346 protein-coding genes, 1 rRNA gene, 1 other RNA gene, 3 pseudogenes and 2 riboswitches are annotated in these 329,422 nt (G+C 37.7%); of the genes and pseudogenes, 70 read left to right on the plus strand and 281 right to left on the minus strand.

Going from position 1 to position 329,422, the window contains the following annotated elements; genetic code table 11:
* The 3 genes from DZB84_RS10470 to DZB84_RS10480 all read right to left on the minus strand — a co-directional run.
* A 16S ribosomal RNA gene (locus DZB84_RS10470) occupies positions 1–88 on the minus strand; the annotation flags it as partial.
* Positions 89–470: 382 nt separating this feature from the next.
* Entirely contained in the window at positions 471–1,025 is a 555-nt protein-coding gene (locus tag DZB84_RS10475) for a nitroreductase family protein (protein WP_116352211.1), read from the minus strand.
* 618 nt (positions 1,026–1,643) lie between these two features.
* Positions 1,644–3,377 (minus strand): ABC transporter ATP-binding protein, encoded by a 1,734-nt coding sequence (locus tag DZB84_RS10480; protein WP_116352212.1) that lies wholly within the window; start codon positions 3,375–3,377, stop codon positions 1,644–1,646.
* Between the two features lie 267 nt (positions 3,378–3,644).
* On the opposite strand from DZB84_RS10480, the gene DZB84_RS10485 reads away from it, so the two are divergent.
* Complete coding sequence (locus DZB84_RS10485; protein WP_116352213.1) at positions 3,645–4,112, plus strand: hypothetical protein; 468 nt, start codon at positions 3,645–3,647, stop codon at positions 4,110–4,112.
* A 47-nt stretch (positions 4,113–4,159) separates the two neighbouring features.
* Here the strand turns inward: DZB84_RS10485 and DZB84_RS10490 are convergent, their stop codons facing one another.
* The gene (locus tag DZB84_RS10490) at positions 4,160–5,068 is read right to left on the minus strand and encodes an AEC family transporter (RefSeq protein ID WP_116352214.1); all 909 of its coding nucleotides are present in this window, start codon (positions 5,066–5,068) and stop codon (positions 4,160–4,162) included.
* Between the two features lie 259 nt (positions 5,069–5,327).
* Between DZB84_RS10490 and DZB84_RS10495 the strand changes: the two genes are divergently transcribed.
* Positions 5,328–6,044, plus strand: coding sequence for an SGNH/GDSL hydrolase family protein (locus tag DZB84_RS10495; protein WP_116352215.1), 717 nt, complete (start codon positions 5,328–5,330; stop codon positions 6,042–6,044).
* A gap of 514 nt (positions 6,045–6,558) precedes the next feature.
* Here the strand turns inward: DZB84_RS10495 and DZB84_RS10500 are convergent.
* The gene (locus tag DZB84_RS10500; protein WP_116352216.1) at positions 6,559–7,317 is read right to left on the minus strand and encodes an SDR family oxidoreductase; all 759 of its coding nucleotides are present in this window, start codon (positions 7,315–7,317) and stop codon (positions 6,559–6,561) included.
* Positions 7,318–7,504: 187 nt separating this feature from the next.
* On the opposite strand from DZB84_RS10500, the gene DZB84_RS10505 reads away from it, so the two are divergent.
* Entirely contained in the window at positions 7,505–8,110 is a 606-nt protein-coding gene (locus tag DZB84_RS10505; RefSeq protein ID WP_116352217.1) for a TetR/AcrR family transcriptional regulator, read from the plus strand.
* A gap of 43 nt (positions 8,111–8,153) precedes the next feature.
* Here DZB84_RS10505 and DZB84_RS10510 read toward each other — a convergent pair whose 3' ends face one another.
* The 3 genes from DZB84_RS10510 to DZB84_RS10520 all read right to left on the minus strand — a co-directional run bounded on the left by DZB84_RS10510 (position 8,154) and on the right by DZB84_RS10520 (position 11,965).
* Entirely contained in the window at positions 8,154–8,948 is a 795-nt protein-coding gene (locus DZB84_RS10510) for a pentapeptide repeat-containing protein (protein ID WP_116352218.1), read from the minus strand.
* 178 nt (positions 8,949–9,126) lie between these two features.
* Entirely contained in the window at positions 9,127–10,293 is a 1,167-nt protein-coding gene (locus DZB84_RS10515) for a translocation protein TolB (protein WP_411266261.1), read from the minus strand.
* A 181-nt stretch (positions 10,294–10,474) separates the two neighbouring features.
* Positions 10,475–11,965: a YcdB/YcdC domain-containing protein gene (locus DZB84_RS10520; RefSeq protein WP_116352220.1), complete on the minus strand. Its 1,491-nt coding sequence runs from the start codon at positions 11,963–11,965 to the stop codon at positions 10,475–10,477.
* A gap of 183 nt (positions 11,966–12,148) precedes the next feature.
* On the opposite strand from DZB84_RS10520, the gene DZB84_RS10525 reads away from it, so the two are divergent.
* Together DZB84_RS10525 and DZB84_RS10530 are read left to right on the plus strand one after the other, a co-directional pair.
* Positions 12,149–12,838 carry a thermonuclease family protein gene (locus tag DZB84_RS10525; RefSeq protein ID WP_116352221.1) on the plus strand — a complete coding sequence of 230 codons (690 nt, stop codon included), beginning with the start codon at positions 12,149–12,151 and terminating at the stop codon, positions 12,836–12,838.
* A gap of 132 nt (positions 12,839–12,970) precedes the next feature.
* Complete coding sequence (locus DZB84_RS10530; RefSeq protein ID WP_223254431.1) at positions 12,971–13,264, plus strand: EthD family reductase; 294 nt, start codon at positions 12,971–12,973, stop codon at positions 13,262–13,264.
* Positions 13,265–13,436: 172 nt separating this feature from the next.
* Here the strand turns inward: DZB84_RS10530 and DZB84_RS10535 are convergent, their stop codons facing one another.
* Both DZB84_RS10535 and DZB84_RS10540 read right to left on the minus strand, forming a co-directional pair.
* The gene (locus DZB84_RS10535) at positions 13,437–14,096 is read right to left on the minus strand and encodes a CoA transferase subunit B (RefSeq protein WP_116352223.1); all 660 of its coding nucleotides are present in this window, start codon (positions 14,094–14,096) and stop codon (positions 13,437–13,439) included.
* 13 nt (positions 14,097–14,109) lie between these two features.
* Positions 14,110–14,799, minus strand: coding sequence for a CoA transferase subunit A (locus tag DZB84_RS10540; RefSeq protein WP_116352224.1), 690 nt, complete (start codon positions 14,797–14,799; stop codon positions 14,110–14,112).
* Between the two features lie 164 nt (positions 14,800–14,963).
* On the opposite strand from DZB84_RS10540, the gene DZB84_RS10545 reads away from it, so the two are divergent.
* The gene (locus DZB84_RS10545; protein ID WP_116352225.1) at positions 14,964–15,854 is read left to right on the plus strand and encodes a LysR family transcriptional regulator; all 891 of its coding nucleotides are present in this window, start codon (positions 14,964–14,966) and stop codon (positions 15,852–15,854) included.
* Between the two features lie 77 nt (positions 15,855–15,931).
* Here DZB84_RS10545 and DZB84_RS10550 read toward each other — a convergent pair whose 3' ends face one another.
* Positions 15,932–17,710 carry an adenine deaminase C-terminal domain-containing protein gene (locus tag DZB84_RS10550; RefSeq protein WP_116352226.1) on the minus strand — a complete coding sequence of 593 codons (1,779 nt, stop codon included), beginning with the start codon at positions 17,708–17,710 and terminating at the stop codon, positions 15,932–15,934.
* Between the two features lie 286 nt (positions 17,711–17,996).
* Positions 17,997–18,392 (minus strand): VOC family protein, encoded by a 396-nt coding sequence (locus DZB84_RS10555; protein WP_116352227.1) that lies wholly within the window; start codon positions 18,390–18,392, stop codon positions 17,997–17,999.
* A 183-nt stretch (positions 18,393–18,575) separates the two neighbouring features.
* Here DZB84_RS10555 and DZB84_RS10560 point away from each other — a divergent pair, with 183 nt between their 5' ends.
* Positions 18,576–18,971 carry a nuclear transport factor 2 family protein gene (locus tag DZB84_RS10560; RefSeq protein ID WP_116352228.1) on the plus strand — a complete coding sequence of 132 codons (396 nt, stop codon included), beginning with the start codon at positions 18,576–18,578 and terminating at the stop codon, positions 18,969–18,971.
* 32 nt (positions 18,972–19,003) lie between these two features.
* On the opposite strand, the gene DZB84_RS10565 is transcribed toward DZB84_RS10560, so the two are convergent.
* Entirely contained in the window at positions 19,004–20,290 is a 1,287-nt protein-coding gene (locus DZB84_RS10565) for an NCS2 family permease (RefSeq protein WP_116352229.1), read from the minus strand.
* Positions 20,291–20,406: 116 nt separating this feature from the next.
* Between DZB84_RS10565 and DZB84_RS10570 the strand changes: the two genes are divergently transcribed.
* A complete protein-coding gene (locus DZB84_RS10570; RefSeq protein ID WP_116352230.1) occupies positions 20,407–21,273 on the plus strand; it encodes a LysR family transcriptional regulator in 867 nt (288 codons plus the stop codon).
* Between the two features lie 675 nt (positions 21,274–21,948).
* Here DZB84_RS10570 and cspD (DZB84_RS10575) read toward each other — a convergent pair.
* The 3 genes and pseudogenes from cspD (DZB84_RS10575) to msrA form a co-directional block, all read right to left on the minus strand.
* Positions 21,949–22,149: a cold-shock protein CspD gene (cspD, locus tag DZB84_RS10575; protein WP_077618477.1), complete on the minus strand. Its 201-nt coding sequence runs from the start codon at positions 22,147–22,149 to the stop codon at positions 21,949–21,951.
* 252 nt (positions 22,150–22,401) lie between these two features.
* Positions 22,402–22,848, minus strand: a complete 447-nt coding sequence (msrB, locus tag DZB84_RS25270; protein WP_223254432.1) for a peptide-methionine (R)-S-oxide reductase MsrB — start codon at positions 22,846–22,848, stop codon at positions 22,402–22,404.
* Positions 22,825–23,364: pseudogene (gene msrA, locus DZB84_RS25275) on the minus strand (peptide-methionine (S)-S-oxide reductase MsrA); the annotation flags it as partial. The gene msrB and the pseudogene msrA, both read right to left, overlap by 24 nt.
* 118 nt (positions 23,365–23,482) lie before the next feature.
* Between msrA and DZB84_RS10585 the strand changes: the two are divergent.
* Positions 23,483–23,728, plus strand: coding sequence for a DNA alkylation repair protein (locus DZB84_RS10585; RefSeq protein ID WP_116352232.1), 246 nt, complete (start codon positions 23,483–23,485; stop codon positions 23,726–23,728).
* 114 nt (positions 23,729–23,842) lie between these two features.
* Here DZB84_RS10585 and DZB84_RS10590 read toward each other — a convergent pair whose 3' ends face one another.
* A complete protein-coding gene (locus DZB84_RS10590; protein WP_116352233.1) occupies positions 23,843–24,856 on the minus strand; it encodes an acyltransferase family protein in 1,014 nt (337 codons plus the stop codon).
* 220 nt (positions 24,857–25,076) lie between these two features.
* On the opposite strand from DZB84_RS10590, the gene DZB84_RS10595 reads away from it, so the two are divergent.
* Together DZB84_RS10595 and DZB84_RS10600 are read left to right on the plus strand one after the other, a co-directional pair.
* Positions 25,077–25,334: a CGCGG family putative rSAM-modified RiPP protein gene (locus DZB84_RS10595; RefSeq protein WP_116352234.1), complete on the plus strand. Its 258-nt coding sequence runs from the start codon at positions 25,077–25,079 to the stop codon at positions 25,332–25,334.
* Positions 25,309–25,599 (plus strand): hypothetical protein, encoded by a 291-nt coding sequence (locus DZB84_RS10600; RefSeq protein WP_116352235.1) that lies wholly within the window; start codon positions 25,309–25,311, stop codon positions 25,597–25,599. The genes DZB84_RS10595 and DZB84_RS10600 overlap by 26 nt, the downstream gene beginning before the upstream one ends.
* A 35-nt stretch (positions 25,600–25,634) precedes the next feature.
* On the opposite strand, the gene DZB84_RS10605 is transcribed toward DZB84_RS10600, so the two are convergent.
* From DZB84_RS10605 to DZB84_RS10615, 3 genes are read right to left on the minus strand one after another with little or no spacing between them, the layout of a single operon-like run.
* Entirely contained in the window at positions 25,635–26,015 is a 381-nt protein-coding gene (locus tag DZB84_RS10605; protein WP_116352236.1) for a hypothetical protein, read from the minus strand.
* Entirely contained in the window at positions 26,012–26,464 is a 453-nt protein-coding gene (locus DZB84_RS10610) for a hypothetical protein (RefSeq protein WP_116352237.1), read from the minus strand. Before DZB84_RS10610 ends, DZB84_RS10605 begins: the two co-directional genes overlap by 4 nt.
* A gap of 43 nt (positions 26,465–26,507) precedes the next feature.
* Positions 26,508–26,774: a hypothetical protein gene (locus DZB84_RS10615; RefSeq protein ID WP_116352238.1), complete on the minus strand. Its 267-nt coding sequence runs from the start codon at positions 26,772–26,774 to the stop codon at positions 26,508–26,510.
* Positions 26,775–26,962: 188 nt separating this feature from the next.
* On the opposite strand from DZB84_RS10615, the gene DZB84_RS10620 reads away from it, so the two are divergent.
* From DZB84_RS10620 to DZB84_RS10630, 3 genes are all read left to right on the plus strand, one after another.
* Positions 26,963–28,171, plus strand: a complete 1,209-nt coding sequence (locus tag DZB84_RS10620) for an MFS transporter (RefSeq protein ID WP_116352239.1) — start codon at positions 26,963–26,965, stop codon at positions 28,169–28,171.
* A 154-nt stretch (positions 28,172–28,325) separates the two neighbouring features.
* On the plus strand, positions 28,326–28,610 hold the full coding sequence (locus DZB84_RS10625) for a phage holin family protein (RefSeq protein WP_189655218.1): 285 nt from the start codon (positions 28,326–28,328) through the stop codon (positions 28,608–28,610).
* A 698-nt stretch (positions 28,611–29,308) separates the two neighbouring features.
* Positions 29,309–30,289 (plus strand): glycoside hydrolase domain-containing protein, encoded by a 981-nt coding sequence (locus DZB84_RS10630; protein ID WP_116352241.1) that lies wholly within the window; start codon positions 29,309–29,311, stop codon positions 30,287–30,289.
* A 54-nt stretch (positions 30,290–30,343) separates the two neighbouring features.
* Here DZB84_RS10630 and DZB84_RS10635 read toward each other — a convergent pair whose 3' ends face one another.
* Positions 30,344–31,039 carry an AIM24 family protein gene (locus DZB84_RS10635; RefSeq protein WP_116352242.1) on the minus strand — a complete coding sequence of 232 codons (696 nt, stop codon included), beginning with the start codon at positions 31,037–31,039 and terminating at the stop codon, positions 30,344–30,346.
* Between the two features lie 177 nt (positions 31,040–31,216).
* Between DZB84_RS10635 and DZB84_RS10640 the strand changes: the two genes are divergently transcribed.
* The gene (locus DZB84_RS10640; RefSeq protein WP_116352243.1) at positions 31,217–31,525 is read left to right on the plus strand and encodes a PadR family transcriptional regulator; all 309 of its coding nucleotides are present in this window, start codon (positions 31,217–31,219) and stop codon (positions 31,523–31,525) included.
* 17 nt (positions 31,526–31,542) lie between these two features.
* Positions 31,543–32,709, plus strand: a complete 1,167-nt coding sequence (locus DZB84_RS10645; protein ID WP_116352244.1) for a chromate transporter — start codon at positions 31,543–31,545, stop codon at positions 32,707–32,709.
* 338 nt (positions 32,710–33,047) lie between these two features.
* On the opposite strand, the gene DZB84_RS10650 is transcribed toward DZB84_RS10645, so the two are convergent.
* Positions 33,048–33,791: an AAA family ATPase gene (locus DZB84_RS10650; protein ID WP_116352245.1), complete on the minus strand. Its 744-nt coding sequence runs from the start codon at positions 33,789–33,791 to the stop codon at positions 33,048–33,050.
* 151 nt (positions 33,792–33,942) lie between these two features.
* Between DZB84_RS10650 and DZB84_RS10655 the strand changes: the two genes are divergently transcribed.
* Positions 33,943–34,464 (plus strand): HD domain-containing protein, encoded by a 522-nt coding sequence (locus tag DZB84_RS10655; RefSeq protein ID WP_116352246.1) that lies wholly within the window; start codon positions 33,943–33,945, stop codon positions 34,462–34,464.
* Positions 34,465–34,503: 39 nt separating this feature from the next.
* Here DZB84_RS10655 and DZB84_RS10660 read toward each other — a convergent pair whose 3' ends face one another.
* From DZB84_RS10660 to DZB84_RS10690, 7 genes are all read right to left on the minus strand, one after another.
* Positions 34,504–35,442 (minus strand): magnesium transporter CorA family protein, encoded by a 939-nt coding sequence (locus tag DZB84_RS10660; protein ID WP_116352247.1) that lies wholly within the window; start codon positions 35,440–35,442, stop codon positions 34,504–34,506.
* Positions 35,443–35,745: 303 nt separating this feature from the next.
* A complete protein-coding gene (locus DZB84_RS10665) occupies positions 35,746–36,990 on the minus strand; it encodes an aminopeptidase (RefSeq protein ID WP_116352248.1) in 1,245 nt (414 codons plus the stop codon).
* 91 nt (positions 36,991–37,081) lie between these two features.
* A complete protein-coding gene (locus tag DZB84_RS10670) occupies positions 37,082–38,020 on the minus strand; it encodes a phosphotransferase (RefSeq protein WP_116352249.1) in 939 nt (312 codons plus the stop codon).
* A gap of 103 nt (positions 38,021–38,123) precedes the next feature.
* Positions 38,124–38,705: a YpmS family protein gene (locus tag DZB84_RS10675; RefSeq protein ID WP_116352250.1), complete on the minus strand. Its 582-nt coding sequence runs from the start codon at positions 38,703–38,705 to the stop codon at positions 38,124–38,126.
* Positions 38,706–38,729: 24 nt separating this feature from the next.
* Entirely contained in the window at positions 38,730–39,512 is a 783-nt protein-coding gene (locus tag DZB84_RS10680) for a GDSL-type esterase/lipase family protein (RefSeq protein ID WP_116352251.1), read from the minus strand.
* 177 nt (positions 39,513–39,689) lie between these two features.
* Positions 39,690–40,535, minus strand: coding sequence for a metallophosphoesterase (locus DZB84_RS10685; RefSeq protein ID WP_116352252.1), 846 nt, complete (start codon positions 40,533–40,535; stop codon positions 39,690–39,692).
* Positions 40,536–40,607: 72 nt separating this feature from the next.
* The gene (locus tag DZB84_RS10690) at positions 40,608–41,159 is read right to left on the minus strand and encodes a YkoP family protein (RefSeq protein ID WP_116352253.1); all 552 of its coding nucleotides are present in this window, start codon (positions 41,157–41,159) and stop codon (positions 40,608–40,610) included.
* A gap of 142 nt (positions 41,160–41,301) precedes the next feature.
* Between DZB84_RS10690 and DZB84_RS24900 the strand changes: the two genes are divergently transcribed.
* On the plus strand, positions 41,302–41,451 hold the full coding sequence (locus DZB84_RS24900; protein ID WP_189655219.1) for a hypothetical protein: 150 nt from the start codon (positions 41,302–41,304) through the stop codon (positions 41,449–41,451).
* A gap of 804 nt (positions 41,452–42,255) precedes the next feature.
* Here the strand turns inward: DZB84_RS24900 and DZB84_RS10700 are convergent.
* Positions 42,256–42,825, minus strand: a complete 570-nt coding sequence (locus DZB84_RS10700) for an SCO family protein (protein ID WP_189655220.1) — start codon at positions 42,823–42,825, stop codon at positions 42,256–42,258.
* Positions 42,826–43,022: 197 nt separating this feature from the next.
* Between DZB84_RS10700 and DZB84_RS10705 the strand changes: the two genes are divergently transcribed.
* Positions 43,023–43,643: a YitT family protein gene (locus DZB84_RS10705; protein ID WP_116352255.1), complete on the plus strand. Its 621-nt coding sequence runs from the start codon at positions 43,023–43,025 to the stop codon at positions 43,641–43,643.
* Positions 43,644–43,674: 31 nt separating this feature from the next.
* Here DZB84_RS10705 and cysC read toward each other — a convergent pair whose 3' ends face one another.
* Genes cysC through DZB84_RS10730 form a run of 5 tightly spaced genes read right to left on the minus strand, consistent with a single transcriptional unit; the run spans position 43,675 to position 47,444 of the window.
* Positions 43,675–44,274, minus strand: a complete 600-nt coding sequence (gene cysC / locus DZB84_RS10710; RefSeq protein ID WP_116352256.1) for an adenylyl-sulfate kinase — start codon at positions 44,272–44,274, stop codon at positions 43,675–43,677.
* Positions 44,275–44,284: 10 nt separating this feature from the next.
* Positions 44,285–45,433 (minus strand): sulfate adenylyltransferase, encoded by a 1,149-nt coding sequence (gene sat / locus DZB84_RS10715; protein ID WP_116352257.1) that lies wholly within the window; start codon positions 45,431–45,433, stop codon positions 44,285–44,287.
* Positions 45,420–46,151 carry a phosphoadenylyl-sulfate reductase gene (locus tag DZB84_RS10720; protein ID WP_116352258.1) on the minus strand — a complete coding sequence of 244 codons (732 nt, stop codon included), beginning with the start codon at positions 46,149–46,151 and terminating at the stop codon, positions 45,420–45,422. Before DZB84_RS10720 ends, sat begins: the two co-directional genes overlap by 14 nt.
* Positions 46,132–46,692, minus strand: a complete 561-nt coding sequence (locus DZB84_RS10725; RefSeq protein WP_116352259.1) for a histidine phosphatase family protein — start codon at positions 46,690–46,692, stop codon at positions 46,132–46,134. Before DZB84_RS10725 ends, DZB84_RS10720 begins: the two co-directional genes overlap by 20 nt.
* The gene (locus DZB84_RS10730; RefSeq protein ID WP_116352260.1) at positions 46,677–47,444 is read right to left on the minus strand and encodes a phosphosulfolactate synthase; all 768 of its coding nucleotides are present in this window, start codon (positions 47,442–47,444) and stop codon (positions 46,677–46,679) included. Before DZB84_RS10730 ends, DZB84_RS10725 begins: the two co-directional genes overlap by 16 nt.
* A gap of 268 nt (positions 47,445–47,712) precedes the next feature.
* Between DZB84_RS10730 and DZB84_RS10735 the strand changes: the two genes are divergently transcribed.
* From DZB84_RS10735 to DZB84_RS10745, 3 genes are all read left to right on the plus strand, one after another.
* Positions 47,713–48,936 (plus strand): MFS transporter, encoded by a 1,224-nt coding sequence (locus DZB84_RS10735; RefSeq protein ID WP_223254434.1) that lies wholly within the window; start codon positions 47,713–47,715, stop codon positions 48,934–48,936.
* Positions 48,937–48,951: 15 nt separating this feature from the next.
* Positions 48,952–49,239 carry a hypothetical protein gene (locus DZB84_RS10740; RefSeq protein ID WP_116352262.1) on the plus strand — a complete coding sequence of 96 codons (288 nt, stop codon included), beginning with the start codon at positions 48,952–48,954 and terminating at the stop codon, positions 49,237–49,239.
* A gap of 141 nt (positions 49,240–49,380) precedes the next feature.
* Positions 49,381–49,860 carry a PCYCGC motif-containing (lipo)protein gene (locus tag DZB84_RS10745; protein WP_116352263.1) on the plus strand — a complete coding sequence of 160 codons (480 nt, stop codon included), beginning with the start codon at positions 49,381–49,383 and terminating at the stop codon, positions 49,858–49,860.
* A 416-nt stretch (positions 49,861–50,276) separates the two neighbouring features.
* On the opposite strand, the gene DZB84_RS10750 is transcribed toward DZB84_RS10745, so the two are convergent.
* From DZB84_RS10750 to ilvA, 3 genes are all read right to left on the minus strand, one after another.
* Positions 50,277–51,119 carry a DegV family protein gene (locus DZB84_RS10750; protein ID WP_116352264.1) on the minus strand — a complete coding sequence of 281 codons (843 nt, stop codon included), beginning with the start codon at positions 51,117–51,119 and terminating at the stop codon, positions 50,277–50,279.
* Positions 51,120–51,251: 132 nt separating this feature from the next.
* Positions 51,252–51,503, minus strand: coding sequence for a DUF2535 family protein (locus DZB84_RS10755; RefSeq protein ID WP_116352265.1), 252 nt, complete (start codon positions 51,501–51,503; stop codon positions 51,252–51,254).
* An 86-nt stretch (positions 51,504–51,589) separates the two neighbouring features.
* Positions 51,590–52,861, minus strand: a complete 1,272-nt coding sequence (gene ilvA / locus DZB84_RS10760) for a threonine ammonia-lyase IlvA (RefSeq protein WP_116352266.1) — start codon at positions 52,859–52,861, stop codon at positions 51,590–51,592.
* 227 nt (positions 52,862–53,088) lie between these two features.
* On the opposite strand from ilvA, the gene trhA reads away from it, so the two are divergent.
* A complete protein-coding gene (gene trhA / locus DZB84_RS10765) occupies positions 53,089–53,742 on the plus strand; it encodes a PAQR family membrane homeostasis protein TrhA (protein ID WP_116352267.1) in 654 nt (217 codons plus the stop codon).
* Positions 53,743–53,759: 17 nt separating this feature from the next.
* On the opposite strand, the gene DZB84_RS10770 is transcribed toward trhA, so the two are convergent.
* From DZB84_RS10770 to DZB84_RS10805, 8 genes are all read right to left on the minus strand, one after another.
* Positions 53,760–54,254, minus strand: coding sequence for a dihydrofolate reductase (locus tag DZB84_RS10770; protein WP_116352268.1), 495 nt, complete (start codon positions 54,252–54,254; stop codon positions 53,760–53,762).
* 68 nt (positions 54,255–54,322) lie between these two features.
* On the minus strand, positions 54,323–55,279 hold the full coding sequence (locus DZB84_RS10775) for a thymidylate synthase (protein WP_116352269.1): 957 nt from the start codon (positions 55,277–55,279) through the stop codon (positions 54,323–54,325).
* Positions 55,280–55,336: 57 nt separating this feature from the next.
* A complete protein-coding gene (locus tag DZB84_RS10780; RefSeq protein ID WP_116352270.1) occupies positions 55,337–56,053 on the minus strand; it encodes an anthrax toxin lethal factor-related metalloendopeptidase in 717 nt (238 codons plus the stop codon).
* Positions 56,054–56,246: 193 nt separating this feature from the next.
* A complete protein-coding gene (locus DZB84_RS10785; protein WP_116352271.1) occupies positions 56,247–56,840 on the minus strand; it encodes a YpjP family protein in 594 nt (197 codons plus the stop codon).
* A 334-nt stretch (positions 56,841–57,174) separates the two neighbouring features.
* On the minus strand, positions 57,175–57,306 hold the full coding sequence (locus DZB84_RS10790) for a YuzL family protein (protein WP_116352272.1): 132 nt from the start codon (positions 57,304–57,306) through the stop codon (positions 57,175–57,177).
* 46 nt (positions 57,307–57,352) lie between these two features.
* Positions 57,353–58,135: a class I SAM-dependent methyltransferase gene (locus DZB84_RS10795; RefSeq protein ID WP_116352273.1), complete on the minus strand. Its 783-nt coding sequence runs from the start codon at positions 58,133–58,135 to the stop codon at positions 57,353–57,355.
* 70 nt (positions 58,136–58,205) lie between these two features.
* On the minus strand, positions 58,206–58,640 hold the full coding sequence (locus tag DZB84_RS10800) for a BrxA/BrxB family bacilliredoxin (RefSeq protein ID WP_116352274.1): 435 nt from the start codon (positions 58,638–58,640) through the stop codon (positions 58,206–58,208).
* Positions 58,641–58,755: 115 nt separating this feature from the next.
* Positions 58,756–59,880: a conserved virulence factor C family protein gene (locus DZB84_RS10805; RefSeq protein ID WP_116352538.1), complete on the minus strand. Its 1,125-nt coding sequence runs from the start codon at positions 59,878–59,880 to the stop codon at positions 58,756–58,758.
* A gap of 413 nt (positions 59,881–60,293) precedes the next feature.
* Here DZB84_RS10805 and DZB84_RS10810 point away from each other — a divergent pair, with 413 nt between their 5' ends.
* On the plus strand, positions 60,294–61,325 hold the full coding sequence (locus DZB84_RS10810) for a C40 family peptidase (RefSeq protein WP_116352275.1): 1,032 nt from the start codon (positions 60,294–60,296) through the stop codon (positions 61,323–61,325).
* A 36-nt stretch (positions 61,326–61,361) separates the two neighbouring features.
* Here the strand turns inward: DZB84_RS10810 and DZB84_RS10815 are convergent, their stop codons facing one another.
* Together DZB84_RS10815 and DZB84_RS10820 are read right to left on the minus strand one after the other, a co-directional pair.
* A complete protein-coding gene (locus DZB84_RS10815) occupies positions 61,362–63,248 on the minus strand; it encodes an ABC-F family ATP-binding cassette domain-containing protein (protein ID WP_116352276.1) in 1,887 nt (628 codons plus the stop codon).
* Entirely contained in the window at positions 63,245–63,892 is a 648-nt protein-coding gene (locus DZB84_RS10820) for an HD domain-containing protein (protein WP_116352277.1), read from the minus strand. Before DZB84_RS10820 ends, DZB84_RS10815 begins: the two co-directional genes overlap by 4 nt.
* A gap of 138 nt (positions 63,893–64,030) precedes the next feature.
* Between DZB84_RS10820 and DZB84_RS10825 the strand changes: the two genes are divergently transcribed.
* Positions 64,031–64,276 carry a hypothetical protein gene (locus DZB84_RS10825; RefSeq protein ID WP_116352278.1) on the plus strand — a complete coding sequence of 82 codons (246 nt, stop codon included), beginning with the start codon at positions 64,031–64,033 and terminating at the stop codon, positions 64,274–64,276.
* 2 nt (positions 64,277–64,278) lie between these two features.
* Here the strand turns inward: DZB84_RS10825 and DZB84_RS10830 are convergent, their stop codons facing one another.
* From DZB84_RS10830 to DZB84_RS10840, 3 genes are all read right to left on the minus strand, one after another.
* Complete coding sequence (locus tag DZB84_RS10830; RefSeq protein WP_116352279.1) at positions 64,279–65,124, minus strand: DegV family protein; 846 nt, start codon at positions 65,122–65,124, stop codon at positions 64,279–64,281.
* Positions 65,125–65,251: 127 nt separating this feature from the next.
* Positions 65,252–65,761 (minus strand): hypothetical protein, encoded by a 510-nt coding sequence (locus tag DZB84_RS10835; RefSeq protein WP_142759838.1) that lies wholly within the window; start codon positions 65,759–65,761, stop codon positions 65,252–65,254.
* Between the two features lie 100 nt (positions 65,762–65,861).
* Entirely contained in the window at positions 65,862–67,550 is a 1,689-nt protein-coding gene (locus tag DZB84_RS10840; RefSeq protein WP_116352281.1) for a formate--tetrahydrofolate ligase, read from the minus strand.
* A gap of 200 nt (positions 67,551–67,750) precedes the next feature.
* Here DZB84_RS10840 and metA point away from each other — a divergent pair, with 200 nt between their 5' ends.
* A complete protein-coding gene (metA, locus tag DZB84_RS10845) occupies positions 67,751–68,656 on the plus strand; it encodes a homoserine O-acetyltransferase MetA (RefSeq protein WP_116352282.1) in 906 nt (301 codons plus the stop codon).
* 32 nt (positions 68,657–68,688) lie between these two features.
* Here metA and DZB84_RS10850 read toward each other — a convergent pair whose 3' ends face one another.
* The 7 genes from DZB84_RS10850 to DZB84_RS10880 form a co-directional block, all read right to left on the minus strand.
* The gene (locus DZB84_RS10850; RefSeq protein ID WP_116352283.1) at positions 68,689–69,369 is read right to left on the minus strand and encodes a class I SAM-dependent methyltransferase; all 681 of its coding nucleotides are present in this window, start codon (positions 69,367–69,369) and stop codon (positions 68,689–68,691) included.
* 72 nt (positions 69,370–69,441) lie between these two features.
* On the minus strand, positions 69,442–70,503 hold the full coding sequence (locus DZB84_RS10855; RefSeq protein ID WP_116352284.1) for an SDR family oxidoreductase: 1,062 nt from the start codon (positions 70,501–70,503) through the stop codon (positions 69,442–69,444).
* Between the two features lie 51 nt (positions 70,504–70,554).
* Positions 70,555–70,917 carry an SCP2 sterol-binding domain-containing protein gene (locus DZB84_RS10860; protein ID WP_116352285.1) on the minus strand — a complete coding sequence of 121 codons (363 nt, stop codon included), beginning with the start codon at positions 70,915–70,917 and terminating at the stop codon, positions 70,555–70,557.
* 80 nt (positions 70,918–70,997) lie between these two features.
* Positions 70,998–71,609 (minus strand): TetR/AcrR family transcriptional regulator, encoded by a 612-nt coding sequence (locus tag DZB84_RS10865; protein WP_116352286.1) that lies wholly within the window; start codon positions 71,607–71,609, stop codon positions 70,998–71,000.
* A gap of 123 nt (positions 71,610–71,732) precedes the next feature.
* Positions 71,733–73,913: a DNA topoisomerase III gene (locus DZB84_RS10870; RefSeq protein WP_116352287.1), complete on the minus strand. Its 2,181-nt coding sequence runs from the start codon at positions 73,911–73,913 to the stop codon at positions 71,733–71,735.
* A 123-nt stretch (positions 73,914–74,036) separates the two neighbouring features.
* A complete protein-coding gene (locus tag DZB84_RS10875; RefSeq protein WP_116352288.1) occupies positions 74,037–74,318 on the minus strand; it encodes a hypothetical protein in 282 nt (93 codons plus the stop codon).
* 15 nt (positions 74,319–74,333) lie between these two features.
* A complete protein-coding gene (locus DZB84_RS10880) occupies positions 74,334–75,287 on the minus strand; it encodes an HD-GYP domain-containing protein (protein ID WP_116352289.1) in 954 nt (317 codons plus the stop codon).
* 326 nt (positions 75,288–75,613) lie between these two features.
* On the opposite strand from DZB84_RS10880, the gene cspD (DZB84_RS10885) reads away from it, so the two are divergent.
* Positions 75,614–75,814: a cold-shock protein CspD gene (cspD, locus tag DZB84_RS10885; RefSeq protein WP_010283969.1), complete on the plus strand. Its 201-nt coding sequence runs from the start codon at positions 75,614–75,616 to the stop codon at positions 75,812–75,814.
* 94 nt (positions 75,815–75,908) lie between these two features.
* Here cspD (DZB84_RS10885) and DZB84_RS10890 read toward each other — a convergent pair whose 3' ends face one another.
* Positions 75,909–76,085, minus strand: coding sequence for a zinc-finger domain-containing protein (locus tag DZB84_RS10890; RefSeq protein WP_116352290.1), 177 nt, complete (start codon positions 76,083–76,085; stop codon positions 75,909–75,911).
* A gap of 107 nt (positions 76,086–76,192) precedes the next feature.
* Positions 76,193–76,852, minus strand: coding sequence for a ribonuclease H family protein (locus tag DZB84_RS10895; RefSeq protein ID WP_116352291.1), 660 nt, complete (start codon positions 76,850–76,852; stop codon positions 76,193–76,195).
* 187 nt (positions 76,853–77,039) lie between these two features.
* Between DZB84_RS10895 and DZB84_RS10900 the strand changes: the two genes are divergently transcribed.
* A complete protein-coding gene (locus tag DZB84_RS10900) occupies positions 77,040–77,723 on the plus strand; it encodes a queuosine precursor transporter (RefSeq protein WP_116352292.1) in 684 nt (227 codons plus the stop codon).
* Between the two features lie 103 nt (positions 77,724–77,826).
* Positions 77,827–78,219: a reverse transcriptase-like protein gene (locus DZB84_RS10905; RefSeq protein ID WP_116352293.1), complete on the plus strand. Its 393-nt coding sequence runs from the start codon at positions 77,827–77,829 to the stop codon at positions 78,217–78,219.
* 33 nt (positions 78,220–78,252) lie between these two features.
* On the opposite strand, the gene DZB84_RS10910 is transcribed toward DZB84_RS10905, so the two are convergent.
* Positions 78,253–78,531 carry a DUF6123 family protein gene (locus DZB84_RS10910; protein ID WP_116352294.1) on the minus strand — a complete coding sequence of 93 codons (279 nt, stop codon included), beginning with the start codon at positions 78,529–78,531 and terminating at the stop codon, positions 78,253–78,255.
* A 70-nt stretch (positions 78,532–78,601) separates the two neighbouring features.
* A complete protein-coding gene (locus tag DZB84_RS10915) occupies positions 78,602–79,063 on the minus strand; it encodes a divergent PAP2 family protein (protein WP_116352295.1) in 462 nt (153 codons plus the stop codon).
* Positions 79,064–79,163: 100 nt separating this feature from the next.
* Between DZB84_RS10915 and sspL the strand changes: the two genes are divergently transcribed.
* Positions 79,164–79,301: a small, acid-soluble spore protein L gene (sspL, locus tag DZB84_RS10920; RefSeq protein WP_116352296.1), complete on the plus strand. Its 138-nt coding sequence runs from the start codon at positions 79,164–79,166 to the stop codon at positions 79,299–79,301.
* A gap of 202 nt (positions 79,302–79,503) precedes the next feature.
* Here the strand turns inward: sspL and DZB84_RS10925 are convergent, their stop codons facing one another.
* The 6 genes from DZB84_RS10925 to DZB84_RS10955 form a co-directional block, all read right to left on the minus strand.
* Positions 79,504–80,367, minus strand: a complete 864-nt coding sequence (locus DZB84_RS10925) for a 5'-3' exonuclease (RefSeq protein WP_116352297.1) — start codon at positions 80,365–80,367, stop codon at positions 79,504–79,506.
* Between the two features lie 296 nt (positions 80,368–80,663).
* A complete protein-coding gene (locus DZB84_RS10930) occupies positions 80,664–80,921 on the minus strand; it encodes a YpbS family protein (RefSeq protein ID WP_116352298.1) in 258 nt (85 codons plus the stop codon).
* Positions 80,922–81,121: 200 nt separating this feature from the next.
* The gene (locus tag DZB84_RS10940; protein ID WP_189655221.1) at positions 81,122–84,802 is read right to left on the minus strand and encodes a dynamin family protein; all 3,681 of its coding nucleotides are present in this window, start codon (positions 84,800–84,802) and stop codon (positions 81,122–81,124) included.
* A 325-nt stretch (positions 84,803–85,127) separates the two neighbouring features.
* The gene (locus DZB84_RS10945) at positions 85,128–85,700 is read right to left on the minus strand and encodes an isoprenylcysteine carboxyl methyltransferase family protein (protein ID WP_116352301.1); all 573 of its coding nucleotides are present in this window, start codon (positions 85,698–85,700) and stop codon (positions 85,128–85,130) included.
* Between the two features lies 1 nt (position 85,701).
* On the minus strand, positions 85,702–86,790 hold the full coding sequence (locus DZB84_RS10950; protein WP_116352302.1) for a type III polyketide synthase: 1,089 nt from the start codon (positions 86,788–86,790) through the stop codon (positions 85,702–85,704).
* A 247-nt stretch (positions 86,791–87,037) separates the two neighbouring features.
* A complete protein-coding gene (locus DZB84_RS10955; protein WP_116352303.1) occupies positions 87,038–88,117 on the minus strand; it encodes a PRK06851 family protein in 1,080 nt (359 codons plus the stop codon).
* Between the two features lie 549 nt (positions 88,118–88,666).
* Here DZB84_RS10955 and DZB84_RS10960 point away from each other — a divergent pair.
* From DZB84_RS10960 to DZB84_RS10970, 3 genes are all read left to right on the plus strand, one after another.
* On the plus strand, positions 88,667–88,822 hold the full coding sequence (locus tag DZB84_RS10960; RefSeq protein ID WP_116352304.1) for a cytochrome c oxidase subunit 2A: 156 nt from the start codon (positions 88,667–88,669) through the stop codon (positions 88,820–88,822).
* 109 nt (positions 88,823–88,931) lie between these two features.
* Complete coding sequence (locus DZB84_RS10965; protein ID WP_116352305.1) at positions 88,932–89,402, plus strand: cytochrome c oxidase subunit II; 471 nt, start codon at positions 88,932–88,934, stop codon at positions 89,400–89,402.
* On the plus strand, positions 89,402–91,054 hold the full coding sequence (locus DZB84_RS10970; protein ID WP_116352306.1) for a b(o/a)3-type cytochrome-c oxidase subunit 1: 1,653 nt from the start codon (positions 89,402–89,404) through the stop codon (positions 91,052–91,054). The genes DZB84_RS10965 and DZB84_RS10970 overlap by 1 nt, the downstream gene beginning before the upstream one ends.
* 41 nt (positions 91,055–91,095) lie before the next feature.
* On the opposite strand, the gene DZB84_RS10975 is transcribed toward DZB84_RS10970, so the two are convergent.
* From DZB84_RS10975 to DZB84_RS11030, 12 genes are all read right to left on the minus strand, one after another.
* Positions 91,096–92,613 carry a carboxypeptidase M32 gene (locus tag DZB84_RS10975; RefSeq protein ID WP_116352307.1) on the minus strand — a complete coding sequence of 506 codons (1,518 nt, stop codon included), beginning with the start codon at positions 92,611–92,613 and terminating at the stop codon, positions 91,096–91,098.
* Positions 92,614–92,629: 16 nt separating this feature from the next.
* A complete protein-coding gene (locus DZB84_RS10980; RefSeq protein ID WP_116352308.1) occupies positions 92,630–94,561 on the minus strand; it encodes an ATP-dependent DNA helicase in 1,932 nt (643 codons plus the stop codon).
* A gap of 116 nt (positions 94,562–94,677) precedes the next feature.
* A complete protein-coding gene (locus tag DZB84_RS10985; RefSeq protein ID WP_116352309.1) occupies positions 94,678–94,863 on the minus strand; it encodes a hypothetical protein in 186 nt (61 codons plus the stop codon).
* A gap of 91 nt (positions 94,864–94,954) precedes the next feature.
* Positions 94,955–96,097 carry a THUMP domain-containing class I SAM-dependent RNA methyltransferase gene (locus DZB84_RS10990; RefSeq protein ID WP_116352310.1) on the minus strand — a complete coding sequence of 381 codons (1,143 nt, stop codon included), beginning with the start codon at positions 96,095–96,097 and terminating at the stop codon, positions 94,955–94,957.
* A gap of 170 nt (positions 96,098–96,267) precedes the next feature.
* Positions 96,268–96,662, minus strand: an RNA gene (gene rnpB / locus DZB84_RS10995) — RNase P RNA component class B.
* 155 nt (positions 96,663–96,817) lie between these two features.
* Positions 96,818–97,117, minus strand: a complete 300-nt coding sequence (gene gpsB / locus DZB84_RS11000; protein ID WP_116352311.1) for a cell division regulator GpsB — start codon at positions 97,115–97,117, stop codon at positions 96,818–96,820.
* Positions 97,118–97,211: 94 nt separating this feature from the next.
* Positions 97,212–97,769 (minus strand): SLOG family protein, encoded by a 558-nt coding sequence (locus tag DZB84_RS11005; RefSeq protein WP_116352539.1) that lies wholly within the window; start codon positions 97,767–97,769, stop codon positions 97,212–97,214.
* 132 nt (positions 97,770–97,901) lie between these two features.
* Positions 97,902–98,138, minus strand: a complete 237-nt coding sequence (locus tag DZB84_RS11010; protein WP_116352312.1) for a spore coat protein — start codon at positions 98,136–98,138, stop codon at positions 97,902–97,904.
* 352 nt (positions 98,139–98,490) lie between these two features.
* Complete coding sequence (locus DZB84_RS11015; protein ID WP_116352313.1) at positions 98,491–99,753, minus strand: ribonuclease H-like domain-containing protein; 1,263 nt, start codon at positions 99,751–99,753, stop codon at positions 98,491–98,493.
* Between the two features lie 15 nt (positions 99,754–99,768).
* The gene (locus DZB84_RS11020; protein ID WP_116352314.1) at positions 99,769–102,054 is read right to left on the minus strand and encodes a DEAD/DEAH box helicase; all 2,286 of its coding nucleotides are present in this window, start codon (positions 102,052–102,054) and stop codon (positions 99,769–99,771) included.
* Between the two features lie 135 nt (positions 102,055–102,189).
* Positions 102,190–103,650 carry a protein adenylyltransferase SelO gene (locus DZB84_RS11025; protein WP_116352315.1) on the minus strand — a complete coding sequence of 487 codons (1,461 nt, stop codon included), beginning with the start codon at positions 103,648–103,650 and terminating at the stop codon, positions 102,190–102,192.
* A 25-nt stretch (positions 103,651–103,675) separates the two neighbouring features.
* Positions 103,676–104,548: a TetR/AcrR family transcriptional regulator gene (locus DZB84_RS11030; RefSeq protein ID WP_116352540.1), complete on the minus strand. Its 873-nt coding sequence runs from the start codon at positions 104,546–104,548 to the stop codon at positions 103,676–103,678.
* Positions 104,549–104,704: 156 nt separating this feature from the next.
* Between DZB84_RS11030 and DZB84_RS11035 the strand changes: the two genes are divergently transcribed.
* A complete protein-coding gene (locus DZB84_RS11035) occupies positions 104,705–106,210 on the plus strand; it encodes an MDR family MFS transporter (protein ID WP_116352316.1) in 1,506 nt (501 codons plus the stop codon).
* 113 nt (positions 106,211–106,323) lie between these two features.
* Here DZB84_RS11035 and DZB84_RS11040 read toward each other — a convergent pair whose 3' ends face one another.
* The 7 genes from DZB84_RS11040 to DZB84_RS11070 all read right to left on the minus strand — a co-directional run bounded on the left by DZB84_RS11040 (position 106,324) and on the right by DZB84_RS11070 (position 112,758).
* Positions 106,324–106,524 (minus strand): cold-shock protein, encoded by a 201-nt coding sequence (locus DZB84_RS11040; RefSeq protein ID WP_116352317.1) that lies wholly within the window; start codon positions 106,522–106,524, stop codon positions 106,324–106,326.
* A 144-nt stretch (positions 106,525–106,668) separates the two neighbouring features.
* On the minus strand, positions 106,669–106,875 hold the full coding sequence (locus tag DZB84_RS11045) for a cold-shock protein (protein ID WP_116352318.1): 207 nt from the start codon (positions 106,873–106,875) through the stop codon (positions 106,669–106,671).
* Between the two features lie 212 nt (positions 106,876–107,087).
* Positions 107,088–108,047 carry an ABC transporter ATP-binding protein gene (locus DZB84_RS11050; RefSeq protein ID WP_116352319.1) on the minus strand — a complete coding sequence of 320 codons (960 nt, stop codon included), beginning with the start codon at positions 108,045–108,047 and terminating at the stop codon, positions 107,088–107,090.
* A gap of 15 nt (positions 108,048–108,062) precedes the next feature.
* Positions 108,063–109,061: an ABC transporter ATP-binding protein gene (locus DZB84_RS11055; RefSeq protein ID WP_116352320.1), complete on the minus strand. Its 999-nt coding sequence runs from the start codon at positions 109,059–109,061 to the stop codon at positions 108,063–108,065.
* 24 nt (positions 109,062–109,085) lie between these two features.
* Positions 109,086–110,015, minus strand: a complete 930-nt coding sequence (locus DZB84_RS11060) for an ABC transporter permease (protein WP_116352321.1) — start codon at positions 110,013–110,015, stop codon at positions 109,086–109,088.
* On the minus strand, positions 110,012–110,941 hold the full coding sequence (locus DZB84_RS11065) for an ABC transporter permease (protein ID WP_116352322.1): 930 nt from the start codon (positions 110,939–110,941) through the stop codon (positions 110,012–110,014). Before DZB84_RS11065 ends, DZB84_RS11060 begins: the two co-directional genes overlap by 4 nt.
* Positions 110,942–111,072: 131 nt before the next feature.
* Complete coding sequence (locus DZB84_RS11070; protein ID WP_116352323.1) at positions 111,073–112,758, minus strand: peptide ABC transporter substrate-binding protein; 1,686 nt, start codon at positions 112,756–112,758, stop codon at positions 111,073–111,075.
* A 255-nt stretch (positions 112,759–113,013) separates the two neighbouring features.
* On the opposite strand from DZB84_RS11070, the gene DZB84_RS11075 reads away from it, so the two are divergent.
* From DZB84_RS11075 to DZB84_RS24905, 5 genes are all read left to right on the plus strand, one after another.
* Positions 113,014–113,709 carry a Crp/Fnr family transcriptional regulator gene (locus tag DZB84_RS11075; protein WP_116352324.1) on the plus strand — a complete coding sequence of 232 codons (696 nt, stop codon included), beginning with the start codon at positions 113,014–113,016 and terminating at the stop codon, positions 113,707–113,709.
* 113 nt (positions 113,710–113,822) lie between these two features.
* Positions 113,823–114,302, plus strand: a complete 480-nt coding sequence (locus tag DZB84_RS11080) for an Hsp20/alpha crystallin family protein (RefSeq protein ID WP_116352325.1) — start codon at positions 113,823–113,825, stop codon at positions 114,300–114,302.
* Positions 114,303–114,368: 66 nt separating this feature from the next.
* On the plus strand, positions 114,369–114,566 hold the full coding sequence (locus DZB84_RS11085) for a hypothetical protein (RefSeq protein ID WP_189655222.1): 198 nt from the start codon (positions 114,369–114,371) through the stop codon (positions 114,564–114,566).
* 21 nt (positions 114,567–114,587) lie between these two features.
* Complete coding sequence (locus DZB84_RS11090; RefSeq protein ID WP_116352326.1) at positions 114,588–114,836, plus strand: sporulation protein; 249 nt, start codon at positions 114,588–114,590, stop codon at positions 114,834–114,836.
* Between the two features lie 14 nt (positions 114,837–114,850).
* The gene (locus DZB84_RS24905) at positions 114,851–114,994 is read left to right on the plus strand and encodes a hypothetical protein (protein WP_189655223.1); all 144 of its coding nucleotides are present in this window, start codon (positions 114,851–114,853) and stop codon (positions 114,992–114,994) included.
* 50 nt (positions 114,995–115,044) lie between these two features.
* On the opposite strand, the gene DZB84_RS11095 is transcribed toward DZB84_RS24905, so the two are convergent.
* From DZB84_RS11095 to DZB84_RS11110, 4 genes are all read right to left on the minus strand, one after another.
* The gene (locus DZB84_RS11095) at positions 115,045–115,440 is read right to left on the minus strand and encodes a YppG family protein (RefSeq protein ID WP_116352327.1); all 396 of its coding nucleotides are present in this window, start codon (positions 115,438–115,440) and stop codon (positions 115,045–115,047) included.
* Between the two features lie 114 nt (positions 115,441–115,554).
* Positions 115,555–115,920 carry a YppE family protein gene (locus DZB84_RS11100; protein ID WP_116352328.1) on the minus strand — a complete coding sequence of 122 codons (366 nt, stop codon included), beginning with the start codon at positions 115,918–115,920 and terminating at the stop codon, positions 115,555–115,557.
* A 29-nt stretch (positions 115,921–115,949) separates the two neighbouring features.
* On the minus strand, positions 115,950–116,210 hold the full coding sequence (locus tag DZB84_RS11105) for a hypothetical protein (protein WP_116352329.1): 261 nt from the start codon (positions 116,208–116,210) through the stop codon (positions 115,950–115,952).
* A gap of 331 nt (positions 116,211–116,541) precedes the next feature.
* On the minus strand, positions 116,542–117,561 hold the full coding sequence (locus tag DZB84_RS11110) for a DUF2515 domain-containing protein (RefSeq protein ID WP_116352330.1): 1,020 nt from the start codon (positions 117,559–117,561) through the stop codon (positions 116,542–116,544).
* Between the two features lie 188 nt (positions 117,562–117,749).
* Between DZB84_RS11110 and recU the strand changes: the two genes are divergently transcribed.
* Together recU and DZB84_RS11120 are read left to right on the plus strand one after the other, a co-directional pair.
* Entirely contained in the window at positions 117,750–118,361 is a 612-nt protein-coding gene (gene recU / locus DZB84_RS11115) for a Holliday junction resolvase RecU (protein ID WP_116352331.1), read from the plus strand.
* A gap of 81 nt (positions 118,362–118,442) precedes the next feature.
* The gene (locus DZB84_RS11120; RefSeq protein ID WP_223254425.1) at positions 118,443–120,977 is read left to right on the plus strand and encodes a PBP1A family penicillin-binding protein; all 2,535 of its coding nucleotides are present in this window, start codon (positions 118,443–118,445) and stop codon (positions 120,975–120,977) included.
* 33 nt (positions 120,978–121,010) lie between these two features.
* Here DZB84_RS11120 and DZB84_RS11125 read toward each other — a convergent pair whose 3' ends face one another.
* The 17 genes from DZB84_RS11125 to DZB84_RS11205 all read right to left on the minus strand — a co-directional run bounded on the left by DZB84_RS11125 (position 121,011) and on the right by DZB84_RS11205 (position 137,080).
* Positions 121,011–121,364 (minus strand): YpoC family protein, encoded by a 354-nt coding sequence (locus DZB84_RS11125; RefSeq protein ID WP_116352332.1) that lies wholly within the window; start codon positions 121,362–121,364, stop codon positions 121,011–121,013.
* Positions 121,357–122,016, minus strand: a complete 660-nt coding sequence (nth, locus tag DZB84_RS11130; RefSeq protein WP_116352333.1) for an endonuclease III — start codon at positions 122,014–122,016, stop codon at positions 121,357–121,359. The genes DZB84_RS11125 and nth overlap by 8 nt, the downstream gene beginning before the upstream one ends.
* Positions 122,017–122,041: 25 nt before the next feature.
* Positions 122,042–122,752: a DnaD domain-containing protein gene (locus DZB84_RS11135; RefSeq protein ID WP_116352334.1), complete on the minus strand. Its 711-nt coding sequence runs from the start codon at positions 122,750–122,752 to the stop codon at positions 122,042–122,044.
* Between the two features lie 134 nt (positions 122,753–122,886).
* On the minus strand, positions 122,887–124,179 hold the full coding sequence (gene asnS / locus DZB84_RS11140) for an asparagine--tRNA ligase (RefSeq protein ID WP_116352335.1): 1,293 nt from the start codon (positions 124,177–124,179) through the stop codon (positions 122,887–122,889).
* A gap of 152 nt (positions 124,180–124,331) precedes the next feature.
* Positions 124,332–125,513 (minus strand): pyridoxal phosphate-dependent aminotransferase, encoded by a 1,182-nt coding sequence (locus tag DZB84_RS11145; protein WP_116352336.1) that lies wholly within the window; start codon positions 125,511–125,513, stop codon positions 124,332–124,334.
* Positions 125,514–125,532: 19 nt separating this feature from the next.
* Entirely contained in the window at positions 125,533–126,006 is a 474-nt protein-coding gene (locus DZB84_RS11150; protein ID WP_116352337.1) for a cell wall elongation regulator TseB-like domain-containing protein, read from the minus strand.
* A gap of 15 nt (positions 126,007–126,021) precedes the next feature.
* Positions 126,022–126,192, minus strand: a complete 171-nt coding sequence (locus DZB84_RS11155) for a YpmA family protein (protein WP_116352338.1) — start codon at positions 126,190–126,192, stop codon at positions 126,022–126,024.
* Between the two features lie 401 nt (positions 126,193–126,593).
* Positions 126,594–129,362, minus strand: coding sequence for an ATP-dependent DNA helicase DinG (dinG, locus tag DZB84_RS11160; RefSeq protein WP_116352339.1), 2,769 nt, complete (start codon positions 129,360–129,362; stop codon positions 126,594–126,596).
* A gap of 51 nt (positions 129,363–129,413) precedes the next feature.
* On the minus strand, positions 129,414–129,797 hold the full coding sequence (gene panD / locus DZB84_RS11165) for an aspartate 1-decarboxylase (RefSeq protein WP_116352340.1): 384 nt from the start codon (positions 129,795–129,797) through the stop codon (positions 129,414–129,416).
* Between the two features lie 53 nt (positions 129,798–129,850).
* The gene (panC, locus tag DZB84_RS11170) at positions 129,851–130,696 is read right to left on the minus strand and encodes a pantoate--beta-alanine ligase (RefSeq protein ID WP_116352341.1); all 846 of its coding nucleotides are present in this window, start codon (positions 130,694–130,696) and stop codon (positions 129,851–129,853) included.
* A gap of 2 nt (positions 130,697–130,698) precedes the next feature.
* Complete coding sequence (gene panB / locus DZB84_RS11175) at positions 130,699–131,532, minus strand: 3-methyl-2-oxobutanoate hydroxymethyltransferase (RefSeq protein WP_116352342.1); 834 nt, start codon at positions 131,530–131,532, stop codon at positions 130,699–130,701.
* A 600-nt stretch (positions 131,533–132,132) separates the two neighbouring features.
* Positions 132,133–133,113 carry a biotin--[acetyl-CoA-carboxylase] ligase gene (locus DZB84_RS11180; protein ID WP_116352343.1) on the minus strand — a complete coding sequence of 327 codons (981 nt, stop codon included), beginning with the start codon at positions 133,111–133,113 and terminating at the stop codon, positions 132,133–132,135.
* Entirely contained in the window at positions 133,098–134,282 is a 1,185-nt protein-coding gene (locus tag DZB84_RS11185; protein WP_116352344.1) for a CCA tRNA nucleotidyltransferase, read from the minus strand. Before DZB84_RS11185 ends, DZB84_RS11180 begins: the two co-directional genes overlap by 16 nt.
* Before the next feature lie 15 nt (positions 134,283–134,297).
* A complete protein-coding gene (gene bshA, locus DZB84_RS11190) occupies positions 134,298–135,431 on the minus strand; it encodes an N-acetyl-alpha-D-glucosaminyl L-malate synthase BshA (protein ID WP_116352345.1) in 1,134 nt (377 codons plus the stop codon).
* 61 nt (positions 135,432–135,492) lie between these two features.
* Entirely contained in the window at positions 135,493–135,912 is a 420-nt protein-coding gene (gene mgsA, locus DZB84_RS11195; protein WP_116352346.1) for a methylglyoxal synthase, read from the minus strand.
* 14 nt (positions 135,913–135,926) lie between these two features.
* Positions 135,927–136,727, minus strand: coding sequence for a 4-hydroxy-tetrahydrodipicolinate reductase (dapB, locus tag DZB84_RS11200; RefSeq protein ID WP_116352347.1), 801 nt, complete (start codon positions 136,725–136,727; stop codon positions 135,927–135,929).
* A gap of 17 nt (positions 136,728–136,744) precedes the next feature.
* A complete protein-coding gene (locus DZB84_RS11205; protein ID WP_116352348.1) occupies positions 136,745–137,080 on the minus strand; it encodes a nucleotide pyrophosphohydrolase in 336 nt (111 codons plus the stop codon).
* A 147-nt stretch (positions 137,081–137,227) separates the two neighbouring features.
* Between DZB84_RS11205 and DZB84_RS11210 the strand changes: the two genes are divergently transcribed.
* On the plus strand, positions 137,228–138,094 hold the full coding sequence (locus tag DZB84_RS11210; RefSeq protein WP_116352349.1) for a YitT family protein: 867 nt from the start codon (positions 137,228–137,230) through the stop codon (positions 138,092–138,094).
* Positions 138,095–138,210: 116 nt separating this feature from the next.
* Here the strand turns inward: DZB84_RS11210 and DZB84_RS11215 are convergent, their stop codons facing one another.
* The 38 genes from DZB84_RS11215 to DZB84_RS11400 form a co-directional block, all read right to left on the minus strand.
* Positions 138,211–138,885, minus strand: coding sequence for a zinc metallopeptidase (locus DZB84_RS11215; RefSeq protein WP_116352350.1), 675 nt, complete (start codon positions 138,883–138,885; stop codon positions 138,211–138,213).
* Positions 138,886–138,995: 110 nt separating this feature from the next.
* Positions 138,996–139,796 carry a sporulation protein YpjB gene (gene ypjB / locus DZB84_RS11220; RefSeq protein WP_116352351.1) on the minus strand — a complete coding sequence of 267 codons (801 nt, stop codon included), beginning with the start codon at positions 139,794–139,796 and terminating at the stop codon, positions 138,996–138,998.
* 63 nt (positions 139,797–139,859) lie between these two features.
* Positions 139,860–140,450, minus strand: a complete 591-nt coding sequence (gene lhaT, locus DZB84_RS11225) for a lipoprotein heptaprenylglyceryl N-acetyltransferase LhaT (protein WP_116352352.1) — start codon at positions 140,448–140,450, stop codon at positions 139,860–139,862.
* Between the two features lie 114 nt (positions 140,451–140,564).
* Positions 140,565–141,332, minus strand: coding sequence for a menaquinol-cytochrome c reductase cytochrome b/c subunit (locus DZB84_RS11230; RefSeq protein ID WP_116352353.1), 768 nt, complete (start codon positions 141,330–141,332; stop codon positions 140,565–140,567).
* 149 nt (positions 141,333–141,481) lie between these two features.
* On the minus strand, positions 141,482–142,156 hold the full coding sequence (gene qcrB / locus DZB84_RS11235; RefSeq protein WP_116352354.1) for a menaquinol-cytochrome c reductase cytochrome b subunit: 675 nt from the start codon (positions 142,154–142,156) through the stop codon (positions 141,482–141,484).
* 3 nt (positions 142,157–142,159) lie between these two features.
* The gene (locus DZB84_RS11240; RefSeq protein ID WP_116352355.1) at positions 142,160–142,675 is read right to left on the minus strand and encodes a QcrA and Rieske domain-containing protein; all 516 of its coding nucleotides are present in this window, start codon (positions 142,673–142,675) and stop codon (positions 142,160–142,162) included.
* 192 nt (positions 142,676–142,867) lie between these two features.
* Positions 142,868–143,326, minus strand: a complete 459-nt coding sequence (locus DZB84_RS11245) for a YpiF family protein (RefSeq protein WP_116352543.1) — start codon at positions 143,324–143,326, stop codon at positions 142,868–142,870.
* Between the two features lie 153 nt (positions 143,327–143,479).
* On the minus strand, positions 143,480–144,016 hold the full coding sequence (locus DZB84_RS11250; protein WP_116352356.1) for a ReoY family proteolytic degradation factor: 537 nt from the start codon (positions 144,014–144,016) through the stop codon (positions 143,480–143,482).
* A gap of 263 nt (positions 144,017–144,279) precedes the next feature.
* Positions 144,280–145,533, minus strand: coding sequence for a tetratricopeptide repeat protein (locus DZB84_RS11255; protein ID WP_116352357.1), 1,254 nt, complete (start codon positions 145,531–145,533; stop codon positions 144,280–144,282).
* Positions 145,534–145,553: 20 nt separating this feature from the next.
* Positions 145,554–146,492, minus strand: coding sequence for a hypothetical protein (locus tag DZB84_RS11260; RefSeq protein ID WP_116352358.1), 939 nt, complete (start codon positions 146,490–146,492; stop codon positions 145,554–145,556).
* 133 nt (positions 146,493–146,625) lie between these two features.
* Positions 146,626–147,924, minus strand: a complete 1,299-nt coding sequence (aroA, locus tag DZB84_RS11265) for a 3-phosphoshikimate 1-carboxyvinyltransferase (protein WP_223254426.1) — start codon at positions 147,922–147,924, stop codon at positions 146,626–146,628.
* A gap of 27 nt (positions 147,925–147,951) precedes the next feature.
* The gene (locus DZB84_RS11270) at positions 147,952–149,064 is read right to left on the minus strand and encodes a prephenate dehydrogenase (RefSeq protein WP_116352360.1); all 1,113 of its coding nucleotides are present in this window, start codon (positions 149,062–149,064) and stop codon (positions 147,952–147,954) included.
* A gap of 59 nt (positions 149,065–149,123) precedes the next feature.
* Entirely contained in the window at positions 149,124–150,221 is a 1,098-nt protein-coding gene (hisC, locus tag DZB84_RS11275) for a histidinol-phosphate transaminase (RefSeq protein WP_116352361.1), read from the minus strand.
* A gap of 191 nt (positions 150,222–150,412) precedes the next feature.
* A complete protein-coding gene (gene trpA, locus DZB84_RS11280) occupies positions 150,413–151,237 on the minus strand; it encodes a tryptophan synthase subunit alpha (RefSeq protein ID WP_116352362.1) in 825 nt (274 codons plus the stop codon).
* Entirely contained in the window at positions 151,200–152,432 is a 1,233-nt protein-coding gene (trpB, locus tag DZB84_RS11285; RefSeq protein ID WP_116352363.1) for a tryptophan synthase subunit beta, read from the minus strand. Before trpB ends, trpA begins: the two co-directional genes overlap by 38 nt.
* Positions 152,416–153,069: a phosphoribosylanthranilate isomerase gene (locus tag DZB84_RS11290; protein WP_116352364.1), complete on the minus strand. Its 654-nt coding sequence runs from the start codon at positions 153,067–153,069 to the stop codon at positions 152,416–152,418. Before DZB84_RS11290 ends, trpB begins: the two co-directional genes overlap by 17 nt.
* Positions 153,050–153,829, minus strand: coding sequence for an indole-3-glycerol phosphate synthase TrpC (trpC, locus tag DZB84_RS11295; protein WP_116352365.1), 780 nt, complete (start codon positions 153,827–153,829; stop codon positions 153,050–153,052). The genes DZB84_RS11290 and trpC overlap by 20 nt, the downstream gene beginning before the upstream one ends.
* Positions 153,819–154,844: an anthranilate phosphoribosyltransferase gene (trpD, locus tag DZB84_RS11300; protein WP_116352366.1), complete on the minus strand. Its 1,026-nt coding sequence runs from the start codon at positions 154,842–154,844 to the stop codon at positions 153,819–153,821. The genes trpC and trpD overlap by 11 nt, the downstream gene beginning before the upstream one ends.
* Entirely contained in the window at positions 154,837–156,354 is a 1,518-nt protein-coding gene (gene trpE, locus DZB84_RS11305; RefSeq protein WP_116352367.1) for an anthranilate synthase component I, read from the minus strand. The genes trpD and trpE overlap by 8 nt, the downstream gene beginning before the upstream one ends.
* A gap of 596 nt (positions 156,355–156,950) precedes the next feature.
* Positions 156,951–157,328 carry a chorismate mutase gene (aroH, locus tag DZB84_RS11310; protein WP_116352368.1) on the minus strand — a complete coding sequence of 126 codons (378 nt, stop codon included), beginning with the start codon at positions 157,326–157,328 and terminating at the stop codon, positions 156,951–156,953.
* Between the two features lie 32 nt (positions 157,329–157,360).
* Complete coding sequence (aroB, locus tag DZB84_RS11315) at positions 157,361–158,440, minus strand: 3-dehydroquinate synthase (protein WP_116352369.1); 1,080 nt, start codon at positions 158,438–158,440, stop codon at positions 157,361–157,363.
* Positions 158,440–159,612, minus strand: coding sequence for a chorismate synthase (gene aroC / locus DZB84_RS11320; protein ID WP_116352370.1), 1,173 nt, complete (start codon positions 159,610–159,612; stop codon positions 158,440–158,442). Before aroC ends, aroB begins: the two co-directional genes overlap by 1 nt.
* 485 nt (positions 159,613–160,097) lie before the next feature.
* On the minus strand, positions 160,098–160,877 hold the full coding sequence (locus tag DZB84_RS11325; RefSeq protein ID WP_116352371.1) for a CheR family methyltransferase: 780 nt from the start codon (positions 160,875–160,877) through the stop codon (positions 160,098–160,100).
* Positions 160,878–160,957: 80 nt separating this feature from the next.
* Positions 160,958–161,404 (minus strand): nucleoside-diphosphate kinase, encoded by a 447-nt coding sequence (gene ndk, locus DZB84_RS11330; RefSeq protein ID WP_116352372.1) that lies wholly within the window; start codon positions 161,402–161,404, stop codon positions 160,958–160,960.
* 94 nt (positions 161,405–161,498) lie between these two features.
* On the minus strand, positions 161,499–162,461 hold the full coding sequence (gene hepT / locus DZB84_RS11335; protein ID WP_116352373.1) for a heptaprenyl diphosphate synthase component II: 963 nt from the start codon (positions 162,459–162,461) through the stop codon (positions 161,499–161,501).
* A 33-nt stretch (positions 162,462–162,494) separates the two neighbouring features.
* Entirely contained in the window at positions 162,495–163,205 is a 711-nt protein-coding gene (locus DZB84_RS11340) for a demethylmenaquinone methyltransferase (RefSeq protein ID WP_116352374.1), read from the minus strand.
* Positions 163,206–163,207: 2 nt separating this feature from the next.
* The gene (locus DZB84_RS11345; protein WP_116352375.1) at positions 163,208–164,020 is read right to left on the minus strand and encodes a heptaprenyl diphosphate synthase component 1; all 813 of its coding nucleotides are present in this window, start codon (positions 164,018–164,020) and stop codon (positions 163,208–163,210) included.
* 146 nt (positions 164,021–164,166) lie between these two features.
* Positions 164,167–164,397 (minus strand): trp RNA-binding attenuation protein MtrB, encoded by a 231-nt coding sequence (gene mtrB / locus DZB84_RS11350; protein ID WP_116352376.1) that lies wholly within the window; start codon positions 164,395–164,397, stop codon positions 164,167–164,169.
* 173 nt (positions 164,398–164,570) lie between these two features.
* A complete protein-coding gene (gene folE / locus DZB84_RS11355) occupies positions 164,571–165,137 on the minus strand; it encodes a GTP cyclohydrolase I FolE (protein WP_116352377.1) in 567 nt (188 codons plus the stop codon).
* A gap of 123 nt (positions 165,138–165,260) precedes the next feature.
* A complete protein-coding gene (locus DZB84_RS11360) occupies positions 165,261–165,533 on the minus strand; it encodes an HU family DNA-binding protein (protein WP_057997427.1) in 273 nt (90 codons plus the stop codon).
* 424 nt (positions 165,534–165,957) lie between these two features.
* Positions 165,958–167,436 carry a stage IV sporulation protein A gene (gene spoIVA / locus DZB84_RS11365; RefSeq protein ID WP_116352378.1) on the minus strand — a complete coding sequence of 493 codons (1,479 nt, stop codon included), beginning with the start codon at positions 167,434–167,436 and terminating at the stop codon, positions 165,958–165,960.
* 257 nt (positions 167,437–167,693) lie between these two features.
* Positions 167,694–168,413, minus strand: coding sequence for a hypothetical protein (locus DZB84_RS11370; RefSeq protein ID WP_116352379.1), 720 nt, complete (start codon positions 168,411–168,413; stop codon positions 167,694–167,696).
* Positions 168,414–168,440: 27 nt separating this feature from the next.
* Positions 168,441–168,641, minus strand: a complete 201-nt coding sequence (locus tag DZB84_RS11375) for a DUF2768 domain-containing protein (RefSeq protein WP_116352380.1) — start codon at positions 168,639–168,641, stop codon at positions 168,441–168,443.
* Between the two features lie 365 nt (positions 168,642–169,006).
* On the minus strand, positions 169,007–170,044 hold the full coding sequence (locus DZB84_RS11380; RefSeq protein ID WP_116352381.1) for an NAD(P)H-dependent glycerol-3-phosphate dehydrogenase: 1,038 nt from the start codon (positions 170,042–170,044) through the stop codon (positions 169,007–169,009).
* A gap of 15 nt (positions 170,045–170,059) precedes the next feature.
* Positions 170,060–171,370 (minus strand): ribosome biogenesis GTPase Der, encoded by a 1,311-nt coding sequence (gene der, locus DZB84_RS11385; protein ID WP_116352382.1) that lies wholly within the window; start codon positions 171,368–171,370, stop codon positions 170,060–170,062.
* A gap of 150 nt (positions 171,371–171,520) precedes the next feature.
* Positions 171,521–171,712, minus strand: a complete 192-nt coding sequence (locus tag DZB84_RS11390; protein WP_116352383.1) for a capping complex subunit for YIEGIA — start codon at positions 171,710–171,712, stop codon at positions 171,521–171,523.
* Positions 171,709–172,605: a YIEGIA family protein gene (locus DZB84_RS11395; protein WP_116352384.1), complete on the minus strand. Its 897-nt coding sequence runs from the start codon at positions 172,603–172,605 to the stop codon at positions 171,709–171,711. The genes DZB84_RS11390 and DZB84_RS11395 overlap by 4 nt, the downstream gene beginning before the upstream one ends.
* Before the next feature lies 1 nt (position 172,606).
* Positions 172,607–173,206, minus strand: a complete 600-nt coding sequence (locus DZB84_RS11400; protein WP_116352385.1) for a YphA family membrane protein — start codon at positions 173,204–173,206, stop codon at positions 172,607–172,609.
* Between the two features lie 183 nt (positions 173,207–173,389).
* On the opposite strand from DZB84_RS11400, the gene DZB84_RS11405 reads away from it, so the two are divergent.
* The gene (locus DZB84_RS11405) at positions 173,390–173,533 is read left to right on the plus strand and encodes a YpzI family protein (RefSeq protein WP_116352386.1); all 144 of its coding nucleotides are present in this window, start codon (positions 173,390–173,392) and stop codon (positions 173,531–173,533) included.
* 42 nt (positions 173,534–173,575) lie between these two features.
* On the opposite strand, the gene rpsA is transcribed toward DZB84_RS11405, so the two are convergent.
* The 8 genes from rpsA to prsW all read right to left on the minus strand — a co-directional run bounded on the left by rpsA (position 173,576) and on the right by prsW (position 180,586).
* Positions 173,576–174,712 carry a 30S ribosomal protein S1 gene (gene rpsA, locus DZB84_RS11410; protein ID WP_116352387.1) on the minus strand — a complete coding sequence of 379 codons (1,137 nt, stop codon included), beginning with the start codon at positions 174,710–174,712 and terminating at the stop codon, positions 173,576–173,578.
* A gap of 117 nt (positions 174,713–174,829) precedes the next feature.
* Positions 174,830–175,411 (minus strand): lysophospholipid acyltransferase family protein, encoded by a 582-nt coding sequence (locus DZB84_RS11415; protein WP_116352388.1) that lies wholly within the window; start codon positions 175,409–175,411, stop codon positions 174,830–174,832.
* Positions 175,412–175,416: 5 nt separating this feature from the next.
* Entirely contained in the window at positions 175,417–176,088 is a 672-nt protein-coding gene (gene cmk, locus DZB84_RS11420) for a (d)CMP kinase (protein ID WP_116352389.1), read from the minus strand.
* Positions 176,089–176,240: 152 nt separating this feature from the next.
* Complete coding sequence (locus DZB84_RS11425; RefSeq protein WP_116352390.1) at positions 176,241–176,423, minus strand: YpfB family protein; 183 nt, start codon at positions 176,421–176,423, stop codon at positions 176,241–176,243.
* A gap of 76 nt (positions 176,424–176,499) precedes the next feature.
* Entirely contained in the window at positions 176,500–177,177 is a 678-nt protein-coding gene (locus DZB84_RS11430) for a flagellar brake protein (RefSeq protein WP_116352391.1), read from the minus strand.
* A 162-nt stretch (positions 177,178–177,339) separates the two neighbouring features.
* Positions 177,340–178,695, minus strand: a complete 1,356-nt coding sequence (gene ypeB, locus DZB84_RS11435) for a germination protein YpeB (RefSeq protein ID WP_116352392.1) — start codon at positions 178,693–178,695, stop codon at positions 177,340–177,342.
* An 18-nt stretch (positions 178,696–178,713) separates the two neighbouring features.
* Positions 178,714–179,754, minus strand: coding sequence for a spore cortex-lytic enzyme (sleB, locus tag DZB84_RS11440; RefSeq protein WP_223254435.1), 1,041 nt, complete (start codon positions 179,752–179,754; stop codon positions 178,714–178,716).
* A gap of 196 nt (positions 179,755–179,950) precedes the next feature.
* The gene (gene prsW, locus DZB84_RS11445) at positions 179,951–180,586 is read right to left on the minus strand and encodes a glutamic-type intramembrane protease PrsW (protein WP_116352394.1); all 636 of its coding nucleotides are present in this window, start codon (positions 180,584–180,586) and stop codon (positions 179,951–179,953) included.
* A 140-nt stretch (positions 180,587–180,726) separates the two neighbouring features.
* Here prsW and DZB84_RS11450 point away from each other — a divergent pair, with 140 nt between their 5' ends.
* Positions 180,727–181,698, plus strand: coding sequence for an asparaginase (locus tag DZB84_RS11450; RefSeq protein WP_116352395.1), 972 nt, complete (start codon positions 180,727–180,729; stop codon positions 181,696–181,698).
* 301 nt (positions 181,699–181,999) lie between these two features.
* Here DZB84_RS11450 and DZB84_RS11455 read toward each other — a convergent pair whose 3' ends face one another.
* The 4 genes from DZB84_RS11455 to DZB84_RS11470 form a co-directional block, all read right to left on the minus strand.
* On the minus strand, positions 182,000–182,965 hold the full coding sequence (locus tag DZB84_RS11455) for a YpdA family putative bacillithiol disulfide reductase (protein WP_116352396.1): 966 nt from the start codon (positions 182,963–182,965) through the stop codon (positions 182,000–182,002).
* A gap of 196 nt (positions 182,966–183,161) precedes the next feature.
* The gene (locus DZB84_RS11460) at positions 183,162–184,394 is read right to left on the minus strand and encodes a Glu/Leu/Phe/Val family dehydrogenase (RefSeq protein ID WP_411266262.1); all 1,233 of its coding nucleotides are present in this window, start codon (positions 184,392–184,394) and stop codon (positions 183,162–183,164) included.
* A gap of 378 nt (positions 184,395–184,772) precedes the next feature.
* Positions 184,773–185,363: a genetic competence negative regulator gene (locus tag DZB84_RS11465; protein WP_116352398.1), complete on the minus strand. Its 591-nt coding sequence runs from the start codon at positions 185,361–185,363 to the stop codon at positions 184,773–184,775.
* Between the two features lie 110 nt (positions 185,364–185,473).
* Positions 185,474–186,247, minus strand: coding sequence for a metallophosphoesterase (locus DZB84_RS11470; protein WP_116352399.1), 774 nt, complete (start codon positions 186,245–186,247; stop codon positions 185,474–185,476).
* Positions 186,248–186,468: 221 nt separating this feature from the next.
* On the opposite strand from DZB84_RS11470, the gene DZB84_RS11475 reads away from it, so the two are divergent.
* From DZB84_RS11475 to cotJC, 3 genes are read left to right on the plus strand one after another with little or no spacing between them, the layout of a single operon-like run.
* Entirely contained in the window at positions 186,469–186,699 is a 231-nt protein-coding gene (locus DZB84_RS11475) for a spore coat associated protein CotJA (protein WP_116352400.1), read from the plus strand.
* Positions 186,696–186,965 carry a spore coat protein CotJB gene (locus DZB84_RS11480; RefSeq protein ID WP_116352401.1) on the plus strand — a complete coding sequence of 90 codons (270 nt, stop codon included), beginning with the start codon at positions 186,696–186,698 and terminating at the stop codon, positions 186,963–186,965. The genes DZB84_RS11475 and DZB84_RS11480 overlap by 4 nt, the downstream gene beginning before the upstream one ends.
* A gap of 39 nt (positions 186,966–187,004) precedes the next feature.
* Positions 187,005–187,574 carry a spore coat protein CotJC gene (gene cotJC, locus DZB84_RS11485; protein ID WP_116352402.1) on the plus strand — a complete coding sequence of 190 codons (570 nt, stop codon included), beginning with the start codon at positions 187,005–187,007 and terminating at the stop codon, positions 187,572–187,574.
* A 290-nt stretch (positions 187,575–187,864) separates the two neighbouring features.
* Here the strand turns inward: cotJC and DZB84_RS11490 are convergent, their stop codons facing one another.
* Genes DZB84_RS11490 through DZB84_RS11505 form a run of 4 tightly spaced genes read right to left on the minus strand, consistent with a single transcriptional unit; the run spans position 187,865 to position 191,720 of the window.
* Positions 187,865–188,530 (minus strand): LysM peptidoglycan-binding domain-containing protein, encoded by a 666-nt coding sequence (locus DZB84_RS11490; RefSeq protein ID WP_116352403.1) that lies wholly within the window; start codon positions 188,528–188,530, stop codon positions 187,865–187,867.
* Between the two features lie 17 nt (positions 188,531–188,547).
* Complete coding sequence (locus DZB84_RS11495) at positions 188,548–189,132, minus strand: CPBP family intramembrane glutamic endopeptidase (protein ID WP_116352404.1); 585 nt, start codon at positions 189,130–189,132, stop codon at positions 188,548–188,550.
* Between the two features lie 6 nt (positions 189,133–189,138).
* Complete coding sequence (locus tag DZB84_RS11500; RefSeq protein WP_116352405.1) at positions 189,139–190,650, minus strand: RecQ family ATP-dependent DNA helicase; 1,512 nt, start codon at positions 190,648–190,650, stop codon at positions 189,139–189,141.
* Positions 190,647–191,720, minus strand: a complete 1,074-nt coding sequence (locus tag DZB84_RS11505) for a YpbB family protein (protein WP_189655224.1) — start codon at positions 191,718–191,720, stop codon at positions 190,647–190,649. The genes DZB84_RS11500 and DZB84_RS11505 overlap by 4 nt, the downstream gene beginning before the upstream one ends.
* A gap of 294 nt (positions 191,721–192,014) precedes the next feature.
* Between DZB84_RS11505 and DZB84_RS11510 the strand changes: the two genes are divergently transcribed.
* On the plus strand, positions 192,015–192,263 hold the full coding sequence (locus DZB84_RS11510; protein WP_116352407.1) for a 4Fe-4S domain-containing protein: 249 nt from the start codon (positions 192,015–192,017) through the stop codon (positions 192,261–192,263).
* An 84-nt stretch (positions 192,264–192,347) separates the two neighbouring features.
* On the opposite strand, the gene DZB84_RS11515 is transcribed toward DZB84_RS11510, so the two are convergent.
* The 16 genes from DZB84_RS11515 to DZB84_RS11590 all read right to left on the minus strand — a co-directional run bounded on the left by DZB84_RS11515 (position 192,348) and on the right by DZB84_RS11590 (position 207,799).
* Positions 192,348–193,160 (minus strand): histidinol-phosphatase, encoded by an 813-nt coding sequence (locus tag DZB84_RS11515; RefSeq protein ID WP_116352408.1) that lies wholly within the window; start codon positions 193,158–193,160, stop codon positions 192,348–192,350.
* A 74-nt stretch (positions 193,161–193,234) separates the two neighbouring features.
* Positions 193,235–193,933 carry a peptidoglycan DD-metalloendopeptidase family protein gene (locus DZB84_RS25555; RefSeq protein ID WP_116352409.1) on the minus strand — a complete coding sequence of 233 codons (699 nt, stop codon included), beginning with the start codon at positions 193,931–193,933 and terminating at the stop codon, positions 193,235–193,237.
* Positions 193,934–194,073: 140 nt separating this feature from the next.
* Complete coding sequence (locus tag DZB84_RS11525) at positions 194,074–195,303, minus strand: hypothetical protein (protein ID WP_116352410.1); 1,230 nt, start codon at positions 195,301–195,303, stop codon at positions 194,074–194,076.
* On the minus strand, positions 195,275–195,826 hold the full coding sequence (gene sigX, locus DZB84_RS11530; protein ID WP_116352411.1) for an RNA polymerase sigma factor SigX: 552 nt from the start codon (positions 195,824–195,826) through the stop codon (positions 195,275–195,277). The genes DZB84_RS11525 and sigX overlap by 29 nt, the downstream gene beginning before the upstream one ends.
* 111 nt (positions 195,827–195,937) lie before the next feature.
* Positions 195,938–196,450: an ECF transporter S component gene (locus DZB84_RS11535; protein ID WP_223254427.1), complete on the minus strand. Its 513-nt coding sequence runs from the start codon at positions 196,448–196,450 to the stop codon at positions 195,938–195,940.
* Positions 196,441–196,860 (minus strand): DUF4430 domain-containing protein, encoded by a 420-nt coding sequence (locus DZB84_RS11540; protein ID WP_116352413.1) that lies wholly within the window; start codon positions 196,858–196,860, stop codon positions 196,441–196,443. The genes DZB84_RS11535 and DZB84_RS11540 overlap by 10 nt, the downstream gene beginning before the upstream one ends.
* A gap of 156 nt (positions 196,861–197,016) precedes the next feature.
* A riboswitch (cobalamin riboswitch) is annotated at positions 197,017–197,239 on the minus strand.
* A gap of 179 nt (positions 197,240–197,418) precedes the next feature.
* On the minus strand, positions 197,419–199,203 hold the full coding sequence (locus DZB84_RS11545) for an ATP-binding protein (RefSeq protein ID WP_116352414.1): 1,785 nt from the start codon (positions 199,201–199,203) through the stop codon (positions 197,419–197,421).
* Positions 199,200–199,916 carry a response regulator transcription factor gene (locus DZB84_RS11550; protein WP_116352415.1) on the minus strand — a complete coding sequence of 239 codons (717 nt, stop codon included), beginning with the start codon at positions 199,914–199,916 and terminating at the stop codon, positions 199,200–199,202. Before DZB84_RS11550 ends, DZB84_RS11545 begins: the two co-directional genes overlap by 4 nt.
* Positions 199,917–200,104: 188 nt before the next feature.
* Complete coding sequence (gene ccsB, locus DZB84_RS11555) at positions 200,105–201,277, minus strand: c-type cytochrome biogenesis protein CcsB (RefSeq protein ID WP_116352416.1); 1,173 nt, start codon at positions 201,275–201,277, stop codon at positions 200,105–200,107.
* 2 nt (positions 201,278–201,279) lie between these two features.
* Positions 201,280–202,941 (minus strand): cytochrome c biogenesis protein ResB, encoded by a 1,662-nt coding sequence (gene resB, locus DZB84_RS11560; protein WP_116352417.1) that lies wholly within the window; start codon positions 202,939–202,941, stop codon positions 201,280–201,282.
* A gap of 13 nt (positions 202,942–202,954) precedes the next feature.
* Complete coding sequence (gene resA, locus DZB84_RS11565) at positions 202,955–203,485, minus strand: thiol-disulfide oxidoreductase ResA (RefSeq protein WP_116352418.1); 531 nt, start codon at positions 203,483–203,485, stop codon at positions 202,955–202,957.
* Between the two features lie 131 nt (positions 203,486–203,616).
* Positions 203,617–204,351: a 23S rRNA pseudouridine(2605) synthase RluB gene (gene rluB, locus DZB84_RS11570; RefSeq protein ID WP_116352419.1), complete on the minus strand. Its 735-nt coding sequence runs from the start codon at positions 204,349–204,351 to the stop codon at positions 203,617–203,619.
* Between the two features lie 129 nt (positions 204,352–204,480).
* On the minus strand, positions 204,481–205,014 hold the full coding sequence (locus DZB84_RS11575) for a spore maturation protein (protein WP_116352420.1): 534 nt from the start codon (positions 205,012–205,014) through the stop codon (positions 204,481–204,483).
* Positions 205,011–205,610: a nucleoside recognition domain-containing protein gene (locus DZB84_RS11580; RefSeq protein ID WP_116352421.1), complete on the minus strand. Its 600-nt coding sequence runs from the start codon at positions 205,608–205,610 to the stop codon at positions 205,011–205,013. Before DZB84_RS11580 ends, DZB84_RS11575 begins: the two co-directional genes overlap by 4 nt.
* Positions 205,611–205,612: 2 nt before the next feature.
* Positions 205,613–206,758, minus strand: a complete 1,146-nt coding sequence (locus DZB84_RS11585) for a D-alanyl-D-alanine carboxypeptidase family protein (RefSeq protein ID WP_116352422.1) — start codon at positions 206,756–206,758, stop codon at positions 205,613–205,615.
* A gap of 165 nt (positions 206,759–206,923) precedes the next feature.
* Entirely contained in the window at positions 206,924–207,799 is an 876-nt protein-coding gene (locus DZB84_RS11590; protein WP_116352423.1) for a superoxide dismutase, read from the minus strand.
* Between the two features lie 210 nt (positions 207,800–208,009).
* Here DZB84_RS11590 and DZB84_RS11595 point away from each other — a divergent pair, with 210 nt between their 5' ends.
* The gene (locus DZB84_RS11595) at positions 208,010–208,822 is read left to right on the plus strand and encodes a DUF2935 domain-containing protein (RefSeq protein WP_116352424.1); all 813 of its coding nucleotides are present in this window, start codon (positions 208,010–208,012) and stop codon (positions 208,820–208,822) included.
* A gap of 44 nt (positions 208,823–208,866) precedes the next feature.
* Here the strand turns inward: DZB84_RS11595 and DZB84_RS11600 are convergent, their stop codons facing one another.
* The 3 genes from DZB84_RS11600 to DZB84_RS11610 all read right to left on the minus strand — a co-directional run bounded on the left by DZB84_RS11600 (position 208,867) and on the right by DZB84_RS11610 (position 210,712).
* Positions 208,867–209,283 (minus strand): hypothetical protein, encoded by a 417-nt coding sequence (locus tag DZB84_RS11600; RefSeq protein WP_116352425.1) that lies wholly within the window; start codon positions 209,281–209,283, stop codon positions 208,867–208,869.
* A 74-nt stretch (positions 209,284–209,357) separates the two neighbouring features.
* The gene (gene scpB / locus DZB84_RS11605; protein WP_116352426.1) at positions 209,358–209,948 is read right to left on the minus strand and encodes an SMC-Scp complex subunit ScpB; all 591 of its coding nucleotides are present in this window, start codon (positions 209,946–209,948) and stop codon (positions 209,358–209,360) included.
* Between the two features lie 2 nt (positions 209,949–209,950).
* On the minus strand, positions 209,951–210,712 hold the full coding sequence (locus DZB84_RS11610; RefSeq protein WP_116352427.1) for a segregation/condensation protein A: 762 nt from the start codon (positions 210,710–210,712) through the stop codon (positions 209,951–209,953).
* 216 nt (positions 210,713–210,928) lie between these two features.
* On the opposite strand from DZB84_RS11610, the gene DZB84_RS11615 reads away from it, so the two are divergent.
* Positions 210,929–211,018: a YjcZ family sporulation protein gene (locus DZB84_RS11615; RefSeq protein ID WP_116352428.1), complete on the plus strand. Its 90-nt coding sequence runs from the start codon at positions 210,929–210,931 to the stop codon at positions 211,016–211,018.
* 125 nt (positions 211,019–211,143) lie between these two features.
* The gene (locus DZB84_RS11620) at positions 211,144–211,674 is read left to right on the plus strand and encodes a DUF309 domain-containing protein (protein ID WP_116352429.1); all 531 of its coding nucleotides are present in this window, start codon (positions 211,144–211,146) and stop codon (positions 211,672–211,674) included.
* 11 nt (positions 211,675–211,685) lie between these two features.
* On the opposite strand, the gene DZB84_RS11625 is transcribed toward DZB84_RS11620, so the two are convergent.
* The 6 genes from DZB84_RS11625 to DZB84_RS11650 all read right to left on the minus strand — a co-directional run bounded on the left by DZB84_RS11625 (position 211,686) and on the right by DZB84_RS11650 (position 216,757).
* Positions 211,686–212,063, minus strand: a complete 378-nt coding sequence (locus DZB84_RS11625) for a GNAT family N-acetyltransferase (protein ID WP_116352430.1) — start codon at positions 212,061–212,063, stop codon at positions 211,686–211,688.
* Positions 212,064–212,241: 178 nt separating this feature from the next.
* Positions 212,242–212,709 carry a 6,7-dimethyl-8-ribityllumazine synthase gene (gene ribH / locus DZB84_RS11630; protein WP_116352431.1) on the minus strand — a complete coding sequence of 156 codons (468 nt, stop codon included), beginning with the start codon at positions 212,707–212,709 and terminating at the stop codon, positions 212,242–212,244.
* A gap of 37 nt (positions 212,710–212,746) precedes the next feature.
* The gene (locus DZB84_RS11635; protein WP_116352432.1) at positions 212,747–213,916 is read right to left on the minus strand and encodes a bifunctional 3,4-dihydroxy-2-butanone-4-phosphate synthase/GTP cyclohydrolase II; all 1,170 of its coding nucleotides are present in this window, start codon (positions 213,914–213,916) and stop codon (positions 212,747–212,749) included.
* 17 nt (positions 213,917–213,933) lie between these two features.
* Positions 213,934–214,590: a riboflavin synthase gene (ribE, locus tag DZB84_RS11640; protein ID WP_116352433.1), complete on the minus strand. Its 657-nt coding sequence runs from the start codon at positions 214,588–214,590 to the stop codon at positions 213,934–213,936.
* 10 nt (positions 214,591–214,600) lie between these two features.
* Positions 214,601–215,716 (minus strand): bifunctional diaminohydroxyphosphoribosylaminopyrimidine deaminase/5-amino-6-(5-phosphoribosylamino)uracil reductase RibD, encoded by a 1,116-nt coding sequence (ribD, locus tag DZB84_RS11645; RefSeq protein WP_116352544.1) that lies wholly within the window; start codon positions 215,714–215,716, stop codon positions 214,601–214,603.
* 155 nt (positions 215,717–215,871) lie between these two features.
* Positions 215,872–216,057, minus strand: a riboswitch (FMN riboswitch).
* A gap of 265 nt (positions 216,058–216,322) precedes the next feature.
* On the minus strand, positions 216,323–216,757 hold the full coding sequence (locus DZB84_RS11650; protein WP_116352434.1) for a peptidylprolyl isomerase: 435 nt from the start codon (positions 216,755–216,757) through the stop codon (positions 216,323–216,325).
* Positions 216,758–216,950: 193 nt separating this feature from the next.
* Between DZB84_RS11650 and DZB84_RS11655 the strand changes: the two genes are divergently transcribed.
* On the plus strand, positions 216,951–217,820 hold the full coding sequence (locus DZB84_RS11655) for a DUF1002 domain-containing protein (protein WP_116352435.1): 870 nt from the start codon (positions 216,951–216,953) through the stop codon (positions 217,818–217,820).
* Positions 217,821–217,871: 51 nt separating this feature from the next.
* Here the strand turns inward: DZB84_RS11655 and lysA are convergent, their stop codons facing one another.
* The 21 genes from lysA to DZB84_RS11760 form a co-directional block, all read right to left on the minus strand.
* Positions 217,872–219,191, minus strand: a complete 1,320-nt coding sequence (gene lysA, locus DZB84_RS11660) for a diaminopimelate decarboxylase (RefSeq protein ID WP_116352436.1) — start codon at positions 219,189–219,191, stop codon at positions 217,872–217,874.
* 172 nt (positions 219,192–219,363) lie between these two features.
* Positions 219,364–220,842, minus strand: coding sequence for a spore germination protein (locus DZB84_RS11665; protein ID WP_116352437.1), 1,479 nt, complete (start codon positions 220,840–220,842; stop codon positions 219,364–219,366).
* The gene (gene spoVAEA / locus DZB84_RS11670) at positions 220,796–221,404 is read right to left on the minus strand and encodes a stage V sporulation protein SpoVABEA (RefSeq protein WP_116352438.1); all 609 of its coding nucleotides are present in this window, start codon (positions 221,402–221,404) and stop codon (positions 220,796–220,798) included. Before spoVAEA ends, DZB84_RS11665 begins: the two co-directional genes overlap by 47 nt.
* Positions 221,405–221,409: 5 nt before the next feature.
* Positions 221,410–221,760, minus strand: coding sequence for a stage V sporulation protein AE (spoVAE, locus tag DZB84_RS11675; protein ID WP_116352439.1), 351 nt, complete (start codon positions 221,758–221,760; stop codon positions 221,410–221,412).
* A 3-nt stretch (positions 221,761–221,763) separates the two neighbouring features.
* Positions 221,764–222,780, minus strand: coding sequence for a stage V sporulation protein AD (gene spoVAD / locus DZB84_RS11680; protein WP_116352440.1), 1,017 nt, complete (start codon positions 222,778–222,780; stop codon positions 221,764–221,766).
* A gap of 18 nt (positions 222,781–222,798) precedes the next feature.
* Positions 222,799–223,260: a stage V sporulation protein AC gene (gene spoVAC, locus DZB84_RS11685; protein ID WP_116352441.1), complete on the minus strand. Its 462-nt coding sequence runs from the start codon at positions 223,258–223,260 to the stop codon at positions 222,799–222,801.
* 42 nt (positions 223,261–223,302) lie between these two features.
* Positions 223,303–223,722 carry a stage V sporulation protein AB gene (locus DZB84_RS11690; RefSeq protein WP_116352442.1) on the minus strand — a complete coding sequence of 140 codons (420 nt, stop codon included), beginning with the start codon at positions 223,720–223,722 and terminating at the stop codon, positions 223,303–223,305.
* Positions 223,712–224,332 (minus strand): stage V sporulation protein AA, encoded by a 621-nt coding sequence (locus DZB84_RS11695; RefSeq protein ID WP_116352443.1) that lies wholly within the window; start codon positions 224,330–224,332, stop codon positions 223,712–223,714. Before DZB84_RS11695 ends, DZB84_RS11690 begins: the two co-directional genes overlap by 11 nt.
* A 120-nt stretch (positions 224,333–224,452) precedes the next feature.
* Entirely contained in the window at positions 224,453–225,211 is a 759-nt protein-coding gene (gene sigF / locus DZB84_RS11700) for an RNA polymerase sporulation sigma factor SigF (protein WP_116352444.1), read from the minus strand.
* A 12-nt stretch (positions 225,212–225,223) separates the two neighbouring features.
* On the minus strand, positions 225,224–225,664 hold the full coding sequence (gene spoIIAB, locus DZB84_RS11705) for an anti-sigma F factor (protein WP_116352445.1): 441 nt from the start codon (positions 225,662–225,664) through the stop codon (positions 225,224–225,226).
* On the minus strand, positions 225,664–226,014 hold the full coding sequence (gene spoIIAA, locus DZB84_RS11710) for an anti-sigma F factor antagonist (RefSeq protein ID WP_116352446.1): 351 nt from the start codon (positions 226,012–226,014) through the stop codon (positions 225,664–225,666). The genes spoIIAB and spoIIAA overlap by 1 nt, the downstream gene beginning before the upstream one ends.
* Before the next feature lie 189 nt (positions 226,015–226,203).
* A complete protein-coding gene (locus DZB84_RS11715) occupies positions 226,204–227,367 on the minus strand; it encodes a D-alanyl-D-alanine carboxypeptidase family protein (protein WP_116352447.1) in 1,164 nt (387 codons plus the stop codon).
* Between the two features lie 128 nt (positions 227,368–227,495).
* Positions 227,496–228,797, minus strand: coding sequence for a pyrimidine-nucleoside phosphorylase (locus DZB84_RS11720; protein WP_116352448.1), 1,302 nt, complete (start codon positions 228,795–228,797; stop codon positions 227,496–227,498).
* A gap of 24 nt (positions 228,798–228,821) precedes the next feature.
* Positions 228,822–229,634 carry a purine-nucleoside phosphorylase gene (locus tag DZB84_RS11725; protein ID WP_116352449.1) on the minus strand — a complete coding sequence of 271 codons (813 nt, stop codon included), beginning with the start codon at positions 229,632–229,634 and terminating at the stop codon, positions 228,822–228,824.
* A gap of 2 nt (positions 229,635–229,636) precedes the next feature.
* Positions 229,637–230,830 carry a phosphopentomutase gene (gene deoB / locus DZB84_RS11730; RefSeq protein ID WP_116352450.1) on the minus strand — a complete coding sequence of 398 codons (1,194 nt, stop codon included), beginning with the start codon at positions 230,828–230,830 and terminating at the stop codon, positions 229,637–229,639.
* A gap of 217 nt (positions 230,831–231,047) precedes the next feature.
* Positions 231,048–231,938, minus strand: coding sequence for a site-specific tyrosine recombinase XerD (gene xerD / locus DZB84_RS11735; protein ID WP_116352451.1), 891 nt, complete (start codon positions 231,936–231,938; stop codon positions 231,048–231,050).
* Between the two features lie 6 nt (positions 231,939–231,944).
* Complete coding sequence (locus DZB84_RS11740; protein ID WP_116352452.1) at positions 231,945–232,172, minus strand: YqzK family protein; 228 nt, start codon at positions 232,170–232,172, stop codon at positions 231,945–231,947.
* 193 nt (positions 232,173–232,365) lie between these two features.
* Positions 232,366–232,836, minus strand: coding sequence for a ferric iron uptake transcriptional regulator (fur, locus tag DZB84_RS11745; protein WP_116352453.1), 471 nt, complete (start codon positions 232,834–232,836; stop codon positions 232,366–232,368).
* A 114-nt stretch (positions 232,837–232,950) separates the two neighbouring features.
* The gene (spoIIM, locus tag DZB84_RS11750) at positions 232,951–233,598 is read right to left on the minus strand and encodes a stage II sporulation protein M (protein WP_116352454.1); all 648 of its coding nucleotides are present in this window, start codon (positions 233,596–233,598) and stop codon (positions 232,951–232,953) included.
* Between the two features lie 120 nt (positions 233,599–233,718).
* The gene (locus tag DZB84_RS11755) at positions 233,719–234,888 is read right to left on the minus strand and encodes an endonuclease Q family protein (protein WP_116352455.1); all 1,170 of its coding nucleotides are present in this window, start codon (positions 234,886–234,888) and stop codon (positions 233,719–233,721) included.
* Between the two features lie 6 nt (positions 234,889–234,894).
* The gene (locus DZB84_RS11760) at positions 234,895–235,446 is read right to left on the minus strand and encodes an NUDIX hydrolase (RefSeq protein ID WP_116352456.1); all 552 of its coding nucleotides are present in this window, start codon (positions 235,444–235,446) and stop codon (positions 234,895–234,897) included.
* A 91-nt stretch (positions 235,447–235,537) separates the two neighbouring features.
* Here DZB84_RS11760 and mciZ point away from each other — a divergent pair, with 91 nt between their 5' ends.
* Together mciZ and DZB84_RS11770 are read left to right on the plus strand one after the other, a co-directional pair.
* Positions 235,538–235,681: a Z-ring formation inhibitor MciZ gene (mciZ, locus tag DZB84_RS11765; protein WP_116352457.1), complete on the plus strand. Its 144-nt coding sequence runs from the start codon at positions 235,538–235,540 to the stop codon at positions 235,679–235,681.
* A gap of 99 nt (positions 235,682–235,780) precedes the next feature.
* A complete protein-coding gene (locus DZB84_RS11770) occupies positions 235,781–236,704 on the plus strand; it encodes an aldo/keto reductase (protein ID WP_116352458.1) in 924 nt (307 codons plus the stop codon).
* Positions 236,705–236,744: 40 nt separating this feature from the next.
* On the opposite strand, the gene DZB84_RS11775 is transcribed toward DZB84_RS11770, so the two are convergent.
* The 4 genes from DZB84_RS11775 to DZB84_RS11790 all read right to left on the minus strand — a co-directional run bounded on the left by DZB84_RS11775 (position 236,745) and on the right by DZB84_RS11790 (position 239,641).
* Positions 236,745–236,993, minus strand: coding sequence for a YqkE family protein (locus DZB84_RS11775; RefSeq protein WP_116352459.1), 249 nt, complete (start codon positions 236,991–236,993; stop codon positions 236,745–236,747).
* 87 nt (positions 236,994–237,080) lie between these two features.
* On the minus strand, positions 237,081–237,737 hold the full coding sequence (locus DZB84_RS11780; RefSeq protein WP_116352460.1) for a CoA transferase subunit B: 657 nt from the start codon (positions 237,735–237,737) through the stop codon (positions 237,081–237,083).
* Positions 237,738–237,751: 14 nt separating this feature from the next.
* Positions 237,752–238,441 (minus strand): CoA transferase subunit A, encoded by a 690-nt coding sequence (locus DZB84_RS11785; protein ID WP_116352461.1) that lies wholly within the window; start codon positions 238,439–238,441, stop codon positions 237,752–237,754.
* Positions 238,442–238,453: 12 nt separating this feature from the next.
* Positions 238,454–239,641: an acetyl-CoA C-acetyltransferase gene (locus DZB84_RS11790; protein WP_116352462.1), complete on the minus strand. Its 1,188-nt coding sequence runs from the start codon at positions 239,639–239,641 to the stop codon at positions 238,454–238,456.
* Positions 239,642–239,807: 166 nt separating this feature from the next.
* Here DZB84_RS11790 and DZB84_RS11795 point away from each other — a divergent pair, with 166 nt between their 5' ends.
* Positions 239,808–240,701 (plus strand): hydroxymethylglutaryl-CoA lyase, encoded by an 894-nt coding sequence (locus tag DZB84_RS11795; protein ID WP_189655225.1) that lies wholly within the window; start codon positions 239,808–239,810, stop codon positions 240,699–240,701.
* 74 nt (positions 240,702–240,775) lie between these two features.
* Positions 240,776–240,904, plus strand: coding sequence for a hypothetical protein (locus tag DZB84_RS25445; RefSeq protein WP_262983972.1), 129 nt, complete (start codon positions 240,776–240,778; stop codon positions 240,902–240,904).
* Between the two features lie 48 nt (positions 240,905–240,952).
* Here the strand turns inward: DZB84_RS25445 and DZB84_RS11805 are convergent, their stop codons facing one another.
* On the minus strand, positions 240,953–244,012 hold the full coding sequence (locus tag DZB84_RS11805; RefSeq protein ID WP_116352465.1) for an efflux RND transporter permease subunit: 3,060 nt from the start codon (positions 244,010–244,012) through the stop codon (positions 240,953–240,955).
* Positions 244,013–244,228: 216 nt separating this feature from the next.
* Between DZB84_RS11805 and DZB84_RS11810 the strand changes: the two genes are divergently transcribed.
* Positions 244,229–245,137, plus strand: coding sequence for an alpha/beta hydrolase (locus DZB84_RS11810; RefSeq protein ID WP_116352545.1), 909 nt, complete (start codon positions 244,229–244,231; stop codon positions 245,135–245,137).
* 14 nt (positions 245,138–245,151) lie between these two features.
* Here the strand turns inward: DZB84_RS11810 and DZB84_RS11815 are convergent, their stop codons facing one another.
* Positions 245,152–245,394 (minus strand): DUF2552 family protein, encoded by a 243-nt coding sequence (locus DZB84_RS11815; protein ID WP_116352466.1) that lies wholly within the window; start codon positions 245,392–245,394, stop codon positions 245,152–245,154.
* Positions 245,378–245,722 (minus strand): iron-sulfur cluster biosynthesis family protein, encoded by a 345-nt coding sequence (locus DZB84_RS11820; RefSeq protein ID WP_116352467.1) that lies wholly within the window; start codon positions 245,720–245,722, stop codon positions 245,378–245,380. The genes DZB84_RS11815 and DZB84_RS11820 overlap by 17 nt, the downstream gene beginning before the upstream one ends.
* A 161-nt stretch (positions 245,723–245,883) precedes the next feature.
* Between DZB84_RS11820 and DZB84_RS11825 the strand changes: the two genes are divergently transcribed.
* Positions 245,884–246,087: a CDGSH iron-sulfur domain-containing protein gene (locus tag DZB84_RS11825; protein ID WP_116352468.1), complete on the plus strand. Its 204-nt coding sequence runs from the start codon at positions 245,884–245,886 to the stop codon at positions 246,085–246,087.
* Between the two features lie 326 nt (positions 246,088–246,413).
* The gene (locus DZB84_RS11830) at positions 246,414–248,207 is read left to right on the plus strand and encodes a dihydroorotate dehydrogenase (RefSeq protein WP_116352469.1); all 1,794 of its coding nucleotides are present in this window, start codon (positions 246,414–246,416) and stop codon (positions 248,205–248,207) included.
* Positions 248,208–248,229: 22 nt separating this feature from the next.
* Here DZB84_RS11830 and DZB84_RS11835 read toward each other — a convergent pair whose 3' ends face one another.
* The 7 genes from DZB84_RS11835 to DZB84_RS11865 all read right to left on the minus strand — a co-directional run bounded on the left by DZB84_RS11835 (position 248,230) and on the right by DZB84_RS11865 (position 254,210).
* Complete coding sequence (locus DZB84_RS11835) at positions 248,230–248,778, minus strand: GNAT family N-acetyltransferase (RefSeq protein ID WP_116352470.1); 549 nt, start codon at positions 248,776–248,778, stop codon at positions 248,230–248,232.
* 67 nt (positions 248,779–248,845) lie between these two features.
* A complete protein-coding gene (locus DZB84_RS11840; protein WP_116352471.1) occupies positions 248,846–249,178 on the minus strand; it encodes a YolD-like family protein in 333 nt (110 codons plus the stop codon).
* Positions 249,179–249,232: 54 nt separating this feature from the next.
* Positions 249,233–250,495, minus strand: a complete 1,263-nt coding sequence (locus tag DZB84_RS11845; RefSeq protein ID WP_116352472.1) for a Y-family DNA polymerase — start codon at positions 250,493–250,495, stop codon at positions 249,233–249,235.
* A gap of 201 nt (positions 250,496–250,696) precedes the next feature.
* Positions 250,697–251,197 carry a GNAT family N-acetyltransferase gene (locus DZB84_RS11850; protein WP_116352473.1) on the minus strand — a complete coding sequence of 167 codons (501 nt, stop codon included), beginning with the start codon at positions 251,195–251,197 and terminating at the stop codon, positions 250,697–250,699.
* 12 nt (positions 251,198–251,209) lie between these two features.
* Positions 251,210–252,250, minus strand: a complete 1,041-nt coding sequence (locus tag DZB84_RS11855) for a glutathione S-transferase family protein (RefSeq protein WP_116352474.1) — start codon at positions 252,248–252,250, stop codon at positions 251,210–251,212.
* 173 nt (positions 252,251–252,423) lie between these two features.
* Positions 252,424–253,218 carry an SDR family NAD(P)-dependent oxidoreductase gene (locus DZB84_RS11860; protein ID WP_116352475.1) on the minus strand — a complete coding sequence of 265 codons (795 nt, stop codon included), beginning with the start codon at positions 253,216–253,218 and terminating at the stop codon, positions 252,424–252,426.
* Positions 253,219–253,244: 26 nt separating this feature from the next.
* A complete protein-coding gene (locus DZB84_RS11865) occupies positions 253,245–254,210 on the minus strand; it encodes an MBL fold metallo-hydrolase (RefSeq protein ID WP_116352476.1) in 966 nt (321 codons plus the stop codon).
* A 639-nt stretch (positions 254,211–254,849) separates the two neighbouring features.
* Between DZB84_RS11865 and proI the strand changes: the two genes are divergently transcribed.
* From proI to namA, 5 genes are all read left to right on the plus strand, one after another.
* Positions 254,850–255,695: a pyrroline-5-carboxylate reductase ProI gene (gene proI, locus DZB84_RS11870; protein ID WP_116352477.1), complete on the plus strand. Its 846-nt coding sequence runs from the start codon at positions 254,850–254,852 to the stop codon at positions 255,693–255,695.
* Between the two features lie 129 nt (positions 255,696–255,824).
* Positions 255,825–257,024 (plus strand): MFS transporter, encoded by a 1,200-nt coding sequence (locus DZB84_RS11875; RefSeq protein ID WP_116352478.1) that lies wholly within the window; start codon positions 255,825–255,827, stop codon positions 257,022–257,024.
* 95 nt (positions 257,025–257,119) lie between these two features.
* Positions 257,120–258,259: a CAP domain-containing protein gene (locus tag DZB84_RS11880; protein WP_116352479.1), complete on the plus strand. Its 1,140-nt coding sequence runs from the start codon at positions 257,120–257,122 to the stop codon at positions 258,257–258,259.
* A gap of 56 nt (positions 258,260–258,315) precedes the next feature.
* Positions 258,316–259,128 (plus strand): hypothetical protein, encoded by an 813-nt coding sequence (locus DZB84_RS11885; protein WP_116352480.1) that lies wholly within the window; start codon positions 258,316–258,318, stop codon positions 259,126–259,128.
* 120 nt (positions 259,129–259,248) lie between these two features.
* Complete coding sequence (gene namA / locus DZB84_RS11890; protein WP_116352481.1) at positions 259,249–260,268, plus strand: NADPH dehydrogenase NamA; 1,020 nt, start codon at positions 259,249–259,251, stop codon at positions 260,266–260,268.
* Positions 260,269–260,317: 49 nt separating this feature from the next.
* Here namA and DZB84_RS11895 read toward each other — a convergent pair whose 3' ends face one another.
* From DZB84_RS11895 to rnz, 3 genes are read right to left on the minus strand one after another with little or no spacing between them, the layout of a single operon-like run.
* Positions 260,318–263,518 carry a DEAD/DEAH box helicase gene (locus tag DZB84_RS11895; RefSeq protein WP_116352482.1) on the minus strand — a complete coding sequence of 1,067 codons (3,201 nt, stop codon included), beginning with the start codon at positions 263,516–263,518 and terminating at the stop codon, positions 260,318–260,320.
* Between the two features lie 30 nt (positions 263,519–263,548).
* Complete coding sequence (gene nfsA / locus DZB84_RS11900; RefSeq protein ID WP_116352483.1) at positions 263,549–264,298, minus strand: oxygen-insensitive NADPH nitroreductase; 750 nt, start codon at positions 264,296–264,298, stop codon at positions 263,549–263,551.
* Between the two features lie 26 nt (positions 264,299–264,324).
* Positions 264,325–265,257, minus strand: coding sequence for a ribonuclease Z (gene rnz, locus DZB84_RS11905; protein WP_116352484.1), 933 nt, complete (start codon positions 265,255–265,257; stop codon positions 264,325–264,327).
* A 243-nt stretch (positions 265,258–265,500) separates the two neighbouring features.
* Here rnz and zwf point away from each other — a divergent pair, with 243 nt between their 5' ends.
* Complete coding sequence (zwf, locus tag DZB84_RS11910; RefSeq protein WP_116352485.1) at positions 265,501–266,988, plus strand: glucose-6-phosphate dehydrogenase; 1,488 nt, start codon at positions 265,501–265,503, stop codon at positions 266,986–266,988.
* A 75-nt stretch (positions 266,989–267,063) separates the two neighbouring features.
* Here the strand turns inward: zwf and DZB84_RS11915 are convergent, their stop codons facing one another.
* From DZB84_RS11915 to mce, 8 genes are all read right to left on the minus strand, one after another.
* On the minus strand, positions 267,064–268,389 hold the full coding sequence (locus DZB84_RS11915; RefSeq protein WP_223254429.1) for a 6-phospho-alpha-glucosidase: 1,326 nt from the start codon (positions 268,387–268,389) through the stop codon (positions 267,064–267,066).
* Positions 268,390–268,451: 62 nt separating this feature from the next.
* Positions 268,452–270,053, minus strand: a complete 1,602-nt coding sequence (locus DZB84_RS11920; RefSeq protein WP_116352487.1) for a PTS transporter subunit EIIC — start codon at positions 270,051–270,053, stop codon at positions 268,452–268,454.
* 119 nt (positions 270,054–270,172) lie between these two features.
* A complete protein-coding gene (locus DZB84_RS11925) occupies positions 270,173–270,946 on the minus strand; it encodes a MurR/RpiR family transcriptional regulator (RefSeq protein WP_116352488.1) in 774 nt (257 codons plus the stop codon).
* Between the two features lie 10 nt (positions 270,947–270,956).
* Positions 270,957–272,210: a DNA polymerase IV gene (locus tag DZB84_RS11930; protein WP_116352489.1), complete on the minus strand. Its 1,254-nt coding sequence runs from the start codon at positions 272,208–272,210 to the stop codon at positions 270,957–270,959.
* A gap of 59 nt (positions 272,211–272,269) precedes the next feature.
* Positions 272,270–272,734 (minus strand): chemotaxis protein CheW, encoded by a 465-nt coding sequence (locus tag DZB84_RS11935; RefSeq protein WP_116352490.1) that lies wholly within the window; start codon positions 272,732–272,734, stop codon positions 272,270–272,272.
* A gap of 126 nt (positions 272,735–272,860) precedes the next feature.
* Positions 272,861–273,979: a tripeptidase T gene (locus DZB84_RS11940; protein WP_116352491.1), complete on the minus strand. Its 1,119-nt coding sequence runs from the start codon at positions 273,977–273,979 to the stop codon at positions 272,861–272,863.
* Between the two features lie 74 nt (positions 273,980–274,053).
* Positions 274,054–275,604, minus strand: a complete 1,551-nt coding sequence (locus DZB84_RS11945) for an acyl-CoA carboxylase subunit beta (RefSeq protein WP_116352492.1) — start codon at positions 275,602–275,604, stop codon at positions 274,054–274,056.
* Entirely contained in the window at positions 275,604–276,023 is a 420-nt protein-coding gene (gene mce, locus DZB84_RS11950; RefSeq protein WP_116352493.1) for a methylmalonyl-CoA epimerase, read from the minus strand. Before mce ends, DZB84_RS11945 begins: the two co-directional genes overlap by 1 nt.
* 187 nt (positions 276,024–276,210) lie before the next feature.
* Here mce and prli42 point away from each other — a divergent pair, with 187 nt between their 5' ends.
* The gene (gene prli42, locus DZB84_RS24735; RefSeq protein WP_149917164.1) at positions 276,211–276,303 is read left to right on the plus strand and encodes a stressosome-associated protein Prli42; all 93 of its coding nucleotides are present in this window, start codon (positions 276,211–276,213) and stop codon (positions 276,301–276,303) included.
* A gap of 513 nt (positions 276,304–276,816) precedes the next feature.
* On the opposite strand, the gene DZB84_RS11960 is transcribed toward prli42, so the two are convergent.
* The 16 genes from DZB84_RS11960 to DZB84_RS12035 all read right to left on the minus strand — a co-directional run bounded on the left by DZB84_RS11960 (position 276,817) and on the right by DZB84_RS12035 (position 296,647).
* Complete coding sequence (locus tag DZB84_RS11960; protein WP_116352495.1) at positions 276,817–277,770, minus strand: aromatic acid exporter family protein; 954 nt, start codon at positions 277,768–277,770, stop codon at positions 276,817–276,819.
* A gap of 131 nt (positions 277,771–277,901) precedes the next feature.
* Positions 277,902–278,636, minus strand: coding sequence for an amino acid ABC transporter ATP-binding protein (locus DZB84_RS11965; protein WP_189655226.1), 735 nt, complete (start codon positions 278,634–278,636; stop codon positions 277,902–277,904).
* On the minus strand, positions 278,629–279,288 hold the full coding sequence (locus tag DZB84_RS11970) for an amino acid ABC transporter permease (protein ID WP_116352546.1): 660 nt from the start codon (positions 279,286–279,288) through the stop codon (positions 278,629–278,631). The genes DZB84_RS11965 and DZB84_RS11970 overlap by 8 nt, the downstream gene beginning before the upstream one ends.
* Before the next feature lie 36 nt (positions 279,289–279,324).
* On the minus strand, positions 279,325–280,110 hold the full coding sequence (locus tag DZB84_RS11975) for a transporter substrate-binding domain-containing protein (RefSeq protein ID WP_189655227.1): 786 nt from the start codon (positions 280,108–280,110) through the stop codon (positions 279,325–279,327).
* A 294-nt stretch (positions 280,111–280,404) separates the two neighbouring features.
* A complete protein-coding gene (locus DZB84_RS11980) occupies positions 280,405–280,842 on the minus strand; it encodes a BrxA/BrxB family bacilliredoxin (RefSeq protein ID WP_116352497.1) in 438 nt (145 codons plus the stop codon).
* A 186-nt stretch (positions 280,843–281,028) separates the two neighbouring features.
* Positions 281,029–282,132: a methylmalonyl Co-A mutase-associated GTPase MeaB gene (meaB, locus tag DZB84_RS11985; RefSeq protein WP_116352498.1), complete on the minus strand. Its 1,104-nt coding sequence runs from the start codon at positions 282,130–282,132 to the stop codon at positions 281,029–281,031.
* Complete coding sequence (gene scpA / locus DZB84_RS11990) at positions 282,125–284,284, minus strand: methylmalonyl-CoA mutase (protein ID WP_411266263.1); 2,160 nt, start codon at positions 284,282–284,284, stop codon at positions 282,125–282,127. The genes meaB and scpA overlap by 8 nt, the downstream gene beginning before the upstream one ends.
* Before the next feature lie 39 nt (positions 284,285–284,323).
* The gene (locus tag DZB84_RS11995; protein ID WP_223254430.1) at positions 284,324–286,222 is read right to left on the minus strand and encodes a methylmalonyl-CoA mutase family protein; all 1,899 of its coding nucleotides are present in this window, start codon (positions 286,220–286,222) and stop codon (positions 284,324–284,326) included.
* 449 nt (positions 286,223–286,671) lie between these two features.
* Complete coding sequence (locus DZB84_RS12000) at positions 286,672–287,955, minus strand: dihydrolipoamide acetyltransferase family protein (RefSeq protein WP_116352500.1); 1,284 nt, start codon at positions 287,953–287,955, stop codon at positions 286,672–286,674.
* A 28-nt stretch (positions 287,956–287,983) separates the two neighbouring features.
* Positions 287,984–288,967 carry an alpha-ketoacid dehydrogenase subunit beta gene (locus tag DZB84_RS12005; protein ID WP_116352501.1) on the minus strand — a complete coding sequence of 328 codons (984 nt, stop codon included), beginning with the start codon at positions 288,965–288,967 and terminating at the stop codon, positions 287,984–287,986.
* A 12-nt stretch (positions 288,968–288,979) separates the two neighbouring features.
* Positions 288,980–289,975 carry a thiamine pyrophosphate-dependent dehydrogenase E1 component subunit alpha gene (locus tag DZB84_RS12010; protein WP_116352502.1) on the minus strand — a complete coding sequence of 332 codons (996 nt, stop codon included), beginning with the start codon at positions 289,973–289,975 and terminating at the stop codon, positions 288,980–288,982.
* 79 nt (positions 289,976–290,054) lie between these two features.
* On the minus strand, positions 290,055–291,476 hold the full coding sequence (lpdA, locus tag DZB84_RS12015; protein ID WP_116352503.1) for a dihydrolipoyl dehydrogenase: 1,422 nt from the start codon (positions 291,474–291,476) through the stop codon (positions 290,055–290,057).
* Between the two features lie 15 nt (positions 291,477–291,491).
* Positions 291,492–292,601 carry a butyrate kinase gene (gene buk / locus DZB84_RS12020; RefSeq protein WP_116352504.1) on the minus strand — a complete coding sequence of 370 codons (1,110 nt, stop codon included), beginning with the start codon at positions 292,599–292,601 and terminating at the stop codon, positions 291,492–291,494.
* Positions 292,602–292,727: 126 nt separating this feature from the next.
* Positions 292,728–293,825 carry a branched-chain amino acid dehydrogenase gene (gene bcd / locus DZB84_RS12025; protein ID WP_116352505.1) on the minus strand — a complete coding sequence of 366 codons (1,098 nt, stop codon included), beginning with the start codon at positions 293,823–293,825 and terminating at the stop codon, positions 292,728–292,730.
* Positions 293,826–293,859: 34 nt separating this feature from the next.
* A complete protein-coding gene (gene yqiS / locus DZB84_RS12030; protein WP_116352506.1) occupies positions 293,860–294,765 on the minus strand; it encodes a phosphate butyryltransferase in 906 nt (301 codons plus the stop codon).
* A 160-nt stretch (positions 294,766–294,925) separates the two neighbouring features.
* Positions 294,926–296,647 carry a sigma-54 interaction domain-containing protein gene (locus tag DZB84_RS12035; RefSeq protein WP_116352549.1) on the minus strand — a complete coding sequence of 574 codons (1,722 nt, stop codon included), beginning with the start codon at positions 296,645–296,647 and terminating at the stop codon, positions 294,926–294,928.
* 176 nt (positions 296,648–296,823) lie between these two features.
* Between DZB84_RS12035 and DZB84_RS12040 the strand changes: the two genes are divergently transcribed.
* On the plus strand, positions 296,824–297,087 hold the full coding sequence (locus tag DZB84_RS12040; protein WP_116352507.1) for a DUF2627 domain-containing protein: 264 nt from the start codon (positions 296,824–296,826) through the stop codon (positions 297,085–297,087).
* Positions 297,088–297,568: 481 nt separating this feature from the next.
* Here DZB84_RS12040 and DZB84_RS12045 read toward each other — a convergent pair whose 3' ends face one another.
* From DZB84_RS12045 to DZB84_RS12175, 28 genes are all read right to left on the minus strand, one after another.
* Positions 297,569–298,297: a glycerophosphodiester phosphodiesterase gene (locus tag DZB84_RS12045; protein ID WP_116352550.1), complete on the minus strand. Its 729-nt coding sequence runs from the start codon at positions 298,295–298,297 to the stop codon at positions 297,569–297,571.
* Positions 298,227–298,583 carry a hypothetical protein gene (locus DZB84_RS24910; RefSeq protein WP_189655228.1) on the minus strand — a complete coding sequence of 119 codons (357 nt, stop codon included), beginning with the start codon at positions 298,581–298,583 and terminating at the stop codon, positions 298,227–298,229. The genes DZB84_RS12045 and DZB84_RS24910 overlap by 71 nt, the downstream gene beginning before the upstream one ends.
* A gap of 76 nt (positions 298,584–298,659) precedes the next feature.
* Positions 298,660–299,454, minus strand: a complete 795-nt coding sequence (gene spo0A, locus DZB84_RS12050; RefSeq protein ID WP_116352508.1) for a sporulation transcription factor Spo0A — start codon at positions 299,452–299,454, stop codon at positions 298,660–298,662.
* 286 nt (positions 299,455–299,740) lie between these two features.
* Positions 299,741–301,030 carry a SpoIVB peptidase gene (gene spoIVB / locus DZB84_RS12055; protein ID WP_116352509.1) on the minus strand — a complete coding sequence of 430 codons (1,290 nt, stop codon included), beginning with the start codon at positions 301,028–301,030 and terminating at the stop codon, positions 299,741–299,743.
* Between the two features lie 399 nt (positions 301,031–301,429).
* Positions 301,430–303,139, minus strand: coding sequence for a DNA repair protein RecN (gene recN, locus DZB84_RS12060; protein ID WP_116352510.1), 1,710 nt, complete (start codon positions 303,137–303,139; stop codon positions 301,430–301,432).
* Between the two features lie 30 nt (positions 303,140–303,169).
* A complete protein-coding gene (gene ahrC, locus DZB84_RS12065) occupies positions 303,170–303,619 on the minus strand; it encodes a transcriptional regulator AhrC/ArgR (RefSeq protein WP_116352511.1) in 450 nt (149 codons plus the stop codon).
* Between the two features lie 163 nt (positions 303,620–303,782).
* Positions 303,783–304,613 carry a TlyA family RNA methyltransferase gene (locus DZB84_RS12070; RefSeq protein ID WP_116352512.1) on the minus strand — a complete coding sequence of 277 codons (831 nt, stop codon included), beginning with the start codon at positions 304,611–304,613 and terminating at the stop codon, positions 303,783–303,785.
* A 2-nt stretch (positions 304,614–304,615) separates the two neighbouring features.
* Entirely contained in the window at positions 304,616–306,505 is a 1,890-nt protein-coding gene (gene dxs / locus DZB84_RS12075) for a 1-deoxy-D-xylulose-5-phosphate synthase (RefSeq protein ID WP_116352513.1), read from the minus strand.
* Positions 306,506–306,561: 56 nt separating this feature from the next.
* The gene (locus DZB84_RS12080) at positions 306,562–307,455 is read right to left on the minus strand and encodes a polyprenyl synthetase family protein (protein WP_116352514.1); all 894 of its coding nucleotides are present in this window, start codon (positions 307,453–307,455) and stop codon (positions 306,562–306,564) included.
* Between the two features lie 2 nt (positions 307,456–307,457).
* Positions 307,458–307,691, minus strand: coding sequence for an exodeoxyribonuclease VII small subunit (locus DZB84_RS12085; RefSeq protein ID WP_116352515.1), 234 nt, complete (start codon positions 307,689–307,691; stop codon positions 307,458–307,460).
* Positions 307,692–309,038, minus strand: a complete 1,347-nt coding sequence (gene xseA / locus DZB84_RS12090) for an exodeoxyribonuclease VII large subunit (protein ID WP_116352516.1) — start codon at positions 309,036–309,038, stop codon at positions 307,692–307,694.
* Between the two features lie 12 nt (positions 309,039–309,050).
* Complete coding sequence (folD, locus tag DZB84_RS12095; protein WP_116352517.1) at positions 309,051–309,917, minus strand: bifunctional methylenetetrahydrofolate dehydrogenase/methenyltetrahydrofolate cyclohydrolase FolD; 867 nt, start codon at positions 309,915–309,917, stop codon at positions 309,051–309,053.
* A gap of 68 nt (positions 309,918–309,985) precedes the next feature.
* Positions 309,986–310,378 (minus strand): transcription antitermination factor NusB, encoded by a 393-nt coding sequence (gene nusB / locus DZB84_RS12100; RefSeq protein WP_116352518.1) that lies wholly within the window; start codon positions 310,376–310,378, stop codon positions 309,986–309,988.
* 143 nt (positions 310,379–310,521) lie between these two features.
* Positions 310,522–310,932, minus strand: coding sequence for an Asp23/Gls24 family envelope stress response protein (locus tag DZB84_RS12105; protein ID WP_116352519.1), 411 nt, complete (start codon positions 310,930–310,932; stop codon positions 310,522–310,524).
* A 26-nt stretch (positions 310,933–310,958) separates the two neighbouring features.
* Positions 310,959–312,308 (minus strand): acetyl-CoA carboxylase biotin carboxylase subunit, encoded by a 1,350-nt coding sequence (gene accC / locus DZB84_RS12110; protein ID WP_116352520.1) that lies wholly within the window; start codon positions 312,306–312,308, stop codon positions 310,959–310,961.
* A gap of 94 nt (positions 312,309–312,402) precedes the next feature.
* Complete coding sequence (accB, locus tag DZB84_RS12115; protein WP_116352521.1) at positions 312,403–312,903, minus strand: acetyl-CoA carboxylase biotin carboxyl carrier protein; 501 nt, start codon at positions 312,901–312,903, stop codon at positions 312,403–312,405.
* Positions 312,904–313,148: 245 nt separating this feature from the next.
* Positions 313,149–313,745: a SpoIIIAH-like family protein gene (locus DZB84_RS12120; protein WP_116352522.1), complete on the minus strand. Its 597-nt coding sequence runs from the start codon at positions 313,743–313,745 to the stop codon at positions 313,149–313,151.
* Position 313,746: 1 nt separating this feature from the next.
* Entirely contained in the window at positions 313,747–314,418 is a 672-nt protein-coding gene (spoIIIAG, locus tag DZB84_RS12125; RefSeq protein ID WP_116352523.1) for a stage III sporulation protein AG, read from the minus strand.
* A complete protein-coding gene (gene spoIIIAF, locus DZB84_RS12130; protein WP_116352524.1) occupies positions 314,419–315,060 on the minus strand; it encodes a stage III sporulation protein AF in 642 nt (213 codons plus the stop codon).
* A gap of 50 nt (positions 315,061–315,110) precedes the next feature.
* Positions 315,111–316,307: a stage III sporulation protein AE gene (gene spoIIIAE / locus DZB84_RS12135; RefSeq protein WP_116352525.1), complete on the minus strand. Its 1,197-nt coding sequence runs from the start codon at positions 316,305–316,307 to the stop codon at positions 315,111–315,113.
* Positions 316,308–316,332: 25 nt separating this feature from the next.
* Positions 316,333–316,722, minus strand: coding sequence for a stage III sporulation protein AD (gene spoIIIAD / locus DZB84_RS12140; RefSeq protein WP_083849220.1), 390 nt, complete (start codon positions 316,720–316,722; stop codon positions 316,333–316,335).
* Positions 316,723–316,735: 13 nt separating this feature from the next.
* Positions 316,736–316,942 (minus strand): stage III sporulation protein AC, encoded by a 207-nt coding sequence (spoIIIAC, locus tag DZB84_RS12145; RefSeq protein ID WP_010284588.1) that lies wholly within the window; start codon positions 316,940–316,942, stop codon positions 316,736–316,738.
* A gap of 15 nt (positions 316,943–316,957) precedes the next feature.
* Positions 316,958–317,473: a stage III sporulation protein SpoIIIAB gene (gene spoIIIAB, locus DZB84_RS12150; RefSeq protein WP_116352526.1), complete on the minus strand. Its 516-nt coding sequence runs from the start codon at positions 317,471–317,473 to the stop codon at positions 316,958–316,960.
* Positions 317,474–318,397, minus strand: a complete 924-nt coding sequence (gene spoIIIAA / locus DZB84_RS12155) for a stage III sporulation protein AA (RefSeq protein WP_116352527.1) — start codon at positions 318,395–318,397, stop codon at positions 317,474–317,476. It lies immediately after the preceding gene.
* 76 nt (positions 318,398–318,473) lie between these two features.
* Entirely contained in the window at positions 318,474–318,755 is a 282-nt protein-coding gene (locus DZB84_RS12160; RefSeq protein ID WP_116352528.1) for a YqhV family protein, read from the minus strand.
* Between the two features lie 208 nt (positions 318,756–318,963).
* Complete coding sequence (efp, locus tag DZB84_RS12165; protein ID WP_116352529.1) at positions 318,964–319,521, minus strand: elongation factor P; 558 nt, start codon at positions 319,519–319,521, stop codon at positions 318,964–318,966.
* Positions 319,522–319,560: 39 nt separating this feature from the next.
* Positions 319,561–320,622, minus strand: a complete 1,062-nt coding sequence (locus DZB84_RS12170) for a M24 family metallopeptidase (protein ID WP_116352530.1) — start codon at positions 320,620–320,622, stop codon at positions 319,561–319,563.
* 93 nt (positions 320,623–320,715) lie between these two features.
* A complete protein-coding gene (locus DZB84_RS12175; RefSeq protein WP_116352531.1) occupies positions 320,716–321,237 on the minus strand; it encodes a YqhR family membrane protein in 522 nt (173 codons plus the stop codon).
* A gap of 296 nt (positions 321,238–321,533) precedes the next feature.
* On the opposite strand from DZB84_RS12175, the gene DZB84_RS12180 reads away from it, so the two are divergent.
* Entirely contained in the window at positions 321,534–321,941 is a 408-nt protein-coding gene (locus tag DZB84_RS12180) for an SA1362 family protein (RefSeq protein WP_116352532.1), read from the plus strand.
* A 57-nt stretch (positions 321,942–321,998) separates the two neighbouring features.
* Here DZB84_RS12180 and DZB84_RS12185 read toward each other — a convergent pair whose 3' ends face one another.
* The 4 genes and pseudogenes from DZB84_RS12185 to DZB84_RS12200 form a co-directional block, all read right to left on the minus strand.
* Positions 321,999–322,883: a patatin-like phospholipase family protein gene (locus tag DZB84_RS12185; protein WP_116352533.1), complete on the minus strand. Its 885-nt coding sequence runs from the start codon at positions 322,881–322,883 to the stop codon at positions 321,999–322,001.
* 166 nt (positions 322,884–323,049) lie between these two features.
* Positions 323,050–323,661, minus strand: a pseudogene (locus DZB84_RS12190) (vitamin B12-dependent ribonucleotide reductase); the annotation flags it as partial.
* Between the two features lie 379 nt (positions 323,662–324,040).
* A pseudogene (locus DZB84_RS12195) lies at positions 324,041–325,993 on the minus strand (vitamin B12-dependent ribonucleotide reductase); the annotation flags it as partial.
* A 340-nt stretch (positions 325,994–326,333) separates the two neighbouring features.
* A complete protein-coding gene (locus tag DZB84_RS12200) occupies positions 326,334–327,170 on the minus strand; it encodes a lipoate--protein ligase family protein (RefSeq protein ID WP_116352534.1) in 837 nt (278 codons plus the stop codon).
* A 154-nt stretch (positions 327,171–327,324) separates the two neighbouring features.
* Here DZB84_RS12200 and DZB84_RS12205 point away from each other — a divergent pair, with 154 nt between their 5' ends.
* Together DZB84_RS12205 and DZB84_RS12210 are read left to right on the plus strand one after the other, a co-directional pair.
* Positions 327,325–327,696, plus strand: a complete 372-nt coding sequence (locus DZB84_RS12205) for a rhodanese-like domain-containing protein (RefSeq protein WP_116352535.1) — start codon at positions 327,325–327,327, stop codon at positions 327,694–327,696.
* Positions 327,697–327,774: 78 nt separating this feature from the next.
* Positions 327,775–328,605: a hypothetical protein gene (locus DZB84_RS12210; RefSeq protein WP_116352536.1), complete on the plus strand. Its 831-nt coding sequence runs from the start codon at positions 327,775–327,777 to the stop codon at positions 328,603–328,605.
* Positions 328,606–329,422 lie beyond the last annotated feature (817 nt).

Genomic DNA, 329,422 nt, shown 5'->3' on the forward strand with positions numbered 1-329,422 from the left:
GGAGCAAGCTCCCTCAGATTCGCTCGACTTGCATGTATTAGGCACGCCGCCAGCGTTCATCCTGAGCCAGGATCAAACTCTCCAATAAGAGTATTGATTGCTCAATAAGTTTGTTACTTAGAATTAACGTTGACGCTTGTATTGTGTTCAGTTTTCAAAGAACTTTTGTTAATAACTCCTCGTAAGGAAGTTATACTAATATATCATTTCTAAATTCTAATGTCAATAGCTTTTTAAGTTTATCAATTTGTTTCAAATCGCAAACTCATCTTTACTATATTAACATAATGATTGATGTGTGTCAATCTCGTATTTCTCAAAACGAAATAACAAAATTTATAATAGCATCTCACCTCCATCTTATCAACGTCCAAATTATTCCATAACTATATTTATAACAGATACCTTTAAACTACTTTTTAACAAAGCATATTATTTGATGTGGTACTATCCGACTTTTAAAATAAAATCTATCCTATCCATTTTGTAAGTGGTTCGAATGACCTTCTCTTTCCTTCTGGTAAACTCCGTAATGGATAACCAAAGTAGAGGAAACCAAGAACTTCACCATTCTCGGATAGACCGAAAAATTCTTTCATTAATGGATCATAGGTTGGCTTTCCTGTTCGCCAGAATCCAGCGATTCCTAAGCTATGTGCTTCCAGTAACATATTTTGAATACAAGCGTATGTTGCACCATATTCTTCTATTTTTATTGTCTTTGGATTTTCACTTGGTTCAACAGCAACCGCAATAATCACAGGTGCCCGAAATGGTTTGGCTTGAATCTTTTCAAGCTTTTTCTCCTCAGTTTCACCATTCTTCTTGGCAATTTTAAGTAACACCTCACTTAGGTAGTTCCTTCCCTCTCCTTGAAAGACAAAAAAACGCCAAGGTTCAGTTCTAAAGTGACAGGGAGCCCACGTTCCTGCTTCTAAGATTTTTTCTATTTTTTCTATTTCCACTTCTACATCTTTCACTAGCCCAAAGCTTCGACGTGTCCTTATCGCTTCATGAACATCCATACAATCCCTCCTATAATAACTACTTATTAAAAGTCTATACATATAAAAGACTAAATAGTATACGAACATGTTTGAAAATACGTATAGCCATATTTTTTTCCTTTTTAATAGGTTTTGCTTATAAAGATGAGGAAATCGTAAATTAAAATAAATTATATAAAAAAAGCCACTACTCAATAAGTGGCTAATTTAGAAAAAGGTCTTAACAATGTCTTCTTGTTTATTACATTCTGTACAGATACACTCTATTTCTAGAGCATCCTCCCTAAATTTATGTGTAGTCTCCTTTTGGCATTTTGTACAATATCTTTGTTCTGCGCTCTCTTTCAATTAAAATCACTCCTTTGCTCAATAGAAAAATGTTTCATTTATTAGGATAAATATAGTTTGCCTAATTATTGATGAACCAAACAATCTTTTATAAAGAGACTGTTATATTTCGTATAAAGCTTTCATTTGTTAAAATTAAAAAACCCTCCTAAATGGAGGGAAGGAACTTACCAACTTGCATTTATTACGCTTAGTATTCGGATCTTTAACATAATTCCTTTGTAATCTCATTTGATAATATTGCTTTTCACTTTTTTATTTAAATCATTTATGAATTTATGGATCAATTTATGTCAGTTGCTGTTCAGCAAAACTTCTGTACAACTCATGCGCCTCAATCAATTCTTGGTGTGTTCCTTTTCCTGTCACCATCCCTTTTTCAATGAAAATGATTTGGTCGGCATCAACGATTGTCGATAATCGATGAGCAATAACAAAGGTGGTGCGTCCTTTCATGAGTCTTGATAGCGCCTCTTGAACAATGCTTTCGGACTGGCTATCAAGGCTTGCTGTCGCTTCGTCCATCATGAGAATTTTCGGATCACGAAGGAACGCCCTCGCGATTGCGATCCGCTGTCTCTGACCACCTGATAATTTGACTCCACGCTCGCCTACTTCTGTATCTAATCCATTTGAAAATGCACGAATAAATTCATCGGCATAGGCCATTTTTGCAACTTCCCATAGTCGGTCATCTGATATTTGTTCCGCATTTTTCAAGCCATAGCATAAATTTTCCCGTATGGTTCCCGCCATCATCGCACTTTCCTGGGAGACATAGCCAATTTGACTTCGCCATGATTCTAACGAAAGCTCGTGGATTGGTGTGTTCCCAATCCGAATTTCGCCTGAAGTAGGCTCGTAATACCGTTCCAGTAAACCAAACATCGTCGTTTTACCTCCACCACTTGGTCCAGCAAATGCGATCATTTGACCAGGCTTCGCTTCAAATGAAACATCGTGGATAACCGGTTCTTCTTCACTGTACGCGAAAGAAACATGTTCCACATGAATTGGTAAATTTGAAATGTCGATGTCTTTTCCTTTTTGCCCTTCCTCTAATGGAAGTTCAATGATATCAATAATTCGCTCTGTCGCACCTTTTGCTTTTTGAAGCTGAGTGAAGAACATTGCAAATGAAGTGATAGGAAAAATGATTTGAAACAGATATAGTAAGAATGCAACGAGAGATCCTGTTGTCATAGTCCCATTTGCGACACGGATTCCCCCATACCCGATGATGACCACAATAATAATCATGACAATTGTGTACATAATCGGACCGATTAGCGCGAAAATCCTCGCCTCTTTTAAACCATATGTAAGTAGATTTCGAACCCCGCTTATTCCTTTTTCTTCTTCAAAACCTTCAGCTGTTGATGATTTCATTAAGCGAATTTCACTAATGGTTTGTTGAATTTTACCTGAAAATGTCGCAGTTTCATCCTGTAGCCCTCGTGATATTTTCGCCATTTTTTGACCAAGTGGCATCATAATGATCATGGTGAGTGGTACTGAAATGAGCATAAGAAGCGTCATTTTCCAGTCCATGATGAGAAGAATAATAATTGCCCCAATAATCGAAATGACCCCGGTGATAAATTGCGGAAAATGTTGCGAGATTAAATCCTTTACAATGCCCGTATCATTTACGACTCGGCTCACAGATTCCCCGCTTTGTTGCTTATCAAAATAACTGACTGGCAAACGAATAAGTTTTTCCCACATTTTTTCACGAAGACGTGCTACAATGCGTTGCCCAACTGCAGCAAGCATGTAAGTCGATACCCCGTCAATAACAGCCTGTAAAATAAACACGGCTGCAATCACGGCAACAAGTATGGCATTAACGGAAATCCCCGAAAACCCATCAACGAGTTCCCGCGTTAATAACGGAATCGACAGTCCTACAAATGTCGTGATAATACTTCCGATTAACCCAACCGTTAAGGCTGTCTTTGGTATATTCGTCGATAAAATCAACCGAAAAAACGGCTTCAACCCATTATCTTTATTTTTCATTTGAAACTCCTCCATAAAAACTCTATCCCATACGTACGAACCAAATTTAAAAAAGTTACACAGTTGATACATTGTCCTATGGTTTCCTCTTTATATCATAACCTTTTAATCCTCATTTCTACTAATCGTTTATACATGCAGATACTGTTCTATTAAATCTTTTTGAATCAAGACATGCGACACCAAACTTGCCTATCTATCTGCCACCTAAAATCTATGCACCATTTTCCATAAACGCCCATAAAATGGTGTAAATGAGGTGTTCATATGAAAAGATGGGTTAAGATCCTGATTTTAGCGTACCTTTCCATTTTATTTTTCGGGAGTTTTTTAGCTGTAGGTGTATTGTGGATTGGTGTGTTTGAAGAAACATATCCCAAGTTAGCAGAAATTGAACCCTTTTTGTATTATTTTTTCGCTGGCGCCATTGGCGGATCGCTAAGGCATCTATATATGTTTTGTTCCCATTATATGAATGACCAATTTATTGATCCGAGGCACTGGATAATGTATATTTTCTTTCCGCTGTTTGCAACAGGAACGGCTGTCATCGCCGTTAACCTTATCCAAAGTGGTATTTTAATGATTGACTTCGCTGATAATATTGATGGTCCATATGCTCAAGTCAGTGTCGCTTTTTTTGTTGGATTTGGCTTTAATCGTTTCCTTAATAAACTAAATGAGATTTCAACAGGTATGTTTGATATGAAAAAACAAGCAAAAAAACAGGACTGAGTTGCACAAACTCAGTCCTTACATTTTGCCCAAAGTCAGGTCTTTTCTTAGATAAAATTCGCAAACACATATAAGATTACTATACTCACTAAAATTGTAATATTCGTTGCAGTAGCGATTAGTCGAATGCTTTCGTTACTGTATTTAAACTCAACCGCAAATGGAATTGACGATGAAGCCACTGGAAGTAACAGACCTAGTAAGATCGTGTAGCGAAACCTATCATCGTATGGAAGCAGAAATAATAATGTAATTCCAACAAGCAAGCCTACACCGTATCGGAATGTTAAAAATTTCAGCATCGGTTTTACAAATTGTTTTTCAAATTTGAAATTCAAGTAAAGACCCAATAATAGTAAGCTTAATGGCATATTTGCTGCTGAAATAGTACTTGCCACCTCAATCACCATATCTGGTAATTTAATGTGATTGAGATTTAAAATACTTGCAATCACGTAGGACATTAACGGGATAGATTTCAAAAGCTTTTTTCCAATCTCCAAAGGTTTTAAACTTAACCCTTCATTCGAAAAGTAGCTTCCCAAAATATAGGCGATCCCAAAGACAATGACAGAGGTTCCCACATCAAACATACTAAAATATGTCAATCCACTCATTCCCCAAATCGCGTAAACAAGCGGAAATGCGAACAAACCGACATTAAACCCAGATGACATCATTAAAAAAGAGCCCTTAAGCTCTCTTTCCTCATTTTTAAAAATAAGCAAGCCTAATAATGAAACAACAATCCCATAGATAAGTACAATAATTGGGATTAAAATGAGGTTTGTTTCGATTTCAACCCGATCGAACGTCACAAGCACAAGTGCTGGAAGCGTAATTTTAAAAATAATCTTTGATATTACCCCGCCATCCTCCTCTTTCAACACGTGAATCCGTTTCAAAATATACCCTAGTGCAATAATCATCATAATATAAAGAAATTCCTCATTCATACCTGCATGCTCCTCTAACTACCTAAAAATACTATACTAGTATACTGCATACTGGGTCAGAGGGACAGGTACCGCGACAGCAATACGATAATTTGGTCATATTGTTATCCAATAACCCTGTCTCTCGTTTAATAAGGTTAAGTATCTTTTTGGTAATAAAAACTTATTAAGAGTCTTTGCCTTAACACATTTACAAATAATTAGTGAAATTGTTATAATATAAATAGTTCTTAATTAAGAACAAAGAGGAGGAGATAAAGTGCTAAAGAAAATTTTATTTAGTCTGATTTTGTTTGCATTATTCCTTTCCATACCAGTCTCGGCTTTTGCGAAAGGACCTGTAAAAAAGAACATTGATTATGTAGCTTTAGGGGATTCATTAGCTGCTGGTACAACACCATATAATGAAATTGATAAAGGCTACGCCGAATTTTTAGTTGAGCGTTTTGAACAGTCCCAATACACAGTTGGTTTTAAAAATTTTGGTGTTCCCGGTTATACCTCAACAAATGTCTTACATGATATGACGAGGTTTGATGTTCAAACGAAAATTCGTGAAGCAGAATACGTAACCATTGATATCGGTGCGAATGATATTTTACGACTCTTGAATACTCCAGATAAAATTCCACAGGCATTAGAAGAAGTAAGTGCGAATTTGTTTGGTATCTTAGGTGCTATTGAACGATTAAATCCAAGTGCTAAAGTATATGTCATGGGCTATTACTTCCCATTCCCACATTTACCAGAAGAACAACAGCAAGCATTAATTCCTTTATTAGATCGACTAAATCAAGTAATCGAAAAGGTTGCTGTAATGAATAATGATACATTTATTCCGACAAGTAAAGCTATTGCCAAAGACTATGAAACTTTTCTTCCAAATCCAACGAATATCCACCTAAGTACCGAAGGATATCAAATCATCGCAAAAGAGTTTTGGAAAAAGATAGATAAGAGCAAGAATGACTACTAAATGTTAACATTCTTTCTTTTTAATTAGAGAGAGAGTCAACACTTTCGTCCGGCTCTCTCTCATTTAAAAGTCCAATCACAAAAACTTAAGAACACTACTCTTTCTTCTTCCCTCCATTATTATCTTACAAAAACTGTTTACCAACTACATAATAGACGACTTGTTTGTATTACCCATTGTTGAAATCGTTCTCTTACGACTTAAGATAGATTAAACACCCATCTTTTGGCGTTTGCTTTATCTATCTTTCATTAGAATAATAGAGGCCTTTCTTGGGAAAATAAAGGTAATATGCATTGATTTTAGGAGGGTGATAAAATGTTAAGGGATTCAAAAGTAGATGCAAAAGGACATATAAAACCTAACCAAAAAGATTCTAAAAAAATGGTGAAACATACTGCAGAAGTACATGAGAATAATAAAAAATAAATAGCAATCTCTGGGGACTGTACCTGTCCCCGTGTACCAAAAATGCTGGGTCCACTTTACGTTGACCCAAGCATTTTTTCATCTATTAATACGCCGTCCACCCAGCATCTCCAGTGATAACTGTTCCATTTACGAAGCTTGCGTCGTCTGTTGCTAAGAATAGAGCAATTTTGGCGATTTCTTCTGGTTTCCCATTACGTGGATTTATGGCCAAACCTGGCATAATGCGACCCATTCCAAAATCGCTTCGACCTGTCATTGATGCGCTGATGTTTGTTTCAACGCCCCCTGGTGCGATTGCGTTGCAACGAATACCACTTTGCGCATACATAAACCCAGTGTTTTTTGTGAATCCAACTACCGCATGCTTAGAAGCTGTGTAAGCAGCACCCGCTCTTGCACCTTGAAGTCCACCTGCAGAAGCTACGTTGATAATAACCCCAGCGTTTTTCTCTAAAAAGATTGGCAGCACTTTACGAGTTGCACGCATCACGCTAGTTGTATTAACCGCGAAAATTCTTTCCCAGTTTTGATCGATGATTTCCCCCGCTGGTTCAAAGTTGTCCATAATTCCTGCATTATTTACTAAAATATCTACTGTGCCATACGTATTCACAGCTGTATTAATTAAGTTTTGAATGTCTTCTTCTTTAGCCACATTCGTCATAACCGCAATAGCGTCTCCACCGATTGCCTTAATTTCTTCAACTGTTGCTTTTGCGGCCTCAATGTTGATATCGGAAACAACTACTTTCGCACCTTCTTTTGCATAAAGAATCGCAATTGCTTTCCCCATACCAGAAGCAGCACCCGTAACAACCGATACTTTATTCTCAAGTTTCATGTTCATTCCTCCAATTATGATAGAATGCATTTTAATAAACAGTTGTTTACTAATCAACAACTACCTCTAGTATAATTAGCTTAATAGAACGTTTTCAATCAGCAAATACAAGCTTAAACGTACATTAATGAACAAAAGCATATAAAATTGTACATTATATTAAAATATCATACATCGGAGGACAATTATGTCTATTAATAATAACTATCTTGATCGGAGAATTGTAAAGTCGAAGCGAGCCATGAAGGATGCACTTTTAACTTTAATGAATGAAAAGGATTTTAAGGACATTTCGATTTCAGATATTGTACGTGAGGCAGACCTAAATCGGGGTACATTTTATAAGCATTATCAATATAAAGAAGACATTCTGCATGAAATCATGGATGAGGTTATCGATGATTTGATTCAATCCTATCGAGAACCATACAAAGGTGTCGAAATTTTTGAGATTAAAAAGCTCACTACGTCAGCAGTGAAAATATTTGATCATGTCTATAAATACGCAAACTTTTATTCACATATCGTCAAAACTAGCACCTTAACAGGATTTCAGAATAAGTTCTGTTCCGTATTAAAGGAGCTCGCTTTATCTGATTTACATAACACACTCAACGATCCAAAAATTGATAGGGAAATTCATGCCAATTATCAAGCATATGCAATCTTAGGAATGGTAATTGAATGGATCAATAGCGGATTTAAGTACAGCCCCCACTTCATGGCAGAGCAACTCCTTGAGATTATTAGGTATAATCGGGCGGAATCAGTAGTGAAGCCAGTGATCAAATAGTAGCTGGGTCAAAGGGACAGGTACCTGTCCCCGCGTTCCACACTTATACCCAATGATCTGGTCTTTTTAAGTAGTCAGGTATTTTTGTATGAGCATTTCCTTTTGCTGAATTTAATTGTGATTGTGTTAGAAAAAGTGCACCTGTTAAGTTCGCATTGCTTAAGTCCACATCTCTGAGATCTGCCCCAATAAAATCCGCTTTTCTTAAATCTGCATGACTTAAATCAGCTGCAATCATCAGTGTTCCCCGAAAACTAAACCCTTGTAAATCTGCACCTTTTAGATTTGCTCCAACGTAATCTAGTCTCTTGTTTCTTTTTTTACGTTGGCCGTTGCGGTAAACCTCACTAGTTTTCAATAATAACTGATTAACCTTACTCCTATGTACACCCATATCTAATTCTAAAATTTCTTCAGGCGCTCTTTCTGTTAGTATCAACGTTTCTTTATACATGTCTTGAAGACTTGAATGAAATGAATGTGTTTCCTTAAGTCTGAGAGCTTGTTCAAGATACCAAAGCATTTCATGAAGCTGTTGAACGAGTGGAAATACCGCAAACATTTCGGTAGCATGCTCTGAATTATTTCTCCAATCATGCCCGTTATAGATCACCTGTGATACATGTTGTCCTGCTCCAAAACACTCATAGGAAACACATCCACGAAACCCTTTTTCCCTCAATTGATCATGTATCTTACAGCGATTATCGGAACATAAATTTCGGCAGGGCTCTCCACCGTCTTTACTAAATGGAAAATCTGCTGATTTCGCAAAAGGTAAAGCTACACAACATAGACCGAAACAATTCGTACAATCTGACATTAAATAATCATTCATTCTATCACACTTCCACATACAGATTCATTTATATCAAGTATAAATGAAAGGTGATTCATTGAATACAGTTAAATTGTTAGTTTTATCCAGTTTTAGTTTGGGTCAATGTACCTGTCCCCTTGTCCCATCGATAAAAGGGATTGGGTGTTTATAACACGAACTCCCTTTGTTAAGGATTTTACTTTTGCGAAAAAAAGGTTGGAGCAGAATCCACATTTTTAAGCCAGATTTGCTCTTGGCCATTTACACCATTTTTCACCCATACATCCCCTGTATTTTGTTCTGCCACCTTGCGAAACCAAGATAGGTAAGAGTCAACCACTTGAGGATTTTCATCAAGTTCGTTCTCCTTAGGAAAAGAAATTTGCTCCTGCTCTCCTGTTTTTATATTAATCGCATAAAGTGAAGTGAACATTGTTGGCACAGGTCCTTCTTTCCACTCCTTATTTTCTTTCGCACGATTCACTATCACCACATCTTTGGAGAACCATTCCAAATCAAGATCTACAAATCCTTTAGGCGTGTACTCCTTCTGCTGTTTCATAATGGGGATATCGGCAACTTTCATTTTTTTGTTCTCAACAAAAAATCTTCCTTCCCCTGAAATATAGGCTAATCGATCACTTGTTGGAGCCCACTTAAACCAATCATTAAACCCCAACATTTTTCCTACTGCCTGAAACTGTTCTCCTTTTGATGATAGGACACATAATGTGTTGCTATCCATGGACCAGGAAGCTGTAGGTATCAATAAAAAACTTACCCATTTTCCATCTGAACTCCATTTAAAATAATCAGCATCAATCCCAAACAATTCAGGTTCTTTCGTTTGAATCGTATATAAATGCTTCATTTTTTCTTTCGCAAGATTTGCATCTACTGGAATTCTAAAAAGTGGGATAGGGCTCCACCCTGTAGGAAGCAAATTAGATTGTGAAGAAACGATAAATTCTTTCCCATTAGGGAACCACTCAAAACCGCCAACTCCTAGTGAGACATTTTCAAATCCTTGCGGGCGACCATTTTTCATTTTGGTGACATTTAAAAGCCCGTGATCAGTGTAAGCCAGCTGATTTTTTATTGGGGACCATTTAAAATCAGATGTCACCACCCTTAAGTAAGGTTGGTAAATCTCGTTTTCCTTTGTATCGTAAATGTATAAATCCGATTTTTCTCCCTTTTCATCACCATCAATAAACCCAATAAAACGACCATCATATGACCACTTTGGAGAATACACGTACCGGTCCTTTGTGATTTGGATTTCTTGATTGCCTGTTTTGATCCACAACTGATGATCACGGATAAATGCAGCTGTTAGTGGAGCTTCTGCATTTGCTATCATTGAAAAATGACAAAAGATGAGAGTTAGTAGTATCAATAGTCGAATTCCCAAATTCAATCCCTCCTACTACTAGATTCACCAAGTTATGAGTAGGAATGCTAAGGGATTATCTGGGAACTAAAGGGGTGTGAAAAAACCAAAAAATGGACTGCTACTGCAGTCCATCTCCCACACTATCCAATTATTTTAAAAATGTCGCATCTCCCACATCAACATACATCGCCTTACCGGTAACCGCGTCAATAGCTCTGACACTCCCTACTGTATCAGGAAATTCTGGAACATAAGCAAGTGTATAAATGGACGTCCCCTCTTCATAGTATTCACGAATGAACATTAGCTCCATTTTCACATGCTTTTTATAGATATCTTTTGCTTCACTTTTAGAAATAACGGCTTTCGTAGGTAGCTTGGCATAGTGCTCATCTGGTGGAAGGTCTAAGCTCAAATGTGTTATTTTTCCCGAGTACTTCCCTACTGAAAGAAGTGACACATGCTGATCAACAAGAATTCCTTGATGCTGCAAATGGAAATAAAACGTGTAACTATCTTCTTGTTCTACAAAATCTTCTTCCCATTCATTTTCGTCAAAATTATCCTCATCAAATTCTTCGATGAATTCATGGTCTTCAAAATCTTCTTCTTCGAACTCATCGAAATTGTACTCCAAATCTTCATTCTCATATTCAGGAACCTCTAAGCGGAACCTTTCATGCGTGTCGGGAATAAGCTTGAACATAACGTCTAGCGCCCTCTCCCTTGCAGTTTTTAACCCCATTTCCACTCCATCATTTTTATGCTCCTCACCACTTAAAACCTCTAGAAGCAGATTTGTTTTTTCATCAAAACAAAGCTTCATAACATGGTCATCGGTATCTTCTATATTAAAGGAATATTCGGCAACCTTCTTAAGCGTAGACCAGATTTCAATACGCCTACCTTCCGCTACTTGTTTATCCAAAAGCTTGAATTCAGCCGTTACACCCACTAATTCATATATGGGTTGAATCGGAGTATCTCTTTTTTGGATTCCCGATTCCAGGTCATGTCCTTCATGAATACTCGACGTGTCAGAGCCATCAATAGGAATATCCATCACTTGTTCAATCACGCTATAAGCCAGATGGTACTGGTTATCTCCATTTTTATACACTTCCTGATCAAATTGCTGAATTTTCAACTCAAAGTCTAATCCTTCGATGTATGTTTCCAAAGCCTCCTCTTCCGAAACAACGAAATCCGTATAACGAACCTCGTATTCTTCGTCTGCACAATAAAAGCTTGAGATTTTTCCGGAAGTCGAAACGGACACTGTAAAACCCGTACTATGCAAAAACTTACCGTATTTTCCATCCCTTTTTTCATAGGTAATCATATACGGATTATCTAGATCCAAGATTCCCGAGAGTTCATATTCCTTCTGACCTGGATAGAAGGTATCAACGAATTTTTGCGCATTCGCTGCCATTTGTTCTTTTGAATGATTACCCTCAGGCGCATCTCCGATTAACGAAAACCCTAAAAGTTCCCCATTTTCATTTAATGAATAACTTCCGAATCGTTCATCTGTTCCTACTTCAAAAATGTCAAAACAATCTTCATCAAAATCCGAAGCTTTTTCATATGCTTTTACGGGTAAAAAAGGCTTTAACTTCTCAAAGACTTTGCTCATCATTGTCCCCCATAATTTTCATAATATTGATATTGTAGCATTTTCATAGCCTTTTAAAATATGTATTTTACATATTACTTCCAGCCTGTTACTATGGAATCATTTTTAACAAAATCACTTGAAATTATTGTGGGATTAAATATGATTGATTAGTACTATTGATAAGTTAGTAAAGGAGAAAAAATGAAGAATGTATTAAAAACAACATTGCTATTACTTTGTATCACATTTCTTTCAGCTTGTGCGGAATCCGTTGATGTAAAAGGAATTCAGGAACTGGCTGACAAAGTGGAACAAGCAAGCGAAATCGTTGGTTCCCAGGAACTAGAACAAATAAGTGATGCGGTTGGAAATGCTGCTGAATTCGCTGGAGAAATTGAAAACCTTACTGAGGTGCTCACACAGTTACCCGATGAGGTGAATGAAGATAAAATTGTAACCGCACAAATTGAATCTTGTTATGACGGTGATACTTGTAAAGCGTTTGTGAACGGACAAAAAGAATCACTTCGTTTTTTATTAGTAGATTCTAGCGAAATCAAAGGTGGGCCAATGCCGTATGCAGAAGAAGCCCGGGACTTTTTAAATGAATTGGTAAAAGGAAAAGAAATTGTTCTTGAGTTAGGCAAAGGCGATAGTCGCGATAAGTATGATCGCCTGCTCGTATATGGGTTCCTTCCCTCTGGTGAGAACATTCAGGAAATAATGCTTGAAGAAGGTCTACTAACAGTCAGGTACATCTACGAAGATCAAAAATATCTAGATGACTATAGGGCCGCAATGGAGCAAGCAAAAGCGTCCAAGACTGGGATTTGGTCAATTCCAGGATATGCGGGCTATGACCGACCGTATAATATGGATGCCATACAGTAAAGGATAAGGTTTCTCCCTTATCCTTTTTTGCATCATATAAATTCTTAATAAAGAACACCCAAAGAATAATCCCCTGAAAAAGGAATATATTTTACTAGAAATAGAACTTAAGGAGTGAATGATTTGGCGAAAATGATCATCATGTATGAGGAACCAAAGGACAAGGAGGCTTTTGACAAACATTATTATAATGTTCATGTTCCATTAGGTCGTAGAATCCCAAACATTATAAAAGATTCCGTTCATCGTGTAGTTGATTCTCAAAATACGGATTTAAACCTATATCTAATAACTGTTTTAGAGTTTGAGAATATAGAAAAACTAACTGAAGCCTTTTCAAGCCCAGAAGCAAGAGAAGCGGAAGCAGACGGTCCAAATCTATTCCAATACTTAAATAAGCCACCGATAATAACGATTGTGGAATAGCTATTTTAAAAATTATTGCCTCGTTCTGTAGCAAGTTTATGACCCACTTTATGTTGGGCTCACACGACAATTAGCGGACATAACCATTATTTAACCATATATAACTATTATTCTCTAATCTTTTGTACAGAAAAGCCTCCAAACCAAAATGTTTGGAGGTTTCACCTTCAAATCAATAAGCTTCAATCTTCACGTCTTCAGAAACATTCAATTCCGCTTCAGTTGATTCAACTACATCTTGAATATTATATCCTTTAGCCACCTCAACTAATTTCAACCCATTCTCCGTTACATCGATAACAGCTCTGTCCGTAATAATTCGATCGACTACATTTTGACCCGTGAGTGGAAGGCTACATTTTTTAAGAATCTTTGGCTGTCCATGCTTATTCACATGTTCCATGATGACAATCGTCTTTTTCGCACCGTGAACTAAATCCATCGCACCGCCCATACCTTTAATCATCTTTCCCGGAATCATCCAGTTGGCCAAATCACCATTCTCAGCTACTTCCATCCCGCCTAAAATGGCAATGTCGATATGTCCTCCGCGAATCATCGCAAAGGATTCGGCACTACTAAAAAAGCTTGCACCTGTCATCGCTGTGACTGTCTCTTTACCGGCATTAATCAAGTCGGGGTCGACCTCTTCTTTCGTAGGATATGGACCAATTCCCAATAAACCATTTTCCGATTGTAAAACCACATGTTTATTGTCAGAAATATAATTTGCTACCATCGTCGGCATTCCAATTCCCAGATTCACATAACTACCGTCTTGAATTTCCTGCTCTGCCCTTTGTGCAATTTGCACTCTCACGTTATTTGACATTGTTATACCTCCCTTAATCTCTAACAGTCAGACGTTCAATTCGCTTTTCATGCTTCCCTACAATCAGTCCTTGAACATAGATACTTGGTGTGTGAATTTCATTTGGATCCAGTTCGCCAACCTCAACAATTTCTTCTACCTCGGCAATGGTGACCTTCCCCGCAGCTGCCATCATAGGATTAAAGTTTTGTGCTGTTTTACGATAAACTAAATTTCCTAGTTTATCTGCTTTCCATGCCTTTACTAGACTAAAATCCGCTGTTAATCCTTCTTCCAGTAAATATTCTTTTCCGTTAAACTCTCTTGTTTCGCGTCCTTCTGCAATTGGAGTTCCTACTCCTGCTGGCGTGTAGAATGCAGGAATCCCCGCACCACCTGCACGAATTTTCTCCGCTAGAGATCCTTGTGGTACGAGTTGAACCTCTAATTCTCCGCTTAAAACCTGTCTTTCAAACTCTTTGTTTTCCCCTACATATGAGGAGATCATTTTTTTGATTTGCTTATTTTGCAGAAGGATCCCAAGCCCCCAATCATCCACTCCACAGTTATTGGAAATAACAGTTAAGTCTTTTACGTTTGTTTTACGAATGCCAAGTATTAGATTTTCTGGAATTCCAACAAGACCGAATCCACCTACCATCAGTGTCATTCCATCTTTGATACCGCTTACAGCTTCTTCAAAGCTAGTATAGATTGTTTTCATTTTCTACCCCTCCTGTTATATAAAAATGAGACAATTTGTCCTTTAGCTTTATTCGTTTCTAAATTTTCATTATCTTCTAAATAAAATTTTACAACAGTCCGATTTATCCGTAAAATGAATAATAAGAATAAACTTTATTACGAATTGGAATATAAGGAGGACCAATGGAATTAAAAGATTTACGCTACTTTATGGAAGTTGTCGATTACGGAAGTTTTACCAAAGCAGCGGTTAACACCTATATTTCGCAACCTACCCTGAGTAAATCCGTCAAAAAATTAGAAACGGATCTTAAGGTTGAACTATTCGAACGCTCAACCAGAAAACTGATATTAACGGATGCCGGTGAAATTGTGTATAAGCAAGCATCTAAAATCCTAGGTGCCACCCATGAACTTCATACCTTATTAGATGATTTAATGAACCTGCCAACTGGAAATATTAAAATAGGGATCCCTCCCTTAATTGGCACTCTTTTCTTTCCAACGATTGCACAAAAATTTGGCATGCAGCATTCTCAGGTATCGTTAGAATTAATCGAACTTGGAGCAAAACGGATTGAACATTTAGTCGATGAGGGGCAAGTTGATGTGGGCATTGTCGTAAACCCAACAGATCACAATAAATTTATGGTTCACCCATTCATCAAGGAAGAATTTACACTTTTCACTCATCCCACACATTTATTATCAAATGAGAAAACTGTTAAACTAGAACAACTTGAAAATGAATCTTTTATTCTCTTTAATCAAGAATTCGCCTTACATAACTTGATTATTCAACATTGTCAACACGCCGGATTTTCTCCTAAAATCGCTTATGTAAGTTCACAATGGGACTTGATTACTGAATTGGTTATTGCCCAACTCGGGATTACTCTTCTACCAAAATCCATTTATTCTAAAATGGATGACACTAAAATCAACATGATTCCACTTGAATCTCCTCCGATGTGGGAGCTCGTTGTCATTACTAAAAAAGACAGGTACCGATCCTTTGCGGTCAGGGCTTTACTGCAATTTCTTGGTGAGGAATTTCATGAGATTGGTTACTGAGGTTAAAAATTTTATTTTCAAAAAACAAAGAACCTACAACCATCACTATTTTAGTGTTTGTAGGTTCTTTATTAATACTACTTCGTTACTCCCAATCCAAAAGCTTCAGCCTTTAATAAAATCTCATCCCGCTTCACTTCATACAATCCATATGGAATTAAGCGTAATCCCGGTAAGAAATCGCAAGTTAGGAATAACAACGTGTACAGAATATCATGGAATGGGAAGCCTCGATCCTGTAAGGTTTTAAGTAGTTTATCATGATACTCTACAGCTTTTTCAAATGAAGGATTTGTTGTCATCATACCTGTAAGAGGAAGCGGAATTTCAAGGATGATTTCATCACCATCAACAATGACAATTCCCCCACCAATCTCATGAACCCTTGTAGCCGCTATTGCCATGGCTTGCGGGTTTCTTCCGACTGTTAACAATTCTGTCGTCGTATTATAGGTCGAGGCCATTCCATCGAGCGTCACAGCAAATCGTTCTAATACGGCCTTACTGACCCAATTTCCTCTACGATCAATTAATGCTGAATACATAAGTCCTTCATGACCAGACAGATCCGCAAATCCATTAACCGAAGAAATCATTGTATCCTTCCTCGAAGTGATTACATTACTTTTAAAATAGGAAACGGGTAATGGTTTATTATCATCTGGATGTGGATATAGATAGAGTTCTGGATTCTCTAGAACTGATTTCGGAAATTCAAAAGCTTCACGAACAACGTATTTTCTCCAATCTATCTCTGGCATCGATGCTAGTAATTGTCCATTCTTTGCCACGACTTCACCGCTTGCGATAACTCTTTCAGGTCGGAAGTCAACTAGATCCGGAAGTAAGAGAATATCTGCCTTTCTACCCGGAGCAATACCTCCGATATAATCCTCCAAGCGTAGATATGTCGCTGCATTAACTGTGACCATCTGAATCGCATCCATTACAGGCACACCGAGTTCAACCGCTTTGCGCACAAGTCCATCGACAAAGCCTTCCCTTTCAATGAAACCTGGATGTGGCCCATCTGTTGTCATCACGATTCGGCTTGTGTTGACATTTCCTTCTGTAATCATTTTAATGACTTCTTCAAGGTCAGGTCGAAGTGAACTGTTTCGCAATGTCGTCCACATGCCTAAGCGTAGTCGATCTAGTGCCTCTTTTGCTGTGATTGCTTCATGGCAAGCTGTCACACCAGACGCTACAATCGCGTTTAATTTTTCATAAGAACAACCTGATGTATGACCGTCAGATACTTTACCGATTTCTTTTACATAATCCATTGTATCAAGTAAAAAAGGATCACCATTATAAAGGAGCGGCCAACGGGTGACTTCTGCTGAGCCAACAATCTCTTCCATTGCAAGTAGTTCCTGAATATCCTGATGATTATACCAGTCACGTTCTCCAGGATAATCCGCCTGAGAAACAAGTCGAACAAGCCAGAGGAAATTTCCAGGTAACGATTTTAAATCAAGAACCATATCCTTGAAACCTTTAGCACCCATATGTAAATAGAAAAACAAATTATCATTAACTGATGTGGTTGTCCCCAGTGGCAACACCTTGCTCGTGATGCTGATTGGATTATAAACAACCCATGGGTGGGAATGCGCCTCGATAAACCCTGGTGATACATACTTTCCTTCCGCATGTATGACCTTAGTGTGTTCGCCAACCATCGCTTCACTTTCTCCAACATATGCAATACTATCCTTATACACAGCTACATTTAATTTTAAAAATTCGCCTGAATACACATTGATTACAGTCCCACCTTTAATATATAGATCGGCAGGTAAATTCCCTTTTGCTACTTCCACTAGCTCACTACGTTTTGCTCTTAGCCTCAAACCTCTCACTCCCCCTATTTAAAAACACACATTATGTTTTGTTAACCTTCGTTTATATAACATAATATTAATAAGAAGTGTTTGTACCTGTCAATCATATTGCTCGAATTTATAAAAAATTAAGTATATTCCTATAAAAAAAGAAGCCCGATAAATGCGAGCTTATCTACCGTCTTTCTTGTAACTTTGTAAATCGATATCTAGACGGGAATCATAATACAAATATAAGGCCTTTCACCCCTTGTAGGGACAAAAGACCTTATTATTCACTCAGAACTTTAAAACTTTATTTCGCATTCTCATCCGGCTGATGAATCCCAAAGATATTTCCCTCTGTATCCACAAAGTAACCCTGCCAAGCCATTCCAGGAAGCGCGTACTTTGGCATTGCTACCTTTCCACCACGCGCCATAATTTTTTGCTCAGTCGTATCGTAATCTTCTACACCCATTGTACAAGCATAGCCATTCAAAGGTTGATTCGCTTCTGGAGGAGGACTTTGACGTTGCATCAACGCTCCGTTTATACCAAGTTCATTTTCATCCCCCGTTACCGCTCCGAAATAAGGCATCCCGGCATAATCGCTCCAATCCTCAAACTTCCAACCAAATACTTCGCCATAAAACGTTTTTGCTCGTTCCATGTCATCTACATGAATTTCAAAATGAATTAATCTTCCCATCTTATCCACCAGCCCATCCACAAATTTTTCCACACTATGTAAATTCTACCTTAGTCTTGAAACACCTTTTTCATTATCGGAAAAAATAATAAATAATATTCAAAGTCATTTAGACTTTTAGATTCATTCAATTGACACATGCTCTTTTATACAGTAGACTTCGGAGAAAAAAGGATGGTACTAATGACAACAGATCAACAATCACTACACCCTTCACTCAAAGAAACAGCCATATCGTTTTTAAATCTAATCGTTTCAGGAAAAATCCGAGAAGCATATGAGAGATATGTACATGCTGATTTTTTCCACCACAATCCCTTTTTTCGTGGCGATGCAGAAAGTCTCATGCTTGCCATGGAAGAAAACAAAGTCCAAAACCCTCACAAAACTTCTGAGGTAAAGCTTGCCATACAAGAAGGTGATATGGTTACCGTATACTCCCATATAAGGCAAAATCCAGATGACCTTGGAGCAGCTGTTGTACATATTTTTCGTTTCAAAGACGACAAAGTTGTTGAATTATGGGATATTGGACAACCCATCCCAGAGAACTCACTGAATGAAAATGGGATGTTCTAAAAATGAAAGCAGCCCCCAAAGGACTGCTTTTTTTAATATATATACTGAATCACAAAATTACTAATAAATAAAAGTGCAATCATATAAAGTGCAGGATGAATTTCCTTTCCTTTTCCCATTAACAGCTTCATTACAGGATATAAAATAAAGCCGATCGCCATACCATCTGCAATGCTATATGTTAATGGAATCAGCACAATGATAAGAAGTGCTGGAAAACTCTCTGTAAAATCATCCATCGAAATGTTTACGATGTTTTGCAACATAAGAACGCCGATTAAGATTAAAATCGGTGAAACAGCGCTTGCCGGGACCATTTTAATAACCGGAATAAATAACATGGAAAGTAAGAACATAACCCCCGTTACGATGCTGGTTAGTCCAGTTCTTCCCCCAGCAGTGATTCCAGCAGCTGTTTCCACAGAAGCAACTGTGGGACTTGTTCCAAAGACTCCTGAAGATAAAACAGACACAGCAGTTGCTTGAAGAGACTTTTTACTACTTTCCGGTCGTTTTAGCATATTGGTATGTCCATGAATCAAACCAATGTTTTCAAAGACGAGCACCATTGCTAAAGAAATGGAAGTTAACCAGAAAACAAGATTCCCTGCTTCTGCCCATGATAATTGGCCAAAGACCCCCAAGTACTCATGAAAGTTTGGTGTTGAGAAGGAAATCCCTTCATACTTGGCTCCACCAAACAAAATCGATAACACCGATGTAATTAAAATACTTAATAACAGGTTTCCAGGTACATTTTTAATAAATAATAAGACTGTGATAATTAAACCAATAAAGGTGACGAGTACTGAAGGGCTACTTAAATCCCCTATAGCAAGTAACGTGTGCTCAGAGCTTGTAATAATCCCCGCATTGTCAAACCCGATTAAAATCAATAGTACTCCAATCCCAATCGTTATCGCTTCTTTTAAAGAATTGGGGATGGAGGAAGTAATTACCTTTGCCATCGGGGTAAAAGCAATCACCACAAAGATTAGTCCTGAAACGAAGACCATCGCCAGCGCTTCCTGCCAAGTGAATCCCCCAGATTGCACGATTGTATAAGTAAACATCGCATTTAGACCCATTCCAGGAATGAGGAGAATTGGAGTGTTACTCCATAACCCGATAATTACACATCCAAAAAAACTAGTTAAGATCGTTGCAATGATTCCTGCCTCCATCGGAATTCCCGCTGCTGCTAGAATCGTTGCATTGACAATAATAATATAAACTACCGTTATATACGAAATGAACCCTGCAGAGAATTCTTTTCCAATTGTAGTTCCATGTTGTTTTAAGTTAAAAAATCGTTCCATATTTTATCACCTTTCTATCCGTGAAAACGATTCTTATCATAACATGGACTTACACCATATGAAAAATATATAATTTATATAGAAACCATACTTTTTTCGTATAGAAGGAGAAATAAATGGACATAAAACAATTACGATATTTCATCGCCATAGCCGAAGAAAAAAATATAACAGCAGCGGCGAACCGGCTTCATATGTCACAACCCCCATTAAGTATGCAACTAAAACAGCTGGAAGAAGAGCTTGGTGTTAAATTGTTTGAGCGCAATGGCAAAAGCATGGAGTTAACCGACAAAGGCGATATTCTTTATCAACGCGCATTACATCTCGTGAACAGTGTTGAGGAAATTAAACATGAAATTCACGAAACAGAAGAAGGAACGAAAGGTGTGCTGGCTGTCGGAATTAACACACTATCTGTTTCAGGCTTTTCAGACATGCTTCAAGCCTTCCATAAAATATATCCGCTTGTGACATTGAAAGTCGTTCAGAATGACTCTTATTATCTAGCGGAAATGGTTAAATCACGTGCAATTGAAATGGCATTCGTACGCCTTCCGCTTGAGCATCGAGGTTTCATATATGAGCACCTTCTTAGCGAGCCATTTGTTTTTGTGAGTAAAACGAAAACAGACATGGTTTCGCTTGAATCAATCTCACAATTGCCACTCATTATTCCGAGTACTGAAGGTTTGGGGAGCTATAACATCATTCACGAAGCCTTCTCAAAACAAAAACTTCAATTTACGAGTATTGCAGAGTGCTCAGATATGCATGTATTAATGGAAATGGTTAAAGGCGGAATGGGAGCAACGATCGTGCCTAAATCCGTATTGGATGTGTATGGAGATGGAGATCTACATTCTGCTCCGATAAAAGATACAACGATGTATTCCTCATTAGGAATGATTTGGCTTGAGCATCACTATGTCTCAACTCCAGCTAAGAACTTTATTGAGTTGGTAAAAAAGGAATTATCTTAGTTATTAGACCAAAGATCGTATGATTAACCCTTATTCGTACCTTCAGTTATTTACATTACTACCAGTAAGGGTATGATTAGCCATTATTCATACCTTTAGTCATTTACATTACAACCTGTGAGGGTATGATTAGCCAGTATTCGTACCTTCAGACATTTCATTACAATCAGTGAGGGTATGATTAGCCATTATTCATACCTTCAGTCGTTTGCATTACTGCCTGTGAGGGGATGATTAGCCATTATTCGTACCTTCAGTCATTTACATTACAACTTGTGAGGGGATGATTAGACAGTATTCGTACCTTCAGTCACTTGCATTTCAACCAATGAGGGTATCAAACGAGGGAACATATCCGTCTTTCATCCCCCTCTATACCACCCCGCGCTATATATGCCCAAAATCTTTTTACCCCAGCATGTACCAGTAGAATACCCTTATGTTAGAAAACCAAATACTTTCCCGCCGTAGCCTACACCTCTACCTGTCTTACACCACATGATCAGATTTCCCCCATCGAACATATATCACTAAACCACTCATGAAACACATGCAAAAACTTCCTCTCATGCCCCCCTATCTGGTACACCGTTCCTGTTCTACCGGTCCAAAACCCAATAAAAAAACAGCCCCACAAGTGTAGGACTGTTTTTGAGTTCTTATTTATAGGTTAAATTATAATTTAACTACGTTAGATGCTTGAGGTCCACGGTTACCTTCAACGATTTCGAAAGAAACTTCTTGACCTTCTTCTAAAGTTTTGAAGCCATCGCCTTGGATTGCTGAGAAGTGTACGAAAACATCGTCTCCACCTTGTACTTCGATGAAACCGAATCCTTTTTCGCTGTTAAACCATTTTACTTTACCATTTTGCATGAAATATGCCTCCTAAAAATGAACACACAAACCATTTGTGCATCGAAAAATTTAACCATTGTACACTTACATAAATCTAAAACAAATTCACATATAACTTCAGAAGATAAGCCGAAATTAACGTTCTTTCTTTCTTTAAACTTATATAACGCAACAAAATGGTCTATTTCATCATAGCATTCTAGCTTACCAGAGTCAACCAACAATTATGAAAATAGTCATTTTTTCACAGTTGGTGTATTGACATGCTTTTTAATGAAAAAGTTTCGCGTATTCTCCGTAGCCTTCTTTTTCAAGATCCTCTTTTGGTATAAAACGTAGTGCTGCAGAGTTGATGCAATAACGCATACGAGTTGGACCAGGACCATCATAAAACAAATGACCTAAATGTGAGTCTGCTGTATTGCTTCTAACCTCGGTTCGAATCATACCATGAGATGTATCAAGCTCTTCTACGATTTCTTTTGCATCAATCGCCTTCGTAAAGCTTGGCCAGCCACAGCCTGCATCATATTGATCCAACGAACTGAACAATGGCTTGCCTGAAACAATATCGACATAAATGCCATCTTTAGCATTGTTCCAAAACTCATTTTGAAACGGCGGCTCTGTACCTTGTTCTTGTGTCACGTAGTACTGCATGTCTGTCAGATTTTTCTTCGCCTCTTCAAATTCCTTTGCAGCCCAATGCTTTCTAATAAATGTATCCCTTCCAGAGCCCTTGCGATAACGATTGTAATGTTCTGGTTTCTTCTTATAATAATCCTGATGATACTCTTCCGCACGGTAAAATTCCTTTGCAGGAAGAATTGGAGTTACGATCGGTTTTGAGAAAATCCCGCTTTCACCAAGCTTTTGTTTCGATTTTTCTGCAATTTTTTTCTGATCCTCTGTATGATAGAAAATCGCTGTGCGATAGGATTCTCCACGATCGTAAAATTGTCCCCCCGCATCAGTTGGGTCGATTTGCTGCCAAAAAAGTTCAACTAGCTTTTCATAAGGAAAGATGTCTGGATTATATGTAATTTGAACGGCTTCATAGTGTCCAGTTGTATCAGAACATACTTCTTCATACGTCGGGTTCTCTTTCGTTCCCCCTGTGTAACCTGAAACAACCTCAATAATTCCTGGCTGCGTATCAAACGGCTTAACCATACACCAGAAGCAGCCACCTGCAAAGGTTGCTTTTTCTACTTTTTCATGTGTATTTTCCATTTGCCCTCTTCCTTTCTCCTTTTTCTTGGTTTCATTATATCACTTCTAGCGCGTGTTCAAAAAAATACGCTCATATTTATTCCAGAAAAGGAAAAAGTAAAAAATAGGAGGTGCAAAAATGAGTAGTCCTTATTTATGTCCTAATTGTAAAACCAATCGTTCAAGATTTAATATTATTGAACAAGTGCCAAAGTCAGTTAAAATGGACCCGCAAAGTGGAGAAATTGTGGAAGAATACACCGCAAACCTTGACCCGTTCCATGTCCCATACCGCGGTCCAGAAATCAAAGTACAGTGCGGCGTATGCGGCCTCATCGAAGACGAACAATCCTTCGTTAAAAGAGCCCAAAACTATAAAGGATAAGTGACCACGGGTGCCACAGGGACGGTTCTTGTGGTTCCCCCAAAACACACAAAAGGGACCATTCCCTTGGGTTACCAGTATAAACTGGACCAAGAAAACCGTCCCTATGGTTCCTTAATACCCTTCCTGTTTTACTCTGAAGAATCGCTTGATAATGGAGATTCGGAGTTCGATGAGTGGCTGGGTAATTGCACGGATTGTTTTGGATGATAGTAGCAATGTTAATATTAGGGATGCGATCACCAATATTACAAAATTCCCCGTATCATTAATCACGTCAAGCCATTCGCTGTTTCGGAAATATTTAATCACAAAACCATGAAGTAGATAGACATACAATGTATGTGTTCCCCAGCTTGTGAAGAAATATTTATTTTTCGGTAATAAGGAGTAAAATGCAATTGTCATCACAATTGATATTGCATAAACTGCTAGTCTTATGAGCCCACCTAGATTTTCCTGTGAAAGTGTCTCATACGACTTTGACCCCAACAGCCAACCAGTATTGAAATCTGGAACAAAATAATATCCAATAAAAATCGCCAACAGGAGTATCGCTGATCCTACCTGGACCGCCGGACGTTTTAACGCAGTAAAATGCTCTTTTTTACAATAGAACCCTAATAAGAATAAAGGGAAAAAGACAAATGTCCGTGATAAACTTAAATAATTCTCCACAAATGGAAGATAACCTACTCCTACCCCAACAATAACCGCAAGTGCTAACGACCATTTCATCGGTAGCTTCGTATAGCCATAAAGCATCACATTCCAACAGAATAAACTAATGAGGAACCAAAGTGACCATTGCGGATTAAATGGCTCGAATAAGAGCGACTGCCCATTATATAGGAAGTAGTAATAAATCGTATAAATTAGCTGAAAAATTAAATACGGAATTAACAACTTTTTCGCTGTCTTTTTAATGTAGCCTTCCTTCTTAAATCCCTTTGCAAAATATCCCGATACCAAAATGAATGCAGGCATATGAAAGGAATAGACAAAGTGGTAAATTGTCATGATGATTTTATGATCATCTATAAAAGGCTGGATAAAATGTCCAAAGACAACAAGGAATATTAGGATAAACTTTGCGTTATCAAAATAATACTCTCGCTTAGTAGCCATCATAAAACCTCCATACTATTGTTATCGTATTATAGCATCGCAAGAAGGTATTTTATGCCGATGTCTTTGATTTGTAAATATCTTTTTAAAGACTAAGACCCGTTTGTAATTATACTGAAAAATCTTAACCAAATTGAAACAAACTGTAACAACTTTTCTCTGTGATTCATATCATCTTCTTTTGCCATAATCACCTTTATAATGAAGTTGAGGTGATGGTATGGCAAAGGATTGGTCGATAGATTTAGAACATGGGGATTATCAGCATAACCGAGCTCTAGTGATCGAGGATGGGCTAATGGCAATCGAGGAAACGGTAAGTGGCTGTTATGTCAATCTTGTCACTCCGGCAAGCTTTGGCAACCCGGTTCATTATCTTGCAGAAACGATAAGTCGTAAATTTGATTCTGATGTGACCTATAAATTCATTGATCAATGTGGGTGTGGTGGCTATGTTTTTCGCGTCTGGAAAAAATAAAGAATTGGTACAAAAACTATTAACCTATGGAAACCAACAGGTGGTCGTAAATTGGTACGAGGACGAGCAATTAATTGCTCGTGACGGGTTCTTTTTTTCTTATATACAAGTTGAGGATGGTTTACTGATTTTTATGAAAGACCAGATCATGAAACAAAAAGTCCCACTCGCAAACTATGAAACAATTGAAATACTCCCAGATTTTCGTGACTTTTTTCAGCTGACTAATAAAAGCGAGTCCCTTCAAATTTATTTTCCCCATTAAAAAAATACTCAGATCAGTCCGCTGAGTATTTCTTTTTATCCTTCTAGCATCTTTAAATAACAGATTTCTTCTTTCCCATCCACAATGGCAATATATACTGGTGTATCTGTTTCATATATTTTCGTTCCAACAGGTAGGATATTTGCTGTTCCGTCACTAAAACCATTTGTCTTATTTGACTGTTTTTTAATCTCACCCACCTGCTCCCCAATTGTATACTCAAGTTCTTGTATCCAATCAACATCCTGCCCATTTGAATATACAATCCCATCCAACATAAAAATATCTGCATACTCATTAACTAATAAATCCGCAGGAGTAGGATTCCCTATTGGGCTCCCGGGTGAACGATCATGACAAGCGCCAGTGAATAAGAGAATAATAAATAACAGTAAATAGATTCTTACAAATCTCATTTTGTTTCCTCCGCTTTTTTGCCTACCCCAACCACTGTCCAGGAACGGTCAATGTACTCAACGAGAAGTGTATACGAGTCCCTTACTCCTAATTCTTGCCCATTTTCCGGATCATATTTAAAACAAACAACCCCCACATAACGATGTTTATCTTTGTATAGTTCCTTCATTATTTCATAAGTTGCCTCTCCATTATCATAGGTCAACTCAAACTTACATTGTTGTACAAAACCCTTAAATTCATGCCAATTAATGGGTTCTCTTACACTTTCAAAAACTGAATCTGCCTTAATCGAATCCCACTGGCTTTCCTCAACTATGTACGAACTGCTTTCTTTGTCATTCCTTGCCTCTTCAAGTATTTGCTCAACAACATGATGAGGGTTCAAATATAAATTCTTTATATAAAAATACTGTCCGCCCGCGAACAAGCAAATCACAATAAACATTAAAATTAGTACTCTTATTGTCCTCTTCAAAATGGAGCCCACTCTATCCAAACCTTCTAAAATATGTTTTTGGTGCAAGGATGAAGGTGAACAATAATGTGAGTAAACTTGCAATAAAAAAACAGATTGAATATACCGGTATGATTTTTTCCGGTACACGATCATCAATTTCCAATCCTAAAAAATGAACCTCAATACCATCGCCATTCACATTTGTCCCAAGGGACCAGAGCTCTAATCCTTTCAAAAACAATGTAATAGTTAACGTGACAAATACAAACAAAATGAACGTACGAATAAGTTTGGTCATGCTTGCACCTCCCATCAATTAGGGTAACATATTTTTCCAAACCCAAAAAGACTACTTTTGTAATTTTCAGCCAATTATTCAATTAGAATATTTCTGAATCCGAAAGTTTCGATTATGAAAATAATCTCCAATTGTGATATTATTAGTCTACTAGTATATGAAGAATAGTTTAGGAGATGGAAAAAGATATGCCAACTTGGCAACGAAATTTATGGGTTCTCTGGATTGGTGTCTTTTTTACGGCTTCCGGTTTTTCGATGGTTATTCCATTTTTACCAATTTTTCTATTGGAAATCGGGGTGCACGACCACACCGAATTATGGTCAGGACTAATCTACGGGGCCGCCTTTTTTGCGGGTGCATTTGCGACTCCGTTTTGGGGAAGAATTGCCGACAAATACGGACGCAAACCAATGATCGTTCGGGCAGGATTTGCCCTTTTTCTTGTTTACACGTTAATGGCTTTTGTCACAAACGCGTATCAAATATTAGGTCTTCGATTAATGCAAGGCTTACTAAGTGGATTTATACCTGGCTCCATTGCCCTTGTAGGTACTAACACGCCAACGAAGAAGGTGGGTTATGCCCTATCGATGATTTCATCTGCGGCAGCAACAGGGATGATTCTAGGTCCTCTTTTAGGAGGAGGAATGGCAGAGCTTTGGGGTAATCGCTGGGCGTTTGCCAGTGCAGGAATCATAGTCCTACTGGCAACAATTTTAATTATCTTTTTCGTAAAAGAGGAAAATTTCAAAGCAAACAAGGAAAAAGGCTCTGTTATCAAAGACTTTCGCATTGCGATAAACAACCGCCCATTCTTGCTTGTATTAATTCTGACGCTTATGGTCAGCTGTTCTACGATGATTATCGATCCGATCTTGCCGTTATACATTGCTGATATCGCAAGCCACACAAACTATGCGACCTTACTTACTGGTTTTGTCATTTCCTTACCTGGTCTAGCAAGTGCACTTTTTGCACCTGTATGGGGTAAATGGGCGGATAAGGTTGGTTTCCACCGCGTTCTATTTATCGGACTTTTAGGGGCAGCAATCGGTACTTTAGCTCAAATCGTCTTTACCCAAATCTGGGGCTTTTCTTTCATACGCTTTGTCTATGGCGTATTCTTCTGTGCGGTCTTCCCTGCGTTAAACGGATTAGTCGTCAAATCAACACCAGAAGATTTCCGGGGCAGAGCATTCAGTTTAAACCAAACAGCAAACCAAATCGGCGGAATGATTGGTCCGCTATTAGGTGGTTTACTCGGAGGCTTATTTCCAACACAAATCCTATTCACCGTAACAGGCGCTTTGCTTCTAGTTGCAGTGGCGACAGCATACTTAAATGGTGATCAACGGAAACGCACGGTAAAACAACAGCTCCTTGCAAAGAAATAAATAGATGGACACGATTACGCTAGGCTATCAACCTAGCGTTTTTTGTGTGTTTAAGACTCATTCAACATTTTTCAGAAAGTTTAATTTCCTAATGACCAATCCCGTCTTTCACGAATATTTTATCCTAAAGAATTTGAATCTTGTAGGTGAAAAAATGGATCTCAACTTAAAATTATATATTCGTCAAGATGCGTTTATCTTAATTCCTGTTCTCTATTTCATTGGCCTCATTTTAAAAGAAACTCCCTTCATTCCAGAATGGACACATAGATGGATTCAGTTAAGCTTCGCAATTTTCGCCTGTCTTCTATACTATGGGTTTATTATCCAATCCGTTGTCCAGGCGATTCTTGTCACAGGAGCAACCATGATCTCCGAAGACCTTATCAAAAACACCATCCACGGTATCAACACAGCTATAAATAAAAAGGATGAATAACAGTCGAGTTCACATCGATATTTAGAGACATCCATGGAAAGAAAAGCCACCTCACTTAAATGGAGTTGACCAATTTACAAAGAACCTAAGGAATAAATTTAAACCGCGGTCACAGATGCCACGGTTTAAATTTTGTATGACCTGAATAATTGCCGTAGCATGTATTCCAAATTCTTTTCATAGATGGGTTTATGTTATGGGTTTTTCTATATTTATCCAACTCTTTTCATATATAGCGTTTATGTTATGAGTTTTTCCACCTTTATCCAAATCTCTTTTCATATATAGCGTTTATACTATAGGTTTTACCATCTTTATCCAAACCCCTTTTCAAATATAGTGTTTTTGTTATGGGTTTTTCCACCTTTATCCAGACCCCTTTTCATATATAACGTTTATGTTATGAGTTTTTCCACCTTTATCCAGACTCCTTTTCATATATAACGTTTATGTTATGAGTTTTTCCACCTTTATCCAGACCCCTTTTCATATATAACGTTTATGTTATGAGTTTTTCCACCTTTATCCAGATCCCTTTTAATATATCGCATTTATGACAAGACCTTTTCCATTTTTCGCAATACCTTTCATTGCCACGCTCCTGACTTTATAGGTTGATGAAACCATACCAGCCCAGACCCACACCCTACACATAAACCTTTCATATGATACAGGGAGTATCGAAGTGAGGTGATATAATGACAGAAAAAGTATTTAATTTGATTGTAGCTGCTGTCATCGGCTTCCTTTTATGCTGTGGGGTGTATTTCTATGTAACAGAGGACAAACCAAATCCTGCAACAACGACTCCTGCCACAGAATCACCACCGACTCCCCCTCTTGCAAACAAAGATCAAAATCAAAAGTCTCCAGCAGAAGAACAAAACCAAGATCAAAAACATGAGGAAGAAAAACAAAAAGAGCAGGAAAAACCACAACAAACAGAGCAAAATAATGAAAACAATAAACAAGAACAACAACAAGATCAAAACAAGAATGAAACGAAAAAACCTAGTGATAATCTGCCCGAAGTCGTATGGGGAATTGATTCAGCCAGTGAAACAACCAAGGATTTTTATGCTTGTGTAAAAGAAAACTTTGGTGACCCTATTGTGTTTGGTCGTTACATCGGTGGGCGTGATGGAATCTCAGTTGGCCTTACAGCTGAGCAAGTGAAAATCATACATGCTGAAGGAGATTTTATCCTACCAATCTACAATCATTTTAATGACGCTACCGGTTACGATAATGGTGTAGCACATGCAAAGGATGCACTTAAGCTAGCAGGTGAAATAGGCATCCCCGAGAATATCGCCATCTTTGCCGATATTGAACCGGACTATCCCGTAGATTCAGAGTTTATCAATGGCTGGTTTGATACAATCGTAGGTTCAAAATACAAATCTGGAATCTATGGAGTGTTTGACCCCGAACAAGCTTTGTTTAAAGCCTATCAAGAAGCTGGAAAAAGCAATGGTGCTATCCTCGAACAAAACTATATTTGGACAGCCGCACCGAGCGTAGGAGTTACGGCAGAATCAAAAGCACCAGAGTTTAACCCATCCGCCCCGGCAGGCTCACTCGCATGGGGTTGGCAATATGGTCTTGAATCAAAAAGCTGCAACATTGACACCAATCTATTCAAACGAGAACTCGTCGATGTGTTGTGGGGACCGTAGTTTGTAAACAAAATAGAAGCATGAGATTCTTTTCTCATGCTTCCACTATACTATTCAACTATTCGATTGCTGCATGTAAACCTCTTCATACGGCTGAACGATAACAAAGCCATCTCCTTCAAATCTCATTTGGATTGACTCCCCACTTCCACGTCCGACGAAGGTTTTAAATGAGATATCGGTTTGGAACTCTGGCTGAAGATTTCCTGACCATGCAACTGTTGCATTTGGGTCGGTGACAACCGGTTTCCCTGGGGTTACACGCAATGTGAGTGGCTCGTAATGAGTTGTAATTGCCAACATTCCACTTCCCTCACAACGAACATTAAACAATCCACCTGCCATCATTCCAGCAACTCGTTTCATTAACTTGATTTCGTGCTTTAAGGATGGTTCAAAGGCTAGAAGGTCATTTCCATTCACGTAAATTGCTTCATTTTGCAGCTGAAGGATGATGATTTTTTTCCCACTATCGGCCAGGTATAGCTTACCTTGCCCGTTTGCTTTCATCAGAGATGCCCCTTCTCCTGTCAATGCTTTTTTAAACATATTTCCTAGACCATGCTCAAGAATTCCCTCTCGTTCATACTTAATTTTTCCATTATACGCAACCATCGAACCTGCTTTTGCCCAAACCATGCCATTAAGATTTACCTCAAGCATTCTTGGAGTTTCTAATTCAAATAGACCTTCCCCTTTGTCCTCTTGCTCCGTATTTTTAATGAATTCCGCAATCGAATATTTATTCATTTCACCCACATCCTTTCGTTAGTTTGTTTTACGATTCAAATTGTAAAAAGGTTTCATTATGTAAAGCTTTTGTAAACATCCTCTATGTGACTTTAAAAAATCAAACTTGAATGCTATAATTCCGATATCGGTTTTCGATATTGGCTTTCTATATTAAGTTGATTGGTGGTACATAAAGTGGAAGAAAAGATATTACGAAAGCTCTTTCTTGGGTTCATTCAAATACATATTTTACATCATGCACAGGAGCACCCCATTTACGGTGCATGGATGCTCGAAGAATTGAGAGAGCACGGCTACAACATTAGCTCTGGAACGCTCTACCCAATACTCCACAGTATGGAATCAGATGGACTTTTAAGAAAAGAGGAAAAAAATGTAGAAGGAAAAATTAGAAAATATTATACAACCACTGAAAAAGGAAGTTCCATCCTTATCGAAGCTAGAAATAAAGCCTATGAGCTTTTTAAAGAAATTAAGGATTAATTTGAAAGGAGAATAGAATGAAAAATTTACTAGAGATTCTTTTCGTCTCAACTAGACTAGGATTAACATCCTTCGGAGGACCTGTTGCCCATTTAGGCTATTTCCACGAAGAATACATCCGCAGAAGAAAATGGATGGATGAAAAAACGTATGCGGACCTGGTTGCTTTGTGTCAGTTTCTACCCGGACCAGCAAGCAGTCAGGTGGGAATCGGCATAGGTGTCATGCGTGCCGGTGTACTCGGTGGTATTGTTTCGTTTCTTGGATTCACCCTACCATCCGTGATTGCGCTGATTGTTTTCGCCATCATTCTTCAAGGTTTAGATGTTGGAACTGCTGGCTGGATTCATGGTTTAAAATTAGTTGCTGTCGCCGTCGTGGCACATGCCATCCTTGGTATGGCGCAAAAGCTAACACCGGATTTACCCCGAAAGTCATTAGCTCTGTTTGCGCTAGTAGGAACACTATTATGGCAAACAGCCTTTACACAGGTAGGAGTAATTCTCATTGCGGCAATCCTAGGATTTGTCATATTTAAAAATCAAACAGACAACGAAACTACAAATCTACAGTTTCCAATATCTAAAGGGTTTGCTGCGATTTGTTTGACATTGTTTTTTGGTTTGCTGATTGTTTTACCGATTTTAAGGGAAGTTACTTCCTTGGAATGGATTGCGATGTTTGACAGTTTTTATCGTTCTGGCTCACTTGTTTTTGGTGGCGGTCATGTGGTTTTACCGTTATTGGAGCGTGAATTTGTACCAACAGGATGGCTTAGTGAAGAAGCATTTTTAGCCGGATATGGTGCAGCACAAGCTGTTCCGGGTCCACTCTTCACGTTTGCTGCTTATCTTGGTGCCGTGATGAATGGTTGGCAAGGTGGACTACTTGCAACAGTCGCTATTTTCCTTCCAGCGTTTTTACTTATTTTAGGAACACTCCCTTTCTGGGATTCTCTTCGACGCAATCCTAAAATTAAAGGGGCTTTAATGGGGGTAAACGCGGCAGTAGTTGGAATTTTGATCTCGGCCTTCTATCACCCAATATGGACCAGCACTGTATTTGCGCCTATTGATTTTGCATTTGCTGCCGTTTTGTTCAGCATGCTTGTCTATTGGAAGCTGCCACCTTGGATTGTGGTTGTAACAGGAGCCATCGGCGGAGCCATTATAGGTTTGTTCTAGACTACCAGTTTGGTAGTCTTTTTTTATACCTTTTCGTTGAAAAGTAATAGATGCAACCAAGAATAGCGTCTCACTCTTTGAAAATCGCAAAATGAGGGTACAAATAACACCTAATCTTACCCTCACTCTCCATAAATACCAAATTGACGGTACGAATATCGTCTAATCTTACCCTCACTTTCCTTAAATAGCAAAATGAGGGTACGAATAACGACTAATCGTACCCTCACTCTTCCATAAAACCAAATTGATGGTATGAATAATGCCTAACCATACCATCACCCCTTCAAAATTTGCATTCAAATGGAACGAAAATCCCCTAAATAACCTCTATCAACTTAATCTTCCTCATCCTCACGAAACAGCTCCTCCAAATACCGTTCCCGGCGATTTAAGAATCCCATCGTGATCTGATAATGCTCGGTCTCTTCATAGGCAATCTCCTCAATCGGAGATGCATCAAAATTGTAAATCTGAGCACCTGGGTACCCTAGTAAAATCGGTGAATGTGTCGCAATGATAAATTGCGCATCTCCCCTGCTCGCCAGTTCGTGTATCACTCGCAAAAATGCAAGCTGTCGTGCCGGAGATAACGCAGCCTCTGGCTCATCCAAAAGATAGAGACTTTGAGCGCCAAATCGGTTTAAAAATAAAGACAAAAATGACTCACCATGTGATTGCTCATGTAGCGACTTACCACCATACCCCTGATAGTTAAAAGTAGGATCTTCCTCGGCCAATTGGTCCAAGTATGACGCAAATTGAAAAAAGCTCTCTGCTCGTAAGAAGAAGCCTTGGTTAATTTTCGGCATCCATGAAAGCCGAATATAGTCACTTAATGCGGGCGCCGCATCTTCAAATGTATAAAAATTATTTCTTCCGCCACCTCCAGTATTAAACCCACACTGATGGGCGATTGCCTCAAGCAAAGTCGACTTACCAGACCCATTTTCACCCACAAAAAACGTCACGCGATTATGAAAATCGAGCTGGTCCAGGCCCCTAATACTTGGAATAGAAAAAGGATACTCACGTACATTATGCATTTTTTCCGCCAACACTTTCACACTATGTAAAAACAAGCTTAATCACCACACTATTCTGATACAACCATTTTAACACGCAAGTTCTAATCTTCCACCCATTTCCATCACATTTGGATTATTATATCTTGATAATATCTGGCAGACATGATAAAATTCTAAAAATTTACCAATAAAGGAGACCTGACAAATGAGATATGTTACATTAAAAGACATTTTTAATCATCGGATTGCTCAAAAGTACCTGTCTCGCTCAGGGAAGGCACACGCGATTGCTTGTGCGTATCATGCATTTAAAATGGCGAAGGAGCGAAATGTATCAGTCGATCTAGCAACAAAGGCTGCATTGCTTCATGATATGGGACACTACACGTGGTATAAAAACGGAAAATGGGATTACAGCATGTACAAGGAAAATGATATTCATGCGATTAAAGGTGCGGAGCGTGCTCATAAATTATTGATTCGTTTAGGTGAAAATCCAAAGTATGCCAAGGAGATTGCCTATGCGATCTTATTCCATACAGATTCCTATATCGAGGAAGGATTTATCAAGCGAACACCTCTGCAGGCCATCACAAAGCTTGCTGATGAAATGGATGAAGAAAAAGGCGGCCTCCATCATTATCGTCAAATTGAGGAGGACAAAGCGAAGAAAATGATTGCCAGATTAGACGAATTAGTAGAACAAGAAATGATAAATCAGCAATAAAAAGCGTTGATCCCACTACCTGGACCAACGCCACAAACCCTAGAAGAAACGTTTCTTCCAAAAGATATAAGCAGTAATACTTGATAAAATAAACGAAATCGTAATCGCAATTAAAAAGGAATATTGGTATTCCTGGAACGGAATCGATACGTTCATTCCGTAAAAGCTTGCGACCATTGTTGGCAACGATAGAATAATTGTAATCGAAGTTAAAAACTTCATGACAATATTTACATTGTTGGAGATCACCGATGCAAAGGCATCCATCATTCCACTTAAAATCGAGGTATGTGTTTCTGCCATTTCAATCGCCTGTTGATTTTCAATGATGACATCTTCAAGCAATTCCTGATCATCTTCATACATTTTCAAATAATTACTTTTCAACATTTTCTGCATGACAATATTATTCGATTTCAAGGAGGTTGTAAAATAGACTAAACTTTTTTCAAAGTTTAAGAGTGAAAAAAGCTCCTTGTTTTTCATCGATTGATGAAGTTCTTTCTCAATTAAATCCGTTTTCTTGCTTATTTGCTTTAAATATCTGAGATATAAGGTTGCCATCGTATAAAGAATTTGAAAAGCAAACCTTGTTCTTTTAAAGGTAAAAAAGTTTTTGATTTTCCCCTCGGAGAAACTATGAAAGATCGGATTATCCTTTAAACAAACCGTCACAAAACAATTTTTGGCTATAATGATTCCTAATGGAATGGTGTCATATATCGGGATCTCATTTTCATCCATGGAAACCGACGGAATGTTGACAATGATTAAAATGTTTTCCCCGTCTTTTTCAATCCTAGACCGCTCTTCTTCGTCCAATGGATCCTTGATAAATTCCACAGGTATTTCGAGTGTTGATGTGATTTCATTGATTTCTTTTTCAGTTGGAGCAATTAGGTTAATCCAGCAACCGTTTGTAATAGTCGTTGTTTCCTGTAACTTTCCCTGCTCATTGGATAGATAAATATTTAACATAAAATAACCTCCTCTTTTTCAACGAGGAAGTCAAAAATCTTCACCAGTTAAAGTTGAATTCTTATTTGTTTTCCAACTTACGAAAATTGGTTCATTAATGACCTCCCCTTTTTTCGACGCGGGATCAGGGTCGTTACACAAATGACTACTCATAAAAATTCAACTCCTTTTTCATTAGAATACCGTAATATTGTACTCGAAAAATCGGTGTTTGTAACTACTTGATTTTTCCCAACCAAAATTTCTCAAAAAAAAAGCCCAAGAAAAAGCTTTCGAAAGCCTTTCCTTGGACTCCATCTTTTCTTATATTGCCCAATCACCTTTACGAAAAACCGGCACAACAGTACCATCTTCTTTAATCCCGTCAATATCCATTTCACTTGAGCCAATCATGAAATCAACATGAACGGTTGAAACATTCAAGCCATGTTCTTTTAATTCAGCTTCATTCATCTTCGTGCCACCTTGTAGGTTCGTTGGATATGCCGCACCAATCGCAAGGTGATTTGACGCATTTTCATCAAATAAAGTATTGAAGAAGGTAATGCCTGATTGTGAAATTGGCGATGGGTCTGGCACTAACGCAACCTCGCCAAGACCTGTTCCACCTTCATTATCGAAAACCAATTTCTTCATGATCTCATCTCCGGTTTCTGCAGAGATGTCAACAATTTTGCCATCTTTAAAATGAACCTCAATCCCTTCGATTAATGTCCCAGCATAGCTTAATGGCTTTGTGCTGCGAACCACTCCGTCCATACGGCGTGTATCAGGTGCCGTGTACACTTCTTCAGTCGGCATATTTGCAATAAATTCTTCCTCATTTGGATTATAGCTTCTTGCACTTTCCCAAATATGATTCTTCGGTAAACCAAGTTTAAAATCTGTGCCTGGTGCTCTGTAATGAAGCATGTCAAACTGAATTTCATTTAATTTTGCTGCCTTTTCATTCAACATTTTTGTATGCTCTTCCCATGCTGCTACTGGGTCGTCCTCATACACTCGGCATGTTTTAAAAATTTGATCCCAAAGTGCATCCACCTGTTCCTCTGACGATGCTAGATTCGGAAATACTGTTGCAGCCCAGCCTGCCCCAGCTGCACCTGCAACAGTCCATTTTAAATCATTATTTTGTGTTGCAATACGTTGCACTTTGAAAGCTTTAGCAGCTTTGTTTTGAAATGCTGAAATTTTAGCAGGATCTACTCCACTTAAGAAGCCTGGATCACTCGACACAATCGATAGACGACAAACCTTGTGATTGAGAACATGATCCTCAGATTCTTGAATTTCGTACTCAGGTATATCTGTTAACACCTCTTCTGGCTGGTGTAAATAATGTTCTTTTGTAATTTCATCATCAGACCATTTTATAATGACTTTTTCTGCTCCTAATGAATAAGCTTCTTTTGTCACTAGACGAGCAAGTGGTGCTTGATCAACGGTAATCGTCACTTTTACCCAATCACCTTTTTGCACATTTAGTCCATTAGCTACCAAAAGCCTTGCATATTTTTGTAAATTTTCTTCGAAGTTTGGTAGAACCATTTTAATACCCCCAATAAAATATGTATGTTTCTATACTAGCATAACCCGTTTTAAAATTACTAATGATTCAATGAACTTTAACACTCATATATCACTTTCCAACCAAAGAACGATGCCCAAGAAAAAGCCTTAGCCATTGGGCTGGCCTATCAAAGCATTCACTTTTATTTTTACTGTGAGGTGTCAAGTATAAGTGCCAGCTAAGGGCACGCTGGACACATGCTAATTCATCCGAAATGCGCAAGGCTTTGTCTAATTCCGTTATGGATGCAAATTTTGTCCAAGGTTCTAGGTAGAAAGGGCGAAATTCATTCACCATTCCGAGCCATTCGGATTCATCATGGATTAGATCATCAAGCGCATGCCAGAATATTCGCGTACTAAAAAACGGATGGGAAACGGATGCATCCCCCCAATCAAAAAACACGATGTTGTCATTAACGATTCGTATATTGTTTGAATGGAGATCCCCGTGTTCAATTGAAGCTGGCAATATTGAGTCCATTTGATCACACATTGATTGAAGTTCAGGTTGAAGTGACATCACCTTCTTCGTTTCATCCTCTGTTAGACCTGTTCCACACATTTCTTTTAAATGCTGTTCAATTTCTTGTTTAAGAATAGGCATTCTACGATCAGGAACACCCATTTTGATTAGGCTTTCCACTTCTTCCATTTGAGAAATCTGTAACTCTGCATATTCTTGTATGGCTCGCCAATAGAGCTGTTTATCCTTTATATTTCGAAGGGGTTTTCCCTTCAAATCTTCCATCAGAAACCAGCCTTCTGATTCGTTTAATGCTACTATATGAGCCGTTTTACCCTGTAATCTCAAATCTAAATGCTTACTTACTACAGCTTCATGTTTAGTGGACAGTCCATTTTCCTTATAAAATAAAACTCCACGTTTTGTAGGAATTCGTACAACTAAACAAAAATCAGTATCTTTGACCTTTTCAACACTACCAGTGATTTCATAACCTGCATCTTTGGTTACAGTATGTAGCCATTTTTCTGAATGCCCTTTCATAAAAAGCACCCTCTTTACCTAAATTTATTCCTTATTAGTTTCTATAAAACATGTTCTACTCCTTTATTTATACTAAAAAAGAGCAAATCAATTATGATTTGCTCTAGTCCATTGGAACCTGCAACTTAAACCTTAACTCGTCCTTACTTAAATCAAAGGTATCGACTTCAACCTTCGTGTCGCTCTTCATTTTCATCTCAGACAAATAAACATAAATGTCTTGATTTTTTGCATCAATCTGAACCCACTCAGGTAGATTGTAATAGTCATTAATATAGCGTAGAACAAACGTAACCGGTAGGCTCACTTGACCAACAGTAAAAGCCTCCTGCTGTAAAAGTAAATCTCCGTTCTCAAGTACCTTAGGCTTAAAAGTCATAACCATATCAATCTCTTTACCAAAGACTTGAATCGTCCCGAGCAGCATGACCCTTTCTGTCAACAAGACCTTATAGTTTAGAGGATTATCCTTTGCCTCTTTTTTCAAAAAGTTATTAATAACCCTTGTTAGATCCTCTTTGTTTGTTTCGACGGATAGATTCACATAATCATTCGAAACCACTTTTTCCTTCGGGGTCACTTCTTTATTAGGTGTAAAAAGCAACCCGAAAAAAATGAGGACACATACCAGATTAATCGAAAGTAATGTTAGAAATAAGACCTTCCATTTATTTTTTATCTTCATCAAAGACCTCCTCTACGAAGGAAATCACTCTACCATGATTGCTTCAAAAATTCTTTCACTCATTAATTCATACCCTTTTGCGTTTGGATGAAACTCATCTTCTGCCAATAGATTATCACTCGTCTGGCTAAATACATCATCCACTTCTACAAATTTAGTATGTTCAAATTCAGTAAGAATGTTTTTACTACCTTCGTTCCAATTGTCAACAATCGTATTAATTTCAGTTGAAAGATCAATAAACCAACCGAACGGATTATAAAGCCCTACTAGTACAATTTCTGCATCACTATTATAATTTCGAATATTTTCAAGGACTTTATGGAGACGAACCTCATATTTTGCCTGTTCTTTTTGAAACACATTTAATGATAAATCAAAAAGATTTTCTTTTACAATTTTCATTATATCATTACCACCGATTGTAATGATAATAATGTCTGCATCGGCAATCCCTTCTTGAACTTCCTTATTCTGCAATCGATTAAGAAGATCTGTTGTTTTATGCCCTTTCACACCGAAATTCTCAAGCGTCACGGATTTCACTTCTTTTTCACCAAGTAGCTTTTCCTCTAGTAAGGAAGTATACCCCCCTTGCTTTGTCTCATCACCGACACCCTTTGTAAGAGAATCACCGATTGACGCAATTTGAAGATCCTTTGGGATAAAATCATCCGGAATTTCCTGCTTCGGAGTGAGTCCTGTATCATGGTCACTGGTGGCTATACCTGTTGTTGCCGGTATCCCCCCAGAACATCCACTCATCAATAAACTAGTGATAATAATGGCTAAAAATGGATTTCTCATCTTGGTCACCTACATTTCTCATTGTGACTATTGTCTACAAGTTTAGTATTATAGCATACGTAAAAAAACCTTTAACGATTACAGTTTCTGTGAAACTCTGTAATATTTATATTCGGCTTGAAAATTAAACCAAATCACAAAAAATGCTAAAAAGACGCCTACATGGACGTCTTTGCTTTAAACGGCTTGACTTGCACTTTCTTCTCCTAGTGTAAGCGTATGAATCGTAATTTCGGGATTGCTTCGCACACGAATATTAACGCCCGTTTGCCCTAGTCCTTCATTAATATAAAATGGTTTTCCATCATGGGAATGAAGACCTTTTATCATCTTCATTCTAACAAGTTTCCCCATTTTCACCAAGTGATAGGGCTTTGGATAACAGATTTGTCCACCATGAAAATGACCCGATAATAAATAATCAAAATGATAATCCTTCATATCTAGGACAAGGTTTGGATCATGGGTTAACACAAGATTATACCCAGCCTTTAACGAAGCATATGATTTTTCGAGGTTACTTAGGTTCGAACTAGAATCATCGATTCCAATGATATTCAAACGATGCCCTTGAATGACGAGTGTCTCATTTTCATTTTGAAATGTTTTAACTCCGTGTTCCTCTAAAAGCTGCTTTAATTCTTCAAAATTCTTTTTGCGTAAAAAATAATCATGATTACCAAACACTGCATATATTCCACGTGTAGGGGCTAGCTTATTTAATGCGTCAAGATATGGCACAAGCTTAGGTATACTACGTTTACGATCTAAAAAATCACCCGTAATCGCAATTAAATCAACTTTTTCAGCTTTAACTTTATTATATAATTCTTCGGGAGTAATTGATAGATTTTCAAGATGTAAGTCTGATAGATGAAGAACATGAATTTGTGTTGGATTCACAAAATCCTTTGTTGGCGTAACATTAATTTTATTTACATTTACATTGTATGTGTTTTTATTTGCTTTCCTAAAAAAATAGAAAACCATCATAATTATAATAAAAAAGATAAAAAATTTCATAAAAAAACACCACCTTTTCTCCTTCCATTATAAATACTAGAATTTGAAAAGTTAGTGGTAATGAATGGATACCTATCGATACAATTCAAAAAGTGTATGTTTAGACATAAATAAATACATGGGGTGTCTACGAATACTTTGCCCCGAAATAGTTGAGACAGCCATACAATACATCGGGAGAAACACAATCAACTTAAACCAGAGATAAATTTTATTTGAAATCGCAATTGATTCAAAACCCAATCGCCGGCTCCCCTTGTTTAATGCTGTAATGCCAACGAGACCCTTGATTTCATTTTTCTTGGGATGGTTATGGAGATAATCAGCAACCCCTGGCAATGCTTGCTTCACTTGTTTATAAATGAGTCTCGCCTTTGATGTTTCTCCTTTCATACCAAGGAGCTCCCTTAGTAGTATCACATTATGAAGGTGAATTTTGATTAATAAGTCGTTTTTCTTAATTTCCGTTCCATCTGCAAGAACACACGACCGACCTTTGTATTTTGTTACTTTCACCCGCAGTATCTCACTATCCTCTACATATGTAAGCCTTGTAAATGCATAATATAGTGGATCAAGAAAGGTCCAGATGGTAATCACACACAGCTTCATCCTAGCGAGCATCAGTGCATCCCCTTTTACAATTATTTCATTTTTCATTTTCTCTAATTGGCGTGAATTTTATTTTGGAAAAGTAAGGTAGGATGAGAGATTGGTTCTTTTTATAAACTATAATCAAAAAATAAAACGAAACGAGGTTATTCTCATGAAAAAAGAACGCGAAGATCAATCTGTTTCGAAACAAGAATTCCCGGAGCAAATCTCAAGTGGCTGCCATACCTTCACTAGCCATGAGCTATTCTGGAGAGAGCTTGAGACAATTGTGGTGGATGGGGTTGAATTAGCAGAGGATTGAGTTTGGGGATTTGCTGATTAAATCTGTTATGTATAGACTTTTGGGGAGTTTTGGAAAGGTTCATGATATAAATGCGGATTTTAATTGACTTTTGGATAATTTAGGAAAAAACCATGACATAAACTCAAGATATGCGTTGGCTTTTGGATAATTCAGGAAATAACCATATTATAAACTCAAGATATGCGTTGACTTTTGGATAATTCAGGAAAAAACCATGACATAAACTCAAGATATGTGTTGACTTTTGGATAATTCAGGAAATAACCATATTATAAACTCAAGATATGCGTTGACTTTTGGATAATTCAGGAAAAACCCATAACTTAAACTCTAGATATACGATGACTTTTGGATATTTTAGGAAATAACCATAGCATAAACCCTAGATATACGTTGACTTTCGGATAATTTAGGAAATAACCATAGCATAAACTCTAGATATACGTTGACTTTTGGATATTTTAGGAAATAACCATAGCATAAACCCTAGATATACGTTGACTTTTGGATAATTTAGGAAATAACCATATTATAAACTCAAGATATGCGTTGACTTTTGGATAATTCAGGAAAAACCCATAACTTAAACTCTAGATATACGTTGACTTTTGGATAATTTAGGAAATCCATAGCATAAACTCTAGATATACGTTGACTTTTGGATAATTCAGGAAAAGGCCCTAACATAAACGCAGGATATTAGTCCAATTTTGGATATTTCCGGAAAAAGCTACTGCATAAAAATAATAAAATTCCCCCAACCACGCAAAAAGGACTCCAACGAGGAGTCCTTTTTCCATCTTAAAGGATTGTCTTAATATCCTTTATAATTTCATCATACGGAGTGTCTGAAACCCCATCGTATTCTTTCAATACCGTACCATTTTGGTCAACTAAGTAAAATTTGATGACATGTAAAACTTGATCTTGACCTTCAGGTTTAGCAACTAACGCTTTAAAGCTGTCTTTTGCAAATACGGTAATCTCATCAATGCCATAGCCGGTTAACAAATGCCAGTTTGATAAATCATCACTGTAACCTTCTGCATATTCTTTTAGCATTTCAGGAGTATCCACTTCTGGGTCAACTGAAAAGGAAACGAATTCAACGTCTAGTCCCTCGTCTTTAACCATGCTTTGAAGCTTGGCCATATGAGCAGTCATTGGCGGACAAACGGTGTCACATTGTGTGAAAATCATATCCGCAATCCAAACTTTCCCCTCTAAATCCTTCAAGCTAAAGTCTTCGCCATTCTGATCCACATAAGTGAAATCGGAAACCTCATAATTTAATGCATTTGGAATTCCACTACCGCATGCAGCTAAAACAAAAATAAGTGCGATCACAATTAAAAATTTTATTTTTTTCACGTTTTCACCTACATTATCATTTTACCATTCAATAACTCATTTTAAAGAATATGTGACAAACTTACAACCAATATAGCTGTGAACAATTTTTGAACATATTGAATAGCGTGTCAACATAAAATGGACAAGGAGAGTGAGTTTCAGGAGGTTACGCTTATGAAATTCGATTATTGCTATCAGAAAGGTCATGTTAATCAATGCCTAAAGTTGTAATTACCTATATTTGTATTGTTTTTGGCGCATTTTTACAGGGGCTAGGTATGTCCTTATTCCTGTTTCCTCATAACATTCCTTCCGGTGGTGCCGCAGGGCTTGCGATTTTAATGAACCACTGGGTACAACTTCCATTAGGCTTGTCCCTTTGGATTGTCAATTTCTCCTTTTTAATATTAGCTTTAAAATATTTTGGATTTTCTTGGACTGTCAAAACAATGATAGCTGTTACGATCACATCTGTTACAGTGAGTTATGTATCAACCCTTGGCTCATTCCTTACCCCGTTTTTCTGGCTGGACCTTTTATGCGGCGCTGTGATTTTCGGAGTCGGAGTCGGGCTTTTGATAAGAAGTGGTTCATCAAGTGGAGGGATGGTCATCCCGACGTTAATGATTGCCAAATATAATGATTGGTCACCAGGCAAAGTTATGCTTTGGATGAACTTTTTTATTTTTTTATTAACGGCATCTGTCATTGATATTCGAATTGTCTTTTATGCCATTCTTTGTCAAACGGTATCAACGAATATCATTGATTTTATTTATCACCTTAGAGCCCCGACCTTTATCACAACAAACCAGCTAGGTTGGAGAAAAAAGTAAAAAGTAAGAAAGCTAGGTTCACTTTCTTACTTTAAAGAATTTCCTTTTGTTTTAAATAATGAATAATTGATTCAACTGATTGTGAGATGGTTAATTGGTCTGTTTCGATCACCAGTTCTGGATCGTCCGGTTCTTCATATGGAGAGCTTATTCCGGTAAAATCGGAGATCTCTCCTTTTCTTGCTTTTTTATATAAGCCCTTTGGGTCACGATTTTCACAAACAGATATTGGGCATTTCACATACACCTCAATAAATTCCCCTTCAGGAAACAATGCTCTCACCTGTTCGCGGTCTTCACGAAACGGTGAAATAAATGCTGTTGAGACGATTTGCCCACTGTCCACAAATAACTTGGAAACCTCACCAATGCGGCGAATATTTTCTTTACGATCTTCTTTGCTAAAACCAAGCCCTGCATTTAAGCCGTGTCGAATATTATCCCCGTCAAGGACATAACTTTGCACATTTTTTGAAAAAAGCATCTGGTCAAGGGCATTTGCTAATGATGATTTTCCAGAACCTGAAAGACCGGTAAACCAAATCACACAGCTTTTATGTTGATTTTGTTGTTGTCGATCTTGTTTCGTTACTGTTGATTGGTGCCATATAATATGTTGTTCTTCGCCCATAGTCCCCACCTTATATCTTCGAATATTGTTCAGCCATGCCTCGAATGAGTACCTCGACTACTTCTGGTCTGCTAAATTCCTTTGGTGGTTTTTTTCCCGCTTTCAGCATTTCTCGTACCTTTGTTCCTGATAGGATGACATGATCTTCCTTATTGTGCGGACAAGTCTTGGCGGACGCCATATTTCCACACTTTTTACAGAAAAAGCTATGCTCAAAAAATAATGGTTGAATTCCTAGTTCTTCTTCCGAAAAATGACTAAAAATATTTTGTGAATCATAGGTGCCATAATAATTTCCAACCCCTGCATGGTCACGTCCTACGATAAAATGTGTACAGCCATAGTTTTTCCGAACTAATGCATGAAAAATCGCTTCCCTTGGGCCTGCATACCGCATCGCAGCTGGAAATACAGATAGGAACACTCTGTTTTTCGGATAATATTTTTCTAGCAGAACCATGTAGCTTTCCATTCGAATATCACTCGGAATATCATCCTCTTTCGTTTCACCAACTAACGGGTTTAAAAACAATCCATCGACTACTTCTAAAGCAGATTTTTGAATATACTCATGTGCACGATGAACAGGATTCCTTGTTTGAAATCCGACTACCTTTTTCCAGCCTAAGTGCTCAAACACCGCTCTAGTTTCTATTGGATCCAAATAAAAGGTCTCGAACTTCTTTTTCTTTGGACGTTTGACAAGATGGATCGGACCGGCGATATAAACATTTGGTCTTTCATATAATTTATTGACGCCAGGGTGTTTGGTGTCCGTTGTCCGATATACCTTAAAAGCTTCCACTACTTTGTCTGGGATATATTTTTCTGTTACTTCGATAATTCCGTAAACTTCACTGTTTTGAACCAATCGAACCTTTTCACCGATTGCGATCTTCTTTGCTGTTGAATTGTCTACTGCTAATGTAATGGGAATAGACCACGGAAGCCCATTTGCAAGTCTCATCGACTGAAGAATGGATTCGTAGTCGGCTTTTCCTACAAAGCCTTCCAGCGGACTATAGGCTCCTACCGCAAGTAATTCCAAGTCACTTAACTCCATGTTGCTTAGTTCAATTTGTTTGTCGATTTCTTCATGGTTAATTGTTGGATTATAACGATTAACCAGTGTACCGCCATGCGGTTTACTTAATACCACTTTCAAAACCTCCATTTACATGTAATCCGCATTCTGTTTTATCGGAATTAGCCCATCTGCCTGAACGCATATCGCCATTTAGCGCTTGGTTCGTACAGGGTGCACAGCCAATGCTCGGATAATTTCTGTCGTGCAATTCATTATAGGGAAGGTTATTAAGCTTGATATAGGTCCAAACATCGTCCCACGTCCAGTGAATAAGCGGACATATCTTTATGTTTTTAAACTTTTCGTCCTTATTTAGATATTCTGTATTTTTTCGGGTTGGTCCCTGTTCACGACGCAAACCCGAAATCCAGGCCTTTGTACCAGCAAGCACCTCATTTAATGGTTCAATCTTTCGAATTTGACAGCATAAATTCGGATTCGTCTTCCATAGCTCATCACCGTATTTTCTAGCCTGTTCCGTTAGATTTAATTCCGGTTTCTTCATTTCTATATGGAGATTCGGATATTTTTCTTTTATTTTATCAATGAGTTCATATGTTTCTTTAAAATGGAGCCCTGTATCTAAAAAGACAATTCTTGCCGTTTTATTTACTTTTGATATGAGGTCAATTAAAACGATTCCCTCCGCCCCAAAACTACATGCGTACACAATATCTTCAGCTGAATATGTGCTATATGCCCACTTTAAAATGTCGTAATAGTCTTTGTTATTGTTCACAACTGCTGAAACGATTTCCTCATTCCAATTTTCATATGTGATGGCGCCCAATCTGGAGTTCCTCCTCTCCAACCTCGATTGTTAGCAACTGATTATTTTTTATCTCGAGTTGATTCATTTGATCGATGTTGCCAAATCTATGATAGGATAGGCAAGCTCGGATCCAGGACCCATGCCCAAATACTAAAATCGACTCGTAGTTCTTGTATTTCTCAATAAATGTGATGATACGTGTTTCTAAATCTGCAATCTTTTCCCCTAGCACAATTTCACGCGGGTTTGTATACCAATTATGTTTATGTGTTTCAATAAGTTGCTGTTTTTCTTTCCCCTCAAATTTCCCGAAATGAAGCTCATTCAACAATTGCTCAATCTCAAAATGGTTATACCCATAGGCTTTCGCGGTTTGTTGTGTTCGGAGTAGAGCACTGGTTAACACTAAGGAGTAAGGGTATTTTAATTGTTGTTTGTTTTTTTCGATTTCCTCTTTGTTAGCCTCACTAATTTCTAGTATTGGAATGTCACGAATACCTTGAAGAACCCCTTTCTCATTCCATTCGGTCGGAAGATGCCTGATTAAGGTAAGTTCCATGTTTTCTCCCCCATGAAAAAGGTTTCGCTTCGTAGTCCCATCCTTTGTGCTTCCAACACAAGTACATCATTAATTTTGACGTTACCAAGATTGACATTTGTACCAAATTGGTTGATGAAAAACATTTGCTGCTTAGGTGTTGGTGCTTCGAAAATAAGCTTATTGACGTCGATATTTTTTGAAATCTGATCAATTAACTCCGTGTTAACATTCCCTTTCGAGTTGTAGATACCAGCGGTACCTGAATCTCTTCCTTCCGTTATGACATATCTACAGCCCGCTGCTAGTAGCAAGTTAATTTCATGCTCCCATTCAGATAACGGCATTTCCTTGTCTTGATCCTTCGAACCCACTTCCGCAATCACATTAAAATGTTTTTTTAATTTTCTGATGAGTGAAAGCCTTTTATGAAGTGGGATATCCACTGTTCCGTTTGATACTTCAATCCATTCTATTCCAAGCTCTTGTAGGCATTCGGTATATTCTCCAAGCTTTTCCTGAACGTAGCATTTTTCAAATAGCGTTCCGCCACAATATGGGATGACCTTATATTTTTTATAAAGATTGATTTTTTCTTGTAGGTTTGGGGTTACATAAGCGGAGCCAATCCCGATTTTTGCGATATCTATATAAGCATGGTAATCACGTAAATACGCCTCTAACATGCCAATAGGCGTACCAAAATCAGCAATTGATGTAATTCCATAGCTTCGTTCTCCCTTTGTTCGCAATGGAACATCTAGAAAGTCCATAGGCATAAATCCTCCTTTATCAACAAGCACTAATTCATCCGTTTTAAACTCTATTTTGTTACATACACCCATCTTCTTACAGTTGCTATGTTATTCAAAAATAGGTAAATGGTGTATAGAATGGGCTTTTCTATTGCTCCTTTAACTGGAAACTACTTACTGAATAGGTATCATCACAAATTGAAAAAATAGTAAGGCATTAATTGATTTAAATTTCACACCGTATATAAGGAGATGCAAAAACTTGTCCAGCAAAAAAAATTCAGCAATGACAATTGTTGCGATTGGTTCAATTCCACTGATCCTTGTACTTGGTAATTCAATGCTCATCCCTGTCTTACCTCAAATGCAAAAAGAATTAGATATTAGTCAATTTCAGGTGAGTCTTGTCATTACTACTTTCTCAGTAGCAGCAGCGATTTCAATCCCATTGCTCGGTTATTTCTCAGATCGCTTTTCTAGAAAAGCCGTGATCATACCTGCACTCATTCTTTACGGTACAGGTGGACTACTCGCTGGGGCTGCATCCGCATGGTTTTCTAATCCATATTTTTGGATCATGGCTGGTCGGGTTATGCAGGGAATAGGAGCAGCAGGTACTGCACCTATCGCAATGGCACTTACAGGTGATTTATTTAAAGGTGGCAAACAAAGCCGCGTTTTAGGGCTAGTTGAAGCCTCAAATGGCTTTGGAAAAGTCATTTCGCCGATAATAGGGTCATTACTCGCCTTGTTATTTTGGTATGCGGCCTTTTTCGCTTTCCCAATCTTTTGTTTAATATCTGTGCTTCTCACGGTCTTTTTCGTGAAAGAAAAAAAACAAAAGAAAGAACCACCTCCACTCAAAAAATATGTTCACGGATTGTTTTCGGTATTTAAAAACGAAGGTAGATGGTTATTTACAGCCTATTTGGCTGGCGCAACTTGTTTATTCACCCTGTTTGGTATTCTCTTTTATTTATCTGATGTACTTGAGAAAACCTATAATACAGATGGAGTTCTTAAAGGAGCGATTTTAGCCATTCCCCTTTTATGTATGACGACAACTTCCTACATTACCGGGAGTAAAATCGGGAAAAAAATGCCATTAATGAAAAAGCTCATCATCATTGGGTTAGCGCTCATGACCGTTTCATTTGCACTGTTAGTGTTTTTTGAAAGCCTGATTCCGTTTATTGCAGTGTTGGCTATCAGTAGTATCGGAACCGGACTTGTACTGCCGTGTATTAATAGTTTTATCACCGGTTCAGTTTCAACTGAAAAGCGAGGTTTCGTTACCTCCCTTTATGGCTCAGTTCGATTTTTAGGAGTGGCAATTGGTCCGCCTATTTACGGTTGGTTAATGAACTGGTCACGTTCAGGAATGTTCTTAACTACCGCTTCATTGACACTTGTCGTTGGTCTGTTATGTATGATATTGATTCGGGTGAAAAAGAAAAAACCGAGCAAGGAAACAAATGATTCTGTGTTCAAAAAATTGCAGTTTACGTAAAAAGGAGGAATTGTCTTGCAAATATTTGTTTCCCCAGAGTTGATCAAGGAAGAATGCCAAATTTTAAATATCGTCAATCAAGATAAAAAGGCACTTGGCTATATTGCATTCTTCTTTGATGATAAAAAAATGTATGTCTATGGACATTGTGAGGAAATGGGTGTCAGTAAGGATTTCAAAGATACAATCACACCGTACATCCAAGGAATGGCTAAAGCAAAGCCGGACCTAGACATTCTCTCTTATATTTCAATTGGTGGAGAAAAACTGGATTTATCGGATGAAGAATCAGAAAGTGAGTAAGGATATCGGTTTCGATATCCTTTTTTGTTGTCTAATTCGTCGTGCTATGCATTTCTTATTTTGACAAAATGGTGAATTCATTATGTGTGAGGAAGGGATATGTTAAAATGAGCTTACAATGTAAATGAAAGGTTTGTTTTTATGAAAAAACTTGTTGTCTTTCTCATGCTTATTCTCGTGTTTGGATTATTTGGATGCTCCCAAAATGACGATGCTCATGATGCCAACGGCGAAGAACATGTTATAGGAGATATACGCGAGGAAACGGCTTCAATCGATGTGATGCCATCTTTTTTAGATGGTAAGTCAGAGGAAATGGTGACAATTTATAAAGCTGCTGCCATGCATCAGGATCTTTTAGAATCAATGCCTTGCTACTGTGGATGCGCTGACTCTGTAGGTCATCGAGATAATTATGATTGCTTTGTTCATGATAATAAAGGCGATGCGGTCGTTTGGGATGATCACGGCACTAAATGTATGGTATGTTTAGAAATCGCTGCTACAGCCGTATTAGAATATTCAAATGGTAAATCTCCAAGTGAAATTCGGGCAATGATTGATGAAACCTATAAAGAGGGTTACGCTAATCCAACACCTACTCCAATGCCGGAAATCTAAAAAATGACGTGTGAAAACTCACACGTCATTTTTTAGATTTTCGACAAATTATATTTGAGTGGAGCGTTGTAGTAAACGGCTCAAAGTTCCTTCAAAAAATCCTATGAGATTCTTCACTCAAAGACATTTCATCCAGTATCTTAGCATATTTTGTCCTTAAAGCGCTCTATCAGAGACATTTTGTTCGGTACCCCTAATCGATTTGTCCTTAAAGCGATCTCTCAAAGACATTTCGTTCGGTAACCTTGTACGTTTTGTACTTGACGCGATCTATCAAAGACATATAATTAATTGGTATAGTTTACATGTTTTGTCCTCGACAACAATCATATCAAAAATGTCTACAAGATCTATAGTCACTTTTCTCCTATTGAAAAAATACCCTGGAGTATCACTCCAAGGTACTAATAATCGATCTATTCTACATAATACATAAACCCAATTGCACCTGGCCCAGTGTGGGTGCTGATGACCGGTGTAGTTTCGACGATATCAACGTCAGTATATCCAGTTAGCTTTTTAATCGCATCCTTTAAATTGGTTGCAAGCTCCACTGCATCCACTTGAGCGATTGCCACACCTTTTATCGTTTTATTTCTAACATCCTCTACAAATTTTTCGCTTAAGTATTTCACGATTTTCGCATGGCTTCTTACCTTGGAGACTGGTGTATAGACTCCATCCTGCAAGGAAGCAATTGGTTTAATATTCAATAAAGAGCCAATTAATGCCTTGCCTTTGCCAATTCGGCCACCTTTTACAAGGTTTTCTAATGTGTCAACGGTTACAAACAGAGTAGAATTTTCTCTAATTTCCTCAACCCGTTTTACAATCTCCTCTTTCGAGTGTCCTGCCTTTGCCATTTTTGCAGCTTCAACAACCTGAAATGCTAAGGCTCTAGAGATATACATAGAATCAATCACAGTCACTTTCGATTCACTGATTCTAGCTGCATTCTCAGCAGACGTCACCGTCCCACTCATCCCACCTGTCATGTGGATGGAAATAATTTCACTCCCATCACTTCCTAATTGATCGTAAAGCTCTACGAAATGTCCAACCGCAGGCTGAGAGCTCTTTGGTAACTCAGCTGATTGCTTCATTTTTGTTAAAAATTCATGAGGAGTAATATCCACACGATCTAGAAACGTTACCCCATCAATCGTAATGGATAATGGGACAACGGAGATACCAAGTTCTCTTACTAGCTCCTCTGAAAGATCTGCTGTTGAATCTGTTACGATTTTCACTTTTGTCATACGTTCACTTCCTACTAGCATACATCTATTAGTAATAGCTTGTCCTTTTTTAACGGGTAAATTGCTCATATTTTATGTTTAAAAGCAAAAAAAGAGCCGATTTTATTGTTTTAAAATCAGCCCATTCTAAAACTATGCGTTATGTTTTAACATATCAAGTTGAAAAATACGTTCATAATCAGTCCATTTTAGAACCGTCTTCAAATATTCACGAAACGAATAGATTTGGTTTGGACTTGATTTTGTCATGATTTTCGATAAGAATACCTGTAAACGAAAATCGAGCATAAAGTGATACGTGTTGCCTTTCTCCAATACTGGAATTTCAATTACTTTAACCTTCTGTCCATAACAATTTTTGAACTCTAGGCTTTTGAATAGCAAACTATCAGTCCTTTTTCACCCGTTTCTTATATTATACATGAGAACAAGCCTTTCGTCTTTGTCTAAATATGTTAAAACATTGAATTTTAAATCAACAAATTAAATAAAGTATTTTCTTTGTTTAGTTCACGGAATGGAAACCCTTTTTTCATCATTCTGTTCAATAATGCGTCGTAGTCATCTTTTTGCTTAAGCTCGATCCCAACGAGTGCAGGACCATTTTCCTTATTATTTTTCTTCGTGTATTCAAATCGTGTAATGTCATCGGTTGGCCCTAATACATCAAGTAAGAACTCGCGTAATGCGCCTGCTCTTTGTGGGAAATTCACGATAAAATAGCATTGTAAGCCTTCATACAGCATTGAACGTTCTTTGATTTCCTGCATTCGGCTGATGTCATTATTTCCTCCACTAAGTACACACACTACGGTTTTACCTTTTAACTTATCTTTGTACAAATCTAGAGCCGCAAGTGATAATGCACCTGCAGGTTCCGCAACGATAGCATTTTCATTATATAAGTCCAAAATGGTTGTACAAACCTTCCCCTCAGGGACTACAACAATATCATCCACAAGCTCTTTACTGATTTCATATGTCTTTTCGCCAACTGTTTTTACTGCTGCACCATCAACGAATTTATCAATTTTCGCCAAGGTGGTGACCTCACCATTCGAAATCGAGGTCTTCATGCTTGCTGCACCTGCTGGCTCAACACCAATTACTTTTGTCTCTGGAGAAATGCTCTTCATATAGGTTGAGATACCGGAAATGAGTCCACCTCCACCAATCGCTGCAAACACATAATCTACAGGCTCAGCACAATCGTTTAAAATTTCAACCGCAACAGTTCCTTGACCTGCCATCACATCTGCATCATCAAATGGGTGGATAAACGTCCGATTTTCTCTTTCACTGCATGCCACTGCTTCTTCATAGGAATCATCAAATGTGTCACCAGTTAACACAATATCAACATACTCACGGCCAAAAGCTTCTACCTGAGAGACCTTTTGTCTTGGAGTTGTCGATGGCATAAAGATTTTGCCTTGTATTTTTAACGCAAAACAGGAAAAAGCCACCCCTTGTGCGTGGTTTCCAGCACTTGCACAAACGACTCCATTTTTAAGCTCATCTTCAGTTAAATTTTTAATACGATTATACGCTCCTCTGATTTTAAAAGAGCGAACAATTTGTAAATCCTCTCGTTTTATCAATAAGTTACATTCGTAACGTTCAGATAGTAATTCATTTCTTTGTAAAGGTGTATGGATTATAACATCCTTCAATGTTTGATTTGCTTTTATGATATCCTCTACATGGATTCCATCTAGTTTTTGTTTTACCTCGTGTGCCATGAGCCCCATATCCCCTTTCACGTATTTCCACAACAACACAGTGAAGTATTGAAGATTTAATTTGTTCATTATAACATGAATTAGCCTTTCTGTTGTAAAGTTTTCTAAATATTTTATTACTTTTTTAAAATGAAAACACTTCCATTTTTATTTTAAAGTATAATTTGTGTTATGGATTTGTTAGCAGTATGATGAGAAGAAGAAAAGTGAAGTATGAGGTGAATATTATGACATTTCGGCAAGAAACAGTTAAGGAAGAAATTGCAAATGCCATTACACATGGTCTTGGCGTTTTATTAAGCATACCAGCACTTGTATTGTTAATCGTATTTGCTGTGAAATATGGGGACGTCTGGCACGTAGTAAGCTTCTCAATCTTCGGGGCAACGATGTTTCTTCTTTATTTATTCTCAACCCTTTTACATAGCATCACACATTTAAAAGCCAAAAAGGTATTTGCAATCTTAGATCATTCAGCGATCTATTTATTGATTGCCGGAACCTATACACCTTTTGTTTTAGTTTCAATTGGAGGCTGGTTAGGCTGGACGATTTTTGGAATTGTGTGGGGTCTAGCTGTCATCGGTATCGTGTTTAAAGTCTTTTTTGTAGAAAAATTTATGATCCTTTCAACTGTTTGCTACGTCCTCATGGGCTGGTTGATCGTGATTGGCATTAAGCCATTGTATGAAAGTATTGGGTTTAACGGCTTTATGCTGTTGCTAACGGGTGGAATTCTTTACACGGTTGGCGCTGTGTTTTACGTTTGGAGAAAGCTGCCGTTTAACCATGCGATTTGGCATTTATTCGTGTTGGCGGGTAGTGCTGCGATGTTTTTCTCCGTGCTATTTTATGTTGTCGATGTACCGTTTATTTCATAAATAAAAATCCCGCAGATTTAGTTCTGCGGGATTTTTTCATATACCAAAAACGTATACTCATATGGGTTTTTTTCGTCTTTAATGCCTTTTTCCTTTGAAATGACCTGCCACTCTGCTTTATCGAATGCTGGAAAATAAGTGTCTCCTTCAAACTCCTCATCGATTACGGTTATGTATAGACGGTCTGAGTATGGAAGAATTTCTTTGAAAATCTCGGCCCCACCGATCACAAATAGCTCCTGTTCGGTTTCTTCACTCATTTTGACGATTTCATCAATGGAATGAATCACTTTACAGCCTTCTGCTTTGTAAGAAGTGTCACGAGTTACTATGATATTTTCTCGACCAGGTAGAGGTCGTCCAATTGAATCATACGTTTTTCTCCCCATGATGATAGGGTGACCCATCGTAACCCTTTTAAAATAAGCTAAATCGGCTGGTAATCTCCATGGAAGATCATTGTCTTTACCGATTAGTTGGTTTTTATCCATTGCTAGTAGTAATGAAATCATATTTATCATCCTCACTAAAAAAGATCCTAAGGTCGATTATACCTTAGGATCTTAGAAATAGAAATGCTTTAAACGGCAACTGGTGCCTTAATCGAAGGGTGTGGTTCATATCCCACAATTTCAAGGTCGTCCATTTCAAAGTCAAACACGGATTCTACAGCCGGATTTAATTTAAGAGTCGGAAACGGACGAGGTTCACGACTTAGCTGTAAGTTTACTTGCTCGATGTGATTAGTGTAAATATGGGCATCCCCAATCGTATGGATGAAATCCCCTACTTCTAATCCGCATTCAAAAGCAATTAAATGCGTTAAAAGTGCATAGCTCGCGATGTTGAAGGGAATTCCTAAAAATAAATCGCCAGATCGCTGATACAACTGGCAACTCAATTTCCCATCTGCCACATAAAACTGGAACAGGCTATGACAAGGTGGCAAAGCCATGAATTCCACATCACCAGGGTTGTAGCCAACAACAAGATGGCGTCTGCTATCTGGATTGTTTTTAATTTGGTTGATGACATTTTTCAACTGATCAATGGTCTCTCCACGTGAGGATTCCCACGCTCTCCACTGTTTCCCATAAACCGGGCCAAGCTCGCCGTATTTAGCAGCAAACTCATCATCCTCTAGAATTCGTCCTTTAAACTTGTCCATTTCACCCTGATACAACTCATTAAAATCTGGGTCCTTCTGGCTTCGAATACCGAAATCCGTCATGTCTGGTCCATCATATTCATCGCTCTCAACCCAATTTTTAAAAGCCCATTCATTCCAAATATTATTGTTGTTCTTTAGAAGATACCTAATATTCGTATCCCCTTTAATAAACCAAAGCAGTTCGCTCGCAATGAGCCGGAAAGGAACTCTTTTCGTTGTAAGTAAAGGAAAGCCCTCACTTAAGTTAAAACGCATTTGGTACCCAAACACAGAAACTGTCCCTGTCCCAGTACGGTCCATTTTTTTCGTACCATTTTCAAGCACATGCTTTAAGAGACCTAAATACGCATTTTCTCCATGTTTCAATAGATTCACTCCCTACTAAACTTCATGCTATTATCTTACTACAAATAAAAGCCTATTTCATTGCTGAGTTTCACCTAATTCGACAAAAAGTTCGTAAGTCATCGGTGCCGCTAGCTTCAATTGATTTCTTGACTGTTCAGATAGATAGTACATCGCGAAGGTTTCAGCGAAATATTCTTCGGGATAGTCACTAAAATAAGCACGATTCGGGAATAATTGGTTCACTTCGTTTTTCCAAATGGATAGAAATGTCGGATCCTCACTGATTGAATCTAACACAAAACTATCAATCGAATGGGCTAGCTCATGTAGCTCTAAATTGGTAGACCCATGACCTTTTCCTTTTTCACTATACCCAATCTTTGCGAGTACGACCTCAGAGCCACCAATTCCAGGTACATCGTCCCATGTTGGACCATTTTGACTATACCCACGGGGCTTTTTCCCCTTCAGATAAGCAGCAGTGGGCTCGTCCGTTAAAAAACCTGTAAAAAGCTTCAGGACAACGCCATCATCAACTAAACCTTGTAAAATAAATTCATCAATATGATTAACACGTTTAATCATTTTTGCTGCTGCAGCTTCATTAAACTTTGTCTCTGGTAATAAAATAATCTCTTTTAAGGAATCATAGTTTTTCAAATTAGATGTTTCCGTATATAGTGTCAGTGATTGATAATCTTTTAGTGGAATTCCATGAGGCGACGCTTCACCAGGATGATAAGTAAAGCCAACAAGAACGAATAGAAGTGTAAGAATACCTATTTTTTTCATAAGAATGCTCTCCCTAAAAATGTCAATAGATTCATAGATGCAAAAGTGCACTCTTCTATCAAATTGTAAAAATAGTATAACATATTTTAAATAATGGGTCTGCTAGATAAGGAGTGGAAACTTCTACTAAGAGGAAACAAAAAAGGCAGTCCAAAAGCTCGTAAATTCAGCCTTGAACTACCTTTTTCTTTTATTAACTTAGCCATTTCGGCGGAGTGTTTTTGTCCCAATAAATATCGCCTAACGCATGATGTGTTTGAAACCCATCATGATGTGTGTGGTAGTGGAAATTAAACCAATAGCCATCCTGTGGTGGATGATCTTTGCGCACATGGAAGCGAACAATATCCTTCCCACTTGTTTTATCAAAAATATGGAAGATCTTTTCCCCATTTCCGCCAGAAGGTTGCTCTGAAATTTCAAGTTGATCAAGCTGCTCTGTTGGGTACTGCTCTGCTAATAATTCAATGACACTTTCAATTTTAGGCAAAATTTCAAGACGAAATTCATCCTCAATAACAGGTCCGATTTTGCTTCCGAATTTCTCGAAAGACTTACTTTCTGCCTGTGTCATCGCGTACGTAACAAAGCTTCTACTTTCATATCCATAATTCGATTCAAACTCAGAATATAACTTTGATTCAGCATTTTGTTCATTTATCGCATTTAACTTACTTGGTTTATCCGCATCTGGTTGCTCCATTGTGAGAGCAGGTGGAGGCGCTACCAATCCAAGCGTTAAAATGGAAAATGAAACAACTAATGCTTTCCGCAACCATTTTTTCATAACCTAAACGCCCTTTCAACACATTTAACCATATGCCCATTTTAACACAATCTCAAAAAAAATTTTACTATGAAAATAACAAAATATAAAAAAATAAGGATAAATGCCCATACTATTTAAGCGACATTAGGAATTATTTAGAAAAAATAAAGTTCATAAAATCTTCATTATTTGATAAAATAGGGGTACTATACATATCTGAAAGGTGGAACTAAGTGAAATGGATTGGATTTTTGGTATCGCTAGCGTAGTAACATTAGTATATTTTATCTTTTGTTGTGTGGCTGATTAATAAAAACCCGCTTTCGAAGCGGGCTTTTTTTGTAGAAGTAGGTTACATATTCTTTTTCTTCTTCCTTGAAGAATCCATTGCCATTCTTCCTGTTTCTTGATTCGTTGTTCCTTGCCCTTCTACATTTGCTGAACTTAATCCAACTGTTGAAGGATCTTTTTTACGTTTTGCCATGATCATCACCTCCGTTATATAAAATCTCCAAAGGTGTAGCAAAATATCAGGAACCCTCTACATCAATGACACCAAAATGGAATTTTGCTGTCTTTCGCTTGAAAACAGTGAATCCATATCTCTCAAATTGCTCGCTTTTCCAGTGGTCCTTAAGTACCACTTTTTGTTTCGCGACTCGCTTTGCGGCTTCAATCGCTTTAGGAGTTAGAGTGGAATAAATTGCGAAATTGCGAAGTCCTTTGATCCCTTCCGATTCTTCAATAGATTCTTCAAACATTGGATCAAAATAGACGACATCAAAACTGTTTGTAGGACAGTTTGCTAAAAAACGTTCATATTTCACATGCTGCACATCAATCCGGGCCATCGCCTCATTCATCAATGAGTAACCGGTATCCCAGCTTTTCAAACCGCCTTTTAACAGATAATACAAATACTTGTTTCCTTCTAAAGACACAACTTTTCCAGACTTACCAACGACAAAGCTTGCCACAATACTGTCAGATCCCAAGCCTAGTGTACAATCTAAAATAGTGTTTCCATTCGCCAGACCTGAAGACTGAATAAATGGATCATGTTCTCCTTTTGCTATTCGCTTCATCCGAAACATTGCTGAATTCGGATGAAAGAATAGTGGTTCGGTTCCCTGCCAAGGATGAATTTCAATTCGATTTTTCCCAACAACAAGAATATCGTCTTCTGCTTGTTCTTGAAGTTTAAGGATCGATTGTTTATTTCTTTGAATATAAGGAACTGAAAGTTCAGCCGCAACATTTTTAGCCAATCTCACCATTTCATCATTCGTTCGTCCTGCAGTTGTTACAATCATATCAATCACCTATTTGCACAAAAAAAGATGTCATATTGACATCTTTTCATCAGACTTTTAAACACATCTTTTAGCAATGCTCATTTAATGCAGAAGTTATGTTTTCCATAATGCCTTCCATTGAATTTGTTTCAATTTCATGACGTGGAATGAAATGTACAACTTCCTTGCCTTTTAACAACGCCATTGATGGAGAAGATGGCTCATAGCCCTCAAAATACTCTCTCATCTTTGCAGTTGCATCTTTATCTTGACCAGCAAATACAGTTACAAGATGATCCGGCTTTTTCTCGTTATTTAGAATTGCTTGTGTTACAGCAGGTCTTGCAAGTCCAGCCGCACAACCACATACAGAGTTCACAACAACAAGTGTTGTACCTTCCGCTTTCTCCATGAAGTTTTCAACTTCTTCTTCTGATTGAAGCTCTTCAAAGCCCGCTACTACTAACTCCTGGCGCATCGGCTTTACGATTTGCTTCATATATTCATCATATGCCATTGACATATTGAATCCCTCCCTCTTATTTCATAAAACAAGCATACTATTTTGAACTTGCAAAATCAATTTTCAAACACCAACTAATCCCATTTCTTTAAATTAAAATGTACTCAATAACTTTTTATTTATTCCTGCTTTCCGTCATTTGCTTCCAAACGGAGCCCTTTGCTTCCTCGCCACCTTCGATTCTTTCGATGGCCAGCTTGATTTGCATTTTCACTTCAAATTCAGGATCGTTTTCCGCCGCTTTAAGTGCATCAAGTGCGGTTTCATCGCCAACCTCATATAAAAACATAGCAGCACGCCATCTTACAAGCTTACTTGGATCTTTCAAAGCCTCACACATCGGACCAATTGCAGCTGGGTCGCCGATATCTGATAAACAGTCTCCTGCTGTTCTTCTGACTGTAACGGACTTATCCTTTAATGCCTCATACAAATATGGTAATACGAGTGGCTTTTCAATCATACCTAAATAAACAGTTGCTAACCGACGGATTGACGGTTTTTCATCTTTTAAGGCTTTCGCAAGTACAGGAACATCATCTTCTTCCGGATCCATTTGCTCTAACCTTGCATAGCGGTTTGTCCAATCAGGATCATCCAACATCTCCAATGTTACCTTATAGGATTGACGTTTTTGGATAGTTGGTGCTGATGTTTGTTCCGAAATTTGCTTTACAATACGATCGAGTCGTTCTTTCGGATAGGCAGCCGCAAGCTCTTCAACAACTTCCTTTCCAATTTCATCATGATTGCCATAGCGCACGCCTTGTTCCTTCCATTCGCGTTCCAGCACAACGTTTCCTGAAACCTCTTGGGCATGTAACAAGCTTTCCCTGAACACGTCAGGTAATCCAAAACGGAACTCTTGTTCACCATCATGAAGCTTAACCTGCATTGGGAGTCCTTTATACATTTGTACAAAAACCTTTACTTCTCCAAAATGTTCATCAAGCTTCGGTCCTTCTTTTTCCCCTTCTGTCACATCTTCTCCAAACACTTTACGTACATTTGGTAAAAGCTCCTGCCAGTCATATCTTGCATTTCTTTCAACTGCTAAAAAGTCGGCAACATGATAAACACCTTTAATGCCTTCGATACCCATAATCTCTTTAATTAGTGGTGGTGCTTGATCTATGTTTTCCTTTTTATAATTATTGCTTTTTCCCTTTGGTAGTTCCTCGTCTAATATAATTTTCATTGTATTCGGACTAGGTGTTGGTTCAATTGATTTTATTTTCATATCTACCGCTCCTTCTCCTACGAAATCAACTACCGTAATTGTAGCACACGCAATTACCCATAATCCATTACGGGAGCTTATGATAGCCACAGTCCAGCTGCTAATTTGTAATGTTTCTGTAAAAAACCCTCTTACACCTTGAAACAACTGTGTTTTGTTACTAATCATACTTGTCTTATTTTAGCGCTTTTGTACTAAATATCTGAATTTTTGTCATAATAGCTTATTTACCGAAATATCTTAAAATTGTGCTCATGTATGAGCTGTTTTCGCTTTTGTTAGGATAAGGATTGAAATCGTAATACATCTTTTCCTTAGTTAAGGTACGCATCTCTTCCATAGCATTTTTATCCAACAAACTTTTCGAAAACTACATTATTTTTGCTTTTTGCAAACATCAAGGAGGTACTTCAATGAAAAAACGCTATGGAACCCGCGAAGCAATTGTCATAACGTCTCTTGCGGCTGGATTTTTCTTTGGCGCCCCACTTGCAGCAGATGCATCAGAAAAGCAAAACCTAGACCCTTTAATAGATAAAAACTATCAATTTGATACAAAACAGGAATTACGGTACGGTCACACCGGTTATCCAGTTCGCTTTCTTCAATTTGAGTTACATAAATTAAATTTTTACTATGAAACAATCGATGGTCACTATGGTGCATCAACTCAAGAAGCCGTTAAAAGATTTCAAGAATTATATGATTTAAAGACCGATGGAATTGCCGGAGAAACAACACTAGAAAAACTGAACGAAGTAATATTACAGCCAAAGCCAGCTTTCTACACAATTGGTGACGAGGGTCCTGCCGTAAAACAGCTACAAACCAAATTACAAAGACTGCGATTTTATAGCGGATTGATTGATGGCAAATTTGAATCAGTTACCGAGGCAAGTGTGAAGGCTTACCAAAAGAAGTTTAATTTAGAAACAAATGGGTTAGCAACCGAAGAAACGATTGACCATATCATGAAAAATAAAAATGTAAGGGGTCTCACCATCAAAAAAGCTACAGTTGTGACGGCTCAGCCAAGGTCAAACAATCCTGAAACCACTGAGGCACCAGCAGAACCAATTGAAGCTCCACCTGTAGATGCAAGTGTAATTTCAATAGCAATGAATTATATGGGGGTTCCTTATGTCTGGGGAGGCACTTCACCAAATGGCTTCGATTGCAGTGGCTTTTTACAATTTGTTTATGCTCAAAAAGGGGTAAACCTCTCACGAACAGTTCCAGGCATTTGGAGCCAGGGGGCAAGTGTGTCTGCACCTAGCGTTGGTGATATTGTCTTTTTTCAAACGTATAAGCCTGGCCCATCACATGCAGGCATTTACCTCGGAAACAATAAATTTATTCACGCAGATTCGACGGATGGTGTGAGTATTGATGATATGACGATTTCCTACTGGCAATCACGATACTTGGGCGCGAAACGACTATAAAGCAAAAAGGCCCGGTTTATGCCGGGCCCACTCTTCTTATTCACTTACCATTTCTGATAGTTCTGCCCATCTTTCCATTAACCGGTCAAGCACCTCAGATTCCTTCGCATGCTCATCCATTGCCTGCTGAGCTTTTTGGTAGTCACTTCCTGCTGCTTCAATTTCTTTCACCAGTGCAGCAACCTTCTCTTCTTGGGCTTCAATTTTCCCTTCAATCTCATCCCACTCAAGCTGATCCTTGTAGGAAAGCTTCTTTTTCTTTGGCTTCGGTGCCTCCTGTGATGATGCTTTTTCAACCTTTACTTTTTGTACAGCTTGAGCCGCTTCTACTGTATTTTTCTCAAGATAATCCGAGTAATCTCCAAAAAAGGTTGTAATCTTATGTCCCTCTCCAAAAACTAAGAGCTGGTCTGTTACCTTATCCAAGAAGTAGCGATCATGTGAGACCGTGATTACCACACCTGGGAACTCCTCCAAATAATCCTCTAGCACGGTTAATGTTTGAGTATCCAAATCATTTGTCGGCTCATCCAATAATAATACATTTGGTTCACCCATAATGATTTTCAACAAGTACAGCCGTCTTCTTTCTCCACCAGATAGCTTCCGAATGGGCGTACCATGAGTGTGCATAGGAAATAAGAAACGCTCTAGCATTTGAGCTGCTGAAATCATTTTTCCATCAAGGGTATGAATCATTTCAGCCGTTTCTTTGATATATTCAATCATTCGTTTATTAACATCCATATCCATGCTTTCCTGTGTATAATAAGCAAGTTTAACCGTTTGACCAATCTCAATCTCGCCTTCATCCACTGGAATTCTACCCGCAATGATATTTAATAATGTGGATTTCCCGCTTCCATTTCGACCCACAATTCCAATTCGGTCACCTGGCTTAACGAGCAAATTCACATCCTCCAAAATTTTCATCCCATTAAAGCTTTTTGACACATTTTTTAGCTCAATGACCTTTTTACCGAGCCTACTGCCGCCAACTGAAATATCCAGTGTTTCGGTATTCACTGTCTTTTTGCCATTCTCAATTTCTTCAAATCGTTGAATTCGTGCTTTTTGCTTGGTTGTTCTGGCCTTAGCCCCACGACGAATCCAAGCCAGCTCACGTCTGTATAAATTTTGACGCTTTAATTCAGAGGCCTGCTCCTGCTCCATCCGAAGCGCTTTTGCCTCTAAAAAGCTACTATAGTTCCCTGTATAGGTATAAAGATTACCCTCATCTAATTCGATAATTCGGTTTGTTACTCGGTCTAAAAAGTACCGATCATGGGTAACAACTAATAAAGCTCCATTGTATTTAGCTAGATAATCCTCAAGCCATTTAATCGTGTCGTAATCCAAATGGTTTGTCGGCTCATCTAGAATCAGTAAGTCCGGTACCTCAATTAAGCTTTGGGCTAGTGCCACACGCTTCTTTTGTCCCCCTGAAAGTTCCATTACATCTTGAGAAAAGTCCATTATACCTAGCTTTGATAAGACTGCCTTTGCGTTTGAATTGGCTTCCCACGCATTTGCTGCATCCATTTTTTGCTGGAGATCATATAGTCTTTCCTGATTCGTTGTGCTCATCGGTTCCTTTTCGATTCGAATCATCGCTTCTTCATATTCTTTTAATAACCGAAGGAGTGGTGTATTGCCTTGAAAGACTTGGTCGAGGACGGTATTTCCGATTGAAAATTCAGGCTGTTGCGGTAAATAGCTGATTGTGTATCCCTTCGAGTGGGTAATTTCCCCACGGTCCGCTTCTTCCACACCTGCAATGATTTTTAAAAGCGTTGATTTACCTGTTCCATTGACACCGATGATGCCAATTCGTTCATTATCTGTAATGCTAAAGGATATATCCTCGAACAATGTTTTTTCGGCATAGCTTTTTGATAAATTTTCAACGGTTAAAAGCCTCATAACTGTCCATTCCATTCTTTATAAAATTGATCAAGAAACGCAGTCATGAAATCATGACGTTCTTGGGCTGCTTCTTTTGCTGCATTCGTATTAAGAGTATCCTTTAATTTTAATAATTTCTCATAAAAATGATTGACTGCTGTTGATTTTCCATTTCGGTATTCTTCCTTTGTCATGACTTCCCGATATGGTAGATTAGGATCATAGATAAGATCACCGTGTGCTCCTGCGTACGCAAAGGTTCGCGCAATCCCTATTGCACCGATTGCGTCCAAACGATCAGCGTCCTGGACAACCTGTCCCTCAATGGTTTTCATTGGTGGCCGGTTGCCTCCCTTAAAGGACATAGTCGAAATAATTTCAATGATCTCTTCTTGTTCAGTTTCTGGTAGAGGTAAGGAAGTTAACCAATCACGAACCTTCCAGAGTCCTTCTTCCTCTGAATTATTTAATTTTTCGTCTGCCACATCATGTAATAATGCCGCCATTTCGACGATAAATACATTTGCTTGTTCTTTTTCTGCAAGTTGTATAGCAGCCTTTCTGACGCGTTCAATATGATACCAGTCATGGCCACTGCTATCATGCTGCAAAATATGTTTAACAAAAGTAATCGTTTTTTCAATCATTTGTTGTTGCTTCATTTTATCCTCCACCGACATCAATATCGTATCCATTGTATCATAAAATGCCCCCACTAATCTGTCGCGTACCTATAAACCTTTGCATAAAATAAAAAAGCTGGAGAAACTCCAACTTTAGATGAAAGGTGGTTAATATTTATGTATCATTCAAATAATAGATATCGGGAAATTGGAACTGCATGGTATGGACGTCATGTTGTATTGGTTTATTGTAATCCCGTTACCAATCAATTTTTACAGCTTTATAAGAGTCTTCATGCTCCAACAGAGCCGCCACATCCAAATTGCGCGGAAACAATCTCCCAATTTTTAAGCATTGGCTATAAAATTGCTGCCATTGCTACCCTGTCTCATAACGAGGTACAATACGTACTTGTCAAATAGAATTACTTATTCATCCAGCTGATTCCAATTGTATTTTCACCAGCATGGACCCCTATAGCTACTCCGAGTGGGTAAGCCTCGATTGAAATATGGTCTGGTGCAAATTCTCTTATCATTTCTTTCCATTCCTTTGTCTTGGAATCGTCCAAGCCGTATAAAATATAGATCTCATCCAATTGATCACGCTCGACTGCATCTTTTAGATAACCTACTATTTTACTCGTTGCCTTATTTTCAGAACGTACTTTTTCTTTAACTGACAGAGCCCCATCGATAATCTGTATGACCGGCTTTATTTGCAGCATACTGCCAAGAAAATATTGGGCTGTGTTCATTCGCCCACTTCGATGCAATTGCTCTAAGCTTCCGATGATCACATATGTTTCTAGTTTCTGAGCTAAATCGACAATAAGCTTTTCAACTTCCGCCGATGTCCCACCATTCTGTATAAGCTTCATGCCTTCTTTTATTAATTTTGTCATTGGATAGGTTAAAATTTTTGAATCGATTACCGTAACAGGGATATTTACTAATTCTGCTGCTTGTCTTGCAGACGAAACAGTCCCACTTAATTTTTCAGAGATATGAACAGAGATTATTTCATCATATTTATCTTCAAGACTATTATATAATTCCACAAAGCTTCCAATGGAAGGCTGTGATGTCTTTGGAATGGTCTTGGCCGTTTTTAGCCGTTCAAAAAACTGGGTCGGCGTAATCGTAACCCCATCAAGGTATTCTTCCTCATCAAAGAAGATGGTCATTGGGATGACGTATATATCCTCATGATTTGAAAGCTCTTCATCTAAAAATGCTGTACTATCAGTAACCCATGCGATTTTACCCATAAATTCGCCTCCTTGTAAATATGCTATAACTATTTTACTATATATCACAAAACAATATTATAGAAATGGGTAAATTATCTGAAAATTTAATCCTTTAGTCGTAGAAAAAAAAGGCATGATTCGCCCCTTATATGATCGCTTTATGAAGTTGATGAATGGAATCAATGATATAGTCAATCATCTCAAGTAAGTCATCAATTTGGTCTTCATGGATTAATCGGTGAAAAATAATTTTATTATTGACCGTATATTGATTTTTTGAACCATACATGAACGAAATTTCCTGTTGAATCTCTCTTGTTTCACCCCAGATGGTGGTAAGTACTTGTTGGGCCAAAGGACAAGCGTCCAATGACTCCAAATTAAAATTAAATCCTATTTCAAGGAGACATCCTGGGTTTCGATTCTTATTTCTAAGTTCAGCAACTAGATTATCAAGATCCATTGTCAAATCCATATAGGCTTGGATTTGGTCAATTGTTTTGTCTCTGAAGGCAATGTGATAGTGCCTGCCCATTTTTGCCAAATCGACCTGGTCTTGACGATCGATAATCACGATCTTTCCTTCTAAGTCTAAATCATAAAGGGCGCCTTCGATGACGACCTTTAAGTTTTCAAATACAGTTGGATCAAACATGTGCATACCTTCCTTTTTCGAAAAAAGCGGGACGAACCCTTGAAATAAAGACTTGGCTATTTTTCCAGCCGGCATTAGAGATTCGTCCCAAAGCAAAAAGTTAAAACAACCCGACTGCCTTTCCGTCTTCAGTCACACCCATGTTGAGGGCAGCTGGTTTTTTTGGAAGTCCTGGCATGGTCATGACATCACCGGTTAAAGCAACGATAAAGCCAGCCCCAATAGATGGTCGGAATTCACGGATAGTAATGGTGAAATCAGCTGGACGGCCTAGTAAGGTTGGGTCATCGGAAAGTGAATACTGAGTTTTCGCCATACAGATTGGGAGATTGCCCCAACCGAATTTCTCGAAATCGAGTATTTGCTTTTTCGCCTTAGAAGAAAACTCCACATCCTTCGCCCCATAAACCGTCTTTGCAATCGTTTTTACTTTATCTTCAATAGAAGAAGATAAATCATAGATCGGTGCAAAATGATTTTCTCCAGTTTCAATGACTTCAAGAACTTTCTTTGCAAGCTCAATTCCACCTTCTCCACCCTTTTCCCAAACCTCTGTAAGGGCAACTGGATATGAATGTTCCTCACACCACGTTTCAATTTTCTCTACTTCTTTTTCTGTATCTGTAACAAAGCGATTGATTGCGACTACAAACGGCAAACCAAAAGCTTGAACCGTCTCAATATGCTTTTGCAAGTTCTCTAAGCCCTTAGATAATGCCTCGACATTCTCTTCTTTGAGATTTTCCTTTGCAACACCACCGTGCATTTTCAAAGCGCGATTTGTCGCAACAATGACAACCGCCTCTGGCTTAATATCTGCATATCTTGCTTTAATGTCGAGAAACTTCTCAGCACCAAGGTCTGCACCAAATCCACCCTCTGTTAATACATAATCGGCTAATTTTGCCGCCATTTTAGTGGCAATAACGGAATTACAGCCGTGAGCGATATTGGCGAATGGTCCACCATGAATTAATGCAGGTGTATGTTCAAGTGTTTGAACTAAATTCGGTTTAATTGCATCCTTTAATAAAAGCGTAAGTGCCCCTTCTGCACCAAGGTCACTAGCTGTGACCGGTTGTTTATGTATATCATAGCCTACTACTATTTTAGATAACCTCTTCTTCAGATCCTGTAAGTCTGTTGCAAGGCAGAAAATAGCCATAATCTCAGATGCAACAGTAATATCAAATCCGTCCTCTCGGGGAACACCTTGCGTCGGACCGCCAAGCCCAACAATCACGTTACGTAAAGCACGGTCATTTAAATCTACAACTCGTTTCCAAGAAACACGTCTTACATCAATTTGAAGCTCATTTCCTTGGTGGATATGGTTATCAAGTAAGGCGGACAAAGTGTTATTTGCTGTCGTAATCGCGTGAAAATCACCGGTAAAATGAAGATTAATTTCCTCCATCGGAATTACCTGTGAATACCCACCACCTGTTGCTCCACCTTTAATTCCCATTGTTGGCCCGAGTGACGGTTCTCGCATTGCGATCATCGCATTTTTACCAAGCTTTGCAAGACCTTGTCCAAGTCCAACCGTAACTGTCGACTTCCCTTCACCAGCTGGCGTAGGATTAATTGATGTTACGAGAATGACTTTGCCATCCTTTTTCTTTTCTAGGCGCTTCATCACATCCAACGAAATTTTTGCTTTGTAATGACCATAGGGTTCCACTTCTTCATCAAGTAAATCAAGTTGCTGCACAATCTCCTTTATCGGCTTTAACTCAGCCTCTTGAGCAATTTCAATATCAGACTTATACTTCGTTGAAAATCCCATGTACATTACCCCCATGACTTATTCGTATAGTTCTTACCTTATCATCTCTATCTTACATTATTCAGTATGTAAGTATAAAGGAAAACCTCTATTTAATGGATTTCCTTTATTACGTAAAACGAATAAAGATATTTTAATTGATATTCATGTGTGAATTGTTGTAAAATTTCAATTATACGATAAATAGGGGGATGATAGGATTGCCAATTAATATACCTCAAGACCTTCCAGCGAAAGAAGTGTTGGAATCTGAAAATATATTTGTGATGGATGAAGACCGTGCTTATAGCCAAGATATTCGTCCACTTAATATAGTAATCTTAAACATTATGCCTGAAAAAGAACGAACAGAAACTCAGCTCCTTAGACTTCTAGGAAATTCTCCATTGCAGTTGAATATTACGCTTTTATTTCCAGAAACTCATGTCGCCAAAAACACTGGAAAAAATCATCTTGATAAATTTTACACATCATTTTCTAGCATCAAGCACAAAAAATTTGATGGAATGATCATTACAGGTGCCCCCATCGAGCACCTTTCTTTTGAGGATGTGAATTATTGGGAAGAACTCAAAGAAATCATGGAATGGACGAAAACAAATGTGACTTCGACCCTACATATTTGCTGGGGAGCACAAGCAGGACTTTTTTATCATTATGGGGTTAAGAAATATCCTCTACCTGAAAAATGTACAGGTGTATTTCACCACCGCTTGGTAAATAAGGATGTTAAACTTGTTCGTGGTTTTGATGATTTCTATTTTGTCCCACATTCCCGGTTTACAGAGGTTACACTTGAAGAAATAAAAAAAACAGAAGGATTAACCTTGTTGTCTGTTTCTGATGAGGCAGGAGTGTGTTTAGTTACCTCAAATGATGGCAAGCAAATTTTCCTAACAGGGCACCCTGAATATGATGTCAACACATTAAAAGAGGAATATGAACGCGACCTTGCAAAAGGAAAAGTAATTATCCCAGTTAATTATTTTCCTAATAATGATCCGGCCAATCCACCTATTCATAGCTGGAGATCGCATTCATACCTGCTATTTGCGAACTGGCTCAATTATTATGTTTATCAGGAAACACCATATGACTGGGAATAAAAAAGAGGTATCTCACGGTCGAGATACCTTTTTTAATTCTTCTTTAAAATAAACACCCACATAAATGATAACGCCTGTTTTAGCTCCCTTGGCAGCCCCTTTATCATCTCTTTGTTTACAGCATCTTTATAAACCGGTTGACCATCGACAACCGTCCAGCCATTTTCTGAAACCAATTGTTCAAATTCCCATGGCATCATCGTGTTTTGGATGACTTTTTTACCGTACAAGCGTGAATAAGCATGTTGCCGAGGACCTGCTGTTGGACCCAACAGCCCCGCACAAAAGATACCACCTGGTTTTGTCACTCGCTTGATTTCATTGATCGCCTGTAGTGGATCCTCAGTCCACTCAATTGAGTTAATGGCCATAACCCCTGAAAAAGTTTCATCCTCAAAAGGAAGTGCACTTAAATCGCCTTGTACAAATGAAAGACCCTTAGACGTGCTTCGTTTGTTTGCTTTTTCAATCATTTCAGTTGAAATGTCCGTACCTATCACCTGATAGCCACGCTCAGCAAGTAAAAATGACCCGAAACCGTCACCACAGCCCGCATCTAAGAGTAAAGTATCGTTCTGAAGGAATTGTGTAAAAAACGGATTAATCGTGGAACGGCTCCCCGAATTCCACATTGCTTGGCTTTGTTTGCTCCAAAAATCCGCACGATCATCCCATTGCTTTTCCGCCTCTTCATGCCATTTGAAATCAGTCATCCTATCCGCCCTCCCCAGTATCTACCAATCATTATAACAAAGAAAAACAATGAGACACCAGCCTCATTGTGATTACGTAATATGTATTTTTTTATCTTGATCAAGACGATGCTGCTTATAATACGTTACGATATTTCTTACATAATCTTTGAAATCAGGGCATGTCAATCCGCCTTTTTCAAGAACTTTTTTCGCTTCACTTGCGTCATACTGCGTTGGACATCTAAAATATTCAACCGCTTCCTTCTCTACCCCAAAGAATTTCCGCATAAAGGACAAAGAGAGTCCAAGTTCTACTAGTGTTGGAGAAATCGTCCATGTTGGCTTTTTACCCAGTAATTCCTCACAAATCATACGGTATAAATCTCGTGCTTGATGTGGGTTCGGATCTGTAAGATGAAAAGTTTTCCTTTCTGCTTCTTCTGCCTCTGATAAATAAACCGTAGCATTAATCAGGTAGTCGTACGGCACAACATTAAATAAGACATCCCCCTTCCCTAAGTGAGGAATTGGCATAAAGCGGATCCGGTCTAAAATCCGCATGATAAAATAAGGTCCATCGAATTTCGACGTCTCACCGGTTTCGGAGTTTCCTACCGTAATTCCAGGTCGAATAACGGTATAAGGAACATCCTTAAGCTCCTGAACAAGTACCTCTGCCTTGTATTTTGTTTCTTCATAATGATTTTTAAATTGCTGACCCATTTGAAGTTCAGTTTCTCTAATCAGGCCAGTACGGTTTCCCGATACATATGCCGTACTAAAATACACATATCTTTCCAAATGTTGTAATGATTGAACGAACTGATTAATATTTTTTGTCCCCTCGACATTTACTTTTTCCGCGATCAGTTGTGGTACAGCCAAATCATATATAGCAGCTAGATGAAAAACATGGGTTAATTTTTCACGGAGTAGATCACTATCCTCCTCTGAAAAACCAAGTGATTCTTCGGTGATATCCCCTAGTTTTACTTCAACCTTATCTAAACCTTTGATTCTCTCATTTGCTAATTCAAATTGGCTTGGATGAACCAATAATACAAAACGAGCACTTTCGTATTTTTGCATCAATGCATGTAGCAGTCTTGTTGCTAAAAAGCCCGGAAAACCAGTCATTAAAACATGCTTCATACTTTCACTCCTTTCCAAAATTAAGCCAGACGCACTACTAAAGGTAGATGCTTATAAATATTCTTTTAGATTATATTCGCGTAAAAGCCCCTCTAACTTTATGGCTTTGCCAATATCCCCTTTTATTTTTAGTTTTCCTGTCATGAAAGCTGCAGTCCCATTTAGCTTTCCTGCTAAAAATTTTCTAAAGTTTTCGAGCGATAAAACTAAGGTACAATTTGCACCCTCCACCTCTTCAGATACTTTCGCTTTACCCTCCGCTAATTGGAGTTGAAATGTCCCTTCTTCATCCCCAGTAATATTGAATTGATAAATAACATTCACGCCATCAATTGGACCTGGGTTTTGATTAATAACTTTTTCAATTTTTTCCATTAATTCTGGTAACCTAACATTTTCCATTTCATTTACCATACTGCTAACCTCCTCTAAAAACCTAGTAATATACGATTTGAAAAACGAGTACGCAATCGTATCCGCCATTCAAAAAAAGTCTAATCCTGCAATCCTAGATTTACGAACGCAGAAATAACAATGCGGTTGAGCAAACGAGAAATTTCTTCAAAATGAAGTTCTTCCTCTGTTGTTTCAAAAAAGAACTGCATAATAACCTCATTGATAGCCCCAACCATAGCCTGGGCAACAATTCTCATTTCTTTTTGGGTAACAGTTGTTGGGAGTTCCGTTTCTACAGTCTGTAAAATGATGGTAGCAAACACTTGGTGTGACCGTTGCCTAACTAATTCCACATTCCGAGATACGCCAACGGATTCCACTAGTAAAATTTGAGCCACATTTTTGTTTTCAAAGCAAATTTGGATATAGCAATTAATCCCTGCAAATGCCTTGTATGTCATTCTTTCTTCCTTTAAAATGGCATGCTTTACTTCCTCGGCCATTTCATCGCCCAGTTGTTCAAACAAGGCAACCATAAGATCCTCTTTACTTTTAAAATGCTGATAGAAGGTTGTCTTTGAAACTCTTGCCATTTCCACAATTTCAAGCACAGATGTCTTTTGGTACCCCGCTTCGGTAAAAAGCTTTAATCCCGCAAATAACATTTTTTCTCTTGCCTCAATTGGCATTTCTGTCACAAATAACAACATTCATCCATCCATTCTTGTACGTGTACGTATCCGTATTTCATTTTTATTGTATAATCAAGAGTATATAATTTCAAGAAAATTTAAAAACATTCAGTCGACATGAACTTATCGACTGAATATTCTTTAGTTCCCATTTGGCACTTTTGCCGGAAACTCAAATTCTATTTTCTGAGTTTGCTCATTCCATTTCAAATATGCATCAAAGGTTTTATTGTCCTTTTTAAAGCCTTTTATGAGATTTGTCTTATTCCCTGAAAGAAGCTTCCCCGCATTTGTGTTCGAAATCGTTTTCCCTAATATCTTCCCTGAAATAGTGAATTGGCATCCATTTGTTTTATAGTTTGCACAGCCATAAAATTTGCCTTTATTAATCACATTACCTCCACATTTCTTACAGGTTCCTACCACTGTTCCGATTTCTTTTTTCTTATATTTGCTTTTTGGAGAGCTCACGCTTTCCACATTCACATTGGAAAGGTCCCATTCTCCACTTTGTTCCTTCGCATCGTTGATAATCTTTTGAGAAAGCTTTTTTGTCTGAAGCATAAAGGATGCTGGTGAAGCTTGTCCTTGTCCTATTTCATGGAGGCGCTGTTCCCATTTTGCTGTCATTTCAGGAGACGCAAGGATTTTATCACCAATTACATCAATTAAAAGAATACCTTTTTCCGTTGCAAATACTTGGTTCTTCTCAACCTTAATGTAATTCCTGTCTTTAAGCATGGTGATAATGCCAGCACGTGTTGCTTCTGTGCCAAGTCCTTCCGTTTTAGCCAAAATCTTCTCCAATTCATCATTCTCAATATGCTTACCAGCCGTTTTCATCAGTGTAATGAGTTGCCCTTCGGTATATCGCTTTGGTGGTTGAGTTTTGCCCTCTTTTGTGTAACTTTTTTCAACCACACCAGATTCACCTTTTTCAAGTGGAGGCAGAATGACATCCTTGTCCTTTCCATCTTCTTCAAATAGGACTTTTCTCCAGCCCTCCTGGAGCATCACCTTTCCCTTTGTAATGAATTCAGCACGCTTGTCCACCAACGTTCTAACAGATGTATAGTTAAAAATGGCTGGCTGATAATGGGCAGCAATTAATCTCTTTACAATGAGGTCATAAATCTTCTTCTCATCGCCTGATAGCTTGTTAGGATCTGGGACCTGCTCCGTCGGAATTATGGCATAGTGATCTGTTACCTTCTTCTCATTCACATAGCGAAAATTATTATAAATAGATGTGATTGGAGTTGGAAAATAAGCTTGATAATCTTCTAGTTTTTGAAGCTTTGAAAAGATATCAGGAATGGTTTGAGCCTCTCCTTTTGTAATATAGCTCGAATCGGAACGCGGATACGAAATAATTCCTCTCGTATAAAGGCTTTGTGCCACATCTAATGTTTTCTTCGGCGAAAATTTAAATGCCTTGTTTGCAGTTGCTTGAAGGCTTGACAAATTAAACAATAGAGGTGGTTGATATTCCTTCTTTTCGATTTTCACTTCAGCTATTTCAGCAGACTTATTCCTACAAAATGCTGCAATTTTCTCTGCCATTTCCTTAGTAGAAACGCGTGACTCGTTATCCTTCATCCATTTTCCTTCAAATTGTTTGCCAGCGATTTGAAAGTCCGCAAAAACCTCCCAAAAAGCTTGAGACTTAAAGTTCGCAATTTCTTTTTCCCGTTTAACAATTAACGCCAACGTCGGAGTTTGAACTCTTCCAGCGGAAAATACGTCAGAAATTCCTTTTTGTTTTAACAATAAAGTATAAACTCTTGAAGCATTCATGCCGACAATCCAATCAGCACATGCACGTGCTTTTGCTTCATAGTAGAGATTTCTTGTATCCTGCTCTAACAAGAGATTTTGAAAACCTTCCTTCACTGCCTTTTCCGTTAAGGAAGAAATCCATAAACGCTTCAATGGCTTTGTTACCTTAGCCATCTCAATAATATTTCGTATAATCAATTCCCCTTCACGACCAGCGTCACCGGCATGAATGATTTCTGTAACTTCTGGTTTTCGGAGAAGATTTTTGATAATCGTAAATTGTTTTGATTTGGACCTCATGACCCGATATAAGAAATGGTCTGGAATGATAGGAAGGGTTTCAATTCGCCAGGTTTTCCACGCAGGATTATATTCTTCTGGGGGTAACAACTCGCAAATATGGCCTACTGCCCATGTAAAATAAGCCCCATTTGGAAATAGGGGATTGGGTGCAACCTCAATAAACCCTTGAGATTTCTTACTCCTGAAAGGAGCAGCAAGCTTCATCGCTTGATCAGGTTTTTCCGCGATTATCACTTTCATAATTATCCTCTTTTCAATAGTACTAATCATTTAATTGTATCAAAATTCAATTGTATAGTGGAATAAAGATTTTGTGGGAGAATATGGAGCTGGTATGAGGAAGATAACGAGCTAAAAAACCATTCATGATGGTTTTTTAGCTTCTCTTCTCTGCAAATACATTTGTGTTTGTTCGACAAGATGATGGATGGATATGACCGTTAATTCCCCGTGCTGTACAGTTCCTACAGCAAAGCGACCTTCATCATCCTCCACAATAAAAGAGGTTCCATGATCAGCGTCCAAAATTTTATCACAAATGGAAATGATTTTATTATACAAATCATCTTTATTGAGATTCATACTTTTTGTTTGTGAGGTAAACCGGATAATGAGTTCTTTACCATTATAATTGTATCGGAACATTTTAATAACCTCCATCTAATCTGCTAAAACGCGTTCGATTTGAATTGTTTTTTGAACAGATAAATCGATTATTGTATTGGATACCTCAACTAATGGATTTAATAAATCATATGGATTAATATACTTAATTTTTCCTATTTGACCATCTGTTAGCAATACATGATGACCAATTAATGCATTCATAATTTGCTGTAAAAATGGGACTAAAATGGTCGGATCAAGCTTACCGAACATATCGTCATTCATTTGTTTGATGACCTGATAGAATGGTGTTGCATCATGATAGACCCGATTTGATGACATAGCATGAAAGACATCTGCTACTGCTACAATTTTGGATAAATAACTGATTTTGGAACCCTTTAAGCCGAAAGGATATCCTTTCCCATCCTCCCTTTCATGGTGCTGGAGGGCAACTAGGCTTATTTCATGGCTAATTCCATCCGTGTTTTTTAAAATTTCATAGCCATACATCGTATGTTTTTTTACAATTTCATATTCAGCTTTCGTTAATTTACCCGGTTTATTTAAGATTTCGGTGGGGATTTTTGTTTTACCAATGTCGTGCAAGGTCGCTGCGATGGTGAGTGCTGATAAATCCTCATCGGATAATGAAAGCCATTTTCCTATTAACGTCGCAATGACACCCACTCCGATATTATGTCGATATGTATAATCGTCTGCAGATTGAAGCTGGTAAAACAAATAAAAAAATTGCGGAATTTCGGACGCAGTTTGGATAATTGGGATAACAGTCTGTTTAATTTCAGCAAGCGGTAGCTTCGTATGTCTTTTTACAAAATAAAAAATATCTTCTACCTGGTCAATCGCTTCCTCTAGCTTCCCGGTGATGATTGATACGGGTTGTTTAATTGAAAGTTCACCATTGTAACCGTTATCAAGACCATCAATAATACTATCAAATTCTTCAGGCTGAATAACAGTGATTTTTGTTTGATCGTTCTTCATTTTGTATGACTCCCCAACTAAAGCCTTGTTTCTATTATTATATCAAAAACTGGAAATACCACAATAATTATTTGAAAATACAAAAACATTAACCAACTTTTGTAAGCGCATATATATTTAGCAGAATTTTTTTCCAAGAATACGTAAAAACCCCTCTATTCCCTTGACTTAACACGATTTTGGTTGTATATTATAAGCATCATTTAGCTAGAAGTTTAGTATTTTTTTTATAATATTAGTATTGTTAAAGATACATAAATGAGTGGCTATCTGATAAAAATTTTCACGCTGCACGGTTGTGCCGAAGGTTTAGGAGGAAAAGCATAATGCAAAACGGTAAAGTTAAATGGTTTAACAACGAAAAGGGATTTGGCTTCATCGAAGTTGAAGGTGGAGACGATGTATTCGTACACTTCACAGCTATCCAAGGTGAAGGTTACAAATCTCTAGAAGAAGGTCAAGAAGTTTCATTTGAAGTAGTAGAAGGAAATCGCGGACCTCAAGCTGCTAACGTTGTAAAGCTATAATTCAATTCTTACATTTTATTTGAAGAATGTGAAACCAAGGCTGATTTTTTATCAGCCTTTTTTGGGGCTCTTTATCTGAAAGAGCCCTTCTTTATTATGATAATTTTTCCCCATACTCCTTCAGCTTTTGACCCACTGTACAATTTTTTATACAGAAATTTTGCGCATACCGTTTACCATATTCCTTCCGAAAATATTCTCTTACGAAACAATCTTGGCAATAAGTGTCAAGCATTTCACCAACTTCCAAAATAAGTTCTTTCCGTTTCATACCATTCAACTCCTATTTTAATCAGGTTCACTTCTGTTCATTTTAACAATCATCATTATCCTGCAGGTTTCACTTATTTTATGAGTATGACAGGTAGGCTTAATTACTTAACCTTTTATTTCAAATTTACTGGAAACGAACGTCCCTTCCAAAGCTTGTGTAGCAAGTCGATCTGCTTCTGTATTTTGCTTACGTCCAATTGGATGGTAATTAGGTTGAATCCCCATTTTTTTAATTTTCTCCTCAATTCGATCCAGCCACCTATTCAGGTTTTCCTCAAAGCATGGCCATTCTCCAGAAAGCTGGTTTAACACAACATGGGAATCCCCTTTAAAGGTCACTGTGGAATGGTGCACGCCTAATTCTTCTAATGTATTTAGCATCAACCAAAATGCAGCATATTCTGCTTCATTATTTGATTCCATCTCTTCAAACATTTCATTGACTCTAACACGATATGGTTTTTTGTTTTGTGTATAATAAATGGCAACGCCTAAACCGGCCTTACCAGATTGTATATCATATCCCCCATCAAAATAGGCTACAATATCCTGAGGTTCAGTTTCAATTTCTTTAATCAGCTTAATGAGTTCTTTCTTCGTCCATTTTGTTTGTCGCTCATCATAAAAAACAAGATCCTTCGTACGTCCTGTTCGCTCAAAGTCTTCTGCTAATCGTAATGCCTCTTCAGCAGAAACCTCATCAGACATCAAGGTGATGACTTGATTTTTTGGCGTTTTATATGTCCATTCTAGCTTAAGCTTCATTACGCTCATCCTCTCTTGTGGAACGTATCTTCATTTTTCCTAATTTTTAACTCATTATACACTTTTTCCATTTGCTAAGGTACTTCCAGTATCATTCATATCGTACTATAATAAAACTTTGGCCATTTAATGGCGTCCTTTCGCGGTTCGTGAACTCCCGCGTTATCAAAACTATAGGAGGAATACTATGTATAATGAAATACTGTGGTTTATTTTTGCGATTGTTAATTTTATTTTAGTCTTGGCGATTTACCGACTTTTTGGTAAATCTGGTTTATTTGTCTGGATTGGTTTTTCAACGGTTGCAGCTAATCTACAGGTTGTAAAAACGGTTGAGTTGTTTGGACTTACAGCTACACTCGGTAATATTATGTATGGAACAAGCTTCTTAATTACCGATATTTTAAATGAAAAATACGGTAAAGAAGAAGCGAAAAAAGGTGTGTGGCTTGGATTTTTTACACTGATTACCATGACTATTATCATGCAATTTGTGCTTGCTTTTGATCCACATAAAGTGGATTTTGCACAAGGCTCTTTGGAAACCCTTTTTGGACTGCTTCCACGGATTGCACTGGGAAGTCTCCTTGCATTTCTAATTAGTCAATATTCCGATGTTATTATTTACTCAAAAATTAAAGCACGGTTTCCAAAGGATAATCAACTTTGGATTCGAAATAACGGGAGTACAATGATTAGTCAGCTACTAGATACATTAATCTTCACAAGTATTGCGTTCATTGGAGTGTATCCATTTGACGTGTGGATCCAAATTTTCGTAACGACTTATTTTATTAAGTGGTTAGTGGCCTTAATAGATACACCTTTTATCTATATCGCTCGTACATTTCATAAAAATAAAGAAGCATAGTTTAAATAACAAGGATGTCTTGAGAGGCATTCTTTTTTCACGTATTCACAGTAATGCCGTTTTAGTGATACTATTTACTTATTCATTTATTTGGAGGCATCTTATGATTGAAGTGTATATCGATGGTGCAAGTGCTGGAGACCCCGGTCCATCTGGTGCCGGCATTTTTATTAAAGGAAATGGTGTTGTCGAAAAACATTCGATTCCACTTGGTATTATGACTAACCACGAAGCTGAGTATTACGCCTTACTTAAGGGGCTAGAAATTTGTATCCAAAATGACTACAAAGTCGTTTCCTTTCGAACGGATTCCCAGCTCGTTGACCGAGCGATTGAAAAGGAATATGTAAAAAATAAAAAATTTGTACCCTTGCTCGAAAAGGCATTACAATTATCAAAAGAATTAGATCTCTTTTTTCTAAAATGGATTCCAAGTGCACAAAATAAAGTTGCTGATGAGTTAGCAAGACAGGCTATCAGGAAAAACGAAACGTGAAGGAAACCCTTGGACTACATAGTTCCAAGGGTTTTATGACATAATATTTCGTTCTTCCACAAATTGATAGGCTTGTTTGCGATTTTGAATTTGATTTTCTTTCAACATCTCTAATAAGGAGATGAAAAAGCTACCGTCAAATTCCTTCTGTGCTTTTAATGTTATTTCAATTGCAACATTTACAATTTCATCCGTTGCTCCCGTATAATGCTGCCCAAATGAAATAAACCCCACTGCGTCTTCTCCAAGATTAAAGCCTTTTTGGGCTAAAAACTGCAAATATTCTTTCACACGATTTTCTAATTTAAACAATATTCTCCATCTCCAACAAAAAATACTGAATCTAATCTAATCTAATAGTACCGCATTTTTTGTCGAAATTCTACGACTTTTTTGTTAAAAAATGGGCTATTGTTCCTGTAATCATTCCAAAAATAGCACCGCCAATTACTTCTTCTGGCTGATGACCAAGTCTTTCCTTCAACTTTTTTTCCTTTTGGTCGTGGTAATGATGGTCCTTTTGACCTGCTAATCGTTCCAGTTCTTCGTCTAGTTCGTTCACTTTTATTGTTAGTTCACCAGATTGCCGGCGAATTCCTTGTGCATCATACATCACGATTAAACCAAATACCGTGGATAACGCAAAATCAATGGTGGGAATCCCTCTTTTTAATGCAATAAAGGTAGCTAATGACGAAACACCCGCTGAGTGTGAACTTGGCATTCCACCCGTTTCAAAAAAAGTGCCCCAATCCCATTTATTCGTTTTCACTTTCTTAATTGGTATTTTTAAAAACTGAGCAAGTCCAATTGTAAGTAATGCGGTCAAGATTCCTTTGTTCACGCTTCTCACCTCATGGTTAGTTTCCTAGTTCTCTCCCTTTTCTATACAAAGACATAATCCAAAATAGGATGGAAATAATACGAAATGGAGGTGACATGTCATGGCGAAAAAAGCAAACAACCGCGGAAAAGCTCCAAAAGGCGTGAATCCACAAGGTTATAATGAAGATACAGAATTCTCTATGGAACCAAAAAGCGAGCTAGAAAACAGAGCAAAGAAAAAAAATACAAAGATATAATGGTTTGCTGGGATGTCCTGTGGTGAGTTAATTACAGGGCATCCTTGTATGGAAATTGCCAAAAACAGTAAAACTCTATTAAAAACAGTGTTTCGGAAATAAAAACCGTATCTCCCGATTAAAAACAATATTTTTAAATTAACAACAGTAAATGTCTTTGACTCTCCTCTAAATAGAAAAAAGAGCACTCACACGAGTACCCTTAGCTTATAAATTGATCCAAGCCCTTAAATTCAAGCTCGGTAAACTTTTCATATACTTTTTCACGATCAATTTGGATTAATGCATCCTCAAGTGAGCAATTAATCGGAACTTCACAATGGATTCTCGCTAATTTTCGAGATAAATGAAGCATGTCCAAATCTTCTTTAATCTTGGTCTTTTGACCTTTTGTTAAAGTCTCAACATTTTCCAATATACCTTCAATGGTTTCAAATTGCTGGAGAAGTTTTAGTGCCGTTTTCTCACCGATTCCTCGAACACCAGGATAGTTATCGCTTGTATCACCCATTAAAGCTTTAAGATCTACCATTTGCTGCGGGCGGATACCTTTTTCCTCTAAAAAGTTTTCACTAGTGTATTCCGCGTAATTTCCGATTCCTTTTTTCATAATAAGAACTGTAATATTCTCATCAAGTAGCTGCAGAATGTCTTGGTCACCAGTCAGAATTATTACATCAGAGTCCTGGCTATATTGTTTAGCAAGCGTCCCGATGCAATCGTCGGCCTCATAACCAGTTAGCCCCACATTCGGAATGTCAAATGATTCAACTACATCTTTTACAAGATCAAATTGGGGAATCAACTCTTCTGGCGGCGCACCACGATTTCCTTTATATTCACTGTACATTTCAGTCCGAAATGTGGAGCTTCCCATATCCCAGCAGCAAATGACATGCGACGGCTTGTACGTATTGACTGCTGTCATCATATGTTTTACGAAACCATGAATACCATTAGTCGGAATTCCTTTACTATTTACCATAAAATAACCACTCATTGCAGTAGCGTAAAAAGATCGAAACAATAATGCCATTCCATCTATTAACATAATCTGATTTTTCATCAGCATATCCTCCCTGTTAAAAATCCTCATAAAAGTAAGTATACCATATATTCACCATGGATTTGTTTGTATCTTCCTTCCAAGCAAAGAAAAAGCCCTCTATGAATAGAGGACTTATTTTCCTTAATAACTCTTCATTTTTTCAGCTTCTATCTCAGCATAGGAAGGAAATTTACGCGGTGACGTTTCATTTTTTTCCGACCCTTTTTTCTCCATTGATTGCGGTCTTTCCTTTTTCAACATGCATATCCCCTTTATAAGAGCATTGTGGTTAGTATTAACCTAGAATGCATGTGTTATTTTCGGAACGCATATTCCTTCACCATATCAACTGTTACTAACTTTCGTAGTGGAACGATTCCTTTTTGAGCAAGTTTATTCATTTCGAGTGTCACTTGATTAATCTTATCTACAGTGAACTCTTTGTTTTGCTTCGCTAAAGCAACTGCCTCGTCGATAAACAGTTCTCTTCTTTGCTCAAGACCGACAAAGGTTTTCACGATTTCGTGCTGTGCATTTGAATGTTTTGTGATTGCTTCATGGACGTTTGACATTATTTCTCCTCCGATGTTTCTCTCTTCATTAGTTTTACAATATGGGGTTTAGGTTCCCAGCAATTAAATCGATATTCTGGTTTTGTATCATAGCCTAGGCGTACACATCTGTATGTCATTATATCATCTTTTCGTTCAGCAGCGAAATTCATACAGGTTGCACATGCATGATACTTTGATTTTGATTCAGTCAAAATCGATCACCCCATATGTTCTGTATAATAGCCTTTTAACGTTTTATGGACTTGTTCTAAACTTTCGATATCAATATCTTCAGATAAGATCTTTGTGACCCCATCAAAATATTCGTGAATTTCCATTAGAGCATTTTCTTGAAGTACTTGCAGCCCATTATTAAATTGTTGCTTGTAAAAGGCAACAAGATTTGCCTGATTTTCTTCAAGATAAGAACTTAAAGGCGCATCCAACAATACTTCAAGTTCATCCTGCATTTGCTTTTTCTCATTTTTCTCGAAAAATGATTTTGGATTTTTAAACAATCCAAGTGCCCTTTTATAACGAGAGAGTTCTTCATTCGCAAGACCATTTTTAAATTCTATCGATTCAAAATCGAGTTTAACGGCCTCTGAGATACTCATATTTGAATTGATTGATTTTATTTGTTCATTAAAACTACCAAGCTGCCCATGAAGTCGCTTTGAAATAAAGGATTCAATTCTTAATGAAGTGGCACGCATTTCTTGGGCCAAATCAAAACCGACTGATTCCAAAAATTCCATTAAACAAGATTGTAGGGCATTTTTTAAATCACGTCCATCCTCTCTAAGTGATGACGGATTAAACGCTTCCTTGAACATATCCGAAACACGAAGAAAGACTCTTTGCTTTATATAAAAAGTCAGTTCTTTTATCTCCTGCTCAACAACTCCAAATGCATCGTTGTAATCAACACTCGTAACAACAGTCTTCATTTTGGCATGCTGATCTTTCGCTTTCTCTAGCTTAGAACGCTTAATATCCTTGTCTTCCTTCGCGGACTGAATATACGAATTAATAATAGCTGTTGCACGCTGGATATCTACATATCCTTCATTCACGGCAACCTCTGTTAGTTCATCAATGACAAATGAATGAAAATCCGTTTCAAATCGTTCAATACCAGATGTTTGAAGGATACCCAGATCCTTATCACTAACTTCATTAAGCTTCTCAAGTAAAGCAGCTCGACTTGATACCGTATAAAGTCGCGGAAAACGAATGCCGTAACTCATAAGCTGTGACCCTACATACTCTTTTACATCTTCTAACTCATCAATCGTATTCGCCAGATCGGCTGCATTGATGACGAAGAACATTTTATCCATACTGAAGGTGTCCTTGACACGCCCAAGCTGAATTAAAAACTCACGGTCTGCTTTTGAAAAGGCATGGTTATAATATGTCACAAATAGAATTGCATCCGCATTTTTGATATATTCAAAAGCAACCCCAGTGTGGCGTGCGTTAATTGAATCAGCCCCTGGTGTATCTACCAATGTAATACCTTGCTGTGTTAATGGACAAGCATAGTAGAGCTCAATCCATTCCACAAAACATGCCTTTTCTTCCTTTGCAACATACTCATTAAAGCCATCCATGTCTGTAGTTAATATTTGATCTAAATGAACAGATATATGTTCAAAACCAGCAACTACCGCTTTTAAGAATGAAAAATGTGGTTTTTCTTTCGCATCAATTTTTTCGATATTACTTATTGATGAGTTGATCTTCTCTAAACTTTGATCTAGATTTTCAGCTTGTTCACCAAAAATGTGTAAGGAATGGTTGATATCGTCTAATAATTGTTTCGTTGATTTAATTTTAACTAGTACAGTCCCATGCTTGTGCTCTTCGGTTGGGAACGTAATTTTATTAATGGTTGCTGTCGTTGGATTTGGTGAAACGGGAAGCGCGTGTTTCCCCATTAATGCATTTGCAAATGACGACTTCCCAGCACTAAACGCACCAAATAATGCAACGGTAAAATGTTTATGCTTTAAACGATATGCCTTATCCTGAATGTCCTTCGCTAGAACCGAAAGACCGGTGATTGGCTTGATTAGTTCATGTGCTTTTTCTAAATGAAGAATCGCCTGGTCAGACGAACCTTTCTTTTCTCTTTGCTCTTGGTCCGGTTTATTTTCAACTTGGGACACTTCTTCCTTTCGATTCTTTAGCTCATGAAGGATTTCTTCCGTGGAGGAAACCTCTACATGTTCAATAAATCGTGAAAGTAAGTTTTCAACGGATTCAGAACTATTGACTGTAACTTTACCGTCTATGATGTTGTCAAGTAACGTTCGGGCCTCTATACGTTTCATTTCAAATTTCTTTAATGTTGCAAATGCCTCCGAATAAACCTCATATTGTTTTAATTCGTTTTTTAAATCCGTTTCATCTTTGGCAGTACCAGCCTTCAATTGTTCGAGAATATCGTGTAATAGTGTAACCGCTTTTTGTTTATATTTTCTTTTAATATAATTTCCAACATCATCTGTATAGGTTAATATATATTCTCCTGTTACACGTGCACCTGGTTTGACCAAATTTTTTAGCTCGTCGGGAGTCAACTCAGTTGCTAGCTCGTTGCCAGTTGGTTGTTTCGTAAGTCGTAAACGTTCAACATATCTCCCAACAAAGTCCTTCAAATGCCATTCTAATTGAGTGGACATTTTCTCTTTAACATCATGTAAGAAAGCTTGTAATCGCTCCTCACGTTCTTTTTCCGTTTTATTTTTGGAAAATAATAACCCCACTTTAAAATCCGCTTGAACAGATTCAACAAAGCGTTTGGCAAGATCACGCGTTTGGAAAGGCATAAGAATAGCATTTGATAAAATCGTTTCGATTTCTTCTATAAACTCAGTTTCAATTCTTTCGCGTTCCTTAGTAAAACAAGTTAATCGATGGTTCAATTCTTCAACTCGATTAGGAATCATATCCCGCTCAGCCGCTGATAATGAACGAAGCTTTTCTTTTGTATCTTCAAGTTCCACTGCATTTTGATCATCTAAAAATGCAATATGCTCAAGAATAATTTGTCTTGCTGAATGGAAAACACCTTCTAATAAAAGCTGATCTTTATTAGCCATTTTTTCATGAAGAAGCTGCTGAACCTGTTTGAACTGATTATGCTCGTGGTCGGGATCCTTTAAAGTTGTGAAAAAAATGTCTGAGTATGCCACATTCCAGTTTTGGAATGCCTCTTCTACCCCTTGTTTAAAGGATGCAAAAGGTAATTCAGTTTCTTTATGTTTATCGACTTGGTTGACAATTAAGTAAACTGTCTTATTTCGATCCGTCAATTCCTTTGTAAATTGGAAATTCAACTCGGAAAGAACATGATTATAGTCCATCACGTAAAAGAGTATATCTGCTAAATGTAATGCTGATTCTGTTGATATACGATGGGCATCATCGGTTGAGTCAATCCCTGGCGTATCCATGATGATGACTTGCTCTGGCAGTTTCTTAATGTCATGACTGATTTCAATCGATACAATTGCTTCTCCGTCTTTCGCATATGACTTGATTACGTCATAATCGTAGGGATGCGGGTATTCGATGATTTTTCCGTCACGATAATAGACGCGTGCATATTCACGCCCCTGCTTTACTTTTACAAGGTTTGCACTAGTCGGAATTGGGCTTGATGGTAATAAACTCTCCCCAATGAGTTCGTTAATCATGCTCGATTTCCCGGCTGAGAAATGACCAGAAAAACCAATCATATATTCACTGTTATTGAGTTTTTTTAGCAGGTGAATGATTTTTGAACTACTTTCTTGGTCATTGTTTTTTTCAAAGATATCATATAAGGAAGATAGTCGTTTTTCTAGGTCTTCCTTTGTAATCTGATTAGTTTGTTGTGTTTGAATCATTTTTAATCCCCTTATTGAGCGATGCATAATAGTGTATATATATGTATTTTACTCTACACTCTGGCTTTTGACAAAGCAGAATATTAAGAAACTATTTTTCAGCATAAAAAGAACCAGGTATTCACCTGGTCGCATGAATGGAATTATGATGTTTTTGTCGGCTTTGCTTCGGGTTTGCAACATGATGTAAGACGTGATACATGATAAACCCATATATTCCAATTGTTAGAGATACAAATAATGTAAGCATCTTTTCACCAGCTTTCAACTGATAGTGATAATTATTTTCATCTACAATTTAGTGTATCAACAGTTTTCTTTCTTTTCAATCTTTTTTTATTGGTTTCAAGACATTTGGAATAAGTCTGCTTCGGGTTATTCCTATCTGTTGATATTCCTCATGGACACTTAATGCTCGTTCTTCAACTGGAATGCGAATAGACATTATCACAAAGTTAAGTATCGAAAAGAGCATACCGGTAAAATATGCCTGAAATAACATCGGTATTAAAATAAACTCAAGGGCGACAATGATATAATTCGGGTGCTTGACATATTTATACGGACCCTTAGACTGGACCTGGCTTCCCTGCAAAATCATAATTTTCGTATTCCAAAACATCCCAAGAGAATGAAGCGCCCATACTCTTCCAAGCTGAGTTAATGCAAATAAGAAAAATAAAATCGGATACAACACCGATAATTCTTTTTCTCCATATACAACTTCAGCAATTAGAGATCCAAAAAATAAAACATGGATGAGGACAATGTATTTATAATGACCGTGACCAACCTCATACCCGCCCTGTGATAATATCCATTTTTCATTACGTTTCGCAATCCGCAGTTCAATCAGTCTCTGAGCAATTACTAGTCCAATAAAAATCCAAAATACCATTTTATTTCCTCCAATGTAACAGGACTAATTCAGAGCTAAACCCAGGTCCTAGCGCAGTAACTAGCCCATAATCTCCTTCTTTTCCCAGCTGTTTCTCCATAAACTCCTTTAAGACATAAAGCACTGTAACAGAAGACATATTCCCTTGCCTACGCAACACTTCTCTTGCAATGACAGTCATTGAACTCGGGATATCAAGGGATGCCTCATATGCATCCAAAACCTTCTTCCCACCTGGATGGGCAATAAAATGCTTTATTTCAGTTATATTAAGCTGATTACCATGTAAAAATTCGTCTACATTTCCCTTCAACCATGACTTCACAATGCTCGGAATATCTTTTGAAAAAATGACGTGTAGTCCCGAATTTTTAATATCCCAGCCCATTACATCCTCTGAATTTGCCATTAAGGTCGATCGGGAGGATACAAAGGACGGAAAAACAGCAGTTGCCCCATGATATTCCACCTCATCGCCGCCAATACAAACACATGCCGTGCCATCCGCAAATAATGAGGTGCCGATTAAATTGCTCTTTGAAAAATCATTTTTTTGAAAGGTTAAGCTGCAAAGCTCTACAGCAAGGACAAGTACTTTTGCTTTAGGATATGCTTTACAATAATCAAACGCCCTCGCTAAGCCAGATGCTCCTCCAGCACACCCAAGCCCCCAAATCGGAATTCGCTTCGTATGTGGCAGGAATTCCATCTTATTCATGATCCTCGCTTCAATACTTGGGGTTGAGATGCCTGAGCTTGAAATAAAAAAAATGGCTTCAATTTCTTCAGGATTTATCTTTTTCGCAAGTAACTGTTGATTTGATAAACAGTTGTGAATCGCTTCTGTTCCATATGTAATAGCCTTTTCAATATATGTATCATTTTTTTCCTCAAAGCTATGCTCTTTCCCATACCATTCCAATGATTCACTGAAATATCTCTCCTCAATTTCACTATTAGCAAATACCTTAATGAGCCGATCAATATCTGGAAAATGCTCATAAAAGAGGTCTCTAATAAATTCAGTTGTCTTCATTTGATCGATTTTATTTGGTGGATTGCATATACCTATCGAAATCACTTTAGGCATGGAACACACCCTTTCTCTATAGGTCATCTCTAGGTTACTTTTTCCAGTTTTAGAATAAGTATGCAATAACAAAAATAGGCGTAAAAAAAGCCTTCCCGGTTTACGGGAAAGCTCACGTTTCAAAGGAGTTGTTTTGTTGTTGTGCATTAATAGTATAACTCAAATTTTTCAAACATTCACTAGTAAAATTTTGGTTTACAATAGGCTTCAATCTAGGCTGTTTCGCAAACTTTGTTTGAGCCTTAATCTATAATAAAGTCTTGACGAGTTCCTCTCGTTTGTTGTCAATTGCTTCGAAATCCATTGCCGCTTTGTAGTATTCCTCAAGCTTGTCGTGAAGTCGTTTTGCTTCACTTAAAAAATTTGTACCAATTGTCATCTTATTTTTATATTCGAGGTTTAACTCTTCAATTTCCTGTTTGAACGTGTTTTCGATTTTTGGATCCATACATAATGCAAACATATCGACCACTTCATCTTGTTCGCGGAATGGGTCGATAACATGCGGAGCCGTCCCATCTACAATTGACACGCTTAGTTGTGGAATAATAATCATGTCAATGCTTTTCGGATCAAATGCACAGTGGAAATACTCCACCGATAAACCATGTTGTTCGGCATGCTTTCCTACCTTTTTCATCAATGTTGACTTCCCGCTTCCTGGTCTTCCTTTGATGATATAACGTTTTTCATATTCTTCTGTAATATTATCGATAAAATTCACTGCACCCTTTGGTGTTGCTGCTCCAAAAAATCGCTTCCGAATAGTCGGGTTTTCCTCCCCTTCAAAAGGCTTGCTAAAAATCGTATCAATTAAATTTTGAAGAACTGCATCCGCCTTTTTAAAACTCATGGAAGAGACATAAATATCCTCACGCTTTAAATGAACTTTCTTTGCTTCTGCAAACGTCTTATAAGCATTTTCAAAGTTCTTCGAGATATCATCCGTTAATTCGATGATTTCATTCTTATATTGCATTAAGTATTCATCATTACGGTGTTGACCAAGATCAATTACCTTTTCGACAACTCCGGGGTATCTAGGCTCAATAACATGTGGTGCCGTACCGTCTACAAATCCTAATTTTCGTTCTGGAATCACGATTCCATCTATAGAGTGATTGTCTGAAGAACAGTGTAAGTATTCAAGGTCATAGCCTTTATCCATGAATATAAGACCGATTTTTCTCATGAAGGTAGATTTACCTGTACCTGGTCCCCCTTTTAAAATATAAAGAGTTTCCAAGCCTTTCAATGCTTCATCATACAACGAGAAAAAACCTACACTAGAATTGGTACCTGCATAATAATTTTTTATTTTTGCCATATAAACTGCTTACCTCCTTGTAGACATTCGCCTATCTTTAGACTATGGCGAAGGAGCAATCTATGTGATTACAAATCTAAAATTTTTTCACTTTGTCACCAAAAAAGTTAGTTTAGCAATATAATGACTGTTTGATTACCAGGCAAAAAAATCACTATTCAAAAATAGTGATTATGTGGATTTCTGGTCGTTCTTCTGTACATTTATATTGATCTGAGTGATTACAGCATTCCCGCATTTGAAACATCTTTCTTTGTTATTTAGTAAAAGGGAATGACATCTTGAACAATAGTATCTAATCATTTGCACACATCCTTTTTCCTATAGAATATGTTTGCGTTTCCAAGACTGTTATTGCGTTTGTCACAAATTATTCAAATATCTTCCTGCCCGAATGTGATAAAAATCACTGTTTTACTAAGTTTTCACTATTAATATAGTGATTAGATTAGGAATGAACAATTTGTGAAAAGCTCAAAATCGTCTAGATTTTAACAAATTGTTTTGTATGATGAAAATGTAAAACGTTGCATAAGGGGGTCGTGATGAATGGCTATGACAGAGCTTACGAAGACAAACCAAAAAACTAAAATTGAAGATGAAAAAACTTCTTTAAAAGGGACATTGGCATCTGTATTATTACTGGGACTTTTCTTAATTTTATCTTGGCTAGCTGTCTTTTTCTTGTTCTTAGATCGAGTGTAATAACACTTTCTACTAAGAAAGCAAGGCAAGTCTTTCATTTGAGTGACTTGTACTATTTTATGAACAAAAATATAGAAAAAGAATGTGAAATTTGAAAGGGGAAGAAGCCATGCATTTGCATAAATATGAAAAAATATGGCTCATTTTTGGTATTGGAATCCTATTTGTATTTCTAGGAGTTGTTGGTGTTGGTGCGTTCGCAATGGGCCATCAACCAGCAAGTAGCATTAAAACAATTGATCCAGAAAAGGTTTCTGAAACAGCACCATTTGACAATCCTGGACTCGTTCATATTGAAGGAAACAAATATGAATTAAACCTTGTTGCTGAAGCATTTGCTTACACACCTAACACCATCCAAATTCCAAAAGATGCAGAGGTAACAATTAATGTAGCAACAAAAGATGTTGTTCACGGATTTGCAATTGCCGGTACAAACGTCAATATGATGGTTGAACCTGGATATGTGAGCAGCTATACACAAACATTTTCTAAAACAGGCGAATTTTTAGTGTTATGTAATGAATATTGTGGAGCTGGGCACCACTTAATGATGGCAAAAGTTGAGGTGACCGAATAATGTTAAATTCAAATGTCAAGGTAGACAAAAAAGATGCAAAACTAGCAATGGCACACTTTTATGTAGCCTTTATCGCTTTATTTTTAGGTGGAACTGCAGGATTACTTCAGACACTTGTACGTTCAGGTAAATTTACATTACCTGCAGGAATTGGCTATTATCAATTATTAACCGTTCACGGAGTATTATTAGCACTTGTACTTACAACTTTTTTTGCTATAGGTTTCTTATTTGCAAGTTTAAGTAAAACGGCTGGTACACTTTCTCCCAAAGTCCGACTATCAGGTTGGATTGGTTTTTGGGTGATGACAATCGGTACTGCGTCAACTGCGACCACCATCCTTATGGGTGAAGCATCCGTTCTTTATACATTCTATGCTCCATTACAAGCCCACCCTTTCTTCTATATTGGACTTGCGCTTGTTGTTGTTGGTAGCTGGATTAGTGGGTTTGCAATGTTTTCACACTTTGGTAAATGGAAAAAAGCAAATCCTGGTAAAGTCACTCCATTACTAAGCTACATGGCTGTCATGACAATGATTCTTTGGTTAGTTGCAACACTTGGAGTAGCTGCAACCGTTCTTATTCAATTTATTCCATGGTCATTTGGGTGGGTTGATAAAATTGATGTCTTAATTAGTAGAACATTATTCTGGTATTTTGGTCACCCGCTTGTATATTTCTGGTTATTACCAGCTTACATGGCATGGTACGTTGTGATCCCTAAAGTAATCGGAGGAAAAATTTTCTCTGATGCACTTGCAAGATTATCATTCATTTTGTTCCTACTATTCTCTATACCGGTTGGATTCCACCATCAGTTAACAGAACCTGGTATTGATCCAAACTGGAAGTACTTACAAGTTGTTTTAACATTCATGGTTGTTATTCCGTCATTAATGACTGCTTTCTCTATGTTTGCTTCATTCGAAATGTATGGAAGATCAAAAGGTGCAACAGGTTTATTTGGCTGGTTCAGAAAGCTTCCTTGGGGAGATGCTCGTTTCTTCGCACCATTCATGGGTATGTTAATCTTTATCCCTGCTGGTGCCGGCGGTATTATCAATGCAAGTCACCAGTTGAACCAAGTTATTCATAATACAATTTGGGTAACAGGACACTTTCACTTAACCGTTGCAACAACTGTTCTGTTAACATTCTTTGGAATCGCATATTGGCTCATTCCACACTTAACTGGACGTGTGATGACAAAGGCTATGAATAAACTTGCGATTATCCAAACAATTGTTTGGACAATTGGTATGGCATTCATGTCAACAGCTATGCACTTTGCTGGATTACTAGGAGCTCCTAGACGTTCTGCTTTCTCAACTTATGGAGGTTCAGCGCAAGCAGCAGAATGGGTTCCTTATCAAATAGCACAAGCAATTGGTGGCTCTATTCTCTTTATAGGTATCATCTTAGTCCTTGTTATTTTTGTTAATTTAGCCTTCTTTGCACCAAAAGGTGAAACAGAATTCCCTGTAGGTGAAGTGGCAGAAGAAGCAGAAAAAACACCTATGATTCTAGAAAACTGGAAGCTTTGGGTTGGTGTGTTAGCCGTATTAATCTTAATCGCTTATACCATTCCATTTGTTGATATGATTCAAAATGCACCACCTGGAGCTAAACCTTTCAAACATTTACTATAAGCAAAAAAGCTACGCAACTTAAGCTGCGTAGCTTTTTTATTCTACAATTTGTAAATTGCACGATATTTTTCTTCTAAGTACTGGATTAAATAGTTTGCGTTTAATCCCTCACCTGTCACGTCTTGGATGATTTCCAATGGTTTCTTAAGCTTTCCATATTGATGAATATGTTTTGTTAACCATTCTTTAATTGGAGTTAGGTTCCCCTCTTCTACCAGTTCATCAAAATTTGGGATATCCTTTAACATGGCATTCTTAAATTGAGCGGCATACATGTATCCAAGTGCATAAGACGGGAAATAGCCAAAGCTCCCACCTGCCCAGTGGACATCTTGTAAAACACCTTTTGCATCATTCTCAGGACGAATACCCAAATACTCTTCATATTTTGCATTCCAAATTTCTGGTAGATCCTTTACTTCAATCTCATCATTAAAAAGGCTTTTTTCAATTTCATAACGGACCATGATATGCAATGGATAGGTTAATTCATCCGCCTCGATTCGAATAAATGATGGCTTCGATTCATTGATTGCACGGTAAAAGTCTTCAACTGAAACTTGATCAAACTGACCGCTTGCATATTCTTTCAATAACTCAAAGTTATTTTTCCAAAGTGGTAGACTACGACCGACAATGTTTTCATAGAATAAGGACTGAGATTCATGGATTCCCATTGAAGTTCCTTCTGCAAGGTTTGTCCCAACCAAATCCGGAGAAATGTTTTGCTCATAAAGGGCATGCCCACCTTCATGAATGGTACCAAAAACAGCTGTTCTGAAGTCATTTTCCACATAATTTGTCGTTACACGTACATCCCCTGGATTTAATCCGGTTGCGAATGGGTGAACTGTTTCATCTAGGCGACCAGCCTCAAAGTCATAACCCATTTTCTTAAGAATCTGAAGGCTAAAGTCACGTTGCTTTTCCTTTGGAAATTCCTTAAATAAAAATGACGTTTCCGGCTTGTTTTGTGACTCGGTGACGGCTTTAACAAGTGGAACGATTTTTTCTCGTAATTGAGCAAATACTCGGTCCACTACCTCCACTGTTACGCCTGGTTCGTACATATCAAGCAATGTATTGTATTTGTTGCCCTCGTATCCCCAGTAGCCAATAAATTTTTTCGTAAATTTGACAAGTTTTTCTAAATACGGACGGAACATTTCAAAATCAGATTTTTCTTTCGCATCTTCCCAAACGGATTCTGCTTTTGATTGCAAGATGACATATTCACGGAATTCATCTGCTGGAATTTTTTTGTTTCGTTCAAAATCTTTTTTACATTCTTCCACGACTTTTTTCGTAATGTCACCAAGCTGTTTTTGTGCCTCTGGAGTCGTTAATTCTTTTAAATAGGTCTCCATTTCGGCAGAAGTTGACATAGCAAAAACCTCTGATGAAAGCATACCGATTACTTCCGATCGCTGCTCCACTCCCTTTTTCGGAGCACCTGTACGTAAATCCCAATACATAACCCCAATTGCCTCACTATAGCTTGTCATCTTCTTAACTAAATCAAGAAACGCTTGTTCAGTTTGTTGTAGTTGTTCTGACACTTTTCGTTCTCCCCCTCTATTTTGTATCAACCTTTGTCGGTAGAACATTTTTTATGTTGTCAATGACTAGGTTACTTGTATTATCTTCTACAAAAATACTGACAGTTCCTGCATCTTCACTTGAACGAATCAAGCGACCAATGCCTTGCCTTAGTCTTAATAACATATATGGAAGGTCGATCTTCTCAAATGGTGATTCGGCTCTTTTTCTTTTTGATTGAAAAACAGGATCATTTGGTGGGAATGGCAATGACCAAATGATGACATTTGATAAGGAAGGTCCAGGAATATCAAGCCCTTCCCATAAAGAAGTGGAACAAAGGATGCTGTGTTCATCATTTTGGAACGTGGACACAAGTCCACTGATTTCTTGATCCCCTTCAAATAGAATTAGATATTTTCCCGAGTTACAGTTCTCTTTAAACATTTGTAGCTCTTCCGTCGAATTAAATAACAGAAGTGTCCGACCCTCTGACTTTTCAATTTCATCCCAAGCAAAATCAAATTTTGAACGAAACAGATTCTCTCGAGTGTGAAACACAGGCATCTGAATCTTCATTTGATTTTCATAATCAAATGGTGATTCAACCGAAAACGATTGATAGTTCCTGATTCCTAAACTCTTGGCAATATAATCAAAGGATTTATTTTCAGATAAAGTAGCTGAAGAAAATACAAACGGAATGTTTTTCGAAAACACTTTTTCAGCTAAAATAGTTTCCACTGCTTGTGGCATAATGACTAATGTGTAGCTTTCACCATCTGCTTCTCCCCAACAAACAGCATTATTTTCTTCACCGAAAAGTTTTAATGAAAATTCCATTTGATCTAAATATTCATCGACTATATGTAATTCGTATTGATCAATCGTGTACGTCTCTGCCTCAAACACAAGATTATTGCCAATCTCAACAATCATCTGAAGAAGTTTATTTGAATTAGCCAGTAAATCGACATCCGGCTCTATATCCATGCGTGTAGACCCTTCAACTTCTTGACTATTCATTCGAAGAAGTCGATAAAACTGATCATTTTGCTCAATTGTATCTTCAATTAATTGAGCAAATTCTTCACGGACATCATTTTCTAATAACCTTGTTAACAAACCTTCTAAAGTCGTTTCCTGAACACGATAGGTTAATGCTTTTTGAGCAGAGAATTCTAGTAAATGACCTTCATCAAAGACAACACAGCTACTTTCTGGTAAAAAGGGAAGCTGCCCTTCTCTTTTTCTGGCTTCCATTGTCCACACATGCTCCATATAAAAATCATGAGAACAGATAATTAAATCAACAGCCTTACGATAATGGTCTCTAGATAACGTGAGACCACAACGATGGCGCAAATCACATGAAAAACAATCTTGAAAGTTATCCCATGCAACACTTTTCCATTCCTCATCCGTAAGCTCAGAATATGTTTTTCGATCCCCGTAATGATGGAATGTTTGCATAGTCGAATGACTATGAACAAAATCTGGTAACTCATTATAAATTTGTGAAATTTTCTCATTTGTCGTTCGACGTGTAGCACGATCTAACTTTTGCAGACAAAGATATTGATCCTGTGCCTTTGCAAGACGAACATCAATTTTCAAGTTTAATGCGTCAGCGATTTTTGCAATGTCTCCTTCAGGCTTCACAAGTTGTTCAATTAACGACTCATCTGCACATGAAATAATCGCTGGCTTTCTCATATATCTCGCATAACAAATGGCATACAACAGATAAACAATTGTTTTACCAGTACCTACACCGGCTTCTGCGAATACAATTGATTTTTCTTTAAATGCTTTTTCAAGCTGAAATGCCATATATATTTGCTCATCACGAAGATCAAAGCCTTTTTCCGGAAGGATGTCATAAAACACATCGCCAATCCATTCATTTAATTTATCAAAGAAATTTTCATTTCTGGATATTTGAAAGGGTAACCCTTCTCCAATCATCTGTAAAACCCCCAAAACCAAGGTATGCGCCAATTTTTAATTATCTACTAGTGTAGGAGCTAAGTCAACACGAAAACAAGAAAACCCGCCGCAGCGAGTTTTCTTGTGATATTCGTTCATTCACTTTTATATCGTAAAAAATCCACATCAATGGAAGTTGAATGAGACATTGCATGGAGTAGGTCATTTTTTGCTTGAACAATGGATTTAAGTGGATCCAGCTCTTCCCCTATCTCATTTTGAAGAGTGCGATATGTATCATTCAACGCATCTTGAATTTTTTTGAAATCTAGGTAGTTCATTACTCATTCACTCCTGGAAAATTTGTAGACACCAATAAAGTATATGACCTTTGGAGTTGAACTATTCATGAAATCCTAAATTGTAATGATATTAACGTTCTCTAGGCGGTCTCTTACCCCAATACTGATAGTAGTCGGTTCTAATAAATCCGTTAAACAGCTTACGCTTTTTCGTAGCTGGCTTCCCGTATAATTGTTCAAATTCAGGATGTGAGGTTAGCATATAGACTGACCATGTATCATAGGGACGAAGGGCTTCCCCCATACCACGATACATCTCTTCAACAGCCTTTTTTTCACCCAATCTTTCCCCATATGGAGGATTTCCAACGATTACGCCATACTCTTTAGTTGTTGTAAAATCCCGAACCTGCATTTGTTTAAACTGGATCAAATCTGAAAGACCTGCTTCCTCGGCATTATTCTTTGCTATTTGAATCATTCGGTGGTCAAGATCAAAGCCGCTAATATCAAGAGGCTGATCATACTTGGCTAAATCCTCTACCTCTTGGCGCGCTTCATTCCAACGCTTTTTACCGATCCACTCCCAATCCTCAGACACAAAATCACGGTTAAATCCAGGAGCAATATTTTGTCCGATTAAAGCAGCTTCTATTGGTATCGTTCCAGAACCACAAAACGGATCAACAAAAGGTCTTTCCGGCGTCCAGTTTGTCAGCATGACTAAAGTTGCAGCTAGTGTTTCTTTTAAAGGTGCCTCCCCTTGGTCGACCCGATACCCCCGTTTATGTAGTCCGACCCCTGAACAGTCGATTGTGAGTGTTGCGACGTCTTTAAGTAAGGCTACCTCTATTCGGAATAATGGACCGGTTTCCTCAAACCAGCCTGATGTTTTGCGGTAATGCTTCTTCAGGCTGTCAACAACTGCTTTTTTTACAATGCTTTGACAATCTGAAACACTAAAAAGCTTGGACTTTACTGACTTCCCGATAACCGGAAACTCTGCATTTTCTGGGATTAAATCTCCCCAATCAAGGGCCTTTGTCTTTTCGAATAACTCATCAAAGGTTGTTGCTTTAAATTCTCCAACTTTTAGCTTGATACGGTCTGCTGTTCTAAGCCAAAGATTACTACGGCAGATGGCTTGTTCATCAGCAACAAACGTAACCTTCCCGTTTTCAACCGTACATTCATAACCTAAATCTCGTACTTCTTTTGCAACAATTGATTCAATCCCCATTGCTGCTGTAGCAATAAGTGTTACTTTACCCATTCACGTTCACCCTAACTATGTACAATCATTTATATAGTAAAAGAATAAAGAATCTCAACTCGTAATGCAAGATTTGCAACTAAAATGGTTTTGTGTGCAAACAAAAAGCTCTTCATCATGAAGAGCTTTGCTTCTTTATTCATCATGTAAGTATCGTTTAATTAATAACGTTCTGTAAGCCATGTTTTGTTCCATCGTACTTCAATCGGTAAAACGAATACCTCGTACTCCGGTGGTAATCATCTATCTACAGACGATAAAGTGTCTGTCCTTCTCCTTGTTCATTTCCAAGAGAGAAAGTGCCCCTACCATAATTTGGGTTTCTCGCTCGTGGGGTTTACCTCGTTCCACTCTTGTAATTTCTTACAAGACTTCGTCACTGTGGCACTTTATAGGTAGTCAAACCATATCCAGATGGACTTAGGTTTTTTTCCTGCCGTTAGCAAAGATTAACTCCTCGCTACCCTAGCTTATCATTTCGCTAGGCACGAACACTACGGACATCTCAGCCCGTGCGAGCATGGACTTTCCTCTGCAGGTCTCCCTGCAGCGATTACCCGAACGTTATTAATGTGTGCAAAAAATAGTATAGTAAAAAAACATTACAATTGCAAGTGATAACGCATTGGTAATTTCTTCAACTTACACTTTTTGGGGGATTAAATACCCGTGAAAGCTGGATTTAAGCAACATAGTTTAAAAACGCCACATCATTGAGACTCAATCATACAGCTTACTACCAAATACATGTTTTTCAAGGTTTGATAATCGTTTTAGAATATCAAAATTAGTTGTACCCGTTTGCGCCTGTGGTTGTTTCTTATAGGACTCCTCTAGTTGACGCTTTAATCGAAGGTTTTCTTGTTGAAGTTCTTCAATTTCTTGATAAAAAGTTTCATAATCCTTAATGATCACATCTAAAAATTTATCAACTTCTTCTTGTTTATAGCCTTTCATGGCTGATTTAAATTCTTTTTCAAGTATCTGTGTTGTAGTTAATTTTATTTTATCAGATAACATTCGTTTCACCTCGATACACTTTCCCCATTATTCCTATATCTATTTTTTCAAAAATTTCACGTATTGTCAATTTAAATTGCAAAAGGAGAATTTTTCAATATTCATTATTAGCGTAATGTTCTTCTTCAACGATGACCTGGAGATCATAAGCGTTAATTGAAATTAGCTGATAATCATCATTTTCGCACTTTTTTTTCGCATCTGCATAAATATAACGCGGACTCCCATCCTTTTCCTCATCATATAGTATTATGAAAGCATCACTTTTGTCTAGAAAGAAAGCATTTTTCAATCGAAATTGTGATGGATTATCATATTTCCGGTTTGTAATGCTGTTTACGTAATCTGCTTGCGACAATATCATTTGGTAGTATTCTCTATTTGTTTCGTTCCACTTTTCATCTTGCTCCAGGAATGGAGTAATAACTGCAAGCTTGAGCTCTGGGTATTCCTCTTGAAGCTCAAATGTGATTTCGGCAGCCCAAAGTTCGACACCTAGTTGCCCACTAATGATGACCCATTCTAGTCCATCCTCAATTAAGGGGAGAAGCGCATTTTTAAGGGCTAGTTTGATATAGTGGATTCCAGGATGGTCTTGTCCAAAAATTCCAAGCTCAAACGGTTTATAGCCCGTAATTGCAACAACCTTTATCATGTCAAGACTCCTTTTTCTATTGATTTTAGCAGCAGATTTCCAACAATTATATGTAAAACAGGAACCATTACAGTTCCTGTTGTGTTTTTGTAAGTTTTATTTGTTACGTTTTTAAATTAAGATAATGGTTTACCGGCCAATAAATGGTCCAGGTGGCATTGCTCCACAATTGAAGTGTTGATTTGTTACTTCAGTCGCAACAGATTCTGTGTGTGGAAAATAATGCATATGTTGATACATATGATGATTAATATGTTGCGTATGTGAAGGATGAATGTGTGGAACAATTGTTTTACAGCAGTGGTGTTGAACACAGCATTTTGTTGGGTGTACAATAGGTTGCATTACATTTGTTGGACAATACATTTTATCTATCTCCTTTCCTTCATCTGTTCTTACAGTAATAGCCTATGAAAGAAAGTAGAGTCATGTACTAATCAAAACACCTATTTTTTAGTAGAAAATGGCATATGAGCCGTCTTTAATTCCGGTTAATATAAGGACAATTAATACTAAAACAAAAAAGTATAGAAATAAGATTTTCTTATACATTCTATTCTCGCTCCATCTAAAATAATATTTCCTTTACACAAAACACTATTTTACATGGTATTACATTGTTCTACAATGACAAATGAAGGAAGCATTCAAGTTTTCATGAAATCGACATAAAAAACGCGAAAAACCGCTAATTTTGCGCTTACCCGGGTAATATTTTTTAACTTTTCCGAAGTTTCCCTCTTATTCTAGAGATTCGCTTCTCAAACTCAGCCTCTATTTTCGCATTTTTTGTCTTATTATCTGAAATTCTTGATTCTTTCCATCTCAAATATCCACTATTAGCAAAGTCCCATGCAGTTTCAAAATCTTTATTATGATGCTCATAATATTTCGCAAGCTCTATACTCGCTGTAATCGCATCCTGATCCTCTCCATTTTCATATACTTCCATAAATAGCCTCATTGCTTCTTCAAGCTTTTTCTCCTTTTTTGAAAGAAAAGCTAGGGCAAGCTTTGCCTTCGTTTCTTTTTCAGAATCAACATCAACTACTTGTTGATACAATTCCTGTGCCTTACTGGTCTCCCCTAATGCCTCAAGCCACCTTGCGACCTCGTATTTATCAGAAGTATACTTGTTCTTTTCATTCAAAATCACAGCACCTGATAAATGAATATAGAGAGTCAATAACGATAAAATATCAATTTCATTGTGCCGCATGACGCCAAAGATTCCATCTGGCACCTGATTTTCCACAAAATCAAAATAAAGAATCGGTGCTAAATATCCCGGGACATCACCTTCACGTTTGATCTCAAGAATTTCCTTCTCAACATTAGACAGTCTGACAGAATCAAGTTTATCTTTCCAAAGCCTTCTAGCTGCATGATACAAATCAAAATGTCCAAAATCAGGTAAGTTAGGCAGTGCATCTCGAATTAATGTATGCCTTGTTTTCACCTGTGGCCAATCAAATGATTTCCCGTTATATGTGACTAGAGTTGTATAGTCAACACTTGAAAGAAAACTTTGGTATAGGGCAACCTCAGCTCCAGGATTGGGTAAAAAATGTTGAGTGAGAATAACTTTATCATTCTGAACCCTTGCATGTCCTAATAAGAAGATTGTATTGCCTGTTCCCCCACCTAAACCAGTTGTCTCCGTGTCAAAGAAAAACAAATCGGAGAGCTGATGCCCCTTTGCGGACAATGGGTGCTTTATTGAGGATGAATTCCACATGTCCATTACATCGTTTAATTTAGAGAACGAATATAAACCATGCTGATAATTCAAAGGAAATTCCACTTTCCGAACCATGCAGTATGTTCCATCAAAATAAAAGGGTTGTGCTCCAAATTCCTTCCATTTATCAAGAAAAGGAATCTCTTCCACAGAAACTGAAGATTCGACAATTTCCGATTTACCTTTATCTTCTTTTACAATATGATTTTTCAGTCGGTTTAATTTCCCTTTAATCGACATAATGAAACTCCTCTACTAAATTGCATACTTTCCCTGTTTCAGCTTTGAAATTAAGGTTAGTGCGTCCGTTTTTGCTTTATTCTGGACCACGTCTGTCCCAATGCATGAAGGACATCCTGATTCACAAGAACATTTTCGAATTAATTCTTCAGCTTCATTTAGAAGATTTTCCATCGCGTCATAGACTTTTTCACTTAAGCCAATTCCACCTGGATAACGGTCGTATAAAAAGATTGTTGGCTGCTCATTGTGTACGGCTTTCACCTGTGGAACAACATGTAAATCGGATGGGTCGCACATTGTCATAAGCGGAGCAACATGCCTTAACACATTCGAAACACCTATTAAGCCTTCCTCAATTCGCTCGTCACTCAATCCCTCTAACTGTGATTTTTTTAGACTTATCCATGTAGAGGATGTATGTAGTTCCTCTTCAGGGAGATGAATCGGTCCTGCCCCGATGTTCTCATGGGTTTCAAATTTTATTTTTTTAAATATAGTTGCCATTGCTTGAACAGATACATCTCCATAGCCAATTTCGATTGATTCATTTGAGCGTTCCTTATCTACTTCTAAAACCCGAAGATTTACAGCTAAATTTGCATCTGTAAAATAATCGACATCTACCTCTCTCACGAAAGCCTTCTTTTCTTCCCAATCTAACTTTTCAACCTGATATTGTACACCTTGATGCAAGTAAATCGCTTCATCATGAAGTAATGTCATTGCACTAAACCGATCCATTTCCCCAATCACTTTCACTGCCGCAACATCCGTTTGATCAATAATCACCACATTCTCTTGTGAAGCTGAGCGCAGGCTAATATTGTGGGCAGGGAAGGAATCATTCATCCAGTACCATTTATCCCCATTTTGATGAAGGACCCTCTCCTCTGTTAAAAATTCTAAAATATCTTCAAGATCCAGGTCACCAAATGTATCTCCCGCCTTAAATGGCAATTCATAAGCTGCACACTTAATATGATCAATTAAAATCACAAGATTATTAGGGTTAATTCGAGCTGTTTCTGGATTTCTACTAAAAAAGTATTCTGGGTTTTGAATCATATATTGATCAAGTGGATTGGAACTTGCAACCATGAAGATGACTGCTTCTCCTTGGCGCCGACCTGCTCGACCTGCCTGCTGCCATGCACTAGCGATTGTTCCGGGGTAGCCGGTCATAATACAAACCTGAAGTTGTCCAATGTCAACACCTAATTCAAGTGCATTTGTACTAACAACCCCGTAAATATCACCATTACGAAGGCCATGTTCAATCTCACGACGTTGTTTCGGCAAATACCCTCCACGATAACCCCGGATTGCTTTTGGTCCGAGCTTATGTTTCACGAGTTCCTGCAAATAGGTTAAAATAATTTCCACTCTCACCCTGCTTCGCGCAAAGACAATCGTCTGGATTTTATTTTGTAAAAATTCACTAGCTAGTTTTCTTACCTCAAGTGTCGCACTTCTACGAATATTAAGCGGTTTATTCACAATTGGTGGATTGTAAAAAACAAAATGCTTTCTACCTGTTGGTGCACCGTTGTTTTCGATTAATTCCATTTTGGTTCCGGTCAAATTTTCAGCAAGTTCCTTGGGGTTCGCAATTGTCGCTGATGTACACATAAAAATCGGGCTACTTCCATAAAACTCGCATATTCGCTTCAATCGTCTTATGACATTGGCAACATGACTTCCGAAAACACCTCGATATGTATGAAGCTCATCAATCACAACATATTTTAGATTTTCAAACAATGATACCCATTTTGTATGATGAGGTAGAATAGCCGAATGCAACATATCTGGGTTCGTAATGACAATATGGCCAGCTTTTCTTACCTTTTGACGGATGTTTGCAGGTGTGTCTCCATCATATGTATAGCTGTTAATCGCCACTCCCATTTCCTCAATGATTTCATTCAGTTCACTTTTTTGATCCTGAGCTAATGCTTTTGTAGGAAACAAATAGAGTGCACGTGCTTGATCATTTTCAACAATTGTTTGTAAGACGGGCAAATTGTAACAGAGTGTTTTTCCCGACGCTGTCGGGGTTACAGCAACGAAATTCTGCCCACTTTGTGTTGTTTCATAGGCAGAATGCTGATGGGTATATAACTGATGGATCCCCCTTTTATCCAACGCTTCTCTTAATCTATGATCAATAGATTCCGGTATGTCCATCGTTTTAGGTGGAGTAGCCTCAATCGTATGCCAATGGACGATGTTCTTTGCGTATTGTGGGTTTTCTTTTATAAAATCCATTAATTCATGGATATTTTTCCGAAACTTCATTAAAAATCACCTCAGATTTTCTACCTATATTGTACAGAATAAATGTTCGTTTTTGAAGTGATTTCACTTAAATATGCATTTGGTATTTTTAGTCTAAAAAAAAGCACACCCTTACAGGGCATGCTCAAAATTTCATTACGTTCCACAAAAAGTACGATATGGAGTATTTGATGGTTCCGGTAGTTTTGCGTATTCCATCTGCTCCTCAGTGTGTGCAAAAGGATCTTTTAGTACTTCTAAAAGTTTTTCCATGACACTGTAATCTCCATCTGCAGCCCTCTCAAGTGCTTCTTCAACTCGATAGTTTCTTGGTATGACTGCTGGATTTGATGTTAGCATTAAATCCTTTATTTCCTCTTCAGTTTGCTTCTGCCTTTTTTGTCTATTCTTCCACTTCTGCAGCCAATTTTTAAAACGGTCAGTGCTACAAATTGCAAGGCTATCGAGCTTATCGAAGGTTAAAGCAATAAACGTATTTGTATAATCTGCTTGGCTTTGGTCCATCCATTCTAGGAATTCATCAATAAGTTCCTTATCCTCTTCCTCTTGATTGAATAACCCAAGCTTTGCCCTCATTCCGTTTAGCCAATTTTCTCGATAAATTCCGTTGTATTTCGTTATTTCTTCCTGTGCTAATTGAAGTGCTTCTTCCTCATTTTCATGAAGTAAATGTAATAAGCTTTCAGCAAAGCGTGCAAGATTCCAACCCCCGATATATGGTTGGTTTCCATAGGCATAACGCCCTCCAGTGTCTATAGAACTAAACACCGTTTTTGGATCATATGTATCGATAAATGCACATGGTCCATAATCTATGGTTTCCCCGCTTATTGCCATATTATCTGTATTCATAACACCGTGTACAAAACCCACAAGTTGCCATTTCGCAATTAAGGCTGCTTGACGTTTAATCACTTCACGTAAAAATGCAAGATAACGGTGTTTCTCCCCCTTACTTTCAGGGTAATGACGTTCAATCGTATAATCCGCCAATTTCCGTAGTTCATCCTTTTTTCCAAGTCCTGCAATAAATTGAAATGTGCCTACCCGAATATGGCTTGATGCAACACGAGTTAGGATTGCACCGGGTAAAACTGTTTCCCGATAAATCGGCTCACCTGTCGTGACAACTGCTAAACTTCTAGTGGTTGGAATTCTTAAACCATGCATAGCTTCACTAATGATATACTCACGCAACATCGGGCCAATGGAGGCACGACCATCTCCACCTCGTGAATAGGGTGTACGACCTGCCCCCTTCAGCTGTATATCATAGCGAGCCCCATCCGGTGTAATCTGTTCACCTAGCAACACAGCACGACCGTCTCCTAGCATCGTAAAATGTCCAAATTGGTGACCAGCATAGGCCTGTGCAATAGGTATAGAACCATTAGGAGTTTGATTTCCAGCGAAGATTTCGACCCCTTCTTCAAGTAACCCCTGTACATCTAAACCGAGTGATTGAGCTAATTGTTTATTTAAGATAACGAGCTCCGGATCACGTACAGGTGTTGGAGTCGTCTTTGCAAATAATTCTGTTGGCAACTGTACGTAACTGTTATCAAAGTTCCAACCTAATTCTCTTTTCGTAATCATAAACACCCCTTTTCACTTCATAGTATTAATGCATTCTTATAAAATACCAAAGAAAATTGGTAAATGTATTTACTTGAGTTTCCATTTCTGTTTGTACAAAAGACTGCTGAAATGGTTTTATTAAGGGCTGCAACACACTCTTGCGAATACGGTCTCGCTGCAATTCTGACACAATCGTATCATAAAGATCTTGCTGGTCTGTTGTGAATGTGGCTTCCTTCTCTAAATTCTTTGCTAAATCTAAAAGCTCTTCAAGTGAAAGCACTTTTCGATCAATTCTCGCTTGTAAAAAACGGAGTGATGTGGGATCAAGCAAGGAACTTCCCTTTTCCTTCATTACTGGAATAATTGCTTCTAAATACGTCAACACAACTTCGACAATGCGATGAATCGATTGTTCACTATTCGTAATTTTGATTGTAAAGATGATATAATGCATCATTCCGTAAAAAAGAATAGAAAGTTCAAACCCATATTCCCGTACTTCTTCGCCATAGACTTCTACAAATCGCCCTGCTAACCATTCCAATTCATGAATACGATGATGCATCACCATTTTTTTAAGCTCAACTTCGTTTGAGTTTAATATCGATTCAAAAATAGTATTAAGATTCCGTTCCTTATTTAATTGAGTTAATATCGATATCTGATCTATTAATACTGCACGGTCTGTTTCATCCTTTCCAACCTGCATCTCCATTCGAATTTGGCTGGCATCATAACGCAATCCTTCTAATATTTCTGCAATACAATCATTTTTATTCGAAAAATAATTATAAAAGGTACCTTTTGAAATATTTGCATGTTCAATAATATCTTGTATTGATGTTTGTTGAAATCCTTTTTCAACAAATAATTTTAGAGCTACATCTGCTACACGTCGCCTACGGTTATTCATATGTCCTCCATCAATTCCCTTTATATTCCATGAAACCATTTTATTTTCTTTCACTAGAACATTATACCTTAAGTATAAAAATATTGCACAAATTGAACTTGTGGTATAAAATCATTCAAGTAACAATTCAACGTATGAAACCGAGGGGATAAATTTATGGATTCAACATTACAAGAAAAAAAGCCTCCTTATTTGATGTTAGCTTTACTTTTTGTTGGGGCATTTGTTTCATTTTTAAATAACTCATTATTAAATGTTGCTTTACCATCTATTATGGTTGATTTGCATATTGAAAATTACTCAACCGTACAATGGCTTGCAACAGGGTATATGCTTGTTAGCGGTGTGTTAATTCCAGCATCTGCTTATTTAATTACAAGGTTTTCGAACCGAAGCTTATTTATTACATCCATGCTCATTTTTACAATTGGGACTGCTATGGCTGCTTTCGCACCAAACTTTGGAGTTTTAATTGCCGGACGTATGGTTCAAGCAGCAGGCTCTTCCGTCATGGGTCCACTATTGATGAATATCATGCTGGTAAGTTTCCCACTTGAAAAACGTGGTACAGCAATGGGTGTTTTCGGTTTGGTTATGATTACGGCACCCGCAATTGGTCCAACTTTGTCAGGGTATATTGTCGAACATTATGATTGGCGCGTATTATTTGAAATGATCTTACCCCTTGCCGTAATTAGTTTAGTACTTGCAATTTGGAAATCTAAAAACGTGATGGAAATTAATAAAAATGCAACTATCGACCACCTTTCCGTTATCCTATCAACACTGGGTTTTGGTGGATTATTATACGGATTCAGTTCTGTAAGCAATGATGGATGGACGGATTCACTTGTTTTGACATCATTATTTATAGGTGGGATTTCGTTAATTTTATTTATTTTACGTCAATTAAGATTAGATAAACCAATTCTCGATTTAAGAGCCTATAAATACCCAATGTTTACACTAGCTTCTGTGATTGCCATTGTGAACGCGGTAGCGATGTTCTCTGGAATGATTCTAACTCCTGCATATGTACAAAGTGTTCGTGGAATATCGCCATTCGAATCTGGGTTAATGATGCTCCCTGGCGCCATTGTTATGGGAATTATGTCACCGATCACTGGTAAGTTATTTGATAAATTTGGTCCACGGGTTCTATCAATTTGTGGCCTTATCATTACAGCAGTATCCACCTATTTATTAACACAGTTACAGATTGATTCTTCATACTCCTACATCATTACAGCATACACTCTTCGTATGTTTGGAATGTCAATGGTCATGATGCCGATTATGACAAACGGTTTAAATCAGCTACCAGCACATCTATATCCACATGGGACTGCGATCAACAATACTGCTCAACAAGTTTCTGGCTCTATTGGAACTGCAGTTTTAGTAACGATTATGAATAGTGTTGCGACATCTGAAGGAGAAAGTTTAGTAGCAAATATGGATCCAACTACAATTACTGAAACAACACAAGCACTTATTGGTCAACAAGCATTACTTGCGGGAATCAATTATTCCTTCCTTGTGGCATTAGGTATTAATATTGTTGCTTTAGTTTTAGCATTATTTATTAAACGAGTAGATGTAAGTGGAAAAGGAATGCCAACGCTTGAAAAAGCAGCTCCAGTAAAGGCCACTACAAATTAATAAAATTCCCCCTGACTTTTTGCTCAGGGGGGTTTTTTCATGTCACTTCTTAACCATCACAAAAAAACAGATCCTAAAATAGAATCTGTTTTAATCGGTTTATATTTGGTTCATTACGCTTTTTGAACATTAGCAGCTTGTGGTCCTCTGCTACCTTCTTCGATATCAAAAGTAACTTCTTGACCTTCTTCTAATGTTTTGAACCCTTCACCTTGGATTGCTGAAAAGTGTACAAATACATCGTCTCCACCTTCAACTTCGATAAATCCAAAGCCTTTTTCACTGTTAAACCATTTTACTTTTCCTTGTGCCATTATGTTTCCTCCTATGTAATGCAACAAAAATATTGTTGCAAGGTAATGCATGAATTATTATGTCCATAGAAAAAACTTTTTATAACCAAAAAGTTGTTTCTATTTTTAAAAAAAGTTTAATGGAGGAAAACAAAAGTAATAATCTTATGCTAAAAAGCTTTTATTATGGTTATTTACAACCTGTAATAATCTTGTATTTGTTTCCATTTCAGAACCACACAATGGGCAGTTTGGTTCAGTAGTACTTTTAAAATTATCTCGTACCCATCCATTACATTCCTCAGATGTGCATTCCCACACCTTCGTTTCCTCAGTAACAATTTCTTCGACTGGTCTTCTTCCAAAAGCCATTCAAATCATCTCCTTTGTTTTGGTTGGCACGAAACGTTACAAAAAACATAATCGCTAAATAATAAAAAAACTTATTATAAAAAGTAGTTCTATGAGCGCATTTGAAGCGCTAGGTTTCCCTGAGAAACTCCTTATAATAAGTATTACTATATAATTTATCTCTTTAGGTAAATATTATACCACTTTCTGCCTATATTTGTAAAACCGACGTATTATTTATCATATAGATGGCACGCTGTGAAGTGAGCCGGCTTGACTTCCTGCCATTTTGGAACTTCAATTGCACAGCGTTCCATTGCATACTTACATCTTGTTCGAAACACACAACCTGATGGTGGAGATAATGGAGTAGGAACTTCTCCTTCCAGTACAATTCGCTCCCGTTTTACGGTTGGATCTGGGATTGGAACCGCGGATAGCAAAGCTTGTGTGTACGGGTGGAGTGGTTCATCATATAGGGATCCGCTATCAGAAAGTTCGACCATGTTTCCTAAGTACATCACAAGGATTCGGTCTGATATATATTTGACCATTGATAAATCATGGGCAATAAATAAATAGGTTAACTCCATTTTTTCCTGTAAGCTCTTTAATAGATTAACGATTTGAGCCTGAATGGATACATCTAAAGCCGAAATTGGTTCATCACAAACAATAAATTTTGGATGAACCGCCAATGCCCTTGCAATTCCTATTCGCTGCCTTTGGCCACCACTAAATTCATGCGGGAATCGATTGGCATGCTCTGAACGAAGTCCGACTAACTCTAAAAGTTCATGTACCCGTTCTTTTCTTTTTTTACCTTTAGCGAGATGATGAATATCAAGTGGCTCCCCAACAATATCCTCAATTTTCATCCTTGGATTTAATGAAGCATATGGATCTTGGAATATAATTTGCATATCCTTGCGTAATTCCTTCATTTGCCTTTGATTAAACTTATAAATATTTTTCCCTTCAAAAAGGACCTCACCTGCTGTAGGCTCCATTAAGCGTATAATGGTCTTTCCAGCAGTTGACTTTCCGCAGCCACTTTCACCTACCAATCCAACTGTTTCCCCTTTATTAATGATTAAATTTAAATCATCTACCGCCTTTAGCGGTTTCTTTTGAATCGGAAAGTATTTCTTTACATTTTTCACTTCGAGCAACTTTTGAGTTTTTACGGCCACTTTCAAACCTCCTCCTTAGACGAAATGCATCCGGTTTTGAGCCATCGGATGATTTAGCCAACAAGCGCTGTACTGCGTCGGGCTAACTCCCTCAAATTCCGGTTTATGTTCTGCACAAACTTTCATTGCCATCTCACATCTTGGATAAAATGAGCAGCCCTTTGGTGGGTCAAGTAAATCCGGAGGAGTACCAGTGATGGTTGAGAGTTTTTCATGCTTATCCATATCTAGACGTGGTACTGATTTTAACAATCCCTTCGTATAGGGATGAGTCGGTTTTGAGAAGATATCTTCAACACTACCTGTTTCCACGATTTCACCTGCGTACATGACAACAACCTTACTACACATTTCTGCTACCACACCAAGGTCATGCGTAATTAAAATAATGGAAGTATCTGTTTTCTCCTGCAGTTCCTTCATTAGCTGCAAAATTTGCGCCTGGATGGTAACGTCAAGTGCAGTAGTAGGTTCATCCGCTATTAAAAGTTTCGGCCTACAGGCAAGAGCTATTGCAATCATAACTCGCTGCCTCATCCCACCAGAAAATTCATGAGGATATTGATGAATGCGCTTCTCAGGTTGTGGAATTCCAACTAATTCAAGCATTTTTATCGCATACTCAAGCGCTTCCTTTTTTGTTATCTTCCTATGCCGAATAATGCCTTCCGCGATTTGAATCCCAATCTTTGTGGTAGGGTTTAACGATGTCATCGGATCCTGAAATATCATTCCTACCTCATTTCCTCTTATTTTTTCCATCGCTTTTTCTGATTTTTGGACAATATTTTCCCCATTTAACATGATCGAGCCTTTTTCAATTTTTGCTTGTGGGGATGGGAGAAGTCGCATGATTGATTTGGCGGTCACACTTTTTCCACAGCCAGATTCCCCCACAATGGCGATTGCTTCCCCTTTTTCCACTGAAAACGAAACACCTCTAACCGCCTTTACCTTCCCAGCACTTGTGTCAAATGAAACATGCAAATCATTAATATCTAATATATTTTCCATCTACTACTCATCCCTTTCGTCTATCTATTTCCGTAATTTCGGATCGAGTGCATCTCTTAATCCATCTCCGAACACATTAAAGGCAAACATTGTCAGCGAGATGAGAAACGCTGGGAAAAATAATTGATAGAAATTCCCGATTAATATACTACCTAATGCATCATTTGCCATCGTTCCCCAGCTTGCCTGTGGAGCTGGGATTCCAAGACCTAAAAAGCTAAGTGTCGCTTCTGCAAAAATCGCAGTTGGAACAGTTAATGTCACATTGACTAAAATCGGCCCCATCGTATTTGGTATCATATGTCTGCGTAAAATCCACGAGGTTTTTGCTCCCATTGCATTTGCGGCTTGAACATATTCGTATTCTTTCAGCTGGAGTACTTGCCCTCGTACTAGCCTTGCCATCGGAATCCAACCCGTTATGGACATCGCAATAATAATGGCCCAAATTCCTCTTTCAAGGACAATCATCACTAAAATAACCATTAATAAGTATGGGATGGCATAGAGCACTTCCGCAATTCTCATCATTATGTTATCGGTTCTACCTCCACGTATACCGGAAATGCCTCCGTAAATAATCCCCGCTACAAAATCAATGAGAGCTGCCATTAGCCCAATAAATAACGAAATCCTTGCACCATACCATGCACGTGTAAACAAATCTCTTCCAGATGCATCTGTCCCAAACCAATGCTCAGCATTCGGACGGAGATTCTTTTTTGTAAAATCCTGTTCATAATACGTGTATCCGTTTAAATAAGGTCCGATAATCGCCAGGATTCCAATAATGATAATGATGATGAGCCCAAGCATGGCTAATTTGTTTTCCTTGAGGCGATTCCACACATCTCTCCAGTAGGAAATACTAGGTCTAGCAATTTTTTCTGCTTCCGCGTATTTCTGATCAACAGGTGCAAACATGTCTTCTGTAAGATTTGGTTGATTTTTCATTTACTCTCCCCCGTTACTTTAATTCTTGGATCAATCCACGTATAGGCGATATCAACAATGAGAATAAAAAGAATGAGGATAGCAGAATAAAAAATCGTCGAACCGAGGATGACTGGATAATCTCGATTAAAAATACTCGTTACAAACATTTCTCCCATTCCTGGGATACCAAAGATTTTTTCAATAATAAAGCTTCCTGTTACAATATTGGCTATTAATATCCCAACAATTGTAACAACCGGCAAAATTGCATTTCGAATCGCATGCTTCAAAATAATTGCACCTTTTTTAAGTCCCTTGGCTTTTGCAGTTAAAATATAGTCCTGACTCATCACCTCTAGCATGCTTGACCTCATTAACCTCGCGATAAAGGCCATTGGCATCATCGCAAGTGAAAGAGTCGGCAGCACAGTATGGGACCAAGATTTCCAAGTTGCAACTGGGAACCAACGTAATTCAACTGCTAAGTAATTGATAAGAAACGTTGCCAAAATAAAGTTTGGTACAGAAATCCCTATAATTGCTAGAATCATCGAGGAATAATCAGGCCATCTATTACGATAAAGTGCTGCAATAATTCCAAAAAGCAATCCTAGTGGAATTGCAATCAATAAGGCTTGTGTTCCTAAATGCAAGGAAACAGGGAAACCATTCACGATCAAGTCATTCACTGTCAGGGTTGAAGATTTGTAAGAAGGTCCAAAATCAAACTGTAAAATGGAAAGTAAATAAAGACCATATTGTACGAGTAAAGGTTTGTCCAAATTATAATAGCTTTGAAGATTATTATAGACAGCCGCAGGCATTGTTCCTTCTTGGGCAAATGGGTTTCCAGGAATACTGTGCATTAAGATGAATGTTAGTGTGATAATCACCCAAAGGGTAACAACTGCAAGGACTATCCGTTTTCCAATATATTTAAGCATGTTATCCCCCTTTTTTAATGGATCGTCTACTACTAATGGCCATGTCCTATGGCAAACGTAGTCGTCAGCACATCATATGCAAGTAAAAATCGGGTATGCTGGATTCCAGCATACCTCGATTTCCTAGATACCTAGTTTTTGATATCTGCATAAATGAACTGTGGATAACTATTAATTGGTGTGAAGATGCCAGTCACATGTGGTTTTACAGTAAATGGTTTTGTATAGAAATAAACTGGGATAACCGGCATTTCATCCATTAAGATTTTTTCTGCATCATGCATGGCTTTCATTCGTTCTTCTTGATTCATTGTTGTTTTCGCTAAGTTCACTAGCTTATCGTATTCAGAATTTCCCCAGTTTGCATCATTATATGGTCCATCTGTTACCCATAGATCCATGAATGTCATCGGGTCTACATAGTCACCAACCCAACCCGCTCTGGAAATTTCATAATCTCCTGCTTTTTCCCGATCAAGTTTAACTTGGAACTCAACGTTTTCTAATGTAATTTCCACTCCAAGATTTTTTCGCCACATTTCTTGAACAGCCTCTGCTATCATCTTATGCCCGTCTGACGTGTTGTAAGTTAACGTTACAGCAGGAAACTTATCAAGACCTTCTTCAGCAAGTCCCTCTTCCATCAGCTTTTTCGCTTCTTCAATATTTGCTTCAAATAGTTCTCCTGTATTTTCTTGGTAATCGCCTGAAACATCAGGAATTCCTGGAGGTACTATTGAATATGCAGCTTTTTGACCACCTTGAGCCACATGCTCCACAATCGTTTCACGGTCAATTGCCATTGATAATGCTTTTCGCATCTTTACATTAGTAAATGGCTTTTTCTCTGTGTTTAAATTGTAGTAATAAACAGCAAGGTCCGTTCCAATTTCGAACTCAGGGTTTTTCTGATCCTTTAATTGACCAATGACATCCTGTGGTAACGGATATACTAAGTCCAATTCATCCGATTGGTACATTTGCCATGCTGTATTCTCATCATCAATAATGACAAAATGAACTTCATCTAGATTGATTTTGTCTTTATCATAATAGTTTTCGTTCTTTGCGAGCTTCATGCTTTCTTTATGCTTCCACTCAGTCAATTTAAATGCACCATTTGATACATACGTATCTGCTTCCTGGTACCATTCTGGATTTGCTTCCTGAACAGACTTATTAATTGGATAATACGTATAGAATGATGTTAAATCTAGGAAATAAGGAGTTGGTTGCGCAAGCTTAACTTCTAATGTTGTATCATCTACTGCTTTTACACCAACTGCTGCTTCAAGTGCAGCTAAATCCGCACCATCTTCTGCAGAGTTATATGCCTCCCCACCCTCTAAATAATAGAGTTGGTATGCATATGTAGACGCAGTTTCTGGGTTTAGTGCGTATTTCCAAGCATATTCAAAATCATGAGCGGTAACAGGGTCACCATTTGACCATTTAGCATCACTACGAAGCTTGAAAGTCCATGTGAGTCCATCCTCACTTGGCTCCCAGGATTCAGCCATTCCAGCTACGATTTCTCCTTCAGGCGTCTTTTTTGTTAATCCCTCAAATGCATGCTCAAGAATCCAAGAATCATGTGTTCCTTGTGCAGTACCAGGATGTAAAGAACCAGGCTCTTCATTATTATTAAGGCGAAGAATCTTTGGTCCTGATGCTTCCTGATCATTCTCTTTTCCTTCCTCACTAGGAGTTGATGGCTTTTCTGGTTCATTCGTTGTCGTTTCTCCACTAAAACAACCAGACAAAGCTAAAAAGATAGAAAGCAATAAGACCAATCCAAATGAAAGCTTCCTTTTCAAGCAATTGACCCCCTATACTATTTTTTGAAACCATTTTGATTTCTACATTAAATCTATAAATAAAAACGAGAAAATATTACATATGAAGTAAATTTCTTTTTTATTTAAGTGATAAGTACTAGTTTTCCTTTCATACTTTAATACAACGACCTTTTAGCCTGGTAAATTCTCTCGCCTGGGATCTGGTAATACTTTACCTGTAATCTAGTAGTTTGGTACACTTAGAGTACTAGTGATAATATGGAGTGAATACATATGAATCGGATTGAAATAACTGAGGTTTTACGAACGGTGCCACTTTTCAAAGAATTAACAAGCAATGAATTAAATGAGATCGTGAACATTGCCCAATACCGCCAATATAAAAAAGGGTCACATGTTTTTATGCAGGATGATCCTTTAGAGAATGTTTATTTTATCTATAAAGGAAAAGTAAAAATATACAAAAATGATATAAATGGGAAGGAACAAATTGTAACAGTCCAAAAGGATGGCGACATGTTCCCTCATGTAGGTTTCTTCCGAAAAGGGAATTATCCCGCTTATGCTCTTGTTATGGAGGATACACAAGCAGTGGTTATTTCCATCTCCCATTTTGAAAATGTTCTTTTACAGCATCCACAGGTTAGCATTAAGCTTTTCCGCGTAATGGGCGAGAAAATCGTAGATCTTCAAAATCGGCTGGAGGCTCAAATTTTAAATAATACTTATGAACAAATTATTAAATTAATTATGCGCCTTTGTAATACAGATGGAAAAGTGCTTTCAGATGGCAGGATCATGATGACCACACAATTCACGAATAAAGATTTAGCGAATATGATTGGAACCACCCGCGAAACAGTCAGCAGAACCTTAACAAAATTAAAGAAAAAAGATATTGTCGAAATTGATGAAAAAGGGAATATTATTGTTGATCCGGAAACCTTAGAAGATGAATTATTCTTATAAGACAGAACTGAGCCCAATTTACGCTCAGTTCTTTTTTCATGCCCAAAACAAAAACATTTTAAAAGGAAATGAATATAGTGTGAGTAGATAATCCGTCTAGGGAGGAGAAAAGTGTGAAAGACGAAAAGTCAGATAAACCAATCCGAAAATATGATAATGAGTCATTCGGTCCACTCATGAAATCAATGAATGAATTCTTTAACCAACAACCTATTAAACGTCTGTTAGGTACCCTTGATGATTTCTTTGAAAGGCCGTTTCCCTTTGCATCCATACCCGTGGAAATGTATGAAACAGATAAAGAACTTATTATTTCAGCAGAGATACCTGGAATTAAAAAAGAACAAATCGATATCGAGTATTCAGAAAGATATGTGACAATCACTGTAAATCATGTTGAAGAATTAGAAGAAACCAATGAAAAAAAGCAATATTATGTAAAAAAACATTCATTTAATAAAGCAAGTCGAACTGTCGCATTGCCATATCCGATTCATACAGATAATTTAAACGCTTCTTACGTAAATGGTGTCCTCAAAATTCGCATCCCAAAACAAAGAAGACGTAAAATAGTGATTGATGAGAGCATGTAAAATTACATGCTCTTTTTTACATACTTTCGATGGAAGATTAGCATCATATGGCTAGGAGGTGTAATTGTGGAGAAGAAGATAGGCAATCAAAATCTACCGGATTTTAAAGAACTGAATGACAGGTTTATTGCAGAGGCTAGTGATGAGCCCATACTTGTTATTAAAACGAATCTAGATCCAAAAAACGCAACCGATGAAAACCCTTATTATAAAGAATCTGAATCTGATGATGAGGAATTTTCCTCTTTTTTCGAAGAATCCTAAAGATGAAATGGTGATTAAATTATGGACAAAACGTTAGGCTATTTAATAGAATCGATTTCAAATTATGGTGATGAAAATAAAATAAGTCGTGCTATATTAACAAAATTGATAAATAACCAATACCGCTCAGAGGAAGCATTGGTTAGAGATTTAGATGAAGAAGAAATCGAATTTTTGAACAAGATCCTTCCGGATGAAATCAATTATGCCATGGATGAAAAAGATTTTACACGTGTTAATCAACTGAATGAAGTATATGAATTGCTTTAGAAAAGGTGGGGCAGATGGTAAAAGGATTTAGTACCAAGCAATATTCAAATACAGACGTAGAGGAAGTCAAACGTCTCAATGCGAATTCTGGGTTATCATATAATGAAGCATTACAGCTTTTAGCAAAACAATATAATGAACAAAAGAAAAAGCGATAAACTATGTAAAAAGAAAGCTGTAGTCCTTTTGACAGCTTTCTTTTTTACTTCTAAACCTTAAATGTTTTCGTTAACCCTTTTACAATTGAATTAACTTGGTTTATCGTTCCGACCATTTGACCTGCTGTGTCCATCATTTTGTTGATATCATAGGTGCCATCATCTTTCTTAAATTGAGTGAGGATGCTACCTCCCCCTTTTTTCTGCCCCTGTTCCATCCCAATTGGATACGGTGTTGGATAAGGCGTTTGGGGTGTTTGGTACCCAGATGAAGAAAATCCAGGATAACTGTTGATATTATAATGCATGTATGAAGGAGGATAATAAGGATTCCATTGGGATTGATTGCCTCCTCCATAAAACTGTTGATAGGTCGCCTGGTCATAAAATGGCCACGAATAACCATAAGGTCTTAAAGCTTTGTTCCTGCCAAAGGATTGATACATATGGAACAAACCTCCTGTGATGTTCTTTTTTATAGATTATGTAAAAGCAAGGTTAGGTGTTCATCCCCATAAAAAAAGATACCATTTAGCTAAGGGTATCTTTTAAAAAAATATTTATTTTGATGTTGCTGCCTTCTCAAGGATATTTTCAAGAACGTACTGGACTGATTCGTACATATTTTTAAAGCGTTTGACTTTAGTATCCTGATAAAAACTTTGGATAGAGATATGTTGGATGTTTTCATGGGTCGCATCAATCTGATTTGGGTGAAGGTTTTTAGGAAACTCTTTGTTAATCCAGGAAACCGCCAACTCTCTCCAATTGTCCGCCATTGCCATCGTATCATCGACAAAGGGCTTTACTTCTTTATAGAAATCTACCTCATATGATTCACTCTGTTTAATTTCCTCTAAACGTTTAAGGGATTGATCACAGAGATCCTTTAGCATTTTTGTTTTCGCGAGTAATTCTGTATACATTCTCTCACCTCAACATCTATCATACCGCTTTAATAGCTTAATGTTAAGTGATAGGAATGCTCCTTATCGGTTTCTGATACTCGCCCATCCTTTTGATGATGAAACTCATTACGTAATGATTTCATTTCATTTTCAAGCTGCTTCATTTGAAGAAAATTCCGGTTTCCTTCTTCATTTAAATGCTTCACTACCTCTGTCTGAATTTGCACATCAATTTTGTTTAACGTAGAAAGCAATTGATCAATACTTTCAAGAACATGCTTCTTTTTCGTAAGTTCATCCTTCAACATATCCACCCTCCTATACGGTCTCTTTTTAAGTAATTTCGATGTGGATTTTTTTACTCCTGCACGCTTGACAAAACTAGTTTGCATTCGTCAAAGAAAGCGGAAATCTCCGATCGTTTATCCCTGTTTTCGACAATGGATTCATACATTTTAAGAATGGTTTCCATGAAAGATGCTCACACTACCTGTAGGAGGTGAAGATTCCATGGCAAAGCAAGATAAAAAGAAAAATAAACAAGAACGTAATGAAGAGAAAGCACCTGGTTATGGAGACAAAAAACTTGAAGGACCTGACCGACCATCCACATAAATATACATACAAAGGCTGAAGAGTTCAGCCTTTGTTTTTTCGTAGTATTTCCTCTATTAAAATCCCCACTTGCATCTGCTTTTGCTTTCTTAAGTACCAATTTGTAAGCTCAATCTGCTCATCTAGCTCTACTTTGTCAAACCATTTCTCATACCTGTTTCCTCTATACCAATCAATCCTATTATCTTGTGTATGCCTGATAATCGGATAAGTGGTGCGTAAAAATGGAGTATTACGAAATCTTCTTTCCGAAACATATTGTTCATAATCAAATCTTGAGCCAGTATGATCTACCTTATTTGAAAATCTAAGAAAATGATCATAATAACTGTTATGAAATAACAAAGATGCAAGCTTTTTACCAAGTTCAATTCTTGCATCCAGCTTTGTGAATTGATGAACTGAAAAACCGTATAACCTTCCTTCAAGTGTTGGAAAAATAACAGAACTAAAGTGTAAAAGATCCTGCAGGTTATAAAAAAAACGTTGAAAAACCCTTTTCCTATAGTATGGATGCTCAATAACTGGTTTTTGGATGATATTTTGTTCATTAATGATTTGAGCAGTTACTAAACGGTTACCTTCTCGATGCCTCCAGTAATATTCCCATTCACTTTCAATAAATCGTGATACAGAAAATAATTTAAGCATGTGAAAGTAAGGCTTTCCTACTTGATTTGAATATTCGTATACTAAGAGCTGTGGATAGGCATCGGAGAAAATTAGCCAATTTGCTCGTTCATATGTACTAAACAGAATTTTTCGCTCTTTTTTACTAAGGATCTTTGGAAACCACTCCCCTTCAAGATCCGTCATATTCCAACCAGCATTTCGAGATACCTGACTTGCTAAGAAGGACCATCTTATCTCATTATGTCTTCGATAGAAGCTCGCGTAACTTTTGGTCCTCGAAATATTGTCAAGATTACCTTTCGCTGTCCTTGCATTTATTTTATAAAAAAGTTCTTTCTCTTCTATCGTTAATTGAATATCCCGATTCCTTCGTTCATTTACCATTTTTTCTATCTCTGCAATCTCGCTCATGCATACACACCTCTTACAGTTTAGTGTATCCCATCCTGAAGAGCCCCACGCCCCCAAAAGTATATTTTCAGGCGAATAGTATGGTATAGTGACAGTAATTCTATACGCCTGTACCCAACTGTTTAAATTTCGTTAAACTATTTAACAAACTTTTTTGGTATAATAGGTGTCTTAAGGGGGATGGGAGTATGGAATTTCGTTATCCAAATGGAAAAGTATATAAGCCCCAGCAGGTAAAAAATAAACCACACCTCAAGCAACGAATATATGGAAATCGTGGGATGACATTAGAAGAAGATTTAAATGAAACCAATCAATTTTATTTGGAACAGGAAATTGCGGTTGTCCATAAAAAACCAACACCTGTTCAAATCGTAAATGTGGATTATCCACAAAGAAGTGCTGCTGTCATCAAGGAAGCTTATTTTAAGCTAGCTTCTACTACGGACTACAATGGCATTTACAAAGGTCGTTATATTGATTTTGAAGCGAAGGAAACAAAAAATAAAACCTCCTTCCCGCTCCAAAATTTTCACGAGCACCAAATCAAGCATATGTCCGATTGTTTAAAACATGATGGAATTTGTTTTGTGATCTTACGTTTTACAACGCTAGATGAAATCTATTACCTAGAAGCAAAACACCTTTTGACCTTTTGGGAACGAAAAATGAAGGGTGGCAGAAAATCGATTACGAAAGACGAAATCGAAACGTTTGGTCATCATTTAACTATTGGCTATCGTCCAAGAATTGATTATATTAAGGTTATTGACAAGCTTTATTTTAACTTGGAAGAATAGCAAATACGCCAGGAATGAAACAAATCCTTCCTATCATACGTCATATAATAGGAAAGCATTTTGAAAGGCAGGAAACAAAGTATGTCTGAAAAATATCAATCACGTGAAGAGCGTCGACATGCAAATCAAAAGAAAAAAAAGCGAAAAAAGTCTAAGGGCTCGTTATTTAAACGAATTGTATTAATAATTCTATTAATTGGAATCATCGGTATGGTAGCTGGGGCTACCACATTTTTCGTGATGGCAAGTGGTGCTCCGGAATTGGATGAATCCCTCCTTAAGGATCCACTATCATCAAAGGTTTACGATATGAATGGAAATAAAATTTATGAATTCGGAGCAGAAAAACGGACTTATGTCCCTCTTAATCAAATTCCCGATGATTTAAAAAATGCTGTATTAGCAGTTGAAGATGCTCGATTCTATGAACACCATGGTTTAGACGTCATTCGTCTTGGTGGCGCAGTTGTCGCTAACCTAACCGAAGGATTTGGTGCAGAAGGTGCTAGTACAATTTCACAACAGGTAATTAAGAATTCCTTTTTCGTTGAAGGAGAGAAAAAGCTCACAAGAAAGGCACAGGAGCTATGGCTTGCATTCCAATTAGAACGCAAATATTCGAAAGACGAAATTCTTGAAATGTATTTAAACAAAATTTATTACGGTGTCGGTAACACATATGGTGTTGCAAAAGCAGCCGAATTATATTTTGGTAAGCCACTAGATGAACTTGAGCTTCATGAATCTGCTTTTATTGCAGGGCTTGGACAAAATCCTGGAATTTACAACCCATTCGTCCATCCTGAGGCTGCAGAGAAGCGAAGAAACATCGTTTTAAATCTAATGGTTAGGCATGAATTTATCACGAAAGAGAAAGCAGACGCTGCTAAGAAGGTTCCAATTGAATCATCAATTGTGGAATCAAAAGAACAATCACATCCTATCGATTCTTTCATGGATCAAGTAAAAAATGAGCTAAAAGAATATGGCGATATTGATGTGTATAATGCAGGAGTGAAAATTTACACAACATTTGACCCTGAGGCTCAAGCTCATGTTGATTCATTATTGGCAAATGAAAATCCTGATATTCAATTTCCAGATGATCAATTTCAAGCCGGAATTGCAATCGTAGATACAAAAACAGGTGAAATTAGAGCATTAGGTGGCGGAAGAAATCAAGCCCAAAATACTCGTGTTAACTTTGCTCTTGATAATTCAAACCAACCTGGTTCAACGATTAAGCCTATTTTGGACTATGGTCCTGCAATAGAGTATTTAAAATGGTCAACCTACCATCAAATTAAGGATGAGCCATACACCTATTCAGATAAAAGACCTATAAACAACTTCGACAGAAAATTTATGGGGCAAATTACAGCAAGAGTTGCTTTAGCTCATTCAAGGAATATCCCAGCACTCAAGGCATTTCAAGAGGTTGGTGTTACAAAGGCTACGGAATTTGCAAACAACCTTGGCATTACATTTGAAGAAAGAATTAATGAAGCATATTCAATCGGCGGTATGTTAGGAGGTATTTCCCCTCTTGAAATGGCTGGTGCCTATGCAACATTCGGTAACGAAGGGAACTTTATTAAACCACATGCGGTTACTAAAATTGTCTTCCCGGATAATCGAGAAGTTGTTCTTGCGCCTGAGCCAAAGACAGCAATGTCCGAAGCAACAGCCTTTATGATGACAGACATGCTAAAATCCGTTATGGACTTTGGTTCTGGTCGAAGATATGATGTTTCCGGATTGCAAATTGCCGGTAAAACGGGTACAACAAACTACACCTCAAAAGAGATGAAAGACTATAATATTCCTGCTGGTGGTGTTCCAGATATATGGTTTAGTGGTTACACACCAAGCTATACCGTTGCTATTTGGACAGGATATAGAAATAACCAAACAGCAGTCCTACCTGCTGAACAAAGCTTAGCGTTAAAATTATTTAGAGACATTATCACTAATCTGTCTGAAGGTAAAGAAGCAGAGGATTTCGTAATGCCGAAGACAGTGGTGAAGGTCGGTGTGGAAAAAGGATCTAATCCTGCAAAACTTCCAAGCGAATTTACGCCAAAAGATGAAATTGTGTATGAGTATTTCATTAAAGGTACAGAGCCGACTGAGGTGTCAGATAAATACGATAAGCTAAATCCACCATCAAACCTTAATGTGATGTATGACCAAGTTACAAATCAAATTAATTTAACATGGGCTTATGCAGAAGGTGAAATGGAAGGAAATAGCTTTGAGGTTAGTGTTTCAATTGACGAAGGTCCTGCAAAAGTTCTTACAACAACGAAAGAATTAACCTATACGGTTCCTGATGCGATCCCAGGGGCAATATACAAATTCAGTGTAGCCGTTGTGAATGATGAAAATCCTGAAAAACGCAGTGACCCAGCTTCCACAACGATAGAAGTTCCGGAACCGCCTGAAGAAGAAATCGAAATTCCACTACCTCCTGGTAATCCGGGAAATGGTAATGGTAACGGCAATGGTGGCGAAAACGGTGGCGATACTGGTGGCGAAAGTGAAGGTAACGGAGAAGGTGACGGTGGAGTTCCAATCTTCCCTCCACTACCACCAACTAACGGAGATAGAGAATAGGAACAAAAATAACGCACAGTTCATAACTGTGCGTTATTTTTTATACTTACGTATTTTCATTTTGGCATAAAGCTTTAATAATTCAAGATAAAGTTCATTTAATTGAACAAATGAATGATATTGATTCGGCTTTTTTAAAATAAATGAAAGACGCTCATCAAGATTAATTGGTTTATACTCCAAGCCAATAAGGTCATCTTGAAAGATTTCTTTATCTGGACGCCTCTTTCCATTCATTACGAATAAAAAGGTTAAAAAGGCATCAATCGCTTCATCCATTGGCACCTTTACTGCTGATTTATCTCTGTTGCGGAAAAGGCTAGTTAAATGTTCTTTTCGTGCATTCCACTTTTCTGTTATATCAGAGATGATTTTGTCATTATCCAATCTTTTCTTTCCCCTTCATACGCTTTTTGCCTTCTCGACAAACCTCAAGGAGCGGACAAATTTCACATTGGGGATTCTGTGCCTTACAATGGTATCTCCCGAAGAATATCATCCGATGATGGGTAGCAGACCATTCTTCCTTAGGAACCTTTTTCATTAACGTCTTTTCGACTTCTAGAACAGAGTCCTTCCATCTACAAAATCCCAGTCTTTTGCTGACTCTTTCCACATGTGTATCAACAGCAATCGCTGGAACACCAAATGCAACGGAGACAACAACATTAGCCGTCTTTCTACCGACTCCGGGGAATTTTGTTAATTCATCACGTTCTTGTGGAAGGATGCCACCATAGTCTTCTAGCAACATTTGACATAATTTACGGATGTTTTTTGCCTTGTTTCGATAGAGTCCGATAGACCGGATATCGTTTTGTAGTTCTTCTAAGGAAACCGCCAAATAATCCTCAGGGGTTTTGTATTTTTCAAACAGTGAGGCTGTTACTTTGTTTACCAATGCATCTGTACATTGGGCGGATAATGAAACAGCAATCACAAGTTCAAACGGATTCCTATGGTTTAACTCACAATGAGCATCTGGGAACATCTCCCCCATTGTGTCTAAACAAAATCGTATTTGTTGTTTGTTTAACATAAAATATCACCTTAACTTATATACATTAACTTTCTAACCAATTATAAAACGGGATTGTACGCTTATAATTTCCTTGCTGCGGTTGATCTGTTTGTTTTTGCTTTTGTTGATATTGTCGAAACTTTTGAGAATGGTTTTGGGCTTGTGTAATTGTACGGATGCCATTCTTTTTCCATTCAAATAGAATTCGATCAATATATCGGAAATTAAGCTTACCCGACATGACTGCTTCACGTAAGGCTGCTTTAATGATGGACGGATCGTGGTGGTCTTGGTCGAGCCACATCGCGAGTGATTCACATTCAAAAGGCGAAAGGGGTCGTCCAAATTCTTGTTCAAAAATGCTATACAAGTCCATTTCATGCTGTTTATCGAGTTCTTTTTCTTCGTTCACGTTTTGCTGAACTACATACTGAAGCATTTTCTCCCATAATGGTCGTATTGAGTATTTCTCATAGATGACACGATTCTCGTCATTTCCTTCATTTATTTCTAAATATCCTCGTTGTATAAGCTGACGTAGGATTTCCATGCACTTTTCTTCTGTAATTGTCATGCGGTTTGAGATTTCAATTGGTGTAGGAAAGAAATTTCCACTGTCCATAAAGGTTAATATATGGAATAGGACCATCATTTCCTCTTCATTTAACTGTAGATGTCGATACGAGGACATTAACATTTTCGGAATTGAAATACTGCCTTGTTCGAATAAATCAACTAATTTATCCATTTTCATGTACAAACACCTCTTCATAACCTAGTATAACATGAGACCTGAGAGTAGGGTTAAGAAAGAAATATTTGGTTTGGTTTATTTGTATAAAATAAATGGGACCTTCTTCTTTTGAAGGTCCCCTAAATGTTGTTTAATTATGGATATAGACGGTTTAGTAGACGTGGGAATGGGATGGTTTCACGTACATGTTCTACGCCACTAATCCATGCAACTGTTCTTTCTAGCCCTAATCCAAAGCCTGAATGTGGAACAGATCCATATTTACGTAATTCCAAATACCACTCATAAGCACCACTTGTTAAACCATGTGCTTCGAGCTGTTGTTTTAAAAGGTCGTAATCATGAATTCTCTCAGAACCACCAATGATTTCACCATAACCTTCAGGGGCAATTAAGTCCGCACATAAAACTACATCATCACGATCTGGTGCTGGCTGCATATAGAATGGCTTAATACCCTTCGGATAATTTGTAATAAACACTGGTTTGTCATAGCTTTCGGCAATAGCCGTTTCATGTGGAGCCCCAAAATCATCGCCCCACTTAATATCATCAAAGCCTTTTTCATGTAAAAACTCAATTGCCTCATCATAAGAAATGCGAGGGAATGGAGCTTTTATATTTTCAAGCTTGGATGTATCTCGACCTAAGGTTTTTAATTCTAACTGACAATTTTTTAAGACAGATTGCACAATATGAGAAACATATTCTTCTTGTACTTTTAGACTTTCTTCATGCTCAGTAAAAGCCATTTCAGGCTCAATCATCCAGAACTCAATTAAATGCCGTCTTGTTTTTGATTTTTCAGCACGGAATGTAGGTCCGAAAGAGAATACTTTCCCTAAAGCCATGGCTGCAGCTTCCATATAAAGCTGTCCACTTTGAGAAAGGTATGCATCTTCATCAAAGTATTTTGTAGCAAAAAGCTCAGTTGTTCCTTCAGGTGCACTTCCTGTTAAAATTGGTGGATCAACCTTTACAAATCCATGGTCATTGAAAAACTCATAAGTTGCACGAATGATTTCATTACGAATTTTCATAACCGCATGTTGTCTCTTTGAACGAAGCCATAAATGGCGATGGTCCATTAAGAATTCTGTCCCATGCTCTTTAGGTGTAATTGGATAATCCACAGCCTCATGAATTACTTCTACATTAGTGACTGTAAGCTCATAACCAAAAGGAGATCTTTCATCTTCTCTTACAACACCCGTTACATATAGAGAAGTTTCTTGAGTAATTGATTTTGCTTTCTGGAAAACATCTTCATCCACTTCTGCTTTTACAACGACTCCCTGGATAAAGCCTGTCCCATCTCGAAGCTGTAAAAAGGCAATCTTTCCGCTTGATCGTTTGTTTGCTAACCAAGCACCGATTCTAACCTCTTCACCCACATATTTATTAACATCAGAAATAGTTATTTTCACAATTGTCCCTCCAAAACCGTAAACCTTATGTATAAATGCCTAATTTACCTACTTCATTATACATTTGTTAAGTTCATGAATCAAGAAATACCATGGGGACGTTCCTTTGGTTGCGTAAGAACCAATCGAATCGTCCCCCATTATCAAGAATGCTACATTTTTTCTTCAACAAATGTATGAATACGTTTAATCGCTTCTTCCAATAGGTCTAAAGATGTTGCATAAGATAAGCGCATATTATCTGGTGAACCAAAACCGGATCCTGGAACAACTGCAACGAGCGCTTCCTCTAATAAAGCCTTCGCAAAATCATCCACATTATTATAACCAGTCAATTCGGCACACTTTTTCGCATTTGGAAATAGATAAAAAGCTCCCTGTGGCTTGATACATGATATGCCAGGTATGCTTACTAATTTATCGTAAATCACGTCTAAACGCTGTTCAAATGCCTGTCTCATTATTTCAACCGGTTCTTGATTGCCTTCATAAGCAGCTAGAGCCGCATATTGTGCAATTGATGTTGGATTCGAAATGCTATGACTTGAAAGATCTGTCATACTTTTGATAATTTCCTGTGGACCTGCCGCATAACCGATTCTCCAACCAGTCATTGAATGTGACTTAGAAAGACCATTGATGATAATTGTCTTTGCCTTCACTTCTTCACTAACCTGCGCAATTGATGTATGTGTAGCCCCAAAATATACAAGTTTTTCATATATTTCATCTGAAACAATCCAAATATTATGCTTCACACATAATTCACCGATAGCTTGCAGTTCTTCTTTCGAATAAAGCATACCAGTTGGGTTACTTGGTGAATTTAAGATTAGAGCAACAGTTTTATCTGTAATTGCAGCTTCAAGCTGGTCTACAGTCACTTTAAATTGATTTTCTTCTTTACCTTCTACATATACAGGTACACCTTCTGCAAGCTTTACTTGCTCAGGATAGCTAACCCAGTAAGGTGTTGGAATAATAACTTCATCATCTTTATCTAGAAGAACTTGGAATAAGGCATATAATACAAACTTTGCACCCGAACCAACTATCACTTCATTTGCTTTATATTCTAATTGTTGGTCATTTAAAAGCTTTTTACAAATCGCTTGTTTTAATGCAGGTAATCCCGCCGAAGGTGTGTATTTAGTATGCCCTTCTCTCATTGCCTTTACTGCTGCCTCGATTATATAATCTGGTGTATTAAAATCCGGCTCACCAGCACCAAGGCCAATTACATCATGACCTTCAGCTTTCAATTCTTTTGCTTTTGCTGTTATAGCAAGTGTTGAAGAAGGTGTTAAGGCTGCTACTCTGTTTGCTAATTTCAATGGTATTCCCCTCCACGTATTATGGTTTTATTGAATTTCGATATTTACCATTTTCAAAATACAGCTTATGGTAGGTCAAACGATTATCACTATCAATATAAATAATTTCCCATATTGGAATATTATCTTCGAGTCCAAGCTTAACGGAACGAATTTCTTGTGGATTTCGCTCACTTTTTAAAATAGCTAGTGCTTTATTTTCTGTAATTCCATCACGTTTAAAGCGTGTTACGATTTCCCCTTTTTTCTGCGGAATCCAAGCAATTATTGTTTCATCTTCATTATTTTTTCCGATGACAACTTGATATGCTTTTGTCCCCAGATATGTATAACTATCTTCTATTTTTTCAATTGGCGTCTTTTCAAGTGCGATTTTGTTTCCTTTTGCTGCAGCGTTATTAAGCGGCTCAAGAGCCGATTGATAAATGTTAACTCCTCTCCAAATAATAAAGATAAGGAGGACGACGAGTATCCCAATGATCCATTTTTTCATATTTTATTCACTACTTTACGTACGATAAATTGTAAATACTGCTTTATTTTGATCATCTCGATCAAGCGCAAGACCAAACATGAGATCTTCATGCTTCAATGTACGATTTAATAAGTCAACTATTTTATATAAATCAGGTGTATTTTGAATTTTAACGGTCGATAGAACTTCTATCTTACTTTCCAAGCAAGAGCTCTCCCTTCATTCATCACAAATTTTACTACTCATACGTTCCACGTATCGGGCAACAATAGTAGTACTACAACATTACAGTTGAAGTTGTCTACGTTTTATTGCCTTACATCATTATAACAGGTGTATTACCATTCACAATATAGTTTTTTTCAGTTCGGGATATATCCCGACTGAAAAAAACAGCCTCCGGCGGATGCCTGAATTTTTCAAAGGAAATTCGAGCATAAGATCAAAGACTAAGAACGCCACTTCCTGTGGCAACGTCTTTGTGACCCCACCTCGTGTGGGCCTAAAAAATCGGGCGCAAATACGCCAAGGCACATTTGTTTTCAATAAAAAATTAACTCCTAATCCCATGCCTTAACCTGTCATATGACAGGTCTTTTTAATACCTATAGCCAATCCTCAACATCCTTTAAAAGCTCATTAAGTGATTTGTGGAAAAATTTCATCTTTGGTACAGATGTGAGAAATTTTTTTCCATACTTTGTTGAGACAATCCGGCGATCCAGAATAAAAATTACCCCTTTATCGTTTTCGGACCGAATTAGCCTACCAACGCCTTGTTTAAAACGGATGATAGCATCCGGTAGCGAGAGCTCTCTAAAGGTGTCTCCACCCTTTTCTTCAATCTCCCTGGCACGTGCAGTGTACATCGGATCATTTGGCGGTGCAAACGGAAGCCTTACGATAACGAGCGCACTCAAATCCTCTCCAGGAATATCCACACCTTCCCAGAAACTACTCGTTCCAAGAAGAATCGCCTTATCAAAGGCTTGAAAATTTTTTGTTAATTTTGCCCGACTGCCGCCACTTATACTTTGAGCAATTAATACAAACTGTTCAAGCAGTACTCTATTTTTTAAATTCATATATGTCTTTTGCAACATTTCATAAGATGTAAACAACACAAGCATGCGACCATTTGTTTTATTCGCTATTTTAGCAATTTGATCTGAAATCGAATCAACAAACTCATCCTGAGAAACAGAATTGATTAGTGGTATATCTGTTGGTACCATTAGTGCTGCTTGACGCTCAAAATCAAATGGTGATGGTATCGATAACGTAATAGGTTGAAAATCAGCTAACCCAAGTTTTTCAATCATGTAGGCAAATGAATCATCCACCGTTAACGTTGCTGATGTCATGACAACACTTTTCTTAAAAGTAAAAAATTGATCAGCTAAAAATTCTGAGATGTCTGTCGGTTCTACTAGAATAGCTGCCGAGTTGACAGGACCTTTTGGATCGATTTCAATCCATCTTAGCTGTTGCTGATTGACGCTCATAATATTTTCAATTATCGAGCACTTTTCCATTAATAAGTCGATCGTTAATAAATAATCATTAAATAACCCAATTTGTAATGGAGTAAATAAGGACTTATTTTGAATTATCTGCTGTTTTTGATAGTTGACTTTATTTACAAGCTCTTTTTTAAATATGTTGAGCTTTGTTAGTTGCTCAATTGCTTCCCGCCAATATTCACCATATTCATGTATAGGATGAAGAATATATTGAATTCGATTCTTTTCTCTTTCTTCTTGCTGTTTCATTAAAACATGACTGCGTATCATTCGAAAAAAATCATTAGCTGCTGCTTTTATATCCTTAATGAGTTGATTCACTCGTAAAAAAGAGTCTATTTCAAATCCGTTTTTTTCCATAAGCTTCGATGTCTTTGCAAGCAAGTCATTTGTCTCCAGCAGTCCAATTCTCATGAGGACGGAATGGATCGATAAATAATGAACATGATAGCCAAGCTGTCGTTTTGCCAAAGCTTCGAAATGATGGGCTTCATCTAGTATTAAATACTCGTACTGTGGAAGAATTTCAAAATGATTGTCTAAATCCTGTAAGAGTAATGCGTGATTTGTAATCACGATATCCGCTTTTTCAGCCGCTTTCTTTGCTTTTTGATAAAAACACCTTGATTCCCAAATGGGATCTTCCAATCCAGGATGTTCAACTGTACATTTCACTCGTTCCCATAATAGCTTGCCACCTGACGGTAAATTAATTTCGTCAATATCCCCTGTTTTTGTTTCTGTTAACCATACTAAAATTTGTGCTTTTGTTAACACTTCATCATAATTATCTGTGTTCTCATAAAGAATTTGTTCAAATTTTCTTAAAGAGAGGTAATTCCCTCTTCCTTTTAAAAGCGCAGCATCAAAGTCAAATGAGAGGATGTCACGCAATTTGACAATATCTTTTTCTAAAAGCTGATGCTGTAGCTGTAGAGTATTCGTACTTATCAGGCAGCGACCCTTCATTTTAGAGATATAAATCGCTGGCAGTAAATATGCGATGGATTTACCTATCCCTGTACCCGCTTCAATCATAGCATGCTGGTTTGTTTCCATTGCATGGTGTATCGTCTGTACCATTTCTAGCTGACCTTGACGAAACGGAAAGTCGTGAATCACTGAGTGAAATATCTCAGTATATGTATAGCTTTTTTGTTTTCGTTTTTCTTTTTGTTTGGTGATTTTATGAAGTGCAAGTCCACGATAGATATCAAATTTCGTATTCTTTTCAACATATTTTGACTTTTCATCTAGAATCTCACTTAAAATTTCACGAATATCACTTTTGAAAAAGCTTGACAGTGAATATAGCTTTTGAATCGTTACAAGCGGTAGTCGTTCGATCTTATGTAAAATTTTCAAAAGAATTTCAGCTGTTACTTCAGCATCACTATCGGCTTGATGAGGATTTTCATGGGTTAATGATAAAGACTCAGCAAGTTGACCCAGTTTGTAGCTATCTGCTAAAGGTAGCATTACTCTAGATAGTTCAACCGTATCGATGGTAAGACAATGAAAATTTTCAAACCCACACTGTGCTAATTCTTCCTGCAGAAACGAATAATCAAAAGGGACATTATGAGCTACAAAATAGGAATCCTGAAACATTGAAATAATTTCAGGTGCAACGATTGAAAAATCAGGTGCATTGGCAACCACTTCATTAGAAATACCCGTAAATTGTTCAATAAAAACAGGTATGTCCTGTTTCGGATTGACGAAGGTTGCAAATCTTTCAACGATTTCTCCATCTTCAATCACGACCGCTGCAAACTGTATGATTTTATCGCCTTTTTTTGGAGAGTTCCCGGTTGTTTCTAGGTCTACTACGACAAAGCGTTTTTTCATTGGTGCCACCTCCTAACACAAACGCCCCCAAATTGGGGGCGTGTATACCGTTTATAGAACAGTTGCAGCTGGTTCTTCAAAGATTAGTTCTTTAATTTGGTTGTTTTCGTTCATAATCGCTACTCTTGGCCTATGATTTTCTATTTTTTCCTCAGGTACAATTGCATATGAGATGACAATTATGACATCCCCCTCTTGTACAAGACGAGCGGCAGCACCGTTTAAACAAAATACACCGCTTCCTCTTTCACCAGGAATAATATATGTTTCAAGTCGAGCCCCATTATTATTATTTACAATTTGAACTTTTTCATTAGCGACCATTCCGACTGCATCTAATATATCTTCATCTATCGTAATACTACCTACATAGTTTAAGTTTGCTTCTGTAACACGTGCTCTGTGTATTTTTGCGTTCATCATTGTACGGAACATGATGCTCCCCCTTGAATCTTTAGGATTTCCAATAAAAAGTGTATTAACAGTTTCTATACATCAAAAGTAATATTATCAATAAGTCTTGCTTTTGTAAACTTGACAGCTAGTGCAATAATAATTTTTCCCTTTAGCTCAATAACCTCATCAAGCTCCGGATAACGATACATTTCAACATAATCGATAACCCCTGATGTATGTGCTGAAATATGTTTTTTTATTAATTCCTCAATCACTTTTGGATTTCGTTCTCCCTTATCTATCTCTCGTTTTGCGATTTGAAGGCTTTCATATAGTCTTGGTGCTTCTAACCTCTCTTGTGCAGTTAAATTAATATTACGAGAGCTTTTCGCAAGTCCATCCTCTTCACGAACAATTTCCACTGGTACAAGAGTTATTGGAAAATTGAAATCTATGAGCAATCCATCAACAACGGCGACCTGCTGAGCGTCTTTTAAACCAAAATAGGCTCGGTCTGGCTGTACGATATTAAATAATTTGACAAGAACTGTGGCAACTCCATCAAAATGGCCATTACGCTTCCTTCCGCATAATACATTAATTCTTGAATGGACGACCGCGGTAAGAGACATCTTTATTGGATACATTTCTTCAGTACTTGGATGAAAAAGAACATCCACACCATTGTTCTCTGCTAATTTACAATCTTTTTCAAAATCACGAGGATAGGAATCGAAATCCTCGTTTGGACCGAATTGAAGTGGATTCACAAAAATACTCACAGCTAGTACATCATTTTCACTTCTCGCCTTATTTATTAAGGTTAAATGTCCTTCATGAAGATACCCCATTGTTGGTACGAATCCGATTGTTTTTCCCTCTTGCTTTAATGATTTCATATATTGCTGCATTTCCTGGATCGATGTGATGACTTTCATGTTTATTTTCCCCCGTAAAGATTAGCAAGTTCTTCTTCTTTCATTGTGTACGTGTTTTTTTCTTCTGGGAAAGAACGTGCTTTTACCTCATCCACATAATTTGAGAGTCCTTGTAAAATTGGCTCATTCACTGAGGCATATTGTTTTACAAACTTTGGAACACGATCAACCCCATATGAAATCACATCATGAAATACTAGAACTTGACCATCCGTTTGGTTACCAGCACCAATACCAATTGTAGGAATTGAAACGTTGTTTGTCACTTCTTCACCTAATTGTTTCGGCACGCATTCTAATACTAAAGCAATTGCTCCTGCTTCCTCGACTTTTTTTGCATCCTCAATTAACTGTCTTGCGCTTTCTGCATCTTTTCCTTGCACCTTATAACCACCTAATACTCCTACTGCCTGTGGTGTTAAACCAAGATGTGCGACGACAGGAATTCCTGCTTCTGTTAAAGACGAAATGGTATAAATGACGTCCTTTGCTCCCTCAACTTTAACAGCATGGGCTCCAGATTCTTGAATAATCCGTGCTGCATTTTTCAACGTTTCAGAACGCGAAACATGATAAGACATAAATGGCATATCCGTTACAATAAATGTATTCTTTGCCCCACGTTTTACGGCCTTAGTATGATGAATCATATCATCTACTGTTACTGGTATAGTAGAATCATAGCCTAATACAACCATCCCTAATGAATCACCGACAAGGATCATATCCACACCGGCTTCTTCTGCAAGCTTAGCAGATGGATAATCATAGGCTGTCAACATGACGATTGGCTCTTTCCTTTGTTTCATTTTCAAAAATTCCGTTGTTTGTTTCATCATTTTTTCCTCCTTTTGGCTTTTAGAAGTAAACAACCCTTCATTAAAGTCGCCTTGCTCAAGTATCCCTTGAGTTTCCTAAAAGAGGAGATGAAAAGACCGATTCGTGGTAGTTTTTTGCGTAAATATAGTAAAAAATCCTTCTTTCAAATAGAGAAAGAAGGATTGAACATGAATAAGTTCGGTAAATTTCATCCCTCTGTCCCAGTCCAACGGATCAAGGCAGAATACAATTGTGAATTGCATTGGTAAAAATTAAAGCTCGGTGTAGTTCCATAAAGGATACCACCCATCACTTTGAATTATATAAAAGATTCTCATTCTTTTCTACACTTTATTTTTAAATACGTGTTCAAAAAGGAGGTTAAAAAAGACCACGCCGGCTAATAACGCCACGTCCTGTGGCGTCGCCGGCACTAGCACTTCCTGTAAGTCGAAAGTTCGAGGCGGCGCTGCTTTGAGTAGAGGAACGTATGCTTTTAATACGTGAGCAGATTTTCTCGCACGCAGGAAAAGCGATTTTCTTTTCCAAGGAACGCAAAAGCAAGCCAACGAAGAAATTCGATGTGTCATTTTTACCTGACTTTTTGAACAACCTTTTTAAGGAAGTTCAATATCTGCGGAATAGATATGATGAACCTTCCCTTCTGCATCCTCGAGGAGTAATACTCCTTCCTCATTGATGCCAATTGCTTTTCCTTCAATCGAGCCAGAAATAGTTCTAGCAATGATCTGCTTTCCTATACTTGTTGCATAGCTTTCCCATAAAAGTTTAACGACCTTAAAGCCATGCTGTAAATACTCATTGTAAAGCTTTTCAATTTTTAATAAAATCACCTGAATTAATTCGGCACGGTCAATTTTATCGCCTTTTTCAATTGCAAGTGAACTCGCAATGGTATGAAGATTCTCAGGAAATTGACTCAATTCTTGATTCACATTGATGCCAATCCCAATAATGACTGAATTAATTCGATCAGTTTCAGCTTGGAGCTCCGTTAAAATTCCCACAATTTTTTTTTGATGAATTAAAATATCATTAGGCCATTTAATGTCTGGCTCTAAGCCTGTCACTTCTTGGATTGCTTGGACGACACCAACCGCAGCTAATAAAGTTAATTGTGGAGCTTGTGATGGCGGGATTTGTGGTCTTAAAATCATACTCATCCAGACTCCAGTATGTTTAGGGGAATACCATGCGCGATCTAATCTGCCACGTCCAGTTGTCTGTTCTTCTGCCACAACAAGTGTACCTTCGACAGCACCTTCATACGCTAATTTATGGGCAATTTGCTGGGTAGAGGTTACCGATTCCTCAAAATGAATGTTTCTCCCTAAACTTTTAGTTTCAAGGCCTAGCTGTATTTCATTACCACTAATTTTATCTGGCTTCGTTATAATACGATACCCCAGCTTTCGAACGGCCTCTAATTCGTATCCTTCATTACGTAAATCTTCAATATGTTTCCATACGGCTGTCCGCGAACACCCAAGTTGCTCGCTTAATTTTTGTCCAGATATAAACTCCCCGTTGGCACTAGAGAAGACTTCTAACAATTTCTTTCTTATTTCTGATTGCACGATAGAAGCCACTCCTTTATCTTTTCCTTGTTATTTTCAACTTTGTATTCAAGAATTCCATTTTCAACTAATTCATATAGGTCCGCTATCCATTTCCCTGGCTTTTGTTTGTACCAGAGTAAAAGATCTTCACCTGTAATAGCTAGATCGGAACGTTGTTTAATGGGTAATTTATTAAATTCCTGAAACGGTGACACGTCTTGATGAATCCTTAAAACTTCTAAAATACGTTCTATCTGTTGGATACATTCTGCTCCACAATCGTATAGTAGACGTTTATTCCAGCCAGTTTGAATGACTTTTTCAAGAAAAACTCTATTTTTTACAACCTGTTCAATGATTTTATTTGGTAATTTCCATTGTCGTAAAAATGCCTTACTATCGTCTATGTTCAATAAATAACAAGCAAGTGTCCAATATTCAGCTCTCTCTTGAAGATGATTCCATTTATAGTAGGAAAAACGTTCTAAACTTTGAATTCGATCCGCAAAACCAGGTATATATTGATATAAATTGGTGTTTACTAAAAGCGGAATTGATTCTTGGCAACTCGGGCCATTTAGTAATTTTTCAAATTCTATTGAAATCCGCTCAACTGAAATCTTTTTTAATAATCCTGCATTTTCCTTGATGGCTGACTCCGTTTCCTTACATAATAAAAAGGACAATTGGCTTGAAAATCGAACAGCCCTCATCATCCTAAGTGCATCTTCAAAAAACCTTTCGTTGGGGTCACCGACAGTTTGAATTCGTTTCTCTTCAATTGCTTTCTTTCCTCCGAAAGGATCAATAATGTTACCATCATTCGTCATCGCCATTGCGTTCATCGTAAAATCTCTTCTTTTTAAGTCCTCGTGAAGGGAAGTGACAAATTCAACATGAGAAGGTCTCCGGTAGTCTTCATACCCCTCCTCTGTTCGGAATGTCGTCACTTCATATTGTTCACCCTTATGTAACACAATTACTGTTCCGTGAACCGCACCAACATCAATAGTTTTTGGAAATATAGCCATAATTTGTTCTGGTCGTGCAGAAGTTGCGATATCGATATCACCAATGGGTCGATGTAAAAGATAATCACGGACTGAACCACCAACAAAATAAGCCTCATAGCCGTTATTATGTAAAGTTGTAAGAATTTCTTTTGCTTTTATAAAAGGTTCATCCATCATCGAGAGCCCCTCTCAACGTTTATCCTCAAGGATAGAATAATATAAATCCTCATAATCATTCACAATTCGCTCGGAATTAAACTTTTCTTGAACAGAGCGGATTGCCTGATTAGACATTTTACTATGTAAGTCAGGATCCTTTAATAATGCGATTGATTTGTTTACGATGTCTTCAATATCCCCGACTTCACAAATATAGCCATCTTTACCTTCATCAATAACCTCTGGAATACCTCCAGTGTTTGTCCCAATAGTTGGAACCCCACAAGCCATTGCTTCAATTAAAACAAGTCCAAAGCTCTCTTTTTCAGATAATAAAAGCTTTAAGTCACTAATTGAATAAAGTTCGGGGAGGTTTTCTTGTTTTCCCAAAAGAAGTACTTTATCAGTTAGCCCAAACTTATTAATTAACTTGCAAACAGTAGTTAATTCAGGTCCATCGCCCACTAATAATAGCTTGGATTTCACTTCTTTTTGAATCAAGTTAAATGCTTGAACAACGTCAGGAACGCGTTTTACCTTTCGGAAATTGGATACATGGATAATCACTTTTTCATCTTCTTGTATCCCATACTGTTTTCGTAAATCATTCACATTTCTTTTGTAGTAAATTTTCTCGTCTACAAAATTATAAATCGTTTTAATCTCTTTTTTTGGTTCAATTAATTCGTAGGTTTGTTCGACAAGCGATTTTGAAACTGCTGTCACTGCATCGGATTGTTCGATTCCAAACCGAATAAGTTCGGTTAAAGACGGATCGTACCCGAGAACGGTAATATCTGTACCGTGAAGGGTGGTCACTATCTTAACATCCCCACCCACCATTTGCTTTGCTAAATAAGCGCATGCTGCATGTGGGATCGCATAATGAACATGTAATAGATCCAGCTTCTCCCTTTTTGTAACCTCTGCCATTTTACTTGCTAATGCTAAATCATAAGGCGGGTATTTAAATACCGAATATTGATTCACTTCTACCTCATGAAAGTAAATATTTGTATAAATTTTGTTTAAACGGAATGGAAGACTTGAAGAAATAAAGTGGATTTCATGTCCTTTCTCTGCAAGCAACTTCCCTAGCTCTGTTGCAACGATACCTGATCCACCGACTGAAGGGTAACAGGTGATCCCGATTTTAAGTTTCATTGAAGATTCTCCCACTTCTACATTAATTACAAATACTGATTCATGTTAAAGATTCGAGCGCTTATTGATTAGCTCCCTCTTGTCTTTCACGGATGATTTCACGCCATGAAAAAAATCCTTTTTCAAGTCCATGAATCAGTACCTCTGCCGTTCCCATATTTGTTGCTAATGGAACAGCATACACATCACATAGTCTAATTAATGCAGATACATCTGGCTCGTGTGGCTGTGCGGTTAGAGGATCTCTAAAAAAGATCACCATGTCCATTTGATTATTTGCAATCATCGCCCCAATTTCTTGGTCACCGCCTAGTGGTCCTGATTGAAAACGATGAATTTGCAGTCCAGTAGCTTCAGATATGCGTAAGCCTGTTGTTCCTGTAGCGAATAATTCATGTTGTTCTAAAATAGATGTATAAGCTGTTGAAAACTGTACTAGATCATTTTTCTTTTTATCGTGAGCAATTAGAGCAATTTTCATAGTTATGTATCCCCTTATTCGATGATATTTTCTAATCCATACACTAAAACGTCAAGATTCATTACAGTGTCTACTGATAATTTGACACCTGACATGAAGGATGCACGGTTGAATGAATCATGGCGTATGGATAGCATTTGTCCATTACCACCAAACATTACTTCTTGATGTGCAACAAGTCCCGGTAAGCGTACGCTATGTATGCGAATTCCATCGTACTCAGCACCACGTGCTCCTTGGATTGTTTCTTTTTCATTAGGATGACCTTGTTGTTTTGATTCTCTAACTGTTGTCAATAATTCGGCTGTTTTAACAGCTGTTCCAGAAGGTGCATCAAGCTTTTGGTCATGGTGAAGCTCAATAATTTCCACGTCTTGAAAGTACTTGGCAGCCATTTGCGAAAACTTCATCATTAGTACAGCACCGACAGCAAAATTAGGTGCGATAATGGCGCCTACCTTACGTTCCTCCGCCATTTTTGACAGTCTATCTAATTCTTCTTTCGTAAAACCTGTCGTGCCTACTACAGGGCGAACCCCGTGTTCAATAGCTACCTCAGTGTGGTACTTACCCGTTTCAGGTGTAGTTAAATCAATTAAGACGTCTGGTTTTGTTTCTGAGAAGCACTCTATAATATCCGTAAAGATCGGCGCATTTACATTCGAAAAGCCTTCTACATCACTTAGTGATTGGCCATTGTTTTTTCGATCGATGACCCCTACTAGAGAAAAATTTTCTGTTTCCTGGACAAGGGCAACCGCTTCTTTCCCCATTCTCCCCCTCGGTCCTGCAATTACGATTTTTATAGTATCCATGATGTATGTAATCCCCCTTATTTATTCGTGTCAATCCGTGTCCATCTATCCTTATCTCTTGTATTAAATTTGTTCATAACAGTATTATGTGCGTCTTCAAGGTCAATGTTCAAGGAATTTGCAAGACAAATCAGAACAAATAACAAGTCACCTGTTTCTTCAGCCATGCTTTTTTCTGTTTCCGTATCTTTTTTAGGCTTTTCGCCATAGTAGTGATTAACCTCTCTCGCAAGTTCTCCAAGTTCCTCAGTCAATCTAGCTAGTAATGCAAGCGGACTAAAATAGCCTTCTTTGAATTGGCCTATGTATGCATCTACCTCTTGTTGCAGCTGTTTCATCGTTTTATCTGCCATTACTATCACCTCTATCTTTTCTATTCTTATGTTAGCTTAAAATATAGCTTTTTGACAAATAATTCTTTTATACGACATGATTTGTTTGTTTTTCACCCATACTTTATAATAAAGTGGCAATTATTACTATTTCGGGGGTATTTAATTTTGAAGTTTTCCATAAAGAATATTATTTTCATTTTGTTGGGTTCCGCCATTTTCTCGTTTGGGATTGTGCATTTTAATATGCAAAATAATCTAGCAGAGGGCGGTTTTACAGGAATTACACTTTTGCTTTATTTTTTATTTAAATTTGATCCGTCCTATTCGAATCTGATCTTAAATGTTCCACTATTTTTTCTAGGGTGGAAGCTCCTTGGTCGTATTGCATTTTATTATACACTTATCGGTACTCTAAGTGTTTCAATATTTTTATGGTTCTTTCAACGTTATCAATTTGATATTCCACTTGATGGTGACCTAATGCTGGCAGCGTTATTTGCCGGTGTGTTTATCGGAGTTGGTCTAGGAATTATTTTTCGATATGGCGGTACAACTGGTGGTGTTGATATCATTGCAAGGCTTGTTCGAAAATATGTTGGCTGGCCAATGGGGCGGACGATGTTCTTATTTGATGCGGTGGTTATAACGGTTTCCCTTATTTTCTATCTTTCTTATCGTGAGGCTATGTACACCTTGCTTGCTGTTTTTATTGGGGCACGAGTGATCGATTTCATGCAGGAAGGTGCCTATGCCGCTAGAGGCGCAATGATTATTTCAGAGAAGAATGATGAGATTGCTGAAAAGATATTACATGAGATGGATCGAGGGGTGACTATCTTGAAGGGGATGGGTTCGTATACGAAACAGGAGAAGCATATTTTATATTGTGTTGTCGGAAGAAGTGAAATCGGTCGTTTAAAGCAAGTAATTATCTCCGTCGACCCACATGCTTTTGTCTCTGTTAGTGATGTTCATGATGTCCTTGGAGAAGGGTTTACGTTAGATGAGAATAAAAAGCCGATTGAGCGGTGATTTTACGTGTGTATACGTGTTTTAACTCATTCGTTTGAAACCCAATAGATGCACACGCCTTTGTAGCTAACATGAAAAAAGCCGGTTATCCACATTGATTAACCGGCTTTCGTTGTTTATTCTTCTCGAGTCATACCTGTATATATAAGGATCAATCTCAAAAGTTCTAACACTGCTACTGCTGCTGCCGCAACATAGGTAAGGGCTGCTGCGTTTAGCACTTTCTTTGTTTCACGTTCTTCATCGTTTCGAATGACACCTGCAGAAACGATTTCGTTCATTGCTCTTGATGATGCATTAAATTCAACTGGTAATGTAACAAGTTGGAATAACACAGCTGCTGCCATAAAGATAATTCCTACTAGAATTAAGTTCGACATTGTAAAAATAATACCAGCAATGATTAAAATCCATGAAAAGTTTGAACCAATGTTCGCAACCGGTACGAGTGCATGGCGGAAACGAAGAAATGCATAATCTTGTTGATCTTGAATCGCATGACCAACTTCATGGGCCGCAACTGCTGCACCAGCGATTGAATTTCCATAATAATTATTAGTTGATAGTCGCACAACTTTTGATCTTGGGTCATAATGGTCTGAAAGCAAACCAGGTGTTTCTTCAATTCTCACATCATATAATCCATTTTGATCGAGTATTCTTCTTGCTACTTCTGCACCTGTCATACCTGATGACGAAGGAATTTGTGAATACTTCTTATATGCACTCTTCACTTTAATTTGTGCATATATCGGAATGATAATGATCAAAGCGAAATAAACTAGAATCATTTTTGTTCCTCCAAATTATAGTATAATTTAATTTTAATTAGAGACTCCCTCATTGTCAATTGACTTGCTTACAAAATCTCTAAAAGTAAACAGTGGGATATGCCCCACTGTCAGCGGTCTTCGTAATCTCTCTGTTTTTGGCGCTTTTGCTTATCGCCTTTATATTTTCTCCAGCCTACATAGATTAATGTAAGAATAATGGCGCCACCTGTTGATATCATCACCCAAATTAGAGACGGATCAGCGTCATCCTCCGTCATACGGTCGAACATATTTTTTAGATCTAACTCCATTTGCTCAAGCTGTTGTATTCTAGTAGCGGTTTTCAAGTCTTCGTTACGGTATGCATCTAAGAAAGCAATATGTGATTCTATTTTCTGAACGTCTTGAGGTGTGATATCCACAGTAATACTCGGATGAATCATATTATATTTTGATAGAAAGATAGTCAACAATTGATTAAATGTTTCCTTATCGCCTTCTTCAATCGTTTCCTTCATTTCCCCAAACGTCGTCATTATTGAATCTTCCAATTCTGTCCACATCGGCTGATACTCAGACCTCATCGCATCCACCACTAAACGAAATTGGGTAACACGATTGACTCTTTCTTCCATGCTAAGTGAACTAGAAGTAACTGCTTCAAAGGCTGATTCATGAGTTAAGGTAATAATCCGAAGTTCATCCATTGAAAAGGATTGATCCCGCTGATTCATGCGAAGGAATTCATTTGAAAAATGTGTTAACAATTGCTTAGCATCCTTGTATCTTTCCTGCTTCACCATTTGTAGGGCTTGATCGGAAATTTGATCAAGCTTATCCCAGTTTTCTTCAGTGGAGGTAGCGTTTATGGATATAGGATGAATCATAACTATAAAACAAATAATGCATATAATTCTAGAAATTTTCATACTTGTCCCTCCTCAAACATCTATTAAAATGTATGATAGATTGGACAAGAGTAGACCAATTATTTATTGAAGTTCTAACTGATAACGATCTTTTTTTATACAAAGTAAATAAGTAATTAAGATAGAAACCATACTTAACCAAAATGTAAAATAGCCAATCTGGGGAATATATTGATCCAATACACTATATCTTGGCATCATGAAGAAAACATAATCAATTACATCATTATGTAAGGTCCAGACAGCTGCAATCACCAAATGAATCGGCTTTATGCGATAATAAGGAGCATATAATAGTCCCTGAATTGCCATCCCAAGGTGAGAAAAAATCAGCATATACCCGTAAATATCCAGACCATCGACAAAATAGGTAAGAATATTCATCACCACTGCCCAAATCCCATACTTAAAAAGGGTGACAATTGCTAACGCCTCAATAAGCGGCCAATTCCTTCTTAGCAAAAATGCGACTAACACAAAACAAAAAAACAAGCTTGCCGTTGGGCTGTCGGGAACAAAGATAAAAAATTTTGACGGCGTAATGTTTAGTTGACTCTCATACCAAATATATCCATAGATGGTCCCTGGAATGTTTATAAGTAATAGAATCCAGAGCACCCAGCGTTGTCCCATTAAATAAGTAATCCACTTCATCCTATGTACCAACTCTCCTATTTTCTTACCTCAAGATTCTCTTAAAAGCGGTTACCTTGTCAAGAAAAAATGTATAAAAAAAGCTGACCTTTAAAAGTCAGCTTTTGTGTTTGTTTACTTAGAAGTTACACTTGAAATAAATTCAGCGAGCTTCTGTAATTCTTCGTCAGTACCTTCGAACATTCCTGGAGGCATAGCCCCTTGACCATTTTTCGCAATGTTGGCAACTTCTTCAGGAGATAATCCGTTATCAACTAACGCTTTTCCTGCAGGTCCACCTTCTAGGTCACCACCGTGACATCCGATACAACCTTTTTCTTGATATAATAAGTATCCTTCTGATTCCTTATCAATTTCTGCCTCTGCTACTATTTTCGCAGATTCAGCTCTCGCTTCCCAGTCTACTTGAGATGCAGATTCCCATGTTAAGTATGCAACTGAGGCAAACGCTAAAAGCATCATACCTGTAGCAACTGGACGCTTTGATGGTCTACGTTCAGGACCACGATCTAGGAACGGTGCAAGTAAAAGCGCTCCAAATGCAAGTCCAGGAATCACAAGCGTACCAATAACGTTGAAATCACCAGATGCATATGTGTACTTAATCAATTGATACATGAATAAGAAATACCAGTCTGGTAGTGGAATATATCCTGCAGCAGTAGGGTCAGCGACTTTTTCAAGTGGTGATGGATGTGCTGCTGTTAAACATAAAAACGCGACTAAGAAAACAGAACCAACTAACCATTCTTTTAATAGGAAGTTTGGCCAGAATGCTTCTGTTTTTCCTGGATACTCGGAGTAATCCTTAGGAATATGTTTTTTATTACTTACAGGAACACGTGAGTCCCCAACAAATTTCATTCCTTTTCCACGATGCATAATCGGTCCCCCTCCTTTTTAGAGAATTTTCATTCAAAAGAGATTGTTCAATTCATTTTTAGATTTTCGAACATACCCATAGTTCAAGTAAATCAATCGCTTAGATATTAATCCTTTACACTTCAAACTAGAAGGCAAAGTCTTGTATCCTACAGCGGACCAGAAATACCTTGACGGCGAATCATGATAAAGTGAGCAGCTAGTAAACCGAATAATGCTGCTGGTAAGAAGAATACATGAATCGCAAAGAAACGGGTTAAAGTTTGAGCACCAATAATTTCAGGGTGTCCTGCAATTAAGGTCTTTAAGTAAGGCCCTATAAGTGGAACTGATTCCACAATTTGAATTGTAACTTTTGTTGCGAATAACGCTTTCATATCCCAAGGTAATAAGTAACCTGTTAAACCAAGAGCCAGCATAACAAAGAAAATTAAAACTCCAACAATCCAGTTTAGCTCACGAGGCTTCTTATAAGCACCTTGGAAAAATACACGTAGGGTATGTAAGAACATCATAACGATAACCAGACTCGCTCCCCAGTGATGCATTCCGCGAACAATTTGTCCAAACGCTACTTCGTTTTGTAAATAATAAACAGAATTCCATGCATTGATGATATCTGGAACATAGTACATTGTTAAGAACATACCAGATAGTACTTGGATGACGACGATAAAAAATGTAAGTCCTCCAAAGCAGTATACAAATGCGCTAAAGTGATGCGCTGGGTTTACATGCTCAGGAACCTCATGGTCTGCAATATCTGCCCAGAGAGGAGTAATATCAAGTCGTTCGTCAACCCAATCAAAAATCTTATTTAACATTGATTACGCTCCTCCTACAGGGTTTGGTTTTGTTTTTCCTAAATATAAATAACCATCTTTTACTTGACTTTCATATACATCTAATGGGCCCATTGGTGGTGTACCAGGTACGTTCATGCCATCCTTCTCATATAATCCATAGTGACAAGGACAGAAGAAACGATTCGGGTTAGCTGGATCCTCAGCCCAAGAAACAGCACAGCCAAGGTGTTTACATACTGGTGATAATGCGATGATGTCGCCTTTATCATTTTTATAAACCCACGCTGAATTTGGAACTTCTGATTCATACCATCCATCAACTTGATTAATTTTGAAATCAAATTTTTGAGGATCTTTCGTAATCTTATCAACACTCACTACTTGTACCATGTCATGTTCAGCTTCTGGTTGAAGTAATGGGTCAATTGCAAAGCGGACCATAGGCATTAACATCCCAGCTGCCATGAAACCACCTACACCTGTTAGAGTATAGTTTAGAAATTGACGTCTTGAAACCCGTTGTTTATTCTCGCTCATTGTTTTCCCCCCTCTATGCTAAGCTAAGTCCACTCCGGACATAATTGTACACATTAAAAACTAGGACATTCTCATGATATATCAATATTTGGTACAGGTCAATAATAGGATTTGCCGAAACAATGGCAACTATGTGACTTTCTTAGGAAAAGTCAGGAATTTTTTATTGTTATAGTCACATAACGTTGACGATTACCTTTGCCAGATGTTCGTAAATAGTGTAACAAGCTGTTTCATTTGATCCTGAAGCATGGTTTGCTTGTATTTTTCTTCGACATATTCAAGTGGCAAAGTTGGCAGCCAAATAAGTGAACCATTTAAATCTGCTTCTACTTGCTTCCAGCTACTATCAGATGTAATAAATATGGTATGTTTCATACCACCGCTAATCAAATCACTTGTCCATTGATTTAAGCGGTTTGTCGCTATATCAAGCACTTCACCGTTTGAATACGTAAAGGCCGGAAACAGTATAATTCTTCCTTTAAATTGTCGCTCCACTTCATTTGAAAGAATGGTAATGAACTCACCCATAGAAACCGTATTTTTTAAATTTCCTTCAAGAGATACTGGTATCAATGGAATCACTGCTGTATCAACATATTCTTTTGCTTGTAAATAAACATCCATATCCTTCGTTATCCATTTCATTTTGTCTGCTCCCTTTCCCATTTGCTGTACAAAAATCATTTTCATTTCTTTATTACGATTTTTAAGCCAAACTCCCAAAATACCATACCATATTTAGGATAAATAAAAAAGACTGACACGTCGTCAGCCCCTTCTAATATATGCTTTTCTGTTTTATAATTGTTTAAGCTTTTCAGTCAGCCTTTTAAACTCTGTTTCATCCTGTCTGTCAAGCGCCTCATCAATTCGCTTTAACAAATGTTCTTTTTGAAACATATGGATGGACTGCTCAAGAAATTTTTTCGCGAGTTCTTTGTCTTGCTCATTCACCTGAAGATGCTTTGGCATATATGGATTCTCTTCAAGCACAGCCACATAATTTGGAGAATGGAAGGAGGATCTGAAATTAAGTTGAATATAAATTTCTTCTTCCCTGTTAAGGCGAATATCATGAAATGATTTTTCAGCATCTGTTGTCATGACATTTTCCTTATAAAAACGGAATGGTACATCATCAACACAATGCGTCGACATAATAATACCTCGAGGGCAGTATTGAGCCTGCTCAACAAAGTGGACATTTTTCATGAGTTGGTCATGACTCATTAAATAGTTTAGAATCCAAACACACTCTCTTCGTTTTAGCTGATAATTATTTAGAAACCAGCGTATGAAGTCTTTTTTCTCGTTGACAGATACAGGGGTAGTCATCGCACGCTTCCCTCCTCTGCTAGTATTGAGTAGTACTAATGATAATATACTGATATACTTCAACAATCACATTAAAAATTCCTTCTCAAAGATGTTAAAAAGTCGGTTAAAAATGACACTTCGAATTTCTTCGTTGGCTTGTTTCTCCGTTACTCACGTATTCACTACATACGTTCCGCTACTCAAAACTGCGCCGCCTCGAACTTCTTGGTCCTTTTCAACATCCTTTCTATCACTCACTTCTTAACCGTGAAAACTTTAGCTTACTCAAGTTCAGAAATTAATGCCTCGATTTCATACTTCATTGGGTCAAGCTTTAAGAGTTCCTTAAAAACTTCGACTGCCTCTTGTCTTTTTCCGTCCTCCAATAAGAAATAGCCAAACTCTTCTAAAAACTCTGGAGTTTCTTTAAAAGAAGTATATGCATGACGGTAATGGTTTAATGCATCCGAATATTTTTCTAATTTATTTTTTGCAAATCCGAGATCCCACTCAAATTGTTCATCATACTCACCATAGCTCATGACAGATTCTAGACATTCCACGACATCCTCAAATCTTTCCTCACGCAATAAAAACTTTGAAAGCTGTAAGGTTGCTTCCACATAACCTGGGTCAATTCCTACAGCTGCGCGAAGGTACTTTTCAGTATTCTCCTTATCACCTAGCAACATAGATATTTTACCAGCGTAGAAAGTAAGCTCCTTATTTAAAGATTCCACCTCAAGTCCTTCTAATAAGACCTTGAAGCTTTCCGTAAAGTTAGCTTCTTCTTCATATGCCTTTGCCAGGTATAAATAAAGAGAAGAATAGTCCGGGTCAAGCTCCTTTAGTCGTTCTAGAATTTCAATGGCTTTTTTATAATATTTCGCTTGATAAGCGGTAACACCAAATCCAAACAATGTATTGCTATCTTCTTGTTTTTTGATGGCATCCTCATAATACGGTAGTGCTTCTTCAAATTTTCCTGTTGTACTATAACTCTCAGCAATTCGAGCGTTAACATTTACACCAGCTATTTCGTCACCATTCTGTAAAACTTTCTCATAGTATGGAATACTTTTGTTGTATTCGCCATGACTTGAATACAATTCAGCTAAAGCAAAGTCAATGATTGTTTCATCATCGGACTTTTCCTTCGCTAACAGAAGCTTTTGTTCACTAACCTCAAATAACCCCTGCATTTGGAATAAATCCGCTTGTAAAACAAGGGATTCTAAGTATACGGGGTCATCCTCTGTAATTTGCTCTAAAATCTCAATTGCTTTTTCTTCCATGTCAAGGTCAATCAGAATTTCTGCTAAAAAAACAAATAATTCGCCTTCGTCAGGATATCGTGATATCAATTCTTCAACGATTTCTTTCGCATCCTCGACAAAGCCCCACTTAAAGTAATGTTCAGCAATTGTGTATTTCTCATCATCATTTGAGTACTCTCGTAGATGTTTTAAGGCCTTAAGTCCTTCTTCTACATTTCCATCTTCAACTAGCTGAATGGCGTTATCTAATTTATGCATAAATGATTAACTCCTCATATCTATCTCTCATTCACCAATACTTCATGATCATAGGAAGATACAAAATACCCAGGTTTTTTCACCTTACATTCATTACCAAATCCGGAACGAAAGTATACCTTGGTGCCTACTTTTGTAAAATTCCCCTTGTGCATGGTGATAGTTGGTATAAGATTATGATAATCGAGAGTTGGCTTTTCATCAACTGAATAGCTTATAGAATCATGCTCATACAAATTGTAATCAAGATCCCCACCAACGCGAATATCACCTTTATCTGGGTAGATCCCACTCTTTTTTAAAAAGTCTATGGACAATGGTACATCCTCGCTTGGGCAGAAAGGAATTGTTGGGATTCGATTATCGTCGGTGATTTCTTTCCAAATCAATTCTTTTCGATTACTATTAAAAACGGTCTTCTCCTTTATCTTCCACTCTGGGATAATTGGAATTCGATAAGAATGATAGGATTCCCTAATCCAGCCCCATGGCACATTATATAAATCATCGACTTTATCAATCGTAACGATGATAACCGGGATTTTTTTTCGTCTACATGCCACGAGGAAAGATGGTGTAAGGCTATCAAGTGGAATACGGACACCTAAATAATAGTCAATAGGACTATTTAATAGAAAATGTTTTGTGTTAGTAAGTGAACGCGCTATTTCATGCTCATTCTTTACGTCACTTATCACAAGTAAGGTTGTACAACCTTTACGCAAATAGTTTTCAGTCATTTCTTTCTTAAATGATTGAAACGAATATTCTTTTGTAAAGGAGTAGTTTATCATGACATGACCAGGTGTTAATAAATATTGAGATAAGTTCGTTTTCATAAATGAAAGTCTTTTGAGGTTTTCTTTCATATAATCAACGCGGTGGTTTTTTATAAGCATTGAACATGTGATGACCTTATTATTCTTAAGAACATTCGCTTTTTCTAATATATATGGCATCAAACCTCTCCTTTCGCATTTAGGTTTACTAATCTTCTTAAGACAAGCTATGCGAAAGCCGGAGGATGTATGTTATTTATTCCTACAAATATGTAAAAACCCATGGAATTTTAATTCCATGGGGCACTATGCATTAGTTTTCTACAATTAATCCATTTAGATGTTCAAAAAAACTTGGGTATGATACAGAGATGGATTCTGAATCAGATAGAGACACTTCATCATTTGCAATACATGCAGCAATAGCAAGCATCATTCCAATTCTGTGATCACCATGACTGTGTACCTCGCCACCAGTCAATTGTTTTTTATCACCATAAATAATCATTCCATCGTCAGTTGGTTCAATCACCGCACCTAGTTTAGAAAGCTCTCCGACAACCGTATCAATACGATTTGTTTCTTTCACTTTTAATTCCGCTGCATCTTTGATAACTGTTTTTCCTTGCGCTTGGCTAGCTAATAGAGCGATAACTGGAATTTCGTCAATCAAACGAGGAATAATGTCTCCACCGATTTCAATCCCTGTTAACTCGGAAGTCTGAATGGTTAAGTCAGCAATAGGTTCATTATTCTTGATTCTCTCGTTACCAATCTCAAGACGAGCTCCCATTTTAACTAAAACATCAATAATTCCTGTTCGCGTTGGATTCATTCCTACATTTTTTAACGTAATTCGACTGTTTGGTACAATTGCTCCTGCAACTAGGAAAAAAGCGGCAGAGGAAATATCTCCAGGTACTTCAATATTTGTCCCTGTTAGCTTTTGACCACCTTTTAATTTTACAGTAAGGCCATCTTCTTCAACCTCACATCCGAAAGCACGTAGCATGCGTTCAGTATGGTCTCTCGATTTATGAGGCTCCGTTACGGATGTTGTCCCTACAGCGTTCAAACCTGCTAATAGAATTGAGGATTTTACTTGTGCACTTGCTACAGGAGAAGTATAGTCTATCCCCTCTATGGAACCACCACGAATCGCTAACGGGGTAAAATTGCCGTCTTCTCTACCGTCTATTTTAGCCCCCATTTGACGGAGTGGCTCAGTCACACGTTTCATTGGTCTTTTGGCAATCGACTCATCACCGATCATGCAGGTATGAATCGGCACACCGGAAAGAAGACCAACCATTAATCTAGTCGTCGTTCCTGAGTTACCAGTATCCAGAACCTCAACTGGCTCACGTAGCCCATCGAAGCCTGCTCCTTCTATCTCAACATGATTATGATCCAGTGTAATCTTAACACCTAACTTTTCAAAGCAGCTAATCGTACTTAGACAGTCATCCCCTAGTAAAAAGTTATCCACAACCGTTCTACCTTGTGCAATGGCTCCAAGCATAATTGAACGATGGGAAATTGACTTATCACCGGGAATACCAATTGAACCATTTAAACCAGTAATATTTGTACGTAGTTTTAGTAAATCCAAAATACCACCCCTAGAAAACATTTTCCATTAACCATTATATGTATCATAACTAGTCTTGCTTTCAATACATATTTTAGCCTTCTGACGATCCTCATCACTTTGGAAGCTAATTCTTAGCACTCCATAGATTTCCTCTCTCGTCTCAATAATTCTAATATTTGTAATGCTTATCCTTTCCTGCGCAAGAAGTCCCGTAATCTCAGAAACGATACCTGGATAGTCCGGAATATCAACATATAAATCATAAAAGGAAGGGATTGCACCTTTTGTACGTGTAGGAAGTCCATCACGAAAATTTTTGGCATCCATAAAATAATCATAAATATAATCAGCTTTACCATTTGCCACGAAATTTCGGATTTTCTCCATCTCATCAATCCATTTATCAAAAAGGTCTAGCAATACATTGCGATTTTGAATTAATATATCACGCCACATTGATGGATTGCTAGATGCAATTCTAGTAATATCTCGAAAACCTCCCGCTGCTAATGGACGAACAAGATCATTTACCTTATCATATTTTTGCGCTTGATGGACAAGACTTGCTGCTACAATATGTGGAAAGTGACTAATAACCCCAGCAACACGATCATGCTCTTCTGGTGTCATAATGACAAAATTAGCTTTTGTTCCGTTTAATAAAACTTTTAACTGTTCCACAGCAAATTTACTTGATGGTTTCTCATTATGAGGGGTAAAAATATAAAAAGCATTTTCAAATAAATGCTCTTTTGCAGCAACAACCCCGCTTTTATGGGAGCCTGCCATCGGATGGCCACCAACAAAGGTGACACCAAGATTTTCAAAAGTGGAATCTGCAATTTGAACAATTTGTTGTTTTGTACTTCCCACATCTGTCACAATGACATCTTTTTTTAGTGGAAATGAGCTCAGTTCATGAATCATATCTACTGTTTGCTTTACGGGAACTGCTATAAAAATAAAATCACATATATGTAGTACATCCTCTAACTTCAGAACCACTGCATCAATCACTTTTAACGTTTTTGCTAGCAACGGTATTTCGGTATTAGTGTCAAAACCGTATATTGTAGTGTTAGGGTGTTCCTTTTTTATCGCAAGTGCAATTGAACCCCCAATTAATCCAAGTCCAATGACTAAAACATTTTTATTCATCTTGTCGTCACCACCGTATAAGAAACACATAATGGGGGTTATGCTCAACCCCCATAGTCTTAGTTCTTTTGATTTTTAAGCATTTCTGTAAGTATTGCAATGAGTTCACTATTTTGTTCCTCTGTGCCAACTGTTATTCGAACGCTTGTTGGAAAGCCTAATGCATTTCCTGAACGAACAATAAAGCCTCGTTCCAATAAATAGTGAAATACATCATCTCCTGGTTGTTCAAAATTAATCAAAATGAAATTTCCGAACGATGGATAATAAGTTAAATTATTTTCCTCACAGAATGTATAGAACTGTTGCAGACCTTTTTTATTTTTTTCAACATAGGCTGTAATGAAATCTTGATCATCTAATGCAGCTGCAGCTGCTAATTGACCAACACGATTGGAATTGAAAGGCTGACGTACAGGTTCAATTTTGTTAATAAAATCACGATTTCCGATTGCATAACCAACACGCAGTCCACCAAGTCCATATGCCTTCGAAAACGTTCTTAAAATAAGAAGATTTGGATAGTCATTCAACAAGGAAACTGTATCCGGATAATCCTGCTCATTTACTGCAAACTCATAATAAGCTTCATCCATAATTACGAGAACATGACTTGGAACTTGTTTTAAAAAGGCATGCAATTTTTCTGAGTTAACATATACTCCTGTAGGGTTATTTGGTGAACACACCCACACAATTTCCGTATTTTCATCGATTTCCGCGAGCATTCCATCAAGATCGTGATGGCCATCAATTAGCTCAACCTCACGAACCTCTGCTCCTTCTATAATTGCATTATGCTTATACTGAGAAAATGATGGATGCGCCATTACAGTATTTTTCCCAGGTGCAAGTAATGCTGCTGTGATAATATGAATGACATCGTCTGATCCATTACCAAAGAGAAGCTGTGTGCCTTCAACATCTAAATGTTTTGCAAGCTTTTCTCTTAACTCTGTAGCATAGCCATCCGGGTAAATTGCGAATGAATCTAAACTATTTTTTACTGCCTCTTTTGCTTTGTCTGAGCATCCATATGGATTTTCATTTGAAGCTAGTTTCACAATCTTTTCTAAACCATATTCCCGCTTCACTTCCTCAATCGGTTTACCTGGTTGATATGGTTTTAAATCCAATAATTGTTCTTTAATATTCATTTCAAGCTACACCTCTTATCTTAATCAAATGCGCCTTGGCGTATTTGGGCCCGATTTTTAGGCCCACACGATGTGGGTCATGAAGACGTTGCCACAGGATGTGGCGTCTTTAGTCTTCGATCTTACTGCTCGAAAAATTTCCTTTAAAAAATCGTGGCAACCGCCGGAGGCTTCAACTTTTTTCAGAGAAGTTAGGACTTCTGCTGAAAAAAGTTAATAGGTTGCAAAACATCTCTAATAAAATTCTTGAAATGGTATAAGGCGGTAGCTCTTGTTTCCTCATTGACTAATTCAGGTAGATGCTCCTCAATTTTTTGGATAAGGGCACTTCCCATAATTACTCCATCGCAATGGTCCTTAAGTGCTTCTACTTGGGAAGAACTCGAGATACCAAACCCAACTGCCACTGGTATATCGCTATATCGTTTAACCTCTTGTAAAAATGAGTATACCTCATTGTTCAAGGAATTTCGAACACCTGTAACCCCTAAAGAAGATACACAGTATAGGAAACCTTGTGCATGTGAGGCGATTTTTTCAATCCGACTGGAAGAAGTTGGGGCCACTAGAGAAATAAACTTCAATCCCTCGTCTTCACACCTACTTCTGAGGTCTTCACTTTCTTCAAAAGGAAGGTCTGGCACTAGCAATCCGTCTATACCATTTTGTCGCGCTAAAGCGAAAAAGCTTTCTTCTCCTAATTGTAGCACAGGATTGTAATAGGTAAAGATAATTACAGGAATTTTTAATCCTTTTTTTCTCATTTCCGAAACAAGATTCATCGAATTTTCCAATGTAACTCCATTTTTCAAAGCACGAGCAGAGGCTCTTTGAATGACAGGTCCATCTGCTAATGGATCTGAATATGGAATTCCTAGTTCAAGGATGGAAGCACCTGCCTCTTGTAAGGTAAGTGCAATTTCAATCGTCACATCTGGATGTGGATCACCTGCAACGATAAATGGAATAAATAATTTTTCAGCCTTGGGCAATCGGTTCGTAAAGGTTGTGTTCATTTGTTGCTCCTCCTTCTTCTAGGTATGCCATAAGGGAATGGACATCTTTGTCACCACGACCTGACAAACAAATGAGAATGGATTCTTCTGGTGACATTTCTTTCGCCATTTGAATAGCTTTTGCAATTGCGTGAGCAGATTCAATTGCCGGAATAATCCCTTCAACACGAGTTAACATTTGTAAGGCATCGAGTGCTTCCTTATCTGTTACACTTTCATATTGAACTCGTCCACTACTGGCAAGATAGGCATGTTCAGGTCCTACTCCCGGATAATCGAGTCCAGCAGAGATCGAATATGGTTCGGTAATTTGACCATGCTCATCTTGAAGTAGATATGTTAGTGAGCCGTGAATAATACCTTTTGTACCTTTTGTAATAGTCGCTGCATGTAAGGAGGTATCGACACCTTTACCAGCAGCCTCAGCACCTACTAAGCGTACATCATCTCCTAAAAACGGGTAGAACATTCCCATTGCATTACTGCCACCACCAACGCACGCAACTACTGCAGTTGGCAACTTGTTTTCATGTTTTAGGAATTGTTCTCGCGCTTCATCACCAATGATTCGTTGGAAATCACGGACCATTTTTGGATATGGATGTGGACCAACTACCGATCCAATCATATAATAATGATCCTCACAATGCTGGACCCAATATCGAATGGCCTCATTTGTTGCATCCTTCAATGTTTGGTTACCACTAGTAGCAGGTATCACTTCAGCACCTAAAAGTCTCATTCGGAATACATTAAGCTTTTGTCTTTCAATGTCCTCCACACCCATGAAGACCTTACATTCTAACCCAAACTTTGCAGCAACTGTCGCAGCAGCTACACCGTGCTGACCAGCTCCCGTCTCAGCAATAATCTTTTTCTTTCCCATTCTTTTGGCAAGGAGAGCTTGACCAATGGCATTGTTAATTTTGTGCGCTCCGGTATGATTTAAGTCCTCACGCTTTAGATAGATCTTAGCTCCCCCTAATTCTTTTGTTAAATTGTCAGCAAATGTAAGTGCTGTTGGACGTCCTGAGTATTCTTTTAAAATACGAATATATTCATTATGAAATTCTTTATCCTTATAGGCTTCTTCTAATGCCTTTTCTATTTCTTCCAATGGCATCATCAATGTTTCAGGTACAAATTTACCCCCAAAATCACCGTATCTTCCATTTTTATTAGGTACTTTCAACACATGTATCCACCCATTTCTCTATTGTTTGTATAATCGTGTCATCTTTTTTACCATCACATTCAATTCCACTGGAGATATCAAATCCATCAATCTCATAGCTAAGAAGTTCTTCAATATTAGTAGAATCAATTCCACCCGCTATGAGACAAGGAACTCCCTGTTCTCTCGCTTCCTGTTGATAGACCGGGATGGACTTCCAATCAAACGAAACCCCTGATCCACCCCACATATTTGCAACCTTTGTATCAACAACATATCCATCAGCAACACCGGCAAACTCCTTCATCCTCTGAATACCTAGCTCATCATGATGAATGACCTTCCATACGTGTAAACCCGTTTTGTTTTTAACTTGTTTAACAAAATCAACTGACTCCGTTCCATGGCATTGAATAACGGATAATGAGACTTTTGCCAATACATCTATGATTTCTTTTAGTTCTGCATTGACAAAGACCCCTACCGTTTTTTTATCCCGTAAATCCACTTTGCCCAACCATGCACTGACATCCGCAGGCTTTACTTTGCGTTTACTGTTCGCAAAAATAAATCCGATGTAATGAGCATTACTTTTCGCAACGACCTGTACATCTTCAAACGATTTATTCCCGCAATATTTAATGAGAGGTTGTTGCATCGGGAACCTCACCAAACATTTGTTTAATCCCGATTCCAGGAGATGATGCTCTCATAAATGCTTCTCCAATTAAAGCAGCTTTTGCTCCATATCGAATAACGTCTTTAATATCCTGTGGAGTATAAATTCCACTTTCACTAACGATTAGACTGTCTGAAGGAGCATCCTTCACGATTTCTTCTGTATGGGTAATCGAAGTTTCAAATACTTTTAAATTTCGATTATTAATGCCAAGAATTTTCGGGGTAAAAATGCTGCAAACCTGCTCCATCGTTTCTCGTGAATGGACTTCAACTAAACACTCTAAGCCCCTTTCATAGGCTTCACAATAATATTCATGTAATTGACTAGGAGCAAGTGCTTCTCCAATCAACAAAATAACATCTGCCCCTATTTTTTCACTTTGTTTGATTTGCTTTGCATCAACAATAAAGTCTTTACGTAACACGGGGATGTTTACTTTTTTCTTAATGTCCATTAAATAATTAATCGAACCTTGAAAAAATCGCTCATCGGTTAACACAGAAATCGCATCCGCTCTAGCTTCCTCGTATTCAGTAGCGATTGCGACAGGATGAAAATCTTCCCGTATGATTCCCTTTGAAGGTGATGCCTTTTTCACCTCAGCAATAATCCCTAGTGAACGATTTGGGTTAGAAAGTGCGGAGTATAATGACTTTCTATCAACCTTGCAATCTATTTCAGGGTAGTTGATGTTTTCCACTTCAACTTTCTTTTGTTCTAGTATTTTATTTAGCATAGTACTCCACCTCTCGACTTCTTAGTTGTTCAAATTGATTTCTCGCAATTCCAGTTACAATGGCTTCTCTTGCTAACTCTACACCTTCACGAATACTGTTTACTCTACCTGAAACATAAATCGCTGCTCCCGCATTTAATAAAACAATATTCGTTGCGCTTTGATTAGCCTTACTATATAAGACATCCCGTAATAGGTTTGCACTTTCAACAACAGAAGAAACTTGAATATCTTTCATGTTTCCACGTGGAAGGTCAACATCTTCAGGGGACAGGACAAATCTTGTAATCTCTCCATCTTTTAATTCCACAATGTCTGTTTCAGTTGTAATGCTGCATTCATCTAGCCCATCACGACCTGAGACGAATAAAACATGCTCAGAACCGAGCTTTCCAAGGGCATTTGCCATTTTTTCAGCATAATCTGTTGAATAAACACCCAGTACCTGTTTTTTACATCTAGCCGGGTTAGCCATCGGTCCTAAAAGATTAAAAATGGTACGAAATCCGATTTCCTGCCTCGGAGTAACCGCATGCTTCATTGCAGCATGGTAAATAGGAGCAAACAAGAAGCTCATATTTCGACTGCTTAATGCCTCTTTTGCTTCTTCCCCAGTTGATTGTATTTCAACACCTAAATACTCTAAAACATCGGCACTACCACTTTTAGATGAGACTGCTCGATTTCCATGCTTCGCAACCTTTATTCCCAAGGAAGATACAACAATTGCTGATGCTGTTGAAATATTAAAGGTAGAAGCACCGTCCCCGCCTGTTCCACATGTATCAATCACTTGATCACTTTCATAGTCAAGCTGCATCATATGCTCTCTCATTGCTCTAGCAAAGCCTGTAATTTCATCAACTGTTTCACCACGGAAACGGAGAATCGAAAGCAAGCTCGCAATTTGACTAGCTGTTGCTTTTCCGGACATGATTACATCCATCACTTGATAGCTTTCCTCTTCCGTTAAAACCTCTCCGTTGATGCATTTATTTAAAAGTTGTTTAAACATGAATATCCTCCTTCTCAAAAGCCTCTTGAGCTAGTTGTATTGTTTGAATCAATGCACTTGCTTTATTAACCGTTTCCATCCATTCATGTTCAGGCACCGAATCTGCGACGATTCCCGCTCCTGCCTGGACAAAAGCTACACCATCTTTAATAATCGCTGTTCGAATCGTAATACACGAATCAATATTTCCATCAAATCCAATATAAGCAATGGCACCGGCGTACAAGTTTCGTGCGGTTGGTTCAAGCTCTGAAAGAATTTGCATTGCTCTAATTTTGGGTGCTCCAGATACTGTTCCTGCTGGAAAGGCAGCAAGTAATGCATCCAGTGGATCGATTTTCTCATCTAACTCACCTGTTACCTTTGAGATAATGTGCATTACATGTGAGAATCGACCAACCTCCATAAGTACAGGTGTTTTAACTGAACCAAATGTAGATACCCTGCCGATATCATTTCTTGCTAAATCAACTAGCATATAATGCTCTGCCTTTTCTTTTTCATCCTGAAGCAATTCTGTTGCAAGTGCTTCATCCTCTTCCTTCGTCTTCCCTCTCCGTCTAGTCCCTGCAATCGGGTGAATTTCAAGATGTTTATTATGAATTTTAATTAAGCGTTCAGGAGAGCTCCCGACAATCTCAATGTCATTGATTTTGATATAAAATAAATAAGGTGATGGATTTACCATCCGTAAGACACGATAGAGCTGGAATCCACTTACTGAAACCGGAATCTCAAAACGCTGGGATAAAACTGCCTGAAAAATATCTCCAGCGCTGATATAGTCTTTTATTTTATTAACCGCATCTAGAAAATCCTGTTTTTCAAAATTCGTTTTTATATCTGTCACATTCGGTATTTCATGTAGTTTTGGGAGCAGTAACATTTCGCTTTGCTCTTTGTTTTGAATTATTCGCGATAAATACATATTGATTTTTGAATTGGCATGTTCAAAAACGGCTTTTTGAATCCGTTTATCTTCGCCTCCATTTAGTCGTATAAAATGAACGACAATCAATTCACGCGAATGATGATCTAACGCCAAAATCGTTTCACAAAAGAAAAATTGGTAGCGCTCCATATTTAAATCATTGTTTGGGTGTTCTTCAACCTTTTCAAAGGTTGAGATTGCATCATAGCCAATATAACCAACTGCCCCTCCATAAAAGGGAATTTCGATGTCAAGTGGTTTTAAGACGAGATAATCCTTGATCCAGTTAAAAGCTTCCTTCATTGTTTGTTTTTTTACCAAACTCTGTTGATTTTCGTTTTTCACATAATAATGACCGTTCTTTTCATTCATGAACAGAAATGGTTTTAAGCCGATAAATGAATATCGCGACCAATCAGATTCATGGTCCTTACTTTCAAGAAGAAAGGATGCTTCGTTTTTTAAGTTTTGAAAAATTTGAATGGGTGTCAACGTATCAACTAAGAAACGTTTGACAATTGGAATCGTCCGATATTGCTTAGCATCGGACTCAAACGAGGAAAAATTATACGTATTCAATAGGCTCACTCCTCCATGTAATATGGAGAATGAGGTTTAGGAGGTATATAAAAATTGGAATCGCTTTTTATAAAAGGCTGTTTTCGCAAATTTTGTTGTCCTTTATGTCGTTGATTTCCGCTTCAGGCGGACCCTTTCCGCTCCAATCAACTAGGTCTGCGTTTTTTTCTAAAAGCAACAATCTTTAAAAAAGAGCCTTATAAAAAACGATAAAAATAAACAACCCAAAGACACGTACGTATCTCTGGGTAGAAGTAAACATTATAAACTCTGCTAACCTCGGCTAAACTCTCTCATTCTCATCTACCCTAAACTCAACTCTAAATTCTTAACTGAAAACTCACTAAACTCTAACTAAATCAAATGCGCCTTGGCGTATTTGCGCCCAGATTTTTTCAAGCTTGCTTGAAAAATTACCTTTGAAAATCTGTGGCATCTGCCGGAGGCTTAACTTTATTCAGATTAATATTAACCTTAAAAACCTTTAATACTAATAGTTTTTTTGTCCCCACAATTCAAAGTAATTAAATTCTGAATAAAGTAAAATGTTTTAATTATCTTATCGTATGCATTGCCTATTTGTCAATGCATTGTTTTTAATTATTTTCTTTGACTGTTGTAAGATCTGGTCGAAGCACTACTGCTCCACCTTGGTAAATATGTTGGATCTCTTCTTGTTTTGCGGTTGTATTCACTGTCATCATGACACGAATGCACATTGGCAGTGACCCTGGAACTGGGATCTCTCTCATACTCATAACCGGAACAAATGACCAACCATCAATTTGTCTTGCAGCGGCTGCAGGAAAAGCCGCATCAATATCATCTGTTACTGAAAATACTATTTGGGCAACATCTTCTGCATCAATCTTGTTTTCAGAAATCATGTCACGTAAAAGTTTTTCAGTTGCATCTAAAATTTCTTGTTTATTATTATTTTCAATTGTTGTAGCACCACGTATTCCCCTTATCAACTCTGCCCCTCCTTTTGCGTCTGGCTACCTACTTAATGAAACTCCTTCAAGAATTGAAGTAGTTGTTCATCACCAATATCCTCAATGACAGTTTCGCCAATATTTTTTAACAAAACCATCTTCACTTTTCCAGAGGTAGCTTTTTTATCATGTTTCATACGCTCAAGTAGTTTTACTCGGTCTAGCCCTTCAGGAATGGCTGTAGGGAATTCAAACAAACGAAACCATTCCCTAATCTTTTCAGACGATAGATTGGTATGAAAGAGTTTTTCGCTCACCTTTAATGCAAAAATCATCCCAATTGCAACTCCGTCTCCATGGGTAATCTTACCATAGCCTGACTCTGCTTCAATTGCATGCCCTAGCGTGTGACCAAAGTTCAAAATGGCACGGAGACCTTTTTCTTGCTCATCCTCGGAAACAACTTTAGCTTTTACAGCTACACCCTTTAATACAGCATATTGGAGCTTTTCACCTTTTAGGTCATCAAGAGATTGTATTTCCTCCGTAAGCCACCGATAAAATTCCCGGTCCCAAATGAGTCCATGTTTAATAACCTCTGCAAAGCCTGAGCGAAGCTCTACCTCAGGTAATGTCTTCATTAAATCAATATCATATAGAACCGCATTCGGTTGATGAAATGCGCCTATCATGTTCTTTCCTAGTTCATGATTAATCGCAACCTTACCTCCGACCGCACTATCATGGGCAAGTAATGTTGTTGGAATTTGGATAAATGGAATGCCGCGCATAAAAGTTGCTGCAACGAAGCCAGCTAAGTCTCCAACCACACCTCCACCTAATGCAAGGATCACAGAAGAACGATCCAGTCCTTTTTCAAGTGCATAGGTCTGGCATTGATAATATACTTCGAAAGATTTTGCATTCTCCCCAGCAGGAATTACAAATGATAAAGCCTCGTCGTATTGTTGCTTAAGGATGTCGAGCACTTTATCCAAATAAAGTTCCGCAACAGACTCATCACTTATAACAAGTATCTTCGAAACCTGTTTACATGTATCCTGTATCAACTGGGGAAGTTGATCTATTATTTCAGTCCCAATGTACATCGGATACTTTTTCGATTTTGTAGCAATGGTCAATTTGTCCATTAAAATTCCCTCGAATACTCACGCATCTTCGTTACATTTACTTGAATTAAATCGATTCTATCTTGTCCAAATTGTTCAACAATTGCATTTGCAACTTCCCAAGCTACGACTGCTTCAGCAACGACGGAAGCTGCAGGAACTGCACAGCTATCGGATCTTTCAATACTTGCTTCAAAAACTTCCTTTGTCTCAATATCAACACTTTTTAGTGGCTTATATAAAGTTGGAATTGGCTTCATGACACCTCTTACAACGATTGGCATACCGTTTGTCATACCACCTTCGAAGCCACCTAAATTATTTGTTCTTCTCTTATAACCATTCTCTTTATCCCAAATAATTTCATCATGTACTTGACTTCCAGGGATTCTTGCTGCATCAAAACCAATACCAAATTCAACGCCTTTAAAGGCATTAATACTTACCATTGCAGCTGCAATCTTAGAATCAAGTTTTCTATCATAATGAACATAGCTTCCCACACCTGCAGGTACACCTTCAACAATGACTTCTACAATTCCACCAATCGAGTCACCATTTTTCTTTGCTTCATCAATCGCGTTCATCATTTGTACGCCTGCTTCTTCATCAAGACATCTTACTGGTGATTCTTCTGATTTTGTTTTTAATTCTTCAATGCTCGCATACGTTGTGTTCTTAGCTCGTACACCGCCAATTTCAAGTACATGTCCAGCTACTTTGATTCCTAAAGTAGCTAAGAATTTTTTAGCTACTGCTCCAGCAGCAACACGAACTGTTGTTTCACGTGCAGAGGATCTTTCTAGAACATTTCGCATATCACGATGACCATATTTCAAGGCTCCATTGAGATCGGCATGCCCTGGACGTGGACGTGTAATTTTACGTTTGATCTCTTCTGATTCCTCATCGGTTATTGGTTCAATGCCCATAATTTTTGTCCAGTGCTTCCAGTCATTGTTCTCAACGACTAACGCAATAGGTGAACCTAATGTTTTACCGTGTCTTACCCCACTAACAATTTGTGCTTGGTCTTTTTCAATTTGCATTCTTCTACCTCGACCATGCCCTTTTTGGCGTCTAGCAAGTTCATTATTAATATCCTCAGTAGTTAGTTCAAGACCTGCAGGTACACCTTCAATGATTGTTGTAAGCTGCGGCCCATGTGATTCTCCAGCTGTTAAATATCTCATTTATGTTACCCCCTTGTATGTTAAAATAAAAATGAATTTTACTTTCGTAATTTAAAGCGATTATGTATCAATATATCATAATCTTTGTATAACAGGATAGATTTTTTCAAAAATTTCTATGATTAAGTATCTACAAATATAAAGGAATCGAATTTACCAAATGGCAAATTCGATTCCTTTATATTAACAAACAATATTAGATTTGTCATTTTTCTGACGTTTTAATTTTTTCGTTATGTTTTCCAAACTTTGATGTTTTTGACACAAATCATTTCCGCTGCAGGCGGACGCTTTCCGCGGGCGTGGCTTGAGCCTTCTCAGGCCTACACGATGTAGGTCACGAAGCCGTTGCCACAGGACGTGGCGCTTTTAGGCTTCGCTCTTCTGGTCGCTCCTGTGGGGTCTCAAGTCTCACGCTTTTCCCGCTGGAGTCGCCACCTTCCGCTTCAATCAATAGTATTGTTTTATCCAATAATAACAATCTTTTAGAAAAGAGCCTTTCGATAAAAAAACGTATCTTCTGTTTCTAACTCATACGAGGCTGGATTGAAAATCTGTTCGGTGCTTCCAACAAATAAAATGCCATCCCTTTTAAGAGCAGCACTAAATTTATTATACAGCATATCTTTAGCCTCTTCGGTAAAATAAATTAATACATTTCTACACACGATTAAGTCGAAATTCGTTTCAAAGGAATCAGATAAAAGATTATGTTTTTTAAAATTTACTGCCTTTTTTAAGTCCGAATGGACGTTATAAAAAGTACCATCTTGAGTGAAATAGCGTCTCTTCATGTCAGGAGGAACCTCTTGAAGCGAGCGTTCTGGATATACTCCCATCCTTGCTCTTGCAAGAATATTTTCGTCTATATCCGTAGCTAAAATAGATATTTGATGTAAAGGTAAAAATTTTGAAAGAATCATTGCAAGAGTATAAGGCTCTTCACCAGCTGAACAGGCTGCACTCCACACTTTAAGCTTCCGATTCTGTTGAAGTAGTTTTGGAAGAATCTTTGTTTCTAATACTTCCCACCGTTTCGCATTCCGATAAAACTCTGATACATTAATCGTCATTCGATCTAAAAACTCGTGTAACAACTCTTGGTCTTTATCAATTCCTCTAAAGTATTCCTGAAAGCTTGAAAAACCTCGTTTTTCATACAACGAAGTCAGTCTTCTAACCATTTGAGCTTCTTTATATAAAAGTAAATCAATACCTGTTTTTCTTTTTACCTGCTCGGCAAATAACATATAATTCTTGTCCATAGTTTCTCCTCAAAAAAATCATCATAGGGGTGAAAGTTTCTTTAGAAAAACCAGCTCCGAATAGAGCTGGTTTGGTTAGATTAATAAATCCATTTATTGATTAGCTTATCGTATGCTACTAATTCTTCCTCTTTGAAGAATAATGAAATTTCACGCTCGGCACTTGCTGTTGAATCAGAACCATGAATAACGTTCTTTCCAACTGTTAATCCAAAATCACCACGGATTGTTCCTGGAGCTGCATCCTTAGGATTTGTAGCACCCATCATATGACGAGCAGTTGCAATTACATTTTCACCTTGCCAAACCATTGCAAAAACTGGTCCAGATGTGATGAATTCTACTAGTTCTCCAAAGAACGGTCGCTCTTTGTGCTCAGCGTAATGTTCGCTAGCAAGCTCTTCTGAAACCGCCATCAATTTAGCTCCCACTAATTGAAAGCCCTTTCTTTCAAAACGTGATACAATTTCACCAATTAATTGACGCTGTACGCCATCCGGCTTAACCATTAAAAATGTTTTTTCCATAAGATCTCCACCCCACCACAATTATGTATAATAGTCTTTTTTTAGCGACCAATCAAAATAGTAACACTATTTTGATTGGTTATCAATGTTATTCCTAAAATTTTCTTTTTCCGATATATTTTGCGACATTAAAAAGCGTATTTCTAGCACGACAAGGAGGCAATTCCCCCAAGATTTTGTATGCTTTTTCTAAATATCTATTACTTAAAGCCTCAGCTTGCTTTATTGCATCTGATTGTTTAATAGCATGAATTAAAGGTTTAATCTCAGCAGCTGTTGTACGTTCAGACACTTGAAGAATTTGTTGTTTAAGGCTTTCGTTTTTCATCGCATATAAAACTGGCAGCGTAATATTGCCTTGCATTAAATCGCTACCAGCAGGTTTACCCAATTGTTCATCGGTACCCGTAAAGTCTAAAATATCGTCTGTGATTTGGAAGGCCATTCCTACATAATAACCATATAAAAACAGTTTTTGATGGACCTCTGTAGGGACATCTGCAGCTACCGCCCCTAATTGACAACTGCTTGCTATTAAAAGAGCCGTCTTTCGCTTTATTCTACGTAAATAGCAGCGTAAATTTTGGTCAAAGCGATATTTATCTTTGATTTGTTCGATTTCACCTAAACAAACCTCAACAATGGTGTGTGCAAGCAGTTTATGTAATAAGGGATTAGGAAGCTTTGTAATAATTTCTAATGAACTCCCCAGAATATAATCTCCCGCATACATCGCTATCTTATTATCCCATTTTGCCTTAATGGTAGGCTTGCCACGTCGAAGATCCGCGTCATCAATCACATCATCATGCACAAGCGATGCCGTATGAATCAGTTCAAGTGTTACGGCAACATTTTTAATTACATCAATATCGTAATCCCCAAATTTTCCTCCTAAAAGGACAAAAACAGGGCGTAGTCGTTTGCCACCAGATTGTAATAAATGCAACCCAGCCTGTTGAAGAACCGGATGCTTCCCTTTGATGGACGCCTCTAGTTCTTTTTCAATAATTGCTAAATCTGTATTCAAATACGAATACATCAAAGATAATTTCATCAGTTTCACCTTAGTCTAAAAAATATGACGCGTTCATCCATTTCTTTTATAACCTAAATGCATTGCAGCTACACCTAAAGTGTAAGGTTTCACTTCAATGTCGGTCAAGCCTGCTTCCTGAAACATTTTTGCGAGTTCCTTCATACCTGGAAAATCACGAGCAGATTCCTGAAGCCAAGAATATTCCTTAAAGCTTTTTGCAAAAAGCTTCCCAAAAACCGGCATGATAAACCGAAAATAGAAAAAGTATAACTGTCTAAAACCAATCATTGTTGGCTGTGAAGTTTCTAAGCACACAACTTTTCCCCCAGGCTTAACTACTCTTTGCATTTCTTTTAAGACAGTCATGTAATCGGGAACATTCCGCAGACCAAATCCAATTGTTACATAATCAAAGGAATTGTCCTCGAACGGGAGATCCATCGCATTACCATGTATTAATTCCGCCTGATTTAACTTTAACTTGTCTACTTTTTCTTGACCTATTTTAAGCATATTTTTACTAAAATCAAGACCGATCACTTTGCCTTGAGGACCAACTTTCTCAGCAAGGGCAATGGTCCAATCAGCAGTGCCACAGCAAAGGTCAAGTGCAGATGATCCCTCTTGGACATCCATTCGCTTCATTGTATCCTTACGCCATGCTTTATGTTGTTGGAAGCTGATAACAGAATTCATTTGATCATAGTTTTTATATATTTTTTCAAACACATGATGTACACGTTGTTCTTTAGATTGCTCCATAATTACCCTTCTTCCACGCTTCTTTTCAAGGATAGTGTTGTACCTTTAAGAAGTACTTCATTTATACGATTTCGTAACATTTTGTTTATTCTAGGGTTGATCTCTAAGGATTGTTCTAGCTTTTTACTTACAAGAGAGAGGTGCTTGTTATATTCAAACATAACCTCTGATCTTTGATCTTGTTTTCCCCTCGAGACTATTTTTTTTAGAGTCTTAAAAAGAATCGAATTTCCACTCTCTAAATAGAGGTCTCTCTCAAGCAGAAGTCTTTTTAACAATAAAAAATTTTGAACGAGTTGTTCCCATTTATTTATTTGAAAGCTTTTCACGATTTTCCCGAAGACAGCTGATTCAACTGCTGTCACACATGAAAAAAGCTTGTCTATTTGTTCATGATCCATTTGATAATAATAAATTTTAGCCTCATTTACGTCTTTAATACCTTCTGCGAGTATTCGAATGAAGGCAATATCGGTAGCTTGAGCAAGGAGATAATAATACAATCCACTAAAATAATCTCCTGCCAAGACGGCCAACTGTTGACCGCGCATACGTTCATCTGAATAGGTTAGTCGATTGGGGACTGTTTCATGGGTATCTAACGCTTGCTGAACAAGCATAGTGGTTACTATATAATTTGTTAATTGCTCTTTTGGCAGAAGCAAATCCTCACATATGGAGTATAACAATAATAGTTTATCCTCATCTATACTAGGTGTTTCCATATATCTTTGAAGGTATGAATGTCTTGTTTTGTTCTCAATACGCTCCTTAAGATCAGCAACTATTTCCTTGATGTCTTGCAAATCAATCACCCTTGTTTCCCCAATTTAAATAACCATTTATCTATGTTCAAGTTCTTTATCGTTAGTCTTTATAAAACAACGTTAATTATAACATACATCACTTAGATTTTCTCTTAGTTTTATTTATTCCAAAAGAAAAAGCAGGATTTACCTGCTTATTTTTTAGAATCTGATTCAGTTTCTCCGTGACTAGTTTGAATGATTGCATGCCCTCGTACTTTGATTGCTGAGGTATGTTCAGTAAATTGTGCGATCATGACTTCACCTTTATCTAATTTCTCCGAATGATGAAAGCGTGTGTCAGATCCTCTTGTTAATCCGATTACATTCACTCCATCTTCGACTGCTTTGATTACAATAAATTCTGAGTTTGTATTATTGCTCATCCTTCTTCACTCCTATGAATGCTATGTAAGGGGATGCTCAGAAATTCACCAAATGATATATGTTGAATTTTTGAACACTCACAATAAAGGAAACATTTCATCTCATCCAACACTTGCTTGGAAGATGAGTGAAATCGATATCTTTTTTACTATCTCGTACTTTTTTACGGATGTCAATTCTTAATTAATGATAATACCTCACTACGAGCGGCTGGATCCTTTTGTAATATTCCTCGAACAGCAGAAGTCACGGTTTTTGCCCCAGGCTTTTTGACACCACGCATTGTCATACACATATGCTCTGCTTCAATTACAACCATTACTCCGTGAGGTTGAAGTGTTTCAACAATAGAATCAGCGATGGTTGAAGTGATTCTTTCTTGTAATTGAGGTCTTTTAGCTACAGCTTCAACAGCTCGTGCAAGTTTGCTTAAGCCTGTTACTTTACCTCCTTTAGGTATGTAGGCAACATGGGCATGACCATAAAATGGAACAAGATGGTGCTCACACATCGAAAAAAATGGGATGTCTTTTACAAGTACCAATTCTTCATGTTCTTCTCCAAAAACGGTTTGAAAGTATTCTTTCGGATCATCTTCTAAGCCTGAGAAAACTTCAGCATACATTTTAGCAACACGTTTCGGTGTATCAACTAGCCCTTCTCTCTGTGGATCTTCCCCAATCGCTTCTAAAATCATCGTAACGGCTTGCTCTATCTTTTTATAATCTACAGAAGTCATTTGCCAACCCCTCCTTATATCACATACTATCAGTTCATTGATTCTAGCATATTTATGGTTATAAAACAAAAAAGAGTCGCAAGACGACTCTTTTTGTATCTTTCACATAGTTTCTATGTAAAATTATTTTACTGCATCTTTAAGCGCCTTTCCTGGTTTAAATGCAGGAACCTTGCTTGCAGCGATTTCGATTTCTTCACCAGTTTGAGGGTTACGACCTTTACGAGCTGCACGCTCACGTACCTCAAAGTTACCAAATCCGATTAACTGAACTTTGTCTCCACCTTTAAGAGCTTCAAGGATAGAATCAAAAACTGCATCAACAGCTTTTGTAGCATCCTTCTTAGAAAGCTCAGCACTCTCAGCTACAGCGTTAACTAATTCTGTTTTGTTCATGACATTCACCTCCTCCCAAATGAAGATTTTAAATCATATGAATGATCTTACATTGTTCTTTAAGCCTTATGTCATCAAGTATGTACTTACGTTGGCTTGATGCTAACATGCCTTATAATAAACGATAATTAGACATAATTCAATATATTTCAACAGAAATTTTACCTTTTTATGTATATTTCACCAAAAAACCTATATTTTTCTGTAAAAAGCGTATCATATTCGTATTTACTAAGCAAATTATGTCAAATGCGCAAGCGCCTTGATTAGCCCCGACAAGCATAAGAAAAGCCGGCTAGAAGGATGCTGTTTATCCTTCTTGACGGATTGACTTATGACCTCGAGGGGCTAGGCGCTGGAGCTGGACGCAAAGTACGTTATCATTTTCCACAAAAAAAAGACTCCCTAGTAAGGAGCCTAAATCCTATAATATGATGGCAATTAATCCGCCGGAACCTTCGTTAATGATTCTTTCAAGTGTTTCTTTTAACTTGTAGCGTGCATTTTCAGGCATTAGTGATAACTTCGCCTGGATACCCTCACGTACAATAGAGCTTAATGATCTACCGAAGATATCTGAATTCCAGATTGAAAGTGGATCATCCTCAAAGTCTTGCATTAGATAACGGACCAATTCTTCACTTTGTTTTTCTGTACCAATAATTGGCGCAAATTCAGATTCAACATCCACCTTAATCATGTGGATAGACGGTGCAACTGCCTTTAAGCGAACTCCAAATCTTGAACCTTGTCGGATGATTTCTGGCTCATCTAAGCTCATATCAGATAGCGCAGGCGCAGCAATTCCATATCCTGTTTGCTTCACCATTTTTAATGCGTCTGCCACTTGATCGTACTCTGCTTTTGCATGAGCAAAGTCTTGCATGAGCTGTAAAAGATGATCTTTTCCGCGAATCTCAACTCCCACAACTTCCTTAAGAATTTGGTCATATAAATCATCTGGAGCATATAAATCAATTTCAGCTACACCCTGCCCCATTTCGATACCAGCCAAGCTTGCTTGGTCAATAAAGTCATACTCACTAAATTGTCCAACTACACGATCAACATCGCGTAAACGCTTGATATCTTGAACAGTGTCCTTGACAGCATCCTGATAGCTTTCTCTTAACCAATGATCTTCACGTAAAACCATTACCCAGCTTGGAAGATTAACATTTACCTCTAATACCGGGAACTCATAAAGTGCTTCACGTAGAACATTGAACACATCTGTTTCACGCATGCTTTCAACACTCATCGCTAAAACAGGAATATCATATTTCTCATTTAACTGCTGACGAAGAGCATCTGTTTCAGGGTGATGAGGATGGACTGTATTAATCACCATTATAAATGGTTTCCCAACCTCTTTTAGTTCGGCAATGACACGCTCTTCTGCTTCAATATAATCTCTTCTAGGAATTTCTCCAATTGAGCCATCTGTTGTTACAACAACACCGATTGTAGAGTGCTCCTGAATAACTTTTCTCGTGCCAATCTCTGCTGCTTCATGGAATGGGATTGGCTCCTCATACCAAGGTGTATTAATCATACGAGGACCATTTTCATCCTCATACCCCTTTGCACCTGGAACTGTGTACCCCACACAATCCACTAGGCGAATGTTTACATCAAGCCCTTCTTCAACATGGACAGAAACAGCTTGATTTGGAACAAACTTTGGTTCAGTTGTCATGATTGTTCTTCCAGCAGCACTTTGTGGCAATTCATCCTGTGCGCGAGCCTTATCAGCTTCACTACCGATATTCGGTAAGACTACTAATTCCATGAACTTCTTTATAAAAGTAGATTTACCTGTTCTTACTGCACCAACGACTCCTAAATATATATCGCCACCGGTGCGCTCAGCGATATCTTTGAAAATATCTACCTTTTCCAAGTGTGATCCCTCCCGATTTTACAGTTCTTGGGATAATTTTATCCGTTTACTACATATTCTAGGACATTATATTTGTATGACGTTGTCCTAATTAAATATGACTATTTCTAGAAAAAAATTCCCCCCACAATATGTAGCAGCAAAATTGAGTTCAAAAAGACAGTCTTATAAACACCCTAGCAAGCTATTTTTTTACACTTTTTGAACAAAAGAAAACCCTTCTTTTAGAGTTTATGTCTAAAAGAAGGGTTCATGACTTAATTATCTAAAAAAATTGGTTCATTTTCGTCATTTATCGTATATGACAAGGAATTGGTCGGGACAAACATCGAGTTATCGACTAAAAGATCCCGAATATCATCACCGGTTTGATATGTATGTTCATACTTTGTTAAATACTCAAATAAATCCATACGATAGTCTACAACAATCTCATTCGTGCTCGTAATCAATAGTGGCAAGTTTTTTCCTGTGAATGGACTCACAACATATGGCTCTTCTTTCAAGCCTAGCTTGCTATAATCCAATGTAAATACATTTGTTTGAAGCTGTTCCTTAAATGGCGCATAACCATTTGATGAACGATACATTTGCACTCGCAAATTCAGCTCACTTATTTCTTCTGAAATTCGAACATCAAGAAGTTTAACCGTTGGGTTTGTTTCTACATTTACTAACACATATAAATAAACTCCGCCCGTTTCATACGCATTACCTGGGGGTTCAGCTATGTATTTTGGGGAAATCCGGGTAAAATCGATTGGATATTTTTGATAAATGGGAGTCTCCATATCTCTATTTTTTATTGGCAAAAGCCCCCCTGAATCCTCTTTAAATTGGTCAACCGCCCGCTGGACAGCTGCAATTTGGTCCTCGTAAGGAATTTGATTTTGAGCAAGCTTTTCTTTTGGATAAAGACACCCAGTAAGTAATGATAATGAAAAAACAATAACCAACAGTTGTAATGAAACTTTCATATTTATACCATCCTTATGTTTGTAACTCTATTCACTAACTGGTCCGCTAAACACAACAAAGAAAATAATAATTCCTGCTAGAATCATAAAAAGATATGCAATTGTGGCTACTATTCCTTTTAGGAAGCCCTTAAGTTTATATCGACTAAGATAAATAGATATAACAGCAATCGCCATAAATGCCATTCCTGCAAATGATATCCACATTTTTAGTAATCCTGGTGTCACCTTTTTCACTCCCTTGTCCAACTCTAACATTCCGTCAAATATTATATCATAATACGAACCTTTAAACTAAGTCTATATTGTTAATTGTAAAATCAAAAAAACTGAAGTAAAGAGGGGCGCCTTTACTTCAGCAAGCGTAGAACTAAATATTCCCTTTTACCCAGTCGCTCAGACCCACAGTATACTACGTTGCATTTTATGCGAAAACAGCAACAAATGTATCGTCTGATGCCTATTTTCCGCAAGAAAAGTGCAAACTTTTTACTCACTAGAAATTTTTTTGCTGCGCGAAATGTTTAGGAAATCCCGCTATTTTTTTCTCCTTTCCATCATATGCACGAAAAGAGGGTTTGTGTAAGCATTTTTTATAATGTTCCATTATCTAGATAGTCAAAGAGGTCAGCCATTTCGTTTGTTTTTCCTCTGGCCATTAGTTGATCAACCGCATCTTTTGGTGATTGATTATTGAAAAGAACGTCATATAGCGCAAATGTGATAGGCATCGACACATCCATTTTTTTAGCTAACTGATACGCTGCCTTTGTCGTTCTAACACCCTCGACAACCATTCCCATATTTTCAAGGACTTCTTCAAGGCTTTGCCCTTTACCAAGTAGATTTCCCGCACGCCAGTTGCGTGAATGCACACTTGTACACGTTACAATTAAATCACCGATACCAGTTAATCCCGCAAATGTTAAGGGGTTTGCACCCATTTTACTGCCTAAACGTGCAATCTCTGCCAAGCCACGCGTAATAAGTGCAGCCTTTGCATTATCTCCATACCCAAGACCATCTGTGATTCCAGCAGCTAAGGCAATAATATTTTTTAACGCCCCACCAATTTCAACACCAACAATATCAGGGTTTGTGTAAACTCGGAAATGCTGATTAATGAATAAGTCTTGAACATATTCAGCAGATTTCATATTTTTAGATGAAACCGTTACAGTTGTTGGATGACGAAGCACCACTTCCTCAGCATGGCTTGGTCCAGAAAGAACAACAACATCTTTTAAAAGACTTGAAGGCATTTCTTCCTCAATCATTTCAGAGATGCGCTTTAATGTGTCAGGTTCAATCCCTTTACTCACATGAATGATTGTTAATGGTGTAGAGGTCACCTGACTTATCTTCTGAAGTACTTCCCGAATTGCTTTTGTTGGAACAGCAAGAACAATTGTCTCTACGTTCTCCAACGCCTTGTTTAAATCCGCATATCCGATGATTGTTTCTGGTAACTCAATTGATGGGACATATTTAGAATTCGTATGTTTCGTATTGATTTCATCAACTTGTTCTTGTCGATGAGACCAGATCCGTACCTCATGATCATTGTCAGCAAGAACAAGTGCAAGTGCCGTTCCCCAGCTACCTGCTCCAACAACCGTTACTTTCTCCATTACATCATCCCCTTCCTATTTTCTAGCTCTTGCGATGAGCTTTATAGGTGTACCTTCGAATCCAAAAGCATCCCTAATCCGATTTTCTAAGAAACGTTCATATGAAAAATGCATTAACTCCGGTTCATTTACAAAGACAACAAATGTTGGCGGCTTAACCGCAACTTGTGTAACATAATAAATCCGCAGACGATTCCCTTTATCAGTAGGTGTTGGATTCATCGCGACAGCATCCATGATGACATCATTTAAGACATTTGTTTGAACGCGCATCGTATGATTTTCACTCGCCATATCAATCATTGGAATTAAGGTATGAATGCGGCGTTTTGTTTTCGCCGATAAGAACACAATTGGAGCATAATCAAGGAATTGGAAATGGTCCCGGATTTTCTCTTCGAATTCCTTCATTGTTTTCTCGTCTTTTTCAACTGCATCCCATTTATTAACAACAATGACAACCGCTCTACCTGCTTCATGGGCGTAACCAGCAATTTTTTTATCCTGTTCGATTATCCCTTCTTCTGCGTTTAACACAACAAGGACGACGTCAGAGCGTTCGATTGCCTTTAAAGCCCTTAGCACACTATACTTTTCAGTGCTTTCATAGACCTTTCCTTTTTTTCTCATTCCAGCAGTATCAATAATAACGTATTCTTTTCCATCCACTATGTATTTTGTATCAATCGCGTCCCTTGTTGTACCAGCGATATCACTTACAATTACTCTTTCCTCACCTAATAAAGAATTAACAAGTGATGACTTTCCTACATTCGGGCGTCCAATTAAAGAAAATTTAATGATTTCCTCATCATATTCCCCATTACCACCCTCTGGAAAATGTTTGACAACTTCGTCCAGTAAGTCACCTAGTCCAATCCCATGCGAGCCTGAAATAGGGATTGGTTCACCGAATCCTAGTGCATAAAAGTCGTAAATATCTGCACGCATCTCAGGGTTGTCCACTTTATTGACAGCTAAAACAACAGGTGTTTTGGAGCGATATAATATTTTCGCGACCTCTTCGTCTGCACTTGTCACTCCCTCACGACCACTTGTCATGAAAATAATGACATCTGCTTCATCAATCGCAATTTCAGCTTGGTGCCTAATTTGAGCAAGAAACGGCTCGTCACCAATATCAATTCCACCAGTATCAATAATATTGAATTCTTGATTAAGCCACTCGCCCGAACTATAGATTCGATCCCTGGTTACTCCTGGTATATCTTCTACGATTGAAACTCTTTCTCCTACTATTCGATTAAAAATTGTTGATTTCCCAACGTTTGGTCGACCAACAATTGCCACAACTGGTTTTACCACATGCGTTCTTCCCTTCTAAACGATCTCTTTCTACATATATCACATCAAAAATGTCGAAAACCAACCATATTTATAAAACAAACCCTTCTACATCAGAAGGGTCATACTTTTTTATTCTATCAAAAATACATACTCACAACAATCAAATGTTTAGTGTTTTACGATTATGTACACATTCTTGCTGATTTCATGAGCAATTCCATCTAAGATTGCCTCTAAACTTGCAGCAACTGAGTCAAGTTCTTCCTTTGAAGAACAAGAAAATACGGGTGTACCTCCTGAAACATTCACCTTTGATGGCTCCATTGTGATCGCGGCTAAAATAAATTTTTCGATATTCATTTAGTTGGCATTCCCTTCTCCTTTCCTTCCCTCTCCGTCGGCATTCGAATTGCATTTTCTAAAGTTGGCACATTACTGATTACCTCGATCGCTCTATCTATATTTTTATCCTGGGGTAATACAAAAATTCCAACACGTCCGTCGTTTAAATCTCTTTTTGCTAATGGAGTAAGAGCAGGGGTTCCTGAATCTCTAAAAATCCCCAAAGCAGTAGAAACATCATGTAAAATGGCTTGCCTTTGACCTAAATTTGCAATTGTAGCTCTTGCATCAAACGTTTTTGGTTTTAAGATAAACCCCATCCCATAATTTAAAATCTCTTGCTGCCTTGCTGGAAGTCCAATATTCATAATATAAATATTATCCACATATAATCCAGCATCTTTAAAATGTGGCTCTACATATTCAATGTCAACAATATCCTTTAGTTTACTACCAGCCATTAGCTTTTTACAGATCAGAAGGCAAATTATCCCTACCACAATTCCAGCCCACCATTTAATAGCTAGATAAGCGAATGTGGAAAATAAAGAAGTGAAAATGACTAAATAATTACGACTTTCAAACGCAACCGCAATTCCCTCTATATACGTCTTTCCCCTCGGAACAAGTTCATAGGAATCCAGTTCTGTAAGTGTATTGCGCTCCATATTACGGACATCACGAAATTGTGAGGCCGCAATCGTTAAAAACGTAATCGCAGTGAAATCTTCTTCCATAATCGAAGGAACAGCCACCGTTCCTAATCCTGCCGCTATAAAACCTAACGCAATATGGATGATTTTTCCGTGTAAATAAGTTGGATATTGACGATAATCTGTCCTTAACATATACAATCGAACTGCAACACCAAAGATGACCCCAAACAATATCGGGTATGTATATTCATTCATGCTAGCCGTGTTTCTCCTTCGTGTTTTTTTGGACCATTACATCAACATGACGTAACAGTATTTCTAAAGATGACCAAACAAAAATAAAACAAAAACAAATTGAAATGACATCTAAAAAGACAAATGAACCAATCTCATATGAAAAATTGACATTATTTACGATGATTCCATAAAGAATATCACCCTGTATGGACCCAATCAAAACCCCTGCTAGTCGTAACCGAAAATCCTTCAATAACATTAAGGTTACATATATTAAGGCTGCTCCAAGCATCAAATTACGATTAAAAAGAAGCCACACAGGGTCATACAACTCAAACATTAAAAAGCTACAATAGGCTAGAGAGATGGTAAGAATACAGATGAGCATATAAAGCACTTGTTTTTTTGGTCTTTTCGAGATTTCTTTCATACAAAAAAAGAATATAAGAAAAATACTGCAATTGATTTTAATACCACCTATTCCAATATAATAAGGTGATAAAATGATTGTTACTAAAAACAGAATGGATAAAAGTAGCCTCTCCCTGTTTTTCTTCATAAAAAAAGTACTGCAAACCCAAGCCATCCAACAAATCCAATAAAATACTGCACCTTCCATTTCTCCACCTCCTACTATTCCCATTATGGCTCGAATTTATGAAATTTAACCCATTTGCATACCAAAAATCCTTTTAAGACACAATAAAGTGAAACTTCATTTGAATTTACATTAAGGATCATACCTACATAAATTTCCCTATACATGTAAACTTATGTAGGGATGAAAAAGGAGGAAATTAAGATGGGTAGAGATAGACAGGAAAGCAAGCTTAAAAAAGCACGAGTAGTCGAGTCAGACCGAGACCAATCTCTTGATCATAAAGGTGCAACAAGATTAGATACACCTGAAGAAGCAAGAGAAATGAATCGTATGAATCCAAAATAAAAAGCTCTCACCCATTCGGGTGAGAGCTTCTTCTTTTCTTGATTATTTTAATTTATTTAATTGATCGCCAATTACTTCACCAAGCTGAAAACCTGTTGTTTCCTCTTGTTGTTGGTATTTGCTATAGTCTTCTTCAACATTTTCTTCAAGTTCTTTCATGCTTAGAGAAATACGTTTTTCTGACTCATTTAGTTCAAGAACCTTCACCTGTACTGCTTGGCCCTCTTTTAATACTTCATGAGGGGTACCAATATGCTTAGAAGAAATTTGCGAAATATGTACAAGGCCTTCTACGCCAGGCAATACCTCAACAAATGCGCCGAATGAAACAAGTCTTTTCACAGTTCCATCGACTACATCACCAACCGATAACTTCTCGGTGATGTTTTCCCATGGTCCAGGCAATGTTTCTTTAACAGACAAAGAAATTCTTTCATTATCACGGTCAACAGATAAAACTTTGACTTTAATTACCTGTCCTTCTTCAACAACATCAGACGGTTTTGACACATGCTCGTGTGAAAGCTGAGAAATATGGACTAATCCATCAATACCACCGATGTCAACGAACGCTCCAAAATCTGTTAATCGTTGAACAGTACCTTCAAGTACAGCTCCAACCTGTAAAGAATCTAGAACCTGTTGCTTCTTATTTTTTTGTTCTTCTTCCACAACAGCTCGGTGAGATAAGATGACTCTGTTTTTCTCACGGTCAAGTTCTACAACCTTTACTGTTAACAATTTGTCTTTATAGTCGGAGAAATCTTCAACATAATAATTCTCGACTAAAGATGCTGGAATAAATCCTCTTACACCAAGGTCAACAACCAGTCCACCTTTAACAACATCTTTTACAACTGCTTCAAATATTTCACCAGAATTGAATTTTTGCTCTAATTCATCCCACGCTTTAGAAGCGAGAACTGCTTTTTTAGATAAAATTAAAGCTTCTTCTTCTACTTTAGTAACGGCAAGCTCTAGTTCTTCTCCTTCTGATACAACATCACTTGCTTTTTCAACATGTAGGCTGGACAGCTCACTAATTGGGATAATGCCGTCTAGCTTACTGTTCTCAACTGAAACAAATACTTGTTTCTCCTCTACCTTTGTTACCTTGCCAGTGATTACATCACCAACCTGTAACTCTTTGTACTCGACTTGATTCATATCCTCTGCCATTCCAATTACCTCCTTAATGTCCAACAGAAAAACTCTTTATGTATAAGATAAAGTTAAAAATATTCTTTTAATTAACTTCTAATAAATAGAGTTATTTGTCAAGTATAAACTCTTAATCTATTTATATTTTTCCAGTATTTCTCTTATGGAATCCATAATTTTGTTGGTTACAATCTCTGCAGAAGTCTTCTCTTCACGGAATGTTTCCATTTGAACAGGCTTTCCGTACACAACCCTTAATTTACCAAACAATTTATAAGGACCTATAATCGCACAAGGAACGACAGTACATTCCGATCTTAATGCAAAGAAGCCAACACCTGATAACCCTTTTCCTAGAGTTCCATCCTTACTTCTTGTACCCTCTGGAAAAATCCCTAATACTTTCCCATCCTTTAATACCTTTAATGCTGTCCGAAGTGCTTCACGATCACTCATTCCACGCTTAACAGGGAAAGCATTTATTTTCGGTAATATCGAACCTAAGATAGGAACCTTAAACAATTCTGCTTTTGCCATAAAATAAATGGGTCTAGGTGACGTAACTCCAACAACAGGTGGGTCAAGATTATCAATATGATTTGAACAAATCAAGACACCGCCTTCCTTAGGAATGTTCTCCTTGCCCAGAACTTCAATGCGGTAAAGAGGTTTTATGATAGCTCCAACTAAACCTCGTGCAAAGGGATAAAGGTTCATGCCAGTCAAATCCTTTCCTTTACGACATCCATAATTTTTGCTACAACCTCTTCGATGCTTAATGATGTTGTGTCAATTTCGATTGCATCTTCCGCTTTTCGCAATGGGGCAACCTCACGTTCTGAATCTAATTTATCCCGTGCCGCAATTTCCAATTTTAATTGCTCTAAATCGGACTGATACCCTTTTGAAAGGTTTTCTTCGTGGCGGCGTAAAGCTCTTTCTTCTACGGAAGCAAGTAGAAATATTTTCACTTCTGCATTTGGGAGAACATGAGTGCCAATGTCCCTACCATCCATTACAACTCCACCATGCTCAGCAAATCCTTGCTGACGCTTGACCATGTCTTCTCGGACCTTGCGATGCCTAGAAACAATCGATACCGAATTTGTCACATCATGCTCCCGAATTTTTTCAGTTACATCATTGCCATCGATATAGACAAGCTGGCCGTTATCGCTTGGTCTTAACTCTAAATTTGCATTTTGTAATGCCTTAAGAAGCTGGTCTTCATTTTCTAAATCTAAATTTGATTGTAAAGCTTTGTATGTTAATGCACGATACATCGCACCTGTATCAACATAAATATAAGATAGATCCTTTGCGATAATTTTTGCGACTGTACTCTTTCCTGCAGCCGCAGGTCCGTCAATTGCTATTGAAATGTTTTTGTCCATAAACTATGTATGCCTCCTGTAGGTAACAATCGGTAGGAATTAAAAATAGTAGTAATAAACAAGTAAGCTTGTCTATCTAAACTATATTATATTGATTCATTTGAACAGTATTCCTACCTACGAAAAATTGCAGGGAATCCCTGCAATTCATTTTAATTGTTATTTAGTAATGTTTCAATGGTTTTGGTCGTGTCTGATTTGTCAACACCCTCATATTCAATCATTCTCGTGATATATGGGGTTAATGGGGTATATAAGATGATAGCCTGTGCTAGAAGTAAAAATACAAATTGAATAATAGCTAGCTTTATTAATATCCGTTCGAAATTTTTCATTTTGCATACCTACCCTATAAGAGAGTTTTACTACTAGTATGCAAAAATTTAGAGAATTTTATTCTATTAGTTTATCCTATTTCATAATTTCACTCGAATGGATCCCTTTTTTCTTCAATAATAATTGTCTTTCAAAGCAGAATTTAATTAATAGCTGGCGATCTGATTCACTTATATCCACAAATTTAATAGAAGCCCTATTTCTTTCTCCATTTTTGCCATCCACAATTCGGATCACATTACTTCTAAGAGTCACATAATGATATTCCTCAGAAAGAGTTGGAAGAACAAAATGTGTAAGGATATCTAGCCCCGGTATAAGTGTTTTTGAAGACGGTAAAATGATAGCCGCACCTCCCGCACTAATATCACGGGTAATGGAGACAAAGGGCTGAAATTCCCCATTTAAACTATGTACAGCAACATCTACTGAAGTTTCAACACGTACATATTCACGTCGCTGAATCTTATACATACTGTCTTCACCTGGATAGGAAAGAACAATCATTGCAATATTTTGTTTGACCCTTCCTAACACGGTCGTGTCAAAAAAATATGCTGAAGTACTGTCAGCTGCAATAAAAGCCTTTAGCTGTGTCCCATTTAATAAAAAAACCGTTTTCCCAGTACTGTTGTTAACTGGATAGTCGATGTAAATCCTATTTTCCATTTTTTCAACTACCCTACACCGATATTTTTCACCATTCGGATTAATGGTGGGTTCAAGGTAAATCAAATCCCCAATTTTTAACACGATCGTTCACTCTTTCTAAAACATTCTGTAAATTCTTCTGTATTCTTATTAAACCATGAATAACAAGAAAAGCGCAAGACACCCACATATGGACGACAAGCTTTATCTTTCGAAGTGGGAACAGAAAAAAGGAAAGCAAAAACTAGCTTTCCTTTTGTTTCATTATGATTTGTTCATTCCCTTATAAACTGGTTCAGCATTTTTAAGCTTTTCAACTTTTTCTTCAAATCCATTCTCGGCATTGATAAAGATTCGATACGTATCATTATCAATTGTTCCTAAAAATTCATAACAGAGGACATCTTGATCAAGATCGTTTGTAATAATGGCTAGACGATCCTCCATGATTTGAAGGTTTGGGTTAATTTCTTTCCTTGCTTCCTCTTTTGAAATTTTAGGTTTACTTGGTGCATTAATTTTACCAGCCATTAAATAATCTCTTGCCGTAAATCCAATAATGTTTCCATCATCAAGTGCTACTTTCATTTTAATCGAATCTGAATAGACTCGTATTCCATCAACTGAAGAAACGAAATTGAATACACCAATATTATCGTATTGTGCACTTTCAAAGAGCTCTAGATTTTCAAATTTATTATCTTTTAGGAATTTTTGTGCCCGATTATATGCATCATTAAGGCTGATTGAGCTCTTAGCAACTTCACGGTTACGAATGACCCAAATCGGGATTCCACCTTTTTTTGTTATATCCATGAATGTATTTACTTTTGATTTAGGGTCATTTATTTCTAGACTATAAAAACCATTTGGTGAACCTTCGCCATTCTCAGTGACTTTTATGTCAATATTACCTTTTAACCCGAGAAACTTTTTTGCAATTTCTTTCGCTTGTTCCTCGTTTATTTGCGGACCCTCTAAATTTGGAAATTCTCCACCATCTTTTTTTGTAGTTGTAAGGGTGACTCCAAAATCACTCTCAGAATAGGCAGCAACATTTTTTTCAACAGTTTTTAAGCCATCGATAATCGTGTTATCAGCCTGCTTTTCACCCGAAGCAAGTGCTAATTCAACATCCATCCAACGGAGATTATTCTCCATTGCAAGATGTTGGACCGTTCGGAGTTCCTTTTGGATATCCTCTGCATTTTTATATAACTGCTGAAGTGTTTTATATTCTTCCTCTGACAATGGTTCTTTAGATAAATCGCGAACTGCTGTTCGATAACTAAAATCCCCAATGTTACTTAGAAACTCTTCTGTTTTGTTAAAAGGCATTAAAGCCAATGGTAATTGTCCTACATCTGAATGCGCCTCAGATGTGATTCTCCACACATCGGCAAGTGCAGGAGAAAGTGAATTTCTTGAATTCATGGCTAGTGTTGTTCCGATTTTATCGTGTAAAAGGTCAATATGATACGTTAAATTGTGAAATGCTCGTTGATAGTTATTTTCCGCCTGTATTAGAATGGCATTTTTCTCTTGGTGCTCTTTATAGCCCCAATAACCTGTTCCTATGATACCAATCGTAAGTACAGTAATTAATATTCCTCTTAACAATTTGCCTCACCTTCCATTCTATCTACAGAATATGTGCTTACCAATTCTCTTAATTTGTGGTCTGCCCCAAATCCATTTACTTGTTGCAGTTGCTGGATTAAAATAATATGTTGCTCCACCTGTTGGATCCCAGCCGTTTATCGCATCAATAACGGCTTTTTTTGCCTGTTCATTTGGCGTCAACCAAATTTGTCCGTCCGCAACCGCCGTAAATGCAAGTGGTTCAAAAATGACACCTGAGACTGTATCTGGAAATGTTGGACTATCAAGACGATTTAAAATAACCGCAGCAATTGCTACTTGTCCAATATATGGCTCACCACGTGCCTCTCCATATACCGCATTTGCAAGGAGTTGAATATCATTTTGCGAAAACCCACCCGGCATATTTACAGCTGTTGGTCCTAATGATTTAGCCTCTCCTTGTTGTTCAACCTTCGCTTTTGGTTGTTGTTTAGCCTGCGGCTTAGGTTGTGCTTGAGGTTTTTGTGGTTGCTTGGTTTGACCTTGCTGCCCCTGAGGGTTCTGTGGCTGAGCTTGCGGCTGCTGTTGCGGTTGCTTTGGTGCTGGTGCCTTTGGTTGTTGTTGCTGGGCACCTCCCTGTCCAGCCTGTGGCTGCTTTTGCTCTGCCGTAAATTGTTTTTCTATTTCTGCACGTCTTGCCTCTGCCGTAGTTTTTGCTTTTTGGATATTTTTTTCAGAAGGAGCCGATTGAATACTCCAAGGTACACCCCCATAGTGGGTGAAACGATTTCCTTTGCGCAAATTGTCGTATACAAATTGCTTATTATACTTAGTAAAGCGGTTAATCATTGCTTTTGTTTTGTCACCGACTAATCCGTCTACCTCTTCAAGGCCGAATGCCTTCTGGAAATTCCGGACGGCCCAATATGTGCCCCATCCGTAAACTCCATCAATCGCACCATGGTAGTAGCCGTTATATTGTAATCTTGATTGCAGCTCAATTACATCGTCACCTGTTGCACCACGTTGAATAATCTGATCAGAAAAAGCTTGAACATTATTAGTAGTTCCTCCAATGAACACACCAACAAACATGATAAGGACGATGGGGAACATCAAATACTTTTTACAGCTCATGTTAATTACCTCCCTAACCATTTTCTATATATACTTACAAGTATTTTCTGTAGAGATTGGTATTTTATTCAGAAGTATTTCAACTAAGATTCAATACTTTTCAATATGATTTCAAAATGAATCCAATAAAAAATAACCTGCCAAAATTGACAGGTTAAGGTTTTGCAATTTTTACTTTATGTAATCCAAACCACCATAAAAATAACATGAATGGGACCATGATATAGATCCATTTCTTCATTGAAAGTAGGATGTAATCATAAAAACCATGTAATAAAAACGGGAATAAGAAGGAAATGAGAATCCATTTTTTCTGTTCGTTAGGGGAAAATTTTGCTTTACCTAAGTAAAATCCCATAATCACACCAAATAACGCGTGACTAGATACCGGTAAAAGAGCGCGGCCAACTGCAAACTGGAGTCCATTTGCAAATAAATAGAGAATGTTTTCCAGCGTTGCAAATCCTAACGACAAGGATGCGCCATACACGATTCCATCATATTCTTCATCAAATTCAAAATGTTGGTAAACGGTATAATAAAGGATAAACCATTTGAAAAATTCTTCTAATAACCCTACAGATAAGAAGGCTTGTAAAAGATTATTCCTAAATACCTCTTCAACTTCCAACACATATTGAATAAACATGATAGGAAATACCAACAATGCACCAAAAATGAATACTCGAAATACCATTGCAATTGGTTCGGCCTCATATTTATCTTTTAAATAAAAATAACTTAATAACGCAAGTCCAGGTGCTAGCCCTGCGGTTATGACCGCCACCATAAAGAAACCTCTTCTCCCCGAATGTAAATTAGTATAAAGTTGAGTAACAAACACTTTTATCGTAACATGTAATGTGGTAAATGAAAATATGAACTATCCTTAAATGGAACATTTTTCTATATTGAAATGAGGCGATTCAGATGAAAAAAATACTCATTATACATACAGGTGGAACGATTGCAATGATGGAGGACAAAGAAACTGGTGCTGTCCAACAAAATCAACAAAATCCACTTTTACTTCACACTGATGCTTTAAGCGCAATTGCGGATGTTAAAGTGGAAGAATTATTTCAATTACCATCTCCACATATCACGGAAAAAGAAATGCTTTTGCTAAAGAAAAAGATTGAAACGAGTATTATAGAAGATGAAATTGAAGGTGTTGTCATTACCCATGGAACGGACACACTTGAAGAAACGGCATATTTTTTAGACATAACCGTCCAATCCGATATTCCCATCGTCGTGACAGGAGCGATGAGGTCGAGCAATGAGCTTGGAGCAGATGGTCCATATAATTTAATTTCCGCTGTTCGTGTTGCAGCTTCCGACAGTGCGGTTGGAATGGGAGTTTTAGTTGTATTAAATGATGAAATTCATACAGCTAAAAACGTAACAAAAACCCACACTAGTAATATCGCGACCTTCCAGAGTCCTCAATATGGACCATTAGGAATTGTGAGCAAACGAGAAATCACTTTTCACCACATGCCTACGATTAGGGAAACATATGACATTGAGGAAATAACAAAAAATGTTGTTCTTTTGAAGGCTTATGCAGGGATGGATGGTAAGGTCCTTCGGGCAATTCGGACCATAAATCCGGATGGATTAGTGATCGAAGCGCTTGGACAAGGCAATTTGCCACCAACGATGGTACCTGAGCTTAAGGAACTTATGGACAGTGGTATACCTGTTGTATTAGTGTCCCGATGTTTTAATGGGTATGTACAGGACGTGTATAATTACGAAGGCGGTGGACGTCGATTAAAAGAGCTTGGCGTTATTTTTTCAAATGGTCTTAATGGACAAAAAGCAAGACTTAAACTATTGGTCACATTAGAAATCACAATTGATCATGATGAAATACAGGAAATGTTTTATAAATAAAGGCTGTTTTTCGCAAACTTTGTTGTTACTGGATCAATTGATTTCAGCTACAGGTGGACGCTTTCCGCGGGCGTGGCTTGAGCCTCCTCAGGCCTACACGATGTAGGTCACGAAGCCGTTGCCACAGGACGTGGCGCTTTTAGGCTTCGTTCTTCTGTTCGCTCCTGTGGGGTCTCAAGTCTCACGCTTTTCCCGCTGGAGTCGCCACCTTCCGCTTCAATCAATAGTTTTGTTTTATTCAATAGCAACAATCTTTTTAGAAAAGAGCTTAAATAAAAAAACAGGGCGACTTAGAGTCGCCCTATTTTCTATCTATAATCGCTTTTGCAATTAAGTCTCCGTGAAAGCGCCCGTTTTCAATGAAAATTTCATTTGCATTATTCCCCGCTGCAATGACTCCAGAGATAAAAATCCCCTCAACATTCGTTTCCATCGTGTCAGGGTTAAACAATGGTCTACCTGTTTCCTTCTCAATCTGAACATTCATTTTCTGTAAAAAACTATGATCTGGATGATAGCCTGTCATGGCAAATACGTAATCATTTTTAATCTTCCTTTTTTCGTTCCCAACCTGATAGATCACGGCGTCCTCAGTTATCTCGATTACATTCGCATTAAATTCCATCGTAATAATCCCATTACGAACCAATGATTCAAACTCAGGTAGGATCCATGGCTTAATGCTTGAGGAGTACTCAGATCCACGGTATAAAACAGTGACTCTTGCGTCAGCATTTACTAGCTCTAAAGCAGCATCAATACTCGAGTTCTTCCCACCAATTACAACAACATCTTTATCGAAATATGGATGTGGTTCTTTAAAATAATGGAAAACCTTAGGAAGATCTTCACCTGGAACATTCATATAGTTTGGATTATCATAGTAACCAGTCGCAACAATTACATATTTTGCTTGAAACTCACCTTTAGAACTTGTTATTTTAAAATGACCATTGTCAAGCTGAGTGACACCCGATACTTTTTCAAATGCATGCACTCTAATTTTTTCACGTTTTGCTACTTCGCGATAATAAGCCAAAGCTTGGTTTCTTTTTGGCTTTCTCCCCTCAATAATAAATGGAACATTTCCGATCTCTAATTTTTCGCTTGTACTAAAAAATGTTTGATGAGTTGGGTAATGGTAAATGGCATTTACAATATTTCCTTTTTCAATTACCAATGGTTCGATTCCGACATTCTGCAGTGCAATAGCTGCTGCTAAGCCACAGGGTCCTCCCCCAATAATAACAACTTCTTCCAATTGCATGTTTGTCACTCCTACTATATTCAATACGCCTTCTTTTTTATATTTGACGTTTTTTGATTTATCTTTTCCTTATTTCTTATAAGAGATATTGTTAAATAATTCAAGACTACGAGGATGTACCCCAATATAAAAATCTCCTACCATAAAAATGATAGGAGATTTCCGTTATTCTTGCAAATGAAATGTTTCTTAAGAATTAAATCCAACCTCTAAAGCGAGACGCTTCTGCCATTTTTCTTACACCAACCATGTAGGCTGCTAGCCTCATGTCAACACGTCTATTTTGTGCTGTTGAATAAATGTTTTCAAATGATTTGACCATCACTTTTTCGAGTTTTTCCTCTACTTCTTCCTCTGACCAGTAATAGCCTTGGTTATTTTGAACCCATTCGAAATAGGACACTGTCACACCACCTGCACTTGCTAAAACGTCTGGTACAAGCAGGATTCCTCTTTCGGTTAAGATTTGTGTTGCTTCAAGTGTTGTTGGACCGTTTGCAGCTTCCACTACAATACTTGCACGAATATTATTAGCGTTCTCTTCTGTAATTTGGTTTTCGATAGCTGCCGGAACAAGAATATCACAATCAAGCTCCAATAGCTCCTTGTTAGTAATAGTATCGTTAAATAACTTTGTAACTGTTCCAAAGCTATCACGACGATCTAATAAGTAATCAATATCCAAACCATTTGGGTCGTATAAGCCGCCATATGCGTCAGAAATACCGATTACCTTGGCACCTGCATCATGCATGAATTTTGATAAAAAGCTACCTGCATTTCCAAATCCTTGTACAACTACACGAGCACCTTCTAGACTAATGCCACGTTTCTTTGCTGCTTCGCGAATACAAATGGTTACACCCTTCGCAGTTGCAGACTCACGGCCATGGGACCCTCCTAATACAAGGGGTTTTCCAGTGATGAATCCAGGTGAGTTAAATTCGTCAATTCGACTATATTCATCCATCATCCATGCCATAATTTGAGAATTTGTAAATACATCTGGTGCCGGGATATCCTTTGTAGGTCCTACGATTTGACTAATTGCACGAACATAGCCACGACTAAGTCGCTCAAGTTCACGGAATGACATATCTCTAGGGTCACAAATGATTCCGCCTTTTCCTCCACCGTATGGTAAATCGACGATGCCGCATTTTAAGCTCATCCAAATCGAAAGCGCTTTAACTTCCTTTTCAGTTACATTTGGGTGAAAGCGAATTCCACCTTTTGTTGGACCTACCGCATCGTTATGCTGTGCCCGATAGCCTGTAAAGATTTTGACAGAACCATCGTCCATTCGTACTGGAATTTTAACGGTCATCATTCGGATTGGTTCTTTTAAAAGTTCGTATACTTCCTCAGGGTACCCTAATTTTTCTAATGCTTTATGTATGACTGTTTGTGTAGATTTTAGGACATCCATTTTCTCTTCGTTATTCTGTTTTGAAATGTCCTTATTGTTTTCGGCTACCATTTGTAAACCTCCCAAGATTTTTCACAGTTCGATTCCTCTTCCTTAAAGGTGTAAACAAGAAGCTGGAAATGCCGAGTTTTCGGTTTTTTCGGTTATTAAAATATGATTTCACATTTGTATAAAACAAAGACAGAAAAATAACATCTATTTTCCAGATAGTATTATTGTCCACCTTTCCAGTCACTAGTATACACCTTCCATATGTTTATGCAAGATGAAAAATGAAGAATCTTCATTTAATTTATTAAAATAAAAAAGCTGTTAGACTCTACATTTAGAACTCTATTGTCGTAGAGAAAAACCCCTAATTCTTATTAGAGGTCTCTCCTACTTTTTTATAAAATAATTGTAAATCTCTTTCATTGCATTTTCTTTAAAAAGGATTTTCCCATATTCATGAACTCTATATTTTGTTAGTGTTGCAGGAGTTCCAAATTCGGCTAAAATGGCAATGATGTTTTCTGTTTGAAAAGACAAGTTATCTTCCAGTAATAAATAAAAATAGTCTTCATATGAATATAATTTGCCACCATCTATTGATAAACTATTTAATCTGGTTGAAAGCTGAATGACATCTTCAAACGTATGAAACTCATAAAATATATCTTTACTTTCATCAAGAGTAACCTGCATTTCAATATAATCTTCATCCATAAATTCTTCATCTTCAAGGTCCCCTACTGAATTCGTAACAATGATCACCATACCTTGTGCTTGTAAAGAGTAAACTTCTACAGCAATGGGGCCATCTGCCTCAAAGCCTAATTCGACACTTGCTTCCTCGATCATATCACGAAATAATTGGTGGACCTTAAGCGAATCCGACAAAAGATCATCTTTAGTGAGGCCACGATCAACCAGATCATCAAATGTTAGAAAAATCTTGATTTTATTATAAGTTAAGCGCTCAAGACGCATTGAAAACCCTCCCTCACCATCACACCTACAGCAACTCGTTACATTATTTTATGAAGGAAAATGAATTATGTTCTTGGATTTAGCATTGTTGGGACATTTTTTGCAATGAATTAGCTATCAGATGATTGAAGAGTAATCAAATGTGTTTCAGGTGGTGCACCAAACCTTAACGGTATGCCAGATGTACCGTATCCGTTACTGATAAATATGGTCATTCCGTTTTTATACTCAACGCCGCCTTTAGGATATAGCCCAAACTTCCAAAATCGAATTTGTCCACCATGTGTATGACCAGATAATAAGAGATTAATCTTGTTGTCTGGTTTAAGAACATTTTTTATTTCTGGATTATGGCTAATCAAAATTTTAAAATCCGCCTCATCCCCTGCATCTAAAAGGGCAAGATCTAGCCTGCTTCTCCCTACCTTCAAATCATCAATCCCAAGCAGAGCAAGCTTCTCGCCGTCCTCAGTTTCAAAAAACATCGCGGTGTTATCTAAAATTTTAATACCCATACTTAAAAGTAAAGAATCAAGTTCATGATAATCCACTTCGTAATCATTATTGCCCCATACAAAATAGGTTGGTCCAACGGTATTAATTAATTGAAGGTTTTTCTTGACACGTTCAAAGGGAACACCCTTTTCTGTTAAATCCCCTCCAATTATCACAATGTCTGCTTTTCCTTTTACTTCATTAATTATTTTCTCAGATACCTCTCTTCTATGAATATCTGAAATGAAGAAAATGGTTAAATTTTTAAAGCTTTTGGGAAAATCCGAAAATGTTAGTGTCTTTGTTACAACACGATCAAGTCTTGCTTCCTGCCACATGAATAGAAGGAGCAACATTCCTACAATTAAAATCCCCAAAAAATATATCATAGTTCACGCCCTATCTACCTCGATCACGCATCTTGTTCTTTATAATATAAGGATATGATACCATATATTATGGAAAAGGCTAACCTTAAACCATTCCAGCATCCATATTAAAAAATATTTCCAACCCTTCAGAAAAAACGTGTTCCCTGTCATTTTTTTACCCCATAAACCATACAGTAGAATGACATCGTTTTGTATTTTGACATCAAGGAGGTTGCTTCATGTTTACAACAAGGAAGGCCTATTACCCCTATGTAAGCCCATTTGACCCTTGTAAACCAATCACACCTAAAACATACGTTACCCCACCAAATCTTTATATACCATTTCAGCCAGCAAATTTACCTCAATTCACACCAAAGGAAGCATTATATACAGGGACACTTTGGAAACTCTTTTACGATCCGTATTTCGGCCCATATGAACCGAAAAGGGAGGCTAAGAGCGAATGAATCCAAAACAGATGCCCCCAGAATATTATGCGTTATTAGAGGATTTGCAAGCTTTGGATTTTGTCCTTGTGGAGCTCACTTTGTATCTTGATACCCATCCTAATGATTATCAAGCGATCCAACAATTCAATACAGTTTCCCAGCAACGAAGAAAAGTCGCGAAACAGTATGAAGAAAGATTTGGTCCCTTAACTCAATATGGTCGGTATAGCTATTCCAGCTACCCTTGGAATTGGGATGACGAACCGTGGCCGTGGCAGGTTTAATAAAAAATTGTTATTTTACAGGGGGAGGAATATACATTAATGTGGATTTATGAGAAGAAGCTGCAATATCCAGTCAAAGTGAGTACGTGTAATCCAATGTTAGCGAAGTTACTAATTGAACAATATGGTGGAGCTGACGGTGAATTAGCCGCTGCATTACGCTATTTAAATCAACGTTATACAATCCCCGGAAAGGTTATTGGATTGTTAAATGATATTGGAACAGAAGAATTTGCACATTTAGAAATGATTGCGACCATGGTATATAAACTGACAAAAGACGCAACCCCAGATCAATTGAAAGCTGCAGGCTTAGATCAACACTATGTAGATCACGATAAAGCATTATTTTACCACAATGCGGCAGGTGTACCATTTACAGCAACATATATCCAGGCAAAAGGTGACCCTATTGCTGATTTATATGAGGATATTGCTGCAGAAGAGAAAGCAAGAGCTACTTATCAATGGATCATCAATATGAGTGATGATCCCGATTTAAATGATAGCTTACGCTTTTTAAGGGAGCGGGAAATTATCCATGCCCAACGATTTAAAGAAGCAGTAGAAATACTTAAAGAAGAACGTGATAAAAAGAAATATTTTTAAATGTCGTAAATAGCTGGATGCGAAATTCAGCTATTTACTTACATGATATAAATTTACGTCAAATTCCTTCTTCATCCTTTCAAAAATCGTTGGCGCTCACGCCCTTGAGCTGATTCCTTCCAAAAATCCTTACTCATATCTACAATTTCACATCAGATGGCATATCTACTGCTTCATCTTTCTTCTTATCTACATAACGAATACCTCCAAATAAAAATGAGCTTGTACACTCGTATTTGTCTAATCATAAAAATAACGCGAGAAACCTCGCGTCATTTAAAATTTTAAAACTAATTTAGTTTAATTGGAATTCGCAAAACCTGTCCTTCGACGACAGTATCACCATTTAGATTATTCCATCGTTTGATTAGTTCTTCACCAGAGCGGCTATTGTAATAATGCATGGAAATTCGATAAAGTGTTTCATCCGCTTTTACAGTATGATACTTCACATCATAGCGGTCCTTCGGTTTTTCCTGCTGTTGAACAGGCTGTATTACCTTTGTTTCTTCAGCTGTTGGTGGATCTGTGATTTCGACAGCGTTTTGATTTGGTTCTTCATTAGTTGGTACTTTCACTTGTTTTTTAACTTCCGGCTGTTTTGGTTCCTCTTTCTCTACTGTCGACTCATGTTCAACATTTTCAGATTCTTCTCTAATCTCATCTGCTTCAGGAGCTTGTCCAGTCTCATCTTCGTCTTCATAGCTGATACTTTCAAAATTTGTGCTCCTTTTTACTGGCGTTGATTCAAGTTGGTCTGGATTCGAATTAAACTTATAGCTAAGGATTGCAACAGGAAGTAATACAAACAAAAGAGCCAACAAACGAATAATTGGATATTTAATCTTCACTTTTGTTTTCTTTTTCTTCGTTTTATGAAATTCACTACGAGGTGGTAGTGTCGAAGTACTTGTCTTTAAATCATTTGATTCCTTTTCTCCTTCAGCCTGCTTCAAGACGATACCTCCTCATTTTAAAGACTACGCAAATAATCGGTCCTAATCTTTACCGCAAAAATAAAATCAATCCAAAAATGAGCATACACCGTAATCCAAAGATTTTGATAAAGCTCATAAATATACCCTAATAAGAAGCTTAAAAGGACAACCGATGTCAACAAAACCCATTTATATAAATAACGAACGTGTAATACTGCAAAAATTAAACTAGCAATGAAAAGTCCAAATTGAGTTTGGATGACACCTCTAAATAAAATTTCTTCCGAAAATGAAATCAATAAACACAGGATAAAAATATGGGGGATGCTTCTTTTTTGGAAAATACGTTCATTTATCCCACCATCATCATACATTGCTTCTGGCAGCCACTTCATTAGCAAAAAATCTACAATGACAACTACCAATGCAAAAGCAGAACCAATGAACAGAATATTCCAATCCTTCCAATTCCATAGCTTTGTAAATGATGACCAATTGTCAAAGAAGAAAAAACCAAGAACGAAGGACACAACTAATAAAATTCCTTGGGTTAAATAAAGGTGAAAAACAATTTCTTTATCCGGTAAATGTTTGATAATATCAGCTTGGCGCCTACCCATATTTTTTCACCCATTTCTATGGAAAATTCGATGTAATTCTTGTCTCCAAGAAGGTGGCTTCCACTCATTTCCTTCATTAAATTTACGTTTATACATATCCCAATCTATTTCACATCGATCACAGCATGATGATGGCTTTTTTTCAATCTCTTCATCGAAATAAGCTAAAATTTCTTCCCGACGACATCTTTGTGACTTTATCCAGTTCTCCATTATCTTTAGTTTATTAAACTTATATACATATCGTTTTCTTGCAGCTTCTTCGACGATATTGATGGAAGTTTTCATTTCAACTTGTGTTTGTACAATCTCTTCCAAGGACAAATAAAATTGAATAAATCGCCATTGGACTTCTGATACACTAAAGACGGTTAGAAAATATTCTTCAACCGTTTTTGTAAATAAAAATTTGCCCTTATCCTTAATTTCCTGATTAATATATTCAACGACCAATTGGGTTTGTTCTTTTGTCGGAAGTTCGTATTTTATCAAGACTTCTGGAATTTCATGGTCCATTTCATGATAAAGTAGTATGGCCGCACTTGGTTTTCCGTCCCTACCCGCACGTCCTATTTCTTGTAAATAAGACTCCATTTGTGAAGGGTAATGAAAATGAATGACAAATCGAATATCGGGCTTATTCACACCCATCCCAAATGCATTTGTGCAGCAAATAATGGATAATTGGTTATGAATAAATTGCTCCTGGATTAGCATTCTTTTTTCCTGCTCCATTCCACCGTGATAAAAAGCAACCCGTTCAAAACCTTGATCCTTTAGAAATTGGGCAATATTTTCAGCCAAGACACGACTTGAAAAATAGATAATTCCTGGACCTTGTAACTCTTTTGCATATTTTAAAAGCTCTTCCTTTTTATCTTCAATGGAATCAACCTTTTTTACTGCGATTGCAATATTAGGTCGATCTATGGAGTGTATATGCATTTTCGGATTTGTTAATTTTAAAGTTCCTTTAATATCTTCAAAAACTTCTTTTGTTGCCGTTGCTGTTAATGCAAGGCATGGTGGAGACCCTAGAAATTCACGAATCGAACCTAACCTTGAATAGTCAGGACGAAAATCATGTCCCCATTGCGAAATACAATGGGCCTCATCCACAACAAATAACGAAAAGTGAATTCCTTTTAATCGATTAATCAAAAATTTCGATTGGAGTATTTCAGGTGATGCAAAGATATATTTATATTTATGAAGGCTTGGCATAATTTTTCGTTTTTTTTCGTATGAAAGGAAACTATTCAGAGCAATTACCCTTTTCTCTCCCATTTTTTTTAATTGAAGCACCTGGTCTTCCATTAATGCGACAAGTGGTGAAATAATCAGAACACTCCCATCAAGAATTTGCGCGGGCAACTGATAGCAAAGGGATTTTCCTCCTCCTGTGGGTAAAAGTGCAATAACATCTTGCCCACTAAGTATATCCTCGATGATTTCCTGTTGCCCTGTTCGGAAGGAAGTATGATTAAATTTTTCTTTTAAAATTTTTTTTAGATTCATGTAATATCACCATGTCTTGCAAGGACCAGTCTAATTTCAAAATACGATATGTCATCTGAAAGTTTTGCCTTAATAGGTCTTAATTGTTTGGTTTTCAACATCTTAAAAGCTGATAAAATCATTTGTTGATGTTCAGAGGACACGAATGGATCAATTGAAAAGTCAGGTTTTTGGTGTGTGACTTCTACAACATGGTCTTCAATTGTATTCCGTTTCAAATTTCGAACAAGTGCAATTTCGTCAATTGTCTTTCCCTGCCCTAGCATCTGATATGTTGTATTCGTTGAAGCAGTTAATAATACATTGTTGTCATGGTTTGTCTGAGTCATTGAAACAAGGATTGGAAACTGCTCACTATTTATTTCAAGTTGTTTAACAATCGTATGCAGCGTATGTAGAAAAAGAAGCTGGCTCCATGTCTCATCCTCATTTAATAAAGAGCTAATTTGCTCAATTGTATTGCCGATTCTGTTCGAACTTGTCAGCCTCATGACGAAAATGGTCGCTTCAAGTTCTGAAACCTTTTCAAGGGATAGCAAAACTTCTTTATATAGGCATTCAGCCAATACATACCGGTTATGTCCGTTTTTCATTAAAAATTCTTTAACCCATTCAAAAACTGCTTCATCCTGTTGAATGGGTGTGTATTGTTTGTTCCCATCAATGAGATTCGACAAAACCTGTGTTAGAAGGGAAAGTCTTCGCCAAAGCACTAGAGATTGATCATTGTATTTCCAACCATTTAAATGTTTAGGAATTGGTTTCCTTTTATGATTACTATTTAAAAAGGAATATCCACTATCAGTCACGATAAATTTATTGCTTTTTGGTGTTTTTATTTCTTCTATCAAGGAAAGTTGGTGGAGCAATTTTATCTCTTTATCAAACAGTTCTCTATCTAAAGGTTTAAGAATTCCAAATAATGATGTGAGATTAAATAGATTTGCATCCCCGATCGTTTGAGAGGATTTTTTACCATTCAATAAATGATAAATTCCATAAACGGTTCGTTCTCCGTTCAGTTTATCGATGCATGTTAATATCAATATTGAACGATAGGTTAGGTTCATGGTCTTTCCCTCACAATCGAAATACATGGAAAATTGTCGAATGAATGTTACCTTTATTTTATCAAATAATAACGAAAAGTGGGATGTTTTCGTGTGGAAATATGTACATGCTTGTCAGACAGGGAAAAACCCTTTTCCGATAAGCAATCTCACATTATATTTTTATTGAAAAGTTTTGTGAACAGCTTTACAATGAGATATGAGGAAGCTGTTTCCATCTTATGAGGAAGTAGGATTGGGAACTAATATAAATATATGTTTATACATGTAATGATTTCGGGAGGTTAAGTACACATGGCAAAGTATACCATTGTTGACAAAGAAACTTGTATCGCTTGTGGTGCATGTGGTGCGGCTGCACCAGACATCTACGATTACGATGATGACGGTATTGCATTTGTAACACTTGATGATAACCAAGGAATTGTTGAAATTCCAGACATATTAGAAGAAGATATGATCGATGCATTCGAGGGCTGTCCAACTGATTCCATTAAAGTTGCAGACGAGCCATTTGATGGTGATCCGCTAAAATTTGAATAGTCCTATTCAATCTAAAGAACCCTTTTCCGAAAAAGGGTTCTTTTTTAATAGATAAAACAGGCTAAGGTAGCCTGTTTTATTTGTTTATCCTAGTGGAACTTCTTTACGTTCTCCTTTTTCAAATGTCATCAATGTTTTATAGCCAACACTTTTTGCTAAATCAATCGCCTGCTCAAAATCGGCACCCACATCTTGTGGACGATGTGCGTCTGATGACAAGACAATTGGGATATTTTTGTCAAAACACATTTGGAGTAGCCTTGGATCAGGATAAAGCTTGCCAATCGGCTTTCGTAATCCTGCTGTACTAATTTCAACACATGTTTTGGAATTCGCTAAAGCAGTAGTCGCCCGATCAAATTGGTGCAAGAGGAATTCTTCATCCTCCGGAATATACTTAAATATTTTGACAAGATCAATATGACCGATAATATCAAATAAGTTTGATTGTGCTAATGTAATTACCTGATCATAGTATTTTGTATATGTATCATGTAAATCTCGTTTATCCCATTCATCACGGAACTCTGCAAGGTCAATTCCAAAATCTCCAACCCAGTGAATCGATCCAATTACATAATCAAAGTCATAGGAAGAAATGAATTTTTCCATCTCGTTGTGCTTTCCAGGTGTATAATCCATTTCGATTGACATTTTTACATCAATATCATTTTTCCAGGCAAGCTTAAATAAATCAACATAATCCTTCATATCGTAATATCTCCTTGCATCTACCCAAGGATTACTAAGGATATCTTTTGTCTGATAAAAATGATAAGCATGCTCTGAAATCCCAAAATGATCAATCTTCTTAAGCTTAGCTTCATCAATAAACTTCATTAAATAGTCTAATTCAAGTGTACCTAGCTCTAAATGATTGTGATAATCAGTGCGCATAAGAATCCCCCATCGAAGTTTTTATCATTATACATGAACTGACTTCTGATGGGAATGAAAAAGCATAAAATTATTTAGGTTTTTTCGACAATTAAGACTTGATTTGGAAAAATTAAGTCGCCTGTTAACTGATTTAAAGCTTTAATTTCTTCGACAGATAATCCCACTTTATTTGCAATGACAGAAAGAGATTCTCCCTCCTTGACAGTGTAGGTTTCAAGCTCTTTTGACACCTCAATCCCCTCTTTTTGCATGATCGCAGGAACCGGAATCTGCTCATCAGTCAATACATAAAAAGGATCAATAGCATTATTTCTCGAAGGATTCCATTCCCCGTTGTGTACTTCGAAATGTAAGTGTGGTCCAGTGGAATTCCCTGTACTCCCTATTTGCCCAATTATTTGGCCCTTTGCAACTCGTTCTCCTTCTTTTACACTACGTTTACTTAGATGCGCATAGACCGTTTCATAACCATTAGGATGTTGTATGAAAACGACATGTCCATACGAACCCTTGAAACTTGAAATGGTAACGATTCCTTCTTCTACCGCATATATATGTTCTCCAATTGGAGCAGCGATATCTAAACCTTTATGATTCCCTTGTCTTGTTCCAAATGTATCCGTGACTCTTCCTGTGACTGGCCATGCCCACTCCTCTGTTGTTTCTGCTGGTAATTCCTGTGCACTGACATTTTGAAAGTTTAAATGGCTAAAACCTACACAAATTACCATTACTGCAAAAATAACAATCCGTCTAACAAAAAAAAGCATGATGATCCTCCTCAAAAAAATGAACAATTCGTGCTATGAAGATTAACACCCTTTCATTATTTGAAAAATTTTCTTAAATTATGTAAATAAATGCATGTATATTTTTTGAGACACAAAAAAAGAGACAACTATGTGCCTCTTTATTGTATTGGTAATGGATTTGGTGCTAATGGAACTGGTGTGGGTTCCCCAAAGCGTACATTTCCAATTTGATCGATATTTCCGTAAAATGTAACCTTATTAAAGTTAAATTCCTTTGCCGTTAGCATGATTGCATCTAACATTAAGATATAATTATCTGTGTTTTCTAAAACTGCATCGTCACTGAAATGAACCTCTAAATTAGAGCCATCTTCATTAATATCCTTTATTTCAGATATGATGGTTGGATAAAGTTTATAATCGCCTTGATCTTTATCGTTTTTCATAGCTTCCAGCGCCTGCTTAACGGTCTTGAAGTCTTCGTAAGTTAAGGCTAATAGCTTTTTACCGGATTCCTCATTCAAAAAATATAAATAGGCTTTTTTCGTATCTTTTTCGAGATCGATATTATTTTCAGTAGTACCGGTCTCCCCAATCATAATACCTTGTTGATTATTTTGAAAAAGTTCAACATGTTGATAATCTTCTAACAGATAGCGGAAAGAATTAATTGCTTGTAAAAACTCTACTCTTTGAGCAGATGAGAATGACTCTGTATGAACTGTGTTATTCACATCTACCCTTACGGCTTTTGCAGAATCCTTCGTTTCAACTTCTGAAAAATCCGTAAAATAGGACTCTGGTATCCCATCAATGCCCCATCCCGCATTTTGACGAATAAATTCATTTACCTGTGGAATGTTCTTTTGCCATTGTTCTACAACATCCTGACCATCTGATTCAACTACTATTGATACGATGGTAGGAAACATGACACCACCTAAATATACCCCATATGTTAATAGTACTTGATTTTCTCCTACACTATTTACTGCATAGTTCTGGATAGGTTGTTCCTCTGAAGAAAAAATCTCCACCTCATCATCTGGTTTTGACTCGTCAGCTTCTTGTAAAGTGCTGAATGATTCATCATTTGAAGTTTCTTCTTTATTCTCCATCGCAATACTGCTTTTTTCTCGCGCCATTTCAGCAGAGTCGGAGCTTGAACTATTCATATTATCTATGAAAGAAGGAGCTAAGATGAATAACAGAAGCGCTGCTGCCACAGATGCAATAGTAGGAACCATCCAAACCTTTTTCTTTTGCTTATTCATTTTAAGGGTTATATTTTGATAAATTTCTTGTGGTTTTCGATTGTCTTTGACTCTTGGCATTTGCGATAGCATCTGCTCTAGTTGTTCATCGTTCCACTCTGATTTTTTCATCATCTACACCCTCCTTTATACCGGATTCTTCCATATATGTCTTTAAAACCTTAAGTGCTCTATGTTGGGTTGTTTTTACCTTACTTTCTGTCCATCCTAGAGCTTCAGCGGTCTCAGCAATCGAAAGAGATTGAATATAACGTAAAATTAAGACCATACGTTGATCAGTCGTACAGCGTTCTAAACACCGGTACATCATCTGTACTTGCTCATTTTGTAAGGCTATTTCTTCTGGAAGTGGAGCAAAATCTTTTACCTCTTGGCGGCTCCAATCAAAGGAATCCATAATTCTTTGTTTCCAGCCTTTTTGTTTTCGAAATGAATCAATCGCAACATGTCTTGCAATTGAAAATAGCCATGTCTTTTCACTACTTTTTCCTTCGAATCTATCATATGATTTTAAAACTCTTATATAAACTTCCTGAACGAGATCTTCAGCCAGTTCACGATTTTTTACCATATAAAATAAGAAGGAGAAGACATCGTGATGATACTTTTCATATAGTTCCTCAAATAAGGAATCCATTTTGCAAATCCTCCCGTTCATTTCATTAGTCGAATGTTATTTAAAAAAGTTACACTCCCAATATAGTATGTTTTCATAAAAAAAGGAAGAATATTTTGGAAATATTCTTCCTTACTTTGCGATTGTTACATTTTTTAAGAATAATAGTCTTAAAATGGGGTACAGGATAAGAAAAAACACTCCGTTCCCGATTGCATGACTCATGTCAAAAGGTAGTCCGGCTATGTAATAAGCAAAAAACTTACCGGAGAACAAATAAAGGGGTATTGAAATTACAAGTCCATAGAGAAAACCACAAAACACTGCATAAATAACTAGGACTGCAACCGGTATTCGGTCACGATATTTACGTAATGCTCCACTTATTAAACCAATGATCCCCCATGCAAAGATTTGCCCAACTGTCCATAAGCCCATCCCCATCACAAGGTTGGATAATACCGAGCTTAATACAGCAACAATTACTCCATAAATTGGTCCTAAAAACAAGCTTGCTATGATGATAATGGCAGTCGTTGGTTGAACATTTGGGAGGAATGTAAACATAATTCGCCCAACAACCGATAATGCGATTAACATTGATAAGAACGTTAGGTTTTTAACAGATAAATTCATTATTCCCATGTTTGTAAATCGAATTCAAACTTATCTTCTGGCTCTACTTTGATATCTTTTGCTCCTACCATTGCATCCTCACCATTTACGGAAATATGCCAATAGGTTTTCTCTTCATTATTTGCTGCAACTCCACTAATGCTACTAATAAAACCAGCATCATCAGCTTCGATTTCAAAGTTTTCTAGCATTATATCCATTAAAGTCGTTTCTTTTCCTTCCTCAATTTCGAGTTCTTTTTCTTTGATGATTTCTTCTCCGTTGTTTTTCGAGATCACGACAGTTACGATTTCAGCTTTTTCTTCTTTTTTAACTGTTTCTGATGCATTGTTATTGTTTGTAGAATCGTTCGTGGATTGTTCATTGCTACATCCAAATAATAATCCCAATGATAGTAATGCAAATAATATTTTTTTCATTTTCTAGCTCCCCTTTGTGTTAGATAGTTTATATATGTGCTAAGCACGAAATACCAAAAGAAAAAGCTCACCACATCGGGTGAGCTTTGTTAATTATATGGAAAAATACAAAAAAGCATAAAGCTTTATTGTTAATTCCTACACCCCGAAGAATTAAAGACGATCGAATTAGGCAGGTCTACTGACTTTAGCTTCTTTCTACTCTGAGCCCTTCCCATATGATGAACAGCATTTGACAGCCATCCATTCATACAGTGGTTCTTCTCATTTCGTCCACTTTTACAGTTGCGGGGGCAGTTCTGGATTCACACCAGATTCCCTTTTAAGTCTTTGAGTTGATGTAAAAAAGTCCAGTGAAAAAGACACATCGAAATTCTTCTTGGTCCTTTTCATCCTCTTTTTTAAGCATTATTTAAGAACGATAACATCATTCTCAGACACCTATAATTCTGATTTCTTATTAAATTTTTATTAACTTCTTTATATTACTAGAAGGATATTTCGATTACAAGGAAAATGTTTCTTATGGAACAAGAATCTTCGTCACAATCTTTCATATTACTCACTTTTTCGAGGAATAATGAATGTAAAAGTTGTTCCTTCCCCAAGCTTACTATGGACAGAAATATTTCCATTGTGAGCACCGATAATATTTTTTACGATTGCAAGTCCTAAACCTGTCCCTGATTTTCCTCTCGTTCTTGCTTTATCCGCCTTATAAAAACGTTCAAATACAAACGGTAGATCTTCTTCAGGAATTCCAGACCCTGTATCCCTGATATCCACTTTAATGGATGTTTCTTGTCCTGTTACATGTACCTCGACCCTACCATTTTCATCGGTATGTCTTATCGCGTTATCAATTAAATTTGTAAATACCTGCTCAATACGATCAGGGTCCATGTAAATTTCACCGATATCTTCTTCTTTTGTTGCAGTTAAAGTTATAAAATTATCCTTAGCTAAGCCTTGGAATTTTCGAATCACTCGATTGATAAAGGAATCAAAGTCAACATTTTCTTTATTCAAGGTAATATGACCTGATTGCATCCTCGCTATGTCCAATAGTTCGTTAACAAGTCGGCCCATACGCAGTGACTCATCGTATATAACCTTGGTAATTTCTTTCCTCTCTTCTTCAGAGCTTGCGATATCATCCATAATCGCTTCACTATAACCCTGTAGCATAGCGATCGGTGTTCTTAATTCGTGTGAAACATTTGCGATAAAGTCCTCGCGAAGTTTATCCAATCGTCTCTCTTCTGTCATATCACGAAGTACCGCAACTGCCCCCCTAATATATGTTTGATTATAGAGTGGACTCATCAAAATAACCCAGGTTCTGCCTTGAAGACTTATTTCAATAAATTGCTCCTTTTCGAAAGAAACCGCACGTTGAAAGAGATCTTTAACTTCTGGCGGAAGCTCCTCACCAACATCCTGATACATCCCTTGTTGATAGTACCAAGCCTGAAGGAAGCGTTCGGCAGGTGGATTTGTAACTAAAATCGTTCCATCCCGATTTAACGTGATGACACCATCTGCCATACTATTTAATATACTTGCAAGCTGCTCCTTTTCTTGATTAAGAGCATTCATATTGTATTTTAATTGCCTTCCCATTTGGTTAAGCGCCAATCCTAAAGCACCAATTTCGTCATGAGTAAGAATAGGAACCTTCGTATCGAATTTTCCTTTCGCAACTTCAGTAGCAGCCTCCCTCATTTTACGTAAAGGCGCTGTTATTCGAGTCAATAAGAAAAACGCAAAAACAGTCGTAAGAACAATACCTATGCCCGCTGCTAAAATAATAAATTGAGTTGTATGTTGGGTTGTCTGTTGCACAACATCTAATGATTGATAAAGAAACACCGCACCCTTCTGATCATTTTCGATATGGAGTGGGGCCCCAACAACAAATAACTCTCGATTTTGATTATTTACATTATCCGTTTCTGGAAGAATCAGCTTTTTACTCTTGTTTAGATCCTTTGAAATAACGAGTTTAAGATCCGGATCCTCTATTAATAGGCTAACAGGGATGTTTGCGAGTGATTTCCGATCGGGTGATACCCAATATGTGTTTTCATCTGCTACAATTATGACCTTTGTTTCGTCATTCACAAGCTCCCATGCAAGGTTTCGGGCAATATCTTTATCCTCATGTTGTTCCATTATAACTGCGATATTTGCTGCTAGTTGGGTTAAATTTCGTTCTGCTTCTTGAATATGATAATTTTCGAAGTACTCCATGAATAATACGGTTAAAACAAATAGTACAAAGGAAAACAATAAAAGAATGGTTGCCCATAGTTTCCCTACAACACTTCGCCAAAATTTCATTCCTGGCCAACCTCAAATTTATAACCAACACCCCATACAGTGACAATCATTTTTGCAGCATCCTGAGACACTTTATTTAATTTTTCACGCAAACGCTTAACATGAGTATCTACCGTACGTAAGTCACCAAAGAATTCGTAGTGCCATACTTCCTTTAATAGCTGCTCACGGTCAAATACTTTGTCAGGTGATTTTGCTAGGAAACATAATAGTTCATATTCCTTAGGTGTTAACCCTACCTCTTTTCCGTCTGCAGTGACACGATGTGCGTCATTATCAATTGTTAGATGCGGGAATACGATTACATCCTTGGCGGTTGTTTCGGTTTCTAAGTAGGTTGTAAGAGAAGCTCTTCTTAATAAAGCTTTCACACGTAAAACAACCTCTCTCGGACTAAAAGGTTTTACGATATAATCATCTGTTCCAACTTCAAATCCTTGAACGCGGTTCACTTCTTCGCCTTTTGCAGTTAGCATAATGATTGGAGTTGATTTCTTTTCTCGCAACTCCCGACATACTTCAATACCGTCTTTTCCTGGCATCATGAGATCTAATAAAATTAGGTCATATTCGTTTTTTAATGCCTTTTCTAAGGCAACATCTCCATTGTCAGCTTCTTCTATCACATAATTTTCTCTCTCTAAATACATTTTAAGTAAACGACGAATTCTCTCTTCATCATCGACTATTAAAATTTTTGCTTCTTTTTCCATTTTGTTATTCCTCCATTTTCTTTCAGAAAGAATATTTCTATACATCTCTATCGTACATAAAATTTTCATAATTTGCTATAACATATATCACACTAGTCTTCAAAACCTGTCGAAAAGTCGAAATTCTGACACAAAAAGAGGCTTTATACGTAAAAAGCCTTCATCTGATGATGAAGACTTTTTATTTGTTATGCGTATGAATGTAAACCAGCAATAACTAGGTTTACAAAAATCGTATTAAACATAATAATGAAGAATCCAACGACCGCAAGCCAAGCAGATTTTTCTCCATGCCAGCCTTTTGAAAGTCTTAAGTGTAAGAATGCTGCATAAAAGAGCCATGTGATAAGTGCCCATACTTCTTTTGGATCCCAGCCCCAGAAACGCGTCCAGGCAATTTGTGCCCAAATCATTGCAAAAATTAACGCTCCTAGAGTAAAGATTGGAAATCCGATCGCAACTGATCGGTACCCAATTTCATCTACTAAATCTAAATTTAATTTTCTAGTTAATGGTTGTAAAGCCGCACCAATTCGTTTACGTAAAATTAATCGGATTAATCCGTACAGAATCGAACCTGAAATAATTGACCAAAGAAGAGTGTTTACTTTTCTAGCACTTAATAATGCAGGTAATTCAATACCACTTGAAAACTTTCCGTCTGTTAATAATTCACCTTCATTAGGTACGACCAATGCGGGTAACTTAAACACCATTTCGGCATTTATGCCTTCTTTATCTACCCATGAAAAAACGGATTCATATTTCATTGTTCCAAAAGCAGTTGTAATTGCTACGAAGCCTACAACAACAACAAGTACATACATAATAAATTCAAGCCAAAATGTTTTCTTACTTCTTACAGTTTGATCAACAACCTTTAACAGATAAAGGATTCCTGCTACGAAGCTAATAGAAAGAATAGCTTGACCTAACGCAGCTGTCGTAACATGAATTTGAAGCCAATGACTTTGCAAAGCCGGAATTAAAGGAGAGATTTCCCTTGTAAACATACTACCATATGCAATTACTAATAATGCAATTGGTAGAGTAAAAAGACCTAATATGCTTGTTTTATATATAAAGTAAATGATGATGAACGCAAGAACTAACATCATTCCAAAAAACGTGATAAATTCAAATAAATTACTTACAGGCGCATGTCCTGCTGCAATCCACCGAGTAAAAAAATAGCCTACTTGCGCAGCAAATCCAATAATGGTGATAATAATTCCGAGCTGAGACCAGCGGTTATACCCATTTGTGCTTTTCTTGTCTCTAATTGCGCCACCAAAGACAAAGGTTGCTACAAGATAGAGAATAAAAGCAGCAAATAGAAGATTTGAACTTAATTCAGCCATTTTTACCCCTCCTTATTTTCCTTATTTTTTGCATCAACTTGATCTATAGGTTCCGAGATTCCAGTGTCTGCTAGAACATAACGTATCTCATTTTTCAGGCCAAACCAGTTTTTATTTGTATGTCCTGCAACGATAACCTCGTTATTTTTCCGTTGAATCCAGATACGACGATGATGCCAGTATGAACCCTGAATAACTCCGATCATAAAGATCGCTCCTCCAACAGCAAGGATCCATAGAGTAAAATCCCTTCTAACTGTTAAGCCAGAGACGTTCTTCATTTCGATTCCAGCAAAAGCCATCTTGTATTTATTATCACCCATAGGTTCTATATTTTGCTGAATCGCAACAAAGCTAATTTCTCCTTCAGGTTTATCTGGAGCATACATTTTAAATACAAATGCCGGGTTATTAGGAATCTTTGTTTTAGTAGCAGGTTCGCCTTTATCATTAAAATAGAAATCAGGAAAGTAGCTTGCCAGCTCAATTGAATACCCATTTCCTAAATCATATTTTTCCTGTGGGTCTCTCAAATTAATCGTGATTGTTCCAAAATCTTCATTCGTTCCTTTGTCAATCATGTCAAAAGACATTGTACTAAATTCGTTTAGTTTATAATCAACTTGATAGAATGCATAATGATCATGTTTTAATGGCTCATTCACGCGAATTTCATGAGATTTAACTTTTTTTAACTCTGGTTCAACTCCAGGGATGATCTCATCCGTACGTTCATATAACGTAACATCTGTTTGATAATTCTTAACTACCATTCCATTCCCTGCAAGCTCAATCGCATTGTCAAAAACTTCTTTTTCTTTACCTTTCTCGTAAACTTCTACAATAAAACGTTCGCTCTCTAAATAATATTTTCCATGAGTTCCTGGAACACTTGCGGTTTCACCTTCGCGAATCCAAAGTACCTCATCTACATACATTCCAGGTACAAAGCGAAGCATCGCACCAATTAGAAAGATAATCAGTCCACAATGGTTAACATATGGTCCCCATCTTGAGAAACGACCCTTTTCTGCTAAGATGTTTCCATTTTCTTCACGGACAGAATAATGTTTCTTTTTTAATTTTTGCTTAACAGTTTCAAAGTCGTCATCTACATTTTCAACCGTGTTTTTACCGTATACACGCTGTCTTTTTAAGAAGCTTTCATGGCGTGTAACACCTTGCTTTTTCAATGCTTTATATAGAGGCACTACACGGTCGATACTACAAATAATTAAGGAAATACCGAGCATTGCGATCAGAATCATATACCACCATGATCCATAAAGGTTATGGAAACCTAATTGATAATATAATCTTCCGGTTATTCCATATTCTTGTTCATAGAACTCAGCCGGCGTCATGGTTGGCGGTATGTATAATTCCTGAGGATAAATCGTCCCAAGTGCTGAAGCAATTAAAAGTACAACGATGATCCAAATTCCTACTTTCACCGAAGAAAAGAAGTTCCAAATTTTATCAACAATGGTTTTATTATAGGTTTGAGAGCGTCTTGCGCTACCTTCATACCTCATATCAAGTAGTTTCTTTTTCTCTTTATCATCCTGGTTTATTTCTTCACTTTGAACAGGTTTTCCACAAGCCTCACAAAAAATTGTCCCATGTGGGTTCACATGCCCACATTCACATTTAACATTTTCCATAAAAAATAACTCCCTATGGCTTTATTTGCTCCATATAATCTCGTACCATTTTGCTAGTCATCTCACCAGTAATTATCTTAACAACTTCTCCGTCTTTATCAATCAACAAAGTTGTTGGCAATGGGTCAATTCCATAGGCATTTAGCAACTGGTTTCCCTTATCGATAGCAACAGGAAATGATAAATCGTATTTTTTGATAAAGTTATTAACACTGAATTTAGGTTCACCAACATTGATGGCGATTACCTCAACTCCTTGATCCTTATATTCCTGATAGTAAGTATCAATATATGGGAATTCCCTTTGACATGGTTCACACCATGTTCCCCAGAAGTTTAAAAACACACCTTTTTCTCCTCTATACTCTGACAAATGGTGTTCGTTCCCATTCAAGTCTGTAACGACAAAATCAGGTGCCATATCCCCAACTGCAACCTTTTCCTTACTCGTAAAGAAATTGATATACAATGTATAAACGAGCGCAGCGGCGAGAAGTAACAATATGATCGTACGAATAACTAATCGTCGCTTTTTCTTATCCATTTAAGATCTCCCTTTGTATAAGATTAAATATGTACTTTCTTTGCCATTATAGCACTTTCTAATATTATGACATTGCAAACATTTTGAAGGTTATGTGACAATTGAGAATCATTATTGGTAAGCTTTAAAATCTACAACCGATTATCCTTCGTGCTGGCTAAAGCTCTTAATTGCTTAACCTCGTGTGGAAGCAATTCTCTGAACTCACCAGTATGTAGACCTTGAAGAGTTAAAAAGCCAAATCTTTCTCTTTTCAACTTCATTACTTGATGTCCAATCGCTTCAAACATTCTTTTCACCTGTCGATTTCTTCCCTCATGAATGCTAATCTCGATAATAGACGTTCGTTTACGCTTATCCATTGAAATAAGCTTAACTCTAGCAGGGGCAGTCATCCCATCCTCTAGCTTAATGCCTCTTTCTAATTGACGTAGTTTTTCCTTAGGTGGAATACCCTTAATCTTTGCCACGTATACCTTCTCAATCTCATATTTTGGATGCATGAGGAGATTTGCAAACTCACCATCATTCGTTAACAACAGCAATCCAGATGTGTCGTAATCTAGTCTTCCAACTGGATAAATACGTTCTCTAATTTCTGGAAAGAAGTCCGTTACAACCTTTCTCCCTTTATCATCGCTCACACTCGAAATCACTGAACGTGGTTTATAAAATAAAAAATAAACAGGCTCTTCCCTTTCTAATGGAATGCCGCTTACCTCAATTTTATCATTTGAGCTAACCTTAATCCCTAGCTCCTTCACAACTTTTCCATTTACCTTAACTTGGCCTGCAATTATGAGCTCCTCGGCTTTTCTCCTTGAAGCTACACCTGCATGTGCAATTACTTTTTGTAGACGTTCCATCTATGCTCACCCCTTAAACATCTTACTTGTTTCTTAGTATTTGTACAAGATAAAAACATTCTTTAGTATGTCCATTCGAGAAGTTTCCTAAAAAACTCAAAAAAGAAAAACACGCGATAATTACGTGTTTTATGTTCCAAATATGAAAGTAACTACAACGACACTAACAATTATCCCTAGTAAATCCGCTAATAGACCGACCTTCAGGGCATCACCCATTTTTTTAATTCCGACTGCTCCGAAATAGACGGTCAGTACATAAAGGGTAGTGTCAGTGCTTCCTTGCATGATGGATGCAAGTCTACCAATAAAGGAGTCAGGTCCATATGTGGCAATTAAATCTGTGGTCATGCCTAAGGCAGCTGTTCCAGACAGCGTCCTTATTAAAGCCAACGGGGCAATTTCTGCCGGGAATCCAACGAATTCCAATCCTGGTCTAATAAGATTAATGAAGAAATCCATTGCACCGGATGCCCTGAAAATTGAAATCGAAACTAACATTCCTATTAAAAATGGCATAATTGAAAAGGCAATTTTTATTCCTTCCTTACCACCTTCTACAAATGTTTCATAAGTTGGAATTCGTTTTGCAGTTCCATATAAGAGAATAAATCCAATGATTACTGGGATTAGCCAGAGTGAAATGGTGTTAATGAGGTTCATTTTTCAACGCCACCCTTCTTCACTCTTCGATGATAAAAATAACGGTCAATTAATACCGCACCAATTGCTGAAATTAAGGTTACGATAAGAGTTGGACCTACTATATCAGTTGGGTTTGTAGATTCATAGGTCATCCTAATTGCAATGACTGTAGTAGGAACAAGCGTTACACTTGCTGTATTAATTGCTAGAAAAGTAACCATTGAGCGACTTGCGGAGGTTTTCCCGCCATTTAGCACTCTTAGTTGCTCCATCGCTTTAATTCCCATTGGTGTAGCAGCATTGCCAAGTCCAAACATATTCGCAATCATGTTTGAAAGCATATACCCCATTGCCGGATGGTCGACTGGCACCTCAGGAAACAAGCGACTAACAAGAGGTCGAAATAATTTGGACAGTTTTTCTAATAAGCCTGCCTCTTGTGCAATTCTCATCAGTCCTAACCAGAAAACAAGCACACTTATTAAGCCTATACAAATAGTGACTGCTTCTGAAGCTCCCTTAAAAATTGCTTCATTTACCTCGTCCATCGTTCCGTTTACGATTGCAAAGATAATCCCGATAATTGTCATAGCTACCCATATAATATTTACCATCGTCATTTAACCCCTAAAATTACTAAAAAAATACTTTTCACTGTTTCCCAAAATGTTATCTTTGGTCTGTCTACATTGCCATTATCAAAATAGATAGGCATTTCCTCTATTGTCTTATCACCAAGATTAACAGTAAGTGTACCCACTATATCAGGGACATTTTCTGGTTTCCGCCATTCCCGATTTTCAGGTTCAAGCAATTCAACATCAATCTTAATCTCTTTTTTCTCTTCTGAGGTCAAGGGATACATAAAATCATGATCGACAAACACTTTACCTTTATAAAAACTGCTGTCTGTTTGCAGATAACCTTCCTCTACAACCTTAACTAATTCATACCTTTCAAATGCTCCGTTAAACATATTCATATGATCATTCCAGTCATCAGAAGCATTAATTGTGACAGCAATTAAATCAATTCCATCCTTTGAAGCTGTTGAGACTAAGGTACGTTTTGCACGCTTTGTATATCCTGTTTTCCCTCCTGTGCTATATGGATAAAGCTTTGTTAAAAGCTTATTTTTATTTCTCCAAACTCGATCCCACTTTTCAGTCGGATTCGGTGCGCGGTGTACTTTTGTACCGGCAATCTCCCTATATTTTTCATTCATCATCGCATATCTTGTTAAAATCGCCATATCGTATGCCGATGAAAAATGATTTTCATGATCATCCAATCCATGGGGGTTTGCAAATTCTGTATTTTGCATACCTATTTCTGCTGCCTTTTGATTCATCATAAAAACAAAGCCTTCTACACTACCACCTACATGTTCAGCAATAGCTACTGCAGAATCATTACCTGAACGTAACATTAGTCCATAGACCAAATCTTCAAGCTTTATTTGCTCGTTTGGTTTCAGGTATAAAGAAGAACCTTCTGTACGCACTGCTTTATTACTTACTTTTACCATTTCATTCAGTTTTCCTGATTCAATGGCGATAATGGCCGTCATGATTTTTGTTATACTAGCAATTCTCATTCGTTGATGGGCATTTTTTTCAAACAAAATTCTACCAGACTCTTGCTCTATTAAGATCGCACCTTTTGCGCTAACAGTAAGTGCACTCGCTTTTTGAGGAAGGAAGCCTATGAGAATCATAACAATGATGATAAGTGTAATAAATCTTTTGCGGAATAATGTCATTCGATCCCCGTCCCTTTTGCCGTTTTGTAAAAGTGTATGCAGAACATGTCCACCTATATGAATAAAATATGTACAAACTACGAAAAACGCTAGGCCCTGGAACTAGACACCAAAAACTGGTCACAAAAAAACTGACCAAGGCCAGGTCAGTACACAAAAAAGTTGTTAATATTGCTTCCATTGAAGTTTTGATGCTTCATTAAATCGGTGTTCAACTTCATCCCAATTTATGATATTCCACCAATTTTTCACATAGTCTGCACGAACATTTTTATACTGAAGATAATAGGCATGTTCCCAAACATCTAGAACAAGTAGTGGAATTGTATCCCACTGGGTCAAAAATTGATGACGTTCCGCCTGTAGGATTTCTAAGTGACAAGCCCTTGGTGACCATACTAATATAGCCCAACCTACGCCTTCCACCTTATTTGCAGATTCACTGAAATGTCTCTTAAAGACTTCAAAGCTGCCAAAATCCCTATTAATCTGGCGTAGTAATTCGCGACCTGGCATTCCTCCACCCTTTGGCTTCATCACATTCCAAAAAATCGTATGCAAATAATGTCCTGAACCATGAAATGCAGCTTCTCTTTCCCAATGCTTCAGTAAGTCATAATCACCAGTGTCACGAGCCTTTTCCATCATTTTCTCAGCCTTGTTTAAACCGTCCACATAGCTCTTATGATGCTTATCATGATGGAGTATCATGATCTCCCTAGAGATATAAGGCTCTAATGCATCATATTCATATGGGAGCGGTGGCAATCTATGCTGTCCAATTCCCACTCTTCTTGTCTCTTGTAAATCCTCATTTTCATCAACTTGTTCTGCAAATCGTAAACTAGTACGATAAAGGTTCTCTACCTCAGCCTGCAATTCTAGTACATTAGTTGGCGTTCCCTTGCCAACTGCATCAAGGATATTTGAAAACTTTAATAGTTCCAATTGAAGGTTTTCATTCCGTTCATTTTCAAATTGTCTTTTCAATTCCAAAAACCAACTCTTCACATCTTCCACATACTTTTCAGGGGTTCCCATCCTAATCCTCCCTCGTTTTTAATCGTCAATATCGTATGCGTTTACCCCATTTTCGTGACTTACACATAAAGAATTAAAACAGGATGATTCACCCATCATTCCTTTTCTACATACAGATACTGTAGAAAACTTGGCGAATGCCTATTTTTATTTGAATTGGAAAGCCGTTTGTTTCGTTACGTATGGATATATATTGGGAGGTATGAAAAAGTGAATCGTTCATTTCAGGAGGAAGCCTTATTTGAAACTCAGTTTTGGATGCAGGTTCTAGGTGACCATAGTCGATTTATACACGATTCTTTGGCACCGAGTGAAAAAGAAAGAATTACAAAATCACAACAATTTATCACCGTATTTGATCGTTTATTGGATTCAACAAGAGAACCCTTACAACCAAATCAAATGACTACCATTATCCAAAAGGGAAGAACTGCCGCAGAACAACTTCGCAAGTTAAAATTAGATATTATTAAAAATCAGTTAGTCGGGAAAGTAAAAATCAGTCTTTCTCCTTCTTTTATTAATCATATGGTCAATGAATTAGAGGAATGGTTACGTGTATCTAGCTTTTTAGTCGAAGGTAAAAATGTACCATATACACATGCACTTCATCACCACCTTATTTGGCTTTTAGATGCCGCCGGACATGCAGGTGGAATTGTATCGAACCTAGACAGAGTTGAAAAAGAATTAATTCAAAAGAGCGAGAAATTCGTAAAGGAATGGGAAGAATTTTACTTAAAAGCCGTTGAAATGGTTGGTTTTTTACGTACAAGTCAATATGAATTCCCTGCACTTTCCCGATTTAATAATGATGTAGAAATCGAAATGAAAATCTTTAAAGGCTTCTTGGAAGAATTGGAAGAAATGGAATTAAATAAAGAAATTTTAGGGGTCCTTACTCCCCTCATGGCCGACCATATGGCAAGGGAGGAATGCTATTATTTAATCAAATTAGCGCAAGCCACAAAAGAGACCAATCCACATAATTGTGACCCGACAAAGCCTCGTGTTCAAGAATAAAAGAAAACCCCAATTGCGTAAATTCTTCAATTGGGGTTCGATTTTTATGTTTGTTGAATAAATTCTATTGGTGATTTTAATTCATAGCCATTTTTGTGATGGAGATGTGTAAAGATTTCTTTTAGTCTATCAAAATGAAGCCCTTTAAAATGTTCTTCAAATTGGTTTTGCTCATTTAAATATACACGTTTACGATGACGATACTCAGGATTCTTAAGCAAGCAAACTAGAGCTACAAGATCTTTGAAGTAAACATCATTTGCATCAATTTTATAAACTGGGTCTTCGGTAAAAGGAGTAAATGATGTAAATTGTTCTTCGAAATAACGCAAATAAAGTATCTGTAAAGTTCTTTCCTCTCCATCTACCATATATGTTACTTCAGATTGGTTAAAAAAGTCCTCAAACGTATTTTTTAACGTTTTTTCAAGTTCAAATCCACTACATTGTTTAATTAACACATTTCCACCCCACTCGCCACGATTTTCCAACTAGATTATCTACATATTACCATATATAGCATAGTGAAGGTGAACTAATTTGAATCTTCTATCGTTTCTTGAAATCTTTCAAAGAAGAGGTCTGCCTCCTCCTGAACGTACTGTTCATCTATTTTTTCAGGAAGTGGAGGCAATTCTTCCAATGTCTTTAATCCAAAATACTCTAAGAAATCTTTCGTTGTGCCATATAAAATAGCTCTTCCTGTACCTTCAACACGCCCGACCTCTTTAATCAAAACTTTTGCCATTAAGGTATGGATCGGTCTTTCCGTCTTCACCCCACGAATTTCTTCGATTTCTGCACGAGTAATTGGCTGACGATAAGCAATGATCGCAAGTGTCTCTAATGCAGCCTGTGATAATGAGGTCGAAGTGGGTGATTCTACTAGTTTTTTCAAATAACCGGCATGTTCTTTTTTTGTCGTTAGTTGATAAGTACCAGCAACCTCAACTAGATTTATGCCCCGACCAGTTTTACTATAATCGTTTTTTAATTCTCCTACAATGTCCAAAACAGTGCTCTCACTTATTTCTAAAACCATTGCCATTTGTTTTAATGTCAACCCTTCGTCTCCGGCTGCAAACAGCAACCCTTCGACAATGGCTTTCCAATCAACTAATTTCATTACTAAAAATCCCTTTCCATACTCGATATATAAATTTCTGAAAAATTGTTCTGCTGTTCAATAAATACAGCATTTTTCTTCATTAATTCAAGAAGTGCAAGGAATGTCACAACAATATGGTTTTTATCATGATATGGAAAAAGCTCTGTGAATTTCTTTTTTCCACGGTAGCCCTTTAATTCATTAATAATTTCTTCCATCCTTTTTTCGATGGGTATTTCTTGTCTTGTAATTCTTGTTGATAAAGGCTTCTGCAATTTTTTACGACGCATAAGCTTTTGAAAAGCTCCAAGCATGTCATAGAGATTGACATCTAACGAATAATTGTTGGAGACATCCTTCGTGAATTCACTTAAATCACTTGGAGGCTTTGTAAACAATTGGGAACGCTCTTCTTCTAGATGCTTCAGATCTTCTGCAGCATTTTTATATTTACGATATTCAATCAGTCGGTTCATCAGGTCTTCACGCGGATCCTCTTCATAATCAAACTCTGAGTCACCATCGAAAAGCTCCTCTTCTTGTTTTGGAAGCAACATTTTACTTTTTATTGCTAATAGTGTCGCGGCCATAACAAGGTATTCACTTGCAATATCTAATTGTAACACTTTCATTGCATGTATATACATTAAGTATTGTTCTGTAATTTCCGCAACTGGTATATCGTAAATATCAATTTCTAATCGATTGATTAAATGTAAAAGAAGGTCTAATGGACCTTCAAAAGAGTCAATTTTTACGCTGTAATGTAAGTCCACGCTCATCTCACCAAAAATACCCTTCTTGACATATTCATATTCTTATATTTTAACACAAGTATTAGTATAGAACATATTAACCATTCAAGCCATATCTGGATTTTGGATATTTACACCAAATATTTTTAAAAAATGAGCGTGAATAAGGACACCCGCCCACACAAGTAATCATAAAAGTCATACTATAACTGTGTAACCAAGAAACTTAAGGAGGTATTTTAAATGAGTGGTGGATACTTTTTTGGAGGCGGATTTGCCTTAATCGTAGTATTGTTTATTCTTTTAGTTATCGTTGGTGCAGCTTGGTTTTAATTAATCACTGAAAATGACGATAAAGTGTTCAGCATTTTGCTGAACACTTTATTTTTTCCATGTAATGGATACAATGAATATGTTAAACTACACTTACATAGTGTTAAAAGGATGTGTGATTACCCTTGTATCCACAAGCATTTATTGAATATTTAATTCATTTCCACTGTGAACGGGACTATTTTGAATGCCATGAGGTTTTGGAAGAACATTGGAAAGAAGATCATGTTCCTGAAAGAAAGAAATATTGGGTAGGTTTAATTCAAATTGCCGTGTCATTTTATCACTATCGCCGTGGGAATAGAGCAGGTGCCCTCAAAATGATGAAGAGTGCACTAAAGATTTGTAAAGAGCAGAAATCCGAGTTGGTAAAGTTAGGATTTCAAGCTGATGAACTAATTGAACTTTTACAAAAGAAATTTTATGAGATTGAAAACGGCACTCCCTATGAAAGTATAAACTTACCTTTAACCGATAAAAATCTCCTTGCAACCTGTAAATACCAGGCTACTAAATCAGGAAAATCATGGGGGAAAGAAAGTGATCTTTCAAATAAGGAAATAATCCATAAACACAGATTACGAGACAGAAGCGAGATAATTACCGAACGGGAAAAACAATTCCTTTTAAAGCAGAAAAATCGAAACAGAAATTAAAAAGGACAGTCTTATGACTGTCCCTCTTCACATTTTTCATCCTCTGAAAAATCACATTTCTCAAAAAATGCTGCAGTATGTTCATTTGGTCGTAACTCACGATCCGGAAAATGCTCTTTTAGCGCCTTTACCATCTTTTTTCCAATACCTTGATAGCGATGGGATGGATTTACGCAGATATGTTGAATTTCTACAAGATTCCCGTCATGGATTGTTGTTCCGATAATTCCGACAATATCTTCTTCTTTCCATAAGAATAGCTGCTGTGTATCATCTTCTTCATATTGCTTCATTGTTGCTTGCAGGTTCTTTAGGTCCTTTTCGGTCGGCATAAATGAAAGAAGCCCCATTGCGATTTTCTCATAATTCTTTTTATAACGAATTAACATATAAATCCCTCATTATCGAAAAACTTTCCAAATAGTATATCCATTACTACTTTTGGACTAACCCTAATACATTTATTAAGAGTACCATTATCCCAGTTATTTTTCCATAGTCTTTTTGGAATACCCTTAAATTTAAATTATATCCAAAACCTTCCAATTCCATACAAATTTTCGTGAATTATTCAAATGAACGTGCTAAATTCGCCATTTCAATTGCAGATACAGCAGAATCCCATCCTTTATTTCCTGCTTTGGTTCCCGCTCTTTCGATTGCTTGTTCAATTGTATCAGTTGTTAAAACGCCAAACATGACTGGTTTTCCAGTCGCTAATGCAGTTGCGGCCAATCCTTTTGCGACTTCGTTACAAACAAAATCATAGTGGGAAGTAGAGCCTCTAATGACAGTACCTAACGCAATTACAGCATCATATTTACTTGAATCAGCCATCTTTTTAGCTATTAAAGGGATTTCAAATGCACCCGGAACCCAAGCAATTTCAACATCCTCATCTGCAACTCCATGTCTCTTGAGTGCATCGAGTGAGCCGCTTAATAATTTTGCTGTGATGAATTCATTAAAACGCGCAACTACAATCCCTACTCTTAAACCTGTTCCAACTAAATGTCCTTCATAAATTTTATTCATCATTTGCCTCCTATGTTATCAGTTATTGTTCATTTTTTTAAAAATGTAGTATATGGCCTACATTTTTATTTCTGTTTTTTCCTTCCAACTCAAATGGAATCCGATCGACAACTTCTAATCCATATCCCTCAAGACCAGTTATTTTTCTAGGGTTATTCGTTAAAAGCTTCATTTTTTTAATCCCTAAATCCCTAAGGATTTGAGCTCCAATTCCATAATCCCTTAATTCAGGTAAAACTCCAGGATTTTTATTTATTTCGTCTGTTTCTTGCCCTTCTACTTTACGTTGATAGGCACGCATTTTGTTTATTAAACCATCGTCCTTACTTTCTTGACGCATATATAAAAGTACACCTGACTCCGCTTGCTTTATTTGTTGTAATGCCGCATGAAGCTGTGATCCGCATTTGCATTGTTTTGATCCGAATACATCTCCAGTTAAACATGCTGAATGTACTCTTACCAGCATTGGTTCTGTTTCTTTAATCTCACCTTTAACAAGTGCAACATGTTCTTTTCCATCAACAAGACTTGAGTATCCAATTGCTTTGAAATCACCATATTCAGTTGGTAATGAAACCTCAACTTCTCTTTTTACAAGCTTTTCCTTTTGATTCCGATAACGAATTAATTCTTCAATCGTAATCATTTTTAGGTTGAATTCATCTGCAATTTTTCGCAAATCATGAACCCTTGCCATGGTTCCGTCCTCTTTCACAATTTCACAGATCACCCCAGCAGGTTCTGACCCACATAAAGTCGCTAAGTCTACAGCAGCTTCTGTATGACCTGCCCTGCGGAGAACCCCCCCTTCCTTTGCAATTAAAGGAAAGACATGACCAGGTCTTTTGAAATCTGACGCTTTTGATTGTGGGTTAAGCAGCTCCATTATTGTTGTTGATCGTTCGATAGCACTTATCCCTGTTGTTGTCGTTTTATGATCAATACTCACTGTAAAGGCAGTGCCATGTGGGTCTGTATTATGCAAAACCATTGGATCAAGATCTAATTTTTTAGCTAACGACTTTGAAATAGGCGTACATACAAGTCCACGGCCATGCGTGATCATAAAATTAATGATATCTGGGGTTGCTTTTTCAGCAATTGCTATAAAATCTCCTTCATTTTCACGATCTTCATCGTCACACACAATGATTACTTTTCCTTGTTTTAGGTCGGCAAGAGCATCTTCAATTGGATCAAACATTGTCGTCCCCCCCTTTTTTATTTAAATCCATGTTCTTCTAAAAAGCTAGCGGTAATCTTTGATTTCGTTACTTTTTCATGATTAAAAGATCGTTTCATGAACTGGCTAACGTACTTCCCGAGCATGTCACACTCAATGTTAACAATGTCTCCTACACCTTTATTACGTAAAATCGTTTCTGATAATGTATGTGGGATCAAAGAGAGCGTAAATGTATTTCCTGTAAGACCGAAAATCGTTAAACTCGTCCCGTCTACTGCAACCGATCCTTTATATATCATAAACTCAACAAGCTCTTCAGGTATTTCAATTTCATAGTACACGGCATTTCCTTTTGGTTCTTTTCGAACGATCTTTCCGATACCATCTACATGACCTGAAACGATATGCCCTCCAAAACGTCCACCTGCAGTCATTGCTCTTTCTAGATTGACAGCATGATTTCGCTCTAAATCTCGTAAAGAAGTTGATTTCACCGTCTCTGGCATCACATCAACAGTGAAACCATCAGAAGTAAATTCCGTTACAGTTAAACAAACTCCATTGACCGAAATACTATCGCCTAAGTTTACATCCTCGAGAATCTTTTTAGCTTGGATCACCATTTCAATGGAATCCTGTGAACCATTTATCGCTTTTACTTTCCCGATTTCTTCTACAATCCCTGTAAACATTTTTTCACCTCTATCTCGGTTCTGCTACGATTTTAATATCTTCTCCGAGCTGTTCCACGGATTTAATGGTTAATTGTAATGCATCATCAATAGATTCAATTCCAGTACCACCAATAGAAGTTGGAGCTAGTTTTCCACCTACTAATTTGGGTGCAAGGTAGACAATGACTTGGTTAATTGCCTTTTCCTTTAAAAAGCTGCCATTCACTTCTGCTCCACCTTCAACAAAAATGGAAGATATCCCTTCTTCAGCTAGACGTGCAAGCATAGAGTTAACTAAAATTTTGGACTCCTGCAATTGAATGATTCGAACGCCCTTTTTATCGGAGAATTCATTCATTTGCTCTTCATTGACTTGGTTAGAAACAATAATCCATGTCTCTGCCTTGCCGTCATTGACAACTTGCGAATCTAGGGGTGTTCTTAAGGTTGAATCTAAGATGATTCGAATTGGATTTTTGCCTGTTCCATTCGGAAGCCTTGTTGTTAAACTTGGATTATCCACAAGCACTGTATTAACACCAACAAGAATTGAATCATGAATACTTCTATACAGATGGACATCATTTCTAGCGTCCTCACCGGTTATCCATTTACTTTCACCAGTAACTGTTGCTATTTTTCCATCTAATGTGATGGCAGATTTCAAGGTTACATAAGGAAGTTTTTTATCTAAAAAATGATAAAAAACAGCGTTTAATGCATCTGCTTGTTCCTTACATACTCCGACTTCTACTTCAATTCCCGCTGCTTTTAATTTAGCGATGCCCTTTCCAGCAACGAGTGGATTTGGATCAGTCGTTGCAATGACTACCCTTTTCACATTGCTATTTACTAAAAGATCAGCACATGGTGGAGTTTTACCATGGTGACTACAAGGCTCCAATGTTACATACACCGTTGCATTTTTGGCTTTCTCACCAGCCATCGTTATTGCATGGACTTCCGCATGGGGTTCACCTGCTTTTAAATGTGCACCAATGCCAACCACTCTGCCTTCGTTCACAACAACTGCTCCTACAACAGGATTTGGTGTAGTTTGACCGACACCTGCTTTTGCAACATTTATCGCTAAATTCATATAATCTTGATCTCTCACCCATCTACACTCCTTTCTATTTATCATGTACAAATTACAAGGGTTCTTACTTTATTTCCGAAACAAAAAAGACCTCGGAAAACAATCCGGGGTCCTGGTCGATGTTATTCAAGCAACAGAATATGTATTTTTGCCCATCACAAATAAAGGTATAATGGACAATTTTTTTCACATACCGTACTAACATCCTTCTCCCATCCAGACTTTAACTGTCGGCCTTGGATTCTCACCAAAGTCCACCATTTTAAATGAAATCTCATGGCATATAGCCTATCAACAATAGAATGCTGATAATAAAATGGGTCACGGGCTTAGAACAATTGTTCATCACCGTCGGTAAGGAATTTCACCTAACCCCGAAGGAACATATTTTATTCTTTTAGCGATGTAAATCAGTATAACATAAAGTACTCTTAGTTTGTCGAATTTAATGCTTTACGATGCAAAATATGTATTTTAGTGTACATAGGAAACTACGCGATAAACAACCAGAAAATAACTCCCCAAGCAATTGCAATGAATAGCAATACAAAAAATACTGTCCATCTTCCTTTACCCATTTAGTGTCACCTCAAGACTCATTATAGGACAAACAAAAAGACACAACAAGAATGACCTGTTGTGCCTCATTTCTTACTCTTCCCAAACTTTAACTTCTTTCATGACATCGCCTTGTTTAATACGGTATACAGACTCTAAACCCTCAATCACTTGACCGAAAACAGTGTGCACACCGTCTAAATGCGGCTGTGACTCATGTACAATAAAGAATTGGCTTCCACCAGTATCTTTTCCAGCGTGTGCCATAGACAATGCTCCAGGTACATGTTTATGTGGGTTACCTTCTGTTTCACATTTAATTGTATACCCTGGACCACCTGTTCCATTACCACGAGGGCAGCCACCTTGTGCAACAAATCCAGGAATAACACGGTGGAATGTTAAGCCATTATAAAATCCTTCATTTGCAAGCTTTTCAAAATTCGCTACAGTTCCTGGTGCTTCATTTGAATATAACTCAATAACAATTTTTTCTCCATTTTCAAACTCAATGCTAGCTTTTTTCATTTGAAACCTCCGCTTAATTTCTTTCGTCCATATGTATTGAACGAGTTCATTTTACTATAAATGGTTGGAATAATCCAATCTAAAGAGGAGGCGTTTTTCATTCATCACCGTCAGAAAGATATTTTAGGGAAAGAATAATGTATAATATGTACGATGACTCACCTTGTTTTAAAAATCAAAGGAGGAAATTGGTTTGAGATATAAACGTATACTCTCTTTTTTACTTTTGTTTTCACTCATTTTTCCATCACTTAGCTTCGCAGACGCAACACCTGGAGATGTGATTCTTACACTTGGTCAAGACCTAACCGAGACACAAAAAGACGCAATTCTAAAAGAAATGAATGCACCAGAGAATCCACAGATTGTCGTTGTTACAAATGCGGAAGAACATCAGTACCTTGGAAACTATATACCAAAAGCTAGAATCGGAAACAAAGCATTATCCTCAGCTTCGATAACAATTGGGGAAAAGGGTTCTGGGCTGGATGTAACCATTTCAAAACATATTACTTTAATTACAGAGGAAATGTACGCAAATGCATTAATTACAGCTGGTGTGAAAGATGCAAAAATCTATGTAACAGGACCTTTTGATGTTTCTGGAACAGCCGCCTTAACAGGGATTATTAAAGCTTACGAGATATCTTCAGATCAAGTTATCCCAGAGGATGTTAAGCAGATTGCCAATGAAGAAATGGTTGAAACTACAAAATTAAGTGAAAAAATTGGTGCAGAAGATGCCGCGGCATTAATGGCAAAAATTAAGGATGAAATAGCAAAAAACGCACCGAAAAACGATGAGGAACTGCGGACCATTATTGTAAATGCTGCGAATGACTTAGGTATTACATTAACAGATGCCGACATCGATCGCCTCATGGACCTTTTTAAAAAGCTAATGGATCTTAATATTGACTGGAATCAAGTTGGTGAACAACTAAATTTAGCTAAGGAGAAGCTAACAAACTTTTTAGAATCTGAAGAAGGGCAAGGCTTTTTAGATAAACTTAAAGAATTTTTTGTTAGCCTAATTGATGCCATTAAAAATCTTTTTAAATAAAGAAGATTACAATAAAAACCCACGAATATTCGTGGGTTTTTACGATTTAATTTATTCTACTATCTTAGATTTTAGCGGAATATCTAATCTAACTAAATCTTCATAACTTTCACGTTGAACGACAAGCTGCGCCTCACCATTCTCTACAAATACAACTGCAGGTCTTGGGATACGGTTATAATTATTGGCCATAGCATATCCATATGCACCTGTACAGAAAACAGCTAACATATCATCTGAGTCTGCTTTTGGTAATGGTAAGTCCCAGATTAACATATCGCCAGATTCACAGCATTTCCCCGCAATAGAAACAGTCTCTTCAACAGGATCCTCTACACGATTTGCTAATACTGCTTCATATTTTGCTTGATATAAGGCTGGTCTAATATTATCTGTCATGCCCCCATCAATTGCGATATATTGACGGATATTAGGTACTTCTTTTCGTGAACCAACAGAATAAATCGTTGTTCCAGCGTCACCTACAATTGAACGACCTGGCTCAATCCATATTTCAGGAATATCGATTGAAAGATCATCCGCATGCTTCTTAACTTCACCGATAATCGCTTCTACATAGTTTGACACTGGAAGTGGCTTGTCTTCTTCCGTATAGCGAATCCCAAAGCCACCGCCAAGATTTAATACTTTAGGTGCAAATTCGAAACGATCCTTCCAGTCTTTAAGTTTTCCGAACATTTTTCCAGCAGCCACTAAAAATCCAGTTGTTTCAAAAATTTGAGAGCCAATATGAGAATGAATTCCTAATAACTCTAAGTATTCTGAATGAAGCGCCTGCTCGACGGCTCGGTCTGCCTGTCCATTTTCGAGTCCAAAGCCAAATTTAGAGTCATCTTGACCAGTTGTAATATAATCATGAGTATGTGCTTCCACTCCAGGTGTTACCCTTAATAAAATCTTCATCGTTGTTTTATTTTCATTACAAACCTGCTCTAACAACGATAGTTCATAAAAATTATCAACTACAATACAGCCAATGTTATTTTTAACAGCCATGTCTAATTCTTCATAGCTTTTATTATTACCATGGAAGTGAATTCGTTCTACTGGAAAACCTGCTTGTAGGGCAGTAAAGAGTTCCCCGCCTGAAACGACATCTAAAGATAGCCCTTCCTCATGAGCCAACTGTACCATTGCAATCGTTGAAAAGGCTTTACTCGCGTATGCAACCTGAGCAGGAATATTTAAACGCTTAAATGTTTCACGAAAGCTTCTAGCACGTTCTCTGATAAGTGCAACATCATACACATATAAAGGTGTGCCATATTGTTCTGCTAATTCTACAGTATCTACCCCACCAATTTCTAAGTGGTTTTTTTCATTTACTTTACTAGTTCCATGCAAAAACATTGATTTCCCCTCATTCCTTCATAGAGTACTCATTATGATAAAATAGTATTACGTGCATTCCCGCCTTTTTCAAAGAAAAATGACAGCTAATCACTTATAGTCATCAGCTGTCATTATATCTTTAACGCTGTGCTATGGAAAATAGATTAACACAACGTTTTATATGGTGCAACTATTGTTTGAAAGGTTTTTGAGGGTGTACAATACTCGGTCTTAACTTTGCTCCTGGTACGGAAGTCCGAATCACAATTTGTAATAACGCTTTTGCGTTAAATGGTAAAAACGGCCACAAATATGGAGTATTTAGGGACCTGATATTTACCAAGAACAAGAAATAGATGGTGCAGCCAATAACAAATCCTGGCACCTTAAATATAGCCACTAGGACCAATAAAAATAATCTTGCTATCTTATTAGCAGCACTTAATTCATAGCTCGGTGTTGCAAACGTACCGACCGCTGCAATAGCTACATAAAGGATTACCTCTGGTCCAAACAATCCAACATCAATTGCAATTTGACCAATTAATGCTGCAGCAATTAAGCCCATCGCAGTTGATAATGGTGTTGGCGTATGTATAGCCGCCATCCTTAAAAACTCAATTCCCATATCCGCGAGGAAAATTTGGACAACAATTGGGATATTTGACTTTTCATTTGGTCCAATATAATCAATAGCCTTTGGAATCATATCCGGTTCTAAAACTAATAAAAACCAAAGGGGTAAAAGAAAAATAGAAGCTATTATCCCAATAAACCTTGTCCATCGTAGTAATGTACCAACTGCAGGAGCTTGGCGATATTCTTCAGCATGCTGCACATGATGGAACATTGTTGTAGGAGTGATAATAACACTTGGCGAGGTATCTACCATTATGACAACATGCCCCTCAAGTAAGTGAGTTGCTGCAACATCGGGACGCTCTGTATATCTAACCAATGGATATGGATTAAAACCTTGATGAACGATAAATTCCTCAATTGTTTTATCCGCCATTGTTAGGCCATCTACATTAATCTTGCTTAGTTCCTTTTTAATGATCCTCACTAAGTCGGGGTCGGCCACATCCTGAATATAAGAGACACAAATATCTGTTTTTGATCTCTCACCGACCTGCATAATCTCGTTACGGAGCCTCTCATCTCTTATCCGCCTTCTTGTTAATGCACAATTCACGATTATATTTTCTACATATCCATCTCGAGCACCCCGAATAACTTTTTCAGTATCAGGCTCTTGAGGTGTTCTTCCTGGATAACTACGTACATCAACTGCTAGCCCCGAATCCTCCCCTTCAACTAGAAAGAGGATAAGTCCTGACAGGATCGTATCAACAGCCTCATCTAAATTCTTGATAGTACTTACTTGCTGATGGACCAGCCGATTCTCAATGATTTGAAAGGCCTGGTAAGAATTCTTTTCATTATCATTGATATTTACTAATTCCTCTAAAATTTGAATAATAAATGCCGTGTCGCACAGACCATTTAAATAATATAGATGGACTTCCTTATTTAAAATCTTAAATCTTCTCACACCGACATCAAAATTTGAAGTTCCTAAACCTATGCGTGATTCGAAATATTTGTCATTTTTAACTATGTCAGGAGAAATTGGAGTCTTTGTTGAAGTCTGTTCCTTTCCGATCATAACCACTCCTTTCGAGTATTAGATCCACTGCTTTTCTTGTAATGGGGGCACCAATTTTAATATCATCTTTACGTGCCATTTTTCCAATATCGCCCATTCCTACAATTATTGGAACATCTAGTGAATCTAAACAATACACCGTATCTCCGTTTATTCGACCAACGTCATATTCAGGAAGCCCACTTTTATCGACCCCGTATTCCGTAAGATTACCGTCTCTGTCAATATTTATGTCAACCTTTGCCCATTCAGTTTGATGGGTCTTCGAAGCCACGGCAATAACACCTAACACTTCAATTTTTGGATGATTTGCGACATACTTTAATGCATGTTCACCCATTCCTTCGCCCAACAATCCACTATCATCGAACATAACAAATACAGGGTCGTAAGGGGCCTCTAAAATGTACTCCACCATTTCTTTTCCTGTTAGAGTTGTTGGGTTTCCTTGTGATTTGGAAATACATCTTCCTCCTACTTCTTTCGCGATGTATTCCAATGTCTTTTTTGCATATTCATCGCCATCTGTTACTAGAATCACTTTTCTTCTAGCTTCATCCATATATTTTATCCTTTCGCTCTGAAAATCAGTGCAACTAAGAAGGAGAACAATATAGCTGAGGATATCCCAGCTGAAGTTAATTCAAATATCCCCATTGCAATACCAATAAATCCATGCTCCTCTGCACTTTCCATCGCACCGTGTAAAAGGGAGTGACCAAAGCTTGTAATTGGTACTGTTGCTCCAGCACCTGCAAATCGGATTAAATTGTCGTAGAGATCAAATCCATCCAAAATACTACCTGCTACGACAAAAACACTCATCACATGAGCGGGTGTTAATTTCGCAAAATCTAGTAAAAGCTGTCCAACCACACATATCGCTCCACCAACTAAGAAAGCATATAAATATTCCATTACCTACTCACCACCTTGAACACGTTCCAACACCACACCATGTGCGATTGTTGGGATGGTTTCCTTTTGCTGTATCATTGTCGGGCTAAGAAGTGCACCTGTTGCAACAATAAACACCTTATTTAAATTGCCACTAATTAGTTCTTTAACAATATGACCATACGTAACAATTGCTGAACAAGCACATCCACTCCCCCCAGCAAATACCTCTTGGTCTGAGTGGTAAAGCATCAGTCCACAATCATTGTGTTTGTTGCCCAGGTCATAGCCTTCATCTTTTACCATTTCCTTTAGAATTGGACTTCCAACACCTGAGAGGTCACCAGTAGCAATCAGGTCATATTCATCTTGATTTATATTTAAATCCTGAAAATGTCTAGTAATTGTATCAGCAGCTGCTGGTGCCATTGCAGAACCGAGGTCAAAAGGATTTGTTATTCCTAAGTCAACTACTTTACCTATTGTCGCTGAAGTAATCCTTATCGGTCCCTTCTCTTTACTCACAAGAGCAGTACCACCACCTGTTGCTGTAAAGGTTGCTGTATCCGGCTTTTGCCCTCCATATTCGGTTGGATATCGGAATTGTCTTTCAGCTGTGGCGTTATGGCTACTTGTTGATGCTAAGATTCTGTTTGCAAATCCAGCATCAACAAGCGCTGAACCAACAGCAAGAGTCTCCATAGAAGTTGAACAAGCTCCGAACATACAGATAAGTGGGATTTGATGATGTCTAGCAGCATAGTTTGTCGTAACATTTTGATTTAATAAGTCGCCAGCTAAAAAGAAATCAATATCATCATTTGACAAGTTCACTTTTTGTAGACAAGAATCAATCGAATCCACCATAAGCCTTCTTTCGGCAGATTCCCAAGAATCTTCGCCACAATGCAAATCATCATACTTTATATCGAAACTTGAACCTAAAGGACCTAAACTTTCTTTTGGTCCTACCGCTGTTCCCGTTGAATTTAAAAAGATTTGATTTTCAAATACCCATGTTTGTTTTCCAACTAGCCTCATGTCATTCACTCCTTACAATCAAGATATTGTGAGATTAAAGAAATAACGAATAATCCCAACAATATACGCAGAAACTGCTCCAAACACAATAACACTGCCTGCGAGCTTAAACATATTCGTGGCAATTCCTAATACGACACCTTCGCTTTTATATTCCATTGCGGCACTAGTCATCGAATTTGCAAATCCTGTAACAGGAACCGCGGATCCTGCACCAGCAAATTGTCCAAGCTTGTCATATAAACCAAACCCGGTTAATAAGGAGGATATTAGGATAAGAGTTGCGACAGTCGGATTTCCTACATCTTTTTCCGTAAAATCAAATACTGTCATATAGAAATTTTGTATCCCTTGTCCAATACAGCAGATAAAACCTCCAACCAAAAATGCCTTTATGCAATTAATAAAATACTTAGGTTTGGGTTGGTACTTTTTGATGCTATTTTTATAATCGTCTTTTATCTTTTTCTTAGTAGCCACTCATTGTTCACTCCCTGCGTTGTAAAATTATCCTTAATAAAATCATTTTACATAGTACATCCATTGAAATAATGACCCGGCGATTTTTCCAAAAACAATCGCCATAACCAGAATAATGATTTTATTATCGATTCCAATGCGTTTAGCTAATATTGGAAAAACATTTAGTACCTCTGTGAGGGCAGCTGCCAACATGCCGACGAATATCCCACTTGCTAATCCAACGGGAAGTACTAAAACCTCCCAAAGATTAAAGATATGATCGTTTAGAGTAAACCAACCACCAAATACTGCACCTAATACAACCCCCCACTCATAATAACGAATGAATTTCATTGTTTTTGTTAATTGTGTTAACCGTGGAATAATGCCTAAGACTGCTAAAAAAGCTACAAAACCGCCTCCAACAGCAAGCCCACTTCCTAATCCAATAAACATAATTAAAAGGACTTTAATTGTCATCAATGTGTTTCATACTTTCTTTGTTCTCATTTAAAATTAAATAATTATCTAAATCCTGCTGGTAATTAAACATTTCAACTTCAAGTGGACTTGGTTCTTCGTTGAGACGTTTCCGGAAAAAGTGATTGAAAAATAAAATCATCCCTAGACCTAAACCCAATGAATATGGAATTTGAAATAACAATGGTTTAGGAACTACGTCACCGGTTATCATGGTATAGATTCGCAGATGAACCTCTCTCATTGACACATCTTCATGGAAATTCATCATTGTAAGGGCAGCTCCTGTGAATAATAGAAACCAAACAGCTACAAAGAGTGCAGGTGCAAACCGTTTTTTCTTGATAGCTACCTCAATGATGGTTTGTGCGGGTCCAACCGTTTGAATGTCAACATGAGGAAATCGCCTTCTAATTTGTTCAATCACCTTCATGACATCAATGACAATAATATTTTTATCTTTTTTGCTTACTTGATGTATGATGATCTTTTTAATAGCTTGTGCGATGCTGTCCTCAGCACTTATTTGTATGATTTCACCAATAGTAATTGTTGCATTGGGTTGTACCAGTACGCGATGGCGCATTCGAACATAAATTGATTTTTCCATCACTTTCACACCCCACACATTGTTTTCCTTATATAAGTAGTATGTTAAATCTCATTTATCTAATGCGACTGGAGTGCAAACACCAATAATTACCACGGTAAACGAAAAAGACCGAATGGATCATACGTCCATTCGGTCTTTCATTTGTTGTAATATTTTTTTCTCAAGCCTCGACACTTGTACTTGCGATATCCCCAACCTTGTCGCAACTTCTGATTGGGTTTGATCCTTATAATAGCGCAGGAAAACGATTAATCTCTCACGTTCATCCAACTCGCGAATCGCTTCCTTTAGTGCTATTTTATCAAACCACTTTGTTTCATTATTATCCGCTATTTGATCAAGCAATGTAATCGGATCACCATCATTTTCATATACGGTTTCGTGAATAGATGAAGGTGCTCGACTTGCCTCTTGGGCTAAAACAACATCCTCAGGAGTGATTTCTAAGTATTCCGCAATCTCCGCAATTGTTGGAACTCTACCGAACTGCTTTGACAGTTCATCCTTAGCTTTCCGGATTTTATTTCCGGTCTCCTTTAATGAACGACTCACCTTCACCGTTCCGTCGTCTCTAATAAAACGCTGGATTTCACCAATTATCATTGGTACAGCATAGGTTGAAAATTTAACATCATAGGATAAATCAAATTTATCGACAGACTTCAATAATCCAATGCAGCCTATTTGAAACAAATCATCTGGTTCATAGCCTCGATTTAAAAATCGTTGTACAACAGACCAAACTAACCTCATGTTCTTCTGAACGATTAAATCACGTGCTTCTTGTCGACCTTCTTGGCTGAGTTTGATTAAATTCTTAACCTCGTTGTCCTTTAAATACGTTTCACTATTGTTGTTCTTGACCTCCACATCCATTGGCAAGTCTCCTTAATTGCATAACGCTTTACTCTTTGATAAATGCTTTGTTAGCCGTAATGTTGTACCTACGCATGAACCTGTTTCCACTTCAAACTCATCCATGAAATTTTCCATAATTGTAAATCCCATACCTGATCGCTCAAGCTCTGGTTTTGTTGTAAACAATGGCTGCCTAGCTTCCTCGAGATTGTTAATTCCAATTCCTTCATCTCTTATAGTGATATAGACTGTACTGTCTTCAATTTTGCATGAAATGTAAACAATCCCGCTTGGATCACTTTCATATCCATGAATAATTGAGTTTGTTACGGCCTCTGAAACAACTGTCTTAATTTCAGTTAGTTCGTCTAAGGTTGGATCAAGTTGTGTGATAAACGCTGCTACTGCAACTCGTGCAAATGACTCATTTTGGCTAAGTGCTGAAAATTGAAGGTGCATTTCGTTTTTCATTACGCCACCCCCAATGACTGAAGCGCAAAAGACTCATCACGCTCTAACCGAATGATTTTGAAAAGACCAGACATTTCAAATAAACGTTCGACCTGTGGGGAAATAGAACAAACAACCATTTCTCCACCTAGATTCTTGATTTGCTTGTATCTTCCTAAAATAACACCTAATCCTGAGCTATCCATAAATGTCAGCTTTTCAAGATTTAATAAGATGTGATTAATTTGATTGCTTTCAATCGTATCTGTTACCTTTAATCGCAATTCATCAGCTGTATGATGGTCTAGCTCACCAGTAAGCCTAATACATAACACATTGTGTTTTACCTCAAGTTCAATTCCAAGACTCACTTTACAATGCCTCCTTTAAATCGTATAGAGAGTCTTTTCGATATTCACATGAAAGAATCCTTCTTGATGACAAAACTAGTGTTCATTCGGCAAAAAATACTGAAATGCGCAAAGGGCAGGTCTCTCGGTGATTAGCTTATGACCATAGGGCCGACGGCGCTGGAACTAGACATCAAGAACCTTACAAAATTATGGAGTTTTATTAAACGTTCCCATAGTCCGTTTAAATAATTTCCACCAACTCGCTGCATCGATGTCTTTCTCTGCGACAAGGGGGCTTTCACTTAAAACCTTTCCATCTTTTTTAATCACGAGTTTTCCAATTTTGTCACCTTTTTTTATCGGAGCTTTTAGCTTTTCATGAACAACCACTTCTTTTTGTACATCATCAACTTTTTCACCTTTTTTCGTTAAAAGTGAAATAGGCTCAGATGTAACAAGTTTAATTTTCTTTTCACTTCCTTTACTTAATTTCGCTTCAGCAACTTGCTGATTACGCTCATATAAAGGATGTGTCTTATACTGACTAAAACCAAAGTCGAGCATTTTTGTTACTTGTGCATTGCGTTCCTTCGGTGTTGGGGCTCCAAATATAACAGATATTAATCGCATATCCTCTTTTTCAGCAGTCGCTGTTAAACAATATTTTGCCTCTGTTGTAAAGCCTGTTTTTAATCCATCTACACCTGGATAAAAGCGAACAAGGCGATTGGTATTTACAAGCCAAAATTTATTTTCGGAATCTTGACGTAAATAATCCTCATATTTACCAGTGAACTTAGTCACTTCTTCATATTTCAGTAATTCCTTTGACATGATTGCCATGTCATGGGCAGAACTGTAATGATTTTCTGCAGGAAGGCCAGTTGGATTTTGAAATAATGTATTTTTAAGACCTAATTCCTTCACCTTATTATTCATCATTTCAACAAAAGCTTCTTCTGAACCTGCTATCTTTTCTGCCATGGCAACTGAAGCATCATTGCCCGAACCAATAGCAATCCCTTTTAACATTTCCTCGACTGTCATTTCTTCGCCAGGCTCAAGGAATATTTGTGATCCTCCCATTGATGCGGCATGCTCACTTGTTCTAACTTTTTCAGAATAGGTGATACTACCTTTATCAAGGGCTTCCATGATTAACAGCATGGTCATGATTTTCGTCATGCTTGCTGGGGGAAGCTTTTCATCACTATTTTTTTCGTAAAGGATCTTCCCTGTATCACGTTCAATTAAAATTGCAGATTTTGCATTATTCGCTAAATCAACAGACGATTCCTGTGCAGAAGCGAAAGGGCTAATAGTAAAAATCATAATTGTTGAAAGTAACAGACTAATAAATACGCGTTTCATCCCAAACCCTCCATTCTTTATACTTTCCCATTTTTTCCAACAAATAAAAAAATATACATTTAAAAAAGGTCCTTTGAGGTAAAAGGACATAAAAAAATCCGAGGAATATTTCATCCTCGGATTGTGATTTACGATATTTTATCAATGATTAATGTAGGTGGTTTTACTGGATTTGATGAAATCGATATACTTTCAGATAATTTCTTTTTGATTTCAGCAATATCTTCAAAATTACTATGAATCGTGACAAGGCTATCTCCTTTTAAAACCTTATCACCTATTTTTTTCCTAAGAACAAGCCCAACCGCCAAATCAATTGATGATTCCTTTGTTGCTCTTCCTGCACCTAGAAGCATTGCCGCAGTACCGATGGAATCGGCAATAATACCTGAGACATATCCATCAGACTCTGCTTCAAACTCAAATTGATATTTTGCTTTTGGAAGCATTTCAGGTGAATCTACGACAGAAGCATCTCCACCTTGTGATGATAAAAATGTTTTAAAGGTTTCTAATGCTTTTCCATTTTTGATGGATTCCTCAAGCAGACTTCTTGCTTCTTCAATTGAATTCGCTTTTTTTCCTAGTACGACCATTTGGCTTCCTAAAACGAGACAAAGCTCTTGCAGGTCAGCAGGACCTTCTCCTCTTAACGTGTCAATCGCTTCTTTTACCTCAAGCGCATTACCAATCGCAAACCCAAGCGGCTGACTCATATCTGAAATAATGGCCATCGTATTTCTGCCCACATTATTCCCAATATCAACCATTGTTTTAGCCAATTCTTTTGCATCATCTAAATCCTTCATAAAAGCACCTGCGCCAGTTTTTACATCTAAGACAATCGCATCTGCTCCTGCCGCAATTTTCTTACTCATAATTGAACTAGCGATTAATGGGATGCTGTTTACAGTCGCCGTTACATCCCGCAATGCATAAAGCTTTTTATCTGCAGGTGTTAGGTTCCCACTTTGCCCTATGACAGCAACCTTATTTTGATTGACGAGACGAATAAAGTCTTCATTATTAATTTCAACATGAAAGCCAGAAACAGATTCGAGCTTATCAATCGTTCCACCTGTATGACCAAGGCCACGACCTGACATTTTTGCTACCGGTACCCCAACAGATGCAACTAGTGGAGCAAGTACTAATGTAGTTGTATCACCAACACCACCTGTACTATGTTTGTCTACTTTGACTCCTTCAATCCCTGAGAGGTCAATTGTATCGCCAGATTGAACCATTGCCATTGTGAAATCTGCTTGTTCTTGTTTTGTCATTCCAGTAAAAAAGACTGCCATCGTAAAAGCACTCATTTGATAGTCAGGAATTTCACCTTTCGTATAACCATCTACCACAAATGAAATTTCCTCTGACGTTAATTCCATTCCATCACGTTTTTTTTCAATTAAGTCAACCATTCTCATTATTTTTCACCTTTTTCTTGTGACTTACATTTTCTTCACAATTTGTTTAACAAGAGATAAAAAGTCAGTTTTTACTTTTTCTGTTGTTTCAATTACTTCATCATGGGTAAGAGGCTGATCTAAAATACCTGCTGCCATATTTGAGATACAGGAAATGCCAAGTACCTTTAAATTCGCATGGCGAGCGATAATCACTTCAGGAACAGTAGACATTCCCACCGCATCCCCACCTAATGTTCGTAGCATTTTAATTTCCGCTGGTGTTTCGTAAGAAGGTCCTGTCATTCCAACATATACCCCTTCTTGAATGGTTATATTCAGTTCATTCGCTACGTCCCTTGCAAGTGTACGAAGTTCTTTTGTATACGCTTCTGACATATCCGGAAATCTTGCTCCGACCTTTGAATCATTTGGACCAATCAATGGGTTTTGCCCAAAATTAATATGATCGGTAATAATCATTAAATCCCCTGGTTGGAATGATTCATTCACTCCACCCGCTGCGTTTGTAACAATTAAACTCGTTACACCAAGTTCTTTCATCACACGAATAGGGAACGTAACCTTATCGAGAGTATATCCCTCATAAAAATGAAATCGTCCTTGCATGGCAACAACTGATTTTCCTTGTAATGTACCAAATACAAGTTGTCCGGCATGACCTTCCACAGTTGATACAGGAAACTCTGGAATTTGGTCATATGGGACTTTGATTGGATTTTCAATTTCATCAGCCAACACGCCTAAACCTGAACCTAAAATCAAACCAATTTCAGGGGCACTCGGGCTTTTTTCCTTTAAGAATTGTGAAGCTCTTTCTATAATTGATTTATCCATTCCTATATTCCCCCATTAATCTCTGAAAGAAAACTCTTTCCATGTTTAGGTAATGTTACATTAAAATTATCCGCGACTGTTGCTCCAATGTCTGCAAATGTTGTTCGTAATGGTAATTCCTTACCACCATTCATTTTTTTGTTATATACCAATAACGGAACATATTCTCTTGTATGATCGGTTCCAGTATGTACTGGGTCATTACCGTGATCTGCTGTAATGATTAATAAATCATCATCGGTTAGTTTTTCAAATACCTCAGGTAAACGTGCGTCATACTCCTCTAGAGCATTTCCATACCCTTTTGGATCGCGGCGATGTCCAAATAATGCATCAAAATCAACTAGATTTACAAAGCTTAAGCCTGTAAAATCCATATTTAGGGTTTGTACTAACTTATCCATACCATCCATATTTGATTTGGTACGCAATGCTTGTGTAACGCCTTCTCCATCATAAATATCTGAAATTTTTCCGATTGCAATCACATCAAAACCTTGATCACTTAATTCATTCATAACTGTAGGTTCAAATGGTTTTAATGCATAGTCATGCCTGTTTGGTGTTCTTGTAAAATTGCCAGGTTCCCCAACAAATGGACGAGCAATAACACGTCCAACCATATACTTTTCATCAAGGGTTAACTCACGTGCAATTTCACAAATTTTATATTGCTCTTCTAAGGGTACAATTTCTTCATGTGCTGCGATTTGCAAAACAGAATCTGCAGATGTGTAGATGATCAATTTTCCTGTTTTCATATGTTCTTCGCCAAGTTCATCGATAATGGCGGTTCCGGATGCTGGCTTATTCCCTAAAACTCCTCGTCCAGTTCGTCTTTCAAGTTCATCTAATAATTCCTTTGGAAATCCATCCGGAAAAACTTGAAAAGGCGTTTCAATATGTAAGCCCATGATTTCCCAATGTCCTGTCATCGTGTCTTTTCCATTAGAGGCCTCTTGCATTTTCGTGTAGTATGCTAGTGGCTGTTCTTGAACAGGAATTCCTTTTATTTCTCGAATGTTGCTCAAACCTAACTTTGCCATATTCGGCATATGTAGACCATTCATTTCTTCCGCAATATGTCCTAATGTATCTGAACCCTCATCACCAAATTTTTTAGCATCTGGTGCTTCTCCGATTCCAACAGAATCCATAACAATTAAGAAGATCCGTTTGTATGTATAAGTAGACATGTAGTTCCCTCCCAAAGTATTCTATGAAGTATTTTCCCCTTCTAGTTGCAACTTACTCAATTTTTCACATATGTTTGATGGTCAGAAGTCTGACATCTTTGAGTATAAGGGTGTGGTTTATTCTTTTCAAGTAAATTCACAAGAGTATTAGCAAAAATTGTTAACATTTTTTGACGAAAAAAGCCAGACGTATTGTCTAGCAATCTATTAATCATTATTAGGCGCGAGGATGATAGTTTCTATATACATCCTTCAGGCGTGTTTTTGTGACATGTGTATAAATTTGTGTCGTTGAAATGTCTGCGTGACCAAGCATTTCCTGCACGGCTCGAAGGTCAGCCCCATTTTCTAAAAGGTGTGTCGCAAATGAATGACGAAGCGTATGTGGGGTTAATTCCTTTTCAATACGGGCATCATTTGCGATTTTCTTCAAATTTTTCCAGAATCCTTGTCTTGTCATACGATTCCCATGATGATTCACAAAAAAGGCGTCCGTTTTCTTTTGCTTCACTAGTTGACCACGACCATTTTCTAAATATGCCTGCAATGCCTTCGTCGCAACACTGCCGAGTGGAACAATACGTTCCTTATTTCCTTTTCCAAGGCAGCGAATAAACCCCATTGATAAGTGAATATCAGCTAAATTTAAGTTAATGAGCTCACTCACACGAAGCCCTGTCGCATATAAAAGCTCTAGCATTGCTTTATCACGTATACCAAACGGATTGTCCAATTTTGGTGCATCCAATAAAGCCTCTACTTCAGAAATATTTAATACTTTCGGTAGAGTACGCTCTGCCTGCGGTGTCTCGATCTGTTCTGTAGGATCATGGTCAGTTACTTTTTCACGAAACAAAAACTTATGAAAAGAACGGATTGATGCTATATGTCTAGCCAAGGTTCTTGATGAATTTCCTTGTTCCTTTAAGTGCTTCAAAAAATGAATGACTTGTAAACGGTTTACATCATTAAAGGATGAGATATTTTCAACCTTGGTTACATATTGATAATATTTTTTGAGATCCCGTTCATAGGACTTTACTGTATTGGTAGCTAGTCTTCTTTCGACAACTAGGTAATGCAAATAATCCTTCACTTGATCTTCCACTAGACTCTACTCCCCATTTCGGTAAAAAAACACTAATCGGTCCAACAGGCCATTCTCCTTTTCTTCAATCATCGAAGTAGCCTTTACTGAGGACCCTTCTGGTTCATCATATTTGTGGTAATTTTGATATTCCTCATTAACCCATATAATACCATAATAAAAAAGAATTGTGCATCCAGTAAACAATACAAAAACCTTTAATGTATCATATACAACGCGAAACCATTGTCCCATCTAGTAATCCTCCAATTCCATTGTTATTAGAAGATATGCCAAATTCACATGGTTTTATACACGCTTATCCCATTTTTTTATATTTCTTTCCCTTTATCGCACACTACTACATTAGATAAAGCTAGAAGCATTTGATTTCCCTATTAATTTATGAAAATCAAAAAAACCCTTTTCTCGAAAGGAAAAGGGTCGTTTATTTAAGAAGATCTGTTTCTTCTTTTGCTACTTTATCATGACAACGATGACAAATACCATGGAAAGTTAAACGATGGTCTTTAATAATAAAATTCCAATTCTTTTCAACGATTTCTTCAACATCCTCAAGTAAATCTTCTTGAATTTCGTCGACTGCCCCACATTCGATACATACAAGATGATGATGAAAATGTGCAGCACCTTCTTGGCGAAGGTCATACCTGGATACACCATCTCCGAAATTTATTTTATCAACAATTTTTAATTCGGTAAGTAATTCAAGTGTTCGATAAACAGTTGCTAAGCCGATTTCAGGCGACTTTTCTTTTACAAGGAGGTAGACATCTTCGGCACTTAAATGGTCCTCTTCATGTTCAAGCAGTACCCGAACGGTCGCCTCACGCTGTGGTGTAAGCTTATAACTTGATGAATGCAACTGTTTTTTTATACGATCGATCCGATTTTCCATGTAAAACTTTCCCTCCCTCGCCATTACCTCATTATTATATCAGAAGAAGGGGCACTGTCCAAATAAAATAATTATAAATAATAAGAAGTAACCATTATTAATTAATAACGATTCTTATTTATTAACCACATCAATTATTTCTTTCATTAGAACTGGAGAAGCGAATGCCTCTATAGCTGAAGCCATTAAAATGACGAAACTTACACCAATCATCAATAGCGAATATCGAGTCAACAGTTGTAAAACAGGTTCGTTCATTCGTTTCATAAATTGCTGTCGGATCATTTTTAGTGAGAATGCGACAGCGACTGTTCCGACGATAATAAATGTTGGAATGATTAATAGATTTTGTGGAAGTACGGAAACAAATGATAAGAGAAACCCGCTCCAGCCCATTTGATTGACGAGAAAGCCAACCGTAAATCCGACAACAACCCCTTTTAGAAATAACAGAATTAAGATAATGGGCAGCCCGATAATGGAGATCCCCAGAATCCACATGAGTCCGACATATTTTAGGTTATGAAGGATGCTCTGTTTGAACATATCGGTCGAATTGGCATAAGTTCCTTCAGAGACCTCTCCAAAAAATCGACTTAAATAGAAAAAGAGGTCTTCTTTTTGACTTGGGTTTAAGCTGTTTACGACAATTGCTCCAAAGATGACACCCATTAGGAATAGTACGGAAATAAATAAATATATGGATGAATGTTCACGAAAATGGTTAACGACAATTGTTTTATATGGTTGTTGCTTTCTCATCTATCGTTCCTCCTATCAATCTTCTAGTAGATTCTATGAGGGAAAATAGATTTCTATGACAACTTGGCCAAAACTATTTCTAGTGATTCGCCACTCTCATTAAATAGAAAAAGACCCCTTTTATTCGGAGTCTACTTTTCCATATTTACCGCCACCACCTGATTTAAGGCGGAGTTTTCCATGTCTTGCTTGTATGATGATGTCGACGATTGAACCTTTCACCACACGTCTTAATTCCTCTTCAGGTATTTCATGTAGAATAGCCATTTCTGTTTTAAAATAGTCCCTCAGTTTTTGTAAGGTTTTTGGCCCTAATCCGGGAATAAATTCAAGTGGAACTTGGTGCACATATGGAGGCCGATTTGAATTTGGTATATCCGTGTCTTTTAACTGCTGAAGTCGGTCAAAAACACCTTTTACAAATCCTGTATGCCCACAGCTAGGACAAGTCTCTGCCATCACATCCTCAATGATTGTTAAACATTTCTCACAGGTTGTTTTATGATACTTTCCTAATAGAGGATCTAACCCGTAATTTGCAACAACTTCCCTGCCAGCTTTTTGATGGAGTGCAAGTCTGAGTTCTTCAAAAGTGGGCTCTTTCATTTTTATAATTTGATATTCCCTCGCAATTTTCGGAAGGGAATGTGCGTCTGAATTGGACACAAACGTGAAAGAATGCAATTCTTTTATTTGGTCTGCCATATTTGTATTCGAGCTCAGCCCAAGTTCAATTGCATCAATTAAATCCTCATCAAACACTTCTGTTAACGATTGTTTTACACCCCGACCATACATACTTTTGTAAGGAGTGAAGACATGGGCAGGAATAAAAATACCGGATAACTCTTTAACCTTTCGTTGCAGTTCTCTTCCGCCCACATAAATTCTTTGTGAGCTCAATGTTATATTTTTCATTCGTTCGGATAGCCATGCGGAAAATAGCTTCATTTTTTCAATCGTCGGTATAAAAGCTAGGACATGTATCGGTCCTTTACAATTTTCATCATAGATTTCAAGCTCACTCCCTAAAAGGAGTGTCACATTCTTAAAACGTAATCCACCTTCTTCATAGGGATACACTTCTCCCATTTCAATTAAGGCTTCAAGCTCCCCGATGACTTCCGGAACATGACAATCTATAACACCAATCATGTCCATCCCTTTAATTTCAGTGGATTCCTGCAGGATGTTTCCAATAGTAAGTGACTTGGCACCTGTAATTTTTACTGGTTTACCCGAATTCGTTCTTCCGATATGGATATGGAGGTCAACATAGTAATTGTTCATCTTGGCCTATTCTCCTAATGCTTGTTGTAATTGTAAATACTGGACCGCATAAGCCGTCTTCGCATCATATATTTTCTTTTCTTTTATCAAATCAACAGCTTCCTCTAATGTAACCTCGAGCACATCGACAAATTCATCTTCATCCAAGCCCGCTGGGTTCTCCATCTTTTTTAAACCTTTCGCAATAAAAAGATGCACCAATTCATCTGCAAAGCCTGGAGAAGTATAAAAGGAAATAAGCGGCGTCAATGTTTCACAATCATAACCCGTTTCTTCTTCTAACTCTCGTTTTGCGGTTACTTCTGGGGCTTCTCCTTTTTCTAGCTTTCCAGCCGGAATCTCAACAATGACCTTCTCTAATGCTTTTCGATATTGTTGCACCATTACGAGCTTACGGTCATTAGTTATAGCTAGTATAGCAACAGCTCCAGGATGTTTGATAAGTTCTCGTCTACTCGTATTTCCATTTGGTAACTCTACCTCTTCTATATGTAAATCGATAACCTTTCCTTCAAAAAGAACGTCCCTACTAATTGTCTTTTCTCGCAAATGATCCATTATAGCCAGCTCCTTGTTCTACTAAATATATATACTTCATACATTTTAGCATAGTTCTTTTCACTTTTTATAACCCCCAAGGAGGTTTGCGATGAAAATTGTGATTGGTGAAAATCGGGTAGCGTTAGTCGGCAAGGCATGGGAAATTCGCGCAAAACTGAAGGAATATAGTCGTTCCTATCAAACTGTCCAAGAGTGGATTAATCAAGGAAGAGTGGAAAAGGAGAAAAAATAAGCTGGCGTGATGCCCCTTCAAATTATTTGTGATTCAGACATCAAAAAGATAAAATGATATCTAGATGTTAGAAGAATGAGAAATCTGGAGGGGATTGCTGTGGACAAAAGAAGGATCGGGGCTTCTGACTTATATGTAAGTAAACTAGGACTAGGCTGTATGTCAATTGGTACGGAAGAAAAAGAAGCCTTACAAATCATTGATGCTGCAATAGATTTGGGAATCAATTATTTAGATACGGCAGATTTATATGATCAAGGACTAAATGAAGAATTCGTTGGTAAAGCTCTTAAATCAAAAAGACAAAATATTATTTTAGCTACTAAAGTTGGAAACCGTTTTGAAAAAGGTAAGGAAGGATGGTCCTGGGACCCATCTAAAAAATACATAAAGTCCGCTGTTAAGGACAGTCTCAGACGTCTGCAAACCGATTATATCGATCTATACCAACTCCATGGTGGGACCATTGAAGATCATATCGATGAAACGATTGAAGCATTCGAGGAGTTAAAGGAGGAAGGTGTCATTCGCTATTATGGAATCTCTTCTATTCGTCCAAATGTGATCCGGGAATTTGTGAAGAAATCTTCCGTCGTAAGCGTGATGATGCAATACAGTATTCTCGACCGACGCCCTGAGGAACAGATGCTTTCCTTTTTAAAAGAAAATGAAGTCAGTGTTGTTGCACGTGGCCCCGTAGCTAAAGGCTTACTCACCAATCGACAAGCTCAGGATGCAAGTCAAAGGATAAAACAAAATGGATACCTTGATTATTCTTTTGAGGAGCTTGAGTCTGTGATTTCTACCTTAAAATCAGATGTGGCAGGTAATAGACCTTTAACGGAAATCGCACTACAATATTGCTTATATGAGGACGTTGTTGCTTCTGTCGTAACCGGGGCAAGTTCAACCCGTCAAATTGAAAAAAATGTGGAAGCTGCAAATGCAATGCCTTTAACAGATGAAGAAATTCAGAGAATCAGAGACATTTCAAAGGCTTCGGTTTATAGTCAGCATCGATAATTCTATAAGTGAACCCCACAGAACCTGTGGGGTTTTGACATTATTTAAAATCGGACCATTTAAGGTTACTCTCGTTGAATAGCTCTTCAAATGACTTATTTTTTTCTCGTTGTCTTCTTTCCTCTCTTTGTCTTTCAAGCTCTTCTTCTTGTTTTTTCTGAACTTCTTCTTTTAACTGTTGTTGTGTATTTTTTAACTTTGAAACAATATCGTCATTCAGTAAGTCTCCAAGGCTTAATTTCTCATCTTTTTGCTTTTTAACAGATGGCTTTTGCTTCTTCTTAGCCATAGTATTCCCTCCATACATCAACCATTTGGCTACTATTATATCAAAAAAAGCGAATAACCGCTTGGTAGGTTATTCGCCGAAGCTCCTTTAGTATGCATCAAGTACGACGTCATTTTCGATGAGTAGATTTGGCTCTGTAGAAGCTATAATATCCTCTACCGTAAATCCTTTGGCCACCTCTACTAATTTTAATCCGTTCTCAGTCACATCAATTACAGCACGATCGGTAATGATTCGATTTACGACTCCCTTTCCGGTTAAAGGTAGGGTACATTTTGTTAAGATTTTCGCCTCTCCTTTTTTATTAACATGATCCATAATCACAATGATCTTCCTGGCACCATGAACGAGGTCCATTGCCCCACCCATTCCCTTTATCATTTTTCCTGGAATCATCCAATTTGCAAGGTCACCCTTCTCTGAAACTTCCATTCCACCAAGAATCGCAATATTGATATGTCCACCGCGGATCATCGCGAATGATTCCGCACTGTCAAAATATGCTGCTCCCGGAATCGCTGTGACCGTCTCTTTCCCGGCATTGATTAAATCTGGATCAACATTTTCTTCAGTTGGATATGGACCAATTCCAAGCAACCCATTCTCGGATTGGAGAACAACTTGTTTATTAGAAGATATATAATTGGCAACAAGGGTTGGCATTCCAATTCCAAGATTTACATAAAAGCCATTCTCAATTTCCTTTTCAGCCCTTTTTGCAATCTTTTCACGTGTATTTGTCATCGCCTTCTCCCCTCTTACTTAGATAATGTCAATCGTTCAATTCGCTTCTTTTGTTCACCTACAATTAATCCTTGAACATAAATACTCGGTGTATGAATCATATTTGGGTCAAGTTCGCCAATTTCATAGAGTTGTTCAACCTCTGCAATCGTTACCTTGCCTGCTGCAGCAATCATCGGGTTAAAATTACGGGCCGTCTTGTTATAGATTAAATTCCCCATTTTATCAGCCTTTTCAGCGCGAACTAGACTAAAGTCAGCCACAAATGCCTCTTCTAACACATATTCCTTCCCATTAAATACACGGGTTTCTTTTCCTTCAGCAATTGGGGTTCCAACTCCTGCAGGTGTGTAAAATGCCGGAATCCCCGCTCCACCTGCTCTAATTTTTTCCGCCAATGTCCCTTGGGGAACTAGCTCAACCTCAAGTTCACCTGACAATGCTTGTCGTTCAAATTCCTTGTTTTCCCCAACATATGAACCGATCATTTTCGAAATTTGTTTGTTCTGTAAAAGTAAACCAAGTCCCCAATCATCAACACCACAGTTGTTTGAAATAACTGTCAGATCCTTTACCCCAGACTCGGCCAATGCGAAAATTAAATTTTCTGGGATACCACATAAACCAAATCCACCCACCATAATCGTGGAACCGTCTTTGATTTCCTTAACCGCTTCCTGAAAAGAGGAATATATTGGTTTCATTTGCACACCCCACTATTCAATATTTTCAACAATAGTCGCTACACCTTGGCCGCCGCCAATACATAAAGTTGCTAATCCGTAACGATCATTACGACGTTTTAGCTCATGAATAAGAGTAACTAGAATTCTTGCTCCACTTGCGCCTATTGGATGACCTAACGCAATTGCACCACCATTCACATTTAAAATATCATGGTTAAAATGAAGCTCTCGGTCTACTGCAATAGACTGAGCTGCAAAGGCCTCATTTGCTTCAATTAAATTCATATCACTAATACTTAATCCGCATTTTTTCATTGCCTTTTGGACAGCTGCGACCGGTCCAATCCCCATAATACTAGGGTCAACTCCAGCATTTCCATTCGCTTTTATGGTAACTAAACCTTTTATGCCAAGCTCATCAGCTTTCTTTTTACTCATAATGACAAATGCAGCCGCTCCATCATTTATTCCAGAGGCATTACCCGCTGTAACAGAACCATCTTTCTTAAAGGCTGGACGCAGGCTTCCGAGTTTCTCAACTGTTGTACCTGCTTTTGGGTATTCATCTGTATCAAAGACAATGCTTTCTTTTTTACGTTGTGGAATCACAACTGGCACAATTTCTTCCTTAAATTTGCCTGCTTCAATAGCAGCTATTGCTCTCTCCTGGCTACGAGCTGAAAAACGATCCTGTTCTTCCCTCGTAATCTCATATTTATCGCATAAATTTTCGGCTGTAATCCCCATATGATAATCATTAAATGCACACCATAACCCATCGGAAATCATGCTATCAATCATCTTTTGGTCGCCCATTTTAAATCCATTTCGGGCACCCTTCAACAGATACGGAGCCTGGCTCATATTTTCCATTCCACCAGCCACAATTACGTCTGCATCACCAGCAATGATTGCCTGCGTTGCTAAGTGTACGGCTTTTAATCCCGAGCCACACACCTTATTTATTGTCATCGCTGGAGTTTCCTGTAGCAAACCTGCTTTTAAGGCTGCCTGCCTTGCTGGATTTTGGCCTACACCTGCCTGCAAAACATTGCCCATAATCACTTCATCTACATGCTCCGGGTCCACCCCTGCTTTTTCAATAGCCGCTTTAATAACGACAGCACCTAGTTCTGGAGCTGAAACAGACTGCAAACTCCCTCCAAAACTACCAATCGCTGTTCTGACAGCGCTTACAACCACTACATCATTACTCATTTCAACATCTCCTTTACGTACGGACTTTATGTATTCATTATCATATATATTTCGATGCTTTTTTCGAAATACCTCTTATTTTGTCTAAATTTCTATTATTCTTGATTTTTAGAAAAGAGCTCCACTAGAATAAGAGATAAGACTATGTTTTGCTGGAGGGTTGTCCATGCAATTACCTAAGCAAGTCACAATTATTGAAGTCGGTCCAAGGGATGGGCTGCAAAATGAAAAAAGCATAATACCAACAGAAGCGAAGATTAATTTTATTAAAAAATTAAAAATGGCGGGCCTTCAAGAAATGGAGCTTACCTCATTTGTTTCGCCAAAATGGGTACCACAGATGAAGGATGCAGAAGAAGTTATCACTGCTTGTTTAGATGACACTCGAAATATTGTATTAGCACCGAATCGTAAAGGAATTGAAAGACTGTATGAAACAAATTGTAAAGCGGTTGCTGTTTTTGTTGGGGCCAGTGATAGCTTTAATAAAAAAAACATCAATAAAACGACGGCTGAAAGTTTAGAGGAATTAAAACCTCTTATTAAGGAATTAAAGGAAAAGGGATATTTTGTACGTGCATGTATTTCTACTTCTTTTTACTGTCCGTTCGAAGGAAAAGTAGATGAAGAAGCTGTATTAAAGCTATGCTCAACTTTTGTACAATATGGGGTAGATGAATTAAGTGTCGCCGATACAATTGGAAGAGCAAATCCAAAAGAGGTTTTCTCCCTTTTTTCAATGTTAAAAAAAGAGCTACCAAATACCTTGTTAACAGCTCATTTTCATGACACCCGCGGCATGGCGCTTGCAAATGTGTTGGCTGCTATTCAAGCCGGAATAGAACGTTTCGATACCTCTGCTGGTGGCTTAGGTGGTTGCCCGTTTGCACCGGGTGCCACTGGTAATGTTGCTACGGAGGATGTTGTGTATATGCTTGAAGAAATGGGGATTTCCACAGGAATCAATCTTTCAAAGCTTGTGGAGGCTGTTGATGTAATAAATCCTCTCCTGACAAGACCGATTGAAAGTAAATTTTACCGGCTGACAAAAGCAAAATAAGAATATTTCACTTGAAAACTCCACATCCTATCCATGAAATTATAAACATCCTCTTGGAAATGGAGTTGTTACCATTGGCAAAACGAGACAAAGGTCGTGCTCAAAAAGGAAAACCGAATGCTGATACGTCAAACAACACGATGGCTGCTGAAGAAATGGAAAAAGCCATTCACCCTACAAACCGTCAAAATTCAGAGCAATGAAAAAATCCCCTGGTAAAGTCAACTGTGACCTACACCAGGGGATTTTTTTTAGATTTTCGGTGCTGTTTCTACTTTTGTCGTTGCTCTTGCTTTTAATTTATTTCTTTCTCTACGAGTTGCGGGTATCCGAGAGAATGAAAACAATCGATAGACAGCAGGAATTAACAGTAATGTAATGAGCGTTGCAAACGACAACCCTGAAATGATGACAGTTGCCATTGGCGCCTGATAATTCCCGGAGGCTCCGGATTCAAGTGCAAGCGGGAGCATACCGCCAACCGTTGTCAGCGTCGTCATAAAAATCGGGCGAATTCGATCATTGCCTGCTCCGATAAGCGCTTCCTCAATCGTAAATCCTTCCTTACGAAGCTGGTTTGTTCTGTCTATAAGCAATATGGCATTATTCAATACAATTCCTACAAGCATGATAATACCCATTCCTGACATGAGATTTAATTCCATCTGGGTAATAAACAATCCGAAAATTACCCCAATGATTGTAATCGGAATAACGGACATTACAAGCAATGGATGCCCAAAATGGTTAAATTGAACAGCCATAACTAAATAAACAAGGAAGATTGAAATCGCAAAGACAAATATCATATCCGTCATTAGCTCCTGCTGCTGCTCTAAATCTCCACCTGCTGATAGAGTATAGCCTGTTGGCATCTCAAATTCATCAATCATTTTCTGAATATCTCGATTTACTGCACCGAGATCACGATCCTTTATATCTGCGGAAATCGTCACAAGTCTTTCTCCATCAGAATGAATGATTTCATTTGGCGTTTGAACCGTTTCAAGTTCAATAAATGTAGAAAGTGGCACTTCAACACCATTAACAGGTAATTTCATATCAAGTAAATCCGTTTTTGTATCAGGTATTTTCGTCCAACTTAGCTGCAAAGGTATTGTTTCATCATCATTCTGCATCGAACCGACCGGCATTTGAATAAAGGAAGCTTCAATAAATTGTTTAATTTGTGAAGGCAATAAGCCCTCTTTTTCGATTTCTTTTTCTTTTAAAACAACGATTTGCTCTTCGGAGGTTCTTTCAACTGAATTTGTGATTGCTGAAATCCCATCTACATTCTGTAGCTCATCTGCAAATTTGTTTGAAATCATTTGGAGCTGTTCAAAACTATCTCCTTTAATATTTACTTTGACAGGAAACCCTCCCCCGCCTGCCATTGCACTTTGAACACCCAAGACGGGTTGACCTTCCTGCATATTTCGCAAAGTATCTAGTATTTTTTCATTTACTTCCTTTTGTTCTACCGTAATATGATCGCCCTTGGTCATATTAATAATAATGTAAAGCATACTTCCATTATCCATGACATAATTTGTTTCAACATCGTTTACTTTTTGTAGTCTCTGATTTATTTCATTCACTACATTCTGCTTTTCTTCCACAGATAATCCTGGTTCTAAGTCTACGCCAAGTTCTGCATAGCGATTTAGCATATCAGGCATAATGGTCATCGGTATTTTCGATACAAGAAATAAGGAACCAACTAACATCAATAGAAACAATGTTATTATGGCAAAGCTATTTCTTTTCTTTTTAATCACCCAAGTAACTACATTGCGATAGCCTTTCATAAAAATCGAGTCTTTTTTCAATTTAGATGGTTTTCTTAGCTTTAAAAATACTTCTGACAGTGACGGAATTAATGTGAAAGATATGATAACGGAACTTATTAAGGTTATTGCCACAACAGCGGAAAGCATTATGACAAATTCACCCATCTCACCACCTATTAAACCAATTGGTAGGAACACAACGATGGTTGTTAGCATAGATGCAATGACTGCCGAAGCTACTTCCTTAGTCCCTTCGATGACAGATTCGAACCTACCAAATCCAAGTTCCTTCTTTTTATATATAGCTTCTAGGATGACAATAGAGGAATCCACCATCATTCCTATTCCCAGTCCAAGTCCAAGTAAGGTTAACATGTTAAAGCTATAATCAAATAACCACATCGCTGTAAAAGTTAAAAGTACGGAAGATGGAATCGACAAACCAATAATAAAGGTTGCTCTAATATTACGTAAAAACAGTAATAAAATGACAATCGCAATGATTCCACCAATTAATATATTGTCTTTAACCCCGTCGATTGACTCACTGACATAATCTGCTTGGGCAACAACCTCGTTTAATTCAAAGTTCTTTACAAGGCCATCGCTTTGAATTTTTTTCACTTCCGCACGTATTGCTTTTGCCATCTCAATTTGCGTGACATTCGATACACGCCCAATTTGTACGAGAATAAAGTCCTGCGAACCGTTTTTCCATACATATGAGTTATTCTCTATGGGCTGGATTGCTATAGTTGCAACATCCTTTAATAAAATCGATCCATTTTGCGTTAGAAGTGAAATATTTTCGATATCATGAACACTATCTATCTTTGAACTCCATCTCAAAGAAGGTGAACCCTTCTCATTTTGTAATTCTCCTAAGGTTGCTTCACCTTCAGACTGTTGAATCGCTGCAACCACTTGGGAAACCTCAAGATTATGTTCTTGTAATTTTTCACGGTCTATTTTAATGGCAGCCTCTTGTTCCTTGCTCCCTGTTAGTAAGACATCTCTTACCTCAGGCAGAGCTTCTAATCTTGGCTCTAAAATCTCTTTTGAAAATGCAGACATTTCTTCCATGTTGCCACCAGATACATCCATAAAAAATTCGTAACTTTGACTTCCTCCATACTGACCTGATGCAATATCGGTGATATTCGGATACTCTGATTTGGCAGATGCAATGACAGACTCGACTTCTTTATAAATCTCTTCGCCTCGCCCCGTCTCAAATGTAAGATTCAATGTTGTCCTTCCGATATTGGTAGTGGACTCAACACTCTCAACACCATCTATTGCTAAAATTTGTTGTTCAATGGGGGTGGTAATCGTTCTTTCAACTTCAATTGCTGCCATTTCTCCTGCGTAAATCTCAACAAACGCTCCGTCTAGTTTTACAGGGGGCATGAGCTCTTTGTCTACTTTTAATAAAGAATAGCCCCCTAATACGGTTACTAGGAAAATCATTAAAGTAATTAAGATTTTCCGTTGGACAATAAATTTCAATAAATTCACAGTTCATCTCCTCTTTCTTCTAACAGGTAAAATTTAGTACTTTTGTATAAATTAATCATATCGGCTTATGGAAAGTGGCATAATGAGCCGGAGATATATCTTTACCTAAGACCTAAGGCGTAGGAAAATTATGGAGAATCGTTTAAAAAAAGATATAATAAAAGAAGCTAACATATCCAATCGGATTTTTAGAAGGAGCGTTTTTTCATGAAAAGAATGAAAAAGATATTAATATTGCTTGGAATTCTCGTCGGCTATATGACCACAATTGGAATGATTTTTACAAACATTGTTATGTTTATGAAGAAGAAAACCGATGATGAGATTCTTGAACGAGAAACACAGGAAGGGCGCCTTACTTTAGATGAGGTTGAGTCTCTGAAAAAAGAGGATGTATCCATTCAATCTAGATTTGGATACATGATTAAAGGCTGGTTTGTAAAAGGAACGGATAAAAAACGAGTTATTATCATTTCGCATGGCGTGACTCAAAATAAACTAAATTCCATTAAATACATGAAGCTTTTCTTGGAACGTGATTGGAATGTCCTTTTGTATGATCATCGTCGACATGGAGAAACCGGGGGAAAGACAACAAGCTATGGGCATTATGAAAAATTCGATCTTGAATCGGTTGTTTCCTGGGTAAAAGAAAAATTGGGAGATGACAGTACGATTGGTATTCACGGGGAATCGATGGGGGCAGTAACGACTTTACTATATGCCGGAATGATTGAAGACGGAGCAAATTTTTATATCGTGGACTGCCCGTTTTCCGATTTTGAAGCTCAGCTGAAATATTTATTAAAGGTTGATTATAAAGTTCCCGCCCCACTTGTTCTTCCTTTTGCTAATGTATTTTTAAAGCTTCGCGATGGATATAGCATCAAAGATGTTTCTCCTGTTTCCGTGATTCAAAATATAAAAAATCCAGTTTTATTTATTCATAGTGCGAAGGATGATTATATTTTACCTGAAATGACAATGGAGCTTTATAAAATGAAGGAAGGACCAAAGCAGATGCTGATCGCGGAAAAAGGCAAGCATGCCTATTCCTTCGCTGATAACAAGGAAGCCTATGAAAAAGTGATTGACGATTTTTTAGAGACATATGTAAGGGACTGATTGAATTCAGTCCCTTACCCAAGTACATCTGTAATGTCTGTTAAATGCTTATCGATCCAGGCTAATGCGAGTTCAATTGTTTCAAACTCCTGAACCTCAAAAGTCACCTCATCCTGAAGCAACCATACATCCTTTTGATCATGGTTTACCCCTGCAATTGACCAGTGTAAGAGGCTATATGGATGGTTATCATGTAAAAAGGAAACCCATGTTTTATCTTCTGCAATATTTCGGATTGTTTTAAGATTGGAACTCATGTACATCACTCACTTCTACTAGCCGTAAACGCGGATTTAAAATCTCATTTGGGCTCTTTAACATATAGCAATTTGCCTGTTCAAGAAAATCGATTGTCATATTTTCATCTAAAAATACCATTTTAGATTTTTCTACTAATAATGGTTGATAATTTGTTTCAAAGACTAGATCATCATCGTCTTCAAAGTCTACTAGCCACAATGCCGTAACTCCACTCACCACACAGCCGCAGCCTTCTGTTTCATATTTTAGTTTTAATTTTTTGTCTTTATTTTTAATTTGTGTATTCAGTTTTTCAATTGCCCGTTCTGAAAATGTGACGTTCATTTTTGTTCTCCTTTTTCTTTCATATTACGTCTATTCTAACATATCTTGTCTTCTTCTACATATCATTACAATGACTCTACACTTTACCAACCAATTTGAAATTTGGTAAATGCTGGTTTATTATCAATAGTAATATGATTAATTTAAGGGGGATTTCGGAGATGTCGAAGGTTACCATCAAAGTAAATGATAATGGTTCATTAAGGATTACAGGTGATGTTGATTTGATTGATGCGGAAGGAAATACGTTTCCAACAAAACAAACCTTCTCATTATGCAGATGTGGTAGATCCAATAATAAACCATTTTGCGATGGTTCTCATAAAGGTCACTTTGAATCAGTCGTACGCGCTCCAAAAGAATAATCCTTATTGCACCGAATGCACTACGCATTCGGTGCAGACTGTTGACAAACGCTCGCATACCACGTTGCTTGCCTCTCTCGTCCGCTCATGAAGGCAACTTCTATTCGCGTCTTCAATCGGCTGCGCGCCTTGTCTGACAAGCGTTTTCAAGACAGTCTGGGGAATGTAATGAATATCAGATATTCCTTGAAAAATCGTGTAGACAAAGTCAGTACTGACTTTGTTACACTCTGAAAAACCGAATGCACTACGCATTCGGTTTTTTCGTTATCCGGATTGCCAATTATGTTACAATACGGGTAAAAGCCTTTCATGGAGGACAAAACATGCCTGATTGGTCATATCATGGACTCTTTAAACCTATTTTATCCCGTCTATCTCCCTATCGATCCCGGGAATTTATCCACCGGGGAATGAATCTAGTTGCCTCTATTCCAGGAGGAAAGCATTTCATTCATTTTCTTGGTAGAGAGGAATCTTCTGAACTTGTAAAAAAGGAAATTCATGGCGTAACCTATCCAAATCCCATTGGACTTTCCGGAAAAGTGGATCCCCTTTTAACTGGTACAAACGCTTTTTCTAATCTTGGATTTGGTTTTATTGAAATTGGTCCGGTAACAAAAGTGGCGACAAAAGACCCTTCACTTCCAATTGTAGATTGGCAAAAACAGCAAATCGACTTTTCTACAAACTATGAATCAATCGGAGTTGAGAAAACGGTTCAAAAGCTTAAAAAGTGGAAGCCAAAACAGCCTGTCTGGGCAAGATTGGCTGGAACGAGTGAAGAACAACAGGATTTGATTACGAAATTAGATCCATATGTTACGGCATTTGTAACTTCTACTCCAAATCTTCGGTGGACTACAAACCGTCCTGTTTATCTTGCTGTTCCAGTATATGAGATCAAGAGTCTTTCACTTGAGCGAATTCAGTCTACTTGTTCTGGTATCGTCATTGATGAACCTGTGGATATGTCAAAGGATCATTATTTAAGGGAACTACTAGATTCTATTCATTTTTTAAGAAAAAGTGGGTTAACGCTTCCCATCATTACAGTCGGTGGTATCTATGAACCCGCCAATGCTCTTGCAGTTTTTGATGCAGGGGCTGACCTTGTGCTGCTTTCAGAAGGATATGTTTTTTCTGGACCAGGTCTTACAAAAAGAACTAGCGAAGCCCTTTTACACCAACTTCAACCACATCCACCGCTTCATCCAGCATGGATATGGTATTGGCTATTTGGTTTGTCCATCGTTATTGGTGGATTAATTGCTGTTCTTTTTAGTTTGACAACTATTATTCTTCCTTATGATGAACAATTTCTTGGAATGCAAAGAGAAGAAATCCTTCTGTTTAATGAACGGATTCTCTATTTTATGGCCCATGATCGGATGACACTCGCTGGGACAATGATTTCTGGTGGTATCGTTTATATGGCATTGGCACGTTTCGGCGTTCGAAAGCAGATTCTCTGGACCAAGCAGACGATCGATTTTGCAGCCATCCTTGGTTTTTTAGGAATATTCTTATTCATTGGATACGGATATTTCGATTGGCTTCACCTTATTTTTTGGCTCATTTTACTCCCAATCTATTTAACTGGTTTTATTAAAACGAGACATATGAAAGGGACGCCAACAACACTTAACACTCGTAATCACCGAGTTTGGAAACATAGTTTAATTGGACAACTAGCTTTTATCATCCTTGGATTTTCATTTGTGTTAGGCGGTATTACGATTTCATTTATTGGGATTTCGAATGTGTTTGTTCCAACTGATATTCTCTATATTTGTATGCCGCCTGAAATGTTGGATTTATTTAATGATAAATTGATTTCGGTCATTGCTCATGACCGCGCGGGCTTTGGAAGTGCCCTTCTGAGTGTTGGATTTTTGGTGCTAACTATTTCTCTCTGGGGATTTCAGCAGGGGAATAAATGGGTTTGGTGGACTTTGCTAATAGGGGGACTACCAGCTTTTTTTGCAGGAATCTGGATTCATTTTGCAATCGGATATACGACCTTTATTCATCTTCTTCCCGCTTATTTCGCACTATGCTTATTTTTTATTGGACTTACTTTGACGTACCGATTTTTTCATTTGGGGAAAGATACATAAAAGGAGCCTCTTGGGCTCCTTCTTAATTTTTTGGATTCCAATCCTTTGCTAGCATGCCATATATAACATGGTCAACATAGTGATCGTAGAGCCATTCAGATTGCCGAATCTCGCCTTCATTCACAAATCCTAATCTTTCAGGAATCGATCTGCTCTTATGATTTTCGACCGCTGCACGGATTTCCACTCGATTTAATTTTAAATGGTTAAAAGCATAATCAGTTAATGCCTTCGCTACCCTTGTCATGATTCCATATCCTTGGTATTGCTGACCAAGCCAGTAGCCGATAAAGGCTATTTTATTGGTCCAGTCGATTTCGTTGAAACCTGCTACCCCAACGATTTCATTTTTATAGACGATAACGGTATGCAGCCCTTTATTTTCCGCATAGCTTTTCCTGCATGATTCGATATATGCTTTTGTGTCCTCTACCTTTGTTGTCATATCGAGCCAAGGTAACCACTCTCGTAAGTATGCTCTTGACTGATCTGTTAATTCGAAAATTCGCTCGGCATCGTTTACCTCTGTTAATTTCAAGGACAGTTCCTTGTCAATTTGGTATACAAACATCATTTTTACTCCATTCTATTCTTTTACCATATTAACTTCTATTCTTTGTCTAAAAATCCTTCTAAAATTAGTCTGAAAAGCGTAAATCGACTAATGTATTTATAGGGATGTAGTGGACTTCCCCAAATTTATCAATGATATGCAGTCTATTTTGTAAGTCATCGTAATGGTGAATAGTACCAAGAAGGAGTTTGTGATGTTTGGCTTCATAATGCGTGATAACCAACTCTCTCCCCTCCTCCATCGCCTGACAAAGAACACTGTTCATCTCTTCGATTTGTTGTTCATCTAGTTCTGGCTTTTGCTCATACGTATCTTCTTCTGCCCAATCTCTAAGCAACTTCACATGTTCTGGCAGCATCATTGCTGTCCATTTTATCGTTCCGCGGTCCCGTATCATCCTTATTACCTTCTTTCTTACGTCTATCTCCTGCACCTAACCCCTTGAGACGCTCTACTCTGCCTTGTGTCCACCAACGAGTTTACTGCGATGTCTTGATGTTCCGGCACTTGTATAGGAAACGGCACGTAGGATTGCATCTGAGCCGTATTTACCACGAATGCCGTCCATTACATACCCAAGCTTATGCTGCTTGACTCGATTAAGATAAAACAAATCCAACTGCATTTGTGTGTCATCCTCAATATTAGAAAGTGCAATTGATATTTTACGAACTGTCTTTTTCGCATAGAATTTCTCAAATAATTCAAGACAGACCCGATACATTTCCATCGTAATATTTGTCGGAGTTTCAATCGTTTTTGAACGGTAAAATCCACCCCCGAACTCATCTTGACTATAATGAATTCCGAGGCTAATCGTTCTTCCAGCCTTTTTATGTCGACGTGCTCGCCTTGCTACCTCTTCACACATTTCAAGAATGACATGCTTTACTTCTTCTGGGTCAGGATAATCACGCAAAAGGATTTGGCTTTTTCCAAAGCTTACCTGCCCTTGCATAATAGGGGCACCAATTTCTGATAAATCGACCCCCCAGGCATGGTAATAAAGCTGATTTCCCATCACTCCAAATTTTTTCTCCAGTAATTCAAGTGGATAGTGGGCAAGCTGACCAACGGTTGTAATTCCCATCCCATTTAAGGTTCGCTCAACCCTTCTCCCAATTCCCCACATTTCTCGTAGTGGCGATACAGGCCATAGTTTTTCGGGGATATCATCATAGGTCCATTCCGCGATTCCCTTTTTCTTTGCATCTAAATCTAGGCATAGCTTTGCCATCAGCATATTGGGACCAATCCCAATGGCGCAGGTTAGCCCATATTCAGCTTTAATCTCTTTCCTGATTTTGCGAGCGATCGTTGTCGCATCTCCCCATAATTTTTCAGTTCCATCAATCTTGATAAAGCTTTCATCAACGCTATATACATGGATTGCATCTTTTGGTACATACCGGTTAAAAAGTCTCGTAATTTCCGTTGAAATTCGTAAATAGGTTGCCATTTTCGGGTTTACAATTTGAATTCGTGGATCTTTTGGAATCTCAAAGAGTCTTGACCCCGTTTTTATCCCAAATTCCTGTTTTAGCTTTGGCGAAGCTGCGAGCACTACACTTCCCTGGCGTTCTGTATCTCCAACAACCGCTAAATAGCACTCAAGTGGATCAAGGCCTAATAATACTGCAGCACAGCTCGCATAAAAGCTTTTTATATCCACACATAAAATCTTTTGAACGGGAAACTGACTGTAATCCACCATCTAACATCATCTCCAAAAGGAATATATGTTCGTATTCTATTCCTAATAATAGGAGAATATACGTTCGATTTCAATGGAAATTTAAAGCAGAACCACAGGACATCAAAATGACGTTGTGAATGAATACTTAACTACCTAATGGAGTGCCTCGTAAACAAAAGAAAAACCAAAACGCTTAGATTGCGAATTGGTTTTTTAGTATTAAATAGATAAACGAAAAGCTTTAACAATAATCCCATCATTGGCTGGCTCAAAATCATAGTGTGGCAAACGTTCAAAGCCGTGTTTTGTATAAAGCTTAATTGCCTGTTTCATGAATTCACCAGTATGTAATCCAATAAATTGATGATTCTTTGCTTGTGAACGCTGTATACACTCAGTAATTAATGCAGAAGCGACACCCTTTCCACGAGCCTCAGGACTTACTGCTAGCATTCGTATTTCAGGGTATTCGAGTTCTTCTAACTGACCTTCATATGCGTCTGTATTAGCGGGAAACAAGACTACACTTCCTATAATTTTTCCATCAAGCTCACAGACAATAAGCTCAGAACCATGGAGGCGATCAGCCTCAGATGAAATGGCCTGCTTAAGAGCTTGCCAATGAGCAGCTGGAATTACCCTTGAATGCTCAAGATAAGCAGCAACTCGTTGCTCACGAATAAACTCCAATTCATCCTGTTTTGCATCACGAATTTTCATTACTGATTTCACCTACCCTTTGATCAAGAACTTTTCTTTTTTTCCACTTAACTGCTCACGGTTATGTTCGGAAAGCCATACAGATTCATCTGGTCCTTTAGGAAGTATATTCACTTCTCCTTTTGCAGGATCAATGGTGATGGATAGATGATAATGTCGCTTAATCGCATCAAAATCAGTCGTTTCACCAAAACCAGGAGTCTGGTATAAGTCACGGGCATACCCCCATAAATTGTTAAACTCACGGATTAAATTTCGATTTGTCCGAAAAGCAGAGTAATAAGCAGCATCAAAGCGCGCCAATGTCGTATATAAGCGGACATCAGAATCCGTGATAAAATCTCCAAATAAGAAACGATGCTTGGACAAACGCTCTTCTAATACATCTAACCTAGCAAATAATTGCTCATAGGCTTGTTCATAGGCCTCCTGAGAACGAGCGAATCCACATTTATACACGCCATTGTTTACATCATGAAAAATGACGTCATTTAATGTATCAATTTCTTCGCGCAAGCTAACCGGATATAAATCGGGAGCATTTTCCTTATGAAAAGGAGCCCAAACGGTTTCAAAATAGTTGGTAAGCTTAAAATAATCATTGTTAATCGCTTTTTTGGTTTCAAGATCAACCATGACTGGTACAGTAGGTCTACCTGTATAGTCAGGGTCCGCATTCTTATAGACCTCACTCACATACTGAACATTAAGAACAGGATCAACTCCATTTTCATCTAAAGAAAATTCCCAATCTACATGCTCAATTCGAGGTCTAAGTGGACTTACTGTTCCTAAGCTAATTGCACTTTCTAATCCAAGCACCTGGCGAACGATCACAGAGCGGTGCGCCCATGGACATGCAGCCGACCAAAGTAAACGGTAGCGGCCGGACTTAACGGGAAGCTCATCTGGCTGGTTTCCAAAAGGAGTTGTAAAGCGATTTATTTGACGATTAAACGAGCCATCCCCTTTTATTTCTGCAGGCTTATTGGTTGAAGTAATGTTTGCTTCAGTGGTAATTTTATGGCTTAATGTCTGATCATTTTGTGACACGTCATTCTCTCCCTCATGTTCCTTCTATTTAATGCACAGTAATTCAATGTGTTTAATGTAATTTACTCATTATCTAAATCATTCGTCAAGTAATGAAACTTATAAGATTCAGTTAATTTTATATGTTTAAAGGCAAAAAAATACCCCTTAATAAAAAGGAGTATGATTGAAAGCTATTTCTTAAAAAACGCCTTCCCGCCCACTTTTTCAACAAGGCGAGGAAAAAGGGTATAAAAAACACTACCTGCATTCATCCAGCCCGGCAGGTTAATTTCGCGTTTTGGAGTTAGCATGGCATTTACAATTTTAGACGCAACTACATCAGGATCTAGCATAAAACGATTTACATTCTTCGCATAGGTACCAGACTCATCTGCGATATCGAAGAAACGTGTTCGAATGGGTCCTGGATTAACGGCTGTTACATGAATATTTGTACTCGATAGCTCCATCCGTAAACTATTTGTAAAACCGAGAACCGCATGCTTTGAAGCAGAATAGACACTTGATTTTGGTGTCGCAATTTTGCCAGCCTGTGAAGCAATATTAATTATATGACCCGAGTTTTGCTCAATCATTGTCGACAATACCATTTTTGTACAGGAAATAAGCCCGAAAACATTTACTTCGAACATTGCCTTCATTTGCTCTATTTTTGCATCGACAACATTGGCAAACACACCAAACCCCGCGTTATTCACAAGGACATCAACCGTTTTTACATGATGTAGGATGTCGTCAAATACCTCTTTTACATTTTCGGTATCACGCACATCTAACTTATACAATAAACTGTCTATCTTGTATTTTTCTCGAATGTTCTGTGCTATTTTTTCCAACTGGTCATAACTACGGGCCAATAGAACGGGAGTAGCCCCTTGCTCTGCAACGAGATAGGCAATTTTTTCACCAATCCCGCTCGAAGCACCCGTAATGACAATTGTTTTTCCTTTAAGTCTTGAATTCATACGACCTTTTTCACCTCAGAAATTTGTTAATTTGAGTGATATATATGTTGTCCGTTCACTACTTCTATCTTAATTTCCCCTAATTCCTCAAGGAAGTCAAGCTGTCCAACTGTTTCAGAAATTGTAAAAAGAGGCTGCCTTAAGTAGACTTTCGGGAATAACCTGGTACATACTTCAAATGCTGTCATCGGCTTTTCCTTGATCATTTTTAGCACATGATAGGCTCGTTCTTTTTGTGAGAGGAATCTTTCTTGAATTAAGTGGTGAGCATTCGTAATATCGTCTCCATGCCCTGTTACGACCTTTGACATGTCGAGCGTTAGTAGTTTTTTTAAAGAATTATTATATTGAATTAATGGTCTTGGTCTAGCAGTTTCACTAAATTGCGGTGGTTCAAGTAATGGATTTGGTGAAATTTTTGCTAAAAGGGTATCTCCTGCAATAAGCATTCCATCCTCTTCCCGATACAGAACAATATGACTTTGTGCATGCCCAGGCGTCTCCAATACCTCAAAGCCAGATAACCCTTCAATTGTATCTCCTTCTCCAATCGTTGAAGTTAACGATCTACGGCAAGAATATTCAAATTCTTCATCCATATCGATTAAAGCTGTAAATGCTGGATTAAGACCTAATTGAGTAAAAAGCTCTTTATAAAACGGCTCATTATGTGCAAAGAATTGCTTATCCTGACTAATCCATGGCTGATTTTTAGGATGACCAATGATAGGGACATCCTTACTAAAAAAGTCAAGAAGCCCAACATGGTCTGGGTGATGATGGGTAATTACAATTTGTTCAATATCAGATGGTGAATAGCCTAACTGAGCAAGCTGCTCCTTAAAGGATTGCCATGCTTCCTCTGTTTTTGCACCCGCATCAATTAACGTTAGTGCGTCTCCTTTAACAACATATACATTCACATCCCCGACAGCAAAAGGTGTGGGCAAGGTAATTTTAAAAACATCCTTCGTAGTCGTAAGTTTATTCATAAAAATCTCCTTTGTACGATATCCATATCATTTTGTTACATTTATCCAATATTAGTTTACCTTTTCATTCTCATTTTGTCATTATATTCAAATAATATCTCTAATATGTAAAATAAATTGGGCTCTTTTTTTACTTTCGAGCCCTTGACATCCCGCTAAAATCAGTGCATAATGACCAATAATATAAAATTCGCTAAGGCAATGATTAGGACTAGTAAATCATGGAATGGTAAAAGAGAGTGAGATCCACCGGCTGAAAGATCTCATCACCCGCTTCTAGATTGAACCTACCTATGAGCTGTTAGGAAAACCTAACCGTTTCCCACGATACGGGTTCAAGTGGAACATTGAAAATTCATTTTTTCAAATGTTAAGTAAGGTGGTACCGCGGATAGCAGACCTATTCCGTCCTTTATCAAGGATGAATAGGTCTTTTTACTTTTTAATTGGATTTTTTCTAAAAGATTGTTGCTATTTAATAAAAATGAAAACATTGATTGAAGGCGGAAGGTGGCGACTCCTGCGGGAAAAGCGTGAGTCTTGAGACCCCACAGGAGCGATTAGCGACGAGGAGGCTCAAGCCACGCCCGCGGAAAGCGTCCACCAACAGCGAAAATCAATTGTGCCGGAGGGATCGTTATGGAAATGAATCAAAATATTGTGTTTGTTGGAGCTGGCTCAATGGCTGAGGCAATGATTTCTGGGATGCTACAAAAGGAGCTCTTCTTGCCGAGACAAATTTCTGTAATGAATCGCTCTAACCATACACGATTAGCAGAGCTAAGCAAAACCTATGGAGTAACAATTAGTCCAAACCAAAAAGAAGCGATTGAAAATGCTGGAATCATCATTCTTGCGATAAAACCAAAGGATGTTGCGGAAGCTGTATTAGCCATAAAAGAATATGTCAGTGAACAACAACTTATCATCTCTGTACTAGCAGGAGTAGCAACAACAACCATAACTGACTTACTCAACAAAGAGGTGGCAGTCGTACGTGCAATGCCAAACACATCTGCTACTATCGGAAAATCAGCCACTGCCCTGTCCGCAGGAATGCACGCAAACGAAAACCACCTTCTAATAGCGCGCCAATTGTTTCAAACAATTGGAATTGTAACAACAGTAGCGGAAAAAGATCTTCATGCCGTCACAGGCCTGTCCGGAAGTGGTCCAGCCTATGTATATTATTTAGTTGAAGCAATGGAAAAAGCAGCGGATGATATCGGGCTCGAAAAAGGAATTGCCAAAGAATTAATTCTTCAAACCATAATTGGTGCGGCGGAAATGCTAAAACATTCATCAAAACAACCCGCTACATTACGAAAAGAAGTAACAAGTCCAGGCGGTACAACAGAAGCAGGAATAAAAGTGTTAGAGCAATATAATTACCAGCAAGCAATGGTGGCATGTATTAAACGGGCGACGATTCGCTCCGCTGAGCTTGGAGAAGCTATGCTACAATCCGTTTCACAAGAAAATTAAATCAAAATTTTTCATATGTCAGTGGAATTCTGCCGAATCTGAGAAAATAGTGCATGAGGGGTAGGATTTTACTGACATTTTTGATAAAATTATTTAGAAAACCGAAATAATACAATATGGGGAGATTCTATGAGTGCACCGCTTATAAAAGAAACACCACCACAATTAAGGTTGACGAAAGAGAAAATCTGGACTCGCGATTTTACCCTTATTTGCATCTCAAACTTTTTTATTTTTCTTGGCTTTCAAATGACACTACCAACCATTCCACTTTTTGTAGAACAGCTCGGAGGCAATGACCAACTCATTGGATTAGTCGTTGGATTTTTTACCTTTTCCGCACTTTTAATCAGACCGTTTGCCGGTCATCAATTAGAAAAAAGAGGACGTCGTTTTGTTTATCTGCTTGGGCTTTCCATCTTCGTATTATCTGTTGGTTCCTATGGAATCATCTCAAGCTTATTCTTTTTGTTCCTGTTTCGAATCATTCAAGGAGTTGGGTGGGGCTTTTCAACAACAGCATCAGGAACAATCGCCACAGATTTAATCCCTGCCAATAGACGTGGAGAAGGAATGGGCTATTTCGGTCTATTCGGCAATATTGCCCTTGCGTTTGGTCCATCTTTAGGTCTTACACTTGCTGGTACAATATCCTTTACAAAACTCTTTTCCATTTGTGCCATTCTTGGATTAGTGGCACTCATTCTTTCATCTAGAATCCACTACAAAAAAATCGAGCCAGTAAAAGAAAACCCCAGAAAATGGGACTTTTATGAAGAAACAGCCCTTCCACCTTCAATTCTATTATTCTTTATAACCGTTACATTTGGAGGCATTGCTGCCTTTTTACCTATCTATACTTTACAAAAGGAAATACCCGGGATTGAGTGGTATTTTCTTATATTTGCAGTCGCTTTAATGATTTCTCGCACCTTTGCTGGTCGCCTTTATGATTTAAAAGGTCATCGAGCTATTTTTGCACCTGGTGCTATTTTAATTGTTATAGCTATGATTCTATTAGCTTGGTTACCTAGTAGTCTTGTCCTGTATATTGCCGCATTTCTTTATGGACTTGGTTTTGGTGCCTTGCAACCAGCCCTCCAAGCATGGGCTGTTCAGACAGCACCTGTACACCGTAAAGGAATGGCAAATGCAACCTTTTTTTCATCGTTTGATTTAGGAGTTGGAATCGGTGCAATTACGTTCGGTCAACTTTCTCACTTATTAGGGTACCATTCAATCTACATTGCCTCTGCATTCTCTGTTCTCATTTCCATTTTGTTATATTTCATATGGATTGGTAAAACAACAACTTCAACTTCCGTCTAAGGGGATTCTCTCCCCTTTTTCGCTTTTTGTAAATAAAATACCTTATCGTTTCAAAGAAATTTGGATAGAATGTATTTAGGGATTGGAGGTTAGTTATGAGGAGAATCCTATTATTTTTATCCTTTTTATTTTTCTTATATGCGGCTTGGACGGTACTTGATAAACTCGCTTTAAAATCTGATAATCAATCAGTTTTCGATACTATTACGTCTGAGTTCGACCGAGTTTCTGAATCTGAGGAAATTGCATCGATTAAAACAAAATTAAATGATGGAATAGATTACATCTCTACATTACTGCAAACATTGGAGGAAAAAGCACCGGAAAATTCAATTATTGGTGAGAATGAAATTGAGAAACCAGAGTTACATGTTCCTAGTGAACAGGCTTTTTCGATAAACAACATTGAGCTTGGAGAGAGTAAACAAAGTGTAGAAAAGAAGCTTGGTCCCGCGCAACGGACATCATTAAATGAATATGGAACGAACTGGTATACGTATCATGAAAACTACCATAATTTTATGATGGTCGCTTATGACTCTGGTGATAAGGTTATCGGATTATACACAAATCAAGACCTTATTTCATCAACGAAAGGAATCAAACGTGGAACACCAAAACAAGATGCTCTCAATCTACTTGGTGAACCTATGACTCGAATCCAAAAAGGATTTGTCTATTATGAATTTCAACAAGATCGGGACTATGACGTCTTCCATATCGATAACACTTATGTCACCCTCTTTTATGATAAACATGAAAACAATACGGTGACTTCAATTCAAATCGTTTCAGAAGCACTGGAACAAAATAGAGAAGATTTTTATACAAATGCCAGTGAACAATTAAAAGAAGGCTTTGAATATCAATTATTTGATCTTACAAATGCATCGAGGGTAAATCACGGATTAGGGGTACTAACTTGGGATGAACACGTGAAGGAAACAGCGCGAAAGCACAGTTTAGACATGGCGGAAAATAACTATTTCAATCATACAAATTTACAAGGTCAATCTCCTTTTGACCGTATGCTTGAGGATGAAATATTATTTACGATTGCAGGAGAAAATCTCGCGTATGGACAGTTCAGCAGTATTTTCGCCCATGAAGGTTTAATGAACTCCATGGGACATCGGGAAAATATTTTAAAAAAGGAATATATGTATTTAGGGGTTGGAGTTGCCTTTAATACGGAATCTCATCCATATTACACGGAGAACTTTTATACAAAATAAGAAGTCTCACCTATATCCCTCTCAATTTTTGGTTATCCTACCAAAGAGGTGATTTTGTGAAACTGGTACGATTTTTAGTATTACTTGGCCTTCTCATCGGCTTTCACAGTGTGACTCTTGCCCAGCAAACCGATGTTGAGTATGGTCCCTTTACGATTGTCCAAAAGGAATATATTGATTTAGACGGAGATGGTAATAAGGATATTATCGAGTTATATGCGAGAAAAAATCAATACAATCTCGCGAATGAATGGTCTTTAAAAATCAATGGTGAACAATTAGGTACCTATCATAATAAACAAGATTTATACCAATTGGCAGACATGAAGTTTGCTGATGTCCTTCAAAATGGAAAACAGGATATACTCCTCTATTTTCATTCTGTAGGGAGTGGAGGGATCACCGGGTTAACGGTTCTGAGCTATACAGGTGAAAAAGTTGAGGAAATTTTCAAAGACCCTAATACGTCAGGCTGGTTTGACGAAGCGAAAAAGCGTTTTTCAATGAAATACGTGGGTGATTATCAAGTTGAATTTATTGATAAACAGACTGACTTAGAAGCAGTTATTCCGTTATCAGAGGATCGCTACCGAGATTTTCCTGACAAGGAAGAATTAAAAAAACGACTTGAAGCGATTGAAACATGGGTTGACCCGGTTTCCAGTTATCGTTTTGATAAATTAACAAAAATGAAGCCTCAGGAAATCGTGACAATTCGAGCTGTTTCAGGTATTGCCCATTATGATGTAATTGCGTATTTTGAAACACGATATGTGTTTGATAAACAAATTCAAAAATATGTGCCTACGAAAGTGGCACTCATTAGTACAGAAACAGGAAAGAAATTAGCGGAAATACCCTATAAATAAACAGAAGCATCGACAACGTAAGGTCGATGCTTCTTTATTTGATATGCAGAATCGATGAACTTCAAGTTATAACTTGATATACTATTTAACGTAACAAACTGCAAAGGAGGCTGTAATTTTATGGAAACAGCATTATTCTCACCATATACAATTAAAAATGTCACCTTGAAAAATCGAATTGTGATGTCACCGATGTGTATGTATTCCAGTCATAATGAGGATGGAATGCTTCAGGATTGGCATTATACCCATTATGTAAGCCGAGCTGTCGGTCAGGTTGGACTTATCATGGTGGAGGCAACTGCTGTTACACCACAAGGAAGAATCTCCCCACTGGATTTAGGAATATGGAGTGACGAGCATATACCTGGCTTCAAAAAACTTGTTGAAATGATCAAAGCTCAGGGCGCCAAATCAGCTATCCAAATGGCTCATGCAGGTCGAAAAGCAACTGTTGAAGGAGATATTGTTGCCCCATCTGCAATTGCATTTAATGAAAGATATAAAACTCCAAAAGAATTAACAATTAATGAAATTAAAGAAACAGTCGAAGCATTCAAGGATGGAGCAAGACGCGCAAAAGAGGCTGGGTTTGATATCATCGAAATTCATGGGGCACACGGCTATTTAATTAATGAGTTTTTATCTCCACTTTCAAATAAACGTGAGGATGAATATGGTGGAAACAGTGAAAACCGCTACCGTTTCCTGCAAGAGGTAATCGAGGCAGTTAAGGAAGTTTGGGATGGTCCATTAATTGTTCGTATATCAGCAAATGATTATACAAACGATGGATTAACTCCTGACGATTATGTAGACTATGCAAAACGCATGAAAGACCAAGGTGTTGACCTAATCGACGTTAGCTCAGGTGGCGTAGCACCGGCTAAAATTGACGTATATCCTGGATATCAAGTCGGTTTTGCAGATAAGATTCGCAATGATGCGAATATCCCTACTGGTGCAGTAGGTTTAATCACAAAAGCTGTTCAAGCTGAAGAAATTTTAAAAAACAATCGGGCGGATTTAATATTTATTGCACGTGAATTATTACGTGATCCTTACTGGCCAAGAACTGCTGCAAAAGAATTAGGGGTATCCATTGAAAGCCCGAAACAATATGATCGCGGTTGGCTTTAAATTTCTTAGGTATGATAAAAGGCACTCTCCTACATGGAAAGTGCCTTGTTTATATCATTAGAAGCTCTCGAATATCCTCTTCCGTTAGAGTTGTTTTTTCCTCAGAATCAATAAGGTCTGTAATTAGATCTCGCTTCTTATCTTGTAACTCATTCATTTTCTCTTCAATGGTACCGCGGGCAAATAGCTTAATCACTTGGACAACCTTTTTCTGACCAATCCGATGGGCGCGGTCTGCAGCTTGTTCTTCTACAGCTGGATTCCACCAAAGGTCATATAAAATAACCGTATCAGCACCCGTCAGGTTAAGACCTGTTCCGCCTGCTTTTAACGAGATTAAAAACAATTCCCGCTCCCCTGCATTATACCGTTGGCATAATTCCACACGTTCATCCGTAGGTGTTTGTCCGTCTAAGTAAAAGAAGGCAAAGCTTCGATTCGTAAGTTCCCTTCCAATCAACTCAAGCATTTTCGTAAACTGAGAGAAAATCAAAACTCTCCTTCCAGACAATTTGGATTCCTCAAGGATTTGAAGAAGTTGCTCAAACTTTGCAGAACTTCCCTTGTAGCCATCCACGAACAAAGCCGGGTGGCAGCAGATTTGCCTCAAGCGGGTTAACCCTGCAAGAATTCGAATTCGATTTTTTCGAATCGTATTCTTATCAAGATGCTTTAATGTATCGTGTCGTAGCTTCGCTAGATAGGCAGCATAAAGCTTTTTTTGTTCAGGTAGTAGCTCTGATGATTCCATGATTTCAATTTTTTCAGGTAACTCTGCAAGAACATCTTCTTTTACACGGCGCAGCAAAAAGGGTCGAACCCTTCTTGAGATGTCCTTTCTAGTCAAATGACTATATTCCTTTAAGCCCTTAAACAGCTGTGGAAAGACAACATGGTAAATGGACCAGAGTTCCTCGATCGAATTTTCAATCGGGGTCCCGGTTAATCCAAAACGATGATCTGCTTTTATCCGTTTGACTGCCCTCGCTGTTTGGGTCACTGGGTTTTTAAAGGCTTGAGCCTCATCGAAAAATACGGTATGGAAACTTTGAGATTCATACCATTTAATATCACGTCGTAATAACGGATAGGACGTGATAAGAACATCCATACCTTCACTCTCTTTTTGCAACTCTTTTCGATCTGCCTTATTCCCATCAATCACAACCGCTTGAAGTTCAGGAGCAAATTTCAATAACTCATGTAGCCAATTATAGGTTAAAGAGGATGGGCAAACAATGAGTACGGGCTGCTTCTTCTCTCGGATAGTAGCAAGTTCCGACACCATAAAAGCAATGCTCTGCACGGTTTTCCCTAGTCCCATATCATCGGCTAGAACGCCGCCAAATCCATAACTAGCCAACGTCTTCATCCATTTGTAGCCCACCTTCTGATAATCTCGTAAGATGGACTCTAAATGCTTCGGAACCTCAATAGATAAATCATTCGGATGTCGGATAGAGTCAAGAAATTGGCGGAATGATTTCTCTGCCGTAAAAATATCACTGTCATCAATTGAGCCTAATAGGGGTAAAGCCTCAATCATCGGCATATTTAAGGTTGATTCAAAATCATCGTCCTGGACCGGAACAGCATGTAAAAAGCGCTGTATCTCTTCCATTTCTCTCGTTTCAAGTGAGAGTAGTGAACCATTTTTCAAACGATAATACTTTCGTTTTTCCTCAAGGGCAACAAGAATTTCACGAATTTCCTGGTCAGCAATGCCCTTCATCTCAAATTTGAATTCAAGCCAATTTGTGCGTTCTTTTTTTATCTTCACCCTTATTTTCGGATGTTCATTTTTAGGAATGATACGATTCCGTATAGCTGTTGTTGCATAAATTTGGCAAAGTGGCTGGAGTCTTGGAATGATATGATATAAAAACTCATACTCAAGTTCCTCATTATGCATATAATATCCGCCTTCTGTTTTTGAAAGACCACTCTCATCCATAATTTGTAAAATTTCATCCTCTTTTTCCACATCTCTGATGATCATGGGACCAGTTGGCAAATCACGATTTTCTAATGGTTGGATGATGATATTTTCATAGTGAAATTCAAGACCTGCAAGCAACTTATGTCTCAGCCGGTCCAAATACAGCTTAGCAACAAGTGGTGTTTTCATCATCTCTTTGGAAATGGCTTGAGACATATGAACAACACCAATCTTTTTCAGGCTTGGGACAATTTTCTTAAGAAAAAATGGCGCTTGCTCCTTTTGAATGGGAATATGGTTTGAACCAGGACTCGCGAGCATTTGTTTAAGCTCCAATAATCGGTCACAATCCTCTTCTTCGATTTGATAAAGAAGTCCATCACTAAGGACGGTGTGGTAGGGTTTTAAAATACTCATTCGATTGAACCCCTGAATTCGTAACAGATAGTCATTCTCTTCCCCTTCCTCAAATGAAAAATGAAGTGGAGGTGGCTGCTGAACAATTTGAAGCCCTTCATAGGAATGATCATTGTATTCCAGAAAAATGAAAGGACATTTTGAAAACAAAGGAATGAGCCCTTTCCACGATGATGGAGGAATTAACAATATTCTAGAACTCCCTTTATAATTTGAATGTCCAGAGATCATGTCTAGAAAAATTTTTTCATCCTCGGTTACTTTCACTAATTGGTGAAGAAGGTTATCCGCTTCATGTAAAAAGCAATGAAGATTAGAGTCATATATAAAATTGGAAGATATTTCACTTTGCTTCCCCTGTTTTAAATCCTTTAGAAAGTTACGAATGTCATGTATTTTTATCTGTTCGATTTCAATCTCCACGCCAAATAAAATTTCATTCGCAACTTTGACAGGATGAAATATGAAGCGAGCATCTAGGACTTCTCTTTTTTCAAAATGAAGCTGGTGACCACTCGAACGCGTTGGTTGATCTAAAAAAAGCGTCATGAAATCGCTTGTTAGTTTTTCAGTTTTAGATGTCTTGATCATTGAGAATTCGAATGGTTCCTGACTTTGCTGTTCATGAATCGCGATTAAAACTGCTGCAATATGCTGACAATCCTTATCGAAATTCGCAAGTGATGGACAAGTGCATGTGGCTTTTAGCTTTCCATTTGTGTCTTTTTCAATGCTAACATGGAAGTCTTCTGTACCTTTTACGGTGGCTTTACATTGATCAAGTCCGTATTCAGTAAATGCCACTTTATTCGTTCGATAAAAAGCGTCCCCTCTTTTGAAGGAGACGGTCCCACACATTTCTTTGATCATTTTAAGATTAATTTTGATATCCATGGTTCCGCTCCTTTCTCTTTGATTTAGGGGTTACTGTTGATTAAATCCTTGTTTTTTTACAAATTCCTTCATATACATCCGTTTCGGATTTTCAAGCATATTTGCCATCTGACCGGTCCATGTATCTGAGCGCTTCCCTTTTGTGCGTTGTGTATAATAATCTGAAATTGTTTGATTGTAGGTTGCTAACTCTTGTTTATATATAGCTTTGTCTTGCTGGTATTCCTCTTCATGATAAATATGCTCGAATGGAAGTCGTGGCTTTTTATCAGGCATTTGTGCCGGGTAGCCAACAGCAATTCCGAAAAGCGGAATCACAAATCTAGGGATATTTAAAATATCACAAACCTCGTTTAAATTATTACGTAAGCCTCCAATATAGCAAGCACCTAATCCCATTGATTCTGCTGCGAGTACAGCATTTTGTGCAGCTAAGGCAGCATCAATTGTCGCAACCATGAACTTTTCTGTACTCTCCAAAGAGGTCGATAAGTCCTTTTCTTCTATTTCACTGATAACTTGGTGGCGATGAAGATCACCACAAAACACGAAGAAATGTCCATTTTCCGCAACATAGGCTTGATTACCAACAATTTCAGCAAGCCTTTGCTTTTTATTTGGATCCTTAACTCCGATAATGGAATACGCCTGAATAAAGCTAGAAGTTGAGGCAGCTTGTGCACATTCAACAATCGTGCGGATTTGTTCGTCTGTTAATAATTTTTCTTCAAATTTACGAATCGACCGGTGATTCATAATGGTTTCAATAACTGAATTCATGATTATGTATCCTCCTCGTAGTCGTCTTAATCGGTGTGGCTTGGCTTAATATCAAACCTAAAAAAATCCTTAGATATATATGTATGTTGAAACACCTTCTGCGCTTCTTCAAGGAGTTTCTGACTGTCCTCTCCTTGATATCGTGAACTAATATGTGTCAATATCAAATTTTTAACTACAGCCTGTTTAGCAACCTCTGCTGCCTGAGTAGTCGTTGAGTGAAAATAATCATGAGCTAACCCCGCTTCATTCGAGCTAAAAGTTGCTTCATGAATAAGAAGATCCGCATTTTTTGCTAGTTCAATACTTTCTTGAACATAACGAGTATCGCCTAAAATGGTTACAATTCGTCCCTGTTTAGGTGGACCAATATATTCTTCACCATTTATCATACGCCCATCCTCGAGAACGACCGTTTGACCTTCTTTAATTTTTTGATAGATGGGACCAGGTTTAATCCCTTCTTTGGATAGCTTGTCAACTAACAATGTTCCAGGTAGGTCTTTTTCAACGATGCGATATCCATAGGATTGAATCCCATGGTCTAACTCTTTTGCAATCACACTAAATTGATCATCTTCAAAAACCACTCCTTCTTCGATTTCAACCACTTCTAGCGGATATCGAATATGAGTCGTACTTACTGTTAATGAAGTGTCAATAAATGCTTTTATCCCTTTTGGACCATAGACGGTTAATAAAGACTCTCCTCCCTGAAAGGAGCGACTTCCTAAAAATCCAGGCAATCCAAAGATATGGTCACCATGTAAATGAGTGATAAAAACCTTTTCTACTTTCCCTGGCTTTATGGATGTATATAAAATTTGATGCTGCGTTGCCTCCCCACAATCAAACAACCAGGTGGCCCTCCGCTCATCAAGCAATTGTAAAGCAATTGAAGTGACATTCCGCTCTTTTGCAGGCACCCCTGCACCCGTTCCTAAAAATACGACTTCCACTTGAGAAATCCTCCAATTAAAAGATAAATTTATTACGTTTTCCACTGTTGTCCCATTACTTACTATATCATATTCTGCCTTTTCTTCTCCATATATGCCCTTTAAGTCGTTCTATCGCATATCCATTCCTTGTTAAGGCATACTTAAAGTGAAAACAAAAAATAATTTTAATTAGTTGATTTACTAAACAAAAAAGTATAAATTAAATAGATAACAAATTGCGTGAAAAAATGGGGGATTATTATGACAAATACAGCACCAAAATCAATCGTGATTATTTTTGGAGCAACGGGTGATTTGGCAAATCGAAAGCTCTATCCTTCTATATATAACCTTTATACAAAAGGAAAACTTTCTGAGGATTTTGCAGTAATCGGTGTAGCAAGACGTCCATTAAAAAATGAAGAGTTCCAAGAAAACGTAAGAAATTCAGTTGCCGGACAGTTTGAAGAGCAACGAAATGATATTGAAAAATTCTCAAAGCATTTTTACTACCATCCATTTAATGTGAATGATACTGCTTCTTATAGGGAATTAAAGGTAATTGCAGAGGAATTAGATTCAACTTACAACACAGGTGGAAATAGAATCTTCTACCTCGCAATGGCTCCAGAGTTTTTCGGCACAATTGCGGTCAATTTGAAAACAGAAGGATTAACCTCAACAGAAGGTTATACAAGACTTGTCATTGAAAAACCATTTGGACATAATTTACCTTCTGCAAAACAACTAAATGAACAGCTTCGTCATGCCTTTTCAGAAGACGAAATCTACCGAATTGACCATTATTTAGGTAAGGAAATGGTTCAAAACATTGAAGTCATCCGTTTTGCAAATGCCATTTTCGAACCACTTTGGAACAATCGTTACATATCCAATATCCAGGTTACTTCAAGTGAGGTCCTTGGTGTAGAAGACCGTGGCGGCTATTATGAAAAATCAGGGGCACTTCGTGATATGGTTCAAAACCATATGCTTCAAATGGTAGCACTGTTAGCCATGGAACCACCGATTAAATTAAATACAGACGAAATTCGAAGTGAAAAAATAAAGGTATTACGCGCCCTTCGACCATTGGAAGAGGAAGATGTTAAAAAGTACTTTGTTAGAGGGCAATATGATGCTGGCACTATCAATGGAAAAAATGTACCTGGTTATCGCCAGGAGGAAAAAGTAGATCCAAATTCGAATACTGCAACATTTGTAGCCGGCAAGCTGTTAATTGATAATTTCAGATGGGCAGGCGTACCATTCTATATCCGTACAGGGAAGAGAATGAAGGAAAAATCCACAAAAATTGTGGTTCAGTTTAAGGACATTCCGATGGATTTATATTATAAAGAGGAAAATGATCGTCAAAACCCTAACCTTCTTGTCATTAACATTCAACCAGATGAAGGCATCACGCTCTATTTAAATGCGAAAAGACCGGGTCAAAATACAATGACATTACCAGTTAAGCTTGATTATTGTAATAACTGCATCGACGGCATTAATACACCAGAGGCTTACGAAAAACTTATTTTTGACTGTATGATGGGTGATACAACAAACTTTGCTCACTGGGATGAAGTTGCCCTTTCTTGGCGTTACGTAGACTCCATTTCAAAGGTATGGGAAAATCAAATTGCAACGGAGTTTCCTAATTACCCTTCTGGTTCTAACGGTCCAAAAGCAGCCGATGAATTATTGGCCGAGGACGGATTCCACTGGTGGCCAGTTGAGGATTAAATAACTAAGACTTATACAATATAAAAAGGCGAAAGAAGCATCAAAATGCTTTTTCGCCTTTTTCTTTACCATTTATTAATTTAACTCAGGCCAGTACTCTTTATTAGCTTCAATTAAATCGTCTAAAATATCTTTTGCTACTTTTGCACTAGGAACTGTTTTTGAAAGTGTTAAAGCCTGCCATAATTTTTGATAGCTGCCTTCAATATAGGCTTGCACGACTAATTTTTCGACAGTCACCTGTTGGTACATTAACGCTCTTTGGAATTCAGGGATCTTGCCTTGACTTAATGGCTCTGGACCATCACTTCCAACAATACATGGAACCTCCACCATTGCATCATCATCAAAGTTAGCAATAGCTCCATTGTTTTCTACGATCAACAGCATTCTTTCGTGCGTGTTAAAGGCAATTGCAGTAGCTAAGTCAACCACAAAGGTTGCGTGTGCTCCCATCTCGAATTCACAGCCTTCTGCTGTTCCTCTTTCAATGATCGTTTTAGCCGTTGTAAAGACCGTTTTTTCTCGTCCATCTATAACTTCATTTGCTCTTGTATACTCTGGATTCGAATGTTCTACTACATAATCTGGATAGTAATAATATTTTAAATACGTATTTGGTAGGAATCGTGGATCTACAGCTAGTAGATCCTTCGCTTTTTTATGTGTGTCCTGCCAGCTTGCATCCGTATGCTGAGTATCCACTTCTTTTTTTGTGAGATAACCATTTTCCGCTACATAATCACGAATTTGAGGTAGATATTCATGTCCTTCCTTATCTTTTACACTTGTCCACCAACCAAAGTGATTTAACCCAAAATAACGTACTTCTAGATCTTTTGGTTCTTTACCGATAATATGCGACATTCTACGTAGTGTTCCTACAGGCATATCACAGATATTCAATACCTTTGAATCTGGACGAAGAACTCGACAAGCTTCCGCAACAATGGCAGCAGGATTGGAATAGTTTAGCATCCAAGCATCTGGAGAATACTTTTCCATTATATCAATTAACTCGATCATATCACCGATGCTTCTCATCCCATATGCAATTCCGCCAGGTCCGCATGTTTCTTGACCAACGACACCATGCTTTAAAGGGATTTTCTCATCTTTTTCGCGCATTTCATATTTTCCCGTACGAATATGTGCAAAACAGAAGTCGATATCAGTAAATGCCTCTTCTGGATCGGTCGTGTAGCCATATTCAATATCAGGTGCTTTTTCTTTTAATACAATCTCAATTGCTTCCCCTAAAACAGCTTGTCTTTCGCCGTCATTATCGTATAATTTTAATTTTCGTAGTGGGAAACGATCTAGGTTATCTAATAACATCATCACGATTCCTGGTGTATAGGTACTTCCTCCACCCGCAATTACAACTGAAAACTTTTTCATGTTCTCCATTCCCTTCTATATATCTGTCGTTTCTCTGTTAGTAGAAAGAGTTTGTCTCACATTTACTCATTTGAACTTAATCCTAAGAAGCTATCGACTTCTTTTCGAATGTTAGTCACTTGTAAGCCATATACAACCTGCACATTATTACCTTTTATGATTACTCCGCTTGCACCAGTCTCTTTTTTCAATGTATCCTCGTTAACCTTTTCTGGGTTATCTAGCGTTAATCGAAGTCTTGTATAACAATTTGTAACTGTATTAATATTGCTTGCGCCACCTAGTGCATCTACAATCACACCGGCCATTCCTTCATTTCCAGCAGGCTCGGCAACACCTGACTTTTCTTGACTTTTCTTCTCTTTATATTCTTTTTTAGAATATAATTTTGTTTCTTTGCCCTCATCTTCTCTACCAATCGTCTTAAAGTTAAATTTCACAATTAAGAAGCGGAAGACTACATAGTAAATAACAAAGTATAGTAAACCTACTAAAATGTACATTGGCCAGTGAGTCTTTTCGATACCCAATGGCAGATTGAACAATAGGAAGTCAATCATACCATTTGGACCAATGGCTCTAACATCTAATAGATTTAACGTAACCATACTCAATCCACTCAATGCAGCGTGTACCACGAATAACAATGGTGCGACGAACATGAAGGAGAATTCAATAGGTTCAGTAACACCAGCAATGATAGATGTAACAGCTGCTGGGATTAAAATCGCTTTAGCCTTGCCTTTGTTTTCAGGCTTTGCTGTGTGATACATGGCTAAACAAGCCCCTATTAAACCAAACATTTTTGAAATACCACGAGCGTCCCATATTACACTTTCAGAAAGAACCTTAACCGAAGGGTCAGCAATCTCTGCATAGTAAATATTTCTAGCGCCTTCGAATACTTGTCCACCTACTTCTGCAACACCACCTAATGATGTATATAAGAATGGTGTATAGATTAAGTGGTGCAAGCCAGTTGGAATTAATAAGCGTTCCAATGCACCGTATAAGAAAAGACCAAAGCTTCCACTATGATTGATTAGCTCACCAAGTTTATTAATCCCTTCTTGGAAAAATGGCCAAATAAATGTTAGAGCTATCGATAATAGGACAACAACTGGAATTAATACGATAAAGACAAATCGTGACCCGCCATAGATTTGAAATGCACCTTTAAATTCTGTATCAATAAATTTGTTATGAACCATAGCAGTAATAATACCTAGAATCAATCCAAGAAACACACCCATATCCAGGATTTGAACTCCAAGAACTAAAGTTTGTCCAGTTCCTTGTAAAGATTCTCCTTCGAAAAGAACCCCACTAAGCTGCATAAATTTATTCATTGCATTAACAAAAACCAAATAGCCTAGTAAAGCTGTAAAACCTGCGACGGCTTTTTCTTTATTTGCTAAACCGACTGTAATTCCCACACAAAAAATGAGTCCTAAGTTCCCGAGAATGGAAACCAATGATCCTGTTAAGATCGTTCCAAATCCAGTAGTAATTGGATTATCTAAAAATGGAAGTACTTCCAAAAGTCTAGGATTTGTAAATAAGTTTCCTAAGGCAATTAAAATACCTGCAATTGGCAAAATAAGTACTGGAATAAACATCGCTTTCGAAAAGCGCTGCATGCCTTCCATGACCTGTGTTTTCATTTTGCCTTCCCCTCCTGTAAGTGTTTTCTTTTGTTGACATGTTTAGAATACAATGTAACCGTTTTATAGTCGATAGATTCAGCAACACAAAAAACGTGTTTCACACATAGAAACACGTTTCATTCAACACTGTCTTTTTTCGCAATAAAAGTTTCAAGATATTGCTTGACAATAAATTCAAACAACAATGTAAGTCTAGGAAAGAAGCTGTTTGGGAGCATGTTACGATCATCAAGTTTATTATGGTCGATGATCTTAAAGTTTAAATCTGAGAGTTCAGCAATCCGATTATGTGTTTCTTTTGTGAAAGATACAGTAAAAATATGGTGTTCTTTTGCAGCGAGTAATTTTTCAACAACCATTTGTGTTTCACCAGACTTTGAGATGACCACTAATGCACCTATATCTTCCAGATTATTCTCAAATACACCAATCGAATCGGTTCCACTTGCTAAGATTGTTTTTCTTCCCAATACCAATAATTTTTTATACAAGTACTCTGCAACGATTGCTGAAAATCCAGTCGCATAAATAAAAATATAGCGCTGTTGCAAATTTAGCACTTTCTGAATAAACAAGTCTATCTCTTCCATTGAATTATGGGTCATGTAATCCCATTGATTAATTTCAAAAAAGTCCTCGGTTGCATCACTTTTTGGAATGTCCGCTTTTTTGACAAGTGGAAGAATCTGATAATACATATCGACAAAACCGGTATAACCTAATTTTTTGGACAAACGAATAACTGTCGCGGGAGATGTAAAATTTTCTTTGGCTATTTTCCGGACACCCATTTGCAAAACGGTATCGATATTATCAATAATATATTGGACAAGTTGGACATCTATTTCACTTAAGTTTTTCCCTTGGATAATTTTACTGATATCAATCATATTGCATCACCTAATCACTTAAAAAATCCTTATCGAAGCTGGTTCCATGTTCATTATTTCGAGGATTCTTATCTTTTGGAAGCTTAATTCCTTTTGACAGAATATCATTTCCATACTTGCCTTTCAATTTATCAATTACTTTTAATAAAGGTTCTTTTTTTGCTTCTTTTTCATAGGAAAACAAATCAAGCTGTTTAAATGCCTCATGTTTCTCAACTAATTCCTGTGCAGTGACACCTAGCAATCGAATCGGTTCCCCATTCCAATGTTTTTTCCAAAGGCGCTTGGCAGCCTGAAAAATTTCAATATCTTGATCAATTGGATTCTCAAGCTTTCTACTTCTTGTTACTGTCTTTCGATCTGCGTAGCGAATCATCAACTGGACATTATTTGTTAACATGTCCTTTCGCCTAATCCGTCCCCCTACGGAATTTGAAAGTCTTTTAATGACACCGAGAAGCTCCTCTTCATCTGTTGAGTCGTATGGTAATGTTGTTGAATTTCCGATACTTTTAAACTCCGAAATGGCATCGGGGTCAACTGGGCGATTATCCATTCCATTTGCCCTTTGTTTTAATCTCTCCCCATTAATACCTAACAATTGCTTTAATTGAATATCATTCCCTTTCGCAAGATCACCAATTGTATGAATATGGATCGTCGATAACTTCTCCGCGGTCCTTGATCCCACTCCATGCATTTCACCGACCGGCATTGGCCAAAGGACTGTAGGAACATCTCGTTTGCGTAAAACTGTAATTCCTAACGGCTTTTTCATATCAGATGCCATCTTTGCTAGAAATTTATTCGGCGCAATTCCAATACTACAAGGAAGAAGCAGTGTCTTTTGTACCGTATTTTGAATAGATGTCGCAATTTCAAGAGGAGACCCTTTTTCAAAGCAGTCCGTAATATCAAGATAACCCTCATCGATTGAAACAGGTTCAACTAAGTCTGTATATGAACGTAGAATATCAAACATCGCTAGTGACGCTCTCCGGTAGCGTTCGAAATTTGGTTTTCGGACGATGAGATTTGGACATTTTCGTTTCGCTTCCCATAAGGGCATCGTCGTTTTCACACCAAAGGCACGTGCCTCGTAGCTACAGGTGATAATAATGCCTTTACGCTCCTCTACATTCCCAGCTATAGCTAAAGGTTTACCCTGTAAGGAAGGGTCGTATGCCATTTCAACCGATGCATAGAAGCTGTTCATATCCACATGTAGGATAACCTTTCCGTTTTTCGGATACATTTCTTTCATGTTATGCACTTCCCTAATCATCCACTATCTCTAGTTTATCATAGAAAAAGCCACCTATTCTAATGGTGGCTGTGAATATGTTCCTCTATTTGATTGAATCCTTCTAAACCATTAAATAGTTTGTGAGGGTCTAGTAATGTAATCAATCTCCCCTCTAAGGTCGCAACTCCAGTAATATATGAGGAAAGCTGGTAAGTTACATTCAATGGTTTCACTTGATTTTGTGGGATATCAATTATTTCTTTGGCATCATCAACAAGTAAGCCAACTGATAGTGAATCCGTTTTGGCCACGATGATCTTTGTTTTGTCCGTATGATTGATTGATTTATTAAATAAAATAATTCCCGTATCCACAATTGGAACAAGTTCATCTCGTATGGTTAGCACGCCTAGCATATAGTTTGGCATTTGTGGTATAGCATTAAGCGCCTGTGCTCTTTCTATGGAAATCACGTTTAAAACAGGGACACCATATTCCTCATCACCTGCTGAAAAAACAACAACTTTTTGGTCTTCTATCATTACTTTCACCTCTACCGTAGTAACAACAATCTATAGTCTCTTTCTATCATACTTTACCCGTTCTGGAAAAGAAATAAAAAAAGCGAAACTCCTCTACAAATCGGAATTTCGCAATTTAGAATCAATTTATTTTGCAACCTCTTCGACAATTGCAACAATTAGTTCAGCAGTTTTAACTAGTTCTTCGATTGGCATTTTTTCATTTGTCGTGTGAATTTCTTCATAACCAACTGCTAGATTTACCGTTGGAATGCCATGTCCTGCGATGACGTTCGCATCACTGCCTCCACCGCTTTGTTGTAGTTCACTTTGACGTCCAATTCGTGCAACTGCACGTTTGGCAACCTCAACAACATGGTCTCCATCTGCAAATTTAAAACCTGGATACATGACTGTAGTCTCAACTTCTGCTCTACCACCCATTTCAGCGGCTACAGATTCAAAGGCTTCTTTCATTTTTTGAACTTGGCTTTCCATTTTTTCTGTAATTAATGAACGAGCTTCAGCCAAAATTTCAACATGATCGCAAACGATATTGGTTTGTGTTCCACCTTCGAAACGTCCGATATTTGCAGTTGTTTCTTCATCAATTCGACCTAAAGGCATTCTTGAAATTGCTTTTGCAGCCATTGTAATCGCAGATACACCTTTTTCAGGGGCAACACCCGCATGTGCTGTTTTGCCGATAATTGTAGCTTTCACCTTCGCTTGTGTTGGTGCAGCTACAATTATGTTTCCAACCTTGCCATCACTATCAAGCGCATAGCCATATTTTGCTGTGATCATGGAGCGGTCCAACGCTTTAGCACCCATAAGGCCTGATTCTTCTCCAGCTGTAATAATAAATTCTATTTTACCATGTGGAATTTGATTTTCCTTCAGAACACGAATCGCTTCAAACATTGCAGCTAAGCCTGCTTTATCATCTGCACCTAAAATGGTTGTTCCATCTGAAACTATATAACCATCCTTGATTGAAGGCTTAATGCCCTTACCAGGGACAACTGTATCCATATGAGATGTAAAATAAATGGTATCCACATCATTTTTAGTTCCCTCAAGGGTACAAATTAAATTTCCTGCACCATGACCGGTTTGACCAGTTGTGTCATCCTCGACAACATGTACACCCAATGCTGTGAATTTTTCTTTTAAAACCTTTGCAATTTCTGTTTCGAATTTTGTTTCTGAATCTACTTGCACTAACTCTAAAAATTCATTGACAAGTCTATCCTGATTAATCATAGTATGTACCTCCAAGATGAATAGGTTAATGAAATTAGCCTATCATACTATAGTAAAAAAATAAATTCTAATTATTATAATGGAATATTTCCATGTTTTTTATTAGGCCGAGATTCCTTTTTATTCTGTAACATTTCTAATGCTTGAACAATTTTAATTCGCGTTTCGCGCGGATCAATGACATCATCAACCATGCCTTGGCTGGCTGCAACATATGGGTTGGCAAACTTTTCACGATATTCTTCAATTTTTTGAGCTCGTGTTTTTTCGGGATCATCACTTTCATTAATCTCTCGTGCAAAAATAATATTGGCTGCACCTTGTGGACCCATTACCGCAATTTCTGCATTTGGCCATGCAAAAACTAAATCAGCCCCAATTGATTTACTATTTAAAGCGACATATGCTCCACCATATGCTTTTCTTAGAATAACAGTTAGCTTTGGTACTGTTGCTTCAGAGTACGCATATAAAATTTTGGCCCCATGTCGGATAATTCCTCCATGTTCCTGTTTTACCCCTGGGAAAAAGCCTGTCACATCCTCAAACGTAATTAGCGGGATATTGAAGGAGTCACAAAAACGAATGAATCTTGAGGCTTTATCAGATGAATCGATATCAAGCCCACCGGCCATATATTTCGGCTGGTTGCATACTAAGCCTACAACTTCCCCTTTTATTCTTGCAAAACCAACAACGATATTTTTTGCAAAATCTTTATGAACTTCCATGAATGATTTCTCATCCACCACTTGTTCAATGACTTTGCGAACATCATATGGTCTGACTGCATCAAAAGGAATAATATCAGTTAAATCAGGTCGATAATCATCCTCTTCTTTTTCGGGTAAAATTGGTGGTTTTTCCTCATTATTTTGAGGTAGATAGCTCACTAAAGCTCTTACCTGTTGTAGAACTTCCTCTTCTGTTTCTCCTGAAAAATGCGCGTTTCCACTAATTGAATTATGTACGCTTGCCCCACCTAAATCCTCTGAGCTTATTTTTTCACCAGTAACGGTTTCAATAACTTTCGGCCCTGTAATAAACATTTGAGATGTCTTTTCCACCATAAAAACAAAGTCGGTAATCGCTGGAGAATACACAGCCCCACCTGCACAGGGTCCCATAATCACAGAGATTTGCGGAATGACCCCTGAATAAATCGCATTTCGGTAAAAAATATGACCGTACCCATCAAGGGAGACGACTCCTTCTTGAATTCTTGCCCCACCTGAATCATTTAAGCCAATAAAGGGCGCACCATTTTTAGCTGCTAAGTCCATGACATTCGCGATTTTTTTCGCATGCATTTCACCAAGTGCTCCACCAAAAACAGTAAAATCTTGTGAAAATAAATAAACCGGTCTACCGTTGATTTTTCCATATCCAGTAACAACACCATCGCCAGGTCCCTTTTTATCGGCTAAGCCAAAGTCCGTACTACGATGTTCAATAAATGGATTTAACTCGACAAATGTTCCTTTATCAAGTAATAGGTCAATACGTTCTCTTGCTGTTAATTTTCCTTTTTCATGCTGTTTATCAATCTTCTCATCACCTCCGCCTAGCTCTACCTCACGACGACGATCATATAGTTCGTTTATTTTCTCATAAATATCTACCATTATTTATTTTCCCCCTTACTTGGTTTCTCGCAAAGCTCATATAAAATACTCCCTGTAGATTTTGGATGCATGAAGGCAATCTTCGCACCACCTGCACCCTTCTTAGGCTCATCAGCAAGCATTCGAATGCCGTGTTCTTTTATTTCTTTGATCCTCTCTTCGATGGATGAAACCCCTAAAGCGATATGGTGTATTCCTTCGCCTCGTTTTTCAATAAATTTAGCAATCGGGCTTTCTGATGAAAGTGGCTCCAATAACTCGAGTTTTGATTCTCCAATTTTGATGAAGGCAACTCTTACTTTCTCTGATTCTACTGTTTCGATTCCTTCTAACTTAAGGTTTAGAACGTTTGTGTAGAATGGAAGGGCATTTTCAATCGATGAGACAGCGATTCCAATATGGTCAATCTTTTCAATCATGCTTTCACTCCTCAAGCGAGCGCTCGCTCAATGTTGTAAGCGCTTCATAGATATATATGTCTATTTTAGCATGAACTCATCAAAAATTGTGTATTTTCAGTTTTAATGAAGAGGACTTAATGGTTGTCCAACTGTCATTTTCGCGGTAAAATATGAGTAAATATGTAAGCAGAAGGGAGTATGTGACGTGTCCCGTAAAACTCAAAAAATTGTGGTATATTTAATGATCGCTGTAATGCTAATTACTACTCTGTTAGCTGGTGTAGGTATGTGGTTTTAAGTCAAACATTTACAGTGTTACGAGGTTTGTTAACAGTCTAAAAAGGTGACCTAAATGGTCACCTTTTGCTTTATTAAAATTGAGGCTGGGACATTACGATAATCATCTTAATGAATGCCGAACATTAAAATTGTGAAAACCACAAAAAGAAAAATTCTTCTTTTAAAGATCGATGAATTTGTTTATAAAATGGTAACTATGTTGATTGAAGCGAAAGGCGGCGACTCCTCGAAAATGCATTCGCATTTTCTTCGTGCGTGGGTTATTTCAAGGAAGAATTTCAAAGTCCTGCGGGAAAAGCGTGAGACTTGAGACCCCACAGGAGCGCAAATCAGAACGAAGCCTAAAAACGCCACGTCCTGTGGCAACGGCTTCGTGACCTACATCGTGTAGGCCTGAGGAGGCTCAAGCCACGCCCGCGGAAAGCGTCCGCCTGTAGCGCAGATCAACGGTGTAAAAATCAAAAATGTTTGCTTAAAAACCTTTTGTCCCAGCCGCTTTGCTTTATTAAAATTAGGTTGGCAACCCTTTGAATAATCTTTTTATGATTAAATATTCTTCCATTTCTTTAATAAATTGTAGAAGAGCAGCCCTTGTCTCAAACTCCTCTCGAGTTTGTGGCAATGGCATTTCTCTAAACACTTTACGCATAGCTTCAAGTTTTTTCAAAAATACACTTGCCGTGTTACCAGGATGTATGGACTGGCTCACCTCCATAATAAAATCGGCAACCATTTCTCTTTGTTCAACCGACTGAGTAATCGAAGTAATAGTAGGTAACATCCTCTGAAGAATTTCGAATTGCTTTTCTCTCATTTCAAAATACGTATAATATAAGTTTTCATCGCGCATTAGGTTATTTTCAACATCTCTGAATGCAATTCTTTTCGCTTTCTTTAATAAATCTTCAACAGCTGTTATCTCTCGCCCATCCCAAATACTCTCACCTGTTCGAAGATAGTGAACCATCTCGTTTAATATATTTCCAAACAGGGCTTCAATTTCTTGTTGGTATACCCTAAGTTGCTTGTCAACACTCGGCATATATAGATTTACGAGTAGTGCAACACCAATCCCAATCACAATTAAACCAAGTTCATTTATAATCAAATCAATTGTTACTTTCCCAGCTGAAAATATATGTAAAATAATTACGGTACTTGTTACAATTCCATCTTTTGCTTTTACGGCAACCACAGTAGGAATAAAAAATAGGAGTAACAACCCAATTGTTAATGGATGATAGCCTATTCCCTCAAAGAATACAATTGAAAATAGGATTCCAACCACACACGCAATAAATCGCTCCCACGAACTCTCAAGCGACTTTTTTCTTGTTACTTTAATACATAAAATCGTTAGAATTCCAGCAGAAGCAAAACTATCTAGCCCTAATAGTTTTGCGATCGATATAGAAATCGTTGTACCTATAGCTGTTTTTAAAGTGCGATAACCTATTTTAAACATAAATCGGCTCCTAAAAATCGATAATGGTTTTATTATATTGTTATCAATAGGAAAAATAAAACACCTACACAAATCTTAGTATGACTAAATTCACGAAAAAAGGAATGATCTCATGGATCATTCCTGTTATATTATAGAACTTTTTCTAAGAAATCTTGCGCACGTTGGCTTCTTGGATTGGTGAAAAATTCATCGGGTGTTGTTTGTTCAACTATAAGCCCATCATCCATGAAGAGTACTTTGTCTGCCACTTCACGTGCAAATCCCATTTCATGAGTTACAATGAGCATCGTCATTCCAGTATTAGCTAAGCCCTTCATAACATTAAGAACTTCTTTTACCATTTCAGGGTCAAGTGCGGAAGTAGGCTCGTCAAAAAGCATGATTTCTGGTTCCATTGCTAAGGCCCTGGCGATTGCTACCCTCTGCTTTTGTCCTCCAGAAAGGCGATTTGGATATTCATTTTCTTTTTCTGATAATCCAACCTGCTTTAATAGCTCCCTCGCTTTGTTTTCCGCTTCACTTTTTGAAATCCCTTTTACCTTCATTGGAGCGTAAGTAAGATTTTGAAGAACCGTCTTATGTGGAAATAGATAAAAATGCTGAAATACCATTCCAATATGCTGACGAACCTTTGTAATATTCGTCTTTGCATTTGTGACTTCATCTTCCCCAACCCAAATCTGTCCTTGAGTTGGTCTTTCAAGTAGATTTAAACATCTTAGAAATGTAGATTTTCCAGAACCAGAAGGACCAATAATGGCAACAACCTCACCTTGTTTAAAGGTGGTCGTAATCCCTTTTAACACTTCAAGCTTGCCAAAAGATTTATGAAGACCTTCTACTTTAATATGATCGTTACTCACTACGACGCAACCTCCTCTCAAGTCTTCCTCCTAGGAATGTGAGGATTGTAACAATAATCCAATAAACTAGACCAGCAATTAATAATGGTTCAAAATAGCGGAATGTATTCGATCCGACAACTTGAGCTCTTCTCATAATATCCAATAACCCAATCGTACTTACAATTGCAGATTCCTTCGTTAAGGTTATAAATTCATTTAAAAGTGCAGGTAAAATATTTTTTACTGCCTGTGGAAGGATAATATCCAACATCATTGGGCGGTACGAGATCCCTAGTGCTTCCGCCGCTTCTTGTTGGCCTTTATCTACAGCCTGAATACCCGCTCTAATGATTTCAGAAATATACGCACCTGAGTTTAATCCAAATGCTAACACCCCAGCTACAAATTTATCAATATCATAATGAAAAAGCTGTGGAACTGCAAAATAGATTAAAACCAATTGGAGGATAAGTGGTGTTCCTCTAAATATGGATGTATAAATATCCGCAAACCACTTAAAAAATGAAACCTTACTAATTTTAAACACCGCTAAAATTGTCCCCAAAATTAAACCTAAAATTGCCGATACTAGTGCAAAGGATACCGTAAGGCCGATCCCTTCTAGTATAAACGGAATTGAAGGCACGATTCGGGAAAAATCAATATCCAAACCCATGCCTTACACCTCATTTCTACTAAAAAATTTTTATTTTTCGATCCATTCTTGCTCTATTTCTTTTAACTCGCCATTTTCCTTCATTTCATCTAACACCTTATTAAATTCTTCAGTCAGATCACTGCCTTTTGCAAATGCAATTGCCATACCTGGTGAAGCTTCTGTTGGATCATCAAAGCCTGCTAAGTCAAGTTCTTCAATGAAGCCTATTGCAACTGTCTTATCTAAATAAACTGCATCAATTCTTCCCGCTTTTAGCTCTTGAATTAATTCTGGAGCCTTATTTAAAGCTGAGATTTCAAGACTTTTAAGTGTTTCTTCTTTAATCTTTTTAGCTCCTTCTTCTTGAATGGAACCTAATTGAACCCCAACTGTTTTACCGTCTAAATCCTCTAATGTTTTAACATCAGAATCCTTTAATGTAACAAACATTTCCCCAGATTTATGATATTCTGTTGAAAAATCTACACTTTCTTTACGTTCAGCAGTTGCTGACATACCAGAAATGATAAAATCAATACGTTCTGCTTGTAATGCGCTAATAAGACCACCGAAATCCATATTTTCGATTTTAAGTTCATATCCAAGTTTATCCGCAATTTTCTTAGCTAAATCAATATCAAATCCAATGTATTCACCTGTTGTCTCGTCAATTGTTTCAAATGGTGGGAAGTCAGCAGATGTTCCCATTGTTAATACTTTCTTTGTATCAGTACCTTTATCAGATCCTGTTGCATTATCATCGCTTGTCCCACAAGCTGCTAGTAATACAATTGATAAAATAGCAATCAATGATGCTAGTAAAAACTTTTTCATTATGTTTTCCCCCTATGTGGTTTTTTATAATTATTCGATAGAATGTATTTTAACACATCTGCATAAATATACAATATGTTTTTTAAAAATAATAATTGATTAATAATTCTATCATTCGCGCAATGGTTACATTTTATTCTGCTTACAAGGTATTTTAGAGGAAAAATTTAGTGTATATTTTGGCGCAATCTTCTTTTAATACTTTACTGATATAAACAATTAAAGTGAAAAAGTAATAAAACATTCATCACATTATGCATAATTTATATAAAAAAAAGAAGCCTAAAAGGCCTCTTAAATTTCTTCACAATATTCTTCAAAAGTTTCCTGTAGTTTAGTGATGACATCCATTGGCTCGTGTCCTTCGATTTCATGTCGTTCAATCATTTTAACGATTTTCCCATCTTTTAATAATGCAAATGATGGAGATGATGGCGGATAACCTTCAAAATATGATCTCGCTGTTTCTGTTGCCGCTTTATCTTGACCTGCAAATACTGTTACTAATTGGTCTGGTCGCTTATCATAATGGATCGAATGTGCTGCAGCTGGTCTTGCAATTCCACCTGCGCAACCACAAACAGAATTAACCATCACTAAAGTTGTACCTTTACGATTTAATGCTTCATCAACCTCTTCAGGTGTTTTTAATTCTTGATAGCCAGCCTCTGTAATTTCTTTTCTAGCTGTTTGTACTATATCATTCATAAACAGATTGAAATCTATTTCCATTTTTGTGCACTCCTTTTAGAAAAATATCTTGCTATTTTTATCATATCAATTTCCATCATGTTTTTTCAAATCTTAGGAACTTAAATGAACGTTTAAAAAATAATTAATCGGGTATTCTATTAATACATCTAGATCATACCCCTAAACTCCCTAGATGGAAGGAGAGCGAATGCACTCCTTCTTTTTTTATGCTTCAAATAGTTCAATTAACTCCTTCACAGCAGTTGTAACATTTAAATCACCCTGTATAACTTTATTTTCAAGGACTGGGAGCTTCGTTTTAATGGATGGATGGGTAAAAAAGCTTGTTTCAAGATAATCCTTTATCATTGCATGAATCCAATCCTTTGTTTGAGAGTCCCTTCGTTCTGCAAATGCTCCAGACTCTTTCGTAGTCTCAACAAATCGCAGGATGATTTTCCATATTTCTTCTATACCTTCATGATAAAGTGCGGATGCTGTATAGGCTTTCGTAGACCAACCTTTCGTTGCAGGCTGAAGATAGTGGAGAATCCGATTATATTCAGCGCGAGCAATTTTTGCTCTCTGTCGATTATCACCGTCCGCTTTATTAATCAATATGGTATCCGCCAGCTCCATTACTCCTTTTTTCATGCCTTGTAATTCATCACCTGCACCGGTCAACACAAGAAGAAGGAAAAAATCTACCATACTTCGTACCACAACTTCACTTTGACCAACACCAATCGTTTCAACAAGAATCACATCAAACCCCGCGGCTTCACAAAGTAAAATTGTCTCCCTCGTTTTACGGTTGACTCCACCAAGGGTTCCCCCTGATGGTGATGGTCGAATAAATGCATTTTTATTCCTCGTAAGGGTCTCCATTCTTGTTTTATCACCAAGTATACTGCCACCTGTTACACTACTACTTGGGTCAACAGCTAAAACCGCAACGCGATGCCCTTGTTCACATAAATAAGAACCAAAGCTCTCTATGAATGTACTTTTACCAGCACCCGGGACTCCAGTGATACCTATACGTATCGAGTTTCCGGTGTACGGAAGTATTTCATTGATTACAGCTTGCGCCTGGTCTTCATGACGTTTTGCGTTGCTTTCAACAAGAGTAATGGCTTGGGCAAGAATAGTACGATTACCATTTCGTATGCCCTGTACATACTCTTCAGTTGTTCGTCCTTTCTTCTTAACAAATTTACGGACACTTTCAGAAGTGTTATTTTGATCTATACCCTTCACAATTTCTGTTGTAAAACCATCAGAGGCATTTTCCGGCACCCATTCAGGTTTCTTTTTATTATCAGTCATTGCCTTCTTCCTCATATCCAAGACGAAGATAAATTTCTTCGATTACTTTTTGTGCAGCCACTGGGATTACCGTTCCAGGTCCAAAAATAGCTGCAGCTCCATGCTCTTTTAAGTAATCATAATCCTGAGAGGGGATAACTCCACCAACAATTACAAGTATATCTTCTCGACCTAATTTCCTCAGTTCTTCAATTAACTGGGGAAGTAATGTTTTATGACCTGCCGCGAGTGAACTCATTCCAACGACATGAACATCATTTTCTACTGCTTGAAGAGCTGTTTCTTCTGGCGTTTGAAATAATGGTCCAATATCAACATCAAAACCAAGGTCCGCAAAAGCAGTAGCAATGACCTTTGCTCCACGGTCATGGCCATCCTGCCCCATTTTCGCAATCAAGATCCTTGGGCGTCTTCCCTCATTTTCCAAAAACTCATCTGTCATCTTCTTCACACTCATGATTTCTTCCTCATTTGAATATTCAGAGCTATAAATTCCACTAATTGAACGAATGACAGCTTTATGACGTGTGGAAGCTTTTTCAATCGCATTTGAAATCTCTCCTAGCGTTGAACGAGCTCTTGCCGCTTGAACCGATAGTTCCAACAGATTTCCCTCACCTGTTTCAACTGCATTCGTAATGGCAGCCAACGCCTCTTCCACTTTTCCGTCATCACGTGAAGCCTTTAATTCACTAAGTCTTTCAATTTGTTTGAGTCGAACAGCTGTATTGTCAATGTCTAAAATATCGATTGGATCTTCTTTATGTAATCGATATTTATTGACACCTATAATTGTTTCTTTGCCGGAATCGATTTTTGCCTGACGTCTCGCCGCCGCCTCTTCAATTCGCATTTTCGGAAGGCCAGTTTCAATTGCTTTGGTCATTCCACCAAGTTCCTCAATTTCCTCGATATGCTTCCAAGCCCGCTCCATGAGCTTATGAGTTAAAGTCTCTACATAATATGAGCCGCCCCATGGATCAATTACATGACAAATACCCGTTTCATCCTGTAAATACAGCTGTGTATTTCTAGCGATTCGAGCAGAAAAATCAGTCGGAAGGGCAATTGCTTCATCGAGTGCATTCGTATGCAAGGATTGTGTATGACCTGATACTGCTGCCAGTGCTTCGATACATGTTCTTGTCACATTATTGAATGGATCCTGCTCAGTCAAGCTCCAACCTGAAGTCTGTGAATGTGTCCTTAACGCAAGTGATTTTGGATTTTTGGGATTGAAGACTTTCATCATTTGTGCCCAAATAAGACGAGCTGCCCTCAGCTTCGCTACCTCCATAAAATAGTTCATACCGATTGCCCAGAAAAAGGATAATCTAGGGGCAAAGGAATCAATATCAATCCCCTTCGCAATTCCTGTTCGTACATATTCCAACCCATCTGCTAACGTATAGGCTAGTTCTAGATCTGCTGGTGCACCGGCTTCCTGCATATGATACCCAGAAATACTAATGCTATTGAATTTTGGCATATTTTTTGACGTGTACTCAAAAATATCCGAAATAATTCGCATTGAGGTGTCTGGTGGGTAAATATAAGTATTTCTCACCATGTACTCTTTTAAAATATCATTTTGAATCGTTCCTGACAGTTTTTCGGGAGGGACACCCTGCTCCTCTGCCGTTACAATATAAAACGCCAAAACCGGAAGTACAGCACCATTCATCGTCATCGACACACTCATTTGATCAAGTGGAATTCCATCAAATAATGTCTTCATATCTAGGATTGAATCAATCGCAACCCCAGCTTTCCCGACATCGCCAACAACACGGGGGTGGTCTGAATCATAGCCACGGTGTGTAGCTAAGTCAAACGCCACAGAAAGACCCTTTTGCCCCATCGCAAGATTGCGGCGGTAGAAAGCATTACTCTCCTCAGCTGTGGAAAAACCAGCATATTGTCGAACGGTCCAAGGTCTGTTTACATACATCGTTGGATATGGACCACGTAAAAACGGGGGAATACCAGGCATATAATCTAGATGAGTCACCCCATCCATGTCTTCCTTTGTATAGACGGGTATTACAGCAATTTGTTCGTTCGTTTCAAATAGCAAATCATCAATAGATTGATTTATCTCTTCTTCTACTTTTTTACGCCATTTTTCAGGAGTAGGTGACGTATCAGATATTTTTAACTTTATATTGGAAAGATCCACCCTTTTAGCCAATTAACGCACCCCCATTTCTTGTTGTAATTGGTGTAAAAACGCAAAACAATTCGTACCAATATGGATAAAGTCGTTTATTCCTACGTTTCGATAGAATTCTTCATTTTCTTGTTTCCCCGCGATAAACATGCAAACACCTGGGTTCAATTTTTTTAAATCATTGCATATATCAGTGGCCATTTCCTTGTAAGAGTCATCTTTCCCGCAAATAATATAGGTTGTTAGATTCATTGTTTTGGCGCCTTCAATCGCATCTCTTGCTGTTAAGTATCCATCGTTTTTTATGACCTGGAAGCCACCCGCTTCAAAAAATCCTGTAATAAAATCAGCTCTTGGTTTATGTTCTGGTATAGAACCTAAATTAATTAAACCGACTTTAGGTTGCTCACCAGAAGTTTCAAGATACTGCTCAGATGCTTGTCGAAGTTGCTCAAAGCTTTCTGAAATTCTTACCGGTGATATACGGTTGATGGATATAACCGCTTCATTACTTTCATATATTGATTTTGTTTTGGTGTATGGGATGGGCTTTTCCTGGATATTTGCATACATATTTGTACCGACTATTTTTTCTTTTCGATCGTTCACATTTTTTTGTCTTTCTTGTAAAACTAATGAGATCCTTTCTTGAACCGTTCCTGCTTTCAACGCTTCAAGCATTCCACCCTCTGATTCAATTTCGTTTAACAACTCCCATGCTTTTTCTGCCAGTTCATGGGTCAATGTTTCCACATACCAAGAACCGCCCGCGGGATCAATCACCTTATTTAGGAAGGATTCTTCACGAAGAATAGATTGCGTATTTCTAGCAATCCTTCTTGAAAAAGAATCTGAGGTTTTGATTGGTTCATCAAACGCTGAAACATGGAGGCTATCAATTCCGCCTACAATTGCAGAAAATGCTTCTATTGTCGAACGTAGCATATTAACATAAGGATCATAAATCGTTTTCGTAAATGCAGATGTTCTTGCATGGATATACATTTTACAAGAATCTTCATTTCCTCCATATGCTTCAATGATTGTCTTCCAAAGAATTTTGGCAGCTCTTAATTTGGCAATTTCCATAAAAACATTGGAACCAATTGAAAAAGAAAATGTCATTCGTGGGGCAATTTGATCAACAGTAAGCCCTCTATCTAGTAATTCGCTCATATATTCAATGGCAGTACCCATTGTAAAAGCAAGTTCTTGAACTGCACTTGCACCACCATTATGGTATGGTTCTCCTTTTACAAGAATCGTTCTTAACTTTGGTTGATTTTCCATCACCCATTCTACGGATTCTGCTAATTGGTCATAGGCAGCTTTTGGTTTCATAGATAACTGCCCCGTTTCCACTAATATTGCAAGTGGATCCATACCGATTGTTCCAGTTAAAGATTCTGTTTTTACGTGTGATTGGATAAGTGATAAAAATACTAACAAGTCAGTTTGAGCATCGATTAGGAGAGGCGAATTAGTCAGTGAAATTCCGTTGAATGCCTTCTCAATATCTTCTTCTGTATGTAATGCAAGCCCCTTATACGAGCCATTTTTCGGTTGCAAGGTAAAATGAATCATCGTTTGACCGTTTTGAAGGGCTTCCCTAATTACAGTGTTAAACTCCTCAGGCGTTTTTAAGTCTATTTCCTGACTAACATGCCACGGTTGATTTAAATAACCTGTGAGTTTTGAGCCACGCACTCTTGAGCCTTCACCAGGCATATCGTTTAGAAACGGTATTTTCTGAACATCTTTCTTCGTATAAATAGGTTTCAGTGTAATTTTTTCATAGGTTTGTTTATGTAATTTTTCAATGGGTTTTCCTTTTAATGATTTTTCAGCTTCCTGTTGCCATGTCTCGTAATCTATGGTCGGGAAGATAATATTCTGGAATTCTTTCGATTGTTTCGTCACAAGGCTTTCCCCTCTTTCGAAATCGTTTTCAACTATAATTTAATTTTAGTATATATATTGGGTTGTCGCAATGAATAGATGGAAGATTAAAAAAGGTCTTGGGGCATGCGTCTTCGATTTTTGTCCTAGTTTGTAACGTTAGATTGGTTTTGCGGGACATGCTCCTTCTTATTTCGCGGTAGCGTGTACCACTAGATTGGTCTTGCGGGGCATACTTCCTTCTTGTTTGTCCTAGCGTGTACCTCTAGGACCATCTTACGGTGCATACTTCTTGAAATTCCGAGTTAGAATGTACCTCTAGAAAAGCCTTACGCCACATGCTTCCTTCAATTATTATGCTAGCATGTAAAGATAGTTCCCTTTCACCATACTCGCCAGTTGAAAAAATCATATTATACCTCATTAGAATTTTTCTCCACATAAAAAAAAGACACTGCATTGCAATGTCTTTAGTAAATAGATGTATTTTCTTTAGAAGTATTCTCGATGATTTCCTTTACTCGTGCAAGGAAGCGGCCGCAAACTAGGCCATCCAACACACGATGGTCAAGTGACATACAGAGGTTCACCATGTGACGAACCGCAATCATGCCATCGATGATAACTGGTCGTTGCACGATGGATTCCACCTGTAAAATCGCTGCCTGCGGATAATTGATTATCCCCATCGACTGAACAGAACCAAACGAACCTGTATTATTTACTGTGAATGTACCACCCTGCATATCATCTGCTGATAGTTTTCCAGCTCGTACTTTAGCAGCTAGCTCAGTAATCTCTCTTGCAATTCCCTTAATTGATTTCTCATCCGCATTCTTAATCACAGGAACAAAGAGAGCATCCTCTGTTGCAACCGCAATTGAAATATTAATATCTTTTTTCTGAATAATTTTATCTCCCGCCCACATTGAATTAATTTGTGGGAACTCCTTAAGTGCTTGAGCAACGGCTTTTACGAAGAAGGCAAAAAATGTAAGATTGAAGCCTTCCTTTTGTTTAAAATCATTTTTAATTGAATTTCTATATTGAACCATTTTTGTTGCATCGACTTCAACCATTGTCCAAGCATGAGGAATCTCATGCTTGCTACGAAGCATGTTTGATGCAATTGCCTTTCGAACACCTGTTACAGGAATTTCAACATCGCCAGCTGTTACAGGTACCGTTGGTGCAGGTGTTGGTTTTGTAGTTCGTTCACTTGTCACTTGCTGAACCGTAGCTTGAGTTGTCACTTTTTCAACTTTCTGACCAGCAATTGGAATTTGTCCAGACTCGATTAATTTTTGCAGGTCTTTACGGGTAATTCTTCCACCTGCACCCGTCCCTTGTACCTGCGCAAGATCAATATTATGTTCCTGTGAAAGCTTTAGAACAGCAGGTGAATATCGTAATTTTTTCGTCGTATCACTTGGCTCAGCAGACACATTTACAGCCTTTTCAAGAGTTTCTTCTTTTACAGTTGGTTGAGGTGCCGTTTGTTCAGTTCCAGCACCAACAGTTTCAATGACGCAAATCACCTCACCTACTGCTAGCGTTTCTCCTTCTTCCGCAATAAGCTCTGTAATAGTTCCTGAAAAAGAGGAAGGTACTTCTGCATTTACTTTATCTGTCATTACTTCAGCTAAAGGATCATATTTGTTTACGGTATCCCCAACTGCTACAAGCCATTTACTAATCGTCCCCTCTGTAACACTCTCACCAAGCTGGGGCATTGTTATTTTTTCAGTTGCCACTCATAAAACCTCCTCTGTATAGTAGCAATTAGAATTCTGCAAGCTCTCTCATTGCCTTTTCTACTTTATCTGGATTGACCATAAAGTATTTTTCCATCGTTGGTGCATATGGCATTGCAGGTACATCTGGTCCGGCAAGTCGCTTAATTGGGGCATCTAAATCAAACAAGCAGTTTTCAGCAATGATGGCAGCAACTTCCCCCATAATGCTTCCTTCTTTATTGTCTTCCGTTACCAATAGCACTTTACCCGTTTTCGAAGCTGCTTCAATGATTGCTTCTTTATCTAGCGGATAAACTGTACGTAAATCAAGGATATGTGCCTGAATGCCATCTTTCGCGAGGCGCTCTGCAGCCTGTAAAGCAAAGTGAACACATAAACCGTACGTAATAACCGTGATATCCTCTCCCTCACGCTTCACATCTGCTTTACCAATTGGTAATACATAATCATCTTCAGGTACTTCACCTTTGATTAAGCGATAAGCACGCTTATGTTCAAAAAATAACACTGGATCTTCATCACGAATTGCCGCCTTCAGCAAGCCTTTTACATCATAAGGGGTAGAAGGCATCACAATTTTTAATCCTGGTTGGTTGGCAAAAACCGCTTCAACAGATTGTGAGTGGTAAAGTGCCCCATGTACACCTCCACCATAAGGAGCTCTAATTGTGATTGGGCAATTCCAATCATTGTTTGAACGGTATCGAATTTTAGCCGCTTCAGAGATAATTTGATTGACTGCAGGCATAATAAAATCTGCAAACTGCATTTCTGCAATAGGTCTCATTCCATACATGGCTGCACCTATACCAACCCCTGCAATAGCTGACTCAGCTAAAGGGGTGTCCATTACTCGTTGCTCGCCAAATTGTTCATAAAGTCCATTTGTCGCCTTAAATACTCCGCCTTTTTTCCCTACATCCTCACCTAGGATAAAAACCTTAGGATCTCGTTCCATTTCTTCTCGAATTGCCATTGTTACGGCATCAATATATGAAATTACAGGCATTCTTTTTCCCCCTTACTGTTCCGCGTAAACATGTTTAAGTGCATATTCCGGCTCTGCATATGGTGCATTTTCTGCATAATCGGTCGCTTCATTAACTAGTCCTGCAACACGTTCTCCAATTTCCTTTTCTTTCTCCTCATCTAAAACTTCGATTTCCTTTAAATAATTTGCAAAAGAAAGGATTGGATCATTCTTTTTCGCTTCTGCCACTTCTTCCCGTTCACGGTATGCACGATCATCATCATCCGAAGAGTGTGCAGTTAAACGGTATGAGACAGTTTCAACTAAGGTCGGACCTTCACCTCGACGACCTCTATCCGCTGCTTCTTTAACTGCTTTGTATACTTCTAGTGGGTCATTTCCATCCACCGTTACACCTGGCATTCCATATCCAATGGCACGGTCAGAAATTTTTTCGCAAGCTACTTGCTTTTCATAAGGGACTGAAATGGCGTATTTATTGTTCTCACACATGAAGATGACTGGAAGCTTATGAACCGCTGCGAAGTTCGCACCTTCATGGAAATCTCCCTGATTTGAAGAACCTTCTCCAAATGTCACAAATGTAACTAAATCCTTTCCTTCCATTCTTCCCCCGAGCGCAACACCGACGGCATGTGGAACCTGAGTTGTTACAGGAGATGAACCCGTTACAATTCGATTTTTCTTTTGTCCAAAATGACCTGGCATTTGACGTCCACCCGAATTCGGGTCTTCTGCCTTCGCAAATCCAGATAACATTAATTCCTTTGCTGTCATTCCGAATGTCAAAACCACTCCCATGTCGCGGTAATATGGCAATACATAATCTTTTTCACGGTCAAGTGCAAAGGCTGCACCTACTTGGGCCGCTTCCTGCCCTTGGCAGGAAATAACAAATGGAATTTTTCCAGCGCGGTTTAACAACCACATTCTTTCATCTATTTTTCTAGCTAACAGCATGGTTTCATACATTTCAAGAACTGCATCATCACTTAAACCCAATGCTTGATGACGATTTTCGGTCATGAAAATACCTCCCTAAAAAATCATTATTAACTAATCGGACAAGCCCGCCATATTAAAAAATATTAGTAGCGTGAATAATTTATGCGTGTATTGCCTTTCCATCAACAGCTAAAGCTGCCTCTCCAATTGCTTCAGATAAGGTTGGGTGTGGATGGATTGTGTGGGCAATCTCCCAAGGTGTTGCATCTAGTACTCTCGCTAGACCAGCCTCTGATATCATATCTGTTACGTGTGGACCAATCATATGAACTCCTAATAAATCATCTGTTAGTTCATCAACAACCAATTTTACAAACCCATCAGACTCCCCAAAAACAAGTGCTTTTCCGATTGCTCTAAATGGAAATTTACCTACTTTAACAGTAAAGCCTTTCTCTTTTGCTTCTGCTTCAGTAAATCCAACACTAGCAACCTCGGGATTACTGTATACACATTTTGAAACGAGCGAATAATCCATCGGCGAAGGATTTTCACCTGCAATATGCTCAACAGCAACAATTCCCTCATGAGAAGCTACATGTGCAAGTTGTAGCCCACCAATGACATCGCCAATCGCATAAATATGGGATTCTTTTGTTTGGAAGAATTCATTTGTTGTAACATATCCTTTTTCCAAAACAATCTCCGTATTATCAAGGCCAATATTTTCAACATTTGCTTGTCGGCCAACAGAAACAAGCACCTTGTCCGCAGAAAAAGATTTAGCTTCACTTTTAAGTTCTGCTTTAATCGTAATCCCTTCTCCTTTTTCAAGTGTCTCGGGTAAAACTTTCGCACCCGTTACAACTTTTACACCTTTTTTCTTAAGCAACCGCTGCATTTCCTTCGAAATTTCATGATCCTCCGTAGGAAGAATACGATCGGCATATTCAAGCACTGTTACTTGGACCCCAAAATCGTGAAGCATTGATGCCCATTCTATTCCGATCACACCCCCACCAACGATGATCATTGAATTTGGAAGACGATCCATTTGTAAAGCTTCATCAGAGGTTAACACATATTCGCCATCTATTTCGAGTCCAGGTAATGACCTTGGTCTAGAGCCTGTTGCAATAATGACGTTTTTAGGAATGAGCATTTCATTCTCTTCGCCGTTGTTCATTTCAACAGAAATGGTTCCAGGCATTGGTGAAAAGATTGACGGACCTAAAATTCGTCCATAGCCCTCAATCACATCAATTTTCCCTTGTTTCATTAAATGCTGGACACCTTTATATAGTTGTTCAGTGATCTTATTTTTTCGGTCCTGGACTTTTGAAAAATCAAGCGAAACATCCTTTGTGATGACTCCAAATTCTTCACTTCTCTTTGTAGTTGCATATACTTCTGCACTTCTTAAAAGTGCCTTACTCGGAATACAGCCTGCATGCAAACAGGTACCACCTAGCTTCCCTTTTTCTACAACTGCCACCTTTAGTTCAAGCTGTGAGGCACGAATGGCAGCCACATAACCACCGGTGCCGCCACCTAATATCACTAAATCATATTCCTTTGACATAACCTGTTCACCTTCCTATTTTAAGACAGGGGTCCGGAGTTGCTTTCCGGGATATTCTTTTTCCTTCTCTTCCCCACGGAGTACACGTAATGCACCCTCTGCTAATGCCTGTAATTCGTTCTCACCTGGTTGAATGATGACGTCCGCTATCCAGTTTACATGGTTGGAAATTTCGGAAATAAATTCATTCCCAAATGCCAATCCACCGGTTAAAATAATCGCATCAACACGCCCAGATAGAGCTGCACTTGCCGCTCCTATTTCTTTAGCGATTTGGTACGCCATTGCCTTGTAGACTAGCCTCGCCCTCTCGTCTCCTCTTTCAATCATTCTTTCGACTTCAACAGCATCGTTGGTACCAAGATATCCAACTAAACCACCTTGACCAACCAGTTTTTTCATAATTTCTTCACGGAAGTACTGACCAGAAAAGCAAAGATCTATTAAATCCCCTGCAGGAACAGTCCCAGCCCGTTCTGGGCTAAATGGTCCGTCACCATGCAACCCATTATTAACGTCCACCACTTTACCTTGCTTATGGACGCCAACTGTAATGCCACCGCCCATATGGGTAACGATCAAATTCATTTCTTCATAGGTTTTACCGAGGTCCTTCGCAACTCTTCTCGCAACTGCCTTTTGATTTAAAGCATGAAAAATGCTTCTTCTTTCAATTAAATGAAAACCTGATATTCTAGCAATGGGTTCAAGTTCGTCAACAACAACAGGATCGACGATATATGGCGGAATATTTAACCCAGATGCAATTTCATAAGCTAAAATCCCTCCAAGATTCGATGCATGCTGCCCTGCATAACCAATTCTCAAATCATGAAGCATCTCATCATTTACTTTATATGTTCCACCTTGTATTGGCTTTAATAATCCACCCCTACCGCAAACTGCGTTTAGTTTTGAAAAATTTATGCCTTCATTATCTAATGTTTCAAGAATCGTAGTCTTTCGAAATTCATATTGATCGATAATATTCTCATAAGCAGTTAATTCTGATCGATCATGCCGAATTGTCTTCTCAAACACAGAACGTTCATTATCATAGACGCCGATTTTTGTGGATGTTGATCCTGGATTGATCACGAGAATCCGATATTCTTTGTCATGCAAGATTGAAACCTCCAGTACTTAAATGCAGTCCTACGATTGTTTTACTATCTCCTATTGCAACTATGAATGGCAAAAAGGTAAAAAGGAGGAAAAGCGTAATCTGCCTTCCCCCATCTAAAAGTCCTATTACTTTCTACGACTTAAAATGTGGTGTCCATTTTGTAAAAATTGGCTTCTTGAATTTCTCATTCTTTCAATGCGCTCTTCTGCTAAACGATCAGCAGCCTGATACGTAGGAATCCCATCTCTTTTCGCAATCTCAATTACTTTTTCAATTGTGTCGTACAGTGATTCAACCTTCTTCAGTGCACGTTCTTGATTGTACCCGTATAATTCGTCAGCCACATTAATAACTCCACCAGCATTAATCACATAGTCTGGAGCGTAAACAATTCCTAATTCATGGATCATATCTCCATGACGAGGTTCTTTTAGCTGATTGTTAGCCGAGCCCGCAATGACTCTCGCCTTTAATTGCGGAATAGTTTCATCATTTACTGTTGCACCTAGTGCGCAAGGTGCATAAATGTCACACTCGACACTATAAATCTCGTCAGGGTCTACTGCTTTTGCCCCGAAGTCTCTTACTGCCCGGAGAGCAGAATCTTTATTAATGTCAGTTACAATTAAATTCGCTCCCTCTTCATGAAGGTATTTACAAAGTGTGTATGCTACATTTCCAACTCCTTGAACCGCAACTGTCTTTCCTTCAAGTGAATCAGTACCAAACGCTTCTTTGGCTGCAGCTTTCATTCCGCGGTATACACCAAATGCAGTTACTGGAGAGGGGTTTCCGGAAGATCCAAACGCAGGTGATATCCCTGTTACAAAATCGGTTTCTTCGTGGATAATGTCCATATCCGCAACTGTCGTACCTACATCTTCTGCTGTAATATAACGACCATTAAGACCTTGGATATAACGTCCAAATGCACGGAACATTTCTTCGTTCTTATCCTTGCGAGGATCGCCAATAATAACAGTTTTGCCTCCGCCAAGATTAAGTCCAGCAGCAGCATTTTTATAGGTCATGCCTTTTGCCAGTCTTAATGCATCTACAATCGCATCTTCCTCTGAAGCGTATGTCCACATACGAGTACCACCAAGTGCAGGTCCTAATGTTGTATCATGTATCGCAATAATCGCCTTTAAACCAGATTGTTTGTCCTGACAAAATACTAATTGCTCATAATCAAATTTTTCCATGTAAGAAAAGATTTCCATTTTGTAGTACCTCCAAAGAATGATGATTAGTTGATTATTTGTTAGCAGAGCAAACTGCTAACGCTAATGAATATAATTTGCTTCTTGCAGAGTCAGCCCTCGAAGTTAAAACAATAGGTGCAGAAGCACCCGCGATAACTGCCCCTACCTCTGCTTTTGCAAAGTAAACCAATGATTTATATAATGCATTTCCAACTTCAATTGTTGGAACTAGCAAAATATCGGCCTGTCCAGCCACTGCACTCGTAATTCCTTTGTGCTCGGCTGCGTGAATCGAAATGGCATTATCAAGCGCTAATGGTCCATCAACAATACAGTTTTGAATTTGGCCACGGTGGTTCATTTGGGTTAAAGCAGCTGCGTCTAAAGTTGCTTGCATTGCTGGATTCACCATTTCCACAGCAGCAATGGGTGCTACTTTTGGGGTGTCTATCCCAATTGAGTTTGCTACCTTAACCGCATTATTTAAAATTTGCATCTTTTCCTGTAGACCTGGAGCTATGTTCATAGCCGCATCAGTTACAATTACAAATCGGTCATAATCAGGTACTTCAAAAACAGCAACATGCGACAGAACATTCCCTGTCCGCAGTCCATATTCTTTATGCAAAACGGCTTTTAGTATGGTTGATGTCGGAATATTTCCTTTCATCAATACATCTGCTGCTCCTGTATGAACCGCTTTTACAGCAGCCTTTGCTGCTTCTTCTTGTGTTGATGAATTTACAACATCTAGTACACCAGACTCTCGAATATTTCCCCCTTTTTCAGAAAGGATTTGTAGTATTTTTTCTTGATTACCAAACAATAAAAAACGGGCAAGCCTGTGATTTACAGCTTCGACAATCGCTTCAAGTACTTCTTCATCTTCAGCAGCTGCAACTGCAACGGTAACATGAGATCGTCCTGTAGCTTTTTTGATGAGATTAGTCAGCTTCATTCATTTTTACCTTCTTTTCGATCATAGTCCTGTCGTTTTTCATTTTTATATAATGCAATAATCGTGCCAATGCAAAATAAAATGAAAGCGCTTCATTTGTGACCTATTTTATAAAACCCAGTATGCAACTTCTTGCATTTTTTGCAAAAAATTGCGTGCTTTAATTTGCAATATTATATTTTTCCAACTTATAATAAAGACTCCTAAGCGATATCCCTAGCGATTTGGCAGCAGCCGTCTTATTTCCACCATTCAAATCCAATACCTCTGAAATAACTTTTGCCTCGTACTTCTCCACTATGTCCGATAAAGGGACATCCTTAATTTCAGTTTCAGGTAAGGATTGACTAGAATTGGCTTTTTCTTTTGAATTATGTAGGGGTTGGATATGCTTTACATCAATTAGTCTTTCCTGATAATTCATAAAGATTACGGCTCGTCCTAAGACGTTTTCAAGCTCTCTCACATTACCAGGCCAATCATAACCATATAAATAATAAATCGCTTCTTCTGTTAATCCCTCAACAGTCCGACCGTAATCCTGATTTATCTTAACTAGTAAATGCTCCGCGAGTGGTTTGATATCTTGTTTTCTCATCCTTAGTGAAGGGATGTGAATGGGTATTTTGTTAATTCGATAGTAGAGATCCTCGCGAAAAGTTCCATTTCCAATACTTTTTTCTAAATTTACATTTGTTGCTGCGATGATTCTTACATCGATTGGAATGGACTTCGTTCCCCCTACTCTCCTGATTTCTCTTTCCTGCAAAACCCTTAATAATTTCGCTTGGGTATTTAAGGATAATTCGCCAATTTCATCTAAGAATATACTGCCATTGTTCGCTTCTTCAAAAATGCCACGTTTTCCGCCGCGCTTTGCTCCGGAAAATGCACCTTCTTCATATCCAAAAAGCTCACTTTCTAACAGTGATTCTGAGATTGCAGCACAGTTCACACGAACAAACTTATTATATTTCCGCTTACTTTCATTATGTATCGCATGTGCAAACAATTCTTTGCCCGTCCCAGACTCGCCTCTGAGTAATACAGTGGCTGGGGTTTTTGCACCAAGCTTCGCTTGTTCAATTGCAATTTCCATTTCTTCTGATGAACCAATAATATCATCAAACGTATATTTTGCTTCAAGGGAACGTATGATATGCCTTGCTCGGTTCAATTCAGATGTGAGCTGACTGATTTCAGACACATCGTGAATAACTCCTACACTTCCTTTAAGCTTGCCATCAACAATGACTGGCGCAACATTTACAATTACATCTTTATCGTGAGGTCCCACTTTCATCCGGGCACCTCTTACAGGTCTTCTCGTTTTCAACACCTGCATGTGCATACTTTCTCCTTCAGAAATATCTGCATTTGCAGGCTTCCCAATGACCTGCTCCTTTTCAAGCCCCGTGATTCGTGTGTATGCACGGTTTATTAAAATTCCATTCCCGTTCTCATCCACAACCGATATAGCTTCATCAGAGGACTGGATGATTGCTTCAAGCATTGTTTGAATCTCTTTTAAATTTGTAATTTCTTCAGCAAGATTGACAACTTCAGTAATATCTTTAAAAACAGCAAATGCACCAAGTAGCATTCCTGACTCATTGACCACTGGAATTCGAGTTGTAATAATTTTTCGTCCATTTTCTAGAACAAATTCTTGGTTAACTTCAATCGCCCTTGTTGAAAGAATCTCTGGCAATCGGCTATCAGGAATGCATTCATAAATATGCTTACCAATAGCTTCCTTTTTCGAAATACCAATCATCTTTGATGCGCTATTGTTTAGTAAGATGACTTGGCTATTTATATCAATGACAATCATTCCATCATGGGTTGAATCTAAAATCAAATCTACCATAACCTTCTCCATAACCACAGTCACCCCCCAATCACACGGTAAAGAGTTTTGCAATTTTTTACATACTCTTATTATTCCCTTTGCAAAATTATGCACACATTTATAATAACCTTAAACCTTCATCTTGACAAATTTTTTGAATAGCTTACATTTAATATAGAAGTCAATTTGCGAAAGGATTTTATACTATGCAACGAATACTGGCTCTAATCGTGCTACTAATACCTGGCATTATTGCAGGGATTGGAATTAAATTTATGAGGGATATGTTTTTCGGTGTGTTACATAGCCCAATTCCATCCTTAATGGTACAATTTATTATCGGTCTTATTTTCTTCTTAGCAGGTTTATCCTTTATCGGCGGATTCATTCTTCACCGTGACCGTAAACGTAATAAAGTTCAAGAAAAATTTCAAAAAGAAAGCTCCCCTGTTGGAGAGCAAAATAAATAATCCTGCTAAATTTAGCAGGATTTTATGTTTAAAAAGAAAGTATAAAAATTTTTATTTAGTATTCGATGTCTAGCTCCAGACGCCAGAGGCTCTATTGTCTAAGCCAATCGCTTTAGAAGGCAAAAAGCGCGTTCTGTCAACGCTCGTCTTTTGCTTGTCGCCGATAGGAAGGCGCCTTGCGTTTTTCTTATTGGGTCATTTCTAAAAGATTGTTGCTTTTAAAACATAGGGTGATTTCCGCTTCTGGTTCTCGCTTTCCGCGGGCGATCCGCAAGCCTCCTCGTTTCACTGCGGGGTCTCGCTTGGATCGCTATTCCCGCAGGACGTTGAGCTTGCTTCCTTGAAATTTCACCACTCGAAGAAAATGCGTGCATTTTCGAGGATCTCGTACCATCCGCTGAAATCACAGGAAGGTCAATAATTACTATTTTCCTTCGCACAATCTTATCCAAAAACAACAAAGTTTACGAAAACAGCCTTCTTATTTTAGCAAAGCTTTCGCCTTTTTTGGATAATCTGTGATGATTGCAGAACATCCGAAATCAATAAATTGTTTCATTTTCTTTTCATCATTTACTGTAAACGGACGAACCGCAATACCATTCCGCTTCGACTCTTCAATTATTTCTTTATTAATCGTTTGATGATACGGATGGATGCCGTTTGTACGCAGACGTTTTGCGTATTTCCATGGCTCGTAAAGACCCTCCATATATAGAATAGCCAAATCAATTGTCCTCGATAAGCGTCTACATTTTACTAAACTGTAATGATTAAAGCTAGATAGCACAATTCGATCTTCTATTCTGTAGTCATGTATCATCTTCAAGGTTTTCTCCTCTATGCCTCTATAAGAAACTAATCCAGTCTTAAATTCAACGTTGATAAGCAGTTCGTTTGATTTTGCCCAATCAAACACCTCATCAAGGGTTGGAATGCTGCAAGTTCCGTACTTATCCTTAAATTTATAGCTTACATCCATTTTTTTGAGTTGGTTTAATGTAAAATCTTTAACCCATCCCTTATTTTCTCCATTTGTCGTTCGGTTTACGGTTTCATCGTGGATGACAACAATAACACCGTCTTTCGTCATTTGAATATCTAATTCAATACCATCAGCACCAACTCTTGCCGCTTCTTTAAATGAGATCATTGTGTTTTCCGGATGTGTTCCAGCCGAACCTCGATGCCCAAAAATTTTCGTACTCATCATTGATATTCTCCTTTTTTTGGTATACTTCCATTATAGAGTAATTTTCATAAATGGATATCGTAAAAAACACCGCCTTCATTGAAAGCGGTGTTTTTTGATTAGACTGTTTTTCGTAAACTTTGTTGTTTTTGGACACAAATGATTTCCGCTTCAGGTAGACGCTTTCCGCAGGCGTGGCTTGAGCCTCCTCGTCGCTAAATCGCTCCTGTGGGGTCTCAAGTCTCACGCTTTTCCCGCAGGAGTCGCCACCTTCCGCTTCAATCAATAGTATTGTTTTATCCAATAGCAACATTCTTTTAGAAAAGAGCCTTTGATTATATGACGAGTAATTAGTTCGAATTAATTTACTTCTTACCCTCTCAAGAGGCTTTGTGTTCAAGACGAAGTTTATCAGCAACCATCGCGATGAATTCAGAATTTGTAGGCTTTGCTTTCGACATGCTCACTGTATAACCAAAAAGATTAGAAATAGAGTCAATGTTTCCACGGCTCCAGGCAACTTCAATGGCATGACGAATTGCACGCTCTACGCGGCTTGCAGTGGTATTAAATTTCTTCGCAATATCTGGATACAGAACCTTTGTGATTGAGCCCAATAATTCGATATCATTGTATACCATTGAGATTGCTTCTCTTAAGTATAGATATCCTTTTATATGTGCTGGAACGCCAATTTCGTGAATAATACTTGTAATGCTCGCGTCTAAATTTTTCGGGCTATTTTCCTGCTGAGAACGAACAAGCTGATTTGATGGATTACGTTTAATTATCGGAGCAGCCTTTCCGCTAACTTGACGGATTCGACTCGCAAGATTTTCCATATCAAAAGGCTTTAGAATAAAGTATGCAGCACCTAAATCGACAGCCTTTTTCGTCACATCCTCCTGACCAAAAGCAGTTAACATAATAACATTAGGCTGTTTTTCAAGATTTGAATCACGTAGTTTTTCTAATACTGCTAAGCCATCTAGGTGAGGCATAATAATATCTAAAACGAGAACATCTGGCTGTTTATCTTGAAGCATATTAAGGCAATCTTGACCATTATAGGCAACACCTAAGACTTCGATATCATCTTGGCTAGATAAATATTCATCAAGTAAATTAACCAGTTCCCTGTTATCATCAACCACACAAACTGTTATTTTTTTCACTCTGTTTCCTCCTCAAGCTAAAATCCGCAAAAATTTGTCTATATATTCTTATTCTAAAGAAAGAATTCGACAATGCAATAAGAATTCCTTTATTTTTTTAAAAAAATAGGAAAAATTTATTGAAAAATAATTTATTCTCCATTATACTTAAATATTCGACTAAATACGCCATGATTTATAAATGAAATTTAGGTTTTGTCGAAAAATCTTTATTTTGATTTCATTATATAATCTCATTTAACTTTTGGCGATAGAAAATGTTAGTCCAAAAAGAAAAGCGAGCCTATTAGCTCGCTTTTTTCTGTTCCTTCTTATAAATATCAATACCCGCTTCACTTAACATCCATTCAATATGCACACCATATCCGCTTGTCGGATCATTTACGAATACATGTGTAACTGCACCAATCAATTTGCCGTCTTGGATGATTGGGCTACCGCTCATACCTTGAACAATACCACCTGTTTTTTCTAAGAGTCGTTTATCCGTTATTTTAACAACCATTCCTTTTGTAGCAGGAATTTTTTGAGGAACAGCACTTACAATTTCTATGTCAAATTCCTCAACTTTATCATTTTCCACGACTGTTAAAATCTTTGCGGGTCCCGGCTTAACTTGATGTGAAAGCGCAATTGGTAGCGGCTTATCCATAATGCCGTTATTCACTTGTTTATTTAATTCACCAAAGATACCAAAGGGACTATTCCGTTTAATGTTCCCTATGATTTCCTTATCGGCTGAAAAACGTGCTAGCTTTTCACCTGGATCACCATTACTTCCTTTTTCAATGGAGGTAACGGTTGATCTTACAATTTGTCCATCTGATACCACGATTGGTTCTTTCGTATCCATATCGGAGATAACATGGCCTAACGCCCCATATTTTTTTGTTTCAGGGTGGTAGAAAGTCATTGTTCCAATACCAGCAGCTGAATCACGTATATACAGCCCTATTCGATATGCCTCATCATTTTTATCCTTTAGTGGCATAAGCTTTGTCTTGATATCCTCGTTGTCTCGAACAATTACTAAGTCTAACGGTTCACCTGTCTTACCAGATTCTTGAACAAATGGTCCAACATCACTCATTTTATCAATTTTTTTACCGTTAATTTCTTTAATGATGTCACCCACCTGTACTCCAGCAATTTCACCTGGGGACTTTTTACCATCATCTGTTTCAATTTGGTGGTGACCAACAACCAGCACACCTAGCGTATTCAGTTTCACCCCTATTGATTGCCCACCAGGAATCACTCTAAAATCTGATAAAACATTAACATTTACTTTTTTGACTGGAATACCTGCGAACTCAACCATCATCTCTCCTTCACCGCTTTCTTTTGCAGCAACAGAGATTTGTTGATCATCGGTAGCAGATGAAAAGGCATAACTCGAATCTTGAATCGTTGTCGTGACTGGTAATGTAGATTGAACTGTGAAATCTTGGCCTTCAAACAAAATAAGGTGTTTAGGAATTTCTATATAATCTTTTAGTGGCTTGGAAAACCCTAAAGCCATTATTGAAACAAGGAGAAATGTACCAATTATATATCTAATTTTATCTATTTTCATTTATTTTTCACTCTCCTCGCTCCTATCCCATGCCATAACATGAATCAAATGCGCCTTAGCGTATTTGCCGCCCGATTTTTTTAGGCCCACACGAGGTGGGTCACAAAGACGTTGCCACAGGAAGTGGCGTTCTTAGTCTTTGATCTTACGTCCCGAAAAATTTCATTTGAAAAATCGTGGCATCCGCCGGAGGCTTAACTTTTATTCAGACAGGGTTGGAAACCCGACTGAATAAAAGTTATGGCTACATTCTATAATTTGACCTTTCAGAGCAACATTTATAACTGCTATGAGATTAAAAAAGCTACCCAATTTGGATAGCATTACAAATAAAAATCGCTCTTAACTTTGTATAAAGCTACTCATTCTTCACATCCATCTCGAGTTGGCCTAACCTATTCAATGATTTACCATTTGACGTGCAAGTTTGCTTTCTTTTGCAAGGCTTAATAATTCTTTTGCATGCTCTTTCGTTAAATCTGTGATTTCAACTCCGGAAATCATACGGCTAATCTCTTTAATTTTTTCGGTTTCATCTAGGGAAGTAACTGAGGTTGTAGTTCTTCCTTGTACTGTTTCTTTTGTAATAAATAAATGGGTATCAGCCATTGCCGCAACCTGTGGAAGGTGGGAAATACAAAGTACCTGGGAGTTTACAGAAATACCATAAATTTTTTCTGCAATTGCTTGAGCAACGCGGCCACTTACACCAGTATCTACTTCATCAAATATGATGGAAGTAACACCTTGATGTTTTGAGAATATACTCTTAATCGCCAGCATAATCCTAGAGAGTTCTCCACCTGAAGCAATTTTTGCCAAAGGCTTGAGTGGTTCACCAGGATTTGTAGAAATATAAAATTCAATATCATCTTTCCCATTTAGAGTGAATTTAATAGGTGTATCTTCAAAAAAATTAATATCGAATTTCGCTTTTTCCATATACAGGTCTTTCAATTCCTGTGTTATTTTACCAATAAGCTCTTTTGCTAGCTTTTTTCGAATCTGTGAAACATTTTCGGACTCAAGCTTCACATCTTCTAGAATGGATTCGAGTTCTTCTTTTAGCTTTCCAATATGTTGCTCACGATTTTGAATAGTGTCGATTTCATCCTCAATCTTCGCAGCATATTCGAGAATTTCCTCAACGGATTGTCCATATTTCCGCTTTAACTGTGCAATTTCATTCAAACGACCTTCAATAAAATCAAGTCTTGCTGGGTCAAACTCTAATTGATCTAATTGGTCGCGGATTTTATAAGAAATTTCCTCTAACAAATAAAAGCTATTAGAGATTGTCTCATGTATGTTCTTTAATTCTTTATCAATATCCATTACAGTTTCAGCTTGATTCATGGCTAGCCCCACCCAGTCAAGACCTTTTTGGTCTCCATATAGAGCGTTATAGCTATTTTGAAGTGATTTATAAATCTTTTCATAATTTGAAATCTTATTTCTTTCTTCTGTTAGTTCCACATCTTCATTAGGCTTCAGATCCGCTTTTCCAATCTCATTTAATTGAAATTGGATTAAATCAAGACGATGGGCCAACTCTTGCTCATTTTCATTAAAGCTTTTTAAGCGTTGCTTCACATGTAAAAAATCCTTATATACGGCTAGGTATTCCTGTAATGCCTGTTTAAGCGTATCTCCACCGTATTGGTCAAGCATATAGATATGTTGTTCCTGATTCATCAAATCCTGGTGTTCATGCTGTCCATGAATGTCGATTAATGTTCTTCCAAATTCACGAAGAATGGAAATGGTCACGAGCTTCCCATTAATTCTACAGACACTTTTTCCAGATTTTGAAATATCTCTCCGTAAAACAACCATTCCCTCGCTAATTTCAATCCCAAATTCCATAGCTTTTGTGTAACAAGGGTGATTGTCATCTTCAATTAAAAAGAGACCTTCAATTTCTGCACGTTCTTCTCCATATCGTACAAATTCAACGGAACCTCTACCACCAACCAATAAATGAATGGCATCAATGATGATGGATTTCCCCGCTCCTGTTTCACCTGTCAAAACAGTTAAACCTTTTTCTAATGAAATCGAAAGAGATTCAATAATGGCGAAATTCTTTATTGATAGTTCTGCTAACAATTCCTACACCTCCTCTTCCACTTTCTCGCGTCATAGCATGTCTAGGAATCGATTTGAGACCGTTTCTGTTTGCTCTGGCGTTTTGCAAATAATTAATATGGTATCATCTCCACATATTGTTCCTAAAATTTCTTCCCAATCCAAATGATCAATTAAAGCACCAATAGCATTTGCATTCCCCGGTAAAGTTTTCATCACAAGCATATGCCCTGCCGAATCAATTTTTACGAAAGCATCCATTAATGAACGTTTAAGTTTTTGAAGCGGATTGAATCGTTGGTCAGCTGGTAAACTGTATTTATAACGACCATCAATCATTGGCACTTTTACTAAATGAAGTTCTTTAATGTCACGGGATACGGTCGCTTGGGTAATGTTGTACCCCTCGCTTTTTAAAATATCTACAATCTCATCTTGTGTTTCTATATCATGGCTCGTGATAATTTCACGAATTTTAATATGTCTTTGCCCCTTATTCATACTGAATTCCTCTCACTTTCACAAACGTGGATTATTACCTCCTATGTTAGCCGATTCTGACAAGATTGTACATTTTTTTTAACAATTTTCGAGTTAACACTATGGATAGACTAAATATTCTCCACGAAGAAAAAGGACAGCACAGTGGCTATCCCGTTTTTTATCATTTATCGGATTTTAAGTTAGAATGTGCACTTTCGACTACCTCTTGTTCAGATACAGGTAGTTTGTTTTCACCGATTTCTGCAGATCCATTCCAGTGTAAATGAAGTAAAAATTCGATATTTCCTTCCCCACCTGTGATTGGTGAGAAAGATAAATTGATGCAATCATACCCTTCCTTCAAGGAAAATTCAATAATATGCGTTAGCACCGCCTCATGGGTCTTCGGATCACGTACAATCCCTTTTTTACCAACCTGCTCTTTTCCCGCTTCAAATTGTGGTTTTACAAGAGCTACAACATCACTATTTGGTACGAGAAGTGTTTTTAAAACAGGTAAAATCAGCCTCAACGAAATAAAGGAGACATCAATTGTAGCAAACTCCGGTAAACCACTTTGAAGGTCAGCTGGTGTTACATACCTGAAGTTGGTTCTTTCCATGACGACTACGCGTTCATCCTGACGTAGCTTCCATGCTAACTGGTTATACCCTACGTCTAGCGCATATGATTTTTTAACGCCATTTTGGAGGGCGCAATCCGAAAAGCCACCAGTTGAAGAGCCAACATCAATCATGATTTTATCTTTTATATTCAAATCAAAATCTTTTATGGCTTTCTCAAGCTTCAAGCCACCCCGACTAACATAAGGTATAACATTTCCTTTAATGGTAAGTGGTATATCAATTTCTACTTTTTCCCCTGGCTTATCAAGTCGTTCTTCATTAGAATACACGAGACCAGCCATGATTGTGCGTTTTGCCTTTTCTCTCGTTTCAATTAAGCCACGTTCAACTAATAAAACATCGAGTCTCTCTTTTTTTGTACCCATGCCTACACTCTTTTCTTCTTAGGTACGAGCTTTTGAATACGTTCCACTACATTCTCAGTTGTCATTCCAATTTCACGAAGTAGTTCGTTCACGCTGCCATGCTCAATAAATTGATCCGGAATACCCATACGATCGATTTTCGCATTTTGATACTCATGGTCATTGGCAAATTCAAGAACTGCACTACCAAATCCGCCCATCAACACAGATTCCTCAATAGTTAATATAGGAAGATTTGAACCCAAAATTTGATGCATCATATCATCATCAAGCGGTTTTATAAAGCGTGCATTTACAACTCTTACTGAAATATCTTCTTTTTCGAGTACCTCTGCAGCCTCCAGTGCCATAGGTATGGTTGTCCCAAACGTTAAAATTACAGCATCTGTGCCAGGTTTTAGTATCTCCCATGAACCAATTGGAAGAAGCTTAAGATCCTCATCCATTTCGACTCCAAGACCATTTCCTCTTGCATATCTTAAGGCAATTGGACCGTCATCATATTGAATTGCCGTATTCACCATATGCTGACCTTCATTCTCGTCCTTTGGCATCATAATAACCATATTAGGAATATGTCTTAAAAAGGCAATATCGAATACACCTTGATGTGTCTCCCCATCAGCTCCTACTAAACCAGAACGATCGATTCCAATGAATACATTCAAGTTTTGACGGCACACATCGTGCACAACCTGGTCATATGCCCTTTGTAAAAAGGTCGAATATATAGCAAGAAACGGCTTCATACCTTGCGTAGCTAGTCCAGCAGCCATCGTAGTTGCATGCTGTTCGGCAATTCCTACATCATACATACGCTCAGGAAATTCCTTTGCAAATTTTTCGAGCTTAGAACCTACAGGCATTGCGGGTGTAATCGCGACAATTCGCTTATCATCTTTCGCAAGCTTTCGAACGGTCTCACTAATGACTGCACTCCATGCAGGTGGTGCATTTTCCGGTTTAACGAAATCACCTGTTTCAATTTTATAAGGTCCTGTACCATGCCAAGTACCCACTTTGTCTGTTTCAGCCGGGGTGTAGCCTTTTCCTTTTTTCGTAATGACATGAACTAATACTGGGCCCTTTGTTTTCTTTGCGTATTCAAGGGTTTCAAATAAATCCTCAAAGTTATGTCCATCAATCGGGCCTAAGTATGTAAATCCTAGTTCCTCGAAAAAGACTCCAGATACAAGAAGATATTTAAGACTATCTTTTACACGCTCTGCAGTTGCAGCTAGCTTTCCACCTACAGCTGGAATTCTCTTAAGTAAAAGCTCTAGCTCATCTTTTACCCAATTATATTTACCTGCAGTACGCAATCTTGCAAGGACATGGTGAAGAGCACCAACATTTGGCGCAATTGACATTTCATTGTCATTTAAAATCACAATCATGTCCTTCTTTTCATGTCCAATATGATTTAACGCTTCCAATGCCATTCCACCAGTTAAGGCACCATCGCCAATAATGGGGATGACAAATTCCTTAGTTCCTTTTACATCTCGGGCAACTGCCATTCCCATAGCCGCGGAAAGACTTGTTGAGCTATGTCCAGTTTCCCAAACGTCATGCTCGCTTTCAATACGCTTCGGAAACCCACATAGCCCTTTATATTGACGCAATGTATCAAATTCACAAGCCCGTCCAGTCAAAATTTTATGTACATAGGACTGGTGACCAACATCCCAAATCAATTTATCCTTTGGGCTGTTAAACTCCCTATGTAAAGCAATTGTTAATTCAACAACACCAAGGTTAGGGCCAATATGTCCACCAGTCTTTGATAGTTTCTCTATTAAAAATTGACGGATTTCCTGACTTAATTTATCCAATTCAGCTATTGACATATTTTTAAGGAACTTAGGGTCTTTAATACTTAGAAGATCCAAAGGTTTCACTCACTTTCATTTACTATTCAGCAGTCATATACTTTGATAAAGTATATTTAATGATCTCTAGATGCGATTAGATTACACATATAGTCTAGTATATCATGTTTCATATCAACACTATATAAAAACCGTTTTGCTTCATCTATATGAAAGGTTAATTTTTCCTTTGCACCCTCAAGCGTTAATAAAGCAGGATATGTATTTTTATGATTACCTGTATCACTGCCGACCGGTTTCCCAAGAACTACTTCTGTGCCTTCAATATCTAAAATATCATCTCGAATTTGAAAGGCTAAGCCTAAATGATGCGCAAATTGTGTAAGCTTCTCAATCTGCTCACTAGTAGCGTCTGCAAGAATTGCTCCTGCAATAACACTATAGGCTAATAATTTTCCAGTTTTATGGCGATGGATGTACTCAAGTTCTTCTAGATTCAAGACAGCTCCTTCACCTTCCATATCAGCAACCTGTCCCCCTACCATTCCTTCAGGTCCTGAAGCTTTGGCTAACTCAGTAATGAGTAATAGCTTTTTTTCAGGGGATATTTGGTCTTTCATGGTTTCAGAAACGATCTGAAAACTATAAGTTAATAGAGCGTCCCCTGCTAAAATCGCAATTGCCTCTCCAAACACTTTATGATTAGTAGGCTTTCCCCTGCGAAGATCATCATCATCCATACTCGGAAGATCATCATGTATAAGAGAGTATGTATGAATCATTTCAATTGCACACGCAGTCGGTATTCCGATACTCTCATCTTTTCCAAAGGAATGAAGCGTGCCTAATAATAGTAACGGGCGAATTCGTTTCCCACCTGCTTCAAGGGAATAGTGCATAGCATCCTTGATAATATTCGGAGCTGATAAATGTGAAATATACGTTGGGAGCTGTTCTTCAATATTTTTCTTTTGATTGTCTAAAAATTGCTCTACCTCAGTTAGTCCCACTATTATTCTTCCTCCTGAATCGTAAACGGCTCAAGTTCGCCATCTTCACGCAAAATTTGCTCCATTTGCTTTTCAACATGCTGAAGCTTGTCATGACAAAGCTTTGAAAGCTTCATTCCATCTTGGAAATAAGTGATTGCTTTTTCTAAAGGGACATCCCCTTCTTCAAGTCGTTCAACAATTTGTTCAAGTTGCTCCATTGCTTCCTCAAAGGTTAATACCTTCTCTTCACTCATTTATTGTCTCTCCTCTATTTCAATTACTTCACAGTCAAGGGTACCGTCCGTAAGTTTTACCTTGATTAATTTCCCCGATTCAACTTGCTTTACACTTTTCACTAAATGTTGTTCCTGATCATATACGAGACTATAGCCACGATCCATAATTTTTAATGGACTTAATGCTTCAAGCTTAGCTACTTTTGTTGAAAAAGCAAATTGCTTTTGTTTTAGAATTTGTTTAAATTCTTTTACAAGCATTTTCGTATTAAGATCCTGCTTTTGTCTTGCTTGAATAAGCTTTTCACTTGGGTGGTTATGTTGCAGCCTAAGCTTTACCTTTTGAAATGCCTCTTGCTTACGAGAAATAGCCATAACCGCTTCTCTTTCTAAACGTTCTACTAAGCGGTCAAGCTGTTGCTCTTTTTGTTCATAAAGATTTTTTGGAAAACGAAAAGCATATGACTTTTTCAAGGTATCTAATCGTTTTGAGTCATTTATCAGTTTTTCCTTCATAGCTCGTAATAAACGTGTATGTCTCACTAGTAAACGTTCTGATAGCTCGGCCATGTGCGGAACAGCCAACTCAGCAGCTCCGGTTGGTGTAGGAGCACGTAAATCTGCAACAAAATCGGCAATCGTAATATCTGTTTCATGTCCTACTGCTGAAATCACCGGAACCTTTGATTGAAAAATCGCACGTGCTACAATTTCCTCATTAAAAGCCCAAAGCTCTTCAATCGAGCCACCACCACGTCCAACAATAAGAACATCAATTTTCCCAAAATCATTTGCTTTTTGAATAGCTTGTACGACGGATGGTCCTGCATTTACTCCTTGAACTAAAGCAGGAAAAACAATAACTTTTGCAATTGGAAAGCGACGTCTTATTGTTGTGATTATATCCCGGATTGCTGCACCAGTTGGTGATGTAACAATGCCAATATAATGCGGGATTCTAGGGATGGGCTTTTTATACTTTTGCGAAAAAAGCCCTTCTGCTTCAAGTCGCTTTTTCATTTCCTCATAGGCTAAGTATAAATTCCCGATGCCGTCTGGCTGCATTTCTTTTACATAGAGCTGATAATTTCCGTTCGATTCAAAAACTGTTACCTCGCCGCGAAGTAATACTTTCATCCCGTTTTCTGGAGTAAACTTCAAATCACGGTTATAACCAGCAAACATAACTGTTTGAATTCGCGCTTGTCCATCCTTAATCGTAAAATACATATGCCCACGACTATGTGCTTTAAAATTTGAGATTTCTCCCTTCACCCAAATATCCTGGAGGTGAGGGTCAGCATCAAATTTCCGTTTAATATACTTGGTTAAAGCTGTTACAGTTAAATAACGATTCTGATCCATTATACCTGATCCCTACTTCCTTGAAAGAAGGGCAACATTCTTTGCTGATTGAACGGTATTATGCAGAAGCATAGTAATTGTCATTGGACCTACTCCACCTGGAACTGGTGTAATATAACTTGCTTTTTCCTTTGCTTCATCGAACACAACGTCACCAACAAGCTTTCCAGTGGATTCAAGACGATTTACGCCAACATCGATTACAACTGCGCCTTCTTTAATATAGTCACCAGGAATAAAATTCGCCTTACCAACAGCAGCAACTAAAATATCAGCTTGAAGTGTCATTTCTTTTAGGTTTGTTGTTCTTGAATGGCAATAAGTCACTGTCGCATTTTCTTTAAGGAAGAGTTGACCAACAGGCTTTCCGACAATATTACTTCTTCCAACCACTACAACATGTTTACCCTCAATTGAAATTTGCTTGGATTTCACCATTTCAATGATTCCAAACGGGGTGCATGGAAGAAAAGCATCTTGTCCAGTCATCATTCGACCAATATTTATCGGGTGGAAACCATCGACATCTTTTTCAGGTAAGATTCTTTCGATAACAGCTGTTTCATTAATTGTGTTTGGCAATGGTAATTGAACAAGAATTCCATGGATAGACGGATCTTGATTTAAGCGGTCAATTTCCCCAAGTAAAAACTCTTCTGTGATTGTTTCCGGATATTCGAGCATTAGGGAATGGATACCTGTTTCCTTACATGCTTTATCTTTCCCTTTTACATAGGATCTTGAAGCAGGGTCATTACCCACCAATAATACAGCTAAGCCTGGAACAATTCCTTGCTGAGATAACTTTTGTACTTCTAATGCGATTTCATTACGTTTTGATTGCGCTAATTCTTTCCCACTAATAATCTCTGCTGCCAATTTTCAACTCTCCCTTGTTATCCATTCGACTTTTTCGGAATTCTATTTTTCAAAACACAAAGTAATGGTTACTTCACTAATGAATCCTTTATTTTTGATAAGATTGCATTGACGAAACGACTAGAGCTATCATCCCCAAATTCTTTAGCAAGCTCGATTGCCTCATCAATACTGACCTTTACCGGGATTTCCTCCACGTATTTCATCTCATACACAGCAATTCGCAAAATCGAGCGATCTACATTTGCAAGCCTTTCAAGATTCCATTTTTCAAGATGCCCTCGTAATAAGTCATCAATTTCTTCCTTATGTTCGACTACTCCATGAACCAGTTGCTCTAAGAATGGATTCGAAGACTCTTCTTCCAATACACTTTCAATCGCTTCATTTGGCTCACTTCCGCTTACGTCTACCTGAAATAACGATTGTAAAGCCTTTTGTCGTGCTGTACGTCTTTTCATTCTATTTCTCCTTTATGTATAGTAAACCTAACATTTACATTCTAATAACATGATAATATCATAAAATAATTTCAAAATAAAAACCAACCCTAAAGTTGAAAATAAAAAATGCCTGACAGCGTTTGCCATCAGACAATTTTCCCTTACATTTCTTCTTCAATTAGTGCTTCCTGCTTTTGGGATTCAAATAAGACACCAACAACGTGGATATTTACCTCATTTGCATCTAAAGCTGTCATATTCAATAAAGCTTGTCGTACATTGTCTTGAATTTGACGAGCTACATTTGGAATCGAAACGCCAAAGTTCATCACACAGAATACATCAACAATAATACCTGTTTCTGTTAATTCAACCTTGACACCTTTTCCGTGATTTTTCTTGCCTAGCTTTTCAACCACTCCAGAAGCAAAGTTACCTCTCATTTGTGCTACCCCTTCAACCTCTGAAGAAGCGATACCTGCAATTACTTCGATTACCTCTGGTGCAATCTCAACCTTACCAAGACTGTTACTACCTTGATCCATTTCTAAAATATTCGTTTCCGCTGCCATCAGCAAGCACCTCCTACATTAGTGTACTACTTCATAACCTCGTATAATTCAAGAAATTTTGTATTGAAGTCCCCACCTACAAATTTTTCATGATTCATAAGCTTAAAATGGAATGGAATTGTCGTGTGTACACCTTCAATGACAAATTCACTGAGAGCTCGCTTCATTCTTGCAATCGCTTCTTCTCTTGTTGCCCCATATGTAATGAGCTTCGCAATCATTGAATCATAATATGGAGGTATTGAATAGCCAGGATATGCAGCAGAGTCCACTCTTACCCCAAAACCACCAGGAGGTAAATACATTTCAATTTTTCCAGGAGAAGGCATAAAGTTCTTCTCAGGGTTCTCTGCATTGATTCGGCATTCAATTGCCCAACCATTAAAGGTTACATCACTTTGGGTTATTGAAAGCTCTTTTCCAGATGCAACGCGAATCATTTCTTTAATTAAGTCTACGCCCGTTACCATTTCAGTTACTGGATGCTCAACTTGAATTCTTGTATTCATTTCCATGAAATAAAATTGATCATTAATGTGATCATAGATGAATTCAATTGTACCCGCACCTGAATAATCAACAGCTTTTGCCGCTTTAACGGCTGCCTCACCCATTTTTTGTCTCGTTGTTTCATTTAGAGCAGGTGATGGAGTTTCCTCAACAAGCTTTTGCAAACGTCGTTGAATTGAGCAATCTCTCTCTCCTAAATGTATCACATTTCCATGGTTATCGGCTAATACTTGAATTTCTACATGACGGAAATCTTGAATATATTTTTCAATATATACGCCTGGGTTACCAAAGGCAGTTGCCGCTTCTTGTTGAGTAATGTTAATGCCTTTAACAAGTTCCTCTTCATTCTTGGCCACTCGGATCCCTTTACCACCGCCACCAGCGGTAGCTTTGATAATAACTGGGTACCCCATTTCATTGGCAAGTGCGATTGCTTCATCTGCATCTTTGATGATACCTTGGGAACCAGGTACGATTGGTACTCCCGCTTCTCTCATCGTTTCACGCGCTACATCCTTTGTCCCCATTTTGTTAATTGCTTCAGGACTTGGACCGATGAAAGTGAGGTTCACTTCACGACAAAGCTCTGCGAAATCGGCATTTTCTGCTAAAAAACCATAACCAGGATGAATTCCTTCACTCTCTGTTAGCTTTGCAACACTAATGATATTCGTAAAATTCAAATAGCTATCTTTTGAAGATTTAGGACCTATACAATAGGCCTCATCTGCTAATTGAACGTGGAGTGATTCACGATCTGCCTCTGAAAAAACGGCTACCGTTTCAATTCCAAGTTCTTTACAAGCACGAATAATACGAACTGCAATTTCTCCACGATTTGCTATTAATATCTTTTTTAACATAGGGTAAGCTCCTTACTTTATGTGATGTTCAAAAAGTTGGCCGAATAGAATTGACATTTAGTCTTTTAAACCCTCCTCCTTTTTGAACAAGACTTTATGCTTTTACTAGAAATAATGGTTGGCCATACTCCACAAGCTGACCATTCTCAACTAATATTTCAACGATTTCTCCATTCACTTCTGCTTCGATCTCGTTAAATAGCTTCATGGCTTCAACGATACAAACGACTGAATCTTCTTTTACTTTATCACCTTTTTTAACATAAGCATCAGCATCTGGTGATGGAGAAGCATAGAATGTACCAACCATTGGAGAAACGATTTTATGTAAATTTTCATCTACTGCTGGTGAAGCGGCAACAGGTTCTGCTTGCTGTGTTTGTGGCTGTGCAGGTTGCGCTGCAGCCTGAGGTACTTCAGTTACAACCGGCGCAACTGGCTGTGCTTGTGCCTTGTTTTCAACTACTGTTTGAATAGTTGTTTCTTTATTTTTTTTCATTTTGATTTTTGAGCCTTCGCTCTCAAATGTAAACTCATCAATATTTGAATGATCAACTAACTTAATAAGCTCACGTAGCTCTTGAATTTTTAACATTTCGGTTACACTCCTTGTGATTAAATAAAAATATATTTTCAAATGTAGGTCAGCATTTTATTGCTAGTATTAGTACCACATACTAATATGATACGATACTTAAAAGGTGCATTTCAATATTTTGCTGAGATTTTTTATCGAAAACGTTATCATCAGTAAACAAATCATATCAAAACCTTCCCCAAATTTCATTTATTTATGAAAAAAATAAAAAGCACGGCATTCATACCGTGCTTTCGTAACACTTATTTTTCTTTTTCACCCGTTACTTCGAATTGTACAGCAAGATTTTGAAGGTCGCCTAACTCGCTGCGTACCAGACGTAAAATATCATTCGCTGCCTTTTTAGAGCTTTCCTTTGCTTTAACTGTAATCTTAATTTTGTCACCCTCTACGCGAACAAGAGCATCTTCGTAATTATTCCCTTTGATCAGCATTTCAATAATTTTTTCTTTTGTTTCGATATCATCAAGCTTCTTTAGTTCATCATAAGCTTTTAGCTTTTGATCCGCTGTAAGCTCAGTTGAAGCCGTTTGATCCTCAAGAGTACTTCTTAATTTACTGCGGTGCTCGTCAATTTCTAAGCGTAATGCGGCAAACATATCATCACTTGCAACAGAAGAAATGACGTTGCCATCTTCATCCTCTTCTACTGTAACACTCGCACCATCTTTATTTTCAGTTGATGTTTCTACATTATCTTTTTCATTATCCTTTTGCTCATCCTGCTCCATTGCCACATTATTATTGTTGTTTTCAGGTGTTGTAATATAATAGACTGACAACACTACAACTAGACTTAACATTGTTAATAACCATACCGTTTGTTTTTTCAATAACATTTTATGAATCCCCCTTCGTTTTCCTTGGTACAACAGCTACCTTATGATTTGGAACATCAAATCCTTTAGTTACTGCCTCAACTACCATTTGTTTTATTTTTGCGTTCTCAACACCCTTAGCGACGATTAGAACACTACGAATATCAGGCTTTTCAATTTTCAAGATAATCGGTGTTTCAGAATCACCACTCCGGATGATGACAACTTGTTCATCACTTGTTATATCTTCTACTTGTCTTTTTCCACCATCCCTGTCCTCCTCACTTGTGATTTGGCTTTGGGTTACGGTGTTTTTTTCAAGTATCTTTGTTTCAGTAGCGTCTACACTAACTGACACAATTACATCCTCTACTCCCGCAATGGCTTCGAGTGCCTCCTTGAGCTCGTTTTCATAACGATCCTCATATTTTGAAATTGCCATTGTCAGGTCATCCTTCTGCTGTCCAAACGCTGGCTCATCTTTTGCACTTACGTCTGAAGACGATGCTGTCATAACAGAAGATGTAGGTTTGTCACCAGAAAATAGATTACTAATTAACATAAAGGCTATTCCAACTGCTAATAAGAGTAAAAAATATTGGTTTTTTTTGTTTCCTTTTTTATCTGGTGGTCCATCCTTAGACCCGGAGAACATCCCTTTGATTGTATTCAGAATTCCTTTGTTCTTATCCATCTACGACTCTTTCCCCCCTTCCACAGTGACTACGATTTTATCTGAGTCAATTTCCCATCTAGTAGATAATGATTTGGTGATTGCTTTGACGTTGGTTTGATCTACTTTTTTATACACTGGTTCAGTCTGTTTGGAGGTATCAATCTCAACTGGTTTGACAACTGGGACATCATCAGGCTCGGCAGTCTCTTTTGATAACACCACCTCGATTGACTGAATGTCGTCCAAAGTAACAGTTTCCTTAACGTCAACTGCACTCGAAAGGAATACATTTACTTTTTGAACTGTTAAATCATATTCGTTTTGCACCAACTCCTCTTCTACTTCAGATTCCAATTGGACAGCCATCGTTTCTAAAATATATGCACGTTGTGAGGCTTGTATTTCTTTTTTCTTCAAATCTATTAAATTTTCTAGATTTTTTTCTGATTGAACCGGTTTTAGATTCATATTTAACAAGGCTTGATCAAGATCGGTTTTAAAAAGTGAGAACAATGGAGTGAGGATGATTAGGATTAACAAAAGCCCTGTTACCATTTTTACGTATTTTTGCATACTCGAGCTTGGCAGAAGCATGTCCACAATGGTGGCAAGTAATATAAATAAAATAATATTTGTTATCCATTCAGCTATAAAACTCATTGTCCTCACCTCCAAGTCTATTTGTCTAGCTTATAGAAGCATTCCGCTTTTTATCTAACCATTAATGTCAAGTTTCCAGCTGCGACAATCACCGTAATACTTAGGAAAAACATCAGTGACACGATAGCTAATGCTGCAAAAATATAAACAACGCTTTTACTGATGATATCTAAACAAGCAATAACAGGTCCCCCGCCGAGTGGTTGTAAGAGTGCAGCTGCCAATTTATAAATAATCGCTAAAGATAGCACTTTAATCGCAGGAAACACTGCAATTAATAGAAGAATGATCACCCCAAAAATTCCAACCGTATTTTTTAAAAGGACCGAGGCACTTATTACCGTATCGGTGGCATCCGTGAACATCCGACCAATGACTGGGATAAAATTTCCGGTAATAAATTTTGCAGTCCTGATTGTGATTCCGTCGGCAACCGCTGTTGTAGTACCCTGTACGGATATAACCCCAAGAAAAATAGTCAAGAACACACCAATGATTCCGATACTCGCATTTCTTAGTAACTGGGCTAACTGTGTTACCTTGTATTGTTCACTTAAAGTACTTACGATGCTCAATAACGCTGCCATAAACAATAATGGTAAAACGATATATTGAATCAAAAGCCCACTTGTATTCATTAAAAATAAAATCAGTGGGTGGAACAATGCAGCAGAAGCGACTCCACCTGAGGATGCCACCAATGCTAGCAACAAAGGCACAAGAGCTAAGATAAAATTAATCATCGATTGGATGGCTTCCTCGGTGTACATAATCGCAACCCGGAAGCTATTTAATGCGATAATGATTAACACCATGTATACAATTGCATAGGCCACCTTGCTGACAGCACTTTTCTCAAATGAATTTTGAAGGGTTTGTAAAAACATACTAAAAACCGTAAGCATGATTAGTGTACTTAGAAGCTTTCCATTGGCAATTAACTCATGAAACACGAATTTGACGAGTCCAAGCAACCACTCCTTCAATGAGAGCTCCTTCTCGCCACGGATGAATTCTAGTAAACTACCCTTTTGACTTTCAGGTAAATATCCACCATAATCTGTTACTATTTCATCCCAGAATTGTTTTATTTCGTCGATGCCGAGGGTTTCTAACTGTTCCTCAACCTGATTTTGAATTTGATTGTCGATGATTTCTTGCTGTGAGGGTGATGCTTGTACAAATTGAGGTAATGAGAAAAAGAATAGCAATAATACTCCAAAAGAAAAAACTTTACTACTGGTCACTCAACCACCCCCTTGGAAACCGGATTTAACTTGGAATTAGTCCAATAATTGTTTCTATTAAAACTGTTAAAATTGGTATCGCCATTGCTAAAATTAATATTTTTCCTCCGAGTTCAATCTTTGAGGCAATGGATCCCTGCCCTGCATCCTTTGTAATTTGTGCTCCAAACTCAGCAATATAGGCTATCCCGATGATCTTAAGTATGGTTTCCACATAAACGGTGTTCACATTTGCATTAATGGCCACTTTCTCAAGCATCCGAATGATGTCGGAAATTTCTCCCACTAAAAAGAGAAAAATCACACAGCCAATAAATACAACTAGCATAAAGGCAAAGGTTGGTTTTTGTTCTTTTACAATGAGTGCTAGAAAGGTCCCAATTAGACCTAATCCAACGATTTGTATAATCTCAATCGCTCACCCCTCCTTACCCCTGAAAGAGAAATACAGCTTTAATCTTTTTAAAGAGGTCCTCTACGATTGTTGCGACCATAAACAGGATATAGATGAAGCCCAATAACGTTACCCACTGGGCATACTCCTTTTTACCCATCTGATCTAGGATTGTATGGAGAAAGGCAACCACAATTCCTACACCGGCTATTTGAAAAATAATATTTACATCCACTCCCATGCGCTTCTTCTCCCCCTAAATCAATAAAATGACTACTAATAATCCTGACAAAAAGCCCAGGCTTTTCACCATTTTTTCATAACGCAATTGTCTATCTTTTGCTTCGCTTTCTTCTCGTTCAAGATGGGTAATAGCGAGTAAAATGTGTTTTTGTTGTGAGGTTCTGTCATGTTGTCCAAGCGTCTCACCAAACTGCTGAAGAATCTCAATTTCTCCTTGGTGAAAAGCTGTCAACTTAGACACCTCTTTCAGACTCTCATCCCAGGCTACTTTTACACTGACCTCTCCAGTTTGAAGCCGTTTTGCAAATCCCTCAAAAAAATAAGAAACTGGCTTCGGAATTTGTCTTGCAAGATGGGTAGCCACATCTATTAATGGGACATGTCCATACATGATTTCCGCCTCAAGTGATTGCAATGCTGTCTTAAGCATTCTCAGTTGGCGCGGTCTTTCACTTAACTTGCGTGCTGCCTCAAATCCAGCCCATGTTGTAGCAAGTAATATTAAAATAGCTCCAATCATTTTTATCATTTATGTCACGCTCACTTTTGGTAAAAGTTGCTTGCCAGATGGACCAAGGATCGCTTTAATTGTTCCTGGCCCTTTTGTGCGTGATAGCTCTACAAACCTCTCGATTACCCCTGCGTTAATTATTTTTTCTAAAGACGGTCGCTTCATGAGATCTGAAATTTGATGGCCATGTGCTGTAACAATCAAACTTACACCGGCATTTACGGCCTCCATAATTGCCTGACTGTCTTCATCTCTACCAATCTCGTCCACTATTAATACATCAGGACTCATTGACCTGATCATCATCATCATTCCTTCTGCCTTCGGACAAGCATCTAGGACATCAACCCTTGGTCCTAGTGTCGCTTGTGGAACACCTTTTACACATCCTGCAATCTCTGAACGTTCATCCACAATTCCCACCTTCATTGCGGGAATGCGTCTTGTTTCTATTCCTGTGCTAATCATCCGTGCAAGGTCCCTTAATAATGTTGTTTTACCAGTTTGCGGTGGACCAATAAGGATGGTATTTTTCCAATATGAGTCATAGAGATATGGAGCAAGTGGTTCAGCGACACCGATTTTTTGTTTGGCCACCCGAATATTAAAGGAGGTAACATCACGAATGGCTTTAACCATTCCACTTTCTGTAATGACCTTACCAGCTAGTCCCACTCGATGCCCACCTTGAATCGTCACATAGCCACGTTTCAGCTCTTCTTCAAGCGTATAAATTGAGTATTGACCAAGCTTGTTAAGGAGCTGAATGGCATCTTCACTTGTCACGATATAGTTGTGGAAAATTGGAATTCCACTCTCAATAATTTCTAGAGGTCTTGATACCCTAATTCGGATTTCTTCCATTTTTTCTTTGCGTTCTGGAGGATACTTGGCTATTAGATTAGCGATTGTTTTCGGTAAAACGTCGACTATCTCTTTCATATGGTAAACTCCTCATCTAAACTCTCATAATTCAATGTATGCTAGCTTGGACACATTATGCCTACACATGTGATTTCTAGCGGAAGATTCCATACAAAATAAACGCAACCCCGAGCCCTATAAATAAAAGCTTTGAATAAGACAACTGATCAGCCAATCCAATTAGTCCAATCGACATTGTTGCAATCAAAATCAGCGGTCCCACAATCGCGAGCATCGCATTGACGGCCAGTGCTTTTTTCACATCATTAAAAGTTAGCATTAAAATGGCCGCCGTAATTTCTAAGCATCCAGATATGATCCTCAGTCCAGCCATCGTTAAAACTGTTGAATCAAACACCGATAATAATCGTTTCATTGAAGTCCCCACCCAATAATTTTCTTTTGTACAACCTATGCTTGTTCAGTGATTTTCAGAAGAGGAAATTTTGTGGGAGTGTTGGTGGGGAGGTGAGGGAATTATGTTTGTGGATTTTACATTCAGATTCTTCGACCTCTTTTTTTCCAAATTAATAAAAAAAGAACCCACCTCAAACGGTGAGTTCTACCTGAAATCTCAATATTTATTACGCACGTGATATGTAAGAACCTTCATCTGTGTTGATGATTAATACATCTCCTTCATTAATGAAGAAAGGAACTTGAACAATTAATCCTGTTTCAAGGGTAGCAGGTTTTGAACCGCCAGAAGCCGTGTCCCCTTTGATACCTGGCTCTGTTTCAACAACTTTAAGCTCGACAGTATTTGGGAGCTCGACTCCAAGTGTTTCAGTTTGGAACATCATGATGTGAACTTCCATATTTTCTTTCAAGAACTTTAATTCATACTCAATTGCAGATGCTGGTAATTCGATTTGCTCATAAGATTCATTGTCCATGAATACATGTGAATCACCATTCGCATATAGATATTGCATTCTGCGGTTTTCGATTTGTGCTTTTGCTACTTTTTCACCAGCACGGAATGTTTTTTCTTGAACTGCACCTGTACGAAGGTTACGAAGCTTTGAACGTACGAAAGCTGCTCCTTTACCTGGCTTAACGTGTTGGAAATCCATTACTCTCCAAATTCCACCGTCTACCTCAATTGTTAAACCTGTACGAAAATCGTTTACTGAAATCATATATTATTTCCTCCTAATCCAATTCCGACAAAACTTTGTCTATAGAATAATTAATTCCTTAGTAGAGAAAGTAAGAGCTTCATTGCCGTCTTTTCTAACAACAAGATCGTCTTCAATTCTCACGCCACCAAGACCCGCTATGTAAATTCCTGGTTCACAAGTTACAATCATTCCAGGCTCAAGTACATTATCTGATCTGAATGATAGTCCTGGCTGCTCATGAACCTCCATACCTAATCCGTGCCCAGTAGAATGACCAAAGAATTCACCATAGCCTTTTTCTGCAATATAATCACGGGTTAGAGCATCAGCTTCTTTTCCTGTAATGCCAGCCTTGATTCCTGCCATACCTCGAAGTTGAGCTTCTAAAACAACATCATATATGTTTTTTAATTCATCGCTAGGAGTTCCAACCGCAACGGTACGTGTGATATCTGAACAATATCCTTTATAATAGGCACCATAATCAAGGGTTACAAAATCACCTTTCTCAATCACTTTGTCGCTTGCTACGCCGTGTGGCAGGGCAGAACGATACCCGGATGCAACGATTGTGTCGAATGAAGATGAAGTAGCTCCTTGTTTTCGCATAAAGAATTCTAGCTCAGTAGAAACTTCAATTTCTGTGATACCAGGACGAATTACATCTAAGATATGTGTAAAGGCGGCGTCAGCTATCTCCGCTGCTTCCTTTAATATCTTAATCTCTGACTCTGTCTTAATCAAGCGTAACTTTTCAATTGCACCTGAAACTGGGACAAGTTCAGCTTTCACATCTTTGTCGTATGCTGTATATGTCGCAAAAGAAAGGTCCTCTTGCTCAAATCCAAGCTTCTTAATTCCCATTTTTTCAGCTTGTTTTGCAACCTCTTCAATGATCGGACCTGAATGTTGAACAATTTCAAATTCCTTTACCTGTTCATTGGCTTGCTCGACATAGCGAAAATCTGTAATAAATACTGCTGCATTTTCAGAAATGAGTGCAACTCCAGCTGTACCGGTGAAATTTGTTATGTAACGTCTGTTGTAGCTATTCGTAACTAATAAACCATCGATTCCAAATCCAGAAAAACTTTCGCGCAATTTTTCTAATTTACTCATCTAGATTTCCCCCTCAGTACTCTAATACGTAAAACTCCCTTAAAAATAGAATGTTCGAACAAGAACATTCTATCATAATTTTCTCTAATTCACCTACTCATTTGTTGAAACCGCTTGTCTTTCGCCCCTCATTTCATTTTCCTCAAATGAAATCGAGTAACCAATAAAGACACCATATAGAATATAAACGCATATAGTAGTAATAACTGTATTACGCTCTAGTTCCGCAACAGTTTTAATATCCGGAAAAATTGGATTAAACACATAAAAGACAATGAGCCACAAGATAATGCCAAATAAGGCACCAACCCATATGGACTGATATTTTTTTAGTAAAGCATAATATAAAAGTGCTACACCAATTGAGATAATACCAATTACAAAAATCCCAATAAACTGACCTAACATATGATTTTTCCAATCACCAAGGATCCATGGCTTAAGGATAAGATTAGGGCTCAGTTCAGTAAAATGAAAAACATACGTAAAATAGGAAAGTAAACTCCAAAATATGCCCCCGAACAAACCTATGACAACAACCTTACCCATTAAAGACATATCACCATTTTGTTTATTTTGTTCAAGTTCTGGATTTTTCTTTTCAGCATCTACCACAGGTCAACACCTCCATTTGGTAGTATGTCCATAACTTTTTTAATCTATTTGAAAAAATTCATGGAAAAATGTGTAGCAATGGAAATTGCTGGGTACAATAGTAAATGTTTATGAATAATTTATCAATTTTCTAAATAAATGATGTCGTTAACATAGAGGTTTATTAGGATATCTTGTAGAATATAAATAGAAGAAGGACGTATTTTTAAAAATATCTTTTCATTATTGAAATATACGGGCAACAACGTTATTGATAATTAATACAATATAAGGATAGTTTTCAGGAGGTGTATCTCATGAATCGTCGTAAATCAAATATAGTCGTAATGATTTTACTAGGATTAGGTGCACTTGGATTTGTCTACACTCTTTTCACTCGTCCAGGTTCATTACTCGTGCAAGCAGGCATGATTTTCCTATTCGTAGGGATAATCTATCTACTATATAAATTTGTGATTAGTCGACGAATGGGAGGAAAAGAACATTCCGCTTATTTACGCGCAGCTAAACAATCCAGGAAGCGTTTTAAATCTGGAAGTCAAAGAAAATCACAGACATTAGGAATGGGTAGTAAGAAACATACAACAACCTCGACAAAACGATCGACTGTATCGCCTATTCATAAAAAGCGAAAAACGAACACAACACACCTAACTGTAATTGAAGGAAAAAAGGGAAAAAAGAAGAACCGAGCACTATTTTGAACTTTATTCAGCACCGACTGAATAAAGTTTTTTTGATTCTTCTTTTGTTTTATTAATTCAATAGCACCAGGTACGTAAAAATGATTCGGCACGGATTTTACCTTGCAAAATAAGCTCTTGCTTTTTTTCATCCGTTACCCCAAATTCTGTCGTTAACCCGCTTTCAATAGGGATAAAAATGATATTTTTTTCATGTCGACGCGAAATATACCGTGCATCATGGGCATTTTTCATGGTTTCGAAAAGGGCTCCAAACATATCGATGGCATTATGAATTTTATTTTGTTTTTGCTGTTGACTGCTCCCACTTAGCTTGATACCAAGGACCGGTCGCTTTTTTAGCTTTTTTTCCTCATCAAAAAGCCAGATTGGAAAGTTTGATAGCACCCCACCATCCACAACAATTGTATTGCCTTGATAATCTTTTAAACGGACTGGCTCAAAAAAGTACGGAAGGCTGCAGCTCATCCGAACCGCTTTAGCAACGGGAAAGGATGCTGGATGAATGCCATAGCGCTCTAGGTCATCGGGCAACACCATGATTCTCCCATTGGTTAAGTCGGAAGCAATAATACGTAATCGGCCTGGTGGGAGGTTTTGAAAGGTGACAACACCCTTGGCACGGAGTTTTTGATAAATCCATTTCTCTAACATATCACCTTTATATAAGCCAAGACGCCAATATAAAAGAAGCCATTTAGCTAAGGGTGTAGGTAAAAAGGCTTTTCGTTGATCTAAAAAATCACCAAGGTCTAATTCTTCCATGAGTTCAATAATCTCACCACTTGTATACCCCGCTGCGATTAAGGCGGCAATTAAGGAACCTGCACTCGTTCCCGCCATTCTTTCGAAGGCTAATCCTCTTTCTTCGATTGCTTGGTACGCTCCAATTAAGGCAAATCCTTTAATACCCCCACCCGAAAAAACGCCATCGATTAACATAGAACCCCTCCCAATCCCCCACTATTGAAGCAAGGGCGTTCTGCTAAAAATGTTACAGCAATGCCTTTATACATTTTTAATCACAATGCTAGGGATTTAGTACGAATGAATATTTTGGAGCATAAAAAAAGAAGGAATCGATTTGATTCCCTCTTAGTGTTTAGTTTTACAATCCACATTTAAGTTGTGCACCGCAGTTTGTACATGTGTTACATCCACCAAGGTCTTCGACTGTACCTTGACGACATACTGGGCAAGTGTCACCCACTTCAGAACCAATGGTTACATCCGTTTGACGTAAGTCAATGATTGTATCCATAAGGACGACACGGCTTTTTGGTTTTTCTTCTTCTTGTGTTGTCACTTCTGTATCTTCAAAGGTATTCTCTTCAGCTTTTAAAGTAAGAACCTGAGCGTCACGGCTTCCGTCAACGTAAACCGTACCACCTTTTGCTCCACCTTTGTAAAGACGCTCGTATACAGCCTCTACTTGAGATACAGTATAGCCTTTCGGTGCATTAACAGTTTTACTGATAGAACTATCAATCCAGCGCTGGATGACACATTGTACGTCAGCATGCGCTTCTGGTGAAAGTTCCATTGCAGAAACGAACCACTTTGGAAGGTTGTTTGGATCTGCTTCTGGGTGTTGATCCAGATATTCTTGAACGATATCTGCTTTTACTTCAATAAACTTACCTAAGCGTCCACTTCTGAAATATGAGAATGAGAAGTAAGGTTCTAAACCTGTTGAAACGCCAACCATTGTTCCTGTGCTCACGTTTGTTACTCTCTATTTTCAATAGAGGGTGGGACTATTATTACCCACTCCATATGTCGCCATATGGGTCAGACTATATCACCAACCAGTTAATTCTTTTTACTATGTCTCTTTCGATGACATGGATATTCACATAAGCTTACCAAATTTGAAAGTTTGTTAGCAGATTTCCAATCCCCATCGAATTCCTGTAATTGACACTGGTTGCTCGGCATGTAGTCGTTGAGGGGGCAGCCACGCCTTCCCTGCGGATTGTCTGCACCTTTTGATTTTTACTCTTAATGTGTTGGCGCACGAGTACAAAAGGATTCTCAGAGTTTCCCGCATACAGCCAAGTTTACGCTACATTCTTACGAATATAGGGGGCAAGTTGTTTACCCGTAGGAGCAACGGTTAGTAAGTGTGAGTTACGAATTCCGTGTTCTTTGATTCCTTCTTTGATATCCTCTGGCATTTTTTGCATGTATCCTGTGTTTATGAAGGCTTCTCTAATTCGATCGCCATCCTCAGCTGAATTTCCTTCTAAGAATGGGAAACTTCCTTTTTCTTTTGCCAGTTCAATCGAAGCACGGTAAGCAGTAGTTGCGATTGTTTCGAACACTTCGTCAACTAACTTATTTCCTTCCTCTGAACCGTATTCTGTTTCACAGTAGATAAGAAGATCGTGTAATCCCATAACACCAAGACCAACACGGCGTTCACCTAATGCTTGGTTTTTATTCGCTTCTAAGAAGTATGGAGTTGCATCGATTACGTTATCTTGCATTCTTACTCCAACTTCAACTGTTTGCTTGAGCTTTTCAAAGTTAACAGTTCTTGTTTCTTTATCAACCATTTCAGCTAAGTTAACCGCTGCAAGGTTACAAACACTGTACGGTGCGAGGGGTTGCTCTCCACATGGGTTAGTTGCAACGACTTTTTGACCATAGCTTTGTGCATTTGTCATGTCATTTGCATTATCAATGAAGAATATTCCTGGTTCTGCAGCATAAGTTGCACAGATATTAATTAGGTTCCAAAGGTCTTTGGCTTTAATCTTACGGTACTCACGTACTTTATGACCAAGCTTTTCCCATTCTCGTACGTCTCCAACCTTGTGCCATTCTTCATTATAGATTTTCATTTCTTCTTCATTGTAGCTTTCAACATCCGGGAATTTAAGTTCATACATTCTATCTTCTTCAACAGCTTGCATAAAATCTTTTGTGATACATACTGAAATATTTGCACCTGTTAAGAACTCAGGATTATGAACACTGTAAGTTCCGCCAGTTACTAATTTTTGCTCAGCATCTTTAATAATTTTCTCACTAAACCCACCGTAACCAGGAATTTGTTTATAGTTCACAATACCTTGGTACATTTGAACTTCCTGCTCTGTAAATGGAGTGAATTTTAACTTTTCTTGAGCGTATTTTTTAATTGTTTCATCTTCTGTATTTTCGATTAAATAACGAAGAATTCTTGGATTTTGCATTTTCGATATGATGAATTCAATGATATCCGGATGCCAATCGGATAGCATGATCATTTGGGCCCCTCTGCGTGACCCACCCTGTTCAACAAGATGTGTTAATTTCGCAATGTCATCTAACCATGAAACAGAACCAGATGACTTACCATTTACACCGCGTGCTAGTGTGTTACGTGGGCGTAATGTAGAACCGTTTGTCCCTACACCGCCTCCACGGCTCATGATTTCCATTACTTGTTTGCGGTGCTCAGAGATCCCTTCGCGAGAGTCCTGAACAAACGGCATCACGTAACAGTTAAAATACGTAACATCCGTATCCGCACCTGCTCCGTAAAGAACTCGACCAGCTGGAATGAAGTTTAGGCTTACAAGCTCTTGATAGAATTTTTCAAACCATTCCTTTCGTTTTTCTTCTGTTTTCTCAACTGAAGCTAAACCAGTAGCATTTCTTTTTGCGATTTGCTCATAGAAAATTTCAAGTGGCTTCTCAATAACATCTAGTGAGCGATTCACAATTCCTGTCTCCACTTCCTCAGGGTTGTCCAACACACCACGATACTCTTCTTCTACCAATACCCGGGCTGTCTTCTTTTCCCAATCGATGTCAACGATGAAACCTAAGCCACGTGCAGGAAACTTTGGATCCTCTTTGATTGTTAGGACAACAAAGTCACCTTCTGCTAAAGTAAGCTTCTCTGTATCCTTAAACGTATACCGGTCAAGCATTACAAGCCTAGATACGCCCTTATGCGTAATCTTCATGTCCACTGTAACTGGATGGACCTGAGGAAAAAGGCGTATGTCCTGGTTCAACCTTTCTACATTAATATTCATTTTTTCTAGCACAACAGTCATTCCCACATCTCCCTTTAAATCTATTAATTCAATTGTGATTGTTTTATTGTGATAAAATTAAAGTATCATATATCCATTTGAAAGACAACACAAAAATCAATATATAGTGTTAAAATAATTTTCGACACCACTACATATTGATTTTTATATAAATAAAATCTATTTTGTCAAACTGAAAATAATATAATATATAAAGAAAAACGGAGGAAAAACTAGGTAAACTAAATTTTTTCGCTTATTTTGAAGAATTTTGTCGGTTGCTTTTTACCTATATAGACGAAACCCAGTTATACCAAAGATTTCAAGTTTTACCTAGTAAAAAACGACTAAAAAAAGTCGTTTATCGTTTAAAATTCCATTCATCTGTTTTGTATCGTCTTTCTGCAATTTCATTTACATAATCCAATTCTTCATTAGTTAATTGATATGGCTCAAGCACAACATTAAGGCCTTCCTCAAAACCTTCCTTAAAAGCTTTCTTCGCCTCTTCAATCGTAACCGGAATATTCCTTAATGCATTTATAGCAACTGCTTTATTTTTGAAATTTCGCTGCATCCTTTCTTTGACACGCTCACTTGGATATTTAAATAAATCGAATAATTTATCTTCATCTATATCTAGTAGGATCGAACCATGTTGAAGAATGACACCCTTTTGTCTCGTTTGTGCACTACCCGCTACTTTCCTTCCTTCAACAACAAGTTCGTACCAAGAAGGTGCATCAAAGCACACAGCCGAACGTGGATTTTTTAGTCCTTCGCGCTCTTCAGCTGTCTTTGGAACAGCAAAATATGCATCAAGACCTAGTTTGCGAAAGCCTTGCAAAACGCCCTCAGATATGACACGATATGCCTCTGTTACCGTTTTAGGCATTTCAGGATGTTCCTCTGACACAATCACACTATAAGTAAGCTCCTGATCGTGTAATACCCCTCTTCCACCTGTCGGACGACGAACAAAGCCTAGACCATATTTTTTCACAGCTGCTAAGTCAATTTCTCTTTCTACCTTTTGAAAATAACCAATTGATAGTGTCGCTGGATTCCAACCATAAAAACGAATTGTCGGTGGAATTTTACCCTCACTATTCCAATCAAGTAAGGCTTCATCTAAAGCCATATTAAATTCTGGCGAACAATTGCCAGAATCAATAAATCTCCATACCTCTTTTTCCATACGAAACCCTCTTTGTTCAATATTGTTTGCCATTCTTTAGTCTATCAGAACAAAAATTGTTTTTCAAAATCAAAACCTCCAGAGAATTCCTTTGATTCTTTTTAAACACACGAATATAATAGAAAAGAGAGATAGAAAAAGGAGTAGATTGATTTTGGAAATACTTTTAATTGTTTTAGGTGCAATCATCGCATACGGAATTATCACATTCTTCTACCAAAGAAAAATAGTAACTGTTTTAAACGAAGAACAGTTTCGTGAAGGATATCGTAAAGCACAACTAATCGATGTCCGTGAACCAAACGAATTTGACGGGGGTCATATTCTAGGTGCACGTAATATTCCATTATCACAAATGAAAATGCGCTTAACTGAAATCAGACCTGATAAACCAGTCTACTTATACTGCCAAAACACTGTTCGTAGTGGCCGTGCAGCACAATTACTTCGTAGAAAAGGCTATAAAGAACTTTACCAGCTGCAAGGTGGGTTTAAAAAGTGGTCAGGTAAAATAAAGAAAAAATAACCTATTCCATTCTGGGAATAGGTTTTTTCGTGTCTTGTTTATGATAAACTATGTAAAGAAATAACTCGAGGTGATATTTTGAACATTTCGAAAGGACTTTACCATACCATCTACCATCCAAGACTAATCATCATTCCACTTATAGTAAACGTATTTCTCACATTCATTGGAACAATAGGAGCATATGCAGGTTTCAGTATATTATATTTTAGCAATAGTTACGCAGTACCATTTGGAATCCCATTAATAAAGGATGTTATATTACCTTTTCAGGGACTAACAATAAATTGGTTGCTTACCAGCATAGCTACCATTATCATTCTGCTATTAAAAAGCTATGCGCTCAGCATATACCTCGGCTCCATGAAATGCTTTTTAGTAGGTCCTGATAATACATATTCCATCCTAAAAATAGCCCCTTATTATTTTGATAGAATGGTGAGGTTTTCGATAATCGAGTTTTTCATCAGTGGAATACTCTTTATTATCTCAAATGTTTTTTTGCCATTATCCCTTTTAGGGATTTTAATTGTATTATTTTATTCCCTAACCCCGTATATTATTGTTCTAGAGGACACCACTGTAAGGGACGCAATTGCAAGATCACCAAAACTATTATTAAAAAACTTCGGAACCATATTTTTTATTGCGTTGATTTCACTGATTTTGACATTTTTAATAAGGGAGATTCCATTTACTGATAAAAAAATGGAATACTATGTTGTTTCACTTCTATATAGTTTTATTGGGACCATCCTAATTTTTGCAGTAATGAATTGTTTACATAAAAGTATTTATACATTCAGTCTTCCGCCAAAGAAAGTAATAAAATCAAGAAAGCTATTCCTACCGTTATGGATTGTAGCACTTCTTTTGCCATTACTTGGGGCGTTATTAATTATTGATTAAGAAAGGTAGAGTTAAATGATGGATCTGGAAGAAAGTTAGATGTGGTAATCTATCAAATAGAGAGTTATTTTATTTTTAGGTAACAGGGTATACCGCTTTTGTTGTTTACGATATACCATTTATTGTTTTACGGGTGAGTGATATACCGTTTAAGTTGTTTGCGGTATATCATTTATCATACTACGATTGGGTGATATACCGATGATGGGGTTTGCGGGTTTAGCGTTCCCTGATTTTTTACAAATAAGAACCACTTTATGACGTTTGCTGGATCGGTGTTTCCTAATTTTTTACAATCACGAACCTCTTTACGGCATTTAGCGGAACAGTGTTTCCTAATCTTTTACAATCACGAACCTCTTTACGGCATTTACCGAAACAGTGTTTCCTAATCTTTTACAATTAAGTGTCTCTTTAAGACGTTTACTTGATCATCACTACTTAATTTTTTGCCGTTATTAAAAATGACAATCTAAAGAAACTTGTGTATTGGCTAGAGTTACCTTTTGCTTCTTCCCAATCACAAAAGTGGTACGTTTTACCTTTCGTTACTATTCACTTGAAAACAATCTCACAACGGGAACGATTCTACAATATAAGTTACCCATCCTCACTCAACATCAGTCAAACAAGTGCCACGTACTTCAACTCTAATATCCAATCAAAAACAAATAAAAAAGACCAACCATATTGATGTGCACCCCAAAAGTTAGACGAATAATTCTAACTTTTGGGGTGTTTTTTGTGGTCAAATATGATGAAGGATTTAAGCAAAATGTAGTTGACGCTTATTTAGCAGGTGAAGGTGGATATGCTT

The sequence above is a fragment of the Bacillus sp. HNG genome (genome assembly GCF_003400205.1).
Lineage (GTDB): Bacteria > Bacillota > Bacilli > Bacillales > Bacillaceae_L > Ferdinandcohnia.

Bases quoted from the DNA above. Each gene is read 5' to 3' on its own strand.
- DZB84_RS10475 (WP_116352211.1), bottom strand. From the start codon at position 1,025: ATGGATGTTCATGAAGCGATAAGGACACGTCGAAGCTTTGGGCTAGTG.
- DZB84_RS10480 (WP_116352212.1), bottom strand. From the start codon at position 3,377: ATGAAAAATAAAGATAATGGGTTGAAGCCGTTTTTTCGGTTGATTTTA.
- DZB84_RS10485 (WP_116352213.1), top strand. From the start codon at position 3,645: ATGAAAAGATGGGTTAAGATCCTGATTTTAGCGTACCTTTCCATTTTA.
- DZB84_RS10490 (WP_116352214.1), bottom strand. From the start codon at position 5,068: ATGAATGAGGAATTTCTTTATATTATGATGATTATTGCACTAGGGTAT.
- DZB84_RS10500 (WP_116352216.1), bottom strand. From the start codon at position 7,317: ATGAAACTTGAGAATAAAGTATCGGTTGTTACGGGTGCTGCTTCTGGT.
- DZB84_RS10505 (WP_116352217.1), top strand. From the start codon at position 7,505: ATGTCTATTAATAATAACTATCTTGATCGGAGAATTGTAAAGTCGAAG.
- DZB84_RS10510 (WP_116352218.1), bottom strand. From the start codon at position 8,948: ATGAATGATTATTTAATGTCAGATTGTACGAATTGTTTCGGTCTATGT.
- DZB84_RS10515 (WP_411266261.1), bottom strand. From the start codon at position 10,293: ATGATAGCAAATGCAGAAGCTCCACTAACAGCTGCATTTATCCGTGAT.
- DZB84_RS10520 (WP_116352220.1), bottom strand. From the start codon at position 11,965: ATGAGCAAAGTCTTTGAGAAGTTAAAGCCTTTTTTACCCGTAAAAGCA.
- DZB84_RS10525 (WP_116352221.1), top strand. From the start codon at position 12,149: ATGAAGAATGTATTAAAAACAACATTGCTATTACTTTGTATCACATTT.
- DZB84_RS10530 (WP_223254431.1), top strand. From the start codon at position 12,971: ATGATCATCATGTATGAGGAACCAAAGGACAAGGAGGCTTTTGACAAA.
- DZB84_RS10535 (WP_116352223.1), bottom strand. From the start codon at position 14,096: ATGTCAAATAACGTGAGAGTGCAAATTGCACAAAGGGCAGAGCAGGAA.
- DZB84_RS10540 (WP_116352224.1), bottom strand. From the start codon at position 14,799: ATGAAAACAATCTATACTAGCTTTGAAGAAGCTGTAAGCGGTATCAAA.
- DZB84_RS10545 (WP_116352225.1), top strand. From the start codon at position 14,964: ATGGAATTAAAAGATTTACGCTACTTTATGGAAGTTGTCGATTACGGA.
- DZB84_RS10555 (WP_116352227.1), bottom strand. From the start codon at position 18,392: ATGGGAAGATTAATTCATTTTGAAATTCATGTAGATGACATGGAACGA.
- DZB84_RS10560 (WP_116352228.1), top strand. From the start codon at position 18,576: ATGACAACAGATCAACAATCACTACACCCTTCACTCAAAGAAACAGCC.
- DZB84_RS10565 (WP_116352229.1), bottom strand. From the start codon at position 20,290: ATGGAACGATTTTTTAACTTAAAACAACATGGAACTACAATTGGAAAA.
- DZB84_RS10570 (WP_116352230.1), top strand. From the start codon at position 20,407: ATGGACATAAAACAATTACGATATTTCATCGCCATAGCCGAAGAAAAA.
- cspD (WP_077618477.1), bottom strand. From the start codon at position 22,149: ATGCAAAATGGTAAAGTAAAATGGTTTAACAGCGAAAAAGGATTCGGT.
- DZB84_RS10585 (WP_116352232.1), top strand. From the start codon at position 23,483: ATGAGTAGTCCTTATTTATGTCCTAATTGTAAAACCAATCGTTCAAGA.
- DZB84_RS10590 (WP_116352233.1), bottom strand. From the start codon at position 24,856: ATGGCTACTAAGCGAGAGTATTATTTTGATAACGCAAAGTTTATCCTA.
- DZB84_RS10595 (WP_116352234.1), top strand. From the start codon at position 25,077: ATGGCAAAGGATTGGTCGATAGATTTAGAACATGGGGATTATCAGCAT.
- DZB84_RS10600 (WP_116352235.1), top strand. From the start codon at position 25,309: ATGTTTTTCGCGTCTGGAAAAAATAAAGAATTGGTACAAAAACTATTA.
- DZB84_RS10605 (WP_116352236.1), bottom strand. From the start codon at position 26,015: ATGAGATTTGTAAGAATCTATTTACTGTTATTTATTATTCTCTTATTC.
- DZB84_RS10610 (WP_116352237.1), bottom strand. From the start codon at position 26,464: ATGTTTATTGTGATTTGCTTGTTCGCGGGCGGACAGTATTTTTATATA.
- DZB84_RS10615 (WP_116352238.1), bottom strand. From the start codon at position 26,774: ATGACCAAACTTATTCGTACGTTCATTTTGTTTGTATTTGTCACGTTA.
- DZB84_RS10620 (WP_116352239.1), top strand. From the start codon at position 26,963: ATGCCAACTTGGCAACGAAATTTATGGGTTCTCTGGATTGGTGTCTTT.
- DZB84_RS10625 (WP_189655218.1), top strand. From the start codon at position 28,326: ATGGATCTCAACTTAAAATTATATATTCGTCAAGATGCGTTTATCTTA.
- DZB84_RS10630 (WP_116352241.1), top strand. From the start codon at position 29,309: ATGACAGAAAAAGTATTTAATTTGATTGTAGCTGCTGTCATCGGCTTC.
- DZB84_RS10635 (WP_116352242.1), bottom strand. From the start codon at position 31,039: ATGAATAAATATTCGATTGCGGAATTCATTAAAAATACGGAGCAAGAG.
- DZB84_RS10645 (WP_116352244.1), top strand. From the start codon at position 31,543: ATGAAAAATTTACTAGAGATTCTTTTCGTCTCAACTAGACTAGGATTA.
- DZB84_RS10655 (WP_116352246.1), top strand. From the start codon at position 33,943: ATGAGATATGTTACATTAAAAGACATTTTTAATCATCGGATTGCTCAA.
- DZB84_RS10660 (WP_116352247.1), bottom strand. From the start codon at position 35,442: ATGTTAAATATTTATCTATCCAATGAGCAGGGAAAGTTACAGGAAACA.
- DZB84_RS10665 (WP_116352248.1), bottom strand. From the start codon at position 36,990: ATGGTTCTACCAAACTTCGAAGAAAATTTACAAAAATATGCAAGGCTT.
- DZB84_RS10670 (WP_116352249.1), bottom strand. From the start codon at position 38,020: ATGAAAGGGCATTCAGAAAAATGGCTACATACTGTAACCAAAGATGCA.
- DZB84_RS10675 (WP_116352250.1), bottom strand. From the start codon at position 38,705: ATGAAGATAAAAAATAAATGGAAGGTCTTATTTCTAACATTACTTTCG.
- DZB84_RS10680 (WP_116352251.1), bottom strand. From the start codon at position 39,512: ATGAGAAATCCATTTTTAGCCATTATTATCACTAGTTTATTGATGAGT.
- DZB84_RS10685 (WP_116352252.1), bottom strand. From the start codon at position 40,535: ATGAAATTTTTTATCTTTTTTATTATAATTATGATGGTTTTCTATTTT.
- DZB84_RS10690 (WP_116352253.1), bottom strand. From the start codon at position 41,159: ATGCTCGCTAGGATGAAGCTGTGTGTGATTACCATCTGGACCTTTCTT.
- DZB84_RS24900 (WP_189655219.1), top strand. From the start codon at position 41,302: ATGAAAAAAGAACGCGAAGATCAATCTGTTTCGAAACAAGAATTCCCG.
- DZB84_RS10705 (WP_116352255.1), top strand. From the start codon at position 43,023: ATGCCTAAAGTTGTAATTACCTATATTTGTATTGTTTTTGGCGCATTT.
- cysC (WP_116352256.1), bottom strand. From the start codon at position 44,274: ATGGGCGAAGAACAACATATTATATGGCACCAATCAACAGTAACGAAA.
- DZB84_RS10725 (WP_116352259.1), bottom strand. From the start codon at position 46,692: ATGGAACTTACCTTAATCAGGCATCTTCCGACCGAATGGAATGAGAAA.
- DZB84_RS10730 (WP_116352260.1), bottom strand. From the start codon at position 47,444: ATGGACTTTCTAGATGTTCCATTGCGAACAAAGGGAGAACGAAGCTAT.
- DZB84_RS10735 (WP_223254434.1), top strand. From the start codon at position 47,713: ATGACAATTGTTGCGATTGGTTCAATTCCACTGATCCTTGTACTTGGT.
- DZB84_RS10745 (WP_116352263.1), top strand. From the start codon at position 49,381: ATGAAAAAACTTGTTGTCTTTCTCATGCTTATTCTCGTGTTTGGATTA.
- DZB84_RS10750 (WP_116352264.1), bottom strand. From the start codon at position 51,119: ATGACAAAAGTGAAAATCGTAACAGATTCAACAGCAGATCTTTCAGAG.
- ilvA (WP_116352266.1), bottom strand. From the start codon at position 52,861: ATGGCACACGAGGTAAAACAAAAACTAGATGGAATCCATGTAGAGGAT.
- trhA (WP_116352267.1), top strand. From the start codon at position 53,089: ATGACATTTCGGCAAGAAACAGTTAAGGAAGAAATTGCAAATGCCATT.
- DZB84_RS10770 (WP_116352268.1), bottom strand. From the start codon at position 54,254: ATGATTTCATTACTACTAGCAATGGATAAAAACCAACTAATCGGTAAA.
- DZB84_RS10780 (WP_116352270.1), bottom strand. From the start codon at position 56,053: ATGAAAAAAATAGGTATTCTTACACTTCTATTCGTTCTTGTTGGCTTT.
- DZB84_RS10785 (WP_116352271.1), bottom strand. From the start codon at position 56,840: ATGAAAAAATGGTTGCGGAAAGCATTAGTTGTTTCATTTTCCATTTTA.
- DZB84_RS10790 (WP_116352272.1), bottom strand. From the start codon at position 57,306: ATGGCAAAACGTAAAAAAGATCCTTCAACAGTTGGATTAAGTTCAGCA.
- DZB84_RS10795 (WP_116352273.1), bottom strand. From the start codon at position 58,135: ATGATTGTAACAACTGCAGGACGAACGAATGATGAAATGGTGAGATTG.
- DZB84_RS10800 (WP_116352274.1), bottom strand. From the start codon at position 58,640: ATGTCAATGGCATATGATGAATATATGAAGCAAATCGTAAAGCCGATG.
- DZB84_RS10805 (WP_116352538.1), bottom strand. From the start codon at position 59,880: ATGAAAATAAAATCAATTGAACCAACACCTAGTCCGAATACAATGAAA.
- DZB84_RS10810 (WP_116352275.1), top strand. From the start codon at position 60,294: ATGAAAAAACGCTATGGAACCCGCGAAGCAATTGTCATAACGTCTCTT.
- DZB84_RS10815 (WP_116352276.1), bottom strand. From the start codon at position 63,248: ATGAGGCTTTTAACCGTTGAAAATTTATCAAAAAGCTATGCCGAAAAA.
- DZB84_RS10820 (WP_116352277.1), bottom strand. From the start codon at position 63,892: ATGAAGCAACAACAAATGATTGAAAAAACGATTACTTTTGTTAAACAT.
- DZB84_RS10825 (WP_116352278.1), top strand. From the start codon at position 64,031: ATGTATCATTCAAATAATAGATATCGGGAAATTGGAACTGCATGGTAT.
- DZB84_RS10830 (WP_116352279.1), bottom strand. From the start codon at position 65,124: ATGGGTAAAATCGCATGGGTTACTGATAGTACAGCATTTTTAGATGAA.
- DZB84_RS10835 (WP_142759838.1), bottom strand. From the start codon at position 65,761: ATGTTTGATCCAACTGTATTTGAAAACTTAAAGGTCGTCATCGAAGGC.
- DZB84_RS10840 (WP_116352281.1), bottom strand. From the start codon at position 67,550: ATGGGATTTTCAACGAAGTATAAGTCTGATATTGAAATTGCTCAAGAG.
- DZB84_RS10850 (WP_116352283.1), bottom strand. From the start codon at position 69,369: ATGACTGATTTCAAATGGCATGAAGAGGCGGAAAAGCAATGGGATGAT.
- DZB84_RS10855 (WP_116352284.1), bottom strand. From the start codon at position 70,503: ATGAAGCATGTTTTAATGACTGGTTTTCCGGGCTTTTTAGCAACAAGA.
- DZB84_RS10860 (WP_116352285.1), bottom strand. From the start codon at position 70,917: ATGGTAAATGAAATGGAAAATGTTAGGTTACCAGAATTAATGGAAAAA.
- DZB84_RS10865 (WP_116352286.1), bottom strand. From the start codon at position 71,609: ATGTTGTTATTTGTGACAGAAATGCCAATTGAGGCAAGAGAAAAAATG.
- DZB84_RS10870 (WP_116352287.1), bottom strand. From the start codon at position 73,913: ATGAAAGTGATAATCGCGGAAAAACCTGATCAAGCGATGAAGCTTGCT.
- DZB84_RS10875 (WP_116352288.1), bottom strand. From the start codon at position 74,318: ATGTTCCGATACAATTATAATGGTAAAGAACTCATTATCCGGTTTACC.
- DZB84_RS10880 (WP_116352289.1), bottom strand. From the start codon at position 75,287: ATGAAGAACGATCAAACAAAAATCACTGTTATTCAGCCTGAAGAATTT.
- cspD (WP_010283969.1), top strand. From the start codon at position 75,614: ATGCAAAACGGTAAAGTTAAATGGTTTAACAACGAAAAGGGATTTGGC.
- DZB84_RS10890 (WP_116352290.1), bottom strand. From the start codon at position 76,085: ATGAAACGGAAAGAACTTATTTTGGAAGTTGGTGAAATGCTTGACACT.
- DZB84_RS10895 (WP_116352291.1), bottom strand. From the start codon at position 76,852: ATGAAGCTTAAGCTAGAATGGACATATAAAACGCCAAAAAATCAAGTC.
- DZB84_RS10900 (WP_116352292.1), top strand. From the start codon at position 77,040: ATGTATAATGAAATACTGTGGTTTATTTTTGCGATTGTTAATTTTATT.
- DZB84_RS10905 (WP_116352293.1), top strand. From the start codon at position 77,827: ATGATTGAAGTGTATATCGATGGTGCAAGTGCTGGAGACCCCGGTCCA.
- sspL (WP_116352296.1), top strand. From the start codon at position 79,164: ATGGCGAAAAAAGCAAACAACCGCGGAAAAGCTCCAAAAGGCGTGAAT.
- DZB84_RS10925 (WP_116352297.1), bottom strand. From the start codon at position 80,367: ATGAAAAATCAGATTATGTTAATAGATGGAATGGCATTATTGTTTCGA.
- DZB84_RS10930 (WP_116352298.1), bottom strand. From the start codon at position 80,921: ATGTCAAACGTCCATGAAGCAATCACAAAACATTCAAATGCACAGCAC.
- DZB84_RS10940 (WP_189655221.1), bottom strand. From the start codon at position 84,802: ATGATTCAAACACAACAAACTAATCAGATTACAAAGGAAGACCTAGAA.
- DZB84_RS10945 (WP_116352301.1), bottom strand. From the start codon at position 85,700: ATGGTATTTTGGATTTTTATTGGACTAGTAATTGCTCAGAGACTGATT.
- DZB84_RS10950 (WP_116352302.1), bottom strand. From the start codon at position 86,790: ATGCCTAAAGTGATTTCGATAGGTATATGCAATCCACCAAATAAAATC.
- DZB84_RS10955 (WP_116352303.1), bottom strand. From the start codon at position 88,117: ATGGCAAAAATAAAAAATTATTATGCAGGTACCAATTCTAGTGTAGGT.
- DZB84_RS10960 (WP_116352304.1), top strand. From the start codon at position 88,667: ATGGCTATGACAGAGCTTACGAAGACAAACCAAAAAACTAAAATTGAA.
- DZB84_RS10965 (WP_116352305.1), top strand. From the start codon at position 88,932: ATGCATTTGCATAAATATGAAAAAATATGGCTCATTTTTGGTATTGGA.
- DZB84_RS10970 (WP_116352306.1), top strand. From the start codon at position 89,402: ATGTTAAATTCAAATGTCAAGGTAGACAAAAAAGATGCAAAACTAGCA.
- DZB84_RS10980 (WP_116352308.1), bottom strand. From the start codon at position 94,561: ATGATTGGAGAAGGGTTACCCTTTCAAATATCCAGAAATGAAAATTTC.
- DZB84_RS10985 (WP_116352309.1), bottom strand. From the start codon at position 94,863: ATGAACTACCTAGATTTCAAAAAAATTCAAGATGCGTTGAATGATACA.
- DZB84_RS10990 (WP_116352310.1), bottom strand. From the start codon at position 96,097: ATGGGTAAAGTAACACTTATTGCTACAGCAGCAATGGGGATTGAATCA.
- gpsB (WP_116352311.1), bottom strand. From the start codon at position 97,117: ATGTTATCTGATAAAATAAAATTAACTACAACACAGATACTTGAAAAA.
- DZB84_RS11010 (WP_116352312.1), bottom strand. From the start codon at position 98,138: ATGTATTGTCCAACAAATGTAATGCAACCTATTGTACACCCAACAAAA.
- DZB84_RS11015 (WP_116352313.1), bottom strand. From the start codon at position 99,753: ATGTCGATTAAAGGGAAATTAAACCGACTGAAAAATCATATTGTAAAA.
- DZB84_RS11020 (WP_116352314.1), bottom strand. From the start codon at position 102,054: ATGAAGTTTCGGAAAAATATCCATGAATTAATGGATTTTATAAAAGAA.
- DZB84_RS11025 (WP_116352315.1), bottom strand. From the start codon at position 103,650: ATGATTACGAAAAGAGAATTAGGTTGGAACTTTGATAACAGTTACGTA.
- DZB84_RS11030 (WP_116352540.1), bottom strand. From the start codon at position 104,548: ATGAATAACCGTAGGCGACGTGTAGCAGATGTAGCTCTAAAATTATTT.
- DZB84_RS11035 (WP_116352316.1), top strand. From the start codon at position 104,705: ATGGATTCAACATTACAAGAAAAAAAGCCTCCTTATTTGATGTTAGCT.
- DZB84_RS11040 (WP_116352317.1), bottom strand. From the start codon at position 106,524: ATGGCACAAGGAAAAGTAAAATGGTTTAACAGTGAAAAAGGCTTTGGA.
- DZB84_RS11045 (WP_116352318.1), bottom strand. From the start codon at position 106,875: ATGGCTTTTGGAAGAAGACCAGTCGAAGAAATTGTTACTGAGGAAACG.
- DZB84_RS11055 (WP_116352320.1), bottom strand. From the start codon at position 109,061: ATGGAAAATATATTAGATATTAATGATTTGCATGTTTCATTTGACACA.
- DZB84_RS11060 (WP_116352321.1), bottom strand. From the start codon at position 110,015: ATGAAAAATCAACCAAATCTTACAGAAGACATGTTTGCACCTGTTGAT.
- DZB84_RS11065 (WP_116352322.1), bottom strand. From the start codon at position 110,941: ATGCTTAAATATATTGGAAAACGGATAGTCCTTGCAGTTGTTACCCTT.
- DZB84_RS11075 (WP_116352324.1), top strand. From the start codon at position 113,014: ATGAATCGGATTGAAATAACTGAGGTTTTACGAACGGTGCCACTTTTC.
- DZB84_RS11090 (WP_116352326.1), top strand. From the start codon at position 114,588: ATGGACAAAACGTTAGGCTATTTAATAGAATCGATTTCAAATTATGGT.
- DZB84_RS24905 (WP_189655223.1), top strand. From the start codon at position 114,851: ATGGTAAAAGGATTTAGTACCAAGCAATATTCAAATACAGACGTAGAG.
- DZB84_RS11095 (WP_116352327.1), bottom strand. From the start codon at position 115,440: ATGTATCAATCCTTTGGCAGGAACAAAGCTTTAAGACCTTATGGTTAT.
- DZB84_RS11100 (WP_116352328.1), bottom strand. From the start codon at position 115,920: ATGTATACAGAATTACTCGCGAAAACAAAAATGCTAAAGGATCTCTGT.
- DZB84_RS11105 (WP_116352329.1), bottom strand. From the start codon at position 116,210: ATGTTGAAGGATGAACTTACGAAAAAGAAGCATGTTCTTGAAAGTATT.
- DZB84_RS11110 (WP_116352330.1), bottom strand. From the start codon at position 117,561: ATGAGCGAGATTGCAGAGATAGAAAAAATGGTAAATGAACGAAGGAAT.
- recU (WP_116352331.1), top strand. From the start codon at position 117,750: ATGGAATTTCGTTATCCAAATGGAAAAGTATATAAGCCCCAGCAGGTA.
- DZB84_RS11120 (WP_223254425.1), top strand. From the start codon at position 118,443: ATGTCTGAAAAATATCAATCACGTGAAGAGCGTCGACATGCAAATCAA.
- nth (WP_116352333.1), bottom strand. From the start codon at position 122,016: ATGTTAAACAAACAACAAATACGATTTTGTTTAGACACAATGGGGGAG.
- DZB84_RS11135 (WP_116352334.1), bottom strand. From the start codon at position 122,752: ATGAAAATGGATAAATTAGTTGATTTATTCGAACAAGGCAGTATTTCA.
- DZB84_RS11150 (WP_116352337.1), bottom strand. From the start codon at position 126,006: ATGAAAAAATGGATCATTGGGATACTCGTCGTCCTCCTTATCTTTATT.
- dinG (WP_116352339.1), bottom strand. From the start codon at position 129,362: ATGAAAAAACGCTTTGTCGTAGTAGACCTAGAAACAACCGGGAACTCT.
- panD (WP_116352340.1), bottom strand. From the start codon at position 129,797: ATGTTCCGTACAATGATGAACGCAAAAATACACAGAGCACGTGTTACA.
- panC (WP_116352341.1), bottom strand. From the start codon at position 130,696: ATGAAAGTCATCACATCGATCCAGGAAATGCAGCAATATATGAAATCA.
- panB (WP_116352342.1), bottom strand. From the start codon at position 131,532: ATGAAACAAACAACGGAATTTTTGAAAATGAAACAAAGGAAAGAGCCA.
- DZB84_RS11185 (WP_116352344.1), bottom strand. From the start codon at position 134,282: ATGGATGAACCTTTTATAAAAGCAAAAGAAATTCTTACAACTTTACAT.
- bshA (WP_116352345.1), bottom strand. From the start codon at position 135,431: ATGAAACTTAAAATCGGGATCACCTGTTACCCTTCAGTCGGTGGATCA.
- mgsA (WP_116352346.1), bottom strand. From the start codon at position 135,912: ATGAAAATTGCTCTAATTGCTCACGATAAAAAGAAAAATGATCTAGTA.
- dapB (WP_116352347.1), bottom strand. From the start codon at position 136,727: ATGGATACTATAAAAATCGTAATTGCAGGACCGAGGGGGAGAATGGGG.
- DZB84_RS11205 (WP_116352348.1), bottom strand. From the start codon at position 137,080: ATGGCAGATAAAACGATGAAACAGCTGCAACAAGAGGTAGATGCATAC.
- DZB84_RS11215 (WP_116352350.1), bottom strand. From the start codon at position 138,885: ATGATTCTAGTTTATTTCGCTTTGATCATTATCATTCCGATATATGCA.
- ypjB (WP_116352351.1), bottom strand. From the start codon at position 139,796: ATGAAAATTTCTAGAATTATATGCATTATTTGTTTTATAGTTATGATT.
- lhaT (WP_116352352.1), bottom strand. From the start codon at position 140,450: ATGAAGTGGATTACTTATTTAATGGGACAACGCTGGGTGCTCTGGATT.
- DZB84_RS11230 (WP_116352353.1), bottom strand. From the start codon at position 141,332: ATGCATCGTGGAAAAGGAATGAAATTTGTTGGGGACTCACGTGTTCCT.
- qcrB (WP_116352354.1), bottom strand. From the start codon at position 142,156: ATGTTAAATAAGATTTTTGATTGGGTTGACGAACGACTTGATATTACT.
- DZB84_RS11240 (WP_116352355.1), bottom strand. From the start codon at position 142,675: ATGAGCGAGAATAAACAACGGGTTTCAAGACGTCAATTTCTAAACTAT.
- DZB84_RS11245 (WP_116352543.1), bottom strand. From the start codon at position 143,326: ATGAAATGGATAACGAAGGATATGGATGTTTATTTACAAGCAAAAGAA.
- DZB84_RS11250 (WP_116352356.1), bottom strand. From the start codon at position 144,016: ATGACTACCCCTGTATCTGTCAACGAGAAAAAAGACTTCATACGCTGG.
- DZB84_RS11255 (WP_116352357.1), bottom strand. From the start codon at position 145,533: ATGCATAAATTAGATAACGCCATTCAGCTAGTTGAAGATGGAAATGTA.
- DZB84_RS11260 (WP_116352358.1), bottom strand. From the start codon at position 146,492: ATGCCATATATATTAGAAAAAGCGAATGTTCTTAAGAATAATAAGGTC.
- DZB84_RS11270 (WP_116352360.1), bottom strand. From the start codon at position 149,064: ATGAATAAAAATGTTTTAGTCATTGGACTTGGATTAATTGGGGGTTCA.
- hisC (WP_116352361.1), bottom strand. From the start codon at position 150,221: ATGAATATTAAAGAACAATTATTGGATTTAAAACCATATCAACCAGGT.
- trpA (WP_116352362.1), bottom strand. From the start codon at position 151,237: ATGAACACAACCTTTACGAACCGATTGCCCAAGGCTGAAAAATTATTT.
- DZB84_RS11290 (WP_116352364.1), bottom strand. From the start codon at position 153,069: ATGCAACAACCTCTCATTAAATATTGCGGGAATAAATCGTTTGAAGAT.
- trpC (WP_116352365.1), bottom strand. From the start codon at position 153,829: ATGCTAAATAAAATACTAGAACAAAAGAAAGTTGAAGTGGAAAACATC.
- trpD (WP_116352366.1), bottom strand. From the start codon at position 154,844: ATGTTTAAACAACTTTTAAATAAATGCATCAACGGAGAGGTTTTAACG.
- aroB (WP_116352369.1), bottom strand. From the start codon at position 158,440: ATGGACAAATTGACCATTGCTACAAAATCGAAAAAGTATCCGATGTAC.
- aroC (WP_116352370.1), bottom strand. From the start codon at position 159,612: ATGAGATATTTAACAGCTGGAGAATCACATGGGCCGCAGCTTACAACA.
- DZB84_RS11325 (WP_116352371.1), bottom strand. From the start codon at position 160,877: ATGGACAAGAATTATATGTTATTTGCCGAGCAGGTAAAAAGAAAAACA.
- ndk (WP_116352372.1), bottom strand. From the start codon at position 161,404: ATGGAAAAAACATTTTTAATGGTTAAGCCGGATGGCGTACAGCGTCAA.
- hepT (WP_116352373.1), bottom strand. From the start codon at position 162,461: ATGAAATTATCTTTGATGTATTCGTATTTGAATACAGATTTAGCAATT.
- DZB84_RS11340 (WP_116352374.1), bottom strand. From the start codon at position 163,205: ATGGAGCAATCTAAAGAACAACGTGTACATCATGTGTTTGAAAAAATA.
- mtrB (WP_116352376.1), bottom strand. From the start codon at position 164,397: ATGAGCAATAATACAAACTCAGAATTTATTGTAATCAAAGCAGTCGAA.
- folE (WP_116352377.1), bottom strand. From the start codon at position 165,137: ATGACTTCTGTAGATTATAAAAAGATAGAGCAAGCCGTTACGATGATT.
- DZB84_RS11360 (WP_057997427.1), bottom strand. From the start codon at position 165,533: ATGAACAAAACAGAATTAGTTAACGCTGTAGCTGAGAGTGCTGAGCTT.
- DZB84_RS11370 (WP_116352379.1), bottom strand. From the start codon at position 168,413: ATGAAAGTTTCATTACAACTGTTGGTTATTGTTTTTTCATTATCATTA.
- DZB84_RS11380 (WP_116352381.1), bottom strand. From the start codon at position 170,044: ATGGAGAAAGTAACGGTTGTTGGAGCAGGTAGCTGGGGAACGGCACTT.
- DZB84_RS11390 (WP_116352383.1), bottom strand. From the start codon at position 171,712: ATGAATATCGAAAAATTTATTTTAGCCGCGATCACAATGGAGCCATCA.
- DZB84_RS11395 (WP_116352384.1), bottom strand. From the start codon at position 172,605: ATGAATGAATATACATACCCGATATTGTTTGGGGTCATCTTTGGTGTT.
- DZB84_RS11400 (WP_116352385.1), bottom strand. From the start codon at position 173,206: ATGGAAGGTGCAGTATTTTATTGGATTTGTTGGATGGCTTGGGTTTGC.
- DZB84_RS11405 (WP_116352386.1), top strand. From the start codon at position 173,390: ATGGGTAGAGATAGACAGGAAAGCAAGCTTAAAAAAGCACGAGTAGTC.
- rpsA (WP_116352387.1), bottom strand. From the start codon at position 174,712: ATGGCAGAGGATATGAATCAAGTCGAGTACAAAGAGTTACAGGTTGGT.
- DZB84_RS11415 (WP_116352388.1), bottom strand. From the start codon at position 175,411: ATGAACCTTTATCCCTTTGCACGAGGTTTAGTTGGAGCTATCATAAAA.
- cmk (WP_116352389.1), bottom strand. From the start codon at position 176,088: ATGGACAAAAACATTTCAATAGCAATTGACGGACCTGCGGCTGCAGGA.
- DZB84_RS11425 (WP_116352390.1), bottom strand. From the start codon at position 176,423: ATGAAAAATTTCGAACGGATATTAATAAAGCTAGCTATTATTCAATTT.
- sleB (WP_223254435.1), bottom strand. From the start codon at position 179,754: ATGTTTGTTGGTGTGTTCATTGGAGGAACTACTAATAATGTTCAAGCT.
- prsW (WP_116352394.1), bottom strand. From the start codon at position 180,586: ATGGTGGCGGTCATAACCGCAGGGCTAGCACCTGGACTTGCGTTATTA.
- DZB84_RS11450 (WP_116352395.1), top strand. From the start codon at position 180,727: ATGAAAAAAATACTCATTATACATACAGGTGGAACGATTGCAATGATG.
- DZB84_RS11455 (WP_116352396.1), bottom strand. From the start codon at position 182,965: ATGCAATTGGAAGAAGTTGTTATTATTGGGGGAGGACCCTGTGGCTTA.
- DZB84_RS11460 (WP_411266262.1), bottom strand. From the start codon at position 184,394: ATGGATGTCCTAAAATCTACACAAACAGTCATACATAAAGCATTAGAA.
- DZB84_RS11465 (WP_116352398.1), bottom strand. From the start codon at position 185,363: ATGCGTCTTGAGCGCTTAACTTATAATAAAATCAAGATTTTTCTAACA.
- DZB84_RS11470 (WP_116352399.1), bottom strand. From the start codon at position 186,247: ATGATATATTTTTTGGGGATTTTAATTGTAGGAATGTTGCTCCTTCTA.
- DZB84_RS11475 (WP_116352400.1), top strand. From the start codon at position 186,469: ATGTTTACAACAAGGAAGGCCTATTACCCCTATGTAAGCCCATTTGAC.
- DZB84_RS11480 (WP_116352401.1), top strand. From the start codon at position 186,696: ATGAATCCAAAACAGATGCCCCCAGAATATTATGCGTTATTAGAGGAT.
- cotJC (WP_116352402.1), top strand. From the start codon at position 187,005: ATGTGGATTTATGAGAAGAAGCTGCAATATCCAGTCAAAGTGAGTACG.
- DZB84_RS11495 (WP_116352404.1), bottom strand. From the start codon at position 189,132: ATGGGTAGGCGCCAAGCTGATATTATCAAACATTTACCGGATAAAGAA.
- DZB84_RS11500 (WP_116352405.1), bottom strand. From the start codon at position 190,650: ATGAATCTAAAAAAAATTTTAAAAGAAAAATTTAATCATACTTCCTTC.
- DZB84_RS11505 (WP_189655224.1), bottom strand. From the start codon at position 191,720: ATGAACCTAACCTATCGTTCAATATTGATATTAACATGCATCGATAAA.
- DZB84_RS11510 (WP_116352407.1), top strand. From the start codon at position 192,015: ATGGCAAAGTATACCATTGTTGACAAAGAAACTTGTATCGCTTGTGGT.
- DZB84_RS11515 (WP_116352408.1), bottom strand. From the start codon at position 193,160: ATGCGCACTGATTATCACAATCATTTAGAGCTAGGTACACTTGAATTA.
- DZB84_RS25555 (WP_116352409.1), bottom strand. From the start codon at position 193,933: ATGCTTTTTTTTGTTAGACGGATTGTTATTTTTGCAGTAATGGTAATT.
- DZB84_RS11525 (WP_116352410.1), bottom strand. From the start codon at position 195,303: ATGATGAAAAAATCAGAGTGGAACGATGAACAACTAGAGCAGATGCTA.
- sigX (WP_116352411.1), bottom strand. From the start codon at position 195,826: ATGGATTCCTTATTTGAGGAACTATATGAAAAGTATCATCACGATGTC.
- DZB84_RS11535 (WP_223254427.1), bottom strand. From the start codon at position 196,450: ATGGGAATAATGAATTTATCTGTTAAAAACCTAACGTTCTTATCAATG.
- DZB84_RS11540 (WP_116352413.1), bottom strand. From the start codon at position 196,860: ATGAAAAAAATATTATTTGCATTACTATCATTGGGATTATTATTTGGA.
- DZB84_RS11545 (WP_116352414.1), bottom strand. From the start codon at position 199,203: ATGAAATTTTGGCGAAGTGTTGTAGGGAAACTATGGGCAACCATTCTT.
- DZB84_RS11550 (WP_116352415.1), bottom strand. From the start codon at position 199,916: ATGGAAAAAGAAGCAAAAATTTTAATAGTCGATGATGAAGAGAGAATT.
- ccsB (WP_116352416.1), bottom strand. From the start codon at position 201,277: ATGGCTGAATTAAGTTCAAATCTTCTATTTGCTGCTTTTATTCTCTAT.
- resB (WP_116352417.1), bottom strand. From the start codon at position 202,941: ATGGAAAATGTTAAATGTGAATGTGGGCATGTGAACCCACATGGGACA.
- resA (WP_116352418.1), bottom strand. From the start codon at position 203,485: ATGGATAAGAAAAAGCGACGATTAGTTATTCGTACGATCATATTGTTA.
- rluB (WP_116352419.1), bottom strand. From the start codon at position 204,351: ATGGAACGTCTACAAAAAGTAATTGCACATGCAGGTGTAGCTTCAAGG.
- DZB84_RS11575 (WP_116352420.1), bottom strand. From the start codon at position 205,014: ATGAACCTCATTAACACCATTTCACTCTGGCTAATCCCAGTAATCATT.
- DZB84_RS11580 (WP_116352421.1), bottom strand. From the start codon at position 205,610: ATGGTAAATATTATATGGGTAGCTATGACAATTATCGGGATTATCTTT.
- DZB84_RS11585 (WP_116352422.1), bottom strand. From the start codon at position 206,758: ATGACATTATTCCGCAAAAGATTTATTACACTTATCATCATTGTTATG.
- DZB84_RS11590 (WP_116352423.1), bottom strand. From the start codon at position 207,799: ATGGGAACCCCTGAAAAGTATGTGGAAGATGTGAAGAGTTGGTTTTTG.
- scpB (WP_116352426.1), bottom strand. From the start codon at position 209,948: ATGAAATTAGTTGATTGGAAAGCCATTGTCGAAGGGTTGCTGTTTGCA.
- DZB84_RS11610 (WP_116352427.1), bottom strand. From the start codon at position 210,712: ATGAGCGTGGACTTACATTACAGCGTAAAAATTGACTCTTTTGAAGGT.
- DZB84_RS11615 (WP_116352428.1), top strand. From the start codon at position 210,929: ATGAGTGGTGGATACTTTTTTGGAGGCGGATTTGCCTTAATCGTAGTA.
- DZB84_RS11625 (WP_116352430.1), bottom strand. From the start codon at position 212,063: ATGTTAATTCGTTATAAAAAGAATTATGAGAAAATCGCAATGGGGCTT.
- ribH (WP_116352431.1), bottom strand. From the start codon at position 212,709: ATGAATAAAATTTATGAAGGACATTTAGTTGGAACAGGTTTAAGAGTA.
- DZB84_RS11635 (WP_116352432.1), bottom strand. From the start codon at position 213,916: ATGTTTGATCCAATTGAAGATGCTCTTGCCGACCTAAAACAAGGAAAA.
- ribE (WP_116352433.1), bottom strand. From the start codon at position 214,590: ATGTTTACAGGGATTGTAGAAGAAATCGGGAAAGTAAAAGCGATAAAT.
- ribD (WP_116352544.1), bottom strand. From the start codon at position 215,716: ATGATAAATAGAAAGGAGTGTAGATGGGTGAGAGATCAAGATTATATG.
- DZB84_RS11650 (WP_116352434.1), bottom strand. From the start codon at position 216,757: ATGAAAAAAGCTAGCATTGAGTTTGAAAATGGAGAAAAAATTGTTATT.
- lysA (WP_116352436.1), bottom strand. From the start codon at position 219,191: ATGTTTTTGCATGGAACTAGTAAAGTAAATGAAAAAAACCACTTAGAA.
- DZB84_RS11665 (WP_116352437.1), bottom strand. From the start codon at position 220,842: ATGATCGGAAAGGAACAGACTTCAACAAAGACTCCAATTTCTCCTGAC.
- spoVAEA (WP_116352438.1), bottom strand. From the start codon at position 221,404: ATGGATGAAGCTAGAAGAAAAGTGATTCTAGTAACAGATGGCGATGAA.
- spoVAE (WP_116352439.1), bottom strand. From the start codon at position 221,760: ATGGAATATTTATATGCTTTCTTAGTTGGTGGAGCGATATGTGTGGTT.
- spoVAD (WP_116352440.1), bottom strand. From the start codon at position 222,780: ATGAGGCTAGTTGGAAAACAAACATGGGTATTTGAAAATCAAATCTTT.
- DZB84_RS11690 (WP_116352442.1), bottom strand. From the start codon at position 223,722: ATGACAATTAAAGTCCTTTTAATTATGTTTATTGGATTAGGAAGTGGG.
- DZB84_RS11695 (WP_116352443.1), bottom strand. From the start codon at position 224,332: ATGGAAAAATCAATTTATGTTCGAATGCGCCATCGCGTACTGGTACAA.
- sigF (WP_116352444.1), bottom strand. From the start codon at position 225,211: ATGGATGTGGAGGTCAAGAACAACAATAGTGAAACGTATTTAAAGGAC.
- spoIIAB (WP_116352445.1), bottom strand. From the start codon at position 225,664: ATGAAAAACGAAATGCACCTTCAATTTTCAGCACTTAGCCAAAATGAG.
- DZB84_RS11715 (WP_116352447.1), bottom strand. From the start codon at position 227,367: ATGAAACGCGTATTTATTAGTCTGTTACTTTCAACAATTATGATTTTT.
- DZB84_RS11720 (WP_116352448.1), bottom strand. From the start codon at position 228,797: ATGAGAATGGTTGACTTAATTGAAAAAAAACGTGATGGAATGGAATTA.
- DZB84_RS11725 (WP_116352449.1), bottom strand. From the start codon at position 229,634: ATGGATAAATCAATTATAGAAAGAGCTTCACAATTCTTAAAGGAAAAA.
- deoB (WP_116352450.1), bottom strand. From the start codon at position 230,830: ATGTCTACTTATACATACAAACGGATCTTCTTAATTGTTATGGATTCT.
- DZB84_RS11740 (WP_116352452.1), bottom strand. From the start codon at position 232,172: ATGGGACAATGGTTTCGCGTTGTATATGATACATTAAAGGTTTTTGTA.
- fur (WP_116352453.1), bottom strand. From the start codon at position 232,836: ATGGAAAATCGGATCGATCGTATAAAAAAACAGTTGCATTCATCAAGT.
- spoIIM (WP_116352454.1), bottom strand. From the start codon at position 233,598: ATGAGAAAGCAACAACCATATAAAACAATTGTCGTTAACCATTTTCGT.
- DZB84_RS11755 (WP_116352455.1), bottom strand. From the start codon at position 234,888: ATGAACAATTACTATGTTGACCTCCATATCCATATCGGAAGAACGAAT.
- DZB84_RS11760 (WP_116352456.1), bottom strand. From the start codon at position 235,446: ATGGATCATTTGCGAGAAAAGACAATTAGTAGGGACGTTCTTTTTGAA.
- mciZ (WP_116352457.1), top strand. From the start codon at position 235,538: ATGAAAATTGTGATTGGTGAAAATCGGGTAGCGTTAGTCGGCAAGGCA.
- DZB84_RS11775 (WP_116352459.1), bottom strand. From the start codon at position 236,993: ATGGCTAAGAAGAAGCAAAAGCCATCTGTTAAAAAGCAAAAAGATGAG.
- DZB84_RS11780 (WP_116352460.1), bottom strand. From the start codon at position 237,737: ATGACAAATACACGTGAAAAGATTGCAAAAAGGGCTGAAAAGGAAATT.
- DZB84_RS11785 (WP_116352461.1), bottom strand. From the start codon at position 238,441: ATGAAACCAATATATTCCTCTTTTCAGGAAGCGGTTAAGGAAATCAAA.
- DZB84_RS11790 (WP_116352462.1), bottom strand. From the start codon at position 239,641: ATGAGTAATGATGTAGTGGTTGTAAGCGCTGTCAGAACAGCGATTGGT.
- DZB84_RS11795 (WP_189655225.1), top strand. From the start codon at position 239,808: ATGCAATTACCTAAGCAAGTCACAATTATTGAAGTCGGTCCAAGGGAT.
- DZB84_RS11810 (WP_116352545.1), top strand. From the start codon at position 244,229: ATGAAAAAGATATTAATATTGCTTGGAATTCTCGTCGGCTATATGACC.
- DZB84_RS11815 (WP_116352466.1), bottom strand. From the start codon at position 245,394: ATGAGTTCCAATCTTAAAACAATCCGAAATATTGCAGAAGATAAAACA.
- DZB84_RS11820 (WP_116352467.1), bottom strand. From the start codon at position 245,722: ATGAACGTCACATTTTCAGAACGGGCAATTGAAAAACTGAATACACAA.
- DZB84_RS11825 (WP_116352468.1), top strand. From the start codon at position 245,884: ATGTCGAAGGTTACCATCAAAGTAAATGATAATGGTTCATTAAGGATT.
- DZB84_RS11830 (WP_116352469.1), top strand. From the start codon at position 246,414: ATGCCTGATTGGTCATATCATGGACTCTTTAAACCTATTTTATCCCGT.
- DZB84_RS11835 (WP_116352470.1), bottom strand. From the start codon at position 248,778: ATGTTTGTATACCAAATTGACAAGGAACTGTCCTTGAAATTAACAGAG.
- DZB84_RS11840 (WP_116352471.1), bottom strand. From the start codon at position 249,178: ATGATACGGGACCGCGGAACGATAAAATGGACAGCAATGATGCTGCCA.
- DZB84_RS11845 (WP_116352472.1), bottom strand. From the start codon at position 250,495: ATGGTGGATTACAGTCAGTTTCCCGTTCAAAAGATTTTATGTGTGGAT.
- DZB84_RS11850 (WP_116352473.1), bottom strand. From the start codon at position 251,197: ATGAAAATTCGTGATGCAAAACAGGATGAATTGGAGTTTATTCGTGAG.
- DZB84_RS11860 (WP_116352475.1), bottom strand. From the start codon at position 253,218: ATGAATTCAAGACTTAAAGGAAAAACAATTGTCATTACGGGTGCTTCG.
- DZB84_RS11865 (WP_116352476.1), bottom strand. From the start codon at position 254,210: ATGAATAAACTTACGACTACGAAGGATGTTTTTAAAATTACCTTGCCC.
- proI (WP_116352477.1), top strand. From the start codon at position 254,850: ATGGAAATGAATCAAAATATTGTGTTTGTTGGAGCTGGCTCAATGGCT.
- DZB84_RS11875 (WP_116352478.1), top strand. From the start codon at position 255,825: ATGAGTGCACCGCTTATAAAAGAAACACCACCACAATTAAGGTTGACG.
- DZB84_RS11880 (WP_116352479.1), top strand. From the start codon at position 257,120: ATGAGGAGAATCCTATTATTTTTATCCTTTTTATTTTTCTTATATGCG.
- namA (WP_116352481.1), top strand. From the start codon at position 259,249: ATGGAAACAGCATTATTCTCACCATATACAATTAAAAATGTCACCTTG.
- DZB84_RS11895 (WP_116352482.1), bottom strand. From the start codon at position 263,518: ATGGATATCAAAATTAATCTTAAAATGATCAAAGAAATGTGTGGGACC.
- nfsA (WP_116352483.1), bottom strand. From the start codon at position 264,298: ATGAATTCAGTTATTGAAACCATTATGAATCACCGGTCGATTCGTAAA.
- zwf (WP_116352485.1), top strand. From the start codon at position 265,501: ATGACAAATACAGCACCAAAATCAATCGTGATTATTTTTGGAGCAACG.
- DZB84_RS11915 (WP_223254429.1), bottom strand. From the start codon at position 268,389: ATGAAAAAGTTTTCAGTTGTAATTGCGGGTGGAGGAAGTACCTATACA.
- DZB84_RS11920 (WP_116352487.1), bottom strand. From the start codon at position 270,053: ATGAAAACACAGGTCATGGAAGGCATGCAGCGCTTTTCGAAAGCGATG.
- DZB84_RS11925 (WP_116352488.1), bottom strand. From the start codon at position 270,946: ATGATTGATATCAGTAAAATTATCCAAGGGAAAAACTTAAGTGAAATA.
- DZB84_RS11930 (WP_116352489.1), bottom strand. From the start codon at position 272,210: ATGAAAGAAATGTATCCGAAAAACGGAAAGGTTATCCTACATGTGGAT.
- DZB84_RS11935 (WP_116352490.1), bottom strand. From the start codon at position 272,734: ATGATAGAAGACCAAAAAGTTGTTGTTTTTTCAGCAGGTGATGAGGAA.
- DZB84_RS11940 (WP_116352491.1), bottom strand. From the start codon at position 273,979: ATGATTAATCAGGATAGACTTGTCAATGAATTTTTAGAGTTAGTGCAA.
- DZB84_RS11945 (WP_116352492.1), bottom strand. From the start codon at position 275,604: ATGGTAGATATTTATGAGAAAATAAACGAACTATATGATCGTCGTCGT.
- mce (WP_116352493.1), bottom strand. From the start codon at position 276,023: ATGATTGAAAAGATTGACCATATTGGAATCGCTGTCTCATCGATTGAA.
- DZB84_RS11960 (WP_116352495.1), bottom strand. From the start codon at position 277,770: ATGTTTAAAATAGGTTATCGCACTTTAAAAACAGCTATAGGTACAACG.
- DZB84_RS11975 (WP_189655227.1), bottom strand. From the start codon at position 280,110: ATGAAAAAGTTTTTACTAGCATCATTGATTGCTATTTTATCAATTGTA.
- DZB84_RS11980 (WP_116352497.1), bottom strand. From the start codon at position 280,842: ATGGAAATAGATTTCAATCTGTTTATGAATGATATAGTACAAACAGCT.
- meaB (WP_116352498.1), bottom strand. From the start codon at position 282,132: ATGACTGATAATAAAAAGAAACCTGAATGGGTGCCGGAAAATGCCTCT.
- DZB84_RS12005 (WP_116352501.1), bottom strand. From the start codon at position 288,967: ATGCCTGTAATTTCATATATTGATGCCGTAACAATGGCAATTCGAGAA.
- DZB84_RS12010 (WP_116352502.1), bottom strand. From the start codon at position 289,975: ATGACCGAAAATCGTCATCAAGCATTGGGTTTAAGTGATGATGCAGTT.
- lpdA (WP_116352503.1), bottom strand. From the start codon at position 291,476: ATGTCAAAGGAATATGATTTAGTGATATTAGGTGGCGGCACCGGTGGT.
- bcd (WP_116352505.1), bottom strand. From the start codon at position 293,825: ATGGAAATCTTTTCTTACATGGAAAAATTTGATTATGAGCAATTAGTA.
- yqiS (WP_116352506.1), bottom strand. From the start codon at position 294,765: ATGAAGCTGACTAATCTCATCAAAAAAGCTACAGGACGATCTCATGTT.
- DZB84_RS12035 (WP_116352549.1), bottom strand. From the start codon at position 296,647: ATGGAGAAGGTTATGGTAGATTTGATTTTAGATTCAACCCATGATGGA.
- DZB84_RS12040 (WP_116352507.1), top strand. From the start codon at position 296,824: ATGCAACGAATACTGGCTCTAATCGTGCTACTAATACCTGGCATTATT.
- DZB84_RS12045 (WP_116352550.1), bottom strand. From the start codon at position 298,297: ATGAGTACGAAAATTTTTGGGCATCGAGGTTCGGCTGGAACACATCCG.
- spoIVB (WP_116352509.1), bottom strand. From the start codon at position 301,030: ATGAAAATAGATAAAATTAGATATATAATTGGTACATTTCTCCTTGTT.
- ahrC (WP_116352511.1), bottom strand. From the start codon at position 303,619: ATGAATAAGGGGCAAAGACATATTAAAATTCGTGAAATTATCACGAGC.
- DZB84_RS12070 (WP_116352512.1), bottom strand. From the start codon at position 304,613: ATGGGTACAAAAAAAGAGAGACTCGATGTTTTATTAGTTGAACGTGGC.
- DZB84_RS12085 (WP_116352515.1), bottom strand. From the start codon at position 307,691: ATGAGTGAAGAGAAGGTATTAACCTTTGAGGAAGCAATGGAGCAACTT.
- xseA (WP_116352516.1), bottom strand. From the start codon at position 309,038: ATGGATCAGAATCGTTATTTAACTGTAACAGCTTTAACCAAGTATATT.
- nusB (WP_116352518.1), bottom strand. From the start codon at position 310,378: ATGAAAAGACGTACAGCACGACAAAAGGCTTTACAATCGTTATTTCAG.
- DZB84_RS12105 (WP_116352519.1), bottom strand. From the start codon at position 310,932: ATGGCAGCGGAAACGAATATTTTAGAAATGGATCAAGGTAGTAACAGT.
- accC (WP_116352520.1), bottom strand. From the start codon at position 312,308: ATGTTAAAAAAGATATTAATAGCAAATCGTGGAGAAATTGCAGTTCGT.
- accB (WP_116352521.1), bottom strand. From the start codon at position 312,903: ATGTTAAAAATTCAAGAGCTACGTGAGCTTATTAAGTTAGTTGATCAT.
- DZB84_RS12120 (WP_116352522.1), bottom strand. From the start codon at position 313,745: ATGTTATTGAAAAAACAAACGGTATGGTTATTAACAATGTTAAGTCTA.
- spoIIIAG (WP_116352523.1), bottom strand. From the start codon at position 314,418: ATGGATAAGAACAAAGGAATTCTGAATACAATCAAAGGGATGTTCTCC.
- spoIIIAF (WP_116352524.1), bottom strand. From the start codon at position 315,060: ATGAGTTTTATAGCTGAATGGATAACAAATATTATTTTATTTATATTA.
- spoIIIAC (WP_010284588.1), bottom strand. From the start codon at position 316,942: ATGGGAGTGGATGTAAATATTATTTTTCAAATAGCCGGTGTAGGAATT.
- spoIIIAB (WP_116352526.1), bottom strand. From the start codon at position 317,473: ATGATAAAAATGATTGGAGCTATTTTAATATTACTTGCTACAACATGG.
- spoIIIAA (WP_116352527.1), bottom strand. From the start codon at position 318,397: ATGAAAGAGATAGTCGACGTTTTACCGAAAACAATCGCTAATCTAATA.
- DZB84_RS12160 (WP_116352528.1), bottom strand. From the start codon at position 318,755: ATGAAACGATTATTATCGGTGTTTGATTCAACAGTTTTAACGATGGCT.
- efp (WP_116352529.1), bottom strand. From the start codon at position 319,521: ATGATTTCAGTAAACGATTTTCGTACAGGTTTAACAATTGAGGTAGAC.
- DZB84_RS12170 (WP_116352530.1), bottom strand. From the start codon at position 320,622: ATGAGTAAATTAGAAAAATTGCGCGAAAGTTTTTCTGGATTTGGAATC.
- DZB84_RS12180 (WP_116352532.1), top strand. From the start codon at position 321,534: ATGAATCGTCGTAAATCAAATATAGTCGTAATGATTTTACTAGGATTA.
- DZB84_RS12185 (WP_116352533.1), bottom strand. From the start codon at position 322,883: ATGTTAATCGATGGCGTTTTTTCGGGTGGGGGTATTAAAGGATTTGCC.
- DZB84_RS12200 (WP_116352534.1), bottom strand. From the start codon at position 327,170: ATGGAAAAAGAGGTATGGAGATTTATTGATTCTGGCAATTGTTCGCCA.